Origin of the sequence: Streptomyces sp. NPDC001536 (assembly GCF_042894505.1) — a bacterium.
GTDB lineage: Bacteria > Actinomycetota > Actinomycetes > Streptomycetales > Streptomycetaceae > Streptomyces.
Genome location: NZ_JBIAVQ010000007.1, coordinates 110814 through 455793 on the forward strand (window position 1 = coordinate 110814; position 344980 = coordinate 455793).

The 344980-nt window shown below is 71.7% G+C and carries 294 protein-coding genes, 7 pseudogenes and 1 riboswitch (1 of these 302 running past the window's edge); of the genes and pseudogenes, 144 read left to right on the top strand and 157 right to left on the bottom strand.

Annotated elements, in window-relative coordinates; genetic code table 11:
- From ACFY0U_RS20455 to ACFY0U_RS20475, 5 genes are all read right to left on the bottom strand, one after another.
- Positions 1–682: the 5' portion of an SfnB family sulfur acquisition oxidoreductase gene (locus tag ACFY0U_RS20455; protein ID WP_388637515.1), read on the bottom strand. It extends 503 nt beyond the left edge of the window; 682 of the gene's 1185 nt are visible here — the first part of the coding sequence; its start codon is at positions 680–682; its stop codon lies off the left edge, out of view.
- A 4-nt stretch (positions 683–686) separates the two neighbouring features.
- On the bottom strand, positions 687–1241 hold the full coding sequence (gene ssuE, locus ACFY0U_RS20460) for an NADPH-dependent FMN reductase (protein ID WP_388637518.1): 555 nt from the start codon (positions 1239–1241) through the stop codon (positions 687–689).
- 58 nt (positions 1242–1299) lie between these two features.
- Complete coding sequence (locus ACFY0U_RS20465; RefSeq protein ID WP_388637521.1) at positions 1300–2517, bottom strand: acyl-CoA dehydrogenase family protein; 1218 nt, start codon at positions 2515–2517, stop codon at positions 1300–1302.
- Positions 2518–2530: 13 nt separating this feature from the next.
- Complete coding sequence (sfnG, locus tag ACFY0U_RS20470; protein ID WP_388637524.1) at positions 2531–3640, bottom strand: dimethylsulfone monooxygenase SfnG; 1110 nt, start codon at positions 3638–3640, stop codon at positions 2531–2533.
- A gap of 122 nt (positions 3641–3762) precedes the next feature.
- Entirely contained in the window at positions 3763–3846 is an 84-nt protein-coding gene (locus ACFY0U_RS20475) for a putative leader peptide (protein WP_350955400.1), read from the bottom strand.
- Positions 3847–3983: 137 nt separating this feature from the next.
- Between ACFY0U_RS20475 and ACFY0U_RS20480 the strand changes: the two genes are divergently transcribed.
- On the top strand, positions 3984–4892 hold the full coding sequence (locus ACFY0U_RS20480; RefSeq protein WP_388637526.1) for a LysR family transcriptional regulator: 909 nt from the start codon (positions 3984–3986) through the stop codon (positions 4890–4892).
- Here the strand turns inward: ACFY0U_RS20480 and ACFY0U_RS20485 are convergent.
- The 9 genes from ACFY0U_RS20485 to ACFY0U_RS20525 all read right to left on the bottom strand — a co-directional run bounded on the left by ACFY0U_RS20485 (position 4881) and on the right by ACFY0U_RS20525 (position 13998).
- Positions 4881–5573: an ABC transporter ATP-binding protein gene (locus ACFY0U_RS20485; RefSeq protein ID WP_388637528.1), complete on the bottom strand. Its 693-nt coding sequence runs from the start codon at positions 5571–5573 to the stop codon at positions 4881–4883. The genes ACFY0U_RS20480 and ACFY0U_RS20485 overlap by 12 nt on opposite strands.
- Complete coding sequence (locus tag ACFY0U_RS20490; protein ID WP_388638260.1) at positions 5566–6477, bottom strand: ABC transporter ATP-binding protein; 912 nt, start codon at positions 6475–6477, stop codon at positions 5566–5568. The genes ACFY0U_RS20485 and ACFY0U_RS20490 overlap by 8 nt, the downstream gene beginning before the upstream one ends.
- Positions 6478–6521: 44 nt before the next feature.
- Positions 6522–7409: an ABC transporter permease gene (locus ACFY0U_RS20495; RefSeq protein WP_388637530.1), complete on the bottom strand. Its 888-nt coding sequence runs from the start codon at positions 7407–7409 to the stop codon at positions 6522–6524.
- Positions 7406–8374 carry an ABC transporter permease gene (locus ACFY0U_RS20500; protein WP_388637532.1) on the bottom strand — a complete coding sequence of 323 codons (969 nt, stop codon included), beginning with the start codon at positions 8372–8374 and terminating at the stop codon, positions 7406–7408. The genes ACFY0U_RS20495 and ACFY0U_RS20500 overlap by 4 nt, the downstream gene beginning before the upstream one ends.
- A 20-nt stretch (positions 8375–8394) precedes the next feature.
- Positions 8395–9981 (bottom strand): ABC transporter substrate-binding protein, encoded by a 1587-nt coding sequence (locus tag ACFY0U_RS20505; protein WP_388637534.1) that lies wholly within the window; start codon positions 9979–9981, stop codon positions 8395–8397.
- 127 nt (positions 9982–10108) lie between these two features.
- Positions 10109–10891 carry a sulfite exporter TauE/SafE family protein gene (locus ACFY0U_RS20510; RefSeq protein ID WP_388637536.1) on the bottom strand — a complete coding sequence of 261 codons (783 nt, stop codon included), beginning with the start codon at positions 10889–10891 and terminating at the stop codon, positions 10109–10111.
- A gap of 124 nt (positions 10892–11015) precedes the next feature.
- The gene (locus ACFY0U_RS20515; protein ID WP_388637538.1) at positions 11016–11204 is read right to left on the bottom strand and encodes a hypothetical protein; all 189 of its coding nucleotides are present in this window, start codon (positions 11202–11204) and stop codon (positions 11016–11018) included.
- Positions 11205–11304: 100 nt separating this feature from the next.
- Complete coding sequence (locus tag ACFY0U_RS20520) at positions 11305–13377, bottom strand: MMPL family transporter (RefSeq protein ID WP_388637540.1); 2073 nt, start codon at positions 13375–13377, stop codon at positions 11305–11307.
- 114 nt (positions 13378–13491) lie between these two features.
- A complete protein-coding gene (locus tag ACFY0U_RS20525; protein WP_388637542.1) occupies positions 13492–13998 on the bottom strand; it encodes a MarR family winged helix-turn-helix transcriptional regulator in 507 nt (168 codons plus the stop codon).
- A 91-nt stretch (positions 13999–14089) separates the two neighbouring features.
- Between ACFY0U_RS20525 and ACFY0U_RS20530 the strand changes: the two genes are divergently transcribed.
- Together ACFY0U_RS20530 and ACFY0U_RS20535 are read left to right on the top strand one after the other, a co-directional pair.
- Positions 14090–15619 (top strand): SDR family oxidoreductase, encoded by a 1530-nt coding sequence (locus ACFY0U_RS20530; protein ID WP_388637544.1) that lies wholly within the window; start codon positions 14090–14092, stop codon positions 15617–15619.
- An 81-nt stretch (positions 15620–15700) separates the two neighbouring features.
- On the top strand, positions 15701–17074 hold the full coding sequence (locus tag ACFY0U_RS20535; protein ID WP_388637546.1) for a cryptochrome/photolyase family protein: 1374 nt from the start codon (positions 15701–15703) through the stop codon (positions 17072–17074).
- Between the two features lie 15 nt (positions 17075–17089).
- Here ACFY0U_RS20535 and ACFY0U_RS20540 read toward each other — a convergent pair whose 3' ends face one another.
- The gene (locus ACFY0U_RS20540) at positions 17090–18112 is read right to left on the bottom strand and encodes a MerR family transcriptional regulator (protein WP_388637549.1); all 1023 of its coding nucleotides are present in this window, start codon (positions 18110–18112) and stop codon (positions 17090–17092) included.
- A gap of 120 nt (positions 18113–18232) precedes the next feature.
- On the opposite strand from ACFY0U_RS20540, the gene ACFY0U_RS20545 reads away from it, so the two are divergent.
- Entirely contained in the window at positions 18233–18856 is a 624-nt protein-coding gene (locus ACFY0U_RS20545) for a sigma-70 family RNA polymerase sigma factor (RefSeq protein WP_388637552.1), read from the top strand.
- A gap of 197 nt (positions 18857–19053) precedes the next feature.
- Positions 19054–19494, top strand: coding sequence for an SPW repeat protein (locus ACFY0U_RS20550; RefSeq protein WP_388637555.1), 441 nt, complete (start codon positions 19054–19056; stop codon positions 19492–19494).
- Positions 19495–19554: 60 nt separating this feature from the next.
- Here the strand turns inward: ACFY0U_RS20550 and ACFY0U_RS20555 are convergent, their stop codons facing one another.
- Entirely contained in the window at positions 19555–20316 is a 762-nt protein-coding gene (locus ACFY0U_RS20555; protein WP_388637558.1) for an ArsR/SmtB family transcription factor, read from the bottom strand.
- Positions 20317–20427: 111 nt separating this feature from the next.
- On the opposite strand from ACFY0U_RS20555, the gene ACFY0U_RS20560 reads away from it, so the two are divergent.
- The 3 genes from ACFY0U_RS20560 (at position 20428) to ACFY0U_RS20570 (ending at position 22677) form a co-directional block, all read left to right on the top strand.
- Complete coding sequence (locus ACFY0U_RS20560; RefSeq protein WP_388637561.1) at positions 20428–20973, top strand: hypothetical protein; 546 nt, start codon at positions 20428–20430, stop codon at positions 20971–20973.
- A 299-nt stretch (positions 20974–21272) separates the two neighbouring features.
- The gene (locus tag ACFY0U_RS20565; protein WP_361488962.1) at positions 21273–21542 is read left to right on the top strand and encodes a GlsB/YeaQ/YmgE family stress response membrane protein; all 270 of its coding nucleotides are present in this window, start codon (positions 21273–21275) and stop codon (positions 21540–21542) included.
- A gap of 262 nt (positions 21543–21804) precedes the next feature.
- A complete protein-coding gene (locus ACFY0U_RS20570; RefSeq protein WP_388637565.1) occupies positions 21805–22677 on the top strand; it encodes a GNAT family N-acetyltransferase in 873 nt (290 codons plus the stop codon).
- Here the strand turns inward: ACFY0U_RS20570 and ACFY0U_RS20575 are convergent.
- Together ACFY0U_RS20575 and ACFY0U_RS20580 are read right to left on the bottom strand one after the other, a co-directional pair.
- A complete protein-coding gene (locus ACFY0U_RS20575; protein WP_388637568.1) occupies positions 22666–23580 on the bottom strand; it encodes an NAD-dependent epimerase/dehydratase family protein in 915 nt (304 codons plus the stop codon). The genes ACFY0U_RS20570 and ACFY0U_RS20575 overlap by 12 nt on opposite strands.
- Before the next feature lie 57 nt (positions 23581–23637).
- Complete coding sequence (locus tag ACFY0U_RS20580; protein WP_388637571.1) at positions 23638–24414, bottom strand: GNAT family N-acetyltransferase; 777 nt, start codon at positions 24412–24414, stop codon at positions 23638–23640.
- A 144-nt stretch (positions 24415–24558) separates the two neighbouring features.
- On the opposite strand from ACFY0U_RS20580, the gene ACFY0U_RS20585 reads away from it, so the two are divergent.
- A complete protein-coding gene (locus ACFY0U_RS20585) occupies positions 24559–25038 on the top strand; it encodes a nucleoside deaminase (RefSeq protein ID WP_388637574.1) in 480 nt (159 codons plus the stop codon).
- Between the two features lie 183 nt (positions 25039–25221).
- On the opposite strand, the gene ACFY0U_RS20590 is transcribed toward ACFY0U_RS20585, so the two are convergent.
- Complete coding sequence (locus tag ACFY0U_RS20590; protein WP_388637577.1) at positions 25222–25872, bottom strand: chaplin family protein; 651 nt, start codon at positions 25870–25872, stop codon at positions 25222–25224.
- A gap of 273 nt (positions 25873–26145) precedes the next feature.
- Between ACFY0U_RS20590 and ACFY0U_RS20595 the strand changes: the two genes are divergently transcribed.
- On the top strand, positions 26146–27702 hold the full coding sequence (locus ACFY0U_RS20595; RefSeq protein ID WP_388637580.1) for an alpha/beta hydrolase: 1557 nt from the start codon (positions 26146–26148) through the stop codon (positions 27700–27702).
- Positions 27703–27846: 144 nt separating this feature from the next.
- On the opposite strand, the gene ACFY0U_RS20600 is transcribed toward ACFY0U_RS20595, so the two are convergent.
- The gene (locus tag ACFY0U_RS20600) at positions 27847–28272 is read right to left on the bottom strand and encodes a MarR family winged helix-turn-helix transcriptional regulator (protein ID WP_388637583.1); all 426 of its coding nucleotides are present in this window, start codon (positions 28270–28272) and stop codon (positions 27847–27849) included.
- Between the two features lie 79 nt (positions 28273–28351).
- On the opposite strand from ACFY0U_RS20600, the gene ACFY0U_RS20605 reads away from it, so the two are divergent.
- Entirely contained in the window at positions 28352–28765 is a 414-nt protein-coding gene (locus ACFY0U_RS20605; RefSeq protein WP_388637586.1) for a PaaI family thioesterase, read from the top strand.
- A 1-nt stretch (position 28766) separates the two neighbouring features.
- Here the strand turns inward: ACFY0U_RS20605 and ACFY0U_RS20610 are convergent, their stop codons facing one another.
- Entirely contained in the window at positions 28767–30023 is a 1257-nt protein-coding gene (locus ACFY0U_RS20610) for an arginine deiminase (protein WP_388637589.1), read from the bottom strand.
- A gap of 30 nt (positions 30024–30053) precedes the next feature.
- Positions 30054–31472, bottom strand: a complete 1419-nt coding sequence (locus ACFY0U_RS20615) for a basic amino acid/polyamine antiporter (protein ID WP_388637592.1) — start codon at positions 31470–31472, stop codon at positions 30054–30056.
- 171 nt (positions 31473–31643) lie between these two features.
- Between ACFY0U_RS20615 and ACFY0U_RS20620 the strand changes: the two genes are divergently transcribed.
- Entirely contained in the window at positions 31644–32741 is a 1098-nt protein-coding gene (locus ACFY0U_RS20620; RefSeq protein WP_388637594.1) for a chemotaxis protein, read from the top strand.
- A gap of 13 nt (positions 32742–32754) precedes the next feature.
- Here ACFY0U_RS20620 and ACFY0U_RS20625 read toward each other — a convergent pair whose 3' ends face one another.
- Positions 32755–33168 (bottom strand): SsgA family sporulation/cell division regulator, encoded by a 414-nt coding sequence (locus tag ACFY0U_RS20625; RefSeq protein WP_388637597.1) that lies wholly within the window; start codon positions 33166–33168, stop codon positions 32755–32757.
- A gap of 436 nt (positions 33169–33604) precedes the next feature.
- Here ACFY0U_RS20625 and ACFY0U_RS20630 point away from each other — a divergent pair, with 436 nt between their 5' ends.
- Entirely contained in the window at positions 33605–35023 is a 1419-nt protein-coding gene (locus tag ACFY0U_RS20630) for a PP2C family protein-serine/threonine phosphatase (RefSeq protein ID WP_388637600.1), read from the top strand.
- 35 nt (positions 35024–35058) lie between these two features.
- On the opposite strand, the gene ACFY0U_RS20635 is transcribed toward ACFY0U_RS20630, so the two are convergent.
- Positions 35059–36549, bottom strand: coding sequence for a hypothetical protein (locus ACFY0U_RS20635; protein ID WP_388637603.1), 1491 nt, complete (start codon positions 36547–36549; stop codon positions 35059–35061).
- A 253-nt stretch (positions 36550–36802) separates the two neighbouring features.
- Here ACFY0U_RS20635 and ACFY0U_RS20640 point away from each other — a divergent pair, with 253 nt between their 5' ends.
- Together ACFY0U_RS20640 and ACFY0U_RS20645 are read left to right on the top strand one after the other, a co-directional pair.
- Positions 36803–37942 carry an aminoglycoside phosphotransferase family protein gene (locus tag ACFY0U_RS20640; protein ID WP_388637606.1) on the top strand — a complete coding sequence of 380 codons (1140 nt, stop codon included), beginning with the start codon at positions 36803–36805 and terminating at the stop codon, positions 37940–37942.
- A 275-nt stretch (positions 37943–38217) separates the two neighbouring features.
- Positions 38218–40173, top strand: a complete 1956-nt coding sequence (locus ACFY0U_RS20645; RefSeq protein WP_388637609.1) for an N-acetylmuramoyl-L-alanine amidase — start codon at positions 38218–38220, stop codon at positions 40171–40173.
- Here ACFY0U_RS20645 and ACFY0U_RS20650 read toward each other — a convergent pair.
- The 10 genes from ACFY0U_RS20650 to ACFY0U_RS20695 form a co-directional block, all read right to left on the bottom strand.
- Positions 40119–43979 carry a hypothetical protein gene (locus tag ACFY0U_RS20650; RefSeq protein ID WP_388637612.1) on the bottom strand — a complete coding sequence of 1287 codons (3861 nt, stop codon included), beginning with the start codon at positions 43977–43979 and terminating at the stop codon, positions 40119–40121. The two genes, ACFY0U_RS20645 and ACFY0U_RS20650, sit on opposite strands and share 55 nt — an antisense overlap.
- Positions 43980–44352: 373 nt before the next feature.
- Positions 44353–44850 (bottom strand): hypothetical protein, encoded by a 498-nt coding sequence (locus ACFY0U_RS20655; RefSeq protein ID WP_388637615.1) that lies wholly within the window; start codon positions 44848–44850, stop codon positions 44353–44355.
- Positions 44851–44943: 93 nt separating this feature from the next.
- Complete coding sequence (locus tag ACFY0U_RS20660; RefSeq protein WP_388637617.1) at positions 44944–47826, bottom strand: ATP-binding protein; 2883 nt, start codon at positions 47824–47826, stop codon at positions 44944–44946.
- Positions 47827–47990: 164 nt separating this feature from the next.
- Positions 47991–48590, bottom strand: coding sequence for a CGNR zinc finger domain-containing protein (locus ACFY0U_RS20665; RefSeq protein WP_388637620.1), 600 nt, complete (start codon positions 48588–48590; stop codon positions 47991–47993).
- Between the two features lie 22 nt (positions 48591–48612).
- Positions 48613–49515, bottom strand: a complete 903-nt coding sequence (locus tag ACFY0U_RS20670) for a universal stress protein (RefSeq protein ID WP_388637623.1) — start codon at positions 49513–49515, stop codon at positions 48613–48615.
- A 155-nt stretch (positions 49516–49670) separates the two neighbouring features.
- Complete coding sequence (locus ACFY0U_RS20675; RefSeq protein ID WP_046259371.1) at positions 49671–49913, bottom strand: DUF397 domain-containing protein; 243 nt, start codon at positions 49911–49913, stop codon at positions 49671–49673.
- Positions 49914–50019: 106 nt separating this feature from the next.
- Positions 50020–51186, bottom strand: a complete 1167-nt coding sequence (locus tag ACFY0U_RS20680; protein WP_388637626.1) for a thiolase domain-containing protein — start codon at positions 51184–51186, stop codon at positions 50020–50022.
- On the bottom strand, positions 51183–52226 hold the full coding sequence (locus ACFY0U_RS20685; protein WP_388637629.1) for a thiolase domain-containing protein: 1044 nt from the start codon (positions 52224–52226) through the stop codon (positions 51183–51185). Before ACFY0U_RS20685 ends, ACFY0U_RS20680 begins: the two co-directional genes overlap by 4 nt.
- Entirely contained in the window at positions 52223–53164 is a 942-nt protein-coding gene (locus ACFY0U_RS20690) for a Zn-ribbon domain-containing OB-fold protein (protein ID WP_388637632.1), read from the bottom strand. The genes ACFY0U_RS20685 and ACFY0U_RS20690 overlap by 4 nt, the downstream gene beginning before the upstream one ends.
- A 13-nt stretch (positions 53165–53177) precedes the next feature.
- Positions 53178–53978 (bottom strand): crotonase/enoyl-CoA hydratase family protein, encoded by an 801-nt coding sequence (locus tag ACFY0U_RS20695; RefSeq protein ID WP_388637635.1) that lies wholly within the window; start codon positions 53976–53978, stop codon positions 53178–53180.
- A 165-nt stretch (positions 53979–54143) separates the two neighbouring features.
- Between ACFY0U_RS20695 and ACFY0U_RS20700 the strand changes: the two genes are divergently transcribed.
- Positions 54144–55754, top strand: a complete 1611-nt coding sequence (locus tag ACFY0U_RS20700; RefSeq protein ID WP_388637639.1) for an acyl-CoA synthetase — start codon at positions 54144–54146, stop codon at positions 55752–55754.
- A gap of 115 nt (positions 55755–55869) precedes the next feature.
- Positions 55870–57615, top strand: a complete 1746-nt coding sequence (locus ACFY0U_RS20705) for a sulfatase (RefSeq protein WP_388637642.1) — start codon at positions 55870–55872, stop codon at positions 57613–57615.
- A gap of 7 nt (positions 57616–57622) precedes the next feature.
- On the opposite strand, the gene ACFY0U_RS20710 is transcribed toward ACFY0U_RS20705, so the two are convergent.
- Both ACFY0U_RS20710 and ACFY0U_RS20715 read right to left on the bottom strand, forming a co-directional pair.
- On the bottom strand, positions 57623–58303 hold the full coding sequence (locus tag ACFY0U_RS20710) for an alpha/beta fold hydrolase (protein ID WP_388637645.1): 681 nt from the start codon (positions 58301–58303) through the stop codon (positions 57623–57625).
- Between the two features lie 38 nt (positions 58304–58341).
- Positions 58342–59196 (bottom strand): alpha/beta fold hydrolase, encoded by an 855-nt coding sequence (locus tag ACFY0U_RS20715; RefSeq protein ID WP_388637648.1) that lies wholly within the window; start codon positions 59194–59196, stop codon positions 58342–58344.
- A gap of 176 nt (positions 59197–59372) precedes the next feature.
- Here ACFY0U_RS20715 and paaK point away from each other — a divergent pair, with 176 nt between their 5' ends.
- A complete protein-coding gene (gene paaK / locus ACFY0U_RS20720; RefSeq protein WP_388637651.1) occupies positions 59373–60668 on the top strand; it encodes a phenylacetate--CoA ligase PaaK in 1296 nt (431 codons plus the stop codon).
- On the opposite strand, the gene ACFY0U_RS20725 is transcribed toward paaK, so the two are convergent.
- On the bottom strand, positions 60665–62158 hold the full coding sequence (locus tag ACFY0U_RS20725; protein WP_388637654.1) for an acyl-CoA synthetase: 1494 nt from the start codon (positions 62156–62158) through the stop codon (positions 60665–60667). The two genes, paaK and ACFY0U_RS20725, sit on opposite strands and share 4 nt — an antisense overlap.
- 132 nt (positions 62159–62290) lie before the next feature.
- On the opposite strand from ACFY0U_RS20725, the gene ACFY0U_RS20730 reads away from it, so the two are divergent.
- Positions 62291–64681 (top strand): penicillin acylase family protein, encoded by a 2391-nt coding sequence (locus ACFY0U_RS20730; RefSeq protein ID WP_388637657.1) that lies wholly within the window; start codon positions 62291–62293, stop codon positions 64679–64681.
- Between the two features lies 1 nt (position 64682).
- Here ACFY0U_RS20730 and ACFY0U_RS20735 read toward each other — a convergent pair whose 3' ends face one another.
- Both ACFY0U_RS20735 and ACFY0U_RS20740 read right to left on the bottom strand, forming a co-directional pair.
- On the bottom strand, positions 64683–66236 hold the full coding sequence (locus ACFY0U_RS20735) for an acyl-CoA synthetase (protein ID WP_388637660.1): 1554 nt from the start codon (positions 66234–66236) through the stop codon (positions 64683–64685).
- Entirely contained in the window at positions 66233–67342 is a 1110-nt protein-coding gene (locus tag ACFY0U_RS20740) for an NAD(P)H-dependent flavin oxidoreductase (protein WP_388637663.1), read from the bottom strand. Before ACFY0U_RS20740 ends, ACFY0U_RS20735 begins: the two co-directional genes overlap by 4 nt.
- A gap of 85 nt (positions 67343–67427) precedes the next feature.
- Between ACFY0U_RS20740 and ACFY0U_RS20745 the strand changes: the two genes are divergently transcribed.
- A complete protein-coding gene (locus tag ACFY0U_RS20745) occupies positions 67428–69191 on the top strand; it encodes a serine hydrolase (RefSeq protein WP_388637666.1) in 1764 nt (587 codons plus the stop codon).
- A gap of 129 nt (positions 69192–69320) precedes the next feature.
- Here ACFY0U_RS20745 and ACFY0U_RS20750 read toward each other — a convergent pair whose 3' ends face one another.
- The 4 genes from ACFY0U_RS20750 to ACFY0U_RS20765 all read right to left on the bottom strand — a co-directional run bounded on the left by ACFY0U_RS20750 (position 69321) and on the right by ACFY0U_RS20765 (position 75306).
- A complete protein-coding gene (locus ACFY0U_RS20750) occupies positions 69321–70886 on the bottom strand; it encodes a phytoene desaturase family protein (RefSeq protein WP_388637669.1) in 1566 nt (521 codons plus the stop codon).
- 94 nt (positions 70887–70980) lie between these two features.
- A complete protein-coding gene (locus tag ACFY0U_RS20755) occupies positions 70981–73218 on the bottom strand; it encodes a tetratricopeptide repeat protein (protein ID WP_388637672.1) in 2238 nt (745 codons plus the stop codon).
- Positions 73219–73275: 57 nt separating this feature from the next.
- Positions 73276–74118, bottom strand: a complete 843-nt coding sequence (locus tag ACFY0U_RS20760) for an oxygenase MpaB family protein (RefSeq protein WP_388637674.1) — start codon at positions 74116–74118, stop codon at positions 73276–73278.
- Positions 74119–74127: 9 nt separating this feature from the next.
- The gene (locus ACFY0U_RS20765; protein ID WP_388637677.1) at positions 74128–75306 is read right to left on the bottom strand and encodes an acyl-CoA dehydrogenase family protein; all 1179 of its coding nucleotides are present in this window, start codon (positions 75304–75306) and stop codon (positions 74128–74130) included.
- Between the two features lie 213 nt (positions 75307–75519).
- Between ACFY0U_RS20765 and ACFY0U_RS20770 the strand changes: the two are divergent.
- Positions 75520–75780: pseudogene (locus tag ACFY0U_RS20770) on the top strand (histidine phosphatase family protein); the annotation flags it as partial.
- A gap of 23 nt (positions 75781–75803) precedes the next feature.
- Here the strand turns inward: ACFY0U_RS20770 and ACFY0U_RS20775 are convergent.
- Positions 75804–76178, bottom strand: coding sequence for a ferredoxin (locus ACFY0U_RS20775; RefSeq protein WP_388637680.1), 375 nt, complete (start codon positions 76176–76178; stop codon positions 75804–75806).
- 106 nt (positions 76179–76284) lie between these two features.
- Here ACFY0U_RS20775 and ACFY0U_RS20780 point away from each other — a divergent pair, with 106 nt between their 5' ends.
- From ACFY0U_RS20780 to ACFY0U_RS20795, 4 genes are all read left to right on the top strand, one after another.
- Complete coding sequence (locus ACFY0U_RS20780) at positions 76285–76635, top strand: DUF6479 family protein (RefSeq protein WP_388637682.1); 351 nt, start codon at positions 76285–76287, stop codon at positions 76633–76635.
- 171 nt (positions 76636–76806) lie between these two features.
- Entirely contained in the window at positions 76807–77799 is a 993-nt protein-coding gene (gene dhaK / locus ACFY0U_RS20785) for a dihydroxyacetone kinase subunit DhaK (protein ID WP_388637684.1), read from the top strand.
- Between the two features lie 47 nt (positions 77800–77846).
- A complete protein-coding gene (gene dhaL, locus ACFY0U_RS20790; RefSeq protein WP_388637687.1) occupies positions 77847–78455 on the top strand; it encodes a dihydroxyacetone kinase subunit DhaL in 609 nt (202 codons plus the stop codon).
- The gene (locus tag ACFY0U_RS20795; RefSeq protein WP_388637690.1) at positions 78448–78858 is read left to right on the top strand and encodes a PTS-dependent dihydroxyacetone kinase phosphotransferase subunit DhaM; all 411 of its coding nucleotides are present in this window, start codon (positions 78448–78450) and stop codon (positions 78856–78858) included. Before dhaL ends, ACFY0U_RS20795 begins: the two co-directional genes overlap by 8 nt.
- 14 nt (positions 78859–78872) lie before the next feature.
- On the opposite strand, the gene ACFY0U_RS20800 is transcribed toward ACFY0U_RS20795, so the two are convergent.
- A complete protein-coding gene (locus tag ACFY0U_RS20800) occupies positions 78873–79511 on the bottom strand; it encodes a TetR/AcrR family transcriptional regulator (protein ID WP_388637693.1) in 639 nt (212 codons plus the stop codon).
- Between the two features lie 132 nt (positions 79512–79643).
- Here ACFY0U_RS20800 and ACFY0U_RS20805 point away from each other — a divergent pair, with 132 nt between their 5' ends.
- Entirely contained in the window at positions 79644–80405 is a 762-nt protein-coding gene (locus ACFY0U_RS20805) for an SDR family NAD(P)-dependent oxidoreductase (protein ID WP_388637696.1), read from the top strand.
- 12 nt (positions 80406–80417) lie between these two features.
- On the opposite strand, the gene ACFY0U_RS20810 is transcribed toward ACFY0U_RS20805, so the two are convergent.
- Complete coding sequence (locus tag ACFY0U_RS20810; protein ID WP_388637699.1) at positions 80418–81116, bottom strand: glycoside hydrolase family 75 protein; 699 nt, start codon at positions 81114–81116, stop codon at positions 80418–80420.
- Between the two features lie 418 nt (positions 81117–81534).
- Here ACFY0U_RS20810 and ACFY0U_RS20815 point away from each other — a divergent pair, with 418 nt between their 5' ends.
- Positions 81535–82485: a fibronectin type III domain-containing protein gene (locus ACFY0U_RS20815; RefSeq protein ID WP_388638262.1), complete on the top strand. Its 951-nt coding sequence runs from the start codon at positions 81535–81537 to the stop codon at positions 82483–82485.
- Between the two features lie 166 nt (positions 82486–82651).
- Entirely contained in the window at positions 82652–83176 is a 525-nt protein-coding gene (locus ACFY0U_RS20820) for a hypothetical protein (RefSeq protein WP_388637702.1), read from the top strand.
- On the opposite strand, the gene ACFY0U_RS20825 is transcribed toward ACFY0U_RS20820, so the two are convergent.
- Positions 83164–83712, bottom strand: coding sequence for a PadR family transcriptional regulator (locus tag ACFY0U_RS20825; RefSeq protein WP_388637705.1), 549 nt, complete (start codon positions 83710–83712; stop codon positions 83164–83166). The genes ACFY0U_RS20820 and ACFY0U_RS20825 overlap by 13 nt on opposite strands.
- A gap of 30 nt (positions 83713–83742) precedes the next feature.
- A complete protein-coding gene (locus ACFY0U_RS20830) occupies positions 83743–85758 on the bottom strand; it encodes an FAD-dependent oxidoreductase (RefSeq protein WP_388637708.1) in 2016 nt (671 codons plus the stop codon).
- 118 nt (positions 85759–85876) lie between these two features.
- Between ACFY0U_RS20830 and ACFY0U_RS20835 the strand changes: the two genes are divergently transcribed.
- Entirely contained in the window at positions 85877–87094 is a 1218-nt protein-coding gene (locus ACFY0U_RS20835; RefSeq protein WP_388637711.1) for a M20 family metallopeptidase, read from the top strand.
- A gap of 1 nt (position 87095) precedes the next feature.
- Here the strand turns inward: ACFY0U_RS20835 and ACFY0U_RS20840 are convergent, their stop codons facing one another.
- On the bottom strand, positions 87096–87458 hold the full coding sequence (locus ACFY0U_RS20840) for a hypothetical protein (protein WP_388637714.1): 363 nt from the start codon (positions 87456–87458) through the stop codon (positions 87096–87098).
- Positions 87459–87561: 103 nt separating this feature from the next.
- Positions 87562–88437, bottom strand: coding sequence for a hypothetical protein (locus ACFY0U_RS20845; protein WP_388637717.1), 876 nt, complete (start codon positions 88435–88437; stop codon positions 87562–87564).
- Between the two features lie 240 nt (positions 88438–88677).
- Between ACFY0U_RS20845 and ACFY0U_RS20850 the strand changes: the two genes are divergently transcribed.
- Positions 88678–90756 (top strand): SpoIIE family protein phosphatase, encoded by a 2079-nt coding sequence (locus ACFY0U_RS20850; protein ID WP_388637720.1) that lies wholly within the window; start codon positions 88678–88680, stop codon positions 90754–90756.
- 193 nt (positions 90757–90949) lie between these two features.
- The gene (locus tag ACFY0U_RS20855) at positions 90950–91528 is read left to right on the top strand and encodes a hypothetical protein (RefSeq protein ID WP_388637723.1); all 579 of its coding nucleotides are present in this window, start codon (positions 90950–90952) and stop codon (positions 91526–91528) included.
- Here ACFY0U_RS20855 and ACFY0U_RS20860 read toward each other — a convergent pair.
- Positions 91518–92303 (bottom strand): putative protein N(5)-glutamine methyltransferase, encoded by a 786-nt coding sequence (locus ACFY0U_RS20860; protein WP_388637726.1) that lies wholly within the window; start codon positions 92301–92303, stop codon positions 91518–91520. The two genes, ACFY0U_RS20855 and ACFY0U_RS20860, sit on opposite strands and share 11 nt — an antisense overlap.
- A 96-nt stretch (positions 92304–92399) precedes the next feature.
- Here ACFY0U_RS20860 and ACFY0U_RS20865 point away from each other — a divergent pair, with 96 nt between their 5' ends.
- Complete coding sequence (locus ACFY0U_RS20865; RefSeq protein WP_388637729.1) at positions 92400–92834, top strand: MarR family winged helix-turn-helix transcriptional regulator; 435 nt, start codon at positions 92400–92402, stop codon at positions 92832–92834.
- A 4-nt stretch (positions 92835–92838) separates the two neighbouring features.
- On the opposite strand, the gene ACFY0U_RS20870 is transcribed toward ACFY0U_RS20865, so the two are convergent.
- Positions 92839–93576, bottom strand: a complete 738-nt coding sequence (locus ACFY0U_RS20870) for a GNAT family N-acetyltransferase (protein WP_388637732.1) — start codon at positions 93574–93576, stop codon at positions 92839–92841.
- Positions 93573–94499 carry an NADP-dependent oxidoreductase gene (locus tag ACFY0U_RS20875; RefSeq protein ID WP_388637735.1) on the bottom strand — a complete coding sequence of 309 codons (927 nt, stop codon included), beginning with the start codon at positions 94497–94499 and terminating at the stop codon, positions 93573–93575. Before ACFY0U_RS20875 ends, ACFY0U_RS20870 begins: the two co-directional genes overlap by 4 nt.
- A 151-nt stretch (positions 94500–94650) precedes the next feature.
- Between ACFY0U_RS20875 and ACFY0U_RS20880 the strand changes: the two genes are divergently transcribed.
- From ACFY0U_RS20880 to ACFY0U_RS20890, 3 genes are all read left to right on the top strand, one after another.
- Complete coding sequence (locus ACFY0U_RS20880) at positions 94651–95256, top strand: sulfite oxidase-like oxidoreductase (protein WP_388637738.1); 606 nt, start codon at positions 94651–94653, stop codon at positions 95254–95256.
- The gene (locus ACFY0U_RS20885; protein ID WP_388637740.1) at positions 95249–96013 is read left to right on the top strand and encodes a ferredoxin reductase; all 765 of its coding nucleotides are present in this window, start codon (positions 95249–95251) and stop codon (positions 96011–96013) included. Before ACFY0U_RS20880 ends, ACFY0U_RS20885 begins: the two co-directional genes overlap by 8 nt.
- Positions 96014–96132: 119 nt before the next feature.
- On the top strand, positions 96133–96720 hold the full coding sequence (locus tag ACFY0U_RS20890) for a DUF3592 domain-containing protein (RefSeq protein WP_388637743.1): 588 nt from the start codon (positions 96133–96135) through the stop codon (positions 96718–96720).
- A gap of 69 nt (positions 96721–96789) precedes the next feature.
- On the opposite strand, the gene ACFY0U_RS20895 is transcribed toward ACFY0U_RS20890, so the two are convergent.
- Complete coding sequence (locus tag ACFY0U_RS20895) at positions 96790–98148, bottom strand: 8-oxoguanine deaminase (RefSeq protein WP_388637746.1); 1359 nt, start codon at positions 98146–98148, stop codon at positions 96790–96792.
- Positions 98149–98248: 100 nt separating this feature from the next.
- On the opposite strand from ACFY0U_RS20895, the gene ACFY0U_RS20900 reads away from it, so the two are divergent.
- The 3 genes from ACFY0U_RS20900 (at position 98249) to ACFY0U_RS20910 (ending at position 101360) form a co-directional block, all read left to right on the top strand.
- On the top strand, positions 98249–99217 hold the full coding sequence (locus ACFY0U_RS20900) for an acetylxylan esterase (protein WP_388637749.1): 969 nt from the start codon (positions 98249–98251) through the stop codon (positions 99215–99217).
- Positions 99218–99316: 99 nt separating this feature from the next.
- Positions 99317–100483 (top strand): serine hydrolase domain-containing protein, encoded by a 1167-nt coding sequence (locus tag ACFY0U_RS20905; RefSeq protein WP_388637752.1) that lies wholly within the window; start codon positions 99317–99319, stop codon positions 100481–100483.
- Between the two features lie 121 nt (positions 100484–100604).
- Entirely contained in the window at positions 100605–101360 is a 756-nt protein-coding gene (locus tag ACFY0U_RS20910; protein ID WP_388637755.1) for a GntR family transcriptional regulator, read from the top strand.
- Here ACFY0U_RS20910 and ACFY0U_RS20915 read toward each other — a convergent pair.
- Positions 101296–102228 carry an anti-sigma factor RsbA family regulatory protein gene (locus ACFY0U_RS20915; protein WP_388637758.1) on the bottom strand — a complete coding sequence of 311 codons (933 nt, stop codon included), beginning with the start codon at positions 102226–102228 and terminating at the stop codon, positions 101296–101298. The genes ACFY0U_RS20910 and ACFY0U_RS20915 overlap by 65 nt on opposite strands.
- Positions 102225–103106, bottom strand: a complete 882-nt coding sequence (locus ACFY0U_RS20920) for an MEDS domain-containing protein (protein WP_388637760.1) — start codon at positions 103104–103106, stop codon at positions 102225–102227. Before ACFY0U_RS20920 ends, ACFY0U_RS20915 begins: the two co-directional genes overlap by 4 nt.
- 106 nt (positions 103107–103212) lie before the next feature.
- On the opposite strand from ACFY0U_RS20920, the gene ACFY0U_RS20925 reads away from it, so the two are divergent.
- Complete coding sequence (locus tag ACFY0U_RS20925) at positions 103213–105288, top strand: ATP-binding protein (RefSeq protein ID WP_388637763.1); 2076 nt, start codon at positions 103213–103215, stop codon at positions 105286–105288.
- 45 nt (positions 105289–105333) lie between these two features.
- Here the strand turns inward: ACFY0U_RS20925 and ACFY0U_RS20930 are convergent, their stop codons facing one another.
- Entirely contained in the window at positions 105334–106059 is a 726-nt protein-coding gene (locus ACFY0U_RS20930) for a class I SAM-dependent methyltransferase (RefSeq protein ID WP_388637766.1), read from the bottom strand.
- A gap of 97 nt (positions 106060–106156) precedes the next feature.
- On the opposite strand from ACFY0U_RS20930, the gene ACFY0U_RS20935 reads away from it, so the two are divergent.
- From ACFY0U_RS20935 to ACFY0U_RS20950, 4 genes and pseudogenes are all read left to right on the top strand, one after another.
- Positions 106157–106558: a nuclear transport factor 2 family protein gene (locus ACFY0U_RS20935; protein ID WP_388637769.1), complete on the top strand. Its 402-nt coding sequence runs from the start codon at positions 106157–106159 to the stop codon at positions 106556–106558.
- A 119-nt stretch (positions 106559–106677) separates the two neighbouring features.
- The gene (locus ACFY0U_RS20940) at positions 106678–107505 is read left to right on the top strand and encodes a class I SAM-dependent methyltransferase (protein ID WP_388637772.1); all 828 of its coding nucleotides are present in this window, start codon (positions 106678–106680) and stop codon (positions 107503–107505) included.
- A gap of 243 nt (positions 107506–107748) precedes the next feature.
- Entirely contained in the window at positions 107749–108891 is a 1143-nt protein-coding gene (gene rho / locus ACFY0U_RS20945; RefSeq protein WP_388637775.1) for a transcription termination factor Rho, read from the top strand.
- Between the two features lie 83 nt (positions 108892–108974).
- A pseudogene (locus ACFY0U_RS20950) lies at positions 108975–109811 on the top strand (D-alanyl-D-alanine carboxypeptidase family protein); the annotation flags it as partial.
- 59 nt (positions 109812–109870) lie between these two features.
- On the opposite strand, the gene ACFY0U_RS20955 reads toward ACFY0U_RS20950, so the two are convergent.
- The 14 genes from ACFY0U_RS20955 to ACFY0U_RS21020 form a co-directional block, all read right to left on the bottom strand.
- Positions 109871–111247, bottom strand: a complete 1377-nt coding sequence (locus tag ACFY0U_RS20955; protein ID WP_388637778.1) for a glycosyltransferase 87 family protein — start codon at positions 111245–111247, stop codon at positions 109871–109873.
- Positions 111244–112638: a polyprenol phosphomannose-dependent alpha 1,6 mannosyltransferase MptB gene (gene mptB, locus ACFY0U_RS20960; protein ID WP_388637780.1), complete on the bottom strand. Its 1395-nt coding sequence runs from the start codon at positions 112636–112638 to the stop codon at positions 111244–111246. The genes ACFY0U_RS20955 and mptB overlap by 4 nt, the downstream gene beginning before the upstream one ends.
- A gap of 90 nt (positions 112639–112728) precedes the next feature.
- On the bottom strand, positions 112729–113661 hold the full coding sequence (locus ACFY0U_RS20965; protein WP_388637783.1) for a glutaminase: 933 nt from the start codon (positions 113659–113661) through the stop codon (positions 112729–112731).
- A 46-nt stretch (positions 113662–113707) separates the two neighbouring features.
- Entirely contained in the window at positions 113708–115120 is a 1413-nt protein-coding gene (aspA, locus tag ACFY0U_RS20970; protein ID WP_388637786.1) for an aspartate ammonia-lyase, read from the bottom strand.
- 113 nt (positions 115121–115233) lie between these two features.
- Entirely contained in the window at positions 115234–116250 is a 1017-nt protein-coding gene (locus ACFY0U_RS20975) for an asparaginase (RefSeq protein WP_388637789.1), read from the bottom strand.
- 32 nt (positions 116251–116282) lie between these two features.
- Entirely contained in the window at positions 116283–117737 is a 1455-nt protein-coding gene (locus ACFY0U_RS20980) for an amino acid permease (protein WP_388637792.1), read from the bottom strand.
- The gene (locus ACFY0U_RS20985) at positions 117734–118417 is read right to left on the bottom strand and encodes a FadR/GntR family transcriptional regulator (protein WP_388638264.1); all 684 of its coding nucleotides are present in this window, start codon (positions 118415–118417) and stop codon (positions 117734–117736) included. The genes ACFY0U_RS20980 and ACFY0U_RS20985 overlap by 4 nt, the downstream gene beginning before the upstream one ends.
- A gap of 158 nt (positions 118418–118575) precedes the next feature.
- A complete protein-coding gene (locus ACFY0U_RS20990; RefSeq protein WP_388637795.1) occupies positions 118576–119412 on the bottom strand; it encodes an undecaprenyl-diphosphate phosphatase in 837 nt (278 codons plus the stop codon).
- Between the two features lie 74 nt (positions 119413–119486).
- Positions 119487–119849, bottom strand: coding sequence for a fluoride efflux transporter CrcB (crcB, locus tag ACFY0U_RS20995; protein WP_388637797.1), 363 nt, complete (start codon positions 119847–119849; stop codon positions 119487–119489).
- Positions 119846–120226 carry a DUF190 domain-containing protein gene (locus ACFY0U_RS21000; RefSeq protein ID WP_388637800.1) on the bottom strand — a complete coding sequence of 127 codons (381 nt, stop codon included), beginning with the start codon at positions 120224–120226 and terminating at the stop codon, positions 119846–119848. Before ACFY0U_RS21000 ends, crcB (ACFY0U_RS20995) begins: the two co-directional genes overlap by 4 nt.
- Positions 120223–120678 carry a fluoride efflux transporter CrcB gene (crcB, locus tag ACFY0U_RS21005; RefSeq protein WP_388637803.1) on the bottom strand — a complete coding sequence of 152 codons (456 nt, stop codon included), beginning with the start codon at positions 120676–120678 and terminating at the stop codon, positions 120223–120225. The genes ACFY0U_RS21000 and crcB (ACFY0U_RS21005) overlap by 4 nt, the downstream gene beginning before the upstream one ends.
- Positions 120679–120737: 59 nt before the next feature.
- Positions 120738–121706, bottom strand: a complete 969-nt coding sequence (locus tag ACFY0U_RS21010; RefSeq protein ID WP_388637806.1) for an SMP-30/gluconolactonase/LRE family protein — start codon at positions 121704–121706, stop codon at positions 120738–120740.
- A gap of 45 nt (positions 121707–121751) precedes the next feature.
- The gene (locus tag ACFY0U_RS21015) at positions 121752–122039 is read right to left on the bottom strand and encodes an ArsR family transcriptional regulator (protein WP_388637809.1); all 288 of its coding nucleotides are present in this window, start codon (positions 122037–122039) and stop codon (positions 121752–121754) included.
- 170 nt (positions 122040–122209) lie between these two features.
- Complete coding sequence (locus ACFY0U_RS21020) at positions 122210–122800, bottom strand: TetR/AcrR family transcriptional regulator (RefSeq protein ID WP_388637812.1); 591 nt, start codon at positions 122798–122800, stop codon at positions 122210–122212.
- 117 nt (positions 122801–122917) lie between these two features.
- Here ACFY0U_RS21020 and ACFY0U_RS21025 point away from each other — a divergent pair, with 117 nt between their 5' ends.
- A complete protein-coding gene (locus ACFY0U_RS21025) occupies positions 122918–123349 on the top strand; it encodes a 4-oxalocrotonate tautomerase family protein (protein WP_388637814.1) in 432 nt (143 codons plus the stop codon).
- Positions 123342–124379 carry a zinc-binding dehydrogenase gene (locus ACFY0U_RS21030; protein ID WP_388637816.1) on the top strand — a complete coding sequence of 346 codons (1038 nt, stop codon included), beginning with the start codon at positions 123342–123344 and terminating at the stop codon, positions 124377–124379. Before ACFY0U_RS21025 ends, ACFY0U_RS21030 begins: the two co-directional genes overlap by 8 nt.
- A gap of 496 nt (positions 124380–124875) precedes the next feature.
- On the opposite strand, the gene ACFY0U_RS21035 is transcribed toward ACFY0U_RS21030, so the two are convergent.
- Positions 124876–126435, bottom strand: a complete 1560-nt coding sequence (locus ACFY0U_RS21035) for a glycosyl hydrolase 53 family protein (RefSeq protein WP_388637818.1) — start codon at positions 126433–126435, stop codon at positions 124876–124878.
- 134 nt (positions 126436–126569) lie between these two features.
- Positions 126570–128591 carry a beta-galactosidase gene (locus tag ACFY0U_RS21040; protein ID WP_388637820.1) on the bottom strand — a complete coding sequence of 674 codons (2022 nt, stop codon included), beginning with the start codon at positions 128589–128591 and terminating at the stop codon, positions 126570–126572.
- A 184-nt stretch (positions 128592–128775) separates the two neighbouring features.
- Here ACFY0U_RS21040 and ACFY0U_RS21045 point away from each other — a divergent pair, with 184 nt between their 5' ends.
- The 4 genes from ACFY0U_RS21045 to ACFY0U_RS21060 are packed head-to-tail and all read left to right on the top strand — an operon-like array spanning position 128776 to position 132954.
- Complete coding sequence (locus tag ACFY0U_RS21045) at positions 128776–130104, top strand: ABC transporter substrate-binding protein (RefSeq protein WP_388637822.1); 1329 nt, start codon at positions 128776–128778, stop codon at positions 130102–130104.
- A complete protein-coding gene (locus tag ACFY0U_RS21050) occupies positions 130101–131024 on the top strand; it encodes a carbohydrate ABC transporter permease (protein WP_388637824.1) in 924 nt (307 codons plus the stop codon). Before ACFY0U_RS21045 ends, ACFY0U_RS21050 begins: the two co-directional genes overlap by 4 nt.
- Positions 131021–131926, top strand: a complete 906-nt coding sequence (locus ACFY0U_RS21055) for a carbohydrate ABC transporter permease (protein ID WP_388637827.1) — start codon at positions 131021–131023, stop codon at positions 131924–131926. The genes ACFY0U_RS21050 and ACFY0U_RS21055 overlap by 4 nt, the downstream gene beginning before the upstream one ends.
- Entirely contained in the window at positions 131923–132954 is a 1032-nt protein-coding gene (locus ACFY0U_RS21060; RefSeq protein WP_388637830.1) for a LacI family DNA-binding transcriptional regulator, read from the top strand. Before ACFY0U_RS21055 ends, ACFY0U_RS21060 begins: the two co-directional genes overlap by 4 nt.
- A 202-nt stretch (positions 132955–133156) precedes the next feature.
- Here ACFY0U_RS21060 and ACFY0U_RS21065 read toward each other — a convergent pair whose 3' ends face one another.
- Positions 133157–133435, bottom strand: a complete 279-nt coding sequence (locus ACFY0U_RS21065; RefSeq protein ID WP_388637832.1) for a hypothetical protein — start codon at positions 133433–133435, stop codon at positions 133157–133159.
- Between ACFY0U_RS21065 and ACFY0U_RS21070 the strand changes: the two genes are divergently transcribed.
- Genes ACFY0U_RS21070 through ACFY0U_RS21080 form a run of 3 tightly spaced genes read left to right on the top strand, consistent with a single transcriptional unit; the run spans position 133430 to position 134585 of the window.
- Complete coding sequence (locus ACFY0U_RS21070) at positions 133430–133762, top strand: MerR family DNA-binding protein (RefSeq protein ID WP_388637835.1); 333 nt, start codon at positions 133430–133432, stop codon at positions 133760–133762. The two genes, ACFY0U_RS21065 and ACFY0U_RS21070, sit on opposite strands and share 6 nt — an antisense overlap.
- A 36-nt stretch (positions 133763–133798) precedes the next feature.
- On the top strand, positions 133799–134143 hold the full coding sequence (locus tag ACFY0U_RS21075; RefSeq protein ID WP_171140046.1) for a VOC family protein: 345 nt from the start codon (positions 133799–133801) through the stop codon (positions 134141–134143).
- A gap of 52 nt (positions 134144–134195) precedes the next feature.
- The gene (locus ACFY0U_RS21080) at positions 134196–134585 is read left to right on the top strand and encodes a MarR family winged helix-turn-helix transcriptional regulator (protein WP_388637838.1); all 390 of its coding nucleotides are present in this window, start codon (positions 134196–134198) and stop codon (positions 134583–134585) included.
- 100 nt (positions 134586–134685) lie between these two features.
- Here ACFY0U_RS21080 and ACFY0U_RS21085 read toward each other — a convergent pair whose 3' ends face one another.
- Positions 134686–135537, bottom strand: a complete 852-nt coding sequence (locus ACFY0U_RS21085) for a LysR family transcriptional regulator (protein WP_388637841.1) — start codon at positions 135535–135537, stop codon at positions 134686–134688.
- 307 nt (positions 135538–135844) lie between these two features.
- Here ACFY0U_RS21085 and ACFY0U_RS21090 point away from each other — a divergent pair, with 307 nt between their 5' ends.
- The 10 genes from ACFY0U_RS21090 (at position 135845) to ACFY0U_RS21135 (ending at position 145639) form a co-directional block, all read left to right on the top strand.
- A complete protein-coding gene (locus ACFY0U_RS21090; RefSeq protein ID WP_388637844.1) occupies positions 135845–136534 on the top strand; it encodes an alpha/beta hydrolase in 690 nt (229 codons plus the stop codon).
- Entirely contained in the window at positions 136531–137370 is an 840-nt protein-coding gene (locus tag ACFY0U_RS21095) for a sulfurtransferase (protein WP_388637846.1), read from the top strand. Before ACFY0U_RS21090 ends, ACFY0U_RS21095 begins: the two co-directional genes overlap by 4 nt.
- Positions 137367–138221 carry an ABC transporter permease gene (locus ACFY0U_RS21100; protein ID WP_388637849.1) on the top strand — a complete coding sequence of 285 codons (855 nt, stop codon included), beginning with the start codon at positions 137367–137369 and terminating at the stop codon, positions 138219–138221. The genes ACFY0U_RS21095 and ACFY0U_RS21100 overlap by 4 nt, the downstream gene beginning before the upstream one ends.
- 2 nt (positions 138222–138223) lie before the next feature.
- Positions 138224–138958, top strand: coding sequence for an ABC transporter ATP-binding protein (locus ACFY0U_RS21105; RefSeq protein WP_388637852.1), 735 nt, complete (start codon positions 138224–138226; stop codon positions 138956–138958).
- Complete coding sequence (locus tag ACFY0U_RS21110; RefSeq protein WP_388637855.1) at positions 138955–139923, top strand: ABC transporter substrate-binding protein; 969 nt, start codon at positions 138955–138957, stop codon at positions 139921–139923. The genes ACFY0U_RS21105 and ACFY0U_RS21110 overlap by 4 nt, the downstream gene beginning before the upstream one ends.
- 15 nt (positions 139924–139938) lie before the next feature.
- Positions 139939–141042: an LLM class flavin-dependent oxidoreductase gene (locus tag ACFY0U_RS21115; protein ID WP_388637858.1), complete on the top strand. Its 1104-nt coding sequence runs from the start codon at positions 139939–139941 to the stop codon at positions 141040–141042.
- Between the two features lie 10 nt (positions 141043–141052).
- Positions 141053–142051, top strand: a complete 999-nt coding sequence (locus ACFY0U_RS21120) for an ABC transporter substrate-binding protein (RefSeq protein WP_388637861.1) — start codon at positions 141053–141055, stop codon at positions 142049–142051.
- The gene (locus ACFY0U_RS21125) at positions 142048–143190 is read left to right on the top strand and encodes an acyl-CoA dehydrogenase family protein (protein WP_388637864.1); all 1143 of its coding nucleotides are present in this window, start codon (positions 142048–142050) and stop codon (positions 143188–143190) included. Before ACFY0U_RS21120 ends, ACFY0U_RS21125 begins: the two co-directional genes overlap by 4 nt.
- Positions 143187–144563 carry an FAD-binding oxidoreductase gene (locus tag ACFY0U_RS21130; RefSeq protein WP_388637867.1) on the top strand — a complete coding sequence of 459 codons (1377 nt, stop codon included), beginning with the start codon at positions 143187–143189 and terminating at the stop codon, positions 144561–144563. Before ACFY0U_RS21125 ends, ACFY0U_RS21130 begins: the two co-directional genes overlap by 4 nt.
- A gap of 86 nt (positions 144564–144649) precedes the next feature.
- On the top strand, positions 144650–145639 hold the full coding sequence (locus tag ACFY0U_RS21135; RefSeq protein ID WP_388637870.1) for an AraC family transcriptional regulator: 990 nt from the start codon (positions 144650–144652) through the stop codon (positions 145637–145639).
- A gap of 147 nt (positions 145640–145786) precedes the next feature.
- On the opposite strand, the gene ACFY0U_RS21140 is transcribed toward ACFY0U_RS21135, so the two are convergent.
- From ACFY0U_RS21140 to gndA, 9 genes are all read right to left on the bottom strand, one after another.
- Positions 145787–146194 (bottom strand): SseB family protein, encoded by a 408-nt coding sequence (locus tag ACFY0U_RS21140; protein ID WP_388637873.1) that lies wholly within the window; start codon positions 146192–146194, stop codon positions 145787–145789.
- Between the two features lie 271 nt (positions 146195–146465).
- On the bottom strand, positions 146466–149444 hold the full coding sequence (locus ACFY0U_RS21145; RefSeq protein ID WP_388637876.1) for a carbohydrate binding domain-containing protein: 2979 nt from the start codon (positions 149442–149444) through the stop codon (positions 146466–146468).
- A 143-nt stretch (positions 149445–149587) separates the two neighbouring features.
- Positions 149588–150130 carry a cysteine hydrolase family protein gene (locus ACFY0U_RS21150; RefSeq protein WP_388637879.1) on the bottom strand — a complete coding sequence of 181 codons (543 nt, stop codon included), beginning with the start codon at positions 150128–150130 and terminating at the stop codon, positions 149588–149590.
- Positions 150127–151653: a purine-cytosine permease family protein gene (locus ACFY0U_RS21155; RefSeq protein ID WP_388637882.1), complete on the bottom strand. Its 1527-nt coding sequence runs from the start codon at positions 151651–151653 to the stop codon at positions 150127–150129. The genes ACFY0U_RS21150 and ACFY0U_RS21155 overlap by 4 nt, the downstream gene beginning before the upstream one ends.
- A gap of 80 nt (positions 151654–151733) precedes the next feature.
- Complete coding sequence (locus ACFY0U_RS21160; RefSeq protein WP_388637885.1) at positions 151734–152216, bottom strand: hypothetical protein; 483 nt, start codon at positions 152214–152216, stop codon at positions 151734–151736.
- 38 nt (positions 152217–152254) lie between these two features.
- Positions 152255–152707, bottom strand: a complete 453-nt coding sequence (locus tag ACFY0U_RS21165) for a (2Fe-2S)-binding protein (RefSeq protein ID WP_388637887.1) — start codon at positions 152705–152707, stop codon at positions 152255–152257.
- Positions 152708–152717: 10 nt separating this feature from the next.
- Positions 152718–154784, bottom strand: coding sequence for a molybdopterin cofactor-binding domain-containing protein (locus tag ACFY0U_RS21170; RefSeq protein WP_388638266.1), 2067 nt, complete (start codon positions 154782–154784; stop codon positions 152718–152720).
- Positions 154785–154937: 153 nt separating this feature from the next.
- Positions 154938–155444 carry a MarR family winged helix-turn-helix transcriptional regulator gene (locus tag ACFY0U_RS21175; RefSeq protein WP_388637890.1) on the bottom strand — a complete coding sequence of 169 codons (507 nt, stop codon included), beginning with the start codon at positions 155442–155444 and terminating at the stop codon, positions 154938–154940.
- Positions 155445–155542: 98 nt separating this feature from the next.
- On the bottom strand, positions 155543–156985 hold the full coding sequence (gndA, locus tag ACFY0U_RS21180) for an NADP-dependent phosphogluconate dehydrogenase (RefSeq protein WP_388637893.1): 1443 nt from the start codon (positions 156983–156985) through the stop codon (positions 155543–155545).
- Positions 156986–157167: 182 nt separating this feature from the next.
- On the opposite strand from gndA, the gene ACFY0U_RS21185 reads away from it, so the two are divergent.
- Complete coding sequence (locus ACFY0U_RS21185) at positions 157168–158613, top strand: glyceraldehyde-3-phosphate dehydrogenase (RefSeq protein ID WP_388637896.1); 1446 nt, start codon at positions 157168–157170, stop codon at positions 158611–158613.
- A gap of 46 nt (positions 158614–158659) precedes the next feature.
- Here ACFY0U_RS21185 and ACFY0U_RS21190 read toward each other — a convergent pair.
- The 3 genes and pseudogenes from ACFY0U_RS21190 to ACFY0U_RS21200 form a co-directional block, all read right to left on the bottom strand.
- Positions 158660–159142, bottom strand: a pseudogene (locus tag ACFY0U_RS21190) (hypothetical protein); the annotation flags it as partial.
- A gap of 12 nt (positions 159143–159154) precedes the next feature.
- Positions 159155–159469 (bottom strand): RyR domain-containing protein, encoded by a 315-nt coding sequence (locus tag ACFY0U_RS21195; protein ID WP_388637899.1) that lies wholly within the window; start codon positions 159467–159469, stop codon positions 159155–159157.
- Positions 159466–161679, bottom strand: a complete 2214-nt coding sequence (locus ACFY0U_RS21200) for a TIR domain-containing protein (protein ID WP_388637902.1) — start codon at positions 161677–161679, stop codon at positions 159466–159468. The genes ACFY0U_RS21195 and ACFY0U_RS21200 overlap by 4 nt, the downstream gene beginning before the upstream one ends.
- Positions 161680–161807: 128 nt before the next feature.
- On the opposite strand from ACFY0U_RS21200, the gene ACFY0U_RS21205 reads away from it, so the two are divergent.
- Together ACFY0U_RS21205 and ACFY0U_RS21210 are read left to right on the top strand one after the other, a co-directional pair.
- Positions 161808–162929, top strand: a complete 1122-nt coding sequence (locus ACFY0U_RS21205) for a hypothetical protein (protein WP_388637905.1) — start codon at positions 161808–161810, stop codon at positions 162927–162929.
- Positions 162930–163045: 116 nt separating this feature from the next.
- Positions 163046–164434, top strand: coding sequence for a Tat pathway signal sequence domain protein (locus tag ACFY0U_RS21210; RefSeq protein WP_388637908.1), 1389 nt, complete (start codon positions 163046–163048; stop codon positions 164432–164434).
- Here ACFY0U_RS21210 and ACFY0U_RS21215 read toward each other — a convergent pair.
- Positions 164431–165030 (bottom strand): TetR/AcrR family transcriptional regulator, encoded by a 600-nt coding sequence (locus ACFY0U_RS21215; protein ID WP_388637911.1) that lies wholly within the window; start codon positions 165028–165030, stop codon positions 164431–164433. The two genes, ACFY0U_RS21210 and ACFY0U_RS21215, sit on opposite strands and share 4 nt — an antisense overlap.
- Positions 165031–165050: 20 nt before the next feature.
- On the bottom strand, positions 165051–167105 hold the full coding sequence (locus ACFY0U_RS21220) for a discoidin domain-containing protein (RefSeq protein WP_388637913.1): 2055 nt from the start codon (positions 167103–167105) through the stop codon (positions 165051–165053).
- Positions 167106–167335: 230 nt separating this feature from the next.
- On the opposite strand from ACFY0U_RS21220, the gene ACFY0U_RS21225 reads away from it, so the two are divergent.
- The 5 genes from ACFY0U_RS21225 to ACFY0U_RS21245 all read left to right on the top strand — a co-directional run bounded on the left by ACFY0U_RS21225 (position 167336) and on the right by ACFY0U_RS21245 (position 173908).
- Positions 167336–170503, top strand: coding sequence for a glycoside hydrolase (locus ACFY0U_RS21225; protein WP_388637916.1), 3168 nt, complete (start codon positions 167336–167338; stop codon positions 170501–170503).
- A 327-nt stretch (positions 170504–170830) separates the two neighbouring features.
- Positions 170831–171196 (top strand): family 43 glycosylhydrolase, encoded by a 366-nt coding sequence (locus ACFY0U_RS21230; protein ID WP_388637919.1) that lies wholly within the window; start codon positions 170831–170833, stop codon positions 171194–171196.
- Between the two features lie 120 nt (positions 171197–171316).
- Complete coding sequence (locus tag ACFY0U_RS21235) at positions 171317–172150, top strand: NAD-dependent protein deacetylase of SIR2 family (RefSeq protein ID WP_388637922.1); 834 nt, start codon at positions 171317–171319, stop codon at positions 172148–172150.
- A 16-nt stretch (positions 172151–172166) separates the two neighbouring features.
- On the top strand, positions 172167–173018 hold the full coding sequence (locus tag ACFY0U_RS21240; protein ID WP_388637925.1) for an SDR family oxidoreductase: 852 nt from the start codon (positions 172167–172169) through the stop codon (positions 173016–173018).
- A gap of 11 nt (positions 173019–173029) precedes the next feature.
- Entirely contained in the window at positions 173030–173908 is an 879-nt protein-coding gene (locus tag ACFY0U_RS21245) for a protein-ADP-ribose hydrolase (protein WP_388637928.1), read from the top strand.
- Here the strand turns inward: ACFY0U_RS21245 and ACFY0U_RS21250 are convergent.
- Both ACFY0U_RS21250 and ACFY0U_RS21255 read right to left on the bottom strand, forming a co-directional pair.
- Positions 173881–174789 carry a helix-turn-helix domain-containing protein gene (locus ACFY0U_RS21250; protein ID WP_388637931.1) on the bottom strand — a complete coding sequence of 303 codons (909 nt, stop codon included), beginning with the start codon at positions 174787–174789 and terminating at the stop codon, positions 173881–173883. The two genes, ACFY0U_RS21245 and ACFY0U_RS21250, sit on opposite strands and share 28 nt — an antisense overlap.
- Positions 174790–174828: 39 nt before the next feature.
- Positions 174829–175971 (bottom strand): serine hydrolase domain-containing protein, encoded by a 1143-nt coding sequence (locus ACFY0U_RS21255; protein ID WP_388637934.1) that lies wholly within the window; start codon positions 175969–175971, stop codon positions 174829–174831.
- A 119-nt stretch (positions 175972–176090) separates the two neighbouring features.
- On the opposite strand from ACFY0U_RS21255, the gene ACFY0U_RS21260 reads away from it, so the two are divergent.
- The 3 genes from ACFY0U_RS21260 (at position 176091) to ACFY0U_RS21270 (ending at position 180726) form a co-directional block, all read left to right on the top strand.
- Positions 176091–178964, top strand: a complete 2874-nt coding sequence (locus ACFY0U_RS21260; RefSeq protein WP_388637937.1) for a BTAD domain-containing putative transcriptional regulator — start codon at positions 176091–176093, stop codon at positions 178962–178964.
- Between the two features lie 50 nt (positions 178965–179014).
- Complete coding sequence (locus ACFY0U_RS21265; protein WP_388637940.1) at positions 179015–179695, top strand: DNA alkylation repair protein; 681 nt, start codon at positions 179015–179017, stop codon at positions 179693–179695.
- A 191-nt stretch (positions 179696–179886) separates the two neighbouring features.
- Positions 179887–180726: a hypothetical protein gene (locus ACFY0U_RS21270; protein ID WP_388637943.1), complete on the top strand. Its 840-nt coding sequence runs from the start codon at positions 179887–179889 to the stop codon at positions 180724–180726.
- A 31-nt stretch (positions 180727–180757) separates the two neighbouring features.
- Here ACFY0U_RS21270 and ACFY0U_RS21275 read toward each other — a convergent pair whose 3' ends face one another.
- Together ACFY0U_RS21275 and ACFY0U_RS21280 are read right to left on the bottom strand one after the other, a co-directional pair.
- Positions 180758–181702 carry an LLM class F420-dependent oxidoreductase gene (locus tag ACFY0U_RS21275; protein ID WP_388637950.1) on the bottom strand — a complete coding sequence of 315 codons (945 nt, stop codon included), beginning with the start codon at positions 181700–181702 and terminating at the stop codon, positions 180758–180760.
- The gene (locus ACFY0U_RS21280; protein WP_388637953.1) at positions 181699–182484 is read right to left on the bottom strand and encodes an ABC transporter ATP-binding protein; all 786 of its coding nucleotides are present in this window, start codon (positions 182482–182484) and stop codon (positions 181699–181701) included. The genes ACFY0U_RS21275 and ACFY0U_RS21280 overlap by 4 nt, the downstream gene beginning before the upstream one ends.
- A 272-nt stretch (positions 182485–182756) precedes the next feature.
- Between ACFY0U_RS21280 and ACFY0U_RS21285 the strand changes: the two genes are divergently transcribed.
- A complete protein-coding gene (locus ACFY0U_RS21285) occupies positions 182757–183785 on the top strand; it encodes an ABC transporter substrate-binding protein (protein ID WP_388638268.1) in 1029 nt (342 codons plus the stop codon).
- A 2-nt stretch (positions 183786–183787) separates the two neighbouring features.
- The gene (locus ACFY0U_RS21290; RefSeq protein WP_388637956.1) at positions 183788–184579 is read left to right on the top strand and encodes an ABC transporter permease; all 792 of its coding nucleotides are present in this window, start codon (positions 183788–183790) and stop codon (positions 184577–184579) included.
- Positions 184580–184630: 51 nt separating this feature from the next.
- Here the strand turns inward: ACFY0U_RS21290 and ACFY0U_RS21295 are convergent.
- Together ACFY0U_RS21295 and ACFY0U_RS21300 are read right to left on the bottom strand one after the other, a co-directional pair.
- Positions 184631–184975 (bottom strand): annotated as a pseudogene (locus ACFY0U_RS21295) (carbohydrate ABC transporter permease); the annotation flags it as partial.
- Positions 184976–185162: 187 nt separating this feature from the next.
- Entirely contained in the window at positions 185163–185309 is a 147-nt protein-coding gene (locus ACFY0U_RS21300) for a hypothetical protein (RefSeq protein ID WP_388637959.1), read from the bottom strand.
- 193 nt (positions 185310–185502) lie between these two features.
- On the opposite strand from ACFY0U_RS21300, the gene ACFY0U_RS21305 reads away from it, so the two are divergent.
- Positions 185503–186888, top strand: coding sequence for an MFS transporter (locus ACFY0U_RS21305; RefSeq protein WP_388637962.1), 1386 nt, complete (start codon positions 185503–185505; stop codon positions 186886–186888).
- A 40-nt stretch (positions 186889–186928) separates the two neighbouring features.
- Here ACFY0U_RS21305 and ACFY0U_RS21310 read toward each other — a convergent pair whose 3' ends face one another.
- From ACFY0U_RS21310 to lnt, 4 genes are all read right to left on the bottom strand, one after another.
- Complete coding sequence (locus tag ACFY0U_RS21310; protein ID WP_388637965.1) at positions 186929–188854, bottom strand: helix-turn-helix domain-containing protein; 1926 nt, start codon at positions 188852–188854, stop codon at positions 186929–186931.
- 66 nt (positions 188855–188920) lie between these two features.
- Positions 188921–189721 carry a 3-hydroxybutyrate dehydrogenase gene (locus ACFY0U_RS21315; protein WP_388637968.1) on the bottom strand — a complete coding sequence of 267 codons (801 nt, stop codon included), beginning with the start codon at positions 189719–189721 and terminating at the stop codon, positions 188921–188923.
- A 54-nt stretch (positions 189722–189775) separates the two neighbouring features.
- Entirely contained in the window at positions 189776–190255 is a 480-nt protein-coding gene (locus ACFY0U_RS21320) for an NUDIX domain-containing protein (RefSeq protein WP_388637971.1), read from the bottom strand.
- A gap of 21 nt (positions 190256–190276) precedes the next feature.
- The gene (gene lnt, locus ACFY0U_RS21325; protein WP_388637974.1) at positions 190277–191875 is read right to left on the bottom strand and encodes an apolipoprotein N-acyltransferase; all 1599 of its coding nucleotides are present in this window, start codon (positions 191873–191875) and stop codon (positions 190277–190279) included.
- Positions 191876–192111: 236 nt separating this feature from the next.
- Between lnt and ACFY0U_RS21330 the strand changes: the two genes are divergently transcribed.
- Positions 192112–193185, top strand: coding sequence for an O-antigen ligase family protein (locus tag ACFY0U_RS21330; protein WP_388637977.1), 1074 nt, complete (start codon positions 192112–192114; stop codon positions 193183–193185).
- Position 193186: 1 nt separating this feature from the next.
- Here ACFY0U_RS21330 and ACFY0U_RS21335 read toward each other — a convergent pair whose 3' ends face one another.
- Together ACFY0U_RS21335 and ACFY0U_RS21340 are read right to left on the bottom strand one after the other, a co-directional pair.
- Positions 193187–193732 carry a hypothetical protein gene (locus ACFY0U_RS21335; RefSeq protein ID WP_388637980.1) on the bottom strand — a complete coding sequence of 182 codons (546 nt, stop codon included), beginning with the start codon at positions 193730–193732 and terminating at the stop codon, positions 193187–193189.
- Between the two features lie 95 nt (positions 193733–193827).
- Positions 193828–194613, bottom strand: a complete 786-nt coding sequence (locus tag ACFY0U_RS21340) for a glutamate racemase (RefSeq protein ID WP_388637983.1) — start codon at positions 194611–194613, stop codon at positions 193828–193830.
- 66 nt (positions 194614–194679) lie between these two features.
- Here ACFY0U_RS21340 and ACFY0U_RS21345 point away from each other — a divergent pair, with 66 nt between their 5' ends.
- Entirely contained in the window at positions 194680–195846 is a 1167-nt protein-coding gene (locus tag ACFY0U_RS21345; protein ID WP_388638270.1) for a glycosyltransferase, read from the top strand.
- Positions 195847–195850: 4 nt separating this feature from the next.
- Here ACFY0U_RS21345 and ACFY0U_RS21350 read toward each other — a convergent pair whose 3' ends face one another.
- Positions 195851–197116, bottom strand: coding sequence for a TerD family protein (locus ACFY0U_RS21350; RefSeq protein ID WP_388638272.1), 1266 nt, complete (start codon positions 197114–197116; stop codon positions 195851–195853).
- A 296-nt stretch (positions 197117–197412) separates the two neighbouring features.
- Here ACFY0U_RS21350 and ACFY0U_RS21355 point away from each other — a divergent pair, with 296 nt between their 5' ends.
- The 4 genes from ACFY0U_RS21355 to ACFY0U_RS21370 all read left to right on the top strand — a co-directional run bounded on the left by ACFY0U_RS21355 (position 197413) and on the right by ACFY0U_RS21370 (position 202127).
- Complete coding sequence (locus ACFY0U_RS21355) at positions 197413–197850, top strand: DUF6643 family protein (protein WP_388637986.1); 438 nt, start codon at positions 197413–197415, stop codon at positions 197848–197850.
- Between the two features lie 42 nt (positions 197851–197892).
- A complete protein-coding gene (locus ACFY0U_RS21360; RefSeq protein ID WP_388637989.1) occupies positions 197893–198723 on the top strand; it encodes an MOSC domain-containing protein in 831 nt (276 codons plus the stop codon).
- Between the two features lie 169 nt (positions 198724–198892).
- On the top strand, positions 198893–199498 hold the full coding sequence (locus tag ACFY0U_RS21365; protein WP_388637992.1) for a hypothetical protein: 606 nt from the start codon (positions 198893–198895) through the stop codon (positions 199496–199498).
- Between the two features lie 190 nt (positions 199499–199688).
- The gene (locus ACFY0U_RS21370; RefSeq protein WP_388638274.1) at positions 199689–202127 is read left to right on the top strand and encodes a right-handed parallel beta-helix repeat-containing protein; all 2439 of its coding nucleotides are present in this window, start codon (positions 199689–199691) and stop codon (positions 202125–202127) included.
- A gap of 9 nt (positions 202128–202136) precedes the next feature.
- Here ACFY0U_RS21370 and ACFY0U_RS21375 read toward each other — a convergent pair whose 3' ends face one another.
- A complete protein-coding gene (locus ACFY0U_RS21375; protein ID WP_388637994.1) occupies positions 202137–204428 on the bottom strand; it encodes a hypothetical protein in 2292 nt (763 codons plus the stop codon).
- Between the two features lie 292 nt (positions 204429–204720).
- On the opposite strand from ACFY0U_RS21375, the gene ACFY0U_RS21380 reads away from it, so the two are divergent.
- Complete coding sequence (locus tag ACFY0U_RS21380) at positions 204721–205551, top strand: DeoR/GlpR family DNA-binding transcription regulator (protein WP_388637997.1); 831 nt, start codon at positions 204721–204723, stop codon at positions 205549–205551.
- Positions 205552–205602: 51 nt separating this feature from the next.
- Positions 205603–206073, top strand: coding sequence for an SRPBCC family protein (locus ACFY0U_RS21385; protein ID WP_388638000.1), 471 nt, complete (start codon positions 205603–205605; stop codon positions 206071–206073).
- Here the strand turns inward: ACFY0U_RS21385 and ACFY0U_RS21390 are convergent.
- Positions 206070–207194, bottom strand: coding sequence for a PLP-dependent cysteine synthase family protein (locus ACFY0U_RS21390; protein ID WP_388638003.1), 1125 nt, complete (start codon positions 207192–207194; stop codon positions 206070–206072). The two genes, ACFY0U_RS21385 and ACFY0U_RS21390, sit on opposite strands and share 4 nt — an antisense overlap.
- A 333-nt stretch (positions 207195–207527) precedes the next feature.
- Between ACFY0U_RS21390 and ACFY0U_RS21395 the strand changes: the two genes are divergently transcribed.
- Both ACFY0U_RS21395 and ACFY0U_RS21400 read left to right on the top strand, forming a co-directional pair.
- Positions 207528–207851 carry a hypothetical protein gene (locus tag ACFY0U_RS21395; protein WP_046258139.1) on the top strand — a complete coding sequence of 108 codons (324 nt, stop codon included), beginning with the start codon at positions 207528–207530 and terminating at the stop codon, positions 207849–207851.
- Positions 207852–208038: 187 nt separating this feature from the next.
- Positions 208039–208578 carry an ATP-binding protein gene (locus ACFY0U_RS21400; RefSeq protein WP_388638006.1) on the top strand — a complete coding sequence of 180 codons (540 nt, stop codon included), beginning with the start codon at positions 208039–208041 and terminating at the stop codon, positions 208576–208578.
- A gap of 32 nt (positions 208579–208610) precedes the next feature.
- Here ACFY0U_RS21400 and ACFY0U_RS21405 read toward each other — a convergent pair whose 3' ends face one another.
- From ACFY0U_RS21405 to ACFY0U_RS21415, 3 genes are read right to left on the bottom strand one after another with little or no spacing between them, the layout of a single operon-like run.
- Entirely contained in the window at positions 208611–211172 is a 2562-nt protein-coding gene (locus ACFY0U_RS21405) for an ABC transporter permease (RefSeq protein WP_388638009.1), read from the bottom strand.
- Positions 211169–211936 (bottom strand): ABC transporter ATP-binding protein, encoded by a 768-nt coding sequence (locus tag ACFY0U_RS21410; RefSeq protein WP_388638012.1) that lies wholly within the window; start codon positions 211934–211936, stop codon positions 211169–211171. The genes ACFY0U_RS21405 and ACFY0U_RS21410 overlap by 4 nt, the downstream gene beginning before the upstream one ends.
- The gene (locus ACFY0U_RS21415) at positions 211933–212223 is read right to left on the bottom strand and encodes an SHOCT domain-containing protein (RefSeq protein ID WP_388638014.1); all 291 of its coding nucleotides are present in this window, start codon (positions 212221–212223) and stop codon (positions 211933–211935) included. The genes ACFY0U_RS21410 and ACFY0U_RS21415 overlap by 4 nt, the downstream gene beginning before the upstream one ends.
- Before the next feature lie 162 nt (positions 212224–212385).
- On the opposite strand from ACFY0U_RS21415, the pseudogene ACFY0U_RS21420 reads away from it, so the two are divergent.
- The 4 genes and pseudogenes from ACFY0U_RS21420 to ACFY0U_RS21435 form a co-directional block, all read left to right on the top strand.
- Positions 212386–212952: pseudogene (locus ACFY0U_RS21420) on the top strand (TetR/AcrR family transcriptional regulator); the annotation flags it as partial.
- A 113-nt stretch (positions 212953–213065) separates the two neighbouring features.
- Positions 213066–213650 (top strand): DUF4865 family protein, encoded by a 585-nt coding sequence (locus ACFY0U_RS21425; RefSeq protein ID WP_388638017.1) that lies wholly within the window; start codon positions 213066–213068, stop codon positions 213648–213650.
- Positions 213647–214555 carry a phosphotriesterase gene (locus ACFY0U_RS21430; protein WP_388638020.1) on the top strand — a complete coding sequence of 303 codons (909 nt, stop codon included), beginning with the start codon at positions 213647–213649 and terminating at the stop codon, positions 214553–214555. Before ACFY0U_RS21425 ends, ACFY0U_RS21430 begins: the two co-directional genes overlap by 4 nt.
- 24 nt (positions 214556–214579) lie before the next feature.
- Positions 214580–214757, top strand: a pseudogene (locus ACFY0U_RS21435) (DUF1272 domain-containing protein).
- 42 nt (positions 214758–214799) lie between these two features.
- Here the strand turns inward: ACFY0U_RS21435 and ACFY0U_RS21440 are convergent.
- Positions 214800–215342: a GNAT family N-acetyltransferase gene (locus tag ACFY0U_RS21440; protein WP_388638023.1), complete on the bottom strand. Its 543-nt coding sequence runs from the start codon at positions 215340–215342 to the stop codon at positions 214800–214802.
- Between the two features lie 69 nt (positions 215343–215411).
- Positions 215412–216881, bottom strand: coding sequence for a ketol-acid reductoisomerase (locus ACFY0U_RS21445; protein WP_388638026.1), 1470 nt, complete (start codon positions 216879–216881; stop codon positions 215412–215414).
- An 88-nt stretch (positions 216882–216969) separates the two neighbouring features.
- Here ACFY0U_RS21445 and ilvY point away from each other — a divergent pair, with 88 nt between their 5' ends.
- Positions 216970–217821, top strand: a complete 852-nt coding sequence (gene ilvY, locus ACFY0U_RS21450) for an HTH-type transcriptional activator IlvY (RefSeq protein ID WP_388638029.1) — start codon at positions 216970–216972, stop codon at positions 217819–217821.
- Between the two features lie 3 nt (positions 217822–217824).
- Here ilvY and ACFY0U_RS21455 read toward each other — a convergent pair whose 3' ends face one another.
- Both ACFY0U_RS21455 and ACFY0U_RS21460 read right to left on the bottom strand, forming a co-directional pair.
- A complete protein-coding gene (locus ACFY0U_RS21455; protein WP_388638032.1) occupies positions 217825–218274 on the bottom strand; it encodes an RpiB/LacA/LacB family sugar-phosphate isomerase in 450 nt (149 codons plus the stop codon).
- Between the two features lie 110 nt (positions 218275–218384).
- Positions 218385–219092, bottom strand: coding sequence for an SDR family NAD(P)-dependent oxidoreductase (locus tag ACFY0U_RS21460; protein ID WP_388638035.1), 708 nt, complete (start codon positions 219090–219092; stop codon positions 218385–218387).
- A 102-nt stretch (positions 219093–219194) separates the two neighbouring features.
- Here ACFY0U_RS21460 and ACFY0U_RS21465 point away from each other — a divergent pair, with 102 nt between their 5' ends.
- The gene (locus tag ACFY0U_RS21465) at positions 219195–220034 is read left to right on the top strand and encodes a helix-turn-helix transcriptional regulator (RefSeq protein ID WP_388638038.1); all 840 of its coding nucleotides are present in this window, start codon (positions 219195–219197) and stop codon (positions 220032–220034) included.
- Here the strand turns inward: ACFY0U_RS21465 and ACFY0U_RS21470 are convergent.
- Positions 220020–221264 (bottom strand): ROK family protein, encoded by a 1245-nt coding sequence (locus ACFY0U_RS21470; RefSeq protein WP_388638040.1) that lies wholly within the window; start codon positions 221262–221264, stop codon positions 220020–220022. The two genes, ACFY0U_RS21465 and ACFY0U_RS21470, sit on opposite strands and share 15 nt — an antisense overlap.
- Positions 221265–221300: 36 nt before the next feature.
- The gene (locus tag ACFY0U_RS21475; protein ID WP_388638043.1) at positions 221301–221975 is read right to left on the bottom strand and encodes an alpha-ketoglutarate-dependent dioxygenase AlkB family protein; all 675 of its coding nucleotides are present in this window, start codon (positions 221973–221975) and stop codon (positions 221301–221303) included.
- A gap of 68 nt (positions 221976–222043) precedes the next feature.
- Between ACFY0U_RS21475 and ACFY0U_RS21480 the strand changes: the two genes are divergently transcribed.
- The gene (locus ACFY0U_RS21480; protein WP_388638275.1) at positions 222044–223177 is read left to right on the top strand and encodes a methyltransferase; all 1134 of its coding nucleotides are present in this window, start codon (positions 222044–222046) and stop codon (positions 223175–223177) included.
- Here the strand turns inward: ACFY0U_RS21480 and ACFY0U_RS21485 are convergent.
- The gene (locus ACFY0U_RS21485) at positions 223167–224030 is read right to left on the bottom strand and encodes a ketose-bisphosphate aldolase (RefSeq protein WP_388638046.1); all 864 of its coding nucleotides are present in this window, start codon (positions 224028–224030) and stop codon (positions 223167–223169) included. The genes ACFY0U_RS21480 and ACFY0U_RS21485 overlap by 11 nt on opposite strands.
- A gap of 8 nt (positions 224031–224038) precedes the next feature.
- Complete coding sequence (locus tag ACFY0U_RS21490; protein WP_388638049.1) at positions 224039–224923, bottom strand: SIS domain-containing protein; 885 nt, start codon at positions 224921–224923, stop codon at positions 224039–224041.
- A 138-nt stretch (positions 224924–225061) separates the two neighbouring features.
- On the opposite strand from ACFY0U_RS21490, the gene ACFY0U_RS21495 reads away from it, so the two are divergent.
- Both ACFY0U_RS21495 and ACFY0U_RS21500 read left to right on the top strand, forming a co-directional pair.
- Positions 225062–225841, top strand: coding sequence for a DeoR/GlpR family DNA-binding transcription regulator (locus tag ACFY0U_RS21495; protein ID WP_388638052.1), 780 nt, complete (start codon positions 225062–225064; stop codon positions 225839–225841).
- A gap of 58 nt (positions 225842–225899) precedes the next feature.
- Positions 225900–227717, top strand: a complete 1818-nt coding sequence (locus tag ACFY0U_RS21500; RefSeq protein ID WP_388638055.1) for a glycoside hydrolase family 15 protein — start codon at positions 225900–225902, stop codon at positions 227715–227717.
- 14 nt (positions 227718–227731) lie between these two features.
- Here ACFY0U_RS21500 and ACFY0U_RS21505 read toward each other — a convergent pair whose 3' ends face one another.
- Positions 227732–229039, bottom strand: coding sequence for a lysine N(6)-hydroxylase/L-ornithine N(5)-oxygenase family protein (locus tag ACFY0U_RS21505; RefSeq protein ID WP_388638058.1), 1308 nt, complete (start codon positions 229037–229039; stop codon positions 227732–227734).
- A gap of 83 nt (positions 229040–229122) precedes the next feature.
- On the opposite strand from ACFY0U_RS21505, the gene ACFY0U_RS21510 reads away from it, so the two are divergent.
- Together ACFY0U_RS21510 and ACFY0U_RS21515 are read left to right on the top strand one after the other, a co-directional pair.
- Positions 229123–230100 carry a methionyl-tRNA formyltransferase gene (locus ACFY0U_RS21510; RefSeq protein WP_388638061.1) on the top strand — a complete coding sequence of 326 codons (978 nt, stop codon included), beginning with the start codon at positions 229123–229125 and terminating at the stop codon, positions 230098–230100.
- A gap of 122 nt (positions 230101–230222) precedes the next feature.
- Positions 230223–231239, top strand: coding sequence for an iron-siderophore ABC transporter substrate-binding protein (locus ACFY0U_RS21515; RefSeq protein WP_388638064.1), 1017 nt, complete (start codon positions 230223–230225; stop codon positions 231237–231239).
- Positions 231240–231297: 58 nt separating this feature from the next.
- Here the strand turns inward: ACFY0U_RS21515 and ACFY0U_RS21520 are convergent, their stop codons facing one another.
- Genes ACFY0U_RS21520 through ACFY0U_RS21560 form a run of 9 tightly spaced genes read right to left on the bottom strand, consistent with a single transcriptional unit; the run spans position 231298 to position 254164 of the window.
- Positions 231298–234711 (bottom strand): amino acid adenylation domain-containing protein, encoded by a 3414-nt coding sequence (locus ACFY0U_RS21520; protein WP_388638067.1) that lies wholly within the window; start codon positions 234709–234711, stop codon positions 231298–231300.
- A 17-nt stretch (positions 234712–234728) separates the two neighbouring features.
- Positions 234729–242441 (bottom strand): amino acid adenylation domain-containing protein, encoded by a 7713-nt coding sequence (locus ACFY0U_RS21525; protein WP_388638070.1) that lies wholly within the window; start codon positions 242439–242441, stop codon positions 234729–234731.
- On the bottom strand, positions 242438–246823 hold the full coding sequence (locus ACFY0U_RS21530; RefSeq protein ID WP_388638073.1) for an amino acid adenylation domain-containing protein: 4386 nt from the start codon (positions 246821–246823) through the stop codon (positions 242438–242440). The genes ACFY0U_RS21525 and ACFY0U_RS21530 overlap by 4 nt, the downstream gene beginning before the upstream one ends.
- Positions 246820–249954, bottom strand: coding sequence for an amino acid adenylation domain-containing protein (locus tag ACFY0U_RS21535; RefSeq protein WP_388638076.1), 3135 nt, complete (start codon positions 249952–249954; stop codon positions 246820–246822). Before ACFY0U_RS21535 ends, ACFY0U_RS21530 begins: the two co-directional genes overlap by 4 nt.
- Positions 249954–250172: an MbtH family protein gene (locus tag ACFY0U_RS21540; RefSeq protein ID WP_388638079.1), complete on the bottom strand. Its 219-nt coding sequence runs from the start codon at positions 250170–250172 to the stop codon at positions 249954–249956. Before ACFY0U_RS21540 ends, ACFY0U_RS21535 begins: the two co-directional genes overlap by 1 nt.
- A gap of 3 nt (positions 250173–250175) precedes the next feature.
- Positions 250176–250601: an aspartate 1-decarboxylase gene (panD, locus tag ACFY0U_RS21545; RefSeq protein WP_388638082.1), complete on the bottom strand. Its 426-nt coding sequence runs from the start codon at positions 250599–250601 to the stop codon at positions 250176–250178.
- 47 nt (positions 250602–250648) lie between these two features.
- Complete coding sequence (locus ACFY0U_RS21550; protein WP_388638085.1) at positions 250649–251452, bottom strand: alpha/beta fold hydrolase; 804 nt, start codon at positions 251450–251452, stop codon at positions 250649–250651.
- Positions 251453–251495: 43 nt separating this feature from the next.
- The gene (entS, locus tag ACFY0U_RS21555) at positions 251496–252812 is read right to left on the bottom strand and encodes an enterobactin transporter EntS (RefSeq protein ID WP_388638089.1); all 1317 of its coding nucleotides are present in this window, start codon (positions 252810–252812) and stop codon (positions 251496–251498) included.
- A gap of 8 nt (positions 252813–252820) precedes the next feature.
- Positions 252821–254164: a salicylate synthase gene (locus ACFY0U_RS21560; RefSeq protein ID WP_388638092.1), complete on the bottom strand. Its 1344-nt coding sequence runs from the start codon at positions 254162–254164 to the stop codon at positions 252821–252823.
- Positions 254165–254345: 181 nt separating this feature from the next.
- Here ACFY0U_RS21560 and ACFY0U_RS21565 point away from each other — a divergent pair, with 181 nt between their 5' ends.
- The 3 genes from ACFY0U_RS21565 to ACFY0U_RS21575 are packed head-to-tail and all read left to right on the top strand — an operon-like array spanning position 254346 to position 258065.
- Complete coding sequence (locus ACFY0U_RS21565; protein WP_388638094.1) at positions 254346–255974, top strand: (2,3-dihydroxybenzoyl)adenylate synthase; 1629 nt, start codon at positions 254346–254348, stop codon at positions 255972–255974.
- Positions 255964–257010 carry a FecCD family ABC transporter permease gene (locus ACFY0U_RS21570; protein ID WP_388638096.1) on the top strand — a complete coding sequence of 349 codons (1047 nt, stop codon included), beginning with the start codon at positions 255964–255966 and terminating at the stop codon, positions 257008–257010. The genes ACFY0U_RS21565 and ACFY0U_RS21570 overlap by 11 nt, the downstream gene beginning before the upstream one ends.
- Complete coding sequence (locus ACFY0U_RS21575; RefSeq protein WP_388638098.1) at positions 257007–258065, top strand: FecCD family ABC transporter permease; 1059 nt, start codon at positions 257007–257009, stop codon at positions 258063–258065. The genes ACFY0U_RS21570 and ACFY0U_RS21575 overlap by 4 nt, the downstream gene beginning before the upstream one ends.
- Before the next feature lie 10 nt (positions 258066–258075).
- Here the strand turns inward: ACFY0U_RS21575 and ACFY0U_RS21580 are convergent, their stop codons facing one another.
- The gene (locus tag ACFY0U_RS21580) at positions 258076–259026 is read right to left on the bottom strand and encodes a hypothetical protein (RefSeq protein ID WP_388638100.1); all 951 of its coding nucleotides are present in this window, start codon (positions 259024–259026) and stop codon (positions 258076–258078) included.
- 176 nt (positions 259027–259202) lie between these two features.
- Between ACFY0U_RS21580 and ACFY0U_RS21585 the strand changes: the two genes are divergently transcribed.
- A complete protein-coding gene (locus ACFY0U_RS21585) occupies positions 259203–261449 on the top strand; it encodes a heavy metal translocating P-type ATPase (protein WP_388638102.1) in 2247 nt (748 codons plus the stop codon).
- 58 nt (positions 261450–261507) lie between these two features.
- Here the strand turns inward: ACFY0U_RS21585 and ACFY0U_RS21590 are convergent, their stop codons facing one another.
- Complete coding sequence (locus tag ACFY0U_RS21590; RefSeq protein ID WP_388638105.1) at positions 261508–262203, bottom strand: type 1 glutamine amidotransferase domain-containing protein; 696 nt, start codon at positions 262201–262203, stop codon at positions 261508–261510.
- A gap of 50 nt (positions 262204–262253) precedes the next feature.
- On the opposite strand from ACFY0U_RS21590, the gene ACFY0U_RS21595 reads away from it, so the two are divergent.
- Positions 262254–263183, top strand: coding sequence for a LysR family transcriptional regulator (locus tag ACFY0U_RS21595; protein ID WP_388638108.1), 930 nt, complete (start codon positions 262254–262256; stop codon positions 263181–263183).
- On the opposite strand, the gene ACFY0U_RS21600 is transcribed toward ACFY0U_RS21595, so the two are convergent.
- A complete protein-coding gene (locus ACFY0U_RS21600; RefSeq protein ID WP_388638111.1) occupies positions 263184–264140 on the bottom strand; it encodes a zinc metalloprotease in 957 nt (318 codons plus the stop codon). It lies immediately after the preceding gene.
- Positions 264141–264320: 180 nt separating this feature from the next.
- Here ACFY0U_RS21600 and ACFY0U_RS21605 point away from each other — a divergent pair, with 180 nt between their 5' ends.
- The gene (locus ACFY0U_RS21605; protein ID WP_388638114.1) at positions 264321–264638 is read left to right on the top strand and encodes a hypothetical protein; all 318 of its coding nucleotides are present in this window, start codon (positions 264321–264323) and stop codon (positions 264636–264638) included.
- On the opposite strand, the gene ACFY0U_RS21610 is transcribed toward ACFY0U_RS21605, so the two are convergent.
- From ACFY0U_RS21610 to ACFY0U_RS21630, 5 genes are all read right to left on the bottom strand, one after another.
- Positions 264608–265462 (bottom strand): ABC transporter ATP-binding protein, encoded by an 855-nt coding sequence (locus ACFY0U_RS21610; RefSeq protein WP_388638117.1) that lies wholly within the window; start codon positions 265460–265462, stop codon positions 264608–264610. The genes ACFY0U_RS21605 and ACFY0U_RS21610 overlap by 31 nt on opposite strands.
- A 4-nt stretch (positions 265463–265466) precedes the next feature.
- Complete coding sequence (locus tag ACFY0U_RS21615) at positions 265467–266519, bottom strand: FecCD family ABC transporter permease (RefSeq protein ID WP_388638120.1); 1053 nt, start codon at positions 266517–266519, stop codon at positions 265467–265469.
- Between the two features lie 4 nt (positions 266520–266523).
- Entirely contained in the window at positions 266524–267468 is a 945-nt protein-coding gene (locus tag ACFY0U_RS21620; RefSeq protein ID WP_388638277.1) for a FecCD family ABC transporter permease, read from the bottom strand.
- A gap of 128 nt (positions 267469–267596) precedes the next feature.
- A complete protein-coding gene (locus tag ACFY0U_RS21625) occupies positions 267597–268664 on the bottom strand; it encodes an iron-siderophore ABC transporter substrate-binding protein (protein ID WP_388638123.1) in 1068 nt (355 codons plus the stop codon).
- Between the two features lie 348 nt (positions 268665–269012).
- Positions 269013–271094 (bottom strand): SpoIIE family protein phosphatase, encoded by a 2082-nt coding sequence (locus ACFY0U_RS21630; protein ID WP_388638125.1) that lies wholly within the window; start codon positions 271092–271094, stop codon positions 269013–269015.
- A 356-nt stretch (positions 271095–271450) separates the two neighbouring features.
- Here ACFY0U_RS21630 and ACFY0U_RS21635 point away from each other — a divergent pair, with 356 nt between their 5' ends.
- Both ACFY0U_RS21635 and ACFY0U_RS21640 read left to right on the top strand, forming a co-directional pair.
- A complete protein-coding gene (locus tag ACFY0U_RS21635; RefSeq protein ID WP_388638127.1) occupies positions 271451–271768 on the top strand; it encodes a hypothetical protein in 318 nt (105 codons plus the stop codon).
- 87 nt (positions 271769–271855) lie between these two features.
- Positions 271856–272395: a DUF2269 domain-containing protein gene (locus tag ACFY0U_RS21640; protein ID WP_388638130.1), complete on the top strand. Its 540-nt coding sequence runs from the start codon at positions 271856–271858 to the stop codon at positions 272393–272395.
- Here the strand turns inward: ACFY0U_RS21640 and ACFY0U_RS21645 are convergent.
- Positions 272337–273053 carry a FadR/GntR family transcriptional regulator gene (locus ACFY0U_RS21645; protein WP_388638132.1) on the bottom strand — a complete coding sequence of 239 codons (717 nt, stop codon included), beginning with the start codon at positions 273051–273053 and terminating at the stop codon, positions 272337–272339. The two genes, ACFY0U_RS21640 and ACFY0U_RS21645, sit on opposite strands and share 59 nt — an antisense overlap.
- 283 nt (positions 273054–273336) lie before the next feature.
- On the opposite strand from ACFY0U_RS21645, the gene ACFY0U_RS21650 reads away from it, so the two are divergent.
- From ACFY0U_RS21650 to ACFY0U_RS21690, 9 genes are all read left to right on the top strand, one after another.
- A complete protein-coding gene (locus tag ACFY0U_RS21650) occupies positions 273337–274233 on the top strand; it encodes a proline iminopeptidase-family hydrolase (RefSeq protein WP_388638135.1) in 897 nt (298 codons plus the stop codon).
- An 18-nt stretch (positions 274234–274251) separates the two neighbouring features.
- On the top strand, positions 274252–275988 hold the full coding sequence (locus ACFY0U_RS21655) for an ABC transporter substrate-binding protein (protein WP_388638138.1): 1737 nt from the start codon (positions 274252–274254) through the stop codon (positions 275986–275988).
- Positions 275976–277001, top strand: a complete 1026-nt coding sequence (locus tag ACFY0U_RS21660) for an ABC transporter permease (RefSeq protein WP_388638141.1) — start codon at positions 275976–275978, stop codon at positions 276999–277001. The genes ACFY0U_RS21655 and ACFY0U_RS21660 overlap by 13 nt, the downstream gene beginning before the upstream one ends.
- Positions 277002–277006: 5 nt before the next feature.
- On the top strand, positions 277007–277975 hold the full coding sequence (locus ACFY0U_RS21665; RefSeq protein ID WP_388638279.1) for an ABC transporter permease: 969 nt from the start codon (positions 277007–277009) through the stop codon (positions 277973–277975).
- Positions 277968–278987: an ABC transporter ATP-binding protein gene (locus ACFY0U_RS21670; protein WP_388638144.1), complete on the top strand. Its 1020-nt coding sequence runs from the start codon at positions 277968–277970 to the stop codon at positions 278985–278987. The genes ACFY0U_RS21665 and ACFY0U_RS21670 overlap by 8 nt, the downstream gene beginning before the upstream one ends.
- Positions 278981–279970, top strand: coding sequence for an ABC transporter ATP-binding protein (locus ACFY0U_RS21675; protein ID WP_388638281.1), 990 nt, complete (start codon positions 278981–278983; stop codon positions 279968–279970). The genes ACFY0U_RS21670 and ACFY0U_RS21675 overlap by 7 nt, the downstream gene beginning before the upstream one ends.
- Before the next feature lie 89 nt (positions 279971–280059).
- Positions 280060–281223, top strand: a complete 1164-nt coding sequence (locus tag ACFY0U_RS21680; protein ID WP_388638147.1) for an acyl-CoA dehydrogenase family protein — start codon at positions 280060–280062, stop codon at positions 281221–281223.
- A 105-nt stretch (positions 281224–281328) separates the two neighbouring features.
- On the top strand, positions 281329–282015 hold the full coding sequence (locus ACFY0U_RS21685) for a LuxR C-terminal-related transcriptional regulator (RefSeq protein ID WP_388638150.1): 687 nt from the start codon (positions 281329–281331) through the stop codon (positions 282013–282015).
- 138 nt (positions 282016–282153) lie between these two features.
- The gene (locus ACFY0U_RS21690) at positions 282154–283230 is read left to right on the top strand and encodes an acyltransferase family protein (RefSeq protein WP_388638282.1); all 1077 of its coding nucleotides are present in this window, start codon (positions 282154–282156) and stop codon (positions 283228–283230) included.
- Between the two features lie 2 nt (positions 283231–283232).
- Here the strand turns inward: ACFY0U_RS21690 and ACFY0U_RS21695 are convergent, their stop codons facing one another.
- On the bottom strand, positions 283233–284246 hold the full coding sequence (locus ACFY0U_RS21695) for a serine/threonine-protein kinase (RefSeq protein WP_388638152.1): 1014 nt from the start codon (positions 284244–284246) through the stop codon (positions 283233–283235).
- Between the two features lie 124 nt (positions 284247–284370).
- Positions 284371–284445, top strand: a riboswitch (cobalamin riboswitch).
- A gap of 155 nt (positions 284446–284600) precedes the next feature.
- Between ACFY0U_RS21695 and ACFY0U_RS21700 the strand changes: the two genes are divergently transcribed.
- The 3 genes from ACFY0U_RS21700 to ACFY0U_RS21710 are packed head-to-tail and all read left to right on the top strand — an operon-like array spanning position 284601 to position 287414.
- Entirely contained in the window at positions 284601–285623 is a 1023-nt protein-coding gene (locus tag ACFY0U_RS21700) for a FecCD family ABC transporter permease (RefSeq protein ID WP_388638284.1), read from the top strand.
- A gap of 2 nt (positions 285624–285625) precedes the next feature.
- On the top strand, positions 285626–286393 hold the full coding sequence (locus tag ACFY0U_RS21705; RefSeq protein WP_388638155.1) for an ABC transporter ATP-binding protein: 768 nt from the start codon (positions 285626–285628) through the stop codon (positions 286391–286393).
- A 34-nt stretch (positions 286394–286427) separates the two neighbouring features.
- Positions 286428–287414, top strand: a complete 987-nt coding sequence (locus tag ACFY0U_RS21710; RefSeq protein ID WP_388638158.1) for an ABC transporter substrate-binding protein — start codon at positions 286428–286430, stop codon at positions 287412–287414.
- A 14-nt stretch (positions 287415–287428) separates the two neighbouring features.
- On the opposite strand, the gene ACFY0U_RS21715 is transcribed toward ACFY0U_RS21710, so the two are convergent.
- On the bottom strand, positions 287429–287971 hold the full coding sequence (locus tag ACFY0U_RS21715) for a GNAT family N-acetyltransferase (protein ID WP_388638161.1): 543 nt from the start codon (positions 287969–287971) through the stop codon (positions 287429–287431).
- Between the two features lie 26 nt (positions 287972–287997).
- Here ACFY0U_RS21715 and ACFY0U_RS21720 point away from each other — a divergent pair, with 26 nt between their 5' ends.
- Positions 287998–288516, top strand: a complete 519-nt coding sequence (locus ACFY0U_RS21720; RefSeq protein ID WP_388638164.1) for a CGNR zinc finger domain-containing protein — start codon at positions 287998–288000, stop codon at positions 288514–288516.
- Positions 288517–288579: 63 nt separating this feature from the next.
- Here ACFY0U_RS21720 and ACFY0U_RS21725 read toward each other — a convergent pair whose 3' ends face one another.
- Positions 288580–289623, bottom strand: a complete 1044-nt coding sequence (locus tag ACFY0U_RS21725; protein WP_388638167.1) for a glycoside hydrolase family 5 protein — start codon at positions 289621–289623, stop codon at positions 288580–288582.
- Positions 289624–289770: 147 nt separating this feature from the next.
- On the opposite strand from ACFY0U_RS21725, the gene ACFY0U_RS21730 reads away from it, so the two are divergent.
- Positions 289771–290817, top strand: coding sequence for a LacI family DNA-binding transcriptional regulator (locus ACFY0U_RS21730; RefSeq protein WP_388638170.1), 1047 nt, complete (start codon positions 289771–289773; stop codon positions 290815–290817).
- A 146-nt stretch (positions 290818–290963) separates the two neighbouring features.
- Here ACFY0U_RS21730 and ACFY0U_RS21735 read toward each other — a convergent pair whose 3' ends face one another.
- Positions 290964–292136 (bottom strand): S1 family peptidase, encoded by a 1173-nt coding sequence (locus ACFY0U_RS21735; protein WP_388638173.1) that lies wholly within the window; start codon positions 292134–292136, stop codon positions 290964–290966.
- 252 nt (positions 292137–292388) lie between these two features.
- On the opposite strand from ACFY0U_RS21735, the gene ACFY0U_RS21740 reads away from it, so the two are divergent.
- Positions 292389–300110: an SDR family NAD(P)-dependent oxidoreductase gene (locus ACFY0U_RS21740; RefSeq protein WP_388638176.1), complete on the top strand. Its 7722-nt coding sequence runs from the start codon at positions 292389–292391 to the stop codon at positions 300108–300110.
- A gap of 37 nt (positions 300111–300147) precedes the next feature.
- Positions 300148–301605 (top strand): tryptophan 7-halogenase, encoded by a 1458-nt coding sequence (locus ACFY0U_RS21745; RefSeq protein ID WP_388638179.1) that lies wholly within the window; start codon positions 300148–300150, stop codon positions 301603–301605.
- On the opposite strand, the gene ACFY0U_RS21750 is transcribed toward ACFY0U_RS21745, so the two are convergent.
- Positions 301595–302518 carry an LLM class F420-dependent oxidoreductase gene (locus tag ACFY0U_RS21750; RefSeq protein ID WP_388638182.1) on the bottom strand — a complete coding sequence of 308 codons (924 nt, stop codon included), beginning with the start codon at positions 302516–302518 and terminating at the stop codon, positions 301595–301597. The two genes, ACFY0U_RS21745 and ACFY0U_RS21750, sit on opposite strands and share 11 nt — an antisense overlap.
- Before the next feature lie 132 nt (positions 302519–302650).
- On the opposite strand from ACFY0U_RS21750, the gene ACFY0U_RS21755 reads away from it, so the two are divergent.
- From ACFY0U_RS21755 to ACFY0U_RS21775, 5 genes are all read left to right on the top strand, one after another.
- Positions 302651–303838 (top strand): MFS transporter, encoded by a 1188-nt coding sequence (locus tag ACFY0U_RS21755; protein WP_388638185.1) that lies wholly within the window; start codon positions 302651–302653, stop codon positions 303836–303838.
- A 206-nt stretch (positions 303839–304044) separates the two neighbouring features.
- On the top strand, positions 304045–304557 hold the full coding sequence (locus tag ACFY0U_RS21760) for a toxin-antitoxin system HicB family antitoxin (protein ID WP_388638186.1): 513 nt from the start codon (positions 304045–304047) through the stop codon (positions 304555–304557).
- Between the two features lie 92 nt (positions 304558–304649).
- On the top strand, positions 304650–305492 hold the full coding sequence (locus tag ACFY0U_RS21765) for a DUF4097 domain-containing protein (RefSeq protein WP_388638188.1): 843 nt from the start codon (positions 304650–304652) through the stop codon (positions 305490–305492).
- 60 nt (positions 305493–305552) lie between these two features.
- Positions 305553–306545 (top strand): ATP-binding cassette domain-containing protein, encoded by a 993-nt coding sequence (locus ACFY0U_RS21770; RefSeq protein ID WP_388638190.1) that lies wholly within the window; start codon positions 305553–305555, stop codon positions 306543–306545.
- Positions 306542–307333: an ABC transporter permease gene (locus ACFY0U_RS21775; RefSeq protein ID WP_388638192.1), complete on the top strand. Its 792-nt coding sequence runs from the start codon at positions 306542–306544 to the stop codon at positions 307331–307333. Before ACFY0U_RS21770 ends, ACFY0U_RS21775 begins: the two co-directional genes overlap by 4 nt.
- A 79-nt stretch (positions 307334–307412) precedes the next feature.
- Here the strand turns inward: ACFY0U_RS21775 and ACFY0U_RS21780 are convergent, their stop codons facing one another.
- The 10 genes from ACFY0U_RS21780 to ACFY0U_RS21825 form a co-directional block, all read right to left on the bottom strand.
- Positions 307413–308798, bottom strand: coding sequence for an alkaline phosphatase family protein (locus ACFY0U_RS21780; RefSeq protein ID WP_388638194.1), 1386 nt, complete (start codon positions 308796–308798; stop codon positions 307413–307415).
- Complete coding sequence (gene eboE, locus ACFY0U_RS21785; protein WP_388638196.1) at positions 308795–309997, bottom strand: metabolite traffic protein EboE; 1203 nt, start codon at positions 309995–309997, stop codon at positions 308795–308797. Before eboE ends, ACFY0U_RS21780 begins: the two co-directional genes overlap by 4 nt.
- 7 nt (positions 309998–310004) lie before the next feature.
- The gene (locus ACFY0U_RS21790; protein ID WP_388638197.1) at positions 310005–310859 is read right to left on the bottom strand and encodes a TatD family hydrolase; all 855 of its coding nucleotides are present in this window, start codon (positions 310857–310859) and stop codon (positions 310005–310007) included.
- Positions 310859–311575: an EboA domain-containing protein gene (locus tag ACFY0U_RS21795; protein WP_388638199.1), complete on the bottom strand. Its 717-nt coding sequence runs from the start codon at positions 311573–311575 to the stop codon at positions 310859–310861. The genes ACFY0U_RS21790 and ACFY0U_RS21795 overlap by 1 nt, the downstream gene beginning before the upstream one ends.
- Positions 311576–311624: 49 nt before the next feature.
- Entirely contained in the window at positions 311625–312509 is an 885-nt protein-coding gene (locus tag ACFY0U_RS21800; RefSeq protein ID WP_388638201.1) for a sugar phosphate isomerase/epimerase family protein, read from the bottom strand.
- Positions 312510–312610: 101 nt separating this feature from the next.
- The gene (locus ACFY0U_RS21805; protein WP_388638203.1) at positions 312611–313513 is read right to left on the bottom strand and encodes an SCO3242 family prenyltransferase; all 903 of its coding nucleotides are present in this window, start codon (positions 313511–313513) and stop codon (positions 312611–312613) included.
- Between the two features lie 107 nt (positions 313514–313620).
- Complete coding sequence (locus tag ACFY0U_RS21810; protein ID WP_388638205.1) at positions 313621–314532, bottom strand: YceI family protein; 912 nt, start codon at positions 314530–314532, stop codon at positions 313621–313623.
- A 26-nt stretch (positions 314533–314558) separates the two neighbouring features.
- Positions 314559–315599: a maleylacetate reductase gene (locus tag ACFY0U_RS21815; RefSeq protein WP_388638286.1), complete on the bottom strand. Its 1041-nt coding sequence runs from the start codon at positions 315597–315599 to the stop codon at positions 314559–314561.
- 26 nt (positions 315600–315625) lie between these two features.
- A complete protein-coding gene (locus ACFY0U_RS21820) occupies positions 315626–316477 on the bottom strand; it encodes an intradiol ring-cleavage dioxygenase (protein ID WP_388638207.1) in 852 nt (283 codons plus the stop codon).
- On the bottom strand, positions 316477–318234 hold the full coding sequence (locus ACFY0U_RS21825; RefSeq protein WP_388638208.1) for an FAD-dependent oxidoreductase: 1758 nt from the start codon (positions 318232–318234) through the stop codon (positions 316477–316479). The genes ACFY0U_RS21820 and ACFY0U_RS21825 overlap by 1 nt, the downstream gene beginning before the upstream one ends.
- Before the next feature lie 138 nt (positions 318235–318372).
- On the opposite strand from ACFY0U_RS21825, the gene ACFY0U_RS21830 reads away from it, so the two are divergent.
- A complete protein-coding gene (locus tag ACFY0U_RS21830; protein ID WP_388638210.1) occupies positions 318373–320073 on the top strand; it encodes a sigma-54-dependent Fis family transcriptional regulator in 1701 nt (566 codons plus the stop codon).
- 4 nt (positions 320074–320077) lie between these two features.
- Here the strand turns inward: ACFY0U_RS21830 and ACFY0U_RS21835 are convergent, their stop codons facing one another.
- From ACFY0U_RS21835 to ACFY0U_RS21845, 3 genes are all read right to left on the bottom strand, one after another.
- Positions 320078–320425 (bottom strand): hypothetical protein, encoded by a 348-nt coding sequence (locus tag ACFY0U_RS21835; protein WP_388638212.1) that lies wholly within the window; start codon positions 320423–320425, stop codon positions 320078–320080.
- A 66-nt stretch (positions 320426–320491) separates the two neighbouring features.
- Positions 320492–321196: a class E sortase gene (locus ACFY0U_RS21840; protein WP_388638214.1), complete on the bottom strand. Its 705-nt coding sequence runs from the start codon at positions 321194–321196 to the stop codon at positions 320492–320494.
- Between the two features lie 39 nt (positions 321197–321235).
- Positions 321236–323416 carry an RICIN domain-containing protein gene (locus ACFY0U_RS21845; protein WP_388638216.1) on the bottom strand — a complete coding sequence of 727 codons (2181 nt, stop codon included), beginning with the start codon at positions 323414–323416 and terminating at the stop codon, positions 321236–321238.
- 209 nt (positions 323417–323625) lie between these two features.
- On the opposite strand from ACFY0U_RS21845, the gene ACFY0U_RS21850 reads away from it, so the two are divergent.
- A complete protein-coding gene (locus tag ACFY0U_RS21850) occupies positions 323626–324336 on the top strand; it encodes a ThuA domain-containing protein (protein WP_388638218.1) in 711 nt (236 codons plus the stop codon).
- Positions 324306–325409 (top strand): Gfo/Idh/MocA family protein, encoded by a 1104-nt coding sequence (locus ACFY0U_RS21855; protein ID WP_388638220.1) that lies wholly within the window; start codon positions 324306–324308, stop codon positions 325407–325409. Before ACFY0U_RS21850 ends, ACFY0U_RS21855 begins: the two co-directional genes overlap by 31 nt.
- A gap of 6 nt (positions 325410–325415) precedes the next feature.
- On the opposite strand, the gene ACFY0U_RS21860 is transcribed toward ACFY0U_RS21855, so the two are convergent.
- Entirely contained in the window at positions 325416–326894 is a 1479-nt protein-coding gene (locus ACFY0U_RS21860; RefSeq protein ID WP_388638222.1) for a glutamate--cysteine ligase, read from the bottom strand.
- Between the two features lie 182 nt (positions 326895–327076).
- Between ACFY0U_RS21860 and ACFY0U_RS21865 the strand changes: the two genes are divergently transcribed.
- The gene (locus tag ACFY0U_RS21865; RefSeq protein WP_388638224.1) at positions 327077–327490 is read left to right on the top strand and encodes a VOC family protein; all 414 of its coding nucleotides are present in this window, start codon (positions 327077–327079) and stop codon (positions 327488–327490) included.
- A 20-nt stretch (positions 327491–327510) separates the two neighbouring features.
- Here the strand turns inward: ACFY0U_RS21865 and ACFY0U_RS21870 are convergent, their stop codons facing one another.
- Complete coding sequence (locus ACFY0U_RS21870; RefSeq protein ID WP_388638288.1) at positions 327511–328506, bottom strand: LacI family DNA-binding transcriptional regulator; 996 nt, start codon at positions 328504–328506, stop codon at positions 327511–327513.
- Positions 328507–328687: 181 nt separating this feature from the next.
- Here ACFY0U_RS21870 and iolC point away from each other — a divergent pair, with 181 nt between their 5' ends.
- From iolC to ACFY0U_RS21925, 11 genes and pseudogenes are all read left to right on the top strand, one after another.
- On the top strand, positions 328688–329647 hold the full coding sequence (gene iolC / locus ACFY0U_RS21875) for a 5-dehydro-2-deoxygluconokinase (RefSeq protein WP_388638226.1): 960 nt from the start codon (positions 328688–328690) through the stop codon (positions 329645–329647).
- A gap of 4 nt (positions 329648–329651) precedes the next feature.
- Positions 329652–330524 carry an aldolase gene (locus tag ACFY0U_RS21880; RefSeq protein WP_388638228.1) on the top strand — a complete coding sequence of 291 codons (873 nt, stop codon included), beginning with the start codon at positions 329652–329654 and terminating at the stop codon, positions 330522–330524.
- Positions 330525–330586: 62 nt separating this feature from the next.
- Positions 330587–330656 (top strand): annotated as a pseudogene (locus tag ACFY0U_RS21885) (hypothetical protein); the annotation flags it as partial.
- Between the two features lie 96 nt (positions 330657–330752).
- Complete coding sequence (locus tag ACFY0U_RS21890; protein ID WP_388638230.1) at positions 330753–330950, top strand: hypothetical protein; 198 nt, start codon at positions 330753–330755, stop codon at positions 330948–330950.
- A complete protein-coding gene (iolD, locus tag ACFY0U_RS21895) occupies positions 330880–332757 on the top strand; it encodes a 3D-(3,5/4)-trihydroxycyclohexane-1,2-dione acylhydrolase (decyclizing) (protein WP_388638231.1) in 1878 nt (625 codons plus the stop codon). Before ACFY0U_RS21890 ends, iolD begins: the two co-directional genes overlap by 71 nt.
- 14 nt (positions 332758–332771) lie before the next feature.
- Positions 332772–334262 carry a CoA-acylating methylmalonate-semialdehyde dehydrogenase gene (locus tag ACFY0U_RS21900; RefSeq protein ID WP_388638232.1) on the top strand — a complete coding sequence of 497 codons (1491 nt, stop codon included), beginning with the start codon at positions 332772–332774 and terminating at the stop codon, positions 334260–334262.
- Between the two features lie 23 nt (positions 334263–334285).
- Complete coding sequence (locus ACFY0U_RS21905; RefSeq protein ID WP_388638233.1) at positions 334286–335236, top strand: TIM barrel protein; 951 nt, start codon at positions 334286–334288, stop codon at positions 335234–335236.
- 9 nt (positions 335237–335245) lie between these two features.
- Complete coding sequence (locus ACFY0U_RS21910) at positions 335246–336667, top strand: sugar porter family MFS transporter (protein WP_388638234.1); 1422 nt, start codon at positions 335246–335248, stop codon at positions 336665–336667.
- 24 nt (positions 336668–336691) lie between these two features.
- Complete coding sequence (locus ACFY0U_RS21915; protein WP_388638235.1) at positions 336692–337708, top strand: Gfo/Idh/MocA family oxidoreductase; 1017 nt, start codon at positions 336692–336694, stop codon at positions 337706–337708.
- Entirely contained in the window at positions 337705–338571 is an 867-nt protein-coding gene (locus ACFY0U_RS21920; protein WP_388638236.1) for a sugar phosphate isomerase/epimerase family protein, read from the top strand. Before ACFY0U_RS21915 ends, ACFY0U_RS21920 begins: the two co-directional genes overlap by 4 nt.
- Positions 338572–338607: 36 nt before the next feature.
- Positions 338608–339570 carry a nitronate monooxygenase gene (locus ACFY0U_RS21925; protein WP_388638237.1) on the top strand — a complete coding sequence of 321 codons (963 nt, stop codon included), beginning with the start codon at positions 338608–338610 and terminating at the stop codon, positions 339568–339570.
- On the opposite strand, the gene ACFY0U_RS21930 is transcribed toward ACFY0U_RS21925, so the two are convergent.
- Both ACFY0U_RS21930 and ACFY0U_RS21935 read right to left on the bottom strand, forming a co-directional pair.
- Positions 339485–339706, bottom strand: coding sequence for a tRNA-dependent cyclodipeptide synthase (locus ACFY0U_RS21930; RefSeq protein WP_388638239.1), 222 nt, complete (start codon positions 339704–339706; stop codon positions 339485–339487). The two genes, ACFY0U_RS21925 and ACFY0U_RS21930, sit on opposite strands and share 86 nt — an antisense overlap.
- 278 nt (positions 339707–339984) lie before the next feature.
- A complete protein-coding gene (locus tag ACFY0U_RS21935; RefSeq protein WP_388638241.1) occupies positions 339985–340617 on the bottom strand; it encodes a DUF6629 family protein in 633 nt (210 codons plus the stop codon).
- Between the two features lie 135 nt (positions 340618–340752).
- Between ACFY0U_RS21935 and ACFY0U_RS21940 the strand changes: the two genes are divergently transcribed.
- Positions 340753–341922 (top strand): MFS transporter, encoded by a 1170-nt coding sequence (locus ACFY0U_RS21940; protein ID WP_388638243.1) that lies wholly within the window; start codon positions 340753–340755, stop codon positions 341920–341922.
- Between the two features lie 134 nt (positions 341923–342056).
- Entirely contained in the window at positions 342057–342788 is a 732-nt protein-coding gene (locus ACFY0U_RS21945) for a maleylpyruvate isomerase family mycothiol-dependent enzyme (protein ID WP_388638244.1), read from the top strand.
- A 13-nt stretch (positions 342789–342801) separates the two neighbouring features.
- Here ACFY0U_RS21945 and ACFY0U_RS21950 read toward each other — a convergent pair whose 3' ends face one another.
- Positions 342802–343200: a MarR family winged helix-turn-helix transcriptional regulator gene (locus tag ACFY0U_RS21950; RefSeq protein WP_388638246.1), complete on the bottom strand. Its 399-nt coding sequence runs from the start codon at positions 343198–343200 to the stop codon at positions 342802–342804.
- A gap of 85 nt (positions 343201–343285) precedes the next feature.
- On the opposite strand from ACFY0U_RS21950, the gene ACFY0U_RS21955 reads away from it, so the two are divergent.
- Entirely contained in the window at positions 343286–344767 is a 1482-nt protein-coding gene (locus tag ACFY0U_RS21955; RefSeq protein ID WP_388638247.1) for an MFS transporter, read from the top strand.
- Positions 344768–344980: the final 213 nt, after the last annotated feature.

Here is a 344980-nt window from a genome sequence, read left to right on the forward strand (position 1 = left end):
GCGGGCCCTCGAAGGTGAGGTGATGAGGCAGGACCCGGTCGGCCGGGACCTCAACGCCTTCGAGGCGAACCGTGCCGCTGGCGGTGGTGCGCTGGCCGAGGCCGTCCCAGTCGTCGATCACGGTCAGGCCCGGTGCGTCCCGGGGCACGTACGCGACGTGGAGCTTGTCGTCCTCGGCGCGGGCGAGCACGGGGATCCAGTCCGCGAAGAGGGCGCCGGTGGAGTAGTGCTTGACGCCGTCGAGGACGTACGAGCCGTCCGGCCGCGGTGTCAGGCGGGTGCGGATGTCCTGGACGTGCTTGGTGCCCGCCTCCGACTGGGCGTTGCCGAAGCGACGGCCGGAGAGGAGTTCGGCGAAGAAGAACTTCCGTTGCTCCTCGGTGCCCTGACGGCGGATCACATTGACGTAGGCGAAGTGGCTCTGCGGGATCTGCGCGAGGCTGCCGTCGGCGGAGGCGAGCAGCCGGAAGATCTCGGCGAGGGTCCCCGGGCCGACGTCCGCTCCGCCGTGCTCCGCGGGCACGGTGACGGCGAGCAGGCCGGACGCGGAGAGCCGGTCCAACTCGGCGCGCGGCAGCCTGCGTTCGGTGTCCCGCGCGGAGGCTCCCGCGCGGAACTCCTCGGCCAGGGCGGCCGCGACGGCGAGGGCCTGCGCGTCGTCGGCGATCACATGGGCGGTCATCAGGTCAGCTCGCCGCCGCCAGGACCGGGGTGCGGCCCAGGGTCGCCGAGAACTGGTCCACGACCTGGGTCAGCGCCTCGGTGCTGGTCGCGGCGACGCTGAGGGTGCCGTCCTCGTGCACGGTGATGTCCTTGTCGAGGGTGAACCAGCCCTGGACGATGTGGGCGGCGCCCATGGAGTTGAGGACCGGGCGCAGCGCGTAGTCGATGGCGAGGACGTGGGCGGTGGTGCCGCCGGTGGCGAGCGGGAGCACGGTCTTGCCGGTGAGGGCGTACTGCGGGAGCAGGTCGAGGAGCGCCTTGAGGACTCCGGAGTACGACGCCTTGTAGACGGGGGTGGCGACGACGACGCCGTCGGCGCGGGCGAAGAGCTCGGTGGCCTCGACGATCGCGGGGTGCTTGAAGTCGGCGCCGAGGAGGGCCTCGGCGGGGATGGTGCGGACGTCGAGCGGGATCACCTGGTGGCCCTGGGCGGTCAGCCGCTGGTCGAGGTGGCGCAGCAGGCGGTTGGTGCGGGAGGAGGCGGAGGGGCTGCCGGAGACGGACAGGACGGTGGCCATGCGGTCCTCTTTCGGGGAGCGGGGCGCCCGCACACGGCGGGCGCCCCCGGGGAAGCGGTCAGGAGTACCAGGTGGGTTCGGGCAGTTCGCCTTCGAGGACCCAGCGGCCGACCTCGCGGCGCTTGTAGGCGACCGGGTCGTGCAGGGTGTGGGTGCGGACGTTGCGCCAGAACCGGTCGAGGCCCTCGTCGGTGGCCGTGGAGCGGGCGCCGGTGGCCTCGAAGACGCGGTGGGAGATCTCCAGGGCGACGTCGGTGGCGCGCGCCTTCACGGCCGCGACCCGCACCTCGAAGTCGCCGCGGGTCTGCTCGGTGACCGCGTCGGGGTCGTCGTGCAGCTTCTGTCCCTCGGCGGCGACGGTGTCGGCGAGCGCCTCGGCCGCCCACAGCTTCGCGGTGAGGTCGCCGTAGATGTCGATGACGTACGGCTCGTCGACGGCGCGCTCGTGGCCGCCGTGCAGCCAGGAGCGGGACTTCTCCCGGGTGTAGGCGGCGGCCGTCTCCAGGGCGCCGCCCGCGATGCCCAGGTAGAAGTTGACGAAGACCAGCTGGATGGTGGGGACGTTCAGGGTGTTGTAGACACGCGGCTGGAACACCTTGTCGACGTATCCGGCCGCCGACGACCACGGTGTGCGGACGCCGTCGAGGGTGACGCCGCCGCTCTCGGTGAGCCGCTGGCCGATGTTGTCCCAGTCGTCGTGGAAGGTCAGGCCCTCGGAGTCGGAGGGCACGATGGCGAAGACGTGGTCGTCGGTGCCTTCGAGGACGCCTTCCAGGACGGTGACGTCGGAGACCTTGCTGCCGGTGGAGAAGGACTTGCGGCCGGTGAAGACGAGGTCGTCGCCGTCCTCGGTGACGGTCACGTCCTTGTCGCGCGGGTTGACGGCTCCGCCGAAGAACCAGCGGTTGCGGGCGGCCTCGGCCTCGACGTGCTCCCACTGTTCGCGGGTGCCGACCAGCCGGGCGGCGCAGTTCCACAGGTAGTGGTAGCCGAGGAGCTGGCCGATGGAGCCGTCGGCCTTGGCTACCTCGCGGACGACTCGGTACGCCGTCGGCCAGTCCTGGCCCGCGCCGCCGTGCTCCGTGGGGCCGAGCAGGGTGACGAGGCCGGAGTCCTTCAGGAGCCGGACCTCGGCGTAGGGGGTGGCGCCGGCGCGGTCGCGTGCGGCGGCGTCGGTGGCGAGGACGGCGGCGACCTCGGTGGCGCGGGTGATCCAGTCCTGGGCGGTCTCGGGGGCGGGGCGGCTGTGCCAGTCGGTGTGCGTGGCGGTGCTCATGTCGGTGACCTCCTCAGACCTGGGCGGGGACGGACTCGGGGAGCTGGGCCTCCAGCTCACGTACCAGCGGCAGGACGCGCTTGCCGAAGTACTCGACCTCCTCGTGGTAGTGGAGGAAGCCGAGGAGGAGCAGGTCGACGCCGAGCTTCTTGTAGGCGACGATCCGTTCGGCGATCTGCTCGGGGGTGCCGATGAGCCCGGTGCGGAAGCCGTCGTTGTACTGGACGAGGTCCTCGAAGGAGGAGTCCTGCCACATGCCCTTCTTGTCGGCCGTGGACTGGCCCGCCTGCTTCACGGCGGCGCCGAAGCCCTCGACGGCCTCGGTGTCGGCCTTGGCGACGATCTCCCGGAGGGTGTCGCGGGCCTCGGCCTCGGTGTCACGGGCGATGAGGAAGCCGTTGAGGCCGAACTTCGGTGCGGTGCGGCCGGCTTCGGCGGCGGACTTGCGGACGTCCTCGATCTGCTCGACGACCCCGTCGAAGTCCTTGCCGTTGGAGAAGTACCAGTCGGAGACCCGGCCGGCCATCTGCCGTGCGGCGCTGGAGTTGCCGCCCTGGAAGATCTCCGGGTGCGGGCGCTCGGGGGTGTTGAGCGGCTTGGGCTTGAGGGAGAAGTCGCGCAACCGGTAGAAGTCACCGGCGAGTTCGGTGTGGTCCTCGGTCCAGATCTGGCGCAGGGCGCGGATGAACTCCTCGGAGCGGCGGTAGCGCTCGTCGTGCTCCAGCCAGGGCTCGCCGAGGGCGGTGAACTCGCCCTTGAACCAGCCGGACACGACGTTCACGGCGAAGCGGCCGTTCGAGAGGTGGTCGGCGGTGGCGCCGAGCTTGGCGAGGACGCCGGGGTGCCACAGGCCGGGGTGGACGGCGGCGATGACCTTCAGACGCTGGGTGGCGAGGAGGAGGGCGAGGCTGAAGCTGGTCGACTCGTGCTGGTACTCGGCGCCGTAGCTGGCCATGTAGCGGACCTGGCTGAGCGCGTAGTCGAAGCCGTTGTTCTCGGCGAGGACGGCGAGTTCGCGGTTGTAGTCGTAGCCCCAGTCGGTGCGCTGCTCGATCTTGCTGGTGACGAGGCCCCCGCTGACGTTGGGGACCCAGTAGGCGAATTTCACGGGCTCTGCGGGCATGCGGAACTCCAGTTGCGGAATGTTTTCGAGCACGCCGAATTCAAGGGGGTCGGCAAAGGGAACGCGGACGCGTTGAATTCAGGCGGGGAATGCGAAAAGCGCGGCGGATCTCGGGAGAGTGATCAGGCCGCGGGGCAACAGGAGGCGCTGGAGACGCGCGCGAGGTCGACATGGCGTCGCCGCGTGAGGTCCAGTCGCATCATCATGTGCTCGATCGTGACAGCCGTCGGTCCGGGCCGTCAAGGTAAACCCGACCGGTCTCGTATCGCGGACCATTGAATTTCACGAAGGTGTGACAGGGAAACCCTTGAACGCCCGGGAAATGCGCCGCATTCTTCCTGACATGCGGACCGAACAGCTCGAATACATCGCCGCGGTGACCCGGCTCGGTTCCCTGCGCCGGGCCGCGGAGGAACTGCGCCTTTCCCAGCCCGCGTTGAGCGAGACGGTGCGGAATCTGGAACGGGAGCTGGGCGTGGACCTGCTGGAGCGCAAGCGGTCGGGCGCGACGATGAGCGCGGAGGGGCGGGAGCTGCTGCCGCACATCATCAATGTGCTGGACGCGGTGGACCGGCTGCGGTCGGCGGCGGGTGAGCAGCACCGCATCAGCCGGATGGTGCGGGTGGGCACGGTGAACGCGGCGACCGTGCCGCTGCTGATCCCGGCGGTGCGGGAGTTCCGGGCCACCCATCCGGTGACCCAGGTCGAGGTGGTCGGCGCCCAGCAGAGCGACATCCACCGGGCGCTGTCCGAGGGCGGTTTCGATCTCGGCCTGGTGAACCATCTGGAGGGCGACGACGTGCCGGCGGAGCTGGAGAGCACGGAGCTGCTGCGCGGCCGGCCGGTGGTGTGCCTGCGGCCGGACAGTCCGCTGGCCTCCCGCACCGCCCTGTCGGTGACCGACCTCCTGGACACACCGCTGATCGCGATGCGCTCGGGCTATGTCATGCACCGCTATGTGCACCGGCTGCTGGACGGCCGGGCGCCCTCGTTCGCGTACTCCACCGACGGTGCCGAGATGGGCAAGCTGATGGTGGCGGAGGGGCTCGGGGTGACCGTGCTGCCGGACTTCAGCGTCGTGGACGATCCGCTGGTACGCGGCGGCGCGCTCACCCACCGCCCGCTCACCGACGACTCGACCCGCGTCCTGCTGATGCTCCAGCGCCGCCGCGCGGACCCGGTGCCGCGCGCGGTCCAGGATCTGCGCGATGTGTTCGTGGCGCGGGCCCGGGCGCTGGTCTCAGGAGACTGAACGCCGGGCACCCTTCTGGGCCGGGGCCGGGATCACGGACTCCCAGTGGACGGCTCGGTCGCACCACCGGTGCAGGAGCGTGCGGTCGTGGCCGACGGCGAGCAGGCCCGCGCCGGTGCTGTCGCGGTACTCCTCGACGGCCGCGACCAGCGCGGCGCTCGTGGAGGCGTCCAGCATGGCCGTCATCTCGTCGCAGATCAGCCAGCGCGGGCGGAGGACCAGCGCACGGGCGAGGCAGGCGCGTTGGAGCTGGCCGTCGCTGACCTCGTGCGGGCGCCGGTTCAGCAGGTCGGGGGTCAGGCCCACGGTGGTGGCCAACTCGGCGACCCGGTCCGCCGCCTCCTCACGGCGGCCCGTGGCGCGGAGCGGTTCGGCGATCAGGTCGGTGAGGCGCAGGCGGGGGTCCGCGGAGAGCCTGGGCTGCTGGAAGACGACGCCGAAGGCCGTGCGCTGCTCGCGTGGCGCGCGGTGGCGCCAGCGGCGCACCGGTTCGCCGTCCAACAGCACCGTTCCGGAGTCGGGGCGGTGCAGCAGGGCCGCGACCCGGGCGAGGGTGGACTTGCCGCAGCCGCTGGGGCCGAGCAGGCCGACGGCTTCGCCGGGGGCGACGGTCAGGGACGCGTCCCGGACCACGGGGGTGCGTCGGTCGTATCCGGCCGTGACGGCGCGTAGTTCAAGCACGGATGTCCTCCGGCACGTACGGGTGGTGGCAGGCGACCGTGTCCGCCATCGGCGGCCGGTCGGCGCACGCTTCGGTGGCCCGGTCGCAGCGAGCGGCGAAGGCGCAGCCCCCGGGGAGGTCGCCGAGTTCGGGTGGCATGCCGGGGATGGGGGTGAAGGCACGGTCGGGCAGGGCCTGGAGCAGGCCGCGACCGTAGGGGTGGCGGGGGCCCTGTGTGCCGAAGAAGGCGTCGGCGTCGGTCAGTTCGACGATGCGGCCCGCGTACATGACCGCCACGCGGTCCGCGATGCGTTCGGCCGCGGCAAGGTCGTGGGTGATCATCAGCAGGGCCCGGTCGGCCTCGTCCACATGGCGTCGCAGCTCGTCGACCGTGTGGTCCACCAGGTCGCGGTCGAGTCCGGTCGTCGGTTCGTCGGCGAGCAGCAGGGGTGCGTCGCCGACGAGGGCGAGGGCGGTCGCGGCGCGTTGGGCGAGGCCGCCGGAGAGTTGGTGCGGGTGGCGGTCGAGGTGGTCGGCGGGGAACGCGGCGCGTTCGGCGGCTGCCTCGGCGGCGGCGCGCACCGCCGCGCGTCCCCGTGCTCCGGTCAACTCGCCGACGGTCTCCTCCAGTTGGGAGCGGATCGTCCGTACGGGGGTGAGGTGTGCGGCCGGGCTCTGCGGGATGAGTCCGATACGACGGCCCCGGACCGTGCGGGCCAGCGTGCGCTCGTCCGCCGTGAGCAGGTCGAGGTCGCCGAGGCGGGCCTCGCCGGCGGTCTGCGCGTTGGCCGGGAGCAGGTCCAGCAGGGCGGAGGCCAGGACGGACTTGCCGCAGCCGCTCTCTCCGATCAGCGCCAGGCACTCCCCCGCCGCCACGTCGAAGTGCGCGTCGGTGACGGCGGCGACCCGGCGTCCGCCGGGCATGAGGAAGCGGACCGACAGGCCGCGTACCGACAGGACGGTGGCGGTCACAGCATCAGCTCCGATCGTCTGCGGGGGTTGATCCGTTCCCGCCAGGCCCCCGCGAGACCGGCGATGGCGAGCGTGGGGACGATGAGGAACAGGCCGGGGAAGAGCGTCGGCCACCACTGCCCGGCGAGCAGCGAGCCTCGGGCGTCCTGGACGAGGTTGCCGAGGCTCGCCATGTGGGCGGGCAGCCCGAGTCCCAGGAAGGACAGGGCCGACTCGTGCCACATGGCGTGCGGCACCATCAGTACGGCGGCCAGGGCGGCCTGCGGCAGCACGGCGGGCAGCAGGTGGCGTACGGTCACCCGCCACCTCGACGCGCCTCCGGAGACGGCGGCGTCGATGTACGGGCGCGAGCGCAGGGACAGCACCTCGGCACGGACGATCCGGGCGGTCGACAGCCAGTGGGTGAGCCCGACCGAGACCACCACGGGCCAGATGCCCGGCCGGAACATGGCGACGATGAAGATCCCGAGCAGCAGGTGGGGCACGGACGAGAAGGTGTCGACCAGCCGCATCACGCCCCGGTCGACCCAGCCGCCGAGCGCCCCGGCCGCGGCTCCGACGGCCGTCCCGATCACGGTCGCCGTCAGCGCCGCCACCACACCGACGAGCAGGGACACCCGCAGCCCGTAGACACAGCGCAGGAGCAGATCGCGGCCGACGTCGTCGGTCCCGAACGGGTGGGCCCAGGAAGGCGGTTGCAGTTTCGACGCCAGGTCGACGGTCTGCTGGTCGAGTTGGACCAGGGGCGGGACGAGCAGCACCGCGAGGACCGTCAGGGCGACCAGTGCGACGGAGGTACGCACCCGGACGGCCCGAGTGGAGCGGCGGCGGATGCCGTGGGACCGCCACTCCCTCTCGACTGCGGCCTCAGCCACGGAAATCACATGTCACTGAGCTTCACCCTCGGGTCGAAGAGTCCGTACAGAAGGTCCGCGAACAGGTTGCCGAGCAGCACGGCGGCGGTGGCCAGCGTGGTCAGGGCGGCCAGCAGCGGGAAGTCGACGGCGGTGGCCGCCTGGACCGTGGCCGCGGCGATGCCGGGCCAGCTGAAGACGCTCTCCACCAGGAGGGCGCCGGTGATGAGTTCGGGGACGCGGGAGCCGATCAGGGTCAGCACCGGCAGCAGTCCGGAGCGCAGGGCGTGGCCGAACAGGACGGTGCGTTCGCTCAGGCCCCGGGCGCGGGCGCCGCGTACCGGGTCCTCCGCGAGCGCGTCGGCGACGCCCTGACGGACGTACAGGGTGAACCACGGGAGCTGGGAGACGGCGAGGACCCCGGCGGGCAGGACGAGGTGGCTCGTGACCTGGCCCGCGGTGACCTGTTCGCTGGCGGTGTCGGTGAGGCCGCCCGCCGGGAGGATGTCCAGCCTCAGCGCGAACAGCCAGATGACGAGCAGGGCCACCCAGAACACCGGGGCCGCCGACAGGGTGTAGGCGAGCGAGGTGACCGTGCGGTCCAGCCACCCGCCCTGCCGGTGGGCCGCCAACGCGCCGAACAGGGTGCCCGCGAGCACGGCCACGACGAACGCGACCGCGCACAGCAGCGCGGACCAGACCAGGCGTTCGCCGATCACCTCGGTCACCGGTTGCCGCATCACGCTGGACTGCCCCAGATCGCCGCCGAGCGCGGAGGTGAGCCAGTGCCACCAGCGTTCGGCGAAGGGCTGGTCCACACCGAGGTTGGTCCGCAGCCGGTCCAGGGTCTCCTGGTCGGCGCCCAGGGCGGCGGTCCCGGCGTAGGCCTTGACCGGGTCGAAGGGGGAGGCGGCGGCGATGGCGAACACGCCGAAGGTGACGACGAGGAGGACGGGGACGGCGAACAGGGCCCGCCGTCCAGCCAGTTGCGCCATCGCTCCCCAGGGGAGTCGGGTCACTTCTTCGGCTGCCAGTCCTCGAGGTTCCACCAGGGGCCGCTGGCGAAGCCGTGCTCGTGCGGTTCCAGCTGGGTGGTCAGCCCGTCCCAGCGGTCGGCGAGCACGTAGACGTGGTCGATGTGGGTGAGGAAGGTGGAGCCGGGGTTCTTCACCAGCTCGCGCTGGAGGGTGTCGTACGCCTTCTTCCGGGTCGCCTCGTCGCGGCTGCGGCGGCCGGTGTCGAGGGCCTCGTCGACGGCCGGGTTGTCGTAGCGGCCCATGTTGTTGAAGCCGTTCCCGGCGAGGGAGGAGTGCAGCAGCGTGTAGAGGCCGAAGTCGGGGTCGCCGGTGCTGCCGCCGCCCGCGAGGACCGCGTCGTCCTTCATCCGCGGCTCGATGACCTCCCAGGTGGCGCTCTCCGCCTTCACCTCGATGCCGGCCTTCTTGGCATCGGAGGCGTAGGCGAGGGCGTGATCCTGGCGGACCTTGTCGCCCGAGGGGTAGAGCAGGGTGAACGACGCCTTGCGGCCGTCCTTGGCGCGGACGCCGTCGCCGCCGGCCTTCCAGCCGGCCTCGTCCAGGAGCCGCCGGGCCTTGTCCAGGTCCTGACCGTGTTCGATGCCCTTGGCGAACCAGGGGTCGTCGACCGGCAGCGGCCCGTACGCGGCGCGGCCCGCGCCGTCGAGGATCTTGTCGACCATGGTCTCGCGGTCGACGGCGGCGTCCAGGGCCTGGCGGATCGCGCGGTCACCGGTGACCTCGCCCGCCGTGGGGAGGGTGACGGTCCGGAAGTCGTAGGACTTCGCCTCGTACGTCTTCTTGTCCGCGTCGTCCTTGAAGGCGGCGGCGAGGTCGGGCGGGAGGACGGCGCCGTCCAGGTCGCCGGAGCGCAGCCGGGTGGCGCGTACGTCGTCGTCCTCGACGATCGCCATGGTGAGGGTCTTCACCTTCGGTACGCCGCCCCAGTAGCGGGGGTTGGCCTTGAAGGTGAGCTTCTCGCCCTTGCGCCAGTCGGCCAGGACGTACGGGCCGGTGCCGACCGGCTCGGTGTTGAAGGCGCCGGTGTTGGGGTCCTGCTCGCCGGCGATGTGCTCGGGGACGATCGGCAGGACGGTGCGGGCGGCGAAGGGCGCGTAGGGGTACTTCAGGGTGAAGACGACCCTGTCGTCGCCGTCCGCCCGTACCTCCTTGACGGCGTTCAGTTCGCTGCGGGCGGTGTTGTTGGTCTTCGCGTCCAGGATCGTCTCGTAGGTGAAGACGACGTCGGCGGCGGTCAGCGGCTCGCCGTCGCTGAACTCGACGCCCTCGCGCAGGGTGTAGGTGTACGTGCGGCCGTCGTCCCCGATCTCCGGCAGCGCCTTCGCCAGGGCCGGCCGCAGTTTCAGGTCGGTGTCCCGGGCGAGCAGTCCGTCGAAGATCTTCGAGTTGCCGTCCTTGCCGTACCCGAGCAGCGGGCTGAGGGTGTCCGGCTCCGAACTCACCCCGATCACCACCGAGTCGGCGGCCGCGCCGTCGCTCGCGCTTTCGCCCGGCGCCGAGCACGCGGCGACCCCGCCCGCCATCGCCGTGGCGACGGCGGCGCCTCGTATCCATCGGGTCGTCATGAGCTCCCCCTATTGAAGATTATTAGTTGTTGCATATTAAGTGCAATAGAGGGTGCGGCTGTCACCTGAGTCGACTCGTACGTGCCGCGGCGTCCGTCAGGGGGAACTCGACCGCGCGACGGGCAGGTCAGCGCAGGGACTGGACCGCGTAGAGGGCTCCGAGGGCGCAGGCCAGGCCGCCCAGGAGCATGCGCAGTGCCGTCTCGGGGAGGCGGGGCTGGAGGTGTGCGCCGAGGTAGCCGCCGATCAGGCCGCCGACGCCGCAGGCCAGGCCCAGGGACCAGTCCGGGGCGATGTCGCCGGAACCGGCGAGGGACAGCAGCGCGAAGGTCGCGGCACCGGCCACCGAGGTGACGAAGGTGGAGGCGAGCGCTGCCGGGGCGACCTGGGCGACGGGCATGCCGCGGCCGACCAGGACCGGCCCGAGGAGGGAGCCGCCGCCGATGCCGTAGATCCCCCCGAGGACCCCGACGACCAGGGCCAGTCCGCTGATGGCGCGCGGCGACGGAGCCGCTGTCGCTGCCGCCCGGGCGGGCCGCAGGGTGCGACCGACGAGCCACAGGCCCAGCGGGATCAGCAGACCGGCGACCAGCAGACGGAAGACCGTGGCCCCGGGGACGGCGAAGACCCGCACCACCGCGCCGATGACCACTCCCGGCAGGGTGCCGGCCACCAGAAGCCGGGCCAGCGGGCTGTTCAGCAGACCGTCCCGGCGGTAGCGCAACAAAGCTCCCGGCCCGGCCACCACGTTGAACAGCAGGTTGGTGGGAGTGACGGCCGGACTGGGCACGCCGAGCACGCTCAGCTGTACGGGCAACAGGAACACGGCGCCCGAGACCCCGACCGGTGCGGTCACCACCGCGATCGTCAGTCCGGCGACCAGACCGTACAGCTCCGTCGGCGCTGCCATTGCTCCCCCGGTCTCGAATGCGAGGAGCAAGTGAAACATGCCGACGGGGCGTGGACCTTCATCGATGACGGGCTCGGGCCCGCTCCGTCAGAGAGCGGCGGACGAGTCGGGCGGTACGCCGGGGTCAGTCGTCCTCCGGTGCCGGGACCACGACCAGGAACGCGTCCGACTTCAGGTCCATGACGACCGTCGCCGGTTCACCCTTCTCGCGTCGCTCCGCCGCGTACTCCTCCGCCGGCCACGATCCGCGCGGAGCTCCCGCAGGGAACCGCTCCAACACCTTCGCGCTCATAGCGGAAGACACCTCCAGCATCGGCCTTCGAGTCGTAACGACGAGCGAGCGTCGTGCCTTTCGCCTGCCCGTATCCGACGCGTTCATGTCCCGGCGACCCGAACTCGTATGACGGAACCGGTCACTTGGAGGCGGGGAACGCGCCGGCCCCGGGCCACCACGCGACGGCCCCGAGATCGCGGGCCAGCGCGGGGACGAGCAGCGAGCGCACGACCAGGGTGTCGAGGAGCACCCCGAAGGCGACGATGAACGCGATCTGCGCCAGGAACGCCAGCGGGATCACCCCGAGCGCGGCGAACGTCGCCGCGAGCACCACGCCGGCCGAGGTGATCACGCCCCCGGTGCCGACGAGACCACGCAACACTCCCTGGCGCACCCCGTGGAGCAGGGACTCCTCCCGCACCCGGGACATGAGGAAGATGTTGTAGTCGACGCCGAGGGCGACGAGGAACACGAAGCCGTACAGCGGCACCGACGGATCGGTACCGCCGAAGCCGAACACATGCCGGAAGACCAGGGCCGAAACGCCCAGCGTGGCGAGGTAGTTGAGCGCCACGGTGGCCACCAGCAGGGCGGGCAGCAGCAGGGAGCGCAGCAGAACGGTCAGGATCACGAAGATGATCACGAGGACGACGGGGACGATGAGTGTGCGGTCCCGTTCGGCCGTCCGCAGGGTGTCGTACTGCTGGGCCGTGTAGCCGCCGACGAGGGCGTCCGCGCCGGGCACCGCGTGCAGAGCCGTGCGCAGCCGGGCCACGGTCTCCTTGGCGGCGTCGCTGTCGGCGGCGGACGCCAGCGTGACGTCGACCCGTACCCGTCCGCCGACGACCAGCGGGTCACCGCCGGGCCGCCCGGACTCCGTGACGCCCGCCGCGGCGGCCACGCCCTGGGTGGACAGGGCCGTGCGGACGACGCGGTCGAGGTGGTCGGCGTCGGCGATGACGACGGCGGGGTTGCCGGAGCCGCCGGGGAAGTGCCGGGCGAGCGTCTGCTGCGCGGTCACGGAGGGCGCCTGGTCCACGAAGGACTCGGCGAGCGGGACACCTCGGGAGCTGAGGGTGGGCGCGAAGGCGGCGCAGGCCAGCAGACCCGCGAGGCTCAGGGCCCACACCTTGCGGGGCGCGCGGTCGACCAGGGCGGCGACGCGCCGCCAGACACCATGACCGGCGGTCGTGGGGCGTGGGGCGGCCGGCCAGTACGCGGAGCGGCCCAGCAGGACGAGCACCGCCGGCAGGAAGGTCAGCGAACTGAGCACGGCGCAGCCGATGCCGATCGCGCCGACCGGCCCGAGCGCGCGGTTGTTGGTGAGGTCGCTGATCAGCAGGGCGAGCAGCCCCAGGGCGACGGTCGCGGCGCTGGCCACGATCGCTCCCCACGACTGCCGCAGCGCGGCCCGCACGGCCGCGAACCGGTCGGTCCGCGCGGCCAGTTCCTCCCGGTAACGCGCCGTCAGCAACAGGGCGTAATCGGTGGCGGCGCCGATGACCAGGATGGACAGGATGCCCTGGACCTGGCCGTCGACCCTGACGACGTCATGGTCGGCGAGGACGTAGACGACGGCGCAGGCGAGGCCGAGCGCGAAGACGGCCCCGAGGATGATCACGAGGGGCAGCAGCACGCTGCGGTAGACGAGCAGCAGGATGACCAGGACGGTGGCCAGGGCGACGGCCAGGAGCAGTCCGTCGATGCCGGCGAAGGCTTCCGACAGGTCCGCCTGGGTCGCCGCCGGGCCCGCCAGCTGGACGGTGCTGCCGGGGACGCGCTCGGCGGCGTCGCGGACGCGGTCGAGGGCGTCGGGGAGCCGGTCGCCGAGGTCGGGCCTGAGCTGGACGACGCCTTCCAGGGCCTCGCGGTCCTTGGAGACGAGCGCGGGCGACACGTTCCCGACCACGCCCGGCAGGTCGCCGAGGGAGGCGAGCGCGGCTCCGGCCGCGGCTTGGCGGTCCTGGACCGGGCCGCCCTTCTCGTCGGTCCAGACGACGATCACCGGTAGCGACTCGTCCTGCCGGAAGGCCCGTTGGGCGGCGATGACCTCGGTGGATTCGGCGCTGCGCGGCAGGAAGGCGGCCTGGTCGTTGGTGGCGACCTCGCCGAGCCGTCCGGCGTAGGGGCCCAGGACGCCTCCGATGCCGAGCCAGACGACGAGCAGGAGGAACGGCACGAGGAAGCGGCCTCGGCGCGGGGTGAGGGACATGGTTCTCCCGGTCGATGAACAGGTACCTCAACGAAGTGTCTCAACAATAAACAATCTCAATCATTGAGCTTTCTCTGGGTAGGGGGTCCCTGGATGCAGCCGAGGCGGAGTTCTTCAGGTCCCCGTGGACCTGAGCGTCGACATCTCCTCGTTCATCGCCGCGAGGAAACGGGCCGCCACCGCGAGTTCCTCCTCCGTGAAGCGCGCGCGAGCCTGCTCGGCGGCCCTGGCGAGAGGACGGAAGTACGTACGGGCCGCCACCTTGGCGTCGGACGCGTAGTACAGGTGCACCACCCGCCGGTCGCTGCTCTCCCTGACGCGGCGGATGTGGCCGGCCCCCTCCAGCCGGTCCAGACAGGCGGTGACGGCTCCGGAGGTCAGCCCGAGGTGTGCGCGCAGCCGCCCCGGCGTCATCGGCCCGTCGGCGTCCAGGATGGCCGCCAGCGCCTGCACATCGGTGGCGTGCAGTCCGTGCTCCCCGGCGAACCCGTGGACCAGACGGTTGATCTCGCCGTTCATCCGCCGCAGCTGGACGGCGAGCGATTGAAGATCGGTCCCCGGGGGAACTGCGGGAGGTCCCGCGGTCGCGGTGTGCTGGTCCGGGTCGTCTGCTGTGGCCACGCGAGCAGCCTATAGAAGCGCCCGCATCCGTTACGGCTCCGGCGGTGGAAGTGATCACAGGGGGTACGTCGAGACGGAGGACCGAGGACTGATGAACGCCGAGGACACCGGACCCGGGCCGCGCTGCCTGGTGACCGGCGCTACGGGATACATCGGAGGCCGGCTCGTCCCCGTGCTGCTGGCCGAGGGGTGTCGGGTGCGCTGTCTGGCCCGGTCCCCCGGCAAGCTGCGCGACCATCCCTGGGCGGGCGAGGCGGAGGTGGTGCGCGGGGACGTGCTGGACGAGGAGGCGGTCGCCGACGCCATGCGCGGGATCGACGTCGCCTACTACCTGGTCCACGCGCTCGGCACCGGCGACACCTTCGAGGAGACCGACCGGCGGGCGGCCCGGATCTTCGGCGAGCGGGCCCGCGCCGCGGGCGTACGGCGGATCGTCTACCTGGGCGGACTCACCCCCGAAGGTGTGCCGGAGCGGGAGCTGTCGCCGCATCTGCGCTCACGGGCCGAGGTGGGCCGCATCCTGCTGGCCTCCGGCGTGCCCGCCACCGTCCTGCGGGCGGCGGTCGTCATCGGCTCGGGCTCGGCGTCCTTCGAGATGCTGCGCTACCTCACCGAACGGCTGCCGGTGATGGTGACCCCGAGCTGGGTCAGCACCCGGATCCAGCCGGTGGCGGTGCGGGACGTGCTGCGCGCCCTCGCCGGGAGCGCCCGTATGCCGGCCGAGGTCAACCGCGCCTTCGACATCGGCGGGCCGGACGTCCTCACCTACCGGGAGATGATGACCCGGTACGCGGCCGTCGCGGAGCTTCCGCGGCGGATCATCCTCCCCGTGCCCGTGCTCACCCCCGGCCTGTCCAGTCACTGGGTCGGACTGGTGACGCCCGTACCGGCCGCCATCGCGCGGCCGCTCGCCGAGTCCCTGCGCCACGAGGTCGTCTGCCGCGAGCACGACATCGCCCGGTACGTGCCCGATCCGCCCGGCCATCCCATCGGCTTCGACGAGGCGGTACGGCTGGCCCTCCAGCGGGTCCGCGACGCACAGGTGACGACACGCTGGTCCTCGGCGTCGTTCCCCGGCGCCCCCAGCGACCCGCTGCCCACCGACCCCGACTGGGCCGGCGGCAGCCTGTACACGGATGTGCGGGAGCTGCCCGTGAACGCCTCACGGCCGGACCTGTGGCGGGTCATCGAGGGAATCGGCGGCGACAACGGCTGGTACTCCTTCCCGCTGGCCTGGGCCGTGCGCGGCAATCTGGACCGGCTGGTCGGCGGTGTCGGTCTGCGCCGGGGGCGCCGTGACGCGGCACGGCTGCGGGCCGGCGACTCGCTGGACTTCTGGCGGGTGGAGGAGATCGAGCCGGGGCGTCTGCTGCGGCTGCGGGCCGAGATGCGGCTGCCCGGCCTCGCCTGGCTGGAGATGTACGCGGAGACCGACGACGACGGCCGCACCCGCTACCGGCAGCGGGCCCTGTTCCATCCGCACGGGCTGCTCGGCCACGCGTACTGGTGGAGCGTCTCCCCCTTCCACGCCGTGGTGTTCGGCGGGATGGCCCGCAACATCGCACGCACCGCAGGCCGCACCGCGACCACCGAGACACGCCATCCCTCCCCCGCCGGCTGACACCCCGCACATCCATCGACCGTCGCCCGTCGGCGGACGCCGCCACCACCGCCCGTCGCCCCCTCCTCCGGAGCCCGCACCATGACCGTCTCGATCGTCCTGTTCACCGCCGACCTGCGCCTCCACGACCACCCGCCCCTGCGGGCTGCGAACGAGGCCGCTGAGGTGATCCCCCTGTTCGTGCGCGACCGGGGAGTGACCGACGCCGGGTTCGCCGCGCCGAACCGGCTGGCCTTCCTCGCCGACTGTCTGCGGGATCTCGACGCGGGGCTGCGCGAGCGGGGCGGCCGCCTGGTGATCCGCTCCGGTGACGTCGTCGAGGAGGTGTGCAAGGTGGCCGCCGAGACGGACGCCGACGAGGTCCACATGGCGGCCGACGTCAGCGCCTACGCGCACCGGCGCGAACAGCGGCTCAGACACGCGCTGGAGGCGGAGGGCCGACGGCTCCACGTCCACGACACCGTGACCTCGGCGGTCCCGCCGGGCGCGGTGGCACCGGCCTCCTCGGACCACTTCGCCGTCTTCACGCCGTACTTCCGGCACTGGAGCGGCGTACGGCTGCGCGAGCCCGTCGCGGCCCCGCGCGCGGTCCGGGTCCCGGACGGCGTCGGCTCGGAGCGGCTGCCCGACCGCGGCCGGCTGCCGGCCCTCTCGGAAGGCCTGGCGGCCGGCGGGGAGGAGGCGGGCCGGGCTCGTACGACCTCCTGGCTGCGCGACGGCATCGCCGCGTACGAGGACCGCCACGACGACCTGGCCGGGGACGCCACCTCGCGCTTCTCGCCGCATCTGCACTTCGGCACCCTGTCCCCGGTCGAACTGGTCCACCGGGCGCGCAAGGCGGGAGGACCGGGCGCCGAGGCCTTCGTACGACAGCTCGCCTGGCGGGACTTCCACCGTCAGGTCCTCGCGGCCCGCCCCGCCGCCGCCACCGCCGACTACCGTACGAAGCACGACCGTTGGCGGTCCGAGGAGTCGGCGCGCGAGGACATCGAGGCCTGGAAGGACGGGCGTACCGGTTTCCCGGTCGTCGACGCGGCGATGCGCCAACTGCGCCACGAGGGCTGGATGCACAACCGCGGCCGGCTGCTCACCGCGAGCTTCCTCACCAAGACGCTGTACGTCGACTGGCGCGTCGGCGCGCGGCACTTCCTGGAGCTCCTGGTCGACGGCGACCTGGCGAACAACCAGCTCAACTGGCAGTGGATGGCGGGCACCGGCACCGACTCCCGTCCCAACCGGGTTCTCAACCCGGTCACCCAGGCGAGGAAATACGACCCGGACGGAGCGTACGTCCGGCGCTGGGTGCCCGAACTGGCGGGCCTCGACGCCCCTTCGGTGCACGAGCCGTGGAAGCTGCGCGGCCTGGACCGCGCGGCGATCGACGACTATCCGGACCCGATCGTCGAACTGTCCGACGGTCTGGCCCGGTTCAAGCGGGCCCGCGGACTCGGCTGAGGCGGGCCCGCACGGTCACTGTCGTCCGCTCATGCCCGCGAACGCGCCGGCCAGGATCCCGACCGCGTCCTTCAGGGTCGCCGGGCGCGGCAGTTCGCGCGTCGCCGGTCCCGACCAGCCGGGTCCGCCGACCACCACCAGGGGCTGTCGCCGGGCGCCCTTGACGCCCCACGAGGTGCCGGCGACATGCCGGGCCAGGGGCAGGCCGGCGGTGGACCGTGCCTGCGCCCACAGGAACACCGCCACGGGACCCAGCCGCTGTACCGCGGCGGTGAGCGCCTCGCCGGGCACCGCCGCACCGAACATCCTGGTGGGCAGGCCGAGTTCACACAGCGCGGCGTTGAGCGCCTCGACCGCCAGGGTGTGCTGTTCACCGGGCGCGCAGGCCAGGACGACGGGCCCGGCGGCCGAGGCACCGCCCTGAAGCGCGGCGGACGGTGTGCGCCGGCGCAGCGTGGTCGACACATGCCAGGACAGCAGATGCTCGACCTCCACGTAACGGTCGCCGGACGACGCCCACTTGCGCCCCACCGCGTGCAGCGTGGGCACCATCACCTCCTGCCAGGCGACGGTGACTCCGTACCGCTCCACGGCGGCTTCCAGCTGACGCTCGACGGCGGGGGCGTCGAGCCGCACGGCGGCTCGCGCGAGCCCCCGGCACTCCTGGCGCACATCGCCGAGCGGCAGTGTGCCCGCCGCCCGCGACCGCGGCCGGGACTCCTCGGGGACGCCGACGACGGCCGGCGGGGAGCCCGGCGCCCGCTTGGCGAGGCGGGCGGCCTCGGCCGGCGGCACCCCGGAGGAGGTCAGCCGGCACATCCTCTCCAGTACCTCGACGTCCCCGGGGCTCCAGCGACGGTGGCGTCCGTCGGCGCGCACCGCGGGCCCGATGCCGTAGCGGCGGTCCCAGGAACGCAGCGTGGTGGGCGAGACCCCCAGCCGCCGGGCCAGCGCACCGGTCGTCAGCGGCACGTCGGCGCTCTCCGGGGACGGTCCCGGTGGGGGCTGGGGCCCCGGTCCGGCCGACGGCTCAGTCATGGGGGGACTGTACGACGCATACGACGCAGAATCGATGCACGTTGATGACCTCGCCCGACCGCTTCCACGATGGCTGACAGGACGCGTCCGGAAGACGTCCCGACGTGAGGAGCGGTCGCCATGAGCCAGCAGCGGAACGCCGCGCTCCCGTCGGCCGCCGCTTCGCTGTGGGCACCGGTGGAGGAGTCGTACGCCGACGAGGAGCTCGCCCGGGGCCTGGTGGCCGGCGACGAGGCGTGCCTGGAGGCGGCCTACCGCCGTTGGTCGACGCTGGTGCACACCCTGGCCTGGCGTTCCCTGGGGGACCGCAGGGAGGCCGAGGACGTGACCCAGCAGGTGTTCCTGGGGGTGTGGCGGGGCCGCGGCGGATTCCGTCCCGAGCGGGGCGCGTTCGGTGGCTGGATCGTCGGCATCACCAGGCGGAAGATCGCCGACGCGCTCGCCGCCCGGACCCGCCGCACCGACCTCCTCGCCGCCGCCGGCTCCTCCCTGCCGCTCACGGATCCCTCCGCGCGGGAGCCCGAGTCGGTCCTGGACCGGGTCCTGGACCGGGTCCTGGTCCGGCAGGAGCTGGCGAAGCTGCCCTCGGCCCAGCAGAAGGTCCTGAGGCTGGCCTTCTACGAGGACCTGACCCAGTCGCAGATCGCGGAGTGCACCGGCTGGCCGCTGGGCACGGTCAAGAGCCACGCGCGGCGCGGACTTCACCTGCTGCACCGCCGTCTGCGGGACGACGCGTTCGGCTAGGCGGCACGCCCCCGCATCCGCCGCCGGGCCCGCTCCGGAAGAAGGAGACACGACAGCCTCCGGGGAGAGTCGGTGCTCCCCGGAGGCTGTCGTGACCTCTACACATAAGGGAAAAATAAGCGCAGAATGTACCTGCGCGGCGCTTACCGCACACCGCACCAGACGCGGTCTGGCCTGCAAGTCAAAGGAGACGAGTCATGGCCAACGTCTCGCCCACCAGAGGTGACATCACCAGCCACCCCGATGTTTCCGAAATGCGGGCACGGTACGCCCGTATGCTCGGCGGTCGCGATGTGGCGCTCGTGGACGGACCGGTGTTCCTGCTCGGTCTGTACTGTGCCGTATCCCCCTGGATACTCCACTACACGACGAGCCAGCCCGACCTCGTGCCGCACAACCTGATCGTGGGCATCGCGATCGGCCTGCTGGCCCTCGGGTTCACCCGGGCTCCGGAGCGTATGTACGGCCTCAGCTGGGCCTTCTGCGCGGTCGGACTGTGGATGATCGTCTCGGCGTGGATCGTGGGCGACAGCCCGGACGCCGGCGTCATCCTGAACAACATCATCATCGGCGCCCTGGCCCTGATCCTGGGGCTGATGTGCGCGGTCACCGCGGCGAAGAGCACCCCCAGGACGTAGGAAGACCCGGAGAGGAAGCGACCCCGGCCGGTCCGCGCCCCGCGGGCCGGCCGCTCCCGGTCACGGCACCAGCCACGGCTCCTGCGGGAGCGGACTGCCGGTCTCCAGCAGCGACTTGAGGTTGGACAGCACCGCCGCCCAGCCGGCGGCCGCGGCGGCGCGCTCACTGTCGTCGGCCAGGTTCTCGTGGGTCACGGTGAGCCGGACGATGTCGCCGTGCTGCCGGATGTCGAAGGTGACCCGGGAGTGCTTGTCGTCCTGGCCCTCGTCCTCGGGCGCGGCCCAGCTGGTGACGAGGCGGGTGGGACGCTCGCTCTCCACGACGGTGCCGACGACGTCGGCGATGCCGGAGCCGTCCGTCCGTACATGCTCCCAGCGGGACCCCTGCTTCCAGTCGGAGACATTGCCGTGCCCCCAGTAGGCCGCGGTCAGGTCGGCGTCGGTGAGGGCGTCCCAGACCTTCTCGGGTGTGCTCTCGATGTAGGTGACGTACACGAACGTGGGCTTGTCGGTCATGGCTTCCTCGGCTCGTCGCTTCACGGCACCGAGCGCGCTCAGGCGCGGGCGCTCGAACTTGTCGATCCACCGCTCCTGGATCTCGTGGAGCGGGACCGGATTGAGGTAGTGCAGCTTCTCCCGCCCCCGCCGCACGGTGCTGACCAGGTTGGCGGCCTCCAGGACGGCCAGGTGCTGGGTCACCGACTGGCGCGTCATGGCGATCCGCCCGCACAGCTCCCCGAGCGTCTGACCGTTGTGCTCGTGCAGCCGGTCCAGCAGCCGTCTGCGCGTGTCGTCGGCCAGCGCCTTGAAGACCTGGTCCATTCCGGAGTCGCTCCCTGATCGCACACTCAACGTTATGCAGGTATTTACCTGCATGTCAACGCGGCACATAAAGAGGTGTCCGGGAGCAGGGGCGGCTGCCACGCTCCTCCCATGGATCACTGCGAGGTGTTGCTCATCGGCGGCCGCGCCGGTGTCGGCAAGACGAGCGTGGGCTGGGAGGTCTCGGCGCGGCTGCGCGGCGCCGAGGTCGCGCACGCCGTGATCGACGGGGACTTCATGGGGCAGGTGCACCCCGCACCCGAGGGGGATCCGCACCGGGCGGCGATCGGCGAGCGCAATCTGACCGCCGTGTGGCGCAACTACGCCGAACTCGGCTACCGGCGGCTCGTGTACGTGAACACGGTGAGCGTCCTGGACGAGGCGACGGGGATGTTCCGCCGGGCGATGGGCGACGCCGTGCGGATCGTCCGGGTCCTGCTCACCGCGACCGACGAGACGACCGAACGGCGGCTGACGGGACGGGAGTTGGGCTCCGAACTGGACACGGAACTGCGCAACAGCGCACGCAAGGCACGGCTGCTGGACGAGCGTGCGCCCGCCGGCACCCTGCGGGTGGGGACCGCCGGGCGCACCGTGATCGACATCGCGGCCGAGGTGGTGGCCGCCACCGGATGGGTTCCGGCGCGGATCAGCTGACGTTCAGCGCCGTGTCGTCGACGACGAACGACGTCTGGAGCGTGGAACCCTCCGTGCCACCTGCACCTTGAGGGTGTCGTAGGCGGTGCTGGTAGTGGTTTCCGCGGAGGGCGAGGAGTCCTGGCCCAGCGGGGCGGTGTGGTGGACGGTGCATGGCAAGCCAGGAACTGAACAGGCATCGCTTCGGAGACCGGGCCAGAGCTTGACGCGCTGTTGACCGGTGGTTGAAACCGAACGGACTGTACGCGCGCCCCGGGGGCATCCGAACTACTGCGGGGGTCTTGAGAAGAGGGGCGGAGATGGAGATCTCGGGCATCATCAGCGCGATCGTGATCGGCATCGTCATCGGTGTGCTGGGCCGGCTCGTGATCCCGGGCCGGCAGCGCATCGGGATCCTGCTGACCATCGTCGTCGGCATCGTGGCCGCACTGCTCGGCTCGGCGATCGCCGCGGGGTTCGACGTGGCCGACACCAAGGGCATCGACTGGGTCGAGTGGCTCATCCAGATCGGCCTCGCCGCGCTCGGCGTCGCCGCGCTGGACCGGTCGCGGCCGAGGGCGCGCCGCTGACGGGGCGCGACGGGTTCGACGGTACGGCGGGTGTGACGAGCACTGCGCATGTGACGCGCACGGCGAGTGTGACGAGCACAGTGGTGTGAGGCGCACGGTGGATGTGACCGGCACGATGGGTGTGACGGGCACGACCGTTGCGGCAAGTACGGCAGACAGGTGCGGCGGGTGCGACCGGTGGCACGAAATCCCGTTGCGGGCACGGTCCGGCGGTGGTTTGCTTCTGCGGCCCACCGCCCGACCAGCCCCCGACGGAGCCCCGTTGAGCCTGCGCGTCATCCCGCTGACCGACCCCGCACCCGGCGCTTCCAGCCGCCGTCTGGCCTGGCTGGCCTCGGCGGCCGACGGAGCACCGGCAGGGTCCGCCTTCCTGCGGCTGTTCACGAAGGCGGGACAGGAGCATCTCGCGGAGCTGGAGATCGCCGTGCACGGCGCCGAACGGCGGCGGGGCATCGGCACCCGGCTGCTGGAGGCCGCCGTGGCCGCGGCGCGGGCCGACGGGCGGCGCTCCGTCGTCGCACAGGCCGAACAGGGCTCCCCCGCTGACGCGTTCCTGTCGGCGCGGGGCTTTCGCCCGGTGCTGTCGCTGACATACGCCAGGCTCGCGCTGGCCGAAGGAGATGCCGCAGCGGTCAAAGAACAGCCTTGCCCAGGCTACGAGTTGACCGAGTGGGACGGCGTCGTGCCGGACGCACTCGCGCGGTCGTACGCCGACTCACGGCGGGCCATGGACGACATGCCGATGGAGGGCACCGACTACGGCACGGTCGTCTGGGACGTGGAGCGGGTGGTCGCCGCGGCCGAGGCGGTCGCCGGGCGCGGTGAACTCCTGCACACCGTCGCCGCGGTGGACACGGCGAGCGGATCGATCGTCGGCTTCTCCGAGCTCGTGGTGCCGGGCGACGGCCGGGGCGACGGACAGCACTACGGTACGGCGGTGCTGCCGGCGCACCGCGGCCGTGGCCTCGCCCGCTGGATGAAGGCGGCGTCCATCCGCCGGGCCCGTGAACGCCACCCGGAACTCGCCGGGTTGCTCACCGACACCGCGGACAGCAACGCGCCCATGCTCGCCGTCAACGATGCCCTCGGCTATCTGCCCACGCACCGGGCCGTGGAGTACCAGCTAGACCTGTGAGGCACGCAGCGCCGCCAGGCCCTCCTGGCTCGACGCGTACACCGGGGTCCACCCCAGCTCCCGTTCCGCCTTGGCGATGGAGACCCGCAGCGACGACGCCACCAGCACATGGGCGTACGACATCGGCCGCATCAGCCACATCGGGACGGTCATCGGCTTCGGCAGACCGAACTCCTCGGCCACGCGGGCGACATGCCCCCGGAACCCCAGAGGGGTGCGGTCCGCGATGTTGTACGCCTGGCCCGGGCGGCCGTGTTCGACGGCGGCGACCATCGCGCGGGCCGCGTCGGTGAGCTCGATCCAGGGCAGGACCCGGCCGTGGTCGGCGGGCAGGGGCAGCTGGCGCTTGCGGAGCATGGGCAGCAGGTTCTCGGTGCCGCCGGGGCCGTAGAAGGCGCCGTAGCGCAGGGCGACGCCCTCCAGGCCCTCGGCCTCGAAGGTCAGCCGCTCCTTGGTGCGCATGCCGGCGAGGTGCCGTTCCAGTTCCGGGTCGGTGCCGCGCGGGCCGAAGGTGTCGTCCTCGGTGACCTCCCGGTCGCCGTGGTCGCCGTAGCCGTAGCCGAAGACCATCGACTCCGACACGAAACGGCGGGCCCCGGCGGCCTGCGCGGCCTCGATCAGATGGGCGGTGCCCTCGGTGCGCAGCGCGTCGGTGGCGTACATGTCGCGGTGGCGCATGGGGGCCTTGCGCAGGGCGGTCGCGGCGTGGATCACCGTGTCGAAGTGGTGTCCGTCGACGGCCTTCAGCAGTCCGTCGCGGTCCATGAGGTCGGCCCGGATGCCGTTGCCCTGGCTCCGGCCGAGCCCGGTGACCTTGTGGCCCGCCTCGGTCAGGGCCTGGGTGATGTGCCGGCCGAGGACTCCGCCGGCGCCGGCTAGGAGGATGCTCTGGTTCGTCGTCATGTCATGGGGACGGATCGAGCGCCCGCGGATGTGACATCCCGGGGGACATGACCTACGTCACGGCGTGTGGAGGTACGGCGTCGTCGTGGTCAGCGGCTCGAAGCCGAGGCGTTCCAGGATGGGGCGGCTGCTGGGCATGGCGTCCACCTGGAGATAGCGGTAGCCGCGCTCCACGGCCTCGCGGGCCCGCACGGCGACCAGGGCGCGGTAGATGCCGCGGCCGCGCCAGGCCTCGACGGTGCCGCCGCCCCACAGACCGGCGAATCTGGTGCCCGGCACGAGCTCCATCCGGGCCGCGCTGACCGGGGTGTCCCCGGCGAGGGCGACGACGGCGACCACGGTGTCCGGGTCGGCGGTGAGCTGGGCGAGCAGCTGGTGACGCAGCCGGGTGCTGTCGGTGCCGAAGGCCGCCTCGTGCACGTCCGCGACGAGGTCGACGCCCGCCCGGTCGGTGACCGGCAGGACACGGATGCCCTCGGGCGGCTCGGCGTCGAGGGTCAGATCGGCGACCTCGCCGATCATCAGGGTCTCCTCGGGCTGCGCGGTGAACCCGGCCGCCCTGAGCCGCTGCCCCAGGTCGACCGGCAGATCGTGCCCGTAGAGCTTCCACTCGAACTCACGTCCGAGCCCGGAGAAGTACGAGATCTGCTCGGCGATCGCCGCGTCCGCGCCGCCCGCATCCAGATCCGACCAGACCACGCCGTTCCAGCCCCGCTCCGAGGAGACCTGGCGGACCACCTTGCCGACCCGCTCGATCCGGGACTCGGGACTGTCCGGCTGCGCGCCTTCACGCATGTCCCGGTCGTACAGGGCGAGTACCGCGACGTGATCCATGGGTTCACTCCAGCACCAGGGAGCCCGTGCGGCAACACGTTTACGGGCCATCACCGGGCCGTACGGGCGCCACGCCTTCGCGCCCGCGCGCGATGGACGTAGGGTGCCTGATCGAAGATCACACCGCCGGAAGGGTCGTACGTCATGGTCGTGAAGGACGCCGAGCTGCCGTATCTGCGCCGCTGTGTGGAGCTGGCCACCGAGGCCCTGGAGGCGGGGGACGAGCCGTTCGGTTCGGTGCTGGTGGGGGCGGACGGCGAGGTGCTCGCCGAGGACCACAACCGGGTGGCGTCCGGGGACCGCACCCGCCACCCCGAGTTCGAGCTGGCCCGCTGGTCCGCGGCCCACATGGCGCCCGAGGCGCGGGCGGCGGCGACCGTCTACACCTCCGGCGAGCACTGTCCGATGTGCGCGGCCGCTCACGCCTGGGTGGGCCTCGGCCGCATCGTCTACGTCGCCTCCTCGGAACAACTGGCCGAATGGCTGGACGAGTGGGAGGTGCCGGCGCCTCCGGTGCGGACCCTGCCCGTGCACGAGGTGGCGCCCGGGGTGACCGTGGAGGGCCCGGTGCCGGCGCTCGCCGAGGAGGTGCACGCGCTGCACCGGCGGTTCCACCGGGGGTGACACCCGCGATCCGGGCCTTCTACCGGCGTATGGCACCGGGCGGGCACGGTACCGCTCGCCGCGGTGACCGACGGGTGGGCTCCGGCGTCCTGACGAGAAGCGGGTCCGCGTGTGATCGGCCGGTGCCGGCGGAGGCCCCACCGGTCGTCGCCCGGTGGGGCCTTCCGTCTCCGCGGGGAGCGGTCAGCGCGCCGACTGCGGGCGGAAGCGGCGGTACAGGGCGGCCCCGCCCAGCACCAGCGCGGCGCTGCCCACGACGGCGGGGAGCGTCTGGTCCGCTCCGGTGTGGGCGAGCGAGGTCACCGGCCGCGCCGGCCCGGGCTCGTCGGCCTTCGGGCCCGGGTGCGCCTTCGGCGGGGCGGCGTCCGGCTTGGGCGTCGGCTTCGCCGGGGGCTGTTCGGGCTGGTCGCCGGGGGTGTTGACGGACTCGTTGCCGGTGGCCGCGTTGCCGATCCCGACCACGCTCACCCCGTTCCCGCTGACGTTCACCGGGAGCTGGACCGGAAGCTGGACGCCGTTGCCGGAGACCACCCCCGGTGAATCCTTTCCGCTGCTCTGTGCGGCGGCGCCCGCGGGTGCCGGGCCGGCCTCGCCGCCCTCGTTCACACAGGTGTTGCCCGTGGCGGGGTTGAGGAGCCCCACCACGTTCACGGTGTTGCCGCAGACGTTCACCGGGACATGCACCGGGAGCTGGATCGTGTTGCCGGACACGACCCCGGGCGAGCCGGCCGCTTCACCGTCCGCCGCGGAGTCGGCGTACGCGGGCATCGCCACAGCCATCGCGCCGGACACGGCGGCGACGGCGATCACACCGTTTCGGGTAACCCGTTTCATAGGTTCCCTGCCTTCCAGAACATGGTTCGCGGGCACTCGCCCGCATGACGTAAAACGCAGGCGAACCATCCGAGTTATGGCTTATCGGCCTTTCACCCCATCGAGCGGCACGGTTGTCGAACTAGTCGTAAAACCGTCGAATGCCCATGGAGTGGCGCAGGATAAGGCACTCCGCGCCGGCCCGCTCGTCCGGAGGCGGCGCTTCCGGGGGCCGCTTATCGTGATCCAGGGCGCTGTTCTCGTGGTCCGCGGCGGGCGCCCCTGGAGGCATCGATGCTGGCCAAGCTGTCCACGCGGCGCTGCGTGGTGACCGGAGCGGTCGCCCTCGCCCTGCTGGGCGCGGGGCTCCCGGCGGCGACCACCCACCGCGACGGGCCCGACCTCTCACGGTTCTACGACCAGAAGGTCAGGTGGTCGAAGTGCGAGGGCATGGAGGCCCCCGAGGATCTCCGGTGCGGCAAGGTCACCGTCCCCCTCAACTACACCGAGCCCGCCTCGGGAACGCTCCAACTGGCCCTGGCCCGCTATCGGGCGACCGGGGAGTCGAGCGGTTCCGTGCTGCTGAACTTCGGCGGTCCCGGTGGCGCCGGGGTGGCTGAACTCGCCGCGAGCGGCGACGAGTTCCTGGGTCTGGCCAAGGGCTACGACGTCGTGTCCTTCGATCCGCGCGGCGTCGGCCGGTCCTCGCCGGTCAGCTGCGGAGACGGCACCGACGCGGCGCTCGCGACGGCGCAGGACGACGACGACCCGCGGGCGCTGCTGCGGCAGTTGAAGCGGGTCGCCGCGGCCTGCGCCGAGCACTCCGGCCCCGTCCTGCCGTACATCGGCACGGTCAACGCCTCCCGCGACATGGACGTGATACGCGCGGTCCTCGGCGACAAGAAGCTCAACTACCTGGGCTTCTCCTACGGAAGCCGGCTCGGCGCGGTCTACGCCGCCCAGTTCCCCGAGAAGGTCGGCCGGCTGGTGCTCGACGGTGTGGACACGCTCACGGAGCCGCTCACCGAGCAGGGCAGGGTGGGTGCGGAGGGTCAGCAGATCGCCCTGGAGGACTTCATCGACTGGTGCACCGAGGACATCGCCTGTCCCTTCGGCCAGGATCCGCGCAAGGCCCGGGAGCAGATCGTCCGGCTCGTCGACTCGCTCGACCAGGATCCGGTGCCGTCCGACTGGGGCTACGACTTCACCGGCCAGGACCTCGTGGGAGCCATCGGACAGGCCCTCTACAGCAGAGAACTGTGGCCCCTGCTGGAGCGGGCCCTCGCCCAGCTCATCGAGGACGGGGACACCCGGGGCATCGAGGCGTTCGCGACGGGCGGGATCACGATCCCCGTCCGTGCGCGCGACGACGGCGATCTCGCCGACGTGGACGAGATCCCGCTGGACAACCTGCCGGCGGCGCTCATGGCGATCAACTGCGCGGACGACCCCGACCGGCCCACCGCCGACGAGATCACCCGCGACCTCGGCCGGCTGCGCGCCGAGTACGAGGACGCCTCCCCCGTCTTCGGCCGCTACCGTCTCACCGAGGTGCTGACGTGCTACGGCCGCCCCAAGGGCACCGACTTCATCCGCGACGAGGTCCGGGACGTCGACACCCCGAAGATGCTCCTCGTGGGCACTCGCGGCGACCCGGCGACGCCGTACCACTGGACCGTGGAGACGGCGAAGCGGCTCGGCGACTCGGCGGTCGTGCTCGACAACAAGGGCGAGGGGCACACCGGATACGCCTCCTCCACGTGCGTGCAGCGCAAGATCGACACCTTCCTCCTGTACGGAACCCTGCCGCCCAGCGGCAGTTCGTGCGGTTCGGAGGAGGACGGCCAGTGACGTCCGTCGCCGTCACCGGGGCAGCCCTCGTCAGCGGCTGCGGACCGGGCGCTGGGCCTCGGGTGAGCCCGTCCGCCGTACGCCGTCGTTGGCCGCGGCAGGCCCAGAGCGCCGACCGGCCGGTCCGGACTTCTTCGCCTGGGCTCACTCTTCCCAGTGCGCGAGGCGGTTCATGGCGTCCGCGGTCCGCCCGAAGCCGTCGTCGCCGAGCAGGGCACGTGCTTCGGCGTTGAAGCGGTCGATCTCGGGCTGGGCCGCCTTCAGGGCCGCCTCGCCGGCTTCCGTCAACTCCAGGACCACGGCCCGGTGTTGACTCGGGTGGGCCTGCCGCAAGAGCAGCCCCGCCGTGGTGAGGCGTCCGACGAGTCCGGTGACGGCGGACTCGCGCAGCCCGAGGGTGTGCGCGAGCCCCTGCTGAGTGATGCCGGGCTCCTCCCGCACGGCGAACAGCGCACCGAGCTGCGCGGTGGTGACACCTGCGGCGGCGAGGCAGCGCCGGTCCAGCGTGGTGCGCAGACGGTGTGCCGCCCGCTGCAACAGGTAGTACAGACGCTGATCCGGCTCGACCATGGGCCGATCTTGACAGACGACATCGAGCCGCGCCACCCTCACTTCACTAGTGAAGTGAGAGGGAGAGGCGGGCCTGACGATGGATCTGGACCTCGCACGGAAGGTCCTCGCGGAACAGCCCTTCAGCACCCTGCTGGGCGCCCGCGTGACGGAGTTCGGGGACGGCGAGGCCACCCTCGAACTGGACATCCGGCAGGACCTGCTCCAGCAGTACGGCTTCGTCCACGGCGGAGTGGTCTCCTACGCGGCCGACAACACACTGACGCTCGCCGCGGCCACCGTGGTGGGGCCGGGCCTGATCACCTCCGGCTTCACCATCGACTACCTGCGCCCGGCGACGGGCGCGATCCTGCGCGCACACGCCCAGGTGGTGCGGGCCGGCCGCACCCGTGTCGTGAGCCGCTGCGACGTGAGCACGGTCGACGCCGACGGACAGCGGACGCTGTGCGCGGTGGCCCAGGGGAACATCGCGGTGATCGACGCGAAGAGCTAGGTCAGAACTCCACCGGGTCCCGCACGATCGGGCACGTCATACAGTGTCCGCCGCCGCGGCCGCGCCCCAACTCGGCGCCCACGATGGTGATGACCTCGATGCCCGCCTTGCGCAGCAGGGTGTTGGTCTGTGTGTTGCGGTCGTAGGTGAACACCACGCCGGGCTCGAGGGCGACCGCGTTGTTGCCGCTGTCCCACTGCTGGCGCTCGGAGGCGTAGACGTCCCCGCCGGTCTTCACGACCCGCAGTCCGGGCAGACCGAGCGCCTTGGCGACGACGTCCACGAAGGGCGTCGAGCCCTCGTCGACGAGTTCGACACCGGGCGCCTTGTCGCTGGGCCGCAGGGAGAAGGTGTGGACGCCGTCCATGATGGTCGGGTAGAGGGTGACCAGGTCGCGGTCGGCGAAGGTGAAGACCGTGTCGAGGTGCATCGCGGAGCGCAGCTTCGGCATGCCGGCGACGATCACGTGCTCGGCCGCGCCGTTCCTGAACAGCGCCTCGGCCACCTGGGTGATGGCCTGGCGCGAGGTGCGCTCGCTCATGCCCATCAGGACGACGCCGTTGCCGACGGGCATGATGTCGCCGCCCTCGAACGTCGCCTGCCCCCAGTCGAGTTCGGGGTCGCCCCACCAGACGGTGGAGCCCGCGAAGTCGGGATGGAAGCTGTAGATCGCCTTCATGAGCAGCGTCTCGTCGTGCCGGGCCGGCCAGTACAGCGGGTTGAGCGTGAGGCCGCCGTAGAGCCAGCACGTGGTGTCGCGGGTGTAGAGGGTGTTGGGCAGCGGGGGCATCAGGTACTCGCGCACACCGGTCGACTCGCGGGCGAGTTCGACGTAGCCGGTGCGGTACTCCTCGGGCAGGTCGGTCGTCGCGAGGCCGCCGATCAGGTACTTGGCCAGGCGCTCCGGTTCGAGGGACTCGAGGAAGGCGCGCGTGGTGTCGACGAGGCCGAGACCGACCTCGTTGGGGACGATCTTCCGGTCCAGGAGCCAGTCCCGGGCGCCGGGGACGTCCATCGTCCGGGCGAGCAGGTCGTGCAACTCGACCACGTCGACGTCGCGTTCGCGCAGCTTGTTGACGAAGTCGGCGTGGTCGCGCTGGGCGTTCTCCACCCACATGACGTCGTCGAAGAGCAGGTCGTCGGAGTTGGTGGGGGTGAGCCTGCGGTGGGCGAGCCCGGGGGCGCAGACCAGCACCTTGCGCAGTCTGCCGACCTCGGAGTGGACACCGTAGGCGGGACGGGAGTCTTGACTGGTCACGGTGGGGCACCTTTCCGGACGACTGGCGGGTCAGAGGCTGATCCAGCCCACGGCCAGCGCGACGATCCCGAGGACCGCGCCGGCGACCGAGACGGCGAGGATGACGTACTCGCGCGGCGAGAACAGCCGTCTGCCCTGATCCCTGCGTGCCATCACGAACAGCACGGTGGCGGGGGCGTAGATGATGAAGGAGACGAGGACGAACTTCAGGCCGGCCGCGTAGATGAGGAACGCGGTGTAGACCGTGGCGAGGGCGGCGATCAGCACCTGCCCCCGTTGCCCGCCCCAGCCGATCTTCACCGCGAAGGCGGCCGCCAGCAGGAACGGGATCAGCGTCAGCGCACTGGTCAGATCGAGGGCGAAGTTGAACGCGTCGTCCGAGAACAGCGTGATGACGAGGAAGATCTGACTGAGCAGCGTGGACATCACCAGGGCGGGCACCGGCACGTCGGCCGGTGTGGCGCGCTTCAGGAACCGCGGCATGTCGTCGTCCTTGGCGGCCACGTACAGCACCTCGGCGGCCATCAGGGTCCAGGCGAGATAGGCGCCGAGGACGGAGACGATCAGGCCGACGCTGACGAAGACCTTGCCCCAGGTGCCGACGGCGTGCTCCAGCACCTCCGCCATGGAGGGCTGGCGCAGTTCGGCGATCTCCGCCATCGGCATCAGTCCGTACGACACGATCGTCACCGACGCGAAGACCGCGAAGACGCTGAGGAAGCCGAGGACCGTGGCCCGGCCGACGTCCGCACGGCGTTTGGCGTGCCGGGAGTAGACGCTGGCGCCCTCCACGCCGAGGAACACGAAGACGGTGGCCAGCATCGTGCCCTTGACCTGGTTGAACAGCGAGCCGGCGTAGTCGGCGCCGGCGAAGTTGTCCGCGAAGACGCTCGGCTCCAGATAGAAGAGCGCGAGGATGACGAAGACGATGATCGGCACGACCTTGGCGACGGTGACGATCCGGTTGATCGCCGCCGCCTCCTTCACGCCTCGGCTGATGAGCGCGAAGAACAGCCACAGCCCCACGGAGGAGAGCACCACGGCGAGCACGGTGTCGCCGTCGCCGAGCGCGGGTGCGACGGCGCCGACCGTCGACATGATCAGCACCCAGTACGTCACGTTGCCGACGCAGGCGCTCGCCCAGTAGCCGAACGCCGAGAAGAAGCCGAGGTATTCGCCGAACCCCGCCTTGGCGTAGGCGTACACGCCCGCGTCGAGGTCGGGTCTGCGCACCGCGAGGTACTGGAAGACGAAGGCCAGCATCAGCATGCCGGTACCGGCCACGGCCCATGCGATCAGGGCACCGGCGACTCCGGTCTCCTGCGCGAACCGGCGGGGCAGGGAGAAGACACCGGCACCCACCATCGAGCCGACCACCATGGTGGTGAGCGTCGGGAGGGAGAGTTTCGCGGCGGGGGGAGCCTGGGTCTGTGTGTCGGCCTGGGTCATGTGCGTCCTACGACGGTGTGGGCACCACCGTCGTGCGCGGCACAGGGCCGTCCCTCGGTGATGCGGAGAACGTCATCCGGCGACTGAAGCGACGCTAGCAGCGAATTGACCTGAATGCCCGACTTGGTTGCCCCTAATGCCCTATCCGGCAATCGGTCCTATCGTGCTGATATGGAGCACGCACTCAGTCCCACGACCCTCACAGAACTGCGGCGACCGCGCCCCTATCCGGCCGTGTCCGTGCTGACACCGACACATCGCCGGGAGCCCGAGAACACCCAGGACCCGGTCCGGCTGCGCAATGTCGTGGCCGAGGCCAAGAAGCAGTTGGAGGCCGATCCCGCGGTCAGCCGGGAGCGGCGCGCCGATGTCGAACGACAACTTGACCAGGCACTCTCCGAGGTCGACCTGGCCCATGCCGAGGACGGTCTGGTGATCTTCGCCGCTCCGGGCGAGCACCAGGTGTGGTCACTGGCCCGGGCCGTACCCGAACGGGTGGTCCTCTCGGACACCTTCCTGACCCGCAATCTCGTCTCCGCGCAGGCCTCCGAGCGGCCGTTCTGGGTGCTCTCGGTCTCCGCCGACCAGGTCACGCTGTGGAACGGCGGCACGGACCGGGTCACCGAGCACCGCGCCGGCGGCTTTCCGCTGACCAGGAGCAGGGAGAACTTCGACGCCGAGCGCCAGGAGCGGATCGGCGATCTGCCGAGCACCTTCCGCGACGAGGGCACCCGTCACTTCCTGCGGGATGCCGACACCGCGATGGGCAGGCTGCTGCGGGAGGATCCGCGGCCGCTCTACATCACGGGTGAGACCGCGGCGCTGTCCGCGCTGGACGAGGTCGGCGCCGCCACCAAGGACGCCGTCCACGTCCCGCACGGCGGTCTCGCGCACGGCACCCCGGACGCGGTGTGGCAGGCCGTACGACCTCTCCAGGAGGCCGAGACCCGCAAGAACACCGCCGCCGTGGCCCGCGAGCTCGAGACGGCACGCGGCCGCCGGGCGTTCGCGGCCGGCGTCGACGAGGTGTGGCAGAGCGCCAGGGAGGGCCGCGTACGTCTGCTGGCCGTCGAGGAGAACTACCGGGTGACCGTCCGTGACGAGGGCGGCGACCATCTGGTCCCCGCCATGAGCGGCGATCTCGACGCCCGCGAGGACATCGTGGACGAGATCGTCGAGCAGTGTCTGGAGACCGGCGCCGACGTCCGCTTCGTACCGGACGGCACGCTGGGCGACGCGAACGGGATCGCGGGGGTTCTGCGGTACTGACGCCAGAGCGCCCTCAGACACTCCCGAAGAGGGCGCTCAGACCGCGGTCCACCTCCGCGCTCACATCCTCCTGCCCGGCCCCGACCACCGCGTACGTCCGCAGCAGGAAACGGCGCAGGACCGAGGTGTCGAACTGGAGCAGGGCCAGCCCGTACGGCGAGTGGAGCTCCACCACCGTACGGTCCCGGCCGCACGGCCACAGGTGCACGTCCCCGCCGCCCGCCGGGCCGCACAGCCCTGCCTCCAGGAGGGACCGGGCGAAGGTCCAGCTGACGACCTCGCCGTCGAGCGCGACCTCGGGCGGGAAGTCGAGGTGCACCGCGAGCGGGTCCTCGGAGGTGTAGCGGAGCGTCGTGGGGACGGGCAGCACCTGCTCGTCGGCGGTGATCAGGCGTCCGTGGGCGGGCTGCTGGAGGCTGGTGTCCATGGTCGGTCTCCACTGCGGTCGGAGGTCGGCCGTATTGCCGATGTCTGTACGACCTCGCAAGTGCCGTTTGCATTACGCCGAAGCCCGCATCAATTGATGTGACCTGCGTCACTCTGTCGGTCCGGCGCCCGAGTCCGCCGAGCCCTCCGCGTGCGAGCCATGGCACGGCCCGAACACGGGGCCGTCGAACACATAGATGAATGCCGACCCGAAGGCCTCGACGGTCCGTCAACTCGCGTACGCTGACTACGACTTGCCCCATCGGGTGACGTACGCCGATCACACGGGGAAACCCCTCCGTGAAGACTGTGGCATATGCCAGAAGCACCACCGTATCGTGTGTTGCCAAATCCCTTACAGGGCGTCGCGGGCTGTGCCACAGTCGTAACGGTCCCTCCGCCAGCCTTGGTCGTATCTCCCCGCATCGGAGCGCGTCATGCCGTCCCATCTCTCTGCGGACCGCCCAGCCGCCCAGCCGCCAGGTGGCGGCTCGGTCGACGCGCTCATATCGCAGACGCGACGGCTCAAGGGCGACGTGGACGCCGTACGACGGGACGCGCAGGACGACGGATCGGACCCGCAGGGACGCTGGCAGCGCGCGCTGTACGACTTGGCACTGCACCAACTCAACGACCTCGACGAGCACTTGGCCCAGCTGCGGGAGGGCCCACCCGCGCCTGCACCGGTCGAGCCGCCGGCCGCCACCCCGACCGCTCCCCGGCGCGACTCCCTGCTCAGCAGGGTCGGCAGCGCGGAGTGGAACCTGCTGACGGACGAGGCCAGTTGGTCCGGCGAGCTCTACCAGATCCTGGGCCGCGACCCGGCCGCTCCCCCGCTCACCCTCGACGAACTGCCGTCCCTGGTGCTCGACGAGGACCGGCCGAAGCTGACGTCGATGGTCACGGACTGCCTCGTCGACGCCAAGCCGATCGACGGGGAGTTCCGTGTCCTGCGCCCGGACGGTGCCGTGCGCACCGTGCACATGATGGGCGAGCCCGTGCTCGACGCCGACGGCAGCACCGCGTCCATGTGGGCCGTGCTGCGGGACGTCAGCGAACTGCGCCGCAGCCAACGGGTGGTGAGCGAGACCCGTGACTCGCTGCAGCACCACCAGCACCGCGCGCAGACCGAGCACCGGCTCGCGGTCGAGCTGCAGGAGGCTGTGCTGCCGCCGTGGCGCGGCTCCCTGCGGCTCCCGCGACGAAGCCCCGAGACCCTGGACCTGGCGGCGCACTATCTGCCGTCCTCGACGAGCGCGTTGATCGGCGGCGACTGGTACGACGCGCTCGAACTCGCCGACGGCGACATGCTGCTCAGCGTCGGCGACCTCACCGGCCACGGCGTCGCCGTGACCTCGGGCATGGCGACCCTGCTGGGTGCCGTGCGCGGCATGGCGATGGCGGGCACCCAGCCGGGACAACTGCTGTCCTGGCTCAACCAGTTACTCGACGCCACCGTGCAACCCGCGCTCGGCAGCGCGATCTGCTGCCGCTACCGGCCCGAGACCCGCACACTCGCCTGGGCGCAGGCCGGACACCCCGCCCCGCTGCTGTTCCGCGACGGGACGGGGCGCAGGCTGAACGCACCGGCCGGCGTCCTGCTCGGCGCGACCTCGGGTGCCTCCTACGAGCAGGCCGAAGAGCCCCTCGAAGCCGGCGACCTGCTCCTGCTGCACACCGACGGGCTGGTGCCCGGGCACGACAGCATGGCGGCCGCGAGTCTGCTCCTCGACCTGGCCCCGCGCTTCGACGAGGCGCGCACCGCACAGGACTGTGTACGGACGGTCGTGGAGGAGTTCGGCGAGACCGAGCGCGAGGACGACGCCTGCGTGCTCATCGCCAAGGTGACGGGCTGAGAATCAACAATCAGGACTGAAGGCGCACAAACCCCCTATGCCCGTGCGCTGTTGCCGCCCTTGACCGTCCTCGGCAGGGCCAGCTTGATCTCCTCCCTCAGCTCGTGGATCCGCGGGTAGCTGGAGTACTCGGCGGTGAGCCGGTACATCTGGCGCAGCCGGTCCCAGGTGCGGTGCGAGGAGTTGGACCCCATCGACACCAGGGCCAGCCGGGCGTAGCGGTCCGCCTGTTCCGGGTCGTCCGCGATGAAGCAGGCCGAGGCCATCGACAGGAAGTCGAAGATCTTCGACCGCTGCCGTCCGTCGACCCGCAGGGCCAGTGCCTTCTCCGCGTAGTGCTGGGCGTGTGCCGCCGCTGTCGGCTCGTGCTCCGCCAGCGTGCGGTAGGCCAGTGCCTGCATGCCGTACAGATCCTCCTCCTTGAAGGTCTGCATCCAGCTGGGCGGTGGCACATCGCCCTTGTCCGAGACGAAGAGGTCCTCCGCCTGTCCGAGGGTGCGGCGCATCGCCTGCCCCTTGCCCATCGACGCCTGTGCCCAGGCCTCGATGGTGTAGAGCATCGCCCTGGTGCGCGGCAGCACCTGTTCCCCGGAGCCGGACTGGGCGAGCTTCATCAGGTCGAGTGCGTCGTCGGGCCGGCCCAGGTGCACCATCTGGCGAGCCGCTCGGGAGAGCGCCTCCCCGGCGCGGGGCCGGTCGCCGCCCTCACGGGCCGCGTGGGCGGCGATGACGAAGTACTTCTGGGCCGTGGGCTCCAGGCCGACGTCATGTGACATCCAGCCCGCGAGGACGGCGAGGTTGGCGGCGACGCCCCACAGGCGCCGCTGGAGATGTTCGGGATGTCGGTAGGCGAGCATGCCGCCCACCTCGTTGAGCTGTCCTACGACCGCCTTGCGCTGCAGCCCGCCGCCGCGAGCCGCGTCCCACGCCCGGAACACCTCGACGGAACGCTCCAGTTCCTCGATCTCCTGCGATCCGATGGGGGCGGCCTCGTAGCGGTCGAACCCAGCGGGGTCGGCGTGCAATGGATCGTCGAACCTGGGAGCGTCGGCCGTCAGGGCCGGATCGGAGTGCAGCCAGTCGTGCATGGCGCTGCTGAGTGCGGATCCTGCGGTGAGCGCGACGCCCGCACCCACCAAGCCGCGTCGGTTGAGCATGAGGTCCATTCCCGTGAATTCGGTGAGGACCGCCGCGGTCCGCTCGGGCGCCCACGGCACACCGTCGGGATGTTCCACACTCCCGGCGTCCTGCCGTTTCCCCGTACGCCCGTGCCGGACCAGACCGAGGTCCTCGATGGTCACGACACGGCCGAGACGCTCGGTGAACAGGGCAGCCAGCACCCGGGGCACGGGATCGCGCGGGATCTCTCCCATGTCGATCCAACGCCGCACCCGTGAGGTGTCGGTCGACAGCTGGGGGTGGCCCATGGCCGCCGCCTGCCGGTTGACCAGCCTCGCGAGTTCACCCTTGGACCAGCCGGCCAGGCCGAACAGGTCCGAGAGTCGGGTGTTGGGTTGTCCGCTCACGTCAAGCCCCCAGGTTCTCGGCTGAGTTGACAGTAGCCCGGTGAGAGTTGCCGGGCGACTATTCGCCAGGGTTCGCCAGGGTGCGCCAGATGGTGTGCCACTGGGCGATGGGTGTCAGGTAGGAACGCGCCACCCCGACCCGGCCGCTGCCATATGACGGACGCATTCCCCAGGGTGCTCCTCGGGCGGTCGGGCCGGGGAGCGCACTTGCGCAGACATGCACAGCAGGCACACGAAGGGATCTGTTTCGCCCATGTACGCAGCATCGTCCTCCGTGTCCGCCCCGCCCCGGTCGCTGCACCCCCGCCCGGCGGGCAGCGGCCCCTACCTCGACCCCGCTCGCCCGGCGGCCCCCGTGCTCGGTGCCGGCAGGACGCGGCGCGCTCCGGGGCTCGGCACCCAACCGCTGAGCGGGAGACTCGACTTGTCCGGCCCTCAGGGCGCGCAGCTGCGTACGGCGATCGCGTCGGTGCACCGGATCTGCCCGGAGTTCGCTCCGGTCCAGGTGCTGCGCCGCAGCGGACGCTCCGTCCTCCTGGTGGGGACGACCGGGCGCAGCACGGCCGTCGCCAAGTGTTTACTGGACCACTCCCCCGCGTGGGCCGAGCGGATCCGCCACGAGATAGCGGCATACCGCTCGTTCGTCCGGCATCGCCCGCCCGTGCGGGTGCCCCGGCTGATCGCGGCGGACCCGGACAACTGCACCCTGGTGATCGAGCGGATGCCGGGACGGGTGGCGGCACTGCACCGGCACCCGGCGGAGGCCCCGCCGCGGACGGACATCCGGGCGGCACTCGGCGCGCTCTGCCGGCTGAACGCCTGGCGGCCGCCGGCGGGCACCTTCGACGCCCCGCTGGACTACGCGGCCCGTATCTCCCGCTACCACGAGCTGGGGCTGCTCACCGACCGCGACATGGGTGACCTTCAGAAGCTGCTGCACGGGATCGCGGCGACCTCGGGTCGGCACGGCATGGGACAGTTCTGCCACGGTGATGCCCTGCTCTCGAACATCCTTCTGTCACCGGCCGGTCCAGTGCTGGTGGACTGGGAGCACGCGGGCTGGTATCTGCCGGGGTACGACCTGGCGACGCTGTGGTCGGTGCTCGGGGACGCACCGGTGGCCCGTCGTCAGATCAGCCAGATCGCGCAGTCGGCGGGCCCGGCCTCGCGCGACGCGTTCCTGGTGAATCTGATGCTCGTACTGACCCGTGAGATCCGTACCTATGAGACGGCCGTGCAGCGTTCGATGCACGACACGACCCCGGCGGCACCGGGAGTGGCCCACCCGGGTGCTGCGCCGTCCGGCGAGGAGCAGCGCCTACTGCTGAGGCGGCTGCACGACGACTGCCAGCTGGCCCGACGGGCCGTACGCGCGGCGGTCGGCACTCGCTGACGGGGACGTCGGTCCGCGGTGCGCCCTGGGACAGTGGCGCACCGCGGACCTTCGTATGTCCGCTCTCTCGCGGTGCCTCGCAAACGGCCCATTGGTGTAAGCCACTGACACCTCGCAGGCCCGGAAGGTGCCGCCGCGAAACTCCCGGGACCCCCGGTTGACAAGGGAATTCTCCTGCCTCTGGGCATGATTGACGGATCGTCGGCAAGCCGGTACCACTGACGCACGCCCGGCCCCGCACGGCTCATCGCGACCGACCGTCCCAGGAGGCTGCAATGCGAGGATCCGACCCGGCCAGTGCCGCCGGGCACAGACATACACGGGCCGCCGTCGGCGCGGTCGCCACCGCGGCCCTGCTGCTGCCCCTGCTCGGCGCGACCCCCTCCGGCGCCCGGACCTCGGCGAACAGCCTCCAGCTGGCGTTCGCCTCGGCGGCCGCCCGGTACGAGGTCCCGCAGAGCGTCCTCCTCGGCGTCTCCTACCTCCAGTCCCGCTGGGACGCGCACGCCGGGGCGCCGAGTGTGACCGGCGGCTACGGCCCGATGCACCTCACCGACGCCCGGACCGCACTCGCCGAGGCCCCGCACCACAGCGAGGGCACGGAGGACGCGCGCGGCGACAGCGCCCGGGCGGCCCTGCTGCCCAAGACCGAGGTGCCGGCGCCGACGAAGTTCCCGGCCCGGCTCACGACGTTGCCGAAGGCGGCGGAACTGACCGGACTGAGCCCCGAGGAACTGCGGATCGACCCCGAGGCGAACATCGCCGGCGGCGCCGCGCTCCTGGCAAACGCGCAGAAGAACCTGGGCGAACCGCTCAGCGAGGACCCGGCGGACTGGTACGCCGCGGTGGCCCGTTTCTCGGGCGCGGACGACACCGCGACGGCGACGGCGTACGCCGACGACGTGTACGACGTGATCCACAGCGGTGCGGAACGCACCACGGACGCCGGCCAACTGGTCGCCCTGGCGGCCCGGCCGGACGTCGCCGCCGACACCTCCGAGCTGAAGCGGGCCGGTCTCAGGACGCTCGACACCGCGAACACGGAGTGCCCGAAGTCGGTGTCCTGCGAGTGGATCCCGGCACCGTACGAGGAGTTCGGCGACAACGACTACGGCAACCACGACCTGGGCGACCGGCCGAAGGCGCAGAGCATCAAGTACATCGTCATCCATGACACCGAGGGCGCCTGGGAGGGCGTCCTCAACCTGGTCCAGGACCCCACGTACGTCTCGTGGCAGTACACCCTGCGCTCCACCGACGGCCATATCGCCCAGCATGTGAAGGCCAAGGACGTGGCCTGGCACGCGGGCAACTGGTACGTCAACGCCAAGTCGATCGGGCTGGAGCACGAGGGCTTCCTGGCCAACCCGGACGCCTGGTACACGGAGGCGATGTACCGCTCGTCGGCGCGGCTGGTGAAGTACCTCGCCGAGAAGTACGGCATCCCCCTGGACCGGCAGCACATCATCGGCCACGACAATGTGCCGGGCCCGACCACGGCCACCGTCGGCGGCATGCACACCGACCCCGGTCCGTACTGGGACTGGCGGCACTACTTCGAGCTGCTCGGCCACCCCTTCGAGGCCACCGGCGGCAAGGACGCCGGTCTGGTGACGATCCGGCCCGACTACGCCACCAACCGGCCCGAGTACACGGGCTGCGTCACCAAGGGCGAGCCGTGCGCGGCGCACGGCTCCAGCGAGGTGCGGCTGTACTCGGGGCCCGGCGAGAGCTACCCCCTGATCAAGGACATCGGTCTGGGCACGGTGCCGGGCACCGGGGTGAACGACATCTCCTCACGGGTGTCCACCGGTCAGCAGTACGCGGTCGCCGGACGTGACGGCGACTGGACGGCGATCTGGTACCTGGGCCAGAAGGCCTGGTTCGAGAACCCGGAGAAGGACCCGACCGCGGTGGGCGCGAAGGGCATGGTGGTGACGCCCAAGGCCGGCGTGGAGAGCGTCCCGGTGTACGGGCGCGCGTACCCCGAGGCCTCCGCGTACCCGGCGGGCGTGCCCGCGCAGTCGGTGTCGCCGCTGCCGTACAAACTGCTCAAGGGCCAGAAGTACGTGGCCGGTGACAAGGTGCCGGGTGAGTACTACTACGCGGTCACGTTCGCCACGGACGCGCACCGGGTCGTGGTCGGCAAGGATCTCTACTACGAGATCCAGTTCGGTCACCGGGTGGCGTTCGTGCGGGCGGCGGACGTGGACGTGCAGGTCTCCCGGTAGGGGATTTCCGGTAGTTGGCGGTGCCACTCCTCGGGTGAGAGGCCGTCGCGGACCCGTCGGCAGACGGTGTCGGCGGCGGCCTCCGCCGTGATCGCGTACGTCTGCACGGGAGTGTGGTTTCCCGCCGCGTGCAGGAGCGTTCCGTCGGGGCTGAAGGCCAGCGCTCCGACGGTGTCGCCCGGGGTGGGCAGCGGTGCTCCGATACGGCGTCGGGAGGCGACGTCCCAGAGGTGGAGCGTGCCCTCGTCGCCGACGACGGCCAGGGTGCGGCCGTCCGGGGAGAAGGCGAGTGCGGAGACGTACTGGTAGGTGGTGGTGTCGGGGTCGGCGAGGACGCCGAGTCTGCCTTTGAGCCGGCCGTCCCAGAGCTCGACCCGGCCGGAGCCGTCCCCGACCGTGAAGTACTCGCCGTCCGGGCTGAAGGCCATGGCGGTCCCGCCGCCGGGGAGGCCGGTCGAGGGCAGCCGGGTGCCGGTGGGCAGCCGGTAGGCCTCGCCGCCGGTGGTGGCCACGAGATCGCCGTCGGGGTGCAGGAGGGTGCCGCCGGACGTGCCGGGCAGGGTGGCGGTCGTCGTACGGCGTCGGATGTCCCAGACCCGGGTCACGGCCGTGTCGGGGACGGGTTCCTCGGTGAGCAGCAGGGAGCGGTCGTCCGGGCCGAAGGCGATGTGGGCGAGCGGGGCCGGGCCGAGTTCCTCGGGGGTCAGGGTCGTGGTGACCTGGCGGTCCTGGATGTCGTAGAGCCGGACGCGCTCCGGTGTCCGGGCGGTGACGTAGTGCGCCACCCCGTAGGCGAGCGTCCTGCCCGTCGAGTCGAAGGACAGGGTGACGGTGCAGTGGATGACCGGTGTCTCGCCCGCGGGGACCTCGCACGGCATACGGCCGAGGTCAGCGAGGGCGCGGCCCGTGCGGGCGTCGAGGAGGCGGAAGCGCAGGTGCTCGCCGTCGGGGTCCGGTCGGACCGTGGCGAGGGTGGTGCCGTCCGGGCTGAACCGTTCCGCGGAGGTGGGGGCGGTGTTCCAGTCGGGAGTCGTCGATCTGCCCAGGGTGACCGTGTGCACGGTGGGGCCCCACACTCCTTCGGCGCCGCCGAGGTAGCGAAGGGTGCTCTCGTCGAGCCGGATCTCCTTGACGACCTCGCCGGAGAGCCGGTGGCGGAAGACCGGGAAGACGGGGGTGGTCAGGCGCCAGACCAGGAGCTCGTCGCCGTCCGAGGCCGCCACGAAGGTGCCGTCCGTGCTGAACTGGGCCAGTTTCAGGCCGCTGTACTCCACGGCGGCGACCTGTCGGCCGGTGTCGATCCGCCAGGCGCGGAAGCCGCCGGCGTCGATGACGCCCAGCAGCCGGCCGTCGGGGCTGAAGGTGATCTGTTCCTGGAGACAGGTGCCCACGGAGACCTCGGGCAGCCAGGGGGCACTGATCCGGCGCTGTCGCCCGACGTCCCACAGCTGGAGACGGCGGCCGGGCGCGCAGAGGGCGAGGTGGCGGTCGTCGGGGCTCAGGGTCACGTCGGGCATGCCCTCGTCGGACAGCACCGCCGTACGGCGCTCGCGCTCCAGCTGCTTGCGCACCGCCATGAGCCGGGCCCACGGGGTGCCGGCCTCGCTGAGGGACCCGGGGTTCTCGATCTCCAGCAGCTTCCGTCCGAGCCGGGCGTCCCAGAGCTGGATGCGCGTCCCGTCGTAGACGACGAGGGTGCGGCCGCTCGGGCTCATCTCCACGCCGCCGTCGGCGTCGGTCAGGGGCGCCGCTGCGCGACCGGTGGCGAGGTCGTGCACCGCGACCTCGGTGCCCTCGAAGACGGGGAGCCAGTCCGCGTCCGTCCGGGGGAAGCCCGCCCGCGTCATGGTGGCGCCGAGGCCGGGCAGCCGGGCGGTGCGGCGGTCGTCGTCGACGTCCCAGCGGGTCACCCCGTCCGTGCCCAGGCTGAGCAGGGTGCGTCCGTCGGCGCTGAGCCGGCGCATGGTCTGCTTGCCGCGGTCCGGATCGGTGAAGACGTGCTGTTCGTGCTGGGCGGCGGCCGCGAGCAGCGCGGACCTGGTCTCCGGCAGGTCGGCGACCCGCCATGCGGCGAGGCTCAGGCGCATCGACGTGACCGGGTCGGACATCCGCAGGCTCTCCGCCACACCGGCGATCCGGCGGGCCTCGGCCTCGGTGTGGCGCTGCTCGCTCGACCGGTTCTGCTGCCAGGCCACGAGGCCCGCGACGAGGCTGAGCACCACCAGGACGGTCAGGAGGGCGGACCGGGTCCGGGTCCGGCGTCGCTCGCGGTGGCGGGCCCCGGTGCTGCGCTCCAGGAACTCCCGCTCCAGCGAGGTGAGTTCGGACGCGCTGCTCGCGAAGTGCTCCTCGGCGCCGGCCAGCCGGACGCCCCGGTACAGGGAGTCCGGGTCCCGGTGGAGCGAGGCCCAGGTGTGGGCGGCTTCGGTGAGGTGGCGCTGGGCGCGGAGGCGTTCGCGGTCCTCGTCGATCCAGGTGCGCAGCCGGGGCCAGGCGGTGAGGAGTGCCTCGTGGGCCAGGTCGACGGTGCCGTCGTCGAGGGTGATCAGCCGTGCGCGGGCGAGGCGTTCGAGGACGAGGGCGGTGTCGGCGTCCTCCGCGACGGTGTGCTCGACGCGGGCCTCTCCCCCGCCGGCGTCCTCCCTGGCCGCTTCTCCCTCGCCGACTGTGGAGGTCACGGCCTCGTCGCCGACGGCCAGTTCGGCGCGGTCGGCCGGGCGCCGGGTGTCCGGGGTGCCCTGGCCAGGGGTGACGAGCCGGAGCAGGATGCGGCGGGCGGTCACGGCCTGGGCGGGGGTGAGGTCGGCGTATAGCTCCTCCGCGGTGTGGGCGATGGCTCCGTGGATACCGCCGGCCGCTTCGTACGCCGCTTCCGTCAGGGTCCGGCCCCGGCGGCGGCGCCAGGTCTCCAGCAGGGCGTGGGACATCAGCGGCAGGGCGCCCGGTTCGTCGGACACGTCGTCCAACAGGCGTGCGGTCAGGGTGCGTTCCACGACCAGGCCGCCGAGGGCGGCGGGCCGGACGATGGTCTCGCGCAGCTCGTCGGGGCCCATGGGGGCGACGAGCAGGGTGGCGTCCTGGGCGGCTTCGGCGAGGCGTGGGTGGCGGGTCAGGTGGCCGTAGAAGTCGGCGCGTACGGCGATCACGACCCGTTGCCGGGAGCCGTCGAACAGCAGGTCCAGGAAGCGGGCGCGTTCGTCCGGGTCCGTGCAGAGGGTGAAGAGTTCCTCGAACTGGTCGACCAGGACGACGGACGCGCCCGATGCCAGGGCGTCGGCGTGGGTGCGTGCGGGGTGCGGGCCGGGGGCAAGGACCAGGGGCTCCTTCGGGAGCCGGGGGACGAGCCCGGCGCGCAGGAGTGAGGACTTCCCACTGCCGGAGGGACCGACCAGGACGACGACGGGCTCGCGGCCCACCGTCCCCGCCAGCCGCTCGACGAGCCGGTCGCGGCCGAAGAACCGCTGGTGGTCTCCGGCCTCGAAGCGGGCCAGGCCCAGGTACGGAGCCTGGCCCGGGTCGTCCGTGGCCCGCCGGTCGGCCGTCTCCTCCTCGGTCGCCTGGTGCCAGCGCCGCTCCCACTCGTCCCGGTCGCCTCCGCAGGCGGCGACGTAGGCGAGGGTGACCTGGCGGGACGGGAGGCGGTCGCCGGCCGCGGCCTGGGCGAGCGTGGCCGTGGAGTAGTGGGCCCGCGCGGCCATGGCGCGGTAGGTGAGGCCGCCGGCCTCCTGCCGTAACTTCCGCAGCTCGTAGGCGAATCGGGCGACGGCACCCTCGGTCGGGTCAAGCGGTCGCTCCCGTCGCCCCATGACACCCCCTCGGTCCCGCACGTTATGGAGCCGGGCCTGGGCGGGGCAAGCCGGTGAGACAGTCCTGTCCGGTAATTGTCCGGAGTGGCGAAAGGGGGCTGCCGGACAACTCCGCGCGCCGGAAAACTGGGATCACGGCACCCCGGGACGGCCGTCGCGGCGGACGGTACGGGGGAACCCCGGGTGCCGCCGTGGTGGGTGGGACGACCGTGCCGCGGGCGGGCTCCGGAGGGCCGAGCACGGGGGGCTTCGGCCCTCCGGAGTCCACGACGTTCAGGCCGCCGCGTACGGTCAGGGCACGTTCGGCCGCGGTGGGGCCGTCGGTGCGGGTGGACACCGGACGGCCCGTGGGGTCATGACAACGCGAGCTGGATCAGCCCTGCTGGAAGAGCTCCGCCGGCAGCGGCTTCAGGAGGGCGTACAGATCGTCGGTGATCGGGCGGTCCCACGCGGCGATGGTCACCAGGACATTGTCGCTGCGGTCGAACTGCACGCAGGAGATCCGGCCCTCGGAGAGCTTCAGGCGCCGCACGATCAGGAGGTTGTCGCCCTGCATCACCGGGACGTCCTCGGCGCCGACGACGGTCACCTCCTCCTCGTTCTCCAGCGCGATCAGCAGCTGGGCCACCTCGAAGGGGACCTCACCCTCGGCGAGCTCCCGGGCGGGGGAGCCCTCGGGGAGGTTGCCGATGATCATCGCGGGCCCGCGGCCGCCGAACAGGTCGTAGCGCAGGAAGACACCCTGGCAGGTGCCGTCGGGGGCGGGCAGCAGGCCGGCGCCGAGATTTCCGGGCCAGTCGCCCGGGTCCATGGCCAGGACGTCGAAGTCGGGGCCGGCGGGGGTTGCGCTGCGGCGGCGGAGGAACGACATGGGCCTATGGTACGGGGCCCGGAGGCAGTGGGGCGGCTGCGGGTGGGTGGGGGCTGGTCGGGCAGTTCCCCGCGCCCCTGGGTGGGTGGGGGCCTACGTCGGTTTCACCACCGCTGCCAGTCCGGTGTTGTCCGTGCCCAGCTTTCGGTAGACCGCCGAGAGCAGGCGCGTGACCGCCGGCTCGTCGACGGTCAGCTCCTTGGCGATCTCCGCCTTGGTCCGGCCCTCGGCCGCCATCGTGGCTGCCGTGCGTTCGCGGGTCGTCAGCGCGTCCGTGTCCGTGCTGTGCAGGCGGCGCGGTCGCAGTCCCGCGGCCGCCAGTTCGTCGCGGGCCGCCTCCACCAGGCCGTCCGCGCCGCACTGCACCGCCGCGTCCAGGCCCCGGTAGAGGTGCTCCGCCGCCTCCGTGGGGCGCCCCGCGCGCCGTAGTTCCGTGCCCAGGGCGACCAGTGCGCAGGCCAGCTCGTACGCGGCCGGTGAGCACTCCAGGTGGGCGACCGACTCCTCCAGGTACTTCACGCGGACCGAGCCCGAGGACACCTCGGCGGCCGTGCGCAGGGCCTGGCCGATGGCGGAGGGGGTGCCGAACTGGCGGGCGCGGGCCACCGCTTCGAGGGCGGTGGTGACCGCGCGTTCGGGGGCGTCGTGGCTCTCGGCGCGGGCGAGGTGGAGCTGCCAGGGGCACCAGGCGGGGTTGCGGATGCCGCGGGGGTCCAGACGGCGGCCCGCCGCCGCCAGCTCGGCCGCCGCGTCCTTGGTGAGACCGCGGGCGAGCAGCAGTTCGCCGTAGACGGTCTGGACGTCGGGGAAGACCACGGCGGCCGGGAAGGGTTCGTTGAAGGAGTAGTCCTCCGCGGTCCGCGCGGCCTCCGTGACGCGCCCGCGGGCCAGCAGGACCTCGATGAGGATGCCGACGGCGTACCAGTGGGCGGGGGTGCCCGGCCCGACGCGTTCGGCCAGCCTGAGTCCCGCGCGCACGAAGTCCTCGGCCTCGGCGAGCCGGCCGCGGCGGAAGCGGAGGTAGGCGAGGAGCGTGTAGCCGAAGGAGAGGTGGGCGCCGCGCCAGCCCTGGCGTTCGAAGTCGGCGATCCCTGCGGCGAAGAGCTCTTCCGTACGGCCGGGGCGGTCGGCGTACATGAAGGCCATGGCCACCAGCACGGGCACCTCGAAACCGCGGTCGGGTTCGGCCCAGCCGAGGCCGCCGGCGAGGGCGCGTTCGGCGTGGTGGAGGGCGACCTGGGCGGGTTCGCCGCGCAGGGTCGCGTCCCAGGCGCGCAGGCCGATGATGTACCGCTCGGTGAGGTCGCGGCCCTTGAGGCGGTCGGCGAGTTTGGTGAGGCGCCGGGAGCGGGAGGGGTGGTCGGGTTCGTCGGCGCGGAAGGCGTCCCACATGAACTGCTCGGCGACCATGCGCAGCTTGACGCGGGCGTCCTCGGTGACGCGGATCTCCCGGGCGAGGGTGTCGGAGGCCTCGGCGAGCCGGTCGCTGTGGGCGAGGACCTGGGAGAGCCGGTAGACGATGTGGTGCCGCAACTCCCGGTCGGCGATGGGCTCTTCGAGGGCGGCGCGCAGATGGTTCACCGTGGTGGCCGGTTCGGTGAGCAGGGAGGCGCTGCCGAGTTCGTACAGGACGGCGGCCCGGTCCTCGAAGGGCGGGGGTTCGCGCAGGGCGCGGGCGAGGTAGCTGCGGGCGGCGTCGGGGGCGCCGGAGCGGACCGTCTCGCCGGCGGCGGCGCGCAGTTGCTGGACGACCCAGGTGTCGCCGTCGGGGTGGGTCTCCAGGAGGTGGCGGGCGGCGACGGAGGGGCCCTGTCCGTCGTTGATGACGCACCAGGCGGCCTGGCCGTGCAGGGCGACGCGGACCCCTGAGGGGATGGCCCGGTAGACGGCGGTGGCGATGAGCGGGTGGACGAACTCCAGGGTCTCGGCGCCGGTGAGGATACGGGCGCCGCGCAGGGCGTCGGCGGCGTCCGCGGCCTCCTCCTGGCCGAGGCCCGCGACGGCGGCGGCCAGCAGGGGGTGGATCTCGGTGCCGAGGACGGCGCAGGCCCAGGCGAAGCGGACGGTGGAGGTGCCGAGCCGTTCGAGTCGGGCGATCAGTCCGCTGCCCTTGACCGCGGCGGCGAGGTCGCGCAGCAGATGGGCGCCGGCCTCGGTGGGGGTCAGGCCGCGGTCGCGTACTTTGACCGTGAGCTCGACGGTCTCGAAGGGGTTGCCGGCGGTGACGGCCCAGCACTCGCGGCAGAACGCGTCGTCGGCGTAGGTGCCGAGTGCTTCGCGGACGAGACCGGCGACGGCGACCGCGCTGAGCGGCTCCAGGTCGATGGGCCGGCCGCCGGCCCGGCCGGGCAGTCCGCGGAACGACTCGGCGTGGTCGGGGAGTTCCTCGGGCCGGTATCCGACGACGAGCAGCAGCGGGAGTTCCTCGGCTCGCGGGGCGAACGCGGCCAGCCAGCGCAGGGATTCGGGATCCGCCCAGTGGGCGTCGTCGAGGACCAGGACCATCGGGGCGCGCTGCACGGCGAGATGGGTGAGGACCCAGTCCAGTCCGTCCCGCAGCCCCTGCTGGTCGGGCGGGGCGCCGTCGGTGGGCGCGCACAGGCCGAGGGCGGGGCCGACGATGTCGTACCAACTGCCCAGCCGGTCACGGAGATCGGCCTCCGCCGCTCCGGCGAACTGGGGTTGCAGCAGCTGCCGGGCCACATGGAAGGCGACGCGCTGCTCCTGGTCGCCGCCGCGTGCGGAGAGCACGGTGCAGCCCCGTGCGGCGGCGCGCCGGCGGACCTCGGCCAGCAGGGTCGTCTTGCCGATCCCGGCCCGTCCGGCGAAGGCGAGCAGCGCGCCGCGAGGCTGTCCGGTCGGCTCCGCCCCGTCCGCGCGCAGACCGGTGAGCTCGCCCAATGCCTCGTCCACTGCGGCGAGTTCACTCTCACGCTCGAACAGCGTCCTGCTGCTCCTGGTGCTGCGCCGGCCCATGGTGCACCCCCTGCCACGGTGGTTGACCCGCGCGGGGAGCGGGCGCGCACCGTGACCTCCAGGCACCTCAGCGTACGCTTCCGGCAGGCGGTGCGGGCCCTTGTCGGTGGACCCTCGTGCAATTCGCGCGGCGGCGTCACGGGCGCCTTCGCCGGCCGGCGCTCCTAGACGGTCCCCTTGTGCCGCTCGTGATGCCGGGCCACCCGAGCACGGTTCCCGCAGGCCGGCTTGCACCACTCCTGGCGCGGATGTTCCTTGATGAAGTACCGCACACAGCGCGGCGCGTGGCAGGCGCGCAGCCGTTCCCGGTCCGGGCCGGCGAGGAAGCCGATCGCGGCCTGCGCGAGTGCTGCCGTGAGGTCGCTCTCGGCGTGCGGCGTGCGGCGCTCCACGGTGGGTTCGGAAGTCTCGGCCCAGTGCAGGACGGGGATCGTGGGCCTGCGAGCGGCCGTCGCGTTGAGCAGTTCGACGGCTTGCGGTACGGGCATCAGCCGCGCGGCGTCGGCCCGGCTCGGTTCTCCGGGTCGTACGGCACGGGCGAACAGGGCCCGGACGGCGGCGCGCAGCTCCCGTACGGCGGTCAGGTCCGCGTCGCCGGCCGTGTACGCGGCGGCGGTCGGCACGACGTCGGGGTGGGCCCGTACCCATGCGGTGAGCCCGGCAGGCTCGCCCAGGTCGTCGGCCACGCCCCCGTGTCCGTCGTGGCGGACGGTGAGGGCGAGGTCGAGGGCGAGGCGGGTGTCCCTGTTGGTCGAGTCCTGCATGGCCCTGACGATAGAGGGACCCTCATCCATTAGGAGCTTCCGGTGGCACCACGGCGACCGGGCTCGCCGCGTGGAGCAGGACCGCCTGGGTCACCGAGCCCATCATGCGGGCGGGCGCCAGCAGCCGGCGCCGGTGACGGCCGACGACGACCAGGTCGGCGTCCTTGGACGCGGCGACGAGATGCCCGGCAGCGTCCCCCGGGACCACAGAGAGTTCGACCCGCACATCGGCATGCCGCTTGCGGTGCGGCACGAGGAAGCCCTCGGCGAGCGTGCGGGTCTCGCCCTCGACGGCGTCCTGGTCGATCATCACCGGCACGAGTTCGCCTGGCATCGCCCAGCTCTGGAGCGGCCACTGGTAGGCGGCGACGACCTGGAGACGGGCGCCGCGCAGGGCGGCCTCGGCGAAGGCGAAGGCGAGCGCCGCCTCGTCGGGGCTGTCGACCTGGAGGCCGACGACCACGCGCGGCCCCGGCTCGGTCGGCATCCCCTCGTCCACCTCGCGCCCCGGCTTCGGTACGACGACGACCACGCACTCCGCGTCCCGTGCGGCGGCCATGCCGTTGGACCCGAGCAGCAGACTGGCGAAGCCGCCGCGGCCACGGGAACCGAGCACCAACAGCTGGGCGGTGGACCCCAGTTCCGGCAGTGCCGCACTGGGCGTGCCCTCCAGCGCGACGTACTCCGTCACCGGCCGTTCGACGCGTCCCGCCAGATAGCGGCGTACCTGGTCGAGGACCGTGTCGTCCTCCGCCGCGGGCCGGCCGGCCGGCAGGACGTCGGGTCCGGCCCAGGCGGGATACTGGTGTACGTGCACCACCCGCAGGGGCGCCTCGCGTGCCAGCGCGGCCTCGAAGGCCCAGTCCAGTGCGACCAGACTGTCGTCCGAACCGTCGACCGCCGCGATGACCGGCAGGTTGCTCATGGGTTCCTCACCTCCGGAGTACGACCTTCCCCCCGGGAGCCAGCGTCGCTCAGACGCCGGTCCCGGCAGGCTGCTCACGGTCGCGTGTCCGGAAAAACAGGTGAAACACCGCCGGATCGGCCCGTCGGATCACCCCGGACCGAAACCTCACCTGATCACGTGAGGTCGAACTCCCCTTCCCGCGCCCCTGACACGAACGCGCCCCACTCGGCAGGTGTGAAGATCAGGGAAGGGCTCTCCGGGCGGCCGCTGTTGCGCATCGCGATGAAACCCTCGACAAAGGCGATCTGGACATCCCCCAGGCCACGGCTGCTGGAGTGCCAGTCGGCGCTGCTGAGGTCCAGTTCGGGCTTGTCCCAGCCCATGAGCGGCTGTTGCTGGATGGTGGTCTCGGCCACGTCCGTGCTCCTCCCGATTGCGTCGTCCGCGGTCAGCCTAGCGATCGACTCCGAGTGCCGACAGGCCACGTGAGGGGGACCTTTCGGTGACCTTCAAGGAGGCATTTCACGCATCAGGGGGTTCGGACCCCACGAGCCACATCGAGAAGAACTGGGATCCGCCGCCGTAGGCGTGTCCGAGCGCCCTGCGGGCCCCTTCCACCTGGTGTTCCCCGGCCTGGCCGCGCACCTGGAGGGCCGCCTCCGCGAAGCGGATCATGCCGGAGGCGCCGATGGGGTTGGTGGACAGGACACCGCCCGACATGTTGACGGGCAGATCGCCGTCCAGTTCCGTCACTCCCGCCTCGGTGAGCTTCCAGCCCTCGCCCTCGTCGGCGAAGCCAAGGTTCTCCAGCCACATCGGCTCGTACCAGGAGAACGGCACGTACATCTCCACGGCGTCGATGTCCCGGCGCGGATCGGCGATGCCCGCCTGCCGGTACACATCGGCCGCGCAGTCCTTTCCGGCCTGCGGCGAGACGGCGTCCTTGCCCGCGAAGAGGGTCGGCTCGCTGCGCATGGCGCCGCCGAGCAGCCAGGCGGGCGGGCGTGGCGCGCGGGCCGCCCCCGCCCGGTCGGTGAGCACCATCGCGCAGGCTCCGTCGGAGGACGGGCAGGTCTCGGAGTAGCGGATCGGGTCCCAGAGCATGGGCGAGGCCTGGACCTTCTCCAGGGTGATGTCGTGTTCGTGGAGGTGGGCGTAGGGGTTCTTGAGCGCGTTGCGCCGGTCCTTGTACGCCACCAGTGAGCCGACCGTGTCGGGCGCGCCGCTGCGCCGCATGTACGCGCGCACGTGCGGGGCGAAGAAGCCGCCCGCCCCGGCCAGCAGGGGCTGCTGGAAGGGGATCGGCAGGGACAGGCCCCACATGGCGTTGGACTCGGACTGCTTCTCGAAGGCCAGCGTCAGGACGGTGCCGTGCACGCGGGCCGCGACGAGCCCCGCGGCGACCAGTGCCGTCGAACCGCCGACCGAGCCCGCCGTGTGCACCCGCAACATCGGCTTGCCCACCGCGCCGAGCGCGTCGGCGAGATACAGCTCCGGCATCATGACGCCCTCGAAGAAGTCGGGCGCCTTGCCGATGACGACGGCGTCGATGTCGGCCCAGTCCAACTCGGCGTCGTCGAGGGCCCGTCGGGCCGCCTCCCGTACGAGCCCGGCGATCGACACGTCCCGCCGGGCCGCGACATGTTTGGTCTGACCGATGCCGGTGACGGCCACGGGCTCCTTGCTCATCGCGGATCCCCTTCCAGTACGGCGACCAGGTTCTGTTGGAGACAGGGACCGGAGGTGGCGTGCGCGAGGGCCCGGTCGGACTCGCCGCGATGGATACCGGCGGCGGCCTCACCGATGCGGATCAGCCCGGCGGCCATCATCGGGTTGGCGGCGAGGGCCCCGCCGGACGGGTTGACCCGGACGTCGTCGGCCAGCTTCAGCGCCTTGCGCAACACGACCTCCTGGGAGGTGAAGGGCGCGTGCAACTCGGCGGTGTCGACGGGCCGTTCAAAGGCACCTGCCTTCTCGGCGGCCAGGCGGGTGGAGGGCGAGTCGGTCAGGTCGCGGACGCCGAGGGCGTGTGCCTCGATGCGGTGGTCGATGCCGCGGATCCAGGCGGGGCGCTCGCACAGTTCACGGGCCCGCTCCCCGGCCGCGAGCACCACCGCGGCCGCCCCGTCGCCGATCGGCGGGCAGTCACCGGTGCGCAACGGCCGTACGACGTACTCCCCTTGCGGGACACCCCCCGTGAGTTGCGCACGCGGGTTGTCGACCGCGCGGCTGCGGGCGCCGATCGCGGCCAGCGCCGGTTCGTCGGTGTCGCCCGCGTCGATGAGCGCCTGCGCCTGGAGGGCGGCGAGGGCGACCGAGTCGGGCCACAGGGGTGCCACGTAGTACGGGTCGAGCTGGCGCGTCAGCACATCGCGCAGCGAACCGGGCGAGGACTTGCCGTAGGAGTAGACGAGCGCGGTGTCCGCGTCCCCGGTGAGCAGTTTGGTCCAGGCCTCGTACAGCGCCCACGCGCCGTCCATCTCGACGTGCGACTCGGAGATCGGCGGCCAGGCGCCGACACCGTCGAGGGCGAGGGTGAAGGAGAAGGCGCGCCCGGCGAGGTAGTCGCTGGAGCCGGAGCAGGTGAAGCCGATGTCCGCGGTCTTCAGGCCGGTCCGGTCGAGGACGTCGTGCAGGACCGGCATGAGCATCTCCACCTCGGACTGTTCCTCGGTGGTGCGCAGGACGTCGGACTGGGCGAAGGCGACGACGGCGATGTCCCGGGTCACAACAGCTCCTTGTATGTCTCGTAGTCCGCGTCGGGTTCTCCCGTGGGCCGGTAGTGGTCGGGGTAGCGGCCCCCTTCCGTCCACACCGGTTCGACGCGCAGGCCCATGCGCACCTGGTCGTACGGGATGCCGCCGATCCGTCCGTGCAGCGCGAGGTCGGCGCCGTCGAGGGCGATGTGGGCGTAGACGTAGGGGACTTCGATGTCGAGGTTCTTCGCCTTGATGTTGACGATGCAGAACGTGGTGACCGTGCCGCCCGGTCCCACCTCCACCTGTTCCGAGGTGGCGACGCCGCAGGTGGGGCACGCGCCCCTCGGCGGCACGTACACCTTGCGGCAGGACGGGCAGCGTTCGCCGACGTTGCGCCGGTCGGCAAGGGCGTTGATGTAGGCGGTCTGGGCGCGGCCGGGCGAGTAGGTGTAGTCGAGTCGGGCGGCCGCGACGATCCCGGTGATCGGGTCCTCGAACTCGCCGCTGTGGCCGGTCGGTTCGGCCGCGTCACCGTCGTACGGCTCGAAGCAGGCGATGTCGGTGATCGCGCCGACCCGGTCCTCGGCCCAGCGGACGCGGACCCGCATACCGGTGTGCACGGCGTCGGGGCCGGGCGCGTCGAGGGCGTGGAGAAGAGCCGTGTCGGCGCCGTCGAGGCGGACGAGAACCCAGGCGAAGGGCGAGGAGAGGGGCTGGCCGCGGCGGGGTTCGTGGTTCCAAGCCCAGGTGGTGACGTTGCCGGTGGGGGCGACCTCGACGAGGTCGCGGATCTCCTCGGCGGTGACGGGGTCGTACTCGACGGGGGGTACGAGGGTGCGGCCGTCACCGGTCTTCACCCCGAGGACGACGCGGTCGCGCAGGCCGGTGAGGAAGGCGCTCTGGACGGGGCCGAGGGAGCGGGTGAAGGGAAATTCGACGATCAGGGGAGCTTTGAGGACTTCGGGCACGGGGACTCCCTCGTTACATTCGCTTGTAGGTGGGCGGTCGTTTCTCCGCGAAGGCGCGGGCCCCCTCCTTGGCGTCGGCGGTGTCGAAGACGGGCCAGCCGCGCTTGAGTTCGGCGGCGAGGCCGTCGGTCTCGGTCAGCTCGGCGGTCTCGTACACGGACGCCTTGACGGCCTCGACCGCCAACGGGCCGCAGGCGTTGATCTGTTCGGCGATCTCCAGGGCCTTGGTCAGTGCCGTGCCGTCGGGGACCACATGTCCGATCAGGCCGATGTCCAGGGCCTCGCGGGCGCTGTAGGGGCGGCCCGTGAGCAGCATCTCCAGGGCGTGGGTGCGCGGGATCTGGCGCTGGAGGCGGACCGTGGAGCCGCCGATCGGGAAGAGGCCGCGTTTGACCTCGAACAGGCCGAAGGTCGCCGACTCGCCCGCGACCCGGATGTCCGTGCCCTGGAGCATCTCGGTACCACCCGCGACGCAGTAGCCCTCGACGGCGGCGATCACCGGTTTGCGGGGCCGGTGATGGCGCAGCATCGCCTTCCAGTGCAGGTCGGGGTCGGCCTTGAGCCGGTCCCGGTACTGCTCTCCCTCCATGCCCTTTCCCGCCAGGGCCTTGAGGTCCATGCCGGCGCAGAACGAGCCGCCCGCTCCGGTGAACACGATCGAGCGGACCGAGTCGTCGGCGTCGGCCTCGACCCAGCCGTCGTACAGGCCGACGAGCATCGCCAGCGAGAGCGCATTCTTGGCCTCCGGCCTGTTGAGCGTGAGCACCAGTGTGGCGCCTTCGCGCTGCACAGTGAGGTGTTCCGTGCCACCCATCGCCCATCTCCCCTCTGAAAGAACGAGAACAGGTTGCAGGAGAGGCCCGGGCTCTTCAAGAGTTTTCTGACAGACAGTCAGATTTATTCGCGCGGAGCCTTCACAGTTGGGTCGCCCTTTGCTCTGATGACCGGCAACCGGTGCGGAGCGAGGTCAGGAGGAGCGGTGGAGTACAACCTTGCCGACCTGTTCGAGTCGGTCGTCGACGTGGTCCCGGACCGCGAGGCGCTGGTGTACATCGACATCCCCGGCACGGGTGCGGAGCGCCGGCTGACGTACGCGGAGCTGGACGCGGCGGCCAACCGCATCGGTCACCATCTGATCGACAGCGGGATACGGCCGGGCGAGCACGTCGGGCTGCACATGTACAACGGCATCGAGTACCTCCAGGTCGCGCTCGGCTGCCTGAAGGCGCGGGTCGTACCCGTCAACGTCAACTACCGCTACGTCGAGGACGAGTTGGTCTATCTGTACCGGGACGCCGATCTGGTGGGCCTGGTCTTCGACGCGGAGCTCACCGACCGGGTGGCCGCCGCGCTGCCGCTCACGGAGAAGCTGCGGCACCTGGTGCGCGTGGGTGACGCCGTGCCCGGTGTGGACGCCGTGGCGTTCACGGACGCCGAGGCCGCCGGGTCCCCCGAGCGGGGGTTCCCCCGGCGCTCCGGCGACGACCAGTTCATCATCTACACCGGCGGCACCACCGGGATGCCCAAGGGCGTCATGTGGCGCCAGGAGGACCTGTTCTTCTCGGGGATGGGCGGCGGGGCGCCGACCGGCGAGCCGGTGAAGAAGCCCGAGGAGCTCGCCGAGCGGGTCGCGGCCGGCGGTTCGGGGATCACGTTCTTCCCCACTCCCCCGCTGATGCACGGCACCTCCACGCTCACCGCGTTCATCGGCTTCAACTTCGGCCAACGGGTCGTGCTGCACCGCAAGTTCTCGCCCGAGGACGTGCTGCGCACCATCGAGCGGGAGAAGGTCACCAGCATGTCCCTGGTCGGGGACGCGATGCTGCGGCCGCTGATCGACGCCCTCAAGGGCCCCATGAAGGGCACGGACACCTCGTCCATGTTCAACGTGTCCTCGTCGGGGGCGATCATGTCGGACACCGTCCGCCGCCAGTTCCTGGAGCTCGTCCCGAACGTGATGCTGCTCAACAACTTCGGCTCCACGGAGTCCGGCTTCAACGGCACGGCGACCGATGACGCCGGCCCCGAGCGCGGCTTCCGGGTGCGGGTCAACTCCCGGACGCAGGTGGTCGATCCGGCCACACACGAGCCGATCGCCGTGGGCGAGGTCGGCCGCGTCGCGCAGTGCGGCCATGTGCCGCTGGGCTACTACAACGACCCGCGGAAAACCGCCGAGACCTTCTTCGAGAAGGACGGCGAGCGCTGGGTACTGCTCGGCGACATGGCCACCGTGGACGAGGAGGGCGTCGTCATCGTCCTCGGCCGGGGCTCCCAGTGCATCAACACCGGCGGCGAGAAGGTGTACCCGGAGGAGGTCGAGCAGGCGCTCAAGTCCCATCCGGACGTGTACGACGCGCTGGTGGCCGGGGTGCCGGACACCAAGTGGGGCCACCATGTGGCGGCCGTCGTACAGCTGCGGGAGGGCGCGCCCCGGCCGTCCCTCGACGACATCCAGACGCACTGCCGCACCCAGCTCGCGGGCTACAAGATCCCGCGTCAGCTGGTGATCGAGGACGCCATCCAGCGGTCCCCCAGCGGGAAAGCGGACTACCGGTGGGCCCGGGAGGTCGCGGTGCGGGCGGACGAGTGAATTCCGGTCCGTCGTGTTGAACCGAAGGTGACGTGCGGACGTACTGGTGATGGCAGGCTCGCTCACAGGGCGCTGTTCGCCATGCCATCGCAAGACCGTACGGAAGGACCGCCGGGTGTCGCTCTTCACACCTCGCTCTCATCAGCAGCCGGAAGCCACCGAGAGCGAGGCGGACCCCGTCGTCGAGGCTGAAGGGGCCGAGGAGGCCACCGGGAAGCCGGGCTGGTTCGGCTGGCGCACCCGCTTCCCGCGTACCGCACGCGGCGTGACCATCGGCACGACCGTCCTCGCCGCCGCCCTGGTACTGGGCGCGCTGCTCATGCCCAACCGACTCGACCGGATGAACGTCCAGGCGTTCCTGCGCCTGCCCGTGGAGGCGATCCTCCTCGCGGGCCTGCTTCTCGTGCTGCCGCGGCGGGCCCGGCGTATCACGGCTGTCGTCTCGGGCGTGCTCATCGGTCTGTTCACGATCGTCAAGTTCCTCGACATGGGGTTCCGCCAGACCCTTGCCCGGCCCTTCGACCTGGTCTTCGACTGGATCCTGTTGGACGACGCGGCGGATTTCGTCAGGGAGTCGTTCGGCCGCTCGGGGCAGCTGCTCGCGGTGACCGGGGTGATCGTCCTGGCCATCGCCGTCCTCGCGGTCTGCGTGCTCGCAGTGGTGCGGCTGACGAACCTCCTGGTCCGGCACCGTCCCGTGGCCCTGCGCGGCACGCTCGTCCTCGGGATCGTGTGGATCATCTGCTTCACCGTGGGCGTGCAGTTCGGCGGGGTCCCCTTCGCCACCAAGGGCAACACGCAGTTCGTCGCCAACCGGGTGCAGCAGGTGCGCGACGGCATCTTCGACGCCCAGGAGTTCGAGAAGCTGGCCAAGGTCGACGCCTTCGCCAAGACCCCGCCCGACCAGCTGCTGACCGGGCTGCGCGGCAAGGACGTCCTGTTCACCTTCGTCGAGAGCTACGGCCGGGTGGCCATCGACGACCCGGCGATGGCCCCGCAGATCGACGCGGCCCTCCAAGCCGGCGACAGCAGGCTCAAGGCCGCCGGCTTCGCCTCGCGCAGCGGCTGGCTCCGGTCGCCCGTGACGGGCGCCGGCAGCTGGCTCGCCCACTCGACGTTCCTGTCCGGCCTGTGGGTCAAGAACCAGCAGCGCTACCGGAGCCTGACCGGTGGCGACCGCGCGACCCTGACCAGCTACTTCCAGAAGACCGGTGCCTGGCGCACGGTCGGCATCGTGCCGGGGGTGCGCAAGGCCTGGCCCGAGGGCAAGTACTTCGGCCTCGACCACATCTACGACTCGACGCACCTCGGCTACAACGGCCCCTACTTCAGCTGGACGCCGGTGCCGGACCAGTTCAGCCTGGAGGCGTTCGAGCGCCTGGAGCACGGCAAGGAGAACCGCGACCCGATCATGGCGGAGATCATTCTGGCCTCCAGCCACAACCCCTGGTCCCCCATCGCCCGCATGGTCGACTGGGACCAGCTCGGTGACGGCTCGGTGTTCGAGCAGATCAAGAAGGAGGGCACGGACCCCGGGGAGGTCTGGAAGAGCTCCAAGTCGGTGCGCACGGAGTACCGCAAGGCGATCGAGTACTCGTTGCAGAGTCTGACCGAGTGGATGGAGCGCTACGGCGACGACGACACGGTCCTCGTCTTCCTCGGCGACCACCAGCCCGTCCCCACCGTCACCGGCGGCGACACCAACAAGGACGTGCCCATCACCGTCGTGGCCCGCGACCCGAAGGTGCTGGACCGGATCGCCGACTGGGGCTGGACGGACGGCCTCAAGCCCGCCGGGAACGCGCCCGTGTGGGGCATGGACACGTTCCGCGACCGGTTCATGACGGCGTACGCGAAGTGAGGTCCCGTCAGGCGAGGAAGGGCTCCACGACCGCCAGGAACTCCTCGGGCCGGTTCTCGTGCACGAGATGCCCGGCGTCGACGGTCACCAGCCGGGCGCCGGGAATCCGCTCGGCCACCGCGGCGACCTGCTCCTGAGGGATGAGACTGCGGGGCCCGCCGCCCACCACCAGCGTGGGCATGGTGAGCCGCCCCATGTGGTCCCACCACACAGGATCGGGGGCGTTCCGCTGCCCGTCGGTGGCCCGGACCATGGCCCAGTCGAACGGCAGATCGCCGTCGGGGCGTTCGGCGGGCGGCCGGGGCAGGTCGAGCGGGAGCGGTGCGGGTACGTCCTCCAGGACGAGACGTCGTACGAGATCGGGTGCCTGCTGGGCGAGGAGGCAGGCGACGAGGCCGCCGAGCGAGTGCGCGATCACGTCGGTGGGTGCGATGCCCAGAACGGTCAGGAACTCCCGGATGTCGTCGCGCATCTCGTCGAGCGCGTAGGTGCCGGGCCACTCACTGACTCCGTGACCGCGCAGGTCGGGGGCGTACACCCGGCGCGGGCCGGTGGCGAGCCGCTCGGCGATCGGTGCCCAGTCCGCGCCGTCGGCGCCTCGGCAGTGCAGCAGGACGACGGGCGGCGCGTCCTCGGGGCCCCAGGTGCGGTACGCGAGGGTGATGCCGTTGGCCTTGACGGTGTCCATGCCGGGCAAGGTAGCCGGAGGGGCGGGGCTCCACGTGCCTACTCTGCCGAGGGCAGAGGCGCCCCGAGGAACGTGACGATCCGTCGTACGAACCACTCCGGGTCGTCCAGCCACGGATAGTGCCCGGCGCCGGGCTGCACCACGAGCTCGGCGCGCGGGAAGACGTCGGCGGCGCGGCGGGCGAGCTCGGGCCGGGGAGCGTTGTCGACCTCCCCCGCGAGCACGAGCACCGGCCGCTCCAGCCGCCCGAGCGCCTCCCGGGTCGCGGGCGGGTCGTAGGCGCCGGCCGATCCGTACACGTCGCCCGCCTCGTCGTTGAACTCCTCCTCCCCGCGCGCGTCGTGCGCCGCGGCGGCCGCATCCCAGCGGCCGTAGAAGAAGGGCGCGAACACGGGGTCGTAGCCGCCGGTCCCGTCGAGCGAGGCGGCGAACGCGGGGTACGCCTCCTCGAACCACGGCTCGTCCTTGCGCAGCGGAGCCGCCGCCAGCCGGTCCGCGTCCGTCACCGGCATGCCCAGCGCCCACGGAATGGACGTGACCAGGGCCAGCCGCCGCACATGTGCCGGATACCGGGCGGTGTAGAGCATGGCGAGGCTGCCGCCGGCCGAGTGCGCGAGCAGATCCATCCGCTCCAGCCCCAGGTGGACCCGCAGCGCCTCCACGTCGTCCACGAGCCGGTCGCAGCGGTACGTCGCCGGATCGGCCGGTGTCGCGGAGGCTCCCGTGCCCCGCAGATCGAGCAGGACGAGTCGCCGGTGGGCGCTGAGGCCGCCCAGGTCCCCGAGGTAGCCGGAGGCGCGCATGGGTCCGCCGGGCAGGACGACGAGCGGCGGGCCCTCACCCTTCAGGTGGTAGGCGAGCTCGGTCCCGTCGTACGAGGTGAAGGTCGGCATGGCGCTGATCCTCACCGTCCTGTGCCGGTGCCGCAACGGAGTTCCCAGGACCGACGCGTCGACGAAGTCGGGCGGCCCCCTTGCTTGATCACCGGTGGCCTGGATTACTGAACCCCGACAGCTCGACCGAATGATCGGTCGCCCGAATTGCTGCGGTCGGCAAGGGAGACGCCCCGATGACGGATGCGACGGAGTGGTGGGACGCGGGGGAAAGGCTCGACGAGGAGGAGCTCCGGGCGGTGCAACTGGAGCGGCTGCGAGGCACATTGCGGCATGCCTACGACCACGTGCCGTTCTATCGCGAGTCCTTCGACAAGGCGGGTGTCGCTCCCGACGACTGCCGGTCGCTCGACGATCTCGCCCGCTTCCCCTTCACCACCAAGGCGGACCTGCGCGAGAACTACCCGTACGGGATGTTCGCCGTCCCGCGGGACCGCGTCCGCCGTATCCACGCGTCGAGCGGCACCACCGGACGGCCGACGGTCGTCGGTTACACGGACGGCGACCTGTCCCTGTGGTCCGACATGGTGGCCCGCTCCCTGCGGGCGGCGGGCGGCCGGCCGGGCGACATCGTCCATGTCGCCTACGGCTACGGCCTGTTCACCGGCGGCCTCGGCGCCCACTACGGCGCCGAACGGCTCGGCTGTACGGTCGTCCCCGCGTCCGGGGGCATGACGGCCCGTCAAGTACAGCTGATCCAGGACCTGAAGCCCGGCGTCATCATGGTGACCCCGTCGTACATGCTGACGATCCTGGACGAGTTCGAGCGCCAGGGCGTCGACCCGCGCGGCACCTCGCTGCGGGTCGGCGTCTTCGGTGCCGAGCCCTGGACGGAGCGGATGCGCCAGGAGATCGAGGAGCGGTTCGCGATCGACGCGGTCGACATATACGGGCTGTCCGAGGTGATCGGTCCGGGGGTGGCGCAGGAGTGCGTGGAGACCAAGGACGGGCTGCACATCTGGGAGGACCACTTCTTCCCCGAGGTCGTCGACCCGATCACCGGCGAGGTGCTGCCGGACGGCGAGAAGGGCGAGCTGGTCTTCACCTCGCTCACCAAGGAGGCGATGCCCGTCATCCGGTACCGCACCCGGGATCTGACGCGGCTGCTGCCGGGCACGGCCCGTGTGTTCCGCCGTATGGAGAAGGTCACCGGCCGCAGCGACGACATGGTGATCCTGCGCGGTGTGAACCTCTTCCCCACCCAGATCGAGGAGATCGTCCTGCGGACGCCCGGCGTGGCACCGCACTTCCAGCTCCGCCTCACCCGCGAAGGCCGCCTCGACGCCCTCACCGTACGCGCCGAGGCCCGCCCCGACGCCACGCCCGAGACGAGGGCGGCGGCCACACAGGCGATCACCGCCGCCGTCAAGGACGGCATCGGCGTCTCCGTCACCGTCGAGATCGTCGAACCCGAGTCACTGGAACGGTCGGTGGGCAAGATCCGGCGGATCGTGGACCTGCGTCCCCGCTAGGCGAACCGGTCCCTGAGCTCCCGCTTCAGGATCTTCCCGCTCGCGTTCCGCGGCAGCTCGTCCACGAACAGCACCCGTTTCGGTGCCTTGAAGTGGGCGAGCTTCTCGCGGGCGTGAGCGATGAGTTCGGCCTCCGCCACCTCTTCGCGGGCGACGACGACAGCCGTCACGGCCTCGATCCAGCGCTCGTCCGGCAGGCCGATCACCGCCACCTCGGCGACCGCGTCGTGCGTGTAGAGCGCGTCCTCGACCTGTCGTGAAGCGACCAGTACGCCACCGGAGTTGATGACGTCCTTCACCCGGTCGACGATCGTGAAGTAGCCGTGGGCGTCGCGGACCGCGAGGTCGCCGGAGTGGAACCAGCCGTCGCGGAAGGCGTCGGCGGTCTCCTCGGGCTTGTCCCAGTAGCCCTCGCACAACTGCGGTGACCGGTAGACGATCTCGCCCGGCGTGCCGTCGGGGACGTCCTTGCCGTCCTCGTCGACCACGCGGGCGTCGACGAAGAGGACCGGGCGGCCGCAGGAGTCCATCCGACCCTTGTGCTCCTCGGGGGCCAGGACCGTGGCCAGCGGGCCGATCTCGCTCTGCCCGAAGCAGTTGTAGAAGGCGAGCTTCGGAAGCCGTTCGCGCAGTCGCTCCAGCACGGGCACCGGCATGATCGACGCGCCGTAGTACGCCTTGCGCAGTCCGCCGAGATCGCGGGTGGCGAAGTCCGGGCGGTTGGACAGGCCGATCCACACCGTCGGCGGCGCGAAGAGGCTGTCCGCGCGGCCCGCCTCGATCAGGTCGAGGATCCGGTCGCCGTCGGGCTTGTCGAGGATGATGTTGGTCGCCCCGGCCGCGAGGTACGGCAGCAGGAACACGTGCATCTGCGCCGAGTGGTAGAGCGGGAGGGAGTGCACGGGACGGTCCCCCGCGCTCAGGTCCAGTGCCGTGATCGCGCTCAGGTACTCGTGCACCAGGGCGCGGTGCGTCATCATCGCGCCCTTCGGGAGCGCCGTCGTGCCCGAGGTGTAGAGCAGCTGGACCAGGTCCTCGCTGCGCGCTTCGGGGCCGTCGTACACGGGTGCCGACGCCAGCCGGGCCAGCAGCGCGTCGTCCGTGTCGCGCAGGGGCAAGGTGCGTACGGAATCCGGGAGTCGGCCCGCCAGGTCCGGGTCCGCGAGGACGAGCGCACTGCCGGACTGGTCGACGATGTACGTCAGGTCCTCGCCCGTCAGGTTCTGGTTCACCGGCACGTGCACCAAGCCCGCGCGGGCGCAGGCGAGGAAGGCGATGAGGTAGGCGTCGGAGTTGTGGCCGTAGGCGCCCACCCGGTCGCCCGGCGCGAGGCCCTCGGCCAGCAGGACGCTCGCCGCGCGCGAGACGGCCTCGTCGAGTTCCTCGTACGTCCAGGAGCGGTCGGCGTACTCCACCGCGACCCGCGCCGGGGTGCGCCGGGCGCTGCGCCGCAGCACCCCGTCAACCGTGCTGCCGTGTCCAGGCGTCATGACACATGATCCTCGGTCCGCCGCAGCGGGAGGTCAAGCACCGGGGTGAGGACCGGGTTCGAGGACGGGTCGAGGACACATACCCGTTGGTACGCTCAACCGCTCCTTCCCCCAATGACGTTGGGAGGCACGATGCGCACCCGCCTCAGACGAATCCTCGTCACGGCAGTCGCCCTGCTCACCGCCACGTCCGCGCTGCCGGCAGCCGCGGCCGAAGGCCAGAACCGTCAGCAGCACCCCTCGCACGGTGGCCTGTCCGCCACGATCCGCTACACCGAGTACGGCATCCCGCACATCCTCGCGAAGAACTACACCGACCTCGGCTTCGGCACCGGCTGGGCGCAGGCCGCCGACCAGGTGTGCACGCTCGCCGACGGCTTCGTGACCGTACGCGGGGAGCGCTCCCGGTTCTTCGGGCCGGACGCCGCACCCGACCAATCGCTCTCCTCAGCCGCCAGGAACCTCTCCAGCGACCTCTACTTCCAAGGTGTGCGGGAGGCGGGCACGGTCGAGAAGCTGCTCGTCCAACCGGCGCCCCTGGGGCCGAGCCGCCAGGCGAAGGACCTGATGCGGGGGTTCGCGGCCGGCTACAACGCCTGGCTCAAGCAGAACCGCGTCACCGACCCCGCGTGCAAGGGCGCCGCCTGGGTCCGCCCGGTGACGAGCCTCGACGTGGCCGCGCGCGGCTTCGCCCTCGCCGTACTCGGCGGGCAGGGGCGCGGCGTGGACGGCATCACCGCCGCCCAGCCGCCCACGACGACGTCCACGGCGGCGCCGGACGCCCAGGACACCGCCCGCGCGGCCCGGGAGCTGCTGGCCGCCGACACCGCCGACATGGGCTCCAACGCCGTCGCCTTCAGCGGAACGACCACCGCGAACGGCCGCGGGCTGCTGCTCGGCAACCCCCACTATCCCTGGCAGGGCGGCCGTCGCTTCTGGCAGTCGCAGCAGACGATCCCCGGTGAACTCAACGTCTCCGGCGGCTCATTGCTCGGCTCCGCCACGATCTCCATAGGCCACAACGCGAAGGTGGCCTGGAGTCACACCGTCGCGACCGGCGTCCCCCTCAACCTCCATCAGCTGACGCTGGACCCGGCCGACCCCACGGCCTACCTCGTGGACGGCAGGCCGGAGAAGATGACCAAGCGCACGGTGACCGTCCAGGTGAAGGACGGCGCGCCGGTGACACGGACGCAGTGGTGGACGCGGTACGGACCCGTCGTCACCTCGTTCGGCGCCTCGCTGCCCCTGCCCTGGTCCAGCACCACGGCGTACGCCCTCAACGACCCCAACTCCGCCAACCTGCGCGCCTCCGACACCGCCCTCGGCTTCAGCAAGGCCCGCTCCACGGCCGAGGTCCTCGGATCGCTCCAGCGCACTCAGGGCCTGCCCTGGGTGAACACGATCGCCGCCGACTCGGGCGGCCACACCCTGTTCACCCAGTCGCAGGTACTCCCCCGCATCACCGACGAACTGGCCCAGCGCTGCTCCACGCCGCTCGGCAGGGTCACGTACCCCTCCGCCGGGCTGGCCGTCCTCGACGGCTCGCACGGCGACTGCGCGCTCGGCTCCGACCCGGACGCCGTGCAGCCGGGCGTCTTCGGTCCGGCGCGGATGCCGACCCTCACGGACGCCGCGTACGCGGAGAACTCCAACGACAGCGCCTGGCTGGCCAACGCCGACCGGCCGCTGACAGGGTACGAGCGGGTCTTCGGCACGATCGGCACCCAGCGGTCGCTGCGGACCCGGGGCGCGATCGAGGACGTGTCGGCGATGGCCCGGCGCGGGCGGCTGACCGTGCGGGACCTCCAGGCGCAGCAGTTCGCCAACCGGGTGCCCGCGGGCGACCTGGCCGCGGCCGACGCGGCGAAGGCGTGCGCGGCGCTGCCGGGGGGCACGGCAACGGGCAGTGACGGCAAGGCCGTTGACGTGAGCGAGGCCTGTGGGGTGCTCGCCTCGTGGGACCGTACGGTGAACACCGACAGCCGGGGCGCGCTGCTCTTCGACCGGCTGTGGCGCAAGATCCCCGCCGCCCAGCTGTGGAAGGTGCCGTTCTCGGCCGCCGACCCGGTGCACACGCCGAACACCCTCAACACGGCGGCGCCCGCCTTCGCGACGGCCCTCGCGGACACGGTCACCGAGTTGCGTGCGGCGGGCATCACGCTGAACTCCCCCCTCGGACAGCACCAGTTCGTCGTCCGCAACGGTCAGCGCATCGCCGTCTCGGGCGGCACCGAGTCCCTTGGCATCTGGAACAAGGTCGAGCCGGTGTGGAACCCCGCCCACGGCGGCTACACGGAGGTGACCACCGGCTCCAGCTACATCCAGGCCGTCGGCTGGGACGGCAGCCGCTGCCCGGTGGCCCGCACCCTCCTGTCGTACTCCCAGTCCTCCAACCCGAACTCGCCCCACTTCAGCGACCAGACCCGGCTGTACTCCCAGGAGAAGTGGGTAACGTCCCGCTTCTGCGAGTGGGACATCCTGACGTCGCCTTCGTTGAAGGTGGTGCGGGTGCGGTCATGAATCAGACGAGCCGCGTACGGCCCTCCCAGTACGGGTCCCGCAATCGCCTCTTGTACAGCTTGCCGTTGGGGTCGCGGGGCATCTCGGTGATGAAGTCGACGGTCTTGGGGCACTTGTAGCCTGCGAGTTGTCCCGCGCAGTGGGCGAGGATGTCGGCGGCCAGGTCGGGGCCTGGTTCGTGGCCCGGGGCCGGTTCCACGACGGCCTTGACCTCCTCGCCCCAGTCGTCGTGCGGGATGCCGAAGGCGGCGGCGTCGGCGACGGCGGGGTGCTGGAGCAGGACGGACTCGATCTCGGCGGGATAGATGTTGACCCCACCCGAGATGATCATGTCGATCTTGCGGTCGCGGAGGAAGAGATAGCCGTCCTCGTCGAGGAGGCCGAGATCACCGACAGTGAAGAAGTCGCCGATGCGGTTCTTCTTCGTCTTGCTCTCGTCCTTGTGGTACGAGAAGCCGCCGGTGTTCATCTTGAGGTACACGGTGCCGAGTTCACCGGGCGGCAGTCGGTTGCCGTCGTCGTCGAAGATGGCCAACTCGCTGATGGGCCAGGCCTTTCCGACCGTGCCGGGCTTCTTCAGCCAGTCCTCCGCGGTGGCGAAGGCGCCGCCGCCCTCGCTGGCCGCGTAGTACTCCTCCACACAGGGCCCCCACCAGTCGAGCATCGCCCGCTTCACATGGTCGGGACAGGGCGCGGCGCCGTGGATGGCGTGCCGCATCGCGGAGACGTCGTAGCGCGCCTTGATCCCCTCCGGCAGCGCCAGCAGGCGGTGGAACTGGGTGGGGACCATGTGCGTGTGGGTGCACTTCTCCCGGTCCATCAGCCGGAGCATCTCCTCGGGCGTCCACTTGTCCATCAGCACCAGACGGTGGCCGATGTGCAGGGAAGCGCTCGCGAACTGGAGCACCGCCGTGTGGTACAGCGGTGAGCAGACGAGGTGCACGTTGTCGTCGTACGGCCTGATGCCGAAGATGCCGAGGAAGCCGCCGAGGTAGGCCTCCTCGGGGAGCTTGCCGGTCAGCGGGCGGCGGATGCCGCGGGGGCGGCCCGTGGTGCCCGAGGTGTAGTTCATGACCCAGCCGAGGGTGCGGTCCGCGGGCGCCGACTCCGGCTGCCCGTCGAGGAGTTCGGCGTACGGGCGGAAGCCCTCGACCTCGCCGATCGCGTACCGGTGGGTGCCGGGGAGGCCGGCCTCGTCGGCGGCCTGGCGGGCGGGACCGGCGAACCGCTCGTGGGCGAGGAACACCTTGGCGCCGGAGTCGGCGACGATCCAGGCGATCTCCGGGCCGACGAAGTGGTGGTTGATCGGGACGAGGTAGAACCCGGCCTGGGTGGCGGCGAGATGGGCGGTGAAGAACTCGACGCCGTTGGGCAGGACGACCGCGAAGGCGTCCCCGCGCTCCATGCCGGCGGCGCGCAGACCGTGCACGAGACGGTTGGCGGCCGCGTGCAGCCGGCCGGCGGTCCACTGCTCGCCGTCGGGGGCGACGAGGACGGTGCGGTCGGGGTCGGCGGTGGCCTGGGCCCAGAAGCCCGCGGGGGCTGTGCTTGTCACTGGCCGCTCCTTCCGGCGATGCGGTTGACCCGGTCGACGGCCCGCTCGAAGCCGCGGGTGAGGTCGTCGAAGACGGCCTGGACGCTGCGTTCGCTGTTCATCCGGCCGACGATCTGTCCGACGGGGGTGCCGAGCAGGGGCTCGACCTCGTACTTCTGGATGCGCGAGACGGCCTCGGCGACGAGCAGCCCTTGCAGGGGCATGGGGAGGGTGCCGGGTCCGGTGGGGTCGTCCCAGGCGTCGGTCCATTCGGTACGCAGCTGGCGTGCGGGCTTGCCGGTGAGCGCGCGGGAGCGGACGGTGTCGCCCGATTCGGCGGCGAGCAGCTTCTCGATCAGCTTGGGCGAGGGCAGTTCGGCCTCCGTGGTGGTCAGCCACAGGGAGCCCAGCCACACACCCTGCGCGCCGAGCGCCAGCGCGGCCGCGATCTGCTGTCCGCTGCCGATACCGCCCGCGGCCAGCACGGGCAGCGGGCTCACGGCGTCGACGACCTCGGGGGTCAGCACCATGGAGGCGATCTCGCCGGTGTGGCCGCCGGCCTCGTAGCCCTGGGCGACGACGATGTCGATGCCCCCCTCCTGGTGCTTACGGGCGTGCCGCGCGCTGCCCGCGAGCGCGGCGACGAGGACCCCTTGATCGTGAGCGCGTTTCACCACATCCGCGGGCGGGGAGCCGAGGGCGTTGGCGAGCAGCTTGATCGGATAGTCGAAGGCGACGTCGAGCTGGTTGCGGGCGACCTGCTCCATCCACCCGGTAATACGCCAGCCGGACACCTCGCCCTCGGCCAGCTCGGGCACTCCGTACTTGGCGAGGGTGTCGTGGACGAACTGCCGGTGCGCCTCGGGGATCATCGCCTCGACGTCGGCCTCGGTGACGCCTTCCACCTTCTTGGCGGGCATGACGACGTCCAGCCCGTAGGGCTTCCCGTCGACATGGGCCTCGATCCAGTCGAGGTCGCGTTTGAGGTCGTCGGGGGCGGTGTAGCGGACCGCGCCGAGCACGCCGAAGCCGCCGGCCCGACTGATGGCCGCAGCGACGGCGGGGAACGGCGTGAAGCCGAAGATGGCGTGCTCGACTCCCAGTTTCTTGCTCAGCTCCGTCTGCATGGGCGCAGGATGCCGCAGTCCCCCGGAGGACGGAAGAGGTTTTCTGATGCTCCGTCAGATTCGGTCGCGGGGTTAGAGTTCCACGATGACCGATGAGGTGTCCAACGGACTGACCCGCCGTCAACTCACCCGAAGAGCGCTCGCTCTGGGAGGCGCCCTCGCCATCGCCCCGTTCCCCGCCGGACCCGCCGAAGCGGCACCCCGCACCGGCGCCCCCACCCTGCGCCACGGCTCCCCCGAACGCGCCGGGCTCCTGGGGGACCATCTGCGCCGACTCGTCACCGACGCGGAGGCGTTCCTCGCCCCCTCCCCCAAGCACCCCTGGTACGCGGGCGCCGTGCTGCTCGCCGGACGCGGCGGCACCGTGGCCCTGCACCGGCCGATCGGCATGGCGGTGCGCTACGCGGCGTACGACGAGAAGACCGACACCGGCGTCGAGTTCCCGCCCGAGAGCCAGATCCCCATGGCCGAGGACACCGTCTTCGACCTGGCCTCGGTGTCCAAGCTGTTCACCTCGATCCTGGCCGTGCAGCAGATCGAGCGGGGCGCGCTGGAGCTGGAGGGCACGGTCGCCGCGTACCTCCCGGAGTTCGCCGGCGCGGGCAAGCAGGACATCACGATCCGTCAGCTCCTCACGCACACCTCGGGGTTCCGGGCATGGATCCCGCTGTACAACGCGCCGACGTACGAGGAGAAGCTCCGACTCATCTGGAACGAGGCACCCCTCAACCCCCCACGCACCAGGTACCTCTACTCCGACCTGAACCTGATCTCCCTCCAACTGGTCCTGGAGAAGATCACCGGCCGCACCCTGGACACGCTCCTCCACGACGAGATCACCGCCCCGCTCGGTATGCGGCGCACCCGTTTCAACCCACCCGCCTCCTGGAAACCGAAGATCGCCGCGACGGAGGACGCCCGCAAGCCCTGGTCGGGCCTCGACCGGGGGCTGGTGTGGGGCGAGGTGCACGACGAGAACGCGTTCAGCCTGGGCGGAGTCGCGGGCCACGCGGGCGTCTTCTCCTGCGCCTGGGATCTGGCGGTGCTCGGCCGGACGCTGCTCAACGGAGGCTCGTACGGGCGGGCCCGCATTCTCCGTCGGGAGTCGGTGGAGCTGATGTTCACCGACTTCAACACCGCGTTCCCGGGCGACGAGCACGGGCTCGGCTTCGAGCTCTACCAGCACTGGTACATGGGCGCGATGGCGACTCCGCGCACGGCCGGACACACGGGCTTCACCGGCACCTCGCTGGTCCTGGACCCGACGACGGACTCCTTCCTGATCGTCCTCGGCAACTCGGTGCACCCGGTGCGCAGTTGGCGCTCCGGCTCCGCTCCCCGGGTCGCCGCCGCGAACAACCTGGCACGCGCTGTTCCGGTGCGCCCGCGGTACGGCCGCGACGCCTGGTTCTCCGGCATGGCGAGCGCCACGACGGCCACGCTCACCTTGCCGGCGCTCGACACGTCGTCCGGCGGCGCACGGCTGCGGTGCGCGCTGTGGTGGGACACCGAACCGCAGGCGGACGCCCTCGCGTTGGAGGCGACGACGGACGGCGGGGCGACGTGGCAGCCGGTCCCGTTCACGACCACCCGCCCCGACGCGTCGCATCCGACGGGCACGGTGACCGGCTGGTCGGGCCGTGTATGGCACCGGGCGACGGCGGATCTGCCGGCGCACCGGCAACTGGCCCTGCGCTGGCGGTACACGACGGATCGGCTGTACGTGGGCCGTGGAGCCTACGTCGACGGGCTGCGCGTGGGGACCTCCGACGGCGTCCTCTTCGATGAGGCGCGACCGGGCGACGCCGAACGGATCACCGCCGCGGGATGGGTGCCGGCCGCCGACTGAACGCGTCGCAGCACGTGGTGGGGATCCTGCGGGTCGGTCCGGGGTGGGCATGGCGGACGTCTGACACCACTGTGTTGGCTCGTTGTGGCGCCGACGGCATCGCAGTCCGCCTGCCCGCCCGACCCTCGCCTACCCCCCGCTCCCCTCCAGCACCACCATCGCCGCATTGTGCCCCGGCACCCCACTGACCCCACCCCCACGCACCGCGCCCGCCCCGCACAACAGCACGTTCCCGTGCCGCGTCTCCACGCCCCAACGCCCAGCCCCCTCCTGGGCGTACGGCCAGGACAGATCGCGATGGAAGATGTTCCCGCCGGGCAGCCGCAGATCCCGTTCCAGGTCGAGCGGTGTCTTCGCCTCGATGCAGGGTCGTCCCTCCGCGTCGACGGCCAGGCAGTCGGCCAGGGGCTCGGCGAGCTGGGCGTCGAGTTGGGCGAGGGTCGACTTCAACAGCTCTTCGCGCACACCGTCGTTGTCGCTCGCGAAGAGCCGCGCGGGCGTGTGCAGGCCGAACAGTGTCAGCGTCTGGTAGCCCTGGTCGACCAGCTCGGGGCCGAGGATCGTGGGGTCCGTCAGGGAGTGGCAGTAGATCTCCGACGGCGGGGCGGCGGGCAGCTCACCGGCCGCGGCCTGGGTGTAGGCGGTGGCGAGCTGCTCGTACCCTTCGCCGATGTGGAAGGTGCCGGAGAACGCCTCGCGCGGATCGACGGAGCTGTCCCGCAGCCGGGGCAGCCGCTTGAGCAGCATGTTCACCTTGAGCTGTGCCCCCTCCGCGGGGGCGGGCGACTCGTCGCCGGTCAGGTCCGCCAGGGCCTGCGGGGAGGCGTTCACCAGGACGTGCCGGGCAGCCACCGTCCCCTCCCGCTCGGCCGTCCGAAACGCGACCTCCGCCGTACGACCGTCCGTGGCGATCCGCACCACCTCGTGCCCGGTGGCGATGACGGCACCCGCGTCGCGCGCGGCGGCGGCCAGGGCGTCGGTGAGGGCGCCCATGCCGCCGACGGGGACGTCCCAGTCACCGGTGCCGCCGCCGATCACGTGGTACAGGAAGCAGCGGTTCTGCTTCAGCGAAGGGTCGTGCGCGTCGGCGAACGTGCCGATCAGCGCGTCGGTGAGGACGACACCCCGGACCAGGTCATCGGCAAAGCGCTCCTCGACCGTCACACCGATCGGCTCCTCGAACAGCGCCCGCCAGGCCTCTTCGTCGTCCACCCGGCGCCGCAGCTCGTCCTGGGTGGGCAGCGGTTCGGTGAGGGTCGGGAAGATCCGTTCGGCGGCGCGGCCGGTCATGCCGTAGAAGCGCTGCCAGGCCTCGTACTCCTGCTTCCCGCCCGTCAGGCGTTCGAAGGCCTCGCGGGTTCGTCGTTCGCCGCCGCCGACCAGGAGGCCGGTGGGCCGGCCGTCGCGTTCGACGGGGGTGTACGAGGAGATGGTGCGCTTGCGGACCCGGAAGGTCAGGCCCAGATCCCGGACGATCTTCTTCGGAAGCAGGCTGACCAGGTACGAGTAGCGCGACAGCCGTGCGTCGACGCCGGCGAAGGGCCGGGTGGAGATCGCGGCGCCGCCGGTGTGGTCGAGGCGCTCCAGGACCAGGACGGAGCGTCCGGCGCGGGCCAGGTAGGCGGCGGCGACGAGGCCGTTGTGACCACCGCCGACGATCACGGCGTCGTACATGTGTCCCTCGGGTGCAGGCATGTCTCTTCGTAACACGCGATGATCGCCGGCGGCCAGGGGTGGACGGCGGTACGGCGACGGGGCAGGGACCACCCGCCTCGCCCTGACCACGGCGTCAGGGCGCCCCGGTCGCCCGCTGCTGCCGCAGCACCGCCACCCTCCGGTACAGCTCCACGGCCTCGGCGCCGCGGCCGAGCTGTTCCAGGCAGTGGGCCTCGTCGTTGCGGCTGGCGAGGGTGTCGGGATGGTCGGCGCCGAGGACACGTTCGCGGGCGGTGGCGACTCTGCGGTACTCGGTGAGGGCGTCGGCCCAGCGGCCCAGCCAGCCCAGGCCCACGGCGACCTCGCGGCGGCTGACGAGGGTGTCGGGGTGTTCCGGGCCCAGGACGCGCTCGCGGATGGCGCACACGTCGCGGGACTCGGCGAGGGCCTCCTCCCAGCGGCCGAGGCGGCCGAGGTTGACACCGAGGCCATGGCGGGCGCGGAGCGTCTCGGGGTGGGCCGGGCCGTGGACGCGGGTGCGGTCGTCGATCAGGTCGCGGTAGAGCTGGAGCGCCTCCGTGCTGCGGCCGAGGCGGCCGAGGCTGATACCGACCTCGTAGCGGGCGGCGAGGGTGTCGGGGTGGTCGGGGCCGAGGGCTTGGGCGCGGGCCTCGGCGACCTCGTGATAGGTCTGGAGGGCCTCCGTCCAGCGTCCCAACTGGCCCAGCGCGTAGGCGACCTCGTAGCGGGTGACCAGGGTGTCGGGGTGTGCGGGGCCCAGGACGCGCGTGCGCGCTGCCGCGACGTCGCAGGCCATGCGGTACGAATCCTCCAGGCGGCCGAGCCGGCTGAGGTTGAAGGCGAGGTTGTGGCGGCAGCGCAGGGTGTCGGGGTGGTCGGGGCCCATGGCGCGCTCGCGGGCGGCGAGGACGGATGTGTAGACCTGGTGGGCGTCGAAGTGGCGGCCCAACTGGCCCAGGACGTACGCCATTTCCTGGCGGGCGGCGAGGGTGTCGGGGTGGTCCGGGCCGAGGGAGAGGCTGCGGCTGCGGGCCACGTGCTTGTACTCGCGCAGGGCGTCGGCGGCGCGGCCGGTGCGGGAGAGGGTGAAGGCGACCTCGTAGCGGCTGGCGAGGGTGTCCGGGTGGTCGGGGCCGAGCAGGTGCTCGCGCTCGGCGGCCACCGCGCGGTGCACCTCGCCGGCCTCCGCCCAACGGCCCAGCCGGCCCAGGCTGAGCCCCGCGTTGTGCCGTCCGGTCAGGGCGGTGAGCGCCTCCGGGGTCGGGGCGGCCGACGCGTCGGGGGTGGATTCCTCGACCTGGCGTCCGGTGGTGGGCCGGGGGATCCACTCGCCGGTGAGCCCGGCTCCGGCGTCCGGCCGTGTGGTGCCGAGGCCGGCGCCGGTGGCCTTGTGTCCGGTGGTCATGCCCCGGGTCCAGGACGGCAGGCGGGCGGCGCGGGCGGTGGGTTCGGGCCTGAGCGTCGGCTGGGGTGTCACCACGGTGGGCACATACGTCGGTGTGGTACGTCCCATGGTGATGCGGCGGCCCAACTCGCGGGCGTCGTGCGGGCGTTGCTCGGGCAGCTTGGCCAGCAGGTCGAGGATGATCTTCTCGAAGTACGCGGGCACCTCCGCGCGGTGGCTGCGCGGCGGGCGGGGCGGGGTGTCGCGGTGGCCGACGAGGATCGCCCAGGCGTCGTCGAGGTCGAACGGCGGTACCCCGGTGGCGATCTCGTAGAGCACGCACCCCAGCGAGTACAGGTCGCTGCGCTGGTCGACCTCGGAGCCGCCGATCTGCTCGGGCGACATGTAGTGCGGGGTGCCCATGGCGATGCCGGTGCCGGTCAGGCGGGAGGTGAAGCCGATGTCGTGGCCGAGGCGGGCGATGCCGAAGTCGCAGATCTTCACCGTGCCGTCCGTGAGACGCATGATGTTGGCGGGCTTCAAGTCGCGGTGGACGATGCCCTGTTGGTGGGTGTAGGCGAGGGCGGCCGCCACCTGGTCGGCGATGTCCACGACGTCCGCGACCGGCAGCGGGTGATGCTTGTTGTCCTCCAGAAGCTGGCTGAGGTTGCGGCCCTCCAGCAACTCCATGACGAGGTACAGGATTCCGTCGGACTCGCCGAAGTCATGGACGACGGTGACCCCGCGATGCTGGAGGGCGGCGGCCACCCGGGCCTCTCTGCGGAACCGTTCGCGCAGCACCCGGGTGAAGGACTGGTCGTGGGAGGGGCCCAGCGGCTTGAGGCACTTCACGGCGACACGACGGCCCAGCGACTCGTCGCGTGCCCGCCACACCTCGCCCATGCCGCCGCGCCCGATCAGGTCGAGCAGCCGGTAGCGGCCCTGGATCAGCTTGCTGTCCCCCATCTGCTGCGATCGCCCCCGATGGTCTCGCCCCGCCCCTGGCCCGTCCAGTATGGCGAGCTATCTACCCACTTTGTACGGGGCCGGGCGTGAGCCGGGGCCGAGCCGTGACATGGCCCGGAGGATGTGTTTGGGCGGGAGTTGCCAGCGAAGACGTGCGGGAACACAGCGCAACAGGGTGCCCGTGGCACGCAACTGGCGGGTGACGGTGGTGGGTTTCGGGGCCGGTCTGCCGTACAGCTCGTGGGCGTACGGCGGCAGAGCGGCGTACGCCAGTTGTGCCACGCGCCGCCACAGCAGCGCACGCGCCGGGACGAGGAGGGGGTGCGTCGGAGGGCGGAGCAGGAAGTCGTCCACGGCCCGTGCCTCGGGTCCGACGGCGAGTTCGGGGCGCACCTTCTCGAAGTAGGCGGCCAGCTCGGCCTGGTCGGCGGGTACGGCGTCCGGGTCGAGGCCCACCAGGCGGGCGCTGACCCGCTGTTCGGCTATGTAGCGGTCGGCAAGCTCGTCGGTGAGCCGGAATCCGGAGCGGCGCGCGACGTGCAGATAGGAGTCGATCTCCGCGCAGTGCACCCACAGCAGCAGCTCGGGTTCGTCGACGCCGTACCGCTCCCCCGTGTCCGGGTCGACGGCCGAGAGCAGGGTGTGGATCTTCCGGACGCGGGCGCCCGCCTTCTCCGCCGCCTCGGTGGTGCCGTAGCTGATGGTGCCGACGAAGTTCGCGGTCCGCATCAGCCGGCCCCAGGCGTCCTTGCGGAAGTCGGAGTTCTGCATGACCCCGCGCACCGCGCGCGGGTGCAGTGCCTGGAAGTAGAGCGCGCGGACACCGGCGACCCACATCATCGGGTCGCCGTGCATCTGCCAGGTCACCGAGTTCGGTGTGAACAGTCCGGGATCACCCATGCTCGAAGGCTAACGCCGTACCCTCGGCATCCCCAGACCGATCCACGAGATGATCTCCCGCTGGATCTCGTTGTTGCCGCCGCCGAAAGTGAAGATCACGGCCGAGCGGTAGCCGCGCTCCAGCTCCCCGTGGAGCACCGTGCCCGCCGAGCCCTCCTTGAGGGCACCCGCCGCGCCGACGATCTCCATCAGCCAGGCGTAGGCGTCACGGCGGGCCTCGGAGCCGTACACCTTGACGGCGGAGGCGTCCTGCGGGGTGAGCGTGCCGTCCTGGACGGCGCTGACCATCTGCCAGTTGAGGAGCTTGAGGGCGTCCAGTCGGGCGTGGGTGCGGGCGAGCAGGCGGCGCACCCACGGCAGGTCGGCGACGCGGCGGCCGTCGGCGAGCTTGGTCTCCATGGCCCAGCGCTGGACGTCGTGCAGGGCGCGGATCGCCATGGTGCCGTGGGCGGCGAGGGTGACGCGTTCGTGGTTGAGCTGGTTGGTGATCAGCCGCCAGCCCTGGTTCTCGGCGCCGACGCGGCGGGTGACGGGGACACGGATGTCCTCGTAGTAGCTGGCCGTGGTGTCGTGGCCGGCGAGGGTGTTGATGACGGTGCAGGAGTAGCCGGGGTCGGTGGTCGGCACCAGCAGCATGGTGATGCCCTTGTGCGGCGGGGCGGCCGGGTCGGTGCGGGTCGCGAGCCAGACCCAGTCGGCGGTGTCTCCGTTGGTCGTCCAGATCTTCTGGCCGTTGACGACATATTCGTCGCCGTCGCGCACCGCGCGCGTCTTCAGAGCCGCGAGGTCGGTGCCCGCGTCGGGCTCGCTGTAGCCGATCGCGAAGTCGATCTCGCCGGAGAGGATCTTCGGCAGGAAGTACGCCTTCTGCTCGTCCGTGCCGAACTGCATGATGGTCGGTCCGACGGTGTTCAGTGCCATGAGCGGCAGCGGTACGCCGGCCTGGGCGGCCTCGTCGAAGAAGATGAACTGCTCGATCGCGCTCAGCCCGCGTCCGCCGTACTCCTGGGGCCAGCCCACGCCGAGCCAGCGGTCGGCACCGAGCCGCCGGATGATGTCGCGGTAGTAGCGCTTCTGCTCACGCCGGTCGCCGTGCCGGGCGAGCGAGTCCTCGGGCACCAGCTCGGCGAAGTATGCGCGCAGTTCGGTGCGCAGCCGCTGCTGCTCGGGCGTGTATTCGAGATGCACGGCGCCTCCAGGCTCCCCGGGACCGGTCCTGTCGGCGCACACGGTAGAACGTGTTCCAGAAATTGGGAATGGCGAGGGCACGCGAAAGGGCCCCCGGAGCACCGGGAGCCCTTTGCGTCGGTGCGGTGACGCGTGAACCGGTCAGCGGGCCACGGGAGTGACGAGCCGGCGCTCCACCGAGGCGCTGCGGGAGGCCAGGTTCGACGACGGCTGCTGGCGGCTGTGGACGCCGGGCGGTGGCGCGGCTCGACGTTGGCCGCGGTGAGCGCCCGGGAACCGGAGGCGCTGGCGCGCCGGCTGTCCGACCCTGACTCCGCTCCGCACGGCGGCGAATCGGTGCGCGCGGCGGTCGTACAGGCGCTCGGCGCACCGGAGTCGGCGTTCTGGCGTACAGACGTGCCGCCGCTGACGGCGGTCGAGCTCAGCGGCAGGGCGGGGCGCTGGAACGTACGCCTGGGGGACACCCTCGGCTGAGGCCGAGACCTGGGGCGGGCCGGTCAGCGCAATGTGGCCATGAAGTCCGTGCAGGCCTGCGCGCATGTCCGGCAGGCCTTCGCGCCGTCCTCGCCGCCCGGCAGGCTGTCGAAGGCGTGCGCGGTCTCCAGGCACACGGTCCGGCACCACTCCAGCTGGACGCGGATGGCGCTCTCGTCCAGGCCGTTCTGCTCGGACAGCAGCCGGCAGGTCGCGTCGCAGACCTCCGCGCACATGATGCCCTTGCGTCGTACGAGTTCCTGTTGCTCGGTCCCGTCCGGATCCACGAGGCTCGCCCGCAGCGCGCACGCCCTGGCGCACTCGGTGCACGCCTGCGCACACGCGAAGCGGTCCTCCAGGAATTGGAAGAGCTCCTGCTGGGTCGTCGTCGTTGTCACACCGCGCGGGTAGCCGCGGTGGATCGTGTCAAACCCCGTGTTCGCCGGGGGTGCGGCCGGTTTTGCCCTTTTGGTTCACGCGGGACGCCTGGGGTACTCGCGTGCCATGACTAGCGCATGGATGGACATGGCCGCGGGTCGCGGCGCCCTCGGCTTCGGGATGCTCGCCGCGGGAATCGTGATCGTGGCGTTGCTGATCGGCGGCTTCTTGCTGGGCTCCCGGCTACGGCGCCGCGAGCTGCCCCCGCCGACCCCCGAGGAGCAGCCGCGACTGCCGGAGGGCGGCCCGGTCCGTGAGGTCGTGGAGAACCGGGAGCCCGACGAGGTGCCCCGGAGCGATCACCGGATGTCCCCGCACGAGTCGCCCGCGTTCGGCAATTCCCCCACCCGGACCGGCCCGGACAAGGAACGGCCCCGCTGGAACGAGGGCGGCGGCGGTTCCTTCGGCAGCGGCTGACCCGGCGCCCCCGACCGCCGGGCCGGCCGCATGACGACGCTCGACGGCCGCCCCCGGATCTTCGCCACCCTGCGGGCCGTACGACGCACCCAGGACCATCCGCCCCCGTGACCCGCGCCTTCTGAACACCGATACTGCCAGGAGCAGCCTTTCGGCCACCAGGAGGTCCTCATGAAGATGTTGATCAACGTCCCGGAGACCGTCGTCGCGGACGCACTGCGGGGCCTGGCGGCCGCTCATCCCGAACTCACCGTCGATGTCGAGAACCGGGTGATCGTACGGCGGGACGCCCCCGTGGCCGGCAAGGTCGGGCTGATCTCCGGCGGCGGCTCCGGGCACGAGCCGCTGCACGGTGGTTTCGTGGGCCCCGGCATGCTGTCGGCCGCGTGCCCCGGCGAGGTGTTCACGTCCCCGGTCCCTGACCAGATGGTGCGGGCGGCGGCCGCCGTGGACAGCGGGGCCGGTGTGCTGTTCATCGTGAAGAACTACACGGGTGACGTCCTCAACTTCGACATGGCCGCCGAACTCGCCGAGGACGAGGGCATCCAGGTCGCCAAGGTGCTGGTCAACGACGACGTGGCGGTCACCGACAGCCTGTACACGGCCGGCCGGCGCGGCACGGGCGCCACGCTGTTCGTGGAGAAGATCGCGGGCGCGGCGGCGGAGGAGGGCCAACCCCTGGAGCGGGTGGAGTCGATCGCCCGTCAGGTCAACGAGAACTCCCGCAGCTTCGGCGTCGCGCTGAGCGCGTGCACCACGTACGCCAAGGGCAGCCCCACCTTCGATCTGCCCGACGGGGAGCTGGAGCTGGGCATCGGCATCCACGGCGAACCGGGCCGGGAGCGCCGGTCGATGATGACCGCGGGCGAGATCGCCGACTTCGCGGTGAACGCGATCCTGGACGACTTCAGCCCGCGCAACCCGGTCCTGCTGCTGGTCAACGGCCTGGGCGCGACCCCGCTCCTCGAGCTGTACGGGTTCAACGCCGAGGTGCAGCGGGTGCTCGCGGCCCGCGGGGTGGCCGTGGCCCGCACGCTGGTCGGCAACTACGTCACCTCCCTCGACATGGCGGGCGCCTCGGTCACCCTGTGCCAGATCGACGAGGAGCTGCTGCGGCTGTGGGACGCGCCGGTGCGGACCGCGGGGCTCCGCTGGGGCGTCTGAGCCGACGGCAACGGGCAGTCAACGTACCTACCACGCAAGGAGATCCCGTGCTCGACGCCGACTTCTTCCGCCGTTGGATGACGGCGACCGCCGCGTCCGTCGAACGAGAGGCGGAACGGCTGACGGACCTCGACTCACCCATCGGGGACGCCGATCACGGCAGCAATCTCCAGCGGGGGTTCCGCGCCGTGACGGCGGTGCTGGACAAGGAGGCGCCGGACACTCCGGGTGCGGTGCTGACGCTCGCCGGACGCCAGCTCATCTCCACCGTCGGCGGGGCGTCCGGGCCGCTGTACGGCACGCTGCTGCGGCGGACCGGCAAAGCGCTCGGCGAGGACGCGGAGGTGAGCGAGGAGCGGTTCGCCGAGGCGCTGCGGGCCGGGGTGGACGCGGTGATGGCGCTGGGTGGTGCGGCACCCGGTGACAAGACCATGATCGACGCGCTGGTGCCGGCCGTGGACGCGCTCGGCGACGGCTTCGCCGCGGCACGGGCCGCCGCCGAGGAGGGCGCGCTGGCGACGACGCCGTTGCAGGCCCGCAAGGGGCGGGCGAGCTATCTCGGTGAGCGCAGCATCGGGCACCAGGATCCCGGGGCCACCTCGGCCTCGCTGCTGATCGCCGGACTCTGCGAAAGCGCCGGGGCCGACGGTGAGTGACGGCGGGCTCGTCGGCATCGTGCTGGTCTCGCACAGCGCGGACGTGGCCGCGTCGGTGGCGGAGCTCGCCCAGGGGCTGGCGGGCGGCGGTGTCGCGGTACCCGTCGCTCCGGCGGGCGGCACCGAGGGCGGCGAGCTGGGCACGAGCTCGGAGCTCATCGCCGCGGCCGCCGCCTCGGTGGACCGCGGTGCCGGGGTCGCGGTGCTGACCGATCTCGGCAGCGCGGTCCTCACCGTGAAGGCGCTGCTCGCCGAGGGCGACGAACTCCCGGACAACACCCGCCTGGTGGACGCCCCGTTCGTGGAAGGCGCGGTGGCGGCGGTGGTCACCGCGGCGACGGGCGCCGACCTGGCGACGGTGGAGGCGGCGGCCGCGGAGGCGTACACCTATCGGAAGGTCTGAACGCGGAGGGCCCCTCAGGCCAGTCCCTCCGCCACGACCGCGAGGGCCGAGCGCATCGTCGCCGTCAGCTCCGCCTCCGCCCTCGCCCGGTCGGCCTCCTCCTCCGCCGTGCGCCAGGCGTAGTGCTCGACCGCCGAGCGCAGGGCCGCGTTGAACATCGCCGCCTGGACGGTGGGCCGCAGAGCGTCCGCCGGCAGCCCGGCCCGCTCGGCGAGGGCGCGGGCGAACGCCGGTTCGGCCTCGTCGTACGTCTGGAGCCATACGGCCCGCAGGCCCGGCTCGGTGCGGGTGAGGCGGACCAGCGAGCCCAGCGTGGCCCGTTCCGGTCCGGCGACGAAGGCGGGGTCGGCCGCGAGGCGCCGGTCGAAGAGCTCCTCCAGGGGCTCTCCGGGGAGCCAGTCGCGCAGACACGCGGCGATGACGTCGATGCCGGCCGTGAACAGCGGCCGGACGCAGCTCTCCTTGCTCGGGAAGTAGCGCCAGACGGTGCGCGCCGAGACACCGACCGCCTGGCCGATCTGCTCGCCGGTGGTCGCCGCGACGCCCTGACCGACGAACAGGTCCACCGCGGCCCGGGCGATCTCCAGCCGGATCTCGGCCCTGCGCTCCTCGGTCAGGGGCGGTCGTCCGGTGCGTCCGCGGGCTGCGGTCATGTGGTCCTCCGGCTCCGGTGATCGGTCTCCCGGAATTCTCCACCACGACTTTATGTCACTCACAGACATTAAGTCGTAGAGTGGAGAACGCACCGGGCACACCGCCCGCGCACCGCACAGACAGGAACAGCCATGACCACTGGACTCGAGGGACGCAGCGTCATCGTCACCGGGGCGAGCTCGGGCATCGGGCGCGCCGCCGCCCTGGCCTTCGCCGCCGAGGGCTCAAAGGTCCTGGTGGCGGATCTCAACGCCGAGGGCGCCCAGACGGTCGTCAAGGAGATCGAGGAGGCGGGCGGCACCGCCGTCGCCGTCACCGGGGACCTCAGCGAGCAGGCCGTCGTCGACCAGGTGGCCGCGACCGCCGTGGAGCGCTTCGGCGGGGTGGACGTGCTGGTGAACAACGCCGGGATCATGGACCGGATGTCGGCGCTGGCGGACGTGGAGGACGCCGAGTGGGAGCGGGTCATCCGGGTCAACCTGACCGCCCCGTTCCTGCTGACGCGCGCGGTCCTGCCGCACATGCTGGCGGCGGGCAGGGGCGCGGTCGTCAGCACCGCCTCCGAGGCCGGGCTGCGCGGCAGCGCGGCGGGCGCGGCCTACACCGCCTCGAAGCACGGCATCGTCGGACTGACGAAGTCCCTGGCTGTCATGTACCGCAAGCAGGGCATCCGGGCGAACGCCATCGCGCCGGGCGGCACCGCGACCGGCATCGTGGTGGACGCCGACCGCGAGGCACACGGCCCCGCGGCGCTCGGCCCGCACTTCGTCAACGTCGGCAGGCTCGCCCAGCCCGAGGAGCAGGCCGCCGCGATCGTCTTCCTCGCCTCGGACGCGGCGAGCAACATCAACGGCGTGGTCCTGCCGGTCGACGACGGCTGGTCGGCGGTCTGACGCTCCCGGAGCTCAGCCGCCGCGCACGAAGAGGCGCGCCAGCCGCTCCCCCGTCGCGATGGCGGCGGCATGGTCCTCGATGGGTTTGACCTGCGAGTCCTTGAAGACGATGTAGGTGACCCCGGAGTCCGTGCCGCCGCCGCGCGGGTCGGGCCGGATGCCGAGCGCCTCGGCGCTGGCGTAGGAGGCCTCGCCGATGATCTCGCGGGGGCCCACGTCGCCGACCACCGCGTACTGCACGCGGTCCTGGTAGATGACGGCCGCGACCGAGCCGCCGCGGACACCGCTCGCGCGGTAGTCCCAGATGGGGCTCGGGGTGGGCACCACGATGTACGGGAGGCGTTCGGCGTTCAGCTGGCGGCCGTCGGACTGCTGGTAGGCGGTGGCGTCGGTGAAGACCGGGTCGGTGCCGCGGTTGCAGCGCAGGCCCGGCTGTCCGTCGCAGTCGATGTCCATGTCCGCCTTCCAGAAGACGGCCTCCCGGGTGCCGCAGACGGGGATGGTCGCGGGCCGGCCGTCGTCGCTGCGGTAGCGGCCGTGGGAGACCTGGGTGCAGTCACGCACCTTGGCCAGCAGATCGGCGGCGCGGACGTCGCCCTCGTGGCGGGCGGCCACCGGCTCCTGCCGGGAGGACTCGACAGCGGGCGACATCGTCGGAGCGGCAAGCAGGGCGGCGCCTGCCACGGCCAGCGTCAGTGACTGGACACGCACGATGAGGGACCCTCTCCTGGGGGACATTGACGGGCACTCAGCCAAATCTGCTGCCGTTGCGATCAAGCGGCCACCGTTAGGGGGCCGGACGGTGCACATCCCGTGGGCGGTGGCCCGTGTGCCCGAACTGCCGACAGGGGCCGGGCGCCTGAGCCCGCGTCGGCTCCGGCCGCCCGGCCGCCCGCGTCCGGCGCGGGAACAGCGACGACAGCGGCCCGCGCCAACGGCACGAACTCCCGATCCCTCAAGGGGAGTTCGACCTGAGGAGCTTCAGCATACGTAACCGTTCCGTCCGGTCGTCCAGGACGGCCCTCTTGATGTTCTCCCGCCGACGGAGTCATATTGGTCCGGACCAATGCCGTCCCGGGGAGGCCGTCCCGTGCGCCGTGTCCTCGCGCTCCGCGGAGCGCTCTGCGCGATGGTCTGCGCAGCGCTCACGCTCCTCGCCTCCTGCGGCTGGAGCGACGGGGGCGAGGCCCGCCGGCTCCCCGCGGCGCCGGTGGGCATCACGGCCGCGGCAGGCAGCGCGACCAGCGTGCATGTCATGTGGAACGCGGCCGACGGGGACGTCAAGGCCTACGAGGTGTATCGAGGCACCACGAAGGTGAAGGAGGTACCGGGTTCCGAGCACATGGTGGACGTCACCAGGCTCAGGCCGTCCACCACGTACGTCTTCACCGTGCGGGCTCGGGACACGGACGGGCAGGTGGGCCCGAGCAGCCGGGAGGTCCGTGCCACCACACCGGCGGCCGTGACGGCGGACGGTTCGCCGCCGACGGCACCCGGGAGCCCGCGGGGGCGGGTGATCGGCGGCCGGGCCGTCCAGCTGTCCTGGTCCGCGTCCTCGGACGACCGGGGCGTGCTGTCGTACGACATCCACCAGGGCGCCACGAAGATCCACAGCGTGGGCGGGAACCAGACGGCGACGGTGGTGACGGGACTGCGTCCTGGCACCCGCTACGCCTTCACCGTGCGCGCCCGGGACGCGGCCGACAACGTCTCCCCGGCGAGCGGCACCGTGCGTCTCACCACCGCGCCGGGCACCGACGACGGCCGCGGCACCGCGCCCACCGACTTCCGCGCGAGGACGCGGCTCGCCGACGACGGGGCGTACTACCTCGACCTGTCCTGGGTCCCGCCGCGCGCGGACGGCGTGGTCACGGAGTACCAGGTCCACCTGGACGGGCGTCCGGCCACCTCGCTGGTGTTCGGCGGGAACCCGCCGAGCGGCCGGGCGACGTACGACTTCTATCTGGGCCGGGAGGCCGGGGTCACCCACCGGGTGCGGATCCGGGCCAAGCTGCCGGACGGGACCTGGGGCGGGTTCTCGGCGGAGCGGACGGTGACGACCGGCGCCGGGGAGCCGTGACAGCGCGTCACGCCTGGGCCGTACGAAGGAATCCGTCACCTGCCCGGGGGCGGTCCGGGTGCGCTCCGGGCCGCGGGCACATTGGCTGCCCCTGAGGCGCACGGGCGATTCCCGACCTCGGCGGCGCAAGGGACGTACCGCCACTCGTGCCGCCGGAGGGCAGTCCATGCGTACTACTCAGCTTCTCCTCCGCTCCGGCCTGACCGCTGCCGCCGCCGTCGCGCTGGCCGCCGTACCGGCGGTCGCGGTTTCGGGGATCTCCGTCAGCACGACCGGATCCACGGTCTCCGTCACCACGAGCGCCTGTACCCAGGTCAACGGCAGCTGGGGCACCGCCTCGCTCCTGAACAGCAGCCAGGCGAACTTCGCCCAGGGCCGTCAGGTGACGCTGTCGGGGACGACCTCCCTGCAGTCGGCCGCCTGGTCGAACGTGAGCCCCGGCACCTACACCGTCATCGTCATGTGCTCGAACAACACCACGGCGGGCACCCAGTCGGTCATCGTCTCGACGGCGACCACCCCCACGATCTCCGCCACGGCCTCCCCGTCGCGCGGTGTCATGGGTGGCCTCGGCGGTGCCGCCAAGGACTACGGCCCGCTCACCCTGGGGGCCGGCGCCGCTCTCGTCGGGATCGGCAGCATCGCGGCGGCCTGGTTCCTGCGCCGTCGCGCCAAGCCCTACCGGCTCTGATCGGGCAGCTCGGCGAACTCCTCCAGCGCGTGGGTGAGCCACCGCGTCCAGAAGGTCTCCAGATCGATCCCCGCCCGCAGGATCAGGTGCTGCAACCGGTCCTGCGGGCTGTCCTTCCCGGGCGGGAAGTCGCGCTTCTCGATCTCCTCGTACTCGGCCAGCTGCCTGCCGTGCACCTCCAGATGGCGGCGCAGATCGGCCTCGATGCCCTCGGTGCCGACCACGGCCGCCGCGCGCAGCCGCAGGAACAGGCTGTCGCGGTACGGCTTGGGGTCCTGGGACGCGGCCGCCCAGCGGGCCAGTTCGTCCCGGCCCGCCGGCAGCACCTCGTACCGTTTCTTCTGCCCACGGGCCGGCTGCTCCGGCGTCAGGGCCCGGATGTGGCCCTCCGTCTCGAGTTTTCCCAGCTCGCGGTAGATCTGCTGATGCGTCGCCGACCAGAAGTAGCCGATCGACCTGTCGAAACGCCTGGTCAGCTCCAGCCCCGAGGACGGCCTTTCCAGCAGGGCGGTGAGGATCGCGTGCGGGAGTGACATGGAGTCATCCTAGGGAGGGCCGCGCGGCCCCTAGAGGGCGGCCGCGACCTCGGTGCCCTGCTTGATGGCCCGCTTGGCGTCCAGCTCGGCGGCCACGTCGGCGCCGCCGATGAGGTGGGCGCGCACGCCGGCGGCGACCAGTGCGTCGTACAGGTCGCGGCGCGGTTCCTGCCCGGTGCACAGGACGATGGTGTCGACCTCCAGGACCGTGCTCTCCTCACCGACGGTGACATGGAGCCCGGCGTCGTCGATCCGGTCGTAGCGCACGCCCGGGACCATGGTGACGCCGCGGTGCTTGAGCTCGGTGCGGTGGATCCAGCCGGTGGTCTTGCCGAGCCCGGCGCCGACCTTGGTGGTCTTGCGCTGGAGCAGATGCACGGTGCGCGGCGGGGCGGGCCGCTCGGGGGCGGCGAGGCCGCCGGGGCCGGTGTGGTCCATGTCGACGCCCCAGAGGCGGAAGTAGGTCGCCGGGTCCTCGTGCGCCTTGTCGCCGCCGTCGGTGAGGAACTCGGCGACGTCGAAGCCGATGCCGCCTGCGCCGAGGACGGCGACGCGCTCGCCGACGGGGACGCGGTCGCGCAGGACGTCGAGGTAGCCGACCACGCTCGGGTGGTCGACACCGGGGATGTCCGGGGTGCGCGGGGTGACGCCGGTGGCGACGACGACCTCGTCGAAGGCGGCGAGGTCCTCGGCGGCGACCCAGGTGTTCAGCCGTACGTCGATGTCGTACCAGTCGAGCTGGTGGCGGAAGTAGCGCAGGGTCTCGTCGAACTCCTGCTTGCCGGGGACCTGCCGGGCGACGTTGAGCTGGCCGCCGATCTCGCCCGCGGCGTCGAAGAGCGTCACGTCATGACCGCGCTCGGCGGCGCTCACGGCACAGGCGAGTCCTGCCGGGCCCGCGCCCACGACCGCGACGCGCTTGCGCAGCCGCGTCGGGGAGAGCACCAGCTCGGTCTCGTGGCAGGCGCGCGGGTTGACCAGGCAGGAGGTGATCTGGCCGCTGAAGGTGTGGTCGAGGCAGGCCTGGTTGCAGCCGATGCAGGTGTTGATGGCCTCGGGTCTGCCCGCCGCGGCCTTGGTGACGAAGTCGGGGTCGGCGAGCATCGGACGCGCCATCGAGACCATGTCCGCGTACCCGTCGGCGAGCAACTCCTCGGCGACTTCGGGGGTGTTGATGCGGTTGGTGGTGACGAGCGGGATCGACACCTCGCCCATGAGCTTCTTGGTCACCCAGGTGTAGGCGCCGCGCGGCACCGAGGTGGCGATGGTGGGGATGCGGGCCTCGTGCCAGCCGATGCCGGTGTTGATGATGGTCGCGCCGGCCGCCTCGACGGCCTTGGCGAGGGTGACCACCTCGTCGTGGGTGGAGCCGCCGGGGACCAGGTCCAGCATGGACAGGCGGTAGATGATGATGAAGTCCGCACCGACGGCCTCGCGGACCCGCCGCACGATCTCGACAGGGAACCGCATGCGGTTCTCGTACGACCCGCCCCAGCGGTCGGTGCGGTGGTTGGTCTGCTGGGCGATGAACTCGTTGATGAGGTAACCCTCGGAGCCCATGATCTCCACACCGTCGTAGCCGGCCTCCTTGGCGAGGCGGGCGGCGCGGGCGTAGTCGTCGATGGTCTGCTCGACCTCGGCGTCGGTGAGCTCGCGGGGCGGGACCCAGCTGATCGGCGCCTGGATCGGGCTCGGCCCGACGAGGCCCTCGTGGTAGGCGTACCGGCCGAAGTGCAGGATCTGCATCGCGATCCGGCCGCCCTCGCGGTGCACGGCGTCGGTGATGGTCCGGTGCTGCTCGGCCTCCGCCTCGGTGGTGAGCTTCGCGCCGCCGTCGTAGGGCCGACCCGCCTCGTTGGGCGCGATTCCGCCGGTGACGATCAGGCCCACTCCCCCACGCGCGCGTGCCGCGTAGAACGCCGCCATCCGCTCGAAGCCACGCTCGGCCTCCTCCAGGCCGACGTGCATGGAGCCCATGAGGACCCGGTTGGGCAGCGTGGTGAAGCCCAGGTCCAGCGGGCTCAGCAGGTGCGGGTAACGGCTCATCGGGGCCCTCCGTGCGCGGGTGTCGTGGCTTCTGTTGTAGAGGACGGCCGACGCTTTGTGCAACTAGTTGCATAACCGAGGGTGCGTGACACGGGACACCCTCGGGCACAGTGACCCCATGACCGCGGAGATCGTCGAACTCGCCCAGCAGCTGATCCGCCGCCCGAGCCGCGGCGGAATCGACGACTACGCCCCTGTCCTGGGCGTTCTGGAGGACTGGCTGACCGCGCGGGAGCTGCCGCGGCGGCGCCTGTACGACGACCAGGGCGCCCTCGTCGGTCTGCTGGTGGAGGTCTACGGCGGCCGGCCCGGACCCTGGTGGGCGCTGGACGCCTGTGTGGACACGGCGCCCTTCGGGGACGAGGGGGCGTGGTCGTTCCCACCGGACTGCGGGGACGTCGTGGACGGCTGGCTGCGGGGGCGGGGCGCGGCGGACTCCAAGCTGGCGGCGGCGATGTTCTGTGTCATCGCGGCGGAACTGCGCGGTCGCGCGTTCGCCGGCGGGCTGGCGGTGCTGCTGGACGTCGACGAGCACACCGGGGGCTTCGGCGGGGCCCGCGCCTACCTGGCCGATGCGGAGGCGGTACGCCCGGCGGGCGTGATGATCGGCTACCCCGGGCTGGACGAGGTGGTGGTCGGCGGGCGGGGGTTCTGGCGGGCGACGATCACGGTGCGCGCGGAGTCGGGGCACTCGGGAGCGAGGCGTACGACGCCGGGTGCGGTGTCCCGTGCGGCGCGGCTCGTGCGGCTGCTGGAGTCGAGCGAACTACCCGGTGCCGACGGGGAGTTCCCGTTGCCGCCGAAGCTGACGGTGACCTCGATCCGGGGCGGCGAGGGCTTCTCCGTGGTGCCCGACCGGTGCAAGGTGGGCGTGGACATCCGCACGACGCCGACGTTCGACGCCGGGGCGGCGGAGGCGCTGGTCGGCGCGGCGGTGGCGGAGCTGGGCACACCGGCCACGGTCATTCCGGTGGCGTCCTGGCCACCCTTCCGCCTCACCGAGCACCAGCAGCCCGCCGCCGCCCTCCTGGCCGCGGCCACCCGTGCGGGGCTGACGGTCCGGGCGAAGACGGCGGGACCCTCCAACATCGGCAACCTGCTGGCGTCGGAGGGGATCCCGGCCACGGCGGGCTTCGGCGTGCGGTACGAGGGCCTGCACGGCACGGACGAGCGGGCATGCCTGGCGGACCTGCCGACGGTGCTCGCCGTCTACCGCGAAACGGTGTCCGGCCTCTTGGCCGGCGGCCCGACAACGCGCCCCAAAGGGGCGCGGGGAACTGCGCGACAAGCCCCCACGGACCCGCAGCGAAACGACGACCCCTCCGCGGCGGTCTGATTCAGCGGCTCTCCAGACGTACGTGCAGCTCCCGCTCCTGATCCCCGGACGCCGACGACAGTTCACGCACCGTGAACATGGAGTCCAGCGTGGTGCGCAACCGCTCGATCGCCCAGTAGCCGCCCTGCGCGTCGGCCTCCACGGAGGACGACAGCCTCGCGGGCGGCGGACACTCGTGCGTGTCGGTGACCTCGAACGTCCCGAGCCACACCATGGGCCGTGTCTCGTGAAGCTGCTGGGGCACCTCGTCGGCACCCCGGTCCGACTCGAAGCACGTGGACAGCGTGTCGAACACGATCCGGGCGTCCTCCTTGCTGCATCCGCTGATCTCGATGGATACGGACTCCTCATGCGATCGGTCCATCACGGTGGCTCCTCTCGTCGGTGGCGCGGTACCCACGGGTTCCCAGCGAACCGCGCCACATCCCCAGAAAAGCACCACTGTGCCGACGGGACCAGTGAAGACCTCAGCTCTTGGTGAACCGGTACGTCTTGCTGTCGGTCAGCACACAGAACCCGGGAGACACGACGATCACCCGCAGCGTCCCGCTCCGGCGGTCGTAGTCGATGCCCTCCGCCTCGAACGTCCCCGAGCAGCCGCTGCGCAACGGGAGCTGCCGCAACGCCGTCACATGCCCGGTGACGTCCGAGGTGCCGTTCGGCGCGGCGGAGAGGTCGATCTGGAGCAGCGGCTTGGTGATGCCGAAGAGGGTGCCCGCCGGGTCGTCGGAGGAGCACAGCAGCTGGGTCGCGGTGACGAAGTCGCAGCCCTGTACGTCCCGTACGGCGTGGTCGAGATTGACGGTGGACACCCGCGGGAGATTCGCGGAGGGCGAGGTGCTGGTGTTGACGCCGGGGGTCGGGAAGACCAGCAGCCGGCTCATGGTGCCGTACTCACCCGCGAGCATCCACTGGCCGGCGGGGGCGACGGCGACCCAGGAGTTGTTCAGCGCCTCTCCACCGCCGAGCGTGTGGACGTACTCCGACCACGCGCCGCCCGGCGCCTGCACCCGGAACATCTTCGCGGTGCCCGAGTCGGCCTGGTACGGCTCGATGTAGTGGCCGTCGTAGGACGCGTCCGGGTCGCCGACGTGGTTCCAGCCGCGGCTGGACACGGAGGCGGGGATGGTGCCGATGCCGGTGTAGCGGTTGGCGCCGCCCGCCGGGACCTCGACGGAGGTCAGTCCCTGGCTCTCGGTGAGGGGGTCGGCGCGGTCGGAGCCGACCTCGGTCCAGGTGTCGGCGGCCGCCGCGGGCGGGGCGGCGGCCAGGACGGCGGTGGTGGCGAGGGCGACGAGTCCGGTGAGGACGGCGTGACAACGTTGCCGGGCGCGCAGGGCCATGGCAGGCGACTCCTCTGTGGGGGTGAGCGTGCTCGGCGGACAGTCTGGCGGGGCTTCTTGGTCATGTACAGACCAAGGGGAGAGGTGCCGCCCTGCTAACGTCGCCGGACGCTCTCCGGTGTGTTGAGGGATGGTGGAAGAGGGCGCCACAGACGCTCCGGAGGCGACTGGGCGCGGTACAACAGGGGAGTCGGCACGGGGGACGACGTGCCGTGTGAACGGTCGAAGGCGGTGCGTGCGATGAGTGCAACCGGGTCTCCGGTCGCCGAGGGCGACGGGCCGGTGCGCGGGGCGGTGCGGCCCACCGGGCTGCTCGACGTCCTGGGTGTGGCCTCGGTGGTGCTGGACGCCGAGGGGAAGATCGTGCTGTGGAGCCCGCAGGCCGAGGAGCTGTTCGGCTACTCGGCACGCGAGGCGCTGGGGCAGTTCGCCGCCCGGATCATGGTGCACGAGCAGTACCTCGACCTGGTCGTGAAGCTGTTCGCCGACGTCATGGTCACGGGCGAGGGCTGGGCCGGTGCCTTTCCGATCCTGCGCAAGGACGGCAGCACGCGGCTGGTGGAGTTCCGCAACATGCGGCTGCTCGACGACCGCGGGGACGTGTTCGCGCTGGGGCTCGCGGCCGACCAGGACACCGTGCGCCGCCTGGAACGCGACGTGGCGCTGTCGACGCGGATGGTCTCCCAGTCCCCCATCGGACTCGCCGTCCTGGACACCGACCTGCGGTACGTCTCGGTCAACCCGGCACTCGAACGGCTCAACGGCGTCCCGGCCGAGGAGCACATCGGCCGGACGATGGGCGAGGTCCTGCCGCAGATCGACGTCGAAGGCGTCGAGGCCGCGGCACGCCGGGTCCTGGAGACCGGTCGCCCGCTCGTCGACCAGCACACCCTGGGCCGCACCCCGGCGTACCCGGACGAGGACCACGCCTGGTCGCTCTCGCTCTACCGGCTGGAGGACGCGGTCGGCACCGTGCTGGGTGTCGCCGCCTCGGTGGTGGACATCACCGACCAGCACCGGGCCGCCGTCGCCGCGGAGGAGGCCCGGCGGCGCCTGGCCGTCATCGCGGACGCCTCCGCCCGTATCGGCACCACCCTGGAGCTGGACCGCACGGCCCATGAGCTGGCCGACGTCGCGGTGCCGGAGCTCGCCGACATCGCCGCCGTGGATCTGCTGGACGCGGTGGTGGAAGGCAGACGCAGCATCCTCGGCCCCACCGAGCCGGCCGTGATCCGTGCCCTCGCCGTCCAGGCGGACCACGACTCGGAGGCGCTCAGCGCCGCGGACCCGCCCGGGCAGGTCGCCCGGTACGGTGCCGACCGGCTCGTCACCGAGTGCGTGCGCACGGGCCGGCCGGTCATGGTGGCCGAGGTCGAGCCGGCCGATCTGCCCCGCATCGCCCGCTCCCCCGAGGCGGCGGGACAGCTGGCCCGGGCGGGCGTCCACTCGTATCTGGCCGTGCCGCTGATCGCGCGCGGCGAGGTGCTCGGCGCCCTCGACCTCAAACGCACCCGCAATCCGCTGCCGTTCAGCGAGGACGACCTGCTGCTGGCCCGGGAGCTGGCGGCCCGCGCGGCCGTGCAGATCGACAACGCCCGCTGGTACCAGAACGCCCGCGACACCGCCCTGACCCTCCAGCGCAGCCTGCTGCCCAGCCATCCGCCGGTGACGGGCGGTCTGGCGGTCGCCTCCCGGTACCAGCCCGCCGGGGCGACCGCCGAGGTCGGGGGCGACTGGTTCGACGTGATCCCCCTCGACGGCTGCAAGACCGCGCTGGTCGTGGGCGACGTGATGGGCAGCGGCATCAACGCCGCCGCGACCATGGGCCGGCTGCGCACCGCGACGAACACCCTGGCCTCCCTGGACCTGGAACCGGCCCGGCTCCTGGAACACCTCGACCGGATCACCCAGGACCTCAAGGAGTCCATCGCCACCTGCGTCTACGCCGTCCACGACCCGCATCTGCGCCAGTGCCGGATCGCCAACGCCGGGCACCTGCCACCGGTCCGCCTCCGCGCCGGACGCAAGCCGGAACTCCTCGACCTGCCGACCGGGGCGCCGCTGGGCGTGGGCGGGGTCGCCTTCTCCACCACGACCGTCGACCTGGAACCGGGCGACCGGCTGGTGTTCTACACCGACGGTCTCGTCGAGACCCGCCAACACCCCCTCGACGAACGCCTGGACGCGCTCCTGGACCTCCTCGACGGCCCCGACCGCCCGCTGGAGGAGGTCTGCGACCTGCTGCTGCGCACGCTGCACCAGCCGGACAACTCCGACGACGTGGCGCTGCTCATCGCCCGCGCCCAGATGCCGGGTTGACCTTCCCGATTCACAGGAAGCCGTTACCCGCTTCTTATCGGCCGCCCATCAGAATCTCAGCAAGGCGTGGCACACGGATGCCCGGTGGGAGCGAGCCATGACGCACGATCCGGATCAGGAAGCGACACCGCCCGAGGTACTCGTCGGGCCTGGCGAACACACTCCGCTACGAGACCGCTGGCGACATCGGTCCGTGCGCGCACGGGCGGTGACCGCGGCGGTCGCGGTCGCGGCGCTCACCCTCGGCGGCACGGTGGTCGCCTACGCGGCCGGCTCGTCGGGCTCGGACGGCGGGGCGACGCCCGCCGCCTCCGGCTCCCCCTCCGCCTCCCCGCCCGCACCGGGCGAACGGCACGGGCCCGGCTGGCGGTTCGGCGTCGGCGGTGAGGCCGTGCACGGCGAGACGACGGTGAAGGACCGGGACACCGGCGAGTGGGTCGTGCGGGTGTGGCAGCGCGGCACCGTCGAGACGGTGGACGGCGACCAGGTGACCGTCAAGAGCGAGGACGGGGCCGCGTGGACCTGGACCGTGAACGCGGACACCACCGTGGTGCGTGAGGGCGGCAAGAGTTCCGGGGCCGACGACCTCAAGCAGGACGAGACGGTCCTCGTGGCCGGTACCCGCTCCGACGGCGGCACCCGGACCGCTTCCCATGTCGTCGCCGGCACCTGGGAGCGCAAGGGCCCCGAGAACTGGCGCGACCGCCTCCCGGGCCACGACCACCGCGAGTGGCCCAAGCCGCGCCCCTCCGAGAGCGGTGCTACGACCTGACGCCGATCACGACGTTGGCGTACCACTCCTCGGAGACGGCCACCCGCGATGCCAGCCCCCCGCGGGTGAAGGCGTCGACGGCCGTGGGCGCCTGCCGTTCGCTCGTCTCGACGAGCAGACAGCCGCCGGGCGCAAGCCACTCGGATGCCTCGGCGGCGACCCTGCGCAGCACGTCCAGGCCGTCGCCGCCCCCGTCCAGGGCGACCAGCGGTTCGTGCTCGCGCGCCTCCGCGGGCAGGAAGGCGACCTCGTCGGAGGGGACGTACGGCACGTTCGCCGCGAGGATGTCGACGCGGCCGCGCAGTCGCCCGGGCAGCGCCTCGTAGAGGTCGCCCGCGTAGGCGTGGCCGCCGAAGGGGGCGATGTTGCGGGCCGCGCAGCGCACCGCGGCCGGGTCGATGTCGGCGGCGTGCAGTTCGGCGCCGCCGAGCGCGTCGGCGAGGGCCGCTCCCACGGCCCCCGAGCCGCAGCACAGATCCACGACGACGGAGGCGTCCGGGACGTGGGCCAGGGCCTGTTCGACGAGGAACTCGGTACGGCGGCGGGGAACGAAGACCCCGGGCTCCACGGCGATACGCAGTCCGCGGAACTCGGCCCAGCCGACGACGAGTTCGAGAGGGGCGCCCGAGGCGCGGCGGTCCACCATCGCGGTGAGCTCGTCCGGGGTGCGGGCGGCGGCGAGGAGCAACCGGGCCTCGTCCTCGGCGAAGACACAGCCCGCGGCGCGCAGTGCCGCCACGACGGAGTCGGGCGAGCGGGGGGAAGTGGAAGTCATGGGAGCGGCAACCCTATCCGCTCACGTCCTCCCATGGTTGGCATGCGCAACTCCGGTCGAGTTGTACTATGCAACCAGAACCGTGGAGGAGGTCCCGTGGACGCGACCGAGGCTGTCGAGAGCATCCAGCGCGAGATGACGATCTTCGCCCGGCGGGCCCGGGCCTCGGCGGGCCGGATGCACCCGGAGCTGTCGCTGGTCTCGTACACGCTGCTCGGGCATCTGGAGGAGCAGGACGGCTGCCGCGCCACCGACCTCGCCGCGCACTACGCCCTCGACAAGTCCACCGTCAGCCGCCAGGTGGCGGCGCTGGAGCGCGCCGAGCTCGTCGAGCGGCGCCTGGACCCGCAGGACCACCGGGTCCAGGTGCTGCATCTGACGGAGCGCGGCCGGCGGATCCTCGCCCAGGTCACCGTGAGCCGCCGGGCCGCCTTCCAGGAGCGGCTCGCGAACTGGCCGGAGGAGGATCTCGCGCGGTTCGCCGACTACCTCGTGCGGTACAACGCCTGGTCGGGCCCGCGGGAGGAGTGAACGTCTAGGACACGGCCACCAGCCGTTCCGGCGCCCGTGCCGCGGCGAACGCGGTCGTACGACGGAGCCGGAAGCCCAGGGACTCGTACAGCCGGATCGCGCCGGTGTTCCCCGCGCCCGTGTGCAGGAACGGCGTCTCACCGCGCTCCCTGATGCCGTACGCGACGGCGTGGATCAGCCGGGTCGCCAGGCCCTCGCCGCGGAAGGCGGGGTCGGTGCAGACCGCGCTGATCTCGGTCCACCCGGGCGGGTGGAGCCGCTCCCCCGCCATCGCGACGAGGGCGCCGTCCCGTCGTATGCCCAGGTAGGTGCCCATCTCTATGGTGCGCGGCAGGAAGGGCCCGGGCCGGGTGCGTGCGACCAGGTCGAGGATCTCGGGCACGTCGGCGGGGCCGAGGACGACGGCTTCCGGTTCCGGTGCGGCGGCCACCCCGTCGTCGACGAGCTGGACGCCGTCGATACGGGCCGTGATCTCCCAGCCGTCGGGCACCTCGCCCCGGTAGCCGGGCAGCGGGACCTCCGCACCGGGACCCGCGAGGGCCGCGAGGTCGGCCCAGTCGTCGGCGTCCGGTTCGTCGGGCAGGGCCAGCCAGGGCGAGACGTCCAGCGGATAGCGCACGACACGGCCGCGGCGCTCGGCGAAGTGGGCGTGCGGGCCGGTCAGGGAGGCGAGGGCGGGGTTGTCGAGGATGTGGGGCGCGCCGGAGTGGGGCACGCCCGCCGGCGTCGTGCTGTGGCTCATCCGGCGACCTCGATCACGACCTTGCCGCGCGCGTGACCGTCCTCGACGGTGCGCAGCGCCTCGCCGGCCTCGGCGAGCGGGAACCGCTGGACGACGTGCGGGTCCAGATCGCCCTGCACCACCAGCCGCGCCACGGCGTCCAGGACGGCGGAGGTACGCGCGCGGGTCACCCGGGCGCCGCCCAGGCTCTTCACGTCGTCCTCCGGGGCGCCCGCGGTGATCAGCTTCGTCCGGTCGGTCAGGAGCTTCGCCGCCTCGGTCAGCACCTCGCCGCCGACGAGGTCGTAGACCGCGTCGACGCCGTCCGGTGCCGCCGCCTGCGCCCGGTCGGACCAGCCCGGTCCGGACGGGACGTGGAGGGCGCCCAGCGACTCGACGAAGTCCTTCTTGCCCGCGCTCGCGACGCCCACCACGCGGAGTCCGAGCGCCCGCGCGATCTGCACGGTCGCGGCACCGACCCCGCCGCCCGCGCCGGTGACCAGCAGGGTGGCTCCCACGGGCAGGTCCAGCTGGTGCACCCCGTCGTACGCCGTCGCGGCGGCCACGGGCAGGGTCGCGGCGTCGGCGAAGGACAGCCCGGCTGGCTTGTGCGCGGCCAGGGCGACGGGCAGCAGGGTGTACTCGGCGTAGCCGCCGGTCAGGGTGTTGCCGAAGACCTCGTCCCCGACCGCGAACCCGTCGACGCCCTCGCCGACCGCTTCGACGACACCGGAGACCTCGCTGCCGAGGACGGCGGGGAACACGCGCTCGCCGGTGTCGGTGGGCCGGCGGTATCCGGTCCGCAGCTTCCAGTCGACCGGGTTCACGCCGGCGACACGCACCGCGACCAGCAGCTGTCCGGGTCCGGGCACGGGCCGCTCGACCTCGACGAGCGCCTCGGTCTCCGGACCGCCGTACCGCGTGAACACATACGCCTTGGGCATCGCTCCCACTCTCCTTCGCTCGCGCCGGGCACCAGTCGGAAGGAAGATCGGCGAGCGGCTATTCCCCAGTCGGCGCAGTGTTCATACGGCCGCAATGATCGCCGTCCTGACCAGGGACGGAGCACCGCCGACGACCCAGTACGGTTGAACCATGAACGTCACCCGAGGCTTCACCGGACGCCCCCGCGTCCTCAACACCGGGCTGCCACCCGGCCAGTACGACGCGGGCGACGACTGGCCCGTGCTGTCCGCGGAGGTCACCCCGGAGCTGTCGGCGGCCGAGTGGACCTTCCGCGTCGACGGGCTGGTCGAGGAACCGCGCACCTGGGACTGGGACGAGGCGCACACGCTGCCGGGTTCGGTGTACGAGGGTGACATCCACTGTGTGACGAGCTGGTCGAAGTTCGGGGTGCGGTTCGGGGGTGTCTCGCTGGACGCCTTCCTCGATGTGGTCCGGCCCCATGGGTCCGCCACCCATGTCGTCGCGTACTCCCACACCGGCTACACCACCAACCTGCCCCTGGCCGACGTGACGGGCGGCAAGGCGTGGATCGCGTGGGAGTTCGACGGGAAGCCGCTGCCCCCCGAGCACGGGGGGCCCGCCCGGCTGCTCGTGCCGCACCTGTACTTCTGGAAGAGCGCCAAGTGGATCGCGGGCCTGCGGCTCCTCGACCACGACGAGCCGGGGTTCTGGGAGCAGAACGGCTATCACGCGCGGGGCAACCCGTGGGAGGAGCAGAGGTACTCCGGTGACTGAGACCCTGGCCTCCTTCACGCCCCCGACGCGGTTCGCCGTGCCCGGGCGCATCGCGGTGAGCAACCGGGCCGCCGCGCTGTGGCAGACCGCCACGCTCACCGAGATCCGCCGGGAGACCCCGCACGCGGCCACCTTCCGGTTCGCGGTGCCCGCGTGGGCGGGGCATCTGCCCGGTCAGCATCTGATGCTGCGGCTGACCGCCGACGACGGCTATGTGGCCCAGCGCCACTACTCGATCGCGTCCGCGCCCGACGACGCGGGGCACATCGAGCTGACCCTGGACCATGTCGCGGGCGGCGAGGTGTCGGGATGGTTCCACACGGTCGCCGCGGTCGGTGACCAGGTCGAGGTGCGCGGCCCGCTCAGCGGCTTCTTCGCCTGGCCCGGTGACCGGCCCGCGCTGCTGATCGGTGCCGGCTCCGGGGTCGTCCCGCTGATGTCGATGGTGCGGCACCACCGGGCCCAGGGCCTGTCCGTGCCACTGCGGCTGCTGGTGTCGGCGCGCGGTCCCGAGGAGCTGATCTACGCGGGCGAGTTCGGCGCCGAGACGACACCCGTCTTCACCCGGAGCGCGCCGGAGGGTGTGCCGGTGGGACGTATGGCGGCCGCACATGTGGCGCCGCTCCTGGCCGAGCAGCCTCCCGGTGGGTGGGAGGCCTATGTGTGCGGCTCCAACGCCTTCGCGGAGCATGCGTCGCGGTTGCTGGTCGCGGCGGGACAGCCGGTGGAGCGGATCCGGATCGAACGGTTCGGCTGACCCCGCGCGCCGTCCCGTCGTTTCACGGCGCCGCCGCCGGGCACTCCGGTGCAGCGAGGCTGTGAGCGGGTACTGGATCTGTGTGGGCACTCGCAGGCGTACGCGGTGCGGAGGTCGACATGCGAGCTCGGGTGCGTGGCTGGCGCTGGCGGGCGAATCCGCTGCGGCGACGGTCCGACGTCGTCGAGGCGTGGACCGCGTTGGCCGTCGCCGTGCTGCTGCTCGTGGCGGCGCCGCTCGCCGGGGTGGCCGTGGGCGGGTGGGCCCGCGCGGAGGCGCAGGAGACCGCGGTGTCCCAGCGTGCCGAGCGGCACAGCGTGCGGGCCGAGGTGGTCGGCAGGGACTCCGATTCGGCGCCCACGATGCAGAGCGCCCGACAGCACTCGTACCGCACGACGGTCCGCTGGACGGAGCCGGACGGGAGCGAGCGGACCGCCTCGGCGCGGGTCCCGGGCGGCACGCGCGACGGTGACGTGGTGGAGGTGTGGTTCGACTCCCGAGGCCGTAGCGTCGCCGCGCCCCCGGACAGTTTCTCCATCTGGCAGTACACCCTCACCATGGGCGCCTGCGCCACGGGCGGCGCGGTCGCGCTGATCCTCCTGGGCCGTGCCGTCGTACGCCATGTGGCCACGCGGCGCCGGCTGGCGGAGTGGGAGGAGGACTGGGCCCGCACCGAGCCGGAGTGGTCGCGGCGGCGGTGGGCGTGAGGGGCGCAGGACGGCCGCCGGTGGGCATGAGCGGGGCCGTACGGGCGCAGGACGGCCGCCGGTGGGAGCTCAGCTCATGCCCTGCATCCGCCGCGCGATCCGCCCATGGTCCCGCAACGCCTCCGCCAGACCGGGCAGTACGGGCTCCCCGCGGTCGACGAGGACCCGCCCGGCCACCACCGTCGTCCACGCCCGGGCCGGTCCGCAGCGCAGCCAGGCCTCGACGGGGTCGCTGAGCGCGCCCGCGAGGGCGACCTCGTGCAGGTCCCAGACGACGAGGTCGGCGCAGGCACCGGGCCGCAGGTGCCCGATCTCGTCGTCGCGGCCGAGACAGCGGGCCGAGCCGCGGGTGGCCATGTCGAGGGCGTCCCGCGCGGTCATCGCACCGGGGCCGCCGCGGTAGCGGCCGAGCAGCAGGGCGTTGCGGGTCTCCATCCAGAGGGAGGCGTGGTCCGTGGAGGCCGAGCCATCGCAGCCGATGCCGACGGGCAGGCCCAGTTCGCGCATCTCGCGCACCCGCGCCGTGCCGCCGCCGATCAGCATGTTGGAGCTGGGACAGTGCGCCACGCCGACGCCCGCGGCCGCCAGGCGCCGCAGCTCGTCGTCGTTCGGGTAGATGCAGTGGGCGACCCAGGTGCGGCCGGTCATCCAGCCGCATTCCTCGAAGTACTCCACGGGCCGGCAGCCGTAGGTCTCCAGGCAGTACGTGTCCTCGTCGTGGTCCTCGGCCAGGTGGGTGTGGAGGCGTACGTCGTGGCGCTCGGCGAGTTCGGCCGTGGCCGTCATGACCTCCTTGGTGACCGAGAACGGCGAGCAGGGGGCGAGCGCGACGCGGATCAGCGCGCCGGGGGCCGGGTCGTGGTGGGCCTTGATCAGACGCTCGCTGTCGGCGAGCACCTCGTCCGTGCTCTGGGTGACGCTCCTCGGCGGCAGTCCCCCGTCCTCCACGGACCGGGTCATCGAGCCGCGCGTCGCGTGAAAGCGGAAGCCGATGTCGCGGGCGGCGCGGATCTCGGCGTCGACCAGGCGGGGACGCGGGTGGACGTAGAGGTGGTCCGAGGAGGTCGTGCAGCCGCCCATGAGCAGCTCGGCCATGCCCACGTAGGCGGAGACGTAGGCGGCCTCCTCGTCGAGAGCGGCCCACAGCGGGTAGAGCGTGGTCAGCCAGTCGAAGAGGGTGCCGTTGACGGCGGGAGCGTAGGAGCGGGTGAGGTTCTGGTAGATGTGATGGTGGGTGTTGACCAGTCCCGGGGTGACGAGGCGTCCCTTCGCGGAGACGGTCGTCGCGGCCTCGGGTTCGCTTCCCGGGGTGCCCACGGCGGTGACCCGGCCATCGGTGACGGCGACCCAGCCGCCGGGGATCTCCCGACCCCCGTCCACGACCAGTAGTCCGGCGTCCTCGACCAGCAGATCCACGGCTGACGTCATGGCGTCATCGTAGACAGGTGACCGGGCGAGGGCCTGGCGGGTCGTCCGACGTCACACGTACGGTGTGATCATCACCGGTCCTCTTCAAAGGCGGTCCTGCATGGCCCTGTTCGACCTCCCCCTCGACGAGCTCCACGAGTACCGCAGCAAGTCCACCGAGCCCGAGGACTTCGACGCGTTCTGGTCCAAGACCCTCCAGGAGGCCCGCGGGCACGACCTGGACGCCCGTTTCGAGCTCGTCGACACCGGTCTGACGACGGTCGAGGTGTACGACGTGACGTTCGCGGGGTTCGGCGGGCACCCGGTGAAGGGCTGGCTGACGCTGCCCGCCGGGGCCGCCGAACCGGTACCGCTGGTCGTGGAGTTCATCGGGTACGGGGGCGGGCGCGGGCTGCCGCACCAGCATCTGCTGTGGGCGTCCACGGGCCGGGCGCACTTCGTGATGGACACCCGCGGCCAGGGCAGTGCGTGGGGCGGGGGCGGCGGCACGGCGGACCCGGTGGGCGGGGCGCCCGCCTACCCCGGGTTCATGACGCGTGGCATCGACGCACCCGAGAACTACTACTACCGCCGGGTGTTCACGGACGCGGTGCGCGCGATCGAGGCGGCCCGCTCGCACCCCTCGACCGACGCCTCCCGCACGGTCGCGATCGGCACGAGCCAGGGCGGCGGCATCACGATCGCCGTGGGCGGCCTGGTCCCGGACCTGGTCGCCGTCGCGCCGGACGTGCCGTTCCTGTGCGACTACCCGCGGGCGGCGGTTCTGACGGACCGTCACCCGTACCGTGAGATCGGCCTGTTCCTCAAGACCCACCGCGGCCGCACCGAGGACGCCCTGCGCACCCTGTCGTACTTCGACGGCGTCCACTTCGCCGCCCGCGGCCGCGCCCCGGCCCTCTTCTCGGCGGCCCTGGAGGACCAGACCTGCCCGCCCTCCACGGTCTTCGCGGCGTTCAACGCCTGGGCGCACGAGGACAAGGAGATCGAGGTCTACGACTTCAACGACCACGAGGGCGGCGGCCCCTACCAGGAGGCGCTGAAGCTGCGCTGGCTGCGCTCGTACGCCTGAGGTACCGGGTCTTCCCTCCAGTCCGACCAGTCGGTACGTTCATCGAGCCCGGACCGCAGTGCCGCGGTCCGGGTTGTCGGCGGACGACGGAGGCCAGCCATGTCCGAGCACGAAGCCCGCGTTCAAGGGCACTGCGACGAGCGTTTCGCGGCGGTGCGTGTCGCGTTCGAGGAGAACTTCCGGGGGCGGGGCGAGCTGGGCGCGGCGGTCGCCGTCACGGTCGGCGGGCGGACCGTGGTGGATCTGTGGGGCGGATGGGCGGACGCCGCTCGCACCCGGGCGTGGGAGCGGGACACGCTGGTCAATGTGTGGTCGACCTCGAAGGGGCCGGTGGCCCTGTGCGCGCACATCCTCGCCGACCGGGGGTTGCTGGACCTCGACGCGCCGGTGGCCGTGTACTGGCCCGAGTTCGCCGCGGCGGGCAAGGAGAAGGTCCTCGTACGGCATCTGCTGTCGCACCGGGCGGGCCTGTCCGGGCCGCGCGAGCCGCACTCGCTGGAGCAGCTCTACGACTGGGAGTTGACGACGCGTCGGCTCGCGCGGACGGAGCCCTGGTGGGAGCCGGGCTCGCAGTCCGGGTACCACGCGCTGACGTACGGCTTCCTGGTCGGCGAGGTGGTGCGGCGGGTGTCGGGGCTGCTTCCTGGGGCCTTCCTGGAGCGGGAGGTGACCGGGCCGCTCGGCATCGACTTCACCATCGGGCTGCCGGAGAAGGAGTACGGGCGAGCGGCGAAGCTGGTCCATCCTCCGGCCGCGTCGAGCAGTGAACAGGCCGCGATCTTCAGCCAGTTGACGCCTCTCGCGCTGGCCGCGCTGGCCAACCCCCTGGCGGGTGCGACCGAGGCGAACACGCCCGAGTGGCGGGCCGCCGAGATCCCGGCCGCCAACGGCCACGGCACCGCCCGCGCCGTGGCTCAGCTGTACGGCGTCTTCGCGGGACGAGGGACGTACGACGGCCGGCGCGTCCTGTCGCCCGAGGCGGCCGAGCGGGTGCGCGAGGGACAGGGCAGCTGCCGGGACCTGGTGCTGGGCGCCGGTTTCGAGAGCGAGACCGAGATCGGGCTGGGGTTGTGGCTCAGCGGGCCGAACGCGTCGTACGGGCCCAACCCGCGGGCTTTCGGACACGACGGGTTCGGCGGTTCCTGCGGGCTGGCCGACCCCGAGGCGGAGGTGTCGCTCGGGTACGTCATGAACCGGATGGGGCCTCATATCGCCGACGACCCGCGGAAGATGGCGCTGATCGACGCTCTCTACGGATCGCTGTGACAGGAGGTCCGGTTTCGGTCGATCCCCCGGGCCGCCCTTCCCTTGTGGTTTAGACCAATGCTAGATCTGGTGGCGCAACGAGCCCGCACGGCTACGGACCGTCACCGACAGGAGGCGCGGCATGGCCCGCACCACCACCCCGCACGAGGACCCACCCCTGTACTGGAGGATCGCCACGGAACTGCTCGGCGAACTGCGCGACGGCACCGTCCCGCCCGGTGAACGGCTGCCGGGCGAGCGGAAGTTGGCCGAGCACTTCGGGGTCAGCAGGGAGACCGTCCGGCAGGCGCTCCAGGTGCTGCGCCGCGACGGTGTGGTCGCCACCGACCGGCGGGGCAGCCATGCCGCCCTGCCCGCGACGCCGGTCGAGGCCCCGTCCACGCTCGCCTTTCCGGTGGGCGCCGCCGCCGCGGGCCCGGACGCGGCCGACCGGGCGAGGGTCACCTGGGAGACTCCCCCGCCGGAACACGCCGAGGCCCTGGGGCTGGCCCCGCACCGGCCGACCCTGATGCACCGCTACGAGTCGGGCCGGCGCACGGCCGTGACCTCCTTCTCCGCGGTGGCACTCGCCGAGGTCGAGGAGCTGGCCCGGTATCGCGGACGGGCCGACGGCAGCGCGTCGGCACAGCTGCGGCGGGCCTACGACTGGATGCGCAAGGCGGGCCTGACCCTGCACCACCGCGACTCCATCACCCCGCTCGCGAACACCCCCTCGGTCCGGGTCACCCGCCGGGTGCACGACCAGTACGCCCGGCCCCTGGAGATCACCGACCTCGTGCTGGACGCCCGGCAGGAAGCGCTGGTCTACGAGTTCACGCTGCCGGCCGACGGAAGTACAGCTGCACGACGGAACCCCCCGGGTCCAGCTCCTCGGTGACCAGGTCCGTCAACTGCCGCACCAGCCACATCCCGTGGCCTACCGGGGCGCGGAGCGCGGGCGGCAGATGGCCGGGGAAGGGCGGGCGGGGCGCCGGGGTGTGCGCTCCCTCGTCCAGGATCTCGCAGACGACGTACTCGGGGTCGCTGCGCAGTCGGACGACCCCCCGTCCGCCGCCGTAGCGCAGGGCGTTGACAACGGTCTCGTGCACCGCCGCCACCAGGTCGTACGTCCGCTGCTCCGGCAGGCCGACGCGGCGCGCGTACGCGGCGAGGCCCTGGCGCACGGCCGCCGAGCCGCCACGGGTGAAGGGGATGTCGTCCGGGCCGGCGGGCAGGCGGCCGGGGCGCAGCACGTCGCACTCCGCGCAGAAGTCCTCGGGGTCGGTGAAGTCGGCGGTGCCGTCGGTGAGTTCGGGGTGGGTGCGGGCCACGGTGCGGAGGATGTCGGCGGGCAGGGCGCGGGTGTCGTAGGGGCAGCGGATCCAGTGGTCCGTGCCGGCGAAGGCGACGTTCAGGAGGGATTCGTAGCGCAGCCACTCCCAGGTCTCGAAGGTGCCGCGGCCCGCCCAGACGGGTTCGCCGACGACGCGCACACGTCGGTCGGCGCCGAGCCGGTCGCAGTAGGCGTGATAGCGGCCCAGGGTGCGGGACGGGTAGTCGTACCAGTCGCGGGCGTCGACGAACTCGACCTCGCGGGAGCGGTCGCCGAGCGCCTCGCCGAGCAGGGTGATGTTGTGCGGGCTCACCACCGCGAGGACGGTGTCGCCGGCGTCGAGGCCCTCGGTGACGAAGTCGGCCGTACCGGCGAGGAATTCGTCGTCGGAGCCGTAGCGCAGTGCCTGATGGACGAAGCCCGGGCGGGTCACGGCGTCTCTCCCTCCGGCTCGAAGCGCAGACCGGGGACACGGTCCCAGCCGGTCACCCGCATCACCCGCTGGATGTGCGGGGCGACTCCCGACAGGACGAGGATGCCGTCCGCGGCGGAGAGGGCGAGGGCGCAGAAGACCAGCAGGCGCAGGGCGCCGACGTCGATGAAGTGCAGTTCGCGCAGGTCGAGTCGGATGCGGGCGCCGCTCGCGGGGCGGGCCCGTTCGGCGTGCAGGGCGCGGGCCACGGCGGTGACGTTGGTGTCGTCCACCTCCCCGGCGAGGGCGAGGCCGGGAGGTGCGAAGGTGCGGGTGATGGACAGCAGGTCGTCGCGCCACACATGGTCGGCGCCCACCCGGCCGTGGTGGAGTCCGGCGAGCGGGGCCAGTTCGGACTCGTCGAAGACCCGGCTGTCGTACTGGCAGATGCCGAGTACGGGCAGTGCGGCGAACACCGGGTCGAGCAGGAGCTCGCTGTCGTGCAGGGTCTTGAGCCCCTTCCCGCCCAGCGCCCGCAGGATCTCCGTGCACACCCGCAGCCCCAGGAAGCCGTCGCCGACCGCGCGCCGCGTCTCGCGGCGGATCACCTCGTCCAGGTCCCACAGCCCCTCGGGGGCGGCGAGATGGGCGTCGACGCACAGCCGGCCGGCCGCGAGCTCCTCCTCGACCCGGCAGCCGTGCGCCTCCAGGAAGGACAGGGCGACACCCGCGGGCATGTCGGCCGGCGGCAGGAGCAGTCCGCGGTGGCCGCTGGCCAGGCCGTCCAGCAGGAACGCGGCGAGGACGGTCTCCCGCTCCTCGTCCGTGTCGTAGCCGAGGAGCAAATGGTCGCCGTGGCGCATCTGGCCCACGGTCGTCACAGCGGATACGACGGCCATCGCACGCCTCCCTCGACGGGGCGTCACCGCTTCCACGCTACGCCGGATTCCGGTACCCCGTGAGGGGTTAGGGTGACCTACCGTCGGGTTGCGGTGAGGGGGGACGATGGCGGCCTCTGGGCAGGGCGGCAGGACCGGCAACCTTCCCGCCGAGGCGAACGAGTTCATCGGTCGCAGGCTCGAACTCGCCGACATAGCCGGGCTGTTGGGGACCACGCGGCTGGTGACACTGACGGGACCCGGAGGTGTCGGCAAGTCCCGGCTCGCCCTGCGCGCCGCACATGTCGCGAAGCCGGCCTTCCCTGGCGGGGCCTGGCTGGTGGAGCTGTCGGAGCTCAGGAATCCGGACCTCCTGACGAACACGGTGGCCCAGGCGACCCGGCTGACCGAGCAGACCCTGCGGCCGCTCCTGGGGGCGGTGTGCGAACACCTCGCCGGGCCGCCGCCGCTGCTCGTCCTCGACACCTGTGAGCACGTCCTGGACGAATGCGCGCGTGTCGTACAGGAACTCCTCTCGCAGGTACCGGAGTTGCGGGTGCTGGCGACCAGCCGTCAGGCGCTGGGCGTGCCGGGCGAGCAGCTGCTGGCGGTGGCCCCGCTGCCGCTGGGCGAAGGGGACGACGCGGTGGCGCTGTTCACGGCCCGGGCGGCGGCCGCGGTGCCGTCGTTCGCGCTCACCGAGGCCAACCGGGCTGATGTGGCGGCGGTCTGCGCCCGCCTCGACGGGATACCGCTGGCCCTGGAACTGGCCGCCGTGCGGCTGCGGGGGCTCCCCCTCGACCGGCTGCTGGAGGGGCTGGGCTCACGTTTCGACCTGCTCGTCTCGTCCGCCCGGCCACGGCCGGCCCGGCACCAGACGCTGCGCACGGCCATCGGCTGGAGCCACGAGCTGTGCACGCCCCGGGAACGGCTGCTGTGGGCCCGGCTGTCGGTGTTCGTCGGCGGCTGGGACGTGGAGGCGGCCGAGTTCGTGTGCCACGGCGGCCCGTTGAGCGCCGAGGACGTCCTCGCGCTGCTCGCCTCGCTCAGCGAGAAGTCGATCGTGACACGGGACGGCGAGGGGGTGGCGGGACGCTACCGGATGCTCGACACCGTGCGCTCGTTCGGCGCCGAGTGGCTGGCCGGGCTCGGCGAGGAGGAGTCGGTCCGGCGCCGCCACCGGGACTACTTCCGGTGGATCGCCCGTCAGGGCGAGGCGGAGTGGCTGGGGCCGGGCCAGCGGATGTGGGCGGAGCGGCTGACCGCGGAGCACGCCAATCTGCGACTGGCGATCGAGGAGTGCCTGGCGGCGCCCGAGCCGGAGACCGCACTCGAACTCACCGGCAGCCTCTGGTACTTCTGGTTCGCCTGCGGGTTCGCGGAGGAGGGGCGGGGCTACCTGGAGCGGGCGCTGCGCCGGGCCCCCGAGGGCGGCGGGCCCGAACACGCCCTCGCCGTGTGGGCGCACCGGCTGGTCACCGTCGTACCGGACGACCTGGAGGCCGCCGAGTCGGTGAGCAGCGCCTATGTGTGGCTCGCCGAGGAGCGTGATCTCCCGGTCCCCGCGCTGCCGTTGACCGGGGCGAGTCTGGCCGTGCGGGGTGAGTCGGCGCGCTCGGCGGTGCTGTACGGAAGGGGCCGGCAGGCTCCGGCGGGCGACGGCGGCGCGGAGTTCTTCCAGTTGATGACCCTCGCCCTCCAGGCGTATCTGCTGGCCGGGCAGGCCTCGTTCGAGCGCTGTGCCTCGGTCGCCGAACGGCTGCGCCAGGAGTGCGCCGAGCGGGGCGAGTTGTGGATGCGGGCCTGGGGTGACTTCTTCGTCTCGCTCGCCGGGATCGGTCTCGGCCGGCCGGACGAGGCGCTGCGCCCGGCCCGCGAGGCGCTGACCGCGAAATGGCGGGTGCACGACCGGCTCGGCGCCGCCGCGGTCGCCGACCTGCTGGTCGCCGCGCAGGCCGCCCGGGGCGAGGACGAGCTGGCCGCACGTCTGCTGGGCATCAGCAGACGCCTGTGGCGTACGGCGGGGCTGCCGCAGTTGGGCAGACCCGACACCACCGTCTTCCACCGGGAGTACGAGCGCCGGCTGCGCGCCTCCTTGGGCGACGCCCGGTTCGCCGAAGCGGTGCGTGAGGGCGGGGAGCTGGGGGCGGAGGCGGCGATCGGGCTGGCGCTGGGGGGAGCCGGGACGGGGGAGGACGTCTAGCCAACGGGAGCGGGGGGCGGTTCCGGCGGAGGGCACCTCCGCCCTTCAGTACGGCAGCCGTGCCACGACCATGCGGACGCGCGGGCTTCCGTCGCCCCGGCGCCCGAACTCGGGCAGCGCCACCAGCTCCACGCGGAAACCGGCACGCTCCAGCTCCTCACGCACCTCCCCCAGCCGGAAGGCCCGGTAGTACATGACGAACGGCGGCCGCCACACCGCGTTGCGCACCCGCATCACCATGTCGAAGCCCAGCAGCATCCAGTAGCCGAGCGATCCGGGCCGGGGCGGCGCGACGACCGGGAAGGCGAAGCGGCCGCCGGGCCGCAGCACGGAACGGACCTGGCCGAACAGCCCCGGCAGCTCGCCCGGCAGGAAGTGCCCGAACGCCCCGAAGCTGACGACCAGATCGAAGGCGGGCCCGAAGGGCAGCGCCCGGGCGTCGGCACGGACCCAGTCGACCCGCGGCCCGGCGGGCCGCACCCGCTCGCGGGCGACGTCGAGCATGCCGGCGCTGAAGTCCACGCCGGTGACGCTCTCCCGGCAGACCCGCGCGAGCACATCCACCCCCGCCCCGGTGCCGCAGCACAGGTCGAGCCCGGCGTCGAAGGGCCCGGTCCGCCTCAGCGCCCGCGCGACGGAGTCGAGCACCGGGTCCGGGGTCCGGAAGGGCGTGTGGTCGAACTTGGGGGCGAGGAGGTCGTAGCCGCGCTCCACGGAGGACAGGGCCTGGACGGCGAGTTCGCGGAGGCTCGGGCCTTCTGGGCTGAACATCGCGTCAGCTTAGGGGAGCGCCCCCATGGACACGCCGCAGGCCGGGGCATACCGTAGGCCGCGAATACTCAACTAATTGACTATGAGGTGAGGTCGTATGCGCGCTTTCCGTGAGGCCGTCGAGGCGTGGGACTTCGACGCGGTCGAGGCGCTGCTGGCGGAGGACGTCGTCTTCACGAGCCCGGTCGTCTTCAAGCCGTACCCCGGCAAGGCGATCACCGCGGCGATCCTGCGGGGCGTCTCCCGGGTCTTCGAGGACTTCCGCTACGAGCGCGAGCTCACCGGGGCCGACGGCCGCGACCACGCCCTGGTGTTCGCCGCCCGGGTGGGCGACCGCGCGCTGACGGGCTGCGACTTCATCCACGTCAACGAGGACGGCCTGATCGACGAACTCACCGTCATGGTGCGGCCGTTGTCGGGCGCTCAGGCTCTCGCGGAGGCCATGGGCGCCCAGTTCGAGCGGATCGCGAAGGAGGCGGAGGCGGGCTCGGCCTCCTGACGTCAGGCGCGGCACCGGTCCTCGGCGGGCATGGTCGCGAACGGTCCGTTCCGGCCTGTTCCGGCTCCCCGTGGCCGGTGTGCGGCCCAGAACGCGGGCTCTTCCGGTTGGATGGCCTCATGACCACCGACGAGCACGCGCGGTTCATGCGGGCCAACCAGGCGAACTGGGACGCCCGTACCCCCGTCCACCTCGCCAGCGACTTCTACGGTCTCGACCAGGACCTCGATCCCGCCCGCTGGTTCGCCGGTTTCGAGTGGGACGACCTCGGCGAGCTCGGCGGCCGCGATGTGCTCCACCTCCAGTGCCACCTCGGCACCGAGACGCTCGCCTTCGCCCGGCGCGGGGCGCGGGCCACCGGTCTGGACTTCTCCGCGGCGTCGGTGGCGGCCGCGCGGGACATCGCACAGAAGGCGGGGCTGGACGTCGCGTACGTCCAGGCCAATGTGTACGACGCCGTCGAGGCGCTCGGCGGGCGGCAGTTCGACGTCGTCTACACCGGGAAGGGCGCCCTGTGCTATCTGCCGGACCTGGAGCGGTGGGCGGGGGTCATCGCTCAACTGCTGCGGCCGGGCGGGCGGTTGTACGTCGTCGAGTTCCATCCGCTGCTCAACTCACTGGGACCGAAGCCCGCGCCGGGCGAGGGACCCGAGTTGCTGCTCCGGCATGACTACCTGGGCGGGGGCGAAGCCGTGCACCGTGACGCGACGCACACGTACACGGACGGGCCGGCCGTCGAGGACGCCACCGACAGTTACGAGTGGATGCACGGAATAGACGAGGTCATCAACGCGTTGACGGGAGCAGGACTGGCCATCGGGCGGCTCCGGGAGAGCGACGAGCTCCCCTGGCCGCGGTGGCCGCAGATGGTCCGCACACCGTCCGGCTGGTGGCGTCTGCCCGAGCCGCGGATCCCGCTTCTCTACGGGCTCCTCGCCACACGCTGAACCACCGTGGTACCGTCCTGTTAGCACCTGTGTACGCCCGGTCCTGGGCGCCGGTGCCGATTCACCTTCAGTCAGCCGGTCGTCGTACCGGCTCTCTCACCACCTCGCAGTCGACGTTCCCCGTCGTGTCCGAGGCGTTGTTTCCCGCCGCGTGAAGGCCATCTGTGCGCCTTCCCGATCTTCGCGGCCCTCCCCTTGCTTGCGCATGTCCCATGCCTTCCGTCCTCGAAAGGACCGACCACCATGACCACCACACTCGAACACCCCCCGATCCAGCAGCAGCTCCCGGTCCGCGCCGCCACCGGCGTCCTCGACATCGACGCGCACGGGAAGGGCCACCTGCGCACCGAGGGCATGCTGCCCCTGCCGTCCGACCTCCAGGTCTCCCCCGCGCTGATCCGCACCTACGGACTGCGCAAGGGCGACACCGTCGACGGCGTGCGCGGCACCCAGCGCGCCCTCACCGAGGTCGCCCGGGTCAACGGCCGCGCCCCCGACGAGATGCGCGGCCGCCGCCACTTCCGCGACCTCACCCCGCTGCACCCCAGCGAGCGCATCCGCCTCGAACACCCGGCGTCCGGTCTGACCGGCCGGGTCGCCGACCTCATCGCCCCCGTGGGCAAGGGGCAGCGCGGACTGATCGTCGCCCCGCCCAAGACCGGCAAGACGGTCCTCCTCCAGCAGATCGCGGCGGCCGTCGCCGGCAACCACCCCGAGTGCCGGCTGATGGTCGTGCTGCTCGACGAGCGCCCCGAGGAGGTCACCGACATGCGGCGCTCCGTGCGCGGCGAGGTGTACGCCTCCACGTTCGACCGCACGCCCAAGCAGCACATCGCGCTCGCGGACCTCGTGATCGAGCGGGCCAAGCGGCTCGTCGAGGCCGGCGAGGACGTCGTGATCCTGCTGGACTCCCTGACCCGGCTGTGCCGGGCCCACAACAACGCGGCCGCCGCGGGTGGCCGCACCCTCAGCGGCGGTGTGGACGCGGCCGCGCTGATCGGCCCCAAGCGGTTCTTCGGTGCCGCCCGGACGGCCGAGGAGGGCGGCTCGCTCACCATCCTCGCCACCGCGCTGGTGGAGACCGGCTCCCGTGCCGACGACTTCTTCTTCGAGGAGCTCAAAGGCACCGGCAACATGGAACTCCGCCTCGACCGCGAACTCGCCAACCGCCGTGTCTTCCCGGCCGTCGCCATCAACCCCTCCGGCACCCGCCGCGAGGAACTCCTCCTGCCCGCGGCCGAGTTGAGCGCCGTACGCGGCCTGCGCCGGGCCCTCCAGACCCGTGACGGCCAGCCCAGCCTGGAAACCCTCCTGGAGCGCATGCGCGAGACCCCGGACAACGCCACGTTCCTGCGCCGCGTCCTGCCGACGCTGCCCACCGGCTGACGCACTCCCCCGTCCGGGTGCTCGGGCGCCCCGCACGGCCCGGGCAGCGGGGCACGGGACGGGTCCATTCCTAGGTTTGCGGTATGACTATCGGATTTACCTCCCGCGTTGCCGTGTCGGCCTGCGCGCTGTGCACGGCGGGCCTGCTGACGTTGGCCCCCGTCTCGGCGGCCGCTCGCACGGGCTCCGACCCCGAAGCGCCCGGCGGGCCGCGGGCCTCGGCTCCGCGGCCCGCGCTGCTGTACCGCTCCGGCACACAGGTCCGCCCGCACCGGAACGCGCCCCGGGTGCCGCACGTCTCCGCGCTGTCGTGGGTCGTGGCCGACGCGGAGAGCGGGGAGGTGCTCGCGGCGCACGACGCGCATCGCAGGCTCCCGCCCGCCAGCACGCTGAAGACCCTGTTCGCGCTGACCGTGCTGCCCGTCCTGCCCGGGGGCCTGCGGCACCGGGTCGGGGACGAGGAGCTGGCGGACGTCGGGCCCGGCAGCAGCCTCGTCGGGGTGCGGGAGGGGCAGACGTACCGGGTCGCCGATCTGTGGCGCGGGGTGTTCCTCAACTCCGGGAACGACGCCGTGCACGTGCTGGCCCGGCTCAGCGGCGGCTGGCGCTTCACCGCCGCGCGGATGCAGGACAAGGCCCGAGCGCTCGGCGCCCTCGACACCCACGTCCGCTCACCCGACGGCTACGACACACCCGGCCAGGTCTCGTCCGCGTACGACCTGGCCGTCTTCGGCCGGGCGGGCCTGCGCAACCCGGACTTCGCCCGCTACTGCGGCACGGTCGACGCGAAGTTCCCCGGTGGCGGCGGCTGGTCGTACGACATCCAGAACACCAACCGGCTGCTCACCGGCGCCGACGGGGTGGATCCCTACGACGGGCTGATCGGGGTCAAGAACGGCTACACCAGCAACGCGGGCAACACCCTCGTCGCCGCCGCCGAGCGAGGGGGCCGCAAGCTCGTCGTCACCGTGATGAACCCTCAGGCGGGCGGTGGCTTCGCCGTGTACGAGGAGGCGCGCGAGCTGCTCGACTGGGGGTTCGACGCGGCGGGGCGAGTGGATCCGGTGGGTTCGCTGGACGCGCTGCGCGCCAAGCCGCGGCCGGGGCCCGAACCGGAGCCCGCGGCCGCCGCGCCCGTCCCGGACGAGGGGGCCGACTGGCCGCGGACGGGGGCGATCGCGGGCGCCGCGGGGCTCGGCGCAGGCGCCGTCGCCTTCGCGCTGCGGGCCAAGGCCGGGCGGCCGCCCCGGGGTTGACCGGCCGGCAGCCACAGCAGCAGCCCGAGCGTGATCCAGGTGTACGCGCTGCCGCCGAGGAATCCGTCGACGCCGGACGCGTCGTCGAACCACAGCCACACCACGCTGGTGCACAGCACCGCGTACAGGGCACCCGCCACACGCGGGTGCCCTGCGCGCACCAGTACGGCGAACGCCGGCAGCAGCCACACCAGGTGGTGCACCCAGGTGATGGGGCTGACGAGGCAGGCGGTCAGCCCGGTGAGGGCGATCGCGGCCGGCCAGTCCCCCGCGGCCGTGGCCCGGCGGGCCCGCACGGCCCAGACGGCCAGCACCAGCAGCACCACGGCCGCCCACCACGCGCGGTCCGGTTCGCCGAGTCGGGCCAGGATCCCTTGCAGCGACTGGTTCGAGACGTAGTCCAGGCGGCCCACCCTCGTCGTGTCCCACATCGCCTGCGTCCAGTAGAAACGCGAGGCCCCGGGGGCCACGACGGCGGCCAGCGCGGTCACGCCCACGGCCACCGACGTCGCCACGGCCGCGGCCCGCCGCCGCCCGGCGAGCAGCAGCAGCGCGATGAAGAGCGCGGGCGTGAGCTTGACCGCCGCCGCCAGACCGATCCCCACCCCCGCCCGGCGCCCCCGCCCCGTGGCGAGCAGCCATCCGTCCGTCAGCACCAGGGCCATCAGCAGCAGGTTGACCTGGCCGAAGCTGAACGTGTCCCGCAGCGGCTCGAACAGGGCGAGCAGACAGGCCCCCAGCGCGCAGCCGAACCAGCCGTGGCGTCGCCAGGACCGTCCGGCCAGGAGCCGCACGATCACCGCGAGGGCCGCCAGGTTGAGCAGCAGCGCGAGGACGATCACGACGCGCAGGGGGAACAGGGCCATCGGCCACATGGCGACGGCCGCGAAGGGCGGATAGGTGAAGCCGTACGTCGTGCCGGGCACCCGGTAGTCGTAGATCCGGCCGCCGTGGTGGGCCCAGCTGTCGACGGTGCCGTAGTAGACGCGCAGGTCGAACCAGTCGCGCAGCAGCGGCACGGTCGCCGTGAAGGCGGTGACGGCGGCGGCGAGGGCGAGGACCAGCAGGAGCCGGCCGCGGTCGGTGCGGGGCGGGTTCACGCGGTGCGGCCCAACGCCGGTGCCTGGGCCGTCTGGTGGGCCTGCCACAGGACGACCACGGCGAGCGCGCCGCCGCACACGGCCAGGACCAGTTGCCCGGTGTCCGCAGGACCACCGCTGGGCAGGGTGGCCAGCGCGAGCACACCGGTCACGGCGGCCGTCCGGTGCCGTACCGAGGTGCTGGGGGCCGCCGCGGCGATGAGGAAGAGCCCCCACAAGGCGTACCAGGGGCGGATGGCCGGGCCGAGGGCGGCGACCGTGACCAGGCTCAGACCGAGCGCGTACACGGGGCGCAGCCGCAGCCGCAGCCATATGGCCAGGATCGTCAGCCCCGCGGCCGCGATACCGAGGGCGTGCCAGGCCGGTATCGCCAGCGGCGCGAGGTCGCTGCCGAGGTGTTCCAGGAGGGAGCGGGTGGCGCGGCCGAGGAGGCTGGTGAGGGCCCAGTTCTGTGGGGACACGGGTGTGTTCAGGGCGCCGATCCAGCCGTATCCGGTGCCTGCGACGGCGGTCGCCGCGACGGTCGTGGCGGCGACCGCGGCCGTTGTCGTCGCGACCGCCGGCACGGGGCGGCGGCCCGCGCGGACCTGGAGGACGACGACGGCGGCGAGGCCGAGGGCGGCGGGCGCCTTGACCAGGGCGGCGAGGGTGACCAGGACGGCGCCGAGCACGGGCCACCGGCCGAGCGCCGCGACCAGACCGGCGCCGAGCAGCCCCAGCATGACGGCGTCGTTGTGGGCACCCGCCACCAGGTGCAGCAGCACGAGCGGGTTGAGGGCGCCGAGCCAGAGCGCGGCGGCCGGGTCGGCGCCGCTCTGCCGGGCAAGGCGGGGCAGCGCGGCCGCCATCAGGGCCACCCCGCACAGCGCCACGAGCCGCATCCCGAACAGACCGGCGGGGAGTTCGCCCCGGGTCAGTCCGGCGAGCGCCGAGGCGAGGGCGAGGAACACCGGGCCGTAGGGGGCGGCGGTGTGCTGCCAGATCGGGGCGACCTCGTCGGCGAGCGGGCCGCCGAGCTGGGCGGGGCCGTGGGTGTACACGTCCATGTGGGCGTCGACCATGGCGCCCTGGGCGAGGTAGCTGTAGACGTCGCGGCTGAAGAGGGGCGGGGCCAGCAGCAGCGGGGCCGCCCAGATCGCGAGGACGAGCAGCAGGGCACGCGGGCTGGGTGGTGCGGCGCCGCGGACGAGCCGCCCCAGCAGCAGCCAGGCGGCTATCAGCAGGACGACGCCGAAGTAGACGCCGACCAGGCCGAGGGCGACCCGCACGTTGGCGGGGGCCAGGAGCTCCCGTACGGGCAGGGCTCCGGCCGTGTCACCGCCCAGGGCGAGGAACGCGGTTCCGGCCAGGCCCAGAACCTGGCAGCGGCGGAGATCGACGGGGAAAGCCATGGCCAACACTCGGGAAGCGTGTCAACGCAGGGTGGCCGGAAACTGACGAGCCGCCCTCCGCGCGGGGGCGTCCATGTGACCGCCGTGTGTTCAGAACACCGACAGCCCCGTCAGCGTCGTGAACCTGTCCAGCGCCGCCACTCCGGCCACCGAGTTGCCCCGCTCGTCCAGCCCGGGACTCCACACGCACAGCGTGCAGCGGCCCGGCACCACCGCGATGATCCCGCCGCCGACCCCGCTCTTGCCCGGCAGACCCACCCGGTAGGCGAACTCCCCCGCCGCGTCGTACGTCCCGCAGGTCAGCATCACCGCGTTGACCTGCTTGGCCTGGCTCTGGCTGAGCAGGCGGGTGCCGTCGGCGCGCAGGCCGTGGCGGGCCAGGAAGGAGGTCGCGAGGGCGAGGTCGGCGCAGGACGCCAGGAGGGAGCACTGGCGGAAGTACTGGTCGAGCAGGACCGGGACGGGGTTGTCGATGTTGCCGTACGCCGCCATGAAGTGGGCGAGGGCGGCGTTGCGGTCGCCGTGGGCGGACTCGGAGGCGGCGACCTCCTCGTCGAAGGCCAGGTCCGGGTTGCCGCTCTCGGCGCGCAGGAACGCCAGGAGTTCTCCGGCGGCGTCTCCGGTACGGGTCTGGAGGCGGTCGGTGACGACGAGCGCGCCCGCGTTGATGAACGGGTTGCGCGGGATGCCGTTCTCGTACTCCAGCTGGACCAGGGAGTTGAACGGGTTGCCGGACGGTTCGCGGCCCACGTGCTCCCAGAGCGCGTCGCCCTCGCGGGCCAGGTCGAGGGCGAGGGTGAAGACCTTCGTGATGGACTGCGTGGAGAACGGCTGCCGCCAGTCCCCCACGCCGTACACGGTGCCGTCCAGCTCCGCGACGGCCATGCCGAAGCGGCGCGGGTCGCAGGCGGCGAGCGCCGGGATGTAGTCGGCGGCCCGGCCGCGCCCCGGGGTGCGTTCGATCTCCTCGGCGATGCGTGCCAGGACCGGCTCGAAGGTCATGGACGAAGTCATGATCACCATTGTGCCTCCGGGCCGGTCAGGGCGCGCATCAGCGGGTCGGGGCGGGTCAGGCCAGGGCCTGTCCGGTGCCCGCGACGACCTCGGGCCGCAGCAGGTCGGCGAGGGTCTCGGCGGGCAACAGCCCCTTCTCCAGGACGAGTTCGGCCACCCCGCGGCCGGTGACGAGGGCCTCCTTGGCGATGTCGGTGGCGGCCGTGTACCCGATGTGCGGGTTGAGCGCGGTCACCAGGCCGATGGAGTTCTCCACCGTCGCGCGCAGCACCTCGGTGTTGGCGGTGATGCCGTCCACGCAGCGCTCGGCGAGCGTGAGGCAGGCGGCGCTCAGGTGGGTGATGGACTCCGACAGGGAGTGCAGGATGATCGGCTCGAACGCGTTGAGCTGGAGCTGTCCGGCCTCCGCGGCCATCGTGATGGTCACGTCGTTGCCGATCACCTCGAAGGCGACCTGGTTGACGACCTCGGGGATCACCGGGTTCACCTTGCCCGGCATGATCGACGAACCGGCCTGTACCGGCGGCAGGTTGATCTCACCGAGCCCGGCACGCGGACCGGACGAGAGCAGCCGCAGATCGTTGCAGCTCTTGGACAGCTTGACCGCGACCCGCTTGAGCACACCGGACATCTGGACGAACGCCCCGCAGTCCTGGGTCGCCTCGACCAGGTTGACGGCCGTGACCAGCGGCAGCCCGGTGATCTCGGCCAGATGACGGCGGGCCGATTCGGCGTACCCGGCGGGGGCATTGAGTCCCGTCCCGATGGCCGTGGCGCCCAGGTTGATCTCATGGATCAACTGCACAGCCTCGTCAAGACGGTTGCGATCCTCGTCGATCATGACGGCGAACGCCGAGAACTCTTGACCGAGCGTCATCGGCACCGCGTCCTGCAACTGTGTACGGCCCATCTTGAGCACATCACGGAACTCGACCGCCTTACGGGCGAACGAGTCCTGCAGTACAGCCATCGCCTTGAGCAGTCCACGCACCGCGAACACCGTCGCCACCTTGACGGCGGTCGGGTAGACGTCGTTGGTGGACTGACCGAGGTTGACGTCCTCGTTGGGGTGCAGGTGCCGGTACTCGCCCTTCGCATGCCCCAACAGCTCCAACGCCCGGTTGGCGATGACCTCGTTGGCATTCATGTTGGTCGAGGTGCCGGCGCCACCCTGGATGACATCGACGACGAACTGGTCATGCAACTTGCCGTCGCGGATCTCCCGGCACGCTTCGACGATCGCGGCAGCCTTACGCGGCTCCAGCAGCCCGAGTTCCTCATTGGCGAGAGCGGCGGCTTCCTTCACGGCGGCAAGGGCGTCGATGAGGTGGGGGTAAGCGGAGATAGGCGTCCCGGTGATGGGGAAGTTCTCGGTGGCACGCAGGGTGTGCACACCCCAGTAGGCGTCGGCGGGAACATCACGGTCACCGAGCAGATCGTGCTCGCGGCGAGTGACGACGGCGGTCATGAGAGTTCGGGTCCCTTTCTGAGGGGGGTGAGGTGAACTACCTAGGGGCGCGGGGAACTGCGCGACCAGCCACAACGGGCCCGCAGCCGCAGATCAAGAAGTCCGGCACATCCTTAGGCGCAAGCCGAAACAACAACGGGCTCCAGCGAACGAACCGGCCGCACACGCCCAACCTCCCGGCCACCCCCGAGAAGCGCTTCGCCCTGAAACTCCTCGAGCAGCTCCGGCGAGACCCCGGCCCACGCCAACGCCGCCGCAGCGACAGGAACCCGCGCCCGATTCGCCCCGTCAGCGATCTTCACGGCAACAGAACGCCCGTCCGGCAGGGCAGCGACCTGCACGCCCTCGAACCCGTCCTTGGCGAGCAGCCCCGGTACCGCAGCCATCAGCGCGGCCACATCCCGCCCCGCCCCGGACGCCATCTCCGCGTGAGAACGCATCGCATCGGCGACCCGAGCCTCAGGCGTCCCCGGCGCAGCGGAAGTGATCCGCGCAGCGGCCCGGGCGAGCCCGTGCAGCGACACGGAGAACAGCGGCGCCCCGCACCCGTCCACGGTCACCTGAGCGATCCGCTGCCCGGTGAGGTCCTCGGCGATCTCGGCGATCGCCTGCTGCAACGGATGCGCGGGGTCGAGATACCCCTCAAGAGGCCAGTCGTTGAGCACGCACGTGTAGAGCATCGCCGCATGCTTCCCGGAACAGTTCTGGGCGAGCCGCGACGGCAGTCGGGACTCCCGCACCCACTCATCCCGTACGACCGGGTCGTACGGCATGTCCGGCACGTTGCGCAGCGCGTCCTCACCGACGCCCGCGAGCTCCAGGATCCGCCGGGTACCGGCGAGATGACGTTCCTCGCCGGAGTGGCTGGCCGCGGTCAAGGACAGCAACTCACCGTCGAGCGGAAGCCCCGCCCGGACCATGGCGACCGCCTGCACCGGCTTGAGCGCCGAGCGCGGATAGAACGCCGCCTCGATGTCGCCGAGCTGGAACTCGACGTGCCCGTCCGCGCCGAGGACGACGACGGAACCGTAGTGGATGCCCTCCACGACCCCGCCGCGTATGAGGTGGGCGACGGGGGCGTGGAGGGGCTCGCGGATCACGGGTGCGGCCGCGACGGAACTGCTGTACATCACTTCCTGCTTCTAGAGGTGCGCCACGCGGGTCACGCGTCGGCGGCTGTGGATTCGGTCTCGGTGGAGGCGCGGGCGACCCGGCCGCGGATGACGTACCACCCGGCGACCAGTGCCCCGGCGATGAGCGGCAGGCACAGCACGGTGGTGCGTCCGACGCCGCCGTCGGCGTACATCAGGACCAGGACGGAGGCGAGGAACACCAGCGTCACGAGTTCGGTCCAGGGGGATCCCGGCAGTCGGTAGCCGGGGCGGGTCAGTTCGCCCTTCTCGGTCTTCTGCCAGAAGAGCAGGTGACAGATCATGATCATGCCCCAGGTGGACAGGATCCCGATCGCGGCGAAGTTGAGCACGATCTCGAACGCGTCGGCGGGGACCACGAAGTTGAGGCCGACACCGAGGACGCAGATGCCGCTGGTGAGCAGGATGCCGCCGTAGGGGACCTGGCTGCGGCTCATGACGCCGGTGAACCTGGGCGCGGAGCCGGACATGGCCATGGAGCGCAGGATGCGGCCGGTGGAGTAGAGGCCGGAGTTGAGCGAGGACATGGCCGCGGTGAGGACGACGAGGTTCATCACGCCGCCGGCCGCCGGGATGCCGATGTTGGAGAGCACGGTGACGAAGGGGCTCTGTCCGCCGGTGTACTTGTTCCACGGCAGCAGCATCGAGAGCAGGACGACCGAGCCGACGTAGAAGAGGCCGACGCGCCACATGATCGAGTTGATCGCCTTCGGCATGATCTTCTCGGGGTTCTCGGTCTCACCGGCCGCGACGCCGACCAGCTCGACCGAGGCGTAGGCGAAGACGACGCCCTGGAGGATCAGCAGCATGGGCAGCAGGCCGTTGGGGAAGACGCCACCGTTGTCGGTGATCAGGGCCGGTCCCGGGGTGGTGTCGCCGACCTCGTGCTGGGTGACCAGCAGGAAGATGCCGATCAGCATGAACGCCACGAGCGCGCCCACCTTGATGATGGCGAACCAGAACTCCAGCTCGCCGAACATCTTCACCGAGATGAGGTTCACGGTGAGGACGACGGCGAGCGCGATGAGCGCGATCACCCACTGCGGGATGTCGGAGAACATGCCCCAGTAGTGGGTGTAGACGGCCACGGCGGTGATGTCGGCGATACCGGTGGTGGCCCAGTTCAGGAAGTACATCCAGCCCGCCACGTACGCGCCCTTCTCGCCCAGGAACTCCCGGGCATAGGACACGAAGGCGCCGGAGGACGGGCGGTACAGGACGAGTTCGCCAAGAGCGCGGACCACGAGGAACGCGAAGATTCCGCAGACCGCGTAGGCGATGAACAGGGAGGGGCCGGCGTCGGCGAGGCGGCCGCCGGCTCCGAGGAAGAGGCCGGTGCCGATGGCGCCGCCGATGGCGATCATGTTGACGTGCCGGGACTTCAGCGACTTGCTGTAGCCCTCGTCTCCGGCGTCGACATGGCCGGAACGTTTCTGCACGCCGTCGTGCAGGCTCTGCTCGCTCACGCCTGGGGGTTGCCTTCCGTGGGGGTGTCCGTGCCCTTGCCAGGGGGACGCACGATGTCGGTGAGGGTGGTCTCGACGCGGTCGAGGTGGTGGGACATGGCCTCCACCGCGTCGAGCTCGGAACCGTCGATCAGCGCCTCGACGATCGCCCGGTGCTCGCGGTTGGACTGCTCACGGCGTCCTCCGAGCTCGTTGAGGAAGGCCGACTGACGCGCCAGTGCGTCACGGATCTCCTCGATGACCCGGCGGAAGACCGGGTTCTGGGCGGCCTCGGCCACGGCGAGATGGAAGAGGGTGTCCATCGCGACCCACGCGGTGGTGTCCGTCTCCCGCTCCATGCGGTCCAGGAGATGGGCGAGGTGGTCGAGGTTCTCCGGGGTGCGGCGCACGGCCGCGTAACCGGCGACGGGGATCTCGACGTGGCGGCGGACTTCCAGCAGGTCGCTGGCCGCGTAGTCGCCGAAGGTGGGGTCCTCCACCGCGTTGGCGACGACGAAGGTGCCCTTGCCGGTCTTGGAGACGGTCAGGCCCATGGTCTGCAGGGCCCTGAGGGCCTCGCGCAGGACGGGCCGGCTGACCTCCAGGGTGCGGCAGAGCTCGGCCTCGGAGGGGAGCTTGTCGCCGATGGCGTACTCCCCGCGCTCGATGGCGCCACGCAGATACGCCAGCACCGCTTCCATGGCGCTGACGCGTCGCGGGGGCTGTCCGGCTGTCCGGCTGTCTGACAGGTTCACGGGAGTGATACTCCGGGCCGCGGGAGGGTGCTGTCAAGGCGTGCGAATGGAGATTTTCACGGGGTGCGAGACATGAAAGCCGTCTCACACCCCCGGGCGCCCGGTCAGCTGCTCAGGGCACCCGTCGCCAGCAGGCCGAACAGCAGCACGCCCACGACGATCCGGTAGATGACGAAGGCGTTGAAGGAGTGCTTGGCCACGAACTTCAGCAGCCAGGCGATGGAGGCGTAGGCGACGACGAAGGAGACGGCCGTGCCGACGGCGAGGGGGGCCGCCCCCGCGCCGGTGCCGAGCGCGTCCTTGAGTTCATAGATGCCGGCGCCGGTCAGGGCGGGGATGCCCAGGAAGAACGACAGCCGGGTGGCGGCCACGCGGTCGAGGTCGAGGATCAGCGCGGTCGACATGGTGGCGCCGGAGCGGGAGAAGCCGGGGAAGAGCAGGGCGAGGATCTGGGAGCTGCCGACGAGCATCGCGTCCTTGAACGAGGTGTCGTCCTCCCCTCGCTTGTGCCGGCCCATCTGGTCCGCCGCCCACATCACGCCGCTGCCGACGATCAGGGAGCCCGCGACCACCCACAGCGAGGCGAGCGGGCCCTGGATGAGCGGCTTGGCGGCGAGTCCCACGACGACGATCGGGATGGTGGCGTAGATGACCCACCAGGCGAACTTGTAGTCGTGGTGGTAGCGCTCCTCCTTGTTCCGCAGCCCACGGCCCCACGCGGAGACGATCCGCACGATGTCCTTGAAGAAGTACACGAGCACGGCGGCGATCGCGCCGACCTGGATGACGGCCGAGAACCCGACCACGGCGTCGTCGTCGACGGGGATGTTCATGAGCCCCTCGGCGATCTTCAGATGGCCGGTGGAGGAGACGGGCAGGAACTCGGTCACCCCCTCGACGGCTCCGAGGACGACGGCCTGACCGACGCTGATGGCGCTCATGTGTTCCAGTTCTTCCGGCGGGGCGGGCGGCACGGCGGGGACAGTCTTACTACACGCGGATATGTCCCGAACCCTTACGCCCAGACGGCGCCGGCGAGCGCCACGCCCGCGAACGCCGCCCCCAGACCGGCGACCAGGCTCCCGCCGACGTTGGCCAGCGCGTACAGTCCGGCGCCCGTCTCGGTCAGCCGCAGGGTCTCGTACGAGAAGGTCGAGTAGGTGGTCAGGGCGCCGCACAGACCGGTGCCCAGCAGGAGCTGGAGGTGGTGGGACCCGGCGGCGCCGGTCAGCAGGCCGAGGACGAAACAGCCCGTGACGTTGACGACGAAGGTGCCCCACGGGAAGACCGAGTCGTGGCGGGACTGGATCGCCCGGTCGGTGAGATAGCGGAGCGGAGCGCCGACCACGGCACCCGCGACGACCAGCAGCCAGTTCACAACGACCTCTTACCGTTCGCGTCCGATTCGCCGGATTCCTCACCCCGTCCGGCGTACCGGATGACCTCGCAGTGGTCGAGGACGACCAGGCCCTCGGTGACCAGCTCGTCGAGCTGCGGCAGGAAGGCCCGTACGCGCTCCTCGGTGTCGACGATCACGATCGCGACCGGCAGGTCCTCGCTCAGGGACAGCAGCCGTGAGGTGTGGATCCGGGAGGAGGCGCCGAAGCCCTCGATGCCGCGGAAGACGCTGGCGCCCGCGAGGCCCGCCGCGTGGGCGCGGTGCACGATCTCGCTGTAGAGGGGCTTGTGGTGCCAGGTGTCGTGCTCGCCGACGAACACGGTCACCCGCAGGGCGCTCCCGGTCAGCCTGGTCATGGCCGCCTCCGCTTCAAGACGCGGCGGGTCGCCGTCGCGGCGAGCCACACCGCCGTGAGGGCCGCGAGCAGGGTCGCGGCGAGGTAGGCCAGGCCGGTGCCGGGGTGGCCGGAGTCGAGGAGTTTCTGCACGTCGACGGCGTACGTGGAGAAGGTGGTGAAGCCGCCGAGGACGCCGGTGCCGAAGAAGGGGCGGACCAGGCGGTGCGCGGCCCACGCCTCGGTGATGACCACCATGAACACACCGATCACGGCACAGCCGACGACGTTGGTCCAGAAGGTCGCCCAGGGGAATCCGCCGGGGTGGAGGGGCCACCAGAGGGAGAGCGCGTAGCGGGCCGTCGCCCCGAGGGCGCCGCCGAGTGCGACCACGGCGACGACGGGTCCCTGGCCGCCCAGGACCGGCTGCCGGGGGGTGGGGACGCGGAGAGTCTCGGTCTCCGGGGCTGTCATGGTCGTACGTCTCCTGCCTGGACGGCCTGGTCACGGCCGTCAACAGGGTAACGCCGGGCTCACTTGGGCGCGGGCGGCTCGCACAGGGCCACGCCCCGCTCCCAGAGGCTGCCCAGGACCAGGTGGCCGGCCGCCTCGCAGACGCTGGTGACCATGCGGAAGCCGGAGTGGCGGCGGGTGAGGTGGTGGACGGTCTCGCCGTGGTCGTCGACCGCGAGGACGCCGATCGTGCCGGTGGGCATGAAGGGGGCGCGCACCGCCGCGCGAGCGGCGGCCCGGCGGACGGCGGGGGCGCTGCGGTGCAGAAGGTCGAGCGGGGGGACGCGGGGTCCGGCCAGGGACACCCAGATCGGTCCGTCGGGTCCGGCGCGCCAGATGTTGTCGGGCATGCCGGGGAGGTTCTCGGCGAAGGGTTCGGAGGTGCCCGCCTTCGGGCCGGTGAGCCAGTGGCGGGTCAGGCGGTACGCGCCGGTCTCGGCGACGATCAGGAACGACTCGTCGCCGCTCGGGGCGAGGCCGTTGGCGAACTGGAGGCCGTCCAGGAGGACTTCGGGTGTCTCGCTGCCGGGCGCCAGGCGCAGGAGACGGCCGGTGCCGGTGTGTTCGACGAGGTCGCCGATCCACTGGTCGAGGGGGTAACTGCGGCTGGAGACGGTGAAGTACACGGTGCCGTCGGAGAGGGCGACGGTGTTGCTGCAGAACCGCAGCCGCTCCCCCGCGACCGAGTCGGCGAGGATGCGCACGACGCCCGTACTCAAGTCGACGCGCAGCAGCCCGAGTTCGGCGTCGCACACCAACAGGGTGTCGTCCGCGAGGAGTTCGAGGCCCAGGGGCCTGCCGCCGGTCTCCGCGAGCACCTCGACGCGGGCCGTGGCCGGGTCGGTGAGACCGTCGAGGCGGAGGATACGGCCGTCCTCCACGCCGGTGAGCACACGGCCCCGGCTGTCGGCGACGACGTCCTCGGGGCCGCGGCCGCCGATCGCGACGTACCTGCGCGGGACCAGCACCTGTGCACGCTCCACGGACATCCGCCCTTCGTCGCCTCGGAGCCTTTCGCGGCCCGAGAGCTCTTCCTACCAGCCCTTCTCGAACATGCGCGCCACCTCGGCTATCCGCACCTCGTCCCGTCGGTAGTAGGTGCGCCGCCGGATCCGTGTGGCGCGCAACAGGCCGATGTCCGCGAGGAGTTCGAGGTGGGTGTCGGCGACCTGGCGGCGCACGCCGAGTCTGGCGGCCACGGCGTCCGCGGTGACACCGTCCTCGGTCAGATCGCCGCGACGCCGCGACGGGAAGTGCGCGACCGGGTCCTTCAGCCATTCCAGGATGTCCAGCCGTCGCTCACTGACGGGAGTCCTCAGCATCTCGTCCCCCTCCGGACCAGCCTCCTCGTACCGCGTGTTCCCACTGTCCCGCAGTCAAGGCAGTCGTGTACGGACTTCACACGGCTTGTCCGATACCGAACGGACATGCGAGGAACGTCTGTGTACTTTTCGGCGATCCGGTCAGCGAGCGGCGAGTGCACCCCCGGCCGTCAGCCGGTGGGACCGAGCGCCCTGACCATCGCCGCTTCGAGCTGCTCGGCGACCCGGTCCAGGGGTTCCACGCTGCGCTTGGCACGGCACATGGCGGTCGCGCCCTCCACGGCGGCGACGACAAGGGCGGCGAGGCCGAGGGCCTGATCCGGAGCGACACCGCGAGCCCGCAGCGCGTCGGCGAGCAGCCGTTCCCAGTCCTCGAACGCCTCGGCGGCGGCGAGGAGGGCCGGCGGGGTCTCGTCGACCGGCGGCTCCTCGACGGCGACCGCGAGCACCGGGCAGCCGGCCCGGAAATCGCTGTCGACGACGATGCCGCACCACAGGCCCAGGAAGGCGCGCAGTCCGGCGACCGGGCCCGCCTCCAACTCCTTGCGCAGCAGGCGCGAGACCGCGCCACCCGCGTACCGCACCGCTTCGGTCGCGACCTGCTGCTTGCCCTCGGGGAAGTAGTGGTAGGTCGAGCCGAGCGGTGCCTTGGCGTGTTTCGCCAGCTCGCGGATGCTCGCGGCGTTGAGTCCGCGCCTGCTGATCAGGTCGGCCGCGCCGGCCACGATGCGCTCGCGCGACGGCGCACTGGGTTTGGCCAAGGCCGTACTCCCCTCTGGATATAACGCTCGTCATAGTCTAGCGTGACCTCCGATTATAACGAGTGTAATAACCGGCGCCCGCCACCAAGGCCGCCTCGACCGAAGGAGGAGTTCCGCATGCCGATGATCCGGCTCACCGCCCCGTCCGGTTCGCTGACCGAGGAGGGCCGCAAGACCGTCCAGCGCGATCTGGCCGCCGTCCTGCTGCGCTGGGAGGGGGCGCCCGACACCGCGTTCTTCCGCGCCCAGGCGTGGAGCTACCTCGTCGAGCTGCCCGAGGGAACGCAGACCACCGCCGAGGACGAAGCGCCCCGGTTCCTCGTCGAGGTGACCGTTCCGCAGGGCGCGCTCTCCGAGCGGCGCAAGGCCGGTCTGGTCGAGGACGCCACCAGGACGGTGCTCGATGCCGCCGGGCTGTCCGAGGCCGACGCCCTGCGGGTGTGGGTGCTGGTGCACGAACAGCCCGACGGCACCTGGGGCGCGGGCGGCTCGGCCATCCGCTACGCCGACCTGGTGGCCCTGGCGAAGGGACAGCGGGCCGATGCGTGAACTGACCTACACAGGCCGACGCACCGTCGCATGGCGCGAGGCGCCCGACCCCGAGCTCCGCTCCGATCAGGAGGCGATCGTCGCCCCGGTCGCCGCCACCTCCTGCGACGTCGACTCCGCGATCCTCGCCGGACATGCCACGCGGCGGAAGCCGCATATCAAACACAGCGTCGACCCGCCGTTCGCTCTCGGTCACGAGTGCGTGGCCCGGGTCGTCGAGACCGGCGACGCGGTGACCTCCGTGTCCCCCGGCGACCTCGTGGTCGTCCCCTGGTCCATCAACTGCGGCAGCTGCGACCACTGCCGCGCCGGACTCACCGCGCACTGCACGGCCGTACCGCACATGGCCATGTACGGCGCACCGATCGGCGGCGACTGGGGCGGGCTCTTCTCCGACCTGGTCCGCGTCCCCTGGGCGGACGCCATGCTGGTGCCCCTGCCCGCAGACCTGGACCCGGTCGCGATGGCGTCGGCGAGCGACAACTGGTCCCTGTCGTGGCGCCTGGTCGCACCCCACCTCAAGAACAGGCCCGGCGCCCGGGTGCTGGTCGTCGCACGCGGCAGCATCGGCCTGTACGTCTGCGACATCACCCGCGCGCTCGGCGCCTCCGACGTCCTCTACGTCGACCCCGACGCCGGCCATCGCAGGCTGGCCGAAGGCTTCGGTGCCCGTACGGCGGAGGCGATCGAGCCCGTACGGCACGGCTTCGACCTCGCCGTCGAGGCCACCGGCCGCGTCGACCAGCTCGCCCTCGCCGTCAAGTGCCTGGTCCCGGAAGGCGTCTGCGAGTCCGCCGGCAACCACTTCCGGCCCGGCGAGCTCCCGTTGCTCGACATGTACCTCACGGGGATCACCCTGCGCGTCGCCCGCGACAACGTCCGGAACCACATCCCGGACGCCCTGGAACTCGCCCGCTCCGGCGACGTGGATCCGGCACGGGTCGTCTCGGATGTCTTCGACTGGGAGCAACTCCCCGAGGTACTGCCGGAGAAGCACCTCAAGCCCGTGTTCGTCCGCAGGGACGGCTGAGGGGGACACCTGATGAACGCACCGCTCACCCATCGCCCTTGACGGCCGCCGAGGATCTGGATCACCGGCGTGCGGCGATCGCCGCGCTCGGCCACGCGCTGCGGGCCCTGGTCGACGCCACCGTGAGCACCGCGAGTCCGGTCGGGGCCCTGCACCGCGTCACCGGGGAGGTCCGTCGGCTCTCCGGCCGGCTGACCGGTCGGCGGCGGGTGCCGGCGGAGATCCCCGCGTTGGACGAATTCCCCGGCGGGATACGGATGTACAGACGGGGTCGTCGGCCACGGCACCCTCGGCATCGCCCACGAAGGTCCGCCCGGCTATGTCCACGGGATAAGCACCGTGCTCCTGGACGAACTGATGGGCCGGGCCTGCTACGCGGCCGGAACACCCGCCATGACGCCCGCGTCACGGCCACGGAGGACCGCAAGAGCACGCCGCACGGGAGCCCGGCCGTGTGGCCGGGCCCCCGTTTCATGGAGCTGCGCGCAATCCGGAACTACCGGTGGCTGAACCACGCCATCGCCGGGAGCGCCCTGTCGTCGTAGCCGAACAGGGCCTGGTTCTCCCAGCCGTTGCCGGAGGTGGCGTCGGTCGGGTCCCAGCCGTTGCCGGTGACCGCGGTCCAGGTCGACTCCCAGTAGAAGACGCCGAGGCCGCGGCCGTTCGGGACGGCCTCCACGATGCTGGCGACGTCGTTCATCCACCGGGTCTGGCCCGCCGTCGTGGCCGGGTAGCCGGAGACCAGTTCGCTGGAGAGGTCGATGATGTTCTCGAAGGAGTCGTCGCTGTCCAGACGGAAGGGGTACGCCGTCTCGGCGACGAACACCGGCTTGCCGTAGCGGGCGGCCGCGTCGTCCAGAGTCGTCTGGAAGTCGGCGAGCGAACCGTGCCAGTAGCCGTAGTAGGACAGGCCGATGACATCGAAGTTCACGCCGTTGGCGACGGCGTTGTCGAACCACCAGCGAGTGCCGGTGAGGTCACCGCCCTTGGCGAGGTGCAGCGCCACCTGGGTCGAGGAGCTGACCGCCTTGACCGCGCTGTAGCCGGAGTTGAGCAGCCCCGCGAGCTGCGACCAGTTGGAGGTGGAGCCCGCCGACCACAGCATGCCGCCGTTGATCTCGTTGCCCACCTGGACCATGTCGGCCGTGGTGCCCTGTGCCTTCAGCGCGTTGAGGACGTCGTACGTGTGGTTGTAGACGTCCGTCCTGAGCTGGCTGTAGCTGTGCCCCGACCACGCGGACGGCACGGTCTGCGCCCCCGGGTCGGCCCAGGTGTCCGAGTAGTGGAAGTCGACCAGCAGCTTCATGCCCTGCGCCTTGATGCGCTTGGCCAGCGCGAGGACCTGCGTCTTGGTGTTGTAGCCGTCCTTCGGGCCCACCCAGACCTTGACGCGCGCGTAGTTCTGCCCGGCGGACTTCAGGATGGCGAGCGCGTCGCCGCTCGTGCCGGAGCTGGTCCTGTAGGTACCGCCGAGGGCCTCGCTCTTGGCGAGCGAGGAGACGTCCGAGCCCTTGACGGAGGTGCCGGTCGAGCCCGCCGCGAAGGTCAGGTCGTCGACGTTGATCCAGTTGCCCGCGTTGGCATCGGAGTTGATGCTGATCGTGCACTGGTTGTTGATCACCGCGACGGAGGTGACGACGCGTATCCAGCCGCCGGCGGAGACCGGCAGGTCGGTGCGCTGCTCGGAACTGCCGCAGTTCTTCAGCGAGATGTACGCGGAGTTCTGTCCGCCGCCAGAGCGGACCCAGGCGGTGAGGGTGTAGTTCCCGTTCGTCAGCCCGGACAGGTACTGGTACGTCTCCACCTTGTACGCGGCGGACGAGTAGTGGCTGAGGCGGTAACTGCCGCCGTGGCCACCGGACTCGGAGTACGAGGCGGCGGTCGTGCCGTACTCGGACCAGCCGGCGGGGGCCGCCGAGCCCGCGCCGTCCGATTCGAAACCGCCGTTGGTGAGCGTGCTGGCCGCCTGGGCGGTCTGCGCGGGCAGGGCGGTGAGGGCGAGCCCCGCGGTGAGCGGGAGGAGCAGGGCTCTGAGGGTGCGTCTGGGATGGAACATCTTCGTCCGTCGTCCCTTCGACAAATGGGGTTGGGGATGTCCCTCGCCGGGGACGGCGAAGGGCCCCTCCGCCCGCGGCACGAGCGGCTCGCACGGGCGGAGGGGAGTCGGTCGGGCCCCGTAGGGCCCTCGGCTCAGCCGTCGAGTCGTACGACCCGGACGGCACCCGCGGGGACCTCCAGGCGGCCCGCGGCGCGTTCCCCGGTCAGCAGCTCGGTGCCCGCGAGCTCCAGCGGCACCTTCGCGTCCGACGCGGTGTGGTTGACGGCGAAGAGGTACGTGCCCGACTCGCCGGCGCGGCGCACGACCTCCACGTCACGCGGCAGGTCGACACGCGCCGCGACCTGCGCGTCCTCGATCGCCCAGCCCAGCAGCGCGTCGAGGCCCTCGGCACCGAGCCGCGTGGAGACGTACCAGGCGGTGCCCTCGCCGAGGCGATGCCGGGTGACCGCGGGCCGTCCCGCGGTCAGACCGTCGGCGTAGGTCCACACGGTCTCGGCGCCTCGGGGCACCACGAACTCGGTCCACACGTCACCGCTGAGCTCGGAGCCGTCGGGGCCGGTGATGCGCACGTTCTCCCCCTGGAGCAGTGGCGAGAACTCCTCGACCGTCAGGCCGAGTACGTCCCGCAGCGCGCCCGGGTAGGCGCCTTCGTGCACGGCGTCGTGCTCGTCGACGATCCCGGAGAAGAAGGAGACGACGAGGGTGCCGCCGTTCTCCACGTACTCCTTGAGGTTGTTCCCGGCCGCCTCCGTCATCAGGTACAGGGCGGGCACGACGACAAGGGGATAGCTCGACAAGTCGCTTTCGGGGTGGGCGAAGTCGACCGTGAGGTGCCGGTCGTAGAGCGCCTCGTAGAAGGCGTCGGCGCGCTCGCGCGGGTCGTGGTCCTCGCTGGGGCGCCAGTCGAGGTTCTGCGCCCACCAGGAGTGCCAGTCCCACAGGACGGCCACGTCGGCCTGGGTGCGGGTGCCGCGGATCGTATGCAACGAGTCGAGGGAGGCGCCGAGTTCGACCACCTCGCGCCACACGCGCGTGTCGGTGCCGCCGTGCGGGACCATCGCCGAGTGGAACTTCTCGGCGCCGCGCCGGGACTGCCGCCACTGGAAGAACATGGCGCCCTCGGAGCCGCGTGCCACATGGGCGAGGGAGTTGCGGGCCATCTGGCCGGGGGCCTTGGCGGGGTTGCGGGGCTGCCAGTTGACGCCCGAGGTGGAGTGCTCCAGGAGGATCCAGGGCGCTCCCCCGGCCACCGAGCGGGTGAGGTCGGCGGCCATCGCGAGGTTGACGTGGGTGCGGCGGCCGTCGGTGATCAGGTAGTGGTCGTTGGTGACGATGTCGACCTCACGGCCCCAGGCCCAGTAGTCGACGGAGTCGCACTGGCTGAGGGCGGTCATGAAGTTGGTCGTCACCGGGACGCCGGGCGCGAGGCGGTGCAGGATGTCCCGCTCCATGACGAAGTTCTCGCGCATGGTGGCGTCGGCGAAGCGCCTGTAGTCCAGCGCCTGGGCCGGGTTGCCGACGGTCGGCGCGAGGCGCGGCGGGTTGATGTCTCCGAAGTCCGCGTACCGCTGGCCCCAGAACGCGGTGCCCCAGGCCTCGTTGACGGCCTCGACCGTCTCGTAGGTCGCCGCCAGCCAGCGGCGGAAGTGGGCCGCGCAGGAGTCGCAGTAGCAGGCGGAGACGGGGACGCCGTACTCGTTGTGCACGTGCCACATCGCCAGCGCCGGGTGGTCGCCGTAGCGCTCGGCGAGCTGCGTGGTGATGTTCGCGGCGGCCGCGCGGTAGTCGGCGTTGCTGTGGCAGATGGCGCCGCGTGAGCCGAACTCGTAGCGCACGCCCTCCTGCGACACGGGCAGTGCGTCGGGGTGGGCCCGGTAGAACCAGACCGGCGGGACGACGGTGGGGGTGCCGAGGTCGACGCGGATGCCGTTCTCGTGGAGCAGATCGATGATCCGGTCGAGCCAGCCGAAGTCGTACACCCCTGGTGAGGGCTCCAGGAGGGCCCAGGAGAAGATGCCGACACTCACCATGGTGACGCCGGCCTCGCGCATCAGCCGGACGTCTTCCTGCCAGACCCTTTCCGGCCACTGCTCGGGGTTGTAGTCCCCACCGAAGGCGAGCCTGGTGAGGCCCCTGGGGGTGGCTTCCGGCATGGGTTTCTCCCGTTGTGGTCGATCTTTTGGGAACGTGCACACAGCCGATCAGCGGTGCGAGGCCAAGATAACCGCATGGCAACAACCATTGACAAGTGTCCGGGATGTTTCTCTACTGTGAACGCTCACAGACGCATGGCAGGCCTTCCGCAGCAGGCGGGGGCCCTGGTCAGGGGAGAGATCCATGCCCATCACGAAGCGCAGCAGGCTCAGTCGAGTGGCAGCTTCCACCGTCGCCGTCGCCCTCGGCGCATCCGCACTCGCCGCCTGCGGCTCGTCCGACGAGGACAGCGAGGCCGAGTCCGGTCCCGTCTCGCTCACGTACTGGACCTGGACGCCGGGCATGGACAAGGTCGTCGACCTCTGGAACCAGGGCCAGGGCAAGAAGGACCAGATCACCGTCACGGTGAAGAAGCAGGCGTCCGGCGACACGCTGATCACCAAGATCCTCACCGCGCACAAGGCCGGCAAGGCGCCCGACCTGGTCCAGGCCGAGTACCAGGCGCTGCCGACCCTGGTCAGCAATGACGCGCTCGCGGACATCTCGAAGAACGTGGGCGACGCGAAGAGCAAGTTCGCCGACGGTGTGTGGCAGCAGACCACGCTGGGCACGGACGCCGTCTACGCGGTCCCGCAGGACATCGGCCCGATGATGTTCTACTACCGCCAGGACCTCTTCAAGAAGTACGGCCTGACCGTCCCCACCACCTGGGACGAGTTCGCCGAGACCGCCCGCGCGCTGAAGAAGAAGTCCCCCGGCACGGACCTCACCACCTTCTCCGCCAACGACTCCGGCCTCTTCGCGGGCCTGGCCCAGCAGGCCGGCGCGCAGTGGTGGACCACCGAGGGCGACAAGTGGAAGGTCGGCATCAACGACACGGCCACCAAGAAGGTCGCCGACTTCTGGGGCGGCCTCGTCAAGGAGGGCGCCATCGACAACCAGCCGATGTACACCCCGGCCTGGAACAAGGCGCTCAACACCGGCAAGCAGATCGCCTGGGTCTCCGCCGTGTGGGCGCCGGGCACGCTGACCACCGCCGCGCCCGACACCAAGGGCAAGTGGGCCATGGCCCCGCTCCCCCAGTGGACCGCGGGCGAGAACAAGACCGGCAGCTGGGGCGGCTCCTCCACCGCCGTCACCACGGACTCCAAGCACCAGGAGGCCGCCGCGAAGTTCGCCGCCTGGCTGAACACCGACGACGCCGCCCTCCAGGCCCTGGCGAAGGAGAGCGGCATCTACCCGGCCGCCACCAACGCCCAGACCAGCGGCGCCTTCACCACCCCGCCGGACTACTTCTCCAACCAGGCCGACTTCTACACCAAGGCCGCCGAGATCGCGAAGACCACGGCACCCTCGGCCTGGGGCCCGAACGTCAACGTCGCCTACACGACCTTCAAGGACGCGTTCGGCGCCGCCGCCAAGGACAAGTCGGACTTCACCGCCGCCCTGGACAAGATGCAGGACGACACCGTCGCCGACCTCAAGAAGCAGGGCTTCGGGGTCTCCGAGTGACGAGCGCACGCCGGAAGTCGTACGGGGTCAAGGGGGCCCCGTACGCCTTCCTCATCCCCGCCACGATCCTCTTCGCGCTGTTCTTCGCGCTGCCCATCGGGTACGCGGTCTGGCTCAGCTTCCGCAAGGTGCATGTCTCCGGGCTCGGCCTGGGCAAGGGCGCCCGCTCGGAGGTCTGGGCCGGCCTGGAGAACTACACGGACGCCCTCACCGACAGCGAGCTGCTGAACGGCGCGCTGCGCGTCCTCGGCTACGGCTGCATCGTCGTCCCGGTGATGCTCGGCCTCGCCCTGCTGTTCGCGCTGATGCTCGACTCCGACAAGGTGCGGTTCACCCCCTTCACCCGGCTCGCGATCTTCCTGCCGTACGCCATCCCCGGCGTCGTGGCGGCGCTGCTGTGGGGCTTCCTGTACCTGCCGGACGTCAGCCCCTTCTACTACGTGCTGGAGAAGCTGGGCCTGCCGCAGCCGGACCTGCTGGACGGCGGTCCGCTGTATCTCGCCCTGTCGAACATCGCGGTCTGGGGCGGCACCGGCTTCAACATGATCGTCATCTACACCTCGCTCCAGTCCATCCCGGCCGAGGTGTACGAGGCGGCGCGGCTGGACGGTGCCACCCCGACGCAGATCGCGCTGCGGATCAAGATCCCGATGGTGGCGCCCTCGCTGGTGCTGACCTTCTTCTTCTCGATCATCGCGACGCTCCAGGTGTTCAACGAGCCGACCACGCTGAAGCCGCTCACCAACTCCGTGTCCACGACCTGGAGCCCGCTGATGAAGGTGTACCGGGACGCGTTCGGCACCGGTGACATCTACGCGGCGGCCGCCCAGGCCGTGATCATCGCGCTCGCCACGCTGCTGCTGTCCTTCGGGTTCCTGCGGGCCGCGAACCGTCGTCAGAAGCAGGAGGCAGCACGATGAGTTCTCTTGCCGTCCGCAAGACCGAGCCGGCCGCGGGCACCACGCCGGGCGCGGCCCAGGGGCCGCCGCTGCGCCGCCGGATCTCGCTCGTCCCGACGGTGACGCTGCTGATCGGCGCCTTCTACACACTGTTGCCGGTGGCGTGGGTGGTGATCGCGTCCACCAAGTCCGGCACGGAGCTGTTCTCCACGTTCACATTCCTGCCGGGATCGGGATTCGTCGACAACATCAAGGACCTCAACGCCTACCGTGACGGCGTCTACTGGGGGTGGATGGCCAACTCCGCCTTGTACGCCGGCCTTGGCGCCCTGCTGTCGACGGTCGTGTCCGCGTTCAGCGGCTACGCGCTCGCCACCTACCGCTTCCGCGGCCGCGAGACGATGTTCAACATCCTGCTCGCCGGTGTGCTGATGCCGCCGATCATCCTCGCCGTCCCGCAGTACCTGCTGATGGCCCAGGCCGACCTCACCGACTCGTATCTGTCGGTGCTGCTCCCGCAGATCCTGTCGCCGTACGGCGTCTACCTCGCACGCATCTACGCCGCCGCCGCGGTCCCCGCCGACGTGGTCGAGGCCGGGCGGATGGACGGCGCGAGCGAGTGGCGGATCTTCACCCGGGTCGCGCTGCCGATGATGGTGCCCGGCATGGTGACGGTGTTCCTCTTCCAGTTCGTGGCGATCTGGAACAACTTCCTGCTGCCGTACATCATGCTGAGCGACGACGAGAAGTTCCCGATCACGCTCGGTCTGTACACGCTCCTCGAGCAGGGCGCCAACACCCCGGCCCTGTACACGCTGGTGATCACCGGCGCGTTCCTCGCGATCATCCCGCTCGTCGCGCTCTTCCTGGTCATCCAGCGGTTCTGGAGCCTCGATCTGCTCTCCGGAGCCGTAAAGTCATGACCATGAGCAACACGGGGGGCCGGCGCAGACCGCCGACGATCCACGACGTGGCCCGCGAGGCCGGGGTCTCACGGGGCACCGTCTCGCGTGTCCTCAACGGCGGGCACTACGTCAGCCCGACAGCCCAGGAGGCCGTCAACGCCGCGATCCGCAAGACGGGTTACGTCGTCAACCGGCACGCCCGTTCGCTGATCACCGGGCGTTCGGACTCCATCGGCTTCCTGCTGACGGAGCCGCAGGAGAGGTTCTTCGAGGACCCCAACTTCAACGTCCTGCTGCGGGGCTGCACCCAGGCGCTGGCCGCGCACGACATCCCGCTGCTGCTGATGCTGGCCGGTACCGATGACGAACGGCGGCGCATAACGCGCTACATCACGGCCGGCCATGTCGACGGGGTGCTGCTGGTCTCCAGCCACTCCGCCGATCCGGTCGCCAAGGAGCTGCACGAGGCGGGGGTGCCCCTCGTCCAGTGCGGCAAGCCGATGGGGCCCGGCACCAAGGTGAGTTACGTGGCCGCGGACGACCGGGACGGCGCCCGTGACATGGTGCGGCATCTGCTGACCCTGGGCCGTCGTCGTATCGGCGTCGTGACTGGTCCGCTGGACTCCCCGGGCGGCGTCGACCGTCTCGCCGGCTACAAGGAGGTGCTCGCGGAGTCGGGCATCGAGATCGACGAGCGGCTCATCGCCTCCGGCGACTACAGCCGGGCCAGCGGTGAGGCGGGCGCCGAGAAACTGCTCGCCCAAGCCCCGGACATGGACGCGGTGTTCGTCGCGTCCGACCTGATGGCGCAGGGCGTGCTCGCGGCGCTGGAGCGGGCGGGGCGACGCGTGCCGCACGACATCGCGGTCGGGGGCTTCGACGACTCAGCGGCCGCCCTCGCCGCCCGCCCCCAGCTCACCACTGTCCGCCAGCCCTACGACCGCATCAGCGCCGAGATGGTCCGAGTACTCCTGGCCCAGATCGGCGGCGAGGACCCGGCCGCGGTGATCCTCCCGACGGAGCTGGTCAAGCGCGAGTCGACGTGACGGGAGTGGTCGGGCACGGGGTCGATCGGACGCCCGTCGGCCGGACGGGAACCTTCGACCGCGCACCCGATCACACGCCCGCCGGCTGACGGGAGCGGTCGAGTACGGGGGCGATCAGGCTCCTATCGGCTTACGGGAGCGGTCGAGTACGGGGGCGATCAGGCTCCTATCGGCTTACGGGAGCGGTGGGCCACGCACTCGATCACTCGTCCATCGGCCTGACGGGGACGGTCGCCGCCGCCACGAACATCGGTACGGCGACGAAGAGGCGGTCCTTCTCCACGCGGGCGCGCTGCTCGGCCATCCAGTCGGCGGCGCGCCCTTCCTCGTCCGCGGGGGCGGCAAAGTCCGTGAGTACCAGGAGCGCCTCAAGCCCGGTGAGGACCGAGGTGCGGACCTCCTCGAAGCCCGCGCCGAGCAGCACGTTGCGGTGGGCGCGCGCGGCGCGCGGGGCGGTGACGCGGTCGGCGCGCGCGTGCACGAGGGCGCGGGTCAGGACGGGATCGTCGGAGTCGATGACCTGGTGCGGGTCGCGTTCGTGCTGTGCGGCAAGGAGGCGGGGCTGTCGCTGGAGGCGATCCGTCTGATGGTCACGGGCGACGCCGAGCGTCGGCGTGCGGTGCTGCGCCGCGAGGCGGCGGATCTCCGGGCCCGGATCGCCGCGGCACAGGCCGCCCTGGAGATGATCGAGGTCGGGGCGAACTGTCCGCACGAGGATCTGCTCCAGTGCCCGCACTTCCGGCGCGGCCTCGCGCGGCAGGCGGTCAGGATCGGAGAAGCCGCCGCGCACTCCCCCGTCCTACGGTGAAACCACCGAAGAAGGAACCCACGGAGGAGCGTCCCGATGACCGCAGGACTGAACACCATCATCTACCCCGTCAAGGACATCGCCCGGGCGAAGGCCCTGTTCAGCGCGCTGCTGGAGACCGAGCCCTACGCCGACGAGCCCTACTACGTCGGCTTCAAGGACGCCGGCCAGGACGTGGGCCTCGACCCGAACGGGCACTCCCGGGGCATGACCGGGCCGGTTCCGTACTGGCACGTCACCGACATCCGGGCCCGTCTCGCCGCGCTGCTCGACGCGGGCGCCGAACTGCTCCAGGACGTCACGGACGTCGGCGGCGGCAAGCTGATCGCCTCCGTGAAGGACGCGGACGGCAACCTGGTCGGGATCACCCAGGACAGCTGAGCGGTCACGCCCGCCGGCCGGATGTCGATGCACGCGCATTAACATTCGGTGTATGGCAGTGAACGCGGCCGGCTCCCGGCTCGAAGACCAGTGGCGGGACATCCTGGCGGTGCACGCGCGCACGATGTGCGAGATCGACCGGGTGCTGCATCCGCACGGACTGGGTGCGAGCGACTTCGAGGTGCTCGACATCCTCGCGGCCGAGGCACCCGCCGAAGGCGACCTGTGCCGGGTGCAGAACCTGGTCGGCCGGGTCCATCTCAGCCAGAGCGCGCTGTCCCGGCTCATCGGCCGGCTGGAGAAGGACGGCCTGGTGGAGCGTTCCGTGTGCAGGGAGGACCGGCGCGGCGTGTGGGTCGCGCTGACCCGCAAGGGCCGCGATCTGCACGCCGAGGTGCTGCCGATCCAGCGGGACGCGCTGGGACGGATGCTGGGCGGCTGACGGCCCGGGCGAGGCCCCGACGACGACCACCGGCCTGTGCGGAACCTCTCCAGTCATTGCTTGCGGCCGAGCGCGGACCCCAGCGGGCCCACCCCCGGCGTCACTGGCGCAGCAGTTCCCGTACCGCGCTGAAGGCGGCCTCCGCCGTAGCCGGGTCCGCGCCCGGGCGGGCCAGGGCGCTCATGGGGATCGGCGGGACGGGCGGCAGCCCGTTGTACGGGGTCAGGCCGTCCGGGGCGGGGCCGACCGCGGCGAGGAGGGCGACGCCCTGGCCGGTGCGGGCGATGTCGAGGACGCCCGCGAGATAGCCGGCGTCGCCGACGACCGAGGCGGGCACGCCGTGCGCGGCGAGGGTCGCGATGGCCCGGCGGCGGATCGCGCACGGGTCCTCGATCGCGACCAGCGGCACCGGTGCGGGCGCGGTCGGCTGCTCCCAGCCGGGGACCGCGTGCCAGGTGAGCGGAAGTCCGCCGACGGAGACGCCCTCGGTGGCGGCCGCCTCGGTGACGTACACCGCCACGTCGACGCTGCCCCGCTCCACGGCCTCGACGAGCCGGGCGGAGCGGTCGATGCGGAAGCGGACCCGGCAGCCGGGGCGCACCGCCTGGACCGCGGCGGTCAGCCGGGGCAGGAACTGATCGGCGGCGTGCTCGGTGGAGCCCACGGTGACGGTGTCGCCGTCCGAGCCGAGCAGGGTGCGTACGGCCTCGTCGTGGACGGCGAGGACACGGCGCGCCTGTTCCAGCAGCAGCCGGCCCTCGGTGGTGAACCGGGTGCCGCGTCCTTCCCGCTCGACGACCGGGCGGCCCAGCGTCTTCTCCAGCTTGCGCACATGCTGGCTGACCGCGGACTGGCTGAGGGAGAGGGCCTGCGCGGCACGGTGGAACCCGCCGCAGTCGGCGACTGCGGTCAGGCTGCGCAGGGCCACGATGTCGAGGACGGGTCGGGACATGCCGTGACAGTATCCGCTCACGCCGATCGATCGCGATCCCTGATCGGTTTCGATGCGGAATCATCGTTGGACGTGTTCGGTCAGCGGCGGTCATGATGGGCGCATGTTGCACGCGACCGCTACCGCTGCCCTTCTGACGCAGCGCCGAGTCATCGACTTCGGCGTGGCGTGCAGCGCGCGTTGTCGCTGACCTCTGCCGCGTACCGCTCCGGGTCATCCGCGCTTCTCTCCGACTGACACGTGACAGCCGTTCCGGCCTGCCCTTTCCCCTGGCTTTCCCCTGCCCTGAAACGGGAGTTACCCCCTCATGCCCTCTTCCTTCTCCTGGGACGAACCCGAAGGTCTCGCCGCGCGCGGCACGCTGATCGTGCTGTCCGGGCGGGGCGAACACGGTGGTGTGTACGAGCGGTTCGGCCGCCGGCTCGCCTTCGACGCCTACCGGGTGCGTGCGCTCGGTGACCCGGCCGCCGATCCGTCCGTGCTCGACGAGGCGGCCAAGCTGCTGGCCGACGAGTCGCTGCCGGGCCCGAAGGTGCTGGTCGGTTCGGACACCGGCGCCCACTACGCGATCCGGCTGGCCGCGGACGCCGACGCGCTGATCCTCGTGGGACTGCCCACCTCCCGCTGGACGTCCGGGAGTTGGGAGGAGGAGGTCGAGGCCCGCACCGCCTGCCCCACCCACCAGGGCCGCCTCACCGCCGACCCGGACTTCCGGCGCGGGGCACTCGCCGAGAACCCGGAGCTGCCCGCCCCGCGCCTCGACCAGGTGACCGTCCCGGTACTGGCCCTGCACGGGACCGACGACACGGTGAGCCCTCTGGAGGCGGCGCGCGGGGCCTACGCCGGCTCGGACGTACGGCTGGTGACCTTCAACGGCGGCCGCCACGACGTCCTCAACGACGCGCTGCACCGCACGGCCGCCGCCACGGTCGTGCTCTTCCTGGAACGGCTGCGGCTCTCCCCGGAGCTGCCCGCGATCGCGGAGGGACCGGCATGAGCGTCACGACCACGGTGAGTGAACTGCGTGACCTGCTGGACTCCGAGAACCCGCCGGTCGTCCTCGACGTCCGCTGGGCACTGGGCGATCCGCACGGCCGCGACCACTACGCCGAGGGGCACATCTCCGGTGCGGTCTACGTCGACCTGGACCGCGAGTTGGCCGCGCCGCCGAGCCCCGAGGGCGGACGGCATCCGCTGCCGTCGACCGAGGATCTCCAGGCCGCCGCACGTGGGTGGGGCATCCGCTCGGGCCAACCGGTCGTCGTGTACGACGACTTGGGCAACACCGCCGCGGCACGGGCCTGGTGGCTGCTGCGGCACGCCGGGGTCTCCCGGGTCACGCTGCTCGACGGCGCGCTCGGCGCGTGGCGGGCGGCCGGGCTGCCGCTGGAGTCCGGGATCCCCGCCGCACCGGAGCCCGGGGACGTTGTCCTGAAGTCGGGCGGACTGCCGGTCATCGACGCGGACGGGGCCGCCGAACTGGCCGCCACCGGACTGCTGTTGGACGCCCGCGCCGCCGAGCGCTACCGGGGCGAGGTGGAGCCCGTCGACCCCCGGGCGGGCCACATCCCCGGTGCGGTGTCCGCGCCGACCGGAGAGAACCTCGCGGCGGACGGGACGTTCCTTCCCGCCGACGAGCTGCGCAAGCGGTTCGAGGAGAAGGGCGCGGACCCGGCCACGCGGATCGGCGTGTACTGCGGCTCCGGCGTCACCGCCGCCCATCAGATCGCCGCGCTGGAGATCGCCGGTTTCGACGCCGCCCTCTTCCCCGGCTCCTGGTCCGCCTGGTCCACGGATCCGTCCCGCCCGGCCGCGAAGGGGGATCAGCCGTGACGGCTTCACTGGACGTGGTGGTCCCGACCGAACACGCGCCCACCCGGGTCACCATCCGCGGCACCGCCAAGAAGGGCCGCGGCCTCTCCGTCCCGAGGTCCGTACGCCGGGCCGCCGGCCCCGTGGGACTCGTGCTCCTGTGGTTCCTGACCTCGGCCACCGGTCTGCTCCCGGAGTCCGTGCTGGCCTCCCCCGTGGACGTGCTCCAGCAGGCGGTCGAGCTCACCAGGAACGGTGAACTCCCCAGCGCCATCGCCGCGTCGGGCCGCCGCGCGGCCATCGGCTTCCTGATCGGTGCGAGTGTGGCGCTCACCCTGTCCCTGCTGGCCGGGCTCTTCCGGCTCGGCGAGGACGTCATCGACTCCTCGATGGGCATGTTCCGGGCGATCCCCTGGGTGGGTCTGATCCCGCTGTTCATCGTCTGGTTCGGGATCGAGGAGACCCCGAAGATCGCACTGGTCGCCCTCGGTGTGACGTACCCGCTGTACTTCAACATCTACGGCGGCATTCGCTCCACCGACGCCCAACTCGTCGAGGCCGCACGGATGATGGGCCTCGGCCGGCTCGGGCTGATCAAGTACGTGATCCTGCCCAGCGCGCTGCCCGGAGCACTCGTGGGGCTCCGGTACGCCCTGTCCACGGCCTGGCTCGCGCTCGTCTTCGCCGAGCAGATCAACGCGGACGCGGGGCTCGGCTATCTGATGAGCAATGCCCAGCAGTACTTCCGCACGGACGTCATCGTGCTCTGCCTCGTCGTGTACGCGCTGCTCGGCCTGGCCTGCGACTTCGCGGTGCGGATCCTGTCACGCCGGCTGCTGACCTGGCGGGCCAACTTCGAGGGCGAGGCCTAGAGATGCCCAACAGCGTGGAGATACGCGGCCTTTCACGGGCCTTCGACGGCAACACCGTCCTGCACGAGCTCGATCTCGACATCCGGGAGGGCGAGTTCGTGGCCCTCCTCGGACACAGCGGCTGCGGCAAGTCGACGCTGCTGCGGATCCTCGCCGGGCTCGACGACGAGATCGGCGGCGAGGTCACCGTGCCCGCCCGGCGCAGTGCCGCGTTCCAGTCGCCGCGGCTGCTGCCGTGGCTGAAGGTGTGGCGCAACGTCGTCCTCGGGCTCCCCGGCCGCCCGGACAAGGCGCTGGCGCTCAAGGCGCTCGACGAGGTCGGCATCGCGGACCGGGCCGATGTCTGGCCCAAGACGCTCTCCGGCGGCCAGGCCCAGCGCGTCTCGCTCGCCCGCGCCCTGGTGCGCGAACCAGAACTCCTGCTCCTGGACGAGCCGTTCGGCGCCCTCGACGCCCTGACGCGGGGCAAGGTGCAGCAACTCGTCGCCGAACTCTGGCGGCGGCACGGCTGCGCGATCCTCCTGGTCACCCATGACGTGGAAGAGGCGCTGTTGCTCGCCGACCGGGTCCTGGTGATGGACGAGGGCCGTATCGCCCACGAGCTGACCGTCGACCTCGCCCGTCCCCGTGATCTGACCGCCCCCGAGTTCGTGACCCTGCGCGCCCGCCTCCTGAACTGGCTCGGCGTGACCCACACCCCCACCCACACCCACACCTTGGAAGGAATCCCCTCGTGATCCGCAGAATCGCAGCCGCCGCACTCAGCGTCACCTCCCTGCTGGCGCTGACCGCCTGCGGCGCGGACTCCTCGGCGGAGGCCTCCTCCTCGGGACAGGTCACGCTCACCATCGGCGACCAGGCCAAGACCCTCCAGACGATCGTCGCCGCGTCGGACGCCCTCAAGGGCGCCGAGTACAAGGTGAAGTGGGCCGAGTTCGAGGGCGCCGCCCCGCTCTACCAGGCCGTCCAGGCGGGCGCCGCCGACACCGGCTACTCCGCCGACCTGCCCGCGCTCCAGGCGCTCAGCGGCGGGGTGAAGGTCAAGAACGTCGCCGCACTCAAGAACGACGGCACCCATGTCGGCATCGTCGTCCGCGAGGACTCCGGCATCGACAGCGTGAAGGACCTCAAGGGCCAGAAGGTCGTGGTGTCCTCGGCCAAGGGCAGTGTCTCGGAGTATCTGCTGGCCAATGTGCTGAAGGAGAACGGGCTCAGCTACCAGGACGTCGAGGTCCAGTACCTGCTGCCGACGGACGCGCAGGCCGCGTTCGCCTCCGGGAAGATCAAGGCCTGGGCGATCTTCGGGGTCTATCAGGCCGTCGCGCTGGAGCAGGGCGGCAAGCTCCTCGTGGACGGCGGGGACGGCCGGGTGAGCGGTATCGGCTTCGTCAACGCCTCCGAGGAGACCCTCGCCGACACGAAGAAGAAGGCGGCGCTCGCCGACTTCCTCAAGCGTCTCGGCACGGGCCTGAAGTGGACCAGCACCCACCAGGACGCCTACGCCAAGGCCATCGAGGAGCGCAACGGCGCCGACGCCTCGGTGGCGAAGACGCTCGCCTCGGCCGCGTACAGCCAGGTGCTGCCGATCACCCCGGACATCAACACGACCGTCCAGGGCGTGGCCGACCTCATGAACGGCATCGGGGTCCTGGACCCGAACGTCGACGTGGCGAAGTCGGCCGACACGTCCCTTCTCAAGTAGTCACGGGAGTCATTCATGCCTGTCGAGTTCATCAGCGCCGTCCACACCGACGCCGGGGCCTCGGGTCCCGCCGCTTCGAGCCGGACCGGCCTCGACACCGACCATCTGCGCAGGTATGCCCGCGCGTTGGACGACGGCGGCTTCGACCACACCCTGGTCGCCTACCACTCGGCCTCGCCGGACGCCTTCCAGATCGCCCAGTTCGTCGCCACGCACACCGAGCGCATCCGCCCGATCCTGGCGCACCGGCCGGGCGTCCTCTTCCCCACCCATGCCTCCCGCGCGCTGGCGACCCTCGACCAGATCAGCGACGGCCGGCTCACACTGCACATCATCTCGGGCGGCAGCGACGAGGAGCAGCGCCGTGAGGGCGACTACCTCGACAAGGCGCAGCGGTACGAGCGTTCGGACGAGTACATCCAGATCCTGCGCAAGGTGTGGCAGGCCGACGGGCCGGTCTCGCACGAGGGCAAGTACTTCCGGTTCGAGGGCTACTACTCGGACGTGAAGCCGGTGAACGGGCTCGTGCCGATCTCGGTGGGCGGTTCCTCGCAGGACGCGTACCGGGTCGGCGGTCAGCAGGGCGACATCTTCGGTCTGTGGGGCGAGCCCCTGAAGGAGACCGCCGAGCAGATCGCCGCCGTGAACGCGGTCGCCGATGCCGCGGGGCGCCCCCGCCCCCGTATCTGGGTGTCGTTCCGCCCGATCATCGCGCCGACCGAGGAACTGGCCTGGGAGAAGGCGCACCGCACGCTGGGCGTGCTCAAGGAGCAGGCGCGGAACACCGAGTTGCTCCGCCACTACCGCACCACCGGCCGCCCGGCCAACGTCGGCTCCCAGCGGCTGCTCGACATCGCCGAGCGCGGCGAGGTCCACGACCGCTGCCTGTGGACCGCGCCCGCCGTCGCCACCAACGCCGCCGGTGCCTCGACCGCGCTGGTGGGCACGCCCGAGACGGTCGCGAAGGCGCTGCTCGACTACGTCGACATCGGCTGCGACCTGCTGTCGATCCGCGGCTACGACCCGCTGAACGACGCCATCGACTACGCCCGCCATGTCCTGCCGCTGGTCCGCCAGGAGCTCGCCCACCGCGCCACGACCACCACCCACGCCGCCTGATGGAGCCCCCGTGTCGTTCCGCCGTACCCTGCGCTCGTCCGCCGCCCTGCTCGCCCTGCTGCTCCCGTTCGCCACGGCCTGCGGAGGCGACGCCGAGGCCGACTCCCCCGCCGACGTCACCCTCAGAGTCGGTTCCACCGGCTGGAAGACCGAGGAGGCCGTGCTCAAGTACGCCGGCCTCGACGACACCCCTTACAAGGTGAAGTGGAGCCTCTTCCAGGGCGGTGACCAGCAGCTCCAGGCCGTCCGCGCCGGAGCCCTCGACCTCGCATCCTCCAGTGAGATCCCGCCTGTCTTCGCCGCCGCAGACGGCAGCCCCGACTTCAAGGTGGTCGCCGTGCAGAAGGGCGCGACCCTGAACCAGGAGGTCGTCGTCCCCAAGGGTTCGAAGGTGACCGACATCGCCGGGCTCAAGGGCAAGAAGGTCGGCTACGTCCAGAACACCACCGCCCACTACTTCCTGTACGAGCTGCTCAAGCAGGCGGGCCTGAAGTGGTCCGACATCGACGCCAAGCCCCTGCTGCCCAACGACGGCCTGGCCGCCCTCAACGGCGGCGGTATCGACGCCTTCGCCTCCTACGGCACCTCGATCATCACCGCCCACCAGCAGGGCGCGACGACCGTCGGCTCGGGCAAGGACATCCTGTCGGGCAATTTCCTCTGGTCGGCCCGCGACAGCGTGCTGAAGAGCCCCGAGGAGAAGGCGGCGGCCGCCGATCTGATCGCCCGGATCACCAAGGCGTACGCCTACGTCCGTGACGGCCACCTGGACGGCTTCGCCAAGGTCACCGCCGACGCCACCCATCAGCCCCTCGACCAGGCGAAGAAGGACCTCGCCGCCGCCCAGGCCCAGCGCCCGACAAAGGCCCGGACCGTCGGCGACGACACCATCGCCTCGCAGCAGAAGGTGGCCGACGTGTTCACCGAGCTCGGGGCGCTGAAGTCGCCGTTGGACGTGAGGTCGTTCTGGAGCACCGCCCTCAACGCCGAGCTGAGGAAGGCACTGTGACCGACCGCATCGCCGAACTCGCCGCCGGGTACGACCGGTCCGGGGCCTTCCCCGCCGAGTCGCTGCGCCTCGCGCACGAGGCCGGGCTGCTCACCGCCACCATCGGGGAGGGGTACGGCGGCCCGGGCGCGGGCGTGGAGGAGACCGCGCGGATCCTGCACCGGCTCGGGCAGGGAGATCCCTCCGTCGCCCTGATCGCGGCGATGACGCTCACCAACCACGCCCGGCAGGCCGCGCAGCCGCACTGGCCCGAGGAGCTGTACGCGCGCGTGGTCAAGGAGTCCTTCGCACGTCCTGTTCTCGTCAACCACGCGCGCGTGGAGCCCGAGTTGGGCTCCCCCGCGCGGGGCGGACTGCCCGCCACCCGGGCCCGGCGCACCGCCGACGGCTGGGCGGTCAGCGGCACCAAGCGGTTCGTGACCGGGGCGGAGGGGCTGGACTGGTTCCTGGTGTGGGCGACGACCGACGAACCCGAGCCGCGGGTGGGCACGTTCCTGGTGCCCGGCGGCTCGCCCGGCATCGGGATCGCGGGGAACTGGGACCAGTTGGGGTTGCGGGCGAGCGGCAGTCACGACGTGACGTTCGACGAGGTGGAGATCCCGTACGCGCACGTCATCGGGCTCGGTCCGCACGGCCGGGCCGCCGAGCAGGACAACCGTGCGGGTGCGGCGCTCCATCTCCCGCTGGCCGCGCTCTACTTGGGGGTCGCCCGGGCCGCGCAGGCGTTCTTCCACACGTTCGCCCACACGCGCGTGCCCGCCAACCTCGGTCATCCGGTGGCCCGTACGGAACGCTTCCGGCGGACGGCCGGGGAGATCGAGGTGCTGCTGGCCGGTGCCGAGCAGCTGGTGTTCGACGGTGCCGCCAAGCTCGACGGCGGCGACTCGTCGTACACCCCCGAACAGGCCCTCGGCGCGCGGGTGCTGGCCGACCGGCACGGGGTGCGGGCCGTCGAGCTGGCCGTGCGGCTGCTGGGGAACCCGGGGCTGGCCCGGGGCAATCCCCTGGAGCGGCATTTCCGCGACATCCAGTGCGCCCCGGTCCACGCACCCCAGGCGGACATCTCCCTGCTCGCCATCGGCACGACAGCCCTCGACGGTTCCACCCCGCTCGACGCACCGAAAGCACTCGACCTGTGACCGCAGCCCCGGAGACCACCGTCTCCGCCCAGCTCCTCGGCCTGCTCGCCCGCGATCTGCCGCCCGACCGGCTCACCACCGAACCGGCCGTGCTCGGCGCGCACGCCACCGACCGCTCCGGTGCGAGGCCCGACGGTGAGCCGCTCGCCGTCGTGCACGCCCGGCGGACGGAGGACGTGACCGTCACCCTCCGGCACGCGCACGCCCTGCGGGTGCCGGTGGTGCCGCGCGGTGCGGGCACCGGTCTGTCGGGCGGGGCGACGGCGGGCGAGGGCTCCCTGGTGCTGGACCTGTCCGGGATGAACCGCGTCCTGGAGCTCTCGGCGGACGACCAGCTCGCCGTCGTCGAACCCGGTGTGATCACCGCCGAGCTGGACCGCGCGGCCGGTGCGCACGGACTGCGGTACGCCCCCGATCCGGCGAGCGCGGCCCTCTCCACCATCGGCGGCAACATCGCGACCAACGCCGGCGGACTGCGCTGCGCCAAGTACGGGGTGACCCGGGACAGCGTGCTCGGTCTGGAGGCGGTGCTGGCCGACGGGACCGTGGTGCGCACCGGCCGCCGTACGGTCAAGGGCGTCACCGGCTACGACCTCACCGCGCTGCTCACCGGCTCGGAGGGCACCCTCGCGGTCATCACCTCGGCCACCCTGCGGCTGCGGCCCGTGCCGGTGGCCACCGCCACGCTCGCCGCCTACTTCGCCACCTTCGAGGCGGCCGCCGAGGCCTCGTACGCCATCGGCCGGGCCGGCGTCGAGCCCGCGCTCGCCGAACTGGTCGACGGGCCCGTGCTGGAAGCCGTCGATCCGGCGCTGCGGGAGCGCGGGGCGGCGCTGCTGGTGGTGCAGTGCGACGGCGCGGGCGCGGCGGTCGAGGCGGCGGCGGTCGCGCGGCTGCTCGGACCTCTGACCGTCACGGTCGAGACGACCGAGGACCCCGTCGAGGCCGAGGCGCTGCTCGCGGCCCGGCGTGGGGCTCTTCCCGCGCTGGAGCGGCTGGGCAGGCCGCTGATCGAGGACATCGCCGTCCCGCGCTCCCGGCTGGCCGAGGCCGTGCGGGAGATCCGGGAGATCTCCGCGCGCCATGACGTGCCGGTGTTCACCATCGCGCACGCGGCGGACGGCAACCTGCACCCGATCATCGTCGTGGACCCGTCTCTGGACCGGCTGCCGGAGGCGGCCTGGGAGGCGGCGGGTGAGATCTTCGCGCTGGCACTGCGGCTCGGCGGGACGCTGACCGGCGAGCACGGGGTGGGGACACTGAAGCGGCAGTGGGTGGCCGACGAGCTGGGGCCCGCCTCGCACGCGCTCCAGCGGCGGCTGAAAGAGGTGTTCGATCCTCGCGGAATTCTCAATCCTGGGAAGAGCCTGTGAGAAACCGGAAGAGACCGGGGCATGACCCCTGCCGCGCATGGCCATGGTGAAGGCGAACACTCCGCGCAGGAGGGAGAGACCTCGCCGTGGCCGTTCGACAGCAGGACCCGGCCGCAGAATTCACCAGCTACGCGACGCGTTCCCTGGAGGCGACGCACGACGCGCTCGCGGCTCACTACTACGACATGCGTCTGAGCCTCGTGGGACCTGCCGAGGACCTGTCGACCAGCCTGAGCGTGCTCGATCTCGGCTCGCTCACCGTCGGCGAGGTCGGTTTCGGCACCGAGATCCGCACCGGCTTCGCCGCGCCGGGCGCCTACCACGTGGCCGTGCCGGTGAGCGGCTGTTTCAGCGTCCAGCAGGGCCGTGGGGACGTCGTGTTCGCGACGACGGGCAACGCCGTCTTCTTCGATCCCGCCCAGTACATCCGTATCGACACCTGGTCACCCCACTGCCGGGCTCTCACGGTGAAGATCGACAAGCGGGCCCTGCACCAGACTCTGGAGGCCCTGCTCGACCGGCCGCTGTCCCGCCCGCCGGACTTCGGACCGTCCATCGACGTGACGAGCGGGCCCGGCCGCAGCTGGGCACAGCTCGCCACGTGGAGTCTGTTCGAGCCCGCCACCTCGCTCGGACTGCTGCGCCGCCCGCTCATCCGCGGGCGCGTCGAGCAGATCCTGCTCGAAGGACTGCTGCTGGCGGCCGATCACCCCTATCGGCAGGACCTGGAGGTCCCGGCGCCGCCCATGCGGCCCGCCGCGGTCAAGCGGGTCATGGACGTCATACAGGAGCGGCCCGCCGAGACGTACGACGCCGCCCGGCTGGCCCGGATCGCCCAGGTCAGCCTGCGGACCCTGCAAGAGGGGTTCCGCAGGCACGTCGGGATGTCGCCGATGGCGTACCTGTACGACGTCCGCCTGCAACGGGCGCACGACCAGCTGCGGGTCTCGGCGCCGGAGGCGACGACCGTGTCCGACGTGGCGCACCGGTGGGGCTTCGTCCATCTGGGCCGGTTCGCCGGGCGCTACCGCGAGCGGTTCGGCGAGCCTCCCTCGCACACACTGCGCGGCGCGTGAGCCCATCCGCCCCGATCCGCCGCGTTTTGCGGACAGTTGCCGCGCATCGCGGAGCGACGGGACCGTCACCGCGGTCCTATCGTCGGGGGACGTCGATCGTGGACGTCCGGGGAGGAACGGGGTCGGCGCCGTTCCTCCCTTCCCGGGTCAGCCGTGCGACCGGCCCAGCAGCGTCCGTACCCCCTCCGAGGTGAGGGTGAGCGGGTGCTCGGAGGCGGCGTCGATGGTGAGCGCCAGTTCGTCCGTCGGCCATTCCGAGGCGAGCGCGCCCAGCGGCACCAGCCGGTAGCGCGAGACGTAGGGCAGCAGCCCGGCCAGCTCGGACTCCGACGTGAACACGGGCACCACCGGCGCTCCGCCGGGCTGCTCGATCACGGGAAGGGCCACCGCGGTGGGATCGGCGGCGTCCTCGTCGCTGGCGTCGTCGGGCACGGGGACGAGGACATCGCTGCTCGCGAGCCTGTCCAGCGCCACCGTGTCCTCGGTGTTCTCGGCGAGCGCGTCCAGCGCCCGTCGGGCCGGTGTGGTGGAGTTGTCGTTCGCGGGTGTCTGCATGGCGAATCCCCTGGTAGCGGCGGTCTTGCGGTCTCTCCGGGGCGTACTCGGCCCCGGAGCGGCCCTGCTCGCGTACCCGATCCGGACGCGGGCATTCCCTCGGGGATCCAGAGGATCCGGGGGCTCAGGAGGGCTCAAGGGATGAGCGCGATGTGCTCCTGACCACGCGGTGGAAGACGGGCAGGCCGACCTCGTCGCCGTACCGGCGCGGCTGGAGCATCCGGTAGAAGCCGGCCCGCAGGAAGTCGTACGGGCCGTGCAGCCGAGCCGACTACTTCAGATACGGACCGTCCGTTCCGATCTTGCCGGGACCGTTGAGCACGTACACCCGGAGGTTGCCCTTGCCCGGTGCCGACACGGAGAGCGTGCCGTTCGAGACGGTCTTCACATCGCCGGTGACGGCGTCCCTGTAGGTGCCGTTCGGGATGCCGGAGTACGTGGCCGCGCCGGTGACCGTGACGAGCGCGAAGCTGTCCGTGCCGCCACTGGTGTAGCGGCGCTTGAAGGCCATCGAGCCGCTGATGCCGTCGGTCGAGTACTGGCCCGTCTGGAGGGCCGGGACCGCCCGGCGGATCTGGTTCAGCCGCTGGAGGTGCTTGACGAGAGGCTGTGCGAGCGTGGTGGCGACCTGGCCCGTCGCCGAGTCCGCGGTGCCGAACTCGGAAGCGCTGACCGCGCCTTGGAGGTTCTCCCCGAAGTACGCCCGTCCCGTGCCGGCCAGCGGACAGGACGGTCCGCAGTCGATCTGCTTGCCCTTCTGGAACTCGATCTCCGAGCCGTAGTACAGGGTCGGGATACCGCGGAAGGTCCACATCAGCGCCATGTTCTCGGCCCAGGCGTCGGTGCCGCCGGTGTAGCGGGTGCTCGACTTGTTGGGTCCGTAGTCGTGGCTGTCGACGTAGACGACGTTGTACGTGGCGTCGTTGACGCTGTCGTCGGAGTCCTTGCCGTTGCTGTAGGCGTTCTGCGCGTCGCTGAAGTTCATGTGCATGCGCATGTCGATGATGTTCATGCCGCTGAACTGGCTGCGGTCCGGGGTGTGGTAGCTGTTGCCGTTCAGGAAGGCGTTGGTCGACGTGGGCTGGTTGCCGGTGCCGAGGTTGTTCTCGTAGGTGAACTGCTCCAGGGCCGCCGTCTCGTCGTCGGCGCTGTACTGCTTGCGTTCCTTCCAGGTGAAGAACTGCGCGGAGTGGTTCACGGAGCCGCGGTTCCACTTGTCGTTGACGAAGGCGCCGACCTCACCGAAGACGAAGAAGTTCTGTGCCGCGGTCGCGCCGAACCTCTGGGTCACCCGGTCGTATATCGCGGGCAGGAAACGGCGGTTCCACGTGACGCGCGGGATGTGTACGGCAGTGTCGACGCGGAAGCCGTCGACGCCCATGTCGATGTACTTGTTGTACGCGCCGATGAGGTAGTTCTGCACGGGTGTCGACTCGGTGTCGAAGTCGGCCAGGTCCTCGTGCAGCCAGCAGGAACGGGAGTCCTCGCCCTCCCAGTTGCCGATCCAGCACTGGTGGTAGTACGCCTTCGGGAACATGCCCGAAGTGGGGCTCGGCCACTGGCAGTTGTAGAGGGTGTAGCCCTCGGCGCTCTTCCCGCCGGTCGGCTTGCCCCAGTTGACGCAGGTGTTGCCGGTGGGTTCGGCGGTGGACCACAGATCGCCGTTGTAGTAGGACTTCCCGGACTTGGTCTCGACGGTCAGTCCGTCGTACTCGAAGCCCTCGTTCCTCTCGTCGTAGTACCAGCTCCACTGGGAGTCCCGGACGCCGTACACGGTGGGCGTGTACAGGCCCTTGGCGCCCCAGCGGGAGCTGTGGTTGTAGACGACGTCCTGGTAGATCTTCATGCCCTTGGCGTGGGCCGCGTCGATGAGGTCCTGGTAGCCGGCGCCGGCCGACTCCAGGCGTGGGTCGACCCTGTAGAAGTCGTAGCCGTGATAGCCGTGGTAGTCGTAGTCGGAGCGGTTGAGGACGACCGGGGTGACCCAGACCGCCGAGAAGCCGAGCGCCTTGATGTAGTCGAGCTTCTCGACCAGTCCCTTGAAGTCCCCTCGGAACATGGGGTCGTTGTTGGCGGCGTTGCCGGACTTGGTGTGCTGGCTGCCGCCGCGGTTGTTGGAGCTGTCGCCGTCGTAGAAGCGGGCGGTGAGGACGAAGTAGATCGGGTCCTTGCGGGGGTCCGTGCCCAGTGGGGTGCCGTTGGCGGGCGCGGGGGCCGCCTCGCCGGTCGTCGCGGTCGCCGAGGCGGAGGCGGGCGAGGTGTTGCCGGCGGCGTCGACGGCCTTCACCGTGTAGGTGTAGGCGGTCTTCTCCTCAAGTCCCGTGTCGGAGTGGACGGTTGAGCCGACGTCGACGACGACCGTGCCCTTGGTGCCGCCGGTGCGCGTGACCTGGTACTTCGTCACGCCCTTGTTGTCGGTGGCGGCGTCCCAGCTCACCACGACCGAGGTGTCGGTGGCCGTCGCGGTGACCTTGGTCGGTGCGGTCGGGGCCTCGGTGTCGGGTGCCTGGGTGGCGCACGGGTCGGCGGCGCCCGTCGTGACCGCCTTGTCCTTCACGGTCGTGGTGCCGGTCGGGAGGGTGTAGTCGGCGCCGTTGTTGTTGTCCCAGACGCCGTTGCCGTTGTTGAAGGCCGCCTTCAGGGAGGTGGCGGTGCCGATGTCGAGGGTCTTCTTCCACCAGCCGGTGCAGGCGGACTCCATGCCGACGCCGGGAGCGGTCGTCCAGGAACCGCCCGTCGGCGCGTAGTGGATGTTGGCGGTGGTCCAGCCGGAGGTGGCGGTCGAGTAGTAGACGGTGGCCTGGTTGCCGGTGCCCGTGCCGGTGTCGGCGCACGGGTCGCTGTGGGCGATGACGCCGTCCTTGACCGTGAGGGTGCCGGTGCCCAGCGCGTAGTTGGTGCCGCCGTTGTTGTCCCAGGTGCCGCTGCCGTTGTTGAAGGTGGCCTGGAGTCCGGCGGCCGAGCCGAGATCGACGGTCTTCTTCACCCAGTCCGCGCAGGCGCTCTCCATCCGGGTGCCGGGGACGGTCGTCCAGGAGCCGCCGTCCGGCGCGTAGTGCAGGTAGGTGGACGACCAGTTCTTGGTCTTCGTCCAGTAGAAGACGGTCGCCGTGCCGGCCGTGTCGGCCACCGGTTCCATGGGGGTCTGCGGCACTGTCTCCGGCACTGCGGACAACAGTCCGAGCAGCCCGGTCGCCGCCACGAACGCCACGAGGGGGCGTCTTGGCAGCCGTGGGGGTGCGGATCTCATGGCGACTCCAATACGGGCCGGAAGCTCGACTCCTGCAAGAAGAACCGGCAACTTCCTGAAAGTTCTTGCGGCTTCGCGGAAGCTACAGGGACATGACAGCCACGTAAAGGGGGTCGGACAGCCTTCAACGAACCGGTCGGCCGTCAGTGGCCCAGCAGCTCCGCGACGGTGGTCACGTGGATCAGTGGCCGGTAAAGGTCCATCACATCCAGCGCCTTGGCGTGCGAGTCGTCGTCCGCGCCCGCGCAGGCGTCGGCGACGACCACCACCTCGGCTCCGGCGTCGGCGGCGGCGAGCGCCGTGGACAGCACGCAGCAGTCGGTGCTCACGCCGGCGAGGACGAGACGGCCCTCCGGGCCTACCAGGGAGGCGAGTTCGGGGGTCCATTTGCCGAAGGTCGGGGCGTCCAGGACGTGGTGCGCCCGGGCCGCGAACTCGTCCGTCAGCTGCCACAGGGGCGCGTCCGGGGGTCGCAGGGCGAAGGGCCACTGCTCGTAGTACGCCTTCCAGGCGCCGGTGGGGTCGTCGGGGGCCAGGAAGCGGGTGAAGGTGACCCGTTCGCCGAAGGCCGGCAGCAGACGTCGTACGCCTTCCGCGGCCCGCTCGAATCGCGGCGCGGCCCAGGGGCTGTCGGGGTCGGCGAAGACATGCTGCATGTCGATGACGGTCAGACGGCCCGTCGTCATACGGCGGGCACCTCCGCCGGGCTCGGCTCCCGCGCCTCCTGCTCCCGGACACGGCCGCGGCGCAGGGCGAGGGTGCCCAGGAAGCCGAGGGCTAGGGCCACGAGGACGCCGAGGTTGGCGTAGGCCCAGGAGCCGGACTTGCCGCCGAGGCCGAGCGGGTCGAGGAGGTAGCCCTGCCACTCCAGCCAGCTCGCGGCCGAGTTCGTGACCAGGCCCCAGCCGAGCGCGGTGGCGGCGAGGGTGAGGAGCAGCGGGGTGAGGGCGAGGTCGCCGTAGCGGCCGTGCGGGCGGTAGAGGTCGCCCTCGTCGTAGTCGCGGCGGCGCAGCAGCAGGTCGGCGAGCATGATGCCGCACCAGGCGGCGATGGGGACGCCGAGGGTGGTGAGGAAGCCCATGAACTGGCCGAGGAAGTCGTCGGCGAAGAAGACGATGTAGACGGCGCCGGCGATCATCAGGACGCCGTCGACGAGTGCGGCCAGATAGCGGGGGATCCTGATGCCGGCCGAGAGGAGGGCGAGTCCGGACGAGTAGATGTCGAGGACCGCGCCGCCGACCAGGCCGAGTACGGCGACGACGGCGAAGGGGACCAGGAACCATGTCGGCAGGATCGTGGTCAGCGCGCCGATGGGGTCGGCGGCGACGGCCTCGTTGAGGGTGCTGGAGGACCCGGCGAGCAGCAGGCCGAAGACCAGCAGCAGGAGCGGGGCCACGGAGGCGCCGAAGGTGGTCCAGCCGATGACACCGCGGCTCGACGAGGTGCGGGGCAGATAGCGGGAGTAGTCCGCGGCGGCGTTGACCCAACCGAGGCCGAAGCCGGTCATCATGAAGACCAGCGCGCCGATGAACTCCTGCGCGGAGCCCGCCGGGACGGCGCTGACGGTGCTCCAGTGGATGTGGTCCGCGACGAGGGCGATGTAGACGACGGTGAGCACGCCCGTGACCACGGTGATCACGGTCTGGAGCCGCATGATCAGGTCGAAGCCCATGACACCGCCGACGACGGTGAGCCCGGCGACCACGATCAGGGCGATGACCTGTGTCCCGGTGCCACCGCCCCAGCCGAGCCGGCCGAAGACGGTCGCCGTGGCCATGGTGGCGAGGGCGCACAGCACGGTCTCCCAGCCGACGGTGAGCATCCAGGAGATCACCGAGGGGAGACGGTTGCCGCGCACCCCGTAGGCGGCCCGGCTCAGCACCATCGTCGGGGCCGAGCCGCGTTTGCCGGCGACGGCGACGAAGCCGCACAGCAGGAAGGAGAAGACGATGCCGACGACCCCGGCGACCAGCGCCTGCCAGAAGGAGATGCCGAAGCCGAGCACGAAGGCCCCGTAACTCAGCCCCAGCACGGAGACGTTGGCGCCGAACCAGGGCCAGAACAGGGTCCGGGGCGTGCCCTTGCGCTCGTCGTCGCCGATCACGTCGAGGCCGTGCGTCTCCACCTGGAGCTGCCTGGCTCTGCTGTCGAGAGGACCAAGGGGGTCCGAGGGACCGAGAGGGTCGAGGGAGTCCTGGGCGTCCGTCATCGTCGTCCTCCCTGGTCCATACGTGTCGAGGTGACGCTAAGTGGGCGGCACCGGGGCGTCAAGCACCCCGGTGCCCCGCGTCACCTCGCCCAGAAGGGCAGCGGCGGGCAGGTGTTGGCGCAGGTGTAGCCGCCGGGCATGAGCAGGCCCGCGTCGTCCTCGTTGTTCTCGCCGCCCGCGAACCAGACCTCGGGCACCCAGCCCCAGCGGCCGTTGTCCGCCATGGTGCTGCCCCACCAGTGGTTCTCGGCGGAACCGGCCCGGAAGGTCTCGCCCCGCATCTCGGTGACGAACCAGTTGGCGGCGCCGCCCTGTTCCAGGTGTCCGACGACGGCGGCGCCGGGCGACCTGCTCGCGTACACCGGCACATGGCCCTGGGTGAGGTTGCAGAACCTGACCTCCGTGCGCGGCCAGGCGCGGCCGCTCAGGCGGTCGGTGAGGTCCCGGGTGGTGGGGCTGTGACAGGGGACGTGGTCGGTGGCGTGGGCGGCGGGGGCGGTGAGGCCCGCGAGTCCGGCGAACACCAGGGCGGCCGTGGCGAGTCCGCGTTTCCTGTGGATCATGCAACCGGAACGACCGCCTCCTGGGGTTGGTCACGAGGTCAGGCGTCCGCCGCCTTCTTGATCGCCTCGCGGATGCGGGAGTACGTGCCGCAGCGGCAGACGTTCTCGATGCGGTCGATGTCGGCGTCCGTGGGCCGGGGCGTCTTCTTCAGCAGCGCGGCGGCGGCCATGATCTGGCCGGGCTGGCAGAAGCCGCACTGGGAGACGTCGCACTCCAGCCAGGCCCGCTGGACGGGGTGCAGGGTGTCGCCGTCGGCGAGGCCCTCGATGGTGGTGACCTGGCGCTCGGCGCAGTCCTCGACGGGGACGACACAGGGCTGGATCTCCTCGCCGTCGAGATGGCTGGTGCAGGCGCGGCAGACGCCGACACCGCAGCCGTACTTGGGGCCGGTGACGTGCAGCAGGTCGCGCAGCACCCACAGCAGGGGCATGTCGGCGGGGGCCTCGACGGTGACGGGCCTGCCGTTGAGGACGAAGGAGTAGGACGGCATCTGGACCTTCTCAGAAGTCGATCGGGAAGCGGCGGGGCTTGGTGCCGGTCGCGCGGGCGTACGCGTTCGCGACGGCGCCTGCCGCCGCCGGGACGCCGAGTTCGCCCGCCCCGCCCGGCTCGCCGCCCGTGGGCAGGATGTGCGCCTCGAAGCGGAGCGGGGCGTGCCGCTGCCGGGCGTAGCGGAAGTCGGCGTAGCTGCCCTCGCGGACGGCGCCCTTGTCGATGTGCAGGCCGGCCCGCAGGACCGTGGAGATGCCGTCGATCGCCGTGCCCATGAGCTGGGCCTCCAGGCCGCGCGGGTTGACGGCCGTGCCGACGTCGGCGGCCATCACCACCTTGGTCACCCGGGGGTTCTTCGGATCGGCGGCGTCGATCTCGACCAGACAGGCCACGCAGGAGCCGTACTCCTCGTGGAGGGCCACTCCTTGGGCCTGCCCCGCGGGCATGGTCCGGCCCCAGTGTCCGGCGGTCGCGACCTTGTCGAGCACGGCCTTGACGGCCTTGCTCCTGAGTGTCGTACGACGGAAGGCGACCGGGTCCTTGCCCAGGCCGCGGGCGATCTCGTCGACGACGATCTCCTCGGCGGTCCGCACCGTCCCGGAGTCGACGGAACGCCAGGCGCCGAGGGGTATCGCGGCCAGTTCGACCGAGCCCGAATCCCCGGACAGCTTCCCGAAGTTGTAGAGGCCGCTGTCGCTGGGCAGCGGGCTGGCCGCGCGGAAGGAGGCGGTGGTGATCCCGCTGTACGACTCGCTCACCGAGGCCGTCGCGTGGGCGAAGGCCACGACGCGTCCCCGGTCGTGGCTGGCCCGGATCCGGTGCTGGGAGGCCGGGCGCATCCGGCCGTGGCGGAGATCGTCGGCGCGGCTCCACATCAGTTTCACCGGGCGGCCCGCCGCCTTGGAGACGAGGGCCGCCTCGATCGCCGCGTCGGAGTTGAGGCGGCGTCCGAACGAGCCGCCGCCCCGCATCACATGGACCGTGACCGCGGACCCGGGCAGCCCGACCGCCTCGGCGATGCTCTCGCGTGCCTCCATGGGGGTCTGGGAGGAGAACCAGATCTCGGCGCGCCGGGCCCGTACGTCGGCGACGGCGGTCAGCACCTCCATCGGGGCGTGGCTGACGAACGCGAACTCGAACCGGGCCTCGATCTGCGTCGATCCGCGCGGCGGAGCGCCGAGCGCGGGGACGGCGGCCTTGAGACGGGAGCGGATCTGGGCGTCGGACACCCCCGCGAGCGGCCCCGCCTTCCAGGTGATCTTCAGGGCGTCCCGGGCCTTGAAGGCGTAGTGGAAGGAGTCGGCGACGACGGCGACTCCCCCGGGCACTCTGACGACGTCGAGGACCCCGGGCAGCGCACGGGCCGCGCGGTCGTCGACCGAGACGGCCTTCCCGCCGAGGGTGGGCGGCCGGGCCACCACGGTCGGCTTCGCGTCGGCGGCCGTCAGATCTCCGGTGTACTGCGCCCGGCCGGTGACGATGTCCCGGGCGTCGATCCGTGTGGTCGGCTTGCCGATGACACGGTGCCGGGAGGCCGGTTTGGGCTTGCTCGACACCCGCGGCCGACGTATCCGTGCGGCGGCCTCGGTCAGCGATCCGAAGGTGGCCTTGCGGCCGTCCGGGGCGACGACCATGGTGTCCCGGGTACGCAGCACCCGAGGGGGCAGGTGCCAGCGCCGGGCGGCCGCGGTGATCAGTCGGGCGCGTGCCGTGGCGGCGAGGTTGCGGGCGGGGTCGTAGAGCGAACTCACCGAGCTGGAACCGCCGGTGAACTGGTTCCCCTTGCGCCGGGCGTCGGCAAGCGGGATGTCGACGTCGGCGAGTCGGGCGTCCAGCTCCTCGGCGATCATCATGGCGACCGCGGTGGTGACCCCCTGGCCGACCTCGACGCGCGGCAGCCGTACGACGACCTTGTTCTCCCGGGTGACCTCCAGGACGAGCATCTCGTCGTCGGTGCCGGTCACGACGGTGTCGGAGCGCGGCCGGGCGGCCCGGGTGGCCCCCTCCGCCTCCGAGGCGTCGCAGCCGAGCGGGGCGGCGACGGTGAGGGTGGACGCGGCGAGTGTGTAGACCATGAATCTGCGGCGGGACAGCTCTGCCAACGCGCACTCCTCTGTGAACGGCCTGTGTGCCTGATAGGAGGGCGTGGAGCGGTATGAGGTTGCGTGCGCCGGGAGTTCGGTCCTGGGCACGTGGGCGGGCGGGCCCGGGGCCCGGGGCTCGGGCGCTCAGCGGCGACGCCAGGGCAGCACCGTCGGGTCCGTCTCCGCGGCCTCCGCCCGGTGCAGCGCGTCGCTCACCGCTTCCCCGATCTCCGCGAGTTGACGGACCTGCTCCGGGGTGAGCGCGTCGAAGACGGCCCGGCGGACCGCTTCCACATGGCCGGGCGCGATCTCGTCCAGCAGGGCCTGCCCCCGGTCCGTGAGCACCGCGAGCTGCCCGCGTCCGTCGGCCGGATCCTCGCGCCGGTCCACGAGTCCGGACTCGCGCAGCCGGTTCACGGCGTGGGTGAGCCGGCTGCGGGTGATCTTGAGACGCTGGGCGAGCTCGGACATGCCGAGGGCCTGGCCGGGCGCCGAGGACAGGTGGGCCAGCAGGCTGTAGTCGGCGTGCGTCATGCCGGCGTCACGCCTCAGCTGGCGGTTCAGATGGTCGTTGAGCAGCGTGGAGAAGTCGATGTAGGCCAGCCAGGCCCGTCGTTCCTCGGCGTTGAGCCAGCGTGGCGTCGTGGACATGGGCACACCCTACCCGGCTTTCGTTTGAACTTTCAAACAAGACAGGGATGGCGCGCCCGGCCACGCTCGCCGCGTGATCGGGCGCTCCCGGCACACCGTCACTCCGACGACGTCTCCGGCCTCCCCGCCGCCGCCCAGTGGGTGTGGAAGGTGCCGGGACGGTCCGTCCGGCGGTAGGTGTGGGCGCCGAAGTAGTCGCGCTGGCCCTGGAGCAGGGCGGCGGGGAGGCGTTCGGCGCGCAGGGTGTCGTAGTGGGCGAGGGCGGCGGAGATCGCGGGTACGGGAATGCCGCGGCGGGCGGCGGAGGCCACCGTCTCGCGCCACGGCACCTGCGCGTCGGTGATCTCCATGGCGAATTCCATCTCGCCGAGCAGGCTCACCAGGTCCCGGTCGGTGGCGTAGGCGGCGCGGATGCGGTCGAGGAAGGAGGCGCGGATGATGCAGCCGCCACGCCAGATCCGGGCGACCGAGCCGAGGTCGATCTTCCAGCCGTACTCGGCGGCCGCGTCCTGGATCATCGTCCAGCCCTGGTCGTAGGCGACGACCTTCGAGGCGTACAGCGCGTGCTCGACCTGCGAGGTGAAGCGCTCGGCCTCGGTGCGGCTGAGCGGGGGCGTGGTGCCGCCGGGCAGGCCTCGGTAGGCGGCGCGCAGTTCGCTCTGGCCGGAGGCGGCGCGGGCGAAGGTGGCCTGGGCGACGGCGGTGACCGGGGAGGCCAGGTCGAGGGCGGTCTGTACGGTCCAGCGGCCGGTGCCCTTCTGCCCGGCGGCGTCGGCGACGATGTCGACGAAGGGCGCTCCGGTGGCCGGGTCGGTGTGGGCGAGGACCTCGGCGGTGATCTCGATCAGGTAGGAGCCGAGCCGGCCCTCGTTCCACCGGCGGAAGACACCCGCGATCTCGGCCGGGGTGTATCCGGCGACCTGGCGCAGCAGGTCGTAGGCCTCGGCGATGAGCTGCATGTCGGCGTACTCGATGCCGTTGTGGACCATCTTCACGAAGTGCCCGGCGCCGTCGGTGCCGATGTGGGCGGCGCACGGCTCGCCGTCGACCTTGGCGCTGACGGTCTCGAACAGCGGGCCGAGCAGTCCGTACGACTCCTCCGACCCGCCCGCCATGATCGACGGGCCGTGCAGGGCGCCCTCCTCGCCGCCGGAGATGCCGGTGCCGACGAAGTGGATGCCGCGTGCGCGCAGGGCGGCCTCGCGGCGCCGGGTGTCGGCGAAGTGGGCGTTGCCGCCGTCGACGATCATGTCGCCGGGCTCCAGGAGCGGGGCGAACTCCTCGACGACCGCGTCGGTCGCGGCGCCCGCCTGGACCATGATGATCAGCCGGCGCGGGCGTTCGAGCGCGGCGACGAACTCCTCGGGCGACTCGGCCGGGACGAACGCGCCCTCGTGGCCGAACTCCTCGACGAGCGCGCGGGTGCGGCCGGCGGACCGGTTGTGGACGGCGACGGCGACCCCGTGGCGGGCGAAGTTCCGCGCCAGGTTGCGGCCCATCACGCCCAGTCCGGTGACGCCGATGGCTGCGCTTGCGTTCATGAGGTCCGTCCCTTGGATCGATGGCGTGGTCCCGGAGCGCGCGGCCCCTTGCCCGCAGATACGTGCGGGAGGCCGGGTCTTCTCGATGGCGGCCCGCCGGTCTCACGCCACCCCGTCCGAAGGGCCGAATGAACATAGGGTTAGCATATGAGCGCCGCCTAGCTCGACTGAGAGATAGATCTGTGACTGTCAACGAGGACTCGTTCACCAATTGGAAGACTCGCGAGGAGATCGCGGAGTCGATGATCCCGATCATCGGGAAGCTGCACCGCGAGCGGGACGTGACCGTTCTGCTGCACAGCCGCTCCCTGGTGAACAAGTCGGTGGTCAGCATCCTCAAGACCCACCGCTTCGCACGGCAGATCGCCGGCGAGGAGCTGTCGGTCGTCGAGACGCTGCCCTTCCTCCAGGCGCTCACCACCCTCGACCTGGGCCCGTCCCAGATCGACCTCGGCATGCTCGCCGCGACCTACCGCGCCGACGACCGCGGCCTGTCGGTCGAGGCGTTCACCGCCGAGGCCGTCGCCGGTGCCACCGGCGCCAACAAGATCGAGCGCGGCGAGGGCCGTGACGTCGTCCTGTACGGCTTCGGCCGCATCGGCCGGCTCGTCGCCCGGCTGCTGATCGAGAAGTCCGGCTCCGGCAACGGACTGCGGCTGCGCGCCATCGTCGTCCGCGGAGGCGGCGACCAGGACCTCGTCAAGCGCGCCTCGCTGCTGCGCCGCGACTCGATCCACGGCCAGTTCCAGGGCACGATCACCGTCGACGAGGCGAACGACACGATCGTCGCCAACGGCAACGCGATCAAGGTGATCTACGCCAACGACCCGTCGGAGATCGACTACACGGCGTACGGCATCAAGAACGCCATCCTCATCGACAACACCGGCAAGTGGCGCGACCGCGAGGGCCTGTCCCAGCACCTGCGCCCCGGCGTCGACAAGGTCGTACTGACCGCGCCCGGCAAGGGCGACGTCCCGAACATCGTGCACGGCGTCAACCACGACACCGTCAAGCCGGACGAGCAGATCCTGTCCTGCGCCTCCTGCACCACCAACGCGATCGTGCCGCCGCTGAAGGCGATGGCCGACGAGTACGGGGTGCTGCGCGGTCACGTGGAGACGGTCCACTCCTTCACCAACGACCAGAACCTGCTGGACAACTACCACAAGGCCGACCGTCGCGGCCGCTCGGCGCCGCTCAACATGGTGATCACCGAGACGGGTGCCGCCTCCGCCGTCGCCAAGGCGCTGCCCGACCTCAAGGCGCCGATCACCGGCAGCTCGATCCGGGTGCCCGTGCCGGACGTGTCCATCGCGATCCTCAGCCTGCGCCTGGGCCGTGAGACCAGCCGCGAGGAGGTCCTCGACTACCTCCGTGAGGTGTCGCTGACCTCGCCGCTCAAGCGCCAGATCGACTTCACGACCGCCCCCGACGCCGTCTCCATGGACTTCGTCGGCTCCCGCCACGCCTCGATCATCGACGCCGGCGCCACCAAGGTCGACGGCGACAACGCGATCCTCTACCTCTGGTACGACAACGAGTTCGGCTACTCCTGCCAGGTCATCCGGGTCGTCCAGCACGTCTCCGGGGTGGAGTACCCGACCTTCCCGGCGACGGCGGTCTGACCCCGGCACACCCGCCGGCGGCGCCCTCGCGGCGCTCCCGGCGGGTGCGGGCGGCCCCGTCCGGCCACACCACGTCGACGGGGACGCCCGCCTCCCGGGCCTCCAGCACCGTGTCGGCGGTGCCGCCTCCCCTGCCGGTGGGCGGAGTGCCGTCCCATACGGCCACGAGCCGGTCGGCACGTTCGACGAGAACGCTGTTCGCCGCTTCGTAGGCCTGCCGACCGGAGGTATCGATCGGCAGCACCACGACGTCGTCGGCGGCCTCGACCAGACGGTCGAACACGGGCGCGTGGTCGGACCGCACCCGGGTGCGGCGGTAGTCCCGCGAGGGGATGACGACGGCCAGCCGTCCGCCGACGGCGACCACCGCCTCCGCGAACAGACAGTCGGCTCCCCTGGCGAGGCAGGAGACCCCGACCAGTTCGCCGTCGTCGGTGTAAGGCCGCAGGAGTTCCTCCAGGGCCGCGCGCACCAGAACGGCGGTCTCGGCCGTGAGATCGATGTGCCCGGTCACCGCGATGGTCGTCATGGAGCGCCCCTTTCAGCGGTCGGCGGGCTCCTGGAGCGTATAGCCGTGGTGAAGGATCGCCTTCACCGTACCCATGGCGACCACGCGGTCCGCCTCCTGCTGTTCACAGGTGAGTTCGGCGTACGGCACCAGCAACGGGTGCGTCTTCCTGCGACGGCTCAGACGGCGGCCGTACCGCCAGCCCTCGGTCAGGCGTTGGCGGGCCCAGTTGTCGTGGGCCTCCTCCGCGAGGATCTCGATCAGGGCGTGCAGGCTGTCGGGAAGCCTCACGTCCGCGGTACCGGCGGGTGGGGGCATCCAGGCCTGCCGCCTGGCCCGTCGCGTCATCCCGCTCTCCTGGGCGGGCTGGGCCAGGCCAGCCGGATCGCTTCCACGATCAGGGTGGCGGCGACGTCGGCGGCGTACTGCTTCCAGGGCTTCTCCTGTTCCGGGCGGGCCGAGTTGACGGAGATGCCGTCGGTCGCGGTTCCGGCCACCGCGCACACCATCGAGAACGACACCTGGGTCCGGCCCGCTCTGCGCGCCTGCGTGACGGCGCGTGCCGCGTTCCCGCCGCCGAGCTCGACGGCCACGAGCCCGGGCCAGGCCACCAGCACCGGGCGCAGGGCCGGGTCCCCGCTGCCGTCGACGGAGGCGTCGCCCGAGGCGACGGGACCGACCACGACACGCGGGCTGTCGCTCCGGGGGCCGCCCGGCGGCCGCTCGAAGATCCTCTCGGTCCAGTACGTGTAGTTGAGACGCATGCTCTCGCCGAGCGCGGCCACCCCCTCGTGCGCCAGATGAGTGCGGTCGGTTCGCGGCAGACAGGTCTGCTCCAGTTCGTCGTACGCGTAGCCGTGCAGACGGTTGGAGATCACCACGTCGCCGGGCACCAGGTCGGGCGCGATGCCACAGCAGGCTCCGACGAAGACCACCGTCTCGGGCTGATGCTCATCGATCGTGGCGGCGACGGCGTTGCCGACCCCGTCCGGATCGCCGCAGGGCTGTGCCACGACCACCTCGTAGGCGCTGCTGCGGCCCACCGCTTCGATGCTGGTACGGATCCACTCGCATCCGGTGCCGTGCCGCTCGGTCTCGGTGCGCGCGCCGGAGCTCTCCAGATGGCGGCGCAGGGCGTCGTGGGCCTCGGGCAGGAGCGTGACGATCGCGATGTCGCACCGGCGTCCGGGCGCGGCAGCCGACTCCCCCGGCGTGCCGCCGCGTTCCTCCAGTCTGCGGCGCTCGACGAACTCGTTGTCCACGTCATGGCTGATGACCGCGACCTGTTCGTCCTGGGAGAGATGACCGATGGCGCGCCCCTGGAAGGTGACCTGCCGTGCCACGCCCGGCCCCAGGAAGTACGGCAGGATGACCAACCGGCCGTCGGCGCGCAGCCGTTCGGCGATGGCGTACTCCTCCCGGCAGTACTCGCTCGCCCAGTAGTGCTGGCTGATGAGCGGCAGGAACAGCCGGCACGCGGCGACGTTCGCGTACAGCTGGCTGCGCCAGTCCGCGCCGAGTTCGATGGTGTTGCGGCGCAGGTAGTGGAAGTACGAGAGGTTGTGCAATTCGAGGCTGCGGCCGACCCGTTGGGCGAGCGCGTCGTCGCCGCGGGCGTTGCTCAGGAACACGCTGCCCTGCGCCCGGCCGAGGCTGTGGAAGTAGCCGACGCCCTCGTCGTAGGTCTCGAACTCCAGCCGTGGTTGGTAGAACCGGGCCACCAAGTCCTGGAGTCGGTCGCCGAGTTCCTCCGGATCGCTCCAGTGGACGGCGATACGGTCCGCCGGTTCGGCGGCCCGCAGAGCCTCTCCGCTGAGGAGTTTGGACTCCTGCGGGGTGTAACGGCCGTCCGGGGGTTCGTGGAACAGTTTGAGCGTGGGCCTGAAGCGTCCACTGAGCTGGGGGAAGACCCAGGGCTCCGCGAACGGGGAGGCGACGTCGACGACGATGAAGTCGCACTCGTCGACGGCGAGCAGGAACTCGAAGGAGTCCCGGAACTCCAGGCTGATCGTACGGGCCCGGTATCCGACGTCCTCGACCGCCCGCCGTATGTACGGCTCTGCGGCGCGGTAGGCGGAGTCGTCGGGCAGGATCAACCCGACCGCGCCGAGCAAGCCTTGGGTGGCATCACCGGTCGGCCCGCTGCGCCCGGCGAGGCGATCGACGGCCGACCTCACCGTGTTCGCGTCCGGCAGCTGGCGGCGGTTGAACACGAGGCGCTCGCCGTCGGCGACCGGGAAGAAGCCCGCCGACACGCCTGCCTCCATGAACACCAGCCTGGACTTCTTCGCCTGGAGGGCCAGATCGTGCTCGTGCACCATGAAGGGCGAGGCGCGATAGCGGCGCTCTTCCTGACGGTGGGTCACCACGCCGACGAAGCAGGCGCTCTGATCCATCATCAGTTCCAGATGGGTGGGCGACAGGGGATTCGTCTTCGGGTCGACCGCGAAGGTGAAGCCCGCGTCCCAGAAGAGCTTCCAGAAGTGCTCGTTCAGCTCGCGGTCCTCGGCCCAGTAGCTGTGACTGAAGTAGGCCGGTATTCGGCTGACGCCCGCCATCACTTCTCCCCACCGTCGGCTCACCTATCCCCCCGCACGCCCCCGGCTACACCCCGAACGCCAAGAAATCCGGTGAAAACGAGCGGAACCAGTCGAGGAGAATTACGGCCAACTGCCTAGACTGGTACATGACTTCGCCGCACTCCGCGCGTCCCCTCATAGCCGTCATCGGCAGCACCGACCCCCACCGCACCTTCACCCATCCCCTCAAGGCGGCCGATCTCGCGCCCGAGGCCTGCCGCCAGCTGGGCAGGGAGCTCGCACGGGCCGGCTGCGATCTGGCCGTCTTCTCCAGCAGCGCCGAGTACATCGAGACGGACGTCGTGACCGGCTACGCGGACGCCTGCACCGAGGCGGAACCCGGCCGGGTGGCGGCATTCCCGCCGCGCCACAGCGATGTCGACTTCGCTCTGGCGCCGGATGCCCATGTCCATATGGAGATCCTCCGCGACAGCAGCGGCGAGTGGGAGGTGGCCTTCTACCACACCCTCCTGGCCTGCGACGGCGTGCTGCTCATGGGCGGGGGCCAGTCCACCCGGGTGGCCGGGATCATCGCCCTGGCACAGCGTCTGCCGCTGGTGTCGGTGGCCGCGTTCGGCGGCGGCGCCGGCCAGGTGTGGATCAACTTCGACAAGGTCCGCAACGACGCGGACGACTCGGACATCCGCCTGATGGGCGACAACTGGTCCTCGGTGTCCGCCGCGCGTCTGATCGCCTGTCTGCTGCGCCAGCGCGAGCGCAGGCTGCGCAACATCGCGGAGCACGCGCGGGGAGAACGTACGGCGGCCCGGCGTTCGGCCCGGGGCCTCACCGTGGCGGCCGTGTGCATGCTGGCCAGCCTCGCGGCGCTGGTGACGGCCGAGGAGTCGCGGCAGGCGGGCGCCCTGGATCTGCTGGTCCTGGTGGGCGCACCCCTGGTGGCCTCCGCCGCGGGCGCCATCCTCCGCAACTCCTTCGAGAGCGACGTGCGTTGGGGGCGGGCCGCGGTGCGGGGCCTGGGAGCCGGGCTGGTCTCCGTCCTTCTCTACTTCGCCTCCCAGCTGCTGACCGTCCCCGCCCTCCTGGACGATCTGGACGTACGCCGTCTGCTGTTCTTCACCATCCCGCTCGGCTTCACCGCGGGCTTCACCTTCGACCTCGTCTTCGAGCGGCTGCGCTCGGGGGCGGCGGGCCCGCAGGCCGGTCCACCGCCCGACCCCCTGGCACCCGGAGCCTCCCGTCCACCGAACGGCGACGGCCCTCGGACCTGACGTCCCAACTGCTCCGCCTCTCCCAGCCGTTGACCGGGACCTGAGGCGACAGCAGAATGAGCGCGCACTCCTGAGAGCGCTCTCAATTGCGCCCGCCCTTCGATCCGAGGAGACCCATGACCGGCAGCCAAGGCCGCCCCGTGTTCGATCGCCGCGCACTCATCGGAACCGGACTCGGTGCCGCGGTCGCCCTGGCCGCCGGTTCGGGCACCGCCCGCGCGGCGGACCGGGCCGCGGGCGCCGTCTCCTCCGCTCCGAACCGGGCGCGGGCGTTCCTCGCCGCCGCCATGGACGCGTACCCGGAGCACGGCACGATCCGGCTCGCCCAGAGCTACACCGACCAGGCAGGCCTGTTCAGCACGGCGTTCACCTACGACAACGCCCTCGCCGTCCTGGCCAACCTGGCCTGCGACACCAAAGACAGCAGATCGCGCGCGACGGCACTCGGCGACGCACTGCTCTACGCACAGGCCAACGACCCCGACCACGACGACGGCCGACTCCGCCAGGCCTACAACGTGGGGCCGTACACCTTCTACGACGGCACCCGCCAGCCGGACGGGTTCGTGCGCGCGGACGGAAAGGCCAACGTCGGTTGGCAGTTCGGCTTCACGGGTACGGCCGTGGGTGACATGGCATGGGCCGGCATCGCCCTCGCCGCGCTGGCCCGGCGGACCGGGGAGCGCCGCTTCCTCGCCGGTGCGGTGCGGATCGGCGAGTGGATCGACCGCACCGGGCGCACGGACGAGCCGCTCGGCGGTTTCAAGTTCGGGGTCAACGGGGCGAACGAGAAGCTGCCGTTCACCTCGACCGAGCACAACACCGACCTGATCGGCCTGTTCGGTCAGCTCGCCCGGCTCACCGGGGACCGGGTGTGGCGGGAACGGCGTGCGGTCGCCGGGGCGTTCGTCCAGAGGATGTGGGAGCCGGCCGGGGGCTTCTTCTACACCGGTACCAACGACGGCGTGACGATCAACAAGTCACCGATCCCCGAGGACACCCAGACCTGGACGCACCTCGCCCTCAACTCCCCCGTGTACGAACGCTCGTTGGACTGGGCCGCCACCGAACTGGCCGTCCTGGACACGCCCGATCGCCCCAACAGCACGGTCCCCGCGGGCCAGTCCTACGAGGGTGTCACCTTCAGCTCCGCGAGCCTGCTGGCGAACGAGGGCGCCCCGATCGCCGACGGCCAGCCCAAGCCGGACCGCAACGGGGTGTGGTTCGAGGGGACGGCCCATCTCGCGCTCGCCCTGCGCCACCGCCGGGACGCCGGGGACGAGAAGCGCGCCCGGCTTCTGATCGCCTCCATCGAGCGGGCCCAGGATCTGCTCGGCGCCGGCCAGACCTTCGGCGGCGGGGCGGTGGCCGCCAGGTCCGGAGTCGTGTCCGCGAGCAGCCCGCTCGACACCGGTTTCGGGTTCGGCTACTACCCGTACCTGCACACCGGCGCCACCGCCTGGTACCTGCTGGCCGCGGCGCGGTCCAATCCGCTCAAGGCCTAGTCTTCCGCCGTCACCAGCCCCGCGACATGGGCGGTGACGGTGTCGAGGATGTCGGTCCAGGCCTCCTCGTCGCCGAGTACCAGGTAGTTGAGGGTGAGCCCGTCGGTCATGGCGGCCAGGTAGCGGGCCAACGCGGAGACGGGCACCCGGAGCCGGAAGTCGATGTTCTGGCGCAGCTGCTCGATGAGCTCGGTGTAGAGCTCGCCGTACAGCTCGTACTGGCGCCGTGCCAGATGCTCGAATCCCGGCTCGCGCAGGGCGTACTGGGTGAGTTCGTAGGTGAGCATGTGCTCGTCGGGGTGGGCGCGCACATGGTCCCAGTACGCCTGGAAGCCGGCCCGGACGGTCTCCTCAAGAGTGTCCCGGGGCTTGAGCGCCTCCTTCACGATGGTCACGTAGTGGTCGGTGATGGTGGTGATGACGGACTCGATCAGTTCCTGCTTGGAGTCGAAGCAGTAGTGGAAGACGCTCAGGGAGACGCCCGCCTCGGCGGCGATGGACCGGGTCGTGGTCCTGGCCACGCCGTCCCGGGCCATCGCCCTGATCGCCGCTTCCGTCAGCTGCCGACGCCGTTCGGCCGACGGCATCCGTGCCATGTGCGACTCCCCCGTGCTCGTCAGGCGCTGTTCACGCCGACCTCGTGGAGCGAGTATCCCCAGTCGGTGCCGCGGTCGAGGCCGTGGACACGGACGTAACGGGCCGGTGTGCCGGTGAACTTGGCCGTGTCCAGGCCGCCGTCCCCGGCGGTGGTGGACCAGGCGGTCTGCCAGGTGCTCCCGTCCGTGGAGAGTTCGACGCGGTACGACTTCCCGTACGCGCGCTCCCAGTCCAGCGTCACGCGGGAGACCAGGTTGGTGGAGCCGAGGTCGACCTGCCACCACTGGTCGTCGCTCCAGTCGCTGGCCCAGCGGCTGTCGCCGTCGCCGTCCACGGCCCGTCCCGGCTGGTAGCTGGTGAACGGGTTGGACTCGGACGAACTCGCCGTCGCGGTACGCCCCTTGGCCAGGTTGACACCGGCCTGGTGCTGCTCGGAGGCACCCCAGGTGTCGAGGTAGGACTCGGCGCCGCGGAAGAGGTCGTCGACGACGTCCCGGCCGCCGACGAGCCGGATGTCCTCGATCCAGTCGGGGACCATGCCGACGTGCGCGGCACCGTCGGTGTTGAAGTCGAAGGTGCGCTGACCGGATGTCTGCTTGTCGATGACCGAGCCGCCGTCGGCGCTCTTGAAGGGGTACGTGATCCCGTTGGCCGCGTCCGAGCCGCGCGGGGCGGGGTGGTCGCCGATGCCGTTGAAGTCCGTGCCGTAGCCGTAGCCCACGCCGTACTTGTCGCGCAGCGCCTCGGTGCGTTCGGCCTCCGCGGTGAACTCCTGGGAGCCGTGCATGTACTGGGCGACGAATCCGCCGAGGGAGTAGACCCGCTCGGTCCAGTTGAGGTCCATCCAGCTGTGCGAGGAGAGCACGCCGGGGTAGGAGGCGGCCTCGAAGATGTCGAGGACCTGGCCGGTGGCCTTGACGCTCATGTGGTCGATCTCGAGCATCATCTTGCGCTTCATCATGCCCTGGACGGCGTACTCGCCGAGGTCGGTGAGGCCGCGGACGTTGCACTGGGCGTCCTCGTCGTACTCCGGGACCTCGGTGCCCGCCGGCAGATCCGCCTCCGCGTCGGACGCGGCCGTCCCGATGGGGTTGTCGTGCTGGGGGCCCGTGCACTTCTCGGTCTTCCAGAAGGTGCCGGTCGACAGGAACTGCCCGACGTTGATGGCCGTTCCGAGGCCGCCCTCGTCGAAGCGGACGCCGCACAGGGCGTTGTCGAACTTGTGGCACAGGAACATGCTGCGCACACCGAGGTCGTGGAGCTCGTCGAGCCCCTTGTCGATGTCCGCCTTGCTGCACTGCGCGATGTCGAGGATCTGCTTGCAGCCGAACGGCTCGGAGGTCTCGACGCCCAGGATCACCGCGAGCTTGCCCTGCTGGATGACCTGGCGGGCCTGCGCGCTGTCGGTGACGATCCGGAACCAGCCCTTGCCGGGGCCGCCGTACATGGCGTCGACGTAGTCCTGGAGCTGGTAGGTCAGTTTGGCCTGCAAGCGGATCGAGGTCATCTCGTCACAACTGCGGTCCTTGAACGGGTAGACGGAGCAGATCACGCCGTTGGTGACGAGGTCGTTGACGAGCACCCGCTGCCCGCCGCGCCAGGCGCGCTCGATCCAGGCGTAGTAGTTGGCCTGATGGGTCATCGAGTCGTACGCCGGCCAGTCCTTGAACGTCGGCCAGCCGACCGGGTCGTGCTTGCCGTCGCCGCCGTGGGTGATGTAGTCGAAGATCGCGAGGGTGCCGTCCGGGTAGTGCTCGGGGCAGTCCTTGAGCGCGTCGGCGACGCCCGCGGTGGAGAACACCTTGCCGCAGATCAGCCGGCCGCCGAAGGCCTCGTTGGAGAACAGGTGGTTGTGCGCGTCGACGAACCCGCGCACCTCGCCCGCCGAGTTGGTGCCGGTGAACGGCTCACCGGTGACGTTGATCTGTGCGTCCGGCGTGGGGCGCGCGCTCGGGTTCCACCAGTCGCTCGCGGCCGCCGAACTCGGCGTCGGGCCGAGGGCGATGGCCAGGACGAGGAGGAGCAGCGATACGACGGTCACGTCTTTGCGTCTGCGATAGGAACATCGAGTCATGGTCGGTACCACGCCCCTCGGTCGGCGGCCATGCGTTTGTCATGACCGGCGCAATCTGTTCGACGAGGATCGCTACTGGCGAGTTACGAGTCAATAGTCCGGGACGCTTGACCTGATGGCCGCGCGGCGTGCGCGCTGTCTTGACGTGTTCATTTCCGTCGTCGAGCATGCCTTGAATGTGATCGCTTGTGATTGATTCTGTGACTCTTCGCGCCCCGGAAGGGAGCTCCGTGTCCACTCGCCGACGCCGCACCGTCCGCGCGCTGACGCCACTCGTCCCTCTCTCGCTCGCCGCAGGACTCGTCACCGCCACCCCCGCCCCAGCCGCGGACGCGGCACCCCTCAGCTCGGTGACGGTACGGGTCGATCCGTCGTACCAGCAGCAGGAGTTCGAGGGCTGGGGGACCAGTCTCGTCTGGTTCGCCAACGCCACCGGCGGCTATCCGGAGCCGATCCGAAGACAGCTCGTCGACATGCTGTTCGGCGAGGACGGACTGGCCCTCAACATCGCGCGCTACAACATCGGCGGCGGCAACGCCCCTGACGTCCGCAAGGACTACATGAAGACGGGCGCGACCATGGAGGGCTTCTGGAAGGCGCCCGACGGAACCACCCAGAAGGACATGGACTGGTGGGACCCGAACAATCCCGACCACTGGGACTGGGACGCCGACGCGAACCAGCGATGGTGGGTGGACCAGATCAAGGACAAGGTCACCAAGTGGGAGGCGTTCAGCAACTCGCCGCCCTGGTTCCAGACGGTCAGCGGCTATGTCTCCGGCGGCTTCGACTCCAGTGCCGACCAGATCCGCGCCGACCGCGTCGACGAGTTCGCCACCTATCTGGTGCGTGTGTCCGAGGAGATGGAGAAGAAGCACGGCATCACCTTCGACACCATCGATCCGCTCAATGAGCCCAACACCCCCTACTGGGGCACCCAGTTGGGCGCGAACGGCCAGCCCACCGGCGGTCGGCAGGAGGGAGCGCACGCCGGGCCCGCGCTCCAGCAGAAGGTGATCCTCGCCCTGGACAAGGCCCTTGAGGGCGCGACGACCAAGGCAGAGGTCTCCGCGATGGACGAGACCAACCCCGGTATCTTCACCACGAACTGGAACGCCTACACCGCCGACGCCAGGGCCGCCGTCGACCAGCTCAACGTGCACACCTACGGCACCGGCCAGCGCACCAGCGCCCGCGACATCGCCAAGGGCGCGGACAAGAAGCTGTGGATGAGCGAGGTCGAGGGCACCTGGGGCACCGGCACCGACTTCACGAGCATGGAGCCGGGGCTCGGCATCGCCACCCGCATGGTCGACGACATGCGGGAACTGGAGCCGTCCGCCTGGGTGTTCTGGCAGCCGATCGAGGACGCCGTCCCGCAGGCCGCCGCCGGCAAGAACTGGGGCAGCATCCACGTCCCGTTCGACTGCACGGCCGAGGACACCCTGGAGAGCTGCCCGATCCGGGCCAACTCGAAGTTCCACACCATCCGGAACTTCACCCACTACATCCGCCCCGGCGACCGCTTCGTCAAGGTCGACGACACCTCCAGCGTCGCCGCCGTCGCCCCCTCCGGGCGCTCCGCGACCGTGGTGCATGTCAACGGCGGTACGACCGCCCGTTCCGTGACCCTCGACCTGTCCCGCTTCGGCAAGGTCGCCCGAGGCGCCACCGTCACCCCTGTGGTGACCAGCACGGACGGCGCCCTCGTCCGGGGCACCCCGGTCCGTGTCACCGACCGCTCGGCCACCTTCACCGTCCCCGCGAAGTCGGTCACCAGCTTCCTCGTCGAGGGCGTCAGCGGTGTCGCCGAGGACGCCGCGCTCGTCCAGCCCGGGCATGTCTACCGGCTCGCTGGCACACAGAGCGGCAAGTCGCTCGCCCCGTCGGACGACGGCACCGGCGTCGTCATCCGCACGAATGACGCATCCAACGCCCAACAGCTCTGGTCCGTACGCCAGTTGACGCCCGGCACCGGCCACCGCGAGCGCTACGCCCTCACCAGCGCCGCCGGCGGCAAGCAGCTCGCCGTACGTGAGAACCAGGCCGTCCTGGAGGATCCGTCGGACGACGAGGCCGCGCAGTGGATCATGTCGACAACCGGTGACGACACCTGGACCTTCGTCAATGTGGCAACGGGCCGTCTGCTCGACGTCTCCGGGAATTCCTCGGCCGACGGCGCCAAGGTGTCGACGTACACCCCGACTTCAGCGGCGAACCAGCGCTGGACCGTGAGCGACGAGACCGTGCAACGCACCGAGAGGGCCGAGGTGTTCACCGTGCCCGGCCGGACGCCGACGCTCCCGGAGACGGTGACGCCGGTGTACCGCGACGGAGCCCGTGGCGCACTGCCGGTCGTGTGGGACCCGCCGTCGGACGACGCGTGGGCCGATCCGGGCACGGTACGGGTCAAGGGCACGGCGACCGATCCGCTCGGCCGGGAGATCCGCGCCAAGGCGGTCGTCACCGTCGACACGATCGCCTCGACGGTGCCCGGCCGCGCCAAGACCTACGTCGGCGGCAGTCCGGGCCTGCCGGACACGGTCGTCGGCGTCGGAGCGCACGGCGGCCGGACCGACCTGCCCGTGACCTGGGACGCGGCCCCCGAGGGGGCGTTCGCCGAGGCCGGCGTGGTGACACTGCGCGGCACCGCACGGGTCGTGGACGGCGGCACGGTCGACGCGTCGGTCCGCGTGCAGGTCACCGAGCCGACGCGGGCCGACATCGCGTCGGACGCCGGCGTCTCGGTCGCGGCCACCTACACCGAGAGCGGCTACTCCGCCGAGCGCCTACGCAACGGCGACACCGCCGACAAGGGCTGGTCCAACTGGCGGGCCGGCACCAAGAACCCGTCCGACACGATCACCTTCACCCTCCCGGCGGCACGGGACCTCGACCGGGTGGTGGCGCACTTCTACCCGGACGGGAGCAACGTCTCCTTCCCGGCGAGCCTCAAGGCACAGGTGCGCCGCGCGGCGGACGGCACCTGGGCCGACGCGAGCGAGGTGATCGCGGTCGGGACCGAGGGCACACCGGTGGTCGACGTGCCGATCGAGGCGGGCCCGGCGACCGGGGTACGGCTGGTCATGACCGCCCGGTCCGGCGGCTACATCACGATGAGCGAGGTCGAGGTGTACGCCAAGGCTCCCGGTGTCTCCTCGGACGCGGCCGCCGCGTCGATCGAGGTGGCCGGCGTGCCGGTCGCGGGCTTCGACCCCGGCACCACCGACTACCGGGTCCGGACCGCCGATCCGGCCCACGCCGTGGTCACGGCGACGGCCCGCGACCCCTACGCGACGGTCGGCGTCGAGCGGGGCCGTGGGCGCGCCGTGGTCACCGTGACCAGCGAGGACGGGTCGCGGACGACGACGTACCGCCTCACACTCCTACGGCGCTGAATCCGCGGTCGGCAACTCACGCTCCTACGGCGCTGAGTCCACGGTCGACAACCACACCCGTGCTCTCGCCGACCGCCGGGGCGTCGTACGGCGGGTACGGCCACGGCCGGTCCCCCGGGGTGCCGATCTCGCCCGCGACCACGCTCTCGCAGCACGGCCCCGACCCCTGGCTGACGTACTACGACGGGTACTACTACCTCGCCACGACCACCTGGAACTCGACGATCACCATGCGCAAGGCCGACACCCTCGCCGGTCTCGACCCGATGGGGCCGTACAGCTTCAAGGCCGACCTGCTCGACCCGACCCAGGACAACACCTGGGAGCTTGACCCGGGCATCCTGCAACTCAACGGGCAGCTCTACCTGTTGGGCACCTTCTACAACGGCTCGCAGCCGATGTTCATCCGCCCGCAACCCGCTGAACTCGTCCTCCTGGGTCAAGTCCCTCAACCCGGTCTTCCAGCGGTCCAACGCCAACGGTGTGTACGGCCCCGGCCACGACGGCTTCTTCAAGTCGCCCGACGGCACCGAGGACTGGATCGTCTACCACGCCAACAACTCCACGAGCGGCGGCTGCGACATGAACCGGACGACCCGCGCCCAGAAGTTCACCTGGAACGCGGACGGCACCCCTAATTTCGGCACCCCGGTGGCCCTGGGAGTCCCGCTGACCGCACCTTCCGGGGAGTAGATTGTCGGATTCTGACCATCGGGAGTCGTGAACCGGCTCCGCCGCGTGTGCTTCCTCCTCCTACGTTGGAGTCCGGCCGTTGGGATGCGGCCAAGAACACCGACGCCGGGGGAGGAAGTCGTGGAGGCGGCAGCAACACTGCGCACCTGGCTCGACGAGGCCGATCGCGTCCTCGTGGCGGCCGGCGCCGGGCTCAGCGCGGCCGCCGGATACGACTACGGCGACACCGACCGCTTCAAGGAGCTGTTCCCGGCGCTGCACCGGCTCGGGCTGCGCTCCCGCTATCTGCTGGGCGTGCCGTTGCCGGCCGACATGATGTGGGGCTACTGGGCCGTCCACATCGACGACATCCGCTTCGGCTCCGACCCCAACCCCCTCTACCGGGAGCTGCGTTCGCTGGTCGGGGACCGCGACCACTGGGTGATGACGTCCAACGTCGACGCGCTCTTCGCCCGCAACGGCTTCGAGGCGGACCGGGTCTTCACGCCCCAGGGCGACTACGGCCGGCTCCAGTGCACCGTGCCGTGCACCCAGGAGGCATGGGACTCCCGCCCGTTTCTCGACCGGATCCTCGCCGCCTACGACCGCGACACGGGACGGGTGACCGACCCGGCCGCCCTCCCCGTCTGCCCGAACTGCGGCGCCGAGGTCTTCCCCCATGTGCGGGTGGGCCCCGAGTTCGTCGGCGGCGCCTATATGCCGGCCGGGGACCGGCTGGCGCGATGGCTCGGCGACGCGCCCGGCGAGGCCCGCCTGCTCGTCCTGGAGTTCGGTGCCGGATTCAATACCCCGGGCGTGATCCGGTGGCCGATGGAGAAGCTCGTACGCCACACCCCCGGAGCGCGCCTGGTGCGGGTCAACCCCGTCCACCCGGACGTCCCCGCCGACCTCGGAGCCCGTGCGCTGTCCGTGCCGTTCGGGGCGGACCGGCTCCTGAACGCGCTGACCGTGTAAGGAAGTGATCTGGATCATGTCCGAATCGACAGTGGTGGTCACCGGAGCCACGGGCCGCCTCGGCGGACGCGTCGCCCGCCGTCTGGCCGAGCGGGACGTGCCGCAGCGGCTGCTGGTGCGCAGCCCCGAGCGGGCGCCCCAGCTCCCCGGGGCGACACCCGTCCGCGGCAGCTACGACGACCACGACGCCGTCGTACAGGGCCTGAGCGGCGCGGAGACGGTGCTCATGGTGTCCGCCTCCGAGAGCGCCGACCGGCTCGCCCAGCACCGTGCCTTCGTGGACGCCGCCGTCGAGGCCGGCGTACGGCACGTGGTGTACGTCTCCTTCTTCGGTGCGGCACCCGACGCCGTGTTCACCCTGGCCCGGGACCACTTCCACACCGAGGAGCACATCCGCGCCACCGGGCTGGCGTACACGTTCCTGCGCGACAACATCTACGCCGACTTCGTGCCCGACCTGACCGGTGCGGACGGTGTCATCCGCGGCCCGGCCGGGGAGGGGCGGGCCGCGTTCGTCGCCCAGGACGACATCGCCGACGCGGCCACCGCGATCCTGAACCGGCCGGCCGAGCACGCCGGTGAGGTCTACGACCTGACCGGACCGGAGTCCCTGTCGCTGGCCGAGGCCGCGGCCGTGCTGTCCGAGGTCCAGGGCCGTACCGTCACCTACCACCCGGAGACGATCGAGGAGGCGTACGCCTCCCGGGCCTCCTACGGTGCCCCGCCGTGGCAGCTCGACGCCTGGGTGTCCACGTACACGGCCATCGCGGCGGGTCAGCTCGACGGCGTCAGCGACGCCGTGCTCCGCCTCACCGGCCGCCCCGCCACGAGCGTCGCCGACGTCGTGCGCGGTATGCCGCTCCGCTGACAAGGAATCCCATGTTGTCTCTGGCCGCCTACCGTGCCGCGATCGCGCTGGACGAACCCTTCCGTCCGTCGGTGCCCGCGGCGCCCGCCGATCGGGCGGCCGAGCAGGTGCGCTCAGCGCTCCGGCTGCTGGCCGACGATCCGGCCGCGGCACGGCTCGGTCCACGGGACCTCTCGGACATGGACGCGACGACGGCCCGCAGCGTGCTGCGCGCCCTGTTGACCGTCCGCGCTCCCGGCCCGCTGCCCGAGGGTGCGGCGGAGGCGCTGGACGCGGTCCTCGGCGCGGAGCGCGCCCTGGGCCCGACCGTGTCGGCAGACCAACTACCCGTAGTCTCGGCGGAGTTCCCGGTCGCGCTGTGGCGGGGCGACATCACCAGCCTCGCGGCGGACGCGATCGTCAACGCCGCCAACAGCGCCCTGCTCGGCTGCTTCCAGCCTCTCCACGCCTGTATCGACAACGCCATTCACAACGCGGCCGGACCCCGCCTCCGGGACGACTGCGCCACCGTCATGACGTTGCAGGGAGCCCCCGAGCCGACCGGCACCGCGAAGATCACCCGTGGCTACCATCTGCCGGCCAGATACGTCCTGCACACCGTCGGCCCGGTGATCGACGGTCGCCCGGGCGCGAGTGACGCGGAGGCGCTGGCCTCCTCCTACCGTTCCTGTCTGGACCTCGCCGCCGAGGTGGAGACCGTCCGGACGCTCGCCTTCTGCGCGGTGAGCACCGGCGTCTTCGGCTACCCCAAGCAGGAGGCCGCCCCCGTCGCCCTGCGTACCGTCGCCGAGTGGCTGGACGACCGCCCCGGACGGTTCGACCGGATCGTGTTCACCGTCTTCGGCGCCGACGACGAGACGGCCTACCGGCGTGCCCTGGACGCCCGCTGACGGGCGCGCCCCCGCACCGCGTCGCGGAAGTCGATCGGTGACTCGCCGACCCGGTGCGTGAAGTACTTGGTGAACTGCGAGGCGCTGGCGAAGCCGAGCCCGTCCGAGATCTGGGCCGCGGTGCGGTCGCTGTGCGCCAGCAGCCGCTTGGCCTCCAGCACGACCCGGCGGTCGACGAACTCCTTGGCGCTGACCCCGGCGGTGTTGAGGGTGGCCCGGGCGAGGGTGCGGGCGGAGTACCCGAGCAGGTCGGCGTAGTCCTCCACTCGCCGGGTGCGGGCGAAGTGCCGTTCGACCGCGTCACGGAAGCGGAGGTATGTCTCGTCGGGAACCGGCGCGGGGGCGCCTTGCGGGACCGTGAGATGGGTCAGTCGCAGCACGAGGACGGCCAGGAGGTGCCGCAGGGCCGCCAGGTGCACCTCCAGGGGCAGGTGGCCGAGCGCGTGGAACTCGCGGCTCAGGTGTGCCAGGGCCAGGTCGAGGGCCTCGGCGTCCTCCGCGACGGGAGTGCTGAGGACCGGCCCGTGCGGGTCGTCGAGGCGGGCGGCCGTCGCCGTGGCGGCGTCCAGGGCGTCCTGCCGGAACAGGACCATCGTGCCCTCGGCCGCGGCGAGATCACCCCACTGCTGCACCTGACCCGGGCGCACCCACAGCCAGGAACCCGGCCGGAGGGTGTGCCCGGTGAAGTCCACCGTGTGCTGGAGCTCGCCCGAGGTGAGGGTCAGCAGGTGATGGAAGTCGGGGCGCTGCGGCCGCGAGAGGACGTCCTGCGGTGCCCGCCTGCGCAGCTCGGCCAGCGACATGACCTCGACCCCGGCGGGAGTGCCGGCCGGGGCGGCGAAGGGGATCTCGGGGATCCGCTGTCGGCTTTTGACCATCATCGACGCCGAGTGTACGAGGACGGGCGCCCCCGAACCCGGTCAGCAGAACTCGGCCGAGACCACGTTCTTGCCGCCGCCCACCCAGTCACCGTTGAAGTTCAGCGTGATCATGTGCCGGCCGTCCTTGGTGCCGAAGGCCTGGGTCGAGGAGCCGTGGATACCGCCGGAGTGGCCCCAGACCTTGATCCCGCAGGTGGTCTCGTACTCGATGAGCCCCAGACCGTAGCGCTGGCGTGCCAGGTTGCCCTCGGTGGAGACCGTGGTCGTCATCTGTGCGAGCTGGGCGGGGCGCAGCAGTCTGCCGCCGAGGAGGGCGGCGTAGAGACGGTTGAGGTCGGAGGCGTTGGTGATCATCTCGCCGGCCGCCCAGGCCCAGGACGGGTTGAGCTCGGTCACGTCGTAGATCTTCCCCGGGTCCTCCGTGAAGGTGGAGTAGTGCCGGGTGGGCCCGGGGACGTGCGGGTCGGTGCCGGGGAAGTACGTGGCACGCATCCCGAGGGGTCCGGTGATGCGGCGCTCGATCTCGTCGGCGTAGGACCGGCCGGTCAGCTTCTCGATGATCAGGCCCAGCAGGAGGTAGTTGGTGTTGGAGTACTTCCAGGACGTGCCGGGCTCGAACTGGGGCGGGTTCCGCAGGGCGAGGGCGATGACCTGCTGCGGTGTCCAGCCGTCGTAGCGGGTGTCCAGGAAGTCGATGCCGAGGACTCTCTTCGCGAACGTGGCGTCCTCGGTGAAGTTGAAGATGCCGCTGGTGTGGTTCATGAGCTGGCGGATCGTGATCCTCGTACCGTCGTGGCCGTTGCCCCGCACCAGGCCGGGGAGGTAGGGGTCGACCGTGGCATCGAGGTCGATCCTTCTCTCCGCCTGGAGTTGGAGCAGGACGGTCGCCACCAGCGTCTTGGTGACACTTCCGGCGCGGAATCGGTCGCCGTTGCCGCGGGACTGCCCGGTGGTGAGGTCGGCGACTCCCGAGGTGCCCTTCCACCCCCCGTGGCTGTCGCGCACCTCGGCCACGACGCCCGGCACGCCGGCCTCGACGGCCGCGTCCATCGCCGCCTGGGTGGCGGTGTGCCCGGGCGGGCGTGTCTCTGCGGCGGTCGCCGGTGTCGCCAGCAGGGCCGAACCTGCCGCCGCCATCGCTGTCACGCCCACCAGCGTCGTCCGTATCAGGCGTGTCGACATGTGCACCAACCCTCTCTCGGCATGCGGGGCACGCATCGTGCCGACCACCCCTAACAAGCCGACAACACACGCCCAACAGCGATGATGGGACGGACGATTGCTTGGTTACGGGGGTGGCGGTGAGGTTCGCGGTACTGGGATCGGTGACGGCGGTCGACGACGACGGCACGGCCCTCGCTCTCGGCGGACCGAAGCCCCGCTCGCTGCTCGCCGCGCTGCTCCTCGAACCGAACCGCACGGTGCCGCTGGACACGGTGAAAGCGGTCCTATGGGGCGAGGAACCGCCGCCGACGGCCACCGCCTCGCTGCACAACCACGTGGCCCGGCTGAGGCGGCGTCTCCATGACGCCGGTGGTACGCGACTGCGCACCATGGCCCACGGACTCCACCTACGGGTCGGCCACGACGAGTTGGACCGTGACGTGTTCGAAGGGCTGATACGCCGGGCGCGGGAGGCCCACGGCCGGGAGGACTGGGAGGCCGCGGAACGGGACGCCGATGCCGCTCTGGCGTTGTGGCGCGGCACGCCGTTCGCCGATGTACCCGCCCTCGCCGAACACCCCGCCGTGATGTTCCTCCAGGAGCAGCGGTTGGAGGCGCTCGAATACCGCTTCGAGGCTCTCCTGCACCTCGACCGCCTGGACGGACTCGCCACCGAACTGAGCGTCCTGGTCAAGGAGCATCCGTTCCGGGAGGCCCTGCACCGCCAGCTGATGCTCGCCCTCGGCCGCACCGGCCGCCGGGCCGAAGCGCTGGCGCTCTTCCGGTCGTCGCGCCGGACTTTGGTCGACGAACTCGGAGTGGAGCCCGGACCCGCCGTCCAGGAAGCCCACCGTGAGGTGCTCCGCAGTGCGGACGCCCCCATGCCGCTCGCCCAACTCCCCTCCGCACCCGGCAACTTTGTCGGCCGCGCCGAGCACATCGCCGAGATCCGCGAGGAGCTGGAGTCCCCGCGTGGCCGCACCGCGCTCGTCGTGATCAGCGGAATGCCGGGCGTGGGCAAGACGGGCCTCGCCCTGCACATCGCGGGACAGCTCCGGGACGCGTTCCCCGACGGCCAGCTCTATCTCGACCTCCACGGAGCGACCCCCGGCGTCGCCCCGCTCGAACCCGCCGACGCCCTCGCTGTCCTCCTGCGCGGCCTCGGAATGGACGCCCGGCGCGTCCCGTACGACGTGGCGGCCGCCTCCGCCCTGCTGCGCTCCGCGCTCGCGCCCACCCGGACACTGCTGGTCCTCGACGACGCCGCCTCGGCCAGCCAGATCCGTCCACTGCTGCCCGCCGGCGCCGGCTGCGCCGTACTCCTGACCAGCCGCCGCCCCCTGGCCACCCTGGACAACGCCACGCACATACGGCTCGACCCCCTCTCCCCACGGGAGGGCGCTCTCCTGGTGGAGCGGGCCTCGGGCCGGACCTGGGCCGCTTCCGAAGCCGAACCGGTCGCCCGACTCGTCGCCCTGTGCGGCCGGCTGCCCCTGGCGCTGCGGATCTCCGCGGCCCGTCTCAGGAGCCGGCGCACCCTGCCGGTGGAGAAGCTGGTGGCACGTCTCGCCCGCCAGGCGGACCGCCTCGACCACCTCGAACTGGAGGACCTCAGCGTCCGCCGGTCCCTGCTGGCGGCCCACGAGGCACTCCTGGGCTCGGCCGACCCGCGCGACGGCGAGGCGGCCGCGACCCTGGTCCTCATCGGAGCGCTGGACCTGCCCGAGTACGGGGTCCCGCTGCTGGCCGCCGCCATGGACCGCACAGAACACAGCGCCGAGCAGGCACTGGACCGTCTGGTCGAGGTGGCTCTGCTCCAGGAGGTGAGCTGGGGCCGCTACGTCCCGCACGACCTGGTCCGCGACTTCGCCAGGGAAACGGCCGACCGCCCGGATGAGCGGGCCCGCACCGCCGAAGCCGCCGAGCGGTCGCTGCGCTGGTACCAGGAACGGCTCGCACACTGCGCGGCCGCGCTACGGCCGGATCCCCGGCGCCTCGGGGAGCGCGCGGGAACGGATTTCGCCGACGCCGCGGAAGCGCTCGCCTGGGGTGACTCGGAGGTGGCGAACCTGCTGCACCTGGCCGGATCCGGCGCGCACGGACGCCTGGGCCCGGCCCGGACCCTGGCCCTGATCACCGGCCTGTTCCCCTACCTGCACGACCGCGGGCGCGTCCGGGATCTGGAACGGCTGACACGCCGCGCCATCGCCCTCGCCCGGTCGAGCGCCGACACCGCGGCCGAGGCACAGGCGCTGGGCCACCTCGCCTCCGCGCACTACTCGGCCGGACGTCTCCACCAGGCGCTGCTGCTCCTGGACGAAGCGGTGGCACTGAGCGAGCACCTCTGCGACGACCTGGCCCGCATGCGCCACCTCGGCAACCGTGCCGCCCTGCTGCGCGAACTGGGCCGGGGCGCCGACGCCCGGGCGACGTTGGCCCGTTGCCTCGCCCTGCGCCCCGACCGCCTCACCCCGGGCGAGGAAGCGAAGCTCCTGGGCCACCAGGGATACGTGGCCGAACTCGCCGACCCGCGCTCCGCCCTCACCTACCACCGCCGCAGCCGCGAACTCGCCCGGGAGACCGGCAGCGCCGTGATCGAGCAGGTGGCCCTCTGCAACACGGGCCGTACCCATCTGCACCTCGGCGAGCCCGCCCGGGCGCTGCGGAGCTTCGAAGAGGCCCTCCGGGTCATGGCGGCCGGCGGGGCGCACTGGAACGCGGAGCGCGAAACCCGCCTGGGCCGGGCCCAGGCCCTGCGGACGCTGGGCCGCCTCGAACAGGCCGAGGAAACATGTGAGGCCCTGCTCCGGGAGACCACCGCACGCGGCGACTCCTACGGCCGTGGTCTCACCGAGCACGAACTCGGCCACGTCCTCAGCGCTCTCGGCGACGAACGCACGGCCCGGCTCCGATGGCACAGCGCGCTGTCCGCCCTGGAAGGAACGGACACACCGATACTCGCCGAACTGCGGACTCTGACATCCGACGGGACGGTCGCCGCCGACCGATGACTTCCCTCGTAGGCTGAATCCCGCGCGCAACGGACAGGGAGGCCGCTGAGATGACCGAGACGACGGTGGACGAGGTGATGGCCGAGCTGGCCGAGCTCGAAGATCCGAAGGCACGCGCGGTCAACGAGCGACACGGTGACGATCACGGCGTGAACCTCGGTCGGCTGCGCGCCCTCGCGAAGCGGCTGAAGACACAGCAGGACCTCGCCCGCCGGCTCTGGGAGACGGACGACACCGCGGCGAAGCTGCTGACGACCCTGATCTGCCGCCCGAAGGCGTTCGAGCGTGACGAGCTGGACACCATGCTGCGTACGGCACGCACCCCGAAGGTGCACGACTGGCTCGTGAACTACGTGGTGAAGAAGAGCCCGCACTCCGAGGAGCTGCGCCTGTCCTGGTTCGCCGACCCGGATCCCGTGGTCGCGAGCGCCGGCTGGGCCCTGACCACCGAACGCGTCACGAAAAAGCCGGAGGACCTGGATCTCCCGGGCCTGCTCGACGTCATCGAGGCGGACATGAAAAGCGCCCCGGACCGCCTGCAATGGGCCATGAACCACTGCCTCGCCCAGATCGGCATCGACCACCCCGAACACCGCACCCGCGCCATCGACATCGGCGAACGCCTCCAGGTCCTCAAGGACTACCCGACGTCCCCCGGCTGCACGTCGCCGTTCGCACCCGTCTGGATCTCGGAGATGGTGCGCCGACAGGATGCCAAGCCGGGGGCTTGATCGGCGGCGGCCAGGAGGCGTTCGGCACACCCCCGCAGGCCAAATGTCCCGCAACCAACGGAAACGACGCCCGGATGTGTCGTTATGCGGTCACGTCCTGGGCACATCTGCGCAGGGACGTCACACAGGCTGCACACACCCCTTCGAAAGCATCGCTACCTTTGCTCGCGACTCGCTCCCCCGTGCGAAAAGTGAACACAGGAAGACCGCAGATGGACTACTGCTCCACATGCCGTCGGCATCTCAACGGCGCCCTCGTGTGCCCGGGGTGCGGCGCCTACGCCCCGGACATCGCTCCCCTCGCCGTCGGAACGCCCTCCCCGGCCCCCGAGACGGTCGCGGCACCGTGGCAATCACCGAGCCAGCTGTGGCACGACACGGGTTCCGGTGCCGAGGAAGGCGGCGAGGCGCCGCAGGAGCACCCGTACGACGGCCCGGAGGCCCCCTCGCCGACCGGCCGGGCGGCACGGCGGCGCCAGCGGGAGCGTTGGAAGAAGACGCAGCGCAGGGCCCTGGTGGCCACGGCGGTCGCCCTGGTCGGCGGCGGTCTGACCGTCACCTCGATGAACCGCCAGTCCACGGACCGCACGCAGGCGACCGCCGCACCGGACAGGGAAGCCATGGGCATCGCGGAGGAGCAGGCCGTGGAGCCGGTTCCGGCCTCGGCGACGCCGGCCGACACGAACCGGTCCCAGGGCACCTCGTCCGCGAACCGCTCGTCCACGGCGAACGCACCCCACGAGCAGACGGCCACCACACCCCAGGCCACGCCCACGACCGAGGCGGTCCAGCCGGACAGCGTCACGAAATCGCTGACCACGGCCGTGTCCTCCGCCGAGTCACAGGCCACCTCCACGGTGTCCGACACCACGGAAGCGGCCACGCAGACGTCGGCCTCGCCCACCCCCTCCGCCACCGACGGCACCGACACCTCGAGCACGGACACCTCGTCGGCGACTCCCGCACCCTCCCAGTCCTCGCCGACCTCGCCCTCGGGACTCTGCCTGCTCGGCCTGGTCTGCATCAGCTGAAGCCGTACGGCGATTCCCACGACACCTGGCACTACAGCTGCGGGAGCACCTCACCTGCGATGAGTTCCAGGTGGTCGAGGTCGTTGAAGTCGATCAGTCGCAGATGGATACGGCCTGCGCCGATCGCGGCGAACTCACCGAGTCGCTCGACGAGTTGGGCGGGGGATCCGATCACCGGATCCTCCGGCGGCAGCGCGCTCTTGGCGTGCAGCGGGGCGGCCCGCCGTCGCACCTCCGCGTCCGTACGGCCGATGGCCGCCACGACACCGGCCGAGAGCACCAGCGGTGGCCGACCGGCGTCGGCCCGCCCCGTCCGGTCGCACGCCTCGGCGACGCGTCGGTAGGCCCGGGCGGTCTCCGCCACCGACTTGAAGGGCATGTTGAACTCGTCGGCGTACCGGGCAGCCAGCTCCGGGGTGCGCTTGGGGCCGCGGCCACCGACGATGATCGGCGGCCCCGGCATCTGCACGGGCTTCGGCAGGGCGGGCGCGTCGACGAGCTGGTAGTGGTCGCCGCGGTGGCTGAAGCTCTCGCCGAGCGGTGTCCGCCACAGGCCCGTGATCACCGCCAGCTGCTCCTCCAGCCGGTCGAAGCGCTCCGGGGCCGGCGGGAACGGGATGCCGTACGAGGTGTGTTCCCATTCGTACCACCCCGCGCCGAGGCCCAGTTCGACCCGCCCTCCGCTCATCCGGTCGACCTGCGCCACCGTCACGGCGAGCGGTCCCGGCAGCCGGAAGGTGGCCGAGGTGACCAGGGTGCCCAGCCGGATCCTGGAGGTCTCCCGGGCGAGCGCGCCGAGCGTCAGCCAGGCGTCGGTGGGGCCGGGCAGGCCCGGATCGGCGCCCATCGCCTGATAGTGATCGGCCCGGAAGAAGCCCTCGAATCCGCAGGCCTCGACGAGTCGCGCGAAGCGCAGCTGATCCTCGTAGTCGGCGCCGCGGTGCGGCTCGGTGAAGACACAGATCCGCAGGCTCATCGCCCCTCCGTCTCGACCGGCACGGCCATGTCCCGTTCCATCAGCAGCTCATGCAGATCGGCGCTGCACCGGGCCACTTCGTCCAGATGCGCGGTGCGGCCCAGCGTCCTCGGCCGGGGTACGGCGATGTCGACGATCTTGCGGATCCGGCCCGGGCGCGGGGTGAGCACCACCACCCGGTCGGCGAGCAGCACGGCCTCGTCGATCGAGTGCGTGACGAAGACGACGGTGGACGAGTTCTCGAGGTGGATGCGCTGCAACTCCACCGCGAGGTCCGCGCGGGTCAGCGCGTCCAGTGCGGAGAACGGCTCGTCCATGAGCAGCACTTGGGGCTCACCCATCAGCGACCGGCACAGCGCGACACGCTGCTGCATACCGCCGGACAGCTCGTGCGGCCGGTGCTTCTCGAAGCCGCCGAGTCCGGCCGTCTCCAGCAGCCGGTACGCCCGCTCGCGGTGCTGCGCCTTGTTCCAGCCGAAGATCTCCACGGGCAGCAGGACGTTGTCGAGGACGGACCGCCAGGGCAGCAGTGCCGGCCGCTGGAACAGCATGGCGACATCCCGCCGGGCTCCGGAGACTCGCTCGCCGCCGATGGTGATCTCGCCCTCGGTGACCGGCAACAGCCCGGCGATCAGCCGGAGCAGCGTGGACTTGCCGCATCCGGACCGGCCCACCACCGCCACGAACTCGCCCTCGGCGATGTGAAGTCCGATGTCCTGGAGCGCCGTCGTCGAACCGGAACGGCTGGTGAAGTTCCGGGACACACCGGTGAGTCTGATCATCCGGCGGTCTCCCCATCCCCTGGCGATCGTCATGCCGGCCGGGTCCTCACGCCCAGTCAGGCTACCCGCGGCAGGCGATCGGCGGTACCTGCCGTCGTATCGCATGATGCCCCCATGCCACACAGCTGGCCCACAACTGCTCATCCCTCGTAGGCTGTTGCCCGCACCACGTGTCATGCCCTCGGCAGTTCCGCCACGCCGTTCCGTCTCGTCCGTCTCGACGCCCCTCCGCCGGCGCGCGTTCGGCGGTCGGAAAGGACACCACTGTGCGCATGATCAGGTTCGCCCGTACGGTCACCGCGTTAGCCCTGACCACAGCGCTGGCGCTGGTGGCGGGGTGCGGCGGCTCGGACTCCGACAACGATGCCGACGACGACGGCAAGGCGCTGAAGAAGGTGACCTACCTGACCTCCTTCGGCAACTTCGGCCGGGACGCGTACGCCTGGGTCGCGAAGGACAAGGACTTCTTCAAGGACGCCGGCTTCGACGTGACGATCAGGCCCGGCCAGGGCACCGGCGGTGTGATTCCGGCCGTCGCGAGCGGCCAGGCGCAGTTCGGCCCCATCGACCTGACGGGAGGTCTGCTGCACATGGGCAACGGTCAGGCGAAGGACTTCGTCGCGGTGGCCGCCATCCAGCAGCACACCATGGCCGCGATCGCCACCACCGAGGGCAACGGCATCGCCGAACCGAAGGACCTGGAGGGCAAACGGCTCGCCGACACACCCGGCTCCGTCGTGCGCAACCTCTTCCCGACGTACGCCCGACTGGCCGGCGTCGACGCCGCCAAGGTGACCTGGGTCAACGGCGAGGCGCAGACCCTGATGGGCACGCTCGCCGGCGGCTCGGTGGACGGCATCGGCCAGTTCGTGGTGGGCAAGCCGACCATCGAGGCGGTGACGAAGAAGAAGGCCGTGCTGCTGCCGTACAGCGATGTGATCCCCGACCTGTACGGAAACGTGCTGATCACGTCGAAGAAGATCGCCGAGCAGGACCCGGAGATGGTGCGGCGGTTCACCGCCGCGCTGCTCAAGGGCCTGGAGTACAGCCTCGCGCACTCGAAGGAAGCCGCCGAGATCCTGAAGCGGAACGTGGACACGACGAATCCGGCCGCCGCGGCGGCCGAGTTGGAGTTGATGGCCGCGTACGTCTCTCCGAAGGACGGTTCCGGTACGGCGATCGGAACGCTGGACTCCGGGCGGGTGGCGAAGAGCATCGGGATTCTGGAGGACGCGGGCGCGCTGCCGAAGGGAATGACCCCGGAGCAGATCATCGACTTCGACCTGGTGCCGAAAGCCTGATCGTGCCGCGAGTCGGTCCACCCAGGACAGCGGGCGCCGGCATCGTGCTGCTGCCCATGGCCGGGCTGCTGGTCGCGTTCGGCGTGTGGTGGCTGATCACGTCGGTGCTCGAGGTGATCCACCCGGCGGTACTGCCTCCGCCGGGCGCCGTGCTCTCGGCGTTCACCGCGACCCCGGTCCGGTTCCTGGAGCACACCGGTGACACCACGGTGGAGACGGTCGTCGGGTTCGTTCTCTCCAGCGCCTGCGGAGTACTGATCGGACTGTCGCTGGCCGCCTCGCGGGTACTGGAGCGGATGTTCACGCCGCTGCTGGTCGCCGTCAACGCGGTTCCGAAGATCGCGCTCGGGCCTCTGCTGGTGGGGGCGCTCGGCTGGGGGCAGAAGCCGGTCCTGACCATGGTCTTCCTGCTCTGCTTCTTCCCGATCGTGCTGTCCACCGCGACCGGCCTCACCTCGACCCCGGCGGACCTGGCCGAGCTGGCGCGCTCGCTCAACGCCTCCCGCTGGCAGGCCTTCCGGAAGGTACGGTTGCCCGCCGCGCTGCCGCAGATCTTCGTCGGGCTGAAGGTGGCCATGCCCCTCGCCGCGATCGGTGCGGTCATCGGCGAGTTCCAGGCCGGTGAGTCCGGCCTCGGCTATCTGATCGTGCAGGCCGGCGGGGTGGGCGACACCGCCACCGCCTGGGCCGCGATCATCCTGATCGGATTGATGAGCATCGTTCTCTACTTCGCCCTGGTGTTGCTGGAACGGTTCGCGCTGCCCTGGGTCAGGGACACCACCTCGCAGGGCTGACGTGGGGGATTCCGTCCCCCGACAGACCGGGCGGGTCGTCGCCGACAACCGCTACTTGCCGAAACCGGCGGTGAGTCCGCCGATCAGCTGGCGGCGGCCGACGACGTAGAGGGCGAGGATGGGGAGGGTGGACAGGACGACGGCGGCCAGGATCGCGGGGATGTTGATGGTGAACTCGCCCTGGAAGCTCCACACGAACAGCGGCAGGACGCGCTTGTCGGGGCTCTGGGTGAGGATCAGCGGGAAGAGGAAACCGTTCCAGACGTTGAGCGCGTCGTAGATCGTCACCGTGATCAGCGCCGGACGGGACAGCGGCAGCGCCAGACTCCACAGCATGCGCCAGTGACCGGCGCCGTCCGCCCGCATCGACTCGTACAGCTCGTCGGGAATGTCCCGGAGGTGACGACGACCCAGTACACCGGTACGAGGACGATCAGCAACCAGACCAGGCCGCCGAGGGCGCCCAGCGGATTGGTGCGGCGCAGACGGCCGAGCCGGCCCGGCCGTGGGGTGGACGGTACGGCGGACGGCTGTGTCACTCGGGCCTCGGAGTCGGTCTGCGGGGCATGGGAGAGGACGGACATCACACACCTGCCTGCTGGCTTCTCATGCGGGAGAAACCGGAGAAGCGCACGACGATGAGGGAGAGGAGGAGTCCGGCGGCGACGAGGATGACGGAGATCGCGCTGGCGAGGCCCATCTCGTTGCTCTGGAAGCCGGTGATGTACATGTCGAGCGGGAGCAGGCGAGCCGGTCACGACCGGATCCTCCACACACAGGCACACACCGACTGACACGGATGGAGGTCGCGCTCACACTTCAAGCCCGAAGTATGGTGTCCCACCACATGTGCGCCTGACGTGCGGATTCCTACGGTGTTCCGACACGTACCCGTCCCCACCGCACACGAGGAAGTGGCGCACATGGCCTCCGCAGCACCCGCTCCGCCGACGCCGAACAACCTGAAGCGCATCGTCGCCGCCAGCCTCATCGGCACGACCATCGAGTGGTACGACTTCTTTCTCTACGGATCCGCCGCGGCCCTCGTCTTCAACAAGCTGTTCTTCCCGGGCTCCGACCCGCTCGTCGGCACCCTGCTGTCGTTCCTGACGTACGCCGTGGGATTCGCCGCCCGTCCGATCGGTGCCCTTGTGTTCGGGCACTACGGCGACCGGCTGGGACGCAAGAAGCTGCTGGTGCTGAGCCTGCTGCTGATGGGCGGGGCGACCTTCGCGATCGGGCTGCTGCCCACGCATGCGACGATCGGCTCGGCCGCCCCCGTGCTGCTGACCGTGCTGCGCCTGGTCCAGGGCTTCGCGCTCGGCGGCGAGTGGGGCGGGGCGGTGCTGCTGGTGTCCGAGCACGGGGACGCCCGGCGGCGCGGGTTCTGGGCCTCCTGGCCGCAGACCGGCGCCCCCGCCGGGCAGTTGCTGGCCACCGGTGTGCTCTCCCTGCTCACCGCCGTCCTCTCGGACAGCGCCTTCACCAGCTGGGGCTGGCGCATCCCGTTCCTGCTCTCCGGTGTCCTCGTGATGGTCGGTTTGTGGATTCGTCTGTCTGTCGACGAATCGCCGGTCTTCAAACAGGCCCTGGCCCACGCCGAGGCCCGCAAGGCCGAGCAGGGGTCGGCCACGGAGAAGCTGCCCCTCGTCGCCGTACTGCGCCACCACTGGCGTGATGTGCTCGTCGCGATGGGCGCGCGCATGGCGGAGAACATCAGCTACTACGTGATCACCGCGTTCATCCTCGTCTACGCCACCACCGCGGCCGACGTCTCCAAGCAGACCGCGCTGAACGCCGTACTGATCGCCTCCGCCGTGCACTTCGCGGTGATCCCGATGTGGGGCGCCCTGTCGGACCGGATAGGGCGGCGCCCGGTGTATCTGCTGGGCGCGGCCGGGATCGGCCTGTGGATGTTCCCGTTCTTCTCCCTCATCGACACCGGCAGCTTCGGCAACCTGATCCTCGCCATCACCGTGGGTCTGGTGCTGCACGGGGCGATGTACGCGCCCCAGGCCGCCTTCTTCTCCGAGATGTTCGCGACCCGGATGCGCTACTCCGGCGCCTCCATCGGGGCCCAGTTCGCCTCGGTCGCCGCCGGAGCGCCCGCGCCGCTGATCGCCACCGCGCTCCTGGACGACTACGGCAGCTCGACCCCGATCGCCCTGTACGTCATCGCCGCGGCCGTCCTGACCCTCATCGCGGTGGGCGTGGCCAAGGAGACCCGCAACCGGGACCTCTCCGACGTCGACTCCCCCGCGGACGCGGAGCCGGCGAAGGCCGCGACCGTGGACGCCCGCAGCGTCTGATCTCCCCCGGCCGGCCCCCGTACGTCTCTGCGTACGGGGGTCAGTGCTCTCTCCCTGCGGACAACCGCTGCAGACGCAGGGCGAGTTGGATCTCCAGAGCGCGTGCGGGGCTCTGCCAGTCATCCCCCAGAAGGCGGCCCACGCGCTCCAGACGCTGCGCGACCGTGTTCACGTGGACATGCAGTTCGTCCTTCGTGCGGGCAGGACTCATACCGCAGGCGAAATACGCGTCCAGGGTGCGAAGAAGGTCCGTCCCACGCCGTTCGTCGTAGGTGACGACCTGACCGATGGTGCGGTCGACGAAGCCCGCGATGTCCCGGTCCCCGGCCAGCAGCAGCCCGAGGAACCCGAAGTCCTCGGCGGCCGCTCCGTCGCCGGAACGCCCCAGCAGCCGCAGGGCGTCGAGGCAGCGGCGGCCCTCCTCGTAGGCGGCGACCGCGATGTCCGGGCGGGTGGCCAGGTCCTGGACCGGGGCCGAGGCGCCGACGGTGACGGCCTCGTGGACGGCCGTGCCGAGGTGGCGGGCGGTACGGCGGGCCAGGGCGGTCGCGGTGTCGCCGTCCTTGAGGGGCAGCAGCAGGACAGTGCCGCCGTCGCGGGCCGCGGCCAGTCCGTGGCGCGTCGCCGCGAGATGGGAGGCGGCGGACCACAGGCGTCTGCGGGCGTCCGCCTCCTGCTCGGCGTCGGCCGCGGTGCCGTCGAGCCGGGCGGCGAGGACGACATGGGTGGCGTCGAGGTCGGCGTGCAGCCGGGAGGCGCGTTCGCGCAGCAGGCGCGGGTCGCGGTCGCGGGCGTCGAGGAGGTCGTCCAGGAGTTCGCCGCGGACGCGCTGTTCGGCCTCGGCCGCCGAGCGTCTGGCGAGCAGCAGCAGCGAGGTGACCATCGCGGCGCGCTCCAGGGTGCGCTGGTCGACGGGGTCGAGTCCGGGGTGGCCGTGCAACACGAGCGCGCCGAGCAGTTCGCCGCCGGCGGCGACGGCCGCGATCCAGTCGTCGCCGTGCCGTACGGCGTGTCCTTCGGCGCGGGAGGCCTCCAGTGCCTCGGCCGGCGTGGCGGCCGCCTCGGTGAACTCGACCTTGCCGTGGAGGACTTCGGCGACGGCGGCCGCCACGTCGTGCACCCCGCCGCCGCGCAGCACGAGTTCGGCGAGCCGGTCGTGGATGTCGGAGGCGCGCTCGATGACGCCGCTGCGGTCGCGGATGATCTCGTTGGCCCGCTCCAGGCCGGCGAGGGCCGAGCGGGTCTCGGTGAGCAGGTTCGCGGTGTCGATGGCGGCGGCCGCCAGGGCGGCGAAGGAGCCGAGCAGGGCGATCTGCTCCCGCTCGAAGACCCGGGCGCGCCGGTCGGCGGCGAACAGCACCCCGATGACGTGGTGCCCCAGCATCAGCGGCACGCCGAGGATGGCGACCAGGCCCTCGTCGCGGACGCCGCCGTCGATGGCGCGGGTGTGCTGGAAGCGATCGTCCTGGAAGTAGTCGTCGGTGACGTAGGGCCGGGCCGTCTGGGCGACGAGGCCGCCGAGCCCCTCGCCCATGCCGAGCCGCAGTTGCTGGAAGCGGGCGGCGACCGAGCCCTCGGTCACGCGCATGTAGGTGTCGCCGCGGACCGGGTCGTTGAGGCTGAGGTAGGCGACGTCCGTGCCGAGCAGTGACCGGGCGCGCTGCACGATCGCCTGGAGCACGGCGTCCAGGTCGCGCAGTCCGGCCAGGTCGTGCGCGGTCTCGAAGAGCGCGGAGAGCTCGGCCTCGCGCCGGCGCCGTCCCTCCAGCTCCGAGCGCACGCGCAGCGCGACCAGCTTGGCCTGCTCCAGCGCGGCGATCCGCTCGGCCGGGCGGCCCTCGGCGCGGGCGACGAGCACCGGCTGCTCGTAGGCGTCGGCGGACGCGCCCCTGGCCAGCAGTTCGAGGAACGGTGCCTCGGCGCTGCCGGCGGGGCGCTCGGCGGACTGCACGTGATCGCGGGACATGCTCACAGGATTCCTCATCGCGCCGTCACCTCGTCAGCCCTGTGGACAACCCCGCCGGGGCACGGCTCAGTGCGCCGTCCAGCCCCCGTCCATCACCAGCGACGTGCCGGTCACGAAGGACGCCCGCGGGCCGCACAGGTACGCCACGGCCTCGGCGACGTCCTCGGGCTCGATGAGCCGCTTGACCGCGCTGTCCTGGAGCAGCACCTCGGCCAGGACGCGCTCCTCGGGGATGCCGTGCGCCCGCGCCTGGTCGGCGAGCTGCTTCTCGACCAGGGGGGTGCGCACATAGGCGGGGTTCACACAGTTCGAGGTGACTCCGTGGGGCGCGCCCTCCAGGGCGGCCGTCTTGGAGAGCCCCTCCAGGCCGTGTTTGGCGGCCACGTACGCCGACTTGAACGCCGAGGCCCGCAGTCCGTGGACCGAGGACACGTTGACGATCCGGCCCCACCCCTGCCCGTACATGTGCGGCAGGGCTCCGCGGATGAGCCGGAACGGTGCCTCCAGCATCACGGTGAGGACGGTGTGGAAGACGTCGGGCGGGAACTCCTCGATGGGGCGCACCAGCTGGAGCCCGGCGTTGTTGACCAGCACGTCGGTGCCGGCCGCGGCGAGCTCGGCGGCGTCCAGGTCGGTCAGGTCGAGGACGTGCGGTTCGATGGCGCCCGCCAGGTTCCGGGCCCCGTCGGCGAGCTCCTCCAGGCCGCGCGCGTCCCGGTCGACCGCTCTGACCTTGGCCCCGGCGGCCGCGAGCCGCAGCGCGCAGGCGCGGCCGATGCCACCGGCGGCGCCGGTGACGAGGGCGGTGCGGCCGCCGAGGTCGAGCGAGGAGGCGTGGGGGGCCGAAAGGGCGCTGGGCGGGGTCATGCCTCGACCCTAGGCAGCGCACCTGGCTCACCCCATGTGGTCAGCGCCCATACTTCATTCGGAACTCATGGGCTCGAACCATGTGGGTTCATCGGACAGTGCTTGCTTGATCCGGAACAGCTGGCGTTCGCCCATCGTCGGCAGCGCGTCCACCTCGAACCAGCCGACCTCAAGGGACTCGTCGTCGTTCACCCGTGCCTCGCCGCCGACGGCGCGGCAGCGGAAGGTGACGTCCATGAACTGGCACTTGTCGCCGTTGGGGTAGGTGACCTGCGAGCCCGTCCTGACAAGGACGACACGCTCGACGACACAGTCCACACCCGTCTCCTCCTGCACCTCCCGCACGACCGCCGCCGCGGGCTGCTCACCGGGGTCCGGGATGCCGGTGATCACGGTCCACTGGTGGTTGTCCGCGCGCTGCCCCAGCAGCACCCGCCCCTCGTCGTCGAAGACGACGGCACTGACGCCGGGCAGCCACAACAGCTGGTGCCCGGCGGAGGCCCGGATCTCACGGATGAAGTCAGGAGTAGCCATGCTCCGACCCTAACCGGCGGATCACGCCCGCCTGTTGCGCACGCCGGACCCGATCGCCCAGCCCAGTCCACCCGCCGCGACCAGCACCAGCAGCATCTCCGGCAGGATGCCGAGCTTCGTGGCCGGCGTCTCGGAGGAGCGCAGCGGCACCTTCTGGACGAGGGAGTCGGCGACGAACATGCCGGTCTTCTGCGTGATCGTCCCGTCCGGCATGATGATCGCGCTGACGCCGCTGGTCACCGGCACGGTGACGGTCCGGCTGTGCTCGACGGCGCGTACCCGGGACATGGCGAGCTGCTGGTAGGTCATCTCGCTGCGGTCGAAGGTCGCGTTGTTGCTGGGCACGGAAATCAGCTGGGCGCCGTCGGTGACCTCGGAGCGCACGGCCCAGTCGAAGGCGGCCTCGTAGCAGGTGACGAGCCCGACCTTGGCATTGGCCATGGTGAACACGCCCGGTTCGGTGCCCCGGCTGAAGTCCTGGCGGACCATGGACGTCCAGTCGCTGTTGATCGCCCCGATGAGCGAGCGCAGCGGGAGGTACTCGCCGAACGGCTGGATCTGGCGCTTGTCGTAGGTGTCGGTCGGCCCCTTGACCGGATCCCACAGGATCTGCTCGTTGTAGAGCTTGCCGTCCCGCTCGACGACTCCGCCGACCGAGATCGGCGCGTCGATGGCCTTGGCTGCCGCGTCGATGACGGCACGCGCGTCCTCGTTGGCGAACGGGTCGATGTCGGAGGAGTTCTCGGGCCACAGGACGATGTCGGGCTGGGGCATCTTGCCGGCCTTGACCTGGGCGGCCAGCCGCTCGGTCTCGCGCGCGTGGTAGTCGAGCACGGCCCGTCGCTGGGCGTTGAAGTCGAGGCCCGCGCGGGGCACGTTGCCCTGGATGGCCGCGACGGTGACGGTGCCGTTCTCGGCCTTGTCGCTGACCAGCGGGCGGGCGGCGACGGCCCCCACCACGGGGACGGCGACGCTCAGCAGGGCGACCACGGCGGCCGACCGCCGTACCTCCCGGGAGCGGCGCTTCTCCACGACCAGGCGGACGGCGTCGTACAGCCCGAAGCCGCACAGGACGACCGCGAAGCCGAGCACCGGGGTCCCGCCCACCGCGGCGAGCGGCAGGAAGACGCCGTCGGCCTGACCGAACGCGATCTTGCCCCAGGGGAAACCGTTGAACGGCGCACGTGCGCGTGCCGCCTCGCCCGCGATCCACAGGGCGGCCGCCCACAGCGGAGCGCCGGGCAGCTTCGACACCGTCGCGATACCCGCACCGACCAGCGCGACGAAGACCGCCTCGATCACCACGAGGGCCAGCCAGGGGCCGGGCCCGACCTCCACGCCGGTCCACACGAGCAGCGGCAGCAGGAAGCCGAGGCCGAAGAGGTAGCCGAGGCCCAGACCCGCCTTCCAGCTGCGGCCGCGCAGTACCCAGCCGAAGACGGCGAACGCCGGGAGGGCGAGCCACCACAGCGTGCGCGGCGGGAAGCTGACGTAGAGCAGCACTCCGGAGAGCGCGGCGGCGAGAGCCGGGACGAAGCGCGCGAGGCGGGCCGTGCGCGAGGCGGGCGCGGCCGGCTGCTTCTGGTCCGACTCGTCCACGGATGTTGCGGTGACGGTCACTCCGGGAGTGTACGGCGGTTGACCTTGGCGCCGACAGCGCGGTCCGTACGGCGGTACAGGGCTCCGGCGCACGCTCCTGGCGCATCGTTCCTGCGCAACTCGTCCACAAACCGTCCATCAGCCGTTACCGTGTGCCGGAGCCTTTGTCGTACCGCCGGTCAGGCGGCCGTACGACCGGGGCCCGGCACAGGGTCGCGGGGGCGACCGGTTCGGGGGGTCGGGTGGGGTCCACGGGGATGACGTCTACGGCCGGTCCGGCGGAGGACGGCGACAGACGAAACGTTTCGGACGCGACGGGCGTCGTGGTGCTCGGGGCCTGCGCCACCTGGTCCCTGATCACGGCGGCCGTGCACGGCGGCCGCCCCGAGGGCGTGCTGCTCGCCGTCCTCGCCGTGGCCGCCGGTTATGCGGCGGGACGGATCTGCGGGGCGATCCTGCCGGTCGCGGCGCTCTGCGCGGCGGCGGCCGCCGGGGTGGGCCTCACCGCCGCCGCTCCCCATCTCTCCGCCGGTCCCGAGATCGCCGCACCGCTGGGCCACGCCGGCTCCACCGCCGCCGTGCTGACCCTGTCCACGGGTGCCGTGTGCTGTGCCGCGTGGGCCGTGCGGGCGCCGGCCTGGCGGCTCGTGCTGCGGATGTCGGCTGCCGGGATCGTGGTGACCGCCGGCGTCCTGGGTTCGGCGAGCGGCTGCGTCGCCTGTGCCGCGGTGCTGCTGTGCTCGCTCGCCGCCGGCCGTATGCGGGACCACCGGGGCGCGGGTTTCGCCGGGCTCGTCCTGACGGCGACCCTGGTGACCGGGCTGACCTGGGCGGTCGCCGGCAGGGCGGTACCGGAGGGACTCGCCGTGTCGCTGGAGGGCCAGCTCACCCTGCACCGCGTCGAGCTGTGGCAGGACGCGCTGCGCATGGCGCACCGGGACCCTGCCCTGGGCGTCGGCCCGGGACGCTTCGGCGAGCTGAGCACGACGGCGGCGCAGTCCCTGCTGCCGGACGGCAAACCGCACTCGGCGCCGCTCCAGCAGGCCGCCGAGCAGGGAGTCGTCGGGGTGGTCCTGCTCGCCGCGGCCTTCTGCTGGCTGCTCTACACGCTCTGGCACTCCGCGCGCCCCACGCCGGTCGTGCTCACCGCGGGTGCGGCCCTCACCGCGCTCGCGGCGATCGCCGCGGTCGGCAACGCGCTCAGCTTCACGACGGTGTCGGTGGGTGCCGGTCTCCTGGCGGGTCTGGCCACGGCCCGCCCGCTGGCCGACGAGTCCGCCCGGCGCGGGACGGACGAGATCCGCCCCCGGGACGACCGACCGGCTCCTTGACCTAGTGGGCCCCGCCGTGCGCGCGCGAGCGCAGCCGGTCCCTGATGATCTGCACGGCGGCCTCGGCGTCGTCCACGGTGATCGTGAACGTGTGTCCGTCCCACAGACTCAGCACGATGCCCTCACCACGGCGTACGACGACGGCGGTGCCCTTCTCGGGCCGCCAGCGGTAGCCCCAGCCGCCCCAGTGGCGCGGGGTGACGTCATGGTCGACCTCGGCACCCGCCACGTTCGACAGCAGGATGCGGCGGCGCGGCAGGCCCATGTGGCCGCAGCGCACCTCCAGGGACTCCTCGTCGACCCTGAGCGCGACATGCACGAACGCGAGCGTGCCGAAAAGGACCAGCAGGCCCGCCGCGATACAGCCGACGACGGCCATGGCGAGCGGGGCGATGCCCGAGGTCCACGCCGAGTCGACGGCCAGCTCGATGCCGAGCGCCATGCACGCGGCGCCGACGAGCGCCAGCAGCCACTGGACCCGGTTGGTGGCGCGTCCGGTCCAGACGTCGGGATGCGGCGCGTTCACGCCGTGGGGGTGGTCCCTCATGCCTATGAGGTTACTCAGGTTTCGCTGCGCGGGTACCACGTAGCGGAGGGTGAGTGGGCCGGTGGACTGATCGGGCCCCGTTTCGTCACTCTCGGTCAGCGGGCGGGGCTGACCGTCGAGAGGAAGCGCCCTTCCGCGTAGGTGAGCGCGGTCTCGGGCAGCTCGGCCTCACGTCCGCTGAGCAGCACGGTGAGATCGCCGTCGGCGGGTGCCTCGGGGGCGGGCAGCTCACCGATCCTGCGCAGCGCCTGGGCGACCACGGCGCCGGCGGTGCCGTGCAGGATGAGCGGCGCCCGGCCCGGCTGCTGCACTGCCGCGCGGATCCGCTCGGCGACCAGTTCGTAGTTGGTGCAGCCGAGGACGAGGGTCGTGATGTCGGCGGGGGTACGTGCCGCCGCGGCGGCGATCGCGGCCTCGATCGCCGACTCGTCGGCATGGTGCACGGCGTCCGCGAGCCCGGGGCACGGCACCTCGGCGACGTCCACACCCATGGCGAACCTCTCGATGAGATCGCGCTGGTAGGGGCTGCCGGTGGTGGCGGGGGTCGCCCAGATGGCGAGGGGGCCACCGCCCGCGGCGGCCGGCTTGATCGCCGGAACGGTGCCGATGATCGGCAGGTCCGGCTCGAAACGGGCCCGCAGCGCGGGCAGCGAGTGCACCGACGCGGTGTTGCAGGCGACGATCAGCACATCGGGACGGTGCTCCGCCGCGGCCTCGGCGACGGCCAGCGCCCGCTGTGTGATGTCCTCGGGAGTGCGCGGACCCCAGGGCATCCCGTCCGGGTCCCAGGACAGGACGAGATCCGCGTCGGGCCTGAGCCGGCGTGCCGCGGCAGCGGCGGGAAGCAGGCCGATTCCGGAGTCCATGAGCGCGATCTTCACCCGGCCACGATAGACGATGAGCCCTTGCGGGCCGCCCCGGTGGGGGACACTGCGCACGTGAGCGCCATGACGTGGACCGCCGCCGCTTCCCTCGCCGCCTGGCTGTGGCTGATGCTGTGCCAGGGCTTCTTCTGGCGCACCGACGTCAGACTGCCCGGGCGGCGCGAACCCGACGCGTGGCCGTCCGTGTGCGTCGTCGTCCCCGCGCGCGACGAGGCCGCCGTGCTGCCCGCCAGTCTCCCGTCGCTGCTGGCCCAGGACTACCCCGGGAGAGCCGAGGTCTTCCTCGTCGACGACGGCAGCTCGGACGGCACCGGGGAACTCGCCCGGGAACTGTCCCGGCGGTACGGCGGGCTGCCGCTCACCGTGGGCTCGCCCGGTGAGCCGCCCGCCGGGTGGACCGGCAAGCTGTGGGCGGTGCGCCATGGCATCGGCCTGGCACGCGCACGTGACCCCGAGTACCTGCTGCTCACGGACGCGGACATCGCGCACGAGCCGGAGAGCCTGCGGGAGCTGGTCGCGGCGGCCCGCACCGGCGGGTTCGACGTCGTGTCGCAGATGGCCCGGCTGCGGGTGGAGAGCCTGTGGGAGCGGCTGGTCGTGCCGGCCTTCGTCTACTTCTTCGCCCAGCTGTACCCCTTCCGACGCATCGGGAAGAAGGGGTCCCGGACGGCGGCGGCCGCGGGCGGCTGCGTGCTGCTGCGCACGGAGACCGCCGAGCGGGCGCGGATCCCGGACGCGATCCGGCACGCCGTCATCGACGACGTGGCGCTCGCGCGCGCGGTCAAGGGCGGGGGCGGGCACATCTGGCTGGGGCTGGCGGAGCGGGTGGACAGCGTGCGGCCCTATCCGCGGCTGGACGACCTGTGGCGCATGGTCTCGCGCAGCGCGTACGCGCAATTGCGGCACAGCCCGCTCCTGCTGGCCGGAACGGTGGCCGGGCTCGCGCTGGTCTACCTGGTGCCGCCCGTGGCCCTGGTGGTGGGGCTCGTCGCGGGGAGTACGGCGACCGCGGTGCTCGGCGGGCTCGCGTGGCTGGTGATGACGGGGACGTACGTCCCGATGCTGCGCTACTACCGGCAGCCGCTGTGGCTCGCTCCCCTGCTGCCGTTCACGGCGTTCCTCTATCTCCTGATGACGGTCGACTCGGCCGTCCAGCACTACCGGGGGCGTGGTGCGGCCTGGAAGGGCCGCACCTACGCGCGTCCGGACACGGTGCCCGACAAGGGCTGACCCGCTACTTGCGGCCGGGGGTCCAGTTCATGCCCCAGCCGTAGGCGTAGTCGACGGTCCGCTGCGGGCTCACCCCGCGCTCGGGCACCAGATAGCGGGCCTCGCGCTGGACGACGAGGTCGGAGCCGGTGTTGGTGATCAGGGCGAGCGCGCAGACCGTCGAGGGGACGGTGCACTCGTCGAGGGAGAAGTCGATCGCGGCGCCGAACTGCGGTTGCAGGGTCACGGTGGCGTGCAGGTCGGCGAAGGAGCGCGCGCCCTGGTAGATCGTGACGAAGACGAGGATGCGCCGGAAGGCCTGCTTGTGGTCGAGGTTGACGGTGAGGTTCTCGCCGCTCGCCACGGCACCGGTGCGGTCGTCGCCGTCGAGGTGGATGAACGGCGGCTGGTGCAGCGCGCCGAAGGCGTTGCCGAGGGCCTGGACGACGCCCTTGCTGCCGTCGGTGAGCTCGTACAGGGCGCACAGGTCCAGGTCGAGGTCGTTGTGCATCGCGACCGGGCGGCCCAGCTTGCTCGCCCAGCCCGAGAACTGCTTGCGGACCTCCCAGTTGAGGTTCACGCGCATCGCGCCCGAGGTGCCGCCCTGCTTGGTCAGCGAGACCGACGGGGACGCCTTGGTGAGCGTGACCTTGGTGAGGCGGACCGGTTGTGCCGGAGGGGCGGCCGGCGGGGGCGGCATGGTCACCGGAGGGGCGGTGACCGGCGGGGCCGTCACCGCAGGGGCCACCGGTGCGGGCGGGGCGGCCTGCTGCGGTTCGTCCACGGTGATCCCGAAATCCGTGGCCAGCCCTTCCAGTCCGCTGCTGTAGCCCTGACCGACGGCACGGAACTTCCAGTTGCCCTGGCGGCGGTAGAACTCGCCGAGGACGAAAGCGGTTTCGACGCTGGCGCCTGCGCTGTCGAAGCGGGCGACCACGGTGCCTTGGGCGGCGTCCTTGACCTCGATGTAGAGCCCCGGCACCTGCCCGAACGACCCGCCGTCGCTGGAGGCGGCCAGGACCACCGTCTCGACGGCGGGCTCCACGCGCGCGAGGTCGACGAGAAGTGTGTCGACCACCCGGCCGCCGGCGTTCTGCTTGCCCTCGTGGCGGACCGCCCCGGAGGTGTGCGCCGGCTGGTTGTAGAAGACGAAGTCGCCGTCGGAGCGGACCTTTCCGCCGACGAGGAGCAGCGCCGAGGCGTCCGCGTCGGGTACGCCCGGTCCGGAGCTCCAGCCCAGTTCGACCCGCAGTGCCGTGGTCGGCACCGGAGCATTGGACCCTTTCGACATCGGCATGTCCGCCCCCATCACGTCTCACCGCGCCAGGCATGTCCCGGCACCCCGTCGGTTGTCTACAGGGCCAACCTATTCCCCGCGACGGCGAACTCCCATCAGGTGCACAGAGAGACCGCCCGCCAACCCTCGGTAACCCGCCCGGAATTCGGCCTTTACAGGATCTCAACCCCTGCCGCTGCCCCTTTTCCCCACCTTCGCTCGTATTGGGGATGCGAGGTCACTGCCGACACGGAAAACAACCCTCTTATCGGTCTCCCCAACCAGCACATCGTGGGCTTAACTTATGTGCCATGACCTCCCCCCGCTCCACTTATGGCGGCGGCTACTACTCCGCCTCCTTCCCGGACACTCCGATCTACGACTCGCTCGTGGCCGAGCGGGGTACTCCGCAGATCGCCCCGATCCGGGTCCCTGCCGAGTACGCCATGCCGAGCAGCAGCAACCTGCCCGCGCTGCCATCGGCCCTGCCCGCCCTCCCGGCGGGTCCCTCCCAGCCCTCCTACGGCTACCCGCAGGCGCAGCAACCGTCTCCGCTGCAGCAGGCGCCCGCCGCGTACATCCCGCAGCAGGCCGCCGCCCCGCGGGGCTATCCCGGCCCGCAGATGCAGCAGCCCCGTCCGGCGGCGGCACAGGGCATGGGCTACGAGGCGATGCGCCCCGCGGCTCCCCGCCCCGCTCCGGCTCCGTACCAGGACCCGTACAACAACCAGCAGTACCGCGGCTACTGAGCCGGTCCATGGATCTTCCGTGCCTGCTGGCACGATGGGTTCATGGCTAATGCGCGGCTTCAGTCGATTCATGTCCATCCGGTCAAGGCGTTCCGGGCCCTCGCGCCCGGGGAGGCCGACGTGGAGCCCTGGGGGCTGGCCGGGGACAGGCGCTGGGCGCTGATCGACGACGGGGGAAAGGTCGTCTCGCAACGCCGGGAGCCGCGTGTCGCGCTTGCCGCTGCCGAGCTCCTGCCCGGCGGCGGCGTTCGGCTGTCCGCGCCCGGCATGGAGCCGCTGGAGGTCCCCGTGCCGCGCCCGGTCGGCACCGTGCCGGTGGCGATCTTCCAGGACAAGGTGGAGGCGGTGCCCGCCGAGGACGCGGCCGCGCACGCCTGGTGCAGCGCCTATCTCGGCGCGGACGTCCGTCTGGTGCACATGGACGATCCCGCCACGCGCCGGCCCGTCGACCCGGAGTACGCGCTGGAGGGCGAGACCGTCTCCTTCGCCGACGGCTTTCCCCTGCTGCTCACCACGACGGCCTCGCTCGACGCCCTCAACTCCCTGATCGCGCAGGGTGATCACGCCGACGAGGGCCCGCTGCCCATGGACCGGTTCCGGCCCAACGTGGTCGTGTCGGGCACCGAGCCCTGGGCCGAGGACGGCTGGTCGCGGCTCGCGATCGGCGAGGTCGTGTTCCGGGTCGCCAAGACCTGTGGGCGCTGTGTCGTGACCACCACCGACCAGGCCACCGCCGCCCGCGGCAGGGAACCTCTGCACACCCTGGGGCGCCACCGGCGGCTGGGCGGAAAACTGGTCTTCGGACAGAACCTCGTGGCCCGCTCCCGAGGCACGATCCGCGTCGGCGACCCCGTCACGATCCTCGATCGGTAGAGACCCGCTCGACGCCTGATGTGCGGGAACCCACCGCGGGGGACCGCGCGTTGATAATCGTGAGAAGTTCATGAGAGGTCCGGCTGGTGATTTCGCTCTCTCTTTGACCGGGCCTGCACGTGAACATCTCCGCCAGGGGTTATCACGGAGCGGGAAGGGGGTGCGGACGGTGCGAGCGATCAGCGGACTCTGGCGCTGGCGGCACAATCCGCTGCGCCGTGCGACCGATCTGGCCGAGGCCTGGGTCGCGCTCGCGGCCATGGTGCTCATCCTGCTCGTCGCGCCGGTGGCCGGCGTCGTCGTCGGCGGCCTCGCCCAGGACTCCCTCCAGGAATCGGTCCGCGATCAGCGCGTCACCCGTCATCTGGTGACGGCCACCGTGACCCGCGAGCTGGACCGCTCCCCGCTGGACGCCGACCCCGAGACCTCCACCGGCCGGGAGACACGCACCCGTGTCCTCGCCGGCTGGACCGCACCGGACGGCACCGCGCAGCACGGCACCGTGCTGGCGAACCTCAAGGACCCGCACCGGGGCGACCACTTCGCGATATGGACGGACGCGCACGGACACCTGGTGGCCCGGCCGCTGGACTCCGCGACCGCCACGACCCACGCCGTCCTCGCCGGGTTCGGCGCGGCCCTGCTCGGCATCGGACTCGTCGAGACCGCCCGCCGGTTGATCGTCTGGCGCATGGTCCGTCGCCGGTACGCCCGTTGGGACCAGGCCTGGGACCGGGCGGGCCCGGACTGGGGCAGGACCGGCACCGGCAGCTGACAGCCTTCCGGCTCTGGTCAACCCACCGCCTGCGCGCACGCTACGGTGGACCGGCCGAACTTCTTCGGCAGCACGAACCCGCGAGCGAGCGAGCCGCAGGGACGTGCCGGTGTCGGGCACTTGACGTCGGTACCGGTGTCCCGAGGGCCCGCGAGCCATGAGTACCGCACAGTGGGGGCACGGCAACACCATGGCACAGGGCACGGTCCAGGTGACGCACACCGGTACGTCGCGGTGGCGGCGCCGCACGGGTGAGTACGCATCGCTCGCCGCCGCCCTGGAGGCCGCGGCCGACGGCGACGTCCTCACCGTCGCCCCCGGCACCTACCGGGAGAACCTCGTCGTCCAGCGGGCGGTGACGCTGCGCGGACCCGAGGGCTCCCCCGGCTCGGTGCGCATCGCGCCGGCCGACGGGGTGCCGCTGACCGTGCGCGCCTCGGCGGTGGTCCAGGACCTGCATGTGGAGGGCCAGGACGCGGCCGCGCCGGCGCTGCTCGTGGAGGAGGGCACTCCGGAGCTGACGGACATCCGGATCGTCACCCGGTCCGCGGCCGGCATCGAGGTGCGCGGCGGCGCCCGTCCCACCGTGCGGCGCTGCACCGTCGACAATCCGGCCGGGATCGGCATCGCCGTACTCGACGGCGGGGGCGGTGTGTTCGAGGAGTGCGAGGTCGTGGCGGCCGGTCAGGCCGGCGTCGCGGTCCGCGGCGGTGCCCATCCGCGCCTCGAACGCTGCCGGGTGCATCACGCCTCGGGTGTGGGCCTGTCGGTGACCGGGGAGAACTCCGCGCTGGAAGCGGTGGGTTGCGAGGTCTACGAGACCCGCGGCAGCGGCGTCCAGATCGCCAACAGGGCCACCGCGCACCTCACCGACTGCGATGTGCACCGCACCACCGGCGACGGCGTCACCCTCGACACGGACGCCGTGCTGACCCTGGCCGACTGCCGTATCCACGACATCCCCGAGAACGCGGTGGACCTCAGGTCGCGTTCCGTCCTCACCCTCACCCGCACGACGGTGCGTCAGTTCGGGCGCAACGGCCTGTCGGTGTGGGATCCGGGCACACGCGTGGACGCCAACCAGTGCGAGATCTTCGACAGCACCGGCGACTATCCCGCGGTGTGGGTGAGCGACGGGGCGACCGCGGTACTGGACTCGTGCCGGGTGCACGACGTGCCGGACGCGCTGTTCGTCCTGGACCGCGGCTCCCGCGCGGACGTCGTCGACAGCGACCTCTCCCAGGTGCGCAACACGGCCGTGTCGGTGAGCGACGGCGCCACCGCGCAGCTCGACGACTGCCGTATCCGGGACGCGGCGACCGGCGCCTGGTTCCGGGACCACGGCAGTGGCGGCACCCTCAACAACTGCACGGTGGACGGCACCCAGACCGGCGTGATCGTCACCAAGGGCGCCGACCCGACCATCGAGCGGTGCACGGTGGACTCCCCCGCCGAGGCCGGCTTCTACGTGTCGGCGGGCGGCCGGGGCAGCTTCCTCAACTGCCGGGTCACCGGCAGCGGCGGCTACGGCTTCCATGTGATCGACGGCTCCCGTACGACGCTCAGGAAGTGCCGCACGGAGCGGTGCGCACGGGGCGGGTACGAGTTCGCGGACGCCGGCCCGGACGCGGGATCCGGCGTCGGTCCCGTCGTCGAGGACTGCACGAGCGACGAGAGCGCGGGGCTGCGCCCGTCGGCCGCCCCGGAGCCCGCGGTGCAGACGGTGACCCAGTCCCCCGGCCTGCTCGGCTCGATCCCCGGGCAGCGCGCGACGGAGCAGGAGGCCCCGGTCGCCCCCGCCGAGCCGGAGAAGCCCTCGCGCACCTCCAAGGCCGTCATGGGCGAACTCGACGCGCTGGTGGGCCTGGACAGCGTCAAGCGCGAGGTGAAGGCCCTCACCGACATGATCGAGGTCGGCCGGCGCCGTCAGCAGGCCGGCCTCAAGGCGGCCTCGGTCAAACGCCATCTGGTCTTCACCGGCTCCCCCGGCACCGGCAAGACGACGGTCGCCCGCCTCTACGGCGAGATCCTCGCCTCCCTCGGTGTCCTGGAGAAGGGACATCTCGTCGAGGTCTCCCGCGTCGACCTGGTCGGCGAGCACATCGGTTCCACCGCGATCCGCACCCAGGAGGCCTTCGACAAGGCGCGTGGCGGGGTGCTGTTCATCGACGAGGCGTACGCGCTCTCCCCCGAGGACTCCGGCCGCGACTTCGGCAAGGAGGCCATCGACACCCTGGTGAAGCTCATGGAGGACCACCGGGACGCGGTCGTGGTGATCGTCGCGGGCTACACGGCCGAGATGGAGCGGTTCCTGTCCGTCAACCCCGGGGTGGCGTCCCGGTTCTCACGGACCATCACCTTCGGCGACTACGCCCCCGACGAACTGCTGCGGATCGTGGAGCAGCAGGCCGACGAGCACGAGTACCGGCTGGCGTCGGGCGCGCCGGAAGCCCTCCTCAAGTACTTCACGGCGATCCCCAAGGGCCCCGCCTTCGGCAACGGCCGCACCGCCCGCCAGACCTTCGAGGCCATGGTCGAGCGGCACGCGAGCCGTGTGGCCCAGGTCGAGGAGCCCAGCACGGACGATCTGACGCTGCTGTACGCGGAGGATCTGCCGGACCTGCCCTGACCTGAGCGGCTACCGCTGCGCCGGTACGTCCGGTCGCAGTCGGGCCAGCAGCGTGGCCCGCTCCGCCACGAAGGCCGGGTCGGCCTGGTAGTCGGAGTGGCCCAGGATCGGTGTGGGCAGCGGGTGTTGCTCGGTGCGGCCGTAGGCCAGCGGGTCCTTGAGGGGTTCGTGGTCGACCTCGGGGCCGCATTCGCCGGAGAGCCTGACCGGGCCGCCGATGGGGTCGGTGGGCCGGTACAGGTTGCGCCAGCAGGCGACGTCGTGGTGCAGGGCGCTGAGCGCGGCCGGGCCGAAGTGGGCGGGGAACCAGCGGCCGTAGAGCCGCTCGAGGGGTGAGCCGTACGTCAGCAGCGCGACCCGCCGGCGGTCGGCCGGCGTCAGCTGCCAGGCCGCGGCGGCGGCGAGGACGCTGCCCTGGGAGTGACCGGAGATCACCAGGCGGCCGCCGGTGGCGCGCGTCCAGGTCGCCATCCGCCAGGTCAGGTCGGGCACCGCGCGCTCGGCGTAGCAGGGTGGCGCGAAGGGGTGGGCGGCGCGCGGCCAGAACGTGCCGACGTCCCACAGGATGCCGATGGTGCGGCGTGCGGAGGGGTCCTTGTAGGCGCGCCGGCCCCAGGTGACGAACAGTATGAAGCCGAACCCGATCAGCCAGGAGCCGAGCGCCTGCGCGGTCTCGGCGGCGCCCTGGACGAAGGCGTACGACCCGTCCACCGCCTCGCCCGGTGTCTTCCCGGTGGCGAGGGCGCCCACCAGGGCGCCGGCGCCCAGGAGCAGGGTCGTGGCGGAGGTGACGGCGACGATCAGCGGGGCCCGGTCGGTGAGGGTGGCCAGCGCGCGGGCGGTGGCGATACGGCGGGTGCGGGCCCGGTCCTTGGTCTTGTCCGGGTAGTCGCGGTCCACGGCGGCCAGCTCGGTGCGACGCAGCTGCCAGGTGCGCCGCCCCAGCCAGCCGCACAGCACCAGCAGGACGACGAGCAGCGGCGGGATCACGGACGCCTGCCAGGTCAGCAGGACCGGCGGGCCGGTCATGGCGGTCCCGGTGCCGTCGAGCCAGTCGGCCACGCGCTGGGACACGCCGCCGGACATCACCCCGCCCAGGGCGCAGGCCAGCATCGCGACGGCCGGCCCGCCCAGGCCCCGCATGGCGGCGCGCGGGTCGGGGTGGGTGCGGTGCAGGGTGTGGGCCACGACGGCCATGACGATCACGATCAGTCCCTGGACCAGGGCGATGGCGCCGAAGGTGGCGTCCCCCGGCAGCCGCCCCTGCGACTGCCATCCCGGGCGCTCCCAGCCGGCGTAGAGCATGGTCAGGGCGAGCAGGCCGAGCGCGGCGAGCGGCAATCGTCGTACGAGATGCTCGTCGAGCTCCCGGTCGAGGCGTTTCTCGCTGCGGCCGCGGCGGCAGACCACCCAGACGACCATGACCGCGCCGCCGGCCAGCGACACCATCAGGAGCCGGCCCAGCGCGTCGAGCAGGGCGGGGCCGCCGGGACGGCGGTCGAAGCGGGCGGCCGCGGAGCCGACGGCCGCGGCGACCGTGAGCAGGGCCGCGGCGGTGTGGGCGGCGCGCAGCCGGGCCACCAGCCTGCGGCCGTACCAGAAGCCGGGGCGGCCGAGGGCGGTGCGGGCGGTGTCCTCGTCGGGCTCGGACGGGCGGGACATCGGCGCCTGCGACTCGTAGGCGTTCCAGGTGCGGTGGGACAGGTACCACAGCAAGCAGGTGAGCGCGGCGGGGAGCAGGGCGGCGAGGGCGAGCCTGCGGCCGGGGCGGCTCCACCAGCCGCCGTCGGAGACGGTCGGCGACAGGAAGCCCAGCCAGGAGTGCCGGTCGGCGCACGCGGGTGTGCCCGCGCACTGCCATGCCGTCAGGTCGAGGGCCACCTCGCAGACGGCCGCGACCAGCAGCACCGTCAGGGACAGCGCCGCCAGCCGCACCAGCAGCCCGTACAGCCGGACCGTGCGGGTGCGGCCGCGCGCGGCGGGGCGCATCCAGTGCGCGAGGTTGACCACCATGAACGGGAGGAGCAGCAGCCACAGGGCGCGTGAGGCGTTGCCGGAGGTGAGGTTGCACCAGACGTAGGCCTCGGGCACCGGCTCGCGCCGGGGGCCGGCGGGTCCGGTGTCGGCCTCGGCGTCCTCGGCGCGCCGGAACACGGCCGCCGTGTCGTCGCCGGTGATCCGCACGGTGCGTGGATCGTCGAGCATCTTCTCGGGCGTCGTGCCGCCCACCCCGTGGACCAGCAGCTCCAGTGCGGAGCCCTCCGGTCCGCCCGTCGAGGCACGTTCCTGCGCATGTTCCACTGTTTCGCTCTTCCCCCGTGACGCGCCGTCCGCATATGTCGGTGCGGGCTCAAGGATCTCCGCTGCGGCCGCGCCGTACACCTCTCGTCACGGAATCTCCCCGTTCCGTGTGACGGTCGGGGCGCAGGATACGACCGAAGTGACATGCGCGCGTCGTGACGGTCGGTGGCGCGACCGGTACCGTGCCGTGCGAGGATGGGACGTCCGCGCACCGGGACCGGGGTGAATGGCCTCGTGGGAGCGGGTGTGCGGGGCGTGTCGGACGGGTTGAGGCGAAAGGACCGGAGCGTACGTGAGTGAGAATCAGAACCTCCTCGCGGAGCAGCGGCGCGCCCTCATCCTGGACGAGGTCCGGCGCCGCGGCGGCGTCCGGGTCAACGAGCTGACCCGCAAGCTCGGCGTGTCGGACATGACGGTGCGGCGCGATCTCGACGCGCTGGCCCGCCAGGGCGTTCTGGAGAAGGTGCACGGCGGCGCGGTCCCGGTGGTCGAGGCGAGCACGCACGAGCCGGGCTTCGAGGCCAAGTCGGGCCTGGAGCTGAGCGCCAAGGAGGACATCGCGCGCGCGGCGGCCGAACTGGTCGCGCCGGGTTCCGCGATCGCTCTCTCGGGCGGCACGACGACGTACGCGCTCGCCCATCATCTGCTCGACGTGCCGGACCTCACGGTCGTCACCAACTCGGTGCGGGTGGCCGATGTCTTCCACGCGGCGCAGCGCACCACGGGCCCCCGCCAGGGTGCGGCCACGGTCGTGCTGACCGGCGGTGTGCGCACCCCGTCCGACTCGCTGGTGGGCCCGGTGGCCGACCAGGCCATCGCGGCGCTCCACTTCGACGTGCTGTTCCTCGGGGTGCACGGGATATCGGTCGAGGCCGGTCTGTCCACGCCGAACCTCGCGGAGGCGGAGACCAATCGCCGTCTGGTGCAGTCGGCGCGCCGGGTCGTGGTGGTCGCCGACCACACCAAGTGGGGCACGGTGGGCCTGAGTTCGTTCGCGGCCCTGGAGCAGGTCGACACGCTGGTGACGGACGCGGGGCTGCCGACGGCGGCGCGCGAGGAGGTCGCCGAGCATCTGCGGCGGCTGGTGGTGGCCGGTGAGCCCGGTGGCGGTACAGACAGCTGACTGGGTGTCAGTTAGGGTGTCACCCCTGTGTCGTCACCTGGGGGTGTGACCGTGGCTCACCAACTGCGTGCCGTGGGGCTCGACTTCATCGAGGTCGCTCCCGTCCGCATGGTCTTCACCCGGGAGATGTCCGCCGGCCCGGATGCCGTCTACCGGGCCCTCGCCGACGATGTGCCGGGCTGGCCGGAGTGGTTCTCGGCGGTCACCTTCGCCCGGCCGACCGGCGACGGCTCGACGCGCGAGATCCGCCTCAGGGGCGGCGGGCGCTTCCAGGAGACGATCATCGCGGCGAAGGAGCCGGAGGTGTACGCCTACCGCGTCGACGTGGCGAACACACCCGGCATCCACGCCTTCGCCGAGGAGTGGCGGCTCACCCCCTCAGGGACGGGCACCCTGGTGCGCTGGACCTTCGCCCTCGACGGCACGGCCCCGATCCGCTTCGCGGCGAAGCTCGGACGCGCCGGGCTGGGGCGGGCGTTTCGCGGCGCGGTCGCCGCGCTGGACCGGCGTCTCGCGGTCTAGCAGGGCCAGACGCCCGTCTTGAGCAACGACTCGATCGCCTCGGAATACGGCTGGATGTCCAGCCCCTGTTCGGCCAGCCACGCGTCCGAGTAGTACTTGTCGAGGTACCGGTCCCCCGGGTCGCACAGCAGCGTCACCACGCTGCCCCGCCGCCCCTCGGCCACCATCTCGGCGACGATCTTCAGCGCGCTCCACAGTCCGGTGCCGGTCGAGCCGCCCGCCTTGCGGCCGATGGCCTGTTCCAGCGCCCGTACGGCGGCGACGCTGGCGGCGTCGGGGACCTTCATCATCCGGTCGACGGCGCCGGGCACGAAGCTCGGCTCCATGCGGGGCCGGCCGATGCCCTCGATGCGGGAGCCGCAGTCGCAGGTGACGTCCGGATCGCCGGTGGTCCAGCCCTCGAAGAAACAGGAGTTCTCCGGGTCGGCGACACAGATGCGGGTGTCGCGCTGGGTGTAGTGGACGTAGCGGGCGATGGTCGCCGAGGTGCCGCCGGTGCCGGCCGTGGCGACGATCCACGCGGGCTCCGGGAATCTCTCCAACTCCAGTTGCCGGAAGATGGATTCGGCGATGTTGTTGTTGCCGCGCCAGTCCGTGGCCCGTTCCGCGTAGGTGAACTGGTCCATGTAGTGGCCGCCGGTGTCCACCGCGAGCCGTGCCGACTCCTCGTACATCTTGCGTGAGTCGTCCACGAAGTGGCACCGGCCGCCGTGGAACTCGATGAGGCGGATCTTCTCGGCGCTGGTCGTGCGCGGCATGACGGCGATGAAGGGCACACCGATCAGCCCCGCGAAGTACGCCTCGGAGACGGCCGTCGAGCCGCTGGACGCCTCGATCACCGGCCGGCCCGGCCGGATCCAGCCATTGCACAGGCCGTAGAGGAACAGGGAGCGGGCGAGGCGGTGCTTGAGGCTGCCGGTCGGGTGGGTCGACTCGTCCTTGAGGTACAGGTCGATGCCCCACTTCTCCGGGAGCGGGAAGCGCAGGAGGTGCGTGTCTGCCGAGCGGTTGGCATCGGCCTGGACCTTGCGAACGGCCTCTTTCAGCCAGTCGCGGTAGGCGGCGTCGCTGTGGTCGACGTCGAGGGTGGCGCCGGTCCGGATCTGCTGAGGGGTGCTCACGGCGGGGCTCCTTAGGCTTCGCGCCGACGGCGGGTCGCGCTGTCGACACATCGATCATAAACACCTTCCGCACGCTTCTCACCTGCATAAACACACCTTTGAGCACCCCAAAGACCACCCTGGGGACCGAGCTCCGCAGGGCCATGGGGGCGCATTCGCCCGAGTGCTCCGGGCGCCCGTGCCGGGGGTCGCGTGCGTACTGGTGCTCGACGCCGGGTGCGGGCAGACTGCACCGAACGGGACGCGCCGGTCCCGGACGGGGGCGCACACTGGATCACGTAACGAGCCGGATCACGGGCCGGCACACCGAGAACGCACGAGGGGGCGGGGAGCATGGCGGAGCCGGAGTTCACGGCCACGGGCGTGCGGATCGGGAAGCGGCTGCGTTCGCTCACCCGGGCCGGACAGGTCCGGATCAGCGACGGCAGGCTGGAGTTGCTCACCAGCTACGGCAGCGAGATCGACAGCGCGCCGGTGCAGGCGGTGCGGGCGTCCAAGCCCTGGTTCGCCGCCGACGACCGGGCGCTCGCCGACCTCAACGGCAAGCGGTATCTGCTGACCCTCGGCGATCACGACCCGGCACCGGGTGAGCCGGGCCCGCCCGCGGCACGCCGCTTCATCGAGGCCGTACGGAGGGCCGCGGGACGCAACGGGTGAGGAACCGCGAGTTGCGGTACCCCACCCCCTGAGTCACGCTGTTCTCACGTCACTCTGGGTTTACCGGCGATAACGCTGCGAACCAGCCCGCCGGGCATGGCAGCAGGCAGCCGTCTCACCAGGCGCCTTGCTGGATCGATCCGAACTCCGTGTTCTTCCGGACCTCTTCAGTCGGGGAGTCGCAGCCGTGATCAGTCACCCAAGCAGGCACTGCACGGTGGAGCTCCAAGCCCTGCCGTCGCGGATCGGCCAGGTCCGCAGAATCGTCTCTGCGCAGTTGCGCTACTGGCATCTGGACCCCCTCATAGACCGGGCGGCGCTCGGTGTGACGGAGCTGTTGACCAACGTCCACCGGCATGCCCAGCCCGACAAGATGTGCACCGTGGAGATCGAGCTGGTCCTCGACCGGCTCATGGTCTCGGTGCACGACCACGACCCGCGTCTGCCGGTCGTGGAGGACATGCCCGACAACCTCCTGGAAGCCGACATCGCCACCCGCGGGCGAGGGCTCGCCATGGTGGCCGCCGTGAGCGAGAGCTGGGGCGTGCGGCCGGACGGAGAGGCGGGCAAGGTCGTGTGGTTCACGCTTTCCGCGCCCGCCGCCGTGAAGGCCGGGGCGGGACGGCCGCCGCGGCGCGCCGCGGTGGAGACGGCACCTCGGGTGTTCGCCGAGGTCGAAGCCCGCAGGACCGAACACGCTCCCGCCCGGTCGGCCGTTGTCGGCTGACCGGGCGGTGACAGCTTGCGGCGGCCCCCACGTCACTCGGTGGCGATCGCCCGCAGGACGTCCAGGCGCGCCGCGCGCCGGGCCGGGCGCAGGCCCGCCAAGGCACCCGCCGCCAGGCCCACCAGGGCCACGATCGCGAGTTGCAGCGGCGGCATCGCGAAGGCGAAGTCGCTGTCGCTCGCGCCGTCGGAGGCCTTGACCAGGACCCAGCCGAGGAAGCCGCCGAGCAGCAGGCCGCCGACCGTGCCGAACGCGGCCACCAGGACCGACTCCCAGCGGACCATGGCCCGCAGCTGGGAGCGGGTCTGGCCGACGGCCCGCAGCAGGCCCAGTTCCCTGGTGCGTTCGTGGATCGCCAGGGTCAGGGTGTTGGCGATGCCGAGGAGCGCGATGAGGACCGCCAGGGCCAGCAGGGCGTAGACCAGGGTGAGCATCATGTCGATCCCGCCCGCCGAGGACTGCGCGTACTCGTCCCGGGTCTGCACGTCGGGGTTGCCGTAGCGCGCGGCCACCTTCTCCACCGCGGCCTTGCCGGCGTCCGTGCTCACGCCGTCCTTGAACGACACGGCGACCAGCGTGTCGGAGTCCTGGGTGCGGTGCGGTTCCCAGGCCGCGCGGGTGATGACGTACTCCCCCGCGAGTTCGGACCGTCCGTAGACGGCGCGGACCGTGAAGGTCTCCTTCTGGCCGTCGGTGAACGTCAGTTCGGCCTTGTCTCCGGGCTTCAGCCCCTGCTTGTCGGCCTCGCTCCCGGTGACGGCAATGCCGTCCGTGCCGAGGTCGCTCAGGGAGCCCCGGATCGTGCCCAGGTCGAAGGTGCGCTCCAGTGCGAGCGGGTCGGTGACGGTCAGCGCCCGTCCCTTGCCGTCGACCTCGGCGACCCCGCGGCCGAGTCCGACGGCCGTGTCCACCTCGGGCAGCCGGTCGACGGCGCCGGCCAGGCGCGGGCTCAGACCGCTGCCGCCCGCGCCGAACCCCGGGGTGCTGACCGCGATGTCGCCCGCGAAGGAGCGGGAGACGGTCTGGTCCATGGTCGCCTTGAGGGACGCGGCGAACACGGTGAACAGGGAGACGACCGCGACGCCGATCATCAGGGCGCTCGCGGTGGCGGCCGTGCGCTTGGGGCTGCGCAGGGCGTTGCGGCGGGCGAGGCCGCCGGTCACTCCGCGCAGTCGGTCGAGGGGGCCGCCGAGGACGCGTACCGCCGTGGTGGAGGCGACCGGGCCGAGGACCACGAACGAGGCCAGGGCCAGGACGGCTCCGGTGCCGGCGAGCCAGAGGGACGGGGAGACGAGGACACCGCTGATCGTCACGCCGAGGGCGAGGGCGGCGAGGCCCATCCCCGTGACGGCGCGCACGCGGGAGGCGCCCGAGGCGTCGACGGCCGTCTCGCGCAGTGCCGCCATGGGTGCGGTGCGGCCCGCCCGTACGGCGGGCAGGAGCGCGGAGCCGAGGCACACCACGACACCGACCGCGAGCGGCAGCAGCATGGACAGCGTGCTCACCACCAAGTCGCCCTCGGGGAACGGGAATCCGATCGCCGGGAACAGCGCCTGGAGACCCGCGGCGATGCCTATGCCGCCCGCCAGACCCGCGAGGGAGGCCGTCACCGCGACCGCGGTCGCCTCCACGAGGGTCGACGCGGTGACCTGGCGGCGGGAGGCGCCGAGAGCGCGCAACAGGGCGTTCTCACGGGTGCGTTGGGCGACGACGATCGCGAAGGTGTTGTGGATGGAGAAGGTCGCCACCAGCAGGGCGACGCCGGAGAAGACGAGCAGGAAGAGGGTGAAGATGGTCAGGAACTGGCTGGAGATCATCTCGGTGTTCTCCTCGGCCGACTCCTGGCCGGTGATCGCCTCGACTCCCTTGGGCAGTACGGGAGTCAGCCGGTCGACGAGCTCCTGCTGGCTGACGCCGGGCCCTGCGCGCACCTGGATGGTGGCCGCCTCGCCGGGCCGTGCGGTGAGGTACTTCTCGGCGTCGGCCTGTGTCATGCCGGTGAAGGTGACCTGGGCCATGCCGTCCTCGCCGCCGAAGGTCGCCAGGCCCACGATCGTCACCTCGACCGGGTCCGGCGTCCGCAGCGTCGTCGTGTCGCCGATCGTCAGGTCACCGCGCTTGGCGGTGCCCCGGTCGATGACGACCTCGCCCGACTTCGCGGGGGCGCGGCCTTCGGCGAGCCGGTAGGCGTTGAGCTCGGGGTCGGCGATCCAGTTGCCCGCGAGGGTGGGCGGTCCCTGGCCGCCGATGGGGTCGCCGTTCGCGCCGACCAGCTGGCCCGCGCCCTGGATGTTGGGGGCGGCGGCCGCCACGCCGGGGACCCGCTCGACGGCCTGCACCAGGTCGGTGGCGACCGGCTGGCGTACGCCCTCGCTCTCGCCCGGTGTGGTGATGGCGTCGGCGCTGCGGACCACGGCGTCCGTGCCGCTGGTGGCCCGGCCGAACATCGTGTCGAAGCTGGCGCGCAGGGTGTCGCCCATGACGAGCGTGCCGGCCAGGAAGGCGACGCCGAGGAACACCGCGAGGAAGGTCCCGGCGAAGCGTCGCTTGTGGGCGCGCAGGGAGGACACGCTCAGGCGGACGGAGGCGTTCATGACGGTCCTCCGAGGGGTGAGGTGGTGTCGAAGGCCTTCATGCGGTCCAGGACCTTGTCGGCGGTCGGGGCGGTCATACGGTCGACCAGGCGGCCGTCCGCGAGGAAGACGACCTCGTCGGCGTGGGCGGCGGCGACCGGGTCGTGGGTGACCATCACGACCGTGCGGGACGTCTGGCGCACCGCGCGGCCGAGGAGGCCGAGGACCTCGCCGCCGGAGCGGGAGTCGAGGTTGCCGGTCGGTTCGTCGGCGAAGACGACGTCCGGTCGGCCGGCGAACGCCCTTGCCACGGCGACGCGTTGCTGCTGGCCGCCGGAGAGTTCGGAGGGGCGGTGGTGGAGGCGGTCGCGCAGACCGACGACGTCGACGAGCGCGTCGATCCACTCGCGGTCGCCCTTGCCGCCCGCGAGGTCGAGGGGGAGCGTGATGTTCTCCTCGACGGTCAGGGTGGGCACGAGGTTGAACGCCTGGAACACGAAGCCCACCCGGTCGCGGCGCAGCAGGGTGAGACGGCGGTCGTCGAGGGAGCCCAGTTCGGTGTCGCCGATGTGGGCGGTGCCCGAGGTGAGCGTGTCGAGGCCGGCCGCGCAGTGCATGAGGGTGGACTTGCCGGAGCCCGAGGGCCCCATGATCGCGGTGAAGCGGCCGACCGGAAAGTCGACGCTCACCCCGTCCAGGGCCCTCACGCTGGTGTCGCCGCTGCCGTAGACCTTGACGGCGTCGACCACCCGGGCGGCCGACCGGAGCGCGGTCGTGGTCGTCATGCCGCACCGCCCTTGCCCGTGCGGCCGAACTGCTCGTCCAGGACGGACAGCCGGCGCCAGTACTCGTCCTCGTCGATCTCGCCGGCGGCGAAGCGGCGGCCGAGCATCGTGATCGGCGAGTCGCCGGACGGGCCGGTGTCGACCGTCGCGCGCCACGGGCCGCGACGACCGCGCCAGACGGTGCGGCGCAGGACGGTGACGGCGCCGACCACGACGGCCGCCCAGATCAGCGGGAAGAGAAGGATCCACGGGCCGGGCCCGCCGTCCCAGTGCGCCAGGGTCTGCATCTCGGGTCATCTCCCTAGTGAGGTGTTCCGGTGATGCCTCGAGACTGGCCCCGGGGCGGGGTCCGGGTCGTCGTACGGCCAGCGGCTGTGCGTGTACCTCCCGGGGAGTACGAGGGGCCGTTCTGGCTGCTCCGCAAAGGGTCGACTTCTGTAACTACTAGTATGTACAGTGCGTGTATGAGCACCCCGGAGCGTCTGATCGAGTCCACCCGAGAGCTGCTGTGGGAGCGCGGATACGTGGGCACCAGCCCCAAGGCCATCCTGGAGCGTTCCGGTGCCGGGCAGGGCAGCATGTACCACCACTTCAAGGGCAAGCCCGACCTCGCGCTGGCCGCGATCCGGCGCACGGCCGAGGAGTTGCGGGCTACCGCCGAGGGAGTACTCGGCGGGCCGGGGACGCCGTACGAGCGCGTCGAGGCGTATCTGCTGCGCGAGCGCGATGTGTTGCGCGGCTGTCCGGTCGGGCGGCTGACGATGGATCCGGACGTCGTCGCGAGCGACGAACTGCGTGAGCCGGTCGACGAGACCCTGGACTGGCTGCGGGAACGGATCGCCGGGATCGTCGAAGAGGGCAAGGAACAGGGCCAGTTCGCGGCCTTCCTCGACAGCGAGGCGATCGCGGCGGCGGTCGTCGCCACCGTGCAGGGCGGCTATGTCCTCGCCCGCGCCTCGGGTTCCCCGGCCGCCTTCGACGCGGGCGTGCGGGGGCTGCTTTCCCTGCTCTCACCACGGCATCAGGAGTTCACGCACGCGCACGTCGTGGCGGCCGTCGAGGGCGGCACGACCACGCAACGGCAAGCGCACATCGACGCCGCGGAATACCCCGCCCGAGGAGACGCGTGATGCATGCCATGCAGTACGAACTCACCCTGCCCGCCGACTACGACATGGGCGTGATCCGCGGTCGGGTGGCCCGGGTCGGGCATCTGCTCGACGAGTGGGAGGGCCTCGGACTCAAGGCGTATCTGATGCGTGAGCGCGGGGTGCACGGCTCGCCGGTGAACCAGTACGCGCCGTTCTATCTCTGGGACACGGTGGCGGGCATGAACTCCTTCCTGTGGGGTGGCGCCTTCCAGAGGCTGAGCGACGACTTCGGGCGACCGTCGGTCCGGCAGTGGACCGGGCTGGCCTACGAGGAGGGCGGGGCCGCCGGTTCGCCGGCGCGGGTCGCCGTGCGGCGGCGGCAACCGGTGCCGGACGGGGTGGAGTTGGCGGAGTTCATGGCGGACGCGGTGGGTGAGGCGGGGCGGCTGGCGGCGGAGGACGGGGCGGTGCTGGCGGCGGCCGCCGTGGACGCCGGCCGTTGGGAGGTGGTCCATTTCTCGCTCTGGGCCCATGACACGCCCAAGGCGGACGGCGATGTGTTCCAGGTGCTGCACCTGTCGGCGCCGGGGCTCGCCGGGCTGCCGCGGGGGCGCCAGTGGTGAGCGCGGTCCGTACGGTTCTCGGGGATGTGGCGCCGGAGCGGCTGGGGGTGTGCGACGCGCACGACCATCTGTTCTTCGGCAGCCCTCAGCTGCCCGGGCAGGAATTGCGGGACGTGGCCGCGGCCCGCGCGGAGTTGGCGGCGTTCCGCGCCCTGGGCGGGCACACCGTGGTGCAGTGGACGCCGTACGGGCTGGGGAGGCGGGCCGCCGATCTGCCGCCGCTGTCCCGGGAGACCGGGGTGCTGGTGGTGGCCGCGACCGGGCTGCACCAGGCCGTCCACTACGACGACCGGACCCTGAAGCAACTGCGCAACAGGCTCGCGGAGCTCTTCGTCGCCGAACTGACCGACGGGATCGGCGCATCGGGGGTGCGCGCCGGACTCATCAAGGTCGCCGGCGGTTTCCACGCCCTCGACGCACACGCCCGCTGGACGATGACCGCGGCGGCCGAGGCGCACCACGCGACCGGTGCGCCGATCGCGGTCCATCTGGAGCTGGGCACCGGCGCGCTCGACGTACTGGACCTGCTGTGCGGCGAGTTGGGCGTGCCGCCGCACCGGGTGGTCCTGGGCCACCTGAACCGCTCCCCCGACCTCGTGACGCACCGGCAGGCCGCGGCGTCCGGCTGCTACCTGGCCTTCGACGGCCCCTCTCGCGCGAACCACGCCACGGACTGGCGGATGCCCGACGCCGTACGGTCCCTGGCCGAGGCGGGCCACGGCGACCGGCTCCTCCTGGGCGGCGACACCACGACCGCGGCGGCGCGTTCGGTGAACGGCGGTCCTGGGATGCCATATCTGCTGCGTCGGGTACGGCCGCGCTTGGCGGCGGAACTCGGCGCCGAGCTGGTCGAACGCATCATGGGCGAGAATCCTGGGCGGGCCCTCGCCGTCGAGTGGCGCTGACCGAGGAAGAGAGCGGGAGTACGGATGGCACTGGAAATGCGCGAGCGATGCGAACGCTGCGAGACGACCGAACTCCCGCCGGACGCACCGGCCCGCATCTGCTCGTACGAGTGCACCTTCTGTGTCCCCTGCACCGAGGGGCATGCGGAACATCTGCCCCAACTGCGGCGGCGAACTGGTCCCGCGACCGCGCCGTGTCTGAAAGAACGACCGCGCCGGATCGCCGAAGGGGCAGACGAACCACCTAGCCCTTCGTGTCCGGCTTCCAGTCCTGGGCGAGGAGTCCGAGCACCACCTCGTCCAGGAACTCGCCCATCACCCAGGCCGAGGAGCGCAGGACGCCCTCGCGGACGAAGCCGTTGTGCTCGGCCGAGCGGAGCATGGCGGCGTTGTCCGAGAGGGTCTCGATCTGGAGGCGGTGCAGGCCGCGCACGGTGAAGCCGTAGTGGCAGAGGACGGCGACGACGTCGGTGCCGTAGCCCTTGCCGCGGGCGGACGGCAGCAGGCCGAGGCCGATGTGGGCGAAGCGGTTGTGGGTGTCGATGCCCCACAGGGTTGCGGAGCCGATCAGGGTGCCGCCGTCCAGCTCCACGACGGAGAAGGGGACGTGCCCTTCCTCCTTGTCGTCCACCACGAGCCGAGGGTCCTTCGAGCCGGGCGGGATCGGCCGCCACGGCCGGCCTTCGGACCGGGCGGAGTTGACCACGTCGTCGTAGAGCTCGGTCCGCAGGATCGGGATGTCGTCCTCGTGCCGGGCCCTGAGCCCGACCTTGGTGCCTCTAAGCATGCGGGCTTCCTATCCGACCGGGCTCACCGGCGGCAAACCATTAACGCGGCCGCGCCGGCGGACGGGCTCCTACGCCACCGAGATGTCCACCGACGGCCTCAGCTTGGCCGCCGCGGCCAGGGCCTCGTGCACCGGGTGGGTGTCGAAGGCCGTCAACAGGGCGGTGTCCGAGGGGAGTTCGGCGGTCGAGAAGGCGATCTGCTCGTAGGCGGTCTGGAAGCGCGGGCCCCAGCGGCGGGCGCCGAGGCGGGCCGTGCGGGAGCAGTTGTCGACCATGTAGGCGACGTCGCGGGCGTGCATGTAGGGCAGGAGCGAGTCCACGGCCTCGATGACGGACTCGTTGACGATCTCGGACCAGGGGTGACCGCGCTCGGCGAACTCGTCGATCTGCGCCGTCATCGTGGCGACGAACACGCCTGCCGTGAACGGGTCCACCGGCAGGTCCCGTTCGGCCCGGCGGGCGTGCGCCCGCTTGCTCACCGACCACATCGGTGAGCCGCCGATCCGGCTCATCTCGCGGGCCCCGAGCCGCCGTTCGGCCAGGATCACACTGCGCAGCTCCGTGCCGTCGGCGACCTCGTCGTAGATCTCCGCGACGATCTCGCGGGCGGGGCCGTACGTCGCCGTGTACGCGCGGTCGAACACTTCGCGGTCGGCGGTGTCGAGGTTCTCGCGGACCGCCCTCAGGCCGGCTCGGGAGATCGTGCGGGCGATCGGGCCGGTCACGTTCTCGCAGGAGCGTTCGTACGCCGTCACGTCGTCGTCCCCGGCCAGGCGGTAGCGCGTGAAGAGGCTCTCGACGATGCCGTGGACCGCGCCGAGCAGGATGGCGCGTTCGCCGACGATGTCCGAGAGGTACTCGCTGTCGAGCGTGGTGCGGAAGGTGTACGGCGACCCCAGCGCCACCGACCAGCCCAGCGCGAGGTCGACGGCCCGGCCGTCGGGGTCGGCGTGGACCGCGTAACTGCTGTTGATCCCGGCGCCGTTGATCTCGGCGCCCTGCTGGTAGAGCCGCCGCACCGAGTCGCCCATGCCCTTGGGGCACACCGCGATCACCGCGTGTCCCGGCGGGAAGTCGCCGCCCGTCTCGCGGAGGTGGCCGAGCAGGAAGCCGTGCGAGAGGCCGATCGCGGCGCCCGGCTTGAGCGCCGCGAAGATCTCCTGGTGGTGGGCGGCGAGTGCGGCGTCCGCGATCAGCAGGATCACCAGGTCGCTGTCGGCGGTGACGGCGAGCCAGTCACCGAGGGTGCCGTCCTCCTCGGTGAAGCCGTGGGCGCGGGCCTCGGCGGCCGAGCGGGAGCCGGGGCGCAGTCCGACGGTCACCCGGATGTCCGTGCCGGCGAGGGAGTCGCGCAGGTTGAGGGCCTGGGCGCGGCCCTGCGGACCCCAGCCGATGACGCCGATACGGCGGACCCCGGCGAAGGCCCGCGGGAGCAGCGGGAAGAGATGCCGGCCGCCGCGCAGGATGGTCTCGGTACCGCCGGGCACGTCCATCGTCTCGACGGAGAAGACACGGGAGCTGTACGTGGTCGAGGTCATGGTCGAGTTGTAGGCTCCGGGCGAGCATTGCGGCAAGCGCAACATCCGAAGCGGGGCGTTGCATCGAATGAAAGATGCAGGTCACGGTATGCGCGAGGACCATCGGGACCTGCGGCTCTTCCTGCATCTGGCGCAGACCCTGAACTTCGGGCGGACCAGTCTCGACTGTCATGTCAGCGCGGCGACGCTCACCCGGACCGTCCAGCGGCTGGAGGCCGAGCTCGGGCACCGGCTCCTCGACCGGGGACCGCACGGGGTGTCGCTGACGGCGGAGGGGCACCGGTTCCGCGCCTACGCCGCCGAGGCACTGGAGTTGTGGCGCTCCTACCGCGAGGAGCACCCCGACCCGGCCGAACTCACCGGTCGGCTGGCCGTGTTCGCCACGGTGACCGCCTGCCAGGCGCTGCTGCCGGACCTGTTGGCGCCGTTCCGCGCCGCGCACCCTCAGGTCCGGCTCGACCTGCGCACCGGTGACGCGGCGGCGGCACTGGCCCGGCTGGACGAGGGCGAGGTGGACGTGGCGGTGGCGGGGATCCCGGCGCGGCTGCCGGAGCCGCTGGTGGGCCGGACGGTCGCGGTCACCGAGCTGGTCCTGGTCACGGCCCGGGACCGGCCCGACCCGGACCTCGCCGGACCCTTCGTCCTCCCCCACCGCGGTCTGGTCCGTGACGCCGCCGACCGCTGGTTCCGCGCCCGCGGCACCGCGCCCGAGGTGGTCTGCGAACCGGACGGCCACGAAGGGCTGTTGACGCTGGTCGCCCTCGGCTGCGGCACGGGGGTGGTCCCGCGTCTCGTACTGGAGCACAGCGCGGTGCGCGACCGGCTGTCGGTGGTCGCGGCCGAGCCGGCGCCGGAGCCGTTTCCCATCGGGTTGTGCGTACGGCGGGCCGATCTGCGCCGACCGCTGGTGGCGGCGCTGTGGAGTCTCACGGCGCCCTGAGACTCACGGCCTCTCACGGTCCAGGAGCTCGATGCGCGCCACGTTCTCCCGGTCCTCGGCGTCCTCGCCGGCCTCACCGGCGAACCAGGCGTCGAGGATCTCCTTGAGCAGCGGCTCGGAGGTCAGACGCAGGCTGAGGGCGAGGACATTGGCGTCGTTCCAGCGGCGGGCGCCGTCCGCGGTGTACGCGTCGGTGCACAGGGCGGCCCGGACGCCCGGGACCTTGTTCGCGGCGATGGAGGCGCCCGTGCCGGTCCAGCAGCACACCACCGCCTGGTCCGCCGCGCCGGTGGCCACGTCCCGCGCCGCCGCCTCCGAGCACACCGCCCACTGGGGGTCGGATCCGGGGTGCAGCGCCCCGTGGGCGACCACTTCATGACCGCGTGCGCGCAGCTCGGCGACGAGGCTGCGGGCCACGGGTTCGTCCATGTCCGAGGAGACGGAGATCCGCATGGCCCCGAGCCTACGCGTCGAGCACGCGGGCGAGCAGGTCGCGGCGGATGTGGGTGCCCGTCGTCGTAGACCGGGACGCCTCGGACGCGGATCCGGGAGAGCGCCGAGGATCACCAGGGCAGTGTGCCCTCCGCGTCGACGTAGGCGCCGGTCGGGCCGTCGGGGCCGATCTGTGCCATGCGGACGATGATCTCGGCGCCCTGTTCGACGGTCTGGGTGCCCGTGCGGCCGTTGAGGTCGGTCGCGGTGAAGCCCGGTTCGACGGCGTTGACGCGCATGTCGGGGAACGCCTTCGCGTACTGCACGGTGAGCATGTTGACCGTGGTCTTGGACGCCGGGTAGGCGACGCCGGGGTACGGGTGTGCCGGATCGGCCGGGTCGGACACCTTGGACAGCGAGGCCAGACCGCTGCTGACGTTGACCACGACGGGGGCGGCCGAGCGCCGGAGCAGGGGCAGGAAGGCGTGGGTGACGCGGACGACGCCGAAGACGTTCGTGTCGAACACGGCCCGCAGGGTGTCGGCGGTGAGTTCCGCTGCGCCGGGAACGGTGTTGTTCTCGCCCCGCTGCTCGATGCCGGCGTTGTTGATCAGTACGTCGAGCCCGCCGTCGGCCTCGACGGTCTTCGCGGCGGCCCGGACCGAGGCCTCGTCGGTGACGTCGAGCTGGACGAAACGGGCGCCGAGCCGTTCGGCGGCGCGCCGGCCGCGCTCGGCGTCCCGGGCGCCGATGTAGACGGTGTGACCTGCGGCGAGGAGTCGGCGGGCGGTCTCGAAGCCGAGGCCCTTGTTGGCTCCGGTGATGAGTGTGGTCGTCATGGGCTCCACGTTCCGGCGCGGCGGCCCCGACAGCCAGAAGACCCTTCTTCCTGGGACTCGCAGTACCAGGCACCACGTCGGCCCACGCGGTTGACTGGAGGCATGACGACGACGGAGCTGGGACAGGCGCTGCGGCGCTGGCGCGACCGGGTCGCCCCGGGGACGGCCGGGCTGCCCGCCGGTGGTCAGCGGCGCGCGGCCGGGCTGCGGCGGGAGGAGCTGGCCCTGCTGGCGGGGATCTCGGTCGACTACGTCACGCGGCTCGAACAGGGGCGGGCGGCCAGTCCGTCGGGGCAGGTCGTGGAGGCGCTGGCACGGGCGCTGCGGCTGTCGGGGGACGAGCGGGGGTATCTGTTCCGGCTGGCCGGGCTGATGCCGCCGGGTCCCGAGACGGTGCCGGGGTACATCACGCCCAGCGTGCAGCGGCTGTTGGACCGGCTGGTGGACACTCCCGTCGGGGTCTCCGACGCGGCGATGACGCTGCTCATGGCCAATCCGATGTACGCGGCGCTGATGGGCGACCCGTCCGGCCTGCGCGGCTTCGAGCGCAACGGGGTGTGGCGCAACTTCCTCGGCGCGCCGGGCCGGGTCCGGCACACTCCGGACGAGCGGCGCGCGTTCGAGGCCGGCATGGTCGCCGAACTGCGGGCGACGGCGTCCCGGTACCCCGCCGATCCGCAACTGCGGCGTCTGATCGCGGAGCTGCGGGCGGGCAGCGAGCGGTTCGCCGAGCTGTGGGACGCGGGTGTGGTGGGCCGGCTGGAGGCCTCGCGCAAGACGATCGAGCATCCGCAGGTGGGCCTGCTGACGTTGGACTGCGATCTGCTCCGGGTGGAGGGCAGCGATCTGCACATCCTCGTCTACTCGGCCGAACCGGGTACCGAGGCCGCCGAGAAGCTGGAGTTGGTCTCCGTGCTCGGCATCCAGTCACTGGTGGGTTAGCGCCCCCAGCGGGTCGTCCAGCACCGGCTGCCATGCCAACTCGGCGGCTCCGACCAGGCTGTTGTGGTCGAGGGTGCACGCGAGGATCGGTACGCCGCCGCTCTGCCCCCACAGGCTGCGGTCGGCGACGACCGCGCGCAGCCGGTCCGGGTCGGCGTCGAGGAGGGTGCGGTGCAGGCCGCCGAGGATGATGCGGTCCGGGTTGAGGATGTTGACCAGGCCCGCGAGGCCCAGTCCGAGGCGGTCGATGAGGGCCTCGGTGGCGGTGCGGACGGCCGGGTCGTCGTAGTGGTCGCGGATCAGTTCGTTGGACTGCTGGAGCAGGGACACCTCGGGTCCGGGCTCACGGCCCACGGCGTCGAGGAAGGCGAGCGGGTCGGCCTCGACGTCCAGACAGCCGCGGCTGCCGCAGTGGCAGGGACGGCCCTCGGGGTTGACGGTCAGATGGCCGACCTCGAGCGCCAGGCCCGAACTGCCGGTGTGCAGACGGCCGTCGAGGACCAGCGCCCCGCCCACGCCCCGGTGCCCGGTGGCCACGCACAGCAGGTCGCGGGCGCCGCGGCCCGCGCCGTGCCGGTGCTCGGCGAGCGCGGCGAGGTTGACGTCGTTGCCCGCGAAGGCCGGTCCGGCGATACCGGCGGCACGGACGCACTCCGCGAAGATCCGGCGGACGGGGGCGCCCACGGGCCAGGCCAGGTGCAGCGGGTTGAGGGCGGTCCCGTCGGGTTCGGCGACGGCGGAGGGGACCGCGAGGCCGGCGCCCACGCAGCGCAGGCCGGTGGTGCGCAGCAGCTCGGCGCCCGCCTCGACGACCGAGGCGAGGACCTTCGCCGGGTCGGCGTCGACGGTCTCGCAGCCGGGTGCGGTGGCGACGATCCGGCCGCCCAGGCCGACCAGTGCCGCCCGGAATCCGTCGGCGTGCACCTGCGCGGCAAGGACGACGGGCCCGTCCTCGGCGACCGCGAGCCGGTGCGAGGGCCTGCCCTGCGAACCGGCGGCCGCGCCGGGCCGGGCGTCGACCCGGATCAGCCCGAGCGCCTCCAGTTCGGCGGCGACCGCGCCGGCAGTGGCGCGTGTCACTCCGAGTTCGGCGGTGAGCACGGCGCGGGTGGGGGCGCGTCCGGTGTGCACGAGCTCCAGAGCGGGCCCGAGCGCACCGCGTCCCCGGTCCAACCGCGTCCTCGAGGTCGTTCCTTCCCCCGTCGGCCGGGGATCCGCATTGCCGCTCATGAGGGCGAGTCTCCCATGATCCGCTGTGCCGGCGTCCTACAGGCCACTGACTCTGAGCGTGATGTTCAGCCGCCCGGCCAGCCCCAACTCCGGGGGCGCGGTACCCGGGTACACCTTCGGCACCCCGTGGTACGCGAGCCGCGAGGGCCCGCCGAACACGAACAGGTCCCCGCTGCGCAGCTCGACGTCCGTGTACGGCTTCGTCCGCGTCTCGGTGTTGCCGAACCGGAAGACACAGGTGTCGCCGAGGCTCAGGGACACGACCGGGTCGTCGGCCTTCTCGTCGCTGTCGCGGTGCATGCCCATGCGGGCGTCGCCGTCGTAGAAATTGATCAGTGCGATGTCGTACGACGGTGAGGTCGCCCCGCGTGGGCTCCCCGCCGTGGCAGAGGGCGTCCCGAAGGCGTCCCGCACCGCGCTGCGGCCCAGCTCCCCCAACCACTCGGGGAAGGGCTTCACCGGGGCGCCGTCGCCGTCGACGACCGTGCGGGCGTAGCCGTACGGGTACCAGTGCCGGCCCAGGCAGACCTGGCGGGCGGTCATCGTGCCGCCGCCGGGGGTGTGGACCGTACGCAGCCCCGCCGGTGGGCGGGCCCACTCGCGACAGGCCGCCAGCAGCTCGCGCTGCCGGGTCGTGTCGAGCCAGTCAGGCAGGTGCACCGCGCCCGGCGCGACCTCCGTGCGGGACCTCGGGAACAGCTCGGCGTCCATGGTCCCCATCCTGCCCGACCGGGCGTGAGCTGCGGCTCCGCTAGCCTGGACCCACGATGACCGACCGAATGACGACGCCCTGGGGCGAGCTCGCGCTGGCCCGTTTCCCCGAGGACCCGCGTGACCGGCTGCGTGCCTGGGACGCCTCGGACGAGTACCTCCTGAGACACCTGGCCGAGCAGGAGGTCCCGCTGTCCGGCACGGTCGTGGTCCTCGGCGACCGCTGGGGCGCGCTGGTCACGGCGCTGGCCGCGCACCGGCCGGTGCAGATCACCGACTCCTATCTCACCCAGGAGGCGACCCGGGCGAACCTGGCCCGGGTCGGCGTCGAGACCGGGGCGGTGCGGCTCCTCACCACCCAGGATCCGCCGCCCGGCCGGATCGATGTCCTGCTGGTGCGGGTGCCGAAGAGCCTGGCCCTGCTGGAGGACCAGCTGCTGCGGCTGGCGCCCGCGGTGCACGAGGGCACGGTCGTCGTCGGCACCGGGATGGCGAAGGAGATCCACACCTCGACGCTGAAGCTGTTCGAGCGGATCCTCGGACCGACCCGCACCTCGCTCGCCGAGAAGAAGGCCCGGCTGATCTTCTGCACGCCCGAGCCCACCCCGGAGCCCGCCGCCAGTCCGTGGCCGTACCGCTATGAGCTGCCCGACGGCGTCGGCACGGTGTCGGGGCGCACGGTGGTCAATCACGCGGGCGTCTTCTGTGCCGAGCGCCTGGATGTCGGCACCCGGTTCTTCCTCCAGCACCTGCCGGACAGCGAGGGCGCGCAGCGGGTCGTGGATCTCGGCTGCGGCAACGGGGTCGTGGGGACGGCGGTGGCGCTGGCGAACCCCGAGGCCGAGGTGCTGTTCGTGGACGAGTCGTTCCAGGCCGTGGCCTCCGCGGAGTCGACGTACAAGGTGAACGGCGTTCCCGGGCATGCGGAGTTCCGGGTCGGGGACGGGCTCGCCGGAGTGGCGGACGCGAGTGCCGACCTGGTGCTCAACAATCCGCCGTTCCACTCCCACCAGGCGACCACCGACGCCACGGCCTGGCGGATGTTCACCGGCGCGCAGCGCGCGCTGCGGCCGGGCGGCGAGCTGTGGGTGATCGGCAACCGTCACCTGGGCTACCACGTCAAGCTGCGGCGGCTGTTCGGGAACAGCGAACTGGTGGCCAGCGACCCGAAGTTCGTGGTGCTGAGGGCCGTCAAGAGGTAGCCGCGCCCCCGAGTACCCGGATGATCCGCTCGACCGCCCTCGCCATCGCCTCCCGTCCCACGCCGAGGTACTTGCGCGAGTCGACCGCCTCGGGGTGGGCGGTGAGGAACTCGCGTATGGCGCCGGTCATGGCGATGTTGAGGGCGGTGCCGATGTTGACCTTGGTGATGCCGCCCTCGACGGCGGCGGTCAGTTCGTCGTCCGGCAGGCCCGACGAGCCGTGCAGGACGAGCGGTACGTCCAGCGCGGCGGACAGGCGTGCGAGCAGGGCGTGGTCGAGGGTGGCGGTGCGGGTGGTCATGGCGTGCGAGCTGCCGATGGCGACGGCGAGGGCGTCCACGCCGGAGTCGGTCACGAAGGCGTGGGCCTCGGCGGGATCCGTGCGGGCGCCGGGCGCGTGGGCGTCCAGCGGCGGCTCGCCGTTCTTGCCGCCGACCGCGCCCAACTCCGCCTCGACCCAGAGGCCTTGGGCGTGGGCCCAGTCCGCGGCGGCATGGGTGGCGGCGAGGTTCTCGGCGTAGGACAGGCGGGCTGCGTCGTACATCACGGAGCTGAATCCGGCATCCGCAGCCTGTCTCAGGAGGGCGTCGCTCTGGACGTGGTCCAGGTGCAACGCGACGGGGACGGCGGCGCGTTCGGCCGCGGCGACGGCGGCGCGGGCGAGGGGCAGCAGGCGTCCGAGGCGGAACTTGACCGCGTTCTCGCTGACTTGGAGGACGACGGCGGAGCCCGCCGACTCGGCGCCGGCGACGACCGCCTCGACGTGTTCGAGCGTGACGACGTTGAACGCGGCGACGGCACGGTGCGCGGCGGCGGCCCGCGTGACGAGCTCGCCGGTGGTCACCAGAGTCACGACCGCTCCTAGGAACCTGCGAGGATCACGGAGCGGGTGAGATGGCGCGGCCGGTCCGGGTCCAGCCCCCGGGACGCGGCGACGGCCACGGCGAGCCGCTGGGCGCGGACCAGTTCGGCGAGCGGATCGAGACCGCCCGCGACCCACAGCCCGCCGGTCGCCCGTACCTGGTCGGCCAGCCCCTCGGGCGCCTCGCCGAGCATCCAGGTCGCGGTGCCGTGGGTGGTGACGCTGATGGGGCCGTGCCGGTACTCCATCGCCGGGTAGGCCTCGGTCCAGGACAGTGCCGCCTCGCGCATCTTCAGGCCGGCCTCGTTGGCCAGCCCCACGGTCCAGCCGCGGCCGAGGAAGGTGAACTGCGCGCAGTCGACGAGCCCTTCGGGCAGCGGGCCGGCGAGCGCGGTGCGGGCGTCGGCGACGACGGCGTCGGTGTGCAGGCCGAGGTGGACGCGGAGCAAGGTCAGGGCGGTGGTCGCGAACCGGGTCTGCACGACGGACCGTTCGTCCGCGAAGCCGAGCACGACGACGTCGTCGGCGGCCCGCATGACCGGTGTGTGCGGGTCGGCGGTGAGGGCCGTGGTACGGATACGGCCCGTCAACCGCCCGAGCAGCTCCAGCACTTCGGTGGTGGTGCCGGAGCGGGTGAGGGCGAGGACGCGGTCGTACGGGCGGCCGTGCGGGAACTCGGAGGCGGCGAAGGCGTCCGTCTCGCCCTGCCCCACGCCCTCGCGCAGCGCCGCGGCGGACTGCGCCATGAAGTACGAGGTGCCGCACCCCACGATCGCGACCCGCTCGCCCGGTGCCGGCAGCGCGGCGGCGTGTTCCGGCGCCTCGGCCGCCGCGCGGATCCAGCACTCGGGCTGACTGAACAGCTCGTCCTCGACATGCGTCATGTCGCGACCCCTCCCCTTGCCATGAGCTCGACATGCTTGTTTCTGCAAGATATAGCGAGGTTTCGAGCAGAATCAAGCATTCGCCTGTCATCGGGGGTGCGCTAGGGTCACGGAGAGATCGAGGAAGGGAGGGCGCGGATGTCCCGCGACGCCCGCTGGAAGGCGCTGCTGGAACTGCTCGTGGAGCGCGGCCGGCTGGACGTCGAGGAGGCCGCCGCCGAACTGGAGGTCTCGTCCGCCACGATCCGCCGCGACTTCGACCAGCTGGCCGAGCAGCAGATGCTCGTGCGCACCCGGGGCGGCGCGGTCGTGCACGGGGTGTCCTACGAGCTGCCGCTGCGCTACAAGACGGCCCGGCACGCCTCAGAGAAGCAGCGCATCGCCAAGGCGGTCGCCGGTCTCGTCACCCCTGGCACCGCCGTGGGCCTGACCGGCGGCACGACCACCACGGAGGTGGCCCGCGCCCTGGCCGTACGCCCCGACCTGGCCTCCGGCTCGCCCGCGCTCACCGTCGTCACGAACGCGCTGAACATCGCCAACGAGCTGGCCGTACGCCCGCAGTTCAAGATCGTGGTGACCGGCGGGGTGGCGCGCGCGCAGTCGTACGAGCTCATCGGGCCGCTCGCCGACGGGGTGCTGAGCCAGATCACCATCGATGTGGCGGTGCTCGGTGTGGTCGCCTTCGACGTCACGCACGGCGCCGCCGCGCACGACGAGGCCGAGGCCGCGATCAACCGGCTGCTGTGCGAGCGCGCCGAGCGGGTGATCGTGGCCGCCGACTCCAGCAAACTGGGGCAGCGCGCGTTCGCCCGGATCTGCGCGGCCGACGCGGTGGACACGCTGGTCACGGACACGGCGGCCGGCGGGGACGCCGTGCGGCGCTTCGAGGAGGCGGGGATCCAGGTCGTCGCCGTCTGAGTCCGTTCATGGCACCTGGCGGAGCGAACCGACCTAGGCTGGTTCCAGGGAGGCCGCGATGAGCGCAACACCTTTGGACCAGCCGTATCTGCCGATCGCCGAGCACGGGCTGATCGGGGACCTGCGGAGCGTGGCCCTGGTGGGCACGGACGGCACGATCGACTGGTACTGCTGCCCGTCCTTCGACGCCCCCAGTGTCTTCGCCTCGATCCTGGACGCGGAGCGCGGCGGGTCCTTCGAGCTCGCCGCGTCGGTGCCGGCGAAGACGAAGCAGTTCTACTTCCCCGACACCAACGTCCTGATCACCCGCTTCTTCACCGAGGACGGCGTCGGCGAGGTGCAGGACTTCATGCCGGTCGACGGCGAGCCGGCCGAGTCCGAGCGGCACCGGCTGATCCGGCGGGTGGTGTGCGTGCGCGGTTCCCTCCCGTTCCGCACCCGCGTCGCCCCGCGGTTCGACTACGGCAGGCAGCCGCACACCGTGCGCATGGTCGGCGATGTCGCCGTCTTCGACTCCGCGGACCTCTCGCTCGGCCTGACCGCGACCGTGCCGCTGGAGACCGACGGCCAGGACGCCCGCGCCGACTTCAAGCTCGCCGAGGGCGAGTCGGCGGTGTTCGCGCTGGACCAGGTCGGCGGTGAGGTGACCCCGCGCCGGTGCGCCCGCACCGAGGCCGAGGAGCAGTTCAACAGCACGGTCGACTACTGGCGCCGCTGGCTCTCCGCCTCCAAGTACCGGGGCCGGTGGCGGGAGATGGTGCACCGCTCGGCCCTGACCCTCAAGCTGCTCACCTACGCGCCGACCGGCGCGATCGTGGCCGCGCCGACCACGAGCCTGCCCGAACAGCTCGGCGGGGAGCGCAACTGGGACTACCGGTACGTGTGGGTGCGGGACGCCGCGTTCTGTGTGTACGCCCTGCTGCGGCTCGGCTTCACCGGCGAGGCCGAGGCGTTCATGAACTTCGTGACCAAGCACGTCAGTCCGGGCGACGGCAAACCCTCCGGACCGCTCCAGATCATGTACGGCGTCGACGGCCGCACCGACCTCACCGAGTCCGAACTCCCCCATCTGGAAGGGCATCACGGCTCCGCTCCGGTGCGGATCGGCAACGCCGCGGCGGACCAGCTCCAGCTCGACATCTACGGCGCGCTGATCGACTCGATCTACCTCTACGACAAGTGGGCCAAGCCCATCTCCAGCGACCAGTGGGACGATGTGTGCGCCCTGGTGGAGTGGGTGTGCGAGCACTGGGACCAGCCCGACGAGGGGATCTGGGAGACCCGGGGCGGCCGCAAGAACTTCCTGTACTCACGCCTGATGTGCTGGGTGGCGATCGAGCGGGCGATCCGCATGGCCCACCGGCGCGGGCTGCCCGCGGATCTGCCGCGCTGGCTGGAGTGCCGCGACACGATCTACCGGCGGATCATGAGCCGGGGCTGGTCCGAGACCCGCAAGGCGTTCGTGCAGCACGAGGACGGCGACGTACTGGACGCCGCCGTCCTCATGATGCCGCTGACGAAGTTCATCGCCCCGACCGACCCCAAGTGGCTGTCCACCCTGGACGCGCTCACCCAGGAGCTGGTCTCCGACTCCCTGGTCTACCGCTACGACCCGCTGGCCAGCCCCGACGGACTGCGCGGCGACGAGGGCACGTTCTCCATCTGCTCCTTCTGGTACGTCGAGGCGATGGTGCACGCCGGCCGGGTCGACGAGGCACGGCTCGCCTTCGAGAAGATGCTGACGTACGCCAACCATCTGGGCCTGTACGCCGAGGAGATCAGCCACACCGGCGAGCAACAGGGCAACTTCCCGCAGGCGTTCACGCATCTCGCGCTCATCAGCGCGGCGTTCAACCTGGATCGCGCGCTGGGCTGACGGCGGCCGGCGGATCAGCCGGAGTCGGCCACCCGCCTCGCGAGCAGCGAGCGGTGGATCTCGCCCGCCCGGATCGCCGTCGTGGACAGCAGGGTCGAGGTCAGTCCGTGGGTGTGCTCGGTGCCGCCCTGGAGGTAGATGCCCGCGGTGACGTCGGGTGCGGTCTCCACGCGGTGGTCGCGGGTCACCCGGATGGCGTCCCCGTCGTCCCGCAGACAGACCTTGGCCGCCTCGCCGAGCAGGGTCGTGAAGTCCCGCGGCCGGTATCCGGTGGCGTGCACCAGCAGGTCGGCCTCCATGGTCCGCTCCTCGCCGGTGGGGAGGTATTCGACGGTGATGTCGAGGGCGTTGTCGGCGCGTTCACTCACCTCGCGGATGCGGGAGACGTTCAGGAAGCGCAGCCGCTCCCGGCCGGTGACCTTCTCGCGGTACGCGGTCGCGTACAGGGCCTCGATCAACTCCATGTCGACCACGGAGTAGTTGGTCGAGCGGTGGTAGTCGAACAGGGACTGTTTCACCTCCGAGGGGGAGGTGAAGTAGACGTCCACCGCCTCCGGGTCGAAGATGCGGTTGGCGAACGGGCTGTCGTCCGCCGGGGTGTAGCCGTACTTGGAGAAGACCGCGCAGACCTCGGCCTCGGGGAAGGAGCGGTGCAGGTAGTCGACCGACTCGGCGGCGCTCTGGCCCGCGCCCAGGACGACGGCCCGTCGCACCGGCTTGCCCTCGGCGAGGAGTTTCTCCACGCCGGGCAGCAACTGGCTGTTGTGCCAGACCCGTTCGGACAGTTCGGCGCCCGGTGGCACATGGGGTTCCAGACCGACGGCCACGGTCAGGTTGCGGGCCCGGTACGTCTCACCGCCGCAGACCACCTCGAAGCTGGTGACGGCGCCCGAGTCGTCCCGGACCGGGTCGACGGCGGTCACCTCGTGGTCGTAGGCGACGAGCGAGCGCACCCGGTCGGCGGCCCATGCGAAGTACTCGTGGAACTCGACACGCAGCGGGAACAGGGTCTTCTGGTTCAGGAAGTCGACCAGCCGGCCGCGGTCGCGCAGGAAGCAGAGAAAGCTGAAGTCGCTGGCCGGGTCGCGTAACGTCACCAGGTCCTTGAGGAAGGACACCTGCATGGTGGCGTCGTCGATGAGCATGCCCCGGTGCCAGCCGAAGCCCGATTGGCGTTCCAGGAAAAGGGCGTCGAGCCGTTGCTCGGGTGGAAGGTGTGCGTTGTGTTCCTCAATGGCTATGGCCAGGGCCAGATTTGACGGGCCGAAGCCGATTCCGAGGATGTCGTAGGTGCGATCCGATCCCGTGAGCGGTGAGTTCACCGTGGCATCGCCTCCCTCAGGCAGCCACATGTTAGATAAGGTAAGCCTTACCTTGCAATGAGGCCGTCCGAGGGGAGCACCGCATGCGCGTCGCCATGTTCGGCTATCAGACCTGGGGGCACCGCACACTCCAGGCCCTGCTGGACTCCGACCACGAAGTCGTCCTCGTCGTCACCCACCCCAGGAGCGACCACGCCTACGAGAAGATCTGGGACGACAACGTCGCCGAACTGGCCGAGAAGAACGACGTCCCCGTCCTGCTGCGCAACCGGCCCGACGACCCCGAACTCCTCGCCGCGCTGCGGGAGGCGGAGCCGGACATCATCGTCGCCAACAACTGGCGGACCTGGCTGCCGCCGGAGCTGTTCGACCTGCCGCCGCACGGCACGCTCAACATCCACGACTCGCTGCTGCCTGCGTACGCGGGCTTCTCGCCACTGATCTGGGCACTCATCAACGGCGAGGCACGGGTGGGCGTCACCGCGCACCGCATGAACGCCGAGCTCGACGCCGGGGACATCCTCATCCAGCGGTCGGTGCCGGTCGGACCGGCCGACACCGCGACCGACCTGTTCCACCGGACCGTCGATCTGATCTCACCGATCGTGCGCGAGTCGCTCGACCTGATCGCCGCCGGCAAGGACGTCGGCCAGTGGGTGCCACAGGACCGCGGCCGGGCAAGTTTCTTCCACAAGCGGTCACTTGAGGACAGCCGCATCGACTGGACCTGGCCGGCGGAACGTCTGGAGCGGCTCGTGCGGGCCCAGTCGGACCCGTACCCGAACGCGTACACCTTCCACCGCGGGGAACGCCTCAGGATCACCGAGGCGACCGTGTCGGAGGCGTTCTACGGCGGCACCCCGGGCCGGATCTTCATCCGCGAGGGCGACGGTGTGGTCATCGTGGCCGGCGCCGACGCCCACAACGGGCGTTGCCGCGGGCTCGTCGTCCGGCGGCTGCGCACCGAGGACGGCACGGAGTTCGCCGCCAACGACTACTTCCGGACGATGGGCGGCTACCTCACCCGACACCCGAACTCCCGCCCGGACAAGGTCGGATGACTGACCGTCATATCCGTGTTCGAGCAAGGATCTTGTCCGGAACGCATTGCTGAGGCAAGCCTTACCTTGCTTTACTGACCGGCGTACCGAGTCCTGCCGGCATCTGGCGAAAAGGGATGCACATGTCGAGAAAACTCCGCACCACCCTTCTCACGGTCGCCCTGGCCGCCGCGCTGGCCGCCTGCGGCTCCGTGGAGGACGACGATCCCGCGTCGTCCTCCTCCGACGGCGCCTCGGCCGGGGCCTCCTCGGACGCGTTCCCCGTCACGATCAAGCACAAGTTCGGCAGCACCGAGATCAAGTCGGCGCCCGAGCGGATCGTGGTGATCGGCAACGCCGGCACGGACGACATCGACGCGCTCTACGCCCTCGGCGTCACACCCGTCGCCATCTCCAAGGACGCCCTGAGCTCCGACGGCATCTACCCGTGGCTCAAGGACAAGATCGACACCAAGAAGACCGAGCTGCTCGACACGCTCACGGCGGTCGACTACGAGGCGGTCGCCGCCCTCCAGCCGGATCTGATCCTGGCCACCTCGGACTTCACGCTGGACAAGGACTACAAGAAGCTCGCCGCCGTGGCCCCCACCATCGGCTACGAGACGGCGTGGGGGCAGCAGACCTGGCAGGAGCACGTCGAAGTGGTGGGCCAGGCCGTCGGCAAGCCGGACGAGGCCGCGAAGGTCGTCAAGGACACCGAGGCCGCCATCGCCGCGGTGAAGGCCAAGCACCCGGGCCTCGCGGGCAAGACCTACAGCCTCTCCATCGGCAACACCCCGGCCAAGATCTACACCATCGCCTCCGAGGACGACTTCGCCGCGAAGCTGATGAGCGAGGTCGGGCTGAAGCTGACGCCGTCGGTCACCGGCATCAAGACGGTGAGCGGCAGTCCGACCGGTGAGCTGTCCTTCGAACAGCTCGACAAGCTCGACGCCGACCTGGTGATCATCGCGTTCACCACACCGGACCTGAAGAAGGCCTTCGAGTCCAGCGCGCTGGTGAAGAACATGTCCGCGGTGAAGAAGGGCAACTACGTGGTGACCGACGTCGCCACCATCAGCCAGCTGCGCAGTCCGTCCGCGCTCGGCATCCCGTGGGCGCTGGACAACCTGGACAAGGGCTTCGCCAAGTTCGACTGACCCGAGGGGGAACGGGAGGGGCGGGCCGCATCGGGTGCGGCCCGCCCCTCCTCGTCGCTCACGTCTCGCGCAGGGCCTCCTCGATCTCCTCGGCCGACATGTCCTCGATCTCCAGCTGGATCGCGGCGACCTGCTCCAGGCGGCCGGGGGCCCCCTCCTCGGCGGACAGCCGCTTGGCCATGCTCCCGGCCGTCAGCGTGGCGAACAGGGCCCGTACGGACACCTCGGAGGTGTCGAGGACCTCCCGGAGCCTGCTCACGATGACCGTGGCGAGCACGGAGTCGCCGCCGAGCGCGAAGAAGCCGTCGTCGAGGCCGACCCGTTCGACACCGAGGACGTCCGCCCAGACCCGGGCCACGACCGTCTCCAGCGCGGTCCCGGGCGCCCGGTGCTCCAACTCCTCCTCGGCCTCCCACAGTTGCCGCACGGCCCGCCGGTCCAGCTTGCCGTTGGAGGTGAGCGGAAGCTCCTGGGCGACGGCGATCCGCGACGGGATCATGTGCGACGGCAGCACCGACCGCAGCCACTCCCGCAGTTCCTCCACGGCCGTCCCCCGCTCGGCGGCCACGGCGGCCGCCAGCTGGACCCCCTGCCCCCGGGTGAGCCCGGCGACGGCCCGGCGCACCGCGGGATGTCCGGCGAGCGCCGCCTCCACCTCGCCCAGCTCGATCCGGAAGCCGCGCAGCTTCACCTGGTGGTCGCGGCGGCCGAGGAACTCCAGGGTGCCGTCGGGCCAGTAGCGGGCGAGGTCACCGGTGCGGTACCAGCGCACCCCGTCCGCCTCGGTGAACTTCTCGGCCGTGCGCACCGGATCGGCCCGGTAGCCGAGCGCCACCCCGTCCCCGCCGATCCACAGCTCCCCCGGCACCCAGTCGGGGCAGTCCCGGCCCCGGCCGTCGACGACCCGGCACCGCACGTTGCGCAGCGGAGCGCCGTACGGCACCGCCTTCCACCCGGCGGGCACCTGATCGCCCGTCACCTCGCAGACCGTGGAGTGGATCGCGGTCTCCGTCGTCCCGCCCAGACCGGTGAACCGGCACCCCGGCGCCCGTGCGGCGAGCCGCCCCGGCAGATCGGTGCCTACCCAGTCGCCGCCGAGCAACACCGCTCGCAGCGTGCCGAGTTCGCCCGGCGCGAGGAGCAGCATGTCGAGCAGGGGCGGCACGCAGTTCAGCAGGGTCACCCCGTGGGTACGCACCAGCTCCGCCCACTGACCGGCCTCGCGCCGGTCGGCGTCGTCCACGAGGACCAGGGCGCCGCCCGCGCCCAGCAGCCCGAACGTGTCGTAGACGGAGAGGTCGAAGTCGAGGGCCGAGAGGGCGAGGCAGCGGTCCGAAGGGCCCACGCCATAGCGCTCGTTGAGGTCGTCGACGGTGTTCACGGCCGCCCGGTGCGGTACCTCGACCCCCTTGGGCTCACCGGTCGAGCCGGAGGTGAACAGCACATAGGCGGGCCGCTCCTCGTCCACGCCCACCGGTTCGGCGAGGGGAGCGTGGCTCAGCGACACCGAGTCCAGGACCACCCGGAATCCCGCGGTGGCCCGAATACGCTCCCGGCGAGCGGGCGGTTGCTCCACGCCGACGGGCACGTAGGCGGCGCCCGCGGCGAGCACGCCGAGGACGGCGGTGATCTGGTCGGGTCCCTTGGGCAGGCTGACCGCGACCGTGTCCCCCGGCCGCACACCCCGCTCCACCAGGTCGGCCGCGACCCTCAGCGCCCGGTCCGCCAACTCGCCGTAGGACAAGGCCCCTTCGGAGGCCCAGAGCAGCGCCGGCGCGTCCGGCCGCTCGGCCGCCCGCTCGAAGAACCCCTGGTGCAGCAGCCGGTGACTGCGCGGCCCCTCGGTGGTGTTGACCGCCGCACGCACCGCCTTCTGCTCGTCCGACAGCAGCGCGGGCACCGGCCGCTCCCAGACCGCGTCCTCGGTGCCGAGCCTGCTCACCAGCCCGTGGAAGGCGGCGGACATGGCGTCGACCAGACCCTCGGGGAAGGCGTCCTCGCGGACGTCCCAGTTGACCAGGAGCCCGCCGTCGACCTCGGTCACCTGGCAGTCCAGGACCACCTGCGGGCCCTGGGAGATGATCCAGACCGGCTCCCCGAAGGACTGCCGTACGCCCGCGTCGAACAGCTCCCCCAGGTTCAGCGCACTGGTGAACACGACCGGAGCCAGAACCTGTTCGCCCCGGTGCCGGGACAGGTCGCGCAGGACCTCCACACCGGAGTAGTCGGCGTGGGCGGCGTCGGTGTGCATACGGTCCTGGAGGCGCCGGGCGTGCTCGGTGAAGGAGTCCTGTCCGGCCAGGTCCACGTCGAGGAGGACCGAGCTGGTGAAGTCGCCGACGAGCAGGTCGACATCGGGGTGGGAGCCGCGGCGGTCGAACATGGGGACGTTGAGGAGGAAGCGCGCCTGGCCGCTGAAGGCGGCCAGCACCTCCGAAAAGGCGGCCGCCACCGCCATCGCCGGGGTCAGCCCGTGCCGGTGCGCCCGGGCGGTCAGGCGCTGCTTCTCCTCCGCCCGCAGCCAGTGGTGGCGGCGCGTGACCCGGGTGGGGTCGGCGCGCTCCGCCTCCGGTACGAGCGGGAGTTCGGGTGCGCTGGGCAGTTCGGGGATGCGCTCCTGCCACCATTTCCGCGAGTCCTCGTGGCTGAGCCGCCGTACGGTGGCGCGTTCGGCGAGGTACTCCGGGTAGCTGGTGCGGATCGTCGGCAGCAGCGTCGCCGGGTGCTCGTAGAGGTGGGCGAGGTCGGAGAGCAGGACGCGGTAGCTGAGGGCGTCCGCGGCGAGCATGTCGACGTCGACGTGGAGCCGGCTGCGGCCGTCGGGCAGCAGGGAGAGCTGCACGGAGAAGACCTCGCCGGCCGCGACGTCGAGCCGGGCGTGCGAGGAGGAGTGCCGGAGGTCCTCCAGTTCGGCCGCGAGTGTGCCGGCGTCGAGTGCCCGCAGGTCGTTGACCGCGGTCACGGGGCGGGTGAGCGCGGGAAGGATCTCTTGACGGCCGTCGTCGGTGAAACGGGCGCGGAGCATCCCGTGCCGCTCCACGAGGGCTCGTACGGCGGTGTCGAGCCGTTCCGGATCCACGTCGGCGCCGTCGAACTCGACGTAGAGATGCGCGGCGACGGAACCGAGGGTGGTGTCCTCGCCGCGGCCGATCCAGTAGGCGTGCTGCATGACGGCCAGGGGGAACGGTTCCCCGGGGTCAGCGACCGGGACAGCGACGGGAGCGGGCTCGGGAGCCACGCCGGTGTGAGCCGCCAACAGCGCGCGCCACGCCCTCAGCGTGGGCTCCTTGGCCAGTTCCGCGAAGGTGACGCGGACGCCCTGCCGGCGCCAGCCGCTCGCGATCTTCATCAGGGTGATGGAGTCCAGGCCCCAGGTGATGAGGCTGTCCTCGTCGCTCGGCGGGGTGTCCGCGCCGAATGTGTCGGTGACCGAACGGAGCAGCTCGTCCGCGGTCGGGGGGTGCTGCGTCACCGGGTTCCTCCGCTGGTTCAGAAGTCGTCGTTCTCGAAGTCGTCGATGTCCTCTTGGGTCAGCTCCACCAGCGGGAGGTCGGACGGCGTCAGGCCGCCCGCCGGAGATTGCCCGACATGGCGTACGAGTCCGTGCAGGGCCCGTTCCCACAGGGCGAGCAGGTCGGTCGCCTCGGCCGTGGTCAGGAACGAGTCGGGCCAGGCGGCCGAGATGTGCAGGCGCAGGCCGTCGTCTGCCTCGACGGCGACGGCGTTGATCTCCAGCCCGAAGCGGGTGGGTCCCGCGAGGGGCAGCATCGGGGCTTCGGGCGCCAGGTCCCAGGGGTCGTCGGCGGAGGCCGACGCGGTGAACCGGCCGAGGTAGTTGAAGGCGATCTGCGGCTGCGGGAGCTTCTCCAGGCCGGCCGAGGTGTCGGGGTTGAGGTGGCGCAGCAGGCCGTAGCCCAGACCGCCGTCCGGTACGGCACGCAGCTGCTCCTTGACGCGCTTGAGTGCCGTGCCGGCCGCGGGGCCGCCGTCGAGCGCCTCACCGAGGTCCAGGGGGCCGGGGTCGATGCCGACCGGGTGGAAGGTGGTGAACCAGCCGACCGTGGCCGACAGGTCCACGCCCTCGGCGATGCCCTCCTCGCGGCCGTGGCCCTCGATGCCGACGAGCAGCGGGCGTCCCGTCGGGTCGCCGCGCTCCTCCCGCCAGGTGGCGGCCGCCACCGCGAGGGCGGTCAGCAGGACGTCCGGCACGGCGGCGTGGTAGGCGGAGGGCACGGAGGTCAGCAGCGGGCCGGTGATCCCGGGCGGCAGCACGAAGGTCCGCTCCCGCAGCGTGTCCCCGGGGTCGGGGGCGCGCTCGACGAGCGGCCGCCCGCTCTCCAACACCGCGGTCCACCACGGGAGTTCACCTACCCTCTTGCCGGCCTCCTCGCCCAGCAGCCTGCTCCAGGTCCGGAAGGACGTCCCGGTGCGCGGGAGGGCCTCGCCGGACTGCCAGGCCTCCGCCAGATCGGAGGTGATGATCCGCCAGGACACCCCGTCCACAACCAGGTGATGCGCTACGAGGAGCAGGCGCGCGGAGTCGGCGAACCAGACGGCCTGGAGCATGCGCCCGGACGCCGGGTCGAGTCGGGCCACGGCGGCCGCCAGCTGCTCGTGGACCTCCGCGCCCCGCACCTGGCTGAGCAGGTCCGCCGCCCGCAGGGTGCCCTCGGGGGGCACCACCAACCGGGTGGCGAGCCGGGCGCGCAGTATGTCGTGGCGGTCCAGCACCCTTTGCAGTACGGCGCTCAGGGTCTCGTACGTGAGATCCGGCGGCGTCACCAGCAGCACGGCCTGGGCGAGACCGTCGTAGGACCCCTCCGTCCACCGCATGATCGGCGTCAGCTCCACCTCGCCGACCGGCTCGTCGACGAGGCCCGTCTCGACACGTTCGGCGGCGGCCGCCGCTGCCAGGCCCGCCGGGGTGGGGGTCTGGAAGACCTGGCGGGGGCTGATGGCGAGGCCGGCCTTGCGGGCCAGGGTGACCAGACGGATGGAGACGATGCTGTCGCCGCCGAGCGCGAAGAAGTTGTCGTCGGCGCCGACCTGTTGCAGGCCAAGGAGGGACGCGAACAGCTCGCACAGCCGCCGCTCGCGTTCGTCGGCGGGCTCCCGGGCCGCGGCGGCGCTGCTCGTGGTCTCGGGCACGGGCAGCGAGGCGCGGTCGACCTTGCCGGAGGGCAGCAGCGGGAAGGCGTCCAGGACGGTGAGGGTGGCCGGGACCATGTGCTCGGGGAGGCGTTCGTGGAGCCAACCGGACAGGTCCGTGAGGTCGCCCGCGGCCAGGCAGTACCCGGCCAGGCGCTTGACGCCCGGGGTGTCCTCGCGGATCACCACCACTCCGCGCCGCACGCCCGGGTGCTGTTCGAGGATCGCCTCGATCTCCTCCAGCTCCACGCGCATACCACGGATCTTGACCTGGTTGTCGGCGCGGCCGAGGAACTCCAGGGTGCCGTCGCGCTGCCAGCGCACGAGGTCGCCGGTGCGGTAGAGGCGTTCGCCGGGTGGGCCGAAGGGGTCGGCGATCCAGTGGTCGGCGGTGCGGCGGGGGTCGTTGACATAGCCTCGGCCGAGGTAGACGCCGCCCGCGTACAGCTCTCCGGGCACGCCGACCGGGGTGGGCTGGAGGCGGTCGTCGAGGACGTAGAGGCGGGTGTTGCCGTTGGGGCGGCCGATGGAGACGGCGCTGCGGATGGCGCCGGTGCGGTAGACGACGTGGCTGACGCCGATGGTGGCCTCGGCGGGGCCGTACCCGTGGTACATGACCGCCCCGCTGGCGGTCCGGAAGCGGGCGAACAGCTCGGGGGTGAGCACCTCGCCGCCGCACCACACGTGCCTCAGCGACCGCGCCCGCCGGGCGAAGCCGTCGAGTTCGAGGAGCAGGTCGAGCATCGAGGAGACCAGGTAGGTGAAGGTCACCCGGTGGCGCTCGACGGTGTCCAGCAGATAGTCGACGTCCCGTTCACCGCCGGGCTCGGCGATCACCACGCGGCCGCCGTTCACCAGCGGCAGGAAGATCTCGTTGATGGAGATGTCGAAGCCGAGCGGGGCCTTGAACAGGGCCGCGTCGTCCGTCCCGAAGCCCAGCAGGCCGCGCTGCCACAGCAGCCGGTGCGCGATGGCCCGGTGCCGGATCATCGCGCCCTTGGGGACGCCGGTCGAGCCGGAGGTGTAGATGACGTAGGCGAGGCCCTCGGGGTCCACGGGGACGCGGGGGTTGTCGGTGTCCGTCACCGGGTCCCGCAGGTCGACGGCGAGGGCGGGCGGGCCGCCGGGGACGGCCGTTCCGAGCACCGCGGTCAGCCCGGCGTTCTCGCACACCTCGGCGATACGCCGGGCGGGCCAGGACGGCTCGAGCGGGACGAACGCCCCGCCCGCCTTGAGGACGGCGAGCAGGCCCACGACCATCTCGACGGAGCGTTCGAGGTGGATGCCGACACGGTGCTCAGGCCCCACTCCGAGTGAAGTCAGCTGCCGGGCCAGGGTGTTGGCGCGGGCGTTGAGCTCGCCGTAGGTCAGTGCCGTGCCGCCGGGGATGCCGTACTCCACGGCCGTCAGTTTCGGGGTCCGTGCCGCCTGTTCCTCGACCAGTGCGGTGAGGGTGGTGGACGGCATGGGGTGCGCGGTGTCGTTCCACTCCCCCAGCAACTGCGACCGCTCGCGTGGGGTGAGGATGTCGGCGGCGGCCACGGGACGGTCCGGCTCCGCGACGAGTTCGGCGAGCAGCCGGACGTACCGCTCGACCATGTCCTGTGCGGTCCCGGCGTCATACAGGTCCCGGCTGAAGACGAGGGAGCCGGTGAGCCCGCCGCCGTCGGGTCGCTCGAAGAGGTGGAAGGCCAGATCGGTCTTGGCGGTGTAGTGGTCGACGCGCAGCTCGTAGAGCGTGAGCCCGGCGAAGTCCCGTTCCTGGTACGGGGCTTGCTGGTGGGCGAGCATCACCTGGAAGAGCGGGTGGCGGCCCATCGAACGGGTCGGGGCGAGCGCGTCCACGAGCCGCTCGAACGACAGGTCCTGGTGGGCGTAGGCGTCGACGTCGGCCTCGCGGACGCGGGCGAGGAGGGTGCGGTACGTCGGGTCGCCGGAGACGTCGGTGCGCAGCACCAGGGTGTTGACGAAGAGGCCGACGAGGTCGTCGAGGGCGGCGTCGCCACGCCCGGCGACCGGCGTGCCGAGGGGGATGTCGTTGCCTGCGCCGAGGCGGCTGAGCAGGACGGCGAGGGCGGCCTGGAGGGCCATGAAGACGGTGCCGCCGGCCTCCGTGGCGAGGTCGCGGAGGGCGCGGTGGGTGTCGGCGTCGACGGTGAAGTCCGCCGCTCCGGCGGCGTAGGAGTGGACGGCGGGACGCGGTCGGTCCACGGGGAGCTGGAGTTCCTCGGGGAGACCGGCCAAGTGGCCGCTCCAGTAGCCCAGTTGCCCCTCGATGTCGGGCAGTTCCCGCTGCCAGAGCGTGTAGTCCGCGTACTGCACGGGCAGCGGCGGCCACTCGGGCGGCCCGCCTCGCAGCCGCGCCGCGTAGGCCGTCTCCAGGTCCGCCAGGAGGGGGTCCGCGGACCAGCCGTCCGTGGCGATGTGGTGGACCAGGAGGAACAGGACGTGCTGGTCGGGGGCGAGGGCGTACAGCGTGGCGCGTACGGGGATCTCGGCGTCCAGCGCGAAGGAGTGCGCCGCGGCTTCGCTCAGCAGCGCGTCGAGGGCGTCCGGCTCGGTGGGCACCACGTCGAAGGGGACGACGGCGTCCGCCACGACCTCCTGCCGGGGCACACCGTCCTCGTCCGGGAACACCGTGCGCAGTGCCTCATGCCGGCCCACGACGTCCTGGAGCGCCTGCCGGAGCGCGCCCGGGTCGAGCGGTCCGGTGAGGCGTACGGCGGTGTGGATGTTGTAGGTGGGGCTCGGTCCTTCCAGCCGGTGCAGGAACCACAGCCTGGCCTGGGCCGAGGACAGCGGGACGGAGTCCGGCCGCCGCGCGGGCCGCAGTGCCGGGCGCTGTTCGGCCGGGGACTCCAGCAGCGGGGCGAGCGCGGCCACGGTCGGGGTGTCGAAGACGGCGCGCAGCGGGAGCGCGATGCCCAGCTCGGCCCGGACCCGGGCGATCATCCGGGTGGCGAGCAGGGAGTGGCCGCCGAGGGCGAAGAACACGTCGTGGATGCCGACGGCGGGCAGTCCGAGCAGCTCGGCGAAGAGCCGGCTGAGGGCCGTCTCGGCGTCGGTGCGGGGTGCGGTGGCCGTGGTGAGGTGCGTGAGGTCGGGGGCGGGCAGGGCGGCGCGGTCCAGTTTTCCGTTGGGGGTGAGGGGCAGTTCGTCGAGGATCACAACCGCCGTGGGCAGGAGGTGGTCCGGCAGGGTGGTCCTGAGGTCCTGCCTGATCCGGAGCGGTTCGAGGTGGGCGCCGGGCTGCGGGACGGCGTACGCCACCAGCCGCGGCTCGTCCGCTCCGCGTACCGTCACGGCCGCCTGTGACACCCCGGGCAGCGCGGCCACGGCCGCCTCCGTCTCGCCCGGCTCGACCCGGAAGCCGCGGATCTTCACCTGGTCGTCGGAGCGGCCCAGGAATTCGAGCGTGCCCTGTGCGGTCCAGCGCACGAGGTCGCCGGTGCGGTAGAGGCGGGCGCCCGGCGGACCGTAGGGGTCGGCGACGAACCGGCCCGCGGTGAGGGCGGGGCGGCCCAGATAGCCGCGGGCCAGTTGCGTTCCGCCCAGGTAGAGCTCGCCGGGGACGCCCGGCGGTACCGGGCGCAGGGTCGGGTCCAGGACGAGGGTGCGGGTGTTCCACACCGGTCGGCCGATCGGTACGGAACCGGCGGCGGACCGGCTGCCGTCGGCGCACGACCAGGCGGTGACGTCGACCGCGGCCTCGGTGGGGCCGTAGAGATTGTGCAACTCCGTGCCGTCGAGCAGGCGGGTGAAGCGCTCGGCGAGTTCGGTGGGCAGTGCCTCGCCGCTGCACACCACCCGGCGCAGCACGCCGCGCACATCGACGGCGGCGGGGTCGTCGAGGAAGACCCGCAGCATGGAGGGGACGAAGTGGGCCGTGGTCACCCGCTGTTCGCGGATCAGCTCGGCCAGGTAGCCGGGGTCGCGGTGGCCGCCGGGGCGGGCGAGCACCAGGCCCGCGCCGGTGATCAGCGGCCAGAAGAACTCCCAGACGGAGACGTCGAAGCTGGCCGGCGTCTTCTGCAACACACGTTCCTCGGGGCCGAGTTCGTACGTCGACTGCATCCACAGCAGCCGGTTGACGATCCCGGCGTGCGGTACGACGGCTCCCTTGGGGCGGCCGGTGGAGCCGGAGGTGTAGATGACGTAGGCCGGGTGCTCGGGGCGCAGGGGCCGGAGGCGGTCGGCGTCGGTGACTTCGGTCGGGTCCAGGTGGGCGTACTCCGCCTCGGCCGGCACCAGGACGGGTGCCCCGTGGCCGACCTCGGTGCCCGCCAGGACCAGCGTCGGCCTGGAGTCCTCGACCATGTACGCCAGCCGCTCCGCCGGGTATCCGGTGTCCAGCGGGAGGTAGGCGCCGCCTGCCTTGAGCACCGCGAGCAGCGCCACCACCAGGTCGGGTCCGCGGTCCAGGGCGACGCCCACGAGGCGTTCGGGGCCGACTCCGCGGGAGATCAGCAGGCGGGCGAGGCGGTTGGCGCGGGCGTGCAGGGCGGCGTAGTCGAGCGTGTCGTCGGCGATGAGCGCGGGAGCGTCCGGGGTGCGTGCCGCTGGCTCGGCGAGGAGATCCGTGAGGGTCGTGTCGGGTACGGGGTGGGCCGTGGAGTTCCAGCCCTCCAGGACCCGGCGCTCCTCCGGGGCGGACATCAACGGGAGCCGGGACACCGCGAGTTCGGGATCGTGCAGGGCCGTCGCGAGGAGCGTCTCCAGTTGGCGCAGGAGCCGGTCGACGGTCTCCGGCGTGAACAGGCCCCTGCGGTAGGTGGCTTCGATCCGCAGCCGCCCCTCGGTGAGGAAGGCCTCCAGGGAGAGGTCGAACTGGGTGGTGTCGTTGTGGACCGTCTCCCAGGTGGCCGTCACTCCGGGAAGCCGTGGCCCCTCCAGTCCCTGGGTGAGGAAGAGCAGCATGACGTCGAAGTACACGGCACGCCCCGGGTGCCGTTCGGGGCGCAGCCGCTCCACGAGCCGGTCGAAGGGCATGTCCTGGTGGGCGTAGCCCTCGGTGCACAACCGGCGTACTCGCTCGACGAGTTCGGCGAAGTCGGGGTCGCCGTCGAGGTCGGCGCGCAGGGCCAGGGTGTTGCCGAAGTTGCCGATCAGCTTCTCCAGGCCCGGCAGGTCGCGGTTCATGACGGCCGAGCCGATGGGGATGTCGGTGGCGCCGGTGGTGCGGTGCAGCAGGGTGGCCAGGCCCGCGAGCAGCACCATGAAGGGCGTGGCGCCCGACTTCTTGGCGAACTCCGTGAGGTGCTCGGTGACTTCCGGAGCGAAGGTGTGGAAGCGGCGGTCGCCCTGTGCGGTGGGGTGGGCGGTGCGGGACGCGTCGACGGGCAGGGCGAGCGGCCGGGGTGGTGGGGTCAGGGCCGTGCGCCAGTGCCGGAGGTGCTCGTCGAGCCGTTCGTCGGTCCAGGTGTCGCGTTGCCAGACGGCGTAGTCGGCATACTGGGCGGGCAGCGGTTCGACGGCGTCCGGGGCCTGGTAGAGAGTGCTCAGATCGCGGGAGAGGGCGTTGAACGTTCCTCCGTCCCAGGCGATGTGATGGACCGTCAGGACAAGGGTGTGGTCGTGTTCCGCATGCCGGATCAGTACCGCCCTCAGGGGGTGGTCGGCGGCCAGGTCGAACGGGGTCGCCGACTCGGTGCGGGCCAGTTCGGCGGCGCCCTCCAGCGGCAGTTCGGCGGTGCTGAACCGGACCTCCGCGACCGCGTCGACGACCTGTTCCGGGGTGCCGTCCTCGCCCACCGGGTAGCGGGTGCGCAGGATCTCGTGCCGGGTGACCAGTCCCTGGAGGGCGGTGTGCAGCCGGGCCGGGTCCAGCGGGCCGCGCAGACGGATGGCGAGGCAGACGTTGTAGGCGGGGCTCGCCGGGTCGAGCTGCTGGAGCAGCCACATCCGGGACTGGGCGTACGACAGCGGCAGGCGCCCCGCGTCCGCGGGCCGGCGCGGGATCCGCTCGGAACGGTCGGCCGTGTCGGCGAGGCCCGCGTTCTCCAGGCGGCGGCGCAGCAGTTCGCGCTTGCGGGCCGCCAGGTCGGTCTCGGTCACTGGTGTCCGCCCTTCAGGAGCAGGTCGAGGGAGGTGCCCCACAGCTCGGCCAGTCGGCCGATCTCCGCCTCGGTGAAGAGCCGTTCGGGCCACAGCCAGCACATCGTGAGGACCCCGTCCGTGATCACCGCGTCCACGGCCAGGGGGTAGGGAGTCGGCAGCGAGGGGTCGGCCGCGCTGCCGATGGCTCCGGTCTCGGGGGCGCCGGTGAACAGGGCGCTGTCCTGCCGCTCGCCCAGGGTCATGCGGCCGAGGTAGCTGAAATGGATCTGCGGCTGCGGCAGTTCGGCCAGTTCCGTGGCGGTCGCCGGGTTGAGGTGGCGGAGCAGCCCGTATCCGATGCCCTTGTCGGGCAGTGCGGACGGTCGTCGGCCGGGTTCCAGCCGTACGGGGTAGACGGTGGTGAACCAGCCGAGGGTGCTGGACAGGTCCGCGCCGGGCAGGAGTTGTTCCTCGCGGCCGTGGCCCTCCAGGGCGATCAGCACGCTGTCGTCCTCCGTGGGGCGGGCGGCTTCCCGGCGCCAGGCGGGGACCGCGTGGGCGAGGGCCGCCAGCAGGACGTCCTGCACGGCGGTCGTCGGCGCGGGATGGTCCGTCCAGTGGCGGCGGATCGTGGCGCGGGTGTCCAGGGCGGGGTCCAACGGGGCGGCGCCCAGGGGTGGTTCGGGTCGGTCCAGGACGGTCTTCCACAGGGCGAGTTCGTCCGTGCGCCGCAGGGCCTCCTCGTGCAGCGCCGTCGCCCATCCCCTGAAGGAGGTGCCGCGGGGCGAGAGTTCCCTGCCCTCCCAGGCCGCCGCGAGGTCGGCCACGAGCACGCCCCACGAAGCCCCGTCCGTCACCAGGTGATGCAGGACGACGAGCAGCCGTCCCTCACGATCGGGCCCGGCGTCGAACCACAGGAACCGTGCCACCGCCCCGGTCGCCGGGTCGAGTTCGGCCACCAGCTCGTCGAAGGCGCCGGGCACGTCCGGCTGTTCGGCGTACTCCCGTCGTCGTACGCACTCCTCCGCACGGACCGCACCCGCCGGTGCCGTGTGCAGCCGCCACGCTCCGGCGTCGGTCTGTGTGAACGTGGCGCGCAGCAGGTCGTGCCGGTCCAGGACGGCCTGGACGGTCCGGTGCAGGCGGTCGAGGTCCGTTCCCACGGGCGTCCGCAGGAAGCGTGCCTGGCTGACCCGGCGGAACGGGCCGCCCTGCTCGGTGAGCCAGGTCAGCATCGGGGTGAGCGGGATGTCGCCGGTGCCTGCCTCGGGGTCGCTCTCCCCGGGCTCGGCCGCGGTGCCGGTGCGCTCGGCGAGTTCGGCGACGGTGGGCGCCTCGAAGATGTCCCGGGGCGAGATGGCCAGCCCGGCGGCGCGTGCCTGGCTGACGAGCCGCATCGACACGATGCTGTCGCCGCCGAGCGCGAAGAAGCTGTCGTGCACCCCGATCGAGTCCAGGCCGAGGACACCGGCGAACAGGGTGGCGAGGCGCTGTTCGGCCGCGTTCCGCGGTGGCTCGGCGGCCGGTCCGGCGGAGCGGGACGGGGCGGGCAGGGCGGCGGTGTCCAGCTTGCCGTTGAGGGTGAGCGGGAAGCCGTCGACCGGGACGAAGGCGGAGGGCACCATGTAGTCGGGCAGGGCGGCGGCCGCGTGCCGGCGCAGCACGTCCTGCGTGACCTCGGCCTTCGTCACCACGTAGGCGACCAGGCGCCGCACCCCGGGAGTGTCCTCCCGTACGACGACCGCGGCGCGCTCGACGCGCTCGTGCTCCAGCAGGACCGCCTCGATCTCGCCGGGCTCGATGCGATAGCCCCTGATCTTGACCTGGTCGTCGATCCGGCCGAGGCACTCCACCAGGCCGTCCTCGGTCCAGCGGGCGATGTCCCCGGTGCGGTACATGCGGGCACCGGGCCGGTCGTCGAAGGGGTCGGCGACGAAGCGGCTCGCGGTGGCGCCCGCCTGTCCGAGGTAGCCGCGGGCGAGCCCGGCGCCCGCGACGTACAGCTCGCCGTCGACGCCGACGGGTACGGGGCTGAGGTGTCCGTCCAGGATGTACAGCGTGCCGCCCGCGACCGGTCGGCCGATGGCAGGCCGCTCGCTCAGCGCGAGGTCGCAGTCGGCGGAGTCGACCGTGCACTCGGTGGGTCCGTACAGGTTGTGCGCGGCCAGCCCGTCCGTCTCCCGCAGGATCCGCCACAGGTCCGGCGGCACGGCCTCGCCGCCCACGCCCAGGACCTTCAACTGTCCCTGCCAGTCCCCGCCTTGGGCGACCAGTTCGCCCAGCAGGGACGGTGACAGCTCGATGAACTCGATGCCGTGCTCGGTGAGGAAGCCGCGCAGGGCGTCCTGGTCGCGGCGCACCTCCTCGGGCACGAAGTGGAGTTCGTGCCCGGCGAACATCCACAGCATCGGCTGCCACGAGGCGTCGAACGCGGTCGGCCAGGCGTGCCCCACCCGCAGCGGCCGCCCGCCGACCGCCTCGGAGGCCGGTGTGTGCAGGGCGGCGTGGTGGGCGGCGAAGAGGTTGGCGATGGCCCGCTGCGGCACCACGACGGCCTTGGGGCGCCCGGTGGAGCCGGAGGTGTAGATGACGTAGGCGGGATGCTCGGGGAGCAGGGGCGCCGGGCGGTCCTCGTCGGTGAGGTCCGAGCCGTCCGTCTCCGCCAGCCGCCGCCGGGTGGCCGGATCGTCCAGCAGGACCGCCGAGTCGAGGGCCGTCTCCGCCGTGGCCGTCTCCGCCGTGGCCAGCAGCGCCACGGGCCGCGCGTCGGCGAGCATCCCGGCGATCCGCTCCCGCGGCCAGGCCGGGTCCAGCGGCAGATAGGCGGCGCCCGCCTTCTGGATCGCGAGGATCGCGACCATGGTGTCCGGGGTCGGCGGCAGCGCGAACGCCACGATCCGCTCGGGACCTGCGCCCCACTCCACCAGCAGCCGGGCCAGTCGGTTGGCCCGTGTGTTCAGCTCGGCGAAGGTCAGCCGCCGGCCGGCTCCCACGACCGCGATCGCGTCCGGAGTCAGGGCCGCCTGCCGCTCGAACACCGCGGGCATGGTGGTCTGCGCGGACGGCGGCCGCTCCCCCACACCCCCCGCGAGCAGCGCGGCCCGCTCCTCGGGCACGAGGACGTCCAGAGCCGCCAGCGGGGTGTCGGGCGTCGCCACGACCGCGTGGACGAGCCGTTCGAACCGTCCTGCCAGGGTCTCGACCGTGGCCCGGTCGTACGCGTCGGGACGGAACTCGAAGATCACTTCGAGGTGGTGTTCGTCGAGGACGGCCAGCGTCAGCGGATAGTGGGTGGCGCCGGAGCCCTTCACATCGAGGATCCGCAGTCCGGCGAGCGCCTCGGCCTCCGCGACCGCGCCTCGGTCGATGGGGTAGTTCTCGAAGACGAGCAGGGTGTCGAAGAGGTCGCCGGACCCGGCCAGCCGCTGGATCACGGTGAGGCCCAGATGCTGATGGTCCATCAGCCAGGCCTGTTCGTCCTGGAGTCGCCGCAGAAAGGCACCGGCGTGCTCGCCCGGCGGGACGGTCACCCGCACCGGCACGGTGTTGATGAACAGCCCGATCATGGCGTCCGCACCGGCGAGTTCGGCGGGCCGCCCGGCCACGGTCGCGCCGAAGACCACGTCCTCCCGGCCGGTCAGCCGCGCGAGGAGCAGCGCCCACAGACCCTGAATGACGGTGTTGACCGTGACCCCGTGCGAGCGCGCCACCTCTTTTACTGACGCGGGTAGTTGAAGGGTGTGCAGCTCGGGCTGCACCGGGACCGGTCCGGGGGCCGTGGGCGCCAGGAGCGTCGGGGTGGCCCCGGCGAGCGCCTGTCGCCAGGCCTGACCCGAGGTCTCCCGGTCACGTGACGCCAGCCAGGCGAGGAAGTCCCGGTAGGGGCGTACGGCCGGCAGGGGCGCGGCCCGGTCGGGGGCGAGCTGGGCGGCGTACAGCTGGAGCAGCTCGCGTACGAGAAGGGGCACGGACCAGCCGTCGAGGAGCAGATGGTGGTTGGTGAGGATGAGCAGCCAGCGGTTGTCGCCCCGGTCGACGAGGGTGAGCCGGAGCAGTGGGGGGTCGGTCAGGTCGAAGCGGGCCGTGGCGCCGGCGACCAGCGCGGCTTCCTGGGCCGCGTCGGCCTCGGTCCAGTCGACGGTGACCTGCTTGAGGACCACCTGGACGGGGTCGTCCAGGTCCTCGTGGAGGAAGGCGCTGCGCAGGTTGGCGTGGCGGGCGAAGAGTTCCTCGGCGGCCGTGCGCAGCAGGTCGGGACGCAGCGGTCCCTCGATCTCCACCAGGGACCGCATGGTGTAGATGTCCTGGGCGCCCTCGTCGAACAGGGAGTGGAAGAGCAGGCCCTGTTGCAGCGGGGACAGCGGCAGGACGTCCTCGACCAGGGAACCGTCGTCGCTCATCGGGTTCTCCACCTCGCCTTGACGTTGTCGAGCTGCGACTGGCTGAGCGACACCAGCGGTGCGGTGGTCGCGGTGAACTCCTCGGACCCGGCGCCGGATTCGGGCAGTGCCGCCGCCAGGCCGGCCGGGGTGCGGTGGGTGAACACGTCCCGTGGGGAGAGCGGGAGCCCGGCTCTGCGGGACCGGTCGGCGAGTCGTACGGAGACGATGCTGTCGCCGCCGAGTTCGAAGAAGTCGTCGTGCACACCGGCCCGTTCGAGCCCGAGCACCTCGGCGAACAGTCCGCACAGCACCTTCTCCGGTTCGGTGCGCGGCGGTTCGTAGGTGCTCGCGTCGGCGAAGTCGGGGGCGGGCAGGGCGCGGCGGTCGAGTTTGCCGCTGGGGGTGAGCGGCAGGGCGTCCAGGACGACCACGGCGGACGGGACGAGATGACCGGGGAGGCGTTCGGTGAGGGCTCGTCGGAGGGCGACGGGGTCGGGGGTGGCGCCGGGTTCCGGTACCACGTACGCGACCAGCCTGAGCGGTGCCGGACCGTCCTGTCGGGCCACCACCGCGGCACGGCTCACTCCCGGCAGGGCGCGGGCCGCCGCCTCGATCTCTCCCGGCTCCACCCGGAAGCCCCTGATCTTGACCTGGTTGTCGGCCCGGCCGAGGAACTCCACCGTGCCGTCTGCCCTCACTCTGGCCAGGTCGCCGGTGCGGTAGAGGCGACTGCCGGGCGGGCCGAAGGGGTTGGCGACGAATCGCTCGGCGGTGCGGCCGGGTTGGTTCAGATAGCCGCGGGCCAGTCCGTCCCCGGCGAGGTACAGCTCGCCGGTGGCCCCAGTCGGCGAGGGGCGCAGGAACGGGTCCAGGACGTGGACGCGGGTGTGGGCGATGGGCTGTCCGAGCGGGACCGGCCCGTCACCGCCGTCGTGGACGTGGATCAGGCTGTCGCCGGCCGCCTCGGAGCAGCCGTAGAGGTTCACCAGCCGGGCCCGCGGCCAGCGTTCGGTGATGGTCCGGGCGAGTTCGCCGGTGAGGGGTTCGCCGCTGGACACCCAGGTGCGCACGGAGGCGAAGGCGCCGGGCGGGGCGGATTCCACCAGGGTGGTGTAGAGGCTGGGGACGGCGGTCAGGAGGGTGGCCCGGTGGCGGTCGGCCAGTGCGGCGAGTGCGGTGGGGTCGCCGGTTGCCTCGTCGTCGGCGAGTGCCACGGGGTCGCCCGCGACCAGCGCGCCGAGCAGTTCGGTGAGGCCGTCGATGAAGCTGATCGGGCTCTTGGAGACGCGGATGCCGTCGTCCGTCAACTCCCGGCCCCAGGCGAGGCGGTTGGCGAGGGCACGTTGGGTGCCGACCACGCCCTTGGGGCGGCCGGTGGAGCCCGAGGTGAAGATGACGTACGCGGGGTGGTCGGGCGACAGGGGCGGGTGTGCTCGCACGGCGGCCTCGGCGTCCGGCGGGCAGAGCAACTCCTCGCTGACACCCGGGAGTTGACTGTGGGCGATGACCAGGTGGGGCTCGGCGTCTTGGAGCATCAGGGCGATGCGGTCGGGCGGGTATCCCAGGTCGACCGGCATACAGGCCGCGCCGGCTTTGAGCACGGCGAGGAGGGCGGTCACCAGGTCGGGGCCGCGCGGCAGGGCGACGGCCACCACGGACTCGGGCCCCGCGCCGCGGACGGCGAGGGCGGCGGCCAACCGGTCGGCTCGGGCGTCGAGTTCGGCGAAGGTGATGACGGTGTCGCCGTGCAGGACGGCGGGGGCTTCGGGGGTGCGGGCGGCCTGTTCCGCGAAGAGGGCGCGCACGGTGGTGGCGGTGTGCTCGACCGGGCTCTCGACGGGAGGCGGCGGGCCGAGGCGGGCGACGGGAGAACCAGGGTCCTTGATGAACGCCGTGATCAGTTCCCGGAGTTGGTCCGCGATGTCCTCTACCGTGCCGCGATCCAGGGCGGACGGCTGATGGCTGAAGGTCAGCGTCAGCCGGGTGCCGGGCAGGGCCGTGAGGGTCAGCGGGTAGTGGGTCGCGTCCCGGACGGACACGTCCGTCATGCGAGGGCCGTCGAGGGCGCGGGCGATGCCGTCGTCGTCGATCGGGTAGTTCTCGAAGACCAGCAAGGTGTCGAAGAGCACCGGGTGGCCGGCGGCGCGCTGGATGTCGGCGAGGCCGAGGTGGCGGTGGTCCAGGAGGGCGGACTGCTCGGACTGGAGACGGAGGAGGAGGTCCGAGAGAGGTTCCTCCGGTCGTAACCGCACGCGCACCGGGAGGGTGTTGATGAAGAGGCCGACCATGGACTCGATGCCGGGTACGTCGGCGTCGCGGCCGGAGACGGTGGCGCCGAGGACGACGTCGGTGCGGCCGGTCAGTCTGCCCAGGAGGATCGCCCACAGGCCCTGGAGGGCGGTGCTGACCGTCAGTCCGTGGGTGCGGGCGGTGGTGGCGAGCGCCTCCGTGTCCTGCTCGGAGAGCTCCAGGACGAGCCGTTCGGGCTGCTCGACGGGGTGTTCGCCCGGTGCGACGAGTGACGGTTCGTCAAGTCCTTGGAGGGCGGCCCGCCATGCCTCCTGCGCGGCCTCGCGGTCCTGCCGGGACAGCCAGGCCAGGTAGTCGCGGTAGGGCCGTACGCGGGGCAGGGCCGTGGGGTCGCCGGCCGAGGTGTAGAGCTGGAAGAGCTCCCTCACGAGCACGGGGGCGGACCAGCCGTCCCAGAGCAGGTGGTGGGAGGAGAGGACCAGGCGGTGGTCCTGGTCGCCGAGGACGGCCAGGCGGAACCGGAGCAGGGGCGGGCGGGCCAGGTCGAAGGGTTCGTCCAGGTCCCGCTCCAGCAGTCGGTCGAGGGCCGACTCACGCTCCCCGGGCGGCAGGGCGGACAGGTCGTCGACGTGCCACGGGACGGTGACCGCGCTCCGGACGACCTGGACCGGGCGGCCGGAGCGCTGGGTGCGGAACGCGGCGCGGAGGTTGGCGTGCCGGGCGACCAGGGCCTCGGCGGCGGTGCGCAACCGGCCCTGGTCCAGGGGTCCTTCGAGGCGGATGACCATCTGGCCGGTGTAGACGTCCCGGGCGTGTGTGTCGTACAGCGCGTGGAAGACCATGCCCTCCTGCATGGGCGACAGCGGGAGGACGTCCTCGACGCCCGGGCGGGCCGCCATCAGGACCCGGCCGCGCGCATGGCCTCGGCCAGGCTGCGCGGGCGCATGTCCGTCCAGTGCCGCTCGATGTGCTCCAGGCAGGCGGCCCGGGTGTCGGGGCCGTGCACGCTCTCCCAGCCGGCGGGGACGGGGGCGAAGTCCGGCCAGAGGGAGTACTGGCCCTCGTCGTTGACCAGGACGCGGAAGACGCCGTTGTCGTCGTCGAAGGGGTTGGCCATGGCTCAGTTCCTCTCCTGCGCGGATCCGGCGTACTGGTCACTCGCCCCGGGCACGGGCTCGGCAGGGTCGGTGCCCAGCGCGACGATGCGGTTGGCCCGGTCGACGTGGACGACCCGGGGCTGATGGGCGGCCCGTTCGGACTCGTCGAGCTCGGCGAAGGACATGATGATGACGAGGTGGCCGGGGTGGATCAGGTGGGCGGCGGCGCCGTTGACCCCGATGACCCCGCTGCCGCGTTCGCCCGCGATGGCGTAGGTGGTGATGCGGGCGCCGTTGTCGATGTCGACGACCTGTACCGCTTCGCCCTCGACGATGTCGGAGGCGTCCAACAGGTTCTGATCGATCGTCAGGGAGCCGACGTAGTGCAGATCGGCCTGGGTGACGGTGGCTCGATGGATCTTTCCGTTGAGCAGGGTGCGTCGCACCATGACCCCCAGAGTAGATACTTAGGTGAGGCTAACCTAAATCAACATCGTCAGGTGCGGAAGAAGTCGAGAAGCACACGGTTCACTTCGTCCGGCCGCTCCAGATAGCCGTAGTGGCCGCAGTCCTTGATCTCGTGGTAGACGGCTCCGGGGACGGCGTCCGCGACCTCGCGGCCCAGCCGCGGCGGCAGGATCAGGTCGTCGGCGAACCCGACGACCAGGCAGGGGACGGTGATCGCCCGATAGGCGGCGAGCCGTCCGTCGGGGACCTGGAGGTCCAACTGGGCCCGGGCGCCCGGGCCGTGGACCGGTGGGGCGAACTCGAAGATCCCCAGCCAGTCCGCGGCCCGGAGTTCGTCGTCGAGGGTGGCCGGCGAGAGGTTCTGGAGCGCCCGCACCCAGGCCGCGTAGGCCGGGGGCAGGACGACTCCGCTGTCGTACAGGGCGCGTTCGGCCCGGGCCATGGCGGTGCGCCGGGCGTCGGTGCGGCCGCGGGTGGCCATCAGGACGCCCTGGCGCACGAGTTCGGGCCTGGCGAGCATCAACTCCTGGACGACGTACGCGCCCATGGAGACACCGACGAGCCGGCACGGGGCGAAGCCGAGGTGTTCGATCAGCCCCGCCGTGTCGGCGACCAGGTCGTCGATCGTGAAGCCTCCGGGGCACTCGTCGCTCGGCGGGATGCCCCGGTTGTCGAAGGTGACGACCCGGTGACCGGCGGCCACGAGCGCGGGTACCTGGTGGAGGTGCCAGCCACGGCCCGTGGCGCCCTGGCCCATCACCAGGACGACCGGTTCGCCGTGGCCGCTGTCCTCGTAGTGCAGCCGGACTCCGTTGATCTGCGCACTCGGCATGGCTCTCCCAGCGGCTCCTGCGGTTCCTGCGGCTGTGGTGGTCCTACGACGGCCTGTCGGTCGGTCTCGGGACGGCCTCCGCGGCTGCCTTCTCCCCCTTGTCCCTCTCCTCCTCCGCCGCCGACGGTCCGTGCAGGGTCGCCTTGCGCAGGTCCGGCACGGCCAGGGCCAGCGTCGCCACACCGGCGAGGCAGATGACCCCGCCGAGCGCCGCGGCACCGCCCGAGGACCCGAGCGCCCGTGCCACCAGGCCCGCCTCCAGGTTGCCGACGGAGGGACCGGCGGTGGCCTGCGCGAGCCACAGGCTGCCGACGCGGCCCTGAAGGCGGTCCGGGGTGTAGTGCTGGAGCAGGGCCCGGCGCAGGATCTCGGAGGCGGTGTCACCGAGCCCCGCCAGGGCCAGGAAGGTCAGCCCCAGCCACAGGTTCGAGCTCAGACCGAAGCAGGCGATCCCCACGCCCCACACCGCCACCGCGCCGATCAGCGCCCGTCCGGTGTGGTGCACACGCCCGGTCCAGCCGCTGGTCAGCGCGCCGAAGAAGGAGCCGACCGCGGGGGCGGTGTAGAGCAGTCCGACGGTGGTGTCACCGCCGCCGAAGTGCTCGGTGCCCATCTCCGGGAAGAGCGCGTACGGCATCGCGAAGACCACCGCGCACACGTCGATGAGCAGCAGTCCGGTGACGACCCGGTTGCCGCGCAGGAAGCGCCAGCCCTCCGCCATGGCCTTCAGCGGATGCTGCGCCTCCTCCGATCCCTCGGGCGGCAGCGGCGGCAGCGGAGCGAGGAGCAGCAGGCCTACGACGTAGACGGCCGCGTCGATGCCGAAGCACCACGCGACGCCCGGGCCTGCCGCGATGACGCCGGCCAGTGACGGGCCCGCCATGCCGCCGAGCTGGGCGGTGAGCGTGGTCAGCGCGCCCGCCGCCGCGAGCTGGCCGGGGGCGACCAGGGTCGGGGTGGCGGCCATCATGGCCGGGCCGCCGAGGCCGCTGGTGCCGCCCGCGAGGACGGCGGCGACGAAGACGAACCACACCTGCGGGTCGGGCATCGCCGCGTTGACCGCGAGGCCCGCGATCACCACCGCGGTGATCGCCCGGGTGACGAGCACGACCCGGCGCCGGTCGACCCGGTCGGCGAGCACCCCGCCCGCGACCAGCCCGACCAGCAGGGACAGTCCCAACACCAGGCTCATCAGCCCGACTTGGACCGAGGATCCGGTCAGGTGGTAGATCTGCAGGCTCGCCGCCACCGAGGTGAGGTGGGTGCCGAGCATGGAGATCGCCTGGGTGGCGAACACCAGCCGGAAGTCCCTGCCGGCTCGCAGGGGCGTGACGTCGACGACGACTTCTCCGAGACGCACCGGGTTTCCTAACCCTGGAGGGACGGCGCGACGACCCGCGCCGGTTGCGCGGGGACGACGTAGGGGGCGACGCTGCGCAGTTTCTCGCAGGTCTCCTCCAACTCCCGTTCAGGAGTGGACCCGGAGAGAATTCCGGCGCCGGCCCGCAGCCAGGTGCGGCCGTCCTCCTCGAAGAGGCTGCGCAGCACCAGGGCCGCGTCCAGGTCCCCGTCGCTTCCCGCCATCAGCACCGCGCCACTGTAGATCCCGCGGCGCTCCCGCTCCAGACGGGTGATGCAGTCGTACGCCGGACCCTTGGGGATCCCGGAGGCGGTGACCGCGGGGAAGACCGCCCGCAGCACGTCCCAGGCGCTCGCGTCCTCGGCCAGCTCGCCGTGCACGCTGGACCCGAGGTGCTGGACGCTGCCGCGCTGGCGCACGCTCAGCAGGTCGCGCACCAGGACCGAGCCGGGCCGGCACACGGTGGCCATCTCCTCCTCGGCCAGCTTGACGGAGAGCACGTGCTCGGAGATCTCCTTGGGGTCGGCGAGGAGTTCGGCGCGCAGCCGCTCGTCCTCCCGCTCGCCGAGGCCGCGCGCCCGGGTGCCGGCGAGGGGCTGGGTGACGACCTGGCCGTCCGCGTGGACCTCGGCGACGGTCTCGGGGCTGAACCCGACGACACGTCGGCCGCCCAGGTTCAACAGATAGGAACGCGCGGGGGTGTTGTGGGTGCGGCCGTGGACGTAGGTGGCGACGAAGTCGACCGGGAAGGGGATCGTGAGCGTTCTGGAGAGGATGACCTTCTGGAGTTCGGTGGTGCGGATCTCCTCCAGTGCCTCCGTCACCATCTCCGGGTATCCGCTGCCGGTGCCGGAGACCTCGATGGGCCGGGGTTCGGCGGTGCGGGGGACGGTGGGTCCGGACAGCAGCGCCACCAGGGAGTCGAGGGTCTCCTGGTCGGTGCTGCGCACCAGGGCGCCGTCCTGACGCAGCCTCACCTCGCTGTGCGGGACGACGAGATGGAGCAGTCGGTCGTCGCCGGCGCGGTCCGGGCGGTCGGTGTGAAGGTGGGAGAACTCGAAGGCCATCCAGCCGTAGGCGTGCCATCCGGCCACGTCCATGGCCGCTAACTGTTCCTGTACCTGTCGGAGCGGATGCGCTCCGATCGGGGTCACCGTCTCGTCGGTCAGCCATCTGGCGCGGATCTCGGACCGGTCGACCACGATCTCGCCGAGCACTCCTCCGGCGAACCAGCAGTCGCCCTCCCGCTCGTACACGACGTACTGGTCGAACAACCCCGACTCGGCCAGTCTCGCGGCCAACAGAACGGGATCTCCCGGCAGTTCGGTCTCCGCGCTACGGTAACGCAGCAACGAGCCACCTCCGTTGACTTAGGTTAACCTAACCTAATCAAGTCAAACCCTAGACTCCGCATCGGAGGCGCGTCCAGAGCGCCCCACTTCCACGCGTGCGCCCCTCCCGATCCCTCGTCCAGGCTTGACCCTGATCGCGCATTAGGCAAGCCTTTCCTAAACAGGCAGGCGGGAGTTGAGCATGCTCGACGGTTGGGTGCGCTGGCCGGAGCCGCTGGCGGCGCGGTATCGCAGCGAGGGGTACTGGGCGGGCCGGCCACTGGACCGGCTGCTGCGGGACCAGGCCCGGCAGGCGCCGGAGCGGATCGCGCTCGTGGACGCCGAGGGGAACCGCTGGACGTACGCGGAGCTCGATCTGCGCGCCGACCGCACGGCGGCGGGGCTGCGCGGCGCCGGTATCGGGACCGGTGACCGGGTCGTCGTCCAACTCCCCAACACGGACGCCTTCGTGGTGCTGTTCTTCGGGCTGCTGCGGGCCGGTGCCGTACCGGTGCTGACGCTCCCCGCGCACCGGGAGAGCGAGCTCGTCCATGTCGCCGAGACGGCGGGCGCGATCGCGCTGGCGATCCCCGACACTCTCGACGGCTTCGACCACCGCCCGCTCGCCCGGGCCGTGCGCAAGTCGGTGCCCAGCGTCGAACACGTCCTGGTGGCCGGAGACCCCGCCGAGTTCACCGCGCTCGCCGACGTGGACGCCGAGCCGGTACCCCTGCCCGAGCCGGACCCCGCCGACGTGGCGGTCCTGCTGCTGTCCGGCGGCACGACCGGCAAGCCGAAGCTCATCCCGCGCACCCACGACGACTACACGTACAACGTCCGGGCGAGCGCCCAGGTCTGCGGCCTCGACGAGTCCACCGTCTATCTGGTGGTGCTGCCCACCGCGCACAACTTCGCGCTGGCCTGCCCCGGACTGCTCGGCACCCTCATGGCCGGCGGCACCGTGGTGCTCTCCCCCACGCCCAGCCCCGACGACGCGTTCGCGCTGATCGAGCGGGAGAAGGTCACCGTCACGGCCGTGGTCCCGCCCATCGCCCTGCTGTGGCTGGACGCGGTGGAGTGGGAGGACGCCGATCTGTCCTCGCTCGCGCTGCTCCAGGTCGGCGGCTCCAAGCTGGGCGCCGAGCCGGCGGCCCGGGTCGAGCCCGCGCTCGGCTGCACGCTCCAGCAGGTCTTCGGCATGGCCGAGGGGCTGCTCAACTACACCCGCCTGGACGATCCCGCCGAGCTGGTGATCGGCACACAGGGACGGCCGCTGTCACCGGCCGACGAGATCAGGGTGGTCGACGAGGACGGGCACGACGTGGCGCCGGGCGAGACCGGGGAGCTGCTCACCCGCGGGCCGTACACGCTGCGCGGCTACTACCGGGCCGCCGAGCACAACGCCCGGTCCTTCACCGACGACGGCTTCTACCGCACCGGCGACCTCGTCCGGGTCCTGCCCTCCGGCCATCTGGTCGTCGAGGGCCGGGCCAAGGACCAGATCAACCGGGGCGGCGACAAGATCTCCGCCGAGGAGCTGGAGAACCACATCCTCGCCCACCCGGGCGTGCACGACGCCGCCGTGGTCGGCATGCCCGACGAGACGATGGGCGAACGCACCTGCGCCTATCTCGTGCCCCGCGGACAGGCCCCCACCCAGCGGGAGTTGGCCGCCTTCCTCACCGAACGCGGCGTCGCGGCCTACAAGTTGCCCGACCGCGTCGAACTGACCGACGCGTTCCCCCGTACCTCCGTGGGAAAGATCGACAAGAAGGCGCTCGGCCGCACCATCGCCGAGCAGCTGCGCGCGGAGGGAAGCGTTGGCAACTGAGTCCGCCACGGCGGCACTTGTACGGAAGTCCCCACGGCGCCGGAACTCCACCCGCACCCTCGCGGTGTTCGGCGCCCTGCTCCTGCTGCTCGCGGCCGTCCTGCTCAGCCTGGCGGTCGGCTCGCGCTCGCTGCCGCTGTCCACGGTCGTCGACGCGCTGCTCCGCGACGACGGATCCATCGCGAGCTCGGTGATCTGGGACGTACGGGTGCCCCGCACCCTGGCCGGCATCGCCGCCGGCGCCGCGCTCGGTGTCGCGGGGGCGCTCATCCAGGCGCTGACCCGCAATCCGCTGGCCGACCCCGGGCTGCTCGGCATCAACGCGGGAGCCGCCGCCGGGGTGGTCGTGTCCATCACGGTGCTGGGGCTGACCAGTCTGTGGGCCTCGGTGTGGTTCGCGATGGCGGGGGCGGTGCTGGCGGGGCTGCTGGTGTACGCGCTGGCCTCGGGCGGGCGCGCCGGTGCCACCCCCGAGCGGCTGGCACTCGGGGGTGCGGTGATCGCCGCCGTGTTCACCGGCATCGGCCAGACCCTGATGCTGCTCGACGCCCAGGCCCTGGACCAGCTGCGGTTCTGGAGCGTGGGTTCGCTGGCCCGGGCCGACGGCGAGACCCTCACGACCATCGCGCCGTTCGTCGGCGTGGGCCTGCTGCTCGCACTCGGCCTCGTCCGGCCGCTCAACGCGCTCGCCCTCGGCGACGACGGCGCCCGCGCCCTGGGCGCCCATGTGGACCGGACCCGGTTCGCCGGGCTGCTCGCGGTGACGCTGCTGTGCGGGGCGGCGACCTCCGCCGTCGGGCCGCTGGTCTTCGTCGGGCTCGCCGTGCCGCACATCGCGCGCATGATCGCCGGGGCGGACCAGCGCTGGACGCTGCCGCTGTCGATGCTGATCGCACCGGCCCTGCTGCTCTTCGCCGATGTGCTGGGCCGCGTCGTGGTCCGCCCCGACGAGCTCGACGCGGGCGTGGTCACCGCGGTGATCGGCGCGCCGGTGTTCATCGCGCTCGTGCGCCACCGCCGGGTGGTGGGCACATGACCACCCAGGCGGTCCCCACGCGCCGCCATGTCGTCCGCAGCCGGTCCCACCGGTTCTCCCTGCGCGTGGACGTCCGGGTGGTGACGGTCTGCGCGCTGGTGCTGGCCGCCACCGCGGGCGTCGGTGTCCTCGCACTCGGCACCGGCGAGTACACGATCTCCCCGGCGGACGTGGTGCGCACCCTCCTCGGCAACGGCAGCCGGCGGACGAACTTCATCGTCAACGAGCTGCGACTCCCCCGGCTGCTCACCGGCGTCCTCGTCGGTGCCGCGCTCGGGCTGAGCGGGGCGCTGTTCCAGAGCCTGACCCGCAATCCGCTGGGCAGCCCGGACATCGTCGGCTTCACCTACGGCTCGGCCACCGGCGGGCTGCTGGTCGTCCTGCTCGCCGGCGGCACCGGCGGCCAGATCGCGGCCGGCGCGGTGGGCGGCGGACTGGCGACCGCGGTCCTGGTGTACGTCCTGGCCTGGCGGCACGGCATCCACGGCTACCGCCTCGTGCTGGTCGGCATCGGGGTCAGTGCCCTGCTCCAGGGCGTCAACGCCTATCTGCTGGCCAAGGCCCGCTTCACGCAGGCCGCGCAGGCGATGGTGTGGCTCAACGGCAGCCTCAACGGGCGGGGTTGGCAGGACGTCAAGCCGGCCGCCCTCGGACTGCTCGTCGTGCTGCCGCTGGTCGCGCTCGCCGCGAGCCGGCTGAAGATCCTGGAGATGGGCGACGACGTGGCGGGCGGCCTCGGGGTGCCCGTCCAGCGCACCCGGCTGGTGATCCTCGTCCTGGGCACGGCGGCCTGCGCGGTGGCGACCGCCGCGGCCGGCCCGATCCCGTTCGTGGCCCTCATCGCACCGCAGCTGGCCCGGCGCCTCACCCGGGCGCCGGGTCCCAACCTTCTGGCCGCCACCTGCACCGGCGCCCTCCTCGTGGTCGCCGCGGACTTCGCGTCCCAGCGGATCCACGAGACGGCCCAGCTGCCGGTGGGGGTGGTGACGGCGGTGGTCGGCGGGCTGTATCTGGGGCTGCTGCTGCGCAGGCAGCGGCGGTTGGGCCGGATCTGAGTCATCCGCGTCAGTGGCCGTGGGCGCCTTCGTCGGCATGCTCGGCCGGTGACCGGTCCGGTGACTCGGCCTGCGCTCCGGCCCTGACCGTGAACGCCGCCGTGTGCACCTGTCCCTCGTGCTTGAAGTCCAGGAACAGACGGTACGAGCCTTCGCTGGGCGCCGTGGCCGTGAAGGAGATGCCCGGGCCGGACGCGGTCTTCCCGTCGCCCGGTTCGCCGTTGGGGTGGACATGGAGGTAGGCGAGGTCGCCGGAGCGCAGGGCGACGAGATGGCCGTAGGCGCCGAGATAGGGCTGGAGGTCGGTGACGGGCCTGCCCTCGCGGGAGACCTTGAGCTCGACCTCGCTCGCGCTGCCCGGGCGCAGGCCTCCGGTCAGCTCGACCTCGTAGCCGTCCGTCTCGGCTGTCGTGCTCGGCGCCGGAAGCCGCTGGGGCGCATAGGCGCCCGAGGCCGCCAGGTCCGCGCCGAGGGTGAGGTTCTCGGCGCCCTTCTTCGCCGGGGTGAAGTCGGCGAAGACGCGGTAGCCGCCCGCGCGGGGAAGCTCGACGGGGATGCTCCAGGTGCCGTCGGCGGCGCGGGTGGGGTGCAGATGGCGGTAGGTGACCAGGTCGCGTGAGGCGACGATGAGGTGGAGTTCCTTCTCGTGCTCGCGCCGGTACGTGGTGAGGGCGCGGCCGCTCGCGTCGCGTACGGCGAACCGCAGCTCGGTTCGGCGGCCGGCGGTGACGCTCGGGGTCTTCAGGTCGAGGGTGTAGCCGCCTTCGGAGATCTGGAGTCCTCCGGGTGCGTGGCTCTCACCTCCGCCACCACCCGCGTCCGGCGACTCTTCGTGACTTTCATGGCGCGCGTGAGCACTCTCCGTGACGACCGGGTCGATGCCCTTGCCCACGCCGTACGCGGTGCCGAACGTCGCGGCCAGCGCCGCGGCGAACGCGGAGATCTTGATTCCTGCATGCATGGCCAGCTCCTGGAGAACACGGCCTCCGGTTCGGACACGGGGCCTCGATGCAGCTGACGATACCCCTAGGGGGTATGAAGTCAACCCCTTCGAACCACTTGCCTTTGATACCCCCCATGGGTATACAGGACTACGTGGCGCAGATACCCCTGCCCCGTATCCCGCAAGGAGCAGCGATGACCACCACCGCGACCGGAGCCCCCGCCGAGGTAGAGCTCGTCATCGGCGGCATGACCTGTGCCTCGTGCGCCGCGCGCATCGAGAAGAAGCTGAACCGCATGGCCGGGGTGACCGCGACCGTCAACTACGCCACCGAGAAGGCGAAGGTCAGCTACGACGGCGAGGTCACCGTGGAGGACCTGATCGCGACCGTCGAGAAGACCGGGTACACCGCGCAGGAACCCGTGCCGGAGGAACCGGCGAGCGAGCCGGTGGACCACGAACTGCGGTCACTGCGCGAGCGGTTGGTCACCGCGGTGCTCCTCGCCGTGCCCGTCGTCGCGATGGCCATGATCCCGGCCCTGCAGTTCGAGTACTGGCAGTGGCTCTCGCTGACCCTCGCCGCGCCCGTGGTGACGTACGCCGGATGGCCCTTCCACAAGGCGGCGTTCACCAACGCGCGGCACGGCGCGGCGACGATGGACACGCTGATCTCGGTCGGCACGCTGGCCGCGTTCGGCTGGTCGCTGTGGGCGCTGTTCCTCGGGACCGCGGGGACGCCGGGCATGACGCACCCCTTCGAGCTGACGATCGCCCGCGGTGACGGCGCCGGGAACATCTATCTGGAGGCCGCCGCGGGTGTCACCGCCTTCATCCTGGCGGGACGGTACTTCGAGGCGCGGTCCAAGCGGAAGGCGGGCGCGGCGCTGCGGGCGCTGCTGGAGCTGGGCGCGAAGGACGTCACCGTGCTGCGGGCCGACGGCGGTGAACAGACCGTTCCGGTGGGCGAGTTGACGGTCGGGACCCGCTTCGTCGTCCGCCCGGGCGAGAAGATCGCGACCGACGGGACGGTCGTCGAGGGCTCGTCGGCGGTGGACGCGTCGATGCTGACCGGCGAGTCCGTGCCGGTGGAGGTCGCTCAGGGTGACGCGGTCACCGGCGCCACGGTCAACGCCGGCGGACGGCTCGTCGTCGAGGCCACCCGGGTCGGCTCGGACACCCAGTTGGCCCGGATGGCGAAGCTGGTGGAGGACGCGCAGAACGGCAAGGCCGCGGCCCAGCGGCTGGCGGACCGGATCTCCGCCGTGTTCGTGCCGATCGTGATCGCCCTCGCCCTGGGCACCCTCGGCTTCTGGCTCGGCAACGGAGCCGGTCTGACGGCCGCCTTCACCGCCGCGGTCGCCGTGCTGATCATCGCCTGCCCGTGCGCCCTGGGGCTGGCCACACCGACCGCGCTGCTGGTGGGCACGGGACGCGGCGCGCAGCTCGGGATCCTCATCAAGGGCCCGGAGGTCCTGGAGTCCACGCGCAAGGTCGACACCATCGTCCTCGACAAGACGGGCACGGTCACCACGGGCCGGATGACCCTGCTGGCCGTGCACACCGCGGACGGTACGGACGAGGCCGAAGTCCTGCGGCTGGCGGGCGCGTTGGAGCACGCCTCCGAGCACCCGATCGCCCGGGCGGTGGCCGACGGGGCGCTGGAGAAGCTGGGCGCGCTGCCCACGCCGGAGGACTTCGCGAACGTGCCGGGGCTCGGTGTGCAGGGCATCGTCGAGGGCCACGCGGTACTCGTCGGCCGGGAGCGGCTGCTGGCCGAGTGGGCGATGGAACTGCCGGTGGCGCTCGCCCGGTCGAAGGCGGCGGCCGAGGCGGCCGGCCGTACGGCGATCGCGGTCGCCTGGGACGGCGAGGCGCGGGCGGTCCTCGAAGTGGCCGACGCGGTGAAGGAGACCAGCGCCGAGGCGATCACGCGGCTGCGGGCGCTCGGTCTGACCCCGATCCTGCTGACCGGTGACAACGAGGCGGTGGCCCGGGCCGTCGCCCGCGAGGTCGGCATCGCGCCCGAGGACGTGATCGCCGAGGTGCTGCCGCAGGACAAGGTCGACGTCGTCAAGCGGCTTCAGGGCGAGGGCCGTTCGGTCGCGATGGTCGGCGACGGCGTCAACGACGCGGCCGCGCTCGCCCAGGCGGACCTGGGGCTGGCCATGGGCACGGGCACGGACGCGGCGATCGAGGCCGGTGACCTGACCCTGGTCCGCGGCGACCTGCGCGCGGCGGCGGACGCCATCCGGCTCGCCCGCCGGACCCTGGGCACGATCCGCTCCAACCTGTTCTGGGCCTTCGCCTACAACGTGGCCGCGCTGCCGCTGGCCGCGGCGGGGCTGCTGAACCCGATGCTGGCCGGAGCCGCGATGGCGTTCTCGTCGGTGTTCGTGGTGGGGAACTCGCTGCGGCTGCGGTCGTTCAGGGCGGCCCGGTGAACGCGGCCCAGTGATCAGGGTGCCGGACCACCGCGGTGGTCCGGCACCCTTTTCGGCGTCAGCCCAGCTTCTTCAGGAGCTCCACGGCCAGCGGCGCCGAGGACGCCGGGTTCTGGCCGGTGACCAGGTTGCGGTCGACGACGACGTTCGGCGCCCACGGCTCGCCCACCCGGACCTGGACGCCGGCCTCGGTCAGCCGGTCCTGGAGCAGCCACTTGGCCTTGTCGGCGAAACCGGCCTGGGTCTCCTCGGCGTTGGTGAACGCGGCGACCTCGTACCCGGCGAAGGAGTTGCCGCCGTCGGCCTTGACCGCGGCGAGCAGGGCGGCCGGGGCGTGGCAGACGACGCCGAGGGGCTTGCCGGACTCCAGGGCACGGGTGAGCAGTTCACCGGAGTCGGTGTTGACCGCGAGGTCCTCCATGGGGCCGTGGCCGCCGGGGTAGAAGACGGCGGCGTAGTCGTCGAGGTCGACGTCCTCGACGCGGATCGGGTGCTGGATCTCGGTCGCGGTGGCGATGACGCCGGCGATCCGGTCGGCGTTCTCCTGACCGCCGTTGACCTCGGCGGCGAGGCTGCCCTGGTCGACGGTGGGGACGACGCCACCGGGGGTGGCCACGGTGATCTCGTGACCGGCGGCCTTGAAGGCCTCGTAGGGGGCGACGGCCTCCTCGGCCCAGAAGCCGGTGGGGTGCTTGGTGCCGTCGGCCAGCGTCCAGTGGTCGGCGCCGGTGATTACGAAGAGGATCTTTGCCATGCACTGACGGTAAGCCGATCCACCCATAGGAATCCAATAGGCTCACGTATGTGAGAGATAGGGAATCCAATCACCACGCGGTCGCGGCGCCGCTGGACCTGAATCTGCTCCGCACGTTCCTGACCGTGTACCGCACCGGCTCCTTCACGGCGGCCGCCCGGCTTCTCGGCCTGTCCCAGCCCACGGTCACCACACAGATCCGCGCCCTGGAGCGGCAGCTGGGCCGCGAGCTGTTCGAGCGGCTGGCCCGCGGGGTCGCGCCCGCGCCCTACGCGGACGAGCTCGCCGCCCGGATCGTCGACCCCCTCGACTCGCTCGCCACGGTCACCGGAGCGGACGACGCCCCGGCCGAGCCCGTGCATCTCGCCGGCCCGGCGGAGTTCCTCACCGTCTCCGTCCTGCCCGGTGTCGCGCCGCTGGTGGAGTCGGGCGTACGGCTGCGGGTCACCCCCGGTCTGACCGAGCCGCTCCTGGAGGATCTGCGCGCGGGCCGCCACGACCTGGTGATCGCCACCTTCCGGCCGCGCGGGCGCACCCTGACCTCCGTGCCCCTCAACGACGAGGAGTTCGTGCTGGTCGCCACCCCCGACCGGGCGGAGCGGATCGGCGCTCCCGCCCGGAACGCGACGGAGGGGCCGGCCGCGCTGCACGGCGTGCCCCTGGTCGCGTACGCCGAGGACCTGCCCATCGTGCGCCGTTACTGGCGGCATGTCTTCGGCAAGCGTCTGGCGCGTGACCCCGCGGTGACGATGCCCGACCTGAACGCGGTGAAGGCGGCGGTCATGGGCGGCGCCGGCTTCTCGGTGCTCCCCCGCTACCTGTGCGCGGCCGAGCTGGCCTCGGGCACACTCGTCCTGCTCCACGACCCGGACGACCCGCCGATCAACACAACCTTCCTCGTGCAACGCCCGGGCGCCGCCCGCAACCCGCACGTGGCACTGGTCCGGGATCATCTGCTGCGGGCCGCCCGGGACTGGTGACTACGGGGTCTCCTCGAGGAACGACGAGCGCGGGCCCTCCAGGGTGGCGTCCATGCGGGCCGCCTGCCCCTGGGTGAACATGAACATGGCCGCGTCGTCGGTGTAGTCCATGTAGTTCACGAACATGTCCCCGTCGGGCGCGTTGTCGCACGTCACATGGGGGAACGTGGGCGTGCCGAAGTTGGGGCCGCCCGCGTTGGGGGTGTCCGCGACGAAGTCGCTGCCGCTGCAGCCCTGGCCGTCGTCACCCCAGATGTGGAAGAGGTTGAGCCAGTGGCCCACTTCGTGGGTGGCGGTGCGGCCGAGGTTGAACGGCGGTGCCGCGGTGCCCGTCGTACCGACGAAACTGTGGGTGATGACGACTCCGTCGGTGGCGGCGGCGCCGCCCGGGAACTGCGCGTAGCCGAGGATCTCCCCGACCTGGGGGTCGGAGAGGCGCGGAGCCACCCAGAAGTTGAGGTACCGGTCGGCGGGCCAGGCGTCCTGTCCGCCGCCCGCCGTGAACTTGATCGCGTCGTCCATCCCGAAGGTGTCCGTCGCGGTCCGGGTGCGGGTGATACCGCTGGTGGGGCGCCCGTCGGGGTCCTGGTCGGCGAGCCGGAACTCGATGCGGCAGTCGGCGGTGAGGTCCTTCCAGACGGCGGGCACCTGCGCGATGTCCGGGTTGCGCATCCGGTAGTCCTGGTTCAGGACGTCGATCTGGCTGGTGATCTGCTCGTCGCCGATGTCCTGTCCGGGGCTGTGGTGGATGACGTGCACCACGACGGGGATCACCGTCACCCCGATGCGGGCCGGGGTCCGCAGACCCCGCTCGAAGGCGAAGGCGCGGTTCTCCACCGCGTCCCGCGCGATGGCGTACGAGGGGTCCTCGGTCAGCAGCCGCCGGTGCACCGGCATGGTGCCGCAGACCCGGTGTGCGGGGGCGGGGGTGGTCTCGTCGGTCTCGTTCTCGGGCACGCTGCACCGCCTGGAGATGGCCGCACCGGATCGGCGCGGAGCTGAGGGTGGAGCGGGCCCGTTGAGGTTTACGGTAGGGCGACGGAACGGACACGGTAAGCAGAATCACGAATTCCGCTGTAAATACGGCTTTCCGTTCCGTATCGGCTCAACTGGCGACAGACCAGGAGGTGCCCGGCCATGAGCGGTCCGCCGCCGGAACTGATCGGGACATGGGTGCACGCGTACGAGGAGGACTCGCCCGGCGTCACGGTGTACCGCCCGGCGGGCTATCCGCTGCCGCCCGCGCGTGGCCGCCGTGGGCTGGAGTTCGCGGCGGACGGCACCTTCACCGAGCGCCCCCTCGGCCGCGCCGACGCACCCGGGCGACGCACCGGCCGCTGGGCGCCGGCGGACCCGGAGGGACACCGGCTCACGCTCGACGTCCCGGGCGCGGAACGCCGGTTGGAGGTGCTGTACGTCGACGATCAGGTGCTCAGGGTGCGGGCCTGCGACTGATCGACGCCTTCGTGGTGCCGTCCGATCGGGACGACCATCGGGGTCCGGCTGACCGGGTCCTCGCCCACGACACAGCGCAGCCCGAAGACGTCCTCCACCGTCGCCGCCGTGACGACCTCGGCGGGAGCGCCCTCGCCGACGATCCGGCCGGACTTCATCGCGATGACGTGATCGGCGTACCGGCAGGCCTGGTTGAGGTCGTGCAGCACCATGACGACCGTGCGGCCCTGCTGCCGGTTGAGGTCGGTGATCAGGTCCAGGACGTCGATCTGGTGAGCCAGGTCGAGATAGGTCGTCGGCTCGTCCAGCAGCATCACCGGGGTGCCCTGGGCGACGGCCATGGCGATCCAGGCGCGTTGCCGCTGTCCGCCGGAGAGTTCGTCGACGGCCCGGTGGGCGAGGTCGGTCATGGCGGTGGCCCGCAGCGCCTCCCGCACGGCCTCCTCGTCGGCCGACGACCACTGCCGCCACCATGTCTGGTGCGGTGAACGGCCGCGCCCCACCAGGTCGATGACGGTCAGCCCCTCGGGGGCGAGGGGCGACTGCGGCAGGATGCCCAGCTGTTGGGCGAGGACCCTGGTCGGCATCGAGTGCACCGAGCGGCCGTCGAGATGGACGGCGCCCGCCTTGGGCGTCAGCAGCCGGGCCAGCGCACGCAGGAGGGTGGACTTGCCGCACGCGTTCGCGCCGACGATCGCCGTGACGCGTCCGGTGGGGATCACGACGTCGAGGTCCTCGACGACCACCCGGTCGTCGTACGCCAGGCGCAGGCCCTCGGCCCTCAACTCGGGCCCTGTCGAAGAAGCTTCACGCTGGGATGACACGGTGTCAGCCTCCTGAGCCGGCGCGGTTGGCGCGGACGAGCAGCCACAGCAGCACGGGCGCGCCGAGCACGCCGGTGACGATCCCGACGGGGAGTTCGGTGTCCGGGATCAGCTTGCGTGCGGCGAGATCGGATACGAGGACCATGACGGCGCCGGTCAGTCCGGCGGCCACGGGTGGGGGGAACGCGGTGCCCGCCAGCCGCTGGGCGACCTGCGGGGCGGCGAGCGCCACGAACGCGACGGGTCCGGCGGCCGCGGTGCCGAAGGCGACCAGACCGACCGCGGCGAGCAGCACGGCCACCCGTACGGTCTGCACCCGGGTCCCCAGGCCCCGGGCGACGTCGTCGCCCAGTTGCAGGATCCGCAGCTGGCGTCCCAGCAGCAGAGCGGCGGGCACCAGTACCGCCACGGCCGTCGCGAGCGGGCCGATCTGGTCCCAGGTACGGCCGTTGAGGTTGCCGACGAGCCAGCCGAGCGCCGCCTGCGCCTGGAACCGCTGACCGCGGGCCATGAGGTAGTCGGTGGCGCTGGTGCAGATCCAGGCGACGCCGATCCCGACGAGGACGATGCGGTAGCCGGTCGCGCCCCGCTTCCACGCCAGCGCGTACACGAGCGCGGCGGCGGACAACGCGCCGATCAGGCCGAGGGATTGAGTGCTCAGGCCGGCGTCCCAGCCGAGCACGATCCCGGCGACCACCGCGGTGCCGGCGCCCTGTGTGATGCCCATCATGTCGGGGCTGGCCAGCGGATTGAGGGTCAGCGTCTGGAGGAGGGCGCCGGAGACACCGAAGGCGATGCCGACGAGGAGCCCGGCCAGGGCGCGCGGCAGGCGCAGTTCGTGGACGATGAGCCGGGTGCCCGGGTCGCCGGCGCCGAACAGGGCCTGGAGCACGTCGGTGAACGGGAGGGAGATGTCCCCGACGGAGACCTCCACGCAGAACACGAGGAAGGCGGCGATCGCGAGGCCCGCGCACACGCCGAGCAGCCGGGGGCTGAGCACTCCGGAGACGGGCGGGGCGGTGAACCGGTAGGTCAGGCGGTCGAGTCGGGCCGTCATGGACTCACACCTCCGCGAGGCGCCGGCGCCGGACCAGCGCGATGAAGAACGGCCCGCCGATGAAGGCGACCAGGACCCCGGCCTGGATCTCGACGGGCCGGTCGATGAGGCGTCCGGCGATGTCGGCGGCCAGGAGGAGACAGGGCGCGAGGACGGCCGACAGGGGCAGCAGCCAGCGGTGGTCGGGGCCGATGCCGGCGTACTGGGCCAGGACACGGGCGATGTGCGGCACGACCAGGCCCACGAAGACGACGGGTCCGATGACGGCGACGGCGCCTCCGGTGAGCAGCGTGACGGCGACCACCCCCTGGGTGCGGACCAGTCCGATCCTGAGCCCCAGGGACTTCGCCACGTCGTCGCCGAGCGCGAGACGGTTCAGTGCGGGGGCGCAGGCCAGGGCGAGGATCGCGCCGACGGCGAGGAACGGCAGGACCCGCAGGAGGACGTGGGTGTCCTGGTCGGCCAGCGAGCCCGCGGACCAGAACCGGTAGCGGTTCAGGGCGTCCGGGTCGGTGAGGGCGACGGCGCTGGTCAGCGAGAACAGCAGCGAGGTCACCGCCACGCCGGCGAGGGCGAGTTTGACCGGTGTGCTGCCCGACCGGCCCAGTCCGCCCAGGACCTGGACGAGGACACTGGCGAGGAGGGCTCCGGCGAAGGCGAACCAGATGTAGCCGTAGGCGGATCCGATGCCGAGGACACCGACGGAGACGACCACGGCGAAGGCGGCGCCCGCGCTGACGCCCAGGATGCCCGGGTCCGCCAGCGGGTTGCGGGTCAGCGCCTGCATCAGCGCGCCCGACAGGCCCAGCGCGGCGCCGGTCGCCAGCCCGAGGGCGGTGCGGGGCATGCGTACGGACCAGATGACGTTGTCCGTACGGGCGTCGGGCGCGTTGCCGAGCAGTGTGTCCCAGACCTGGCCGAGCGGGACGTTCAGGGCGCCGAACGCCATCGACAGGGCGCACAGCAGCAGGAGGGCCGCGACGGACAGCGTCAGCAGGAGGGCGGCACGCGGGCCTTTCGGTACGCGCGCCGCCGGGTGCCGTGTCCGCTCGGCCCCTCTCAGGGTGCGGGCCTCTTTCAAGATGCGGGCTGCTCCACCTTCGTGGCGGGCTTGCCGTCGAGGGCGGCGGCCAGTTGCGGGGCGAGGCGTTCGACGACGTAGGGGAGGCTGAGGGCGGAGACGAACGAGGTGGCGTTGCCGTAGTCGCTGGTCTCGTGGACGAAGACCTCACGGCCTTCGGTGGCGACCTTCAAGTCCCCGTAGGAGACGTCGTCGTGGAGTTTCGTGGCGTCCTTGGTGACATCGCCGACGATCCAGACGATGGCGTCCTGGTCGAGGAGGTCGGTGCGTTCCTTGCTGATGTTCGCGCCGAACCGGTCGCCGATGGCCTTGTCCAGGTCCTTGGGGAGGGTGAGGCCGAGGTCGGTGAGCAGGCGCGAGCGCGCGTCCTGGCTGCCGAAGACGAACATGCCCTCGTACGGGGTCGCCATCACGGCGCTCGCGTCCTTGAACTCGGGGTGGGCGGCCGCGGCGGCGGTGATCTTCTCTTCGGTGTCCTTGACGACCTGGGCGGCCTGGTCGGGCTTGCCGAGGGCCTGGCCGACCTTCTCGGTGAGGTCCTGCCAGGGGATGCCGTAGTCGTTGTACTCCTTGGGCTGGGCGACGACGGGGGCGAACGTGGACAGGGACTCGTACTGGTCCTTGGTGAGACCGCTGTACAGGGCGAGGATCAGGTCCGGCTCGAGCGCGGCGATCTTCTCGACCTGGGGCCCGGTGCCGGTGTCCTTGAGGACGGTCGGCGCGTCGGCGCCGCCGAGCTTGTCCTCGGCCCAGGGGCCGATGGCCCCCTTGTAGGCGCCGAGCCATTCGGTGGTGGCGACCGGGACCGTGCCGAGGGCGAGGACCGCGTCCTGGTCGGTGAGGCCGACGGTGACGATCCGCTTCGGCTCGGACTTGATCGTCGTACTGCCGTACTTGTGCGCGATCGTGACCGGGAACGCCGACCCGCCGGAGGCGTCCGGCTTCGCGTCGGCCGCGGGTGCGCCCGAGTCCGAGTCGCCGCCGCAGGCGGTGGCCGCGCCGAGGAGCAGCACGGCGGAGGCGAACGCGGAGATGAACCGCGCTGCTCTTCGGTGGGGGCGCATGGGCGTTCCTTCGCATCGGTGCCGACCGGCCAGAAAACTTAGGTAAGGCTAACCATCCCCTTGCGTCCCGGCTAGCCCTGCGCTGTGACATCCCCGTTGCGATCAGCGTCGCACCGCGGAACGCATGGCCGCCCTCCACGGCAGGGCGACCCACTGCGCATGGAAGACCCCGTCGCGCTGTCCCTGCTACAGGACGGCAATGGGCCGCGGCACGGGGGAAGCGGTAGTGGTCCCCCACCGGCCAGAACGAGAAAACGAAGAACGCGAGCGCCCGCTCGGCCGGCTCCTCGCGCCGCGGGCTTCGTCACCGGCGCTGCCTCGGTCGATCGAGGCGGGTCGGGCGGGCGTTCATTCTGGCACGGTGATGTTCAGCAAGGTCTCGAGCGCCGGGTCGGACTCGTTGAGTTCGGCCCAGACCGTCTTGCCGTGGGAGGCGTGGCGGGTGCCCCAGTGCTCGGCGAGCTGGGCGACCAGGAGCAGTCCGCGGCCGCCCTCGTCGAGGGCCCGGGCCCGGCGCAGGTGCGGCGTGGTGCCTCCGGCGTCGGAGACCTCGCACAGCAGGCCCCGGTCGTGGATGAGACGCAGCTGGATGGGGGGCCGGCCGTAGCGGATGGCGTTGGTGACCAGTTCGCTGACGACCAGTTCGGTGGTGAAGTCGAGCTCCTCAAGGCCCCAGACACGCAGTTGCCGGGCGACGTCGGCCCGGGCCCTGGCGACGGCGGCGGGTTCGGCCTCCAGGTCCCAGGTGGCGACCTGACGGACGCCCAGGGCGTGGGTGCGGGCGAGGAGGAGGGCGACGTCGTCGTCCGGGCGGGCCGGCAGCAGGGCCTCCAGGACGGTGTCGCAGGTGGCCTCCAGGGAGGGGCCGGCCCGGGCGAGGGCGCCGCGCAGCAGGTCGAGGCCGGCCTCGACGTCGTGGTCGCGGGCCTCGATCAGTCCGTCGGTGTAGAGGGCGAGGAGGCTGCCCTCGGCCAGGTCGACCTCCGCCGCCTCGAAGGGCAGGCCGCCCAGGCCCAGCGGCGGGCCGGGCGGCAGGTCGAGAAGGCTGACGGTGCCGTCGCGGGTCATCAGGACGGGCAGCACATGGCCCGCGCGGGCCAGGGTGCAGCGGCGGGAGACGGGGTCGTAGACGGCGTAGAGGCAGGTCGCGCCGATGTCGCCGGCGGACGCGCTGTCCGGGTCTTCGGCGGCTTCGGCGGACAGGCGGATGACGATGTCGTCGAGGTGTGTGAGGAGTTCGTCGGGTGGCAGGTCGAAGTCGGCGAGGGTGCGTACGGCGGTGCGCAGCCGGCCCATGGTGGCGGCGGCGTGGATGCCGTGGCCGACGACGTCGCCCACCACGAGGGCGACCCGGGCGCCGGACAGCGGGATGACGTCGTACCAGTCGCCGCCCACGCCGACCCGGTCGCCGGCGGGCAGATAGCGGCAGGCGACCTCCACGGCGGACTGCTGCGGCATGTGCTGCTGGAGCAGGCTGTGCTGGAGGGTGAGGGCGGTGGCGCGGGCGTGGGTGTAGCGGCGGGCGTTGTCGACGGCGACCGCGGCGCGGGCGGCGATCTCCTGGGCGAGCAGCAGGTTCTCGTCGTCGTAGGGGTCGGCGGTGCGGTCGCGGACGAACTGCGCGACGCCGAGGGTCGTGCCGCGGGCGCGCAGCGGAACGACCAGGGTCGAGCGGTCCCGGGAGGGCTCTCCGGTGGCCAGGGCGCGGGCCGGTGGCGATCCGTCCGGGTAGGTGTGGAGCCGCGGTTCCTCCGCGGGCGGTCGCTGGGCGATCCGGCGCAGGACGGGTGGGCCGGCGGTCGGGGCGTCGTGTCCGTGCAGGACGGAGTCGAGCAGGTCGACGGTGACGCGGTCGGCGAAGTGCTCGACGGCGAGGTCGGCCAGTTCCTGGGTGGTGCGGGTGATGTCCAGTGTGGTCCCGATGCGCAGGCCCGCCTCGTTGACCAGGGAGAGCCGCGCCCGCAGCCGGTGCTCGCGCTCCTCCTGGTAGGCCAGGACGCCGTACTCGGAGGTGCGGTCGACATAGCCGGTCGCCGTCGCCAGCAGTTCGCGGGTCGCGCAGGTGATCAGCTCGGCGTCGTCGGTGAGCCGCGGCAGTTCCTGGAGCAGCCGGTCCAGGATGACGCCCTGTCCGAGGTGGTAGGCCCGCAGCAGCGTGCTGACGGGGGTGCCGTGCCGGGCTAGCCGGCGGGCCCGTTCGATCTCCGCGGCGGGCGGTTCGATGCGGCTCGGATCGACTCCGTGCTCCAGGCCGGCCAGTACGGCGACGACATGGTCGACGATGTTCTCCGAGACCATGGCCCCGAGGTCGTCCCACAGCTCGGGGACCTCGTCGCGCAGGCACTCCTCGACATCGCGGACCAGCCCGTCCGCCGCCCCGCTCAGTGCGTGCGCGGCCCGGGACACGAGACGGTCCGCGGAGACGTCCACCCTTACGACGGTACGCCGCTCGTCGTCGCGTGCGTGCCTCTCGCGGGTCGGAGTGCGTGATTCCGTGATAGTGACTCTCCAGTTGTGGTGATCGACAGGTGGGGGGCACCGTGTTCGGCAGGGTTTCGGCGGCTGTGGTGGTGGCGTGCGTACTGGCACTGGCGGGCTGCACGTTCGAGGGCGGCGGGAGTACTGCTCCTGAGGCGACGGAGGCCGGGGCGAGCGACGCGTCCACGTCTCCTTCGCCCTCCGAGCCGGCCACTGAATCCCCGAGCACGAGCCCGAGCCCGACTGCGACTCCGAGCCCCTCCCCGACGCCGGTGCCCGTCAGGAGTCCGGGGCAGACGCTGGTGTCCATGAACATCAGCGGTGGCTTCGCCGGGGTCGCCCGGTCGGTGGTCCTGCGGGGCGACGGCACCGTGCGCGCGAGCGACGACCGCAAGGGCTCGGTGGTGCACCGGACGACCGCGGCCGAGTTCAGGGAGCTGCGTCTGCTCCTCGGAGACCCGGCGCTGGACGACGTGTCGGACTTCACCGTGAACATGAGCGCCGCGGACATGTTCCAGTACGAGGTCAGCTTCGACGGCCGTACGGTCCTCACGGACCGCTCCGCCGAGCAGCCGCCCCTCGACGCGCTCATCAGCGCTCTGAGCGAGTACCTGCCCAAGGGCTGAGCGCCGGTCCCGTACTCCGAGGCCAGTACGCGCGGTTACTCCCGCCGTCAGACGCCCCGGGAGCCGTGGCCCGGCACCGTGGCTCAGGTGAAACTGACACGTCCCGCTCGCCGGGCCTCCCTCGTCGTCCATGTCACCGCCTCCGCCGGCTGGCTCGGGCTCACGCTCGGGCTGCTGGCGCTGGGGATCACCGCGGCCACCACCGGGTCGGCGGTGACCGTGGAAGCCTCTGTCCGGACCATGAAGCTGTTCGCGGACTGGCTGCTGCTCCCGCTGGCCCTGCTCACGCTCCTCAGCGGCCTGTTGCTCTCCCTGGGCACGCAATGGGGTCTGGCGCGGCATCGCTGGGTCTGGACGAAGTTCTGGCTGACGCTCGCCACGACCACCGCGACGGTCTTCGCCCTGCGCCCCGGGGTGAACTCCGCGGTCGCGGCCGTCGCCGCGGGCGGACCGCTGCCCGACGCCGGTGACGTGCTGTTCGGGCCGATCGTGTCGCTGTCCGCGTACGTCTTCATGACGGTGATCTCGGTGCTCAAGCCCTGGGGCCTCACCCGACGGGGCCGCAGGCTCAGGTCGGCTCCCCGGCCCGCACCCGCGCCAGGACGTCTCGAATCATCTCGGCGCTGATCAGGAAGTGCTCGCGGGCGATCTCCTCCGCCCGTTCGGGCTCCCCCGCCGCGACGGCCTCGTACAGGGCCGTGTGCCCCTGGCCGGCCCGGTGGTGGTGGGACCGCTCGCCCTTGCCCCAGGGTTCGATCGGGAAGCCGAGGCTGATCCGGGTGAGCAGGTCACGACTGAGCAGGGCGATCTGCGGATTGTGGGTGGCCGCGCAGATCGCCTGATGGAACGCGCTGTCGGCGGCCTGCTCCTCGCGGGGGGTGCGGGCCGCCAGATGTGCGGCCAGCGACTCCCGCATCGGTTCCAGGTCCTCGGGCCGCCGGCGCCGCGCGGCCGTCGCGGCCACCATCCCCTCCACCAGCCCACGCAGATCGAAGAGTTGCTCGAACTCCTCCCACCGGGGCAGCAGCGTGCGGCGGACCGCGGCGCCGGAGGACTCGCTCCAGCTGTCGCGGACGAAGGCTCCCCCGTTGCGGCCCCGGCGGATCTCGATGACGCCGAGGGCCTGGAGCCGTGCGACGGCCTCGCGCACGGTGGGGCGGCTGACGTGCAGCAGCGTGGTGAGTTCGCGCTCGGCGGGCAGCCGTTCGCCTGGCAGGAAGTCGCCGACGGCGATCGCGGTGAGCAGCCGGTCGGAGACCTCGTCGACCGCCGAGGCCACGCGCACCGGGCGCAGTGCCGACGACGCGTTGCCGCCGAGCAGGACCCGGTCGAGGACCCGGGAGAACTCGTCCCCGGGCTCAGGTGCGGATGTCAGTTTTCCTCCTCCGAGACGCCGCTTCTGTTAACGCGTGCGGCCCACGTAAATGCGTCGTTACGTCTTCCCCAGGCGCCGCTAAAAGGTCTTGTGCGCTGACCTTTTGCCCAATCACTATCTCACCCATCCCCGTCACACCCAACGAGTTTCAGACAGCGGCCGGCGCTTTCCGGCCGGTCTGGGAGGCCTCACCGTGGCGATCCCCGAACCGAACCACACCGGCTCCGTCGACTTCAACGGCTGGTCCACCTGGTACCGGATCACGGGCGAACCGGGCAGGACACCCCTGGTGGTCCTGCACGGCGGACCCGGCGCCGGTCACGACTACACGCTCAGCATCGCGAACATCGCCCAGCAGGGCCGCCCGGTGGTGCACTACGACCAACTCGGCACCGGACGCTCCACCCACCTGCCCGACAAGGACGCCGACTTCTGGACCGTCCAGCTCTTCCTCGACGAACTCGACCAGCTCCTCAAGGAGTTGGGCATCGCCGACGCCTACCACATCCTCGGCCAGTCGTGGGGCGGCATGCTCGCCGCCGAGCACGCCGTACGGCGGCCGCCGGGGCTGCGCGGGCTGGTCATCGCCAACTCCCCCGCGTCCATGGAGCTGTGGCTCCAGGGTGCCGCCGCACTGCGCGCCGAGCTTCCGGCCGAGGTCCAGGAGACCCTGCTCGCCCACGAGGCGGCCGGGACCACGGACCACCCCGACTACCGGGCTGCCGAGCAGGTCTTCAACGACCGCCATGTGTGCCGGATGACTCCCAACCCGCCTGAAGTACAGGCCACTTGGGACAACATCGCGGCCGACCCGACCGTCTACCACACGATGAACGGGCCGAACGAGTTCCATGTCGTCGGAACCCTCAAGGACTGGTCCGTCATCGACCGGCTCCACCTGATCGAGGCACCGACCCTGCTGGTGTCCGGACGGTACGACGAGGCGACCCCGGAGACCGTCAAGCCCTTCGCCGACCACATTCCCGACGTGCGCTGGCACATGTTCGAGCACTCCAGCCATATGCCGCACGTCGAGGAGGAGGAGCTCTACCTCCGGGTCGTCGGCGAGTTCCTCGACTCCACCGACTGATCCCGGGAGTTGTCCGCCATGCCCGTGCCCCTGACCCGTAGCGCCAGACGAGGCGCGCTGACCGCCGCCGTCGTCGCGCTCAGTCTCACCGCCGCCGCCTGTTCCTCCTCCGACTCGGGCTCCTCCTCGGACCCGAGCGCCTCCTCCTCCGGCTCCGGCACCACCGCCTTCCAGCCGCAGCACCAGGGCGGCACCCTGAAGCTCGTCGCCCACGCGGCCGCGGGCACGTTCGACCCACAGGTCAACTACACGCTCCAGTACTGGCAGCTGTACCAGTCGATGTACGACGGGCTGCTCGCGTTCAAGAAGGTCGGCGGCCAGCAGTCGTTCACCGTCGTCCCCGACCTGGCGACGTCGATGCCGAAGGTGACCAACGGCGGCAAGACCTACACCTTCACGCTCCGCAAGGGCATCTCCTTCTCCACCGGCAAGGCGGTGACCACGGACGACGTGGTGGCCTCCTTCCAGCGGATCTTCAAGGTCTCCAGCCCCACCGCCGGCACCTTCTACAACGGCATCGTCGGAGCCGACGCCTGCCTGAAGAAGCCCGCTGACTGCACCCTGGACAAGGGCGTGATCGGTGACGCGAAGACCAACACGGTCACCATCAACCTCACCGCGCCGGACCCCGAGTTCGCGTACAAACTGGCGGTCCCGCACGCCGTCGTCGTACCGAAGGACTCGCCCGCCAAGGACTCCGGCACAAAGCCGCTGCCGACGACCGGCCCGTACATGGCCGCCTCGTACGACCCGAACCGGGCGCTGAAGCTGGTGCGCAACCCGCACTTCAAGGAGTGGTCCCGGGAGGCCGAGCCGCAGGGCTACCCGGACGTCATCGACTACACCTTCGGGCAGACCGTGGAGTCCGAGGTCACCGCCGTCCAGAACGGCCAGGCGGACTGGATGTACGACCCGCCGCCCGCCGACCGGCTCAACGAGATCGGCACCAAGTACGCCTCGCAGGCGCATGTGAACCCGCTCACCGCGTTCTGGTACGCGACGCTCAACGTCAACATGGCGCCGTTCAACAACAAGTTGGCGCGGCAGGCGATCAACTACGCCGTGGACCGTTCCGCCATCGTCCGGCTGTACGGCGGCACCAACCTCGCCTCCCCCGCGTGCACGATCCTGCCGCCGGGCTTCCCCGGACACGTCGACTCCTGCGACTACACCAAGGGCGGCGGCGCCACCTGGAAGGCTGCTGACCTGGCCAAGGCCAAGGAGCTGGTGAAGCAGTCCGGTACGGCCGGTCAGGAGGTCGGCATCGTCGTCCAGGACGACGACGTCAACAAGTCGATCGGGCAGTACCTGCAGAGTCTGCTCACCCAGCTCGGCTACAAGGCGACGCTCAAGCCGCTGTCGGCGAACATCCAGTTCACCTACATCCAGAACACCAAGAACAGGGTGCAGTTGGCGCTGACGGCCTGGTACCAGGACTATCCGGCGGCCTCGGACTTCCTCAACGTGCTGTTGTCCTGCGCCAGCTACCACCCGGGCAGCGACTCCAGCATCAACATCTCCGGATTCTGCGACAAGGGCATCGACGCCAAGATGCAGACGGCGCTCAAGACAGCCCAGACCGACCCGGAGGGCGCGAACAAGCAGTGGGGCGCCATCGACCAGGCGATCATGGCCGAGTCGCCGGTGGTCCCGCTGATCAACCCGAAGCTCGTCGACTTCACGTCGACCAGAGTCGGCAACTACCAGTTCAGCAAGCAGTTCTACATGCTGGTGGGGCAGCTGTGGGTCAAGTGATCCCGCCCCCGTCGCTCGGGACCCGGCGCTCGCCGGGTCCCTGGCGGACGGCCGCCGGCGACCTGCTGCGCAACAAGTCGGCGCTGGCCGCCGCCGCGGTCCTGCTGCTGGTCGTGCTGGCGAGCCTGTGCGCCCCGCTCTACGCGGACCACATCGCCCACACCGACCCCTTCCAGTCCCATGTCTCCGGCACCACGGTCGTCGACGGAAAGACCGTGCCGGTGCTCACCCCGAGCAGCACCGGCCTCGGCCTCGGCGTCACCCCGATCGGCCCGACCTGGGACCCCGCCCACTACTTCCTCGGCGCCGACAACCAGGGCCGCGACGTCATGGCCCGGCTGCTCTACGGCGGCCGGACCAGTCTGTTCATCGGCGTCACCGCGGCTCTGCTCACCTGCGTGCTGGGGACGGCCGTCGGAGTCGTCGCCGGGTACGCGGGCGGTGTCGTGGACGCCGTCATCTCCCGGATCCTGGACGTCGTCTGGGCGTTCCCGGTGTATCTGCTGGCCATCTGCCTGTCGGTGGTCCTGCTCACCAACGGACTGAAACTGGGTCCGCTCACGGTCGAAGCGGGAAGCCTGTGGCTGCCCGTGACGATCATCGCGGCGATCTATGTGCCGTACGTCGCCCGCCCGTTGCGCGGCCAGGTCCTGGTCCTGCGCAACAAGGAGTTCATCCACGCGGCCATCGGCTCCGGCGCCCCCACCCTGCGCATCCTGCGCCGCGAGGTGCTGCCGAACGTCGTGCCCACGGCGATCGTCTTCGTCCCGCTGATGACCGCGCTGGCCATGCTCACCGAGTCGGCCCTGTCCTTCCTGTCCGTCGGGGTGCAGCCGCCCGACGCCAGCTGGGGCACGATCATCCAGGACGGACTCGGGCTCCTGTACACACGGCCGACCGTCACCATCGCCCCGGGCCTGCTGATCGCCCTCACCACGGCGGCCCTCAACGTCCTGGGCGACGGCGTGCGCGACGCCCTCGACCCGGGCGCCCGCCTGCGCGGAGGGGTGTGACCGCCATGCTCCAGTTCGCCCTCAAGCGCTTCGCCTCGGCCCTGCTGGTGATGTTCGCGATCAGTGTGCTGGTGTTCCTGATCTTCTTCGCCACCCCCGGAGTCGACCCGGCCGCCCGGATCGCGGGCCGAAACGCCGACCCGGCCACCCTCGCCCAGGTCCGGCACTCCTTCGGCCTCGACCGTCCGCTGCCGATCCGCTATCTGCTGATGATGCGCCATCTGCTGATCGACCGGGACCTGGAGTCCTTCGTCAACCGCGGCTCCCGGGTCATCCCGCAGATCGTGCAGGCGACCCCGGTGACCCTGTCGCTGGTGATCGGCGCCGCGCTGATCTGGATGACGGCCGGCATCCTCATGGGCACGGCCGCGGCAACCCTGCGCGGCAAGGCCGCCGACCCCCTGATCATGCTGGTCGGCGTCGTGGGCGTCTCGCTCCCGGCGTACTGGCTCGGCGAGGTCGTCAACCTCATCACCCAGAAGCAGCTGCACGACTCGGTGTTCTCCTGGGTGCCCCCGCCCGGATACGTCGCTCTCGGCCACGATCCCGGCCAGTGGGCCCTGCACCTGCTCTTCCCCTGGCTGACCCTGGCCCTGCTGTACGCCGGGATCTACGCCCGGCTCCTGCGCGGCGAGGTGGTCAGCGCCCTCGGCGAGGACTACGTCCGCACGGCTCGCGCCAAGGGGCTGTCCGAGCGCCGGATCCTCGTCCGGCACGCCCTGCGCTGCTCGCTCATCCCGATCGTGTCGCTGTTCGGCCTGGACTTCGGCGCCCTCGTGGGCGGCGCCGCCCTGCTCACCGAGGTGGTCTTCGGCCTGCCCGGCATCGGCAAGCTCACCTTCGACGCCCTGCAGAACCTGGACCTGCCCGTGATCATGGGCACCGTCCTGTACGCGGCGTTCTTCGTGGTCCTCGCCAACGCCCTGGTGGACATCCTGTACGCCCGACTCGACCCGAGGGCCCGCCATGCCTGAACCTCTCCTGGACGTACGGGATCTGCGGGTCTCCTTCCGCACCCGCACCGGCCCGGTCACGGCCGTCGACGGACTCTCCTTCTCGGTCGCCCCCGGCGAAGTCCTGGGCGTGGTCGGCGAGTCGGGCTCCGGCAAGAGCGTGTCCATGCTGGCCGTGCTGCGGCTGCTGATCAACCCGAACGTGACGGTGTCCGGCGAAGTCCGTTTCCGCGGGCGGGACTTGCTCGCCCTGCCCGACAAGGAGATGCGGGCAGTACGGGGCCGGGAGATCGCGATGGTCTTCCAGGACCCGATGACCGCGCTGACGCCCGTCTACACCGTGGGCTGGCAGATCGCCGAGCAGATCCGCGCGCACGAGCAGGTGTCCCGCAAGGCGGCGCGGGCCCGCGCGGTCCAGCTGCTCTCCGACGTCGGCATCCCCGACGCCGCCTCGCGGGTGCACGCCTATCCGCACGAGTTCTCCGGCGGCATGCGCCAGCGCGCGGTCATCGCGATGGCCCTCTCCTGCGACCCCGCGCTGCTGATCGCCGACGAGCCGACCACGGCGCTGGACGTCACGGTCCAGGCCCAGATCCTGGACCTGATGCGGGAGTTGAACGCCCGCGGCTCGGCGGTCGTCCTCATCACGCACGACATGGGTGTGGTCTCGCAGATCGCCGACCGGGTGCTGGTCATGTACGGCGGCAGGGCCGCCGAGGAAGGTCCGCGCCGGGCGGTCTTCCACGGCCCCCGGCACCCGTACACCTGGGGTCTGCTCGACTCGGTGCCCCGCGTCGGCGGACCCCGGCTGCGGCGGCTGCTCACCATCGCGGGCATGCCCGTGTCACCCGGTGCCGTCCCGGAGGGCTGTGCCTTCGCGCCGCGCTGCCGGTTGCGGCACGAGCGGTGCGAGGAGCAGCGGCCCGCGCTGGCCGGCGACACCCATCGCGACGCGTGCTGGCTGCCGCCGGACGACCGGGAGTCACTGCGCCTGACGACAAGAACCGGCATCGACACGGAGGCGGCATCGTGACCGCACAGGACATCGCGGGGACGGGTGACGTCCTGCTGCGCGCGAAGGACGTCACCAAGCACTACCCCCTGGGCCGCAAGGTGCTGCGTGCCGTCGACGGCGTGTCCCTGGAGGTACGCACCGGCGAAACCCTCGGCGTCGTCGGCGAGTCGGGCTGCGGCAAGTCCACCCTGGGCCGCTGTCTGGTCCGGCTCACCGAACTCACCGGCGGGCAGGTCGAGTTCGACGGTCAGGACATCTCCCGCCTGTCCGCACGACGGCTGCGTCCCGTGCGCCCGGGCATGCAGCTGGTCTTCCAGGACCCGCAGGCCTCGCTCAACCCCCGCCGCCGCGCCGGGGACATCGTGGCCGAACCGCTGTTCGTGCACCGCTACGGAGACGCGACCGCGGTGCGCCGCCGGGTCGCGGAGCTCTTCGACGTCGTAGGGCTGGCGGCGGCACATCTCGATCGGTATCCGCACGAGTTCTCCGGCGGCCAGCGGCAACGCATCGGTATCGCCCGCGCGCTGGCCACGGACCCGAAGCTGATCGTCGCCGACGAGCCGGTGTCCGCGCTGGACGTGTCGATCCAGGCGCAGGTCCTGAACCTGTTCGCCGATCTCCAGGAGGAGTTCGCGCTCACCTACGTCTTCATCGCGCACGACCTCGGTGTGGTCCGCCATGTGTCGGACCGGATCGCCGTCATGTATCTGGGCGAGATCGTCGAACTGGCCCGGACGGAGGAGCTGTACGAGTCCCCCGCCCACCCCTACACGCAGGCGCTGTTGTCGGCGGTGCCCGACATCGACGACGGCACGGACGCGCCCGTCCGGGAGCGCATCGTCCTCACCGGGGAGGTGCCCAACCCGGCGGACAAGCCGACGGGCTGCCCGTTCCGCACCCGCTGCCCGTACGCCCGCGAGCGGTGCGCCGAGGAGCGGCCCGGGCTCACCGCGACGGCCTCCGGCCGGCTCACCGCCTGCCACTACCCACTGACGGAATGAGCCACTCAACTCCCTTTGCCGGAGCGGCCATTGACGAGGAAGGCGATCCGCGTAACCGTGTGGGTTCCCGCGAGGCCCCGGAGGCCGCCATGCCAGCACCCCGTTCGGACGCGGAGCTCGTCGAGCGTGTCCGTGCGCTCCGGCCGCTGATCGGCGAGCACGCGCTGCGCACCGAGGAGCGCAGGAGGGTGACCGGCGAGGTTCTCGCGGCGCTCACGGACGCCGGGGTGTACCGGATGAACGTGCCCCGGCGGTACGGCGGTTACCAGACCCGGCCGGCGACCCAGGTCGACGCACTGGCCGAGGTGGCCGCCGCGTGCGGCTCGACCGCGTTCACGGCGCTGATCCAGGCGGGCTGTGCCTTCATCGCCGCGCTCTTTCCCGACGAGGCGCAGGAGGAGATCTTCACGAGCCCCGATGTGCGGGTCGGCGGGACGCTCATCCCTGATGCCACGGCGGTCGCGACGGACGAGGGCTATGTCGTCAACGGCACCTCGGGCTTCGCCACCGGCTGTCAGGACGCCGACTGGCATCTGCTGACGGCGCGGGTGGAGTCCGGTGAGGGGCCGCCCGAGGTGCTGTGGACCGCCGTGCCCATGGCGGAGCTGGAGATCCTCGACGACTGGTACGTCTCGGGGCTGGCCGGGAGCGGCAGCAACAGCGTCGTCGCCCACGACGTCGTCGTACCCGCGCACCGGATCCTGCCGGTCGGGCCGCTGCTGGCGGGCGAGTTCCCCTCGAAGACCCATGCCGACGACCCCTTCTACCGGATGCCCGTCCTGCTGATGTTCTGCGCCTGGACCGCGTCCCACGCGCTCGGCGTGGCCCGGGGCGCTCTGGCGGAGTTCACCGGGCGCATCCATCGGCGGGGCATCACGTACACCTTCCACCGGCGGCAGCACGAGGCCGCCGTCACGCACCTCCAGGCAGCCGAGGCCGCGATGAAGGTCTCCTGCGCCGAGCTGATGACGAAGGACTTCGTCGCCCGGATCGAGGCCGGTGAGCCGTTCACGACCGAGGAGCGGGCGAGGATCCGGTCGCAGACCGGCTATGTGGCGCGGCTGGCCAAGGAGGCCGTGGATCTCGTCGCCTCCGCGTCCGGGGCCTCCTCCCTGCGTCGGGAGGTGCCGATCCAGCGGGCCGTAAGGGATGTACAGGCGCTGAATCTGCACTCCTTCGTCAATCCGGCGACCAATCTGGAGCTGTACGGCCGGGTCCTGGCCGGGCTGGACCCGGGCACGCCGTTCCTCTGAGCGAGGGAGGTGATCGAGACCACAAAAGAAACGTCTTCGTTTCGATGCCGGAGGGGTATTCTGAGCTCAAGGTGAACGAAACGGTTTCGTTTAGAAGGAGCCGGCATGACCTCCGTACTCATCGCCAGCGATCAGTCCCTCCAACGGCACGGCCTGCGCGTCCTGCTGGCCGCCGAGCCCGATCTGACCGTTGCCGGTGAAGCCCGCAGCGGCACCGAGGCGGTCCGGCTGGCCGCCGTGCTGCGCCCGGACGTCGTCCTGCTCGACGGCCGTATCCACGAGACCGAAGGCCCCGAGGTGATCCGCCGGATCACCCGGCCCCCGGCCCTCGCCGTGTCGGTCCAGCCCGTCAGCCCGGCACGCGTCCTGGTCCTGACCCCCACCAGCCACGAGGGACACGCCTACGCCGCCCTGCGCGCCGGAGCCGGCGGGTTCCTCCCCCAGGACGCCACCCCCGACGAGCTGATCGCCGCCATCCGCGTCGTGGCCGCCGGGGACTCGGTCATCACCCCTCATCTGACCCGCGCCCTCATCGACACCGTCCGGCAGTTGCAGCCCGTCGGCCCCACCGCGGCCGGCGTGGGGCTCGACACCTTCACCGAGCGGGAGCGCGACGTCCTGACCGCCGTCGCCTCCGGCTGGTCCAACGCCGAGATCGCCACGCGGCTGTCCATCGCGCCGACCACCGTCAAATCGCATGTCAGCCACATCCTCGCCAAGATCGGTGGCCGCGCCCGCGTCCAGGCGGTGACCTTCGCCTACGAGTCCGGGCTGGTGCGTCCGGCGGCCTGAGAGGTTTGGCGCGCCGAGAAGTGGTCAGGCGCGTGGGATGTCCCAGGTACCCATCACAGCAGCCACTTCCGTCAGACACGTATCGGCCGACTTCCTGCGCGGTGCGCAGGGGGCGGTGTGGTGAGCCCGGCCACGGACATCGCGACCAAGGCGCCCCGGCAGGACACGGCACCGAAGACCGAGCCCGTGAAGCAGCGGGACGCGTTCTTCGACAACGCCAAGTACCTGGCGATCGTGCTCGTGGCGACGGGACACGCGTGGGAACCGCTGCGCGACGGCAGCAGGGCCGTCTCCGCGCTCTACATGCTCGTCTACGCCTTCCACATGCCCGCGTTCATCATGATCGCCGGCTACTTCTCCCGCAGTTTCGACGCGAGCCCGCAGCGGCTCAGGCGGCTGGTCACCGGGGTCGCCGTCCCGTACGTCGTCTTCGAGACGGCGTACACCTTCTACACCCGGTGGACCGACGGGGTGCCGGACCGCCCGGTCAGCCTCCAGGAGCCGCTGTATCTGACGTGGTTCCTGGCCGCGCTGTTCATCTGGCGGCTGACCACCCCGGTCTGGCGCTCGGTGCGGTGGCCACTGCCGCTCGCGCTCGGCATCGCCATGCTGGCGACCACGGCACCGTCCATCGGCGAGGACTTCGACCTCCAGCGCACCCTGCAGTTCCTGCCGTACTTCGTGCTCGGCCTGTGCTTGAGGCCGGAGCACTTCCGGCTGGTGCGGCGCTGGAAGGTGCGGATCGCGGCGGTGCCGGTGTTCGTGGGCGCGCTCGCGCTGGCGTACTGGGCGGTGCCGCGGATGAGCGGCGCCTGGTTCTATCACCGGGACAGCGCCCAGGAACTCGGTGCGCCCGCCTGGTACGGCCCGTTCATGACCCTGGTCGTCTTCGCCTGCTCGACGCTGCTGGTGGCCTGTTTCCTCTCCTGGGTGCCCGGGCGGCGGATGTGGTTCACGGCGCTGGGCGCGGGCACGCTGTACGGCTATCTGCTGCACGGGTTCGTCGCCCAGGGCTCCAAGTACTGGGGCTGGTACGACCCCGCGTGGGTGTACGAGCCCCTCGGCGAGGTCGTCGTCACCGTCGTCGCGGCCGTGATCGTGACCGTGCTGTGCACATCGCCCGTGCGCAGGGCCTTCCGGTTCGTCATGGAGCCGGACCTGAAGTGGGCCTTCCGCGGGGACCGGACCCGTGAGCGTGTCGTCCTGCGCGCCTGAGGTCAGCGCGGGGCCACGGTGGTGGCCGGCGAGGACGGCGGCCGTGAGGTGCCCGCGACCGTGGGGGGCGGGGTCACCTCCGGCAGCCGGGTCTCGCCGCCCGACGGGATCGCGGTGATGATCATCACGACGGCCACGGCCGCCGCGGCGATCAGGACGAGGGCCGTGAGCAGCCGGGAGCGCGGGTCGCGAGGCTGCTCCCGCGCCGGTTCGGGCCGCACGGCCACCGCGGTCAGGAACGCCACGATCTCGTCCGCGCCGGGCCGCAGGGCCGGGTCCTTGGCGAGCAGCCCGCGCAGCAGGGGCGTCAACGGGCAGTCGGGGCCGGGAAGTTCGGGTTCCTCGTAGACCACCGCGAGGAGCGTCGCGGCGATCGAGGGCCGGGCGAACGGGGAGTGGCCGGTCAGGGCCGTGCAGAGCGTGGCGCCGAGCGACCACCAGTCGGAGGCGGGGCCCGGGTCATGACCGGTGGCGCGCTCCGGGGGCATGTACTCAGGGGAGCCGAGCACCATGCCGCCCCGCGTCAGGCCCTGGGTGTCCTGGAGGGCGGCGATGCCGAAGTCGGTCAGGACAACCCGCCGGCCGGGGCCGAGCAGCACGTTGCCGGGCTTGACGTCACGGTGCAGCACCCCGGCGGCGTGCACCCGGCGCAGCGCCTCGGCGAGCGCGAGCCCGATCCGTGCCGTCTCCCGGACGCCCAGCGGCCCGTGGTCGGCGACCGTCCGCTCCAGCGAGGGTGCCTCGATCAGCTCCATGACGATCCACAGCCGGTCGTCCTCCTCGGCCACGTCGTAGACGCGGACCACGCCCGGGTGGTCGATGCGCGCACTCGCCCTGGCCTCGCGCAGCGCCCGCTCCCGACGGGTGCCCGGATCCTCGCCCGCGTCCGGGCCGTCGAGCCACAACTCCTTGACCGCGACCGGCCGTTCGAGCATCTCGTCCTGCGCGCGCCACACCCGTCCCATGCCGCCCTGCCCGACCCGCTCCCCCAGCCGGTACCGGCCCCCGATTCGCATGGGTGTTCACCTCCCCGCCCCTCTCATGACAGCACAGACCGCCCGACACCGGACAGGGCACAACCGCGCCTACCCGCACGGCCCGTGGACACCTCTGTTTGCTACGCTCCCGGAGCCTCCCGCGGGGGAAGTCCGGTGAGAGTCCGGCGCTGACCCGCAACGGTGTGCGCGACCGTGTGTCGCGTGAGCCCGATCGCCCGTGGGTGGTGCGACCCGTTGACTGCTCGCCGAGGACTGCGAGAGGGGACCGCGCGGCCTCGGTCGTACGGGCTGTCTCCTTGACGTTCATCAGGCGGCCCCACGCGAAGGACCGCCCCGACCGTGCGCCGAAGTCCCGCACCGAGCCGAATACCCCTGCCCCCGTTGGTAATCGGGACGGCGTTGCTCCTCCTGGTGTCCCTGATCGGCGGTGTGGGGCTGGGGGCCGCCGGGATCGGCTGGGCGGAGGTCCTCCGGTTCCTGTGGGCCGGGCTGACCGGCGGGACCGTGCACGCCGACGACATCGCCGCGTACACCATCGTCTGGGAGATCCGGCTGCCGCGGGTCGTGCTCGGCGCCGTCGTCGGGGCGGGCCTCGCAGCCGTCGGGGTGGCCGTGCAGGCGATGGTCCGCAACGCGCTCGCCGACCCCTTCGTGCTCGGCATCTCCTCCGGCGCGGCGGTGGGCGCCAACGCGGTCATCCTGCTCGGCGCGTTCGCCGGGCTCGGGATCTGGGCGCTGTCGGTGTCGGCGTTCGCCTCGGCGCTCGCGGCGATGGTGCTGGTCTACGCCGTGGCCCGGTCCCCGCACGGGCTGACCCCGCTGCGGCTGATTCTCACCGGTACGGCACTGGCGTACGGCTTCGAGGCGGTCACCACCGTCATGGTGTTCGGCGCGGCACGCGGTGAGGCGGCCCGGTCGGCGCTGATGTGGCTGCTCGGCAGTCTGGGCGGGGCGACCTGGGCGCAGGTGCCGCTCGTCGCCGTGACCGTGGCGGCCGGGTGGGCGTGGCTGCGGTGGCGGGCCGAGCCGCTCAACGCGCTGGCCATGGGCGACGAGACCTCGGCCGCGCTGGGTGTCCGACCTGCCTTGCTGCGACGGGAGTTGTTCCTCGTCACCGCCGCGGTCACCGGGACCGTGGTCGCGGTCAGCGGGGCCATCGGGTTCGTCGGGCTGATGGTGCCGCATGTCGTACGGATGCTGGTCGGCGCGGATCACCGGCGGGTGCTGGCCGTGGCGCCGCTCGCCGGGGCCGTGCTGCTGGTGTGGGCGGACGTGCTGTCCCGGCTGCTGCTCGCGCCCGCCGAGCTGCCCGTCGGAGTGATCACCGCCGTGGTGGGGGTGCCCGCCTTCCTGCTGCTGATGCGGCGCGGCGGCTACGCGTTCGGAGGCCGTTGACGATGAGGCTCGACATCGAGGACGTCACGGTCGAGATCGCCGGGGCCCGGATCGTGGACGAGCTCCGACTGGCCGTGGACAGCGGGGCGTTCGTCGGGCTCGTGGGCCCCAACGGCAGCGGCAAGTCGACGCTGCTGCGCTGTGTGTACCGGGCGCTGCGGCCCGCCGGGGGCGTGGTCCGGCTCGACGGGCGGGACGTGCACACGATGCCGGCCCGCGACACCGCCCGGGTGCTGGCCGCGCTGCCGCAGGAGTCGTCGGCGGAATTCGACTTCACGGTCACCGAGGTGGTCGCCATGGGACGGCTGCCGCACCGGGACCGTACCGCCGCCTCCGACTCGGAGGTCTGCGCGGAGGCCATGCGGCGCACCGGTGTGGAGCACCTCGCCGACCGGGGGTTCCTCGCCCTGTCCGGCGGTGAGAAGCAGCGCGTCCTGATCGCCCGCGCCCTCGCCCAGCAACCCCGGGTGCTCGTCCTCGACGAACCCACCAACCACCTCGACATCGCCCACCAGTTGGACGTGCTGTCCCTGGTGCGCGCCAGCGGTGTGACCGTGCTCGCCGCCCTGCACGACCTCAATCTGGCGGCCGCGCACTGCGATGTCCTGTACGTGATCGCGAGCGGCCGGGTCGTCGCGTCCGGACCGCCGCACGACGTGCTGCAACCGGCCCTGCTCGCCGAGGTGTTCGGGGTGCGCGCGCATCCCGTACGGCATCCGGAGACCGGCGCCGTCCAGCTCCTGTTCGACCTGCTCCCGCTGAGCCAGTAAGCCCGTAGAGCCCGTAGCGACTGTTAGGACCCCCATGCGCAAACTGCTCGCCGCCGCCCTGTGTCTCGCCGCGACCGCCACCGGATGCGGCGCGTCGGTCGAGACGCCGTCGAAGGACGCCAAGCCCTCGTCGGTCACGCTCACCAACTGCGGGAAGAAGGTGACGTTCGACAAGGTCCCCGAGCGTGTCGTGACCAACGATGTCGGGATCACCGAGCTGATGTTCGCGCTCGGGCTCGAGGACCGGATGGCCGGGTTCGCCATGCCCGACGACAAGGGCGACCTGAACGGTGTCCCGTGGAAGGACGGCTACGACAAGGTCACATGGCTCTCCAAGGACCAGCTCACCAAGGAGAACGTCCTCGACGCCCGCGGCGACATGGTCTTCGCCGGCTGGAACTACGGCTTCCGCGAGGACGCCGGCTTCACGCCCGACGCCCTGAAGAAGCTCGGCATCCCCTCGTACATCCTCACCGAGTCCTGCCGCAACGGCCGGACGAAGACCTCGCGCGGCATCATGCCGCCGCTGGAGGCCCTGTACACCGACCTCACCAACCTCGGGAAGCTGTTCGGTGTCGAAAAGCGCGCGGCCACGCTGATCGCCGGGTTCAAGAAGGAGATCGCCGACGTCCGTGCCGAGGCGCCCGCGAAGAAGCCCACGGTGTTCCTGTACGACAGCGGCCAGGACCAGCCCTTCACCTCCGGCCGTTACGCCGCCCCCGACCAGATCATCAGCGAGGCCGGCGGCGTCAACGTCATGCACGACGTGCGGGACTCCTGGACCACGGTCGGCTGGGAGAGCGTGGTCGAGCGCGACCCGGACGTCATCGTGATCTGCGACTACGGGGACGTCAGCGCGGAGCAGAAGAAGAAGTTCCTGCTCTCCTACGCCCCGCTGCGCAACGTCTCCGCCGTCAAACACCAGCGCGTCTTCACGCTCGACTACGTCGACCTGGTCGAGAGCCCGCGCAATCCCTCGGCGATCGCCCGGCTCGGCGCGTATCTGCGGACGGCCGGCTGAGCGCGGCCCGCGTCTCACGGGCGCAGGTACAGGGCGGGGTCGGGGTGCGGGGTGAACCCCAGCTCGCGGTAGAGCGGTTCGCCCTCCACGGAGGCGTACAGGTCCACGCGCGCGACCTCGCGGTCCCGGAACCAGTCCAGCAGGCCCCGCATGATCGCGCGGCTGTGCCCGCGCCGCCGGTGCGCGGGGTCGGTGACCACGCCGATGACCTGCCCGATCCGGCCGTTGTGCAGATGCGGCCCCGGCAGCCGTTGCTCGATGGTCCCGATCCCGCAGGCGGCGAGGCCGCCGTCGGCGCCGTCCACGACGAGGATGCGGACGGTGTCGGCGGTCAGCTGTTCCTTGAGCACCACGGCCAGGGCGTCCAGCCAGCCGTCGTCCGCCGCCACGGGGTCGAAGAAGTCGCCGCCGAGGTGCTCGAAGAGCAGAGTCCGCAGGCGGACGAGTTCCACGAGGTCGTACTCCACGGCCTGTCGTACGTCGGATTCGGTTACGGCGTGGCGTACGTCGGATACGGCCTGCCGTACGTCGGATCGGGGTCCGGTGCGTTGTCCCATGACCATGACCCTGATGTAATGACCTTATGCACCTCAACCCTTACGGCGAGGATGCCGTGAAGCTCGCCGCCGACCTGGCCAACCGCCGCCCGGCGAGCACCGGGGAACTGGCCGACCGCTGCCGTGCCGCCGGTCTGGTGGTGGAAGGCCCGGCCACGCCGGAGGACCTGGAGCGCACCTGGGTCGTACTGGACGCGTGGGAGAAGGTCGTCGACGCCACCGACGAGCACGAGCGCGCCGAGCTGGTCAACCGGATGCTGGCCACGGCCGCCGCCTACCCGCGGATGACCAACCACGTCGGCACCGGCTGGCATCTGCACTACCGCGACGAGGGACAGCCGCTCGGCGGTGTGCTCTTCTCCCTGATCGCCGTGGGCACCGCGCTCCATCTGGCGGGACGCGGCGTGCACCGCCTCAGGCGCTGTGCCGTCACGGAATGCACCACGATCTTCGCCGACACCTCGCGCACGGGGCGGCAGCGCTACTGCTCACCGCGCTGCGCCAACCGCGACGCCGTCCGCCGCCACCGGGCCCGCGTCGGCTAGTCGCCCCGGACAGCCGTCGGCCGCGGTGCGAGCGCACCGCGGCCGAGAGGTCGCGCGGGAGGGTCAGTCCTGGACGGGCTTGCCCCGGCCCCACGCCCAGGCGAGGCGGTCCGCGCCGGACTGGTTGGTGGTGGTCAGCCAGGGCTTGGCCGGGTCGCCGGTCAGCTTCTGGATCGAGTACGTGTCGTCGGTCCGCAGGCCCGGCCAGTACACGGAGCCCATCTTCAGCTCGCGGAAGGTGTCGGTGACGGCCTGGATGAAGTTGACGTAGTTGTCGTCCGGGGTCGGCACGTTGTAGTTCAGGCCGGTCGTCATCGGGGCCCCGAACTCGTCCGCGACGGTCCGGTTCGCGCAGTCACCGATGCGCACCTTGAGGTCGGCGACCCACTCGTCGTAGGTGGCGTACGACTTCCAGAAGCCGTAGTGGTGCAGCGACAGGTAGGTGCCCTTGAGGCGCGGGTCGGCGCAGACCGTGGTGACGTGGTCGTTGTAGCCGGCGCCGCTGACGAACACCCGGTCGCGCGGCACCTTCGAGTAGGTCTGGAGCCACTTCGCCGCTATGTCGGCCCACTCGGTGTCGGTGTAGCCGTGGGGCTCGTTCATCGGCTCGAAGTAGACCTTCGAGTTGTTCTTGTACGCCTTCACCACGGTGTCCCACATGGGCCAGTAGGTGGCGGTGTCGTCGATGTAGCCGTCCTTGCGGTCCCCCGTGCCCTCCCAGTAGGACACGATGACCTTGAAGCCCTGCGCCGTCGCCGCGTCGATGACACCGCGGTACGACTTCCAGTACGAGCCGTTGACGGTGTACGGGTTGATCGGCAGCCGGACGGTGTTGGCGCCGAGGTTCGCGCGGAACGCCGCGATGATCCGGCTCGACTTGGTGTACGTCTCGCGGTAGGTGTCCGAGGTCGACAGGCCGGACAGCTGGAGCAGGTCGTCGGCGAAGTTGTCGCGGGGGTCGGCCCAGTTGACGCCCTGGAACTGGGTGGTGTCGGTGCTCGGCGCGGCCGAGGCGGGGCTGCCGGCGAGGGTGGAACCGGTGACGGCGGCGACCGCGACCGCGACGAGAGCGGCTCGCAGACGGGAACTGACAGGGGTCTTGCGCATCGACTTACCCTCCAGGACGACAGCATGTTTACGTAAACATGACGGCGCCGGAATCGTGACATCCGCCCCAGCGGCCGTCAAGGTTTCCCACACGTAACATCCGATGCGCCGCACAACAGCGCTCACAGCCGATCGAAGGAGGCGCCAGTGGTGGAACGGGGTGGCTCCGACGTGCCCGGCGGACGCCGTAAGCAGCGGGTGTCCATGGCCGACGTCGCCCAGCTCGCGGGCGTCTCCTCCCAGACGGTCTCGCGCGTCTCCAACGGCCATCCCGGGGTGATCGCCTCGACGCGGGAACAGGTGCTCGCGGCGATGCGGGAGCTGGGCTACCGGCCCAACAGCGCGGCCCGCGCCCTGCGTTACGGCCAGTTCAACACCATCGGCGTGATCCTCTTCAGCCTCGCCTCCACCGGCACCAGCCGTACCGTGGAGGCGATCGCCACCCACGCGGCGGCCGAGGGCTACGCGATCACCCTGATCCCCATCGACGTCCCGACGCAGGACAACGTCCTGGGCGCCTTCACCCGCATGGGAGAGCTGGCCGTCGACGCCGTCATCGTCATCATGGAGATCCGGCTCCTGGACGCCGGCACCGTCCAACTCCCGCCCGGAGTCCACACCGTGGTCGTGGACTCCGACGCCGGCGACCGCCACACCGTGGTCGACACCGACCAGGCGGACGGCGCGCGCAAGGCCGTGGAGCATCTGCTCGACCTGGGCCATCGCACCGTATGGCATGTCACCGGTCCGCAGACGTCCTTCTCGGGTCAGCGCCGCACCCAGGCGTGGCGCGCGGTGCTGGAGGAGGCCGGGCGTCCGGTGCCGCCGGAGGTGTACGGCGACTGGTCGGCCGAGTCGGGGTACGCGGCCGGGCTGGCGCTCGCCGGAGAGCCCGACTGCACGGCCGTGTTCGCGGCCAACGACCAGATGGCGCTGGGGCTGTTGCGCGCTTTCCACGAGCGCGGCCGCGCCGTCCCCGACGACATCAGCGTGGTCGGCTTCGACGACATCCCCGAGTCCGCGTTCTTCGTGCCGCCCCTGACCACCGTCCACCAGGACTTCGCCGAGGTGGGCCACCGCTGTGTGCAGAAGGTGCTCCAGCAGATCCGCACCCCGGGCGGCTCCCCGCCGGGCACCGACCTGGTCCCGACCCGACTGGTGCGCAGAGAGAGCACCGCGCCCCCACGGGGCTGACTGTCACTCGTCCGTGGAGCCGGAACGCGGTTCCAGCGGGTACGGCGGTCCCGGGACATGGGAACGGATCGGCGGACCGACGGTGAGCGGATGACCCGGGCGTGAGGCACGTGCGGGCCCGGCCGGACGGGGCCGGGCCCCACGGCTCAGGCGGTGTGCAGGGTCAGGCCGTACCGGTTGAGGATCTCGTTGACGGGCTGGAACCAGGTCTGGCCCCCGCCGCTGCAGTTGCCCCAGCCGCCGGAGGTGACGCCCTGTGCCTGGTCGCCGCTGATGAACGAGCCGCCGGAGTCACCGGGTTCGGCGCAGACGCTGGTCTTGGTCATCTGACGCACCGCGCCCTGGCTGTAGTTGACGGTCTCGTTCAACGCGAGGACCGTCCCGCAGTGCCAGTGGGTGGTCGAACCCGAGCGGCAGATCGAGGAGCCGACCGGCGCCACGTTCGAGCCGCGCACCAGCTGGTCGGAGACGGTGCCCCAGCCGAGCACGACCGGTACCGTCCACCAGCCGCTGCCCACGTTGACCCAGGCGTAGTCGTTCTCCGGGAACGACGAGCCCTGGAAGTTGCCGATGTAGCTGCGGTCCCAGCCGTAGACGGCGGCGGACGGCTGCCCGCAGTGCCCGGCGGTGATGAAGCCGCCGTGCACCGAGAACCCTATGGAGCAGCGGACGTTGCCGGTGTAGTAGGGGTCGCCGCCGACGGTTCCGGCGGCGAGGGTCTGCGGTGCGGCGGACACGTGCCGGACGGTGACGGGGCCCGCGCGGTGGGCCTTGGCCACGAACCGCCGGACATCGTTGTCGGCTCGCTCGCTCTCGACGACGTTCACGACGACGGTGCTGGACTGTGAGTCGGCGTGCCAGCTGCTCACTCCCTCAGGTGCGGCAAGCTTGTCGAGCCGTGCCTGGGTGGTGGCCAGTTCGCGCGCGCTGTGCGTGACGGTGCGGACCGCGGCGCCCGTGGCCCGTACGTCCCGGAGGGTCGCCGGGGTCGCGTCCGGGGTGAGGCCGACGGTCAGCCGGCCGGCGGTGGCGTCGAACCAGGCGCCGCCGAAGGAACTCCCGGCGGCCCGGCGGACCTTGGGCTCCAGGGCCGTGGCCCGCCGCTCGGCGGCGAGCCTCTCCTCGGCCTCGGCCTGCGAGAGGTTCAGGTCGCGCTGCATGGCGGTGAGGAGGCCGGCGGAGGCGGGTGCCTTCGCGGGGGAAGCGGGTGCCTTCGCGCCGGAATCGCCGGCCGCGGCGGGGGTGGTGCCCGCGGCGAGGCCGGCGCCGAGGGTGAGCAGGACGGCCAGGGCGGCATGCGTGAATCTGGTGCGTCTCATTGGGGGTTGCCCTTCGTCGTTCCAGTGGAGTGGGGTGGAACCGCAGGAGCAGTGGATCTCTGAGAGCGCTCTCAGGGGTGTGGCGCGGCAGAGCCTAGCGGGTGATCATGAACAGGTCCATACCAATAGGCGGTTCGTTGCCGGTTGCGGGCCGCCAGGTCAACTGGCCGGGTTTCGGCCATGGTTGCGGTGCTCCGACGTACGCTGCTTCAAGATCCGCCGCGGTGCGGACTCCCCCTGACAGGAGGCCCGATGGGTGTGGCGGATGCGGTCGTGGTTCGGCCGGTGCCGGAGCTGCTCGCGCGGAACGCGGCGCGGTACGGCGAGAAGCTCGCGTTCGCCGACGACCGGCGCGGCGTCAGCTGGGCCGAACTCGACCGCCGGACCGCCCGGTTGGCGGCCGGACTCGGGGTCGAGCGGGGTACCCGGGTGGCGTTCTGCCTGGACAACGGTGTGGAGCTGGTCGAGGGGCTGCTCGCCACCGTCCGCGCCGCGGCGATCGGTGTGCCACTGCCCCCGCGCGCCACCCATGCCGAGCTCGCCTATCTGCTGGCCGACTGTGATCCGGCGGTCGTGGTCACGGATCAGCGGAGGCTGCCGCGCATCGCGGGGATGGTCGCCGGGCGGGGGGTGCGGCTGGTGGTGACCGGTGAGGGGGAGGTGCCGGAGGACGCGGCGCACATTGACGAACTCATGGCTGAGTCCGAGGGTTCGGTCGCGCCCCGTGACGATCTCGGGCTGGACGAGCCGGCCTGGTTGCTCTACACGTCCGGCACCTCCGGGACGCCGACGGCGGCCGTGTCCAGTCAGCGGTCCGCGCTCTGGTCCTCGTTCGCCTGCTATCTGCCACGGCTGGGGCTCTCGGACACGGACCGTGTGCTCTGGCCGCTGCCGCTGGCCCACACCTACGCCCACTCCCTCTGTGTGCTGGGCACGACCGTGGCCGGGGCGAGCGCGCGGATCACGTCGGCGCCGGACCCGGCCCGACTGGTGCGGCTGATCGGCGAGTTCGAGCCGACCGTGCTGGGCGGCGTGCCGCTCACCTTCCGGCAGCTGCTCGACAGCGGCCTGGGCACGGTGCCCTCGCTGCGGGTGTGCGTCACCGCGGGCGCACCGAGCGACGCGGGGCTGCGGGACGAGGTCGAGCGGCGGTTCGGCGCACCGCTCCTGGACGGCTACGGCTCCACCGAGACCTGCGGCAAGATCGCCATGGAGGCGGTGAGCGGGCCCCGGGTGCGGGGCGGCAGCGGAACTCCGGTGCCCGGCATGGAGGTGCGGCTGGTCGACCCCGACAGCGGGCTGGACGTGGGCGGCGGCGAGGGACGGGCCGGGGACGAGGGCCCGGTCGGGGGCGAGGGTGAGATCTGGGTGCGGGGCCCCGGTGTCATGCTCGGCTACCACAATCGGCCCGAGGCGAGCGCCGATGCCGTACGCGACGGCTGGTACCGCACCGGCGACCTGGGCCGGCTCGGGGCGGACGGCGTGCTGACCGTCACCGGCCGACTGGGCGACCGGATCGTGCGCGGCGGGGAGAACGTCGACCCGGCCGAGGTCGAGCGGGTGCTGCGCGGTCTGCCCGGGGTGCGGGACGCGGCGGTGGTGGCACGGGAGCATCCGCTGCTCGGCGAGGTCCCGGTGGCGTTCGTGGTGCCGGCGGAGCAGTCGCTCGACCCGGCCGATCTGCTGCGCGGGTGCGCCGAGGTGCTGTCGGCGCACAAGGTGCCCGAGGAGGTCCTGTTCACTCCGGCCGTCCCGCGCACGGCGGCGGGCAAGCCCCGGCGCGCGGTGCTGCGCGAGACGCTCGCCGAGCGTCCGCCGGCGCCGGAACTGGCCCGGCTGGCAGGTCTCACGGCCGGTGAACGACGGGCCGCGCTCACGGAGTTGGTGTGCGCTCAGGCCGAGGCGATCCGGGGCACGGCGGCCGATCCCGGCACCGCCTTCGCCGACCTCGGTCTGACCTCGCTGGATGCCATGACCTTGTGGCACCGGCTCACCCTGCGCACCGGACTGCGGCTGCCGGCGACCCTGGTCTGGGACCATCCCAACCCGGCCGCGGTCGCCGCCTACCTCGACAGCCGGATGAGCGGTGACACCGACGCTCCCGCACCCTCTCCCGCTCCCGCGACGACCGCTCCGCGCCGCGGCCCGGAGGCCGAACCGGTCGCGATCGTGGCCGTCGGCTGCCGCTACCCGGGCGGTGTGAGCTCCCCGGAAGACCTGTGGCGGCTGGTCTCCGACGGTGTGGACGCCACCGGCGACTTCCCCACCGACCGCGGCTGGGACATCGACGCCCTCCACCATCCCGACCCCGACCGGCTCGGCACGACCTACACCCGGCGCGGCGGCTTCCTCGACGACGTGGCCGGCTTCGACCCGCTGTTCTTCGGCATCTCCCCGCGCGAGGCGCTGGCCACGGACCCCCAGCACCGGCTGCTCCTAGAGGTCGCCTGGGAGACGCTGGAACGCGCGGGCATCCCCGCGCCGTCGCTGCGCGGCTCCAGCACCGGGGTGTACGTCGGTCTGATGCACGCCGGTTACGGCACCGGGCTCTCACCGCACGAGCTGGAGTCGCACATCGGCATCGGGTCGTCGGGCAGTGTGGCCTCGGGCCGGATCTCCTACGTCCTGGGCCTGCGCGGCCCGACCATGACCGTCGACACGGCCTGTTCGTCGTCGCTGGTCGCGATGGACCTGGCGGCGAGGGCGCTGCGCGCGGGCGAGTGCACGCTGGCGCTGGCGGGCGGGGTCACGGTGCTGTCGAGCCCGCAGCCGTTCATCGCGTTCAGCCGGCAGCGCGGGCTGTCGGCGGACGGCCGGTGCCGGTCGTTCGCGGCCGACGCGGAAGGCACCGCGTGGGCCGAGGGCGTGGGCCTGGTGCTGTTGGAGAAGCTGTCGGACGCCCGGCGCAACGGCCACCCGGTGCTGGCCGTGCTGCGCGGCTCCGCGGTGAACTCCGACGGCGCGTCCAACGGGCTCACGGCCCCCAACGGCGAGGCACAGCGCGAGCTGATCCGGCTGACGCTGGCCGACGCGGGCCTGGGTCCGGCCGACGTCGACGTGGTCGAGGGGCACGGCACGGGCACCGCGCTCGGCGACCCGATCGAGGCGGGCGCCGTACTGGCCACCTACGGACAGGACCGTGACCGAGGGGACCCGGTGTGGCTGGGCTCGGTCAAGTCGAACCTCGGGCACTCCCAGGCCGCGGCCGGGGTGGCGGGCGTGATCAAGATGATCGAGGCCATGCACCACGGCGAACTGCCCCGCTCGCTCTACGCGGAGCGGCCGTCGCCGCACGTGGACTGGTCCGAGGGGGCGGTGCGGCTGCTCGACCGCGCGCGGCCGTGGCCGGAACGCGACCGGCCGCGCCGGGCGGCGGTCTCCTCGTTCGGGATCGGCGGCACCAACGCGCATGTGATCATCGAGCAGCCGTCGGACGCGGCCGGCACGGCCGAGCCGACGCGTCGGCTGCCCGTGGCGCCCTGGCTGCTGAGCGGCGCCGACGAGGCCGGCCTTCGGGCCCACGCGAGGAAGCTCGCGGCGACACTGGCCGACGCGACCGACGCGACCGACGCGACCGACGCGACCGGCGAAGCCTCGCTGGACATCGCGTATTCACTGGCGACCACCAGGACTCCCCTGTCCCACCGCGCGGCCGTGCTGGGCTCCGACGCCTCCGAACTGCTCGCCGGTCTACGGCAGTTGGCGACCGGTGACGAGGGCACGGCGCTCCTAAGGAACACCGTGCGCGGTACCCCCAAGCTGGCGCTGCTCTGCGCGGGCCAGGGCACACAGCGTTCCGGTATGGGCCGTGAACTCGCCGCGACCTTCCCGGTGTTCGACGCGACGTTCTCCGAAGTGTGCGATTGGTTCGGTCCGTTGCTGGACCGACCGCTGCGGGAGGTGATCGACGATCCCGACAGCGACCTCCTGGACCGCACCGACTACGCCCAACCCGCGCTGTTCGCCTTCGAGGTCGCCCTGCACACCTTGCTCGCCGACTGGGGCGTACGACCGGACTACCTGGTCGGCCACTCGATCGGCGAGCTGGCGGCCGCGTATCTCGCCGGTGTGTTCTCGCTCGGCGACGCGGTCCGGCTGGTCGCCGCGCGCGGCAGGCTGATGGCCGCGCTGCCCGCCGGTGGCGCGATGATCGCGGTGCGGGCACCGGTGGACGAAGTGGTGCGCCGGCTCGGCGAGACGCCCGGACGGATCGCCATCGCCGCGGTCAACGGACCCGCGTCCGTCGTGGTGTCCGGCGACGAGGACGCGGTGACCGCGCTGGCAGGCTCGTTCGGCGGCCGGAGCACCCGGTTGCGGGTGAGCCACGCCTTCCACTCGCCGCTGCTCGACCCGATGCTGGCCGAGTTCCGGGCGGTCGCCGAGACCGTGACCTACCACCGGCCGTCGCTGCCCGTGGTGTCGACGGTGACCGGCCGCCCCGAGCCCGAGGCGCTCGCCACCGCCGACCACTGGGTACGGCAGGTGCGCGAGACCGTCCGGTTCGCCGACGCGGTGAACTGGCTGGCGGAGGCGGGTGTGACGGCGTTCGTCGAGGCCGGTCCCGGTGCCGCGCTCAGTGTGGCGGCCGAGGACTGTCTCGCGCCGGACGCGGGCGCGGTGTTCGCGTCGTCCGCCGACGCGCGGGGAGCACTCGCGGGGCTGGCGGCGCTCCATGTGCACGGCGTCCCGGTCGACTGGGAGTCGGTGTACGCGGACAGCGGTGCCCGTCGTCGCCCGCTGCCCACCTATCCGTTCCAGCGGCAGCGCTACTGGCTGGACGCGGTACGGCACGCCGGCCCGGCCGGGCATCCGCTGCTCGGCGAGGCGCAGCCGGACGCCGACGGACCCGGTGTGCGGCACACCGGGGTGCTGTCCGTCGTACGCCAGTCCTGGCTCGCCGACCATGCGATCGGCGGCCGGGTCCTGGTACCCGCGACGGCGTTCGCCGAGCTGGTCTGCCACGCGGCCGGGACGTCGGGTCCGGTCCGGCTGACCGAACTGGCCTTCCGGGAGCCGCTGGTCCTGCCGGAGTCGGAGCCGGTGCGCCTTCAGGTCGTCACCGACGGTCCGGACGAGGCGGGGAACCGGCCGGTCACCGTCTGGGCCCGGGCGGGCGACGCGTGGACGCGGCATGCCACCGCGACCATCGCGCCGGCCGCTGCGGCGCCCGTCGTCCCGGCCCGGACCTGGCCGCCCGCCGGCGCCGAGCGGCTCCCGGTCGACTACGCACAGCTCGCCGCGCACGGCCACCACTACGGACCGGCCTTCCGCGCGGTGACATCACTGTGGCGCCAGGGGACGTCCCTGTTCGCCGAACTCGCCCTGCCACCACGGGAGGCGGCGACCGCCGGCTCGTACACCCTGCATCCCGCGCTCCTCGACGCGGCACTGCACGCCGCCCTGCTGGCCGACGGCGGTGGGGGCGAGGCGCGCGTCCCGCTCACCTGCGCCGGAATGACGGTGCACACCACGGGCGCCACCTCCGCCCGGGCCCATCTGGAGCGGCTCGGCCCGGACGAGCTCCGGGTCACTCTCACCGACCACGCGGGACAGCCGATCGCCACGGTCGAGTCCCTGGTCACACGGGTCCTGCCCGCCCAACGTCCCAGCGCCCGAGCCGAGTTGTACGGCATGGTGTGGCGACCCGTCTCGCCCGGCGGCGGCGACACTCGGCACGAGCTGCTCGACCTGGCCGGACCGGATGGGGACGCGGCTCCACCGGACCGAGCACTGAGGCTGCTCACCGCCACGCTCGCCGGCGTACAGGACTGGATCGCCGATTCACGGCCCGGGCGCCTCCTGGTGCTCACCCACAACGCCACCGGGGACGATCCCGACCCGGCGGAAACCGCGGTCGCCGGACTCGTCCGCAGCGCCCAGTCCGAGCATCCCGGCCGGATCGTGCTGGTCGACCGCCGTGGTGGACCGGCGTCCCCGGCGGACCTCGACGCGGTGCTGCGCACCGGCGAACCTCAGGTGGCCCTTCAGGACGGCGTCGTCCTCGCGCCCCGGCTGACCTCGGTGCAGCCGGGGACAGCGTCACTCGCCCTCGATCCCGAAGGGACGGTACTGATCACCGGCGGCACCGGTGCGCTCGGCGCGAGCCTCGCCCGGTACCTGGTGGCCGAACACGGGGTCCGCCACCTGCTGTTGGCGAGCCGCAGCGGTCGTACACCGGCATGGGCGGCCGAACTCGACGCGACCGTGCGCACGGCGGCCTGCGAGGTGGGCGACCGCGCCGCCGTGGACGCTCTGGTCGCGTCCTGCCGGCCCGCGCTGACGGCGGTGTTCCATCTCGCCGGGGTCGTGGACGACGGTGTCGTGGACGGCCTGACCCCGCGGCGGCTGGCGACCGTGCTCGCGCCGAAGGCGGGCGGCGCCTGGCATCTGCACGAGGCCACCAAGGACCTCGGGCTGTCCGCGTTCGTGCTCTACTCCTCGGCCGCGGGTGTGCTGGGCCGCCCCGGACAGGCCAACTACGCGGCGGCCAACGGCTTCCTCGACGCGCTCGCCCGGCATCGCGTCGCCCAGGGTCTGCCCGCGCAGGCCCTGGCCTGGGGTCCGTGGGACACCGCCGAGGACGACGGCATGGCGGCCCAGGTCCCGGCGCACCGACTCGGCGACGGCGGTGTCCTGCCGGTCGACGAGGAGGAGGGCATCGCTCTGCTCGACAGTGCGCTGCGGACCCCGCAGCCGGTGCTGGTGCCGATCCCGCTGAACCTGAGGGCACTCGGCGGTCCGGCCACCCCGCCGGTCCTCACGGACCTGGTGCCGAAGCGTCCGGCGGCCGCCCCGACCGCCGTCGCGCAGGCGCCCGGTGCCTGGCGGGAGCGGCTCGTCGCCGTTCCGGCGGACGAGCGGGAGGCCGTGCTGGTCGAGCTGATCCGCGCCGAACTGGCGCTGCTGCTGGGCTTCGAGGACCCGGCCGCGCTTCCCGCCGATCGCGCGTTCGGGGAGCTCGGCTTCGACTCGCTGATGGCGGTGCAGTTCCGCAACCGGCTCAGCGCGTTCACGCGGGTACGGCTGGCGTCGACGATCGTGTTCGACCATCCGACGCTGCATTCGCTGGCCGCGCATGTCCACGCCGCCCTGCGCGAAGTCCTTCCGGACGCCGAGGCCGAACCCGGGAGCGGTGGCGACGGCGAGGGCGAGCCGTCCTCCTACCGCTTCGGCCCCCTGTACCACCAGGTCCTGCGCGAGCGCGGCCCGCTGGAGGCGATGGGGCTGCGCTACCTCGCCTCCCACGCCCTCCCGTCCTTCACCGCCGCCGAGCGCGGCCGGTACGCGGTCGCCCCGGTCCGGCTGGCGCAGGGCGCGGGCACCACGCTGGCCTACATCCCGGACTACCTCACGCCGTACCATCGCGTCCCCGCCGGGCTGGCCAAGCAGTTCGACGGCGAGCGCGACCTGTTCCTGCTGGAGCATCCGGGTCTCGGCGCCCGGAAGGCCGTGCCGGACAGTGCGGCCGCGGTCGTGCGGACGCATGTCGACGCGGTGGGCGCCCTGTCGTCCGAGGGACCGGTCGTCCTCGTGGGCTACTGCGCCGGGGGCGCGATCGCGCAGGCCGTGGCGCGTGAGCTCGCGCGGTCGGGGCGGCCGCCGGCCGGGCTGATCCTGCTGGACGCGCACGCGGGCGTGCTGCGCCGGGACGACGAGCGGGCGCTGGCACTGATGACCGCCGGTGCCGAGCTGCCGGACGACGTCGTCGCCGAGTTCGAGGACTCGTTGCTGATCGCCGGCGGCGGCTACGCGCGCGTGCTGGAGAACTGGGACCCCGAACCCTCCCCGGTCCCGACCCTGCTGGTGCGGGGCCGGCCGACCGCGCAGATGCGGCGTATCGACCCCGACGGGGAGTGGCTGCCGAGCTGGCCGCCGCCGCACGACACCGCCGACGTCCCCGGCGACCACTACACCCTCGTCCACCACGACGCCGACACCACGGCCGCGGCGATGCGCGCCTGGCTGACGGCATGAGCCACCGACACCGCACCAGGGAAACAGGAGTTGCCGTATGACCCAGGAGTACGACCTGATCGTCGTCGGCGGCGGACCCGCCGGGTCGACCGCCGCGACCGTCGTGGCCAAGCGCGGACACCGGGTCCTGCTGCTGGAGCGGGAGACCTTCCCGCGCTACCAGATCGGCGAGTCGCTGCTGCCCGCCACGGTCCACGGCCTGTGCCGCATCCTCGGTGTCGCCGACGAGGTGCAGCAGGCCGGCTTCACCCTCAAGCGTGGCGGCACACTGCGCTGGGGCCGGGACCCCGAGCCGTGGCAGTTCTCCTTCGCCATGACTCCGCGCGTGCCCGAGCCCACCGCGACGGCCTTCCAGGTGGAGCGCTCACGGTTCGACGAGATCCTGCTGCGCGGTGCCCGACGGGCCGGCGTCGAGGTCCGCGAGGGCAGCCCGGTGCGGCGCGTCGTCGCCGACGACGAGCGGGTGCGGGGCGTCGAGTTCACCGACGCGGACGGCAACTCCCGTACGGCACACGCGCCTTACGTCATCGACGCGTCCGGCAACACCAGCCGGATCCACGGCGGGGTCGGCGGTGGGCGGGTGTACTCCGACTTCTTCCGCAACCTCGCGGTGTTCGGCTACTTCGCGGGCGGGGCCCGGCTGCCCGAGCCGAACAGCGGCAACATCTTCTGCGCCGCGTTCGACGCCGGCTGGCTCTGGTACATCCCGCTGCGCGACGACCTGACGAGTGTCGGCGCGGTGATCTCCCCCGAGCACACGCCGGCGGTCCAGCGCGACGCGCGGGGCGCGTGGCGGGACATGATCGCGGCCTGCCCCGAGGTGAGCCGGCTGGTGGCGGGCGTACCGGAGGCGACCGAGGCGCCGTACGACCAGGTGCGGGTGCGCAGGGACTGGTCGTACTGGAAGAAGTCCTTCTGGACTCCGGGCATGGCGCTGGTCGGCGACGCCGCGTGCTTCGTGGACCCGGTGCTGTCCTCCGGCGTCCATCTGGCCACCTACGGCGCCCTGCTCGCCGCCCGTTCGGTGAACTCCGCGCTGGACGGCAGCGTGCCCGAGGAGCTCGGCTTCGCCGAGTTCGAGGCCCGCTACCGTCGCGAGTACCGCGTGTTCTACGACTTCCTCATCGCCTTCTACGACATGGAGCGCAACGAGGACTCCTACTTCTGGTCGGCGAAGAAGATCACCAAGGTGGACCTCGGCGAGGCCGCCGCGTTCGCCGAACTGGCGGGCGGGCTGGTGTCCCGCGACACGGCGGTGGTCCGTGCGGACTGGCACACCTCTGCCGCCCAACTCGATGGTGCGGTCGGGCAGTTGGCAGCCTCGGACGGCCGGATCAACCCGCTGTTGTCCGCCCCGGTCGTCGGCGAGACCTTCCGCACCGGCAACGACCTTCAGGAGCAGGCGCTTTACGGCGGCCCGCTCGACGACCCCGGCCCGTCCGACCCCGACGGCCTGGCCGTCACGCCGGACGGCCTGTCCTGGGTCAAGGCGTGACCGCCAGCTCCCCCAGCAGCTTCCAGGTACGGCGCCGGTCCTCCTCGCCGCCCAGGTCGGTCGCGGTGAACGCCACCTCCGTCGCCCCGGCCTCCCGGTACCGGCGCACTTCGGCGGCGACGGTCTCCTCGTCGCCGATGACGGCCAGGTCGGCGGCGCGGGTGGCACCGGAGAGGCCCAGGACCCGCTGGTAGGACGGGAACTGCTCGTAGAAGGCGAGGGACTCGGTCGCCTTCTCCCGTACCGCCTCGACGTCGGCGGTGACCACGCCCGGCACGAAGGCCACGATCCTGGGCGCCGGTCGCCCCGCAGCCTCGGCCGCCGCGGTGACGGCCGGGACGAGGTGCTCGGCGAGGGCACGCGGCCCGGCCAGCAACGGGAGGATGCCGTCGGCGAGTTCGCCGGAGACGCGCAGGGCCTGCGGGGCCATGGCGGCGACGAGGAGCGGCACCGGCGGCTCGGCACCGCCGGGCACCGACGCGGGCAACGGCGGTGCGGCGGTGAGCAGTTCACCGTGGAAGTCGGCGCCGCCGGTCTCGGTCAGCGTGCGCAGGGCGGTCAGGAACTCACGGAGCCGGGCGATCGGACGCTCGTACGGGATGCCGAAACCGGTCTCGGTCAGGTGCTTGGTACCGAGGGCGAGCCCGAGGTGATAGCGGCCCCCGGTGGCGGCCTGGGCCGTCTGGGCCTGGCTGGAGACGAGCAGCGGATGGCGGCCGAAGACGGGGATCGCGGCGGTCCCGACATGCAGTCCGGGCACCTCACGGCCCACGATCGCGGCCAGCGAGGGCGAGTCGTACCCGAAGGTCTGCCCGAACCACGCGGAACGCAGCCCGAACTCATGGGCTTCGCGGGCGAGTTGCACCGTGGGATCGATCCGGTTCTGGACAGGGAGTGCTACGCCGATGGTCATACTCCGGGCAACCGGCGCGCACGGGACGGGCATTCCTGCTCGCACATGACAAGCGTGTGAAGCGCTCGTTGACCTTGCCCCAAGGGGAGCCCGCAGCATCGGTGCGCGGACCTGAGGGGCGAGGAGGCACGGGTGCTGGTGGACGTACGGCCGTTGCGCGGGGGCGCCTTCAGACGCCTGTGGGCCGCCGGTCTCGTGACCGGACTGGGGGCTCAACTCACCGCGGTCGTGGTGCCGTTGCAGCTCTACGGCTTCACCGGGTCGTCCGCCTACGTCGGGCTGGCCGGGTTGGTGGGCTTCGCGCCGATGGCCGCGGCTGCGCTGTGGGGAGGTGCGCTGGCCGACGTACGGGACCGGCGGCGGGTGCTGCTGGTGACGACGGCCGGTGTCGGTGTGACGTCGTCGCTGCTGTGGGCCCAGGACCGGGCGGGTCTGCGGTCGGCCGGCGTGCTGCTGGTGCTGGTGGGCGTACAGCAGGCCCTGTTCGGCGCCAACGCCGCGGTGGGGCGGGCGGTCGTTCCCCGTCTGGTGCCGCCCGAGTCGCTGACCGCCGCCAACGCGTTGCAGTCGACGGTCGTCATGTCCGCCGGGATCGCCGGACCGCTGCTGGCCGGCGCGCTGCTGCCGGTGGTGGGTGCGCGGACGCTGTATCTGGCGGATGCCGTCGCCGTCTGCGCGACGGTGTGGGCGGTGTGGCGGCTGCCACCGCTTCCTCCCCTCGATCCCGCCGGGGGGAAGCGGGCCGGGCTCCGGGAGATCGCCGACGGCTTTCGGTTCGTGGCGCGGCGCCAGGCGCTGCTGCTGGTGTATCTCGCCGACTTCGCCGCGCTGTTCCTGGGGTTGCCCACGGCTCTCTTCCCGCAGCTGGCCCAGGAGACCTTCCGGGCGTCGGACATCGGCGTCCTGTACGCCGCCCTCTCGGCGGGCGGGGTGCTGGCCGGGCTCTTCTCCGGGGCCTTCACCCGGGTGAGCCGGCACGGCGTCGCGGTCGCCGTCTCGGTCGGCGTCTGGGGTCTGGCCGTCGCGGGGTTCGGTGTGAGCGGCTCGCTGGTCGCGGCGGCCGGCTGGCTGGTCCTGGCGGGCGGTGCGCTCCTCGTGCTGGGCGTCTTCCGCCGGACCGTTCTGCAGACGGCCGTACCGGACGGGATGCGGGGCCGACTCCAGGGGATCGACACGGTGGTGGCCGCGGGCGGGCCGCGGCTGGGCGATCTCGCGCACGGCGTGGCGGGGGCCGCGTTCGGGGCCGGCTGGGCCGTCAGCGGGGGCGGGCTTCTGACGGTGGCGGTGGCGGGGGTCCTGCTGGTGCTCTTCCTCCGGTGACGCGTGTCGTGGCACCACCTGGCACCAGCTGGCACCATCTGGCGCCACTCCGAGCCCACAAAGGCACCCAAGCGCACATGGCGCCACCGCAAGCCAGCTAGGCATCATTGCATTTTCGCAGGTCAGAGCCCACATGAGATGAGATGGCACCACTGACACCGCTTCACGGCTTGCGCGTGGCACCACAGTGATGCCATGATGGCGTCATGGACCTCACCCCGTATGTCGACAGCCTCCGCCGCGAACTCGCGGTGGCCGCCGAAGCCGGTGGCGACGAAGCCCGCGAGCTGGCGGAGCGGCTCACCGCCCCCCTGGAGTCGGCCACCCGGCTGACCATGCTCAACGTGCTCTCCGCCGCGATGGACGAGATCACCCGCGATCTCGCCCCCGGCTCGGTCGACGTACGGCTGCGCGGGCTCGACCCCGACTTCGTGGTGACACCGCCGCCCACCTACGGCGGCGCCCCCGCGGAGCCGGCCACGCCCGCGGAACCGCTCAGGGCCCCGGCCGACGCCGACGAGGGCGGCACCGCCCGTATCAATCTGCGACTGCCGGCCCACCTCAAGACACGTGCCGAGGAGGCCGCGAGCCGCGAGGGCCTGTCGGTCAACGCGTGGCTGGTGCGCGCCGTGTCGGCCGCGGTCGACGGCGGCACCAGACCCCGTACGGCGGAGAAGACCCAGACCCTCGGACAGAGCTTCACGGGCTGGGTGCGCTGACCGCGCCCAGCCCGGCCCCACCAACCGACACCGTACCCACACCACGTCCCACCAGCGGGGACGCCTTGAAGAGCCAAGAGGACGGGACAGCCATGCCTTCTTTCGACACCTCCGAACCGATCTCGGTCACCGCGCACGTGGGGGCCGGTTCCCTCCAGCTCACGGCGGGCGACCGCCCCGACACCGTCGTCGAGGTGCGGCCCCGCGACCCGAAGAAGGACAAGGACGTACGGGCCGCCGAACAGACCGAGGTCACGTACACGAGCGGTGTCCTCACCGTCAGGACGAAGGAGCGCCGCATGATCGGGCCCAGCGGCGCCGTCGACGTGACGGTCGACCTGCCCACGGACTCGAGTGTCGAGGTGACCGGCTCCTGGATCCAGGTGCTCGGCGAGGGCCGTCTCGGCGAGGTCCGCGTGAAGACCTCCACCGGTGATGTCCGCCTGGACACCACGGGGCCGGCGCAGCTGACCGTGTCACACGGCTCGATCACCGTCGACCGGGTCGAGGGCGAGGCCGAGATGACCACCAGCTCCGGCAACCTGCGCGTCGGCCTCGTCGACGGACCCGCCGTTCTGAAGAACACCCACGGCACCACGACCGTCGGGGCCGTGACCGGCGACCTGCGGGTGAACGGCGCCAACGGCGGCATCGACATCGCGCGCGCCGAGTCGTCGGTCACCGGCACCACCACCAACGGCGCCCTTCGCGTGGCCGAAGTCGCCCGGGGCGAGGTCCAGTTGGAGACCTCCAACGGATCCATCGAGATCGGGATCCGCCAGGGCACCGCCGCCTGGCTCGACGTCAGCTCCAACCGCGGCCAGGTACGCAACGCGCTCGCGGCCTCCGACGCCCCGGAGCAGACCGAGGACACCGTCAAGGTCCGCGCACGGACCCACTGGGGCAACATCGACGTCCTCCGCGCCAAGGTCTGACCGCCACCTTCGCAACCAGCCCGGCTTCCTTCTCACCTCAGCCTTCGATCGGAGGGCCCCATGCCTTCATCTGTCATGCCCACGCCCAGGCAGGCAGGCGGTCCCGCCTCACCGGCCGCCGTCTCCACCATCGGTCTGCGCAAGTCCTACGGCGACAAGACCGTCCTCGACGGCATCGACCTGCACATCCCCGCCGGTTCGGTGTTCGCGCTGCTCGGGCCGAACGGCGCCGGCAAGACCACCGCCGTGAAGATCCTGTCCACCCTCATCACCGCGGACAGCGGTCAGGCCCGGGTCGCCGGGCACGACCTGGCCGCCGAACCGCAGGCGGTACGGGCCGCGATCGGTGTCACCGGGCAGTTCTCCGCCGTCGACGGGCTGATCACCGGCGAGGAGAACATGCTCCTGATGGCGGACCTGCACCACCTGTCCAAGCAGGAGGGACGGCGCGTCACCGCCGAACTCCTGGAACGCTTCGACCTGGTGGAGGCCGCGAAGAAGCCCGCCTCCACCTACTCCGGCGGCATGAAACGCCGCCTCGACATCGCCATGACCCTCGTCGGCAGTCCGCGGATCATCTTCCTCGACGAACCGACCACCGGCCTCGACCCGCGTTCCCGGCACAACATGTGGCAGATCATCCGGGAGCTGGTCACCGACGGCGTCACCGTCTTCCTCACCACCCAGTACCTGGAAGAAGCGGACGAACTCGCCGACCGCATCGCCGTGTTGAACGACGGCAAGATCGCCGCCGAGGGAAGCGCCGAGGAGCTCAAACGGCTCATCCCCGGCGGGCACATCCGGCTCCGCTTCACCGACCCGGACGCCTATCAGAGCGCCGCCGACGCCTTGCGCGAGGTCACACGGGACGACGAGTCCCTGGCGCTCCAGATCCCCAGCGACGGCAGCCAGCGCGAACTGCGCTCTCTCCTGGACTGGTTGGACGCGGCCGGCATCGAGGCCGACGAGCTCACCGTCCACACCCCCGACCTCGACGACGTCTTCTTCGCCCTGACCGGCGACACCGACAAGCCCAAGGAGTCCGTCCGATGAGCACCCTGTCCGTCGCCGTACGCGACTCGTCCACCATGCTGCGGCGCAACCTCCTGCACGCCCGCCGCTATCCGTCGATGACCCTGAATCTGCTGCTCACGCCGGTCATGCTCCTGCTGCTCTTCGTCTACATCTTCGGCGACGCGATGAGCGCCGGTATCGGGGGTGGCGGGGCGGACCGCTCCGAGTACATCGCGTATCTCGTCCCGGGCATCCTGCTGATGACCATCGGCTCCACCACCATCGGCACCGCGGTGTCCGTCTCCATGGACATGAACGAGGGCATCATCGCCCGCTTCCGCACCATGGCGATCCACCGCGGGTCGGTGCTCATCGGGCATGTCATCGGCAGCGTGCTGCAATGCGTCGCCAGCGGGGTCCTGGTCGGGGCCGTCGGGGCGGCCATCGGCTTCCGCTCCGTCGACGCCACCGTCCTGGAGTGGATCGCCGCGGTCGGGCTGATCGCGCTGTTCGCCCTGGCGCTCACCTGGATCGCCGTCGGCATGGGCCTGTCCAGCCCGAACCCCGAGGCGGCCAGCAACAACGCGATGCCGCTGATCTTCCTGCCGCTGATCTCCAGCACGTTCGTCCCGGTGGACGCGATGCCGGGCTGGTTCCGGCCCATCGCCGAGTACCAGCCCTTCACCCCCGCCATCGAGACCCTGCGCGGCCTCCTCCTCGGCACCGAGATCGGCCACAACGGCTGGCTGGCCGTGGCCTGGTGCCTGGGTCTCACCGCGCTCGGCTACTTCTGGTCCAAGTCGCTCTTCGACCGCGACCCGAAGTAGGGGCGCTCCGCTTCCCCCTTGAGGGCACCGGCCGCACCACGCGGCCGGTGCCCTCAAGGCGTCACCGGGTGCCAGTGGGTCAGGTGGTTCCGTCGGTGCTGATGCCGGCCAGCGTCAGCAGGAGGTCCTTGACGTCGGTCGCGTCGATCTCGTCGCGTGCGGCTTCGGGGTGCGAGCAGAGCAGTACGGGGCTGTCCTGCGGGTCCTGCGGCAGGCGGCCGTGGCTGCCGCGTACGCCGGAGGGGTCCAGCGGGACGGTCTGGATGCGGTAGCGCAGGCCTGCCTTCTTGCGGGCGACCTGGCCGATGGCGCGGGCCTTCACGGCGGGGACCGTGGGGTCGTAGAGGAGTTCGGCGGGGTCGTAGCCGGGCTTGCGGTGGATCTCCACCTGGCGGGCGAAGTCCGGGGCGCGGTCGTCGTCCAGCCAGTAGTAGTACGTGAACCAGGCGTCGGACTCCGCCACGGCGACCAGCTCTCCCGAGCGTTCGTGGTCGAGGCCGTGGGCCGCCTTGCCCTCGGCGTCCAGCACCTGGTCCACGCCGGGGAGTTCGGCGACGATCTTCGCCACCGCCGCCGTGTCGGCCGGGTCGCGGACGTAGACGTGGGCGATCTGGTGGTCGGCGACGGCGAAGGCGCGGGACGTCCAGGGGTCGAGGTACTCCATGCCGTCCTGGGTGTGCACTTCGAGCAGTCCGGCGCCGCGCAGGGCGCGGTTGATGTCGACGGGGCGGGAGGCGGGTGCGATGCCGTACTCGCTCAGGATCACGACGGTCGCGTTCTCGCGCCGGAAGTGGTCCAGCAGGGGCCGCAGGGCGTCGTCGAGGCGGCGGGCCTCGCGGGCGGTCTGCGGGGAGTCGGGGCCGGAGCGCTGGGGCTCGTAGTCGAGGTGCGGGACGTAGACCAGGGTCAGGTCGGGGCGGTGCTCGTCGAAGATCTGGCGGGCGGCGGCCAGGATCCACTGGCTGGAGGGCAGCCCTGCGTTGGGGCCCCAGTAGGTGAACAGGGGGAAGTCACCGAGCCTGTCGGTGAGTTCGTCGTGCAGGGCGGGCGGCCAGGTGTAGCAGTCGGGTTCCTTGCGGCCGTCGGAGTAGTAGATCGGGCGGGGGGTGACGGTGAGGTCGACGTCGGCACCCATGGCGTACCACCAGCAGACGTTGGCGACCTTGTAGTCGGGGTCGGCCTTGCGGGCGGTGTGCCAGATCTTCTCCCCGCCGACGAGGGCGTTGTGCTGGCGCCACAGCAGGACCTCGCCGAGATCCCGGAAATACCAGCCGTTGCCGACGATTCCGTGCTCGGAGGGCGGTGCGCCGGTGAGGAGGGTGGACTGCACGGAGCAGGTCACGGCGGGCAGCACGGTGTTGAGACGGGCCTGGAAGCCCTGTTCGGCGACGGCGGAGACGGCGGGCATGTGGCGGAGCATGCGGGGGGTGAGGCCGACGATGTCGAGGACGACCAGTCGGGTCATGAGACGGGCTCCTTGCGTGAGTGAGGTGTCACATCGGCGTGCGACGTCAGGCCGAGCTCCTCGAACCGGTCGCGGGTCCAGGCCAGTTCGGCGGCCAGTCCCGCCACCAGGCCTGCGCGGTCCTGCGGGCGGAGGTGTTCGGGAAGGACCGACCAGGTGTAGGTCTCGACCTCGATGTGGTCGCTCACGACTCGCGGGCCGCCGAGCAACGCGCGCAGAGAGGCGGTCAGTTCGTTCGCCGTGGTGCTGAGCGGCGGCTCGGGGGCGGCGTGCAGGGGTGCGTGGAAGTGCACGCGCCAGGGCGAGCGGGGGTCCAGTCCGCCCGCCAGGGCCTCGGGAAGGTCGTCGACGCCGGTGACGGCGCCGTTCGGGGCGGTGCGTGTCTGGTGCAGGAACCGGGGTTCCGCGAACCGGGCGAGGGCGCGCCGCGCCTCGGGATCGGCGGGGTCGTCGGCCTGGAGGGCGCTGGAGGCCTGCACCTTGACGACCGGGAGCCCGGCGTCGGCGATCCGGCGCAGCGCGGCGGCCGGTTCCTCGAACTGCACGGCGAGATGGCAGGTGTCGAGGCAGATCCCGAGCCACTCGGGGTCCACTCCCCCGAGTTCCCGGGCGGCCTGGACGGTGTTCTCCACCACGCATCCGGGCTCGGGCTCGAACCCGACCCTGATCGTCCGGCCGGTCTCGCGCGCCACCTCGGCCAGTTCCCCGGCGAGTTGGTCGAGAGCCCGCCGTGCGGAGTCCCGCGCCTCGGCCGGCCACGGAGTACGCCAGGCCAGCGGAAGGGTCGAGACGCTGCCGCGCCGGGCGTCGTCGGGCAGCAGCCCCGCCAGGACCCGGGCGCAGTCGGCCGTGTAGCGCAGCCGGGCGGGGTCGGCCCAGTCCGGCAGGTAGACGTCCTTCTTCACGACCTCGCGGTGGAAGCCGCCGTAGGGGAAGGCGTTGAGGGTGACCGTCTCCAGGCCGCGCGCGCTCAGTTCGGCGCGCAGGCGGCGTACGGCGCCGGGGTCGGTGGACAGTTCGGTGACCACGTCGCGGGCCAGCCACAGGCCGATGCCGAGCAGGTCGGCGCCGAGGCTCTCCCGTACGGGCTCGGCGTACGCGGCGAGTTGGTCCACCACTCCGTCGAGGTCCTCGGCCTGGTGGACGTTGCTGCAGTAGGCGAGGTGGACGGTGGTGCCGTCGGGGTGTCGGAAGCGCACGCTGGGGTCACTCTCCGCCGCGTTTGATCGAGTTGCCCTCGAAGAGGGCCGTGTCGTCGGCCTTGACGTCCTCGAGGTCGAGCCGTCCGCTCTGCGCGTAGAAGGCGACCGGGTTGCGCCACATGACCTGGTCGACGGTGTCGTCGTCGAAGCCGGCGGCGAGCATCGCGTCGGCGGTCCTGCGGGTCTTGAGCGGGTCGCTGCGTCCCCAGTCGGCGGCCGAGTTGACGAGCATCCGCTCGGTGCCGTGCTCCTGGAGGATGCGCACCATGCGGTCCTCGGTCAGCTTGGTGTCCGGGTAGATGGAGAAGCCCATCCAGCAGCCGCTGTCGGCGACCATGCCCACGGTGAGTTCGTTGAGGTGGTCGACGAGGACGTGCTCGGGCGGGATGCCGGACTCGAGCACGACGTCGAGGGTGCGGCGGGTGCCGACGGCCTTGTCGCGGTGCGGGGTGTGGACGAGGACGGGCAGCTCGTGCTCGATGGCGAGCTGGAGCTGGCGGGCCAGGGCCTCGTCCTCCTCGGGGGTCATGGAGTCGTAGCCGATCTCGCCGACGGCCACCACGCGGTCCTTGGCCAGGTAGCGCGGCAGGATGTCCAGCACCCCGGTGCAGCGCGGGTCGTTGGCCTCCTTCGGGTTGAGGGCGATGGTGCAGCGGTGCTGGATGCCGAACTGCGCGGCGCGGTACGGCTCCCAGCCGAGCAGCGCGTCGAAGTAGTCGACGAAGCTCTCCACGGAGGTGCGCGGCTGGCCGAGCCAGAAGGAGGGTTCCACGACCGCGCGGACACCGGCGGCGTACATGGCCTCGTAGTCGTCGGTGGTGCGTGAGGTCATGTGGATATGAGGGTCGAAGATGCGCATCATGCGGCTCCGGTGAAGGCGGCGAGGGCCCGTTCGGCGGCGGTGCGGCGGGCGGGGACGGGTGAGTCGGCCTCGGCGGGCAGCCCGGAGGCCTCCAGCGTGCCGGGGTGGGCGCGCACGATCGGCCAGACGTCCGCCGGGACGGCACGGCCGGCGGCGACCCGCTCGTGGGCGAAGTCGGCGAGCATACGGGCGAGTTCGCGGTCCGCGCGCTCGTCCAGGCCGGCGACGCGGTCGAGGGGGATCTCGCAGAAGACGCACTTCAGTACGGCGTGCCGGTAGCCGTCGTGGTCCAGGTGGCGGGCGGCGTACGGGCCGAGGGCCGCCTCGATGAGACCGGTGTCGTTGCCGCGCAGGGCCACGTGGACGAGCGGCAGGCCCAGGGCGGCGAAGGAGGGGTCCATCTGCTCCAGCAGGGCCAGCGAGCGCAGTACCGCCCGCTGTTCGGCGGCGTCCCCGTACCGGTGGAGGGCGATCACCTCCTCGGCGAGTTCCGCTCCGCGCAGCGGGAGGGCCGCGAGCAGTCGGGCGCGGGCGGCGTCGGCCACGGTCCAGCCGGGGACGAGGGGGCCGCGCCCGCAGCGCCTGCCGACGGCGGGGAAGACGGTGCGTACGGCTGTGGGGTCCTGTCCGACGCGGGAGACGGCTTCCGTCAGCCAGCGCCGCGCGTCGGGGGTGAGGTGTCGGTCGAGGGCGGTGGATATAGGGGCGTCCACGGCACAGGTCTCCTGTTCGGATGCGCTGGTGTCGGAGGAGGGCGCGGCCTCAGAACGGCTCGGCGGCCTTCAGGAACTCCAGGGAGCGGCGGGCGATGTCGGGCGCGTCCAGGGAGGCGCCCTGGATCTCCACGGAGACCGGCCCGCGGTAGCCGGAGGCCTTCAGCGCGGCCAGGACGGGCGGGAAGTCGATCTCGCCCGCACCGAATTCGAGGTGTTCGTGGACCCCGCGCCGCATGTCCTCGATCTGCACGTTCACCAGGTGCGGCGCCGCCAGGGCGACGCAGTCGAGCAGCGAGGGCTCCTCGACGCAGTGGGCGTGCCCGATGTCCAGGGTGATGCCGAACAGGTCGGGATCGCCGAGCAGTCGCCGCAGCTCCAGGACGCGCTGCACGGTGTCGACGAACATGTACGGCTCGGGTTCGAAGCCGAGGGCCACACCGTGCTCACCGGCGATCTCCAGGACCTCTTCGCAGCCCGCGGCCAGCCGCTTCCAGGCCTCGTCCTCGGGCATGTCCCGCGGCGCCGGGCCGCTGCACAGATGGACGGCAGGGGCGCCGAGGTCGGCCGCGACGCGCACCGCGCGCGCCAGCAGGTCGACGCGCCGCTCGGTGTCGGTCGGGCACATCAGGGTGGGGTGGTGCTTGTGCCACGGGTCCAGGAGGTACGGCGCTCCGGTCTCCACCATGACGGCGAGGCCGAGGCGGTCCAACCGCTGTGCCAGTCGGTCGACTTGGCGGGGCAGGTCGGATGCGTACGGGTCGAGGTGACCGTGGTCCAGGGTGAGGCCGACGGAGTCGTATCCGAGGTCGGCGAGGACGGTCAGTACGTCGTCGAGGCGGTGGCAGGCGAAGCCGTTGGTGCCGAACCCGAACCGGAGGCGCTCGGCGGGTGCGGCGGGCTTTGAGGGCACAGCGGCCGGTGTCGAGGTCACCCCATCGAGCTTTGCGGGCACTCCGGCGGGTGTCGAGGAACCTCCAGCGGTTCTCGAGGCATCGTCGGCGCGCGCCGGGGGCGCACCGCCGGGTGTCGGCGTCACGTCGGTGACACCTTCCGCGCGAGCCTGCGCGCCAGCGGATGCGCCGCGGCCAGGACCCCGGCGAGGCCCGCCTTCCCGCCGCCCGCGGTGAGCGCCGCCTGGAGGGGCATGAGCGACATGATCCCGGTGCCGACGGCGTTCCGTACGTTCGTCGCGGACGGTTCGCGTGCCGCGCGGGCCTGGGCGGTGCCGTACGAGGCGAGGTAGGCGAGCGCTCCCGCGGCGGCGCCGATCCGGGCCGTCCTGCCGTGCCTTCGCAGGCCCGGAAGTGCCGCGGCGGCCACGGCGGTCGCGGTGCTGCCGGCCAGCGTGGCGACGGGTATCTCGCGCGGGGCGCCGGACACCTCGTGGCGGCTCAGCGCCGTGACGGTGTAGGTGTGCGCGCCGACCAGCAGGGCGGCCGGCAGTGCGGACGCCCTGCGTCCGGGCTCGGCTCCGGCCAGGACGTTGAGCGTGCGCGCGCCCGCCATGGCGGCGGGTCCCGCGGGGGTGGACTTGAGGCCGAGGTCGTACGCCCAGACCAGTCCGGTCAGGGGCAGTGCGACGCCGAGCGCCCGCCGTCCGCCGGTCAGGGCGGCGAGGCCGAGTCCGGCGGCGGTGAGTGCGCAGGCGGTGGTGAGCGCGGTGCGGCGCTCGACTCGCCCGGAGGGCACGGGGCGCCCGGGCCGCTCCACGGCGTCGACGGTCGCGTCCGCGTAGTCGTTGAGCGCCATCCCGGCCCAGTAGAGGGCGATGGACGAGGCCATCGTGCCGAGGATGCGGGGCCGCGGTGTCCCGCCTGTGCTCGCGGCGGCACCGGCAAGGACATCACCGGGCACGCTCAACGCCGCGGGCAGACGGACGAGTTGCGCCAGATCAGCGAGACGGGGAGAGGAATTTCGGTTGTTGGGGCCGTCCATGATCGGACCCTACGCCGAAGACTTCAGTTTTGGACATCCTCCTGCCCTCACCCCTGTGAAGAATTTGTGCGCCGGGTGTGCCGAGCGACTCCGCCGCGTGACCGCGTCTACTCAGGTGGCGTCGGCGTGTCGTGCGTGCGGTACATCGCCTGGACGTCCAGCTCCAGTTGGACGGTCGGGCCGACCACGGCGATTCCTCGAGCCAGCATGGACCGCCAGTTGAGGGTGTAGTCCTCGCGGTGCAGTTCGGCCTTGGCGAGGGCGGCGCACCGCAGCTCCTCGCCGTAACCGCCGTTGACCATGCCGAGGTAGTTCGTGTCCAGCGACACCGACCGGCTCACGCCGTGCATGGTCAGCGTGCCCAGCAGCGACCACCTGCTGCCGCCCCGGTAGGCGAATCGGGTGCTCCGGAAGTCGATGTAGGGGAAGTGCTCGACGTCGAGGAAGTCGGCGGACCGCAGGTGCGCGTCGCGGGTGTTGTTGCCGGTGGTGATGCTGGAGGCGTCGATGCGCACATGGACACGGGAGTCACCGATGTCCTGGGTGACCTGGATGCCGCCCTCGAACCGTTCGAAACGGCCGTGCACATGGGCCATGCCGACGTGCTTGGCGATGAACCGGATCGCGGTGTGCGGCGGATCGAAGAGCCAGGTTCCGGGAACCGGGAGTTCGGCCTGCCGGGCCGGCTGAAGCCACACACGCTGGGACGACAGACCCGCGTCGGCGACGACGTCCACGCTCTCGCGGTGCGGTTCCAGTCCCTCGGCGACGATCATCAGGCTGTAGCCGCCGGGCGGCAGCGCGGCCAGGAACAGGCCGTACGGATCCGTGGTGCCGCGTGCCGCGACCTGGTGGCTGCGGAGTTCGGTCACCGTCACCTCGGCACCGCCGAGCGGCTGGTTCACCGGGTCGAGGACCTCACGGCAGACGACGCCCGCGCCGGCAGGAAGGGGCAGCGCGAGGCCCGCGGCACCTCCGGAGGCATTCTTCGGTCGCCGCCGGAGCAGTCCGAGGGGCATGGGGTTCACCTTTCCGTTCTGGTTCTTCAGGAATCTCTGCGCGGCCGGTCGCCGGCGTACGCCGCTCTCAGCACGCCCAGCACGCCCTCCGCGGTGACCTTCCGCGGGTTGGGGTACGCCTGCTCGGCCGCCGCATGTGCGGCCACCTCCAGCTCGCCCTCGTCCAGGCCGAGTTCGGCGAGCGACCGGGGCACGCCGGGACCCCCGCCGAGGTCGCGCACCGCGCCGGGGACGTCATCCGTGCCCAGCGCCCGGCCGAGTGCCGCCATGGCCTCGGGGGCGGCGGGCGCGTTGTACGCGAGGGCGTAGGGCAGGACCACGGTGTGGGTCTCGGCGTGCGGCAGGCCGAAGGTGCCGCCGAGGACATGGCAGAGCTTGTGGTGCAGCCCCATGGTGGTCGCGCCGAGCGCGGCACCGCAGAGCCAGGCCCCGTACAGGGCCCGGCCGCGGGCGTCCAGGTCCCGGGGAGCGGCGGTCAGCGCGGGCAGGGCACCGGCCATGGCGCGTACGCCCTCCTCGGCCATCAGCGACACCAGGGGCGAGGCGTCCGGCGCGTACAGGGCCTCGGCCGCGTGCGCGAGGGCGTTGACGCCGCTGGTCACGGAGAGGGCCACCGGGAGGGAGAGGGTGAGCTCGGGGTCGTAGACGACACTGCGCGGCAGGACCGCAGGGTCGCGGCCGGTGCGTTTGGCCCCGTGCTCGGTCAGGCCCCAGACGGGGGTCATCTCGGAGCCGGAGTACGTGGAGGGCACGGCGACCAGCGGCAGTCCGGTGCGCAGCGCGATCACCTTGCCCAGCCCGATCGCGGAACCGCCGCCCACGGCCACACAGCCGTCCGCTCCGGCGGCCCGCGCCACGTGCACGGCCCGGTCGGCGACCTCCGCGGGCACATGCATCCGCGCCTCGGCGTGCAGTCCCGCGCAGGCACCGCCGAGCGCGTCCGCGACCGCCCGGGCGGTCTCCGCGCCGCGCGGTCCGCTGACCACCAACACCCGTCGCAGCCCCAGCCGTTCGACCTCGTCGGGGACCGCGGTCACGCAGGCGCCGGGTCGTAGGACGACCCGCATCGGCTGGGCCTCGTACGTGAACTCCTTCACGATTCCACCGGGTTGAGCACGAGGTCGAACCGGGCGTGCCGGAACGGGTTCGGGACCCCGAACTCCCGTGCCAGGGCCGGGTCGTCGGTCTCCGTGAAGTCCTGGACGAGGCTCTGTTTGACGGCGAACACCGCGTCGGAGTCGAGGTAGTCGCTGCCCGCCACGAAGATGTGCGTGGTGACCGGTTCGTGCCCCTCGGCCGTGGCGATGAAGTGGATGTGGGCCGGACGGTAGGGGTGTCGGCCGGTGGCCCGCAGCAGCGTGCCGACGGGGCCGTCGGTGGGGATCGGGTACGGGCTCGGCACACAGGTGCGGAACCAGAAGCGGCCCTCGTCGTCCGCCGTGAACAGTCCCCGTCCGTTGCCCGCGGGCTGGACCTGCGGTTGCTGGACGTCGTAGAAGCCGTTGCCGTCGGCCTGCCAGACGTCGAGGAGCGCGCCCGGCAGCGGGGTGCCGTCCGCCGCCAGCACCCGCCCGCTGACCACGCACGGCTCGCCGCCGCCGACCAGGTCGATGTCGGCGCCGAGGGCACGGACCGGCGACTCGGTCATGTGGAAGGGTCCCAGGACGGTGCTCTCGGTACCGCCCTCGTCGCTGTTGAGCGTCTCCACCAGCATCGAGACGCCGAGCACGTCCGAGAGCAGGATGAACTCCTGGCGGGTGTCCGTGCAGGTCTGCCCGGTCGCCGTCAGGAAGTCGACGGCCCGCTCCCACTCCGCCATGGTCGGCTCGGTCTCCCGGACGAAGGCGTGCAGATGGCGGGTGAGGGCGCCGAGGAGGGTGCGCAGCCGGGGGTCCGCCGTGCCGTCGAAACTGTCGACCACGCTCTCGGTGAACTCGGCGCTCATCAGGCGTGCCCGAGGATGCGCCGCACGGCCTCGGTGAGGGTGCGCTCGGCGTCCGCACCGGAAGCGGCCGCCGTCGTGTGCCGGAAGGCGACGTATCCGTCCGGGCGTACGAGCAGCGCTCCCCCGTCGGCCACCTCGCTCAGCCGCGCCCAGTCGCCGTACGGGTCCTCGTACTGCTGTCCGGGCCCGATGACGACGGTGGCGATCTCCAGGTCCTGGGCCCCTGCCGCCCGTGTCCAGTCGGCGCCGCCGATGCCGGTGATCAGCGTGAAGCGGCCCTGTCCGACGGTGTCGAGCGTGGAGAGGGTGCGGGTGCCGGAGGTGATCCAGGCGTGCGGGACTTTGGCGCCGGGGCGGGTGGTGGGCTGGTGGTGCAGTTCGGGGTCGCGGTCGAAGCCGGGGTCCTCGGTGCCGTCGGGGACGATCGCGGCGGAGGTGTAGCGCTGGTTGAGGTCGACGCCGTGCGCGTTGAACTCGTACGTCTTGAACGCGATCGCCTCCCGCAGTCGCGCCCGCTGCTTCTCGGCGGCCTCGGTGTCCTCCTTGCGGGCGGCGATGTTGGCCCACAGCTGCTCGGGGGTCTGCGGGGAGAGCCCGTCGAGCGCCTCGAAGACGGGCGCGGTCTCGCCGATGGACTTGTTGGCGCGGGTGACGATCTGCTTGCCGATCGGGGCGCGTTCGGCGGTGTAGGTGTCGAGCAGCTTCGGGGAGGCGGTGCCGTCGAGGACGAGTTTGAGCTTCCAGGCGAGGTTGTAGGAGTCCTGGATGGAGGTGTTGGATCCGAGGCCGTTGGACGGCGGGTGGCGGTGCGTGGCGTCGCCGGCGCAGAAGACCCGGCCCTTGGAGTAGGTCTCGGCGTACATCTCGTTGACGGTCCAGGCGGAGGACGACTTGATGGTCACCGGGATGTCGTCGTCGCCGATCAGCTTGCGGACGACGGACTCGGCGTACTCGGTGGTCAGGTCGGGGGCGCCGGCGTTCACGTCGTAGCCCCACACGATCATCCACTCGTTCCAGGGCCGCACACAGCGCACGAGCCCCGCGCCGATGCCACCCACGGTGGCGCCCGGGGCGAGAACCCAGTAGAGCGTGGACGGGCGGTGGGCGGTGTACTTCGTCAGGTCGGCGTCGAAGACGATGTTGATGCTGCCGGCCACGCCCATCTGGCCGCCCATGGGCAGCCCGGCGTCCTCGGCGACCTGCGAGCGGCCGCCGTCGGCGCCGATCAGGTACTTGGCGCGGATGGTGTACTCGTCGCCGCGCAGCCGGTCCTCGACGGTGACCGTGACCCCGGAGTCGTCCTGGACGAAGGACTTGTAGACGGTGCCGAAGCGCAGGTTCGTGCCGCGCGCGACCGCCGCGTCGACGAGCACCGGCTCCATGAGGTGCTGGGGCATGTCGCACATGCGGGTGGGGCTGGCGAGCTCGTGCGCGGCCTGGACGAGCGGGTCGTTGCCCCAGGAGCGGACCCGGCCGAGCTCCTCGCCGGCGAGGCTGGTGCAGAAGGTGGTGTTGCCCATCAGATGCTGCGGGGTGGCCTTCGCGACGACCTCGTCCTCGACGCCGAGGTCCCGCAGCACCTCCATGGTGCGCTGGTTGGTGATGTGCGCCCTGGGTGTGTCGGCCAGGCTCGCGTAGCGCGTGACGACGATGTTGGGCACGCCGTAGGTGCTCAGAGCGAGCGCGGCGGCGGCGCCCGCGGGACCACTGCCGACGATGAGTACGTCGGTCACGACATCGGGCTCGACGGTGTGCACGGGGGACGCTCCAGGGAATGAGAACAGGCACCGACTGTTCAAGATCATGAAGCGGGGAGCCGGAACACGGGTGACTCAATATGAGACAGACGGGTGGTTGTTGCGCGTTCAACTGTCCCCCGTAGGGTGAGTGATGCCATGACCATCACAGAGCGCCCCACCGCCCACCGCCCCACCCTCGCCTCTGTACGCAGGGCCCGCGAGCTGTTCCTGCGCGGACACCAACTGCCCGACGGGGTACCGGAAGAGGTGCTCGCCGCGTGGAAGCGTGCCCGGTTCTTCGGGGTACGACCTGACGTACGGGAATCGGCCCCCGCCGTCTCACCGCCCGACTCGCCTCTGCTGACGGCGGCCCGTCCCGTGCTGGAGCGCATCGCCCCCACGCTCGACAGCGGGCGGACCACGCTCGTCCTCACCGACGACCGGCTGCGGGTCCTCTGGGCCACCGGAGCCACCCCGGACCACTCCCACCACGACCTCTCCGAACAGGCGGTCGGCCACAACAGCGCGGCCCTCGCCCTGCACACCCGGCGCCGGGCCGAGGTGCACGGGCCCGAGCACTTCCTCGATCTGTGGCAGGACGTCTCCGGGGTCAGCGTGCCGGTGCGGGAGCCGGAGACCGGCCGGCTGCTGGGCACGGTGACCGTGGCCTGCGGGCCGTGCGTCGAGTGCGGTCCGCATCCGGGCGCCCCGGTCGCCGAGGCCGCGGTGATCGCCGTGGAGGCGGAGCTCCTGTCGCGGTCCCGGGCGGCGGAACGCGTGCTGCTGGACGCGTATCTGCGGGCCGCCGGAGAGCAGGGGCGTGCGGTGGTCGCCCTCGACGGCCGCAACCGGTTCGTCAGCGAGGCGGCGGGTCAGCTGCTGTCGCCGGAGGAACTGGAGGCGCTGGAGCGGAGAGTGGTCGCACTGGTACGGGAGGGGACACAGACGCGTACCCGTCTGTCCGACGGTCCGGGAAGTACCGCCACCGTCACCCTCGTCGCCCACCTGGGCTCGGCCATCGGAGCGGTCGCGGTACTGGAACCGGCCGGGCACACGATCACGTCAGCGGCCTCCCGTACCGCCGTCGCGCTGGCCGGACGGTCGCTGCCCTGGCGGCACGCGGTCAGCCGCGCGGTGGAGCTGGCCGCATCTCCGGAGCCGCTGCTGATCACCGGCGAACGAGGCACCGGGAAGACCTCGCTCGCCCGGGAACTGGTCACCGACCCGGTGACCGCGGACGCGGCCGAGGGCGAACTCGGCCCTGAACTCGAAGAGCTGACGAAGGGCCGCCCCCTCCTCATCCGTCACGTGGAGCGGCTCGCCCAGCCCGACACGGCGACCCTCAACTCACTCCTCGACACACATCCCGGTGTGCCTCTGCTGGTCACCTACACCCCCGGAGCAACGCCGGGCCCGTGTCTCCAACGGCTTCTGGACACGCTGGCGGCCCGCTCGGTCGCGCTGCCCGCGTTGCGTGAACGTCCCGATGACATACGGGAGTTGCTCGCGTCCCTGGCTCCCGGCCCGACACCCGGCCAACCTCCGCTCACCTGGACCCTGGACGCGCTGCGCGCACTGGAGCGGCACCCGTGGCCCGGGAACGTCACCGAACTCGCCCACCTGGTACGGGCGTTGACCGAGCGCCGCCGTTCGACGGGACCGGTCCGGCGTACCGAACTCCCCGACCCCGTACGCGAGGGACCCGCGCCCCGTCCGCTCACACCGATGGAACGCGCCGAGCGCGCCGCCATCCTGGAGGCCCTCCGCCTCAACGGCGGCAACAAGGCCCGGACGGCGGCGGCCCTCGGGATCGGCCGGGCGACCCTGTACCGGAAACTGCGGGGCTACCGGGGCTGACGGGTCAGAGGGTGAAGGTGATGACCTGTCCGTCGGTCTCGATGTAGGTGCCGCTGATACGGATCGCGTCGTAGCAGCCGTGGCTGCTGAACACCTGGATCCACTGCCCGGCGGGCACCGTGACGGAGATGTCCTTCGCCTGACCGACGCTGAAGCCGCTGTGACAGGTGTACTGGCCCGCGGTCTGGGTCATGACCGAGTCGCCGTCGGTGACGGTGACGCGCAGGGTGGCCGTGACATCGGCCTGGGCCGTCGCCGACGCGGGTGTGCCGAGGGCCAGTGCGGCTGTCGCGGCGAGCCCGGCGGCCAGGGCGGTGACGCGGGAACGGCTGAGAGCGGGACGCAGACGCATGACGACTCCGGATTCCTCGACTCCGGATGATTGTCGAGCCCCCGCGCCCCACGCGCCACAGACGCTTCAGCCATTCTCCGGTGTCCGGGTGGCCGACAGCACGCCGATCTTGTCGACGCGGTGTTCGGGGTTCCCGCGGTCGTCGCGCCAGTAGTTACCGGCCGCGTGGTCCTCCAGGGTCAGACAGGTGGAGATCGTGATCACGGCCTGGGTGGGGCGCCTGCCGGGGAACCCGGGGACCGCCGCCCGCTGTTCGGCGAGGGAGCGCGCGGAGCGGAAGGAGGTCGTCCTGGTGTCGGTGATCTCGTACTCGTAGACCGTTCCACCCGCCCTCACCAGGACCGTCTCTCCTTCGTCGAGGTCCGGGAGCCGGCGCAGGGGGCCGCCGTTGGAGAGGCGGTGGGCCGTGACGAGGTAGTTGCCGATCTCGCCGGGGCCGACGCCGCCATGTTCGCCGTACGGGCTGGCGGCGAGACCGCGGTTCTGGATCCTGGTGCCCGGCCAGTCGTCCGTCGTGCCCTCGTACGGGACCACCCGCAGGTTCTCGACGCCGATCGCCTCGATGGTGAGCGAGGCCGACCGGGGCTTCGGATGTGTCGAAGGTGTCGGAGGTGCCGAGGTCGGCGTGGGCTCCGCCGGGCTGGTCGCAGGTGGTGGCGCTCCCCGGTCCGTCATGGACTCACCGCCCGCTCCCCCGCCGCCGGAGCAGCCGAGGAGCAGGGCGATGCCGGTACCGGTGAGGAGTGCGCTACGAGCTCGGGACCCGGACATCTCGCAGGGTGAACGAACGGCCCGGACCCGGCGTTCCCGTCACGGGTAGTTCACCAGGTTCGCCACGTTCGTGGAGGAGTTCGAGGGACCTCCCCGGTCGTTGATGACGTGCCGGATGGTGCCGGTGCCGCCGAGGGAGACGGTCACCATGTTCTGGAAGCGGACATTGGGGTTGTTGGGAACCTCGAAGGCGCGCTCCGCGGTGACGCTCGGGTTGACGTTGAAGTAGCAGTAGCTGCCGAGCCCGTAGGCTTGGTGGCTGGTGACCGAGTTCGCGACCTTGTAGGCGGCGTAGCCCTGGGTGGAGCCGTTCATCCAGGCGGCCTGGTTGGGCGGGTCGTAGGGCATCTCGTTCTGGTAGAAGTACGTCCGCCCGCCGTTGCCGTTCCAGATGGTCTGGTGCTTCTGGTAGTGCTCGACGAACAGGCCGTACATCGTGACGTCGTCGCCGTTGACCACGAGTCCGGTGTCCGCCGTGTTGGAGTTCCAGCCGATGCCGCTGCCGTGGTCACCGCGCCAGATCCACATGTGGTCGCCGATGACGTCGTCGCTGTTGACGACGAGACTGGTGGTCGCCTTGCCCACGGCCGCGCCGCCGACGCGGAAGTACACGTCGTGCAGTGAGGTGGGGTTCGCCGAGTGGTCGGTGGCGGCGCCGGACGGGCCGACTTCCACGAGGGTCTGCGAGTTGGTGGTGCCGGCGTCGAAGAGGACGCCCGCCAGCTTCACTCCGTCGACGTCGGCGACCGTCATGGCGGTGATGCCGTTGTCGGGGATGAACGTGGCGAGGCCGAGCCCGAGGACGACGGTGTCGGGGCGGGTCACCCGCAGGGTCTGGTTCAGGTGGTAGACGCCGGGGGTGACCAGGAGGTTCTTGCCCTCGGCCAGGGCGGCGTTGATCTGTGCGGCGGTGGCGCCCGGCTTCACGACGTAGAACTGGTCGATGCCGAGCGAGGTGCCCGGGGCGTTGCCGTTCGCCCAGGTGGTGGCCGAGGAGTTGGTGCGTAGGGACGGGACGAAGACCTTGTAGGCGCCCGCCGCGTCGACGTACAGGAAGGGCTTCTCCCTGACCGTCGGGGTCTGGTTCACCGTGGTGTAGGGCGGGTTGGGGAAGCTGTTGCCGGGGACGCCCTGGCTGCCGACGAAGACCATGTTCCAGTTGGAGCCGGTCCAGCTGCCGAGCTGGGAGTTGCGGGTCAGCCACTGCTGCTGGGTTCCGGAGCGGACCTGGCCGTCGATCTTGCTGTCGGCCATGAAGCCACCGCTGGACCAACCGCCGTCGCTCAGCTCCAGGTTGCCGCGGACATGCATACGCCGGTAGCCGGAGGCCTGGGAGACCGCCCAGCGGTCCGTGCCGCCGGTGGGGTTGACCGAGAGGTTCTCGGCGCCGCGCCAGAAGTTCTGGGTGGCGTTCTGCGGCGGGAACCAGTCGGCCTCCACGTGCACGGCACCGTTGATCGTGACCGAGTCGGGTGACTGACCGAGGCCCAACACCTGGGTGTAGAAGCCGACGTTGACGTCGTTGCTGTAGGTGCCGGGCTTGAACATGACCGCGTAGCGCTGGGAGCCGAACTGGTTCGTCTCCTGCTGCTGGAAGATCTGGTTCAGCCGGCTCTGGATGGTGGCCGAGGGCATCGACGGGTCGAAGACGACGACGTTGGGGCCGAGGTCGACGTCGCCGGGCGCGGTGCTCACGGGTGCGACCTGGAAGCGCTGGGCGGCCGTGCCGTTGCAGGTGTACTGCACCAGCTGGACACTGTCGGCCGTGGAGGCGGACGGGACGTCGAGGCACTTGCCGCTGTTGCGGTTGACGAAGTGGTACGCGCCGCCGCCCTCGTCGACGGCCTGCCACTGCTGGTTGCCGCCACCGCCGTACGTCCACAGGTGCACGGCCGCGTTGTCCGCCGTGGACACGTCGCTGACGTCGACGACCTGCGCGGCGTCGTTGCGGTTGTTGATCCGTACGTAGCCGTCGCCGGCCGGAGTGAAACTCCACTGCTGGGCGGTGGTGTTGTTGCAGGCGTACTGCTGCACGGCGGTGCCGTTCACGGTCGCGGCGGACCGGGCGTCCAGGCACTTGCCGCTGCCGCTGTTCACCACCGTGGTCCAGCCGGTCGGCGGGGCGGCGACTGCCTCGGTGGGTTGCAGGACGGTGAGCGTCGAGGCGATGACGGCCGTGGCCGCGAGAGCGACGGATGGTCGCGGGAGTCGTCGGAGCATGTCTTCATCCGCTTCTGGTGGGGGGCGGCGACTTAGTTCACTGCGTGATTTAAGAAGTGAGGTATGGACATGTCAAGGGTTTGGTACAGACCAGTAGCTTTCATGGCGCCCACCCGTCGAAAGTTTCGCGAAAGCCGACAACTCTTTCGTGGGCGCGGGCGATTGGCCCATAGTGAAGGCGCTGTCCAACGGCCGGGCAAAGGATCGAGATGACGCAGAAGAAGGCCCTGGTGGTCCGAGGCGGATGGGAGGGGCACCGGCCGGTCGAGGCCACGGAGCTGTTCGTGCCCTTCCTGCGAAGCAACGGATACACCGTCCGCATCGAGGAGTCGACCGAGATCTACGCCGACACCGCCGAGCTGGCCGCCACCGACCTCGTCGTGCAGTGCGTCACGATGTCGGAGATCACCGCCGACCAGCTCGCCGGGCTGAGCGCGGCGGTCGTGGCCGGCACCGGCTTCACCGGCTGGCACGGCGGCATCGCCGACTCCTTCCGCGCCTCCTCCGACTATCTCCATCTGGTGGGCGGCCAGTTCGCGACCCATCCGGGCAAGGAGCCGTGCGAGCGCCGGGGTGACGAGACGGACAACTTCCTGCCGCACTCGGTCACGATCACCGACCTCGGCCGCGAACACCCCGTCACCGCGGGCATCGAGGACTTCGAGCTGACCACCGAGCAGTACTGGGTGCTCCACGACGACCTGATCGACGTCCTGGCCACCACGACCCATCCGGCCCGGCCCTGGCAGCCCTGGCACCGCCCGGTCACCGCGCCGGCGGTCTGGACCCGGCAGTGGGGCGCCGGGCGGATCGTCGTGACGACGCCGGGGCACAGCCTCGACGTGCTGGAGAACCCCAACGTCCGTACCGTCATCGAGAGGGGCATGCTGTGGGCGACGCGCACCGCATCGGCGTCGTAGGTCTCGGCGTCATCTCCCGCGCCTATCTGGACACGCTCACCGGCCTTCCCGCCGTGGGTGTCACCGCGGTCGCCGACCTGGACGCCACCCGCTCGGCCGCGATCGCCGCCGAGTTCCCCGGCGTCCGGGCGCTGACCGTCGAGGAGTTGCTGAGCAGCCCGGACGTGGACACCGTCCTGAACCTCACCGTCCCCGCGGCCCACGCCGAGATCGCCCTCGGCGCGATCGCGCACGGCAAGCACGTCTACGGGGAGAAACCGCTTGCGGCCGAACTCACCGACGCCCACGCCGTGTTGGAGGCGGCCGCGAAGGCGGGCGTGGGGGTGGGGTGCGCACCGGACACTGTCCTGGGCACCGGAATCCAGACGGCTCGGGCGGCCATCGAAGCGGGAAGCATCGGACGCCCCCTGTTCGCCTCGGCCGTGATGATCACCCCGGGCCACGAACGCTGGCACCCCCACCCCGACTTCTACTACACCACCGGAGGCGGACCCCTCCTGGACATGGGCCCGTACTACCTCGCCTCCCTGGTCCATCTCCTGGGCCCGGTACGGGCAGTGACCGGGGCATCCAGCCGGCTGCGCAGCGAGCGCGTCATCGGCTCCGGCCCCCGCGCGGGCGAACGGATACCGGTCGAGGTCGACAGCCATGTCTCCGGAGTGCTCGAACACACCGACGGGACACTGACGACGATCACGACGAGCTTCGACGGCGTGACCACGACCGCGGCACCGATCGAGGTCCACGGCGAGACCGGGACCCTCACGGTGCCGGACCCGAACCACTTCGACGGCGAGGTACGCCTCTTCGAACTCGGCGGCACCCGGTGGCGCACCCTCCCGCCGTCGGCGGGCTACGTCGACGGCTCGCGCGGCATCGGCCTGCTGGACTTCGTCACCGCCGCCGACGAGCGGCGGGCACCCCGCGCCGACGGTGAACTCGCCCTGCACGTACTGGAGACGATGACCGCACTGCTCCGCTCGTCGGCCGAGGGCCGGCGTATCGAGCTCACGACCTCGGCGCGGCCGCCCGCCCCCGTGCCGCTGACGCCCGCCCGGGAGTGGCGGAGCTGACCGCTCTCAGTCCACCGGCCAGGTGTGCGCGGCCGCGTTGAGGTGCATGTAGTCCATGTACGTCGAGGTCATCCGCCGCAGCGCCTCCTGGCGGTCGTGGATGCCCTCCTTCTCCATCCGATGGACCGTCTCCACCTGCCACACAGCGCCGTTGCGGGCGCTGACACAGCGCTGCTCCACGATGCCCAGCAGCGGTTCGCGCCACTCCGCGTCCATGCCGGCCAGCTCCAGGCCCCGGTGGGCCAGGGGCAGCAGCCGTCGCAACACCAGCTCTGTGACCGGGACTTCGCCGACGCCAGGCCAGTACAGACGGGCGTCGATGCCGTCGCGGGCTCCCGCGTGCAGATTCTCCTCGGCGACCGAGAACGACATCCGCGTCCACACCGGCCGGTCGTCGTCGACCAGGGCACGGGTCAGGCCGTAGTAGAAGGCGCCGTTGGCGATGATGTCGGCCACGGTGGGTCCGGCGGGCAGGACCCGGTTCTCGATGCGCAGATGCGGTCCGCTGTCGGTGACGGCGTAGACGGGACGGTTCCAGCGGTAGATCGTGCCGTTGTGCAGCGTCAGTTCCCCCAGCTGCGGCACTCCGTCGCCGTCCAGGACCTCCTGCGGATCCTCCTCGTCGCACACCGGCAGGAGAGCGGGGAAGTAGCGCACGTTCTCCTCGAAGAGGTCGAAGACGCTGGTGATCCACCGCTCGCCGAACCACACCCGGGGCCGCACTCCCTGTGCCTTGATCTCCTGCGGGCGGGTGTCGGTGGCCTGTTCGAACAGCGGGATACGGGTCTCACGCCACAGCTCCCGGCCGAAGAGGTAGGGCGAGTTCGCCGCCAGGGCGACCTGTACGCCCGCGACGGCCTGGGCCGCGTTCCAGTAGTCCGGGAACTCCTTCGGCGCGACCTGGAGATGGAACTGGGTGCTGGTGCAGGCGGCCTCGGGCGTGATGGCGTCGGCGTACATCGCCAGGCGTTCCACCCCGTCCACCCTGATCCGCAGGTCCTCGCCCCGTGCCGCGAAGATCTGCTCGTTGAGCAGCCGGTAGCGCGGATCACCGGACAGGGCGTGCTCGCCGACGTCCGCCTCGCCCAGGGTGGGCAGGATGCCGATCATGATCAGATGCGCGCCCACGGCCGAGGCACGTTCCTCGGCGTGGTTGAGCGCGTCACGGATCGCCTGCTCCCAGGCACCGGGGCCACCGGCCGTCAGCTCACGGGGCGGGATGTTGATCTCCAGGTTGAAGCGCCCCAGCTCGCTCGACCAGGCCGGGTCGGCGATGGCCTGGAGCACCTCGGTGTTCCGCATCGCCGGCAGGCCGTCGTCGTCGACCAGATTGAGCTCGATCTCCAGCCCGACCTGCGGACGCTCACTCTCGAACCCCGACTCGCGCAGCATCTGCGCCAGCACATCGAGGCACGTGTGCATCTTGTCCCGGTACCGACGGCGGTCCTCCCGCGTGAACACCAGGGCCGGCACTTCACGTCCCATCGTGCCCTCCGAGTCCCCTCGGCGCATGTCTCTCGTCCCAGCGTCGCACTTCGCGCGCGCCCGGGACAGTCAAGGAGCGAGGCGGCACCGCACGAGCCCGTTGCGCCCGCTCGGAATGCCGTTGTCAGTGCCCGGGGCTAACCTCCGGACTACTGATTCTTTGCCCCGTTCCGGGAGGGCTCATGGGCTCGCGACTCAATCCCTACATCAGCTTCGACGGAGACGCCCGACAGGCGCTGGAGTTCTACAAGGAGGTCTTCGGCGGCACGCTCACGCTCAACACCTACGGCGCTTTCGGCCAGCCGGACTCCCCCGAGGCCGACAAGATCATGCACGGCATGCTGGAGACCCCGAGCGGCTTCACCCTCATGGGCGCCGACTCCCCGCCCGGCATGGAACACACCTCCGGCACGAATTTCTCGGTGAGCCTGAGCGGCGAGAACCACGCGGAGCTGACCGGCTACTGGGAGAAACTCTCGGCCGGCGGTTCGGTGTCCGTGCCGCTCGACAAGCAGATGTGGGGCGATGTGTTCGGCATGTGCACGGACCGCTTCGGCATCCCGTGGATGGTCAACATCAGCGAGCAGCAGGGCTGATCAAGGCCGGCCCGCCCGCCCTACCCCTGTGGGGCGGGCCCGCTGGTCCCCCGGACCACCAGCTTGGGATCCAGCACCGCCTCCCGCGGCTCCAGCTCCGGCTTCTCCAGCCGCTCCACGGCGAACCGCACCGCGTGCTCCGCCATCAGCACGGCGTCCTGGCGTACGGTCGTCAGCCCGATCGGCATGAGATGGGAGAGGTGGCTGTCGTCGTAGCCGACGACGGACATGTCGCGCGGCACCTCCACACCGGCCCGCGTCAGCGCCATCAACAGGCCCATGGCACACCGGTCGTTGCCCGCGAGGACCGCCGTCGGCAGGGGCAGCCCCCGGTCGCGCTCCGCCACCAGCAACCGGCCGGCCTCGATGCCGGCCTGCTCGGTGTGTTCGCCCGCCACGACCCGCGCGTGAGCCTCCAGCCCGTGCCGGCGCATCGCCGCTCGGTAGGAACGGCGCCGGTCGGCCGACCCGGGACCACGTCCGCCGTCGATGTGCACGATCCGCCGGTGGCCCAGTTCCACCAGGTGATCCATGGCCTGCCGTACGCCCTTGCCCTCCGCGCTGTGCACGAAGTCCACCCGGGCCCGCGGCACCCGACGGCTCACCGAGACGGTGGCCACCCGCTGTCCGAGCTCGTCGAGATAGGCGGGCTCGGCGTCGGGGCCCAGCAGGATGAGCGCCTCGCAGCGGTGGCCGAGCAGCGCCTCGACCGCCTTCTCCTCGCTGCGGCCCAGGGCGGTGGCGGAGAGCAGCACGTCGTAGCCGAGCCGTTCCGCCTCCGGATAGATCCCCTCGATGAGGTCCGTCTGGAAGGTCTGGCGCACGGTGAACATCACGCCGAGGGTGCGACTGCGCCCCCGGGCCAGCAACCGGGCCGCGCTGTCCGGCCGGTAGCCGATCTCGTCGGCGACCCGCAGCACCCGCTGCCGGGTCTCCTCGCTCGCCCCCGGCTGGTTGCGGAACACGATCGAGACCAGCGCCCGGGAAACGCCCGCCTTCTCGGCGACGTCCGCCATCGTGGGCCGCTGCTTGCCCGATGCATCCACCTGTGAACCCACCCTCCGACGGCGCCCACCTTAGTGGGCTCCCGAGAAATCTCCCGGCAACAAGCTATTGACATGACATTTGGACAGGGGCCATCGTACTCGCACTAGAGCGCGCTAGTAGAGCGCGACAGGAAGGGAAACGCCAGCCGTGATGCCGTTCGAAGTACTGACCATGGGCCGGGTGGGAGTGGATGTGTATCCGCTCCAGACAGGTGTGGGACTGGCCGAGGTCACGTCGTTCGGCAAATACCTCGGCGGCAGTCCGACGAACGTGGCGGTGGCCGCCGCACGGTACGGGCGGTCCGCGGCTGTGATCACGAAGACGGGCCGGGACCCGTTCGGTGATTTCGTGCGGACGGCGCTGGCGGGCTACGGCGTGGACGCCCGGTTCGTGGGGACGTCGGAGGTCGCGCCGACGCCGGTGACGTTCTGCGAGATCTTCCCGCCGGACGACTTCCCGCTGTACTTCTACCGGCTGCCGAAGGCTCCGGACCTGGACATCGAGCCGGGTGAGCTGGATCTGGACGCTGTGCGCGACGCGCGGATCTTCTGGATGACCGGGACGGGCCTGAGTGAGGAGCCGAGCCGTTCGGCCACGCTGGCGGCGCTGGCGCAGCGGGCTCGATCCGCGATGACGGTCTTCGACCTGGACTGGCGGCCGATGTTCTGGGCCGACCCGTCTTCGGCCCGCGCCTTCTACGCGGAGGCTCTGCGGCACACGACGGTCGCGGTCGGCAATCTCGACGAGTGCGAGGTGGCCACCGGGGAGCGTGAGCCGTACGCGGCCGCGAAGGCGCTGCTGGCCGCGGGTGTCGGGCTGGCGGTGGTGAAGCAGGGGCCGAAGGGCGTGCTGGCCATGGACCGGGACGGTTCGGTGGCCGAGGTCCCGCCGGTGCCCGTGGACGTCGTCAACGGGCTGGGTGCCGGGGACGCGTTCGGCGGGGCGCTGTGTCATGGGCTGCTGTCCGGCTGGGACACGGCTCGCACGGTGTCCTTCGCCAATGCCGCCGGCGCGATCGTCGCGGGCCGGCTGTCCTGCTCCGACGCGATGCCCACCGAGGCCGAAGTGACCGCGAAGCTCCATGCCGCCCACCCCGAGCGAGAGGTGTGACGCCGTGCTGTCCGACAACGTGAGCCGGATCGTGGCGGCCCGGGTCAACGACCCCGGTGCCGTCGCGGCGGCCGCCGCACGCCGCGTGAAGGCCACTTCGCTCTTCGGTGAGCACGGCAAGACGATGATCATCGCGGCGGACCATCCTGCGCGCGGCGCCAACGGGGTCGGTGCTGATCCGACCGCCATGGCCGACCGTTTCGAACTGCTGGACCGTCTGTGCGTCGCGCTGGAACGGCCGGGCGTGACCGGCGTGTTGGGCACCGCCGACATCCTGGAGGACCTGCTGCTGCTCGGCGTGCTCGACGGCAAGAGCGTCTTCGGTTCGATGAACCGGGCGGGCCTGGCGGGTTCGGTCTTCGAGATCGACGACCGGTTCACCGGGTACGACGCCGAGACCATCGCCGCGATGGGCTTCGACGGCGGCAAGATGCTCACCCGTATCGCGCTCAAGGACCCGGCGACGCCGTCCGTTCTGGAGAACACCGCCCGTGCCGTCAACGAGCTCAACGACCGTCAACTCATCGCCATGGTCGAGCCGTTCGTCTCGGTGTGGCAGGACGGCAGGATCCGCAACGACCTGTCGACCGAGGCCGTGGTCACGTCGGTCACCATCGCGTCGGGGCTGGGCCGCCGCACCGCCTACACGTGGTTGAAGCTCCCGGTCGTCGAGAACATGGAGCGGGTACTGGCCTCCTCCACTCTGCCCGCCCTCCTGCTGGGCGGCGAGGTCAAGGACCCGGAGGCGGCCTTCGCGTCCTGGGGCAAGGCGCTGAAGCAGCCCACCGCGCAGGGCCTCGTCGTCGGCCGCTCCCTTCTCTACCCGTCGAACGGCGATGTCGCCGGTGCGGTCGACAAGGCGGTGAGCCTGCTGTGACCTCGCCGAACAAGTACCACCCGCCGAAAGGGACTTCGGCGGACGGCCCCTACGAGGTTTTCGTGACGCCCGAGTCGGCGGGCTGGGGTCACTCCGGTCGCCGGGTCCTGACCCTGAAGCCCGGTGCGTCGCACGCCCTGTCCACCGGAGACTCCGAGTTCCTGGTCCTGGCGCTGACCGGTGGCTGCACGGTCACCGTCGGGTCACGACCTCTACCACCTCAACGTCATGGCCGGTCCCGGACAGGACCGTGCCTGGCTGATCTGCGACGAGCCCGCGCACGGATGGGTGGGGGGACATGGGACGCGCGGGACACCGACGACCGGCTGCCGTTCGGGGCCGAGGAGAACGAGTGATGGAAACGATCAGGCTCACCACCGCACAGGCTCTGGTGCGGTTCCTGGCCCAGCAGTACAGCGAGCGTGATGGCCAGGAACAGCGCCTCGTCCCCGGAGTCTGGGGGATCTTCGGGCACGGCAATGTGGCCGGGATCGGGCAGGCGCTGCTCCAGGCCGCGGTCACTCAAGAGGCCGATCTGCCTTACTACTTGGCCCGCAACGAGCAGGGCATGGTCCATGCCTCGGTCGCCTACGCGAAGATGCGGGACCGGTTGGCGACCTTCGCCTGCACCGCGTCCACCGGTCCGGGTTCCACCAACATGATCACCGGCGCGGCGCTGGCGACGACGAACCGGCTGCCGGTGCTGTTGCTGCCCTCCGACATGTTCGCCACCCGCGCCGCCGACCCCGTGTTGCAGCAACTGGAGGACGCCCGCGGCGGGGACGTCACCGTCAACGACGCCTTCCGCGCCGTATCCAAGTACTTCGACCGCGTCCAGCGCCCCGAGCAACTCATCCCCGCCGCCCTCGCGGCGATGCGGGTGCTCACCGACCCGGTCGAGACCGGCGCCGTCACCCTCGCCCTGCCGCAGGACGTGCAGGCCGAGGCCTACGACTGGCCGGTCGACTTCTTCCGGCGCCGGGTCTGGCACGTGGGCCGGCCGGTGCCGGAACCCGCCGCCGTCGAGAGGGCGGCCGCGCTGCTCCGGAACGCTAAGAAGCCGCTGATCGTGGCCGGCGGCGGGACGGTGTACTCCGGTGCGGAGACCGCGCTGCGGGCCTTCGCCGAGGCAGCCGGGATTCCGGTGGCGGACACCCACGCGGGCAAGGGCGCCGTGCCCTGGGACCACCCCTGTTCAGTCGGCGGCATCGGGTCGACGGGATCGTACGCGGCCAACGAGCTGGCGCGGGACGCCGACGTGGTGCTCGGGATCGGCACCCGGTACTCCGACTTCACCACCGCGAGCCACACCGTCTTCGCCAACCCGGACGTCGCCTTCGTCAACCTCAACGTCGCCCGCCTCGACGCCGTCAAGCACTCCGCGGAACCGCTGGTGGCCGACGCCCGGCTCGGGATCGAAGCGCTGGCGGGAGCCCTCACGGACTGGGAAGTGGACCAGGAGTACCGCACGCGCACCCGTGAACTGATCGCCCGTACACGGGAGATCGAGGAGCGATGCTTCAAGGTCGGTCACGGTCCACTGCCCGCTCAGACCGAGATCCTCGGTGCCCTCAACGACGTCCTCGACGACCGGGCCGTGGTCATCAACGCCGCCGGGTCCATGCCCGGCGACCTGCAACAGCTGTGGCGGGCCCGGGACCCCAAGGCCTACCACGTCGAATACGCCTACTCCTGCATGGGCTACGAAGTCGCCGCCGGCGTCGGCGCCAAGATGGCCGACCCGTCGCGTGAGGTCGTCGTCCTGGTCGGTGACGGCTCGTATCTGATGATGGCTCAGGAGATCGTCACGATGGTCTCCGAGGGCCTCAAGGTCATCATCGTGCTCGTCCAGAACCACGGCTTCGCCTCCATCGGCGCCCTGTCACAGTCGCTGGGCTCTCAGCGCTTCGGCACCAAGTACCGCTACAGGGACGACCATTCAGGTCAGCTCGACGGTGACGTCCTGCCCGTCGACCTCGCCGCCAACGCCTCTTCGCTGGGCGCCGACGTCCTGCACGCCACGTCGGTGGACGAGTTCCGCTCGGCGATGGAGAAGGCCAAGGCCGCCACCCGTACGACGGTCGTGCACGTCGAGACCGACCTGTACGGACCCAACCCACCCGGCCACGGCTGGTGGGACGTCCCCGTCAGCCAGACCTCCGCCCTCGACACCACCCGCGCCGCGTACGAGACCTACGCCGCCCACAAGCCAGCCCAGCGGCACTACCTCTGACAAGGAACCCTCACGTGAACACCATCCCCCACTGGATCAACGGCTCACCCGCCCTGGGCACGGACACCGCCCCCGTGTTCAACCCCGCCACCGGCGCCGAACAGGCCCGGGTCGTCCTCGGCGGCGCGGCCGATGTGGACGCGGCCGTCGCCGCGGCCTCGCGGGCTTTCGAGACCTGGTCGGAATCGTCGCTCACCCAGCGCACCCAGGTGATGTTCGCCTTCCGGCAGTTGCTCGTCGAGCACGAGGAGGAGCTGGGCCGGATCATCTCCGCCGAGCACGGCAAGACCGTTGACGACGCCCGCGGCGAGATCACCCGAGGACGCGAGGTCGTCGAGTTCGCCTGCGGCCTCGGCGACGTCCTCAAGGGGTCCTTCTCCGACCAGGTCTCGCGCGGCATCGACGTCCACAACTTCCGCCAGCCCCTCGGCGTCGTCGCGGGCATCACCCCGTTCAACTTCCCCGCCATGGTGCCGCTGTGGATGCACCCCATCGCCATCGCGACCGGCAACACCTTCATCCTCAAGCCGTCCGAGCGTGACCCGTCCGCCGCCAACTTCGTCGCGGAGCTGTACCGGCGCGCGGGTCTGCCGGACGGCGTCTTCAACGTCGTCCACGGCGGCAAGGACGCGGTCGACGCGATCCTCACCCACCCCGGCATCGAGGCGGTGTCCTTCGTCGGGTCGACACCGATCGCCAAGTACGTGCATGAGCAGGCCACTTCGCACGGCAAGCGCGTCCAGGCCCTCGGCGGCGCCAAGAACCATGCCGTCGTCCTGCCCGACGCCGACCTCGAATTCGCCGCCAACCACATCACCGCAGGCGCCTACGGCTCCGCCGGCGAACGCTGCATGGCCGTCTCGGTGGCCGTCGCGGTCGGAGACGCGGCCGACGGACTGGTCGAGATCCTGGAACGCAAGGCCCGCGAAGTGAAGGTCGGCCCCGGTGACACTCCCGGCACCGACATGGGCCCCCTCGTCACCAAGGCCGCCCAGGAACGCGTCGAGAACGCCGTCGCCACCGCCGCCGCCCAGGGCGCCACCCTCGTCGTCGACGGCCGCGGCCTCAAGGTCGACGGCCACGAGAACGGCTTCTTCACAGGACCGTCCCTCCTCGACCACGTCACCACCGAGATGGACGCCTACCAGGAAGAACTCTTCGGCCCCGTCCTCGCGATCCTCCGGGTCGACACCCTGGACGAGGCGATCAGCGTCATCAACGCCAACCCCTACGGCAACGGCACCGCCCTGTTCACCGCCTCCGGCGAAGCCGCCCGCCGCTTCCAGCGCAACGTCAAGGTCGGCATGATCGGCGTCAACGTCCCGGTCCCGGTCCCGATGTCGTACTACTCCTTCGGCGGCTGGAAGGACTCCCTCATCGGCGACAACCCCATCCACGGCCCCGAAGGCATCCGCTTCTACACCCGCCCCAAGGTCGTCACCACCCGCTGGCCCCAGCAGGCCCAGCACGTCGCCGCCGGCTTCGACTTCCCCACCTCCAGCTGACCTCTTCCCCTTAAGGACAGACCATGGCAACGGCGCCATCCCCGCTCCGCACCGTCGCGGGCAACCTCTGCCTGGGCTCCGCTCCCGACTCCTGGGGCGTCTGGTTCCCCGAGGACGAGCACCAGGTGTCGTACACCCGCTTCCTCGACGAGCTGGCCGAGGCCGGGTACGAGTGGCTCGAACTCGGCCCCTACGGCTACCTCCCCACCGATCCGCAACGGCTCAAGGAGGAACTGGACGTCCGCGGACTCCAGGTCTCCGGCGGCACCGCCTTCGGCGCGCTGCACCGCCCCGAGGCCTGGGACGACATGCTCGCCCATGTCCGTCAGGTCGCCGCGCTGACCGCCGCCGCGGGCGCCCATCACCTCGTGCTCATCCCGCCGATGTACCGGGACGAGAAGACCGGTGCGTTCACCGAGTCGCCCGAGCTGACCGCCGAGCAGTGGGCGGGCTTCGGGCGGGCCGCGGACCGGCTGGGCAGGCTGCTGCTCGACGAGTACGACGTACGGCTCGTCCTCCATCCGCACGCCGACAGCCACATCCAGACCCAGCCGGAGATCGAGCGACTGCTGAACGAGTCCGACTCCCACTACACCAACCTGTGCCTGGACACCGGGCACGTGGCCTATGGCGGCGGGGACAACCTCGACCTGATCCGCCGGTTCGGTGAGCGCGTGGGATACGTCCACATCAAGCAGATGGACCCCGAGATCCTCGCCCAGGTCGCCGCCGAGGACCTGTCCTTCGGCGAGGCCGTCAAGCGAGGTGTGTGCGTGTCGCCGCCCGCAGGGGTGCCCAGGCCCGCCGACGTCGTCGCGGAACTCTCCAAGCTCGACGCCGAGTTGTTCGTGATCGTCGAGCAGGACCTGTACCCGTGCGCCCCCGAGGTGCCCCTGCCCATCGCCGTCAGCACCCGCGAGCACCTGGCCGGTTGCGGTCTGTCGGGGACCCGGCGCCCGAACGACGCCCGGTAGGAGGTGGCCATGGACGTCAGGGACGACACGGCACAGGCCTCCGCGCAGCAGGACCAGCCTTCGCCGGCCGCCTCCCGGCGGCTGCGGCTCATCACCGTCATCGCCACGTTCGGCGGACTCCTCTTCGGCTACGACACCGGTGTCATCAACGGCGCCCTGCCCTACATGACGGACGACCTCGGTCTGACCCCGTTCACCGAGGGCATGGTCACCAGCTCGCTGCTGCTGGGCGCGGCCCTGGGCGCGATCACCGGCGGCCGGCTGTCGGACGCGCGCGGACGGCGTCGTACGATCCTCGTCCTCGCGGTGGTGTTCTTCGTCGGCGCGCTCGGCTGCACCCTCGCGCCGAACACGGCGGTCATGGTCGCGGCCCGGTTCGTACTGGGGCTCGCGGTCGGCGGCGCGTCGGTGACGGTGCCCGTCTACCTCGCGGAGATCTCGCCCGCCGAGCGGCGGGGCGCGCTGGTCACCCGTAACGAACTCATGATCGTCAGTGGGCAGTTGCTGGCGTTCACCTCCAACGCGGTCATCGCCCGGGTCGGCGGCGAGTCGGGCGGGGTGTGGCGGTGGATGCTGGTGCTCGCCACGCTCCCGGCGGTCGTGCTCTGGTTCGGCATGCTGGTGATGCCGGAGAGCCCGCGCTGGCTTGCTTCCCAGGCCCGCTTCGGCGAGGCGCTGGAAGTGCTGAAGCAGGTGCGCTCGCGGCAGCGGGCCGAGGCCGAGCTGAGCGAGGTGTCCGCGCTCGCGGTCAAGGAGGAGCAGGAGAAGCTCGGCGGCTGGCAGGACATGAAGAGCACGCCGTGGCTGCGCCGGCTGATGTTCGTCGGCTTCGGCATCGCGATCGTGCAGCAGATCACCGGCGTCAACACGATCATGTACTACGGCACCCAGATCCTCACCGACGCCGGCTTCACCTCCGACAGCGCGCTGACCGCGAACATCGCCAACGGTGTCATCTCGGTGCTGGCCACCTTCGTCGGCATCTGGCTGCTGGGCCGTGTCCCTCGCCGCCCGATGCTGATGACCGGTCAGATCGGTACGACAGCGGCCCTGTTGCTGATCGGAGTCTTCTCCCTGACGCTCCCCGCGGGCGACGGGCGGGCGTACGCGGTACTCGCGATGACCGTCACCTTCCTCGCCTTCCAGCAGGGCGCGATCTCGCCGGTGACGTGGCTGATGCTGTCGGAGATCTTCCCGATGCGGATGCGCGGCTTCGGGATGGGGGTCGCGGCCGTGGTGCTGTGGCTGACCAACTTCCTGATCGGGCTCGTCTTCCCGTCCCTGGTCGACGGGATCGGGGTCTCGAACACCTTCTTCCTCTTCGTGGTGGCGGGCGTCTTCGCCCTCGCCTTCGTGAAGCTCTGCGTCCCCGAGACCAAGGGCCGCACCCTCGAATCCCTCGAAGCCGAACTCCGGGCGCGCTTCTCCTAGTTCAGGACCAGTTAGGAAACGATCATGACTGTACGTGTAGGTGTCATCGGCGCCGGCTGGATCGGCAAGGAGCACATCCGGCGGCTCACCGAGACCGTCACGGGCGCCCGGGTCACCGCGGTGACCGACATCGACGCCGCCCGCGCCGCGGAGGCGGCGGCACCGGTCGGCGCCCAGGTGCTGCCCGACGGCGCGACACTGATCGCCTCCGCGGAGGTGGACGCCGTCCTCGTGACGTCGTGGGGCCCCACGCACGCCGAGCACGTGCTGACCGCGATAGCCGCCGGCAAGCCGGTGTTCTGCGAGAAGCCCCTGGCCACCAGCGCCGAGGACTGTCTGCGGATCATCGAGGCGGAACAGGCGTACGGCCGCCGCCTGGTCCAGGTCGGCTTCATGCGCCGCTACGACGTCGGCTACCGGAAGATGAAGCAGGTCATCGACTCGGGCCGGATCGGTGAGCCGCTGATCGTGCACTGCGCCCACCGCAACCCGACCGTGCCGGAGTCGTACACCTCCTCGATGGCCGCCCTGGACACGGCGGTGCACGAGGTGGACGTGGTGCGCTGGCTGCTCGACGACGAGATCGTCTCCACCCAGGTGGTCACCCCGCGCGCCACGAGCAAGCGGTTCGCTCATCTCAAGGACCCGCAGATCATGCTGTTCGAGACCGCCAAGGGCGTGCGGATCGATCTGGAGGTCTTCGTCAACTGCCAGTACGGCTACGACATCCAGTGCGAGGCCGTGGGCGAGGAGGGCCTGGTCCGGCTGCCGGACCCGGCGGCGGTCGGGCTGCGCACCGCCGGTCAGCACAGCACCGAGGTGCTGACGGACTGGGTGGGCCGGTTCGCGGACGCCTTCGACACCGAGTTCCGTGAGTGGATCGCGGGCATCGCCGCCGGCGTCGAGCCCACCGGCCCCTCGGCCTGGGACGGCTACGCGGCCACCGTCATCACCAGCGCGACCGTCGAGGCCCTGGAGTCGGGCCGCGTCGTCGCCACCGACCTCAAGCCCCGTCCCGCCTTCTACGGAGGTGCCGCGTGAAGATCGCCCTCGACCCGTACATGTTCCGCGCCCTGCCGATCGACGACATGGTGCGCACGGTGGCCGAACTCGGCTACGAGTACATCGAGTTGTCGCCCCGCGACGACTTCATGCCGTTCTTCCTGCATCCGCGGGCCGACGACGAGCGGATCGCCGAGCTCAAGAACTCCCTGCGGACACACGGCGTTCGGCTGTCCTCAGTGCTGCCGCTCTACAAGTGGTCGTCACCGGACGAGACCGAGCGCCAGGCCGCCGTCCGCTACTGGAAGCGGATGATCGAGATCACCGCCGACCTCGAATGCCCGCTGATGAACTCGGAGTTCAACGGCCGCCCCGAGCGCGCCGCTCAGAGCGAGGCGGCGTTCTGGCGCTCGATGGAGGAGCTGCTGCCGCTGTTCGAGCGCGAGGGCATCGCGCTGAACCTGGAGGCCCACCCGGACGACTTCTGCGAGGAGAACACCCCCGCGGTCGACCTGGTCCGCGCCCTCAACAAGCCGTGGGTCAACTACCTGTACTGCGCGCCGCACTCCTTCCATCTGTCGGGGGCCGATCCGACCGCCGACATCGCGGCGATGATGCGCTACGCCGGTGACAAGCTCCAGCATGTGCACATCGCCGACTCCTTCAACCACAAGGGTTCCAGCGGGCTCCGCTACATCCTCAACCCGCCCGGCACCACCGCCCGTATCCACCAGCACCTCGACATCGGTCAGGGCGAGGTCGACTGGGACGCCTTCTTCGGCACCCTGCGCGATCTGGACTTCGACGGGGTCGCCACCGCCTGCGTCTTCGCCTGGGAGGAACGCGCCCACGAGTCCTCGGCGTTCATGCTCGACCGCATCACGAAGGAGCTCGCCTCCTAGAAGGAGGTGCGGTGCGGGGATGGGACGATGCCGCGCATGACGTTGTCGACGGCTTTCACGGAGTTGTTCGGTGTGCGGCATCCCATCGCCCTTGCCCCCATGGGCGGTTCGGCGGGCGGTGCGCTCACCGCGGCCGTCTCGCGCGGTGGCGGACTGGGGCTGCTCGGCGCCGGAGGCGGACACCCCGACCTGCTGGCGCGGGAGTTACCGATCCTCGCGGAGGTCGAGGAGCCGTGGGGCGTCGGGTTCCAGACCTGGGCGACGGACCTGCGCGCGGTCGATCAGGTCCTGGAACACCGACCCACCGCGGTGATGTTCTCCTTCGGCGATCCGAGGCCATTCGTCGACCGGGTCCATGAGGCCGGCGTGGCGGTGCTCCTCCAGGTCACCGATCTGGAGGAGGCCGGGCAGGCGGCGGACCTGGGCGCCGATGTCATCGTGGCGCAGGGCACGGAGAGCGGTGGTCACGGTGCCCGGCACGGGCGGTCCACGCTGCCCTTCGTACCGGTCGTGGTGGATCTGGTGGCACCGACACCGGTGCTGGCGGCCGGTGGCATCGCCGACGGCCGGGGGGTGGCCGCCGCTCTGGCGCTGGGGGCCGCCGGGGCGCTGATCGGAACCCGTTTCCAGGCGACGGCCGAGGCGCTCGTCGATCCCTCGGTCGCCGAGGCGCTGATCCAGGGACGGGGGCAGGACACCGAACGCAATCGCATCCTCGACATCGCCCGTAGCTCCCGCTGGCCCGCGAAGTACACGGCTCGCACCCTCGGACACCCCTACCTCGACCGCTGGCGGGGCCGCGAGGCGGAGCTCGCCGCGGATCCGGCGGCGGCCCGCCAGGCCTACGAGGCCGACGCGGCACGCGGCGCCATCCCGCCGTTGCCGGTCTGGGCGGGCGAGGCGGTCGACCTCGTCACCGATCTGCCTCCCGCGGCCGCGCTCGTGTCCGCCCTGTCGGCCGAAGCCGAGGCGGCTCTGGCGAGAGCGGCGGGCCGCTGACCGGTTCGGCGACGCGGGCGCTTGAAGCATTGAAGTAGCCGTTGAAGAGGCTGATGCCCACGCAGGCGTGCTGCTGCCGCGCGGCGACCTCCCGGCAGCGCGCGGTGAGCGGCTCGGTGACGAAACCGGTGTCCACGAAACCGGCAGTGGGCCCCAAGTCCCCGGGCTCAGCGGGATTGACCGCTGTCGGGTCCCCTACCGGGGGCCTGCTCGTCGTTCTGCCGGCGCACGCGGGGCGGAGCGGTCCTGCGCGGTATGTACATATCTCCCTTGAGGCGGCGCAGCGGTGTCACACGGCTGCGGAGCCGTGACGTCTCACTGGTGTTCATGAACCCACCCTGCGCCACGGGCACCACGCCAACCAGGCCCCTCCCTCTGGGAGGATCACCGATCCCGGTAGCAACACCACCACGCTCAGGGGGAATACGCCGACCGATACGCCGGCCGCCGACGCACCCACCCGAACACCACCACCGAGCAGACCGCCGCGAAAGCGCACCACGTCGAGACGAACTCCAGCCGCCACAACGCCCAGCACACCAGCGCACCCACCGCGGCCAGGACTCCGAACCCGAACAGCCAGCGGTCGCCGGAGAGCAGCAGGGCACCGACCGTGGCGACCAGATAGCCCGCGATGAGCGCTTCGGGGTGGGGCAGCCCGACGACGTAGCCGACGGTATGGCCGCGGATCTCCGCGCGTACGGGACGGGTGGCGATGGCGTACGCCATCACGGCGGCGGTCACGACACCGCACAGCACGGGGATCGCCGACCGGCCCCATGCCTGCCGGGGCGCCGCGCACAGCACGGCCAGCGGCACCCACGCCGCCAGGAGGGGGAGGGCGATCACCGCCCAGACGGCGGTGGCGGGCCCGGCCCCGCCCCCGACCTGCCAGACGCGGGCCTCGACCAGCTGGTGCGCGCCGAGCAGCAACGGCAGCGCGGCCATCGGGAGGTCGCCCACCCTGCGCGCCCGCGCCACACAGGCCACACCGACGCCGGCGATCCCGGCCCCGGCAACGAGATCGGCGGTGGCGCTCCAGCACATGGCACCACTGTGGCAACGATCCGGCACAGCTGCACACCGGACGCCGAAGCCGACCCGAGCACCCTTGCCCCAGGACGCCACCCCACCTAGCCTGACTTTGTGCCGCTAATAAACAAAACCCCAAAGCACAACGACGTGCCGGGGAACACGGGGAACGCCCTGGGCCGGCTCCGTATCGTCCTGACCGTCTTCTTCGCCCTCGACGGCTTCATCTTCGCCGGCTGGGTCGTCCGCATCCCCGCCATCAAGGAACAGACCCACGCCACCGCCAGCACCCTCGGCCTCGCCCTCCTCGGCGTCTCCGCCGGTGCCGTCATCACCATGATGCTCACCGGCCGCCTGTGCCGCCGCTACGGCAACCACCAGGTCACCGTCGTCTGCGCCGTCCTCCTCTCCCTCAGCGTGGCCCTGCCCCCACTCACCCACTCCGCACCGGCGCTCGGCGCGGTGCTGCTGGTCTTCGGCAGTGCGTACGGCGGGATCAACGTCGCCTTCAACAGCGCCGCCGTCGACCTGGTCACCACTCTCAGGCGCCCCATCATGCCGAGCTTCCACGCGGCCTTCAGCCTCGGCGGCATGGTCGGGGCGGGCCTCGGCGGAGTGGTCGCCGCGCATCTCTCCCCCACCCGCCATCTGCTCGGCCTCACCGTCATCGGTCTGCTCGTGACGGCCGTCGCCGGGCGGGCGCTGCTGCGGATCGAACCGCCCGTGCCGCCCGGGCGGACGGAACCGCGAGCGGGCACCGCCCAGCGTCGGCCGGACCGGCGCACCCGTGGGCTGGTGATCGTCTTCGGGCTGATCGCCCTGTGCACGGCGTACGGCGAGGGGGCCATGGCCGAATGGAGCGCCCTGCATCTCCAGGAGGACCTCCACACCTCCCCCGGTGTCGCCGCCGTCGGCTTCTCCTGCTTCGCCCTCACCATGACCGTCGGCCGGCTCACCGGCACGACCCTGCTGGAGCGTCTCGGCCGCACCCGCACCGTGATCGCCGGCGGCACCACCGCGGCGGCCGGCATGCTGCTCGGCGCGCTGGCCCCCGACCTGTGGGCCGCGCTCCTCGGTTTCGGCATCGCGGGGCTCGGCCTCGCCAATCTCTTCCCCGTCGCCATCGAACGCGCCGGCACCCTCGCCGGCCCCACCGGCGTCGCCACCGCCTCCACCCTCGGCTACGGCGGCATGCTCATGGGCCCACCCGCGATCGGCTTCATGGCCGACTGGTTCTCCCTCCCCCTCGCCCTCACCAGTGTGGCCGTCCTCGCCGCCACGGCGGCCGTCATCGGGTTCCTCACCCGGCGTCACGGCTGAGTCCACTCCTCCTCGTGACCAGGACTTCCTCCCTTCTCCCTCAACCCCCTTGAAACGCCTCCGACTTGCCCAGGGCACCGGCGCGCACCGCCAGGCCCCCCTTCGACCCCGCTCCATGCGGCACACTCACCCCCATGGAGACTGCCGAGTTCGTCCGCATCCTCGACCAGGAGGGCCGGGCCCTCGCCGCGGCCGCCGAGCAGGCCGGTACGGGTGCCAAGGTGCCGACCTGCCCGGAGTGGCAGGTGCGGGACCTGGTGCGGCACACGGGGGCGGTGCACCGCTGGGCGACGAAGTACGTCGCCGAGGCGTACACCTCTCCCCGCCCCTTCGGGGGAAAGCCCGACCTCGACGGCGCCGAGCTCCTGGCGTGGTTCCGTGAGGGGCACCGGCGTCTCGTGGACACCCTCACCGACGCCGATCCGGACACGGAGTGCTGGTCCTTCCTGCCGGCGCCCTCACCGCTCGCGTTCTGGGCGCGCAGGCAGGCGCACGAGACCGCGGTGCACCGCTTCGACGCGGAGTCCGCGCGGGGCGGCACGCCCGGCGGTATCGGTGCGGAGTTCGCCGCCGACGGCGTCGACGAGCTGCTGACCGGCTTCCACGCCCGCTCCCGCAGCAAGGTGCGCACCGAGCGGCCGCGGGTGCTGCGGGTCAGGGCGACGGACGTGGAGGGCGCCGTGTGGACCGTACGGCTGTCCCAGGAGCCGCCCGCGGCCGAGCGGACCGAGGAGGGGGACGCGGAGTGTGAGATCAGCGGTCCGGGAGGGCAGTTGTACCTGTCGCTGTGGAACCGTGTGCCGTTCCCCGGCGTGAGCGGTGACGGCTCGCTCGCCGAGCTGTGGCGCGTGACGTCCGGGATCTGAGACCCGGCCCCGCTCAGTCCTCGGCCAGCATCTTCGTCAGTACCGCGCGCTGCACCGGGAGCACCTCGCCGTGCAGCGTGCGCCCCTTCGGCGTGAGCGCCACCCGGACGCCCCGCCGGTCCTCCGAGCACATGCCGCGCTCGACGAGTCCGTCCTTCTCCAGCCGGGCGATCAGCCGCGACAGCGCGCTCTGGCTCAGATGGACCCGCTCGGAGATCTCCTGGACGCGATAGGAGCAGTCGCCGCCCGTCGCGCGCCGCACGTCGGCGAGGACGTCGAGCACCTCGAAGTCGCTGGCGCACAGCCCGTGCCGGTGGAGCGCACGGTCCAGTTCGCACTGGGTGCGCGCGTGCAGCGCCAGGATGTCCCGCCACTGGTCCACGAGCGTCTGCTCGGGCTTCTTCGCCGCCATGGGCGCACCGTAGCAGAGAGCAAAAATTATTGCACTGTAATTAAATGCGCTTGCATTCGATGCATGCGCATGTAGTGTCTCCGGCATGACCTCTCCGCTCAACACCCCGGCGTCCGAAGGACGTTGGACCCCCCGACTGTGGGGCACACTGCTCGTGCTCTGCGCCGCGATGTTCCTGGACGCGCTCGATGTCTCGATGGTCGGCGTCGCGCTGCCGTCCATCGGCGCCGACCTCGGGCTGTCGACCTCGACCCTGCAATGGATCGTCAGCGGCTACATCCTCGGGTACGGCGGCCTGCTGCTGCTCGGCGGTCGCGCCGCCGACCTGCTGGGCCGGCGTCAGGTGTTCCTCGTCGCCCTCGGTGTCTTCGCGGTCGCCTCGCTGCTCGGCGGGCTCGTCGACTCCGGGCCGCTGCTGATCGCCAGCCGGTTCGTCAAGGGCCTGAGCGCCGCGTTCACCGCACCCGCCGGCCTGTCCATCATCACCACGACCTTCGCCGAGGGCCCCCTCCGCAACCGCGCGTTGGCGATCTACACCACCTGCGGCGCCACCGGCTACTCGATGGGCCTGGTCTTCTCCGGTCTGCTCACCGAGGCCAGCTGGCGCTACACCATGCTGCTGCCCGCCCCCGTCGCCCTGATCGCCCTGATCGCGGGCCTGAAACTGCTGCCGCGCAGCGAACGCGAGCAGAACACCGGCGGCTACGACATCCCGGGCGCCGTCCTCGGCACCGCCTCGATGCTGCTGCTGGTGTTCACCGTCGTCGAGGCGGCGGAGGCCGGCTGGGGTTCCGCCCGCACGATCCTCTCCTTCCTGGCCGTCGTCGTCCTGCTGACCGCCTTCGTCGCCGTCGAGCGGCGCAGCCCCAGCCCGCTGATCCGGCTCGGTGTCCTGCGCTCCGGCCCACAGGTCCGGGCCCAGCTCGGCGCGTTGACGTTCCTCGGCAGCTACATCGGCTTCCAGTTCCTGGTCACCCTCTACATGCAGCAGGTGCTCGGCTGGTCGGCGCTGCACACCGCGCTGGCGTTCCTGCCGGCGGGCACGCTGGTGGCGCTGTCCGCGACCAAGGTGGGCACGGTCATCGACCGGTTCGGCACCCCGCGGCTCATCGTGGTCGGCTTCGCGCTGATGGTCGTCGGCTATCTGCTGTTCCTGCGCATCGACCTCGACCCGGTCTACGCGTCGGTGATCCTGCCGACCATGCTGCTCGTCGGCGCCGCCTTCGCGCTGACCTTCCCCTCGCTCAACGTCCAGGCCACCAACGGCGTCGACGAACACGAGCAGGGCATGGTCTCGGGCCTGCTCAACACCTCGGTCCAGGTGGGCGGCGCGCTCTTCCTGGCCGTGGTCACGGCGGTGCTGACGGCGAACGCCCCCGGGGAGAACGCCTCTCCGCAGGCCGTCCTCGACAGCTATCTGCCCGGTCTGACGGTGGTCACCGGCATCGCGGTCCTGGGCCTGCTGATCTCACTGACCGGACTGCGGGTGCGGCCCCGGCAGAAGACCGTCGTGGTCGCCAAGTCCACAGCCCAGGAGGAGGCGGAGCGCGTGACCGTGCGCGACTGAGAGGGGGACGCCTCCCTTGCGGTGGGGGGGGGGGGGGGGGGGGGGGGGGGGGGGGGGGGGGGGGGGGGGGGGGGGGCGGGGGGGGGGGGGGGGGGGGGGGGGGGGGGGGGGTGGGGGGGGGCGAGGCGTCCGGGCTCCGCAGCGGTCCGGGAGTCGCGGAGGGGCTGATCACATGACCGTCGGGCCTGGGCTGTCCCGGAACGGCGGAGGGGG

What these genes read in the sequence shown, in the direction of transcription:
- ssuE (WP_388637518.1), bottom strand. Translation starts at nt 1,241, where the DNA reads ATGGCCACCGTCCTGTCCGTCTCCGGCAGCCCCTCCGCCTCCTCCCGC.
- ACFY0U_RS20465 (WP_388637521.1), bottom strand. Translation starts at nt 2,517, where the DNA reads ATGAGCACCGCCACGCACACCGACTGGCACAGCCGCCCCGCCCCCGAG.
- sfnG (WP_388637524.1), bottom strand. Translation starts at nt 3,640, where the DNA reads ATGCCCGCAGAGCCCGTGAAATTCGCCTACTGGGTCCCCAACGTCAGC.
- ACFY0U_RS20475 (WP_350955400.1), bottom strand. Translation starts at nt 3,846, where the DNA reads ATGATGATGCGACTGGACCTCACGCGGCGACGCCATGTCGACCTCGCG.
- ACFY0U_RS20480 (WP_388637526.1), top strand. Translation starts at nt 3,984, where the DNA reads ATGCGGACCGAACAGCTCGAATACATCGCCGCGGTGACCCGGCTCGGT.
- ACFY0U_RS20490 (WP_388638260.1), bottom strand. Translation starts at nt 6,477, where the DNA reads ATGCCCGGCGGACGCCGGGTCGCCGCCGTCACCGACGCGCACTTCGAC.
- ACFY0U_RS20500 (WP_388637532.1), bottom strand. Translation starts at nt 8,374, where the DNA reads ATGGCGCAACTGGCTGGACGGCGGGCCCTGTTCGCCGTCCCCGTCCTC.
- ACFY0U_RS20505 (WP_388637534.1), bottom strand. Translation starts at nt 9,981, where the DNA reads ATGACGACCCGATGGATACGAGGCGCCGCCGTCGCCACGGCGATGGCG.
- ACFY0U_RS20510 (WP_388637536.1), bottom strand. Translation starts at nt 10,891, where the DNA reads ATGGCAGCGCCGACGGAGCTGTACGGTCTGGTCGCCGGACTGACGATC.
- ACFY0U_RS20515 (WP_388637538.1), bottom strand. Translation starts at nt 11,204, where the DNA reads ATGCTGGAGGTGTCTTCCGCTATGAGCGCGAAGGTGTTGGAGCGGTTC.
- ACFY0U_RS20520 (WP_388637540.1), bottom strand. Translation starts at nt 13,377, where the DNA reads ATGTCCCTCACCCCGCGCCGAGGCCGCTTCCTCGTGCCGTTCCTCCTG.
- ACFY0U_RS20530 (WP_388637544.1), top strand. Translation starts at nt 14,090, where the DNA reads ATGAACGCCGAGGACACCGGACCCGGGCCGCGCTGCCTGGTGACCGGC.
- ACFY0U_RS20535 (WP_388637546.1), top strand. Translation starts at nt 15,701, where the DNA reads ATGACCGTCTCGATCGTCCTGTTCACCGCCGACCTGCGCCTCCACGAC.
- ACFY0U_RS20540 (WP_388637549.1), bottom strand. Translation starts at nt 18,112, where the DNA reads ATGACTGAGCCGTCGGCCGGACCGGGGCCCCAGCCCCCACCGGGACCG.
- ACFY0U_RS20545 (WP_388637552.1), top strand. Translation starts at nt 18,233, where the DNA reads ATGAGCCAGCAGCGGAACGCCGCGCTCCCGTCGGCCGCCGCTTCGCTG.
- ACFY0U_RS20550 (WP_388637555.1), top strand. Translation starts at nt 19,054, where the DNA reads ATGGCCAACGTCTCGCCCACCAGAGGTGACATCACCAGCCACCCCGAT.
- ACFY0U_RS20555 (WP_388637558.1), bottom strand. Translation starts at nt 20,316, where the DNA reads ATGGACCAGGTCTTCAAGGCGCTGGCCGACGACACGCGCAGACGGCTG.
- ACFY0U_RS20560 (WP_388637561.1), top strand. Translation starts at nt 20,428, where the DNA reads ATGGATCACTGCGAGGTGTTGCTCATCGGCGGCCGCGCCGGTGTCGGC.
- ACFY0U_RS20565 (WP_361488962.1), top strand. Translation starts at nt 21,273, where the DNA reads ATGGAGATCTCGGGCATCATCAGCGCGATCGTGATCGGCATCGTCATC.
- ACFY0U_RS20575 (WP_388637568.1), bottom strand. Translation starts at nt 23,580, where the DNA reads ATGACGACGAACCAGAGCATCCTCCTAGCCGGCGCCGGCGGAGTCCTC.
- ACFY0U_RS20580 (WP_388637571.1), bottom strand. Translation starts at nt 24,414, where the DNA reads ATGGATCACGTCGCGGTACTCGCCCTGTACGACCGGGACATGCGTGAA.
- ACFY0U_RS20585 (WP_388637574.1), top strand. Translation starts at nt 24,559, where the DNA reads ATGGTCGTGAAGGACGCCGAGCTGCCGTATCTGCGCCGCTGTGTGGAG.
- ACFY0U_RS20590 (WP_388637577.1), bottom strand. Translation starts at nt 25,872, where the DNA reads ATGAAACGGGTTACCCGAAACGGTGTGATCGCCGTCGCCGCCGTGTCC.
- ACFY0U_RS20595 (WP_388637580.1), top strand. Translation starts at nt 26,146, where the DNA reads ATGCTGGCCAAGCTGTCCACGCGGCGCTGCGTGGTGACCGGAGCGGTC.
- ACFY0U_RS20600 (WP_388637583.1), bottom strand. Translation starts at nt 28,272, where the DNA reads ATGGTCGAGCCGGATCAGCGTCTGTACTACCTGTTGCAGCGGGCGGCA.
- ACFY0U_RS20605 (WP_388637586.1), top strand. Translation starts at nt 28,352, where the DNA reads ATGGATCTGGACCTCGCACGGAAGGTCCTCGCGGAACAGCCCTTCAGC.
- ACFY0U_RS20615 (WP_388637592.1), bottom strand. Translation starts at nt 31,472, where the DNA reads ATGACCCAGGCCGACACACAGACCCAGGCTCCCCCCGCCGCGAAACTC.
- ACFY0U_RS20620 (WP_388637594.1), top strand. Translation starts at nt 31,644, where the DNA reads ATGGAGCACGCACTCAGTCCCACGACCCTCACAGAACTGCGGCGACCG.
- ACFY0U_RS20625 (WP_388637597.1), bottom strand. Translation starts at nt 33,168, where the DNA reads ATGGACACCAGCCTCCAGCAGCCCGCCCACGGACGCCTGATCACCGCC.
- ACFY0U_RS20630 (WP_388637600.1), top strand. Translation starts at nt 33,605, where the DNA reads ATGCCGTCCCATCTCTCTGCGGACCGCCCAGCCGCCCAGCCGCCAGGT.
- ACFY0U_RS20640 (WP_388637606.1), top strand. Translation starts at nt 36,803, where the DNA reads ATGTACGCAGCATCGTCCTCCGTGTCCGCCCCGCCCCGGTCGCTGCAC.
- ACFY0U_RS20645 (WP_388637609.1), top strand. Translation starts at nt 38,218, where the DNA reads ATGCGAGGATCCGACCCGGCCAGTGCCGCCGGGCACAGACATACACGG.
- ACFY0U_RS20650 (WP_388637612.1), bottom strand. Translation starts at nt 43,979, where the DNA reads ATGGGGCGACGGGAGCGACCGCTTGACCCGACCGAGGGTGCCGTCGCC.
- ACFY0U_RS20655 (WP_388637615.1), bottom strand. Translation starts at nt 44,850, where the DNA reads ATGTCGTTCCTCCGCCGCCGCAGCGCAACCCCCGCCGGCCCCGACTTC.
- ACFY0U_RS20660 (WP_388637617.1), bottom strand. Translation starts at nt 47,826, where the DNA reads ATGGGCCGGCGCAGCACCAGGAGCAGCAGGACGCTGTTCGAGCGTGAG.
- ACFY0U_RS20665 (WP_388637620.1), bottom strand. Translation starts at nt 48,590, where the DNA reads ATGCAGGACTCGACCAACAGGGACACCCGCCTCGCCCTCGACCTCGCC.
- ACFY0U_RS20670 (WP_388637623.1), bottom strand. Translation starts at nt 49,515, where the DNA reads ATGAGCAACCTGCCGGTCATCGCGGCGGTCGACGGTTCGGACGACAGT.
- ACFY0U_RS20680 (WP_388637626.1), bottom strand. Translation starts at nt 51,186, where the DNA reads ATGAGCAAGGAGCCCGTGGCCGTCACCGGCATCGGTCAGACCAAACAT.
- ACFY0U_RS20695 (WP_388637635.1), bottom strand. Translation starts at nt 53,978, where the DNA reads ATGGGTGGCACGGAACACCTCACTGTGCAGCGCGAAGGCGCCACACTG.
- ACFY0U_RS20710 (WP_388637645.1), bottom strand. Translation starts at nt 58,303, where the DNA reads ATGGACACCGTCAAGGCCAACGGCATCACCCTCGCGTACCGCACCTGG.
- ACFY0U_RS20715 (WP_388637648.1), bottom strand. Translation starts at nt 59,196, where the DNA reads ATGCCGACCTTCACCTCGTACGACGGGACCGAGCTCGCCTACCACCTG.
- paaK (WP_388637651.1), top strand. Translation starts at nt 59,373, where the DNA reads ATGACGGATGCGACGGAGTGGTGGGACGCGGGGGAAAGGCTCGACGAG.
- ACFY0U_RS20725 (WP_388637654.1), bottom strand. Translation starts at nt 62,158, where the DNA reads ATGACGCCTGGACACGGCAGCACGGTTGACGGGGTGCTGCGGCGCAGC.
- ACFY0U_RS20730 (WP_388637657.1), top strand. Translation starts at nt 62,291, where the DNA reads ATGCGCACCCGCCTCAGACGAATCCTCGTCACGGCAGTCGCCCTGCTC.
- ACFY0U_RS20740 (WP_388637663.1), bottom strand. Translation starts at nt 67,342, where the DNA reads ATGCAGACGGAGCTGAGCAAGAAACTGGGAGTCGAGCACGCCATCTTC.
- ACFY0U_RS20745 (WP_388637666.1), top strand. Translation starts at nt 67,428, where the DNA reads ATGACCGATGAGGTGTCCAACGGACTGACCCGCCGTCAACTCACCCGA.
- ACFY0U_RS20750 (WP_388637669.1), bottom strand. Translation starts at nt 70,886, where the DNA reads ATGCCTGCACCCGAGGGACACATGTACGACGCCGTGATCGTCGGCGGT.
- ACFY0U_RS20755 (WP_388637672.1), bottom strand. Translation starts at nt 73,218, where the DNA reads ATGGGGGACAGCAAGCTGATCCAGGGCCGCTACCGGCTGCTCGACCTG.
- ACFY0U_RS20760 (WP_388637674.1), bottom strand. Translation starts at nt 74,118, where the DNA reads ATGGGTGATCCCGGACTGTTCACACCGAACTCGGTGACCTGGCAGATG.
- ACFY0U_RS20780 (WP_388637682.1), top strand. Translation starts at nt 76,285, where the DNA reads ATGACTAGCGCATGGATGGACATGGCCGCGGGTCGCGGCGCCCTCGGC.
- dhaK (WP_388637684.1), top strand. Translation starts at nt 76,807, where the DNA reads ATGAAGATGTTGATCAACGTCCCGGAGACCGTCGTCGCGGACGCACTG.
- ACFY0U_RS20800 (WP_388637693.1), bottom strand. Translation starts at nt 79,511, where the DNA reads ATGACCGCAGCCCGCGGACGCACCGGACGACCGCCCCTGACCGAGGAG.
- ACFY0U_RS20805 (WP_388637696.1), top strand. Translation starts at nt 79,644, where the DNA reads ATGACCACTGGACTCGAGGGACGCAGCGTCATCGTCACCGGGGCGAGC.
- ACFY0U_RS20815 (WP_388638262.1), top strand. Translation starts at nt 81,535, where the DNA reads ATGGTCTGCGCAGCGCTCACGCTCCTCGCCTCCTGCGGCTGGAGCGAC.
- ACFY0U_RS20820 (WP_388637702.1), top strand. Translation starts at nt 82,652, where the DNA reads ATGCGTACTACTCAGCTTCTCCTCCGCTCCGGCCTGACCGCTGCCGCC.
- ACFY0U_RS20825 (WP_388637705.1), bottom strand. Translation starts at nt 83,712, where the DNA reads ATGTCACTCCCGCACGCGATCCTCACCGCCCTGCTGGAAAGGCCGTCC.
- ACFY0U_RS20830 (WP_388637708.1), bottom strand. Translation starts at nt 85,758, where the DNA reads ATGAGCCGTTACCCGCACCTGCTGAGCCCGCTGGACCTGGGCTTCACC.
- ACFY0U_RS20835 (WP_388637711.1), top strand. Translation starts at nt 85,877, where the DNA reads ATGACCGCGGAGATCGTCGAACTCGCCCAGCAGCTGATCCGCCGCCCG.
- ACFY0U_RS20840 (WP_388637714.1), bottom strand. Translation starts at nt 87,458, where the DNA reads ATGGACCGATCGCATGAGGAGTCCGTATCCATCGAGATCAGCGGATGC.
- ACFY0U_RS20845 (WP_388637717.1), bottom strand. Translation starts at nt 88,437, where the DNA reads ATGGCCCTGCGCGCCCGGCAACGTTGTCACGCCGTCCTCACCGGACTC.
- ACFY0U_RS20850 (WP_388637720.1), top strand. Translation starts at nt 88,678, where the DNA reads ATGAGTGCAACCGGGTCTCCGGTCGCCGAGGGCGACGGGCCGGTGCGC.
- ACFY0U_RS20860 (WP_388637726.1), bottom strand. Translation starts at nt 92,303, where the DNA reads ATGACTTCCACTTCCCCCCGCTCGCCCGACTCCGTCGTGGCGGCACTG.
- ACFY0U_RS20870 (WP_388637732.1), bottom strand. Translation starts at nt 93,576, where the DNA reads ATGAGCCACAGCACGACGCCGGCGGGCGTGCCCCACTCCGGCGCGCCC.
- ACFY0U_RS20875 (WP_388637735.1), bottom strand. Translation starts at nt 94,499, where the DNA reads ATGCCCAAGGCGTATGTGTTCACGCGGTACGGCGGTCCGGAGACCGAG.
- ACFY0U_RS20880 (WP_388637738.1), top strand. Translation starts at nt 94,651, where the DNA reads ATGAACGTCACCCGAGGCTTCACCGGACGCCCCCGCGTCCTCAACACC.
- ACFY0U_RS20890 (WP_388637743.1), top strand. Translation starts at nt 96,133, where the DNA reads ATGCGAGCTCGGGTGCGTGGCTGGCGCTGGCGGGCGAATCCGCTGCGG.
- ACFY0U_RS20895 (WP_388637746.1), bottom strand. Translation starts at nt 98,148, where the DNA reads ATGACGTCAGCCGTGGATCTGCTGGTCGAGGACGCCGGACTACTGGTC.
- ACFY0U_RS20900 (WP_388637749.1), top strand. Translation starts at nt 98,249, where the DNA reads ATGGCCCTGTTCGACCTCCCCCTCGACGAGCTCCACGAGTACCGCAGC.
- ACFY0U_RS20905 (WP_388637752.1), top strand. Translation starts at nt 99,317, where the DNA reads ATGTCCGAGCACGAAGCCCGCGTTCAAGGGCACTGCGACGAGCGTTTC.
- ACFY0U_RS20910 (WP_388637755.1), top strand. Translation starts at nt 100,605, where the DNA reads ATGGCCCGCACCACCACCCCGCACGAGGACCCACCCCTGTACTGGAGG.
- ACFY0U_RS20920 (WP_388637760.1), bottom strand. Translation starts at nt 103,106, where the DNA reads ATGGCCGTCGTATCCGCTGTGACGACCGTGGGCCAGATGCGCCACGGC.
- ACFY0U_RS20925 (WP_388637763.1), top strand. Translation starts at nt 103,213, where the DNA reads ATGGCGGCCTCTGGGCAGGGCGGCAGGACCGGCAACCTTCCCGCCGAG.
- ACFY0U_RS20930 (WP_388637766.1), bottom strand. Translation starts at nt 106,059, where the DNA reads ATGTTCAGCCCAGAAGGCCCGAGCCTCCGCGAACTCGCCGTCCAGGCC.
- ACFY0U_RS20935 (WP_388637769.1), top strand. Translation starts at nt 106,157, where the DNA reads ATGCGCGCTTTCCGTGAGGCCGTCGAGGCGTGGGACTTCGACGCGGTC.
- ACFY0U_RS20940 (WP_388637772.1), top strand. Translation starts at nt 106,678, where the DNA reads ATGACCACCGACGAGCACGCGCGGTTCATGCGGGCCAACCAGGCGAAC.
- rho (WP_388637775.1), top strand. Translation starts at nt 107,749, where the DNA reads ATGACCACCACACTCGAACACCCCCCGATCCAGCAGCAGCTCCCGGTC.
- mptB (WP_388637780.1), bottom strand. Translation starts at nt 112,638, where the DNA reads ATGGCTTTCCCCGTCGATCTCCGCCGCTGCCAGGTTCTGGGCCTGGCC.
- ACFY0U_RS20965 (WP_388637783.1), bottom strand. Translation starts at nt 113,661, where the DNA reads ATGGTGATCATGACTTCGTCCATGACCTTCGAGCCGGTCCTGGCACGC.
- aspA (WP_388637786.1), bottom strand. Translation starts at nt 115,120, where the DNA reads ATGACCGCCGTCGTCACTCGCCGCGAGCACGATCTGCTCGGTGACCGT.
- ACFY0U_RS20975 (WP_388637789.1), bottom strand. Translation starts at nt 116,250, where the DNA reads ATGTACAGCAGTTCCGTCGCGGCCGCACCCGTGATCCGCGAGCCCCTC.
- ACFY0U_RS20985 (WP_388638264.1), bottom strand. Translation starts at nt 118,417, where the DNA reads ATGGAAGCGGTGCTGGCGTATCTGCGTGGCGCCATCGAGCGCGGGGAG.
- ACFY0U_RS20990 (WP_388637795.1), bottom strand. Translation starts at nt 119,412, where the DNA reads ATGAGCGCCATCAGCGTCGGTCAGGCCGTCGTCCTCGGAGCCGTCGAG.
- ACFY0U_RS21000 (WP_388637800.1), bottom strand. Translation starts at nt 120,226, where the DNA reads ATGACCAGGCTGACCGGGAGCGCCCTGCGGGTGACCGTGTTCGTCGGC.
- crcB (WP_388637803.1), bottom strand. Translation starts at nt 120,678, where the DNA reads ATGACAGCCCCGGAGACCGAGACTCTCCGCGTCCCCACCCCCCGGCAG.
- ACFY0U_RS21010 (WP_388637806.1), bottom strand. Translation starts at nt 121,706, where the DNA reads ATGTCCGTGGAGCGTGCACAGGTGCTGGTCCCGCGCAGGTACGTCGCG.
- ACFY0U_RS21015 (WP_388637809.1), bottom strand. Translation starts at nt 122,039, where the DNA reads ATGCTGAGGACTCCCGTCAGTGAGCGACGGCTGGACATCCTGGAATGG.
- ACFY0U_RS21025 (WP_388637814.1), top strand. Translation starts at nt 122,918, where the DNA reads ATGCCGATGATCCGGCTCACCGCCCCGTCCGGTTCGCTGACCGAGGAG.
- ACFY0U_RS21030 (WP_388637816.1), top strand. Translation starts at nt 123,342, where the DNA reads ATGCGTGAACTGACCTACACAGGCCGACGCACCGTCGCATGGCGCGAG.
- ACFY0U_RS21035 (WP_388637818.1), bottom strand. Translation starts at nt 126,435, where the DNA reads ATGTTCCATCCCAGACGCACCCTCAGAGCCCTGCTCCTCCCGCTCACC.
- ACFY0U_RS21040 (WP_388637820.1), bottom strand. Translation starts at nt 128,591, where the DNA reads ATGCCGGAAGCCACCCCCAGGGGCCTCACCAGGCTCGCCTTCGGTGGG.
- ACFY0U_RS21045 (WP_388637822.1), top strand. Translation starts at nt 128,776, where the DNA reads ATGCCCATCACGAAGCGCAGCAGGCTCAGTCGAGTGGCAGCTTCCACC.
- ACFY0U_RS21055 (WP_388637827.1), top strand. Translation starts at nt 131,021, where the DNA reads ATGAGTTCTCTTGCCGTCCGCAAGACCGAGCCGGCCGCGGGCACCACG.
- ACFY0U_RS21060 (WP_388637830.1), top strand. Translation starts at nt 131,923, where the DNA reads ATGACCATGAGCAACACGGGGGGCCGGCGCAGACCGCCGACGATCCAC.
- ACFY0U_RS21075 (WP_171140046.1), top strand. Translation starts at nt 133,799, where the DNA reads ATGACCGCAGGACTGAACACCATCATCTACCCCGTCAAGGACATCGCC.
- ACFY0U_RS21080 (WP_388637838.1), top strand. Translation starts at nt 134,196, where the DNA reads ATGGCAGTGAACGCGGCCGGCTCCCGGCTCGAAGACCAGTGGCGGGAC.
- ACFY0U_RS21085 (WP_388637841.1), bottom strand. Translation starts at nt 135,537, where the DNA reads ATGTCCCGACCCGTCCTCGACATCGTGGCCCTGCGCAGCCTGACCGCA.
- ACFY0U_RS21090 (WP_388637844.1), top strand. Translation starts at nt 135,845, where the DNA reads ATGCCCTCTTCCTTCTCCTGGGACGAACCCGAAGGTCTCGCCGCGCGC.
- ACFY0U_RS21095 (WP_388637846.1), top strand. Translation starts at nt 136,531, where the DNA reads ATGAGCGTCACGACCACGGTGAGTGAACTGCGTGACCTGCTGGACTCC.
- ACFY0U_RS21105 (WP_388637852.1), top strand. Translation starts at nt 138,224, where the DNA reads ATGCCCAACAGCGTGGAGATACGCGGCCTTTCACGGGCCTTCGACGGC.
- ACFY0U_RS21115 (WP_388637858.1), top strand. Translation starts at nt 139,939, where the DNA reads ATGCCTGTCGAGTTCATCAGCGCCGTCCACACCGACGCCGGGGCCTCG.
- ACFY0U_RS21140 (WP_388637873.1), bottom strand. Translation starts at nt 146,194, where the DNA reads ATGCAGACACCCGCGAACGACAACTCCACCACACCGGCCCGACGGGCG.
- ACFY0U_RS21145 (WP_388637876.1), bottom strand. Translation starts at nt 149,444, where the DNA reads ATGAGATCCGCACCCCCACGGCTGCCAAGACGCCCCCTCGTGGCGTTC.
- ACFY0U_RS21150 (WP_388637879.1), bottom strand. Translation starts at nt 150,130, where the DNA reads ATGACGACGGGCCGTCTGACCGTCATCGACATGCAGCATGTCTTCGCC.
- ACFY0U_RS21155 (WP_388637882.1), bottom strand. Translation starts at nt 151,653, where the DNA reads ATGACGGACGCCCAGGACTCCCTCGACCCTCTCGGTCCCTCGGACCCC.
- ACFY0U_RS21160 (WP_388637885.1), bottom strand. Translation starts at nt 152,216, where the DNA reads ATGATCCACAGGAAACGCGGACTCGCCACGGCCGCCCTGGTGTTCGCC.
- ACFY0U_RS21165 (WP_388637887.1), bottom strand. Translation starts at nt 152,707, where the DNA reads ATGCCGTCCTACTCCTTCGTCCTCAACGGCAGGCCCGTCACCGTCGAG.
- ACFY0U_RS21170 (WP_388638266.1), bottom strand. Translation starts at nt 154,784, where the DNA reads ATGGTCTACACACTCGCCGCGTCCACCCTCACCGTCGCCGCCCCGCTC.
- ACFY0U_RS21175 (WP_388637890.1), bottom strand. Translation starts at nt 155,444, where the DNA reads ATGTCCACGACGCCACGCTGGCTCAACGCCGAGGAACGACGGGCCTGG.
- gndA (WP_388637893.1), bottom strand. Translation starts at nt 156,985, where the DNA reads ATGAACGCAAGCGCAGCCATCGGCGTCACCGGACTGGGCGTGATGGGC.
- ACFY0U_RS21195 (WP_388637899.1), bottom strand. Translation starts at nt 159,469, where the DNA reads ATGACGCGACGGGCCAGGCGGCAGGCCTGGATGCCCCCACCCGCCGGT.
- ACFY0U_RS21200 (WP_388637902.1), bottom strand. Translation starts at nt 161,679, where the DNA reads ATGGCGGGCGTCAGCCGAATACCGGCCTACTTCAGTCACAGCTACTGG.
- ACFY0U_RS21205 (WP_388637905.1), top strand. Translation starts at nt 161,808, where the DNA reads ATGACTTCGCCGCACTCCGCGCGTCCCCTCATAGCCGTCATCGGCAGC.
- ACFY0U_RS21210 (WP_388637908.1), top strand. Translation starts at nt 163,046, where the DNA reads ATGACCGGCAGCCAAGGCCGCCCCGTGTTCGATCGCCGCGCACTCATC.
- ACFY0U_RS21215 (WP_388637911.1), bottom strand. Translation starts at nt 165,030, where the DNA reads ATGGCACGGATGCCGTCGGCCGAACGGCGTCGGCAGCTGACGGAAGCG.
- ACFY0U_RS21220 (WP_388637913.1), bottom strand. Translation starts at nt 167,105, where the DNA reads ATGACTCGATGTTCCTATCGCAGACGCAAAGACGTGACCGTCGTATCG.
- ACFY0U_RS21240 (WP_388637925.1), top strand. Translation starts at nt 172,167, where the DNA reads ATGTCCGAATCGACAGTGGTGGTCACCGGAGCCACGGGCCGCCTCGGC.
- ACFY0U_RS21245 (WP_388637928.1), top strand. Translation starts at nt 173,030, where the DNA reads ATGTTGTCTCTGGCCGCCTACCGTGCCGCGATCGCGCTGGACGAACCC.
- ACFY0U_RS21250 (WP_388637931.1), bottom strand. Translation starts at nt 174,789, where the DNA reads ATGATGGTCAAAAGCCGACAGCGGATCCCCGAGATCCCCTTCGCCGCC.
- ACFY0U_RS21255 (WP_388637934.1), bottom strand. Translation starts at nt 175,971, where the DNA reads ATGTCGACACGCCTGATACGGACGACGCTGGTGGGCGTGACAGCGATG.
- ACFY0U_RS21265 (WP_388637940.1), top strand. Translation starts at nt 179,015, where the DNA reads ATGACCGAGACGACGGTGGACGAGGTGATGGCCGAGCTGGCCGAGCTC.
- ACFY0U_RS21275 (WP_388637950.1), bottom strand. Translation starts at nt 181,702, where the DNA reads ATGAGCCTGCGGATCTGTGTCTTCACCGAGCCGCACCGCGGCGCCGAC.
- ACFY0U_RS21280 (WP_388637953.1), bottom strand. Translation starts at nt 182,484, where the DNA reads ATGATCAGACTCACCGGTGTGTCCCGGAACTTCACCAGCCGTTCCGGT.
- ACFY0U_RS21285 (WP_388638268.1), top strand. Translation starts at nt 182,757, where the DNA reads ATGATCAGGTTCGCCCGTACGGTCACCGCGTTAGCCCTGACCACAGCG.
- ACFY0U_RS21300 (WP_388637959.1), bottom strand. Translation starts at nt 185,309, where the DNA reads ATGTACATCACCGGCTTCCAGAGCAACGAGATGGGCCTCGCCAGCGCG.
- ACFY0U_RS21305 (WP_388637962.1), top strand. Translation starts at nt 185,503, where the DNA reads ATGGCCTCCGCAGCACCCGCTCCGCCGACGCCGAACAACCTGAAGCGC.
- ACFY0U_RS21310 (WP_388637965.1), bottom strand. Translation starts at nt 188,854, where the DNA reads ATGTCCCGCGATCACGTGCAGTCCGCCGAGCGCCCCGCCGGCAGCGCC.
- ACFY0U_RS21315 (WP_388637968.1), bottom strand. Translation starts at nt 189,721, where the DNA reads ATGACCCCGCCCAGCGCCCTTTCGGCCCCCCACGCCTCCTCGCTCGAC.
- ACFY0U_RS21320 (WP_388637971.1), bottom strand. Translation starts at nt 190,255, where the DNA reads ATGGCTACTCCTGACTTCATCCGTGAGATCCGGGCCTCCGCCGGGCAC.
- ACFY0U_RS21330 (WP_388637977.1), top strand. Translation starts at nt 192,112, where the DNA reads ATGACGTCTACGGCCGGTCCGGCGGAGGACGGCGACAGACGAAACGTT.
- ACFY0U_RS21335 (WP_388637980.1), bottom strand. Translation starts at nt 193,732, where the DNA reads ATGAGGGACCACCCCCACGGCGTGAACGCGCCGCATCCCGACGTCTGG.
- ACFY0U_RS21345 (WP_388638270.1), top strand. Translation starts at nt 194,680, where the DNA reads ATGACGTGGACCGCCGCCGCTTCCCTCGCCGCCTGGCTGTGGCTGATG.
- ACFY0U_RS21350 (WP_388638272.1), bottom strand. Translation starts at nt 197,116, where the DNA reads ATGTCGAAAGGGTCCAATGCTCCGGTGCCGACCACGGCACTGCGGGTC.
- ACFY0U_RS21355 (WP_388637986.1), top strand. Translation starts at nt 197,413, where the DNA reads ATGACCTCCCCCCGCTCCACTTATGGCGGCGGCTACTACTCCGCCTCC.
- ACFY0U_RS21360 (WP_388637989.1), top strand. Translation starts at nt 197,893, where the DNA reads ATGGCTAATGCGCGGCTTCAGTCGATTCATGTCCATCCGGTCAAGGCG.
- ACFY0U_RS21370 (WP_388638274.1), top strand. Translation starts at nt 199,689, where the DNA reads ATGGCACAGGGCACGGTCCAGGTGACGCACACCGGTACGTCGCGGTGG.
- ACFY0U_RS21395 (WP_046258139.1), top strand. Translation starts at nt 207,528, where the DNA reads ATGGCGGAGCCGGAGTTCACGGCCACGGGCGTGCGGATCGGGAAGCGG.
- ACFY0U_RS21405 (WP_388638009.1), bottom strand. Translation starts at nt 211,172, where the DNA reads ATGAACGCCTCCGTCCGCCTGAGCGTGTCCTCCCTGCGCGCCCACAAG.
- ACFY0U_RS21410 (WP_388638012.1), bottom strand. Translation starts at nt 211,936, where the DNA reads ATGACGACCACGACCGCGCTCCGGTCGGCCGCCCGGGTGGTCGACGCC.
- ACFY0U_RS21415 (WP_388638014.1), bottom strand. Translation starts at nt 212,223, where the DNA reads ATGCAGACCCTGGCGCACTGGGACGGCGGGCCCGGCCCGTGGATCCTT.
- ACFY0U_RS21425 (WP_388638017.1), top strand. Translation starts at nt 213,066, where the DNA reads ATGCATGCCATGCAGTACGAACTCACCCTGCCCGCCGACTACGACATG.
- ACFY0U_RS21440 (WP_388638023.1), bottom strand. Translation starts at nt 215,342, where the DNA reads ATGCTTAGAGGCACCAAGGTCGGGCTCAGGGCCCGGCACGAGGACGAC.
- ACFY0U_RS21445 (WP_388638026.1), bottom strand. Translation starts at nt 216,881, where the DNA reads ATGACCTCGACCACGTACAGCTCCCGTGTCTTCTCCGTCGAGACGATG.
- ilvY (WP_388638029.1), top strand. Translation starts at nt 216,970, where the DNA reads ATGCGCGAGGACCATCGGGACCTGCGGCTCTTCCTGCATCTGGCGCAG.
- ACFY0U_RS21455 (WP_388638032.1), bottom strand. Translation starts at nt 218,274, where the DNA reads ATGCGGATCTCCGTCTCCTCGGACATGGACGAACCCGTGGCCCGCAGC.
- ACFY0U_RS21460 (WP_388638035.1), bottom strand. Translation starts at nt 219,092, where the DNA reads ATGACGACCACACTCATCACCGGAGCCAACAAGGGCCTCGGCTTCGAG.
- ACFY0U_RS21465 (WP_388638038.1), top strand. Translation starts at nt 219,195, where the DNA reads ATGACGACGACGGAGCTGGGACAGGCGCTGCGGCGCTGGCGCGACCGG.
- ACFY0U_RS21470 (WP_388638040.1), bottom strand. Translation starts at nt 221,264, where the DNA reads ATGAGCGGCAATGCGGATCCCCGGCCGACGGGGGAAGGAACGACCTCG.
- ACFY0U_RS21475 (WP_388638043.1), bottom strand. Translation starts at nt 221,975, where the DNA reads ATGGACGCCGAGCTGTTCCCGAGGTCCCGCACGGAGGTCGCGCCGGGC.
- ACFY0U_RS21480 (WP_388638275.1), top strand. Translation starts at nt 222,044, where the DNA reads ATGACGACGCCCTGGGGCGAGCTCGCGCTGGCCCGTTTCCCCGAGGAC.
- ACFY0U_RS21490 (WP_388638049.1), bottom strand. Translation starts at nt 224,923, where the DNA reads ATGACGCATGTCGAGGACGAGCTGTTCAGTCAGCCCGAGTGCTGGATC.
- ACFY0U_RS21495 (WP_388638052.1), top strand. Translation starts at nt 225,062, where the DNA reads ATGTCCCGCGACGCCCGCTGGAAGGCGCTGCTGGAACTGCTCGTGGAG.
- ACFY0U_RS21500 (WP_388638055.1), top strand. Translation starts at nt 225,900, where the DNA reads ATGAGCGCAACACCTTTGGACCAGCCGTATCTGCCGATCGCCGAGCAC.
- ACFY0U_RS21510 (WP_388638061.1), top strand. Translation starts at nt 229,123, where the DNA reads ATGCGCGTCGCCATGTTCGGCTATCAGACCTGGGGGCACCGCACACTC.
- ACFY0U_RS21515 (WP_388638064.1), top strand. Translation starts at nt 230,223, where the DNA reads ATGTCGAGAAAACTCCGCACCACCCTTCTCACGGTCGCCCTGGCCGCC.
- ACFY0U_RS21530 (WP_388638073.1), bottom strand. Translation starts at nt 246,823, where the DNA reads ATGAGCGACGACGGTTCCCTGGTCGAGGACGTCCTGCCGCTGTCCCCG.
- ACFY0U_RS21535 (WP_388638076.1), bottom strand. Translation starts at nt 249,954, where the DNA reads ATGGCGGCCCGCCCGGGCGTCGAGGACGTCCTCCCGCTGTCGCCCATG.
- ACFY0U_RS21540 (WP_388638079.1), bottom strand. Translation starts at nt 250,172, where the DNA reads ATGGCCAACCCCTTCGACGACGACAACGGCGTCTTCCGCGTCCTGGTC.
- panD (WP_388638082.1), bottom strand. Translation starts at nt 250,601, where the DNA reads ATGGTGCGACGCACCCTGCTCAACGGAAAGATCCATCGAGCCACCGTC.
- ACFY0U_RS21550 (WP_388638085.1), bottom strand. Translation starts at nt 251,452, where the DNA reads ATGCCGAGTGCGCAGATCAACGGAGTCCGGCTGCACTACGAGGACAGC.
- ACFY0U_RS21565 (WP_388638094.1), top strand. Translation starts at nt 254,346, where the DNA reads ATGCTCGACGGTTGGGTGCGCTGGCCGGAGCCGCTGGCGGCGCGGTAT.
- ACFY0U_RS21575 (WP_388638098.1), top strand. Translation starts at nt 257,007, where the DNA reads ATGACCACCCAGGCGGTCCCCACGCGCCGCCATGTCGTCCGCAGCCGG.
- ACFY0U_RS21580 (WP_388638100.1), bottom strand. Translation starts at nt 259,026, where the DNA reads ATGCATGCAGGAATCAAGATCTCCGCGTTCGCCGCGGCGCTGGCCGCG.
- ACFY0U_RS21585 (WP_388638102.1), top strand. Translation starts at nt 259,203, where the DNA reads ATGACCACCACCGCGACCGGAGCCCCCGCCGAGGTAGAGCTCGTCATC.
- ACFY0U_RS21590 (WP_388638105.1), bottom strand. Translation starts at nt 262,203, where the DNA reads ATGGCAAAGATCCTCTTCGTAATCACCGGCGCCGACCACTGGACGCTG.
- ACFY0U_RS21605 (WP_388638114.1), top strand. Translation starts at nt 264,321, where the DNA reads ATGAGCGGTCCGCCGCCGGAACTGATCGGGACATGGGTGCACGCGTAC.
- ACFY0U_RS21615 (WP_388638120.1), bottom strand. Translation starts at nt 266,519, where the DNA reads ATGACGGCCCGACTCGACCGCCTGACCTACCGGTTCACCGCCCCGCCC.
- ACFY0U_RS21620 (WP_388638277.1), bottom strand. Translation starts at nt 267,468, where the DNA reads ATGGCGTTCGGCGCCCTGAACGTCCCGCTCGGCCAGGTCTGGGACACA.
- ACFY0U_RS21625 (WP_388638123.1), bottom strand. Translation starts at nt 268,664, where the DNA reads ATGCGCCCCCACCGAAGAGCAGCGCGGTTCATCTCCGCGTTCGCCTCC.
- ACFY0U_RS21635 (WP_388638127.1), top strand. Translation starts at nt 271,451, where the DNA reads ATGAACATCAGCGGTGGCTTCGCCGGGGTCGCCCGGTCGGTGGTCCTG.
- ACFY0U_RS21655 (WP_388638138.1), top strand. Translation starts at nt 274,252, where the DNA reads ATGCCCGTGCCCCTGACCCGTAGCGCCAGACGAGGCGCGCTGACCGCC.
- ACFY0U_RS21665 (WP_388638279.1), top strand. Translation starts at nt 277,007, where the DNA reads ATGCTCCAGTTCGCCCTCAAGCGCTTCGCCTCGGCCCTGCTGGTGATG.
- ACFY0U_RS21670 (WP_388638144.1), top strand. Translation starts at nt 277,968, where the DNA reads ATGCCTGAACCTCTCCTGGACGTACGGGATCTGCGGGTCTCCTTCCGC.
- ACFY0U_RS21680 (WP_388638147.1), top strand. Translation starts at nt 280,060, where the DNA reads ATGCCAGCACCCCGTTCGGACGCGGAGCTCGTCGAGCGTGTCCGTGCG.
- ACFY0U_RS21685 (WP_388638150.1), top strand. Translation starts at nt 281,329, where the DNA reads ATGACCTCCGTACTCATCGCCAGCGATCAGTCCCTCCAACGGCACGGC.
- ACFY0U_RS21695 (WP_388638152.1), bottom strand. Translation starts at nt 284,246, where the DNA reads ATGCGAATCGGGGGCCGGTACCGGCTGGGGGAGCGGGTCGGGCAGGGC.
- ACFY0U_RS21705 (WP_388638155.1), top strand. Translation starts at nt 285,626, where the DNA reads ATGAGGCTCGACATCGAGGACGTCACGGTCGAGATCGCCGGGGCCCGG.
- ACFY0U_RS21710 (WP_388638158.1), top strand. Translation starts at nt 286,428, where the DNA reads ATGCGCAAACTGCTCGCCGCCGCCCTGTGTCTCGCCGCGACCGCCACC.
- ACFY0U_RS21715 (WP_388638161.1), bottom strand. Translation starts at nt 287,971, where the DNA reads ATGGGACAACGCACCGGACCCCGATCCGACGTACGGCAGGCCGTATCC.
- ACFY0U_RS21720 (WP_388638164.1), top strand. Translation starts at nt 287,998, where the DNA reads ATGCACCTCAACCCTTACGGCGAGGATGCCGTGAAGCTCGCCGCCGAC.
- ACFY0U_RS21725 (WP_388638167.1), bottom strand. Translation starts at nt 289,623, where the DNA reads ATGCGCAAGACCCCTGTCAGTTCCCGTCTGCGAGCCGCTCTCGTCGCG.
- ACFY0U_RS21735 (WP_388638173.1), bottom strand. Translation starts at nt 292,136, where the DNA reads ATGAGACGCACCAGATTCACGCATGCCGCCCTGGCCGTCCTGCTCACC.
- ACFY0U_RS21740 (WP_388638176.1), top strand. Translation starts at nt 292,389, where the DNA reads ATGGGTGTGGCGGATGCGGTCGTGGTTCGGCCGGTGCCGGAGCTGCTC.
- ACFY0U_RS21745 (WP_388638179.1), top strand. Translation starts at nt 300,148, where the DNA reads ATGACCCAGGAGTACGACCTGATCGTCGTCGGCGGCGGACCCGCCGGG.
- ACFY0U_RS21750 (WP_388638182.1), bottom strand. Translation starts at nt 302,518, where the DNA reads ATGACCATCGGCGTAGCACTCCCTGTCCAGAACCGGATCGATCCCACG.
- ACFY0U_RS21760 (WP_388638186.1), top strand. Translation starts at nt 304,045, where the DNA reads ATGGACCTCACCCCGTATGTCGACAGCCTCCGCCGCGAACTCGCGGTG.
- ACFY0U_RS21765 (WP_388638188.1), top strand. Translation starts at nt 304,650, where the DNA reads ATGCCTTCTTTCGACACCTCCGAACCGATCTCGGTCACCGCGCACGTG.
- ACFY0U_RS21770 (WP_388638190.1), top strand. Translation starts at nt 305,553, where the DNA reads ATGCCTTCATCTGTCATGCCCACGCCCAGGCAGGCAGGCGGTCCCGCC.
- ACFY0U_RS21775 (WP_388638192.1), top strand. Translation starts at nt 306,542, where the DNA reads ATGAGCACCCTGTCCGTCGCCGTACGCGACTCGTCCACCATGCTGCGG.
- ACFY0U_RS21780 (WP_388638194.1), bottom strand. Translation starts at nt 308,798, where the DNA reads ATGACCCGACTGGTCGTCCTCGACATCGTCGGCCTCACCCCCCGCATG.
- ACFY0U_RS21790 (WP_388638197.1), bottom strand. Translation starts at nt 310,859, where the DNA reads ATGCGCATCTTCGACCCTCATATCCACATGACCTCACGCACCACCGAC.
- ACFY0U_RS21805 (WP_388638203.1), bottom strand. Translation starts at nt 313,513, where the DNA reads ATGGACGGCCCCAACAACCGAAATTCCTCTCCCCGTCTCGCTGATCTG.
- ACFY0U_RS21810 (WP_388638205.1), bottom strand. Translation starts at nt 314,532, where the DNA reads ATGCCCCTCGGACTGCTCCGGCGGCGACCGAAGAATGCCTCCGGAGGT.
- ACFY0U_RS21815 (WP_388638286.1), bottom strand. Translation starts at nt 315,599, where the DNA reads ATGCGGGTCGTCCTACGACCCGGCGCCTGCGTGACCGCGGTCCCCGAC.
- ACFY0U_RS21820 (WP_388638207.1), bottom strand. Translation starts at nt 316,477, where the DNA reads ATGAGCGCCGAGTTCACCGAGAGCGTGGTCGACAGTTTCGACGGCACG.
- ACFY0U_RS21830 (WP_388638210.1), top strand. Translation starts at nt 318,373, where the DNA reads ATGACCATCACAGAGCGCCCCACCGCCCACCGCCCCACCCTCGCCTCT.
- ACFY0U_RS21835 (WP_388638212.1), bottom strand. Translation starts at nt 320,425, where the DNA reads ATGCGTCTGCGTCCCGCTCTCAGCCGTTCCCGCGTCACCGCCCTGGCC.
- ACFY0U_RS21840 (WP_388638214.1), bottom strand. Translation starts at nt 321,196, where the DNA reads ATGTCCGGGTCCCGAGCTCGTAGCGCACTCCTCACCGGTACCGGCATC.
- ACFY0U_RS21845 (WP_388638216.1), bottom strand. Translation starts at nt 323,416, where the DNA reads ATGCTCCGACGACTCCCGCGACCATCCGTCGCTCTCGCGGCCACGGCC.
- ACFY0U_RS21850 (WP_388638218.1), top strand. Translation starts at nt 323,626, where the DNA reads ATGACGCAGAAGAAGGCCCTGGTGGTCCGAGGCGGATGGGAGGGGCAC.
- ACFY0U_RS21860 (WP_388638222.1), bottom strand. Translation starts at nt 326,894, where the DNA reads ATGGGACGTGAAGTGCCGGCCCTGGTGTTCACGCGGGAGGACCGCCGT.
- ACFY0U_RS21865 (WP_388638224.1), top strand. Translation starts at nt 327,077, where the DNA reads ATGGGCTCGCGACTCAATCCCTACATCAGCTTCGACGGAGACGCCCGA.
- ACFY0U_RS21870 (WP_388638288.1), bottom strand. Translation starts at nt 328,506, where the DNA reads ATGGCGGACGTCGCCGAGAAGGCGGGCGTTTCCCGGGCGCTGGTCTCG.
- iolC (WP_388638226.1), top strand. Translation starts at nt 328,688, where the DNA reads ATGCCGTTCGAAGTACTGACCATGGGCCGGGTGGGAGTGGATGTGTAT.
- ACFY0U_RS21890 (WP_388638230.1), top strand. Translation starts at nt 330,753, where the DNA reads ATGGCCGGTCCCGGACAGGACCGTGCCTGGCTGATCTGCGACGAGCCC.
- iolD (WP_388638231.1), top strand. Translation starts at nt 330,880, where the DNA reads ATGGAAACGATCAGGCTCACCACCGCACAGGCTCTGGTGCGGTTCCTG.
- ACFY0U_RS21905 (WP_388638233.1), top strand. Translation starts at nt 334,286, where the DNA reads ATGGCAACGGCGCCATCCCCGCTCCGCACCGTCGCGGGCAACCTCTGC.
- ACFY0U_RS21910 (WP_388638234.1), top strand. Translation starts at nt 335,246, where the DNA reads ATGGACGTCAGGGACGACACGGCACAGGCCTCCGCGCAGCAGGACCAG.
- ACFY0U_RS21915 (WP_388638235.1), top strand. Translation starts at nt 336,692, where the DNA reads ATGACTGTACGTGTAGGTGTCATCGGCGCCGGCTGGATCGGCAAGGAG.
- ACFY0U_RS21925 (WP_388638237.1), top strand. Translation starts at nt 338,608, where the DNA reads ATGACGTTGTCGACGGCTTTCACGGAGTTGTTCGGTGTGCGGCATCCC.
- ACFY0U_RS21935 (WP_388638241.1), bottom strand. Translation starts at nt 340,617, where the DNA reads ATGTGCTGGAGCGCCACCGCCGATCTCGTTGCCGGGGCCGGGATCGCC.
- ACFY0U_RS21945 (WP_388638244.1), top strand. Translation starts at nt 342,057, where the DNA reads ATGGAGACTGCCGAGTTCGTCCGCATCCTCGACCAGGAGGGCCGGGCC.
- ACFY0U_RS21950 (WP_388638246.1), bottom strand. Translation starts at nt 343,200, where the DNA reads ATGGCGGCGAAGAAGCCCGAGCAGACGCTCGTGGACCAGTGGCGGGAC.
- ACFY0U_RS21955 (WP_388638247.1), top strand. Translation starts at nt 343,286, where the DNA reads ATGACCTCTCCGCTCAACACCCCGGCGTCCGAAGGACGTTGGACCCCC.